This window comes from Bradyrhizobium sp. cf659 (assembly GCF_900113725.1).
Lineage (GTDB): Bacteria > Pseudomonadota > Alphaproteobacteria > Rhizobiales > Xanthobacteraceae > Bradyrhizobium.
This window is the reverse complement of sequence record NZ_FOQJ01000001.1, coordinates 953,946-1,404,026: the sequence shown is the minus strand read 5'-3', so window position 1 is coordinate 1,404,026 and position 450,081 is coordinate 953,946. Positions and strand designations below refer to the sequence as shown.

The 450,081-nt window shown below is 64.9% G+C and carries 435 protein-coding genes, 1 tRNA gene and 6 pseudogenes (1 of these 442 cut by a window edge); 260 read left to right on the top strand and 182 right to left on the bottom strand.

Annotated features, from left to right (window positions below; genetic code table 11):
- On the top strand, window positions 1-613 hold the 3' portion of the coding sequence (locus tag BM118_RS06950; protein WP_027544547.1) for a response regulator transcription factor. It extends 62 nt beyond the left edge of the window; 613 of the gene's 675 nt are visible here — the last part of the coding sequence; its start codon lies beyond the left edge, outside the window; the stop codon is at window positions 611-613.
- A gap of 1 nt (window position 614) precedes the next feature.
- Window positions 615-2,024, top strand: coding sequence for a sensor histidine kinase (locus BM118_RS06945; protein ID WP_092183411.1), 1,410 nt, complete (start codon window positions 615-617; stop codon window positions 2,022-2,024).
- Window positions 2,025-2,070: 46 nt separating this feature from the next.
- Here the strand turns inward: BM118_RS06945 and BM118_RS06940 are convergent, their stop codons facing one another.
- The 4 genes from BM118_RS06940 to BM118_RS06925 all read right to left on the bottom strand — a co-directional run bounded on the left by BM118_RS06940 (window position 2,071) and on the right by BM118_RS06925 (window position 6,828).
- A complete protein-coding gene (locus BM118_RS06940) occupies window positions 2,071-3,357 on the bottom strand; it encodes a M20/M25/M40 family metallo-hydrolase (RefSeq protein WP_092183409.1) in 1,287 nt (428 codons plus the stop codon).
- Window positions 3,358-3,479: 122 nt separating this feature from the next.
- Complete coding sequence (locus BM118_RS06935; protein ID WP_092183407.1) at window positions 3,480-5,081, bottom strand: TRAP transporter large permease; 1,602 nt, start codon at window positions 5,079-5,081, stop codon at window positions 3,480-3,482.
- Entirely contained in the window at window positions 5,078-5,617 is a 540-nt protein-coding gene (locus BM118_RS06930; RefSeq protein ID WP_011086532.1) for a TRAP transporter small permease subunit, read from the bottom strand. The genes BM118_RS06935 and BM118_RS06930 overlap by 4 nt, the downstream gene beginning before the upstream one ends.
- A 266-nt stretch (window positions 5,618-5,883) precedes the next feature.
- The gene (locus BM118_RS06925) at window positions 5,884-6,828 is read right to left on the bottom strand and encodes a LysR family transcriptional regulator (RefSeq protein WP_092183405.1); all 945 of its coding nucleotides are present in this window, start codon (window positions 6,826-6,828) and stop codon (window positions 5,884-5,886) included.
- Between the two features lie 108 nt (window positions 6,829-6,936).
- On the opposite strand from BM118_RS06925, the gene BM118_RS06920 reads away from it, so the two are divergent.
- Genes BM118_RS06920 through BM118_RS06910 form a run of 3 tightly spaced genes read left to right on the top strand, consistent with a single transcriptional unit; the run spans window position 6,937 to window position 10,751 of the window.
- On the top strand, window positions 6,937-7,809 hold the full coding sequence (locus BM118_RS06920; protein ID WP_092183403.1) for an NAD(P)-dependent oxidoreductase: 873 nt from the start codon (window positions 6,937-6,939) through the stop codon (window positions 7,807-7,809).
- An 8-nt stretch (window positions 7,810-7,817) separates the two neighbouring features.
- A complete protein-coding gene (locus BM118_RS06915; protein WP_092183402.1) occupies window positions 7,818-9,347 on the top strand; it encodes an aldehyde dehydrogenase family protein in 1,530 nt (509 codons plus the stop codon).
- Between the two features lie 42 nt (window positions 9,348-9,389).
- Window positions 9,390-10,751, top strand: a complete 1,362-nt coding sequence (locus tag BM118_RS06910; protein ID WP_092183400.1) for a DUF3100 domain-containing protein — start codon at window positions 9,390-9,392, stop codon at window positions 10,749-10,751.
- 5 nt (window positions 10,752-10,756) lie between these two features.
- Here BM118_RS06910 and moaA read toward each other — a convergent pair whose 3' ends face one another.
- The 3 genes from moaA to BM118_RS06895 form a co-directional block, all read right to left on the bottom strand.
- Window positions 10,757-11,791, bottom strand: coding sequence for a GTP 3',8-cyclase MoaA (gene moaA / locus BM118_RS06905; RefSeq protein ID WP_092183398.1), 1,035 nt, complete (start codon window positions 11,789-11,791; stop codon window positions 10,757-10,759).
- A gap of 108 nt (window positions 11,792-11,899) precedes the next feature.
- Window positions 11,900-12,385, bottom strand: a complete 486-nt coding sequence (locus BM118_RS06900) for a hypothetical protein (protein WP_092184324.1) — start codon at window positions 12,383-12,385, stop codon at window positions 11,900-11,902.
- Window positions 12,386-12,522: 137 nt separating this feature from the next.
- Window positions 12,523-13,215: an HAD family hydrolase gene (locus tag BM118_RS06895; RefSeq protein WP_092184322.1), complete on the bottom strand. Its 693-nt coding sequence runs from the start codon at window positions 13,213-13,215 to the stop codon at window positions 12,523-12,525.
- A 155-nt stretch (window positions 13,216-13,370) separates the two neighbouring features.
- Here BM118_RS06895 and rpiA point away from each other — a divergent pair, with 155 nt between their 5' ends.
- From rpiA to gor, 3 genes are read left to right on the top strand one after another with little or no spacing between them, the layout of a single operon-like run.
- Window positions 13,371-14,096 carry a ribose-5-phosphate isomerase RpiA gene (gene rpiA, locus BM118_RS06890; RefSeq protein WP_092184319.1) on the top strand — a complete coding sequence of 242 codons (726 nt, stop codon included), beginning with the start codon at window positions 13,371-13,373 and terminating at the stop codon, window positions 14,094-14,096.
- Window positions 14,097-14,098: 2 nt separating this feature from the next.
- A complete protein-coding gene (locus BM118_RS06885; protein WP_092183396.1) occupies window positions 14,099-14,617 on the top strand; it encodes a DUF2059 domain-containing protein in 519 nt (172 codons plus the stop codon).
- A gap of 33 nt (window positions 14,618-14,650) precedes the next feature.
- Window positions 14,651-16,039 carry a glutathione-disulfide reductase gene (gor, locus tag BM118_RS06880; RefSeq protein WP_092183394.1) on the top strand — a complete coding sequence of 463 codons (1,389 nt, stop codon included), beginning with the start codon at window positions 14,651-14,653 and terminating at the stop codon, window positions 16,037-16,039.
- A 209-nt stretch (window positions 16,040-16,248) separates the two neighbouring features.
- On the opposite strand, the gene BM118_RS06875 is transcribed toward gor, so the two are convergent.
- Window positions 16,249-17,388, bottom strand: a complete 1,140-nt coding sequence (locus BM118_RS06875; RefSeq protein ID WP_092183392.1) for a hypothetical protein — start codon at window positions 17,386-17,388, stop codon at window positions 16,249-16,251.
- 403 nt (window positions 17,389-17,791) lie between these two features.
- Here BM118_RS06875 and BM118_RS06870 point away from each other — a divergent pair, with 403 nt between their 5' ends.
- Complete coding sequence (locus BM118_RS06870) at window positions 17,792-17,995, top strand: hypothetical protein (RefSeq protein WP_092183390.1); 204 nt, start codon at window positions 17,792-17,794, stop codon at window positions 17,993-17,995.
- On the opposite strand, the gene BM118_RS06865 is transcribed toward BM118_RS06870, so the two are convergent.
- From BM118_RS06865 to pdxR (BM118_RS06845), 5 genes and pseudogenes are all read right to left on the bottom strand, one after another.
- Window positions 17,980-18,165: a hypothetical protein gene (locus BM118_RS06865; protein WP_092183388.1), complete on the bottom strand. Its 186-nt coding sequence runs from the start codon at window positions 18,163-18,165 to the stop codon at window positions 17,980-17,982. The two genes, BM118_RS06870 and BM118_RS06865, sit on opposite strands and share 16 nt — an antisense overlap.
- An 87-nt stretch (window positions 18,166-18,252) precedes the next feature.
- Window positions 18,253-19,482, bottom strand: coding sequence for a carboxylate-amine ligase (locus BM118_RS06860; protein ID WP_143099429.1), 1,230 nt, complete (start codon window positions 19,480-19,482; stop codon window positions 18,253-18,255).
- Between the two features lie 20 nt (window positions 19,483-19,502).
- Window positions 19,503-20,328, bottom strand: a pseudogene (locus BM118_RS06855) (class II glutamine amidotransferase).
- A 107-nt stretch (window positions 20,329-20,435) separates the two neighbouring features.
- Window positions 20,436-21,065, bottom strand: a complete 630-nt coding sequence (locus BM118_RS06850) for an FMN-binding negative transcriptional regulator (RefSeq protein WP_092183386.1) — start codon at window positions 21,063-21,065, stop codon at window positions 20,436-20,438.
- Between the two features lie 74 nt (window positions 21,066-21,139).
- Entirely contained in the window at window positions 21,140-22,606 is a 1,467-nt protein-coding gene (gene pdxR, locus BM118_RS06845) for a MocR-like pyridoxine biosynthesis transcription factor PdxR (protein WP_092183384.1), read from the bottom strand.
- A 139-nt stretch (window positions 22,607-22,745) separates the two neighbouring features.
- On the opposite strand from pdxR (BM118_RS06845), the gene BM118_RS06840 reads away from it, so the two are divergent.
- The 5 genes from BM118_RS06840 (at window position 22,746) to BM118_RS06820 (ending at window position 25,755) form a co-directional block, all read left to right on the top strand.
- Window positions 22,746-23,126, top strand: coding sequence for a nuclear transport factor 2 family protein (locus tag BM118_RS06840; RefSeq protein WP_092183382.1), 381 nt, complete (start codon window positions 22,746-22,748; stop codon window positions 23,124-23,126).
- Window positions 23,127-23,677: 551 nt separating this feature from the next.
- On the top strand, window positions 23,678-24,139 hold the full coding sequence (locus tag BM118_RS06835) for a tellurite resistance TerB family protein (protein ID WP_092183380.1): 462 nt from the start codon (window positions 23,678-23,680) through the stop codon (window positions 24,137-24,139).
- Between the two features lie 2 nt (window positions 24,140-24,141).
- The gene (locus BM118_RS06830) at window positions 24,142-24,504 is read left to right on the top strand and encodes a hypothetical protein (protein WP_177234066.1); all 363 of its coding nucleotides are present in this window, start codon (window positions 24,142-24,144) and stop codon (window positions 24,502-24,504) included.
- The gene (locus BM118_RS06825) at window positions 24,501-25,139 is read left to right on the top strand and encodes a TerC family protein (RefSeq protein WP_092183376.1); all 639 of its coding nucleotides are present in this window, start codon (window positions 24,501-24,503) and stop codon (window positions 25,137-25,139) included. The genes BM118_RS06830 and BM118_RS06825 overlap by 4 nt, the downstream gene beginning before the upstream one ends.
- Before the next feature lie 34 nt (window positions 25,140-25,173).
- The gene (locus BM118_RS06820; RefSeq protein ID WP_092183374.1) at window positions 25,174-25,755 is read left to right on the top strand and encodes a TIGR00645 family protein; all 582 of its coding nucleotides are present in this window, start codon (window positions 25,174-25,176) and stop codon (window positions 25,753-25,755) included.
- Between the two features lie 31 nt (window positions 25,756-25,786).
- Here BM118_RS06820 and BM118_RS06815 read toward each other — a convergent pair whose 3' ends face one another.
- Window positions 25,787-26,755, bottom strand: a complete 969-nt coding sequence (locus tag BM118_RS06815) for a helix-turn-helix domain-containing protein (RefSeq protein ID WP_177234065.1) — start codon at window positions 26,753-26,755, stop codon at window positions 25,787-25,789.
- 173 nt (window positions 26,756-26,928) lie between these two features.
- Complete coding sequence (locus tag BM118_RS06810) at window positions 26,929-27,867, bottom strand: LysR family transcriptional regulator (protein ID WP_092183372.1); 939 nt, start codon at window positions 27,865-27,867, stop codon at window positions 26,929-26,931.
- 162 nt (window positions 27,868-28,029) lie between these two features.
- On the opposite strand from BM118_RS06810, the gene BM118_RS06805 reads away from it, so the two are divergent.
- On the top strand, window positions 28,030-28,608 hold the full coding sequence (locus BM118_RS06805; protein ID WP_092183370.1) for a hypothetical protein: 579 nt from the start codon (window positions 28,030-28,032) through the stop codon (window positions 28,606-28,608).
- A 160-nt stretch (window positions 28,609-28,768) separates the two neighbouring features.
- The gene (locus tag BM118_RS06800; RefSeq protein ID WP_092183368.1) at window positions 28,769-29,146 is read left to right on the top strand and encodes a hypothetical protein; all 378 of its coding nucleotides are present in this window, start codon (window positions 28,769-28,771) and stop codon (window positions 29,144-29,146) included.
- A gap of 6 nt (window positions 29,147-29,152) precedes the next feature.
- On the opposite strand, the gene BM118_RS06795 is transcribed toward BM118_RS06800, so the two are convergent.
- Together BM118_RS06795 and BM118_RS06790 are read right to left on the bottom strand one after the other, a co-directional pair.
- Entirely contained in the window at window positions 29,153-29,527 is a 375-nt protein-coding gene (locus BM118_RS06795; protein WP_092184317.1) for a winged helix-turn-helix domain-containing protein, read from the bottom strand.
- A gap of 78 nt (window positions 29,528-29,605) precedes the next feature.
- Window positions 29,606-30,688, bottom strand: a complete 1,083-nt coding sequence (locus tag BM118_RS06790; RefSeq protein WP_092183366.1) for a substrate-binding domain-containing protein — start codon at window positions 30,686-30,688, stop codon at window positions 29,606-29,608.
- A 114-nt stretch (window positions 30,689-30,802) separates the two neighbouring features.
- On the opposite strand from BM118_RS06790, the gene BM118_RS06785 reads away from it, so the two are divergent.
- Window positions 30,803-32,287: an aldehyde dehydrogenase family protein gene (locus BM118_RS06785; RefSeq protein WP_177234142.1), complete on the top strand. Its 1,485-nt coding sequence runs from the start codon at window positions 30,803-30,805 to the stop codon at window positions 32,285-32,287.
- 187 nt (window positions 32,288-32,474) lie between these two features.
- The gene (locus BM118_RS06780) at window positions 32,475-32,738 is read left to right on the top strand and encodes a hypothetical protein (RefSeq protein WP_092184315.1); all 264 of its coding nucleotides are present in this window, start codon (window positions 32,475-32,477) and stop codon (window positions 32,736-32,738) included.
- 4 nt (window positions 32,739-32,742) lie between these two features.
- On the opposite strand, the gene BM118_RS06775 is transcribed toward BM118_RS06780, so the two are convergent.
- Window positions 32,743-33,639 (bottom strand): alpha/beta hydrolase family protein, encoded by an 897-nt coding sequence (locus BM118_RS06775; RefSeq protein ID WP_092183362.1) that lies wholly within the window; start codon window positions 33,637-33,639, stop codon window positions 32,743-32,745.
- A gap of 181 nt (window positions 33,640-33,820) precedes the next feature.
- Here BM118_RS06775 and BM118_RS06770 point away from each other — a divergent pair, with 181 nt between their 5' ends.
- From BM118_RS06770 to BM118_RS06760, 3 genes are all read left to right on the top strand, one after another.
- Window positions 33,821-35,209: a class II 3-deoxy-7-phosphoheptulonate synthase gene (locus BM118_RS06770; RefSeq protein WP_092183360.1), complete on the top strand. Its 1,389-nt coding sequence runs from the start codon at window positions 33,821-33,823 to the stop codon at window positions 35,207-35,209.
- Between the two features lie 4 nt (window positions 35,210-35,213).
- The gene (locus tag BM118_RS06765) at window positions 35,214-35,567 is read left to right on the top strand and encodes a diacylglycerol kinase (protein ID WP_092183358.1); all 354 of its coding nucleotides are present in this window, start codon (window positions 35,214-35,216) and stop codon (window positions 35,565-35,567) included.
- A gap of 105 nt (window positions 35,568-35,672) precedes the next feature.
- Window positions 35,673-37,430: an NAD+ synthase gene (locus BM118_RS06760; protein WP_092183356.1), complete on the top strand. Its 1,758-nt coding sequence runs from the start codon at window positions 35,673-35,675 to the stop codon at window positions 37,428-37,430.
- A gap of 24 nt (window positions 37,431-37,454) precedes the next feature.
- Here BM118_RS06760 and BM118_RS06755 read toward each other — a convergent pair whose 3' ends face one another.
- From BM118_RS06755 to BM118_RS06735, 5 genes are all read right to left on the bottom strand, one after another.
- Window positions 37,455-37,847 carry a cytochrome C oxidase subunit IV family protein gene (locus BM118_RS06755; RefSeq protein ID WP_177234064.1) on the bottom strand — a complete coding sequence of 131 codons (393 nt, stop codon included), beginning with the start codon at window positions 37,845-37,847 and terminating at the stop codon, window positions 37,455-37,457.
- 9 nt (window positions 37,848-37,856) lie between these two features.
- Window positions 37,857-38,579 (bottom strand): heme-copper oxidase subunit III family protein, encoded by a 723-nt coding sequence (locus tag BM118_RS06750; RefSeq protein ID WP_092183352.1) that lies wholly within the window; start codon window positions 38,577-38,579, stop codon window positions 37,857-37,859.
- A gap of 14 nt (window positions 38,580-38,593) precedes the next feature.
- The gene (locus BM118_RS06745) at window positions 38,594-39,298 is read right to left on the bottom strand and encodes a cytochrome c oxidase subunit 3 (RefSeq protein ID WP_092183350.1); all 705 of its coding nucleotides are present in this window, start codon (window positions 39,296-39,298) and stop codon (window positions 38,594-38,596) included.
- Window positions 39,295-41,073, bottom strand: a complete 1,779-nt coding sequence (locus BM118_RS06740) for a cbb3-type cytochrome c oxidase subunit I (RefSeq protein ID WP_092184312.1) — start codon at window positions 41,071-41,073, stop codon at window positions 39,295-39,297. Before BM118_RS06740 ends, BM118_RS06745 begins: the two co-directional genes overlap by 4 nt.
- Before the next feature lie 78 nt (window positions 41,074-41,151).
- Window positions 41,152-41,985, bottom strand: coding sequence for a cytochrome c oxidase subunit II (locus BM118_RS06735; RefSeq protein ID WP_092183348.1), 834 nt, complete (start codon window positions 41,983-41,985; stop codon window positions 41,152-41,154).
- 560 nt (window positions 41,986-42,545) lie between these two features.
- On the opposite strand from BM118_RS06735, the gene BM118_RS06725 reads away from it, so the two are divergent.
- On the top strand, window positions 42,546-43,454 hold the full coding sequence (locus tag BM118_RS06725; protein ID WP_177234141.1) for a DUF2189 domain-containing protein: 909 nt from the start codon (window positions 42,546-42,548) through the stop codon (window positions 43,452-43,454).
- A 53-nt stretch (window positions 43,455-43,507) separates the two neighbouring features.
- Here BM118_RS06725 and BM118_RS06720 read toward each other — a convergent pair whose 3' ends face one another.
- Entirely contained in the window at window positions 43,508-44,701 is a 1,194-nt protein-coding gene (locus BM118_RS06720; RefSeq protein WP_092183342.1) for a DUF2865 domain-containing protein, read from the bottom strand.
- A 130-nt stretch (window positions 44,702-44,831) separates the two neighbouring features.
- Complete coding sequence (locus BM118_RS06715; protein ID WP_092183340.1) at window positions 44,832-45,137, bottom strand: hypothetical protein; 306 nt, start codon at window positions 45,135-45,137, stop codon at window positions 44,832-44,834.
- 286 nt (window positions 45,138-45,423) lie between these two features.
- Here BM118_RS06715 and cysS point away from each other — a divergent pair, with 286 nt between their 5' ends.
- The 4 genes from cysS to BM118_RS06695 all read left to right on the top strand — a co-directional run bounded on the left by cysS (window position 45,424) and on the right by BM118_RS06695 (window position 49,523).
- The gene (gene cysS, locus BM118_RS06710) at window positions 45,424-46,806 is read left to right on the top strand and encodes a cysteine--tRNA ligase (protein WP_092183338.1); all 1,383 of its coding nucleotides are present in this window, start codon (window positions 45,424-45,426) and stop codon (window positions 46,804-46,806) included.
- Between the two features lie 115 nt (window positions 46,807-46,921).
- Window positions 46,922-47,413 carry a GNAT family N-acetyltransferase gene (locus BM118_RS06705; protein WP_177234063.1) on the top strand — a complete coding sequence of 164 codons (492 nt, stop codon included), beginning with the start codon at window positions 46,922-46,924 and terminating at the stop codon, window positions 47,411-47,413.
- Window positions 47,410-49,008, top strand: a complete 1,599-nt coding sequence (cimA, locus tag BM118_RS06700; RefSeq protein WP_092183333.1) for a citramalate synthase — start codon at window positions 47,410-47,412, stop codon at window positions 49,006-49,008. The genes BM118_RS06705 and cimA overlap by 4 nt, the downstream gene beginning before the upstream one ends.
- Window positions 49,009-49,145: 137 nt before the next feature.
- The gene (locus tag BM118_RS06695; protein ID WP_060911549.1) at window positions 49,146-49,523 is read left to right on the top strand and encodes a VOC family protein; all 378 of its coding nucleotides are present in this window, start codon (window positions 49,146-49,148) and stop codon (window positions 49,521-49,523) included.
- A 4-nt stretch (window positions 49,524-49,527) separates the two neighbouring features.
- On the opposite strand, the gene BM118_RS06690 is transcribed toward BM118_RS06695, so the two are convergent.
- The gene (locus tag BM118_RS06690) at window positions 49,528-50,133 is read right to left on the bottom strand and encodes an LOG family protein (protein WP_177234062.1); all 606 of its coding nucleotides are present in this window, start codon (window positions 50,131-50,133) and stop codon (window positions 49,528-49,530) included.
- 200 nt (window positions 50,134-50,333) lie between these two features.
- Between BM118_RS06690 and BM118_RS06685 the strand changes: the two genes are divergently transcribed.
- The 4 genes from BM118_RS06685 to BM118_RS06670 all read left to right on the top strand — a co-directional run bounded on the left by BM118_RS06685 (window position 50,334) and on the right by BM118_RS06670 (window position 54,981).
- The gene (locus BM118_RS06685) at window positions 50,334-52,289 is read left to right on the top strand and encodes an ABCB family ABC transporter ATP-binding protein/permease (RefSeq protein WP_092183329.1); all 1,956 of its coding nucleotides are present in this window, start codon (window positions 50,334-50,336) and stop codon (window positions 52,287-52,289) included.
- A 77-nt stretch (window positions 52,290-52,366) separates the two neighbouring features.
- Window positions 52,367-53,071 carry a phosphatidylserine decarboxylase gene (locus BM118_RS06680; RefSeq protein ID WP_283806357.1) on the top strand — a complete coding sequence of 235 codons (705 nt, stop codon included), beginning with the start codon at window positions 52,367-52,369 and terminating at the stop codon, window positions 53,069-53,071.
- Window positions 53,072-53,158: 87 nt separating this feature from the next.
- Window positions 53,159-54,040, top strand: coding sequence for a CDP-alcohol phosphatidyltransferase family protein (locus BM118_RS06675; protein ID WP_092183325.1), 882 nt, complete (start codon window positions 53,159-53,161; stop codon window positions 54,038-54,040).
- Window positions 54,041-54,261: 221 nt separating this feature from the next.
- A complete protein-coding gene (locus tag BM118_RS06670; protein ID WP_038966252.1) occupies window positions 54,262-54,981 on the top strand; it encodes an RraA family protein in 720 nt (239 codons plus the stop codon).
- A 17-nt stretch (window positions 54,982-54,998) separates the two neighbouring features.
- Here BM118_RS06670 and BM118_RS06665 read toward each other — a convergent pair whose 3' ends face one another.
- Window positions 54,999-55,292 (bottom strand): hypothetical protein, encoded by a 294-nt coding sequence (locus BM118_RS06665; protein ID WP_092183323.1) that lies wholly within the window; start codon window positions 55,290-55,292, stop codon window positions 54,999-55,001.
- A gap of 347 nt (window positions 55,293-55,639) precedes the next feature.
- Between BM118_RS06665 and BM118_RS06660 the strand changes: the two genes are divergently transcribed.
- From BM118_RS06660 to BM118_RS06630, 7 genes are all read left to right on the top strand, one after another.
- Window positions 55,640-56,413: a motility protein A gene (locus BM118_RS06660; protein WP_011086581.1), complete on the top strand. Its 774-nt coding sequence runs from the start codon at window positions 55,640-55,642 to the stop codon at window positions 56,411-56,413.
- A gap of 24 nt (window positions 56,414-56,437) precedes the next feature.
- On the top strand, window positions 56,438-57,268 hold the full coding sequence (locus BM118_RS06655; protein ID WP_092183321.1) for an OmpA/MotB family protein: 831 nt from the start codon (window positions 56,438-56,440) through the stop codon (window positions 57,266-57,268).
- Window positions 57,269-57,471: 203 nt separating this feature from the next.
- Window positions 57,472-59,370, top strand: coding sequence for a potassium transporter Kup (locus BM118_RS06650; protein ID WP_177234061.1), 1,899 nt, complete (start codon window positions 57,472-57,474; stop codon window positions 59,368-59,370).
- A gap of 140 nt (window positions 59,371-59,510) precedes the next feature.
- Window positions 59,511-61,442 (top strand): potassium transporter Kup, encoded by a 1,932-nt coding sequence (locus BM118_RS06645; RefSeq protein ID WP_092183317.1) that lies wholly within the window; start codon window positions 59,511-59,513, stop codon window positions 61,440-61,442.
- A gap of 344 nt (window positions 61,443-61,786) precedes the next feature.
- On the top strand, window positions 61,787-62,113 hold the full coding sequence (locus BM118_RS06640) for a rhodanese-like domain-containing protein (protein ID WP_015686918.1): 327 nt from the start codon (window positions 61,787-61,789) through the stop codon (window positions 62,111-62,113).
- Between the two features lie 7 nt (window positions 62,114-62,120).
- Entirely contained in the window at window positions 62,121-63,302 is a 1,182-nt protein-coding gene (locus BM118_RS06635) for an aminotransferase (RefSeq protein WP_092183315.1), read from the top strand.
- Window positions 63,303-63,308: 6 nt separating this feature from the next.
- Complete coding sequence (locus tag BM118_RS06630; protein WP_092183313.1) at window positions 63,309-64,433, top strand: polyamine ABC transporter substrate-binding protein; 1,125 nt, start codon at window positions 63,309-63,311, stop codon at window positions 64,431-64,433.
- 177 nt (window positions 64,434-64,610) lie between these two features.
- On the opposite strand, the gene BM118_RS06625 is transcribed toward BM118_RS06630, so the two are convergent.
- The 6 genes from BM118_RS06625 to BM118_RS06600 form a co-directional block, all read right to left on the bottom strand.
- Window positions 64,611-65,543, bottom strand: a complete 933-nt coding sequence (locus tag BM118_RS06625; protein ID WP_092183311.1) for a lipid A biosynthesis lauroyl acyltransferase — start codon at window positions 65,541-65,543, stop codon at window positions 64,611-64,613.
- 8 nt (window positions 65,544-65,551) lie between these two features.
- Window positions 65,552-66,829 (bottom strand): beta-ketoacyl-ACP synthase, encoded by a 1,278-nt coding sequence (locus tag BM118_RS06620; RefSeq protein ID WP_092183309.1) that lies wholly within the window; start codon window positions 66,827-66,829, stop codon window positions 65,552-65,554.
- A gap of 18 nt (window positions 66,830-66,847) precedes the next feature.
- Entirely contained in the window at window positions 66,848-68,053 is a 1,206-nt protein-coding gene (locus BM118_RS06615) for a beta-ketoacyl-ACP synthase (protein WP_092183307.1), read from the bottom strand.
- Complete coding sequence (locus tag BM118_RS06610) at window positions 68,050-68,520, bottom strand: 3-hydroxyacyl-ACP dehydratase FabZ family protein (protein WP_092183305.1); 471 nt, start codon at window positions 68,518-68,520, stop codon at window positions 68,050-68,052. Before BM118_RS06610 ends, BM118_RS06615 begins: the two co-directional genes overlap by 4 nt.
- A gap of 10 nt (window positions 68,521-68,530) precedes the next feature.
- Window positions 68,531-68,818, bottom strand: coding sequence for an acyl carrier protein (locus BM118_RS06605; protein WP_007592476.1), 288 nt, complete (start codon window positions 68,816-68,818; stop codon window positions 68,531-68,533).
- Window positions 68,819-69,050: 232 nt separating this feature from the next.
- On the bottom strand, window positions 69,051-69,392 hold the full coding sequence (locus tag BM118_RS06600; RefSeq protein ID WP_092183303.1) for a hypothetical protein: 342 nt from the start codon (window positions 69,390-69,392) through the stop codon (window positions 69,051-69,053).
- 327 nt (window positions 69,393-69,719) lie between these two features.
- Between BM118_RS06600 and BM118_RS06595 the strand changes: the two genes are divergently transcribed.
- Window positions 69,720-70,346 (top strand): ParB-like protein, encoded by a 627-nt coding sequence (locus BM118_RS06595; RefSeq protein ID WP_092183301.1) that lies wholly within the window; start codon window positions 69,720-69,722, stop codon window positions 70,344-70,346.
- A 15-nt stretch (window positions 70,347-70,361) separates the two neighbouring features.
- Here the strand turns inward: BM118_RS06595 and BM118_RS41245 are convergent, their stop codons facing one another.
- Window positions 70,362-70,517 (bottom strand): hypothetical protein, encoded by a 156-nt coding sequence (locus tag BM118_RS41245; protein ID WP_177234060.1) that lies wholly within the window; start codon window positions 70,515-70,517, stop codon window positions 70,362-70,364.
- A gap of 258 nt (window positions 70,518-70,775) precedes the next feature.
- Between BM118_RS41245 and BM118_RS41240 the strand changes: the two genes are divergently transcribed.
- Complete coding sequence (locus BM118_RS41240; RefSeq protein WP_177234059.1) at window positions 70,776-70,919, top strand: hypothetical protein; 144 nt, start codon at window positions 70,776-70,778, stop codon at window positions 70,917-70,919.
- Window positions 70,920-70,953: 34 nt separating this feature from the next.
- On the opposite strand, the gene BM118_RS06590 is transcribed toward BM118_RS41240, so the two are convergent.
- On the bottom strand, window positions 70,954-71,157 hold the full coding sequence (locus BM118_RS06590) for a hypothetical protein (protein WP_092183299.1): 204 nt from the start codon (window positions 71,155-71,157) through the stop codon (window positions 70,954-70,956).
- Here BM118_RS06590 and BM118_RS06585 point away from each other — a divergent pair.
- The 4 genes from BM118_RS06585 to BM118_RS06575 all read left to right on the top strand — a co-directional run bounded on the left by BM118_RS06585 (window position 71,118) and on the right by BM118_RS06575 (window position 75,160).
- Window positions 71,118-72,035, top strand: coding sequence for a Crp/Fnr family transcriptional regulator (locus tag BM118_RS06585; RefSeq protein ID WP_349527980.1), 918 nt, complete (start codon window positions 71,118-71,120; stop codon window positions 72,033-72,035). The two genes, BM118_RS06590 and BM118_RS06585, sit on opposite strands and share 40 nt — an antisense overlap.
- An 8-nt stretch (window positions 72,036-72,043) precedes the next feature.
- Window positions 72,044-72,316, top strand: coding sequence for a DUF6894 family protein (locus tag BM118_RS06580; protein ID WP_092183296.1), 273 nt, complete (start codon window positions 72,044-72,046; stop codon window positions 72,314-72,316).
- A gap of 127 nt (window positions 72,317-72,443) precedes the next feature.
- Window positions 72,444-72,611 carry a hypothetical protein gene (locus BM118_RS41235; RefSeq protein ID WP_177234058.1) on the top strand — a complete coding sequence of 56 codons (168 nt, stop codon included), beginning with the start codon at window positions 72,444-72,446 and terminating at the stop codon, window positions 72,609-72,611.
- Window positions 72,608-75,160 (top strand): HAD-IC family P-type ATPase, encoded by a 2,553-nt coding sequence (locus tag BM118_RS06575; protein WP_092183294.1) that lies wholly within the window; start codon window positions 72,608-72,610, stop codon window positions 75,158-75,160. Before BM118_RS41235 ends, BM118_RS06575 begins: the two co-directional genes overlap by 4 nt.
- Window positions 75,161-75,262: 102 nt before the next feature.
- Here the strand turns inward: BM118_RS06575 and BM118_RS06570 are convergent, their stop codons facing one another.
- The 3 genes from BM118_RS06570 to BM118_RS06560 form a co-directional block, all read right to left on the bottom strand.
- Window positions 75,263-76,192, bottom strand: coding sequence for a class II aldolase/adducin head domain-containing protein (locus tag BM118_RS06570; protein WP_092183292.1), 930 nt, complete (start codon window positions 76,190-76,192; stop codon window positions 75,263-75,265).
- A gap of 205 nt (window positions 76,193-76,397) precedes the next feature.
- Window positions 76,398-76,979 (bottom strand): peroxidase-related enzyme, encoded by a 582-nt coding sequence (locus BM118_RS06565; protein ID WP_092183290.1) that lies wholly within the window; start codon window positions 76,977-76,979, stop codon window positions 76,398-76,400.
- Window positions 76,980-77,287: 308 nt separating this feature from the next.
- Window positions 77,288-78,880 (bottom strand): ATP-binding protein, encoded by a 1,593-nt coding sequence (locus tag BM118_RS06560; RefSeq protein ID WP_244550067.1) that lies wholly within the window; start codon window positions 78,878-78,880, stop codon window positions 77,288-77,290.
- On the opposite strand from BM118_RS06560, the gene BM118_RS42175 reads away from it, so the two are divergent.
- A complete protein-coding gene (locus tag BM118_RS42175; RefSeq protein WP_244550066.1) occupies window positions 78,873-79,145 on the top strand; it encodes a hypothetical protein in 273 nt (90 codons plus the stop codon). The two genes, BM118_RS06560 and BM118_RS42175, sit on opposite strands and share 8 nt — an antisense overlap.
- Before the next feature lie 321 nt (window positions 79,146-79,466).
- Entirely contained in the window at window positions 79,467-80,435 is a 969-nt protein-coding gene (locus BM118_RS06555) for a catechol 2,3-dioxygenase (RefSeq protein ID WP_092184309.1), read from the top strand.
- A 1-nt stretch (window position 80,436) separates the two neighbouring features.
- On the opposite strand, the gene BM118_RS06550 is transcribed toward BM118_RS06555, so the two are convergent.
- Entirely contained in the window at window positions 80,437-83,961 is a 3,525-nt protein-coding gene (locus BM118_RS06550; RefSeq protein ID WP_092183286.1) for a molybdopterin cofactor-binding domain-containing protein, read from the bottom strand.
- Window positions 83,961-84,443 (bottom strand): (2Fe-2S)-binding protein, encoded by a 483-nt coding sequence (locus tag BM118_RS06545; RefSeq protein ID WP_092183284.1) that lies wholly within the window; start codon window positions 84,441-84,443, stop codon window positions 83,961-83,963. The genes BM118_RS06550 and BM118_RS06545 overlap by 1 nt, the downstream gene beginning before the upstream one ends.
- A gap of 252 nt (window positions 84,444-84,695) precedes the next feature.
- Here BM118_RS06545 and BM118_RS06540 point away from each other — a divergent pair, with 252 nt between their 5' ends.
- The 9 genes from BM118_RS06540 to BM118_RS06500 all read left to right on the top strand — a co-directional run bounded on the left by BM118_RS06540 (window position 84,696) and on the right by BM118_RS06500 (window position 93,425).
- Window positions 84,696-86,153 (top strand): hypothetical protein, encoded by a 1,458-nt coding sequence (locus tag BM118_RS06540; RefSeq protein ID WP_027543240.1) that lies wholly within the window; start codon window positions 84,696-84,698, stop codon window positions 86,151-86,153.
- Window positions 86,150-87,049: a UPF0280 family protein gene (locus BM118_RS06535; RefSeq protein ID WP_092183282.1), complete on the top strand. Its 900-nt coding sequence runs from the start codon at window positions 86,150-86,152 to the stop codon at window positions 87,047-87,049. The genes BM118_RS06540 and BM118_RS06535 overlap by 4 nt, the downstream gene beginning before the upstream one ends.
- A 27-nt stretch (window positions 87,050-87,076) precedes the next feature.
- A complete protein-coding gene (locus tag BM118_RS06530; RefSeq protein ID WP_092183280.1) occupies window positions 87,077-87,661 on the top strand; it encodes an amino acid synthesis family protein in 585 nt (194 codons plus the stop codon).
- 80 nt (window positions 87,662-87,741) lie between these two features.
- Window positions 87,742-88,944, top strand: a complete 1,203-nt coding sequence (locus tag BM118_RS06525) for an ABC transporter substrate-binding protein (RefSeq protein ID WP_092183278.1) — start codon at window positions 87,742-87,744, stop codon at window positions 88,942-88,944.
- Between the two features lie 200 nt (window positions 88,945-89,144).
- On the top strand, window positions 89,145-91,034 hold the full coding sequence (locus BM118_RS06520) for an ABC transporter permease (RefSeq protein WP_092183276.1): 1,890 nt from the start codon (window positions 89,145-89,147) through the stop codon (window positions 91,032-91,034).
- On the top strand, window positions 91,031-91,822 hold the full coding sequence (locus BM118_RS06515) for an ABC transporter ATP-binding protein (protein WP_092183274.1): 792 nt from the start codon (window positions 91,031-91,033) through the stop codon (window positions 91,820-91,822). The genes BM118_RS06520 and BM118_RS06515 overlap by 4 nt, the downstream gene beginning before the upstream one ends.
- Entirely contained in the window at window positions 91,819-92,523 is a 705-nt protein-coding gene (locus BM118_RS06510) for an ABC transporter ATP-binding protein (protein ID WP_011086609.1), read from the top strand. The genes BM118_RS06515 and BM118_RS06510 overlap by 4 nt, the downstream gene beginning before the upstream one ends.
- 13 nt (window positions 92,524-92,536) lie before the next feature.
- Window positions 92,537-92,992 (top strand): MarR family winged helix-turn-helix transcriptional regulator, encoded by a 456-nt coding sequence (locus tag BM118_RS06505; protein WP_092183272.1) that lies wholly within the window; start codon window positions 92,537-92,539, stop codon window positions 92,990-92,992.
- A 16-nt stretch (window positions 92,993-93,008) separates the two neighbouring features.
- Window positions 93,009-93,425: a hypothetical protein gene (locus BM118_RS06500; protein WP_244550065.1), complete on the top strand. Its 417-nt coding sequence runs from the start codon at window positions 93,009-93,011 to the stop codon at window positions 93,423-93,425.
- A gap of 176 nt (window positions 93,426-93,601) precedes the next feature.
- Here BM118_RS06500 and BM118_RS06495 read toward each other — a convergent pair whose 3' ends face one another.
- The gene (locus BM118_RS06495; RefSeq protein WP_027543230.1) at window positions 93,602-94,798 is read right to left on the bottom strand and encodes an amidohydrolase family protein; all 1,197 of its coding nucleotides are present in this window, start codon (window positions 94,796-94,798) and stop codon (window positions 93,602-93,604) included.
- 157 nt (window positions 94,799-94,955) lie between these two features.
- On the opposite strand from BM118_RS06495, the gene BM118_RS06490 reads away from it, so the two are divergent.
- The 4 genes from BM118_RS06490 (at window position 94,956) to BM118_RS06475 (ending at window position 97,854) form a co-directional block, all read left to right on the top strand.
- Entirely contained in the window at window positions 94,956-95,729 is a 774-nt protein-coding gene (locus tag BM118_RS06490) for a ferredoxin--NADP reductase (protein ID WP_092183269.1), read from the top strand.
- Window positions 95,730-95,835: 106 nt separating this feature from the next.
- On the top strand, window positions 95,836-96,162 hold the full coding sequence (locus BM118_RS06485; RefSeq protein ID WP_092183267.1) for a hypothetical protein: 327 nt from the start codon (window positions 95,836-95,838) through the stop codon (window positions 96,160-96,162).
- 89 nt (window positions 96,163-96,251) lie between these two features.
- Window positions 96,252-97,508, top strand: a complete 1,257-nt coding sequence (locus BM118_RS06480) for a cytochrome P450 family protein (protein WP_092183265.1) — start codon at window positions 96,252-96,254, stop codon at window positions 97,506-97,508.
- A 112-nt stretch (window positions 97,509-97,620) separates the two neighbouring features.
- On the top strand, window positions 97,621-97,854 hold the full coding sequence (locus BM118_RS06475; protein ID WP_177234057.1) for a hypothetical protein: 234 nt from the start codon (window positions 97,621-97,623) through the stop codon (window positions 97,852-97,854).
- Between the two features lie 22 nt (window positions 97,855-97,876).
- Here BM118_RS06475 and BM118_RS06470 read toward each other — a convergent pair whose 3' ends face one another.
- The 4 genes from BM118_RS06470 to BM118_RS06455 form a co-directional block, all read right to left on the bottom strand.
- Entirely contained in the window at window positions 97,877-99,124 is a 1,248-nt protein-coding gene (locus tag BM118_RS06470) for a DUF763 domain-containing protein (RefSeq protein ID WP_092183263.1), read from the bottom strand.
- Window positions 99,125-99,281: 157 nt separating this feature from the next.
- Window positions 99,282-100,208: a PepSY domain-containing protein gene (locus BM118_RS06465; RefSeq protein WP_092183261.1), complete on the bottom strand. Its 927-nt coding sequence runs from the start codon at window positions 100,206-100,208 to the stop codon at window positions 99,282-99,284.
- Window positions 100,209-100,389: 181 nt separating this feature from the next.
- Entirely contained in the window at window positions 100,390-101,193 is an 804-nt protein-coding gene (locus tag BM118_RS06460) for an ABC transporter substrate-binding protein (protein ID WP_177234056.1), read from the bottom strand.
- A gap of 14 nt (window positions 101,194-101,207) precedes the next feature.
- Window positions 101,208-102,185, bottom strand: coding sequence for a tripartite tricarboxylate transporter substrate binding protein (locus BM118_RS06455; protein WP_092183259.1), 978 nt, complete (start codon window positions 102,183-102,185; stop codon window positions 101,208-101,210).
- Between the two features lie 105 nt (window positions 102,186-102,290).
- On the opposite strand from BM118_RS06455, the gene BM118_RS06450 reads away from it, so the two are divergent.
- The 8 genes from BM118_RS06450 (at window position 102,291) to BM118_RS06415 (ending at window position 109,489) form a co-directional block, all read left to right on the top strand.
- Window positions 102,291-102,995, top strand: a complete 705-nt coding sequence (locus tag BM118_RS06450; protein WP_092183257.1) for a TetR/AcrR family transcriptional regulator — start codon at window positions 102,291-102,293, stop codon at window positions 102,993-102,995.
- A gap of 75 nt (window positions 102,996-103,070) precedes the next feature.
- Window positions 103,071-104,030, top strand: a complete 960-nt coding sequence (locus BM118_RS06445; protein ID WP_092183255.1) for an amidohydrolase family protein — start codon at window positions 103,071-103,073, stop codon at window positions 104,028-104,030.
- A complete protein-coding gene (locus tag BM118_RS06440) occupies window positions 104,030-104,914 on the top strand; it encodes an amidohydrolase family protein (RefSeq protein WP_092183253.1) in 885 nt (294 codons plus the stop codon). Before BM118_RS06445 ends, BM118_RS06440 begins: the two co-directional genes overlap by 1 nt.
- The gene (gene dctA, locus BM118_RS06435) at window positions 104,911-106,212 is read left to right on the top strand and encodes a C4-dicarboxylate transporter DctA (protein WP_092183252.1); all 1,302 of its coding nucleotides are present in this window, start codon (window positions 104,911-104,913) and stop codon (window positions 106,210-106,212) included. Before BM118_RS06440 ends, dctA begins: the two co-directional genes overlap by 4 nt.
- Window positions 106,213-106,278: 66 nt before the next feature.
- Window positions 106,279-106,992 carry a PIG-L deacetylase family protein gene (locus BM118_RS06430; protein WP_027517331.1) on the top strand — a complete coding sequence of 238 codons (714 nt, stop codon included), beginning with the start codon at window positions 106,279-106,281 and terminating at the stop codon, window positions 106,990-106,992.
- On the top strand, window positions 106,989-107,672 hold the full coding sequence (locus BM118_RS06425; protein WP_092183251.1) for a 4-carboxy-4-hydroxy-2-oxoadipate aldolase/oxaloacetate decarboxylase: 684 nt from the start codon (window positions 106,989-106,991) through the stop codon (window positions 107,670-107,672). Before BM118_RS06430 ends, BM118_RS06425 begins: the two co-directional genes overlap by 4 nt.
- Window positions 107,673-107,699: 27 nt before the next feature.
- On the top strand, window positions 107,700-108,569 hold the full coding sequence (locus BM118_RS06420; protein ID WP_092183250.1) for a substrate-binding domain-containing protein: 870 nt from the start codon (window positions 107,700-107,702) through the stop codon (window positions 108,567-108,569).
- Complete coding sequence (locus tag BM118_RS06415; RefSeq protein WP_177234139.1) at window positions 108,566-109,489, top strand: DUF1932 domain-containing protein; 924 nt, start codon at window positions 108,566-108,568, stop codon at window positions 109,487-109,489. Before BM118_RS06420 ends, BM118_RS06415 begins: the two co-directional genes overlap by 4 nt.
- A gap of 12 nt (window positions 109,490-109,501) precedes the next feature.
- On the opposite strand, the gene BM118_RS06410 is transcribed toward BM118_RS06415, so the two are convergent.
- The 3 genes from BM118_RS06410 to BM118_RS06400 form a co-directional block, all read right to left on the bottom strand.
- Window positions 109,502-109,813 (bottom strand): hypothetical protein, encoded by a 312-nt coding sequence (locus BM118_RS06410; protein ID WP_177234138.1) that lies wholly within the window; start codon window positions 109,811-109,813, stop codon window positions 109,502-109,504.
- 175 nt (window positions 109,814-109,988) lie between these two features.
- On the bottom strand, window positions 109,989-111,194 hold the full coding sequence (locus BM118_RS06405) for an amidohydrolase family protein (protein ID WP_092183245.1): 1,206 nt from the start codon (window positions 111,192-111,194) through the stop codon (window positions 109,989-109,991).
- A 79-nt stretch (window positions 111,195-111,273) separates the two neighbouring features.
- A complete protein-coding gene (locus BM118_RS06400) occupies window positions 111,274-112,515 on the bottom strand; it encodes an amidohydrolase family protein (protein ID WP_092183243.1) in 1,242 nt (413 codons plus the stop codon).
- Between the two features lie 162 nt (window positions 112,516-112,677).
- Here BM118_RS06400 and BM118_RS06395 point away from each other — a divergent pair, with 162 nt between their 5' ends.
- The gene (locus BM118_RS06395; protein WP_092183241.1) at window positions 112,678-113,094 is read left to right on the top strand and encodes a nuclear transport factor 2-like protein; all 417 of its coding nucleotides are present in this window, start codon (window positions 112,678-112,680) and stop codon (window positions 113,092-113,094) included.
- On the opposite strand, the gene BM118_RS06390 is transcribed toward BM118_RS06395, so the two are convergent.
- Window positions 113,091-113,849, bottom strand: a complete 759-nt coding sequence (locus BM118_RS06390; protein ID WP_092183238.1) for a GntR family transcriptional regulator — start codon at window positions 113,847-113,849, stop codon at window positions 113,091-113,093. The two genes, BM118_RS06395 and BM118_RS06390, sit on opposite strands and share 4 nt — an antisense overlap.
- Before the next feature lie 192 nt (window positions 113,850-114,041).
- On the opposite strand from BM118_RS06390, the gene BM118_RS06385 reads away from it, so the two are divergent.
- The 5 genes from BM118_RS06385 (at window position 114,042) to BM118_RS06365 (ending at window position 119,245) form a co-directional block, all read left to right on the top strand.
- On the top strand, window positions 114,042-114,881 hold the full coding sequence (locus BM118_RS06385) for an ABC transporter ATP-binding protein (protein WP_092183236.1): 840 nt from the start codon (window positions 114,042-114,044) through the stop codon (window positions 114,879-114,881).
- A gap of 11 nt (window positions 114,882-114,892) precedes the next feature.
- A complete protein-coding gene (locus BM118_RS06380; protein ID WP_092183234.1) occupies window positions 114,893-115,669 on the top strand; it encodes an ABC transporter permease in 777 nt (258 codons plus the stop codon).
- 40 nt (window positions 115,670-115,709) lie between these two features.
- Window positions 115,710-116,735 (top strand): ABC transporter substrate-binding protein, encoded by a 1,026-nt coding sequence (locus tag BM118_RS06375; protein WP_092184301.1) that lies wholly within the window; start codon window positions 115,710-115,712, stop codon window positions 116,733-116,735.
- A gap of 16 nt (window positions 116,736-116,751) precedes the next feature.
- A complete protein-coding gene (locus tag BM118_RS06370) occupies window positions 116,752-118,191 on the top strand; it encodes an amidohydrolase family protein (protein WP_092183232.1) in 1,440 nt (479 codons plus the stop codon).
- Window positions 118,192-118,336: 145 nt separating this feature from the next.
- Window positions 118,337-119,245: an amino acid ABC transporter substrate-binding protein gene (locus tag BM118_RS06365; RefSeq protein ID WP_092183230.1), complete on the top strand. Its 909-nt coding sequence runs from the start codon at window positions 118,337-118,339 to the stop codon at window positions 119,243-119,245.
- A 10-nt stretch (window positions 119,246-119,255) separates the two neighbouring features.
- On the opposite strand, the gene BM118_RS06360 is transcribed toward BM118_RS06365, so the two are convergent.
- Complete coding sequence (locus tag BM118_RS06360) at window positions 119,256-120,482, bottom strand: MFS transporter (protein ID WP_092183228.1); 1,227 nt, start codon at window positions 120,480-120,482, stop codon at window positions 119,256-119,258.
- A 92-nt stretch (window positions 120,483-120,574) separates the two neighbouring features.
- Here BM118_RS06360 and BM118_RS06355 point away from each other — a divergent pair, with 92 nt between their 5' ends.
- Genes BM118_RS06355 through BM118_RS06340 form a run of 4 tightly spaced genes read left to right on the top strand, consistent with a single transcriptional unit; the run spans window position 120,575 to window position 124,168 of the window.
- Window positions 120,575-121,048, top strand: coding sequence for a MarR family winged helix-turn-helix transcriptional regulator (locus BM118_RS06355; protein ID WP_177234055.1), 474 nt, complete (start codon window positions 120,575-120,577; stop codon window positions 121,046-121,048).
- Window positions 121,049-121,050: 2 nt separating this feature from the next.
- Window positions 121,051-123,102 carry an FUSC family protein gene (locus BM118_RS06350; RefSeq protein ID WP_092183224.1) on the top strand — a complete coding sequence of 684 codons (2,052 nt, stop codon included), beginning with the start codon at window positions 121,051-121,053 and terminating at the stop codon, window positions 123,100-123,102.
- Window positions 123,099-123,305, top strand: a complete 207-nt coding sequence (locus BM118_RS06345; protein WP_092183222.1) for a DUF1656 domain-containing protein — start codon at window positions 123,099-123,101, stop codon at window positions 123,303-123,305. The genes BM118_RS06350 and BM118_RS06345 overlap by 4 nt, the downstream gene beginning before the upstream one ends.
- Window positions 123,302-124,168 carry an efflux RND transporter periplasmic adaptor subunit gene (locus BM118_RS06340; RefSeq protein ID WP_092183220.1) on the top strand — a complete coding sequence of 289 codons (867 nt, stop codon included), beginning with the start codon at window positions 123,302-123,304 and terminating at the stop codon, window positions 124,166-124,168. Before BM118_RS06345 ends, BM118_RS06340 begins: the two co-directional genes overlap by 4 nt.
- A gap of 669 nt (window positions 124,169-124,837) precedes the next feature.
- Here BM118_RS06340 and BM118_RS06335 read toward each other — a convergent pair.
- Together BM118_RS06335 and BM118_RS06330 are read right to left on the bottom strand one after the other, a co-directional pair.
- Window positions 124,838-126,049 carry an acyl-CoA dehydrogenase family protein gene (locus tag BM118_RS06335; RefSeq protein ID WP_092183218.1) on the bottom strand — a complete coding sequence of 404 codons (1,212 nt, stop codon included), beginning with the start codon at window positions 126,047-126,049 and terminating at the stop codon, window positions 124,838-124,840.
- 55 nt (window positions 126,050-126,104) lie between these two features.
- On the bottom strand, window positions 126,105-127,730 hold the full coding sequence (locus BM118_RS06330) for a long-chain fatty acid--CoA ligase (protein ID WP_092184299.1): 1,626 nt from the start codon (window positions 127,728-127,730) through the stop codon (window positions 126,105-126,107).
- 175 nt (window positions 127,731-127,905) lie between these two features.
- On the opposite strand from BM118_RS06330, the gene BM118_RS06325 reads away from it, so the two are divergent.
- From BM118_RS06325 to BM118_RS06245, 17 genes are all read left to right on the top strand, one after another.
- The gene (locus tag BM118_RS06325) at window positions 127,906-129,753 is read left to right on the top strand and encodes a flavin-containing monooxygenase (RefSeq protein WP_092183216.1); all 1,848 of its coding nucleotides are present in this window, start codon (window positions 127,906-127,908) and stop codon (window positions 129,751-129,753) included.
- Between the two features lie 5 nt (window positions 129,754-129,758).
- On the top strand, window positions 129,759-130,562 hold the full coding sequence (locus BM118_RS06320; protein WP_092183214.1) for a shikimate dehydrogenase family protein: 804 nt from the start codon (window positions 129,759-129,761) through the stop codon (window positions 130,560-130,562).
- Between the two features lie 136 nt (window positions 130,563-130,698).
- Complete coding sequence (locus tag BM118_RS06315; RefSeq protein ID WP_027543199.1) at window positions 130,699-131,511, top strand: lytic murein transglycosylase; 813 nt, start codon at window positions 130,699-130,701, stop codon at window positions 131,509-131,511.
- 110 nt (window positions 131,512-131,621) lie between these two features.
- Window positions 131,622-131,843 carry a hypothetical protein gene (locus tag BM118_RS06310; RefSeq protein ID WP_027543198.1) on the top strand — a complete coding sequence of 74 codons (222 nt, stop codon included), beginning with the start codon at window positions 131,622-131,624 and terminating at the stop codon, window positions 131,841-131,843.
- A 12-nt stretch (window positions 131,844-131,855) separates the two neighbouring features.
- Window positions 131,856-132,278, top strand: a complete 423-nt coding sequence (locus BM118_RS06305) for a hypothetical protein (RefSeq protein WP_092183212.1) — start codon at window positions 131,856-131,858, stop codon at window positions 132,276-132,278.
- Between the two features lie 388 nt (window positions 132,279-132,666).
- Entirely contained in the window at window positions 132,667-133,113 is a 447-nt protein-coding gene (locus BM118_RS06300) for a MaoC family dehydratase (RefSeq protein ID WP_092183210.1), read from the top strand.
- A gap of 102 nt (window positions 133,114-133,215) precedes the next feature.
- Window positions 133,216-133,713 carry a hypothetical protein gene (locus BM118_RS06295; protein ID WP_092183208.1) on the top strand — a complete coding sequence of 166 codons (498 nt, stop codon included), beginning with the start codon at window positions 133,216-133,218 and terminating at the stop codon, window positions 133,711-133,713.
- A 296-nt stretch (window positions 133,714-134,009) separates the two neighbouring features.
- Window positions 134,010-135,167, top strand: a complete 1,158-nt coding sequence (locus tag BM118_RS06290; RefSeq protein ID WP_092183206.1) for a helix-turn-helix transcriptional regulator — start codon at window positions 134,010-134,012, stop codon at window positions 135,165-135,167.
- A gap of 229 nt (window positions 135,168-135,396) precedes the next feature.
- Entirely contained in the window at window positions 135,397-136,371 is a 975-nt protein-coding gene (locus tag BM118_RS06285; RefSeq protein WP_092183204.1) for a helix-turn-helix transcriptional regulator, read from the top strand.
- A gap of 78 nt (window positions 136,372-136,449) precedes the next feature.
- Window positions 136,450-136,965: a DUF3455 domain-containing protein gene (locus BM118_RS06280; RefSeq protein ID WP_244550064.1), complete on the top strand. Its 516-nt coding sequence runs from the start codon at window positions 136,450-136,452 to the stop codon at window positions 136,963-136,965.
- 45 nt (window positions 136,966-137,010) lie between these two features.
- Window positions 137,011-137,259 carry a DUF6894 family protein gene (locus BM118_RS06275; RefSeq protein ID WP_092183200.1) on the top strand — a complete coding sequence of 83 codons (249 nt, stop codon included), beginning with the start codon at window positions 137,011-137,013 and terminating at the stop codon, window positions 137,257-137,259.
- A gap of 95 nt (window positions 137,260-137,354) precedes the next feature.
- Window positions 137,355-140,084, top strand: coding sequence for an autotransporter family protein (locus tag BM118_RS06270; RefSeq protein WP_143099427.1), 2,730 nt, complete (start codon window positions 137,355-137,357; stop codon window positions 140,082-140,084).
- A 144-nt stretch (window positions 140,085-140,228) separates the two neighbouring features.
- On the top strand, window positions 140,229-141,347 hold the full coding sequence (locus tag BM118_RS06265) for a helix-turn-helix transcriptional regulator (protein WP_092183196.1): 1,119 nt from the start codon (window positions 140,229-140,231) through the stop codon (window positions 141,345-141,347).
- A gap of 110 nt (window positions 141,348-141,457) precedes the next feature.
- Window positions 141,458-142,576 carry a helix-turn-helix transcriptional regulator gene (locus tag BM118_RS06260; RefSeq protein ID WP_092183194.1) on the top strand — a complete coding sequence of 373 codons (1,119 nt, stop codon included), beginning with the start codon at window positions 141,458-141,460 and terminating at the stop codon, window positions 142,574-142,576.
- A 229-nt stretch (window positions 142,577-142,805) separates the two neighbouring features.
- A complete protein-coding gene (locus tag BM118_RS41230; protein WP_177234054.1) occupies window positions 142,806-143,063 on the top strand; it encodes a hypothetical protein in 258 nt (85 codons plus the stop codon).
- Window positions 143,002-143,235, top strand: a complete 234-nt coding sequence (locus BM118_RS06250; RefSeq protein WP_092183192.1) for a hypothetical protein — start codon at window positions 143,002-143,004, stop codon at window positions 143,233-143,235. The genes BM118_RS41230 and BM118_RS06250 overlap by 62 nt, the downstream gene beginning before the upstream one ends.
- Before the next feature lie 14 nt (window positions 143,236-143,249).
- Window positions 143,250-143,978 carry a sulfite exporter TauE/SafE family protein gene (locus tag BM118_RS06245; protein WP_092183190.1) on the top strand — a complete coding sequence of 243 codons (729 nt, stop codon included), beginning with the start codon at window positions 143,250-143,252 and terminating at the stop codon, window positions 143,976-143,978.
- On the opposite strand, the gene BM118_RS06240 is transcribed toward BM118_RS06245, so the two are convergent.
- Window positions 143,975-147,163 carry an efflux RND transporter permease subunit gene (locus tag BM118_RS06240; protein WP_092183188.1) on the bottom strand — a complete coding sequence of 1,063 codons (3,189 nt, stop codon included), beginning with the start codon at window positions 147,161-147,163 and terminating at the stop codon, window positions 143,975-143,977. The genes BM118_RS06245 and BM118_RS06240 overlap by 4 nt on opposite strands.
- Before the next feature lie 176 nt (window positions 147,164-147,339).
- A complete protein-coding gene (locus tag BM118_RS06235; protein ID WP_092183186.1) occupies window positions 147,340-148,584 on the bottom strand; it encodes an efflux RND transporter periplasmic adaptor subunit in 1,245 nt (414 codons plus the stop codon).
- Between the two features lie 200 nt (window positions 148,585-148,784).
- On the opposite strand from BM118_RS06235, the gene BM118_RS06230 reads away from it, so the two are divergent.
- A complete protein-coding gene (locus BM118_RS06230; RefSeq protein WP_092183184.1) occupies window positions 148,785-149,390 on the top strand; it encodes a TetR/AcrR family transcriptional regulator in 606 nt (201 codons plus the stop codon).
- Between the two features lies 1 nt (window position 149,391).
- Here the strand turns inward: BM118_RS06230 and BM118_RS06225 are convergent, their stop codons facing one another.
- Entirely contained in the window at window positions 149,392-151,206 is a 1,815-nt protein-coding gene (locus tag BM118_RS06225; protein ID WP_244550063.1) for an amidase, read from the bottom strand.
- Window positions 151,207-151,312: 106 nt separating this feature from the next.
- Between BM118_RS06225 and BM118_RS06220 the strand changes: the two genes are divergently transcribed.
- The 4 genes from BM118_RS06220 (at window position 151,313) to rnz (ending at window position 155,869) form a co-directional block, all read left to right on the top strand.
- The gene (locus BM118_RS06220) at window positions 151,313-152,485 is read left to right on the top strand and encodes a multidrug effflux MFS transporter (RefSeq protein WP_244550062.1); all 1,173 of its coding nucleotides are present in this window, start codon (window positions 151,313-151,315) and stop codon (window positions 152,483-152,485) included.
- A gap of 15 nt (window positions 152,486-152,500) precedes the next feature.
- On the top strand, window positions 152,501-153,898 hold the full coding sequence (gene guaD / locus BM118_RS06215; protein WP_092183180.1) for a guanine deaminase: 1,398 nt from the start codon (window positions 152,501-152,503) through the stop codon (window positions 153,896-153,898).
- A gap of 15 nt (window positions 153,899-153,913) precedes the next feature.
- On the top strand, window positions 153,914-154,897 hold the full coding sequence (locus tag BM118_RS06210) for an antibiotic biosynthesis monooxygenase (protein ID WP_092183178.1): 984 nt from the start codon (window positions 153,914-153,916) through the stop codon (window positions 154,895-154,897).
- Window positions 154,898-154,963: 66 nt separating this feature from the next.
- Window positions 154,964-155,869: a ribonuclease Z gene (gene rnz / locus BM118_RS06205; RefSeq protein WP_092183176.1), complete on the top strand. Its 906-nt coding sequence runs from the start codon at window positions 154,964-154,966 to the stop codon at window positions 155,867-155,869.
- Between the two features lie 9 nt (window positions 155,870-155,878).
- Here rnz and BM118_RS06200 read toward each other — a convergent pair whose 3' ends face one another.
- Window positions 155,879-156,748 carry an IclR family transcriptional regulator gene (locus tag BM118_RS06200; protein ID WP_092183174.1) on the bottom strand — a complete coding sequence of 290 codons (870 nt, stop codon included), beginning with the start codon at window positions 156,746-156,748 and terminating at the stop codon, window positions 155,879-155,881.
- A 123-nt stretch (window positions 156,749-156,871) separates the two neighbouring features.
- On the opposite strand from BM118_RS06200, the gene BM118_RS06195 reads away from it, so the two are divergent.
- From BM118_RS06195 to BM118_RS06170, 6 genes are read left to right on the top strand one after another with little or no spacing between them, the layout of a single operon-like run.
- Window positions 156,872-157,795, top strand: a complete 924-nt coding sequence (locus BM118_RS06195; RefSeq protein ID WP_177234053.1) for a dihydrodipicolinate synthase family protein — start codon at window positions 156,872-156,874, stop codon at window positions 157,793-157,795.
- A 27-nt stretch (window positions 157,796-157,822) separates the two neighbouring features.
- On the top strand, window positions 157,823-159,268 hold the full coding sequence (locus BM118_RS06190; RefSeq protein WP_092183170.1) for an FAD-binding oxidoreductase: 1,446 nt from the start codon (window positions 157,823-157,825) through the stop codon (window positions 159,266-159,268).
- Window positions 159,265-160,371 (top strand): four-carbon acid sugar kinase family protein, encoded by a 1,107-nt coding sequence (locus BM118_RS06185; RefSeq protein WP_092183168.1) that lies wholly within the window; start codon window positions 159,265-159,267, stop codon window positions 160,369-160,371. Before BM118_RS06190 ends, BM118_RS06185 begins: the two co-directional genes overlap by 4 nt.
- Window positions 160,368-161,405: a 4-hydroxythreonine-4-phosphate dehydrogenase PdxA gene (pdxA, locus tag BM118_RS06180; RefSeq protein ID WP_092183165.1), complete on the top strand. Its 1,038-nt coding sequence runs from the start codon at window positions 160,368-160,370 to the stop codon at window positions 161,403-161,405. Before BM118_RS06185 ends, pdxA (BM118_RS06180) begins: the two co-directional genes overlap by 4 nt.
- A 13-nt stretch (window positions 161,406-161,418) precedes the next feature.
- A complete protein-coding gene (locus BM118_RS06175) occupies window positions 161,419-162,549 on the top strand; it encodes an iron-containing alcohol dehydrogenase (RefSeq protein ID WP_244550061.1) in 1,131 nt (376 codons plus the stop codon).
- A 57-nt stretch (window positions 162,550-162,606) separates the two neighbouring features.
- Window positions 162,607-163,578: a Bug family tripartite tricarboxylate transporter substrate binding protein gene (locus tag BM118_RS06170; RefSeq protein ID WP_092183161.1), complete on the top strand. Its 972-nt coding sequence runs from the start codon at window positions 162,607-162,609 to the stop codon at window positions 163,576-163,578.
- A gap of 94 nt (window positions 163,579-163,672) precedes the next feature.
- Here BM118_RS06170 and BM118_RS06165 read toward each other — a convergent pair whose 3' ends face one another.
- From BM118_RS06165 to BM118_RS06155, 3 genes are read right to left on the bottom strand one after another with little or no spacing between them, the layout of a single operon-like run.
- Window positions 163,673-164,677 (bottom strand): G1 family glutamic endopeptidase, encoded by a 1,005-nt coding sequence (locus BM118_RS06165; RefSeq protein ID WP_092183159.1) that lies wholly within the window; start codon window positions 164,675-164,677, stop codon window positions 163,673-163,675.
- Window positions 164,664-165,635, bottom strand: coding sequence for a phosphatase PAP2 family protein (locus BM118_RS06160; protein ID WP_143099426.1), 972 nt, complete (start codon window positions 165,633-165,635; stop codon window positions 164,664-164,666). The genes BM118_RS06165 and BM118_RS06160 overlap by 14 nt, the downstream gene beginning before the upstream one ends.
- 35 nt (window positions 165,636-165,670) lie before the next feature.
- Entirely contained in the window at window positions 165,671-167,704 is a 2,034-nt protein-coding gene (locus BM118_RS06155; RefSeq protein WP_177234052.1) for a BTAD domain-containing putative transcriptional regulator, read from the bottom strand.
- A gap of 641 nt (window positions 167,705-168,345) precedes the next feature.
- Between BM118_RS06155 and BM118_RS06150 the strand changes: the two genes are divergently transcribed.
- The 6 genes from BM118_RS06150 to BM118_RS06125 all read left to right on the top strand — a co-directional run bounded on the left by BM118_RS06150 (window position 168,346) and on the right by BM118_RS06125 (window position 174,010).
- Complete coding sequence (locus BM118_RS06150; RefSeq protein ID WP_244550060.1) at window positions 168,346-168,684, top strand: hypothetical protein; 339 nt, start codon at window positions 168,346-168,348, stop codon at window positions 168,682-168,684.
- A gap of 419 nt (window positions 168,685-169,103) precedes the next feature.
- Window positions 169,104-171,191 carry a hypothetical protein gene (locus BM118_RS06145; protein WP_143099425.1) on the top strand — a complete coding sequence of 696 codons (2,088 nt, stop codon included), beginning with the start codon at window positions 169,104-169,106 and terminating at the stop codon, window positions 171,189-171,191.
- Window positions 171,188-171,883: a hypothetical protein gene (locus BM118_RS06140; RefSeq protein ID WP_092183150.1), complete on the top strand. Its 696-nt coding sequence runs from the start codon at window positions 171,188-171,190 to the stop codon at window positions 171,881-171,883. Before BM118_RS06145 ends, BM118_RS06140 begins: the two co-directional genes overlap by 4 nt.
- A gap of 170 nt (window positions 171,884-172,053) precedes the next feature.
- Window positions 172,054-172,127: transfer RNA gene (locus BM118_RS06135), tRNA-Gln, on the top strand.
- A 271-nt stretch (window positions 172,128-172,398) separates the two neighbouring features.
- Window positions 172,399-173,253, top strand: a complete 855-nt coding sequence (locus tag BM118_RS06130; protein ID WP_143099424.1) for a hypothetical protein — start codon at window positions 172,399-172,401, stop codon at window positions 173,251-173,253.
- Window positions 173,254-173,653: 400 nt separating this feature from the next.
- Window positions 173,654-174,010: a DUF1428 domain-containing protein gene (locus BM118_RS06125; RefSeq protein ID WP_177234051.1), complete on the top strand. Its 357-nt coding sequence runs from the start codon at window positions 173,654-173,656 to the stop codon at window positions 174,008-174,010.
- A gap of 245 nt (window positions 174,011-174,255) precedes the next feature.
- On the opposite strand, the gene BM118_RS06120 is transcribed toward BM118_RS06125, so the two are convergent.
- The 3 genes from BM118_RS06120 to BM118_RS06110 form a co-directional block, all read right to left on the bottom strand.
- A complete protein-coding gene (locus BM118_RS06120; RefSeq protein ID WP_177234050.1) occupies window positions 174,256-174,822 on the bottom strand; it encodes an invasion associated locus B family protein in 567 nt (188 codons plus the stop codon).
- Window positions 174,823-174,886: 64 nt separating this feature from the next.
- Window positions 174,887-178,033, bottom strand: a complete 3,147-nt coding sequence (locus BM118_RS06115; RefSeq protein WP_092183144.1) for a multidrug efflux RND transporter permease subunit — start codon at window positions 178,031-178,033, stop codon at window positions 174,887-174,889.
- On the bottom strand, window positions 178,030-179,202 hold the full coding sequence (locus tag BM118_RS06110; RefSeq protein WP_177234049.1) for an efflux RND transporter periplasmic adaptor subunit: 1,173 nt from the start codon (window positions 179,200-179,202) through the stop codon (window positions 178,030-178,032). The genes BM118_RS06115 and BM118_RS06110 overlap by 4 nt, the downstream gene beginning before the upstream one ends.
- Window positions 179,203-179,601: 399 nt before the next feature.
- Here BM118_RS06110 and BM118_RS06105 point away from each other — a divergent pair, with 399 nt between their 5' ends.
- The 6 genes from BM118_RS06105 (at window position 179,602) to BM118_RS06080 (ending at window position 185,458) form a co-directional block, all read left to right on the top strand.
- Entirely contained in the window at window positions 179,602-179,841 is a 240-nt protein-coding gene (locus BM118_RS06105) for a hypothetical protein (RefSeq protein WP_027571757.1), read from the top strand.
- A 229-nt stretch (window positions 179,842-180,070) separates the two neighbouring features.
- Complete coding sequence (locus BM118_RS06100) at window positions 180,071-182,476, top strand: TonB-dependent receptor (RefSeq protein WP_092183140.1); 2,406 nt, start codon at window positions 180,071-180,073, stop codon at window positions 182,474-182,476.
- A 2-nt stretch (window positions 182,477-182,478) separates the two neighbouring features.
- The gene (locus BM118_RS06095) at window positions 182,479-183,168 is read left to right on the top strand and encodes a Fe2+-dependent dioxygenase (protein WP_092183138.1); all 690 of its coding nucleotides are present in this window, start codon (window positions 182,479-182,481) and stop codon (window positions 183,166-183,168) included.
- Window positions 183,165-184,142: a tonB-system energizer ExbB gene (gene exbB / locus BM118_RS06090; RefSeq protein WP_092183136.1), complete on the top strand. Its 978-nt coding sequence runs from the start codon at window positions 183,165-183,167 to the stop codon at window positions 184,140-184,142. The genes BM118_RS06095 and exbB overlap by 4 nt, the downstream gene beginning before the upstream one ends.
- Before the next feature lie 3 nt (window positions 184,143-184,145).
- A complete protein-coding gene (exbD, locus tag BM118_RS06085; protein WP_092183134.1) occupies window positions 184,146-184,610 on the top strand; it encodes a TonB system transport protein ExbD in 465 nt (154 codons plus the stop codon).
- Between the two features lie 20 nt (window positions 184,611-184,630).
- Complete coding sequence (locus BM118_RS06080; protein WP_092183132.1) at window positions 184,631-185,458, top strand: TonB family protein; 828 nt, start codon at window positions 184,631-184,633, stop codon at window positions 185,456-185,458.
- On the opposite strand, the gene BM118_RS06075 is transcribed toward BM118_RS06080, so the two are convergent.
- From BM118_RS06075 to BM118_RS06045, 7 genes are all read right to left on the bottom strand, one after another.
- The gene (locus BM118_RS06075) at window positions 185,446-185,868 is read right to left on the bottom strand and encodes a hypothetical protein (RefSeq protein ID WP_092184291.1); all 423 of its coding nucleotides are present in this window, start codon (window positions 185,866-185,868) and stop codon (window positions 185,446-185,448) included. The two genes, BM118_RS06080 and BM118_RS06075, sit on opposite strands and share 13 nt — an antisense overlap.
- 63 nt (window positions 185,869-185,931) lie before the next feature.
- Entirely contained in the window at window positions 185,932-186,612 is a 681-nt protein-coding gene (locus BM118_RS06070; protein ID WP_092183130.1) for a site-2 protease family protein, read from the bottom strand.
- Between the two features lie 151 nt (window positions 186,613-186,763).
- Window positions 186,764-187,156 carry a GFA family protein gene (locus tag BM118_RS06065; RefSeq protein WP_092183128.1) on the bottom strand — a complete coding sequence of 131 codons (393 nt, stop codon included), beginning with the start codon at window positions 187,154-187,156 and terminating at the stop codon, window positions 186,764-186,766.
- Window positions 187,157-187,163: 7 nt separating this feature from the next.
- Complete coding sequence (locus BM118_RS06060; RefSeq protein ID WP_092183126.1) at window positions 187,164-187,910, bottom strand: SDR family NAD(P)-dependent oxidoreductase; 747 nt, start codon at window positions 187,908-187,910, stop codon at window positions 187,164-187,166.
- Between the two features lie 123 nt (window positions 187,911-188,033).
- Entirely contained in the window at window positions 188,034-188,765 is a 732-nt protein-coding gene (locus BM118_RS06055; protein WP_092183124.1) for an SDR family oxidoreductase, read from the bottom strand.
- Window positions 188,766-188,898: 133 nt separating this feature from the next.
- Complete coding sequence (locus tag BM118_RS06050) at window positions 188,899-190,728, bottom strand: IlvD/Edd family dehydratase (RefSeq protein WP_092183122.1); 1,830 nt, start codon at window positions 190,726-190,728, stop codon at window positions 188,899-188,901.
- 122 nt (window positions 190,729-190,850) lie between these two features.
- Entirely contained in the window at window positions 190,851-191,951 is a 1,101-nt protein-coding gene (locus BM118_RS06045) for an HTH-type transcriptional regulator GntR (protein ID WP_177234048.1), read from the bottom strand.
- Between the two features lie 200 nt (window positions 191,952-192,151).
- On the opposite strand from BM118_RS06045, the gene BM118_RS06040 reads away from it, so the two are divergent.
- The 12 genes from BM118_RS06040 to BM118_RS05985 all read left to right on the top strand — a co-directional run bounded on the left by BM118_RS06040 (window position 192,152) and on the right by BM118_RS05985 (window position 203,777).
- Window positions 192,152-193,219, top strand: coding sequence for an ABC transporter ATP-binding protein (locus tag BM118_RS06040; protein WP_092183118.1), 1,068 nt, complete (start codon window positions 192,152-192,154; stop codon window positions 193,217-193,219).
- A gap of 59 nt (window positions 193,220-193,278) precedes the next feature.
- Window positions 193,279-194,598 (top strand): ABC transporter substrate-binding protein, encoded by a 1,320-nt coding sequence (locus tag BM118_RS06035; RefSeq protein WP_092183116.1) that lies wholly within the window; start codon window positions 193,279-193,281, stop codon window positions 194,596-194,598.
- Window positions 194,599-194,662: 64 nt separating this feature from the next.
- A complete protein-coding gene (locus tag BM118_RS06030; protein ID WP_027543148.1) occupies window positions 194,663-195,613 on the top strand; it encodes a carbohydrate ABC transporter permease in 951 nt (316 codons plus the stop codon).
- Complete coding sequence (locus BM118_RS06025) at window positions 195,606-196,529, top strand: carbohydrate ABC transporter permease (RefSeq protein WP_092183114.1); 924 nt, start codon at window positions 195,606-195,608, stop codon at window positions 196,527-196,529. The genes BM118_RS06030 and BM118_RS06025 overlap by 8 nt, the downstream gene beginning before the upstream one ends.
- A gap of 64 nt (window positions 196,530-196,593) precedes the next feature.
- Window positions 196,594-197,580: a D-erythronate dehydrogenase gene (denD, locus tag BM118_RS06020; RefSeq protein WP_092183112.1), complete on the top strand. Its 987-nt coding sequence runs from the start codon at window positions 196,594-196,596 to the stop codon at window positions 197,578-197,580.
- A gap of 29 nt (window positions 197,581-197,609) precedes the next feature.
- The gene (locus BM118_RS06015; protein WP_177234136.1) at window positions 197,610-198,602 is read left to right on the top strand and encodes a sugar kinase; all 993 of its coding nucleotides are present in this window, start codon (window positions 197,610-197,612) and stop codon (window positions 198,600-198,602) included.
- A gap of 13 nt (window positions 198,603-198,615) precedes the next feature.
- The gene (eda, locus tag BM118_RS06010; RefSeq protein WP_177234047.1) at window positions 198,616-199,266 is read left to right on the top strand and encodes a bifunctional 4-hydroxy-2-oxoglutarate aldolase/2-dehydro-3-deoxy-phosphogluconate aldolase; all 651 of its coding nucleotides are present in this window, start codon (window positions 198,616-198,618) and stop codon (window positions 199,264-199,266) included.
- A 60-nt stretch (window positions 199,267-199,326) separates the two neighbouring features.
- Window positions 199,327-200,496, top strand: coding sequence for an acetyl-CoA acetyltransferase (locus tag BM118_RS06005; protein WP_092183106.1), 1,170 nt, complete (start codon window positions 199,327-199,329; stop codon window positions 200,494-200,496).
- Window positions 200,497-200,611: 115 nt separating this feature from the next.
- Complete coding sequence (locus BM118_RS06000) at window positions 200,612-200,818, top strand: hypothetical protein (protein WP_092183104.1); 207 nt, start codon at window positions 200,612-200,614, stop codon at window positions 200,816-200,818.
- 118 nt (window positions 200,819-200,936) lie between these two features.
- A complete protein-coding gene (locus tag BM118_RS05995; protein ID WP_092183102.1) occupies window positions 200,937-202,136 on the top strand; it encodes a CaiB/BaiF CoA transferase family protein in 1,200 nt (399 codons plus the stop codon).
- A gap of 148 nt (window positions 202,137-202,284) precedes the next feature.
- Entirely contained in the window at window positions 202,285-203,421 is a 1,137-nt protein-coding gene (locus BM118_RS05990; RefSeq protein WP_092183100.1) for a thiolase family protein, read from the top strand.
- A complete protein-coding gene (locus BM118_RS05985) occupies window positions 203,418-203,777 on the top strand; it encodes a Zn-ribbon domain-containing OB-fold protein (RefSeq protein WP_092183098.1) in 360 nt (119 codons plus the stop codon). Before BM118_RS05990 ends, BM118_RS05985 begins: the two co-directional genes overlap by 4 nt.
- Window positions 203,778-204,224: 447 nt before the next feature.
- Here the strand turns inward: BM118_RS05985 and BM118_RS05980 are convergent, their stop codons facing one another.
- The gene (locus BM118_RS05980; RefSeq protein ID WP_092183096.1) at window positions 204,225-204,983 is read right to left on the bottom strand and encodes a FadR/GntR family transcriptional regulator; all 759 of its coding nucleotides are present in this window, start codon (window positions 204,981-204,983) and stop codon (window positions 204,225-204,227) included.
- A 127-nt stretch (window positions 204,984-205,110) separates the two neighbouring features.
- Between BM118_RS05980 and BM118_RS05975 the strand changes: the two genes are divergently transcribed.
- The 5 genes from BM118_RS05975 (at window position 205,111) to BM118_RS05955 (ending at window position 211,321) form a co-directional block, all read left to right on the top strand.
- Window positions 205,111-206,502 (top strand): aspartate aminotransferase family protein, encoded by a 1,392-nt coding sequence (locus BM118_RS05975; protein ID WP_349527942.1) that lies wholly within the window; start codon window positions 205,111-205,113, stop codon window positions 206,500-206,502.
- Window positions 206,503-206,522: 20 nt separating this feature from the next.
- Entirely contained in the window at window positions 206,523-208,127 is a 1,605-nt protein-coding gene (locus BM118_RS05970; protein WP_092183092.1) for an ABC transporter substrate-binding protein, read from the top strand.
- Between the two features lie 13 nt (window positions 208,128-208,140).
- Window positions 208,141-210,372, top strand: coding sequence for a N,N-dimethylformamidase beta subunit family domain-containing protein (locus tag BM118_RS05965; RefSeq protein ID WP_092183090.1), 2,232 nt, complete (start codon window positions 208,141-208,143; stop codon window positions 210,370-210,372).
- A gap of 93 nt (window positions 210,373-210,465) precedes the next feature.
- Window positions 210,466-210,993 (top strand): carboxymuconolactone decarboxylase family protein, encoded by a 528-nt coding sequence (locus BM118_RS05960; protein ID WP_092183088.1) that lies wholly within the window; start codon window positions 210,466-210,468, stop codon window positions 210,991-210,993.
- 25 nt (window positions 210,994-211,018) lie between these two features.
- Entirely contained in the window at window positions 211,019-211,321 is a 303-nt protein-coding gene (locus BM118_RS05955) for a nucleoside triphosphate pyrophosphohydrolase family protein (RefSeq protein WP_167770661.1), read from the top strand.
- Window positions 211,322-211,336: 15 nt separating this feature from the next.
- On the opposite strand, the gene glsA is transcribed toward BM118_RS05955, so the two are convergent.
- From glsA to BM118_RS05935, 4 genes are all read right to left on the bottom strand, one after another.
- Entirely contained in the window at window positions 211,337-213,178 is a 1,842-nt protein-coding gene (gene glsA / locus BM118_RS05950) for a glutaminase A (RefSeq protein ID WP_092183084.1), read from the bottom strand.
- A gap of 20 nt (window positions 213,179-213,198) precedes the next feature.
- Window positions 213,199-215,271: a TRAP transporter permease gene (locus tag BM118_RS05945; RefSeq protein WP_177234046.1), complete on the bottom strand. Its 2,073-nt coding sequence runs from the start codon at window positions 215,269-215,271 to the stop codon at window positions 213,199-213,201.
- Window positions 215,272-215,307: 36 nt separating this feature from the next.
- Entirely contained in the window at window positions 215,308-216,474 is a 1,167-nt protein-coding gene (locus BM118_RS05940; RefSeq protein ID WP_092183080.1) for a TAXI family TRAP transporter solute-binding subunit, read from the bottom strand.
- A 344-nt stretch (window positions 216,475-216,818) separates the two neighbouring features.
- The gene (locus BM118_RS05935; RefSeq protein WP_092183078.1) at window positions 216,819-217,040 is read right to left on the bottom strand and encodes a biotin/lipoyl-containing protein; all 222 of its coding nucleotides are present in this window, start codon (window positions 217,038-217,040) and stop codon (window positions 216,819-216,821) included.
- Between the two features lie 94 nt (window positions 217,041-217,134).
- Here BM118_RS05935 and BM118_RS05930 point away from each other — a divergent pair, with 94 nt between their 5' ends.
- The 5 genes from BM118_RS05930 (at window position 217,135) to BM118_RS05910 (ending at window position 222,675) form a co-directional block, all read left to right on the top strand.
- Window positions 217,135-218,109, top strand: coding sequence for an IclR family transcriptional regulator (locus BM118_RS05930; RefSeq protein ID WP_177234045.1), 975 nt, complete (start codon window positions 217,135-217,137; stop codon window positions 218,107-218,109).
- The gene (locus BM118_RS05925; RefSeq protein ID WP_092183074.1) at window positions 218,039-219,598 is read left to right on the top strand and encodes an acyl-CoA carboxylase subunit beta; all 1,560 of its coding nucleotides are present in this window, start codon (window positions 218,039-218,041) and stop codon (window positions 219,596-219,598) included. The genes BM118_RS05930 and BM118_RS05925 overlap by 71 nt, the downstream gene beginning before the upstream one ends.
- 431 nt (window positions 219,599-220,029) lie before the next feature.
- The gene (locus BM118_RS05920) at window positions 220,030-221,439 is read left to right on the top strand and encodes a TadE/TadG family type IV pilus assembly protein (RefSeq protein ID WP_092184289.1); all 1,410 of its coding nucleotides are present in this window, start codon (window positions 220,030-220,032) and stop codon (window positions 221,437-221,439) included.
- Between the two features lie 9 nt (window positions 221,440-221,448).
- Window positions 221,449-222,006: a TadE/TadG family type IV pilus assembly protein gene (locus BM118_RS05915; RefSeq protein ID WP_092183072.1), complete on the top strand. Its 558-nt coding sequence runs from the start codon at window positions 221,449-221,451 to the stop codon at window positions 222,004-222,006.
- 3 nt (window positions 222,007-222,009) lie between these two features.
- Window positions 222,010-222,675, top strand: coding sequence for a TadE/TadG family type IV pilus assembly protein (locus BM118_RS05910; RefSeq protein ID WP_092183070.1), 666 nt, complete (start codon window positions 222,010-222,012; stop codon window positions 222,673-222,675).
- 104 nt (window positions 222,676-222,779) lie between these two features.
- On the opposite strand, the pseudogene BM118_RS05905 reads toward BM118_RS05910, so the two are convergent.
- Both BM118_RS05905 and BM118_RS05900 read right to left on the bottom strand, forming a co-directional pair.
- Window positions 222,780-222,938 (bottom strand): annotated as a pseudogene (locus BM118_RS05905) (transposase); the annotation flags it as partial.
- A gap of 13 nt (window positions 222,939-222,951) precedes the next feature.
- Complete coding sequence (locus tag BM118_RS05900) at window positions 222,952-223,593, bottom strand: glutathione S-transferase family protein (RefSeq protein ID WP_092183068.1); 642 nt, start codon at window positions 223,591-223,593, stop codon at window positions 222,952-222,954.
- A 364-nt stretch (window positions 223,594-223,957) separates the two neighbouring features.
- Here BM118_RS05900 and BM118_RS05895 point away from each other — a divergent pair, with 364 nt between their 5' ends.
- A complete protein-coding gene (locus tag BM118_RS05895) occupies window positions 223,958-224,503 on the top strand; it encodes a hypothetical protein (protein ID WP_177234044.1) in 546 nt (181 codons plus the stop codon).
- Window positions 224,504-224,620: 117 nt separating this feature from the next.
- Here BM118_RS05895 and BM118_RS05890 read toward each other — a convergent pair whose 3' ends face one another.
- On the bottom strand, window positions 224,621-225,697 hold the full coding sequence (locus BM118_RS05890; protein ID WP_092183066.1) for a hypothetical protein: 1,077 nt from the start codon (window positions 225,695-225,697) through the stop codon (window positions 224,621-224,623).
- Window positions 225,698-226,196: 499 nt separating this feature from the next.
- Window positions 226,197-227,372, bottom strand: coding sequence for a patatin-like phospholipase family protein (locus BM118_RS05885; RefSeq protein ID WP_092183064.1), 1,176 nt, complete (start codon window positions 227,370-227,372; stop codon window positions 226,197-226,199).
- A 226-nt stretch (window positions 227,373-227,598) separates the two neighbouring features.
- Here BM118_RS05885 and BM118_RS05880 point away from each other — a divergent pair, with 226 nt between their 5' ends.
- The 3 genes from BM118_RS05880 (at window position 227,599) to BM118_RS05870 (ending at window position 230,924) form a co-directional block, all read left to right on the top strand.
- Window positions 227,599-228,381 (top strand): acetoacetate decarboxylase, encoded by a 783-nt coding sequence (locus BM118_RS05880; RefSeq protein ID WP_092183062.1) that lies wholly within the window; start codon window positions 227,599-227,601, stop codon window positions 228,379-228,381.
- Window positions 228,382-228,493: 112 nt separating this feature from the next.
- Window positions 228,494-229,510 (top strand): transporter, encoded by a 1,017-nt coding sequence (locus BM118_RS05875; RefSeq protein ID WP_092183060.1) that lies wholly within the window; start codon window positions 228,494-228,496, stop codon window positions 229,508-229,510.
- Window positions 229,511-229,520: 10 nt separating this feature from the next.
- Window positions 229,521-230,924: a carbohydrate porin gene (locus BM118_RS05870; protein WP_092183058.1), complete on the top strand. Its 1,404-nt coding sequence runs from the start codon at window positions 229,521-229,523 to the stop codon at window positions 230,922-230,924.
- Between the two features lie 6 nt (window positions 230,925-230,930).
- Here the strand turns inward: BM118_RS05870 and BM118_RS05865 are convergent, their stop codons facing one another.
- From BM118_RS05865 to BM118_RS05850, 3 genes are all read right to left on the bottom strand, one after another.
- Window positions 230,931-232,226, bottom strand: coding sequence for an MFS transporter (locus tag BM118_RS05865; RefSeq protein WP_092183056.1), 1,296 nt, complete (start codon window positions 232,224-232,226; stop codon window positions 230,931-230,933).
- Between the two features lie 112 nt (window positions 232,227-232,338).
- Window positions 232,339-233,535, bottom strand: coding sequence for an acetyl-CoA C-acyltransferase (locus BM118_RS05860; protein ID WP_092183054.1), 1,197 nt, complete (start codon window positions 233,533-233,535; stop codon window positions 232,339-232,341).
- 266 nt (window positions 233,536-233,801) lie between these two features.
- Window positions 233,802-234,572: an enoyl-CoA hydratase gene (locus tag BM118_RS05850; protein WP_177234043.1), complete on the bottom strand. Its 771-nt coding sequence runs from the start codon at window positions 234,570-234,572 to the stop codon at window positions 233,802-233,804.
- A 154-nt stretch (window positions 234,573-234,726) separates the two neighbouring features.
- Between BM118_RS05850 and BM118_RS05845 the strand changes: the two genes are divergently transcribed.
- Together BM118_RS05845 and BM118_RS05840 are read left to right on the top strand one after the other, a co-directional pair.
- A complete protein-coding gene (locus BM118_RS05845; protein WP_177234042.1) occupies window positions 234,727-235,260 on the top strand; it encodes a PaaI family thioesterase in 534 nt (177 codons plus the stop codon).
- A 64-nt stretch (window positions 235,261-235,324) separates the two neighbouring features.
- On the top strand, window positions 235,325-235,945 hold the full coding sequence (locus BM118_RS05840; RefSeq protein ID WP_092183046.1) for a TetR/AcrR family transcriptional regulator: 621 nt from the start codon (window positions 235,325-235,327) through the stop codon (window positions 235,943-235,945).
- Window positions 235,946-236,080: 135 nt separating this feature from the next.
- On the opposite strand, the gene BM118_RS05835 is transcribed toward BM118_RS05840, so the two are convergent.
- Entirely contained in the window at window positions 236,081-236,989 is a 909-nt protein-coding gene (locus BM118_RS05835; protein ID WP_092183044.1) for a LysR family transcriptional regulator, read from the bottom strand.
- Between the two features lie 103 nt (window positions 236,990-237,092).
- On the opposite strand from BM118_RS05835, the gene BM118_RS05830 reads away from it, so the two are divergent.
- From BM118_RS05830 to BM118_RS05795, 8 genes and pseudogenes are all read left to right on the top strand, one after another.
- On the top strand, window positions 237,093-238,589 hold the full coding sequence (locus BM118_RS05830) for a CoA-acylating methylmalonate-semialdehyde dehydrogenase (protein ID WP_092183042.1): 1,497 nt from the start codon (window positions 237,093-237,095) through the stop codon (window positions 238,587-238,589).
- A gap of 22 nt (window positions 238,590-238,611) precedes the next feature.
- Window positions 238,612-239,757 carry an isobutyryl-CoA dehydrogenase gene (locus BM118_RS05825; RefSeq protein ID WP_092183041.1) on the top strand — a complete coding sequence of 382 codons (1,146 nt, stop codon included), beginning with the start codon at window positions 238,612-238,614 and terminating at the stop codon, window positions 239,755-239,757.
- On the top strand, window positions 239,754-240,821 hold the full coding sequence (locus BM118_RS05820) for an enoyl-CoA hydratase/isomerase family protein (protein WP_092183039.1): 1,068 nt from the start codon (window positions 239,754-239,756) through the stop codon (window positions 240,819-240,821). The genes BM118_RS05825 and BM118_RS05820 overlap by 4 nt, the downstream gene beginning before the upstream one ends.
- A 21-nt stretch (window positions 240,822-240,842) precedes the next feature.
- Window positions 240,843-241,739 (top strand): annotated as a pseudogene (gene mmsB, locus BM118_RS05815) (3-hydroxyisobutyrate dehydrogenase); the annotation flags it as partial.
- Window positions 241,740-241,871: 132 nt separating this feature from the next.
- Complete coding sequence (locus tag BM118_RS05810; protein ID WP_092183035.1) at window positions 241,872-243,590, top strand: AMP-binding protein; 1,719 nt, start codon at window positions 241,872-241,874, stop codon at window positions 243,588-243,590.
- Between the two features lie 130 nt (window positions 243,591-243,720).
- Window positions 243,721-244,200 (top strand): MaoC family dehydratase, encoded by a 480-nt coding sequence (locus BM118_RS05805; RefSeq protein WP_092183033.1) that lies wholly within the window; start codon window positions 243,721-243,723, stop codon window positions 244,198-244,200.
- A gap of 289 nt (window positions 244,201-244,489) precedes the next feature.
- Complete coding sequence (locus tag BM118_RS05800; RefSeq protein WP_092183031.1) at window positions 244,490-245,407, top strand: SDR family NAD(P)-dependent oxidoreductase; 918 nt, start codon at window positions 244,490-244,492, stop codon at window positions 245,405-245,407.
- Between the two features lie 153 nt (window positions 245,408-245,560).
- Window positions 245,561-246,793, top strand: a complete 1,233-nt coding sequence (locus tag BM118_RS05795) for a BaiN/RdsA family NAD(P)/FAD-dependent oxidoreductase (protein WP_092183029.1) — start codon at window positions 245,561-245,563, stop codon at window positions 246,791-246,793.
- A 93-nt stretch (window positions 246,794-246,886) separates the two neighbouring features.
- On the opposite strand, the gene BM118_RS05790 is transcribed toward BM118_RS05795, so the two are convergent.
- From BM118_RS05790 to BM118_RS05780, 3 genes are all read right to left on the bottom strand, one after another.
- Window positions 246,887-247,966 (bottom strand): D-TA family PLP-dependent enzyme, encoded by a 1,080-nt coding sequence (locus BM118_RS05790; protein ID WP_092183027.1) that lies wholly within the window; start codon window positions 247,964-247,966, stop codon window positions 246,887-246,889.
- A 64-nt stretch (window positions 247,967-248,030) separates the two neighbouring features.
- A complete protein-coding gene (locus tag BM118_RS05785) occupies window positions 248,031-249,842 on the bottom strand; it encodes an ABC-F family ATP-binding cassette domain-containing protein (protein WP_092183025.1) in 1,812 nt (603 codons plus the stop codon).
- Window positions 249,843-249,844: 2 nt separating this feature from the next.
- A complete protein-coding gene (locus BM118_RS05780; protein ID WP_092183023.1) occupies window positions 249,845-250,348 on the bottom strand; it encodes a YaiI/YqxD family protein in 504 nt (167 codons plus the stop codon).
- A gap of 105 nt (window positions 250,349-250,453) precedes the next feature.
- On the opposite strand from BM118_RS05780, the gene BM118_RS41225 reads away from it, so the two are divergent.
- A complete protein-coding gene (locus BM118_RS41225) occupies window positions 250,454-251,254 on the top strand; it encodes a hypothetical protein (protein ID WP_177234041.1) in 801 nt (266 codons plus the stop codon).
- A gap of 214 nt (window positions 251,255-251,468) precedes the next feature.
- Here BM118_RS41225 and BM118_RS05770 read toward each other — a convergent pair whose 3' ends face one another.
- Window positions 251,469-253,841, bottom strand: a complete 2,373-nt coding sequence (locus tag BM118_RS05770) for a xanthine dehydrogenase family protein molybdopterin-binding subunit (RefSeq protein ID WP_092184287.1) — start codon at window positions 253,839-253,841, stop codon at window positions 251,469-251,471.
- A 212-nt stretch (window positions 253,842-254,053) separates the two neighbouring features.
- Between BM118_RS05770 and BM118_RS05765 the strand changes: the two genes are divergently transcribed.
- On the top strand, window positions 254,054-255,127 hold the full coding sequence (locus BM118_RS05765) for a Ppx/GppA phosphatase family protein (RefSeq protein ID WP_092183021.1): 1,074 nt from the start codon (window positions 254,054-254,056) through the stop codon (window positions 255,125-255,127).
- A 1-nt stretch (window position 255,128) separates the two neighbouring features.
- Complete coding sequence (locus tag BM118_RS05760) at window positions 255,129-255,806, top strand: RlmE family RNA methyltransferase (protein ID WP_092183018.1); 678 nt, start codon at window positions 255,129-255,131, stop codon at window positions 255,804-255,806.
- Between the two features lie 161 nt (window positions 255,807-255,967).
- Here the strand turns inward: BM118_RS05760 and BM118_RS05755 are convergent, their stop codons facing one another.
- Window positions 255,968-257,458, bottom strand: coding sequence for an MDR family MFS transporter (locus BM118_RS05755; protein WP_092183016.1), 1,491 nt, complete (start codon window positions 257,456-257,458; stop codon window positions 255,968-255,970).
- 450 nt (window positions 257,459-257,908) lie between these two features.
- On the opposite strand from BM118_RS05755, the gene guaB reads away from it, so the two are divergent.
- The 3 genes from guaB to BM118_RS05740 all read left to right on the top strand — a co-directional run bounded on the left by guaB (window position 257,909) and on the right by BM118_RS05740 (window position 261,128).
- Window positions 257,909-259,402, top strand: a complete 1,494-nt coding sequence (guaB, locus tag BM118_RS05750; RefSeq protein WP_092183014.1) for an IMP dehydrogenase — start codon at window positions 257,909-257,911, stop codon at window positions 259,400-259,402.
- A gap of 239 nt (window positions 259,403-259,641) precedes the next feature.
- Window positions 259,642-260,664: an NADP-dependent oxidoreductase gene (locus BM118_RS05745; protein ID WP_177234040.1), complete on the top strand. Its 1,023-nt coding sequence runs from the start codon at window positions 259,642-259,644 to the stop codon at window positions 260,662-260,664.
- Window positions 260,665-260,819: 155 nt separating this feature from the next.
- The gene (locus BM118_RS05740) at window positions 260,820-261,128 is read left to right on the top strand and encodes a hypothetical protein (RefSeq protein ID WP_092183010.1); all 309 of its coding nucleotides are present in this window, start codon (window positions 260,820-260,822) and stop codon (window positions 261,126-261,128) included.
- Between the two features lie 10 nt (window positions 261,129-261,138).
- On the opposite strand, the gene BM118_RS05735 is transcribed toward BM118_RS05740, so the two are convergent.
- The 10 genes from BM118_RS05735 to BM118_RS41220 form a co-directional block, all read right to left on the bottom strand.
- The gene (locus tag BM118_RS05735) at window positions 261,139-262,203 is read right to left on the bottom strand and encodes a LacI family DNA-binding transcriptional regulator (protein WP_092183008.1); all 1,065 of its coding nucleotides are present in this window, start codon (window positions 262,201-262,203) and stop codon (window positions 261,139-261,141) included.
- Window positions 262,204-262,244: 41 nt separating this feature from the next.
- Window positions 262,245-263,273, bottom strand: coding sequence for a succinylglutamate desuccinylase/aspartoacylase family protein (locus BM118_RS05730; protein ID WP_092183006.1), 1,029 nt, complete (start codon window positions 263,271-263,273; stop codon window positions 262,245-262,247).
- Window positions 263,274-263,544: 271 nt separating this feature from the next.
- Entirely contained in the window at window positions 263,545-263,889 is a 345-nt protein-coding gene (locus BM118_RS05725; RefSeq protein ID WP_092183004.1) for a RidA family protein, read from the bottom strand.
- Between the two features lie 57 nt (window positions 263,890-263,946).
- The gene (locus tag BM118_RS05720) at window positions 263,947-264,744 is read right to left on the bottom strand and encodes a transporter substrate-binding domain-containing protein (RefSeq protein ID WP_092183002.1); all 798 of its coding nucleotides are present in this window, start codon (window positions 264,742-264,744) and stop codon (window positions 263,947-263,949) included.
- A gap of 31 nt (window positions 264,745-264,775) precedes the next feature.
- Window positions 264,776-265,504 (bottom strand): amino acid ABC transporter ATP-binding protein, encoded by a 729-nt coding sequence (locus BM118_RS05715; RefSeq protein ID WP_092183000.1) that lies wholly within the window; start codon window positions 265,502-265,504, stop codon window positions 264,776-264,778.
- Window positions 265,491-266,141 carry an amino acid ABC transporter permease gene (locus BM118_RS05710; protein ID WP_092182998.1) on the bottom strand — a complete coding sequence of 217 codons (651 nt, stop codon included), beginning with the start codon at window positions 266,139-266,141 and terminating at the stop codon, window positions 265,491-265,493. The genes BM118_RS05715 and BM118_RS05710 overlap by 14 nt, the downstream gene beginning before the upstream one ends.
- Before the next feature lie 10 nt (window positions 266,142-266,151).
- Window positions 266,152-266,811, bottom strand: a complete 660-nt coding sequence (locus tag BM118_RS05705) for an amino acid ABC transporter permease (protein ID WP_092182996.1) — start codon at window positions 266,809-266,811, stop codon at window positions 266,152-266,154.
- An 11-nt stretch (window positions 266,812-266,822) separates the two neighbouring features.
- Window positions 266,823-268,118, bottom strand: a complete 1,296-nt coding sequence (locus BM118_RS05700; protein ID WP_092182994.1) for an amino acid deaminase — start codon at window positions 268,116-268,118, stop codon at window positions 266,823-266,825.
- Between the two features lie 142 nt (window positions 268,119-268,260).
- Window positions 268,261-269,103, bottom strand: coding sequence for a metallophosphoesterase family protein (locus tag BM118_RS05695; protein WP_092184282.1), 843 nt, complete (start codon window positions 269,101-269,103; stop codon window positions 268,261-268,263).
- Window positions 269,104-269,173: 70 nt separating this feature from the next.
- Window positions 269,174-269,788: an acriflavin resistance protein gene (locus BM118_RS41220; RefSeq protein WP_177234039.1), complete on the bottom strand. Its 615-nt coding sequence runs from the start codon at window positions 269,786-269,788 to the stop codon at window positions 269,174-269,176.
- A gap of 156 nt (window positions 269,789-269,944) precedes the next feature.
- Between BM118_RS41220 and BM118_RS05685 the strand changes: the two genes are divergently transcribed.
- Window positions 269,945-270,367, top strand: a complete 423-nt coding sequence (locus tag BM118_RS05685) for an MAPEG family protein (protein WP_092184284.1) — start codon at window positions 269,945-269,947, stop codon at window positions 270,365-270,367.
- Between the two features lie 106 nt (window positions 270,368-270,473).
- The gene (locus BM118_RS05680; RefSeq protein ID WP_092182991.1) at window positions 270,474-271,775 is read left to right on the top strand and encodes an RsmB/NOP family class I SAM-dependent RNA methyltransferase; all 1,302 of its coding nucleotides are present in this window, start codon (window positions 270,474-270,476) and stop codon (window positions 271,773-271,775) included.
- A gap of 221 nt (window positions 271,776-271,996) precedes the next feature.
- Here the strand turns inward: BM118_RS05680 and BM118_RS05675 are convergent, their stop codons facing one another.
- The 3 genes from BM118_RS05675 to BM118_RS05665 form a co-directional block, all read right to left on the bottom strand.
- Window positions 271,997-272,206, bottom strand: a complete 210-nt coding sequence (locus BM118_RS05675; RefSeq protein WP_008141931.1) for a cold-shock protein — start codon at window positions 272,204-272,206, stop codon at window positions 271,997-271,999.
- Window positions 272,207-272,473: 267 nt separating this feature from the next.
- Window positions 272,474-272,806, bottom strand: a complete 333-nt coding sequence (locus BM118_RS05670; protein ID WP_092182989.1) for a DHCW motif cupin fold protein — start codon at window positions 272,804-272,806, stop codon at window positions 272,474-272,476.
- Between the two features lie 313 nt (window positions 272,807-273,119).
- Window positions 273,120-273,491: a nuclear transport factor 2 family protein gene (locus tag BM118_RS05665; RefSeq protein WP_092182987.1), complete on the bottom strand. Its 372-nt coding sequence runs from the start codon at window positions 273,489-273,491 to the stop codon at window positions 273,120-273,122.
- 150 nt (window positions 273,492-273,641) lie between these two features.
- On the opposite strand from BM118_RS05665, the gene guaA reads away from it, so the two are divergent.
- The 3 genes from guaA to BM118_RS05650 all read left to right on the top strand — a co-directional run bounded on the left by guaA (window position 273,642) and on the right by BM118_RS05650 (window position 278,820).
- Window positions 273,642-275,240: a glutamine-hydrolyzing GMP synthase gene (guaA, locus tag BM118_RS05660; RefSeq protein WP_177234038.1), complete on the top strand. Its 1,599-nt coding sequence runs from the start codon at window positions 273,642-273,644 to the stop codon at window positions 275,238-275,240.
- 87 nt (window positions 275,241-275,327) lie between these two features.
- Entirely contained in the window at window positions 275,328-276,395 is a 1,068-nt protein-coding gene (locus tag BM118_RS05655) for a PIN domain-containing protein (protein WP_092182983.1), read from the top strand.
- A 1-nt stretch (window position 276,396) separates the two neighbouring features.
- Window positions 276,397-278,820 (top strand): hypothetical protein, encoded by a 2,424-nt coding sequence (locus BM118_RS05650; protein ID WP_092182981.1) that lies wholly within the window; start codon window positions 276,397-276,399, stop codon window positions 278,818-278,820.
- Between the two features lie 474 nt (window positions 278,821-279,294).
- Here the strand turns inward: BM118_RS05650 and BM118_RS05640 are convergent, their stop codons facing one another.
- Window positions 279,295-280,065, bottom strand: coding sequence for an alpha/beta fold hydrolase (locus tag BM118_RS05640; RefSeq protein ID WP_092182977.1), 771 nt, complete (start codon window positions 280,063-280,065; stop codon window positions 279,295-279,297).
- Between the two features lie 213 nt (window positions 280,066-280,278).
- On the opposite strand from BM118_RS05640, the gene BM118_RS05635 reads away from it, so the two are divergent.
- The 3 genes from BM118_RS05635 (at window position 280,279) to BM118_RS05625 (ending at window position 284,284) form a co-directional block, all read left to right on the top strand.
- Window positions 280,279-281,241, top strand: a complete 963-nt coding sequence (locus BM118_RS05635; RefSeq protein WP_177234037.1) for an AraC family transcriptional regulator — start codon at window positions 280,279-280,281, stop codon at window positions 281,239-281,241.
- Between the two features lie 378 nt (window positions 281,242-281,619).
- Window positions 281,620-281,916, top strand: coding sequence for a hypothetical protein (locus BM118_RS05630; protein ID WP_092182973.1), 297 nt, complete (start codon window positions 281,620-281,622; stop codon window positions 281,914-281,916).
- A 103-nt stretch (window positions 281,917-282,019) separates the two neighbouring features.
- The gene (locus BM118_RS05625; protein ID WP_177234036.1) at window positions 282,020-284,284 is read left to right on the top strand and encodes a hypothetical protein; all 2,265 of its coding nucleotides are present in this window, start codon (window positions 282,020-282,022) and stop codon (window positions 284,282-284,284) included.
- Window positions 284,285-284,378: 94 nt separating this feature from the next.
- On the opposite strand, the gene BM118_RS05620 is transcribed toward BM118_RS05625, so the two are convergent.
- Window positions 284,379-285,770: an NAD-dependent succinate-semialdehyde dehydrogenase gene (locus tag BM118_RS05620; RefSeq protein WP_092182969.1), complete on the bottom strand. Its 1,392-nt coding sequence runs from the start codon at window positions 285,768-285,770 to the stop codon at window positions 284,379-284,381.
- Between the two features lie 304 nt (window positions 285,771-286,074).
- The gene (locus BM118_RS05615) at window positions 286,075-286,440 is read right to left on the bottom strand and encodes a bleomycin resistance protein (RefSeq protein WP_092182967.1); all 366 of its coding nucleotides are present in this window, start codon (window positions 286,438-286,440) and stop codon (window positions 286,075-286,077) included.
- 213 nt (window positions 286,441-286,653) lie between these two features.
- On the opposite strand from BM118_RS05615, the gene BM118_RS05610 reads away from it, so the two are divergent.
- Together BM118_RS05610 and BM118_RS05605 are read left to right on the top strand one after the other, a co-directional pair.
- Entirely contained in the window at window positions 286,654-287,913 is a 1,260-nt protein-coding gene (locus BM118_RS05610) for a serine hydrolase domain-containing protein (protein ID WP_092182965.1), read from the top strand.
- A 115-nt stretch (window positions 287,914-288,028) separates the two neighbouring features.
- Complete coding sequence (locus BM118_RS05605; protein WP_092182963.1) at window positions 288,029-288,853, top strand: AraC family transcriptional regulator; 825 nt, start codon at window positions 288,029-288,031, stop codon at window positions 288,851-288,853.
- Window positions 288,854-288,942: 89 nt separating this feature from the next.
- Here BM118_RS05605 and BM118_RS42645 read toward each other — a convergent pair whose 3' ends face one another.
- Both BM118_RS42645 and BM118_RS42165 read right to left on the bottom strand, forming a co-directional pair.
- Window positions 288,943-289,335: a DUF3551 domain-containing protein gene (locus BM118_RS42645; protein WP_092182961.1), complete on the bottom strand. Its 393-nt coding sequence runs from the start codon at window positions 289,333-289,335 to the stop codon at window positions 288,943-288,945.
- Between the two features lie 269 nt (window positions 289,336-289,604).
- Window positions 289,605-289,679: pseudogene (locus BM118_RS42165) on the bottom strand (peptide deformylase); the annotation flags it as partial.
- Between the two features lie 79 nt (window positions 289,680-289,758).
- Between BM118_RS42165 and BM118_RS05595 the strand changes: the two are divergent.
- Window positions 289,759-290,292 (top strand): methyltransferase family protein, encoded by a 534-nt coding sequence (locus BM118_RS05595; protein WP_177234035.1) that lies wholly within the window; start codon window positions 289,759-289,761, stop codon window positions 290,290-290,292.
- A gap of 47 nt (window positions 290,293-290,339) precedes the next feature.
- Here the strand turns inward: BM118_RS05595 and BM118_RS05590 are convergent, their stop codons facing one another.
- Window positions 290,340-290,837, bottom strand: coding sequence for a peptide deformylase (locus tag BM118_RS05590; protein ID WP_092182957.1), 498 nt, complete (start codon window positions 290,835-290,837; stop codon window positions 290,340-290,342).
- A 77-nt stretch (window positions 290,838-290,914) separates the two neighbouring features.
- On the opposite strand from BM118_RS05590, the gene BM118_RS05585 reads away from it, so the two are divergent.
- The 3 genes from BM118_RS05585 (at window position 290,915) to BM118_RS05575 (ending at window position 293,976) form a co-directional block, all read left to right on the top strand.
- A complete protein-coding gene (locus BM118_RS05585; protein WP_092182955.1) occupies window positions 290,915-291,499 on the top strand; it encodes a TetR/AcrR family transcriptional regulator in 585 nt (194 codons plus the stop codon).
- A 103-nt stretch (window positions 291,500-291,602) separates the two neighbouring features.
- A complete protein-coding gene (locus BM118_RS05580) occupies window positions 291,603-292,196 on the top strand; it encodes a hypothetical protein (RefSeq protein WP_092182953.1) in 594 nt (197 codons plus the stop codon).
- Between the two features lie 382 nt (window positions 292,197-292,578).
- Window positions 292,579-293,976 carry an amidase gene (locus tag BM118_RS05575; RefSeq protein ID WP_092182951.1) on the top strand — a complete coding sequence of 466 codons (1,398 nt, stop codon included), beginning with the start codon at window positions 292,579-292,581 and terminating at the stop codon, window positions 293,974-293,976.
- Between the two features lie 29 nt (window positions 293,977-294,005).
- On the opposite strand, the gene BM118_RS05570 is transcribed toward BM118_RS05575, so the two are convergent.
- Window positions 294,006-294,467: a cupin domain-containing protein gene (locus BM118_RS05570; protein ID WP_092182949.1), complete on the bottom strand. Its 462-nt coding sequence runs from the start codon at window positions 294,465-294,467 to the stop codon at window positions 294,006-294,008.
- A 184-nt stretch (window positions 294,468-294,651) separates the two neighbouring features.
- Between BM118_RS05570 and BM118_RS05565 the strand changes: the two genes are divergently transcribed.
- Window positions 294,652-295,872 (top strand): MFS transporter, encoded by a 1,221-nt coding sequence (locus BM118_RS05565; RefSeq protein WP_092182946.1) that lies wholly within the window; start codon window positions 294,652-294,654, stop codon window positions 295,870-295,872.
- Window positions 295,873-295,895: 23 nt separating this feature from the next.
- Here the strand turns inward: BM118_RS05565 and BM118_RS05560 are convergent.
- The 4 genes and pseudogenes from BM118_RS05560 to BM118_RS05545 form a co-directional block, all read right to left on the bottom strand.
- Window positions 295,896-296,211: pseudogene (locus BM118_RS05560) on the bottom strand (ester cyclase).
- A gap of 55 nt (window positions 296,212-296,266) precedes the next feature.
- Window positions 296,267-297,139, bottom strand: coding sequence for a bifunctional helix-turn-helix transcriptional regulator/GNAT family N-acetyltransferase (locus tag BM118_RS05555; protein ID WP_092182944.1), 873 nt, complete (start codon window positions 297,137-297,139; stop codon window positions 296,267-296,269).
- Window positions 297,140-297,192: 53 nt separating this feature from the next.
- A complete protein-coding gene (locus tag BM118_RS05550) occupies window positions 297,193-297,606 on the bottom strand; it encodes a cupin domain-containing protein (protein WP_092182942.1) in 414 nt (137 codons plus the stop codon).
- 80 nt (window positions 297,607-297,686) lie between these two features.
- Complete coding sequence (locus BM118_RS05545) at window positions 297,687-298,088, bottom strand: Ohr family peroxiredoxin (RefSeq protein WP_092182940.1); 402 nt, start codon at window positions 298,086-298,088, stop codon at window positions 297,687-297,689.
- A 143-nt stretch (window positions 298,089-298,231) separates the two neighbouring features.
- On the opposite strand from BM118_RS05545, the gene BM118_RS05540 reads away from it, so the two are divergent.
- Entirely contained in the window at window positions 298,232-298,699 is a 468-nt protein-coding gene (locus BM118_RS05540) for a MarR family winged helix-turn-helix transcriptional regulator (RefSeq protein WP_092182938.1), read from the top strand.
- Between the two features lie 24 nt (window positions 298,700-298,723).
- On the opposite strand, the gene BM118_RS05535 is transcribed toward BM118_RS05540, so the two are convergent.
- From BM118_RS05535 to BM118_RS05520, 4 genes are all read right to left on the bottom strand, one after another.
- A complete protein-coding gene (locus BM118_RS05535; protein WP_092182936.1) occupies window positions 298,724-299,077 on the bottom strand; it encodes an MmcQ/YjbR family DNA-binding protein in 354 nt (117 codons plus the stop codon).
- Window positions 299,078-299,140: 63 nt separating this feature from the next.
- Window positions 299,141-300,172 carry a threonine aldolase family protein gene (locus BM118_RS05530; protein WP_092182934.1) on the bottom strand — a complete coding sequence of 344 codons (1,032 nt, stop codon included), beginning with the start codon at window positions 300,170-300,172 and terminating at the stop codon, window positions 299,141-299,143.
- A complete protein-coding gene (locus BM118_RS05525; protein WP_092182932.1) occupies window positions 300,172-301,422 on the bottom strand; it encodes a dicarboxylate/amino acid:cation symporter in 1,251 nt (416 codons plus the stop codon). Before BM118_RS05525 ends, BM118_RS05530 begins: the two co-directional genes overlap by 1 nt.
- Window positions 301,419-302,102, bottom strand: a complete 684-nt coding sequence (locus BM118_RS05520; protein ID WP_244550059.1) for a GntR family transcriptional regulator — start codon at window positions 302,100-302,102, stop codon at window positions 301,419-301,421. Before BM118_RS05520 ends, BM118_RS05525 begins: the two co-directional genes overlap by 4 nt.
- 1,070 nt (window positions 302,103-303,172) lie before the next feature.
- Between BM118_RS05520 and BM118_RS05505 the strand changes: the two genes are divergently transcribed.
- The 10 genes from BM118_RS05505 to BM118_RS05465 all read left to right on the top strand — a co-directional run bounded on the left by BM118_RS05505 (window position 303,173) and on the right by BM118_RS05465 (window position 310,288).
- Complete coding sequence (locus BM118_RS05505) at window positions 303,173-304,837, top strand: acetolactate synthase large subunit (protein WP_092182928.1); 1,665 nt, start codon at window positions 303,173-303,175, stop codon at window positions 304,835-304,837.
- Between the two features lie 210 nt (window positions 304,838-305,047).
- A complete protein-coding gene (locus BM118_RS05500) occupies window positions 305,048-305,395 on the top strand; it encodes a Lin0512 family protein (protein ID WP_008134681.1) in 348 nt (115 codons plus the stop codon).
- 4 nt (window positions 305,396-305,399) lie between these two features.
- Window positions 305,400-306,092, top strand: coding sequence for a GNAT family N-acetyltransferase (locus tag BM118_RS05495; protein ID WP_177234034.1), 693 nt, complete (start codon window positions 305,400-305,402; stop codon window positions 306,090-306,092).
- Between the two features lie 74 nt (window positions 306,093-306,166).
- On the top strand, window positions 306,167-307,351 hold the full coding sequence (locus tag BM118_RS05490; RefSeq protein ID WP_092182924.1) for a serine hydrolase domain-containing protein: 1,185 nt from the start codon (window positions 306,167-306,169) through the stop codon (window positions 307,349-307,351).
- Between the two features lie 95 nt (window positions 307,352-307,446).
- A complete protein-coding gene (locus tag BM118_RS05485) occupies window positions 307,447-307,656 on the top strand; it encodes a YgaP family membrane protein (protein ID WP_038967554.1) in 210 nt (69 codons plus the stop codon).
- Window positions 307,653-308,174, top strand: coding sequence for an RNA polymerase sigma factor (locus tag BM118_RS05480; protein ID WP_092182921.1), 522 nt, complete (start codon window positions 307,653-307,655; stop codon window positions 308,172-308,174). The genes BM118_RS05485 and BM118_RS05480 overlap by 4 nt, the downstream gene beginning before the upstream one ends.
- Before the next feature lie 3 nt (window positions 308,175-308,177).
- Window positions 308,178-308,525 carry a carboxymuconolactone decarboxylase family protein gene (locus tag BM118_RS05475; RefSeq protein ID WP_092182919.1) on the top strand — a complete coding sequence of 116 codons (348 nt, stop codon included), beginning with the start codon at window positions 308,178-308,180 and terminating at the stop codon, window positions 308,523-308,525.
- 31 nt (window positions 308,526-308,556) lie between these two features.
- Window positions 308,557-309,222: a DUF429 domain-containing protein gene (locus tag BM118_RS05470; RefSeq protein WP_092184280.1), complete on the top strand. Its 666-nt coding sequence runs from the start codon at window positions 308,557-308,559 to the stop codon at window positions 309,220-309,222.
- A gap of 113 nt (window positions 309,223-309,335) precedes the next feature.
- Window positions 309,336-309,479 (top strand): hypothetical protein, encoded by a 144-nt coding sequence (locus BM118_RS41215; RefSeq protein ID WP_177234033.1) that lies wholly within the window; start codon window positions 309,336-309,338, stop codon window positions 309,477-309,479.
- Between the two features lie 104 nt (window positions 309,480-309,583).
- On the top strand, window positions 309,584-310,288 hold the full coding sequence (locus BM118_RS05465; protein ID WP_092182917.1) for a glutathione S-transferase family protein: 705 nt from the start codon (window positions 309,584-309,586) through the stop codon (window positions 310,286-310,288).
- Window positions 310,289-310,290: 2 nt separating this feature from the next.
- Here the strand turns inward: BM118_RS05465 and BM118_RS05460 are convergent, their stop codons facing one another.
- The 3 genes from BM118_RS05460 to BM118_RS05450 all read right to left on the bottom strand — a co-directional run bounded on the left by BM118_RS05460 (window position 310,291) and on the right by BM118_RS05450 (window position 312,287).
- Window positions 310,291-311,073 carry a sulfite exporter TauE/SafE family protein gene (locus BM118_RS05460; protein WP_092182915.1) on the bottom strand — a complete coding sequence of 261 codons (783 nt, stop codon included), beginning with the start codon at window positions 311,071-311,073 and terminating at the stop codon, window positions 310,291-310,293.
- 3 nt (window positions 311,074-311,076) lie between these two features.
- A complete protein-coding gene (locus BM118_RS05455) occupies window positions 311,077-311,709 on the bottom strand; it encodes a TetR/AcrR family transcriptional regulator (RefSeq protein WP_092182913.1) in 633 nt (210 codons plus the stop codon).
- Between the two features lie 206 nt (window positions 311,710-311,915).
- Entirely contained in the window at window positions 311,916-312,287 is a 372-nt protein-coding gene (locus BM118_RS05450; RefSeq protein ID WP_011086810.1) for a tRNA-binding protein, read from the bottom strand.
- Between the two features lie 107 nt (window positions 312,288-312,394).
- Between BM118_RS05450 and BM118_RS05445 the strand changes: the two genes are divergently transcribed.
- Window positions 312,395-312,748 (top strand): ArsC family reductase, encoded by a 354-nt coding sequence (locus BM118_RS05445; protein WP_092182911.1) that lies wholly within the window; start codon window positions 312,395-312,397, stop codon window positions 312,746-312,748.
- A gap of 24 nt (window positions 312,749-312,772) precedes the next feature.
- Here BM118_RS05445 and BM118_RS05440 read toward each other — a convergent pair whose 3' ends face one another.
- Entirely contained in the window at window positions 312,773-313,420 is a 648-nt protein-coding gene (locus BM118_RS05440) for a PAS domain-containing protein (RefSeq protein WP_092182909.1), read from the bottom strand.
- A 344-nt stretch (window positions 313,421-313,764) separates the two neighbouring features.
- Here BM118_RS05440 and BM118_RS05435 point away from each other — a divergent pair, with 344 nt between their 5' ends.
- The 7 genes from BM118_RS05435 to BM118_RS05405 all read left to right on the top strand — a co-directional run bounded on the left by BM118_RS05435 (window position 313,765) and on the right by BM118_RS05405 (window position 320,242).
- Window positions 313,765-314,520 carry an ABC transporter ATP-binding protein gene (locus BM118_RS05435; protein WP_092182907.1) on the top strand — a complete coding sequence of 252 codons (756 nt, stop codon included), beginning with the start codon at window positions 313,765-313,767 and terminating at the stop codon, window positions 314,518-314,520.
- Window positions 314,513-315,259 (top strand): ABC transporter ATP-binding protein, encoded by a 747-nt coding sequence (locus tag BM118_RS05430; protein ID WP_092182905.1) that lies wholly within the window; start codon window positions 314,513-314,515, stop codon window positions 315,257-315,259. The genes BM118_RS05435 and BM118_RS05430 overlap by 8 nt, the downstream gene beginning before the upstream one ends.
- 40 nt (window positions 315,260-315,299) lie before the next feature.
- The gene (locus BM118_RS05425) at window positions 315,300-316,517 is read left to right on the top strand and encodes an ABC transporter substrate-binding protein (RefSeq protein ID WP_092182903.1); all 1,218 of its coding nucleotides are present in this window, start codon (window positions 315,300-315,302) and stop codon (window positions 316,515-316,517) included.
- 67 nt (window positions 316,518-316,584) lie between these two features.
- Window positions 316,585-317,448, top strand: a complete 864-nt coding sequence (locus BM118_RS05420) for a branched-chain amino acid ABC transporter permease (RefSeq protein ID WP_092182901.1) — start codon at window positions 316,585-316,587, stop codon at window positions 317,446-317,448.
- A 1-nt stretch (window position 317,449) separates the two neighbouring features.
- A complete protein-coding gene (locus tag BM118_RS05415) occupies window positions 317,450-318,418 on the top strand; it encodes a branched-chain amino acid ABC transporter permease (protein WP_092182899.1) in 969 nt (322 codons plus the stop codon).
- Window positions 318,419-318,574: 156 nt separating this feature from the next.
- A complete protein-coding gene (locus BM118_RS05410; protein WP_011086818.1) occupies window positions 318,575-319,219 on the top strand; it encodes a DUF47 domain-containing protein in 645 nt (214 codons plus the stop codon).
- Window positions 319,220-319,234: 15 nt separating this feature from the next.
- Window positions 319,235-320,242: an inorganic phosphate transporter gene (locus BM118_RS05405; protein ID WP_092182897.1), complete on the top strand. Its 1,008-nt coding sequence runs from the start codon at window positions 319,235-319,237 to the stop codon at window positions 320,240-320,242.
- Here the strand turns inward: BM118_RS05405 and sugE are convergent.
- Window positions 320,235-320,549, bottom strand: coding sequence for a quaternary ammonium compound efflux SMR transporter SugE (sugE, locus tag BM118_RS05400; protein WP_092182895.1), 315 nt, complete (start codon window positions 320,547-320,549; stop codon window positions 320,235-320,237). The two genes, BM118_RS05405 and sugE, sit on opposite strands and share 8 nt — an antisense overlap.
- Before the next feature lie 157 nt (window positions 320,550-320,706).
- Between sugE and BM118_RS05395 the strand changes: the two genes are divergently transcribed.
- From BM118_RS05395 to BM118_RS05360, 8 genes and pseudogenes are all read left to right on the top strand, one after another.
- The gene (locus tag BM118_RS05395; protein ID WP_092182893.1) at window positions 320,707-322,326 is read left to right on the top strand and encodes a peptide chain release factor 3; all 1,620 of its coding nucleotides are present in this window, start codon (window positions 320,707-320,709) and stop codon (window positions 322,324-322,326) included.
- A 236-nt stretch (window positions 322,327-322,562) separates the two neighbouring features.
- A complete protein-coding gene (locus BM118_RS05390) occupies window positions 322,563-323,144 on the top strand; it encodes a hypothetical protein (RefSeq protein ID WP_092182891.1) in 582 nt (193 codons plus the stop codon).
- Window positions 323,145-323,213: 69 nt separating this feature from the next.
- Window positions 323,214-323,798, top strand: coding sequence for an NnrU family protein (locus BM118_RS05385; protein WP_092182888.1), 585 nt, complete (start codon window positions 323,214-323,216; stop codon window positions 323,796-323,798).
- Between the two features lie 73 nt (window positions 323,799-323,871).
- Complete coding sequence (locus BM118_RS05380) at window positions 323,872-325,464, top strand: class I adenylate-forming enzyme family protein (RefSeq protein WP_092182886.1); 1,593 nt, start codon at window positions 323,872-323,874, stop codon at window positions 325,462-325,464.
- Window positions 325,465-325,633: 169 nt separating this feature from the next.
- On the top strand, window positions 325,634-326,287 hold the full coding sequence (locus BM118_RS05375; RefSeq protein WP_092182884.1) for a tetratricopeptide repeat protein: 654 nt from the start codon (window positions 325,634-325,636) through the stop codon (window positions 326,285-326,287).
- 30 nt (window positions 326,288-326,317) lie between these two features.
- Window positions 326,318-326,869, top strand: a complete 552-nt coding sequence (locus BM118_RS05370) for a hypothetical protein (RefSeq protein ID WP_092182882.1) — start codon at window positions 326,318-326,320, stop codon at window positions 326,867-326,869.
- A gap of 149 nt (window positions 326,870-327,018) precedes the next feature.
- Window positions 327,019-328,401 carry a ribosome biogenesis GTPase Der gene (gene der / locus BM118_RS05365; protein ID WP_092182880.1) on the top strand — a complete coding sequence of 461 codons (1,383 nt, stop codon included), beginning with the start codon at window positions 327,019-327,021 and terminating at the stop codon, window positions 328,399-328,401.
- Window positions 328,398-329,652, top strand: a pseudogene (locus BM118_RS05360) (TCR/Tet family MFS transporter). Before der ends, BM118_RS05360 begins: the two are co-directional and overlap by 4 nt.
- Before the next feature lie 105 nt (window positions 329,653-329,757).
- Here the strand turns inward: BM118_RS05360 and BM118_RS05355 are convergent.
- The 6 genes from BM118_RS05355 to radA form a co-directional block, all read right to left on the bottom strand.
- A complete protein-coding gene (locus BM118_RS05355) occupies window positions 329,758-330,981 on the bottom strand; it encodes an ABC transporter substrate-binding protein (RefSeq protein ID WP_092182878.1) in 1,224 nt (407 codons plus the stop codon).
- A 168-nt stretch (window positions 330,982-331,149) separates the two neighbouring features.
- A complete protein-coding gene (locus BM118_RS05350; protein ID WP_092182876.1) occupies window positions 331,150-332,298 on the bottom strand; it encodes an NHL repeat-containing protein in 1,149 nt (382 codons plus the stop codon).
- A gap of 116 nt (window positions 332,299-332,414) precedes the next feature.
- Entirely contained in the window at window positions 332,415-333,155 is a 741-nt protein-coding gene (locus BM118_RS05345) for an SDR family NAD(P)-dependent oxidoreductase (protein WP_092182874.1), read from the bottom strand.
- A gap of 143 nt (window positions 333,156-333,298) precedes the next feature.
- Window positions 333,299-334,822 carry an amidophosphoribosyltransferase gene (gene purF, locus BM118_RS05340; protein WP_092182872.1) on the bottom strand — a complete coding sequence of 508 codons (1,524 nt, stop codon included), beginning with the start codon at window positions 334,820-334,822 and terminating at the stop codon, window positions 333,299-333,301.
- A 28-nt stretch (window positions 334,823-334,850) separates the two neighbouring features.
- The gene (locus tag BM118_RS05335) at window positions 334,851-335,480 is read right to left on the bottom strand and encodes a CvpA family protein (protein WP_074120893.1); all 630 of its coding nucleotides are present in this window, start codon (window positions 335,478-335,480) and stop codon (window positions 334,851-334,853) included.
- A 167-nt stretch (window positions 335,481-335,647) separates the two neighbouring features.
- Window positions 335,648-337,093: a DNA repair protein RadA gene (gene radA, locus BM118_RS05330; RefSeq protein ID WP_092182870.1), complete on the bottom strand. Its 1,446-nt coding sequence runs from the start codon at window positions 337,091-337,093 to the stop codon at window positions 335,648-335,650.
- A 204-nt stretch (window positions 337,094-337,297) separates the two neighbouring features.
- On the opposite strand from radA, the gene BM118_RS05325 reads away from it, so the two are divergent.
- Window positions 337,298-338,455: an ABC transporter substrate-binding protein gene (locus BM118_RS05325; protein WP_092182868.1), complete on the top strand. Its 1,158-nt coding sequence runs from the start codon at window positions 337,298-337,300 to the stop codon at window positions 338,453-338,455.
- Window positions 338,455-340,521: a putative bifunctional diguanylate cyclase/phosphodiesterase gene (locus tag BM118_RS05320; protein ID WP_092182866.1), complete on the top strand. Its 2,067-nt coding sequence runs from the start codon at window positions 338,455-338,457 to the stop codon at window positions 340,519-340,521. The genes BM118_RS05325 and BM118_RS05320 overlap by 1 nt, the downstream gene beginning before the upstream one ends.
- Before the next feature lie 10 nt (window positions 340,522-340,531).
- Here the strand turns inward: BM118_RS05320 and BM118_RS05315 are convergent, their stop codons facing one another.
- On the bottom strand, window positions 340,532-341,257 hold the full coding sequence (locus BM118_RS05315) for a sulfite exporter TauE/SafE family protein (protein WP_092182864.1): 726 nt from the start codon (window positions 341,255-341,257) through the stop codon (window positions 340,532-340,534).
- A 187-nt stretch (window positions 341,258-341,444) separates the two neighbouring features.
- Between BM118_RS05315 and BM118_RS05310 the strand changes: the two genes are divergently transcribed.
- The 3 genes from BM118_RS05310 (at window position 341,445) to BM118_RS05300 (ending at window position 343,108) form a co-directional block, all read left to right on the top strand.
- On the top strand, window positions 341,445-341,762 hold the full coding sequence (locus tag BM118_RS05310; protein ID WP_092182862.1) for a hypothetical protein: 318 nt from the start codon (window positions 341,445-341,447) through the stop codon (window positions 341,760-341,762).
- Between the two features lie 75 nt (window positions 341,763-341,837).
- Window positions 341,838-342,206 (top strand): GFA family protein, encoded by a 369-nt coding sequence (locus BM118_RS05305; protein WP_092182860.1) that lies wholly within the window; start codon window positions 341,838-341,840, stop codon window positions 342,204-342,206.
- Between the two features lie 83 nt (window positions 342,207-342,289).
- Entirely contained in the window at window positions 342,290-343,108 is an 819-nt protein-coding gene (locus BM118_RS05300; RefSeq protein ID WP_092182858.1) for an SGNH/GDSL hydrolase family protein, read from the top strand.
- A gap of 1 nt (window position 343,109) precedes the next feature.
- Here the strand turns inward: BM118_RS05300 and BM118_RS05295 are convergent, their stop codons facing one another.
- Window positions 343,110-343,880 (bottom strand): exodeoxyribonuclease III, encoded by a 771-nt coding sequence (locus BM118_RS05295; protein WP_092184278.1) that lies wholly within the window; start codon window positions 343,878-343,880, stop codon window positions 343,110-343,112.
- A gap of 40 nt (window positions 343,881-343,920) precedes the next feature.
- Here BM118_RS05295 and BM118_RS05290 point away from each other — a divergent pair, with 40 nt between their 5' ends.
- Window positions 343,921-344,139: a hypothetical protein gene (locus tag BM118_RS05290; RefSeq protein ID WP_025576279.1), complete on the top strand. Its 219-nt coding sequence runs from the start codon at window positions 343,921-343,923 to the stop codon at window positions 344,137-344,139.
- 42 nt (window positions 344,140-344,181) lie between these two features.
- Here BM118_RS05290 and alr read toward each other — a convergent pair whose 3' ends face one another.
- Window positions 344,182-345,441 (bottom strand): alanine racemase, encoded by a 1,260-nt coding sequence (gene alr / locus BM118_RS05285; RefSeq protein ID WP_441299746.1) that lies wholly within the window; start codon window positions 345,439-345,441, stop codon window positions 344,182-344,184.
- Window positions 345,442-345,505: 64 nt separating this feature from the next.
- The gene (locus BM118_RS05280; RefSeq protein ID WP_092182854.1) at window positions 345,506-347,017 is read right to left on the bottom strand and encodes a replicative DNA helicase; all 1,512 of its coding nucleotides are present in this window, start codon (window positions 347,015-347,017) and stop codon (window positions 345,506-345,508) included.
- 551 nt (window positions 347,018-347,568) lie between these two features.
- On the opposite strand from BM118_RS05280, the gene BM118_RS05275 reads away from it, so the two are divergent.
- A complete protein-coding gene (locus tag BM118_RS05275) occupies window positions 347,569-347,775 on the top strand; it encodes a transcriptional regulator (RefSeq protein WP_092182852.1) in 207 nt (68 codons plus the stop codon).
- Window positions 347,776-347,778: 3 nt separating this feature from the next.
- On the opposite strand, the gene BM118_RS05270 is transcribed toward BM118_RS05275, so the two are convergent.
- Entirely contained in the window at window positions 347,779-349,029 is a 1,251-nt protein-coding gene (locus BM118_RS05270; protein WP_177234031.1) for an SAM-dependent methyltransferase, read from the bottom strand.
- 263 nt (window positions 349,030-349,292) lie between these two features.
- On the opposite strand from BM118_RS05270, the gene BM118_RS05265 reads away from it, so the two are divergent.
- The 3 genes from BM118_RS05265 to BM118_RS05255 all read left to right on the top strand — a co-directional run bounded on the left by BM118_RS05265 (window position 349,293) and on the right by BM118_RS05255 (window position 351,471).
- Window positions 349,293-350,285, top strand: coding sequence for a hypothetical protein (locus BM118_RS05265; protein WP_177234030.1), 993 nt, complete (start codon window positions 349,293-349,295; stop codon window positions 350,283-350,285).
- Window positions 350,286-350,395: 110 nt separating this feature from the next.
- Window positions 350,396-350,992, top strand: a complete 597-nt coding sequence (locus BM118_RS05260; RefSeq protein WP_092182848.1) for a TetR/AcrR family transcriptional regulator — start codon at window positions 350,396-350,398, stop codon at window positions 350,990-350,992.
- A gap of 11 nt (window positions 350,993-351,003) precedes the next feature.
- On the top strand, window positions 351,004-351,471 hold the full coding sequence (locus BM118_RS05255) for a PaaI family thioesterase (RefSeq protein ID WP_011086851.1): 468 nt from the start codon (window positions 351,004-351,006) through the stop codon (window positions 351,469-351,471).
- Between the two features lie 115 nt (window positions 351,472-351,586).
- On the opposite strand, the gene rplI is transcribed toward BM118_RS05255, so the two are convergent.
- The 4 genes from rplI to rpsF all read right to left on the bottom strand — a co-directional run bounded on the left by rplI (window position 351,587) and on the right by rpsF (window position 354,099).
- On the bottom strand, window positions 351,587-352,192 hold the full coding sequence (gene rplI / locus BM118_RS05250; protein WP_092182846.1) for a 50S ribosomal protein L9: 606 nt from the start codon (window positions 352,190-352,192) through the stop codon (window positions 351,587-351,589).
- 50 nt (window positions 352,193-352,242) lie between these two features.
- On the bottom strand, window positions 352,243-353,220 hold the full coding sequence (locus BM118_RS05245; RefSeq protein ID WP_092182843.1) for a DUF2232 domain-containing protein: 978 nt from the start codon (window positions 353,218-353,220) through the stop codon (window positions 352,243-352,245).
- A 133-nt stretch (window positions 353,221-353,353) separates the two neighbouring features.
- On the bottom strand, window positions 353,354-353,593 hold the full coding sequence (rpsR, locus tag BM118_RS05240) for a 30S ribosomal protein S18 (protein WP_007592020.1): 240 nt from the start codon (window positions 353,591-353,593) through the stop codon (window positions 353,354-353,356).
- A 5-nt stretch (window positions 353,594-353,598) separates the two neighbouring features.
- Complete coding sequence (rpsF, locus tag BM118_RS05235) at window positions 353,599-354,099, bottom strand: 30S ribosomal protein S6 (RefSeq protein WP_027542989.1); 501 nt, start codon at window positions 354,097-354,099, stop codon at window positions 353,599-353,601.
- A 330-nt stretch (window positions 354,100-354,429) separates the two neighbouring features.
- Here rpsF and BM118_RS05230 point away from each other — a divergent pair, with 330 nt between their 5' ends.
- From BM118_RS05230 to gmk, 9 genes are all read left to right on the top strand, one after another.
- Window positions 354,430-355,137 (top strand): TetR/AcrR family transcriptional regulator C-terminal domain-containing protein, encoded by a 708-nt coding sequence (locus BM118_RS05230; RefSeq protein WP_092182841.1) that lies wholly within the window; start codon window positions 354,430-354,432, stop codon window positions 355,135-355,137.
- A gap of 3 nt (window positions 355,138-355,140) precedes the next feature.
- Complete coding sequence (locus tag BM118_RS05225) at window positions 355,141-356,166, top strand: fatty acid desaturase family protein (RefSeq protein ID WP_092182839.1); 1,026 nt, start codon at window positions 355,141-355,143, stop codon at window positions 356,164-356,166.
- 172 nt (window positions 356,167-356,338) lie between these two features.
- Window positions 356,339-357,298: an ACP S-malonyltransferase gene (gene fabD, locus BM118_RS05220; RefSeq protein ID WP_092184273.1), complete on the top strand. Its 960-nt coding sequence runs from the start codon at window positions 356,339-356,341 to the stop codon at window positions 357,296-357,298.
- Window positions 357,299-357,400: 102 nt separating this feature from the next.
- Complete coding sequence (gene fabG / locus BM118_RS05215; RefSeq protein WP_092182837.1) at window positions 357,401-358,138, top strand: 3-oxoacyl-[acyl-carrier-protein] reductase; 738 nt, start codon at window positions 357,401-357,403, stop codon at window positions 358,136-358,138.
- Window positions 358,139-358,449: 311 nt separating this feature from the next.
- Complete coding sequence (locus BM118_RS05210) at window positions 358,450-358,689, top strand: acyl carrier protein (protein WP_008130699.1); 240 nt, start codon at window positions 358,450-358,452, stop codon at window positions 358,687-358,689.
- 108 nt (window positions 358,690-358,797) lie between these two features.
- Entirely contained in the window at window positions 358,798-360,063 is a 1,266-nt protein-coding gene (gene fabF / locus BM118_RS05205; protein ID WP_092182835.1) for a beta-ketoacyl-ACP synthase II, read from the top strand.
- A gap of 125 nt (window positions 360,064-360,188) precedes the next feature.
- On the top strand, window positions 360,189-361,466 hold the full coding sequence (gene mltG / locus BM118_RS05200; protein ID WP_092182833.1) for an endolytic transglycosylase MltG: 1,278 nt from the start codon (window positions 360,189-360,191) through the stop codon (window positions 361,464-361,466).
- A gap of 116 nt (window positions 361,467-361,582) precedes the next feature.
- The gene (locus BM118_RS05195) at window positions 361,583-362,470 is read left to right on the top strand and encodes a YicC/YloC family endoribonuclease (protein ID WP_092182831.1); all 888 of its coding nucleotides are present in this window, start codon (window positions 361,583-361,585) and stop codon (window positions 362,468-362,470) included.
- A gap of 3 nt (window positions 362,471-362,473) precedes the next feature.
- Window positions 362,474-363,133 carry a guanylate kinase gene (gene gmk, locus BM118_RS05190; RefSeq protein WP_027542981.1) on the top strand — a complete coding sequence of 220 codons (660 nt, stop codon included), beginning with the start codon at window positions 362,474-362,476 and terminating at the stop codon, window positions 363,131-363,133.
- Here gmk and BM118_RS05185 read toward each other — a convergent pair.
- The 12 genes from BM118_RS05185 to lptF all read right to left on the bottom strand — a co-directional run bounded on the left by BM118_RS05185 (window position 363,066) and on the right by lptF (window position 375,334).
- Window positions 363,066-364,271 carry a hypothetical protein gene (locus BM118_RS05185; protein ID WP_092182829.1) on the bottom strand — a complete coding sequence of 402 codons (1,206 nt, stop codon included), beginning with the start codon at window positions 364,269-364,271 and terminating at the stop codon, window positions 363,066-363,068. The genes gmk and BM118_RS05185 overlap by 68 nt on opposite strands.
- A gap of 1,083 nt (window positions 364,272-365,354) precedes the next feature.
- Complete coding sequence (locus BM118_RS05170) at window positions 365,355-365,576, bottom strand: hypothetical protein (RefSeq protein ID WP_092182827.1); 222 nt, start codon at window positions 365,574-365,576, stop codon at window positions 365,355-365,357.
- A gap of 54 nt (window positions 365,577-365,630) precedes the next feature.
- Window positions 365,631-365,807, bottom strand: coding sequence for a hypothetical protein (locus BM118_RS41210; protein WP_177234029.1), 177 nt, complete (start codon window positions 365,805-365,807; stop codon window positions 365,631-365,633).
- A 41-nt stretch (window positions 365,808-365,848) separates the two neighbouring features.
- Complete coding sequence (locus tag BM118_RS41205) at window positions 365,849-366,040, bottom strand: hypothetical protein (protein ID WP_177234028.1); 192 nt, start codon at window positions 366,038-366,040, stop codon at window positions 365,849-365,851.
- A 208-nt stretch (window positions 366,041-366,248) separates the two neighbouring features.
- Window positions 366,249-366,479 (bottom strand): hypothetical protein, encoded by a 231-nt coding sequence (locus BM118_RS05160; protein WP_092182825.1) that lies wholly within the window; start codon window positions 366,477-366,479, stop codon window positions 366,249-366,251.
- A gap of 74 nt (window positions 366,480-366,553) precedes the next feature.
- Entirely contained in the window at window positions 366,554-367,612 is a 1,059-nt protein-coding gene (locus BM118_RS05155) for an alcohol dehydrogenase (protein WP_092182823.1), read from the bottom strand.
- A 98-nt stretch (window positions 367,613-367,710) separates the two neighbouring features.
- The gene (gene rsmA / locus BM118_RS05150) at window positions 367,711-368,565 is read right to left on the bottom strand and encodes a 16S rRNA (adenine(1518)-N(6)/adenine(1519)-N(6))-dimethyltransferase RsmA (RefSeq protein ID WP_092182821.1); all 855 of its coding nucleotides are present in this window, start codon (window positions 368,563-368,565) and stop codon (window positions 367,711-367,713) included.
- Window positions 368,565-369,590 carry a 4-hydroxythreonine-4-phosphate dehydrogenase PdxA gene (pdxA, locus tag BM118_RS05145; protein ID WP_092182819.1) on the bottom strand — a complete coding sequence of 342 codons (1,026 nt, stop codon included), beginning with the start codon at window positions 369,588-369,590 and terminating at the stop codon, window positions 368,565-368,567. The genes rsmA and pdxA (BM118_RS05145) overlap by 1 nt, the downstream gene beginning before the upstream one ends.
- A complete protein-coding gene (locus tag BM118_RS05140) occupies window positions 369,590-370,516 on the bottom strand; it encodes a SurA N-terminal domain-containing protein (RefSeq protein WP_177234027.1) in 927 nt (308 codons plus the stop codon). The genes pdxA (BM118_RS05145) and BM118_RS05140 overlap by 1 nt, the downstream gene beginning before the upstream one ends.
- 68 nt (window positions 370,517-370,584) lie before the next feature.
- Window positions 370,585-373,071: an LPS-assembly protein LptD gene (locus tag BM118_RS05135; RefSeq protein ID WP_177234026.1), complete on the bottom strand. Its 2,487-nt coding sequence runs from the start codon at window positions 373,069-373,071 to the stop codon at window positions 370,585-370,587.
- Window positions 373,071-374,168, bottom strand: coding sequence for an LPS export ABC transporter permease LptG (lptG, locus tag BM118_RS05130; RefSeq protein ID WP_092182813.1), 1,098 nt, complete (start codon window positions 374,166-374,168; stop codon window positions 373,071-373,073). Before lptG ends, BM118_RS05135 begins: the two co-directional genes overlap by 1 nt.
- Window positions 374,165-375,334, bottom strand: coding sequence for an LPS export ABC transporter permease LptF (lptF, locus tag BM118_RS05125; protein WP_092182811.1), 1,170 nt, complete (start codon window positions 375,332-375,334; stop codon window positions 374,165-374,167). The genes lptG and lptF overlap by 4 nt, the downstream gene beginning before the upstream one ends.
- 339 nt (window positions 375,335-375,673) lie before the next feature.
- Here lptF and BM118_RS05120 point away from each other — a divergent pair, with 339 nt between their 5' ends.
- The 3 genes from BM118_RS05120 (at window position 375,674) to BM118_RS05110 (ending at window position 378,274) form a co-directional block, all read left to right on the top strand.
- Entirely contained in the window at window positions 375,674-377,173 is a 1,500-nt protein-coding gene (locus tag BM118_RS05120) for a leucyl aminopeptidase (RefSeq protein ID WP_092182809.1), read from the top strand.
- Complete coding sequence (locus BM118_RS05115; RefSeq protein WP_092182807.1) at window positions 377,170-377,622, top strand: DNA polymerase III subunit chi; 453 nt, start codon at window positions 377,170-377,172, stop codon at window positions 377,620-377,622. Before BM118_RS05120 ends, BM118_RS05115 begins: the two co-directional genes overlap by 4 nt.
- Window positions 377,623-377,788: 166 nt before the next feature.
- On the top strand, window positions 377,789-378,274 hold the full coding sequence (locus tag BM118_RS05110) for a hypothetical protein (RefSeq protein WP_177234025.1): 486 nt from the start codon (window positions 377,789-377,791) through the stop codon (window positions 378,272-378,274).
- A 111-nt stretch (window positions 378,275-378,385) separates the two neighbouring features.
- Here the strand turns inward: BM118_RS05110 and BM118_RS05105 are convergent, their stop codons facing one another.
- Window positions 378,386-379,174 (bottom strand): class I SAM-dependent methyltransferase, encoded by a 789-nt coding sequence (locus BM118_RS05105; protein ID WP_092182803.1) that lies wholly within the window; start codon window positions 379,172-379,174, stop codon window positions 378,386-378,388.
- 321 nt (window positions 379,175-379,495) lie between these two features.
- Between BM118_RS05105 and BM118_RS05100 the strand changes: the two genes are divergently transcribed.
- From BM118_RS05100 to BM118_RS05085, 4 genes are all read left to right on the top strand, one after another.
- On the top strand, window positions 379,496-379,798 hold the full coding sequence (locus tag BM118_RS05100; RefSeq protein WP_092182801.1) for a DUF485 domain-containing protein: 303 nt from the start codon (window positions 379,496-379,498) through the stop codon (window positions 379,796-379,798).
- Entirely contained in the window at window positions 379,795-381,486 is a 1,692-nt protein-coding gene (locus BM118_RS05095) for a cation acetate symporter (RefSeq protein ID WP_092182799.1), read from the top strand. The genes BM118_RS05100 and BM118_RS05095 overlap by 4 nt, the downstream gene beginning before the upstream one ends.
- A 183-nt stretch (window positions 381,487-381,669) precedes the next feature.
- On the top strand, window positions 381,670-383,406 hold the full coding sequence (locus tag BM118_RS05090) for a putative nucleotidyltransferase substrate binding domain-containing protein (RefSeq protein ID WP_244550058.1): 1,737 nt from the start codon (window positions 381,670-381,672) through the stop codon (window positions 383,404-383,406).
- A 1-nt stretch (window position 383,407) separates the two neighbouring features.
- Entirely contained in the window at window positions 383,408-384,079 is a 672-nt protein-coding gene (locus BM118_RS05085) for a 3'-5' exonuclease (protein ID WP_092182797.1), read from the top strand.
- A 143-nt stretch (window positions 384,080-384,222) separates the two neighbouring features.
- On the opposite strand, the gene BM118_RS05080 is transcribed toward BM118_RS05085, so the two are convergent.
- From BM118_RS05080 to BM118_RS05070, 3 genes are all read right to left on the bottom strand, one after another.
- Window positions 384,223-386,085, bottom strand: a complete 1,863-nt coding sequence (locus BM118_RS05080) for an ABC-F family ATP-binding cassette domain-containing protein (RefSeq protein WP_092182795.1) — start codon at window positions 386,083-386,085, stop codon at window positions 384,223-384,225.
- Between the two features lie 75 nt (window positions 386,086-386,160).
- Window positions 386,161-386,340 (bottom strand): hypothetical protein, encoded by a 180-nt coding sequence (locus tag BM118_RS05075; RefSeq protein ID WP_092182793.1) that lies wholly within the window; start codon window positions 386,338-386,340, stop codon window positions 386,161-386,163.
- A gap of 212 nt (window positions 386,341-386,552) precedes the next feature.
- Complete coding sequence (locus BM118_RS05070) at window positions 386,553-386,807, bottom strand: sulfur globule protein precursor (RefSeq protein WP_092182791.1); 255 nt, start codon at window positions 386,805-386,807, stop codon at window positions 386,553-386,555.
- Window positions 386,808-387,116: 309 nt separating this feature from the next.
- Here BM118_RS05070 and ndk point away from each other — a divergent pair, with 309 nt between their 5' ends.
- A complete protein-coding gene (gene ndk, locus BM118_RS05065) occupies window positions 387,117-387,539 on the top strand; it encodes a nucleoside-diphosphate kinase (protein WP_011086893.1) in 423 nt (140 codons plus the stop codon).
- 44 nt (window positions 387,540-387,583) lie between these two features.
- Window positions 387,584-388,444, top strand: coding sequence for a TerC family protein (locus BM118_RS05060; RefSeq protein ID WP_092182789.1), 861 nt, complete (start codon window positions 387,584-387,586; stop codon window positions 388,442-388,444).
- Window positions 388,445-388,450: 6 nt separating this feature from the next.
- On the opposite strand, the gene BM118_RS05055 is transcribed toward BM118_RS05060, so the two are convergent.
- Genes BM118_RS05055 through BM118_RS05045 form a run of 3 tightly spaced genes read right to left on the bottom strand, consistent with a single transcriptional unit; the run spans window position 388,451 to window position 392,868 of the window.
- Window positions 388,451-388,762 carry a DUF3240 family protein gene (locus BM118_RS05055; protein ID WP_092182787.1) on the bottom strand — a complete coding sequence of 104 codons (312 nt, stop codon included), beginning with the start codon at window positions 388,760-388,762 and terminating at the stop codon, window positions 388,451-388,453.
- Window positions 388,759-391,833 (bottom strand): efflux RND transporter permease subunit, encoded by a 3,075-nt coding sequence (locus BM118_RS05050; protein ID WP_092182785.1) that lies wholly within the window; start codon window positions 391,831-391,833, stop codon window positions 388,759-388,761. The genes BM118_RS05055 and BM118_RS05050 overlap by 4 nt, the downstream gene beginning before the upstream one ends.
- The gene (locus tag BM118_RS05045) at window positions 391,834-392,868 is read right to left on the bottom strand and encodes an efflux RND transporter periplasmic adaptor subunit (RefSeq protein WP_244550109.1); all 1,035 of its coding nucleotides are present in this window, start codon (window positions 392,866-392,868) and stop codon (window positions 391,834-391,836) included.
- A 318-nt stretch (window positions 392,869-393,186) separates the two neighbouring features.
- Here BM118_RS05045 and BM118_RS41200 point away from each other — a divergent pair, with 318 nt between their 5' ends.
- Complete coding sequence (locus BM118_RS41200; RefSeq protein WP_177233890.1) at window positions 393,187-393,660, top strand: hypothetical protein; 474 nt, start codon at window positions 393,187-393,189, stop codon at window positions 393,658-393,660.
- Window positions 393,661-393,701: 41 nt separating this feature from the next.
- Here the strand turns inward: BM118_RS41200 and BM118_RS05040 are convergent, their stop codons facing one another.
- The gene (locus BM118_RS05040; protein ID WP_092182781.1) at window positions 393,702-394,265 is read right to left on the bottom strand and encodes a cytochrome b/b6 domain-containing protein; all 564 of its coding nucleotides are present in this window, start codon (window positions 394,263-394,265) and stop codon (window positions 393,702-393,704) included.
- A gap of 11 nt (window positions 394,266-394,276) precedes the next feature.
- Complete coding sequence (locus BM118_RS05035) at window positions 394,277-394,552, bottom strand: PepSY domain-containing protein (RefSeq protein ID WP_092182779.1); 276 nt, start codon at window positions 394,550-394,552, stop codon at window positions 394,277-394,279.
- A gap of 133 nt (window positions 394,553-394,685) precedes the next feature.
- On the opposite strand from BM118_RS05035, the gene BM118_RS05030 reads away from it, so the two are divergent.
- The 3 genes from BM118_RS05030 to BM118_RS05020 are packed head-to-tail and all read left to right on the top strand — an operon-like array spanning window position 394,686 to window position 397,053.
- Window positions 394,686-395,012: a PepSY domain-containing protein gene (locus BM118_RS05030; RefSeq protein WP_092182777.1), complete on the top strand. Its 327-nt coding sequence runs from the start codon at window positions 394,686-394,688 to the stop codon at window positions 395,010-395,012.
- Window positions 395,012-395,677, top strand: a complete 666-nt coding sequence (locus BM118_RS05025) for a response regulator transcription factor (protein ID WP_092182775.1) — start codon at window positions 395,012-395,014, stop codon at window positions 395,675-395,677. The genes BM118_RS05030 and BM118_RS05025 overlap by 1 nt, the downstream gene beginning before the upstream one ends.
- On the top strand, window positions 395,674-397,053 hold the full coding sequence (locus tag BM118_RS05020; RefSeq protein ID WP_092182773.1) for a sensor histidine kinase: 1,380 nt from the start codon (window positions 395,674-395,676) through the stop codon (window positions 397,051-397,053). The genes BM118_RS05025 and BM118_RS05020 overlap by 4 nt, the downstream gene beginning before the upstream one ends.
- A 38-nt stretch (window positions 397,054-397,091) precedes the next feature.
- Here BM118_RS05020 and ppx read toward each other — a convergent pair whose 3' ends face one another.
- The 4 genes from ppx to BM118_RS05000 all read right to left on the bottom strand — a co-directional run bounded on the left by ppx (window position 397,092) and on the right by BM118_RS05000 (window position 402,247).
- Window positions 397,092-398,594 carry an exopolyphosphatase gene (ppx, locus tag BM118_RS05015; RefSeq protein ID WP_092182771.1) on the bottom strand — a complete coding sequence of 501 codons (1,503 nt, stop codon included), beginning with the start codon at window positions 398,592-398,594 and terminating at the stop codon, window positions 397,092-397,094.
- Between the two features lie 12 nt (window positions 398,595-398,606).
- Window positions 398,607-400,796, bottom strand: a complete 2,190-nt coding sequence (locus BM118_RS05010) for an RNA degradosome polyphosphate kinase (protein WP_177234135.1) — start codon at window positions 400,794-400,796, stop codon at window positions 398,607-398,609.
- 139 nt (window positions 400,797-400,935) lie between these two features.
- A complete protein-coding gene (locus tag BM118_RS05005) occupies window positions 400,936-401,613 on the bottom strand; it encodes a P-loop NTPase family protein (RefSeq protein ID WP_092182769.1) in 678 nt (225 codons plus the stop codon).
- Window positions 401,614-401,704: 91 nt separating this feature from the next.
- A complete protein-coding gene (locus BM118_RS05000; RefSeq protein WP_027542953.1) occupies window positions 401,705-402,247 on the bottom strand; it encodes a CDP-alcohol phosphatidyltransferase family protein in 543 nt (180 codons plus the stop codon).
- Between the two features lie 155 nt (window positions 402,248-402,402).
- On the opposite strand from BM118_RS05000, the gene purM reads away from it, so the two are divergent.
- Window positions 402,403-403,476, top strand: coding sequence for a phosphoribosylformylglycinamidine cyclo-ligase (gene purM / locus BM118_RS04995; RefSeq protein ID WP_092182767.1), 1,074 nt, complete (start codon window positions 402,403-402,405; stop codon window positions 403,474-403,476).
- A complete protein-coding gene (purN, locus tag BM118_RS04990; protein ID WP_177234024.1) occupies window positions 403,476-404,129 on the top strand; it encodes a phosphoribosylglycinamide formyltransferase in 654 nt (217 codons plus the stop codon). Before purM ends, purN begins: the two co-directional genes overlap by 1 nt.
- An 86-nt stretch (window positions 404,130-404,215) precedes the next feature.
- Here the strand turns inward: purN and BM118_RS04985 are convergent, their stop codons facing one another.
- Window positions 404,216-404,422, bottom strand: coding sequence for a cold-shock protein (locus BM118_RS04985; RefSeq protein ID WP_008129967.1), 207 nt, complete (start codon window positions 404,420-404,422; stop codon window positions 404,216-404,218).
- A 379-nt stretch (window positions 404,423-404,801) separates the two neighbouring features.
- On the opposite strand from BM118_RS04985, the gene BM118_RS04975 reads away from it, so the two are divergent.
- Window positions 404,802-405,926 carry an autotransporter outer membrane beta-barrel domain-containing protein gene (locus BM118_RS04975; RefSeq protein ID WP_177234023.1) on the top strand — a complete coding sequence of 375 codons (1,125 nt, stop codon included), beginning with the start codon at window positions 404,802-404,804 and terminating at the stop codon, window positions 405,924-405,926.
- Window positions 405,927-405,935: 9 nt separating this feature from the next.
- Here the strand turns inward: BM118_RS04975 and BM118_RS04970 are convergent, their stop codons facing one another.
- Complete coding sequence (locus BM118_RS04970; RefSeq protein WP_092182761.1) at window positions 405,936-406,976, bottom strand: LysR family transcriptional regulator; 1,041 nt, start codon at window positions 406,974-406,976, stop codon at window positions 405,936-405,938.
- A gap of 74 nt (window positions 406,977-407,050) precedes the next feature.
- Between BM118_RS04970 and BM118_RS04965 the strand changes: the two genes are divergently transcribed.
- From BM118_RS04965 to BM118_RS04950, 5 genes are all read left to right on the top strand, one after another.
- On the top strand, window positions 407,051-407,662 hold the full coding sequence (locus tag BM118_RS04965; RefSeq protein ID WP_092182759.1) for a hypothetical protein: 612 nt from the start codon (window positions 407,051-407,053) through the stop codon (window positions 407,660-407,662).
- The gene (locus tag BM118_RS04960; RefSeq protein WP_092182757.1) at window positions 407,649-408,269 is read left to right on the top strand and encodes a GNAT family N-acetyltransferase; all 621 of its coding nucleotides are present in this window, start codon (window positions 407,649-407,651) and stop codon (window positions 408,267-408,269) included. Before BM118_RS04965 ends, BM118_RS04960 begins: the two co-directional genes overlap by 14 nt.
- Window positions 408,270-408,294: 25 nt before the next feature.
- Window positions 408,295-408,858 (top strand): isochorismatase family protein, encoded by a 564-nt coding sequence (locus BM118_RS04955; RefSeq protein ID WP_092182755.1) that lies wholly within the window; start codon window positions 408,295-408,297, stop codon window positions 408,856-408,858.
- 35 nt (window positions 408,859-408,893) lie between these two features.
- Entirely contained in the window at window positions 408,894-409,067 is a 174-nt protein-coding gene (locus BM118_RS41195) for a hypothetical protein (protein ID WP_177234022.1), read from the top strand.
- Window positions 409,068-409,210: 143 nt separating this feature from the next.
- Window positions 409,211-410,593, top strand: coding sequence for an aspartate aminotransferase family protein (locus tag BM118_RS04950; protein ID WP_092182753.1), 1,383 nt, complete (start codon window positions 409,211-409,213; stop codon window positions 410,591-410,593).
- 219 nt (window positions 410,594-410,812) lie between these two features.
- On the opposite strand, the gene rnd is transcribed toward BM118_RS04950, so the two are convergent.
- The 6 genes from rnd to BM118_RS04920 all read right to left on the bottom strand — a co-directional run bounded on the left by rnd (window position 410,813) and on the right by BM118_RS04920 (window position 418,312).
- Window positions 410,813-411,961: a ribonuclease D gene (gene rnd, locus BM118_RS04945; protein WP_092182751.1), complete on the bottom strand. Its 1,149-nt coding sequence runs from the start codon at window positions 411,959-411,961 to the stop codon at window positions 410,813-410,815.
- Window positions 411,962-412,372: 411 nt separating this feature from the next.
- Window positions 412,373-413,704 carry an ABC transporter substrate-binding protein gene (locus tag BM118_RS04940; protein WP_092182749.1) on the bottom strand — a complete coding sequence of 444 codons (1,332 nt, stop codon included), beginning with the start codon at window positions 413,702-413,704 and terminating at the stop codon, window positions 412,373-412,375.
- Between the two features lie 11 nt (window positions 413,705-413,715).
- The gene (locus BM118_RS04935) at window positions 413,716-414,585 is read right to left on the bottom strand and encodes a carbohydrate ABC transporter permease (RefSeq protein ID WP_092182747.1); all 870 of its coding nucleotides are present in this window, start codon (window positions 414,583-414,585) and stop codon (window positions 413,716-413,718) included.
- A complete protein-coding gene (locus BM118_RS04930) occupies window positions 414,582-415,532 on the bottom strand; it encodes a carbohydrate ABC transporter permease (protein ID WP_177234021.1) in 951 nt (316 codons plus the stop codon). The genes BM118_RS04935 and BM118_RS04930 overlap by 4 nt, the downstream gene beginning before the upstream one ends.
- 1 nt (window position 415,533) lies before the next feature.
- Complete coding sequence (locus BM118_RS04925) at window positions 415,534-416,385, bottom strand: phosphodiesterase (RefSeq protein WP_092182743.1); 852 nt, start codon at window positions 416,383-416,385, stop codon at window positions 415,534-415,536.
- 451 nt (window positions 416,386-416,836) lie between these two features.
- Window positions 416,837-418,312 (bottom strand): protein adenylyltransferase SelO, encoded by a 1,476-nt coding sequence (locus BM118_RS04920; RefSeq protein WP_092182741.1) that lies wholly within the window; start codon window positions 418,310-418,312, stop codon window positions 416,837-416,839.
- Window positions 418,313-418,509: 197 nt separating this feature from the next.
- Between BM118_RS04920 and aspS the strand changes: the two genes are divergently transcribed.
- Window positions 418,510-420,282, top strand: a complete 1,773-nt coding sequence (aspS, locus tag BM118_RS04915) for an aspartate--tRNA ligase (protein WP_092182739.1) — start codon at window positions 418,510-418,512, stop codon at window positions 420,280-420,282.
- Between the two features lie 236 nt (window positions 420,283-420,518).
- On the opposite strand, the gene BM118_RS04910 is transcribed toward aspS, so the two are convergent.
- Window positions 420,519-422,492 (bottom strand): hypothetical protein, encoded by a 1,974-nt coding sequence (locus BM118_RS04910; protein WP_177234020.1) that lies wholly within the window; start codon window positions 422,490-422,492, stop codon window positions 420,519-420,521.
- 246 nt (window positions 422,493-422,738) lie between these two features.
- Between BM118_RS04910 and BM118_RS04905 the strand changes: the two genes are divergently transcribed.
- The 3 genes from BM118_RS04905 to BM118_RS04895 all read left to right on the top strand — a co-directional run bounded on the left by BM118_RS04905 (window position 422,739) and on the right by BM118_RS04895 (window position 427,430).
- Window positions 422,739-425,048: an NADP-dependent malic enzyme gene (locus BM118_RS04905; RefSeq protein ID WP_092182735.1), complete on the top strand. Its 2,310-nt coding sequence runs from the start codon at window positions 422,739-422,741 to the stop codon at window positions 425,046-425,048.
- A 300-nt stretch (window positions 425,049-425,348) separates the two neighbouring features.
- Entirely contained in the window at window positions 425,349-425,801 is a 453-nt protein-coding gene (locus BM118_RS04900) for a DoxX family protein (RefSeq protein WP_092182733.1), read from the top strand.
- Between the two features lie 336 nt (window positions 425,802-426,137).
- Window positions 426,138-427,430: an outer membrane protein gene (locus tag BM118_RS04895; protein WP_244550056.1), complete on the top strand. Its 1,293-nt coding sequence runs from the start codon at window positions 426,138-426,140 to the stop codon at window positions 427,428-427,430.
- Window positions 427,431-427,496: 66 nt separating this feature from the next.
- On the opposite strand, the gene BM118_RS04890 is transcribed toward BM118_RS04895, so the two are convergent.
- The 4 genes from BM118_RS04890 to BM118_RS04875 all read right to left on the bottom strand — a co-directional run bounded on the left by BM118_RS04890 (window position 427,497) and on the right by BM118_RS04875 (window position 431,619).
- Window positions 427,497-428,048, bottom strand: coding sequence for a dihydrofolate reductase (locus BM118_RS04890; RefSeq protein WP_177234019.1), 552 nt, complete (start codon window positions 428,046-428,048; stop codon window positions 427,497-427,499).
- Window positions 428,049-428,055: 7 nt separating this feature from the next.
- On the bottom strand, window positions 428,056-429,075 hold the full coding sequence (locus tag BM118_RS04885; RefSeq protein ID WP_092184266.1) for a polysaccharide deacetylase family protein: 1,020 nt from the start codon (window positions 429,073-429,075) through the stop codon (window positions 428,056-428,058).
- Between the two features lie 163 nt (window positions 429,076-429,238).
- Window positions 429,239-429,808: a glutathione peroxidase gene (locus BM118_RS04880; RefSeq protein WP_092182729.1), complete on the bottom strand. Its 570-nt coding sequence runs from the start codon at window positions 429,806-429,808 to the stop codon at window positions 429,239-429,241.
- Between the two features lie 113 nt (window positions 429,809-429,921).
- The gene (locus tag BM118_RS04875; RefSeq protein WP_177234018.1) at window positions 429,922-431,619 is read right to left on the bottom strand and encodes a L,D-transpeptidase; all 1,698 of its coding nucleotides are present in this window, start codon (window positions 431,617-431,619) and stop codon (window positions 429,922-429,924) included.
- A 208-nt stretch (window positions 431,620-431,827) separates the two neighbouring features.
- Here BM118_RS04875 and BM118_RS04870 point away from each other — a divergent pair, with 208 nt between their 5' ends.
- The 4 genes from BM118_RS04870 to BM118_RS04860 all read left to right on the top strand — a co-directional run bounded on the left by BM118_RS04870 (window position 431,828) and on the right by BM118_RS04860 (window position 433,598).
- Complete coding sequence (locus BM118_RS04870; RefSeq protein WP_092182725.1) at window positions 431,828-432,376, top strand: CreA family protein; 549 nt, start codon at window positions 431,828-431,830, stop codon at window positions 432,374-432,376.
- A 405-nt stretch (window positions 432,377-432,781) separates the two neighbouring features.
- Entirely contained in the window at window positions 432,782-433,024 is a 243-nt protein-coding gene (locus BM118_RS39955) for a hypothetical protein (protein WP_143099421.1), read from the top strand.
- 11 nt (window positions 433,025-433,035) lie between these two features.
- On the top strand, window positions 433,036-433,200 hold the full coding sequence (locus BM118_RS41190; RefSeq protein WP_177234016.1) for a hypothetical protein: 165 nt from the start codon (window positions 433,036-433,038) through the stop codon (window positions 433,198-433,200).
- A 35-nt stretch (window positions 433,201-433,235) separates the two neighbouring features.
- Window positions 433,236-433,598: a hypothetical protein gene (locus tag BM118_RS04860; protein WP_092182721.1), complete on the top strand. Its 363-nt coding sequence runs from the start codon at window positions 433,236-433,238 to the stop codon at window positions 433,596-433,598.
- 12 nt (window positions 433,599-433,610) lie between these two features.
- Here the strand turns inward: BM118_RS04860 and BM118_RS04855 are convergent, their stop codons facing one another.
- Together BM118_RS04855 and pdxR (BM118_RS04850) are read right to left on the bottom strand one after the other, a co-directional pair.
- Window positions 433,611-433,856, bottom strand: coding sequence for a DUF6719 family protein (locus BM118_RS04855; protein ID WP_092182719.1), 246 nt, complete (start codon window positions 433,854-433,856; stop codon window positions 433,611-433,613).
- 67 nt (window positions 433,857-433,923) lie between these two features.
- Window positions 433,924-435,393: a MocR-like pyridoxine biosynthesis transcription factor PdxR gene (gene pdxR / locus BM118_RS04850; protein WP_092182717.1), complete on the bottom strand. Its 1,470-nt coding sequence runs from the start codon at window positions 435,391-435,393 to the stop codon at window positions 433,924-433,926.
- A gap of 74 nt (window positions 435,394-435,467) precedes the next feature.
- On the opposite strand from pdxR (BM118_RS04850), the gene BM118_RS04845 reads away from it, so the two are divergent.
- The 5 genes from BM118_RS04845 (at window position 435,468) to kynU (ending at window position 440,809) form a co-directional block, all read left to right on the top strand.
- Window positions 435,468-436,193 (top strand): pyridoxamine 5'-phosphate oxidase family protein, encoded by a 726-nt coding sequence (locus BM118_RS04845; RefSeq protein ID WP_092182715.1) that lies wholly within the window; start codon window positions 435,468-435,470, stop codon window positions 436,191-436,193.
- A gap of 53 nt (window positions 436,194-436,246) precedes the next feature.
- A complete protein-coding gene (locus BM118_RS04840; RefSeq protein ID WP_092182713.1) occupies window positions 436,247-437,524 on the top strand; it encodes an ArgE/DapE family deacylase in 1,278 nt (425 codons plus the stop codon).
- A gap of 384 nt (window positions 437,525-437,908) precedes the next feature.
- Entirely contained in the window at window positions 437,909-438,718 is an 810-nt protein-coding gene (locus tag BM118_RS04835; protein ID WP_092182711.1) for an alpha/beta hydrolase, read from the top strand.
- 34 nt (window positions 438,719-438,752) lie between these two features.
- On the top strand, window positions 438,753-439,592 hold the full coding sequence (kynA, locus tag BM118_RS04830; RefSeq protein WP_092182709.1) for a tryptophan 2,3-dioxygenase: 840 nt from the start codon (window positions 438,753-438,755) through the stop codon (window positions 439,590-439,592).
- A gap of 2 nt (window positions 439,593-439,594) precedes the next feature.
- On the top strand, window positions 439,595-440,809 hold the full coding sequence (kynU, locus tag BM118_RS04825; RefSeq protein WP_092182707.1) for a kynureninase: 1,215 nt from the start codon (window positions 439,595-439,597) through the stop codon (window positions 440,807-440,809).
- Window positions 440,810-440,933: 124 nt separating this feature from the next.
- On the opposite strand, the gene BM118_RS04815 is transcribed toward kynU, so the two are convergent.
- Window positions 440,934-441,722 (bottom strand): cobalamin-binding protein, encoded by a 789-nt coding sequence (locus BM118_RS04815; protein ID WP_092182703.1) that lies wholly within the window; start codon window positions 441,720-441,722, stop codon window positions 440,934-440,936.
- Between the two features lie 119 nt (window positions 441,723-441,841).
- Here BM118_RS04815 and BM118_RS04810 point away from each other — a divergent pair, with 119 nt between their 5' ends.
- Window positions 441,842-442,243, top strand: a complete 402-nt coding sequence (locus BM118_RS04810; protein WP_092182701.1) for a PaaI family thioesterase — start codon at window positions 441,842-441,844, stop codon at window positions 442,241-442,243.
- Window positions 442,244-442,393: 150 nt separating this feature from the next.
- Window positions 442,394-442,999 (top strand): GNAT family N-acetyltransferase, encoded by a 606-nt coding sequence (locus tag BM118_RS04805; protein ID WP_092182699.1) that lies wholly within the window; start codon window positions 442,394-442,396, stop codon window positions 442,997-442,999.
- A gap of 61 nt (window positions 443,000-443,060) precedes the next feature.
- On the opposite strand, the gene BM118_RS04800 is transcribed toward BM118_RS04805, so the two are convergent.
- Window positions 443,061-443,366 carry a hypothetical protein gene (locus BM118_RS04800; protein ID WP_092182697.1) on the bottom strand — a complete coding sequence of 102 codons (306 nt, stop codon included), beginning with the start codon at window positions 443,364-443,366 and terminating at the stop codon, window positions 443,061-443,063.
- Window positions 443,367-443,469: 103 nt separating this feature from the next.
- On the bottom strand, window positions 443,470-444,156 hold the full coding sequence (locus tag BM118_RS04795) for a DUF2161 domain-containing phosphodiesterase (protein ID WP_092182695.1): 687 nt from the start codon (window positions 444,154-444,156) through the stop codon (window positions 443,470-443,472).
- Between the two features lie 127 nt (window positions 444,157-444,283).
- Here BM118_RS04795 and BM118_RS04790 point away from each other — a divergent pair, with 127 nt between their 5' ends.
- Window positions 444,284-444,631, top strand: coding sequence for a GrlR family regulatory protein (locus BM118_RS04790; protein ID WP_092184264.1), 348 nt, complete (start codon window positions 444,284-444,286; stop codon window positions 444,629-444,631).
- Here BM118_RS04790 and BM118_RS04785 read toward each other — a convergent pair whose 3' ends face one another.
- Window positions 444,632-445,312, bottom strand: coding sequence for an SDR family oxidoreductase (locus BM118_RS04785; protein ID WP_092182693.1), 681 nt, complete (start codon window positions 445,310-445,312; stop codon window positions 444,632-444,634). It lies immediately after the preceding gene.
- A 118-nt stretch (window positions 445,313-445,430) separates the two neighbouring features.
- On the opposite strand from BM118_RS04785, the gene BM118_RS04780 reads away from it, so the two are divergent.
- Window positions 445,431-446,180: an SGNH/GDSL hydrolase family protein gene (locus BM118_RS04780; protein WP_092182691.1), complete on the top strand. Its 750-nt coding sequence runs from the start codon at window positions 445,431-445,433 to the stop codon at window positions 446,178-446,180.
- On the opposite strand, the gene BM118_RS04775 is transcribed toward BM118_RS04780, so the two are convergent.
- Window positions 446,181-446,924: a tyrosine-protein phosphatase gene (locus BM118_RS04775; RefSeq protein WP_092182689.1), complete on the bottom strand. Its 744-nt coding sequence runs from the start codon at window positions 446,922-446,924 to the stop codon at window positions 446,181-446,183. It lies immediately after the preceding gene.
- 48 nt (window positions 446,925-446,972) lie between these two features.
- Here BM118_RS04775 and BM118_RS04770 point away from each other — a divergent pair, with 48 nt between their 5' ends.
- Complete coding sequence (locus BM118_RS04770; protein ID WP_092182687.1) at window positions 446,973-447,281, top strand: MliC family protein; 309 nt, start codon at window positions 446,973-446,975, stop codon at window positions 447,279-447,281.
- Between the two features lie 114 nt (window positions 447,282-447,395).
- Here the strand turns inward: BM118_RS04770 and BM118_RS04765 are convergent, their stop codons facing one another.
- Window positions 447,396-447,599 (bottom strand): DUF2735 domain-containing protein, encoded by a 204-nt coding sequence (locus BM118_RS04765; protein ID WP_011086940.1) that lies wholly within the window; start codon window positions 447,597-447,599, stop codon window positions 447,396-447,398.
- On the bottom strand, window positions 447,577-447,864 hold the full coding sequence (locus tag BM118_RS04760; protein ID WP_177234015.1) for a hypothetical protein: 288 nt from the start codon (window positions 447,862-447,864) through the stop codon (window positions 447,577-447,579). Before BM118_RS04760 ends, BM118_RS04765 begins: the two co-directional genes overlap by 23 nt.
- A 274-nt stretch (window positions 447,865-448,138) precedes the next feature.
- On the opposite strand from BM118_RS04760, the gene BM118_RS04755 reads away from it, so the two are divergent.
- Both BM118_RS04755 and BM118_RS04750 read left to right on the top strand, forming a co-directional pair.
- The gene (locus tag BM118_RS04755) at window positions 448,139-449,173 is read left to right on the top strand and encodes a glutamine synthetase beta-grasp domain-containing protein (protein WP_025575433.1); all 1,035 of its coding nucleotides are present in this window, start codon (window positions 448,139-448,141) and stop codon (window positions 449,171-449,173) included.
- A 196-nt stretch (window positions 449,174-449,369) separates the two neighbouring features.
- Entirely contained in the window at window positions 449,370-450,071 is a 702-nt protein-coding gene (locus BM118_RS04750) for a GrlR family regulatory protein (protein ID WP_092182683.1), read from the top strand.
- The last annotated feature ends 10 nt before the right edge of the window (window positions 450,072-450,081 follow it).

Sequence of the window (450,081 nt, the reverse complement as noted above, 5' to 3'; positions counted from 1 at the left end):
GGCGGCCGGCTACGAGAGCGATATCGTGAGCAGCGCGGCCGAGGCGCGCGAGGCGGTCGGCAGCGTCAGCTATGCCGCGATGATCCTCGACCTCGGCCTTCCCGACGGCGACGGCCTGTCGGTGCTGCGCGAGCTGCGCCGGCAGATGGAGCCGCTGCCGGTCCTGGTTCTGACCGCGCGCGGCGGCTTGCAGGATCGCGTCAACGGCCTGCGCAGCGGCGCCGACGATTATCTCGCAAAGCCGTTCGCGATGGAGGAGCTGGTGGCGCGGCTGGAGGCGATCCTGCGGCGGCCGGGCCAGCTACTCGGCCGCTCGCTGCGTTTGGCCAACCTCGTCTACGACACCGAGAGCCGCCAGATCTTCATCGACGACCAGCCGCGGATCATCTCCGCGCGCGAGGCCTCGGTGCTCGAGATCCTGCTGCGCCGGCAGGGGCGGGTGGTGCCGAAGAAGAACGTCGAGGACCACATCTTCGGCCTCGAAGGCGAAGTCGCCTCCAACGCCGTCGAGGTCTACGTCTCGCGGCTGCGCAAGCAGCTCAGCGAACACGGCGCCAAGGTCGTGATCCACACCATCCGCGGCGTCGGCTATCTCATGGCCGAGGAGAAATAGCGTGTCCGCCGCCCGGTCATTCGCCAGGCCGACGTTCAAATCGCTGATCTCGCGCATCGTGTTCATGCACATCGTCGCGGTCGCGGTGGTCGCGATCTTCCTGCCGCTGGTGCTGTTCTGGCTGCTCAACTCCGAGGTCGACCAGCTCCATCGCGACGCCATGCGCGCCCAGGCCGAGGTGCTCGCCGAGCGCATCGTCCCGCAGGCGGACGGGACGCTGACGTTCAACCTGCCCGACAGTCTCAGGGGTCTCTATTCGGACGCGTATGGCCGTTACCAGTACGACATTCGCGACGAGGACGGCCGGCTGCTGTTTTCCTCGCACCGGCGCACCGGCACTGCTGCAGCGATGCCGCGGCTGTCCGAGACGATTTCCGGTGCCGGCGTCAGCCGCGTGATCGAAGGCCGGACGGTGCGTATCCAGGTCGCGGAGGATCTTTCGCATCGCGACGTCATCATCGACGACATCATCTCGAACTTCTTCCGGCGGGTCGGGTGGATCACCATCCCGATCCTGCTGATCCTGCTCGCCACCGACATCATCATCTTCCGCCGTGCGGTCGCGCCGCTGTGGAAGGCCTCGGAGGAGGCCAGCAATATCGGCCCGGCGCGCACCGACATCCGCCTGCCGACGGAGCAGATCCCGCGCGAGATCATGCCGCTCGTCACCGCCGTCAACCAGGCGCTCGATCGGCTCGAGGACGGCTTTCGCGTGCAGCGCCAGTTCACCGCGGATGCCGCGCATCAATTGCGCACGCCGCTGACGATCCTGCGCACGCGGATCGAGACGCTCGGCGACGGCACGGCAAGGCAGGCGCTGCATGCCGACATCGAAGGCATGAGCCGCATCGTCGCCCAGCTGCTGGAGATCGCCGAGCTCGACACGCTGGTGCTCGATCCCGGCGAGACCGCCGACCTGCGCGCCGTCTGCACCGAGGTGGTCGGCGCGATCGCGCCGTTCGCGCTCGCCCAGCACAAGGACATCGCACTCAAGGGCACCGATGCGCCGGTGCTGGTCCACGGCAATTCCGAGATGCTCCAGCGCGCGATCTTCAACCTCGCCGAAAACGCCATCAAGTTCACCGCAAAGGACACCTCGGTCGACGTCGAGGTCGGCGACGACGGTGCCGTGCGCGTGCGCGATTGCGGCCCCGGCATCGCGGACGCCGAGCGCGAGCTGATCTTCCAGCGTTTCTGGCGCGCCGACCGCCAGCGCAGCGATGGCGCCGGCCTTGGCCTGTCGATCGTGCGCGGCGTGGCGGACGATCATGCCGCGACGGTCGCGGTGGAGAATCTCCCCGGCGGCGGCGCGGAGTTCACGCTGCGGTTTCGGTTGGCGGGGGGAGCCGCCGGCCCCTCTCCCCTTGTGGGAGAGGGTGGCGTAGGCGGCCTTCGGCCGCCGTCCTCATAACGCCGATGCTTTGCATCGGCTATGGAAATAGCGGCCGAGGCGGCCGCTATTTCAGCTTGCCCGTGGACAGGTCCATGATCATGCGCGTGGCCAGATAAAGCCGCGGCACGATGCTGTTGATCTGCACATATTCGGCATCGTTGGAGTGCGCGCCGAAGCCCGACAGGCCCATGCCTTCCACCACGGCTCCGCTGGTCTTGAGCGCGGCAAACGCGGCGTCGGTGCCGCCGCCGGTCGCCTTCTCGTCGACCTTGAGGGACAGTCCGATCTCCCCATAGATCGTCTTGCCGTAGGCCGCGACGCGGCGCGAGGCGTCGTTGGCTTCCAACGGCGGACGACGCACCTCGAATTTCAGCTCGACCCTGGAGTCGGGCAGCAGGCGATTCTTGATCTTCTCCTGCAGCGCCTTCTGCAACTCGTCGAAATCGGCGACCTTGAGCGCACGCGCATCGGCCTGGGCCGTGGCGTCGGCCGGGATCACGTTGCGGTTGGTGCCGGCCTTGGAGACCGTCCAGTTCAGCTTCAGGCCCTGCTCGGGTTTGGACAGGTCCTTCATCTGCAGCACCTGGTGCGAGAGCTCGTACAGCGCGTTGACGCCGCCCTCGGGCCGCGCGCCCGCGTGCGAGGACTTGCCCTGCACCGTGAGATAGGCCGAGCCGATGCCGCTGGTGGCGAGGCGCAGCGTGCCGTCGGTGCCGCCGCCTTCGAACGAGAACACCACGTCCTGATCCGCGGCGAATTTGGTGATGGTGCTGCGCCAGCCGGGCGAGGAGATCTCCTCGTCCCCATTGGTGAGCACCGTGAGCGTGCCGTATTCCCTGAAGTTGAGTTTCTGGAGCATCGCCACGGTATGGAGAATGAGCGCGACACCCTGCTTGTCGTCGGCAATGCCGAGGCCGTAGGCCTTGTCACCGTCGACGCGGAACGGTTGGTCCTTCAGCATGCCCTTCAGGTACACCGTGTCCATGTGGGCGATCAGCATGATCTTCTTGCTGCCCGTGCCCTTGAACACGGCGTGCACGGCCGGGCCGATTGTCTCGGGTGTGTCGTCGAGGCGATGGATGTCGGTGGGGTGCAAAATCTCCACCGTGCCGCCGAGCTGCTTGAGCTGGCCGGCAACGCGCTCGGCGATCCGGTTCAGGCCGTCGATGTCCTTGCTGCCCGATTCGATGCCGACGAGATCGCGCAGTGTGTCGAGCAGCGGCTGCTGCTCCTTTTGCGCCAGCGCGTGGACGTCGGTCATCGGTTCCGCATGCGCAAACGTTGCGGCACATGCCAGCCACAGCGAGGCGATCAAGGGAGTGAGCGACGGAGCAGGGTACGATCGGAACATGCGCGGGCGGTCCTTCAGTTGGAGGATGGCCCGATATGCCCGTGTTTGCGGCGCGTGTCACGTGCGCGGACGCGCGCGTCATGAACCGCCGGGGCGGAACATGACGGCGATGGTTATGGCCGCTACTTCTGTGGCGGTCCGAGATCCAGCGGAGGCAGCTCGATCTGCGGCACCTCGATCTTGACCTTGTCGAGATCGACGTTGAGGGGCTTGTCGAGCAGGCCCGTCACAGTGACCGGGAAGATGATCACGAGCATCACCATGATCAGCTGGAGACCGATCCAGGGCATCGCGCCCCAGTAGATGTCGGAGCTCTTCACTTCCTTCGGCGCCACGCCGCGCAGGTAGAACAACGCAAAGCCGAAGGGCGGATGCAGGAACGAGGTCTGCATGTTCACGCAGAGCATCACGCCGAACCAGATCAGCGCCGCGTCCGGTCCCACCACGGGAGCGAGGATCTTCTGCGCGATCGGCGCGATCATCGGCAGGATGATGAAGGCGATCTCGAAGAAGTCGAGGAAGAAGGCCAGGAAGAAGATGAAGAGGTTGATGAAGATCAGGAAGCCCCAGACGCCGCCGGGCAGCGAGGTCAGGAGGTGCTCGAGCCAGACGCCGCCGGATACGCCGAGGAACACCACGGAGAAGCAGGTCGAGCCGATCAGGATGAAGGTGACCATGCAGGTGAGGCGCATGGTGGACTGGTAGCCCTGCGTGATCAGGTCGCGCAGGTCGGGGATGCGCGCGGCCCGGATGCAGATCCACGCCACCGCCAGATAGGTAAGGGCGAAGGCGAGCTTGAAGATCAAATTCTCGCTGTACAGCATCGCGATGATGGTGCCGATGCCGGCAGCGATCACACCGATGATCAAGATCCTGCGGTCGGTCGAGGTGAAGTCCTTGTGGTGGATCGCGGCGAGCACGATGGCGCCGACGGCACCCATCGCGCCGGCTTCGGTCGGCGTGGCAAGGCCCATCATCATGGTGCCCAGCACGACGAAGATCAGCACGGCCGAGGGAATGATGCCCATCAGGCACTTCTTCCACAGCGGCCAGCCGGTCAACGTGCGCGCTTCCTTCGGCACCGGCGGCACGTGGCCCGGCTTGATCAGGCCGAGGATGAAAGTGTAGCCGGCGAACAGCATGATCTGGAACACCGAGGGGCCCCAGGCGCCGAGATACATGTCGCCGACCGACTTGCCGAGCTGGTCGGCGAGCACGATCAGCACCAGCGAGGGCGGCACCAGCTGCGTGATCGTGCCGGAGGCAGCTAACACGCCGGTGATGTAGCGCATGTTGTAGCCGTAGCGGATCATCACCGGCATCGAGATCAGCGCCATGGCGATCACCTGCGCGGCCACCGTGCCGGTGATGGCGCCGAGGATGAAGCCGACGATGATGACGGAATAGCCGAGACCGCCGCGGATCGGGCCGAACAGCTGGCCCATCGAATCCAGCATGTCCTCAGCCAGCCCGCATCTCTCCAATATGGCGCCCATGAAGGTGAAGAACGGGATCGCGAGCAGGAGCTCGTTGGAGAGCACGCTGCCGAACACGCGGCCGGGAATCGCCTGGAGGAAGTTGAGATCGAAGAAGCCGAGATGGATGGCGAGGAAGCCGAAGGAAAGGCCGACGGCCGCCAGCGTGAAGGCGACGGGGAAGCCGATCAGCATCGCCAGAACCAGGCCGCCGAACATCATCGGCGGCATCATCTCCAGCGTAATCATTGGGTCGGCCTCTCGTACTTGGCGTCGATCGTCACATAGCCCTGGAGAGCCGCGATACGCTTGATGACTTCGGAAACACCCTGGAGCGCCAGCATCACGAAGCCGGCGGGGATCACGAACTTGATCGGCCAGCGGATCAGGCCGCCGGCATTGGCCGACGTCTCGCCGACGCTATAGGCCTGCATGAAGAACGGCCAGGACAGATAGGCGAGCAGGAGACAGGAGGGGATCAGGAAGAACAGCGTGCCGATCATGTCGAGCCAGAGCTGGCCGCGCTCGGACAAGGTCAGGTAGAAGATTTCGACCCGCACATGCTCGTTGCGCTTGAAGGTGTAGGCCGAGCCGAACATCACGAGGATGGCGAACATGTACCATTGCAGCTCCAGCCAGCCGTTCGACGAGTCGTTGAAGGCGTAGCGGATCATGGCGTTGGCCGCGCTGACCAGGCACGCCAGGAGCACGAGCAGGTTACAGACGTACCCAATCTTTTCGTTGAGGGCGTCGATGGCGTTGCTGAGCGCCAGCAATGGACGCATCTTACTTTCTCTCCGTCGCGGCCTAACACTTCACGGGAGGCTTCAGCACACATCGCTCGGCTCGCGTGCAAGATGCACACGACCGCACGGATTGTATTCCGGAGCGATTGCGGCGTCAGTCCTCCCCTCGTGCCTCGCCGTCTTGACCGCGACCGCCAACGGGCGGGCCGGCTTATGTTGCCGGGCAAGCAAAGGCGGTCGCACCAAATCAGTGGCTTCACGTGCCGTCAATCGGAAAATGGACAAATTGACGCGCCGTCAAAAGCTTAAGATCGCAAAAGCTTAGGTTCGCGGCGGCCGGCCTGGAAGGCCTTCATCCGACCGATCAAGAACCTCAGCAACTGGCTGGCCGCGTTTGGCAGTTCGCGGCCCAACCGGGTGATGATGTGGGCTTCTGCCGAGGCGAGCAGCACATTGTCGACGGGAATGGCGACCAGCGATCCGTCCTCCAGATCGGCCGCCACCGAGAAGGCCGGGAGCAAGGTCACACCAAGGTCGGAGCGGACGAAATGTCTCAAGATGCTGATCGAGGTCGTGGTCAGCTTCGGCGAGAGGCCGATCTTCTCGGCTGTTTCGGCCATCGTGAGCAACTGGCGCGTGCCGTAGCCCGAATGCATGACCCCGAGCGTGTGCCTGGCAATCTCGCGCAGCTTGACCGCGCGGCGGAGCGTCGCAAGCGGATGGTCGGGGCGCGCGATCAGGCAAATCGGCTGCCGGATGGCGGCGCAGGAGCGGATTCGCGGATCCTGGGGCGGATGATAGACGAGCCCGATGTGGCAGCGGTCATCGGCAATGGTGCGAATGACCTCGCTCGTGCCGGCAAGTTCCAGCGAAATGGTCAGCCGCGGATGCCGGCGCCAGAACTCGTCGAGTGCGCCGCCCATGAGATCGGCGACAAAGCCCTCGCCCAGCACGAGGTCGATGTGCCCGCGATGCAGTCCCTGGAGCTCCCGTAGCCTTGCCAGGGTGTCGTCCCGGTCCACGGCGTGGCGGCGATAGTGCTCGATCAGGAGCTCGCCGGCCTCGGTCGGCCGCACTCCGCGGCTGTGCCGGTCGAGCAGGGCGGCGTCGAGCTCCCGCTCCAGCAGGGCGATTTGGCGGCTCACCACGGAAGGGTTGACGCCGAGGGCATCGGCCGCGGCGCGGACGGCGCCGTAGCGCGCGGCCTCGAACAGGTAGCGGAGCCGGTTCTCGTCGATAGCATTGCTCATGCCCAAGTGTTGCTCATGAGGCAACATTAGGCAATCGCCCCGCTGATGCCCGGGCCCGGGTCGAATCCGTATGGTTTTCCCGGCGATATCAGCGCGAGGGACAGGGATATGGCGGTCGTCGGCGTCGTTGGGCTCGGGAATATGGGGCGCGGTATGGCGCTGTCGCTGATGCGGGTCGGGCATGAGGTGCTTGGAACCGATACGTCCGAAGCGGCTCGGAGCGCGCTTGCAGCAGCAGGCGTTGCGATTTTCGAGAGCGTCGGGCCGCTCTGCGCCCGCGCGGACCTGCTCGTCCTGTCACTGCCGACCGCCGAGATCGTCGAGGCCTGTGTGGCCGGCGCGGGCGGCATCATCGCCCATGCGAGGACGGGCCTGCGCGTGGTGGATACCTCGACGTCCCATCCCGAGACTACCCGCCGCCTTGCCGCGGCTCTCGCCACGCACGGCATGGCGATGATCGACGCGCCGGTCAGCGGCGGTCCGAAGGGCGCCATCACCGCCACCATGACCATGGTGATCGGCGGTGCGGACGCCGATGTGGCCGCGGTCGAGCCGATCCTTGCCGACATGAGCGCGAAGCGCGTCCATGTCGGATCGGTCGGAGCCGGACATGTCTGCAAGATCATCAACAACCTGCTGTGCGCAGCTCATCTGTTGACCGCCGCCGAAGCGATGCGCATCGCGCGCGAGGCCGAGGTCGATCCGGCCCGGCTGCTCGAAGGCCTCAATGCCGGCTCCGGCCGGTCCGGCGTCACGCAGGTCAATTTGCCGACCTGGGTGCTGAACGGCGCGTTCGATTCCGGCTTCACCATGAAGCTGATGCGCAAGGACGTGCGCCTGGCGAGCCAGCTCATCGGCGAACTCGCGCTCGACTTGCCGATCGCCGGCGAAGCCGCACGGATCTGGTCGGAAAGCGCCGCCGCGATCGGCGACGGCGAAGACTTCAACAGGATCGTCGAGACTCAGCTCGGCAAGATGTGAGTGGCACCATGACCTCCTTCATCGAAACGCGGCTGCGCGATGCGCTTGCGCCGTTCTGGCCTGATTGTGCGGCGATCGGTTCTCACGTGGCGGGCCGTATCGCTCTTGGAGCGGGCGAGCTCATCACGATCGATGATGCCGCGACCGGCACGCCGCTCTACGCCTATCGTGATGCCGGCGAGGCGGTCGTTGCCGAGGCGGCCGCGGCGGCCGTCGCGGCGCAAGCCGGCTGGTCTCGGCTCACCGGCGCGGCCCGCGGGCGCGTCATGCAGGCGATCGTGCGCGCCATTCAGGGCAGGGCGGAGGAACTGGCGCACCTGGAGTCGCTATCGGCGGGCAAGCCGATCCGCGACACGCGCGTCGAGGTCGCCAAGGTCGCCGAGATGTTCGAGTACTATGCCGGCTGGGCCGACAAATTCCATGGCGACGTGATCCCGGTGCCGTCGAGCCATCTCAACTACACGCGGCGCGAAGCCGTTGGCGTCGTGCTCCAGATCACGCCCTGGAACGCGCCGATCTTCACCTGCGGCTGGCAGGTCGCGCCCGCTATCGCCATGGGCAACGGCGTGCTGCTGAAACCGTCGGAGCTGACGCCGCTCACCTCCATGGCGGTCGCGCATCTCGCCGAGCAGGCCGGGTTGCCGGTTGGTCTCGTCAATGTGCTCGCAGGCTACGGCCATACGACGGGGCAGGCCGCGCTCGGCCAGCCGGCGGTGAAGAAAGTCGTGTTCGTGGGTTCAGTGCCGACGGGCCGACTGATCGCGGAAGCCGCGGCCAAGCGCCTGCTGCCCTGCGTGCTCGAGCTCGGTGGGAAGTCTGCGAACATCGTATTTGCCGACGCCGACCTCGCACGCGCGGCGATCGGCGCCCAAGCCGCGATTTTCGCCGGCGCCGGACAGAGCTGCGTCGCAGGCTCGCGGCTGCTGGTCGAGCGCTCCGTCTATGACCGCTTCGTCAGGATGGTCGCCGATGGCGCGGCGAAGCTGAAGGTCGGCGCGCCGGAGGCCGCGGACACCGAGGTTGGGCCGATCAACAACGCCCGGCAGTATGGTCGCGTGCTCACCATGGTGAAGCAGGGCCTTGCGGAAGGCGCAAAGCTTGCGACCGGCAGCGATGGCAGTATGGGGAAGGGCGGCTTCTTCGTCGCGCCGACCGTCCTGCGCGACGTCAGCAACAGCATGGCGGTGGCCCGCGACGAGATCTTCGGACCTGTCGTCGCCGCGATCCCGTTCGATTCCGAGGAGGATGCGATCGCGCTCGCCAACGACAGCGATTTCGGTCTCGCCGGCGCGGTCTGGACGCGCGACGTCGCGCGCGCACATCGGGTCGCCGCGCAAGTCAGGGCCGGGACGTTCTGGATCAATTCCTATAAGACGATCAACGTCGCCTCGCCCTTCGGCGGCTTCGGCATGAGCGGCTACGGCCGTTCGAGCGGAGTCGAGGCGCTCTTCGAATACACCCAGGTCAAGAGTATCTGGGTCGAGACCGCGGCCGATCCAGCCGTGGGCTTCGGCTATGCGCCGGGCGTACGGGAGTGACGCCTCAACAACTCTAATCTCATCGTGGAACGGGGGCTTCGCATGAGCAACGTCACATCCGCATCGCCAACGGGAATCGAGGTAGGTTGGGCGGGCCTGCCCAAGGTCTTCGCCGGCGTCGGCGTCACTGTTTTGCTCGCCGAATTGATCGGTGCGGTCACGGTCCCGCTCGGCGGGACCTACAAGGTCGTGCTGTTGCCCTTGCTCTGGGCGCTGCTGATCGGCGCTGCCTGGGGTCTTGCGAGTCCGCGTCTTCCAGCGGCGGTGCGTTTTGACGTGCGCGCTCAGTCTCTCGCGGCTGCCGCGCTCCAGCCGGCCTTGCTTCTGTTCGTCGCCAAGCTCGGACTGCTTGTCGGCGGCTCGCTGCCGAAAATCCTGACCGCCGGGTGGGCGCTGGTGTTCCAGGAGTTCGGGCATTTTTTCGGCACGATGGTGTTCGGCCTGCCGGTTGCCCTGCTGCTCGGCATCAAGCGGGAGGCGATCGGCGCGACCTTTTCGGTCGGACGCGAGCCGAGCCTCGCCATCATCGGCGAAAAGTACGGGATGAACAGTGCTGAGGGCCGCGGCGTCCTCGCCGAGTACATGACCGGCACGATCTTCGGCGCCGTCTTCATCGCAATCTTCGCAGGCCTCATCACCGGCCTCGGCATCTTCGATCCGCTCGCCCTCGCCATGGGCGCCGGTGTCGGCTCAGGCAGCCTGATGGCTGCCGCCTCCGGCGCGATCGCCGCTCAACAGACCGCTGATGTCGCCAAGGATATCGCGGCCTTCGCCGCGGCGAGCAATCTGATCACGACGACCATTGGCACCTATTTCACGCTGTTTCTGTCGCTGCCCTTCACGGTCTGGGCTTATGGCGTGCTCGAGCCGATCCTCGGTCGCGGCCGCGCAACGATTTCGGAGGAGCCGATGTCGCCAGCCGTCGCCGGCGCGGTGCTTGCGCATCAGCCGACGGCAGATGTCTCGGCGATCGAACGCCTGTCGATCTGGGTTGTGAGCGCGCTCATCGCCCTGATCGGCAATTACATCGCCTACAAGGCCGTGCCGGACGCTTCGGTTCTCGCCGGCGCTGCGATCATCGTCGCAGCCGTCATGATCGGTCATCTGGTCTACCGGCTCACGAAGGGCTGGGTGCCGGCCGTGGTCTGGGTGTCCCTCGTCGCGATGGCCTTGACCAACCCTGCCACGCCCTTTGCTGCCGACATCGCGGCCATGACCGGCAAGATCAACTTTCTCGCGCTCGCGACGCCGCTCCTGGCATTTGCCGGCCTGTCCATCGCCAAAGACATGCCGGCATTCCGATCGCTCGGCTGGCGGATCGTCGTCGTGTCGCTGATGGCCAATGCCGGTACGTTCCTGGGCGCGACGATCATCGCCCAGTTCTTCATGCACAAGCCGGTCTGATTGCCCTAGCCGCCAGTGACGCTCATGTGCCTGGAGACGCTGGGACGGTTGTGGCGGCGGTCGATGATGAAATCGTGGCCCTTGGGCTTCAGCCCGATGGCGCGGTCGATCGCATCCGCAAGCAGCATATCGTCGTCCGATGCACGCAGAGGTTTGCGCAGATCGGAGGCATCCTCGTGGCCGAGGCAGGTGTGCAGCGTGCCGGTGCAGGTGATGCGCACCCGGTTGCAGGATTCGCAGAAATTATGGGTCATCGGCGTGATGAAGCCGAGCTTGCCGCCGGTCTCGGCAATGCTGACATAGCGCGCCGGGCCGCCGGTGCTTTCGGCGAGGTCCGTCAGCGTGAATTGCTGGGAAAGGCGCGCGCGCACCAGCGACAGCGGCAGGTACTGGTCGATCCGTCCCGCGCCGATCTCGCCCATCGGCATGACCTCGATCAGCGTCAGGCCCATGTTCTTGCCGTGGGCCCAGCGCATCAGCTCGGGGAGCTCGTCCTCGTTGAGGTTCTTCAGCGCCACCGCGTTGATCTTCACGGCGAGCCCGGCGGCGCGCGCGGCCTCGATGCCTTCCAGCACCTTGTCGATCTCGCCCCAGCGGGTGATCTCGCGAAACTTCCTGGGATCGAGCGTGTCGAGCGAGACGTTGATGCGGCGGACGCCGCAATCGGCGAGCTCCCGGGCATACTTTGCCAGCTGCGTGCCGTTGGTGGTCAGCGTCAGCTCGTTCAGGGCGCCGCTCGACAGATGGCGCGACAGCGAGCGCACCAGCGTCATCACGTTGCGGCGGACCAGCGGCTCGCCGCCGGTGAGCCGCAGCTTCCTCACGCCCTTGGCGATGAAGGCCGAGCAGAGCCGGTCGAGCTCCTCCAGCGTCAACAGGTCCGCCTTGGGCAGGAACGTCATGTCCTCCGACATGCAGTAGAAGCAGCGCAGGTCGCAGCGGTCCGTGACCGAGACACGCAAATAGCTGATGGTCCGCCCGAACGGATCGGTCATGGCGCTCGACAGCGCTGCGCGGGGATTCGCGGAAGATCCGTTCATACCAAATGCCTTGTCACTGACGGCAACGGGCGCACCTTTGCTCAACGGCGCTCTGGAAGCAATCTAAGCATCGCGGTGCCCGAGGACAATTGGGGGCGATAACGGAGGTCAGCGCTTGCCCGCGTTCGGATCGGGGAAGGGCGAGTCTCCGGCGGCCGGTTCGGCTGCTGCGGGCGCGGCTGCGGCCGGTTTCGGCTTCTTCGGCCGGTGCGGTTTCCTCACCGGCTTGGGCGGGGTGGCCGGCTGGAGTTCTGCAAACACCGGATTCGGATCGGTGGCGACCGAGGCCGGCGTGGTGAGATCGCCGGGGTTCTTGATGATGTTCACCGGGATGCTCGCCGGCTGATACTTGGGCAGCGCAAAGGCGACCGTGAACGGGGCATCGGGGGCGGGAACCGAGACCGAGCAGGGGGTCTTGCAGCCCGGGCCGAGCGAGGTCTTGGCGTCAGCCCCCGGAGGGCTGGATTCGAGCTGGACCTGGACCGTCGGCGGCGCCGACTTGAACATGTCCCAGGACATCGAGGAGCAGCCACCAAGACTTGTTGCCCCCAGGAGACTCGCTCCCGCTAACGCAATCGCGCTGACACGACGCATGACCATCCACTTCTACTGCGACGAACCGCCACATACCCCGGTGTGACCTTAGGTGCGTCGTCCGGGGCAGGCAACCGGCGGGATACGCATAGTTAATAGTTGGTTAACGCGGGTACCTTCAGGATTGTTGTGAAATTTCAGTTGCTTGCCGAGGCTCGCGCCGTCATCAGGCTGTGGGCTGCGGCCGGCAGGTCGCGCATGTGATGGATCAGCCGGTCCGGCTTCAGCTCGGCGATCGGCACGTCCGTATAGCCGAAGCTGACCCCGATCACGGGCACCCCGGCGCGCCGGGCCACGCCGACATCGGTTCCGGCATCGCCGACCATGATGCTGGCTTTGACCTCACCGCCGGCGCGGGCCACCGTTTCCCGGAAAATGGCCGGATCGGGCTTCTGGACGCCAAAGGTGTCGGCGCCGCAGATCGCCGCGAAGCGGCGGCTGAGGTCGAGCTGGTCCAGCAGGCGCTTGGACAGCCATTCCAGCTTGTTGGTGCAGACGGCCAGGCGATGGCCCTGCGCCGCAAAATGGTCGAGCGCGGTCTCCAGCCCCTCGAAAGGCCGGGATTCGACCGCGATATGCTCGGCGTAATAGGCGATGAAATCCGCCGTCATCCGGTCCATGTCCGAAGGCGTCACGGTGCGGCCCTCGGCCTCCAGGCCCCGCTCGATCAGCTTGCGGGCGCCGGCGCCGATCATGTTGCGGGCCGACTGCATCGGCACGGGCGGCAGGCCTTCGCGGTCGAGCACGTAATTCAGCGCGGTGATCAGGTCGGGCGCCGTATCCACAAGCGTGCCGTCGAGATCGAAGACGATGGTGTGAGGGGAGGTCATGGTCCAAGCGCTATCGGTCCGGCCGTGCCGGCGCAAGGGGCGATGCCATAAGATCAGCTTATAGGCCTGTTCCCGCGCGGAAAACGAGGCTACATAGGCCGCCGCAAGCGGCCACGATCGGCGGCGCATTCGTGACTTCAAAGGCGGGCGCAAACGTGAACATGGACCAGTTGAAACGGCAGGCGGCGGCGCGCGCTCTGGAAGAGGTGCGGGACGGCATGCAGCTCGGGCTCGGCACCGGCTCGACCGCCAAGCATTTCGTCGAGCTGCTCGGCGAGCGCGTGGCGGCCGGACTCAAGGTGATCGGCGTGCCGACCTCCGAGGCGACGCGCCTCGATGCGGAGCGCTGCGGCGTGCCGCTGACCACGCTCGACGAGATCGACCATCTCGACATCACCATCGATGGTGCCGACGAGATCGATCCCGAGCTCAACCTGATCAAGGGCGGTGGCGGTGCGCTGCTGCGCGAGAAGATCGTGGCGGCCGCATCGGATCGCATGATCGTGATTGCCGACGACACCAAATGGGTGCCGACGCTCGGCCGCTTTCCGCTGCCGATCGAGGTCATCCCGTTCGGGCTCGGGGCGACGCGCCGGGCGATCGAAACGGCATTTGCCGGCTGCGGCGTTTCCGGGCAAATGGCGGTCCGCAAGGCCAAGGGCGGGGCGGAGGACGGCCACGTTTTCGTCACCGACGGCGGCCACTGGATCCTCGATGCCCAGCTCGGACGTATTGTCGATCCGGCCGGCCTCGCCAAGGCGTTGAGCGTGATCCCCGGCGTGGTCGAGCATGGGTTGTTCATCGGCTTGGCCAGCTCGGCCGTTCTGGCGGGCGGCGAGGGAATTCGCGTGATTGAACGGCGAAAGCCGAAAGGAGACTAGGAATGAAGAGCGTGTTGAAATTCTTGCCGGCCGCGACCCTCGCTGTGGGACTGGCCCTCTCGGCCGCCCCGGCCGCGGCACAGCAGGCAGCCGCGCCCAAGCCCTCGCCGGCGGCGATCGCGTCGGCCAAGGAAATCCTGAGCATGAAGAACGCCACCGCGATGTACGCGAACGCGGTGCCCGGCATGGTCGAGAAGGTCAAGGCGACGCTGATCGGACAGAACCTCAACTACCAGAAGGACCTCAACGAGCTGGCGCCGGTCGTGGCGCAGCAGCTGGCCGGCCGCGAGAAGGAGATCGGCGAAGGCATGGCGCAGGCCTATGCCGCCCAGTTCAACGAGCAGGAGCTCAAGGACCTCGTCACCTTCTACAAGTCGCCGCTGGGCAAGAAGCTGATCGAAGCCGAGCCGCGCGCCATCGACCAGAGCATGAGGGTCATGAATTCGTGGGCGCAGAGTTTCTCCGAAACCATTGCGAGCGCGTTTCGCGCCGAGATGAAGAAGCGCGGCAAGGAAATGTGACGAGGACGCGGGGCAAGAAGGTCGGAGTGGACAATGGCTGAATTCGACGTCGACCTCTTCGTCATCGGCGGCGGCTCGGGCGGCGTGCGTGCCGCCCGCATCGCGGCCGGCCACGGCGCCCGCGTCATGATCGCGGAAGAGTACCGCATGGGCGGCACCTGCGTGATCCGCGGCTGCGTGCCGAAGAAGCTGCTCGTGATCGGCTCGCATGTCCGTCACGAGATCGAGGACGCCGCCGGCTTCGGCTGGACCATCCAGTCCATGAGCTTCGACTGGGCGACGCTGATCGCCAACAAGGACAAGGAGATCGCCCGGCTGGAGGCGGCCTACACGACGAATGTCGAAAAGTCCGGCGCGCAGATCGTCAAGAGCCGTGCGGTGATCGAGGACGCCCACACCGTCCGCCTGCTCGAGAACGACAGGAAGGTCACGGCGAAGTACATTCTGATCGCCACCGGCGGCGCGCCCAACCACGGCGCCTCGATCCCCGGCATCGAGCACGTGATCTCCTCCAACGAGGCGTTTCACCTCAAGCAGCTGCCGAAGCGGATCGTGATCCAGGGCGGCGGCTATATCGCGCTGGAATTCGCCGGCATCTTTGCTGGCTACGGTTCCGACGTCACCGTGATCTATCGCGGCGACAACATCTTGCGCGGCTTCGACGAGGACGTCCGCGCCCATGTCCGCAGCGAGATGGAGAAGCAGGGCATCACCATTCTCACCGGCTGCACGGTGGCGAAGGTCGATCGCCATGGCGAGGAATTCACCACCCATCTGTCGAACGGCTCGAGCGTGGCTTCCGACCAGGTGATGTTCGCGATCGGACGCCATCCGGCCGTCGCCAATCTCGGCCTGGAGAAGGCCGGCGTCGCCATCAATCCGAAGAACGGCGGCATCGCGGTCGACCATTTCTCCAAGAGCTCGGTCGACAGCATCTATGCGATCGGCGACGTCACCCATCGCCACAATCTGACGCCGGTCGCGATCCGCGAGGGTCATGCGTTCGCCGACACCGTGTTCGGCAAGCGCGAGGTGAGGGTGGATCATTCCTATATCCCGACTGCGGTGTTCTCGCAGCCGGAGGTCGGCACCGTCGGTCTGACCGAGACCGAAGCGCGCGCGCAGTTCAGCCACGTCGACATCTACAAGACGACGTTCCGTCCCATCAAGGCGACGATGTCCGGCCGCGACACCCGCGTGCTGATGAAGCTCGTCGTCGACGGCTCATCCGACCGCGTGCTCGGCTGCCACATCGTCGGTGACGCCGCCGCCGAGATCACCCAGGCGGTCGCGATCGCGGTGAAGATGAAGGCGACCAAGGCCGATTTCGACGCGACCATCGCGCTGCATCCGACCGCGGCCGAAGAGCTCGTCACCATGCGCACCCCGACCGCGCGCCACGTGCGCCAGGCGGCGGAGTAGGGGCTGTCACTGATAGCTGGCGGCTGCCGGACGCGCTCGGCCTGCATGGTTCGAGACGCCCGCTTTGGCGGGCTCCTCACCATGAGGGTCTAAAATCTCGCCGCAAAACGACCTCATCCTGAGGGCCCGCCGCAGGCGGGCGTCTCGAAGGGATGGCCGCAAGCGAGATGCCCGCCACGTCTTTCCTTTACGCGATCGCGGAGCAGGCCTTACCCGTACAGATATCCGACCGGCTTGCCTTCGGTGCGCAGAGGACGAATGTCCTTGTGCGTGATGATCTGACCGGCGAGGCCGTCGATCTCGTCGCGCTGCGTCGGGGTCCAGCTGCGAAGGTCGTTCATGCCTTTGAGCAGGCCGAGCCGGAGGACCTGGGTGTTCTCGCCGACGCCGACGAGGCTGATCGAGCTCTTGCCGGCCGTCACCACGTCGCCGGCAGAGAGTTCAAACGTCTCGCCGCACTTGTTCTTGAATTCGGCCGTGCCGCGGATGACGCGATAGATCACGACCTCGCCCTTGGCAAAGGAGGTGCCGTCCACCGCCGCCGACGTGCTCTTCGGCAGCAGCGACTGACCGGGCGGGTCGGTTGCGATGATGTGGCCGGTGACGAGATGCCCGCTCGGAATCTCGATGCCGATATCGCGCACATGGACCGGCATGGCCGATTTGACCGAACCATCGGTGAGCGGCTTGAACAGCGCGTCCAGCGCCAGCGGGTCCTGAAGCCAGAAGCCTGCATCGGCGGGACGATCATGCAGAGGATGGCTCCAGGCCACACGTGGCGTCTCGGCTTCGTTGATCTGGCTCGGACCGACGATGGTCGGGTTCGGAAAGGTGGTCGGATCGGTGATGAAGGCTTCGAGGAATTTGCCCGAATAGCCCATCGAGATCGGATCGGGCACCACCGTCTGCGGCGTCTTCAAATTCTCTTCGGTCGACAGTCCCGACCAGGTGTAGAAGAGCTGGCGGTGCACGATCGCGCTTTGCAGCATCACCGCGCCCGGGCCGACATTGTAGAAGCGTCCGTCGTAATCGAAGGTGAACGCGCCCGAGGTGACCAGCACCAGCTGAAACCCGCCGGGCGGAAGATGAAGATGGAAATCGGTGGGGCCGGTGTCCGGCAGGTAGATTGGAAGATTGGTCGCGACTTCGTGCAGCAGGAAGGTTTCGTTGTTGGCGTGAAAGCCCTCGTTGGCGCGATTGTAGAGTGCTTGCGGCCGGTAGGTCGCCTCAAACTTCGCATTCTTGTCGCGATCGATCGCGACGAAGTCCTGATCGTTCAGGCGAAGGGGCGTGCCATTCGGATGGGTGAGGCCGGTGAATTTGAGATCGCCCGCAGCATGCACGTTCATGGCATTCTCCGATCTGATCCGTTCGTCCCGGCTCCCCTGGTGGCGAGGGCGGGGACTTGGGGCCTGATGCTGCTTTGCGAATTTTGGGCCAGTTCGGTTGCGGAGCAGCAGGTCGTCTCCGTGGCTCGGGATAGCGAGGCCGGGTAGCAGAAAATCCAGTGGTTCCGCCGAAGGTTAGACCGCAGGTTGCGCGGGACTGCCTGACCGTCCTGCCGAACCTCGCGGCCGCGCCAACGTGACGTAAACTGTCTAATTTGTCGGCAAGCCCTGACGGCTGCGTGCAGGGAATGGCTGTTCCCGAGGCGCGCCCGCGGAACGCATTCGGTTCGGCGGGATTAGGCGTCCTAGATTGCTTTTTGAACCGAGACAGTAGCTCTCGTCCGGCGCTAACCCGGGAGTTTCCATGCAAGACGGCTACACAAGGCCGCAGGAGGCCGCTCGCTACATTGTGGAGATCTGCACCGAGCTGCGCGAGATTGCGCATACGGCCGGACTTTCATTCCTGGCTCACCTGCTCAGCATGGTGATCCTGCAAGCCGGAAGGCATTGCAGCAGCGAGGGACAGGAATTCCGCAAGACGTCCGAAGCCGCTCATTCAAACGACTGAAGCGCGCTCCGCTCGGGCTTGCCGGAGGGGCTGTCCGCCCACTTCGCCATTTCCATCGTTCGCGCATCGACACCTTCGCACCAGAAGCAGCTTGATTGTGTGGCGCCCTTCTCGGACAGGATGGGCACCAGGCCGTGGCCGCAGCCGGCGCAACAGGTGATATCGGTCATGCGTTTCTCCAAGACTCTGTACAGGACTCCGTACAAGACACGGCAAATTCCGGAATGCCGTTATCGTTCCCAAGGCTTGCGCGGAGGCTATGTCGGTGCAGAAGCGGTGCGTCCGGCCGGAGCGCTCGTCCCTGATATCGTCGACGTAGCAATCCATTGTGACACGGCTGCGATGTCGTTGCCGCTTTCACGGTAGGCGCGAAGCTGGAATTCCGCCGAGCTGCCACGTTCCACGATGGTGCGGCAATGCTCGATCTCGGACGTGCAATTCAGTGCATCCGCGTCCTCGGCGATGCCGTCGATCAGGCGGGAAAGCAGCTCCGAGATGGTGACCGGCCCGTCCTTCGAGGCAAAGATACAATCGGTGCCGTAGCGCTGGGCGCGCCATTTGTTCTCGACCGCGATCGCGCGCTCGACGACCGTGACCTCTTTCGACAGATGGGGCCGCCGATACAGACGCCGCGTCAGGCAGCGATAGAGCGAGGCAATGGCAACGGCGTCGTCGACGAAGGTGCAGGTGTCGGGCGCGCGAAGCTCGAGGGTCGGATGCTTCATGGAAGGGCGCATCGCCCACCAGATGTGACTCTCGTCAGGGATCACGCCGGAGCGCTGCAATGCGCCGACATACTCGTCGTAATCGTGCCTGCTCTCGAACAGTTCGGGCAGGCCGGTGCGCGGCAGCTCGGAATAGGCCGCCAGGCGGTAGCCCTTCAGGCCCGTCTTGTGCGAGTTCCAGAACGGGGAGGACGCCGACAGCGCGATGAACAGCGGCAGATGCGGCAGCATCGCCCGCATCACCGCCATGCGCTTCTCGGGATCGGGCAGCTGGACGTGCACATGCATGCCGCACATCATGTTGCGGTAGCCGATGCTGCGCAGATCCTCGATCATCTCCTCGTAGCGCGGCTTCGGGCTCGGTTGTGACATGCGCCAGACGGCGGTCGGATGCGTGCCGCAGGCCATGATCACGAAGCCGTACTGGGCGGCAACGTTCGCGACTTCGCGGCGGAGAAAGCGAAGCTCTTCGCGCGCGTCGTTGACGTCGACGTGAACGTTGGTGGCGACCTCGAGCTGGGATTGCAGCATCTCCCGCATGGCCTGGCCGCCGGTCGACCAGTTCGCCGACTCGAACAGCTCGTTGGGAGTCTGGATCGCGACCTCCAGGCTGCGCCGATCGGCGAGGAAGTATTCCTCCTCGATGCCGAATGAATATTCCGCCGCCTTGCCGCGACCACCGGCGGAGCGAATGACGAGGTGCTGCTTGTCGTCGGAGGAATCGAGGCGCAGCAGTTTCAAAACGTCCGAAGCAAATGTCATCGTGCCACCCGGCGAAGGCATTATCTGCCGGAAATAATCCTCCTGACGGGGGCGGGTTCCGCGTCGGACCCGCTGGAAATTGCGAGGTTGAACGGAACTATTTTCGCGCTTTCGGACGCGCGCGCGATCAGGGCGTGATTCGGCGGCACCTCCGTCCAGTCCGATTCCTTGTCGAACGGCTCGGACACGACAATGACCTGGCCGCCGGCCTTGCGGAAATAGAGCGTGTTGGCGGCATCGTTGACCGCAACGCGAAACGCATAGAGATCCCTGCCGTTGGCGATCGCGCTGGTGAAGCGCAGCCGCTCGCGAAGCTGGCCTTCGTTAACGAGACCGACGAGATTGCAGCACGGCTTGTGTTGCTCGAAGCGGGTCGTTGTCGAGGCCGGCGCCCATGATGGCGAGGAACACGGCTTCCGAGTCGGTCGTCCCCAATCGCGACGGATAATAGGCATCCGGAATCAGCGCCTCGACCTTGCGCCGCAGCCGGCTCCAGCTGCCGACGAATCCGTTGTGCATGAACATCCAGTGGCCGCAGGCAAAGGGATGACAATTCTGCCGCGTCACCGCCGTGCCGGTGGCGGCGCGCACATGGGCAAAGAAGAGGTGCGAGCGCAGATGGCGGCACAGGTAGCGCAAGTTTTCATCGGACCAGGCAGGGCGCGTTTCACGGTAGAGGCCGGGCTCCGGATGCTCGCCATACCAGCCGAGCCCGAACCCGTCGCCATTCGAGCCCGCGGTGGACTGGAGCGAGCGGATGCTTTGCGCGATCAGCGAATGCTCGGGCTCGGTGACGTAAGGTTCGAACGAGGTGGTCTCGCCCCGGTATGCGATCCAGCGGCACATGAGGTTTCCTTGGGGCTTCCTGTCAGGCGGACGATGCGTGCTGAGATGCACCAACACACCTGACCGGACGATGGTTCCGGGCATGGATGCCAGGAACAGAAGCGCCCTCAGACCGGAAGCGGGACCAGGCGTGCGGCCTCGCGATCGTGCGGGCTCTCGCTTGCCGCGAGGCCTTGCGCGACGCCGACACGGTCGGCCTCGGGGCGGTTCTGGCTCATCTTGCGCTTGCCCTCGAACCGCGCGACGGGAATGCGCACACCTACGATTCCGCGCAGCTGCGCGGCGATGAAATCGGCGGGGGCGTCATCGACAGCCCACGGTTTTGCGCGCGAGCCTTCGTGCCTGTTGGTCAGCCGCGTCACCGCGTCGAGCAGCCGCTCCGGCTCCTGGAAAAACTCCACCGGGCCATAGGCATGCACGGCGACGTAGTTCCAGGTCGGCACGACCTTTCCGGTCTCCTGCTTGGTCGCGTACCAGGACGGGGTCACATAGGCGTCGGGACCGCCGAAGATCGCAAGCGCATCGCCGATCGGCGGCAGCTTCCATTGCGGGTTGGCCTTCGCCACATGCCCGTACAGCACGCCATGCTCACCTTCGCTCTCGTCGAGGAAGAGCGGCAGGGGCGTGGCGACCGGACCGCCGGCTGTGGCCGTCACCAGGCTGGCGAGGCGGGCGCCGCGGATGGTTGCCCGGATGCTCTCGATGTCGTCGTCCCTGAAGGCGGGGGGAATGTACATGGCGTGTCTCCGTATCTGGTGCGGAGATAATCCGAAGCTGGTCTACGCGAAACTGCCAGTTTTCGACGATTTCATCAGTCCAGTTCATCGACGGCCTGGGCCAGAAGCTTGCAGCCGCGCTCGATCTGCGCGATCTCCAGCGCCGAATAGCCCATGACGAGGCCGATCGCCTTTCGCGGCCGGCGAGGGGCAGCGAACAGCGCGGAGACGGGATAGACGCCGACGCCCTTGGCGCGGGCCGCCTCGATCAACGCATCCTCACGCGCCTGCGGCAGGCCATCGAACCACGCCACCACGTGCAGGCCCGCGGCCGTGCCCTCGATCCGGACGCGATCTCCGAACCGGCGCCGCAGCGCATTGAGCAGTGCCTGCTGGCGCTCGGCGTTGCGCCGGCGCACGCGCCTGACATGGCTGTCGTAAGCGCCGCTTTCGAGCATCGCGGCGAGGGCGTGCTGCTCGGCCAGTGACGTGTGCCGGTCCATGATCTGCTTGGCGGCGGCGAACAGCGATCGCAGCCCCGTGGGCACGACCAGATATCCGATCCGCAAGGTCGGGGAGAGCGTCTTCGACACGGTGCCGAGGTAAATCACGTTGTCGCTGCCCTCCAGCGCATGTAGCGGCGGGATCGGTCTGGTGTCGTAGCGGTATTCGCTGTCGTAATCGTCCTCGATCACGCAGGCGTCGGCTTTCCTGGCCCAGGCGAGCAGCTGATGCCGGCGTCCGATCGGCATGACGCCGCCGAGCGGATATTGATGCGATGGCGTTACATAGGCGAGACGGGCCTCGACGCCGTCGAGCCGTTCCGTCTGAAGGCCGTCGGCGTCGACCGGGATCGGTACCGCGACGGCGCCGGTTGCCGAGAATGCGTACCGGGCCATCAGATAGCCGGGATCCTCCATCACGAAGCGGTCGCCGGCGTCGAGCAGCAGGCGCGCGCAGATGTCGAGGCCCTGCTGCGAGCCGTTCGCGACGACGATCTGATCGACGTCGCAGCGGATAGTGCGCGATCGCCACAGATAGGCCTGAAGCGCCGTCCGCAGCCGCAGCGCGCCGCAGGGGTCGTCATAGGCAAGCCGGTCGGGCTTGCGCGCCATCGCAGCCGTCACGGCCTTCTTCCATGCCAGCACCGGGAAGTCCGACGGCGAGAGCTCGCCGTAGCGGAAGTTCGCTATGAGCCCGCGTGGCGGTTCGGTCCAGCGCGGCGGGTCCTGCCGCAGCCGCTCGCCGAATGCCGACAGCCGCACCTTGCGCGCCGACGACCGGGATGCCGCGCGCGTGCGTCCGCGCGCGACCACGGCGCGGGCGACGCGCGGTCGTGCGCCATGGCGTGTCTCGATGAAACCTTCGGCCGCGAGCTGCTCGTAGGCGATGGTGACGGTCGAGCGCGCCACGCCCAACTCGCCGGCAAGCGCGCGCGAGGACGGCAGCAGCCCGTCCGCTCCGTACACAAGCGACATGATCTGATCCCGCAGCGCTTCATAGATCTGGCGCGCGCCCATGCGGCGGGCACTACGGCCGGGATTTGTCTTCATCTGGATCATCCAGCCTTCTCAGGAATGAGCGATCTCTCGTAGCCGTGATCAGTACGCAGTGAGGGCAACGTTGTATATCTTCATTCCCCGGGCGCAGCGTTCAACTTGTCCTGCCGGATTGAAACGAGCGTGGGGATCGGAGACCGCAATGGACGATCAAGCCAAGCTGGGCGCGCTCCAGCGCCATTGGGACGCTTCGGATGCGAATGATTTCGAGGCCGAGCACGACATCTATCGCGAGGACGCCGTGCTCGACTATCCGCAGTCGGGCGAGCGCATCCATGGCCGCCGGAACATTCAGGAGAGCCGTTTCGCGCAGCCGAATAGCAAGCGCTTCACGGTCCGGCGGATCATCGGCGGCGGCGATCTCTGGGTGAGCGAGTTCGTGCTGACATATGACGGCGTGCCGTCCTACGTCGTGAGCATCATGCAATTCCGCGACGGACTGGTGGCGCATGAAACGCAATATTTCGGCGACCGGTTCGATCCGTCACCCTCGCGCGCGCATCTCGTGGAGCGGGTGGGGTAAAAGGTGCGTTCCGTCATTGCGAGCGCAGCGAAGCAATCCAGAGGCTTTCCGCGGAGGGATTCTGGATTGCTTCGCTGCGCTCGCAATGACGACGTTGATGTAGTTGCGTGCCCAAACAAAGCTCTCGTGTCCCGGACGCAGCGCAGCGCTCCTTCATCGGTGCGCTGCAGAGCCGGGGCCCACGCAGCGGCGAATTCGTGGCTTCCTGGGTCCCGCCTCTGCGCCGTAACGCTGAAGGCGTTGCAGCGCGTCCGGGACACGAGATATGCGGCAAAACTGCTTAACCAAATCCGCCAACATGGAACCGATGCGGCGGCTGGTCGCAGTCGCCTCGCCTTGATTCCGACAGGCCCATCTTTATCTCTGAGCAGAACAAGAATCCGGGCCCCTCTGGCGAGGCCGCCGACGAATGTCGGCCAACCTCGCGATGTCGGATGACCTGTCCCGCGCGAATGCGATGGATCGGCCGATCGTCGGGCCTTCTCTGTTCCCTCCGACCCAATCGTCCCCATCGCAGCTCCGCGGCCATTTCGCAACGTTGAGGAGCATCGATGTCTGACGCCAAATACTCCAACCCGATCGAACTCGAGATTGCCGAACCGTCCAGCCTCAATGAGCAGGCTGCGGCGGCGCTGATCATCGCCGGCGCGCTTGTCGCGGTGGCGGACCGGCGCGTCTCGCCGGTCGAGCGCGATGAGGTGATCCGCTTTATCAAGGATCGCGGATTGGCGCCGCATATCGGCGACGACCGATTGTTTGCGATGTTCGATGAGCTGGCGGAACGTTTGGAGGAGCCGGACTTTGCCAATGTCGTGATCGACACGCTGCGGCCGGTCTCGAACATGCCGCTCTCGTCCCATCTGATGGAGCTGTCGGAGCGCGTTGCGGCCGCGGACGAGGACGTGCATCCCCATGAGGTGCAGGCGATCAAGCTGCTGCGGCTGCTGACGCTGGTATTGCCGCGCGCCAAGCAGGTCGGACCGGGTGCGGCAGGCACCCTCCCAAAGGAGTGAGCATGAGCGCGGCATCGGACGAGCGTACGACCAGAACCGGGGGCGCCGCCGGCCAGTTGGCCGGCGGTGATCCGCGCCTCGACAAGCTCGTCCATCGCCTGCCGACTCGCATGGGCGACACCGTCACCTATCTGCTCAAGCCGTCCAGCCGCTGGGTGAGAATCCCCTCGGGCGCGCTGCTCGTCGTCGGCGGCGTGCTCTCCTTCCTGCCGGTGCTCGGCGTCTGGATGCTGCCGCTCGGCCTCGCGCTGCTTGCCGAGGACGTGCCGGCGCTGCGCTCCTCCCGGTCGAAGGTCTTCGACTGGATCGAGCGCCGCAAGCCGCACTGGCTCGAACCGTCCGCATCGAAAAATGATCAATCATGACTGAGTTCATCACCGCCGACGCGCTGAGCGCGCTGCTCCAGGTCGTTCTGATCGACCTCGTGCTCGCCGGCGACAACGCCGTCGTCATCGGCCTTGCCGCCGCCGGCCTGCCGGCCGGGCAGCGCCGGCGCGCCATCGTGGTCGGCATCGCCGCCGCCACGGCCTTGCGCATCGTCTTTGCCGGCATCGCGACCCAGCTCTTGCAGGTGATCGGCCTCCTGCTCGCCGGCGGCGTGCTGCTGCTCTGGGTGTGCTGGAAGATGTGGCGCGAATTGCGCGAGCAGGCCGCGCATCGCCGCGGGCTTGCGTTCAGCCATGGCGGCGGCGGAAGCGCGGCATCGGCGCCGCGAAAGACCTTCGGCCAGGCCGCCTTGCAGATCGTCGCCGCCGACGTCTCGATGTCGCTCGACAACGTGCTCGCGGTCGCGGGCGCGGCGCGCGAGCATCCCTACATCCTCGCCTTCGGCCTGCTGCTGTCGGTCGCGATGATGGGTGTCGCCGCCGATCTGCTCGGCCGCGTGCTCCAGAAGCAGCGCTGGATCGCCTATGTCGGCCTCGCCATCATCGTTTACGTCGCCTTCGAGATGATCTATCGCGGCTCGCTCGAGCTCGCGCCCGTCATCGCGAGTCTCTGAGGCGGCGTTTGCTGTCTGCAATCCGGAGTGATCAATGAGGTCTGAACCCAAAGCACCTTCGGCCGCGCCTTCGCCGCCGGAAATCGGCCCGTTCGCCCAGCTGATCTTTGGCTCACGCTGGCTGCAAGTGCCGCTCTATGTCGGCCTGATCGTCGCACAGGGCGTCTACGTGCTGCTGTTCCTCAAGGAGCTCTGGCACCTGGTCGCGCACTCCTTTGACGCCAGCGAGCAGCAGATCATGCTGGTCGTGCTCGGGCTGATCGACGTCGTCATGATCTCGAACCTGCTGGTGATGGTGATCGTCGGCGGCTACGAGACCTTCGTCTCCCGGCTGAACCTGAGCGGCCATCCCGACGAGCCGGAATGGCTCAGTCATGTCAACGCCAGCGTGCTCAAGATCAAGCTTGCGATGGCGATCATCGGCATCTCCTCGATCTCGCTGCTCCGGACCTTCATCGAGGCCGGAAATCTCGGCACCACGCGCAGCAACTTCACCGAGACCGGCGTGATGTGGCAGGTCTTGATCCACCTGACCTTCATCATCTCGGCGATCGGCATTGCCTGGGTCGATCGCCTCAGCGAGAGCGGCCACCGCAAGGTAGTGGCGCACGGCTGAACGCGGCGCAGCGGGTTTGACCGGAGCTGCCTCAGAGGTGCGGGCTCTCGTCCGCAAAATCACGGGCCTGCGCCAGCGTCCCGGATGGCATCTCGCCGAACGTCGTCTTGTAGAGCTTCGAGAATTCGCCCATGTGCCAGAAGCCGTTCGCGAGCGCCGCGGCCTTCACTGTCGTTCCGTTACCTGCGGTGATGAGCTGCACGCGGGTCGACCACAGCCGCTTCAGCCTGAGATAGTGATGCAGGCTGACGCCATGTACCGCCTGTGTCGCGCTCTGGAGCGTGCGGACAGAGACGCCGAGCGCATTTGCGAGGTCGCCGCTGTAGAGCGGGATGCCGCCGGACAGCGTGGCCGCCTCGTCAAGCCGTGCGACCAGCTTGCGATGCTTGTCGAACGATCCGCGCCTGAGGTCTTGCGCGTCGACGGGGGCAAGGGCGGCATCGAGGCCAGCGAGAAGCCTTTCCTGGATCGGCCGGTCGATGGCTTCGAATTGCCTGGGATCGTTGCAGCGCGAGGCCAGGCAGAACATGTCGAGAATGGCCGCGCGCACGCGCGCCATCGTGTCGGCGTCGAGACGCGTGAATTCGAGCCCGGTCTCGTAGTCCGCCCAGCCGCGATGGCGCATGTCGGAGTTGAAGCGCAGCATCAGATAGGTGTTGGGGTGATGCTCGACCGCCTCGGTGGCGACCTTGCCGCGCACGACACCGATCATCGAGTTGTCGATCTCGCGCCCGTTGGCCGTGGAATGACAGGCGAGCGGGATGACGAGGCCGACGCCGTGGTCGGTGCCGACATTGGCCTGGAGGCGCCGGGCGAAGGTCCGCTGGAGCACGAACAGACCATCCTGGAGCGGCAGGATGGCGCGGTGCAGCGAGAACTCGCGCGGCTCGAGCGGCGTGCTGACGCCGCCGCCCAGCACCTCGCTCGGTCGAAAGGACTCGAAATCGCTGTAGCGCTCGATGCTCAGGACTCGCGACGGCTTGAGCCAACGTACCGGCATCTCGGGATCCCAGTGACTTCAGGCGTTCGGCGTGTGCCGGCGCATCCTCGACCTCGCGGGCGCGACATCGGCCGGAAATGTTGCCGGAGCAACCTTGCTTCAGGCAAGTCCGCAAGACCACGGGGCGCGTGGTCGCATCCACGCTGCGCCGGCTTGGCGGCGGCGCCGCGATGTCACGACGTCTGCGGATAGGCCGCGTTCTCGCGCCGCTCGCGCTCGCCGAGCTCGCGCACCAACTCCTGGAGAAAGGACTCGGTGTAGGCGGGCAGGGTGCGCTCGGCGCGAACATAGATGCCGAGGTCGGACCAGACCGGGCTGCCGGCGTTGTCGAGCGGCAGGAAGACGAGCTGGCTATCGCGCGATAGCCGGCCGATGCCGAGCTGGGTCTGGAAGGCGACGCCGACGCCGCGTGCGGCGAGCTCGCGCATCAGGTCGATCGAATTGGCCTGGATCGCCGGCTCCGGCGTCTCGGAGAGCTGTGCGATCAGCGGCTGGAGCAGATGATAGATCGACAGCTCCGGCAGCGCATTGATGACGGGGAAGGCGAGGCATTGCTCCAGCGTCACCGTCTTGCGGCGCGCCAGCGGATGCTCGCGCGACACCACCGCGCCGAGACGAAACCGCTTCAGGGCGACCTGGCGCAGATCCGGCGGATGGCGGAGCGCCATGGCGATGCCGATGTCGGCCTCGCCGCGGCTCAGGGCCTCCAGCACGTCCGACGATCCCTTCACCTCGGCGGTGAAGCTGACGCGGCGGGCGCGGCTGCGATGCGAGGCGATCAGGTCCGGCAGCACCGATTCCGTCAGCGATTCGATGCAGGCGATGCTGACGGTGCCGCGCCAGGTGCCCGACAGGGACGCGACGTCCGAGCGGAAGCGGTCGAGGTCCTGGAGCACGTTCATGACATGCCGGGCCAGCATCTCGCCGACCGTCGTCAGCGTCAGCCCGCGCGCATTGCGCTCGAACAGGGGCGATCCAACCTCTTGCTCGAGCTTGAGAATCTGGCGGCTGACCGCCGAGGAGGCGACGTTCAGGACACGCGCCGCGGCCCGGATCGAGCCCGTGCGGCGGACGGCGTGGAAGTACTGGATGGCCGGTGAGTGAAATCGCATGGGTCCCCCGGCACGGACTATAGCCGTTGCCGAAACGGCATCAACATGTACGAAATTCTCTGCTTTTCGAGGGCGCTGGTCCCCCCTAGGTTCGCCGCCGGCTCGGCCAGGTCCCAATAAGGGCCGCCGGGCCTGCGCAACGACGCGCCAGGGGATTTCGGGGTGAACGAGAACATCGCTTGCGAACTGGAGCACGGGCCGGACACCCGTCTGGTCGATCGCCGCCGGGCGGCCGCCTATGTCGGCGTGACCGCCGGCCGTTTCGAGCAATTGGTGCGTGACAACGTCGTGCCGCCGCCGGTCATGGTGGACAACAAACGACGCTGGCCGATCGCATTGCTCGATGTCGCCAAGGACGCGGTGGTCAACAGCATGCCGTGCCTTCCTGAGGTCATGGCCGATGTCGCGACCGAGACGCGTCCCTGCGAGCGCGACCCGGCGCCGGCCTCGCACGAACTGCCCGACCAGGCGTGGTTCGAGCAGCGCGCGCGGTTCGTGCAGCGCGTCCGCCGCTCACTGCTTTCGGGCAACGAGATCCGTCTCTTGCGCGAGTTCAAGCTGCTCAAGCAGAACCAGATCAGCATGTTCGGCTATTACGGCAGTTTCGAAGCGCTGATGGTGCGCGGCTACATCGTCGAGATCGACCGCAAGCCGCCGTCGAGCCGTCCGCTGGTGACCTATCGCTTGACCGACCGCGGCGAGCAGGTGGTGTCGGCGCTCAAGGACGAGCCGTTGATCTGAGCGGCCGCGTCGCGCTGCCGGGACCGCGCCGACGTCCGAAGTCTATGCCGTTTGAAGCCCTTTGCGGCGGTTGGAGTTGTTCCAAAAGAAGCGGCTGGACCTGATCGCACATATCGCTATATTTTTTAGGATATAGCGGACTGCCGTTCCGGAGCCCTCGATGGAAATTAAAGTCAGATCGCTCACGACCTGCGAGGTGGCCGCCGACGGGGGCGCGATCTCGCTGGGTTTCGAGGACGCGGCCGGAAATCCAGCCACGGTCAACGTTTCGCTGAATCAGGCCGGAGCGTTGATCATGACCCTTCCGGGATTGCTGGAGGCAGCATTGAAGGCCCGCTACGGCGACCAGAGCCTGCGCTATGCCTATCCGCTGGCGTCCTGGGTGCTGGAACAATCGACCGACACGACCCAGCGCATCATCACGCTTCAGACCGAGGACGGCTTCAAGGTCCGTTTCTCGATCCCGAAGGCCGAGCAGAGCCTGCTCGGCGAAGCGCTGACGCAGCCCATGCCCGGCGTGGCGGTGCGGCCGAACTAGCCGCGCTCAGGACTTGCGGGATCGGCCGATATCGCTCTTGAGCGCCAACAGCTCCTTGTGCACAGCGCGTGCAGCGTCACGCTCGATCTTGCGGTAGCGAGCAACGAGCTTCGCGCCAAAAGGCGTCAGCATCGCGCCGCCGCCGTTCTTGCCGCCGGCCTGCGGCTCCACGGCGGCATGTCCGCAGATGCGGTTGATCTCGTCCACGAGATCCCAGGCGCGCTTGTACGACATGTCCATGGCGCGGCCGGCCGCCGAGATCGAGCCGTGCTCGCGGATCTGCTCCAATAGCTCGATCTTGCCGGGGCCGATCCGATCCTCGCCGTCGAGGTCGATGCGAAGGCTGAGCTGGGGAAGCGGTTTGGCGCTCGCGCGCGGCATGACGGGCATCTCTTGGACTTTGCTTGATAAGATTGCCACTCTTGCCTGCCGCGGACAAGGTGAGGGCGCCGTATCGCATCAGCGCACGGCGTGCATCTCCAGAAACGCCTTCACGCCGGTCACGGCGCCCGTTTCCGACGGCACGTAGCCGGGCAGGCTGGCGACAGCGGCACGAAAATCGGCGCTGCGCATGATGTCGAGGATGCGCTGCATCGGCTCGGTGTCGAGGAAAGCGCGCTTGCAGACGAAGAAATAATCCTCGGTCACGATGCGAATGAAATCGAGGCCGAAATGCCGGGCGGCCGCCTCGACGCCGAAGCTCGCATCCGCCATGCCGCTCGCGACATAGGCGGCGACCGCGGCGTGGGTGAACTCGATCTGCTGCGCGCCGTTGATGCGGCTTTCGTCGATGCGGTGTGCGGCCAGCAACTGGTCGAACAGCAGGCGCGTGCCGGAATCATGGTCGCGGTTGACGAAGCGGATTTTTGGCCTGGTCAGGTCCTCGATCGTTTCGATGCCAAGCGGATTGCCGCGCGCGACCATCAGCCCCATCTCGCGCGTGACGAAGCTGATGACGCGGTCCTCGCGCGGATCGAGCCATTCGCGCGCGGCCTTGATGCCTTGTGCCCGCAGCGCGCCGTGCGGCAGATGCAGGCCGGAGAGATCGCAGGCGCCCTGCGCCAGCGAGACCAGCGAATGCTGGTTGCTGACATAGCGCAGGTCGACGCCGATGCCGGGCTCGCGGTCGAGGAATTCGCGCAGCTTTGCCACCGCAAAGCCGTGGCTGGCGTGCACGCGGATCACCGATGGGCGTTGCTCGAGGAACGGCTTGATCTCGCTTGCGAGCTCTTGCGCGAGGTTTTCGAGCTGCGGTCCCAGCCGGGCCTGCATGCGTTCGCCCGCCCATACCAGCCGCTCACCGAATGGCGTGAGCCTGGAGCCCTTGCCGCGCTGGGTTTCGACCAGCGGCGTGCCGAAGAACTCCGACCATTGCTCGATCAGATTCCAGACGTGCCGGTAGGAGAGGTGCGCGTCGGCGGCCGCGCTCGTGATCTTCCCGGTCTTCCGGATTTCGTTGAGCACGCCGAGCATGACCACCGCCGTGCGCGGACTGCCCTCCTGGCGAAACCGCCAAACTGCCTCGATCTCGATCTGGAGCATGAAGCAACCTTATGAAGTTGAGTTCATATGATGGGTGGGCCATAGGCACACCATATCATATTTACTGCGGCAAATATCCTCCTAATCTGGCATACCAGAACGGGAGAAAATATGATGTCTGTTGCATATGACTTTGCACATTCGCCGGCGACTGAGTTCATGGCCCGGCCGCAGCATCTGCTCATCGATGGCCGCCGCGTCCCCGCAAGCTCCGGCCGCACCTTCAAATCGATCAATCCCGCGACCGGGCAGGTCATCGCCACCATCGCAGAAGGCGGCGAGGCCGATGTCGAGCATGCGGTGGCGGCGGCGCGCCGGGCGTTCGAAGGCCCGTGGCGCACGATGCGCGCCTCCGAGCGCGGCCAGATCCTGCTGCGCTGGGCCGATCTGCTCAAGGCAAACGCCGAAGAAATCATCGAGCTCGAGTCGATCGATGCCGGCAAGCCGATCTCCGCGACGCTGCGCCAGGACTTCCCGGCCGCCGTCGACACGCTGATCTACTACGCCGGGTGGGCCGACAAGATCAGCGGCGACGTCGTGCCCGTGCGTGACGATGCCCTGACCTACACCGTGCGCGAGCCGGTCGGCGTGGTCGCGGCCATCGTGCCGTGGAATTTCCCGCTGATGATTGGGATGTGGAAGCTGGCGCCGGCGCTGGCCTGTGGCTGCACGATCGTGATGAAGCCGGCCGAGCTGACCTCGCTGTCGGCGCTGCGCATCGCCGAGCTCGCGCTTCAGGCCGGCCTGCCGGCGGGCGTCTTCAACGTCGTCACGGGCCCCGGCCGCGTCGTCGGCGACGCACTGGTCAATCACCCTGACGTCGACAAGGTCACCTTCACCGGCTCGCCGGGCGTGGGTCGTGGAATCATGAAAGGCGCGGCCGGCAACTTCAAGCGCGTCTCGCTCGAGCTCGGCGGCAAATCGGCCAATGTCATCTTCGACGATGCCGATCTCGAGGCGGCCTCGAAAGCCGCGGCCTCCGGCATCTTCTTCAACGCCGGCCAGGTGTGCTCGGCCGGCTCCCGCGTGCTGGTGCAGGAGAGGGCCTATGACGAAGTCGTCGAGCGTCTTGCCGCACGCGCCAAGTCGCTGAAGATGGGCGATCCGCTCGATCGCAAGACCGCGCTCGGTCCTGTCATCTCCGAGAAGCAGATGAAGTCGATCCTCGACTATGTCGACATCGGCCGGCAGGAGGGGGCGAGCCTCGTCACCGGCGGGACGCGGGTCGGCGAGCGCGGCTACTTCATCAGCCCCGCGGTGTTCGCGAATGTCGAACACGAGATGCGGATCTCGCAGGAGGAAATCTTCGGCCCCGTCGTCAGCGTCATCAAGTTCAGGGATGAGGCCGATGCTTTGCGGATCGCCAACGGCACCGCCTACAGCCTCGCCGCCGGCGTCTGGAGCCGCGACATCGGCAAGCTCCAGCGTTTTGCCAAGCGGGCCCGCGCCGGCACGGTCTGGATGAATACTTATGGCTACACCGACGTGCGCCTGCCCTGGGGCGGCGAACGCGACTCCGGCCTCGGCCGCGAGCACGGCACCGCCGCGCTCGACAATTTCACCGAGCCGAAGGCGGTGTGGATGAACCTGGCCGTCTGATACCTCCCGAGCGGCCAAGCCTGGAGCCCGCCTGATCGTCCGGTCAGGCGGGCTCTCTTTTCGAGATCGATAAAATTGTCTGCATTCCGCTTATCGGCGGCAAACCCTGCGAACAAGAAGCACGGCGCCTTAAACCAGAGCTTTGGAACCGATGCGCATGCTGCCCGCAAAAGGGTGGGGCATCAGCATGTCTATTCTCAAGGAGATCGTCGCTGCGGTCGCGGGAGTCTACGCACTCCTGTTCGTCTGCGACGCATTGTTCGGGGTCGGCGAGGTGCGCTTCGACGACGCCTATTACCGCGCCAGCTTCTACGCGCCGCGGCCAAAGGAATTCCGCTTCGCCGGCGATACGCCGCCGGCAGTCCGCGTCAGCGATGCCTTCGCGCAGTTCGCGCCGGGCGAAGCCAAGCCGAACCGGCGCTACTCGTCGCTGACGACGATCATTCGCTAACGCCTCACTCGCCCTGGATCCATTCCGCCACGCCGCGCCACAACGTGTCGCGGTGCTCGGGGCGGAAGAAGCCGAAATGGCCGATCGCCTTGGCGCCGACGTCGGACGGCTTCACCGTCAGCACCTCCGGCTTGATCGCCGTGAACCCGCCGGCGAGCAGTTCGACCGCCGGGCGCGTCGCCCAGGGATCGTCGGAGAAGCACAGGGCGCGCAGCTCGCCCTTGAATTTGGCGAAGTTCTCCAGCGCGGGCAGTTTTGAATCGAAGAGATAGCGCGGGCTCGAGACCCAGTCGGCCCATTGCAGGAACACGCCCTTGGGCAAATCCTCGCCAATGCCGGCCCAGCCCGGGGCGTATCCGAGCGCGTGGGCGAGCGGCACGCCAATGAGGTTCATGAAGGCGAGGACGCGATATTTCTCCGGCGAGGTCATCAGCCGCCAGGTCGCCGCCTGCGAGGCGACGAACGCGGCGCGCGCGATGTCGCTGTTGTTCGCGATCAGCCCGAGCGCCTGGCCGCCGAAGGAGTGGCCGATATAGGCGAGCGGCAGGGTGTTGTAGCGCTCGCGCATCCAGCTCACCGCGGCGGTGACGTCGAGCGCGGCCCAGTCCGACATCGAGGCCTTGAAGCCGACCAGCGATTTCGGCTGGTTGTAGCCGACCATCGCCGGCAGCCGGGAGTCGCCGATGCCGCGATAGTCGTAGGTCAGCACCGCGCAGCCGCGATGGGCGAGATAGGAGGCAAAGCCGCGATAGATCTTTCGCGGGACAGCGGTGGCCGAGTTGATCAGGACGGCATTGCGCTTGGTGGCGCGCGGCAGGAACAGGGTGCCGGCCAGCGCATACCCGTCGGTCGCCGGGAAGCTGATCTCGTCGATGAAAACGTCGTCGCGCGCCGCGTCCATGGGCAGCCGGTGTCCTGCCAGTTTCCTTGCCGCTCCCAAGCAAATGCGAATTTGGCTTTCCCTGCAAGGGTTTGCAGTGCGAAATGGATTTACAACTGGCGGTCCTGTGCCAGCCTGTGTATAAGGCGGCCCTCGCAACCCACAGATCAGGTTGTGCTTTTTGCTTCACGGAGAGATTGCGATGTCCGAGCGGTGGACGCCCGAGTCCTGGCGCAGCAAGCCGGTGCTACAGGTGCCCGATTATCCCGACGCCAAGGCTTTGGCCGACGTCGAGGCGCAGCTTGCGACCTTTCCGCCGCTGGTGTTCGCGGGCGAGGCGCGCAACCTGAAGAAGGCCTTGGGGCGCGTTGCGGCGGGCGAAGCCTTCCTGCTCCAGGGCGGCGACTGCGCCGAGAGCTTTGCCGAGCACGGCGCCAACAACATCCGCGACTTCTTCCGCGTGCTGCTCCAGATGGCGGTGGTGCTGACCTATGCCGGCGCCGTGCCGGTGGTGAAGGTCGGCCGCATCGCGGGCCAGTTCGCCAAGCCGCGCTCCTCGCCGACCGAAAAGATCAACGGCGTCGAGCTGCCGAGCTATCGCGGCGACATCGTCAACGACATCGCCTTCACCAAGGAAGCGCGCGTGCCGGATCCGCAGCGCCAGCTGATGGCTTATCGCCAGTCGGCCGCGACGCTGAACCTGCTGCGCGCGTTTGCGACGGGCGGCTTTGCCAATCTCGGCAGCGTGCATCAATGGATGCTCGGCTTCCTCAAGGACTCGCCGCAGTCCCGCCGCTACAAGGAGCTGGCCGACCGCATCTCGGACGCGCTCAACTTCATGCGCGCCTGCGGCCTCGATCTCGAGAGCCATCCGGAGCTGCGCGCCACCGACTTCTACACCAGCCACGAAGCGCTGCTGCTCGGCTACGAGCAGGCCATGACCCGCGTCGATTCCACCACCGGGGACTGGTACGCGACATCAGGCCACATGATCTGGATCGGCGACCGCACCCGCCAGCTCGACCACGGCCATATCGAATATTTCCGCGGCATCAAGAACCCGATCGGGCTGAAGTGCGGCCCGTCGCTGAAGCCCGACGAATTGCTGAAGCTGATCGACGTGCTTAACCCCGACAACGAGCCCGGCCGGCTGACGCTGATCGGCCGCTTCGGCTCCGACAAGGTCGGCGAGCACCTGCCGAACATGATCCGCACCGTGAAGCGCGAGGGCAGGGTGGTGGTCTGGTCGTGCGATCCCATGCACGGCAACACCATCACCTCGACGTCGGGCTACAAGACGCGGCCGTTCGACCGCATCCTGTCCGAGGTGAAGTCGTTCTTCGCGATCCATGCCGCCGAAGGCACCCATGCCGGCGGCGTGCATCTGGAGATGACCGGCCAGGACGTCACCGAATGCCTCGGCGGCGCCCGCGCGATCACGGACGAGGATCTCAACGACCGCTATCACACGGTCTGCGATCCCCGCCTCAACGCCGAGCAATCCATCGACATGGCTTTCCTGGTCGCCGAGCTGCTCAAGCAGGAACGCGCCGGCAAAGTCAAGCCGATGCCGGTCGCCGCGGGGCTCTAAGACCTTGCTGCGGATCTGGAAGGCCACGATCAACTCCCGTAACGGTCTGGCCTTTGCACTTCGATCGGAGCAGGCAGTCCGCGAGGAGATCTTTGCGCTCCTGCTGTCGCTGCCGCTGGCCTGGTTCATCGGCGCGACCGCGATGCGCGCGGTCGAGCTGGTCTGTACTGTCGCGTTCGTGCTGGTGGTCGAGCTGCTCAACACCGCGGTGGAAAAGCTCGCCGACCGCCTGACGCTCGATCACGACAAGCAGATCGGGCAGGTCAAGGACATGGGCTCGGCGGCCGTCGGCGTCGCGCTGCTGATGGCCGGTGCGTTCTGGATCTTTGCCATCGTCGAGCGGTTGGGTTTCGTCTAAAGCGCTCATCGCGCTTCAGGTTGTCGTTTGAGCATGATCTTCTCGGAAAACCGCTCCACACTTTTCCGGATCATGCTCTAGCCATTGGATCGGACAGGGGCGGCCATGACCGTACGTCTCAACGCATTCGCGGTCACGCTGGCCCAGCTCAACCCGACCGTCGGCGACGTCGAGGGCAATGCCGCCAAGGCGCGGGCCGCGCGCGTGCGGGCAGCCGCCGATGGTGCCGATCTCGTGCTGTTTCCGGAATTGTTCATCGCAGGCTACCCGCCGGAAGACCTGGTGCAGAAGCCGGCCTTCCAGGCCGCCTGCCGGGCCGCGATCGAAAGCCTTGCGCGTGAGACCGCCGATGGCGGGCCGGCGATGCTTGTCGGCACGCCCTGGGTCGAGGACGGCAGGCTCTACAATGCCTGCGCGCTGCTCGAGGGCGGCTGCATCGCCGGCTTGCGCTTCAAGTGCAATCTGCCGAATTACGGCGTGTTCGACGAGAAGCGGCTGTTTGCGCGCGGGCCCGCCGCGGGGCCGATGACCGTGTGCGGCGTGCGCATCGGCGTGCCGATCTGCGAGGACATCTGGCTGGAGGAGTCCGAGGATTACGAGAACGTGGTCGAGACGCTGGCCGAGACCGGCGCCGAGATCATCCTGGTGCCGAACGGCTCGCCCTATGCCCGCGACAAGAACGACGTGCGCCTGTCGGTCGCGGTCGCGCGGGTGACCGAGAGCGGCCTGCCGCTGGTCTATCTCAACCAGGTCGGCGGCCAGGACGAGCTGGTGTTCGACGGCGCCTCGTTCGCGCTCAACGGCGATCTCTCGCTCGCGGCCCAATTGCCGGCGTTCGAGGAAAGCGTCACCACGTTGCGCTTCACTCGCAACGGCGACGATTGGCGCTGCGCCGGGCCGATCGCTGCGCAGACGGAAGGCGACCACGGCGACTACGCGGCCTGCGTGGTGGGCCTTCGCGACTACGTCGCCAAGAACGGCTTTCCCGGCGTGCTGCTCGGCATTTCCGGCGGCATCGATTCCGCGCTGTGTGCGGCGATCGCGGTCGACGCGCTCGGCGCCGACCAGGTGCATGGCGTGATGCTGCCCTATCGCTACACTGCGGCAAGCTCGATCGCGGACGCCGGCGAGCTCGCGGGCCATCTCGGCATCCGCTACGAGGTCCTGCCGATCGCGGAAGCCGTGACCGGCTTCGAGACCATTCTCTCAGGCATCTTCAAGAACCTGCCGCCAGATATCACCGAGGAAAACCTTCAGGCCCGTACCCGCGGCACGCTGCTGATGGCGATCTCCAACAAGACCGGTCTGATGGTGGTGACAACAGGCAACAAGTCGGAAATGTCGGTCGGCTACGCCACGCTCTATGGCGACATGAACGGCGGCTTCAACCCGATCAAGGACATCTACAAGACGCAGGTGTTCCGGTTGGCGGCGCTGCGCAACAGCTGGAAGCCTGAAGGCGCGCTCGGGCCCGCGGGTGAGGTCATTCCGCCTGATATTATCACGCGTCCGCCGACGGCGGAGCTGCGCGAGAACCAGACCGACCAGGATTCATTGCCGCCTTACGAGGTGCTCGATGCCATCCTCGAGCGCCTGGTCGAACGCGAGGAGCCGCTGGACCGGATCATCGCCGCCGGCTTCGACCGCGAGACGGTCACCCGCATCGACCATCTGCTCAACGTCGCCGAATACAAGCGCCGCCAGGCCGCACCCGGCGTGAAGGTGACGGCCAGGAATTTCGGCCGCGACCGCCGCTATCCCATCACCAACCGCTTTCGCGACAGGGGCGAGCCGCTGCCCGCCCCGGACGAGACGCTGGTCTCGCGCGGCAGCAAGGCGTCGATCGACGCGTTCGAAGGCTGAGCTCCAGCCTTGAGCGAGCGGGCCCTATGACGGGGTTGCGAAGAACAGCACCCGAAGCAAGTGCGTGTATTCGGATTCGAGCACCATGATCGACACAAATACCAATACCGCGATCGGCGGCAGCAGGATGGCATAGGCCAAGGCCAGTCGCTCCCAGGCCATGTGCATGAAGACGGCGACGATCAGGCCGGCCTTCAACACCATGAACAGCAGGATCAGCGACCACCTCAGATAGCCATGCAGGCCAAAGTAGTCGACGAGGTAGGAGCATGTGCTGAGGACGAACAACCAGCCCCAGACCACGAGGTAGAGCTTGATCGGGTGCTGTTGACCCTTGGTGTGAACGGCGCCTGTAACGACTGCGCCAGACGCAGGAGCGTGGAGCGTGCCTTCCATGTGTACCGTCGCGTTTGTCATGCGCCGACCTCACCAAAGGTAGAAGAATGCAAAGATGAACACCCACACGAGGTCGACGAAGTGCCAGTACAGCCCGGTGATCTCGACGATCTCGTAATAGCCCTTGCGGCTTGTGAAAAAGCCGCGTCTCTCGATATCGAAGTCTCCCCGCCAGACCTTTCGCGCGATCGCGATCAGGAAGATCACGCCGATCGTCACGTGGGTGCCGTGGAAACCCGTGATCATGAAAAAGCTTGAGCCAAACTGCGCCGCGCCCCATGGATTGCCCCAGGGTCGAACACCCTCCATGATCAACTTGGTCCATTCGAACGCCTGCATTCCGACGAATGTTGCGCCAAATGCCGCCGTGATCAGCATCAGGATTGCGGTTCTCACGCGATCCCTGCGGTAGCCGAAATTGACCGCCATCGCCATTGTTCCGCTGCTGCTGATCAGGACGAAGGTCATGATGGCGATCAGGATCAGGGGGATGTGTTTGCCCCCGATATTGAGGGCGAAGACTTCGCTGGGATTCGGCCACGGCACGGTCGTCGACATGCGCGCCGTCATGTAGGAGAGCAGGAAGCAACTGAAGATGAAGGTGTCGCTGAGGAGGAAGATCCACATCATGGCCTTGCCCCAGGACACGTTCTTGAAGGCGCGCTGATCGGATGCCCAGTCGGCGGCGATGCCACGCCAGCCTTCAAGCCGCGCAGTCGATTGGCCCGAATTTGTCAGCATGGTCTCAGCCATCTGGTCTCGCCTCCCTAGCTCAGCAATTGGCGGCAGATGTTGACGAAATCATCGGTCCAGCCCGTGAGAAGACCGAGCAGGACAAGCCAGACCAGCAGCAGGAAATGCCAGTAGATGGCGCACAGTTCCACGCTCAATCGCATCTCGGCGATCTCGGCGCCACGCCACATCTTGGCTGAGGTTCGGCCCAAGGCCACCAGACCGCCCGTCAGATGCAGCCCGTGCACCGCGGTCAACAGGTAGAAGAAGGAATTCGCCGGATTGGACGCCACGAAATATCCGGCGGCCCCGAGCCGCTGCCAGGCCAGCAGCTGTCCGGCGAGGAAGATCACGGCAGATGCTCCGCCAACGAGCAGACCGATCATGACGCTCTCGGTATCGTGTCGCCCGGCAGCCACGTACGACCATTGCAGCGCGACACTGCTCAGGACCAGGACGCCCGTGTTGACCCACAGCAGCCGCGGTACCGGCAGCGGCCGCCAGTCCACCACGCTCATGCGCATCGAATAGGCGCTGATGAACAGGACGAATAATGCGCTCGCGACGGCGAGAAACACGCCAAGTCCGACCTTCGCTGCCGGCCAGGTCATGCTATCGCCGCCGGGGAAGTCACCGACCGTGCCCTCCTCCAGCCAGGGCTTGGCCGTCAGCCGCTGCTGCGACAGCCACCATCCGGCGATCATCGCAAGCACAGCCAGGAACAGGATGATGGCGCTCACGAAGCAGCTCCCTGAACGAGCTGCGTCGCGCGTGGCGGCTGGTTCTGCGGGATGAAGTCCTCCGCGGCGCCAGGCACACTGTAGTCATAGGCCCAGCGGTACACGATCGGGAGCTCCTTGCCCCAGTTGCCGTGCCCTGGGGGCGTCTCCGGCGTCTGCCACTCCAGCGTCGTCGCCCGCCACGGATTGCCGCCCGAGGCCTCACCCTTGAACAGGCTCCAGACAAGATTGAACAGGAACACCATCTGGCTGAACCCGACGGTCAGGGCCACCACGGAGATGAAGGCGTTCAGTGAATGGGCCGAGGGCGGAATGAACGCCGCGTCGCCGAGTTCGAAATACCGGCGCGGAACCCCGAGCAGTCCAAGATAGTGCATGGGGAAGAAGATCAGGTAGGCGCCGAGGAAGGTGACCCAGAAGTGAAACTTGCCGAGGACGTCGTTCAGCATCCGTCCCGTGACCTTGGGGTACCAATGATAGATCGCGCCCAGCACGACCATGATCGGCGCCACGCCCATCACCATGTGGAAATGCGCGACCACGAACATGGTATCCGAGAGGGGCACGTCCACGACGACGTTGCCGAGGAAGAGGCCGGTGAGGCCGCCATTCACGAAGGTGATGATGAAGCCGAGGGCGAACAGCATCGGCACCCTGAGATGAATGTCGCCGCGCCACAGGGTCAGCACCCAGTTATAGACCTTGATCGCTGTGGGGATTGCAATGATGAGTGTCGTGGTGGCGAAGAAGTACCCGAATTGCGGGAACATGCCGCTCACATACATGTGGTGCGCCCATACGACGAAGCTGAGCGCACCAATCCCCACGATGGCCCAGACCATCATGCGGTAACCGAAGATGTTCTTGCGCGCATGCGTGCTGATCAGGTCGGAGACGATGCCGAAGGCGGGCAGGGCGACGATGTAGACCTCCGGGTGGCCGAAGAACCAGAACAGGTGCTGGAAGAGCAGCGGGCTGCCGCCGCCATATTTCGACAGCTGTCCCATCTCGACGAGGGAGGGCATGAAGAAGCTGGTTCCCAGCAGACGGTCGAGCAGCAGCATGACCGAGGCAACGAAGAGTGCAGGGAATGCCAGCAACGCCATGACGGTCGCCGTGAAAATGCCCCACACCGTCAGGGGCAGGCGCATCAACGTCATGCCGCGGGTGCGCGCCTGGAGCACCGTGACCACGTAGTTCAGCCCGCCCATGGTGAAGCCGATGATGAACAGGATCAGGGACGACATCATGAGAATGATGCCCCAATCCTGCCCGGGCGTTCCGGAGAGGATGGCTTGCGGCGGGTATAGCGTCCAGCCGGCGCCGGTGGGGCCGCCGGGCACGAAGAATGTCGAGGCCAGCACCAGGACTGCGAGCAGGTAGACCCAGTAGCTCAGCATGTTCACATAAGGGAAGACCATGTCCCGGGCGCCGACCATCAGCGGGATCAGGTAGTTGCCGAAGCCGCCCAGGAACAACGCGGTGAGCAGATAGATCACCATGATCATGCCGTGCATGGTGATGAACTGGAGGTACTGGTTGGCATCGATGAAAGAGAAGGTGCCGGGGAACCCCAGTTGCAGCCGCATCAGCCACGACAGCACCAGAGCCACCAGCCCGATGGCCGAGGCCGTCAGCGAATACTGAATGGCGATCACCTTGGCGTCCTGCGAGAAGACATACCGTGTCCACCAGCTCCTTGGATGATAGAGCTCGACCTCAGGTACTTCGGCAGGCGGGATGCCTGTGATCCCTTCATATGGAATATCGACCATAGAAACCTCCTCGGTCGTTTCCATCGGGGGCGAGGCGTTGGCCTCATGCACCCGATCCATCTTCGCGGCGGCAGCTTGCTACTTGCCACCGGATTGGTACGTCGCCTTCACGAGGGCCTTTGCCGGCGACAATTCGGCAAACGTCTTTTGTTGCTCCAGCCAAGCGTGATATTCACGCTCTTCGTCGATGATGACCTTGGCCCGCATCTGATAATGAGCAGCGCCACAAAGCTCCGCACATAGAACATCGAACGTTCCGGTTCGGATCGGCTTGATCCAGAAATAGGTGACCATGCCTGGGACCATGTCCATCTTGGCCCGGAATTCGGGCACGTAGAAATCGTGCAGGACATCAACCGAGCGGAGGAGAACCTTGACCGGCTTTCCCACTTGAAGGTGCAGGTCGCCGTTCTCGATCACGACGTCGTCCTGCGCGTGTGAGTCGTCGCGATTGAGCCCCATCGGATTGTCGGAAGCGATGTTGCGGACATCGGATGTGCCCAACTGCCCATCCTTGCCCGGAAGGCGGAAGCTCCATTGCCATTGCTGGCCCATGACCTCGAGCTCGGTGGCGTCCGCAGGCACCGTCACGAACTGATGCCAGACCACGAGGCCAGGCGCCAGCATGGCCGCGACGCCGACGCCGGTTCCGACGCTCAGCCACCATTCGAGCCTTTTGTTTTCCGGATTGTAGTCAGCCCGTCTTCCCTCTTTGTGGTGAAAGCGGAAGACGCAATAAGCCATGAAGGCGATGACCGCGACGAAAACAAAGCCCGTGATCCAGAACGTGATGTTGATGGTGTGGTCGATATAGACCCAGTTGGTGGCGATCGGCGTCCACCACCACGGGCTGTAGAGGTGAAAAAGCACCGAGCCGATCGCGACCAGAAGCAGTATCAATGCGACAGCCATCCTGATCCATCCTTGCCACCGAAGGCTGCGGATACGAATCCAGGGGCGGAGCTCGCGTCTGTCGCGATGGCTGACTTTTTCTAGGCTGGCATATGCTTCTATGCTGACATATGCGCCATCGCCGCGCCTCTTGCCTCGCCCCTTCAACCGGTCGCGATATCAAGAGAAAATTCGCGACCGCCGATCTCACCGGAGCTGGGGGCGTCTACGCTTCTAAAATGATCCCCCGCGAACCCGGCGTCAATAGCACGTCAACGCGCTTAGGTGGCGTGGGCGATCCATGTTGTCGTGCAGGCTGGCCATCGTCAGTCGCATTCTCGATGTGCATCGCACAAAATAGTGCGACGCATATTTCACCCAGCCGGGAGCGCTGGTCATTCCACATCGCGCGCGCTAAGATTGAGGTGCAGGTCGCGACGGGTTTCGTCCGGCTAAGCTCCTTCCTCGTTGAGCCTGGAACTGCCGTACTCGGCTCGATCGCGTCTCCCGCACATAAGGGCGGACACGCGTGGCCGGAAAGCGCGTGGTTCTCAGCCGCGACTTCAGAGGAGGGTGTGTCCATGGCCACTCTTTATTCCGACAAGATCGTAAAGCGCCACCTGTTCGGTGAGGCGGTCTCTTATCCCATTCGCAAGATCGGCTTGTCCGACTTGAGAGAGGTGCTGCGCCTGGGCTGGGAAGATTTCCAGGCGATGCCGAGTCACGCGATCGTCGTCTGTGTGATCTATCCTGTTCTCGGTCTCGTCCTGTTCAGGATGGTCCTCGGCTATTCGGTCCTGCCGCTGCTGTTTCCGCTGGCCGCCGGGTTTGCCTTGATCGGTCCCTTTGCCGCGATCGGCCTCTATGAACTCAGCCGTCGCCGTGAGCGCGGCGAGGAGGTCGATGCATGGGATGCGATCAAGGTGCTGCGCGCACCGTCCTTCGGCGCCATGCTCGAGCTCGGCGTGCTCCTGCTTGTCCTGTTCGGGGTCTGGATCGGCGTCGCGAACGCGATCTATGTCGCCATCTTCGGTCACGCGGCGGCTGCAACCATTCCCGACTTCGCAACCCGTGTGCTGACCACGCCGGAAGGATGGTCGCTCATCATCGTCGGTTGCGGTGTCGGCTTCCTGTTTGCGGTCGCGGCCCTATGCGTCAGCGTCGTATCGTTTCCGTTGATGCTCGATCGGCATGCGACGGCCATCGATGCGATCCGTACATCGCTGCAGGCGGTGGCCGCCAACCCGGTCGCGATGGCGGGGTGGGGGCTGATCGTCGCGGCGCTGCTCGTGATCGGCTCGCTGCCGTTCTTCGTCGGTCTCGCTGTCGTCCTCCCGGTGCTCGGTCATGCGACCTGGCACCTCTATCGGCGGGTGGTCGAGCCGAATCCGAATCCACCGGACGAGCCGTCGCCGCCCCCGAAGGGAAAGCGCTACGCAGCGGACTTTCCGGCCAATCTCTTCCCGTGGAGCCGCGAGGGAGAGCAGTAACAGTGAAACGGCTGTGCCCGGCGACCGCCTGCGCGAGGCACGACGGTTAGGGCCTACTTCTGCTGCTGCTGCGGCAGGAAGGTCGGGCCGACCGAGCGGATCGGCTTGTTCTCCGAACTCGTCGTCGGAGCCGTGCCGGTATCCGCCGGCGGTGTCGTGGCCGGCGCGGTGGCTGTCGTCGGCGCCTGAGGCGCACCCTTCTTGCCATTGGCGGCAGGCGTGCCCTTGTTGAGCCGCTGCTGCTGCATCTTCTTGGCGCTCTCCTCGGTGACGATGATGTCGCCTTGCTGCTCGGCCGCGGCCTTGTCGTCGGCCGACTTCAACGCGTCAGCCCAGGTCTGTCCCGCCGCCTTGCATGAGCAGGACGGGTTGAACTCGCTGCGGAATTTGAATGCGGTCGGCAGCGCCGTGTAGGGCTGGCCGCTGATGGAGACCGCGGAGTTCATGTCTTCGCCGGGATTGCGATGAGTATAGAGCACGGCTTCCGCGGCCGGGCACAGCGCCTTGCAGGTCTTCTCGTCGTCCGGGAAGCGCGCCGGCACGGTGGCAAACGAGACCGGGAAATAGGCGCCGTCGCAGGTGCGCACGCATACGGTGCGGTAGGTGCCGGATTGCGGGCCGAGATCGGAGGGCGGCACGGCTTGGGGATTGTTGGCGTTGTTGCCGCCGAACAGGTTGCTCAGGAAGTTGCCGCCGCCCTGCGACTGCACGGCGTTGGCATATTGCGGGCCGCAATTGTTCTGGGCGAGGGCCACCAGCACCGAGCGGCGCTGGCTGTCGCGCTCCGGGCTGAAGCCGCCGCCACCACGCAGGCGTTCGAGATTGCCGGTGATCTGGTCCAGATTGGCGCGCATCTGCTGGATCTGGGTGTTGTCCGGGCCGCACTGCGCCGACTGGCCGTTGAACAGCGAGAAGAAGCCGGAGGAATCGCAGCCCATGCGCTTGGCCTGCATGGTGACGCGGTCGAGCTCGGCCTGCTGCCTGGCCTGGGAATCCTGATAGCGGCGGATCTGGTCTTCGCGCGCGGGGTCACCGCCGCCGCCACGATCGAGCGCGGCGAGCTGGCCTTCCAATCGCACGCACATCGGATTGGGGCCGAGCCCGTTCTGGCCGGGCTGAGGCGGCGGTCCGGGCGGGCCGGCCTGCGCGAAGGCGCCGTTGGCAAGCATGACGGTGCTCAGGAGCACGGTGCAGGCAAGGATCGAGCGGGCACGGGAGAGAGTCAAAAATTCAGGCATATCCGCCATTCTAGCGAGGTCACGGCCCAATGTGACATGAGGGGCCGAAGCGCGCCCTCCCATAGCCGCTTCCTGCGGCATCGTCACGTCGTTTCAGGGGCCGAAGATTGGGCCTAAGGTCCGCCAGTTCCGAGCGAATTCAGCGCTGGCAGGTGATTGCGACATATTCGTCGCAATGGCCATGGGAGCAGTTTGCGCCGGTTTTGGGGACAGAGCCGGTAATTTCGTCGGGATCGACCCGGCGATAGGCCGAGGCCTGGGCAAAATCCCGTGACTGGCAATAGGTGCGCGCGACCTGCGCGCCGCACTTGTCACCCTTGGCCAGGCACTGGTCGATGCCGTAGCCGTCCGCCTGGTTGGCGATGATGAAGACGCGGGTCTCGGCGACTGCGCCGGACGCTGCGACGATGGAGGCACAGGAAATGAGCGCGAGTATGGATCGCATGAAAATACCGGGGCCGGGGGAACCGCCAGCATCTCGAATAAACTCAAAAGGTTAATGATGATGAACCATCATGGCGGGGCGGCCGTGCTTTGCGGAGATAGAACGGCATTTTCGCGGCTCTCTTGACGTGGGGCCGCCTCATAGCCCATATGTTCCCGCATGAACGGTCTCCTCGCCATTTGCACGATTTGCGAGATTACGAGCTAGCGATTCGCTGGCTGGAGCCGTCTTTTCTCAAAACCATTGAGAGCACTGGACGCCCGGCCAACAGCCGACGGGTATCCATATGGAATTGCGCCTCTACGATACGCTGACGAAGGAAAAGCGGCCGTTCGTGCCGCTCGATGCGAGCAACGTCCGCATGTATGTCTGCGGACCGACGGTCTATGACTTCGCCCATATCGGCAATGCCCGGCCGGTGATCGTGTTCGACGTGCTGTTTCGGCTGCTGCGCCATCTCTATGGCGAGGCGCACGTCAAATACGTCCGCAACATCACCGACGTCGACGACAAGATCAACGACCGCGCCGCGCGCGATTTTCCGGGCCTGCCGCTGAACGAGGCGATCCGCAAGGTCACCGAGCAGACGGGCAAGCAGTTTCACGCCGACGTCGATGCGCTCGGCGCGCTCAGGCCGAGTGTCGAGCCGCGCGCGACCGAGCATATCGGCGAGATGCGTGAGATCATCGAACGGCTCGTCGCCGGCGGCTTTGCCTATGTCGCCGAGGACCACGTGCTGTTCTCGCCGCAGGCGATGAACGCGGCCAATTCCACCCTGCCGCACTATGGCGCGCTGTCCAATCGTTCGCTGGACGAGATGATCGCGGGGGCACGCGTCGATGTCGCGCCCTACAAGCGGGACAACACCGACTTCGTGCTGTGGAAGCCGTCCAAGCCCGGCGAGCCGTCGTGGCCGTCGCCGGCCGGCATCGCTGCGCAGGGACGCCCAGGCTGGCACATCGAGTGCTCGGCGATGGCCTGGAAGCACCTCGGCGAGCACTTTGACATCCACGGTGGCGGCATCGATCTCGTGTTTCCGCATCACGAGAACGAGGTCGCCCAGACCTGCTGCGCCTTCCACCGGCCGCGCATGGCGAACTACTGGATGCACAACGGCTTCCTCCAGGTCGAAAGCGAGAAGATGTCGAAGAGCCTCGGCAACTTCATCACTATCCACGAGCTGCTGGCGGATTGGCCGGGCGAGGTGTTGCGCCTGAACATGCTGAAGACGCATTACCGTTCGCCGATCGACTGGACCATGAAATCGCTGGAGGAGAGCGCGAAGACGCTCGACGACTGGTATCGCGTCGCGGCCGACGTCGATCCCGGCCGGCCCGCCGCGTCCGTGGTCGAACCGCTGCTCGACGACCTCAACACCTCCCTGGCGATCGCGGCGCTGCATGGCCTGCGCAACAGCGACGTGAGCGCATTGGCGGGATCGCTGCGGCTGCTCGGCTTCCTCTCCGAAAGCGCCGCGCAGTGGGAAGATCGCAAGCAGCAGGCGAGCGGGGTCGATGCCGGGGAGGTCGAGCGCCTGATCTCGGAACGGACCGCAGCCCGTGGACGGAAAGACTTCAAAGAGTCCGACCGCATCCGCGATCAGCTCGCCGCGATGGGCGTTGCGATCAAGGACTCCAAGGAAGGGACGACCTGGGAGTTTTCGCGATGAAGCGGCCCGACACGCCTTTTCCGCGGCACTGGCTCTATTACATCGCGCTGAAGGTCCTGCTCCTCGCCGCCGCGGTGGCGCTGGCGCTCAAGCTCTATGGGATGTGGTGAAGACGATGGGACAGACTTTGCCAAAGCCGGGCTTGCGGCCCTTCCTGCCTGATGACGTGCCGGTGCTCGCCGCGATCTTCGCCGCGAGCATCGAGGAGCTGACCGGCGACGACTATAACGAGGCGCAGCAGCAGGCCTGGACGGAGGCTGCCGAAACCGAAGAGTTCGGCAAGCGGCTTGCCGCCGACCTGACGCTGATCGCGACGCTGGAGGGCTCGCCCGTGGGCTTCGCCTCGCTGCAAGGGGCCGACCATATCCGCATGCTCTATGTGCATCCGGCAGTCAGCGGGCAGGGCATCGCCACCATGCTGGTCGATGCGCTAGAGAAGCTTGCCGGCGGCCGCGGCGCGAAAAGCCTGTCGGTCGATGCCAGCGACACCGCGCAGGGCTTCTTCGCCAAGCGCGGCTATGTCGCCATGCAGCGCAACAGCATCACCGTCAACGACGAGTGGCTCGCCAACACCACCATGAAGAAGACGCTCGGAGCATCGCAATGAGCAAGGAGCGCCTCTATCTGTTCGACACCACGCTGCGCGACGGCGCGCAGACCAATGGCGTCGATTTCACGCTGACCGACAAGCAGATCATCGCGGCGATGCTGGACGAGCTCGGCATCGACTATGTCGAGGGTGGCTATCCCGGCGCCAATCCAACCGATACCGAGTTCTTCGGCAGCAAGCCGAAGTTCAATCACGCGCGGTTCACCGCCTTCGGCATGACGCGCCGGGCCGGGCGCTCGGTCTCCAACGATCCCGGCGTCGCCGGTCTGCTGGAAGCCAGGGCCGATGCGATCTGCTTCGTGGCAAAGTCCTCGGCCTATCAGGTGCGCGTCGCGCTGGAGACAACCAAGGAAGAAAACCTCGCTTCGATCCGCGACAGCGTCGCGGCGGCGAAGGCCGCCGGCCGCGAGGTGATGCTCGACTGCGAGCATTTCTTCGACGGCTACAAGGAGGACGCCAGCTTCGCGCTCGCCTGCGCGAAAGCCGCCTATGAGGCCGGCGCGCGCTGGGTGGTGCTGTGCGATACCAATGGAGGCACCATGCCGAACGAGATCGAGGCCATCGTCACCGAGGTGACCAAGCACATCCCCGGCGATCACGTCGGCATTCACGCCCATAACGACACCGAGCAGGCGGTGGCCAATTCGCTCGCCGCGGTGCGCGCCGGCGCGCGGCAGATCCAGGGCACGCTGAACGGCCTCGGCGAGCGCTGCGGCAACGCCAATCTCTGCTCGCTGATCCCGACGTTGAAACTGAAGAAGGAGTTTGCCGACGCCTTCGAGATCGGAGTCACGGCCGAGAAGCTGGCGACTCTCGTCAAGGTGTCGCGCACGCTTGACGATATGCTCAACCGCGTGCCGAACCGGCATGCGGCCTATGTCGGCGAGAGCGCCTTCGTCACCAAGACCGGCATTCACGCCTCCGCCGTGCTGAAGGATCCGCAGACCTACGAGCACGTCTTACCGGAACTGGTCGGCAATCACCGCAAGGTGCTGGTCTCGGACCAGGCCGGCCGCTCCAACGTCATCGCCGAGCTCGACCGCGCCGGCATCGCCTATGAAAAGAGCGATCCGAAGCTGACGCGTCTCGTCGAGGAGCTGAAGGAGCGCGAGGCGGCCGGCTACGCCTACGAATCCGCCAACGCCTCGTTCGATCTGCTGGCGCGCCGCACGCTCGGCAAGGTGCCGCAGTATTTCGAGGTCGAGCAGTTCGACGTCAATGTCGAGCAGCGCTACAACGCGCTCGGCGAGCGCGTCACGGTGGCGCTCGCGGTCGTCAAGGTCGACGTCGCCGGCGAGCATCTGATCTCGGCGGCCGAGGGCAACGGCCCCGTCAACGCACTCGACGTCGCCTTGCGAAAAGACCTCGGCAAGTACCAGAAATACATCGAGGGCCTGAAGCTGATCGACTACCGCGTGCGCATCCTCAATGGCGGCACCGGCGCGGTCACGCGCGTGCTGATCGAGAGCGAGGACGAGAACGGCGACAGCTGGACCACGGTCGGCGTGTCCCCGAACATCATCGACGCCTCGTTCCAGGCGCTGATGGATTCGGTGATCTACAAGCTCGTGAAATCGGGCGCGCCGGCGTAAGACCCGCTACGGCTGTCATACCCCGCGAAGGCGGGGTATCCAGTACGCCGCAGCTTCTCGGCAGTTCTCGGGCGTCTCGGAATACTGGATCGCCCGGTCAAGCCGGGCGATGACAGTTGGGGTGAGGAGGGCAGCACATGATCGACCACATCTCCGTCGGCGTCAGCGATCTCGATCGCTCCGCCACATTCTACGAGGCGACGCTCGCCGCCCTCGGCCTCACGCGTCTCGTCACGCGGCCGCGCACGGTCGGCTTCGGCAAGGCCTATCCTGAATTCTGGATCAATTTGCGCGAGGGCATGCCGCCCGTAGCCCCGGAGAGCGGCGTGCACATCTGCCTGCGGGCGAAGACGACGGCCGAGGTCGATGCGTTTCACGCCGCAGCGCTGTCCGCCGGCGGCGCATCCGACGGCGCGCCGGGCATCCGCCCGCACGATCGCGTGCGCTACTACGCGGCCTTCGTCGTCGATCCCGACGGCAACCGGATCGAGGCGGTGACGTTTCCTGCGGAGTAGGGCGTCAGAGCTTGCGCGCGACTTCCGGAGCGAGCTCTTTTTCCGCCTCGGCGAGCTTTGCCACGGCGGCCTTCAGCTTCGGCAGGATCTCCTCGACCCGATCGGCCTTGAGGATGTCGACCGAGAGGCCGGCACGGATGAACTCGGTCTGGCGCATGTGCGACAGCAGCGAGAACAGCGGCTCCCAGAAATTGTCGATATTGGCGAGCAGCACCGGCTTGGCGTGACGGCCGAGCTGCTTCCAGGTCAACTGCTCGACCAGCTCCTCCAGCGTGCCGACGCCGCCCGGCAGCGCCACGAAGGCGTCGGAGCGTTCGAACATCAGCCGCTTGCGCTCGTGCATGTCGGGGGTGACGATCATCTCCTGCACGCGCGTCAGCGCATTCTCGCGCATCCGCAGGAATTCGGGAATGATGCCGGTGACGGTGCCGCCGTTATCGAGGACTGAGGTTGCGACCGAGCCCATCAGGCCGAGCGAGCCGCCGCCATAGACCAAGCGAATGTTGTTCTCGGCGAGCGCCTTGCCGAACGCCTTGGCGCCTTCGGTGAAGCGGGGATTGGTTCCGGGGCCGGAGCCGCAATAGACACAGACGGTTTTGATCGTGCTCATTGGTGCCATGATGCATTGCAGCGAAGAGGCGTCAAGCCCAATCGGTGATTCGGACCTCCCGGAAATCTACCGGTAAATGGCGACAAACAATCAAAGATTCGCCATCTGGCGGGGTGCGCTCGCCCCCGGAAGCTTCTATATGACGAGCGAAAATCGTTAATCGCAGCGCGCCCGCATCCGGCGGGCTTTCAGGCTTCTTGATGGACCAACCTCATTCGCCGCCCGGCGCCGACGTGCCAGATCCCGCCGGCGGGCCGCTCGAGCGGGCCACCCTGATGGGCACGCTGGCGCATCTGTGGCCCTATATCTGGCCGGGCGACCGCTTCGACCTGAAGATGCGCGTGGTCTGGTCGATGGTGCTGCTGCTCGCCGCCAAGCTGATCACGCTGACGGTGCCGTTCAGCTTCAAATGGGCGACCGACGCGCTGACCGGCGCCAACACCGCGCCGGTGCTGCCCGACAATTGGCACCTCTGGGTGATCGCCTCGCCATTGCTGCTGACGGCCAGTTACGGCGCGACGCGCATCCTGATGGCGGTGCTGACGCAATGGCGCGACGGCCTCTTTGCGCGCGTCGCCATGCATGCGGTGCGCAAGCTCGCCACCATCACCTTCATTCACATGCACGAGCTGTCGCTGCGCTTCCACCTCGAGCGCAAGACCGGCGGCCTGACGCGCGTGCTCGAGCGCGGCCGCGAGGGCATCGAGGTCATCGTGCGCATGGTGATCCTCCAGCTGATCCCGACCATCGTCGAGGTTTCGCTGCTCCTGGCCGTGCTGCTCTGGCAGTTCGACTGGCGCTACGTGGTGGCGACGCTGATCACGGTCGCGGTCTACATGTACTACACCTACATCGCGACCGAGTGGCGGATCGGCATCCGCCGCAAGATGAACGATTCCGACACCGAGGCGAACACCAAGGCGATCGACTCGCTGCTCAACTACGAGACCGTGAAATATTTCGGCGCCGAGGCGCGCGAGGCGCAGCGCTACGACCGCTCGGTCGCGCGCTACGAGGAGTCGAGCGTCCAGGCCTATACGTCGCTCGCGGTGCTCAACACCGGCCAGGCCGTGATCTTCACGCTGGGGCTGACCGCGACCATGCTGATGTGCGCGATCGGCGTGCGCGACGGCACCAACACGGTCGGCGATTTCGTGCTGGTCAACGCCATGATGATCCAGCTCTACCAGCCCCTGAACTTCATGGGCATGGTCTATCGCGAGATCAAGCAGGCGATCATCGACATCGAGAAGATGTTTGGCGTGCTGGGACGCGAGGCCGAGATCAAGGACGCGCCCGATGCGCAGCCGCTGGTGGTCTCGGCCGGCAATCTGCGTTTCGAGGACGTGCGCTTCGCCTATGAGCCGGCGCGTCCGATCCTGAAGGGCATCAGCTTCGAGGTGCCGGCCGGCAAGACGGTCGCGATCGTCGGTCCGTCCGGCGCCGGCAAGTCGACTATCTCGCGGCTCCTGTTCCGCCTCTACGACATCTCCGGCGGCAGGATCCTGATCGACGGCCAGGATATCCGCGAGGTCACGCAGGCGAGCTTGCGCGCTTCCATCGGCATGGTGCCGCAGGACACCGTGCTGTTCAACGACACCATCCGCTACAACATCCGCTACGGCCGCTGGGACGCCAGCGACGCCGAGGTCGAGCAGGCGGCGCAGCTGGCGCAGATCGACAATTTCATCCGCATGGCGCCGAAGGGCTATGAGACCCAGGTCGGCGAGCGCGGCCTGAAACTGTCGGGCGGCGAGAAGCAGCGCGTCGCGATCGCGCGCACTGTCTTGAAGGCGCCGCCGATCCTGGTGCTGGACGAGGCGACCTCCGCGCTCGACACCCACACCGAGCACGAGATCCAGGGCGCGCTCGACCGCGTGGCGAAGAACCGCACCTCGCTGGTGATCGCGCACCGGCTCTCGACCATCGTCGGGGCCGACGAGATCATCGTGCTGGAGCAGGGCCGGATCGCCGAGCGTGGCACCCACGCAAAGCTGCTCGCGCAGGGCGGCCTCTATGCCAGCATGTGGAACAGGCAGCGCGAGGCGGAGGCCGCGCGCGAGAAGCTGGCCAAGATGGCCGATACCAGCGAGGCGCCCAACCGGGAGCCGCCGCCGGTCGAGGACGCCCTGACGACGCCTGCGGCTGCGGAGTGACCTTGTCTCCGGTCCCAACTCTGGCCTAAACAACTCCACCGCGCGGGACGACCTGCGCCATCAACCCTGAGCGGCAGATAGCGATGTCCATTCTCGATTCGATCCAGCGTCAGATCCCGCCGATCCACAAGGAGGGCTATCCCTTCATCGGCGGCTTTGCGGCGGCAAGCGTGATCCTGTTCTGGCTGTGGTCGCCGTTGGGGTGGATCGGCACCATCCTCACCGTGTGGTGCGCGCTGTTCTTCCGCGACCCCGTGCGGGTGACGCCGGTGCGCGAGGGGCTGGTGGTGTCGCCGGCCGACGGCCGCGTCTCGATGATCACCATGGCGCTGCCGCCGGCCGAGCTCGGGCTCGGCGACCGGCCGCTGCCGCGCATCTCGGTGTTCATGAGCGTGTTCAACTGCCACGTGAACCGCAGCCCGATCGCGGGCAGGGTGGACCGCATCGCCTACCGGCCCGGCCTCTTCATCAATGCCGAGCTCGACAAGGCGAGCGAGGACAACGAGCGCAACTCGCTGGTGATCACGACGCCCACGGCGCGCATCGGCGTGGTCCAGATCGCAGGCCTGATCGCCAAGCGCATCGTCTGCTTCGTCAGGGAGGGCCAGGCGATCGGCGCCGGCGAGCGGTTCGGCCTGATCCGCTTCGGCTCGCGCCTCGACGTCTATCTGCCTGTCGGCACCAAGGCGTTGGTGTCGGAAGGGCAGACCGCGATCGCCGGCGAGACGATTCTGGCCGATCTTGCCGGCGAGGACCCGAGCCGCGCCTACCGCGCCAATTAACCAATAAGTCGGTCCATGCGGGCCTTCCGCCGCAATGGCGGAGGGGGACGCGGCTTGCTATATCTCGCCTCAAGGTGAGGACGAGCCATGACGCCCTATGACTTCAAAGACCCCGATACGCGCCGCCGGCGGTTCCGCCCGATCCCGGTGCGGATGCTGGTGCCCAACGTCATCACGCTGCTGGCGATCTGCGCGGGCCTGACGTCGATCCGGCTGTCGATCGAGGGGCGGATGTCGCTCGCCGTCTACGCCATCGTATTCGCAGCCGCGCTGGACGGTATCGACGGCCGCATCGCGCGCATGATCAAGGGCCAGTCCAAGTTCGGGGCCGAGCTCGACAGCCTCGCCGACTTCGTCAATTTCGGCGTCGCGCCCGGACTGATGCTGTATTTCTGGCAGTTGCATGAGCTCGGCAATGCCGGCTGGATCGCCGCGATGGTGTTCGCGATCTCCGGCGGCCTGCGTCTTGCGCGCTTCAACGCCACCATGGACGATCCGAATAAGCCGGCCTTCGCCGCCAATTTCTTCACCGGCGTGCCGGCGCCCGCCGGCGCGATCACGGTTCTGCTGCCGATCTATGTGGCGTTCCTCGATCTCGGCCGCGCGCCCGCGGCGGTAACGGCGGCCTACACGCTCCTGATCGCCTTCCTGATGGTGTCGCGCCTGCCGGTGTTCTCCGGCAAGACCAAGCGCATGCGCGTGCCGCCGGAACTGGTGCTGCCGGCCTTCGTCGCGGTGATCGTCTTCATTGCTATCCTGATCGCCTATCCCTGGCACGTGCTGTCGATCGGCACGGTGCTGTATCTGCTCTGCCTGCCGCTGGGTTACAAATCCTATCGCGACCAGGCGCGCGCGATGGAAGCGACCGCACCGTCGGGAGGCGAGATCTCCTCGCCGCCTTCGGCGCCGACGCTGGCGAACCTGTCCGAGCCGCCGCACGACGACGACCGGCCCGGACGGCTGCACTAAAGCGCGATGAGATTTGGCTGAAACCTCATCGCGCTTTAGGTCGTTGTTTGAGCATGATCTTTTCGGAAAACCGCTGCGCACTTTTCCGGATCATGCACTGAGCGTTTTTCGCGGATATCTGCCATGAAGGCGCGCTGAGTTGGGTTGAGGCCCGATCTCGGCTATATCGCCCTGTGCCGGCGGCATCGCGTCAATCAGCCGCCAATCTGGGAGAGAACGCCGTGACTGATACCGCGACCGGGCCGCTGCCCGCTTCCGTCCTTGAAGCGCTGGGCCGCTATGACACGCCGACGATCTGCAATGCCATGGAGATCGTGGCGCCCGAGCGGCGGCTGATCGGCTACACCACCAAGCAACTGGTCTGTCCGTTCCCCGACCTGCCGCCGATCGTCGGTTATGCCCGCACGGTTGCGATCCGCTCGGTGCTGAAATCCTCGCTGCCTGCCGAAGAGCAGTCGAAGCGCCGCATCGAATATTACGAATATGTCGGCACCGGGCACGGGCCGCGCATCTCGGTGATCCAGGACATCGACGGTCCCGACGTCGGCTACGGCGCGTTCTGGGGCGAGGTGCAGAGCAACGTGCACAAGGCGCTCGGCTGCCTCGGCGTCATCACCGACGGATCGATCCGCGACATCCCGCAATGGGCCCCTGGCTTCCAGGCGCTGGCCGGCTCGATCGGCCCGTCGCATGCCTGGGTGCATGCCGAGAGCTTCGGCGGCGAAGTGCGCGTCGCCGGCATGACCGTGAAGTCCGATGATCTCATCCATGCCGATCAGCACGGCGCCATCGTGATCCCGCTCGACGTCGCCGCAAAGCTGCCGGAAGCCGCCGAGCTCTGCGGCCGCCGCGAGACCCCGATCCTGGAGATCGCCCGCAGCCCCGACTTCTCGCTGGAGAAGCTGAAGGCCGCGCTGAAGCGCTCGGCGGAGATTCACTGACGGGCTGACCAAACGACCTACGGCCGCGATGCCGGCCGTGGGTCGCCCTGTTCCATCAGGAACAGGGCAGCCTGATCCGGCTCGCCGAACATTGCGGCGGCACATCCGATCAGGGTGAAGCCGCCGGCAAGATCCCATAGCGTGATGCCTTCGGCATGGCCGGGGACGTGAAGCAGGCGTGCTGCGATCACGGCAAAGACGGCCTCGGCGAAGAGCACGATGCTGAACGCGGGCAGGGCGAGCTCCGGTTCGAACAGGTGGAGCACCAGTACCGCGGGAAGCGCGGTCAGAAGACCGAATAGCGTCACCATTGCGATGGCTCCCGCCATGAGCTTGCCGCCCCGCTTCAGAATATCAGCTGATCTATCGCCCCGGATGTGGCGCAGGGCCGCAGCCGAACGCCTCGCACGGTGAAGACGCGCTCAGCCTCGAGCTGGCGGGCCTGTCGCCCGGATGCGAGCCGTCATGGTTAGCGAAGTGTTGAGATTCCTGTCGGCGGCCGGCAAGTCCGGCGCGCGCGGCGCGCCTGCACCACGCTGTCCCGACTTAACCTTTACGCGGCTTTAAGGGCGGCGCTCTAGGGTTTCCGATGCGGTTCGGGGTTGGGCCGCGCCAGCGGCCAGGACGGCCGTTGTTGCGTACGCGTTTGGAGTATCCCATGGATATCATGACGGGCGTTGGGCTCACGGCGGGCATCATCGTCATCGCGGCGATGATCTTCATGGGCGGCGACCTCCACATGTTCATCTCCGAACATGCGATGATCATCATCTTCGGCGGCTCGATTTCCGCCACCATGATCCGCTTTCCGCTCAGCGCGCTCCTGCACGGCCTTCCGCTCGGCGCCAAGTTCGCCTTCACCATGAGCCGGCTGTCGGCGCACGACCTCGTCGACGAGCTCGCCCGCATCGCCGAGATCGCCCGCAAGCAGGGCCCGGTGGGTCTCGAAAAGGTCGAGACCGACGAGCCCTTCCTCGCCAAGGGCATCCGCTATGTCGCCGACGGTTACGACCTCGACTTCATCCGCGACAATCTCGAGCGCGACCGCGACAACTTCCTGATGCACCTCGACGAGGGCAGCAAGATCTATCGCGCCATCGGCGACTGCGCCCCGGCCTTCGGCATGATCGGCACCCTGATCGGCATGGTGCAGATGTTCGCGAACATGACCGACCCTTCCAAGCTCGGCCCGTTCATGGCGACCGCGCTGCTCGCAACGCTCTACGGCGCGCTCGTCGCGAACCTGTTCTGTCTGCCGATCGCGGACAAGCTGCACGGCAAGCTGCTGGATGAAGAGACCAACCGCACCCTGATCATCGACGGCATCCTGATGATCCGTGACTCCAAGAGCCCGACGCTGGTGCGCGAAATGCTGCTGGCCTATCTGCCGGAGAAGCACCGCCACGCCGAAGGCGAGCCGGTGCCGGCGTAACGCCGCCCGCCGGGACAGACAGACATGGCCAAGAAGAAGCGCGGCGATGCTCACGGGGGCGGTCACGGCTGGTTCGTGACCTTCGCCGATTTGATGGGCCTGATGATGAGCTTCTTCGTGATGCTCGTCGCATTCTCGACGCAGGACGCCAACAAGCTGAAGATCGTCGCCGGCTCGATGCGCGACGCCTTCGGCGTGCAGAGCGAGGCGCGCTACGCCGGCATCGTCGAGTCCGACGGCCTGCCGACGCGCCCGCGGCTGAAGAACGTCGACCATATCCAGCCCGAGGATGCCTCCAACACGCCGACCCCGGACCAGGAGGATCGCGACCGCACGTCGGGGGCGAAGATCAAGGTCGACCGCAATTTCGCGCTCGCCGCGGCCTCGCTGCGGCAGGCCTTGCAGGACATGCCGGAACTGACCGAGATGTCCAAGCACATCATGTTCGAGGAGACCAAGCAGGGTCTCAATCTCGAAATCGTCGACCAGGACGGCCGCTCGATGTTCGCCGACGGCTCCAAGGTGCCCTATGACCGCACCCGCCGCCTGGTCGAGAAGCTGGCGATTCCGCTCAAGGCCACGCCGCTCCGCGTTTCCATCGCCGGCCACACCGCGGCCGGCTTCGTTCCGTCCCGCAGCGACTACGGTGCCTTCGATCTGTCGGCCGACCGCGCCAATGCCGTGCGGCAGATCCTCGAGCGCGAGGGCCTGCCGGCCTCGCACATCTTCGCCGTCTCCGGCAAGGCGGACACCCAGCCGCTGTTTCCGGACGATCCTTCGCTTGCCGCCAACCGGCGCGTGACCATCACCCTGATGCGCGAAGACCCGCCGCTGCCGCCGAATTTGAAGCCGTAGGGCGTGATCCGGACCAAAGGGCCGCGCTGGCGCACTTGCGCTACCATCTTACCTGAGGCATGTCGTCGCGCTGGCGACGAGCGTGGCCGCGCCGTCACAGCATTCGGCTCCGCGCCTGCTAAGGTGGGGTGCCGATTGACAGGCGCGCCGGAAGCGTCAAAAGGCGCCGGATCAAATTCAGGGACGAAGCGTTTTCCATCTTCATGACGGCGAGCATCACACAGGCCGAGACCCAGGAAGGGCCGGTCACCTCAGGCTTTTGGGCGCTTACGCTCGGGAGCATCGGTGTCGTTTTCGGCGACATCGGCACCTCGCCGCTCTACGCATTCCACGAGGCGGTGCGGGGCGCGGCCCATGGTGAGCCGGTCACGCGGGTCATGGTGCTCGGCGTACTCTCGCTGATCCTGTGGGCGCTGCTGATCGTCGTCACCGCTAAATACGTCCTGCTGCTCTTGCGCGCGGACAACAACGGGGAGGGCGGCACGCTCTCGCTGATGGCGCTCGGCCAGCGTGCACTCGGGCGGCGAAGCTGGTTCCTGCTCGCGCTTGGCGTGGTCGGCGCCTCCATGTTCATTGGCGATTCCATGATCACGCCGGCGATCTCGGTGTTGTCGGCGGTCGAGGGTCTCAAGCTCGTGACCCCAGCGTTCGAGCACTATGTCGTGCCGCTCACCGTCCTCATCCTGGTGCTGCTGTTCGCGGTCCAGAGCAAGGGGACGGCGCTTGTGGCCTCGGCCTTCGGGCCGGTGATGGTGGTCTGGTTCACGTGTATTGCGGTGATGGGCGCCGTCCACATCGCCGACGATCCGTCGGTGCTGGCCGCGATCAATCCCTATTACGCGCTACAGTTCCTGCTGTCGCACGGCACGATTGGCCTCGTGACACTGGGCGCGGTGTTCCTGGCGGTGACCGGCGGAGAGGCGCTCTATGCCGATCTCGGCCATTTCGGCCGCAAGCCGATCCAGGCGGCCTGGATGTTCTTCGTGCTGCCCTCGCTACTGATCAACTATTTCGGGCAGGGCGCGCTGGTGCTGTCCGATCCGAGCGCGATCGAGCATTCCTTCTACCGCATGGTGCCCGAGCATCTGGTGCTGCCGCTGGTCGGGCTTGCGACCGCGGCGACCGTGATCGCGAGCCAGGCGGTGATCACCGGCGCCTATTCGCTGGTCTATCAGGCCGTGCAGCTCGGCCTGCTGCCGCGCTTCGAGGTGCGCTATACCTCCGAAACCCATGCCGGTCAGATCTATCTGCCGCGCGTCAATCGGCTGCTGCTGATCGGCGTGATGCTGCTGGTGCTGTTGTTCCACACCCCCAGCAATCTTGCTTCGGCCTACGGCATCGCGGTTTCCACCACCATGGTCGCCGACGGCATCATGGGCTTCGTGGTGATCTGGAAATTGTGGAACTGGCGCGCGGCGACCGCTGCGGCGGTGATCGTGCCCTTCGTCGTCGTGGACATGAGCTTCTTCAGCGCCAATCTGCTCAAGCTGCTCGAAGGCGCCTGGGTGCCGCTGCTGTTCGGCGCGGCCATGGCAGGGACGATCTGGACCTGGCGCAAGGGGACCGGCATTCTGCTCCAGAAGACCCGCCGGATCGAAGTGCCGCTGGACGATCTGATCCGGAGCCTCGAGAAGCGGCCGCCGCACATCGCCAAGGGCACTGCGGTGTTCCTGACCAGCGATCCTTCCTTCGTGCCGACCGCGCTGCTGCACAACCTCAAGCACAACAAGGTGCTGCACGAGCACAACGTGGTCCTGACCATCGAGACCGCGCATACGCCGCGGGTCGATCTGTCCGAACGCTTCCGCATGGAGAAGATCAGCGACAAGTTCTCCAAGGTCCGCCTGCGCTTCGGCTTCATGGAACAGCCGAACGTGCCCAAGGCGCTCGCGATCGCGCGCAAGCAGGGCTGGCAGTTCGACATCATGTCGACGTCGTTCTTCGTGTCGCGAAGGTCGCTGAAGGCCTCGGCGCAGTCGGGCATGCCGCTCTGGCAGGACCATCTCTTCATCGCGCTCAGCCGGTCCGCCAACGACGCCACCGACTATTTCCAGATTCCGACCGGAAGGGTGGTTGAAGTTGGCACGCAGGTCATTATTTGAACGCGGTTGGCGGACCTATGCAATATATGCATGGCGTGGGCCCAAAATCGGGCTAGGCTATGCCGGCAGCGCAGGACTATAAGCCCGCGCTCTTCCGCCGTTGTGCAGTGAAGCATTTTTAGAGGCCACTGGGCTCTCCCATGACAAGCGACGTAGCAGTTCCCGCCCCGGAAACGGCGGCGGCCAATGGCCATGGCGAGGCCCACACCACAGCCGGTTTCGGCGCGCTGACGCTCGGCAGCATCGGCGTGGTCTATGGCGACATCGGCACCAGCCCGCTCTACGCGTTCCGTGAGGCGGTGACGGCGGCCTCCTCGGGCACCGACGGGCTCGCCACGCCGGCGGCCGTGCTCGGCGTGCTCTCCCTGATCCTGTGGGCGCTCATCGTCGTGGTGACGCTCAAATACGTCGTGATCCTGCTCCGCGCCGACAACAACGGCGAGGGCGGCACGCTCGCGCTGATGGCGCTGGCCCAGCGCGCGGTCGGCACCCGCGGGGCGACCATCGTCCTGCTCGGCATCATCTCCGGCGCCCTGTTCTACGGCGACGCCGTCATCACCCCCGCGCTTTCGGTGCTGTCGGCGCTCGAAGGCATGAAGGACGTCACGCTGCGGTTCGAGCCCTACATCGTGCCGCTGACCGTGGTGATCCTGGTCTGCCTGTTCGCCGTGCAGTCGCGCGGCACCGCCCGCGTCGCCGCCTTTTTCGGCCCGATCATGTGCGTCTGGTTCGCGGTTATTGCGGTGGCGGCGATCCATCCGATCATCCAGCAGCCGCAGGTGCTGTTCGCGCTGAATCCGCTCTACGCCGTGTCCTTCATGCTCCACCACGGCATCATCGGCTTCGTGACGCTGGGCGCGGTGTTCCTGGCAGTCACGGGTGCGGAGGCGCTCTATGCCGACCTCGGCCATTTCGGCAAGCGGCCGATCCAGACCGCCTGGTTGTTCATCGTGCTGCCGTCGTTGGCGCTGAACTATCTGGGGCAGGGCGCGCTCGTCCTCGGCGATCCCGGGGCGATCGAGAGCCCGTTCTTCCAGTTGTTTCCGCAAGGCTGGATCCGCGGCGCCATGGTCGTGCTCGCCACCGCCGCCACCGTCATCGCCAGCCAGGCCGTCATCACCGGCGCCTATTCGCTGACGCGCCAGGCGATCCAGCTCGGGCTGCTGCCGCGCTTTGAAATTCGCCATACGTCTGAAGCCCATTCCGGCCAGATCTTCATCCCGCGCATCAACCAGCTCTTGCTGGTCGCGGTGGTGCTCCTGGTGCTGCTGTTCCGCTCCTCCAGCGCGCTGGCGTCCGCCTACGGCATCTCTGTCACCGGAACCATGGTGGTCACGGCGATGATGGGCTTTGTCGTGATCTGGAAGGTCTGGCGGTGGTCGCCGCTCGCGGCGGCCGCGCTGATCGCGCCCTTCCTGTTCCTCGACCTGACCTTCCTGGCCGCCAACCTGCTCAAGGTGTTCGAGGGCGGCTGGGTGCCGCTCGCGCTCGGCGCGCTCATGATCATCTTGATGTACACGTGGCGGCGCGGCAGCCGGCTGCTGTTCGAGAAGTCGCGCAAGCTCGAGTTCCCGCTCGCCGATCTCGTGGCAATGCTGGAGAAGCGGCCGCCGCAGCGGGTGCCCGGAACCGCCGTGTTCCTGACCTCGGACCCGCTCAGCGCCCCGACCGCGCTGATGCATAGTCTGAAACACTACAAAGTGCTGCACGAGAAGAACGTCATTCTCACCATCGAGACCGCGCAGACCCCGCGGATCGATCCGGCCGAGCGCGTCAGGCTGGAGCAGATCAGTCCGACCTTCTCCAAGGTGACGCTGAAGTTCGGCTTCATGGAATCGCCCAACGTGCCGAAGGCGCTGGCGATCGCCCGCAAGCTCGGTTGGCAGTTCGACATCATGTCGACCTCGTTCTTCCTGTCGCGCAGGGCGCTCAAGCCTGCCGCCCATTCCGGCATGCCGCGCTGGCAGGACCGGCTGTTCATCTCGCTCAGCCGCTCCGCCAACGACGCCACCGACTATTTCCAGATCCCTAGCGGCCGCGTGGTCGAGGTCGGAACGCAGGTGACGATCTAACGTCCGAGCTGGCGCACGTCCGTCTCCACCGCTGTCATCGCCCGCCTTGTGCGCACTTGCGCACTGGGGCGGGCGATCCAGTATTCCAGAGACGGCGAGGGAATACGGCGAGGCTGCGGCGTACTGGATTCCCCGCCTTCGCGGGGAATGACACCGAGCTAGCGGTGAGAGGTGAAGCGGGAGTTTCAGACATTCTGAACGCCGGACTTCAAGTCGCTGCGATTTAGCTTTAACTTGCGCCGCGCGGCCCAAGCCTTTGTCGCGCTTGATTTTCGCTGGCCGAGAGGCGAGGTTGCGCCCCGTCGGGATCACCCCGGCCTGAGGCTCGGACGTTGGAGGATGAAGTGGCAAACCAGGTGCAGGATCTGACCCCGGACGAGGTCTCCAAGGGTGTCGCGGAGGGCCGCTATCTCCTCGTCGACGTTCGCGAGCCGAACGAGGTCGAGGCCGAGGCCTATCCTTACGGCGTCGTGGTGCCGCTCTCGACCTTCGATCCCAAGGCGATCCCCGATCCCGCCGGCAAGGAGGTCGTGTTCGCCTGCCGCTCGGGCAAGCGCTCGGTGACGGCCTCGCTCGCGGCGCAGGCGGCGGGCCTGCCTTACGACAAGCATCTGGCCGGCGGCATGCTCGGCTGGAAGGCGGCGGGTCTTCCCAGCAAGGTCGGTGGCTGACCGCGCGATGACGACCAAGAGCTCGTCCCTGAACAAGGTCTTCGCCGACCTTCCCGTCACCATCTTCGAGGCGATGTCGCAGGCCGCCCGCGACAACGCCGCCATCAATCTCGGCCAGGGGTTCCCCGACGATCCAGGCCCGGAGGACATCCGCCGCGCCGCGGCCGACGCCTCGCTGAACGGCTACAACCAGTACCCGTCGATGATGGGCCTGCCGGAGCTGCGCCAGGCGATCGCGACCCATTACGGCCACTGGCACGGCCTCAAGCTCGATCCGATGAGCGAGGTGATGGTCACCTCCGGCGGCACCGAGGCGCTGACCTCGGCCATCCTCGCGGTGGTCCAGCCCGGCGACGAGGTGGTCTGCTTCCAGCCGGTGTATGATTCCTACCTGCCGATCATCCGCCAGGCCGGCGGCATTCCGCGGCTCGTGCGGCTCGAGCCGCCGCATTGGCGATTGAACGAGGACATGCTGAAAAGCGTCTTCAATTCAAAGTCCAAGGCGGTGCTCTTCAACAACCCCTTAAATCCCTCCGCAGTGGTCTATCCGCGCGAGGACCTCGAGCTGCTGGCGCGCTACTGCCAGGAGTTCGACGTCATCGCGATCTGCGACGAGGTCTGGGAGCACGTCACCTTCGACGAGCACAAGCACATCCCGCTGATCACCATCCCCGGCATGCGCGATCGCACCATCAAGGTCGGCTCGGCCGGCAAGATCTTCTCGCTGACCGGCTGGAAGATCGGCTTCGTCTGTGCCGCGCCGCCGCTGCTGCGGGTGGCGGCCAAGGTGCACCAGTTCCTGACCTTCACCACCGCGCCGAACCTGCAAGCGGCCGTCGCCTACGGCCTCGGCAAGTCCGACGACTACTTCCTGTCGATGCGCAAGGACCTGACCCGGAGCAGGGATCGCCTGACCAGGGGACTGGAGAGCCTCGGCTTCCCCGTGCTGAAGTCGCAAGGAACCTACTTCCTCACCGTCGACCTGTCGCCACTCGGACTCAACGAGAGCGACACCGAGTTCTGCTGGCGGATCGTTAGGGATTACAAGGTCGCGGCGATCCCGGTCTCGGCGTTCTACGAGCAGGATCCGGTGACCTCGGTGGTGCGCTTCTGCTTTGCCAAGAAGGACCAGACGCTGGACACCGCGCTGGAGCGGCTGTCGGACGCGGTGCGCGGACGCAAGAGGTAGACCTAGATGACGAACGTCAGCCGCTCGGGACTTGGCTTTGGTCTCGCGATCGCCGCAGCGCTGACGTTCCTCTCGCAAGGGGCGGGCGCCGAGGAGCGCGTCGTCAACTTCTACAACTGGTCGAACTACATGGCGCCGGACGTCCTTGAGGCCTTCACCAAGGAGACCGGCATCAAGGTGGTCTACGACACCTTCGACGCCAACGAGACGCTGGAGACGCGCCTGATGGCCGGCAAGTCCGGCTATGACGTGGTGGTGCCCACGGCCTATTTCCTGCAGCGCCAGATCAAGGCGAACATCTTCCAGAAGCTCGACAAGTCGAAGCTGCCGAACCTTAGCCATGCCTGGCCCGTGGTGACGCAACGTCTCGGCATCTACGATCCCGGCAACGTCTATGCCGCCAACTACATGTGGGGCACGACGGGCATCGGCTACAACGTCGCCAAGGTGAAGCAGATCCTCGGCGCCGACGCCAAGATCGACAGCTGGGACATCGTCTTCAAGCCGGAGAACCTTGCCAAGTTCAGAGATTGCGGCGTGCACATGCTCGACTCCGCCGACGACATCTTTCCGGCGGCGCTGAACTATCTCGGCCTCGATCCGAACTCGACCAAGCAGGCCGACCTCGAGAAGGCCGCTGACGTGGTCGCAAAAGTCCGCCCGTCCGTGCGCAAGTTTCACTCCTCCGAATACCTCAGCGCGCTCGCGACCGGCGAGATCTGCTTCGTGGTCGGCTGGTCCGGCGACATCATGCAGGCCCGCGCCCGCGCGGCGGAAGCCAAGAAAGACAATAGCAGCGGCATCGAGATCGGCTACACGATCCCGAAGGAGGGCGCGCAGATGTTCTTCGACAATCTCGCGATCCCCGCGGACGCGAAGAATGTCAAAGAGGCCTACGAGCTGATCAACTATCTCTATCGTCCGGATGTCGCCGCCAAGAACTCGGACTTCCTGTCCTACGCCAACGGCAACCTCGCCAGCCAGAAGCTGGTCGACCCGAAGATTCTGAGCGACAAGAACATCTATCCTGATGAGGCGACGCTCGCAAAACTGTTCGTCATCACGGCGCGTGAGCCGACCACCCAGCGCATCATCAATAGGCTCTGGACGAAGGTGAAGACGGGGCGGTAGACGGGCTGAGACGGAGCAGACGCTCCTCTTGCTCGGTCGTCATGCCCGGGATTGTCCCGGGCATCCACGTCTTTCCTGCCGCGTGGTGATGCGTGGATGGCCGGGACGTAGGCGAGCGGAAGCGACGCCGTCCTTCGGACGGGCTATGCCCGGCCATGACGGAGAGAGTTCTGTCCGCTACCGCCACCGCCGGTGCAGCCAAAGCCACTGCTCGGGATGCTCGCGCACCCAGCCTTCCACCACGTTGGTGATCGCCTGGGTCGTGCCCTGGATGTCGATCTTGCCGTCGGCATCGCGCACCGGCTGGACCTCCTCCGTCAGCTCCGCGGCGAAGCGGCCGCCGGGCTTGCGGATGATGCGGACGCCGTGGATCGGGCATTCGACCTGGCGCAAGAGGCGCGCCAGCATCGGGTTGGCGCGGGTCTTGCGGCCGAAGAAGGTGACCTCGACGCCGCCGGTCAGGTATTGGTCGACCAGCATGGCGACGTGCTTGCCGTCCTTGAGCGCCTGCGCGAGCCGCAGCGGCGCATCGCGGCCCGCCGGGATCAGCGTGCCCATGTTGACCTGACGCATCTCCTGGATGATGCGGTCGGCGGAGGCGATGTTCGGTCGGCGATAGAGGATCGCGGCGTCCAGCCCATGCGCGACGGCGGCGAGCGCCGGCAATTCCCAGTTGGCCAGATGGGCGGCGAAGATCAGCGCCGGCTTGCCGTCGTCGCGGATGTCGTCGAACCGTTCGATGCTGCTTTCGGGCAGTTCGATCCGGCTGCTCTCGGGATGGGCGCGGTCGTAGTCCCAGACATGGTCCATATGGGCGAATTCGGCGCCGACGCGCCCGAGATTGTCCCACACCCCCATCAGGATGTTTTCGATCTCCTCGGGCGACTTCTCGGGAAACGCTGCGGTGAGGTTGGCGCGGCCGATGCGGTGCTCGCGCAGGCGCGGGCCGATCAGCTTCGTCACGCGCGCGAAGAAATCCGAGGTCTTGACCGGATCGAAATAGCGCGTGGTGCGCAGCATGCCGACCGTGGCGGCGCCGATCAGCCCGCCGCCGATCGATTTGGCAGCCTCCCGCGCGCGGGCCTTGATGCTCGCAGGAAGCAGCGCCATGCGTCCGGTCAGGCCGGTTCGCGGGTCAGGATCAGCGAGGCGTTCTGGCCGCCGAAGCCGAACGAGTTCGACATCACCGCAGTGACGCGGGCGTCGCGCGCCTTGTTGCCGACGACGTCGAACAGGATCGTGGGATCCGGGGTCTCGTAGTTGATCGTCGGCGGGATGCGCTGATGCTCGAGGGTGAGCAGCGAGAAGATCGCTTCCACGGCGCCGGCGGCCGAGATGGTGTGGCCGACCATCGACTTGTTGGAGGTGACCGGGATCTTCGAGACGAGCTCGCCGAACACGGCCGATGTCGTATTGAACTCCATCTTGTCGTTCTCGGGCGTCGCGGTGCCGTGCGCGTTGATGTGGTCGATCTGGCCCGGCTCCATGCCGGCGTCAGCCAGCGTCTTGTTCATGCAGCCGATGATCGGCTTGCCGTCGGGCGAGGAACGGGTGCGATGGAATGAATCGGTGAGCTCGCCGCAGCCGGCGATCACGCCGAGGATCTTTGCACCGCGCGCAGTCGCCGCTTCATAGCTTTCCAGCACCAGCGCGCCGGCGCCTTCGGCCATGACGAAGCCGTCGCGGTTCTTGGAGAAGGGGCGGGAAGCCGCCTGCGGCGGATCGTTCTGGGTCGACAGCGCCGAGAGCAGCGAGAAGCGCACCAGCGCTTCCGGGTTCACCGTACCGTCGGTTGCGACGCACAGCGCGGCATCGGTCTCGCCGCGGCGGATCGCCTCGACGCCGAGCTGGATCGAGGTCGCGCCCGAGGCGCAGGCCGTCGACAGCGAGATCGGCGAGCCCTTGGTGCCGAAAGTCTCGGCGAGATACGCGGCGACCGAGCCGAACATGAAGCGGTGATGATAGGCGCTGTACTTGCCGCCGCCGGAGATGCGCAGCAGATCGTCATAGGTGAAATCGGGCCTGCCGACGGCGCGGCCAAGCTCGCGGCGCTGCGGCCATTCGACCTCGACCGGCGCGACCGCAAGGAAGAGGGGACCCGGGAAATCGGCCCTGGCACCGATGCCGGCCTGCTCGAGCGCTTCCTGCGTCACCAGTTCGGCCATCCGCTCCGACAGGCCGGTGGAGGAGAACGGATCGACGCTGACGAAATCGACCGTGCCGGCCATCGTCGTCTTCAGGCCGTCGACCGGAAAGCGCGTGATGGTGCGGATGCCGGATTCGCCGGCGACGAGCTTCGCCCAATTGTCCGCCTTGCCGGCGCCGAGCGAGGTCATGATGCCCATGCCGGTGACGACGACGACGGGACGCCCGAATTTGTCGCGTGGTGCAGTCATGTCGATCCCCCGCTGGAGCTAGCTCACGGCCTCGACCAGCGCCATGCCTTCGCCGCGCCAGTGTCCAGCCCCCACCACGACAATCTGGGTGGGCGTCCCCTGCATTTCAATCTCGGTCCCCGTGGAATCGTTCGGCGGGAACAGCGCGCCGCGCGAGATCGACAGCGCGGCAAGCGCGATTCCGAGCGGGAATTGCGTCTCCATGGTGTGGCCGAACATCGTACCGGTCGAGCGCACCGGGAAGTCGGCGTGGCCCTTCAGGAAGCCGCGCTCCTCGGATGTCGCGGGCTCTGCGCCGGTCGCGCCCGTGATGATCGCGCCCTTGCCATCGCGCTTCGGCAGCTTGGCCCAAAGCTTCTCCAGCGTCGCAGCCATGTCGCCGGGCTGCTTGCGCCGGGCGAGATCGGCCACCACGCTCGACAGTTTTGCGAACGGCTTGGCGCCGCGGGCTTCTGCGTGCGCGCGCGACTCCAGCACCAGGAAGGCACCGGCCGAGCCGAGCGCGAAGCCGGCGTGGTCCTTGCGCGCCCAGACGGGCGCGAATTTGTCCTTCAGGTTGAAGTCGCCGAATTCGTAGAGGACCATGAGGTCCTTGCGCTCGCCATTGTGCGAGCCGCCGACGAGGGCAATGTCGCTCTCGCCCGAGGCGATTCGCGCAAGCGCGATGCGGGCGGCATCGGCGCCGGCAACCTCTTCGCCCATGAAGGTGCGCGAGGTGCCGCCAAGCCCATGCACGATGGCGATGTTGCCGGCGAGGAGATTGGAGAGCTGGGCCAGAAACAGCGTCGGCCTGAGATCGCTCATCAGGCGCTCGTTGAGGAAGCCCGGCGCGTTCGCCCCCTTGGCTTCGGCCGTGAGCACGCCGGTGTCGACGTTGAGATCGCGCTCGCCGCCGCCGGCGGCCACGACCATGTCGATCTTCGACAGGATGTCCTTGTTGCCCTTGATCCCCGCGGAGTCGAGCGCGAGGCCCGCGGCATAGGTGCCGATGCGCTGCCAGGCTTCCATCTGGCGCTGGTCACCCTTCTTCGGGATCTGGCTGTCGAAGGTAACAGGCATCAGGGGATGCACGATGTAGGGCGCAAAGCCCTTCTCGTCGACATTGATGCGCTTCTCCTGGAGCGCGGCCCAGTTGGCGTCCAGGCCTTCGCCGAGCGAGGTGGCAAGGCCAATGCCGGTGATCCAGACTTCCGTCTGGCCGGGCTTCGAAGCGGTGTTGGTCATGGCGATACGGCCTGTTGCGGAAAGCCGACGCGCTCGGCGACTTTCGCCATGTATCCGCGCATGTCCGCATTGGGGAAGGGGATCAGTGTAAAGGTGAGCGCCGAATTCGCGCGCAGCTTGCCGCCGACCTTGATCTTGGCTTCGGTCATGGCGTAGCCCGAGCCCTCGTAGGAGAGGCTCGCCTCGATGCTCATGAGATCGCCGGGGAATACCGAGCCGCGCATCTTGGCCTCCTTGACGGCGGCCAGGATCGGCATGCGCTCGAACTTGAACACGCCGAGCTGAAGCCAGCCGGAGGCCTGCGCCATCGATTCGATCAGGAGCACGCCGGGCATCAAGGGATAGCCCGGGAAGTGTCCCTCGAAGATGGTGCTCTCCTTCGGGACCTGGGCCTCGACGACGATCGTCTTCTCGTCGACCTTGAGGTCGACGATGCGATCGATCATGTGGAAATATTCGAGTTGCATGGCCGCCCGATTAGGCGCTCGCGCCCTTGGCTGCAACCAGCTCGTCGATGCGCGCGCACAGGTTCTTCAGCACGAAATATTGTTCGGTGGTCGCTTTGCCGTCGTTGACCTCCTGGGTCCACTTTTCCAGCGGCAGCTTGATGCCGAACTGCTTGTCGATCGCAAAGGCGATATCGAGGAAATCGAGGCTGTCGATGCCGAGGTCATCGATGGCGTGGCTATCCGGCGTGATCGTGTCGCGCGGGATGTCGCAGGTTTCAGCGATGATCGTAGCGACCTGATCGAATGTGGAGGACATCACTAAGCCTTTGATATATTGCGGATATTTGTCAGATGTTCCAGAGTGGCATGGTGGGTGGGCATCGCGCCTCTGATGACGCCCTCAACCCCCCTCTGGCCGGGTCGAGAGCCCGTATATCGGAGCGCCGCCCTGAGTTCAATGGAGCCGGACAGGCCAAGGCGACAGCAAGGGACGGAGCTGGGGATGCCTGCCGGAGCGCTTTCCGCCGGGGGATCGGCGGCGGGCTTGCCTAGATGAGCGGCGTCGTGATCTTGGCGCAGTCGCGGCGGCCCATCAGCACGCAATCCTGGGTCCGGCGCAGGTCGGCGATGCTCACGGCGAGCCAGATCCCGATCGCGGTCAGCGCGATGGTGAAGGCAAGCGCGGCGATGTTGGCGAGCATGCGGTGGCGGAAATCGTCCGGCTCGGCGCGGGGCTGCTCGTAGCGCGACAGGTCGAGCCGCTCGGGCGCGCCGCGCAGCGGCTGCACGGTGCCGTTGCCCCGATGGACCGTCGGGGAGGGTGAGGTGCGCGGCCTGAACTGGAGCACCCGGTGCTCCTCATCAGAGCTTATGGGCCGCTGGGATTTCATGGGGCGAGGATCACTCCGAAGCAGCGATTTTTGATAGCACAGGTGGTGAACGCGTTGCAGAAAATCTTCTCAACGCGTACGTGCATTGCGCTTTTGCACGACCCTTCGTGAGGGCCCGCGACAGATCGCGAAAGCGGCCGTCATGCCGGCGTCAGGATGCGGGGGTGCGTTGCAGCACCAGCCATGGCGCCTGCCGCGCCCGGTCCGGCGAACATCGGCTTGTGATCTCCCTGTCCGGGCCGGACGCATTTTGTCGCCGCAGGGCCCATGGCATAATCCGTGGGAACCTGGACGACCGGTTGCAACAATGTGAGAGGCCCTTCGACCATGACCACGAACGCGCGCGAGCCGAGAGTGCATCCGGTGCCGATCCTGTCGCTTCGGCCGACGCAGATGACGGTCGGCATGCGCGAGGTCAAGGAGAAGCGCCAGCGCTGGCGGGAGCACGGCAGCAAGAAGCAGGCCGATCTGCTCGGCAAGCACATGATCCCCGTCGTGTACGGGCCGAACGAGCGTTACTACGTGATCGACCATCATCATCTCGGCCGCGCATTGCACGACGAGGGTGTCAAGGAGGTGCTGGTGACCGTCGTCGGCGACCTCAGGATGGTCGAGCGCGAGGCCTTCTGGGGCGTGATGGACAACAAGCGCTGGGTCTACCCTTACGATTCCAAGGGGGAGAGGCGGCCGTTCCGGGACCTGCCGAAATCGGTTGCCGATCTCAAGGACGATCCCTTCCGCAGCCTTGCCGGCGAGCTCCGGCGCTTGGGGGGATTTGCCAAGGATACCACGCCGTTCTCCGAATTCCTGTGGGCGGACTTTCTGCGCCGAAAACTGTCGCGCAAGGCGGTGGATGCCAATTTCGACAAGGCGCTCGAGAAGGCCATGTCCGCGGCCAAGAGCAAGGATGCGATCTATCTGCCCGGCTGGTGCGGGCCGGCGTCGGACGATTAGGCGCGGGCGCTCACATCAATCGCGCTGGAAGATCTTGGCGCCGGGGTAGACACGCCGGGCGTACGTGACGACCAGCGCGCGGTCCTGGGTGTCCAGGAAGGGCGTTCGGATCTGACACGATCCGACGATGAGGTGCCACAGACCATTGAGCTTCCGGATGACGACGTTCATTTGAGTGTTCCTCGAAGACACTGCATTCCAGCGCAGTCTTGCGATTCACGATCACGACCGCAGGCGTAAAATTCCCAACGCCGCTCCCGTTCCGCTGCAAGACACTACGACCATCATTAGTTGGTTACGGCACGCGGCCCTATAAGCCGGATCTCATCACAGCTGCTTGAGCGAAACCAATTTCCGCGCCCATGAAACCATCCTGAAACAGAGCCGGCCCATCTCTTGGAGGTAGTCGAGCTCACACAGGAGGCCGAAATGCGCCGTCTGGTTTTCATAATTGCCTTGCTCGCGGTTGCCTCAGCAGGCATCTCGGCATCGTTCGCCGCAGTTCATCACGCCAAGACGTTGACATTTTCCGACCGCTTTGCCCCGGCGCTCGAGTTGATGGCGAAGCGCTAGCGGCGTAGCGCGTCGCAGCCGCGGGCAGTGCGTATCATTTCGAGGCTTGCGGACCGGGCGAGGACAGCAGGCGCTCCATCTCTGCGGCCGCCTCGCCGTCGCGCGCCTTCTGCAACAGCGTGTGGCGCTCGGCGCCGGCCGGGAGTTTTCTGGCGGCGGCGCGAGCCTCTCGCGTGAACTTGTCCAGGCGCTCCTGGAGTGACAGAGCCGGTCGCGTACGGTTGCGTTTCTTGGTCATGGTTTGGCCTCTCCGACGCGGAGCCAACCATGCGGACGCGAGCGGCGTCCTTAACTTTTGTTGGAACGGCGGCGCGGATCGCGGGTTTCATTCCGGCGGCGCCCAGCGCGCCATGGTTGCAATTCATGCAAACGGAGCGACTTCGCGTGTCCAGCGATACGATCCGTGCTGCGCTTGTCAGGCGTTTGCGCGTCTCTTCCGGCCTCTCGGAGGAGGATGTCAGGGAAATCGAAGCGCTTCCGATCGCGGTGAGACAGTATCCGGCGGAAACGCCCGTGGTGAGAGATGGCGAGCGGGCCACCGAATGCTGCCTGATTGTCGAGGGCTTTTGTGCGCGCTCCAAGACGATCGCGAGCGGCAAGCGACAGATCCTCTCCCTGCACATTCCCGGCGAGATCCCGGACCTGATGAGCCTGTTCCTGCACGTGATGGACCATGAGCTCTCGACGCTGACGCCGTGCACGCTGGGCTTCATCAGCCACGATACGCTGCGAAGATTGCACCAACGCAGGCCGGTCGTCGCCGAGATGTTTTGGCGGGACACGCTGATCGACGCCGCGATGTTTCGCGAATGGATCGTCAATGTCGGCCAGCGTCCGGCGCCTGCGCGCCTCGCCCATGTCATGATCGAGCTGCGCGAGCGCCTCAGGGTCATCGGTCGCGCGGACGACAACAATTTCGAGATGCCGCTGACCCAGGAGCAGATCGGCGAAGCCCTGGGGATCACGGCGGTCCACGCCAACCGGGTGATCAAGCAGTTGCGCCAGGATGGCATCGTCGAATTTCAGCGCGGCCGCGTCACCGTACTCGACGAGGCTCGATTTTGGGAACTCGCGGATTTCGACGGTCGTTATCTCCACCAGTCGCCGACGCTTTGAGCCGCCCGATGCCGCGATTCCATTTCGACATCCACGAGAACGGCCGTCTCATTCTGGATGAGAACGCGCAGGAGCACTTGAACGGGAGCGACGCGCGCAAGGAGGCGGTGCTGACCGGCGCCTCCATCGCCCGCGACGTCTTCGTCTCGGGCAGCGCGCGGCGCGTCGTCGTCGACGTCCGCGAGGAGGGGGCGCCGTTCCTGAAAGTGTCGATTACGCTGGATGTCGAGGAAGCCTGGGCGGCGGACCGGGTCGAACGTGCGGCCCAACGGCGCAGGTAAATTTGACGTATCGCAAATCGACGTCGGTGCCGGCCGCTAAGGTCTGCCGGCATGACAGCCGAACCAGCATTGCGCTCCCGCGTCGCCAGGTGGGCTCCGGATCATGCCGACCTGGAGAGACACGACGATGAGCCTGATCCTTCGCATTCTTTTTGTCATCGCCGGAGCCGTCACGGCGCTGTTCGTTGCGCGTGATGCGCTGAACTTCACGATCATCCAGACCTTCGTCGCCATACTGCTCGTGACGGCCGTCCTGCTCGCCGGAAGTCTCTGGAGCCTGCGGCGGAAGACGTGAGCGGCAGGGAAGCCGCGAGACCGGCCGGACTGAGCGAGGCCGAGGCCCGGGCGCGGCTGGAAGAAGACGGCGCCAACGAGTTGCCTCGGCCCGAACGACGCAGTCCCCTGCGCATCGTCATGGAAGTGCTGCGCGAGCCGATGCTCGTGCTGCTGCTCTGTGGTGGGCTGGTCTACCTCGTGCTCGGCGATCTCAGGGAAGCGCTGATCCTCCTGGTCTTCGGTGCGATGTCGATCGTGATCACCGTGGTGCAGGAGACCCGGACCGAGCGCGTGCTGGAAGCCTTGCGCGACCTGAGCAGCCCGCGCGCGCTGGTGGTGCGGGACGGTGCGCGTCGGCGCATCCCGGGCCGCGAGGTCGTGCGCGGCGATCTTCTCGTTCTTGGCGAAGGCGACCGGATTCCGGCCGACGCCGCGCTGGTGGACGCGCGCGATCTGCAACTCGACGAGTCGCTGCTGACCGGCGAGTCGGTGCCCGTCCGCAAGCGGGTTGTCGACAAGGCCGCGTCAGCCGATCACCGGCCGGGCGGCGAGGATCAGCCCTTCGTGTATTCCGGTTCTCTCGTCGTGCGCGGCGAGGGGCTGGCGCTGGTGGAGGCCACCGGCCCGCGCAGCGAGATCGGGAAGATCGGGCTGTCGCTGCGTGGCTTGCAGGCCGAGCCGCCCCGGCTTCAGCAACAGACCGCAAGGCTGGTACGGCTCTGCTTCCTCGGCGGCGCCGTGGTCAGCCTGGCGGCCATCGTGCTCTACGGAGTCTTGCGTGGGGATTGGCTGCAAGCGCTGCTTGCGGGCATCGCCATCGGCATGGCGATGCTGCCGGAAGAATTCGGCGTCGTGCTCACCGTCTTCATGGCGATGGGAGCCTGGCGGATTTCACAAGCCCGCGTCCTGACGCGGCGAGCAGCGGCCATCGAGGTCCTCGGTTCTGCGACCGTCCTGTGCACCGACAAGACCGGGACATTGACGCAGAACCAGATGTCCGTCGCCGAGCTGCGGCTGCTCGACGGCGCACGCATGCGTCCGGAGACGGCCGGGCGGGATGATGCGAGGCCTGAATTTGTCGAGCTGGCGCGTTGCGGCGCCCTGGCGAGCTCCCCGGAGCCGTTCGACCCGATGGAGAAGGCGCTGCATCTGTTCGCGCATGCCGCCCTGCGGGGAGGCGATGCGCCGGATGTCGAGCGGACGCTGGTGCGTACCTACGGTCTGCGCCCCGAACTACTGGCCATGACGCAGGTCTGGCGCACAGCAGGCCGGGCGGACCTCCTCGCATGTGCCAAGGGCGCGCCCGAGGCGATTGCGCGCCTGTGCAGGATGAACGCTGCCGATCAAGAATCGGTGCGCGATGCCGCCAGCGCGATGGCGAAGGACGGGCTTCGCGTGCTGGGGATGGCCGTTGCCGTCTGCGATGACGCATCACTCCCGCCGTCCCAGGAGGATTTCGCGTTTCGATTTGTCGGCCTGGTCGGGCTTGCCGATCCGCTGCGGCCCCATGTCCCGGAGGCGGTTGGCGAATGCCGCGCGGCGGGGATCCGCGTCGTCATGATCACGGGCGATTATCCGGCAACAGCCGTTGCCATCGCGAGCCAGGCCGGGCTCGATGTTCGTGACGTCATGACCGGCGATCAGGTCAGGCTGGCGGACGATTCGGAACTCGCGGACCGCGTCGGGCATGTGAACGTGTTCGCCCGGGTTTTGCCGGAACAGAAGCTGCGCATCGTCCAGGCGATGAAGCTCAACGGCGAGATCGTGGCGATGACCGGCGACGGCGTCAACGACGCGCCCTCGCTCAAGGCCGCCCACATCGGCATCGCGATGGGAGGGCGCGGGACCGACGTCGCGCGAGAGGCGTCGGGGATCGTCCTGCTCGATGATGATTTCGGTTCGATCGTTTCGGCCATTCGTCTGGGCCGCCGCATCTACGACAATCTGCGCAAGGCGATGGCCTTCATCTTCGCCGTTCATGTCCCGATCGCCGGACTTGCGCTGTTGCCTCTGGTCTTCGGGTTGCCGCTGATCTTCAGTCCGGTGCACATCGCGTTTCTGGAACTGATCATCGACCCCGTATGCGCGCTGGTGTTCGAGGCCGAGCGGGGCGAGCGCGATGCGATGACGCGTCCGCCGCGACGGCCTGATTCCGAGCTGTTTTCATGGGCGCTGGTTGGCTGGAGCGTGCTTCAGGGCGCCCTCGCATTTGCCCTGACCGCCATCATCTTCGTCGGCGCGCTTCGCTCCGGTCTCGTCGCCGACGAGGCGAGGACGCTCGCCTTCGTGACGCTCGTCGTCTGCATCGTCGCTCTGGTCCTGGTCAACCGGTCCTTCAGCGCGTCGTTCGCGTCCGCATTCTTCCGTCCAAATTCTGCATTGATCTGGATCTTCGCAGGCGTCGCTCTCGTTCTCGCCACCGCGCTGCTCTGGCCGCCGGCCTCCAGCCTGTTCCGCTTTGGTCCGCTGCATGCGGACGATTTGATGATCACGCTCGGCGCGGGGCTGCTGGTGCTGACGGTGCTCGAATTGCTGAAACCGATTTGGGCGCGGCGGCTTCGGTTCTAGCAACGACCGCTCAGGTCTTCCGATGCATCTCCGACCCGCGCGGCTCCGTCTTCCCTTCAACGCAGCGGGCCAAGGGCGGCGCGGATAGATTGGACGTCTGCTTCAGCCAGCCGCGTCGCGGTCGATCTTCCGTAATCGCACGAAGGCGGCCCAGGCCCGCGGATACTCCTTGTCCGTGGGATCGATCGTCAGCAGCGCGCGGCATGCCTCCTTGATCTCTTCCGGCGAAGGACGCCTCGTCGGCCCCTCGGATGATTTCGACTGCTCCCAGCGAACCTCGATATCTTTCGCAAGAGCCAGGGCCTCAGCGGTCGTCCGCTTCTGCGTTGATTTCGCGAGGGAATGGCCCGAGGGGAACGTCGGCCATGCGGCCGGCGGCTGGTCGACACGCCACGTGAGTTCATCCTTTGTAGCCTCCACGCGCGAACCTGGATGCTGCTCTGCTGGCGTCCAGCCTGGCCCGGTTGAACCTGACGAGACTGCGGATCTCGGCGCGACTGCCAAACCTGGCGCGTGTGCTGCCGTCTGTCCGGCCAGCTGGCCAAGCTGCTGTTCCATTGTCCCGCCGCTGGACTTGGGGATGACCTTTTCGACGGTCTTGATCATCGACAGGGCGCCGGGCGATATCAGCGTCCTCTGGTCGGCAATCTTGTCGTCGGCCTCGATTGGGCAGGGTTTGTATGTCGAGCGCTGCGACGTGATCCGACCGTCGTCGTCGATACGGGCATAATCGATCGCGACGGTGTAAACGAAGGCGGTCTCAACATACTGCCTCTCCTTGTCCATCGCCTTCACGGAGCCGCATACGTATCTTGCGTTGTCCGCGTCGACCGTTCGCAAGCCGCTAAAATGAGCTGAATTCGGCTCGATGAGGACGCGTGCGACAGCGGCTCGCGCCATGCCGTGCTCCGATTGAAGCATGCTCCATATTTCGCCGGCGTTGATGGCGTCGGGCTGATAGTTCCATACGTATCCAGCGGCGAAGAACGTTGCGCCGATGCAAGCCGCGACGGCGAATGCTCGCACGTTCATAAGACGGACCCCCTAAGCAGGCACGACTCATCCGCGTCTCCGTTGACGGAAACTGCGCGAGTTGTGTCGAGATGTTTCTGCTAGTTGAGGGTGAGTGTCTTAACAAAACGTGTCTGATTGTGAAAACGTTCTGGTTCCCGTCAAACGGGAACCCGCATGTTGCGTTTGCTGGTGAGGCGTCGCGTCCGCGACACGGAGCGGTCGGTCACTTCTTCGGCAGCCGGCCCATCAAGTAGAACTCGTCGTTCGGCCGCATGCCGGTGAAGTTCGCCAGCCGGTTCGACAGCGCGAAGAAGGCCGAGATCGCGGCGATGTCCCAGATGTCGTCGTCGCTGAAGCCGTGCGGCGCGAGCGCGGCGAAATCCTCCTCCGAGATCCGCTGCGCGTCGGCCGAGACCTTCATCGCGAAATCGAGCATCGCCTTCTGCCGCGGCGTGATGTCGGCCTTGCGATAGTTCACCGCGACCTGGTCGGCAATCAGCGGGTTCTTGGCGCGGATGCGCAGGATCGCGCCATGCGCGATCACGCAATACTGGCACTGGTTGGCCGCCGAGGTCGCCACCACGATCATCTCGCGTTCGGCCTTGGTGAGGCCGCCGTCCTTCTCCATCAGCGCGTCGTGATAGGCGAAGAACGCGCGGAACTCGTCGGGCCGGTAGGCCAGCGTGAGGAAGACGTTCGGCACGAAGCCGCTTTTTTCCTGGACGGTGAGGAGGCGCGTGCGGATGTCGTCAGGCAGCGTGTCGAGGGCGGGAGCGGGGAAGCGTTGCGCGGCTGTTCTTGTCATGAGCATGGTTCCGGCTTGGGCCGGCAACCATAGTCGATGCGGGCGCGGGGCTCAACGTATCACGATTTCCGCGGGCGCTCGCCACACGCCACTGTCATCGCCCGCCTTGTGCGCTCTTGCGCACTGGGGCGGGCGATCCAGTATTCCAGGGGCCGCAGTGATTGAATCGAGAAGCCGCGGCGTACTGGATGCCCCGCCTGCCGCCTACGCTAAAGCTTCGGCGCCCCTCGACCTCAACCCCGGCGAAGCCTTGGCGTAGCCGGGTCGCGGGGCATGACAGCGGAATGTGTGGAAGCGGCGTCCGCCCCTTACCGCAGCGGCTTCTTGAGCAGCGAGAAGCGGTCCGGGTCCAGCCCCATCGAGGGCTGCAGCATCGGGGCTTCGAGGCTGGACATCGTCTTCGCCGGCGGGGCCGAGAACACCGGGTCGTTCGGCGTGTCGCGCTGCGAGGTGGCGCCGCGCCAGCGTTCGAGCACGGCGCTGACGAAATGCATGTCGTGACCGGAGGTGACCGACGGCACGCTGCTGATGGTGGCTTCGCCGCGCGGCAATTGGTGCGGCGGCACCTCCTTGAAGCGCAGGCGCGTCGGCAGTGCGACGCCTTCGCCGAAGGCCAGCACTTCGCGGGTGCCGAGCGAGGGCACGAAGGACAAGAGGTTCGCTGCGGCATCCGACACCGCAGCGCGCAGCAGCGCCTGGTCGCGTTCGTTGGCAAGACGCATCGTGAACAGCGTGTTGCACTGGGAGATGATGGTGGCGTCGAGCTCGGCCGGGCGTTGGGTGATCAGCCCCAGATAGACGCCGTATTTGCGGCCTTCCTTGGCGATGCGCGACACCGCCTTGCGGGTCGGCCCGAAGCCGATGTTGCGATCGGCGGAGGCATAGCGATGCGCTTCCTCGCAGACGAACAGCATCGGCGAGACGCCGTCGCTCCACAGGCCGAAGTCGAAGGCCATGCGGCACAGCACGGAGACGACGGAATCGATGACTTCGGCCGGGAAGCCGGCGAGCTGCATCACCGTCATCGGCTTGCCGTTGGCGGGCAGGCGGAACAGATGGCTGATCACCTCGGCCATGGTGTCGCCGCCGACATTGGCGTTGTCGAACATGAAGGCATAGCGCGGGTCGTTGCGGACCGCCTCGATGCGCGAGATCAGCTTGTGATAGATGATGCGCGAGGAGCGGTTTTCCAGCTTGCCCATGCGCTCGTCGATCAGCGACATCAGATCGACCAGCCGATACGGCACCGGCGTATCGACGGTGAAGCCGATCTGCTTGGGATCGATGCGCTTGAGGCCGAGGCGATCGGCGTTCTGGTATTGCGTGTAGATGCCCTTGGCGATCGGGATCACCTCGGCAAGGACGTCGAGCTCTTCGGGCACGCCGGCGCGGCCGCCGAACAGCACGTCGACGATTTCCTCGAAATTGAACAGCCAGAACGGCAGCTTCAGGTTCCGCGGGTTGAGCACCAGCGCGCGGTCGCCGAAGCAGCGGCCGTATTCGTTGTGCACGTCGAGCAGGAAGATGCGCAGGTTCGGCCGTGCCTTCAGGATCTCGTTGAGCAGCAGCGACACGCCGGTCGACTTGCCGACGCCGGTCGATCCCAGCACGGCGAAATGCTTCGACAGCATTTCCTCGATATCGACATAGGCGACGACCGAGCGGTCCTGCTGGAGAAAGCCGACATTGATCTGGTCCGACCCGGTCGGCGCGTAGATCGTGCGCAGCTCCTGGCTGGTGATCAGGTCGACCGAATCTCCGATGGTCGGATAGTTGGTGACGCCGCGCTGGAATTTGGCCTTGTCGGCGGCGTTGAGGATCTCGCCGAGCAGGTCGACCGAGGCGATGGCGATGTAATTGTCGGCGCTCGACAGATTTTCGCAGGAGACCTCGGTGATCATCGCGACGATGACCGAGCTGGCGCAGCGAATGCTGACGAACCGGCCGACGGTCGCCCGAACTTCCGAGATCGGCATCTGGCTTGCCGCCAGAAGCCCGACCCGGGCCAGCGATCCGCGTACCGAAATCACGCGTCCAAAGGATGTCACGATGAATGAACCTAGCAAGAGCGAGGGGTTTGCACCGGACTATGCACAGCCGCGGCTGCACAAACGGTTAAACGGCAGCCGCGGCCGCTTCGTTAAATCCGCGACAATTCCACTGTGAGGATTGTCCCCAGTGCATACGTATCGGCAGAAACGTCGGGAAAAAGCTGCATTTCTGGGCCTGCGGGCTCCAAATCGAATTAAGGAAGATTTTACCATTCGGGCAGTCCGCCCGCCGTTCGGGGATCGTTCTCCTCACGCACGGGGCGCCATTCGGTCCGGGATGCAAGGGTTGATTTGTTGACGGGACCTAATCATTTGTACATTAGTACAAATGAACCCGCGGCCTCAGCGCCGCCCCGGGCGCATGAGCCAATTGCGGCCCTGCGCCCGAATGCGCGATCCGGTTCCTGCGGATCGCAGTCACGCCGTGGAGGAAAGCATGCAGCCCGAACCGATCCTCGATCTCGCCCATCTCGGCCACATGGAGCTGCTGACGCCCAAGCCCGACGAGAGCCTGAAGTTCTTCGTCGACGTGATGGGCATGACGGTCAGCGGCCGTAAGGGCGAGTCGGTCTATTTGCGCGGCTGGGACGATTACGAGCGCTATTCGCTCAAGCTGACGGCGTCGAAGACCTCAGGCATGGAGCACATGGCGCTGCGCGCGCGCAGCCAGCAGGCGCTGGAGCGCCGCGTCGCCGCGCTCAAAGGCTCCGGCTTCGACATCGGCTGGATCGACGGCGACATGGGGCAGGGGCCGACCTTCCGCTGCCACGACCCTGATGGCCACATCGTCGAGCTCTATTACGAGAGCGAATGGTATCAGGCGCCGCCGGAGCTGAAGCCCGCGCTCAAGAACCAGGCGCAGCGCTTTCCCGCCCGCGGCGTCAATGTCCGCCGCCTCGATCACCTCAACTGCCTCGCCGTCGACATCAAGGCCAACCGCGAGTTCTTCGAGAACTATCTCGGCTGCCGGCTCACCGAGCAGATCGTGCTCAACGACGGCCGGGAAGCGGCGATGTGGCTGACGATGTCGAACAAGAGCTACGACTTCGCCTATTCGCTCGACCATTCCGGCGTGCCCGGCCGCTTCCACCACGTCACCTACGCGCTCGACAGCCGCGAGGAGATCCTGCGCGCCGCCGACATCTTCCTGGAGAACGGCATCCACATCGAGACCGGTCCGCACAAGCACGCGATCCAGCAGACCTTCTTCCTCTATGTCTACGAGCCCGGCGGCAACCGCGTCGAGGTTGCCAATGCCGGCGCGCGCCTCATCCTTGCACCGGACTGGAAGCCGATCGTGTGGACGGAAGAGGAGCGCAAGAAAGGGCAGGCGTGGGGCCTGAAGACGATCGAGTCCTTCCACACTCACGGCACGCCACCGGTGGAGGCCAAGAAGCACGCTTGATCTAATGCGTGGGCGATCGCACGCGTGCGATCGTTTCGCGCACGCCCGTCCAGGCCGGCTTGTCGGGTGCGAATTGCTTGCGCAGGAACGTAACGAGCTCCTCGACCTGCGCGTCGCTCATGCTGTTCCTGAACGCGGGCATGTAGCCGAGATCGCTCGATGCGGGCTCGGTGATGCCGTGCAGGATCACCTGCACGAGATTGTCCGATGTCGCGCTGTGCAAATTGCTGTTGAGCGCGAGCGAGGGCCGGCTGCCGAACAGCGGCAGGCCGCCGATCTCGTGGCAGACGGCGCAGGCGCCCTGATAGAGCCGCGCGCCGGTTGAGGCGGCGGTGGTGACTTGCGTTGCGCTCTCGAGCCTGGCGGCAAGCGCATCCGGCGTCTCTGTGGCAGCGTCGTTGAACGAGTTGAGATAGACGGCCATCGCGCGAATGTCCTGGTCGGGCAGGGCCGTGAGATCCCTGACAACGGGCGCCATCGGGCCCGCGGCGACGCCGTGATAGCGCGAATGGCCGGTGCGCAAGTAGGCGTAGAGCTCGTCCTCGCTCCAGGGGATCGGTGCATGCGACAGCGACGTCAGCGGCGGCGCCTCCCAGCCTTCGGCAAAGCCGCCGGCGAGATAGGCCCCGCGCTGCTCGGCGCCGAGCGCGTTGCGCGGCGAATGGCAGGCGCTGCAATGGCCGAGACTCTCGACCAGATAGGCGCCGCGATTCCACTGCTCGGATTGGGCGGGATCGGGCTTGAACTCCTTCGCCTGATGAAACAGCGCATTCCATCCCGCGAGCAGCGGGCGAATGTTGAACGGGAAGGACAGCGTGTTCGCGGGCGCCGTCGCGCGCACCGCGGGCTGTGCCATCAGATAGGCGTAGAGCGCCTGGAGGTCGGCCTCGCTGGTCTTCGAAAAATGCGTGTAGGGGAAAGCAGGATAGAGCTGCCGCCCGTCGCGGTGCAGTCCGTCGCGCATCGCGCGTTCGAAGGCGGGATAGGACCAGGCGCCGATGCCGGTCTCGACGTCGGGCGTGATGTTGGTCGCGTAGATCGTGCCGAACGGCGTCTGAAGCGCGCGGCCGCCGGCGTTGAGCGCACCGCCGATGGTGGTGTGGCACTCCGCGCAATTGCCGAGCGCGGCAAGCTGCTGGCCGCGGGCGATGGTTGCCGCGGAATAGACCGATGCATCGGGCCGCGCGATCGGCGCGATGGCGCGCCCGGGCAAGAGGGCGGCGCCAACGCCGATCGCGGCGGTGCAGACGGCGGCAATGGTCGCGAAGACGCCGGCGCGCCTGGCGAATGGATTCTCCCAGATGCGGGATGGTTTTGGCGCGGCGGGCGCGGGCAGAGCTTGCGGCACGGGCGATGTTTCACCGTGCAATCCCTTCAGAATGCGCTCGGGCGTGAACGGTGGCTCGCGGAAGCGCACGCCGGTGGCATCGAAGATCGCATTGGCGATCGCCGCCGCGCTCGGCACCGAGGCGGATTCGCCGACGCCGAGCGGCGGCTGGTCCGGCCGCGGCAACATCAAGACGTCGATCTTGGGCACGTCGGGGAAGGGGATGATCGGATAGGCGCCCCATTCGCGCGCCGCCACCGCGCCGCGCTCGAACGAGACCTCCTCCATCAGCGCGCGGCTGGTGGACTGGATGACGTTGCCGTGGATCTGGTGGCGCACGCCGTCCGGATTGATCATCAGGCCGGAGTCCTGTCCCGCGACGACGCGCGTCACGCTGACGTCGCCGGTCGTCTTGTTCACGGCGACGTCGGCGACCCAGGCCGACCACGCCGCGCCATAGCCGGGGAACTTGCTGTGGACATAGAGCGCATAGGCAAAGCCGCGCCCGTGCACGACCTCGCCGTCTTTCTCTTCGCGGACCGGTCGCGGCGCCCAGCCCGCGCGCTCGGCGACCGCATTGACGAGATCGACGGCGCGCTGGTCTTTCAGATAGCGCAGCCGGTACTCGATCGGGTCGACGCCGGCTTCCGTTGCAGCCTCGTCGATGTAGGATTCATGTGCAAACGTGTTCGGCAGCGCCGAGACGCCGCGAAGCCAGGACGCGCGCACGATCGGTGCCATGTCATGGGCGACGACGCGCATGTGGTCGTAGTCGTAAGGCGGGATCGCGGTGCGATCGCCCATCTGGAGCACGGCCGGATCGGGCGACACGCGACCCGTCAACAGCAGCGCCAGCGTCGGCGCGGCGTTCGAGGGATAGCGCGTGGCGAGGTCGTAAGCCGCGACGCTGCCGTCTGCGTTGAGGCCGCCATTGACGTCGATGAGCTGCGCGGTGCCCTTGGGCTCCCAGGCGTGCTCCTGCTCGCGCGTCAGCTGCACGCGCACGGGACGGCCGACCGCGCGCGACAGCAGCAGTGCATCCGCGCTGACGTCGTCGGCGCAGTTTCGGCCGTAGCAGCCGGCGGCCTCCAGCCGGATGACTTCGATCTCGCTCTCGGGACGCTCGATCAGCAGCGCCAGATCGTCGCGCAGCAGATGCGGATTCTGCGTGCCCGACCAGACGCGGATGTTGCCGTTCTGGTAGTCGGCGACGGCGCAGGACGGGCCGAGCGACGCATGCATCTGGTAGGGCCACACATAGGTGCGCTGCATCGGCGTGGCGGCGCCTGCTATCGCCGCATTGACGTCGCCCTTGTCGATCAACGTCCGCGGTGTCGACGGATTGGCGCGCAGCGCGGTCTCGACATCGGCGAGATCGGTGAGATCCGGCGTCGGCTTCCAGCCCACCTTGAGCTGCTCCGCGGCGCGAATCGCATTCTCCTCGCGCTCGGCGACTACACCGACGAAATCGCCGATGCGCACGACGGCTATGATGCCGGGAACGTCGCGCACCGAGGATTCATCGACCGCGATCAGGCTGGTGCCGACGAACGGCCCGGCATCGACGCCGGCATAGGGGGGACGCACCACGCGGCCGTGCAGCATGCCGGGCAGGCGGATGTCGTGCACGAAGGTCAATTCGCCCGTGGCCTTCGCCGGCAGATCGACCCGCGGCATCGACTGGCCGACGATGGCGTATTCGCCGACAGGTTTGACGGCGACGTCGTCGCCAAGCTCGAGCCGGATCGTCTCGCCGCCGATCAGCTCGCCATAGCTGACGCTGCGGTTGTCGTGCCCGCGCACGAGCCCGTCTTCGATTTTGAGATCGGCCGCCGGCAACTCCAGCTGCTCGGCCGCGCGCGCGATCAGGAAGTGGCGCGCCTGCGCTGCGGCCTTGCGCAGAGGGACGGCGGTGATCTGGATGGTTTCACTGGCGATCGTGGCGCCCTGGTTTGGCACCACGGCGGTATCGCCAAGCACCACGACGACGCGCGCAAAGGACACGTCGAGCTCCTCGGCGACGATCTGGCCGAGTGCAGTGCGGATGCCGGTGCCGAGATCGACATGGCCATTATAGGCGGTGACCGAGCCGTCCGCGGTGATACGGACGAAAGTCTCGGATGTGCATTCGTCCACCGTGCGGACGACGACGAGCGAGCCCGATTGCCGCTCAGCTCCGTTCGAGGCAGGGGAGGCCATCAGTCGGCGGCCTCAGTGAGTTGGCCCGATGCGCGCATCACGGCGCGCAGGATTTCGACATGCGTGCCGCAGCGGCAGAGATTGTAGCGCAGCGCCGCCAGCGCTTCCTGCTCGGTCGGCCGCGGGTTGATGGCGAGCAGCGCCTTGGTGGTCATGATCATGCCGTTGAGGCAGTAGCCGCATTGCGCGGCCTGCTCGTCGATGAAGGCTTGTTGCACCGGATCAGGCTTGTCGCTTGTGCCGAGCCCTTCGAGCGTCACGATGTCGCGTCCCGCGCAGCCGCCGATCGGGATGACACAAGAGCGCGCGGCGGCGCCGTCGATCAGGACAGTACAGGTGCCGCATTCGCCGAGGCCGCAGCCATATTTCGGACCGTTGAGCGCGAGGTCGTTGCGCAGCACATAGAGCAACGGCGTCTGGCGCTCCGCAGTGATCTCGTGGATCCTGCCGTTCACGGTGAGGCGGATCGGTGTCTGCGTCATCCCTGTTCCCAAGCCCCGCGACGATCGGGTCGCAAAAATTGTACGTTGCGACGATACCGTTTGTACACAAACGTGCAAGCGGCCATGCCGCAGTGCAGCGCGACTGCCCGCTTTGTGGACAAAGGCGGCAGGCAAATGAGGTTTTATTCGGCAGGCGCATCTTTTCGCGGGCGCCGCCGCTTGACAGCTATCGGGACCGCGCGCAACATCGTTCGTATACGAATGATAACCGCAGTGTCCGCTGGCTTGCACATGGTGACTGAAACGACGAGCGCCGCCACCGACAAGATCCGCTGCGATGCCTGTCCGGTGATGTGCTACATCAAGCCGGGCGCGGCGGGCGCCTGCGACCGCTACGCCAATCACGACGGCAAGCTCGTTCGCGTCGATCCGCATGTGATCCTGGAGCGTACCGTCTCGCATGGCGGCAAGCTCGTGCCGTTCAGCCGCACGGAAGACTGGGACGGCAAGATCGTCCACGAACCCTCGACCTTCGTCACCGCGATCGGTGCGGGCACGACCTATCCCGACTACAAGCCGGCGCCGTTCATCGTCTCTGCGGAAGTCGACGGCGTCGACATGGTGACCGTCGTCACCGAGGGCATCTTCTCCTATTGCGGCATCAAGGTGAAGATCGACACCGACCGCTATCTCGGCCCGGAGACCGCGACCGTCCGCGCCCAGGGCGAGGCGGTCGGCCACGTCACGACAAGCGAATACGGCTCGCAGATGCTGTCGCTCGGCGGCGTGCATCATCTCACCGGCGGCTCCAAGAAGGAGGGGCGCGTCACCTGCGACACGCTGATGGACCTCGCCAATTGCAAGGCGGTCGAGCTCACCATCGACGGCGGCGCCACGGTGGTGGTGCAGGCCGGCCAGCCGCCGATCGTCAACGGCGTGAAGGAAGAGCGCATGCGCGTCGGCTGCGGCTCGGCGACGATCGGCATGTTCGCCAAGCAATGGCACGGCAAGGTCGACGAGGTCGTCGTCGTCGACGATCACATCACCGGCGTGCTCTCGGAGCACCAGGCCGGAAAACTGCTCGACATCGCCGACACCGGCATCAAGATGAAGGGGCGGCGCTCAACGCCCGGCCGCTATTTCCAGGTCGCCGATCCCGGCACGGGGTGGGGCGGCACCAACATTTCCGATCCGCTCGCGATTCTCGGACCGTTCGATGCCAAGGAGGCCAAGCCTGGCCTCTCCATGCTGATGGTCTCCACGACCGGTGAACACTCCTCCTATTACGTGCTCGATGAGGCCCTGAAGCCGGTCGAGACCGAGATGCCTGATGATTTGAAGTTCTCGGTCGAGCGCATCCAGGAGAATTGCGAGCCGGCGCTGTGCACCGTGCTGTTCATGGCCGGTGCCGGCGGTTCGCTGCGCGCGGGCGTCACCGACAATCCAGTGCGGCTGACGCGCTCGGTGAAGGACGCGCTGACACGCGTCACCAGCGGTGGTGCGCCTGTGTATGTCTGGCCCGGCGGCGGCATCACCTACATGGTCGACGTGACGCAGATGCCTTCAGGCGCGTTCGGCTACGTGCCGACGCCCGCGCTGGTCGCGCCGATCGAGTTCACGATGAAGCTGTCCGACTATGCCGCACTCGGCGGGCACATGGATTATGTGAAGCCGCTCTCCGAGGTGCAGGGCGGCGACGATGTCCGGCAGTTGCCCTGGCAGAACCCGATTCCGGGGCCCCGGGCATGACTCGGCTCCCGCAAATCGCATGGCTGTCTGATGGTCGGCGGCTGCATTTGCAGGATGGTCCGATTGATCTGATCGTCGAGGCGAGGGGGGACGCGAGCCAGGTGCGCGCGGCCTATGACGCCGCGGCGCGCCGTTTCACCGGGCTGCTCGATGAGCTCTGCGTGGAGCTGACGGAGTTGCGCAAGGCAGCGGAACCCGGAATGTGTCCACTGAAGGGCGTCGTTGCCCGCCGCATGTATGCCGCCGTTGCGCCCTATGCCCCCGATTGCTTCATCACGCCGATGGCCGCGGTGGCCGGCAGCGTGGCCGAGGAGATTCTGGGCGCAATGCTGGACGCGGCATCGCTCGACCAGGCCTATGTCAATAACGGCGGCGACATCGCGCTGCATCTTGCGCGAGGCGAGCATTTTTCGGTCGGGCTGATGGACCGGCCCGGTCGCGATGGCGTGATGCGGAGGATGAAGGTCGATGCTGATGATCCCGTGCGGGGGATCGCGACCAGCGGGCGCCACGGCCGCAGCTTTTCGTTCGGCATTGCCGACGCCGTGACGGTGCTGGCGGCAACGGCCTCGCACGCCGATGCGGCGGCCACGATCATCGCCAACGCCGTCGATCTGCCCGGGCATCCCGCCATCGTCCGGCAGCCCGCGAACGAGCTTCAGCCCGACAGCGATCTCGGCGCGCGCCTCGTCACCCGCGGCGTCAGTGAATTGTCGCCGACCGAGATTGCGGCCGCGCTGGAATCTGGCGCGGAATGTGCACGGCATTTGTTCGATCGCGGATTGATCGAGGGTGCCGTGTTGCAGCTCAGTGGTGATATGCTTGTCGTTGGACCGAAAGATATTGAACGGCAACGATCGCGCCCGCCCGTGCTGGAGAACGCGGTTCATGCCTGAACAGGGGCGAGCCCAAGGGAAACAATCATGAGCGCGATCATCCGCAAGATCGTCACCGTCGTCGAAGAGACGCAAATGGAGATGGGCCGCCAGGTCTCGCCGCCGACCCGGCGCGCCGCGGCCATTGCCGTCATCGAAAATCCCTTCGCCGGAAAATATGTCGAGGATCTCTCGCCGCTGATCGCGATCGGCGAGGAGCTCGGCGAGCTCCTGTCGAAGCGCGCGGTTGCGGCACTCGGGATCGACGGGGCGAAGGTGCAGAGCTACGGCAAGGCGGCGGCCGTCGGTGAGAACGGCGAGCTGGAACATGCGGCGGCAATCCTTCATCCGAAGATGGGCGCGCCGGTGCGCAAGGTGCTGAGCAAGGGCGCAGCGCTGATCCCGTCGTCGAAGAAGCGCAGCGGCCCCGGCACGACGCTCGATATTCCCCTGGGGCACAAGGATGCAGCCTTCGTGCGCAGCCATTTCGACGGCATGGAAGTGCAGATCAACGACGCGCCGCGCGCCAACGAGATCATGGTCGCGGTCGCCGTCACCGACAGCGGTCGTCCGCTGCCGCGCGTGGGCGGGCTGACGGTCGCGGAAATCAAGGGCGAGGACGGTCTGAGATAGGGCTTGAACCGGGGAGGCGGGCACAGCTTCTCCGATAACATCACGCTGAAGACGTAGAGAGTTCAAAACTGGAGGTTGGGATGCGAGCAAGAAACATTTTCGTCGGCGCGGCCTTCGCGCTTCTGGCGGGCGGCATGGCCCATTCGGCCATGGCACAGGACATCAAGATCGGCGAGATCAACAGCTACTCGCTGCTGCCGGCCTTCACCGAGCCCTATCGCAAGGGCTGGCAGCTCGCGGTCGAAGAGATCAACGCGGCCGGCGGCATCAACGGCAAGAAGCTCGTCGTCGTCTCCAAGGACGACGGCGGCAAGCCGGCGGACGCGCAGACCGCGGCCAATGAGCTGGTGTCGAGCGAGGGCGTCGCGATGCTGACGGGGACGTTCCTGTCGAACATCGGCCTTGCGGTCAGCGACTTCGCCAACCAGAAGAAGGTGTTCTTCCTCGCGGCCGAGCCGCTGACGGACGCGGTGACCTGGTCGAAGGGCAACAAGTACACCTTCCGCCTGCGGCCTTCGAACTACATGCAGGCCGCGATGCTGGTGGAGGCAGCCAGCAAGCTGCCGGCCAAGCGCTGGGCGACGATCGCGCCGAACTATGAGTACGGTCAGTCGGCAGTTGCCGTGTTCAAGAAGCTGATGTCGGAAAAGCGCCCCGACATCCAGTGGGTGGACGAGCAGTGGCCGCCGCAGGGCAAGATCGACGCGGGCCCGGTGGTGCAGGCGGTTGCCGCGGCGAATCCCGAGGCGATCCTCAACGTCACCTTCGGCGCCGATCTCGTGAAGCTCGTGCGCGAAGGCAACACCCGCGGCCTGTTCAAGGGGCGCGAGGTCGTGTCCTTCCTGACCGGCGAGCCCGAATATCTCGATCCGCTCAAGGACGAGACGCCCGAGGGCTGGATCGTCACCGGCTATCCCTGGTACTCGATCAAGACGCCCGAGCATGATGCGTTCCTGAAGGCCTATCAGGCCAAGTACAACGACTATCCGCGTCTCGGCTCGATCGTCGGCTACCAGACGATCAAGTCGGCGGCCGCGATCCTGGCGAAGGCCGGCTCGACCGACCCGGAGAAGCTGATTGCCGCGGCGGAGGGGCTCTCCATGCCGTCGCCGTTCGGCGAGATCACCTTCCGCAAGATCGACCATCAGTCGACGCTCGGCGCTTACGTCGGCAAGACCGCGCTGAAGGACGGCAAGGGCGTGATGGTGGACTCGTCTTACAAGAAGGGCGCGGACTATCTGCCCAGCGATGCCGAAGTCGAGAAGCTGCGGCCGAAGGATTGATCTCCTTCTTCTCCCTCGCCCCGCTTGCGGGGAGAGGGTCGGGGTGAGGGGGAGCCTCCGCGAGGGAGGTAACAGACGACTCGCGGAGACTCCCCCTCACCCGAATTGCTCCGCAATTCGACCTCTCCCCGCAAGCGGGGAGAGGTGAACCAAGACCCAGCGTGCCGTGCCAGGCATGCAACACCCAACCCGGACCGCCGATGGCCTTTTATGTCGTACAGTTTCTGACCGGACTCGCCAGCGCAGCGTCGCTGTTCCTGGTGGCCTCGGGCCTGTCGATCATCTTTGGCGTGACGCGGATCGTGAATTTCGCGCATGGCGCCTTCTACATGATCGGCGCCTACATCGCCTTCACGCTCACCGAGCGGCTTTCGGGCGCATTCGGCTTCTGGGGCAGTATTGTCGCGGCCGCGCTGGCCGTGGCGCTGATCGGCGTCATCGTCGAGATGGTGCTGCTCCGCCGCATCTATCATGCGCCCGAACTGTTCCAGTTGCTCGCGACCTTCGGCCTGACCTTGATGGTCGAGGACCTCGTCGTGCTGATCTGGGGGCCCGACGATCTCGTCGGCCGCCGCGCGCCGGGCTTCAAGGGCGCGATCGATTTCTTCGGCCAGAACATCCCGAGCTATGACCTGTTCCTGATCGTGCTCGGCCCGGTCGTGCTCGGCATTCTCTGGCTGCTGTTCCAGCGCACGCGCTGGGGCGTGCTGGTGCGCGCGGCAACGCAGGACCGCGACATGGTCGCGGCCCTCGGCGTCAATCAGAAATGGTTGTTCACGTCAGTGTTCGCGGTCGGCGTCTTCCTCGCAGCGCTCGGCGGCGCGCTCCAGATCCCGCGCGATGCCGTGCATCACGCGATGGATTTGCGCATCATCGTCGAGGTCTTCGTCGTGGTGGTGATCGGCGGTCTCGGCAGTATCGTCGGCGCCTTCGTCGCGGCGGTGCTGGTCTCCGAGCTCAACGCCTTCGGCATCCTGATTTTCCCGAAGATTTCCATCATCCTGGTGTTCCTGGTGATGGCGGTGGTGCTGATCGTTCGCCCCTGGGGACTGTTCGGCAAGCCCGAGGCGGCCGCGCGCAGGACGCCGGGTCTCACCGTCAACCCGTGGCGCCCGCTGACGTCGAACGAGCGGCTGGCTGCGCTGGCGGTGCTCGTCATTGCCGCAACGCTGCCGCTGTTCGCCGGCAACTACGCGCTGACCGTCGGCTCGGAGATCGCGATCTTCGTGATCTTCGCGGTCAGCCTGCATTTCCTGATGTCGGTCGGCGGGCTCGCATCCTTCGGCCACGCCGCCTATTTCGGCCTCGGCGCCTACGGCGTCGCCTTCCTCGCCAAGATGGCCGGACTGCCGATGATCGTCTGCCTGTTGCTGGGGCCGCTGCTCGGCTGCATGGGCGCCGCCGTGTTCGGCTTCTTCGCCGTGCAACTCTCCGGCGTCTATTTCGCGATGCTGACGCTCGCCTTCGCCCAGATCGTCTGGTCGATCGCGTTCCAGTGGGTGAGCGTAACCGGCGGCGACAACGGCATTCTGGGCGTATGGCCGGAAAAATGGGCGGCGAGCCCGTCGCATTTCTATTGGCTGGCGCTCGGCGTCGCGGCGCTCGTCACGATCGCGCTGCGGGCCATGGTGTTCTCGCCGTTCGGCTATGCGCTCCGCGCCACGCGCGACTCGCTCCTGCGCAGCGAAGCGATCGGCATCAACGCCAAGCGCATCCAGTGGACGGCCTTCGTGATCGCGGGCACGACCGCCGGCATCGGCGGCGCGCTGTTCGCCTATCTCAAGGGCAGCGTCTTCCCGGACAATCTCGGCATCTCGCTCTCGGTCGACGCGCTGGTCATGGTGCTGCTCGGCGGCGTCGAGACGGTGTCGGGCGCGGTGATCGGTGCCATCGTCTACAAGGCCCTCAACATCTGGCTGGTCAGCCAGACCGATCTGTCGAAGCTCGTGCTCGGCGGCTTCATCGTGCTGATCGTCGTCGTCTTCCCCAAGGGCATCGTCGGCATGCTGGAGATGCTGGCGCAACGCCGCAGGAAGACATCGCCGCCGGGATCTCCCCTGCTTGCCAAGCCGATCGAGTCCGCCGAATGAGCGTCGCACCCCCACTTCTCGCGGTCGAAGGCCTGACGAAATCCTATGGCGGCATCCATGCCGTGCGCGGCGTCTCGTTCTCGCTGCGTGCCGGCGAAATCCTGGCGCTGATCGGCCCGAACGGCGCCGGCAAGAGCACCTGCTTCGACATGCTCAACGGCCAGAACAAACCGGATTCCGGCCAGGTCCGCCTGCTTGGCGAAGAGACCACCGGCAAGAAGCCGCGCGAGATCTGGCGGCTCGGGGTGGGGCGTACCTTCCAGATCACCGCGACGTTCGCGACCATGACGGTGCGCGAGAACGTGCAGGTCGCGCTGATCTCGCACGGGAAGCAGCTGTTCAACCTCTGGGGCTCGGCGCCGAAGTTCGATCGCGGCGAAGCCGGCCGCTTGCTCGAGCTCGTCGGCATGGGCGGCTATGCGGATCGGCCCTGCGGCGAGCTCGCCTATGGCGACCTCAAGCGGCTCGAGCTTGCGGTCGCGCTCGCCAACGAGCCGAAACTCCTGCTGATGGATGAGCCGACCGCCGGCATGGCGCCGCGCGAGCGCGTCGATCTGATGCGGCTGACCGCGCAGATCGCGCGGGAAAAATCGATCGGCGTGCTCTTCACCGAGCACGACATGGACGTGGTGTTCGAGCATGCCGACCGCATCATCGTGCTCAACCGCGGTACGCTGATCGCCGAGGGCTCGCCGGCCGAGGTGCGTGGCAACCCGCAGGTGCAGGCGGTCTATCTCGGCGAGGGTCTCGTCTACGATGCCCGCCACCGCGAGGGAGCCTCGACATGAAGCTCACGGTGCAGGACCTCAACAGCCATTACGGCCCGGCGCATATCCTGTTCGACATCGGCTTCGAGGTCGGCGAGGGCGAGGTGGTGGCGCTGCTGGGCCGCAACGGCGCCGGCAAGTCGACGACGTTCCGCTCGATCGTCGGCCTCGTGGCGCAGCGCTCGGGTCGCATCATGTTCGAGGGCAAGGACGTATCGGTGCGGCCGACGCACGAGATCGTGCGCGAGGGGCTCGGCTATGTGCCGGAGGAGCGGCGAATCTTCACCGATCTGACGGTGGAGGAGAATCTCGAAGTCGGCCGGCAGCCGAAGCGTCCGAACGCGCCATACTGGACGCGCGACAAGTTGTTCACGCTGTTTCCAAACCTCGGCGAGATGAAGAACCGCCCGGGCGGCCGCATGAGCGGCGGCGAGCAGCAGATGCTCACCATCGCGCGCACGCTGATGGGTAATCCGTCGCTGGTGCTGCTCGACGAGCCCTCGGAAGGCCTGTCGCCGAAGATCGTGGAGCAGATGGTCGATGCCATCCTGACCATGAAGAAGGAGGGCGTCAGCATTGTCGTCTCCGAGCAGAATCTGCATTTCGCGCGGTTGATCTCTGATCGCGCCTACATCATCGAGCGCGGCCGTATCTGCTTCGGCGGCACCATGGCCGAGCTCGACGCGCGTCCGGACATCCGCGACGCGCATCTGTCGTTGTGAGGGGCGGGAGCGGATGGCGAGAAGCGTTGCGGCGAAGAAGAGCGTCAAACCGGCAAAACCGCCTTATGTGCTCGACGAGCAGGTCGGCTTCATCCTGCGCCAGGTCTGGCAGCGCCACAGCTCGATCTTCTCCCGCGACATCGGCACCAATCTGACGCCGACGCAATGGGCGGCGCTGTCAAAGCTCGCCGAGACCGGACCGTGCTCGCAGAACCAGCTCGGCCGGCTGACGGCCATGGATGTCGCGACCATCAAGGGCGTAATCGACCGCCTGACGGCGCGCGGCCTGACCGAGACCAGCCAGGATCCCGAGGACGGACGGCGCCTGCTCGTGAGCCTGACGCGCGCCGGTCAGCAGCTTGCCGAAAAACTGGCGCCGAACGCGCTCGCCATCACCCGCGAGACGCTCGCGCCGCTCGACGCCAAGGAGCGCGAGACGCTGATGGCGCTGTTGAACAAGTTGCGGTGAGCGGTGACTAACTTCGATGAAGGCTCCATCGAGGTTTCCCGGCATGAGGGTGGCGCATTGCGTCGCGGTGGTTTTGAGTGTTGGCGCGGCGCTGGCGAGCGAGTGTGCTCCCGCCTGGGCGGCGCAAGCCTATGAAGGCTTCTGGGCGTCGACCAAAATGGATTGCCGCAATGACGACAGCCCCAACCGCATGAGCATCGAGGGCGGTAACCGCCTCTATTGGTATGAGACGCGATGCCGCGCCAGTGCGATCACCGCTGACGGGAAGCTCGGCTGGAAGATGCGGCTCGCCTGCGAAGGCGAGGGAGACAAGTTTCGCTCCAATCCGCGGATTTCAGTCGCGGCGGACGGCCGCCTGGTGATCGAGAACGGCCCGGTCGGGCAGGCCAGGCGGCAATTCTACGTGCGTTGTGAGCTTCCAAGGCGACGCTGATGAAGGCCGCTCTCTCACCGTCACCCTGAGGTGCTCGTCCTGCGGCTTGCCGCAGGGCGCGCCGCGAAGGGCGACGGCCGGCTGCATCTCGGCCGTTCATCCTTCGAGGCTCGCACACGGCGCTATCGCGCCGCGTGCTCGCAGCTCGGGATGACGGGTCTGGCCTTCGTCCAATCCTACTTCGCCACGACTTCCGGCACCTTGCCCGCCGGCGGGGTGTTGCGGCTGCGCTGGGTGCGGACGATGCCGTCGATGATGGTCATGCCGATGCCGGGGAGGTCGCCGAGCTGGACGCTCTCCAGGATGTTCTTGCCCGGCGAGTGCTGCGCCTTGTCCATGATGACGAAATCCGCAGCGCGGCCGACCTCGATCAGGCCGCAATCGAGCTGCCGCATCCGCGCCGTGTTGCCGGTGGCAAGGCAGAACGCGATCTCGGCAGGCAGCTCACCGATCGAGGACAGCATCGAGACCATGCGCAAGATGCCGAGCGGCTGCACGCCGGAGCCGGCCGGCCCGTCGGTGCCCAGGATGACGCGGTGCAGGTCGCCCATTTCGCGCGCGATGCGCAACGTGTAGAGCGCCGAGCGCTCATTGCCGTTATGAACGATCTCGAGCCCGCGCTTGCAGCCCTCGCAGATGCAGCGGATCTGGTCGTCGGGAAGGGCGGTGTGGCCGCCATTGATGTGGCCGACCACGTCGGTGTCGGCCTCCAGCACCACATCCTTGTCGATCAGGCCGGAGCCGGGGATCGAGGGGCCACCGGTGTGGATCGTGCTCTGGATGCCGTATTTGCGCGCCCAGCCGACCATTTTTCGCGCCGTCGGCCCGTCCTTGACGCCACCGAGGCCGACTTCGCCGAGCAGCTTGACGCCGGCAGCGGCCAATTCCTTGAAGTCTTCTTCGACCATCTCGCATTCGATGACCGGCGCGCCGGCATGAACCTTCACGCCACCCGGACGCAACGTCCAGAACGCGCGCTGGGCGAAGATCGCCATCGCCTTCAGCCCCACCACGTCGCGGGGGCGGCCGGGCATGTGCACTTCGCCTGCCGAGATCATGGTGGTGATGCCGCCATGGAGGGAGCTGTCGATCCAGTTGATCTGGTTCTGGCGCGGCGTCCAGTCGCCGGCGACGGGGTGGACATGGCTGTCGATCAGGCCGGGGGTCACCGTGGTGCCGTTGGCATCGACGATGGTGGTCGCGCCTTCCGTGTCGAGATCCTTGTAGCGGCCGATCGCAGTGATCCTGCCGTTCTCGGCGACGATGGTGTCGCCATCCAGGATCGGCTTTTCCAGCGCGCCCGACAGGATCAGGCCGATATTGCGGATCACGAGCTTCGAGGGTCCGGTGGCCTGGGGTGCGTCATGCGCCATGGAAGGGGGTCCTTGTCCTTAACTGCAACGCTGTCGATCTTGGGCAGCCTTGACCACGGGATCAAGCCGGATTATTCATTAGTACACGAATGATCGTGTACAAACGACGCATAGCTGACCGCCTCGGAACCGCAACGTAGCGACACGGAAGGGTGAGATGAGCAATTTCAACCAGGAAAGCGTTTTGAGCGTCCACCATTGGACCGAGACGCTGTTCTCCTTCAAGACCACCCGCAGCCCGACCTTCCGCTTCCGCAACGGTGAATTCACCATGATCGGGCTCAAGGTCGGCGAGAAGCCGCTGCTGCGGGCCTACAGCGTCGCCAGCGCCAATTACGAGGACACGCTGGAGTTCTTCTCGATCAAGGTGCCGGACGGCCCGCTGACCTCGCGGCTCCAGCACCTGAAGGAAGGCGACGAGATCATCGTCAGCCGCAAGGCCACCGGCACCCTGGTGATCGACAACCTGGAAGAGGGCCGCAACCTCTACCTGATCGGCACCGGCACGGGCCTCGCTCCGTTCCTGAGCGTGATCAAGGACCCTGAAACCTACGAGCGCTTCGAGAAGGTGGTGCTGCTGCACGGCTGCCGCCACGTCAAGGAACTCGCCTATGGCGAGATGATCACCGAGCATCTGCCGCAGGATGAGTTGCTCGGCGACTACATCCAGAGCCAGCTCATCTACTACCCGACGGTGACCCGCGATCCCTTCCGCAACCGCGGCCGCATCACCGACCTCATCACCTCGGGCAAGCTGTTCAGCGATATCGGCTTGCCGGCGCTGGAAGCGGCCCACGACCGCGTCATGATCTGCGGCAGCCCGGCGCTGGTCGCGGACACCCGCACGCTCCTGGGCGAGCGCGGCTTCATCGAGGGCAATCACGGCGAGCCGGCCCAGTTCGTGGTCGAAAAGGCCTTCGCCGAGCGCTAAGTTCGGAATTCTTGCGCAAGAAGACCGCATTTTCGCCCTCGCATGGGCGTTGCGGCGCCGATTCGGCGCACGATACACTGTGGGTGCGAATCAGCGGAGTTCCCACATGGTTGCGGACAGCGACAGCAACATCGCCTGGCACCGGGTCCAGTTGAAGAAGAATCGCGCCGAGTTGAAGGCGCTCGAGACGGCGCGCTTCACGATGGGCGAGATCGCTTCGTCGAAGCGGAACGGCCAGACCCAGAAGGCGATCGGGGAACTCAAGCGCAAGATCACGCAGTCGGAACGCGCCATCGCCGACCACGACAAGCGCACGCGCCGTCCGCTCACCACCGACCTGCAAAGCCTCAGCAGCGGCAGCTGGAGCCATTGGGACGCCTATACCAACCAGCAGCAGCGCAAGACCGGCCAGCGCTCGCCGGGCGGCGGGTAGGCTCTCTTCCGCTCGCGCCGGTTCCGGCCTTGCGCATCGGCTCGCGCGTACCATCTGGTTGAGGCGCCACCAACCACTCCGGTGATCCCATGGCACCGCGCCTCGATTTCACCAGCGAGGCCTTCTTCCGCGATCCGCCCACGGCGATTGCCGCGTTGCGCGCGTCCGGCCCCGTGGTTGCGACCCGATTTCCCCTCGTCGGCGATGTCTGGATCACCACGACTCATGATGCCACGGCAGAGGTGCTGAAGGACGGCACCACCTTCACACTGCGCAAGGAGGATGGCGACGTCGCCGGTCTGCGCTGGTGGATGCCGAGATATGTCAGGGCCATCGCCAACAACATGCTGACGATGGACGAGCCGGATCACACGAGGCTGCGCAGTATCGTGGACGAGGCATTCCGCCGCCGCGCGATCGTCGCGATGGAGCCGCGCATTCGCGCCATCGCCGACGGTCTGGCGGACGACCTGTTTGCCGATGGCAGCCCCGCCGACCTCGTCCAGCAGTACGCCCGCATCCTGCCGGTGTCGGTGATCTGCGAGTTGCTGGGCCTGCCTGCGGCCGATCGCCCGAGATTCATCGCCTGGGCCAACAAGATGTCGTCGCTGACGAATGTCGTCAGCTTCTTCCGCCTGCTGTTCGCGTTCCGCAAGATGCGCGCCTATCTCGCACAGCAGTTGCAGATCGCGCGCGTGCAGGGCGGCGAGGGCCTGATCGCCGAGCTGGTCCAGGTCGAGCGCGAGGGCGGCCAGATCACGCCGGACGAAATGGTCTCGATGGTGTTCCTGCTGCTCGCGGCGGGATCGGAAACGACCACGCATCTGATCAGCGGTTCGGTCTACGAGCTGCTCAGGAATCCGGGCCTGCGCGACTGGCTGGAGGAGGACTGGAGCCGCATCTCGCTCGCCGTCGAGGAATTCTTGCGCTTCGTCTCGCCGGTGCAGTTTTCCAAGCCGCGCTATTTGCGGCGGGATGTCGAGCTTGCCGGCGTGCGGCTGAAGAAGGGCGACCGTGTCATGGTCATGCTTGCCGCCGCCAACATGGACCCGGCCGTGCACGACCGCCCTGAGCGGCTCGACCTCACGCGCAAGCCGAACCGCCACATGTCATTCGGAACGGGAATTCATTTCTGTCTCGGCCACCAGCTCGCGCGGATCGAGGCGACTTGCGCATTGCAGGCGCTGCTTGCGCGATGGCCGAAACTCGAGCTCGCCGTCGACCCCGCGCAAATCCACTGGCGCAAGCGTCCGGGTATGCGTGCGATCGCGAGATTGCCTGTCGTTGCCGGCGGGAACCGCCGGCCGAGCCGTGGTGCCGCCGCCGAGCCGTTGCTGGCGGATTGACATCGCGCACGCCGTGCCGGGAACAATGGCGCGGATCATCTTGCGTGACGTGCGAAACAATCTCCATCGCGCAGGCGTTGCCCCAATGCACGCAGCGGCAAGGGAGCAGCCCATGCCCAACGGCGGCAAGACGCATATCGGATCAGCCGCGCATGGCAAGGGCGCGGGGACTGGCGCACTCACGGACATCGCAAAGGACAAGGTCGGCGATAACATGATCCTGTCGAACCGTGACAAGGCGCGACATTCCGACATTCGCGGCATGGACGGAAAGTTCATCCAGACCGAGCAGTATCAGGATCATTCGGCCAACCGGCTGCTCGACGACGAGGAGGCTGAAGGCTAGGCGACAGCCCTGAGCGACAGCTTCAGGAGCCGGCCGACTTCTTCGAAGCGACGAGATCGCGCTCCCAGCCGAACACGGAGCGGCCGTCGAGATCGGGAGAGGCCGCACGCTCGCCGGCGATGTAAGCCTCGACGGACGGTCCACGCGCGGTCCGCTCCAGCCGCCGCGCCTGGTCGTCGAGCCGCCTAAGCGCCTGCATCTCTTCTTCGCGCCCAAGTTTTGCGTTCTGGATCGCGCCCTTCAGCACGCGGATGGTCTCGTCGTAGACCTTGATCGGGACGGGGTAGGGGTGCCGGTCCTTGCCGCCGTGAGCGAGCGAGAAGCGCGCGGGATCGTTGAAGCGATAGGGTGCGCCGTGCACGACCTCGGCCACCATCGCCAGCGAACGCACCGTGCGGGCGCCGACGCCCGGCGTCAGCAACAGCTCCGGGAAGTCGACCGGGCCACGCTCGGCTGCCGCAGCCAGCGTGCCGTGCAGACGCCGCGCGAACACGTCCTTGGGCCTGACATCGTGATGCGCAGGCATGATCAGGTGCGGCAGCATCGCCTGCGCGGGCGTGGTCCCGGTGAGCCGTTCGAATTCGGCGACGATGCGATCGGGGCCGAGATCGCCGAGGAGTTCGAGCTGCGCGCTGCGCGAGATATCGGCGCGATGGTCGGTGAGATTGACGATCTCGCCTTGCTGCGGCCCGTCGATCGCACTATGCGGCGCGTCGACGAAACTCTTCAGTGCCTCGGAATGCCAGTGATAGCGGCGGGCCTGCCGCTTGTCGCCGTTCATGCCCTGCTGCACCACCGTCCACTTGCCGTCGGCCGTGACGAAGAAGCCGTGGAGATAGAGGTCGAAGCCGTCCTGCACGGCCGCGCTGTCGACCTTGGCCACCAGCCGACTGGCGCGGGTGAGCTTCACGCCGTCGAAGCCGACGCGCTCGCCGAGCTGCATCAGCTCGTCCGGCGTCTTGCGCGAATGCTGGCCGCGGCCGCCGCAGACATAGATCCCGAGCTCGTCCTGGAGCGGGCCGAGCCCGCGCTTCAGCGCGCCGATCACGGAGGTGGTGATCCCCGAGGAGTGCCAGTCCATCCCCATCACGGCACCGAACGACTGGAACCAGAACGGATGCGACAGCCGCTGGAGAAACGCATCGCGGCCGTAATGATGCACGATCGCCTGCGTGACGATCGCACCAAGCGACGCCATGCGGCTCGCAAGCCACGGCGGAACCCGTCCGGTGTGGAGAGGAAGATCGGCGCTGCCGGTACGTCTGGTCATGTGTGCGGCAGACTAGCGCGATCCGGCGAGCGTTGCACGGGGGGAATGCTGCATTGTGCTGCGCGACGAGGGAAACGTCGGTGACCATCCCTCTCCACGGGATGCGGGAAGCTCAACCGGGCCGGCACGCGCAGTTGAATGCGTATGCTTTCTCCGATCAGGCGGCCTTGGCAACGGTTGCGCCAAGTTGCTTGTTCGATCGTGATCGCGGCTTGCGCAGCTTCCGCCGCGCCCAGATCAGCAGGCCGGTCGAGAGCAGCGTGAGCAGTGCGATCGACGTCACGACGTTGAGCGGCGAAGCGATCAGGGCCGACCAGTTTCCCTCATGGATCAGGCGCGGCCAGTTGCGCGGCAGCGCTGTGACGCCGGATGAATTGACGGCGTAGGCGCGCAGCTCCCCGTCCTCATAGATCCGCGCCATCATGCGACCGCCGCGCGCGCCGATCGAGACCACATGCGACAGCTCGCGCGAGGCTGCGACCATACGGACAGCATCGGGCAGGGCGAGAGGGCCGCCACCGCCGGCTGGAGCGGCGCCGCTCTGGAAGGTCAGGCCGAACGCCATGCACAGGCCGGTCAGCGGGCTCAGAAGGATCAGCGGCAACGCAAACCATGCGGTGCCCTTGTGCCATCCGGACAGCGTGTTGCGCAGGCGCGGCAGTCCCGTGAGGATACCGAGCACCATCAGGGACACCATGGCGATGGTCGAGCTTGTCACCAGCCACGCCTGGCCGAGCAATCGCTCATGCGTGACACGGGCCCACAGGAAGAGATCGGGGAGGCTGGAGCCCGCGGCGGCGGCGGGCTCGCCTGTTGCGAGGTCTATCGCCGGGGCGCCGGCGCCTTGCAGCGTCATGCGCTGGCTGGCGGCATTGATCGAGAGCCCGCGCGCCTTGCCATCCGGATCATACCGTTTCACCAGTTCGACGATGCGCCCAGAGTCGATCGCCGGACCACTGATGCCACTGACTTGCACCAGCGGCTCAAAGGACAGGATCAGTCCGGTGGCGATGATCGCGAGCAGGGGCAGCGCGAAGACCAGCGTGATCCAGCGATGCGGTGTCAACAATAAGGGTTTGCTCATTCTCGGTCTCCGGCGATCTCGCGCTTTCGTCGCCCAGCGCAGCCCCGAAGACAAATGACGCTTTGTCCATGTTGCTGCGTTGATTTGCAGCAAACAGAGTTAGCGATGTTGGCGAATGCCAATCGTTCGCACCTGTGCGCAGATCGTCTGGCGGTCCGCGAAGCAGGTGGCGAATTGAGGCCTACTCGCGCCTCGCCTTGGTCGCGCCGCGCAAGCCGGCCTGCTGCTGGATCGTATCCAGCGCGCCGGACGACTGCTCTTCCGCGACGAAGCGGTTGAGCAGGGGCAGCGCGTCCTCGCGTCCCTTGGGAATCGCGATGGCCATGTGCTCCAGGCCCCAATTGCCGTCGAGGATGTGCGCGCCCGGCATCTGGTCGGACATCTCGAACAGCGTCGGCTTGTTGGTGGCGTAAAGGTCGATCTCGCCGCGGTCGAACATGCCGATGGCGATCTTGACGCTTTCGGCGGGAACGATAGTCGCGTTCTTGAATTTCGCCGGCAGCGTTCGCTCCGAGGTCGAGCCCTTGGTGACGCCGATCTTCACGCCTGGCTTGTCGATGTCCTCGACCTTGCCGATCGGCGAATTCGCCGGGACGAGATAGCCGAGCTCGATCGCCAGCACGGGCTGGCTGAAGCTGACCTCGCTGGCGCGGGCCGGCGTGGCGTTGGTCACGGTGAAGTCGACCTGCCCGTCGTGGATCGCGGTGACGATGTCGGCAACGCGTTGAAACCTGACATAGTCGACGCCGACGCCGAGCCGCTTCGCCAGTTCGCCGCCGAGATCGTAGGCGAGGCCGTGCGGCTTGCCGGCCGCATCTGTGACCATCGAGGTCGGGCTGCCCGCATAGATGCCCACGCGCAAGGTGCCGCCCGGCGCCAGGAGCTTTGCTTCGCCATCGGCCTTCGCGAACGAGCCGGAGAGGCCGACAGTGGCAAACGCGAGCAGGGCGGCGAGCGCAAGGTGCCTCCAGCAAGAGATCCTCATGAGATGATCCCGCCTTACTGCGCGCGGATGTTGGCGGCTTTCAGCACCGGCTCCCATTTGGTCGCTTCGGCGTGCATGTAGGCGTCGAAATCCTTGGCGGAGGAGCCGACCGGAGCTGCGCCGATCTTGCCGAGCGTCGACAGCACGCTGGGGTCTTGCAGCGCGGCCTTGAGGTCGGTCTCGAGCTTGGACACGATCTCCGGCGGCATTTTTGCCGGGCCCAGCACGCCCCACCAGACCGAAACATCGTAGCCGGGCACGCCGGCCTCGGCGATGGTCGGAACATCCGGCAGCGCCTTGGAGCGTTCGGCCGAAGTCACCGCGAGCGCGCGCACCGGGCCGCCTTCGAGCTGGCCGATGGCTTCCGCAAGCGGGTTGATGCTGAGCGGGATCTCGCCGGCGATGACAGCGGTCAGCGCCGGCGCGCCGCCCTTGTAGGGGATCGCGACGATCTTGGTGCCGGACATGTGTTTGAGCAGCTCGCCGGCGAGATGTGCGGACGTACCGTTGCCCGACATGCCGTAGGAGAGCTTGTCCGGCTCCTTCTTTGCTGCGGCCAGGAGATCGCCGAGCGTCTTGTAGGGGCTGTCCTTCGCTACCACGATTGCGAGCGGCGAGGAGGCGACTTCGGTGATCGCGGTGAAATCCTTGAACGTGTCATAGGGCACGTTCGGATAGATGAACTGGTTGAGCGGATGGCCGCTCGCGACCAGGATCAGCGTGTAGCCGTCCGGTGCAGCTTGCGTCAGCGCCTGCGAGGCAACGATGCCGCCGGCGCCGGGACGATTATCGATCACCGGCTGCTGACCCCAGGTTTTCGCCAGCGCCTGGCCGAGCGTGCGCGCGAGCACGTCGACCGCGCCGCCGGCCGCATAGGGCACCAGGATGTGGACCGGCTTGCTCGGATAATTCTCAGCCTGCGCGGCGTTCGCCGCCAGTAGCAAGCCTGCACCGACCACGAGCCGACCGATTGTTGTGTTCAAACCCAGCATTTCCCAGCACTCCATTCGCGTCCCTGCGGCGGTCTTCCGACCCCGGGACGTCTCGCATCGTTTTTGTTGACGAGACCTGATCTTTTGTACGATAGTACAAATCACATGGTACGCAAGCCCACCAGCAAGGAAACGGCCCGAAAGCCGAACATGCGCGAGGCGATCCTCGCCGCGGCCGAGGAGCTGTTCGCCACCAACGGCTTCAATGCCGTGTCGGTGCGCGATATCGCCCAGGCCGCCGGGGCCAATCCCGGCAGCGTGACCTATCATTTCAAGACCAAGGACGGCCTGCTGCTGGAGATCTACCGGCGCCATTGCGGGCCGATGAACCTGCGCCGTTCCGAGCTGCTCGCCGCCGCCAGGCGCGTGCGCGATCTCCAGGACCGGCTGGAGGCGATCGTGCGGGCCTATGTGGTGCCGGCCTTCACCTCCGGCAGCGATCTCGCCGGCGGCGGGGCGCGCTTCACGCGGCTGCGCGCCGTGATGTCGGCGGAAGGCAACGAGGTCGCACGAAAGATCATCGCGCAGACCTTCGACGACACCAGCCACGCCTTCATCGACGCGGTCCACGACAGTCTGCCGCACATTCCGCGCACCGACATCGTCTGGCGCAGTCACTTCCTGCTCGGTGCACTCTATTATTCGCTGGTGACGCCGGATCGCGTCTCGCGCCTGTCGCGCGGCGAGGCCGACGGCAGCGATGCCGCCAGCGCCATCGAGCAGCTGGTGCAAGCCACCGTCGCCGCTTTCCAGGCACCGCCGCTCGACCAGCCGGCGCGCCGGCGGGCTGTTGCGAGCAACAAGACTTGAAAGAAACTGCCCGGGTGGAGACGCGGTTTCGCGTTTCCGCTCGCAAGCGGACCATGTGACAGGGTGCTTTAGGAAATGAACAGGCGGGAGTGCTTGCATCTCTTGACCGGACTGGCCGGTGCCGCGCTCGCGAGCGAAGCACGCGCGCAGGGTGCCGAACCCAAGGCGATCCCCACGATCACGCCGCCGGATCCAAATCCGAAGGTGCCGTCTTTCAAACTGCCGCCGAAATCCTGCGACACCCACACCCATATTTTTGGCCCCGCGTCCCGTTATCCCTTCGCCGAGAAGCGTCCCTACAACACGGCCGATGCGCCGCTGGAGACCTTCCGCAGCGTGCATGAGAAGATCGGCGTCGAGCGCTGCGTGATCGTCAATGCCACCGTGCACGGCACCGACAATCGCGTCGTCACCGACGCCATCGCCCAGAGCGAGGGTGCCTACAAGGGCATCGCCAACGTCAATGACGAGATGAGCGAGAAGGAGCTTGCGGCGCTCGACAAGGGCGGCATCTGCGGCTGCCGCTTCGCCTTTCTCAAGCGCCTTGGCGGCGTCGGCGATATGACAAAATTCCAGCGCATCGTGCACCGCGTCGCCGAGCTCTCCTGGCATATCGACGTCTATTTCGAGCCTGGTACGATCGCCGAATTCGCGCCCATCCTCACCGCGCTGCCGACGCCCTATGTGATCGATCACATGGGCACGGTGCAGGCCGGGAAGGGGCTCGACGATCCCGGCTTCACCGCGCTGCTCGACCTTCAGAAGAAGGACGAGAAGTGCTGGGTCAAGATCACGGGTCTCGAGCGCGCGTCCGGGGCCGGCAAGCCGTTCCATGACGCCGTGCCGTTCGCGAAGGCGCTGATCGACAATGCGCCCGATCGCGTCATCTGGGGCACCGACTGGCCGCATCCCAATGTCAAGATCATGCCGAATGACGGTGATCTTGTCGACCTGATCCCCCTCTACGCGCCCGACGCAAAGGACCAGCACCGGCTGCTGGTCGACAATCCGGCACGCCTGTTCAAGTTCACCTGATGACGATGATGTACACGCCGACCATTCCGCCGCCCGATCCGAACACGCGCACGCCGAAGTTCAAGCTGCCGAAACTGTCGTGCGACGCGCATTGCCACATCTTCGGGCCCGGCGCGAAATACCCGTATGCGCCGGATCGCTCCTACACCCCGCCGGATGCGCCGCTGGAGGATTTCCGTGCGCTGCACGCCAGGCTCGGGGTGGAGCGCGCCGTCATCGTCAATGCCAGCGTCCATGGCACCGACAACACTGTCGCGCTCGATGCCATCGCGCAGAGCAATGGCGCCTACCGTGCGGTCGCCAATATCGACGGCACCATCACCGAACGCGGGCTCCGCGCGCTGCATGAGGGCGGCTTCCGCGGCTGCCGTTTCAATTTCGTCCGCCATCTCGGCGGCGTTCCCGACAAGCGCGTGTTCGACCGCATCATCGCGATGGTCGCGCCGCTCGGCTGGCACATCGACCTGCATTTCGATGCGATCGACCTGCCTGAATATGCCGACATGCTGACAAGGCTGCCGTTGAGCTACACCATCGACCACATGGGGCGGGTGAAGGCGTCCGACGGGCTCGACCAGCTTCCGTTCAAGATCTTGATCGAACTGATGCAGCGCGACGAGAAATGCTGGGTCAAGATCTGCGGCTCCGAGCGTGTGTCCTCGGCCGGGCCGCCCTTCACCGACGCCGTGCCGTTTGCCCGAAAGATCGTCGAGACCGCGGTCGACCGCGTCATCTGGGGCACGGACTGGCCGCATCCCAACGTCAAGGTGATGCCGAATGACGGCGACCTCGTCGACCTGATCCCGCTGTTTGCGCCGGAGCCGGAGTTCCAGCAGAAGATCCTCGTCGACAACCCCGCGCGCCTGTTCGAGTTCGACCAATGACGGCGCTGGCGATCGACAAGCCGCGCAGCCGCGCCTGGTGGAAGGAGCTCTGGATCCAGGTGCTCATCGCCATGGCGGCGGGCATCGCGCTTGGGATCGCCAGTCCCGAGGCGGGCGCCAAGATGCAGCCGCTTGGGGATGCCTTCATCAAGGCGATCCGGATGCTGATCGCGCCGATCATCTTCTGTACCGTCGTGCACGGCATCGCCCATATGGCGGACATGGCGCGTGTCGGGCGTGTCGCGGTGAAGGCGATCGTCTATTTCGAGATCATGACCACGATCGCCCTGATCATCGGTCTCATTGCGGTGAATTTGCTCAAGCCCGGCGTCGGCATGAACATCGATCCCGCCAGCATCAATGCCAGCGCGATCGAGCCCTACGTCAAGCAGACCGGCGCGATCGGATTCGTGCCGTTCCTGATGAACATCGTGCCGGCCACTTTCGTCGGCGCGTTTGCCGAGGGCAACATCCTCCAGGTGCTGTTCATCTCGGTGCTGTGTGGCTTCGCACTGGTGCAGCTCGGCGAGCGCGCCGCGCCGCTGGTGCATCTGATCGACATCGCCGCCAAGATGGTGTTCGCCGTCGTCGGCTTCGTGATGTGGGCGGCGCCGATCGGGGCGTTCGGCGCCATTGCCTTCACGGTCGGCAAGTTCGGCGTCGGCTCGCTGGCCTCGCTCGGCAAGCTGCTGGGCGGCTTCTATCTGACCTGCGTGATCTTCATCATCGTGGCGCTCGGTCCGGTGGCGCGGCTCTGCGGCTTCTCGCTCGTCAAGCTGATCCGCTACATCTGGGAAGAACTGCTGATCTGCATCGCCACGACCTCGTCCGAGACGGTGCTGCCGCGGATGCTGACCAAGCTGGAGAAGGCAGGCTGCGAGAAGAGCGTGGTCGGCCTGGTGATCCCGACCGGCTATTCCTTCAATCTCGACGGCACTTGCCTTTACCTCGCCGCGGCCTCGGTGTTCCTGGCGCAGGCGACCAACACGCCGTTCGGGCTCGCCGAGCAGATCGAGCTGCTCCTGATCCTGCTCGTGACCTCCAAGGGCGCGGCGGGGATCGCCGGTGCCGCCTTCGTCGTGCTGGCGGCGACGCTGTCGGCGACCGGCACCATTCCGGTGACGAGCGTCGCGCTGGTGCTCGGCATCCACCGCCTGATGTCGCAGGGGCTGACGCCGACCAATCTGATCGGGAACGCGGTTGCGACCATCGCGATTGCCAAATGGGAAGGCGCGCTCGACGGCGAGCGCTTGCGGCGCGTGCTCGACGGCGAGGAGCCCGAGGCCATTACGGCCTGATGAATTGGCTGCCTGCATGAGGCGGGCGGCCTATGATGCTTACGAACGAAAGAGGGGAGTTTGTCCATGAAAACAGGTCTCGTGATCACGGCCCATCCGGGCGATTTCGTCTGGCGCGCCGGCGGCGCCATCGCGCTGCATGCGAAGAAGGGCTATCGCATGAAGATCGTCTGCATGTCCTTCGGCGAACGCGGCGAGAGCCAGTTCGCCTGGAAGGAGAAGGGCGCGACGCTGGAATCGGTCAAGGCCGGCCGCAAGGACGAGGCGGAGCGGGCGGCCAAGCTGCTCGGCGCCGAGATCGAGTTCTTCGATTGTGGCGACTATCCGCTGAAGCTCACCGAGGCGCATTTCGACCGCATGGTCGACATCTATCGCGAACTCAATCCGAGCTTCGTGCTGACGCATGCGCTGGAAGACCCCTATAATTTCGACCATCCGAACGCGGCGCATTTCGCGCAGGAGACCCGCGTGGTCGCGCAGGCGATGGGCCACAAACCCGGCGCTCAGTACAAGTACTCGGCGCCGCCGGTGTTCCTGTTCGAGCCGCACCAGCCGGAGCAGTGCAATTACAAGCCCGACCTGCTCCTCAAGATCGACGAGGTCTGGAAGGAGAAGTACGAGGCGTTCCAGATCCTCGCCGCACAGAAGCATCTCTGGGGCTATTACGAGCGCGTCGCGCTCAACCGCGGCATCCAGGGCAGCCGCAACACCGGCGTGCCCATGACCTATGGCGAGGCCTATCAGCGTCTGTTTCCGACGGTTGCGGAGGAATTGGCATGAAGCCGGTCGTCGTTCGCAACATTGAGCGAGCCGATCCCGCCGGAATGGCGGAGTACGGCGTCTCGACCGTGCACGAGGCCTACGGCCGCATCGGCCTGATGAAGCCGTATTTGCGGCCGGTCTGGCCGGGTGCGGCGATTGCCGGCCCCGCCGTCACCGTGCTGGCGCAGCCCGGCGACAACTGGATGATCCATGTCGCGGTCGAGCAGTGCAGGAAAGGCGACATTCTCGTCGTCGGCTGCACCACCGACAATACCGACGGCATGTTCGGCGAGCTGCTCGCCACCTCGCTCCAGGCGCGCGGCGTGCAGGGCCTGATCATCGATGCCGGCTGCCGCGACGTCAGAGCGCTGCACGAGATGAAGTTTCCGGTGTGGTCGCGCGCGGTCTCGGCCAAGGGCACGGTCAAGGCCACGCTCGGCTCGGTCAACGTCCCCGTGGTCTGCGCCGGCGTCAACGTCGATCCCGGCGACGTCATCGTCGCCGATGACGACGGCGTCGTGGTGGTGCCGAAGCGATATGCTGGCGAAGTCGCCGAGAAGGCGAAGAAGCGCAACGCGGATGAAGGCGGCAAGCGCAAGCGGCTGGCCTCTGGCGAGCTCGGCCTCGACATGTACAGCATGCGCGAAGCGCTGGCGAAAGCCGGGCTCGTCTATGTCGATAATCCCGAGGACGTCTGAGCGGGATAACAGAAGCGGAGCGGGCGGATGGATCGTCTCAAGCTGAAGGCCGTGCTCGGCAGTCATCCTCATGTCCAGGCGGTGAAGAGCGGCGAGCTCCGTTCCGACCGCTTCGATCTCGACTTCATCGCGTACACGCCGACCAACACCGCGTTCAAGCCGATGGTGCGCGAGCAGGCCTTCGACGTCTGCGAGATGGCGATCGTCACCTATCTGATAGCGAAGGCCCACGGCAAGCCGCTGGTGCTGCTGCCGGCGACCATGCTCGGCCGCTTCCAGCATTCCTACGCGCTCTATAATCCGGAACGGGGAACGCTTGGGCCTGGCGATCTCGAAGGCAAGCGCGTCGGCATCCGCTCCTTCACGACGACGACGGGAGCCTGGATCAGGGGAATTCTCGCCAACGACTACGGCGTCAATCTCGACAGCATCCGCTGGGTGACGTTCGAAGATCCGCATGTCGCCGAATATGTCGACACCACCGAGCGCGCGCCGAAGGACAAGAAGATATTGCAGATGCTGCTCGACGGCGAACTGGATGCCGTCCTCGGTGAGACCTCTGATAATCCCAGGCTCAAGCCGCTGTTCCCTGATCCCGCGGCGGAAGCCGCCGCATGGTACGCCCGGCGCGGTGTCGTGCCGGTCAATCACCTCGTGGTCGTGACCGAGACGCTCGCGAAGTCGCGCCCCGACGTGGTCGTTGGCATTTATGATCTGCTCAAGCGAAACAAGGAGCAGATGGGGCCAGCGGCGACGCCTGACCTCATCCCGTTCGGGATCGAAGCCAACCGAAAACCGTTGGAGCTGATCGTCGACTACGCATTCCAGCAGGCGTTGATCCCGCGCCGCTATGCGGTCGAGGAGCTCTTCGACGAGACGACACGAGGATTGAACTGATGTCAGATCCGAGACGATGGCAGGTCGGGCTGGTCGGCTACGGCGAGGTCGGCCGGATCCTGGCCGAGGATTTGCGCCAGCAGGACATCAAGGTTGCCGCCTACGACATCAAGCTCGGTGGCGAGCAGGATGCTGCGCTGAAGGAGCATGCAGCGAAATTCGGCGTTGGCCTTGCGGCTTCTCACGCCGAGCTGACCGCGAAATCCGACTTCATCATCTCTGCGGTCACGGCGAGCCAGGCCGTTCCGGTCGCAAAAGCCTGCGCCGCCGCGATCAATCAGGGCACCTGGTTCCTCGATTTCAATTCGGCGTCTCCCGGCGCCAAGCAGCGTGCTGCCGCGCTGATCGACGGCGCTGCGGGGCGCTATGTCGAGGGGGCCGTGATGACCTCGGTGCCGCCGTATCGCATCAAGGTGCCGCTGCTGCTCGGCGGGGCCGGCGCGAAGGAGCTGGAGCCGCTTCTGAACGCGATCGGTTTTGCTGCGAAGGTTGCGAGCGACAAGCTCGGCGTGTCCTCCGCGGTGAAGATGTGCCGCAGCATCATGATCAAGGGCCTCGAGGCCATGGTCATCGAGAGTTTCACCACCGCGCGCGCCTATGGCGTGGAGGATGCCGTGCTGGCCTCGCTTGCGGAAACCTTTCCGGCGATCAATTGGGAGAAGCAGGGTGCCTATTTCTTCCAGCGCGTGATCGAGCACGGCCGCCGCCGTGCGGAGGAGGTGCGCGAGGTCGCCGAGACGGTCCGCGAGGCGGGGCTGACGCCGTGGTCGGCGCAGGGCACGGCCGAACGGCAGGCCTGGGTCGCTGATCTCGCCGATGAGGGGTTGTTCGGCATCAGGGGCACCGGGGAGTTTGCCCGCAGCGCCGACTGGCGCGTCGAGGCCGACCGGATCCTGGCGAAGATCAATCGCGCGAAATAGGGCGATGCCGGCTCAGGAACTTGCCGCGCGACAGCTCGTGAGCTCGTCGCGGGCGCGTTCGATCAACGCCATCAGATTTTCGGCCTTGCGGACCAGCCGGTCGCTCGCGGCTTCAGTCCGGAATTCTGCGCGGATCGCCCGAATGCACTTGTCGGCGGTGTCGAGCGCCATGAGCGCACGTGTCAGGTCATCCTGAGTCTGGACATCAGCGAGATCGAGGTCCGACAGGACGTGCCCGATGCCGTCGAGCCGCTCCACCGCGATCTCGCTGGGCGTTCTTGCTCGAATGGAATGATTGTCGATGCTGCTGAATGCGCTGAACATGTCCATGCTTCCCCGTCGAATGCAGACTTCAGTGCAGGCCCTACTATGGCCGGCACCGCGGGACTTGCAATGCGCGCACCTATCGGGAATCGGAGAGAATCTACTATCCGGGATTCTACCGTATTCGGAATTTTGGAAAGCGTGGCGGTAAAATCGAACGGATAGCGGCTGGTCGTCAGCCGGATTTCCCCACAAGCCTACCGTTCGCGGCGACGAGCCTGCCGTCCTTGTAGACGGAGCGCCCTTGCGGCACCGCGACGACGGCCTCGGGAACATGTTCCGCGTTCAGCGTCACGAAATCGGCCTTCGCCCCGACCCGCAGGCCGTAGCCTTCGAGCCGGAGCGCCTTTGCGCCCGACGCGGTGACGACGTCGAATGCGGCACCCAGTTCCGCGTCGATGTTGAAGCCGGAGCGATAGCCGAGCGTCGTTGCACGGCGCAGCATGTCGCCGTCGCCATAGGGCCACCAGGAATCGCGGATGTTGTCGTTGCCGCTGAAGACAGTCACGCCGGCGTTGCGCAAGGCGAGGATCGGCGGAAACGGCCGCGCGCCCGGCGCGTTGGTCATGATCGCGACGCCGGAGCGGGCGAGAATGTCGGCGATCTTCGTGAGGTAATCCGCCGGGATGTCGCCGAGCCCGTAAGCGTGGCTAACTGCGACGCGCCCCTCCATGCCGAGTGCGCGCGTGCGCGCCGCGATCTGCTCGATCTCGAACGCGCCCAATGTGCCCATGTCGTGCAGATGGATGTCGACATCGACGCCGTGCTTGTTGGCGACGCCGAACACGACGTCGAGATGCCTTTCGACGTCGCGATCGAAGCTCGCGGGATCGAGCCCGCCGACGAGGTCGGCGCCAAGGCGGATGGCCTCGTCGAGCAGTTGCGGCGTGCCCGGGCTCGACAGGATGCCGCTCTGGGGAAAGGCGACGAGCTGGATGTCGATCAGGCCCTTGTACTCCTCGCGCACGCGCAGGATCGTCTCGAGCGATTTCAGGCCGACCGAGCCGTCCACCATGACATGGCTGCGCATCTGCGTCGTGCCGTGGGCGATACAGAGGTCGAGCTGGTTGCGCGCCCGCACGTCCATCGGCGCGGCATCGGCCATGTTCTGCGCCTGGAAGGCTACGCGTTCATGCACGTTGAAACCGTCGGTGCATGGCTTGTGCGGACGCCAGGCGTCGCCATAGAAACTGGTGTCGAGATGGATGTGACCCTCGACAAAGCCGGGAACGACGAGGGCACCTTTGAGATCGATCGTCTCGGCACCGGCGGGTGGCTGGTCAACGGTCGTGATCGCCGCGATGCGGCCATCCTTGACAGCGATGTGATGTCGGGCGCCGCCGTCGAAGCGTGCGTTGAGGAAGAGTGTGTCGAAGGCCATCCGGTTCCTCCGTTGGACGATTTGCGGAGTGTTGCGCGGGCCGCGGGTCGGGCGCAAGGCGCGGGAAGGCGAGAGCTGCTCAGCGTCCGGGGCTGAACAGAGTGGGCCGCTGCCGCTCAAAAGTTTGCCGGCCGGCCTTGAAGCCCATCATGACATCGGGCAGCTCGGCGATCGCGAAGCGGCTGTCCTGCGTGTCGAGCACGATGAGATCGGCGGGATTACCGACTTTGATGCCGTAATCGCCGAGGTTCATCAGCCGTGCCGGCAGTTCGGTCACGAGATCGAGGCAAGTGTCGAAGTCGCCGACCGAGGCGTGGGCGACGTTGGCGTAGAAATTCGCCATCCGCAGCAGCGAGGCATCGCCGAACGGCGTAAAGGGATTGAGCACGTTGTTGGTCGCGACCGAGCACAATACGCCGTCGCCGGCGAGCTTGTGCGCGAGCGTCAGTCCGCGCGGCGCGTTGTGGGTGGCCTCGCGCCCCATCAGATAGAGATCGGTTGCGGGCAGCACGGTGACGGCAACGCCGGCTTTCGCCAATTGCGCGGTCGCAGCCTTCAGCCGCTCCGGCGGCAGTGCCGAGAGCTTCGTGGCATGGCCGATCGCGACGCGCCCCTGATAGTTGCGCCGCTCGGTCTGCCGGCAGACCTCGTCGAGGTGCCACCAGGATGGGTCGAGGTCGAAGTCGAGATGGAGATCGACGTCGACGTCGAATTCCTGCGCGAGATCGAAGATCCGCTCGAGATGGGCGTTCGGATCGGTGTCCATATAGGGACAGCCGCCGATGGCCTCGCCACCGTCGCGCAGCGCATGGACCAGCAGTTCCTCAGTTCCGGGATCGTTGGTCAGGCCCTCCTGCGGGAAGACACAGAGTTCGAGGTCGATCGCCCAGGCGTAGTCGCGCTTGAGCGACTTGATCGCCTCGAAGCTGCGCAAGCCGATACGCGGATCGATCTCGACATGGGTACGCATGCGCGTCGTGCCGTGCACGATTGCCCGCTCCAGCACGCGAGCGCCGCGGGCGTAGACGTCCTCGACGGTAAAATCCTTCTTCATCCCGGCGACGGCGCGGATGGCTTCCGAGACGCTGCCATGATTGTGCCCGCAGCGGCCCAGCAGGCAGGCCTTGTCGAGATGGATGTGGGTGTCGACGAAGCCGGGCAGGGCGAGGTGCCCACCGAGGTCGACCTCGACGGCCTCGCAGGCAAGCCTGGGCTCGATCGCGGCGATGCGGCCGCCCTTCACGCCGATATCGACGGGTGCGGCGGATGATCGCAACAGCGCGTTGCGGAAGATCAGGTCGAAGGCGGTGTGGATGGTCATGGCATCGGATTCGGGTGTGTTAGCCTAGCGGAAGCTGCGGGAGCGGGCAGCTCCAGATTGTGTGCAGTTCCGCCGTCGAATTGTCCAAAAAATATGCATGCAGTTTGAGGCATGAATTGTAGTATGCCGGCACGCCCGGAGAACCCGCCAAGAGAACCTAGCATGTCCACCCCCGCAAAAGCCGAACGCCCGATGACCGACGCCGAGATCGTGGAGGCGTATCTCACGGCCTCGATGATACCCGATCCCGACGCCGCTGCGGCCTACATGAAGCCGGGCACGGTGATCACCTTCACAGGCGGACGCGAGTTCGACCATCCGCGCGGGCCGACCGGCTTCAACGCAAAACGCTATCGCTGGGTCAAGAAGAAGATGGACCGGTTCGACGTCTGCCCCGGCGCGGACGAGACCGTCGTCTACAGCGTCGGCACGCTCTATGGCGAGTGGAAGGACGGCACGCCGTTCGAGGGCAATCGCTACATCGATCGTTTCGTCGTGAGGGGCGGACAGATCGTGAAGATGGACGTCTGGAACGACAGTGCCGAGCGCATTCTGGTTCAGCGCGGTATCGAGGCTTAACCTCTTCGGGCGACCTTCGGTAGCTTGACGACGCGATTGCTCGTCACCTCGTCGGCATAAGGCGCGAGAATATCGAGGAGATCGCGGCCGCGCTGCGGGGCAGGGGCAACCAGCGCGCGAGTGGCCACGGAATCGAGGTGATGGTGCATCAATTCCATCACCTTGGTCGCGTCGCCCTTGGCGAGCGCGGCAATGATGGCGCGGTGCTCGTTGATGGCGCATTCGGTCGAATGCGGGCGGCTGTAGAGCGACAGCGTCAGGCAGCAGCGATAGGCGACCTCGCTGACATAGCGCACCAGGATCGGGCTGTTGGTCATGTGCGCGAGCAGGATGTGGAATTCGGTGGCGAGCCGGATCGACACCGCATCCGTGCCGCCGCGCGCGCGGTCCTCGGCGTCGACATGGGCGTTCAGTTCGGCGATCTGGCTCTTGCTCAGCTTGCCCGCGAGCTGACGGACCACGAGCCGTTCGAGCTCGATGCGGATGTCAAAGGCATCGCGCGCCTCCTGCCAGCTCGGCGTCGCCACCACCGCGATCCGGTTGCGGCGGAGCTCGACCAGGCCTTCGGCGGCGAGTTGCCCCAGCGCGTGGCGGGCAATGGTGCGGCTGACGCCGAAACGCTCGCCGAGCGCATCCTCCGGCAGCTTGGCGCCGGGCTCCAGCGCCTGCTCGATGATCGCGCGCCGGAGCGCGCGGCAGATCACGCTGACCTTGTCCGACGATTCTGAAGTCTCGCTGCTTGCGCGCGCCGCCATCGGCGAATCCTTGGAGTGGGATCGTCATCCCTCCTTTAGCACAGGGCGCCGACAATCCAGCGCTCCAATTGCATGCAGTTTGGGGCTCGAGCTGCCCAAATCGAAGCCGGCCATCCGGCCCGGCATTTCGCCAGCCCGTTGATTTCAGAGGGGTCGGCCGCTGGCATTCAGCTTGCATGCACTTTTCCCGTGATGCGCATGCAACTCAATGATCAGTTTGACGGCCAGCCCGTCGCCGCGACCGCCATCGAGCTCTCGGACGCCTCCGTGACGTTCGGGCGCGGCGATCGCGCCGTGCCGGCCCTGTCGAAGACGACGCTCAGGATTGCCGACGGCGAGTTTGTCGCACTGGTCGGCCCGTCCGGATGCGGCAAATCGACCATCTTACGTCTCGTCAGCGGGCTGGTGCAGCCGACCAGCGGCGTCGTCATCGTCGGCGGCCGCGAGGTGGCGGCGCGCGCGATGCGGGTGGGCATGGCGTTCCAGAACCCGACCATGCTGCCGTGGATGACGATCGAGCGGAACATCATGCTGCCGCTGAAGATCGTCGAGCCGTTCCGCTCGAACTTCCGCAGGCTGCGCAAGACCGAATTCCGCGACAGGGCCAATGCATTGCTGGAGCAGGTGGGGCTCAGGGGATTTGGCAGCCGCTATCCCTGGCAGCTCTCCGGCGGCATGCTTCAGCGCGCCAATCTCTGCCGCGCGCTGATCCACGAGCCGCGCATGCTGCTGCTCGATGAGCCCTTCGGCGCGCTCGACCAGTTCACCCGCGAGGAACTGTGGGCGATCCTCCAGAACCTCTGGATGACGCATAAGCCGACCGTGCTGCTGGTGACGCATGACCTGCGCGAGGCTGGCTTCCTCGCCAGCCGCATCTGCGTGATGAGCGCGCGCCCTGGCCGCATCCTCGACGACAGCCGCGTCGAATTCGCGCGGCCGCGCACCGTTGCCATGACCTTCGAGCCAGATTTCGTCGCGCTGAACCAGAAGCTGCGCGCCTTCATCGAGGATGCGCGCAGCGCGACCCAATAGGGGACAGGCTGATGTTCGGGATCGATATTAGGCAGAAGGCGTGGTCGGCGGGGCTGATCGTGCTGTTCTTCGTCGCCTGGGAGCTGTTCTGTCTGATGACGGGCATGTCGGATTTGGTGCTGCCGCGGCCGTCGCAGGTGTTCGTGACCTTGTTCCAGCGCTTTCCGGTGCTGTGGCCGCATATCGTGCAGACGCTTGCGACGACGATGTTCGGCTTCGTGCTCGGTGTTGCGCTCGGCGTCGCCCTTGGCGCGATCATCGGCGTCTCGAAGACGGCTTATGACACCTGCTATCCCCTGCTGATCGGCTTCTCCTCCATCCCCAAGGTCGCGGTGGTGCCGATCTTCGTGCTGTGGTTCGGCTCGGGCACCGTGCCGGCGGTGTTGACTGCGCTGTCGATCTGTTTCTTCCCGATCGTGGTCAACATCGCCACCGGTCTTGCGACAACCGAGCCCGAACTCGAGGACGTGCTGAAGGCGCTCGGCGCCAGCAAGTTCGACATCCTCTGGAACGTCGGTCTGCCCCGGACCATGCCGTTCTTCTTTGCGTCCCTGAAGGTCGCGGTCTCCTACGCCTTCGTCGGCGCGGTGCTGTCGGAAACCGTCGCCTCCAATCGCGGCATCGGCAACGTCATGATGACCGCGTCCTCGAATTTCAACGTGCCGCTGGTGTTCGCCGGGCTGTTCGTGCTCGCCGGGCTCGGCGTCGCGCTCTACGTCGTGTTCTCGCTGATCGAAGGGCAGGTCACTGGCTGGGCCACGCGCAAGAACGACGTGATCGCCACCTGATTTTTCAAACCGTCACGCAATGAAGCTTGAGGAGGTCTCGATGTTGAGAAAAGTAACTGCCGCGCTGCTGGGATTGGCCCTGTCCACGAGCGCCGCGATGGCTGAAGACACCACGATCAAGTTCACGCTGGGCTGGAAGACGCAAGGCAGCGACGCCGCGTTCTTCTACGCCAAGGACAACGGCTTCTTCAAAGAGGAAGGCCTCAACGTCGTGATCGACCAGGGCGAGGGCTCCGGTGCCACCGTCACGCGCGTCATGTCCGGTGCCTATGATGCCGGCTTCGGCGATGTCAACGCGATCATCCAGAACGCCTCGACCAAGCCGCAGGACGCGCCCGTCATGGTCTACATGATGTGGAACCAGCCGCCTTTCGCGATCGTCGCCAAGAAGACCAGCGGCATCAACACCATCAAGGATTTCGAAGGCCATACGCTCGGCGGCGCGCAGGGCACGCCGACAACGCGCCTGCTGCCGGTGTTCACGCGCAAGAACGGGCTCGATGGCGAGAAGATCAAGATCTCCAACATGGCGCCGAACCTCCAGGAGCCGATGCTGATCAAGGGCGATATCGACGCCGCGCTCGTCTTCAACATCACCAGCTACTTCAACCTCGTGCTCAACCGCCAGGACCCGGACAAGGACTTCAAGTGGTTCTCGTTCGGTGAATACGGCCTCGATCTCTATTCCAACGGCGTGATGGTCTCGAAGAAGCTGGTCGCCACAAACCCGAAGGCGGTTGCCGGCCTCGTTCGCGCCATCAACAAGGGCGCGATCGCGGTGGCCAAGGACCAGAACGCCGGCATGAAGGCCGCGCTGAACTACGACAATCTGATCGACGCCGCCGTCGAGAAGCGCCGGCTGCAATATTCCTTCGAGAAGCTGATCGTCTCGCCGGAGATGAAGGAGATCGGCATCGGCGACATCAAGGACGACCGCATGACGCGGGCCATCGGCATCGTGGTCGAGGGCTACCAGCTCGCCCGCGCACCGACGCCGGCGGAAGTTTTCTCGCGCGAATTCCTGCCGCCGCGCGCGGAGCGGGAGCTGGTGTATACTGCCAACTAGATTTGGAGAGACGGTCATGGCCACGGAGATATCGGCAACCAGCCTGTTCCGTGGCCCTGATCGCGGGATTAGCGATAATGTCGTGCTGCGGCACGACGGCGGTGTCATCACCAACATCTCGGAAGAAGCGGGGCCCGCCAGCGAACCTCGCTCCTTCGTCATTCCAGCCTTCGTCAACGCCCACGATCATGCCCGCGCCACCGCCTCGTCCTTCGGCGCGGTCGGCATGCCCCTGGAAAGCTGGATCCTGCGGACCGCGCTGGGCACGCCCGTCGATCCCTATCTGACCGCGGCGTCCGCACTGGCCAGGTCGGCCAAGGCCGGCTGCGCGGCGATGATGGTGCATTACACCCGCCCGAGCGGGACGATGCCTTTGCTCGATGAAGCCAAGGCCATTGCCAAGGCTGCATCCGACGTCGGCATCCGCATCGCTTTTGCGATGGCCGTGCGCGACCAGAATGCGATCGTTTATGGCGATGCTGAACCGGTGCTTTCCGGCCTTTCGCGCGACGACCGCAACACCATCGAGGAGCTGTTCGTCCGCGCGCCGATGTCGCCGAAGGCCTATATCGAGCTGACCGATGCCATTGCCGCCGCCATCGCCGGCCCGATGGTCGATGTGCAGCTCGGGCCTGCCGGCGTGCAATGGTGCTCGAAGCCGCTGCTGGAGGCGGTGGCCGAGAATTCGGCGCTGACCGGCCGCCGCATTCACATGCATCTGCTGGAGACCGTGTACCAGCGTGCCTGGGCCGACCAGAACTTTCCGGACATGGTGCGGTGGCTTCGCGACATCGGCTTCCTCTCGGAGCGGCTGACGCTGGCGCACTGCATCCATACCCGTCCCGATGAGCTGGAGATGATCGCGGCCTCCGGCGCGGGCATCGTCACCAATTTTAGCTCGAACATGCATCTGCGCTCGGGGCTCGCCCCGATCGCCGCCGCGCACGCATGCGGCTGCGCCATCGCGGTCGGCGTCGACGGGCTGGCGCTCGACGAGGACGACGACATCCTGCGCGAGATGCGGCTGGTGCAGATGGCTCACGGCGGCCTCGGCTTCAAGGCGACATGGACGCCGGCCGAGATGTTCGTGCTCACCATCCGCAACGGGCGCCGCGCGACCGGCGCGCCGGGAAGCGGCGAGCTCGTTGCGGGCAACCCCGCCGACTATGTCGTGATCGATCTCGACCGGCTCGATCGCGACCGGATCATGCCCGTCGATCCCATGGCGCTACTGTTCGCGCGCGGCAACGCGTCCCTGGTGAAGGAGGTCGTCGTTGCCGGCAAGACGATCGTCAGGGACGGGGTCTGTGCCGGTGTTGATCTGCCGGCCATCGAGCAGGAGTTGCGGGCGATGTACCGCGCCAATGTTGGCAAGCTCACCGGCTTCCAGCGGACCTGGCAGCCCCTGTCGGAGCGGCTGGGCGGCTGGTTCGAACAGCAGCTGACCTGTCAGTAGCGCGCTGGAGGTCCTTCGGCCCGGTTGTATATAAAAGCGCGATAGCTGGTAGAAGCTGCCTCGTCTGGCGGCTGACGGATGTCTGGGCTATTAGCTCGGCGATAGCGTCTCGACACGAGTCGATGACCCCTTTTAGGAGCCCCCGATGCGTCTTCCCACCGTTCTCCTGGCCGTCACATGTCTTGCGGGCGCAGCTTCAGCCGAAGACCTGACGGGCACGCTCCAGAAGGTCAAGGAGACCAAGAAGATCACGCTCGGCTATCAGGAGGCCTCGGTCCCGTTCAGCTATCTGGACGGAAACCAGAAGCCGGTCGGCTTTGCCATGGACATCTGCCTCAAGATCGTCGACGCCGTGAAGAAGCAGCTCGGCATGCCCGACATCGCCGTCGACACTCTCGCGGTGACGTCGTCGAACCCCATCCCGCTGATGGTCAACGGCACGCTCGACCTGCATTGCTCGGCGACCACCAACAATGCCGACCGCCAGAAGCAGGTCGCCTTCACCAATACACACTTCCTCAGCGCGACGCGGTTTGCCGCCAAGAAGGCCGCAAAGATCAACACCATCGACGATCTCAAGGGCAAGGCGGTCACGGCGGTGGCGGGGTCGGTCAACCTGACCCAGCTCGCCAAGGTCAACACCGAACGCAACCTCGGCATCAATGTGATGCCGGCCAAGGACCAGGCGGAGGCCTTCCTGCTGCTGGAGACAGATCGCGCCCAGGCCTACGCGCTCGATGACGTCCAGCTCGCGGTCGCGATCGCGCGATCCAAGGAGCCGGCGCTGTTCATGATCTCCGAAGAAACGTTCTCGAAGCCGGAGCCCTACGGGATCATGCTGCGGCGGGAGGACGCGCCGTTCAAGGCACTCGCCGATCGCGCCACGGCGGAGCTCTATGCGAGCCCGGAGATCGAGGTCCTCTACAAGAGGTGGCTGGAATCGCCGACGCCGCCGAACGGCCTCAACTACAACGTCCCGATGTCGGCGGCCCTGCGCAACGCCTTCAAGAAGCCGAGCTCGAGCTTCGATCCTAATGTCTACGTGGTGAACTGAGGCGAGGGCGCTACCGCGTCCGCGGCGTATCCAGCAACTGGCCCGCCAGGAACGCGCCGATCGCTGCGATTGCCGCCAGGGCGAGCGCCCAGGTCGCGAACAGCCGATGACCGATCAGCGCGCCGCTCAGAAGCGGGGCGCTGATATTTGCGCCCGACATCAGGGACTGATTGAGGCCCATGATCATGCCCTGGCGGTTGATCGCGGTCGAGCGCGACAGCTCCGCGGTCAGCGTACTGCGGGCGAACATGGTGCCGACGATGATCAGCGTCAGGTCAATCGCGAGCAGGCTGATGGCGTTGCCGGCCGCCAGGCCAGCGAAGCCGAGACCCATGCAGGCGAACGCTGCCATCACGATGGCGCGGTCGGAGGCGATCAGGTTCGCGTGCGTGATGAGTAGCCCCTGGACCACCATGTTGATGAAGCCGGCATAGGCGAACATCCAGCCGAGCTCGCGCGCGCCGAAGGCATGTCCGTCCCAGGAAAACCGCGCCGACAGGAACAGGCCGATCTGCGACAGGAACATCGAGTTGACGAAGAAGAACACGATGAGGAGGCCGAGCAACCGCCAGGCGTAGCGCATGCCGATGAGGCTGTGGACGATAGCGGGTTCGGGCACGCGATGCTGATAAAGCGGCTCGGAGGCCGGATGATCCCGCGGGAGCAGGGCGATGGTCGCGACAATGCTGATCAGCGAGAGCGCCGCCGCGGCCCAGACCGGGGCGGTCTGGCCGTAGTGCACGAGGAAGCTCGATAGCGCCGGGCCGAGCAGGAGCCCGGTCCCGATCGCGCCGCTGGTCATGCCAAGCGCCTGCTTGCGGGTTGTCGGCGGGCTGTGCTCGGCGGCATAGGCGTGAGCGACCGAGATGTTACCTGATGTCAGGCCGTCGATGATGCGCGCCACGAACACCAGTGTCAGATTGCCCGCCAATGCGAGCAGCACAAATCCGATGAACGTCCCGATCTGGCTGACCAGCAGGACCCTTCTGCGACCATAGCGGTCCGAGAGCATGCCGACCACGGGGCCGGCAATGAGCTGGCAGACGGCATAGACCGAGATCAGCGCGCCGAGCAGGAAGGGCGTGGCGCCGAGCCGCTGCGAGTAGAACGGTAGCAGCGGCAGGATGATTCCCATGCCCGTGGCGTCCACGGCTACGACGACGAAGGTCGGGACGAGCGTCAGCGCGCTCCCGCCCGCTATCGCCTCCCTTGCCCCAGTCGTGGAACCCGCTCCCATCCTGCGTTGTCCTGGTTCGCATTTGCGTGATCGATCGCACTACGCCGGATTATATAGTTGTAGCCTAATAGTTAGTGTCCTATCTAATTTGCATGGCTCCCTCGCAGGCACATATCCATTCCGAATTCGGTCGAGTCATCGCGCGTCTCGCTCGCATGTGGCGCCGCGAGTCGGATCAAGCGCTGTCCGATCACGGCCTGTCCTATGCGACTGCGATTCCGCTTTTGCTGCTGTCGCGCCAGGGCGAGAATGTCCGTCAGGGCGTGCTCGCCGACGAGCTTGGCGTCGAGGGGCCGTCGCTGGTCCGGCTGATCGACCTGCTTCAGGCCGAAGGCCTCGTGGAGCGCCGCGAGGATCCGACCGACCGGCGTGCCAAAACGCTACATCTGACGAAGGCGGGCGAGGCCAAGGTCGAGGAGACCAACCGGGTGCTGCGGCGGGTGCGGGCAAGCCTGCTGAAGGATATCGGCGCGGATGAACTTGCGATAACCTTCGAGACGCTCCAGCGCATAGAGCAGCGGGCCAGTCGCCTGCATGAAGCCAAGACGTTTCCCGAGGCGAAATAGTCATGCGCGCAGATGAGCCGTTCCTGGTCCGCCATGCGGACCTCGTTTTCGCTTTGAAGACGTTCGCTGCGTCAATGCTGGCGCTCGTCATCGCACTCGCAATGGACCTGCCGCGGCCCTATTGGGCGATGGCAACCGTCTACATCACCTCGCAGCCGTTGGCGGGCGCGACCAGCTCGAAGGCGTTCTTCCGCGTGATGGGCACGCTGGTCGGCGCGACCATGACGGTGGTGCTGGTGCCGAACCTGATCGATGCGCCGGAACTGCTCTGCCTCGCCATCGCGCTCTGGGTCGGGCTCTGCCTCTATCTCTCGCTGCTCGACGGCACGCCGCGCAGCTACGTCTTCATGCTGGCCGGATACACGGTCGCGCTGATCGGATTTCCCTCGGTGTCCGAGCCCGGCGCCATCTTCGACACCGCGGTTGCGCGGGTAGAGGAAATCTCGCTCGGTATCATCTGCGCCAGCCTGGTCTCGACCATCGTGTTTCCCCGCAGCGTCGCACCGGCCGTGGCCCACCGCGTCGACAACTGGCTGTCGGATGCGCGCCGCCTCAGCGAGGTGGTGCTGCTGCGGGAGGGCTCAAGCGAAACCCGTCGCGACAAGCGCCTGAAGCTTGCGACCGACATTGTCGAGATCGACACGATGTCCACCCATCTTGCCTATGACCGGCTAACCGACCGCAATGCCGTGACCGGCCTCAGTGAAATCCGGCTGCGCATGCTGACACTGCTGCCGGTGATCGCCTCGCTCGAGGATCGGCTGGCCGCGCTGGGCGAGGACGTCTTGCGGCGGCAACCCGAGCTGAAGCGGCTCCTGGAGGACCTGGCGCAATGGATCGCGCGCGATGTCAGCGCGCGACAGCCGGCCGAGCGGATCCGGGCCGCGATCTCGGAGCAGCAGGCGGTGCTCGACGGCGGCGCCGACTGGGAGCGGATCATCATCACCAGTCTGTTGTCGCGGCTGCGCGAGCTGGTCGATCTCTCGCGCGATTGCCGTGCGCTGACCGAGGCGATTGCCGAGAGCCGCAACGTTTCAACCATCGACCTGGCCTTTCATTCCGAGGCCGGTGCCGCGCCCGTGCGTCACCGCGACCGCGGCCTTGCATTGTGGTCGGCGGCCGGCGCGGCCGTGGCCATCCTGATCTGCTGCGCGTTCTGGATCGGGACCGGCTGGCCGGACGGCGCGTCGGCACCGATGATGGCGGCCGTCGCCTGTTCATTCTTTGCCGCGCAAGACGAGCCCGCGCGCTTCATTCGCAGCTTCGGCCTGTGGTCGCTGGTCGCCATCGTCGTCGTCGCGGTCTATCTGTTCGCGCTGGTGCCGGCGATCTCGCATCTCGAGGTCCTGATCGTCGCGCTGGCGCCGACCTTCCTGCTCTATGGCTTCCTGATCGGCAGGCCGGCGACGGCGGGCACCGGGATGGCGCTCGCGGCCAACACTGCAACCTTGCTGGCGATCCAGTCGACCTACAGCGCGGACTTTGCGTCCTATGCCAATTCCGCCGTCGCCTTCTTCGTCGGCGTGCTCATTGCCGAGATCGTGACGCGGATCGCACGCGGGGTGGGGGCGGAGTGGGTCGCCAATCGCCTGGTACTGTCGGGCTGGAAGACGCTCGCGGTCGCCGCCGAACGGCGCGGCAAGCGCGATCGCGCCGAGTTCGCGGGCCTCATGCTGCATCGGCTCGGGCTTCTGGTGCAGCGCATCGCTTATCTCTCGGAGAGCGATCGCCGCGACACCGACAGCCTCGCCCAGCTTCGGATCGGGATCAACATCATTGACCTGCGCCGCGCCCGCTATGGGCTTGCGGCATCCACCATTGCCGTCATCGACGACATGCTCGATCGGCTCGCCGTTGCCTGCCGCGGCTACGCGGGCGACGGAATGCCGGCCGAGCTGCTGACGAGCGTCGACCGGGCGTTGGCCCAGGCGGTGAAAGATCCCAATGACAGCGCGCGCGAAGACGCCCTGATAGGTCTCGTCGGTATCAGGCGTGGCTTGTTTCCGGACGCGCCGGCTTACCGGCCGCGCGCGGGTGAGAGTGTTGCGGCATGAGATATGTGATCGACATCTACGGCGTGCTCGTGCCGTCGCTGCTCCTGTGGGTCATTGTCGCTTACGTCCTCAGCGCGATTCTGCGCCGGCTCATGCAGCGCTTCGACATCTACCGGCTGGTCTGGCATCGCGCGCTGTTCGATTTTTCGATCTTCGTCTGCCTTCTCGGCGGCGTCGTCTATCTCTCGGAGTATCTTTCATGAAGGGGAATTTCGCCTGGCTCGCTCGCCTCGCAGTGACGGTCATCGCCGTCCTCGCCGCGCTCGCCGTCGGCCGCGAGCTTTGGGCCTACTACATGGAGCAGCCCTGGACCCGCGACGGCCGCGTCCGCGCCGACGTGGTCCAGGTCGCGCCTGATGTCTCCGGCTTCGTCACCGAGGTGCTGGTCAAGGACAACCAGAAAGTCCGCCTTGGCGACGTGCTGTTCCGGATCGATCGCGAACGCTTTGCGCTGGCGCTGCGCCAGGCCGATGCGTCGGTGGCCGGTCATCAGGCAACGCTCGATCAGGCCAATGCCGATTTGAAGCGCTACAGCGCGTTGACGACCGATGCGGTGTCGCAGCAGAAGCAGGAGCAGGTGCTGGCCACCCAGCTTCAGGCCAAGGCGGCCTTCGATCAAGCCGTCGCCGACCGTGCCGTCGCCCAGCTCAACCTCGACCGCAGCGAGGTCCGTGCCTCCGTGAACGGCGTGATCACCAACATGGACCTGCGCCCCGGCGCCTACGTCACGGCCGGGAAGGGCGTGATGGCGCTGGTCGACACCGACACGCTGCATGTGGAAGGCTATTTCGAGGAGACCAAACTCGCGCGCATCCGCGTCGGCGACAAGGTGCGGGTCCGCCTGATGGGCGAGACGGCCACGCTGTCAGGCCACGTGGAGAGCATCGCCGCCGGTATCGAGGACCGGGACCGCGCCGACGGCGCCAACCTGCTCGCCAACGTCAACCCGACCTTCAGCTGGGTGCGCCTGGCCCAGCGAGTGCCGGTGCGCATCGCGCTGGATCCTGTTCCCGACGCGATGTCGCTGGTTGCGGGACGCTCGGCGACGGTGGAGGTATTGGACTAACGCGAGCGCAGATGGAGTCGCGTTTGGGTTGGGGAAAAACCGGCAACGAGCGTTTCAATGCCAAATGGCGAAGCTCATCCTGCCTCGCGTGTTGAGTCGGGGGAGTTGCATTGGGCGTTTGGTTCTTAGTCCTCGCGGCATGCGTGGTTGGCGCGTTGCTCCTTTTGGCGTTCTGCCGATAGGACCGACAGCGGATGCACTTGTTGCTGCGAAGCATCAGCGAGCCGCTGAATAGCGGTTCCAGTCGGATGGTTTTTGACTGTGCAAGGATGACCGCGTTCACTCCCGGCGTTGGAGGCGGACGTGAGTTGGTTGCTTGTGTTTCTCATCGCCGCGAGCGCGATGGTGTTGATCGCTCATGCGATTGACGCGATGCGTTCCTGATACTCTTTGAGACTTGGTTTCGTCGGTAGTCAAGTAAGCCACGAGAATGTTCCGAGGCCGGCGAGTGTCAATTTGAGGAACTTGGCCGTGTAAGCCGAGGTTGTCACAGCAGGAGGAATACGATCATGCTTATGTTTTACCTGCCGATCATAATCTTCAACGCGATGCTCGAAGCAGCTACGAAGCAGAAGGATGTGCCGGTATCCATCGATGAGCCGCCAAGCTTCGATTAGACTCCGATTCCAATGCGTTGGCTTCGATGCTTACTGACGGGCCAACGCCTCCTCAGGCATTCGAATACTTCCTCAACTCCAACCGTGCGATCTGATTTCTGTGGACCTCGTCCGGGCCGTCGGCGAGACGCAGCAGACGCGCGGTGGCATAGGCCTGCGTCAGGCCGAAATCGTTCGAGGTGCCGCCGCCGCCGTGGGCCTGGATCGCCCAGTCGATGATCTGGCAGGCCATGTTGGGTACGGCGACCTTGATCATCGCGATCTCGCTCTTGGCGACCTTGTTGCCGACCGTGTCCATGGCGTAGGCGGCGTTCAGCGTCAGCAGCCTTGCCTGTTCGATCATGATGCGGGCTTCCGCGATGCGCTCCTGCGTCACCGTCTGCTCGGAGACCGGCTTGCCGAAGGCGACGCGGCTGCGGACGCGGCGGCACATCTTTTCCAGCGTGCGTTCGGACAGGCCGATCAGGCGCATGCAGTGATGGATGCGGCCGGGGCCGAGGCGACCCTGCGCGATCTCGAAGCCGCGGCCTTCGCCGAGCAGCATGTTCTCTTTGGGGACGCGGACATTGGTGAAGACGACCTCGGAGGCGCGGTCGGGCACGCCGTAGAAGCCGAACACGGGGAGGGGACGCTTCACCTCGATGCCGGCCGTATCCATCGGCACCAGGATCATGGATTGCTGCTTGTGGCGGTCCGGATTGTCGGGGTCGGTCTTGCCCATGAAGATGCAGATCTTGCAGCGCGGATCGGTCGCGTTGGTGGTGTACCATTTGCGCCCGTTGATGACGTAATGGTCGCCGTCGCGTACGATCGAGCTCTCGATGTTGGTCGCATCGGACGAGGCGACCGCAGGCTCGGTCATGGCGAAGCAGGAGCGGATTTCACCCGCGAGCAGCGGCTTCAGCCAGCGCTCCTTGTCCTCTTTCGTGCCGTAGCGCTCCATCACCTCCATGTTGCCGGTGTCCGGCGCCGAGCAGTTGAACACTTCGGGCGCAAGATGCGAGCGGCCCATCACTTCGCAGAGCGGGGCATATTCGAGATTGGTGAGGCCCGCGCCGTGACTGGACTGCGGCAGGAACAGGTTCCAGAGGCCTTCCGCGCGTGCGAGCGGCTTCAATTCTTCGACGACGGGATAGACCTTCCAGGGCCCGAGCTCTTCGGCCTCGCGATAGAACCGCTCTTCATTGGGATAGATGTGGCGGTCCATGAAACTTTCGAGCTTGCGCTTGAGCTCGACGACTTTGGGCGACATCGGGTACAGCATCTTTCGTCTCCTTGATCGACGGACGGCGCGGACGCCAGCGTGATCGCGTGCCGCCTCAAGCGACGCGGTAGTCCCTGAACTTCTCGCGCAACGCGGATTTGAGCACCTTTCCGGTGCCGGTCATCGGGAATTCGTCCAGGAACTCGACGGCGTCAGGCATCCACCAGTTGGCGATCTTCGGGCGCATGTGGTCGAGCAGGGTCTTGCCGTCGACGGTCGCGCCCTTCTTGCGAACCACGAGGAGCAGGGGACGCTCCTGCCACTTCTCATGCGCAATCGCGACCACGGCAGCCTGCAGCACGTCGGGATGAGACAAGGCGACGTCCTCGAGCTGGATCGAGGAGATCCACTCGCCGCCGGACTTGATCACGTCCTTGGAGCGGTCGGTGAGCGTGACGTGGCCCTGCGGGTCGATCACGGCCATGTCGCCGGTGATCAGCCAGCCGTCGCGGTCGAGGCCTTCGTCGAGCTTCATATAGCCCGAGGCGACCCAGGGACCACGCGCGCGCAGATGACCGACGGTCTTGCCATCACGCGGCAGCTCGTTGCCGCCTTCGTCGACGATGCGCAAGGTGGTACCGAAACAGGCGCGGCCCGAGACCTGGCGCCGATCGAATTTCTCCTTGTCGCCGAGGTGCTCGGAGCCCGGCCGCAAGCCGGGCATCGAGCAGCCGAGGGCCTCGGTCATGCCCCAGGCCTGGATGTAGTCGATGTTGTACGCGCGCTTCAGCTTCTCGACCATGGCGCGCGGCGGGGCCGAGCCTGACGACAGCGTTGCACGCAACGTGGAGAATTTGTTGCCGGTGCGGCCCAGCCAGTCGAGCAGGATCAGCCAGAAGCTCGGCACCCCCGCCGACAGCGTCACCTTCTCGCCTTCGAGCAACTCATACAGCTTGTCGGGCTCATAGTTGCGGCCGGGCAGCACCAGCTTCGAACCGGTATAGGGCGCGGTGAACGGCATGTTCCAGCCATTGCCGTGGAACAGCGGCGCCATCGGCATCATCACCTCGCGCACCCCTTCGACGTGTCCTGGGAGGAAGTCGAAATTGCAGCAGGTCATGGTCTGCAGGATCGCGGCGCGGTGCGAATAGATCACGCCCTTGGGATTTCCCGTCGTCCCCGAGGTGTAGCAGATGGTAGAGGCGGATCTTTCGTCGAATTCCGGCCAGGTGAAACCGGCGTCGTTCTCTCGTGCCAGAAGCTCCTCGTAGCAATGGACGTTCGCAAGCTTCGTCTCCGGCATCCGCTCGCGCGAGGACATCACGACGTAAGCCTCGATCGTCTTCAATTGCGGCGCGATCGCCTCGACGATCGGCAGAGTGGCGCGGTCGATGAACAGCAAGCGATCTTCGGCGTGGTTGATGATGTAGACGAGCTGCTCGGGAAATAGCCGCGGATTGACGGTGTGCAGCACATAGCCCATGCCCGGCGCGGCGTAGAACATCTCGAAATGGCGGTGGGTATTCCAGGCCAGCGTGCCGACACGGTCGCCGGGAGTCATGCCGAGACGCTTCAAGGCCAGCGCCATGCGCTTGATGCGCGGATGAGCATCCGCATAGGTGTAGCGATGGATGTCGCCCTCGATCTCGCGCGCGACGATTTCCGCCTCACCATGATAATCGGCGGCGTACTGGATCAGGCCGCTGATCAGCAGCGGCATGTCCATCATCAATCCCTGCATCATTTCCTCCGGATGGCCATGTCGTTGCATGGCGTGCTCGTGATTGCATGCGAGGTTACCGGAACGTCACGCGCCGTTCACGCAAAAAACGGCGGACGCGATTGCATGCGTCACTTTTTCAGGGCTAACGTGAGGTGAGCTGCCGGCGAAGCAGCGTCTGCCGTGGAGGAAATGGATGTCAGCGGAAAGACACAAGACCGGCGCAGCCGGCACACCTACGATCGATGTTTCCGCACTCCGCGCGCGCTATCGCGACGAGCGCGATCGCCGTCTGCGCGCCGAGGGCAAGGCGCAATATGTCGAGGTATCGGGCGATTTCGGCCGCTATCTCGATGATCCCTGGGCCGATCCGGGATATGCGCGCGAGGCTGTCAGCGAAGAGACCGAAGCGCTCATCGTCGGCGGCGGCTTTGGCGGCCTTCTCTGCGGCGCGCGCCTGCGCGAAGCCGGCATCGTGGATTTTCGCATCGTGGAAAAGGCCGCCGACTTCGGCGGCACCTGGTACTGGAATCGCTACCCCGGCGCGGCCTGCGATACCGAGAGCTACATCTATCTGCCGCTGCTCGAGGAGACCGGCTACATGCCGGTGCGCAAATATGCGCGGGCGCCGGAGATCTACGAACACTCCCGCCGTATCGGCCGTCACTTCGGTCTCTACGAGCGCGCGCTGTTTCAGACCGTCATCTCGCGGATGGAATGGCAGGAGCAGGAGGCGCGCTGGCTGGTCGAGACCGATCGCGGCGATCGCATCCGCGCGCGCTTCGTCATTCTGGCCGGTGGCCCGCTGAGCCGGCCGAAGCTGCCGGGCATTCCCGGCATCGAAAGTTTTGCCGGACACAGCTTTCACACCAGCCGCTGGGACTACGCCTACACCGGCGGTACGGCTGAAGGTGGTCTGGCCGGCCTTGCCGACAAGCGCGTCGGCATCATCGGCACCGGCGCCACCGCCGTGCAATGCGTGCCGCATCTCGGCCGCTCGGCGAAGGATCTCTATGTCTTCCAGCGCACACCGTCGGCGATCGGCGTGCGCGACGACCGGCCGACGGATCAGAGCTGGTCGCAGAGCCTCAAGCCCGGCTGGCAACGCCAGCGCATGGACAATTTCACGGCCGTGATCTCGGGCGAGCCGTTCGAGCAGGATCTGGTCCAGGACGGCTGGACCGGCCTGCTCGGCGAGATCCTGCTGGCGCCGCGCCGCCAGCCGCAGCCGGTGACCTCGCTGGAGGAGGCGCTGAAGGTCATCGAGCAGGCGGACTACCGCAAGATGGAGGAGATCCGCGCGCGCGTCGATGCCGTGGTGAAGGACGAGGCGGCCGCGGCAGCGCTCAAACCCTGGTACAAAGCGTTCTGCAAGCGGCCATGCTTCCACGACGAATATCTCGACACGTTCAATCGCCCCAACGTGCATCTCGTCGACACCAAAGGGCAGGGCGTCGAGCGCATCACGGAGAATGCCGTGATCGTCGATGGCAAGTCCTATGAGCTCGATTGCCTGATCTATGCCAGCGGCTTCGAGGTCGGGACCGATTATGCCCGCCGCATGGGTTTCGAGGTCTATGGCCGCGACGGCATGAGCCTGTCCGAGCGCTGGCGCGACGGCGTCAAGACGATGCACGGCTTCTATAGCCGCGGCTTCCCGAACTGCTTCCTGATCGTCACGGTGCAGGCCGGCCAGAGCGCCAACTTCCCGCACATCATCGACGAGCAGTCGCAGCACATCGCCTATGTCATCGATCAGGCGCGCAAGCGCGGCGCCAGAACGCTGGAGCCGACGCTCGCTGCCGAGAGCGCCTGGGTCGACGAGGTCGTCAAGGCCGCGCTCGGCCGCCAGACCTATCTCGCCGAATGCACGCCCGGCTACTACAACAATGAAGGCGTGTTCGACCCGATTGCGGCAAGAAACAGCCAGTACTGGCGCGGGCCGGTGGCGTTCCTGCGGCTGCTCGACAAATGGCGCAAGGAGGGCAGCCTGGATGGATTGGAGCTGACCTACGGCACGGCCGCGGCGGCGGGCGCGGTTTGAGCGGCATGATCCCGGCACCAACGGGCGCCACGCGGCTCCACCTCATCGTCGGCGACCCCATCGCGCAGGTGCGCTCGCCCGCGGGCGTGTCAGCCGCCTTCGCCGCACGGGGACACGACGGCATTCTCGTGCCCGTTCAGGTCGACCCGGGGGATTTGCCCGACTTCCTCTCGGTGGCAACGCGGCTGAAAAACCTCGACGGCATCGTCGTGACCATCCCGCACAAATTTGCCTGCTACCAGGCCTGCACGAGCGCGACCGATCGGGCTCACTTCCTGCGCACCGTGAACCTGATGCGCCGGCGCGCCGACGGCTCATGGCATGGCGATATGGTGGACGGAATCGGCTTCGTCGGCGCGGCGCGGGCAAAGGGGATCGATCCCGGCGGCATGCGGGCCCTTCTGGTCGGCGCCGGCGGCGCCGGATCGGCCATCGCGCTCGCGCTGGTCGAGGCTGGTGTGAGCGAGCTCGCCATTCACGACAGCATGGCCGGGCGACGCGACGAGCTGATCGATCGGCTCAATGGGCTCGGCAAGACACCCGTGCGGGTCGGCACCATCGACCCTGCCGGCTTCGACTTCGTCGCCAATGCGACGCCCGCCGGGATGAAGGACGGCGACCCGCTGCCGGTCGACGTCGCGCGCCTTGCGCCGTCCGCCTATTGCGGCTGCGTCATCACCAGGCCCGAAGTCTCCCCCTTCATCGCCGCCGCCCGCAAGATCGGCTGTGTCACGGGGACCGGTACGGAGATGTACCAGCAGCACCAGAGCATCATGGTGGATTTCCTGCTCGGAGCCGACGGCGCGTGACTTGCGGGCGTCGAGACTTGCCGGTGTCAAGAGCTTTGCTTGGATCGATTGTACCTGTCGGGGCTTGAGCGATCGCAACCGACGTAGGATCATGCGCTTGCGCGAGCCGGTCGCGCTCTGAGGAGAGGAACGAGCAATGATCAAGGGCAGGACGGTCGCGACGGCGGTGATCGGCGCGGCCGCGCTGCTTCTCTCTCTGCCCGTGGCCGAGGCGGCGCAATGCGGCAGCACGCCGGCTGGGTTCGAAGGCTGGAAGCGCGAGTTCAGCGCGGAGGCGCAGGGCAAGGGCATCGGCCAGACCGCGATCTCCGCCCTGATGCAGACGAACTACGCCAGCGCGACTATCGCGGCCGACCGCGGCCAGCGCAGCTTCTCGCTCTCGCTCGATCAGTTCCTCGCCAAGCGCGGTGCCACCACCATCGTCGCCAAGGGGCGGCAGCTCAAGCAGTCGCAGGCGGCCTTGTTCGCCTCGATCCAGCAGCGCTATGGCGTCCCGCCCGGGCCGCTGATCGCGATCTGGGGCATGGAGACTGGCTTCGGCAGCCAGCGCGGCAACCAGAACATGCTGTCGTCAATCGCAACCCTTGCCTATGACTGCCGCCGCCCTGAGTTCTTCACCGACCAGCTCTATGCGGCGCTGAAGCTGATCGACCGCGGCACCCTGTCGGGAGCGACCCGCGGCTCCATGCATGGCGAGGTCGGCCAGACCCAGTTCATGCCCAAGAACATCCTGGCCTATGGCACCGGCAATCTCGAGGTTGCCGCCAATGCGTTGAACTCGACCGCGAATTTCCTCAAGGCCCATGGCTGGCGTGCGGGAGCCGGTTACCAGCCGGGTGAGCCGAATTTCGCCGCGATCGAGGCCTGGAATGCGGCCGGCGTCTATCAGAAGGCAATCGCGCTGATGGGACGGCAGATCGACGAAGGGGGGACGGCCGCCTCGCGCTGACCAGCTCAGCAAGGCGTGATGCGCCCGCGTGAGAAAGTTGTTGCTATCAGGAACCGACGGCATGAGGTTTGCTTTGATCAGATTCAGGGCTGGGCATGAGGAGACTCAACATGGCAACCCAGATCGTGATGGACCAGACTGGCGACACACGTCACGAGTTTGATCCCGACAATGCCGAAGCGCTGGCGCGGGCCGAACAGCGCTTTCGGGAGCTGACCGGAGCCGGCTTTACCGCCGCCTTCCGAACCGGGCCCGGCGAAGTGACTCGTATCAAGTCGTTCGACCCGACCGCGCAGGAAACGCTGTTCTATCCCCGCCTGGTCGGCGGTTGATCTGAGCTGCTCATGTTCGCGGCACTCAGGTTCCGCGCGCCGGCGCGTGCGCGCTTGCATGCGCTGCGCGAACTCTACCGTCGCTTCTTCGGCGAGAATACGCCGGATGCGCGCGGCCGCCGGCTTCTGGCCGAGTGGCTGTCGCCGGCGCAGCGCGCCCAGTTCGAGCAGTACCGGTATTTCGACGTGATCGGCTGCGATACCGGCAAGAGGTATCGCATCCACTACGGCACGGCCGCCAACGTCCACGAAATCGACGATGCCGGTTTGGCAATGATGGGGTGGTGCTTCGTCCCGTCAGGCTTCCTGGTGCCCGGCGACGTGATGCTCGCGCAGAAGATTGCGCTCGAGACGGACGAAAAGTCCGCGTTGGCGCTCGCCAACAGGTTTCCGCCGGCAACGCATTCGGAGCATTTTTACCGGCGTCCGTTCTAACGCCACGAGCGCAGGGCGCTCAGGAATGCGTGGTGCGATAGGCATCCAGCGCATGCGCCGCAAAGACGCCGATGCTGCAAAGAGCGAGGATGGCGGAGATCAGCTCGATCATAGCTCATCCTCCCTCAGCGGCTGGGCGACGAGACTTTGGCAGCAGGAATAGTCCAGGATCAGATTGAGAAGGAATTGCATGGTCGCCGTCCCTGTATGATTTTGACAACTAGATAACCGGCCATCTGTTTCAGGCGTGTTTCGTCGCACCGGGAAAGGGGTTTCATGGGGAACCCCGGGCTGGTTTGTGCGCCGCGGACCCGCTACATCGCGCTTTTAGCTCAATTTGTTTTGGCCGCGCTTCTTCGCGGGCGGTCTGGAATGGCGAGGCAAAATCATGGCGCAGGTCGAGTGGTTCGACGATCTCAGCATCGGAATGCGGTTCAAATCCCCCGAAGTTCAGGTCACCGAGGCCGACATCAAGCGCTTCGCGGCCGAGTTCGATCCGCAGCCGATGCACCTCGATCACGAAGCCGCCAAGGGGACCCTGTTCAACGGGCTCGCCGCGTCGGGATGGCACACCGCCGCGATTGCCATGAACCTTGCGATCCAGACCCGCCCTTTCGGCCCGCATCCGCTGATCGGCGCAGGCGTCGACGGGCTGCGCTGGACCATTCCGGTGCGGCCCAATGACCGCCTGCATCTGGTCGGCGAGGTCATGAGCCTGACGCCGTCGAAGTCGAAGCCGCAGGGTATTGCGCTGGTGAAATGGACGATGTTCAACCAGAACGGCGAGGAGGTTTACACCTTCACCCCGATCGCGATCGTGCCGCGGCGGGGGTAGGATAGAAGCCGCCTGCCACTGGCCTTGCCCGCGGCCTGAAGCCCTTGCGGGCCGCCGGCAGAGGTGGTCATCTCGGCTCCGGGGAATACGCCGGAGGCTGACATGAGACGATTCCTTCTCGTCGCCGGAATGCTCGCAGGCGCCTGGAGCGCCGGGCCCGCGCTGGCGCAACAATCCAAGGTCGGCGACTGGACCATCGAGAAGCGTACGCAGGATACGCATTGCAATGCGAGCCGCGGCTACAAGGACAAGGAGGACGAGAACCGCGACTACGTCATCGTCATCACCTATTCCGAGAAGGCCATCGTGATCGTGATGATCTACGACGGCTGGGAGTGGGACAAGGTCGGCGAGATCCTCCGGGCCGACGTCGCCACCGATGACGCCGACATCATGAAGAAGGCGAAGTGGGAGGTGATGGACAAGACCACGGTGCGCGGCATCTTCGAATTCGACCAGTCGATCATGGATCGCCTCTCGAAGGCCAAGCGCCTCACGCTCGATTTCGAGGACGATGACGACGACAGCATCGAGATGCAGGTCCCGCGCGCCGGCGAGGCGCTCGCCGCACTGAAATTCTGCGAGGAGAACCGGAAGTAAGCCGCGGAAGCCGGTCCGCAAGGCGGTCAGGCGGCAGCAGCCGATCGTCACGAGCGGGCCCGTGACTCATCGCACACTGTCCGACCGCTGTTCGCATTAATCCTAGTCTTTGGCGAAAACGTCCAAGCCGCATCCTGCGGTTGACGTTACGCAAGGACGATGTTCGATATTCCAGCATTGCGCTGTCGCATTTTTTTCCCGTCCAAGGCGGCGATCGGCCGGCCTGCCTCCTTCAGTTCCCGACGCGCTCGCCCCCATCGCCACCGGGGTAACACGCAGATCCCGTCGTCCATCCGATGACGATCCTCCAGGCAAACCGGTTCTCGTCGCTCGTCGGCGAGATCTACGATGCAGCGGCCAATCCCGCGCTGCGTAGCGCCGCATTGGAGCAGGTCTCGAATTTCGTCGGCGGATGTGCCGCCACCATCCTGTCCAGGGATACAGCCGGGCTTTCAATCGAGATCCACGAGCATTTTGGCACGGATATCCGGTTCCGCCAGCTTTATCGCGACAGATATGTAGAACTTGATCCATTGCTCGATCGCCATCTCGATCTCGCCGCGGGCCAGACGGTCGGCGTGACCGACATCATGCCCCATTCCGACTTCGTGGCGACCAGTTTCTACCGAGAGTGGGTGGAGCCGCAGGGAGCGATAGATCTCGCGACCGCCATGCTCGAGAGATCGGATGCGCGCACCACGATCCTGCAGGTGTTGCGTCATCGGTCCCGCGGGATCGTCGACGATGCGATGCGTGAGCGTATGCACCTGCTCGCGCCTCACATCCAGCGGTCGCGAGTCATGGGTCGCCAGATCAGGGCGCGCTCGCATACCGTGGACGATCTTGCCGATGTCCTGGACGGACTGAGCACGGCGATTTGCCTGCTCGACGCGGAGGGGAGAGTCGTCCATGCCAACGCGGCGTGCCGTCAGCTCTTCGCCGACGCCAATCTCCTCGCCATGGTCGGCGACAGAATCGTCGCCCGAAACACCCAGGTCGACAAAATATTCCGCGGCCTGTTCGAAATTTCCGCGGATGCAGAAATTCATTCAACCAGTCGCCGTCAGATCGAGCTCGTGACATCGTCCGACGGAGATCATTATCTGCTCCACGCCTTTTCGCTGAGGCGGGAACGCCATCTGCCGCGTGATGTCGCTGCCAGCGTGCTGTTCGTTCAAAGGGCTACGATGGTGTCTTCGCTCGTGCCCGATGCGATCGCGGCGGCGTTCAGGCTGACGCCGTCCGAATTGCGCGTGCTGATGGCGATCGTCGAGATCGGCGGGGTTCCCGACATTGCGGCCAAGCTCGGTATTGCCGAGACGACGGTGAAGACGCATCTCGGCCGGCTGTTCGAAAAGACCGGCGCCGGCAGGCAGGCCGACCTCGTCAAGATCGCCGCCGGATTTGCCGTTCCGTTTGCTCAGCGAACGGGCGGCGTCGACGACGCCGTGTGATCCAATTCACATCGCGAAGCGCGCGAACGCGCAATCTCAATCCATTGTGATGAGCAAGGTGCGCGAGTCCTCCGAACGTATGACGCGTGTCATTTGATACTTTCGTATATGGCGTCACTTGAAATGAGGAGGGCAGCGTGCGCCACGGAACAATGCGCGCCGGCACCGAGCGCGGGTGCGGGAGACAACAGCGCGTGGCCGAGCCTGCTCGTTGGTTGGAGAGATTGCAGTGAGCGGCAAGGATGAATTTTCCATTTTCAATGTTTCAACGGACCACATTCCCGAAGACGAGCGCGTGCCGCTCCTGCGCGAATTCTACTGTCGCGGCGTGCTGAAGGCGGAGGTCGAGGCAAGGGAAGGAAAGCCGGCCGCGGCGAGCTTCACGTCCCACGTCTTGCCGGAAGCCCAGTTGCTGATCGGGGGACTGTGCGGGGCGCGGGTCATTCGCACGAAGCAGCTGGTTGCAGATGGCGACGACAGTCTCGCCCTGATCGTGAACAGGTCCGGCGTTCTCGGCATATCCGAGCGCGGACACGATTTGAGGCTTCAGGCAGGAGAGGCGGTCCTGACCAGCGCGGAGGACGTCACGACCTTCGAGCGGCTCTCGCTGGGAAGTGGCTTCTCGCTGCGCGTGCCGAGACGCGTGCTGGCCCCGATGATCGTGGATGTCGACGATGCGGTGATGCGCGTCTTCCCGGAGCGCACCACCGGGCTTCGGCTGCTCGTCGACTACGCGATGGCGCTGTTGCACGAAAAGGCGTTGGCGGTACCGGCGATGCGGCAGCTCGGCGTCGCGCATCTGCATGATCTCCTGGCGCTCGTTCTCGGTGCCACCGATCACGCCCGGGAATCGACCGGACGGCGCGGTATCAAGGCGGCGCGACTCCAGAAGGCGAAATTCCTCATCGTCAACAATTGCTGGCAGCAGGATATTTCGGTGGCAACGGTGGCGCATGAGCTCGGCGTGACCCCGCGCTATCTCCAGCGATTGTTCGAGGCCGACGGCAAGACCTTTTCGTCCTTCCTGACCGAGCAACGCCTCAAGCGTGCCCATCGCATGCTGCGCGAGCCGGATTTCGCGGAGCGGCCGGTGAGTTCGATCGCCTACGACGTCGGCTTCGGCGATCTCTCCTATTTCAACCGTTGCTTCCGTCGGGCCTATGGCGCGACGCCAAGCAACGTCAGGAGCGGCGAGGCGCTGTAACGGGCCCCAACTGAATTTCAGCCAACTGCCATTTCAAGGAGGCAAAAGGGATTTGACATGATCCTTGATCGAAAAGTCATGACCATGAGAAGTGCGCTGCACCGCAGTCTCGTTCTCGCAAGCGTGCTGCACGGATCGTCCGCGCTGGCGGGAATGCCCGACGAGATTCCCGGCGCCACGCTCCACGCCGAGGGCGCGCAGATCTACGAGTGCCAGCTCGACGCCGCGAACCGGCTCGTCTGGCAGGCGCGCGAGCCCGCCGCCACGCTCATGGACGGCGACAATTCGGTGGGGCACCACTACGCCGCCCTGCATTGGGAAGCGGTCGACACGCGCACGCTGGTGTGGGAGCACAAGGACGGCAGCTCGGTCAAAGCCGGGTTCGTGGCGCGCGCCGCGGGCCGCACGGAGGACGATCTTCCCTGGCTGAAGTTCCGTGCCGTCACCCAGACCGGCAATGGCCTGCTCTACGGCGTGACCCACGTCCAGCGCATCAACACGCAAGGTGGCGTCGTGAGAGGGCCCTGCACCCAGGCGGGCACCTATCGCAGCGTGCCGTATTCGGCCGACTACGTGTTCTGGCGCGCGGAGTAGACCATGACACAGTGTTGCGTGTGGCAACGGCGGCCGGAGTGTTGAATGCACCGTTTCTTCTTTGACCTCCTGGTGGGCAATATCGTGAAGATCGACCCGGGCGGCATGGTGTTCGAACATGCCAAGGCGACGATCGTGGTGGCCGACGAGATGGCGCGGCACCTCTTCGTCTGGCGCGACGACCTTCGCGATTGCGACGCCTGGATCCGCGTCAGGGACAATAGGGGGCGCGAGATCTATCGCGCCGCGGTCTGGGCCGAGAGCGCGGAGAGGGCGGGCTGGGATCAGGTGTAGTGCGTTTACGCAGTGTCGCAACTCTGCATCAGTGCTCCACGAAACGGTGCGGTTCGTTCTGAGCCGAAACTCGGTCGCTGCCGTCCAAGTCGGTCGTGACGATCCTTTCTACCTTGGCGTTCCGCGAATCCAATTCGCGTGAGCCAGCCTCCTCCGATCGGAGGAGGCTGGCGACAACGTGCCTGACGCCGGTGGGGCGAGACGGCGGCGACCGAGGAACTAAAATGAATGTGAAGACTCTGAGCGGTATTGCACGATGGCGTCTGGCGCGGCGGTCGACGCGCCTTTTGGTGCCGGCCGTGCTTTCTATGCCGTTGTTCATGGCCGAGCGGGCCGTCGCCGCTTGCACGCCGGTGGCGCCTGTCAGCAACGCGACGATTGTCTGTTCGGGCGACGTCGACACGCAGCAGGGCGGCCGTACCGGCTATGGTACGTTTGATGACGACAACAATACTTACAAGATCGAGGCTGGCGCCAACGTTCACGGTTTTTCGTTTGGCATCAAGAGCCGCGACGGCGGCGTGTTCATCAATGCCGGCACGATCGAGGGAGCTACTTCGGCCGGGATCGCGTCGGGGAGCGATGTGACCGTCTCCAATCTTGCCGGTGCCACGATCGTGGGTTTCCACGGCATCACGGGGAGCTCCGGGATCATCGACAATGCCGGCACGATCAAGAGTGAGGCCGGCGGACGCGGGAGCGGGATCGAGGTCAGGAACGTCACCGTGACCAATTCCGGTACGATCTCCGGCGTCGGGCCCGATACCGTCGGGATCAATGGCGACACGGTGAACCTGACCTCGAACAGCGGAACGATCTCGGGAGATGCGAGCGGCATCACCGGCGGTATCCTCAACATCACCAACAATGGTTCCGGTGTCATCTCGCAGATCGCGGCAAGCGGAGGTGCCATCCAGGCCTCCGGTCTGGCGACAGTGGCAAACGCAGGCAACATCGCCGGTCACGCGTTTGGCGTGTTCGCCAACACGTCTGCCAACGTCGACAATGCGGGCACCATGACCGCAGATGGCAGCAATGGCGACGCCATCGTCGCGAATACCGGAGATGCAACCGTCCGCAACAGCGGCACGATCACCGCGACCGAGTTTGGCATCCACGCAAACAAGACGGCAAACGTGATCAACAGCGGCGCCATCTCGGGCGGATCGGTCGCGATCTTTGCTGAGACGGTGAACGTGACGAATACGGGACAGATCTCGGCGAATGGTTTCGGCTTGAGCGGTATCAGGATCAATCTCGATAATGCCGGAACTCTCACGGGAGGCGACCGTGGCATCAACGCGATCTTTGGCAACGTCAACAATTCGGGCACCATTACCGGGAGGGAGACAGCCGTCAACGCCAACGTGGCCAACGTAACCAACACCGGCCTGCTTCAGGCCTCGACCACGAACGGCATCGGAATCCTGACGACCCAGGCCAACGTCAACAATTCCGGCACCATCCTCGCCAGGATCGGCATCTCTTCGAGCGACGGATCGAATATCACGAATTCCGGCACGATCACCGGCACCAGCGGCACGGCGATCCAGCTCTCCAGCAAGGCCGATACGCTGACGCTGCTGCCAGGCTCGAAGATCAACGGCGTCGTCGATTTCGGCTTCGGGGCCGACGTCGTCAACGTCAACCTCGCGCCGAGCAGCAGGGTGTCGTCGTTGACGACGATCAGTCTGCCGACCTTCAGAAATTTCGAGGGCACCATCAATACAATCACGTCGGGAGGCGCCTTCAACGGTCCTTCGGTCGCCGCCGGCACGACTCTCGCGACGCTCGATCCGACCGCGCTTGCGCAGACCGACCGCACGCTGATGGATTTTACCAGCGGCGTCTCCTCGCTGGTGCAGGGGCGCCTGAACGGTGGCACTGGCACGGCCGGCAGCAACATGATGGCGATGGCTTACGCACCCGAGACCGCGCAGGCCGGCCCCTTCGCCAAGGCACCACGCAGCCTATGGACCGATCCGGCGCCGATCACGATCTGGGCCAACTCCTTTGGCGGCCAGCGCATCCAGGACGAGACGGCCTCGACGTTGCGCGCGACCTCGACAGCCTGGGGCGGCGCGATCGGCATCGACCGCAAGGTACAGCCGAACTGGCTGGTCGGTGCCTTCCTCGGCGGCGGGCAGGGCGGCCTCTCGGTCGCTCTCAACTCGCAGTCGGTCGATACCAACTACGTGTTTGCGGGCGCCTACAGCCGGTTCGAATGGGCCGCGCAGTTCTTCGACTTCACGATCCAGGGCGGCAATACCGACAACAGATCGCGCCGGCTGGTGTCGAACAACGCCGCGGTCGGCGGCATGGAGACGGCGACGGCCAACTACAGCGGCTGGTATGTCAGCCCCGAGGTCGCCTACGGCACCAAGCTCGAGGTCGGCAACGGCCATGTGCTGACGCCGACGGCGCGCCTACGCTACGTCGCTGGCCGGTTCGACGGCTATAGCGAGACCGGCTCGGCGCAGGGGCTGTCAGTCGGTGGCCGCACGCTGCAGGACTTTGAGGAGCGGGGCGAGGTCGATCTGTCCCGGATCACGAGCCTCGCCGGCGGTGAGCTCAAGGCCAACATCCACGGCGGCGTCATCGCGCTCCAGCGTGTGGGCGACACCACCATCAACACCGTGCTGCTCGGACAGAACCTGTCGTTTGTCACGCCGGGCAGCCGCAGCACCGTCGGTGCTGTCGCCGGCATCGGTTTCGATTACCGCACGACGAAGAACGTGTCCGTGTTCGGCGCGGTCGAGGGCATGATGATGTCCGACCAGAGCCGCACCGGCACGGCGAAGGGCGGCGTTCGTGTCGCGTTCTGAGCCGGCATTAGCCCCGGCGGCTTGAACGCGACGCCCGCCGGCCGGGCTCCATCCGCCCGGCCGGCGCGTCCTCCGATCGGAGGATGCCGCGTGTCGTGGTTGTGCTACGCTTGGTGATATTGCTCACTCAGGCCATTTAAAGCGATGCACGGACCTCGAAAGCTGCCCGACCTGGTCGAGTCCATCTACGACGCCGGGCTTGATCCCTCGTTGTGGAACGACGTCGTCACCGGCATCCGCGATTTCGTCGGCGGTCAGGCCTGCGGGCTGTTCTCCAAGGATTCCATCAGCAAATTCGGCGTCACGCATTACTATTGTGGGGCGGACCCGCATTACATCCAGCTCTATTCCGAGACCCACTCGAAGTTCGATCCGCTGACGGTGCTGCCGCCGCACGGCCGGATTGTCAGCATTCCGGACCTCGTCGATTTCGATGAGTATCGCCGCGGGCGCTTCCATCAGGAATGGATGCGGCCACAGGGGTGCAGCGATGCGGCCAACGTCGTGCTCGACACGTCGAATGCGAGCTGCCCGGTGATGATGACGGTGTTGTCGGGCCGGCGCATGGTCGATCCCGCGATGAAGCACCGTCTCTCGTTCATCGTCCCGCACGCCAGCCGCGCGCTCCTGATCAATCGCGCCATCGATTCGAAGCTGACCCTGGCGACGGCGCTGGCCGATGTCCTGGACAATCTGGCGTCCGGCATCTTCCTGCTCGATGCCAGTTGCCGGGTGGTGCATGCCAATTCCGCCGGCCACGCCTTGCTCGCGGCCGACGACGTCGTCCGGTCCGTTGCCGGGCGGCTCGTAACCAGCAGCAATGAAGCCAATCAGAGGCTGCGCGACGCATTTGCAACCGGCGGCGGAGTTGCCCTGCACGCCGCAAGTGCGCGTGCGATTCCGTTGCTTTCGCCCCACGGCGAGCGCTACGTCGCGCACATTCTGCCGCTGTCGTCCGTGCTGCGCAATGGCAGCGAACGCGTCGGCGATGCCGTCGGCGCGCTGCTGCTGCGCGCGGTGTCGCTGCAGGGAAAGTCCTATGGCGACTTGATCGCGCGGACCTTCGATCTGACGCCGGCCGAACTCCGTGTGTTCCTGTCGATCGTCGAGGTCGGCGGCGTGCCGGAGACGGCGGCAGCGCTGGGGATCGCGGAAACAACCGCGAAGACACATCTGCACCGCGTCTTCGCCAAGACGGGCGTGTCCCGGCAAGCCGACCTCGTCAAGCTCGCGGCGGGATTCGCCAATCCGCTCGTCAATTGATCAGCAAATCACGGCCGGAGTTGAACCTTTTGCTTCCGTGAAAGACACACAGAGGCCGCCGGGCACGAAGAACATTTCGCAGTCTCCATGCTTGACCACTGGCTCTTCCGATGCCCAGACCTCCAAAACATTGCGAGTTGATCGAGAGCATCTATGACGCCGGTCTCCACCCTGAGTTGTGGAGTGAGGTGATCGTCAAAGTTAATGCGTTCATCGGCAGCCGGGCCTGCGGCCTGATCTCGAAGGATCCCGTCAGCAAATCCGGCGCGACGCATTTTTATTGCGGGGTCGATCCGCACTACATCCAGCTCTATGCCGAGACCTACGCGCAGTATGATCCGCTCGCCAGGCTTCCCCGTTATGGCGAGGTACGCAACATCCCGGATCTCGTGGACTTCGAGGAATACCGCCGCGGCCGCTTCTATCAGGAATGGCTGCGGCCACAGGGCTGTGCCGACGTCGCGAACGTGGTGCTGGAGCAGTCGCAGTCGCCGTGTCCAATGCTGCTGACCGTGATCCCGGGCAGGGACATGCTCGATGCGGAGAAGCGGGCACGCATGCAGTCCCTCGTCGCACACACCAGCCGGGCGCTGCTGATCAACAAGGCGATCGAGCGAAAGCAGCAGCGGGCCATCGCGCTCGCCGATGTCGTGGACCGGCTCAGTGCCGGCGTCATCCTGCTCGATGCCACCTGCAACATCGTCCACAGCAATCCTGCCGCGGAGGCGCTTCTGGCCGAGGCCGACGTCCTGCGGTCGGTCTCGGGCCGGCTCGTGGCGCGATCCCCCGAGGCCAATCTGGCCCTGCGCGACATCTTCCGCGACTCAGGCGAGGTTGCCGTAGCTGCGGCGGCCGGTCGAAAAATCTCGCTGATATCCCATGGCGGTTCCTACTATATCGCGAATGTCATCGCGCTGCCGTCGCTGCTGCGCGATGGAGCGACGGAGCGCACGTCGGCCGTCGGGGCCTTGTTCGTCTGGAGAGCGGAGCTCGACAGCCGCTCATGCGCCGGCCTCATCGACCGTACGTTCGACCTCACTCCTGCGGAGCTGAGGGTGCTGCAGTCGATCGTCGAGGTCGGCGGCGTGCCGGAGACGGCGATCGCGCTCGGTATCGCGGAGACGACGGTGAAGACGCATCTGCACCGCGTCTTCGCCAAGACCGGCGTTTCGCGCCAGGCGGATCTCGTCAAGCTCGCGGCGGGATTTTCCAATCCGCTCGTGCACTGACGCGCATTCGAGGCGCGGGACGAGTCGCTACAGGCGGCAATAGGTTCAAACAGAGACCTCATTAGAAAGTTATCGCGGGTCATTCGATCGAATGACGCGGTTTGCCGCGATCCCTTCTAGGAGATGTCACACGACCTCTTGTTCGACGCGTTCGTATTTTGTGAAGCAACTCACAGCAAGCGGAAGTGAATCCAGTCAATCTCTGGTGGAAGGTCGAGAGGGGATTGTCATGCGAACGACGTCACCGGTTCTGGCTCGCAGATTCCGCGACATCGTCGCGCGCGTAGGCGCGGCGTTCCGTGAGCAGCGCACTATCGACGCGCAGCGCGCGTTGCAGCGCTATCGCCATCTGCTGGCGCAGCCGCGCGACACATCGCTTTTGAATGAAATCATTCCGGTCAGCAACGAAGAGGATATTTCAGGAAATGCCCACCGATCTGATGCGTGCGAGCGCGCGGCCGGCCACCCCACATTCGAACGTGCGTAACGTCAACATCGTCGCGATCGCCGTGACCGCGGCGCTCGTCACGCTCCAACTGGTCGGCCTCGCGATGCTGGAACGTTCTCACGCGCGCGCGATGGATGTGTCGTTTCCACGCGAACCGCAGGTTTGCTCCGAGAATGTCGACGCTGCCGCCTCGCAAATCCCCTACGATTGACCGGAGGACGGTCCGTGCCCGATGTCACGACTCTGATCCTGCTCAGCGTTGCCGTATTCGCCGGCGCCTTCGTTTCGGGGCTCTCGGGATTCGCATTTTCGGCCGTAGCGGGCGCCATTCTGCTCCGGGTGTTTCAGCCGCTGGAGGCGGTGCCGCTGATGATGGCGTGCAGCATCGGCGTGCAGGCGACCAACCTGTGGGCGCTTCGGCGCAGCATCCGCTGGGAGGGCAGTCTGCTGCTGATCGTCGGCGGATTGATCGGCGTTCCCATCGCGGTGTCGCTGTTGCAGTCCACCGATACGCATCTGCTCAGGCGGGGCTTCGGCATCATCGTCGCGCTCTATGCCGCCTACATGCTGCTGCGGCCGACGCTGGTGACAGCCGGCGAGGCCGTCGGCCGGCACTGGGTGGCGCTGATCGGGTTCGGGGGAGGGCTGGTCGGCGGCCTGACCGCCATGCCCGGTGCGATCCCGACGATCTGGTGCGACATGCGCGGCATGCCCAAGAGCGAGCAGCGGGGCCTGGTGCAGCCGTTCATCGCCGCGATGCAGCTCTTTGCCATCGCGCTACTGGTCGGACATCAGGACCTGTCGTCAAAGGTCTTCGTCGACCTCGCGGTCAGCCTGCCGGCGCTGTTCGCCGGTTCCGCGCTCGGCGTGATCGCCTTTCACCGCGTCAACGAGACGGTCTTTCGCAAGACCGTGCTCGTTCTGCTGCTGATATCGGGGATTTCCCTGATCTAGCGCGTGAGCCCCTGGACCGGCGCCGCGCTGGTGTCGCTGCCGTGATGCGTCAGCGGCTTCATGCCGGTGACGGTCCGGAGCAACACGTAGAACACCGGCGTCAGGAACAGGCCGAACACGGTGACGCCGATCATGCCGGAGAACACGGCAACGCCCATGGCGCGCCGCATCTCGGAGCCTGCGCCGGTCGAGAGTACCAGCGGCAAGACGCCCATGATGAACGCCATCGACGTCATCAGGATCGGACGTAGCCGCAGCCGGCTCGCCTCGATCGCGGCCCGGATCGGCGTACGCCCGGCGAATTCGAGCTCGCGCGCGAATTCGACGATCAGGATCGCGTTCTTGGCCGAGAGTCCGACCAGAACGATGAGTCCGATCTGGGTGAAGACGTTGTTGTCGCCCTTCGAGATCCAGACCCCGAACATCGCCGCCAGCAGACCCATCGGCACGATCATGATGATCGAGAGCGGCAGGGTCAGGCTCTCGTAGAGCGCGGCCAGTACCAGGAATACCAGCAGGATCGCCAGCGGGAACACCCAGAGTCCGGAATTGCCGGCGATGAACTCCTGATAGGTCAGGTCGGTCCATTCGAAGGCAAAGCCTGGCGGTAGCGTCTCCGCCGCGATCCGCGTCGCTGCCTCCTGCGCCTGGCCGGAGGAGAAGCCGGGCGCGGCCGCCGCGTTGATGTCGGACGACAGGAAGCCGTTATAGCGGATCGCGCGCTCCGGACCCGCGCTCTGGCGGATCTTGAGCAGCGCCGACAACGGCACCATGTCGCCCGAGGACGAACGCACCTTCAGCTGCCGGATGTCGTCGGCGCGGGCACGGAACGGCGCATCGGCCTGGACGTAGACGGAGTAGGTGCGGCCAAACTTGTTGAAGTCGTTGACGTAGTAGGAGCCGAGGTAAATCTGGAGCGTGTTGAACACCTCCGTCACGGGCACGCCGAGCTGAAGCGCCTTGGTGCGGTCGATGTCGGCGAAGAGCTGGGGTACGTTGACCTGGAAGCTCGAGAATACGCCGGCGATCTCCGGCGCCTTCTGCATCGCCGCCATGAACGCTTTCGTCGCCTCGTTCAGTGCCTCGTAGCCGAGACCGGCGCGGTCCTCGATCTGGAGCTTGAAGCCGCCGATGGTGCCGAGACCGTTGACCGGCGGCGGCGGGAACATGGCGATGAAGGCTTCCTGGATGCCGGCGTATTTCTTGTTGAGATCGGCCGCGATGGCATTGCCGCTCAGGGCCGGACCCTTGCGCTCGTCGAACGGCTTCAGCGTCGAGAACACGATGCCGGCATTGGAGGAGTTGGTAAAGCCGGAGATCGACAGGCCCGGGAAGGCGACCGAACTCTCGACACCGGGCTGGGTCAGCGCGACGTCGCTCATCTTGCGGATCACCTCTTCGGTGCGGTCGAGCGTTGCACCGTCAGGCAGCCGCGAGAAGCCGACGAGATATTGCTTGTCCTGACCGGGGACGAAGCCGCTCGGCACCTGCTGGAACAGGAGGGCGGTGAGGCCGACCAGCACCACGTAAAGGCCCATCACCGCAGCCTTGCCGGAGATCACCTTGGTGACGGTGCCGCTGTAATTCTCAGACGAACGCGTGAAGGCGCGGTTGAAGCCACGGAAGAACCAGCCAAGGCTCTTTTCCATGATGATCGTCAGCCGATCCTTCGGCTCGTTGTGGCCCTTGAGCAGCAGCGCCGACAACGCCGGCGACAAGGTCAGCGAGTTGACGGCGGAGATCACGGTCGAGATCGCGATCGTCAGCGCGAACTGCTTGTAGAACTGCCCGGTGAGGCCCGAGATGAAGGCGAGCGGCACGAACACCGCGATCAGCACCATCGCGATCGCGATGATCGGACCCGAAACCTCGCGCATCGCCTGATAGGTGGCATCGCGCGGCGACAGCCCGGCCTCGATGTTGCGCTCGACGTTCTCGACCACGACGATGGCGTCGTCGACGACGATGCCGATCGCGAGCACCAGGCCGAACAGGCTGAGCGCGTTGATGGAGAAGCCGAACATGTGCATCACGGCAAAGGTGCCGACGATCGACACGGGCACCGCGAGCAGCGGGATGATCGAGGCCCGCCAGGTCTGGAGGAACAGGATCACGACCAGCACCACCAGCGCGATCGCCTCCAGCAGCGTGTGGATCACCGCCTCGATCGAGGAGCGCACGAACTGGGTGGGGTCGTAGACGATCTGGTAGGACACGCCCTCCGGCATGTTCTTCTTGATCTCGGCCATGGTGGCGCGGACGTGGTCGGAAATCTGGAGCGCATTGGAGCCCGGCGCCTGGAAGATCGGGATCGCCACCGCCTGCTTGTTGTCGAGCAGCGAGCGCAGTCCGTATTCGGACGCGCCGAGCTCGATGCGCGCGACGTCGCGCAAGCGCACCACTTCGCCGCGGGCGCCGGTCTTGACGACGATGTCGCCGAACTGCTCCTCGTTCGCGAGCCGCCCTTCCGCGTTGACGGAGAGCTGGAGGTCGATGCCCTTCACGTTCGGGGAGGAGCCGACCACGCCGGCGGCGGCTTCGACGTTCTGCGCCTGGATGGATTTGACGATATCGCTCGCGGTCAGCCCGTGTTCCGCCGCCTTCTGCGGGTCGACCCAGACCCGCATCGAATAGTCGCCGGCGCCATAGAGCTGGACGTCACCGACGCCGTCGATCCGCGCCAGCCGGTCCTTGACGTTGAGCACCGCGTAGTTGCGCAAATACGTCATGTCGTAGCGGCCGTTGGGCGACAGGAGATGCACGACCATGGTGAGGTCGGGCGACGACTTCTTGGTGATGATGCCGAGCTGGCGCACCACGGCCGGCAGGCGCGGCTCGGCCTGCTGCACCCGGTTCTGCACCAGCTGCGTCGCCTTGTCGGGGTCGGTGCCGAGGCGGAACGTCACCGTCAGCGTCATGGCGCCATCGGTGGTGGCCTGGCTCGACATGTACAGCATGCCCTCGACGCCGTTGATCTGTTCCTCGATCGGGGTCGCCACCGTCTCCGCGATCACCTTGGGATTGGCACCGGGATAGGTCGCGCGCACGAGGACGGAGGGCGGCACCACGTCCGGGTATTCCGAGATCGGCATCGCGAACAGCGAGATCAGGCCGGCAAGGAAGATCAGGACCGACAGCACGCCGGCAAAAATCGGACGATCGATGAAGAACTTTGAGAGATTCATGGCTTTGCCCCTGGGCAATATCCTGCGGTTCTCCGACAACTCCGTCGTCGTTCCGGGGCGCGGGCGAAGCCCGCGAACCCGGAGTGAGATGGTCGGAGTTTCGTAGTCTCGAGAGTCTCAGGTGCGCAATTGCGCACCGTAGTTCGCGACTTCGTCGCGCCCCGGAATGACGTGACTTAGCGTTGCACCACGTCCTGGTTGCTGTGGTTGGAAGCCTGCTGCGGCCCGCGCACACCCATCGCCGCCACCTCGGTCTTGAGGAGGGCGCCGGGCCGCACGCGCTGGAGGCCGTTGACGACAATGCGATCGCCGGGCTTCAGGCCCGCGGTGACGATGCGCAAGCCGTCGACTGCGCCGCCGAGCGTGATCGGCCGGTAGACCGCGCGGCTGTCGTCACCGACCGCCATCACGAACTTCTTGTCCTGGTCGGTGCCGATCGCGCGCTCGTCGATCATCACCAGCGTCTGCTGCTTCGGCTGGCCCATGCGCACGCGGGCGAACTGGCCGGGGATCAGGCGCCCGTCCGCGTTCTGGAACACCGCGCGGACGCGGATGGTGCCGCTCTGGCCGTTGACCTGGTTGTCGATGAGCTGGATATGGCCTTTCGCCGAAAGGCCGCCGGAGGTCGCCATCTCCACCGGGATCTGGTCGAGATTGCCGCGCTTGCCGGAAGCATCCGCGATCGAGTTCAGCGCGTGCAGCACGACCTCTTCATCCGCATCGAACGAGGCGTAGATCGGATTGACGGAAACGAGCGAGGTCAGCACCTGGGAGGCGGTGCCGGCGGCGACGAGATTACCGACGGTGACCTCGATCTTGCCGACGCGGCCGTCCACGGGCGCGCGCACCTCGGTGTAATCGAGATTGAGCCTTGCGGTCTGGAGCGTTGCTTCAGCCGCCTTGACGTTGGCGATGGCCTCGCGATTGGCATTGTCGCGCTGGTCGTAGTCGCGCCGCGTGACGACGGCATTGCCGACGAGCTGTGCACCGCGCTCGAGCTCGCTCTGGGTGAACACCACGCGCGCCTTCGCCGCCTCGAGCTGGGCGTTGGCCTTGTCGACCTCGGCCGCGTAGGGTGCAGGATCAATCTTGAACAAGACGTCGCCGGCTTTCACCAGCGCGCCTTCGGTGAAATTGGTCGATAGGATCGCACCGGCGACGCGCGGGCGAAGCTCGACGCGCTGGATGGCTTCGAGCCGGCCGGAGAAATCGTCCCACAGCACGGTCTGCCGCGGCTCGATCATCGCGACCGTGACGGAAACAGCTTGCTCGGCCGCGGCCGCCGTTGCGGTCGCTTGCGCTGCGCGAAAGTAATGGCCGGTCGCGATCGAACCAGCCACGGCGAGGGCACCCACGATGGCGACACCGCCGAGAAGGCGGCGGATACGGCCAGGGCGAGAAGTATTTTGGGAGGGGGGCATTTGCGCGCTCCAGATATGTAGTGTTCACTACAGATGTGGAGCTGGATACCGCAGCGCAAGATACATATGTACCGTTCACTAAGAAAATTGTAGCCGCTTACCGCAAGAATTGGAAGGCGGAAGAGAAAATAAAGCGAGAACAAATAGATAGGATCATGCGTTAAGCTGAGAGATGACGCCGAATCCGAGGAGACAGAGAGATGGGCATGGGACGCCCCCGCGAGTTCGACGCCGATGTGGCGTTGGATCAGGCGATGGAAGTGTTTTGGCGCCATGGCTATGAGGGCGCCACGATCGCCCAGCTCACCGAGGCGATGGGCATCAACCCACCGAGCCTTTATGCCTGTTTCGGCAACAAGGAAGGCCTGCTGAAGGCCGCGCTCGACCGCTACACCAAATTGCGCGGCGTCTGGATGGACGAGGTGGTTGCCGCACCGACCGCTCGCGAGGTTGCCGAGCGCATGCTGATGGGCATCGCCGAAAAGCAGACCGATCCCGCCAATCCGCCCGGATGCCTGCTCGTGCAAGGCGGCATCGCCTGCGGCAGCGGCTCCGAGAACGTCCCCTTCGAACTCGCCGCCCGCCGCGCCCAGAACGAAGACCAGCTCCGCGACCGCTTCATCCGCGCCAAGGCGGAGGGCGATCTCAAGCCGACCTCGGATCCCGCGGCGCTGGCGCGCTATGTGTCGGCGGTGTCAGTGGGCATGGGCGTGATGGCGTCTTCGGGCGCGGACCGCGAAGCGCTGCGGCAGGTGGCGAGCGTGGCCGTGCAGGCGGTCGAGGCGCAGTCGGCCGAGAGAACCTGATTCATTTCACGGATTTCGTTGCAGAGAGCGACGGCGGTGGCACAAACCCACCGAACTCGCGCTCGATCAGCCCGGCCAGCGCAATCGTCGTGCGGTCCTCGAGATAGGGCCCGATGATCTGGACGCCGATCGGCAGGCCGGAAGGCGTGCGCTCGATCGGAACGGCGGTCGCAGGCAGTCCGCAGGTCGACGCGGGGTCCGCCCAGATGAAGCACGCATCGGAGTAGTTGAAGAGCTTGCCGTCGATGTCGAGTTGCCGTGCGTCGAACGGCTCGGACTGGTCATGCGGAAAGGCCGGCACGGCGGCGGCCGGGTAGATCACCGCGTCGACGTCGCGGAAGAGCTGCTGCCACTTCTGTCGCAGCTGCAGGCGTGCCGCGTCGGTCGCCAGCCAATCGCGATGGATCATGCCCCAGCCGCGTGCGCGCTCGGCCTGCAGGCTGCAGTCGTCGGGCGCGAGTGCCGCGGCAACTCCTTGCGCCTCTGCGAGGGCGGCCTGGGTCAGGCGCGGGCTTCGCGCGGCGTTCAACAGCTTCATGTAGAGCCGCGCGGATTCGGCGAGATCGGGCAGCGCCGCGCTCGAGCGCGCGACCTGCGCGCCCGAACGCGCGAGCCGTTCCGCCAGCCGTCCGATCGCGGAGCGCACAGCGTCACCCGTCGGCATCAACGGATGCGTCTCGATCACGAGGATCCTGAAAGTCCTGAGCTGGTCATGTCGCGGCGCCGGCAGTGCCAGGCGATAGCCGATCCCGTCGTGCGTCTCGTCTGGGCCGGCAATCACATCGAGCGCCAGGGCGAGATCCGATGCCGTGCGTGCCATCGGTCCGACGACCGCCAGATCGCCCTGGCCGGGAACGGGCGGCGCCGGCGGCAGACTGTATCCGCGCAGCGGGACCAGCCCGAGGCTCGGCTTGTGTCCGAACACACCGCAGAAATGCGAAGGGACCCGGATCGATCCGCCGATATCCGAGCCGATCGAGAGCGGACCGAAGCCCGCGGCCAGCGCCGCGCCCGATCCGCCGGAGGAGCCGCCGGGTGATCGGCCGAGATCCCACGGGTTGTTCGTCGTCCCGTGGATGTCGTTGTAGCTCTGGAAATCCCGCAGCCCGATCGGGATATTGGTCTTGCCGATGATGATGGCGCCCGCCGCCTTCAACCGCGACACGACGAGGGCATCCTCCTCCGGCTGGAAATCCCTGAAATGCGGAAAGCCCCATGTCGTCGGCAGGCCGGCGACGTTGAACGGTTCTTTGAGGGTCACGGGGATGCCGAGCAATGGCCGTCGCTCGCCGCGGCCAAGCGCGGCGTCGGCAGCGCGCGCGGCGTCTCTTGCGCGATCGAAATCGCGAACGATGACGGCATTGATCCGCCCGTCCAGCGCCTCGATGCGCGCGATCGTATGTTCGAGCAGTTCCGACGCAGACACCTTGCGTGCGTGGAGGGCACCCAGAAGTGCGCTGATTGAGCCGTAATCCAAGTCAGGTTCCAAGTCAGCGGGAACAGCACCGTCCGAAAACAGCGATGCCTTCCGAACGGTTAATGGCGTCGGCTCGACGACGAGTTCACAAGCGGCGATCGTGCAATCCTGCGCCTGTCTTGCCCGACGTGTCAAACGTCCGCGCCGGCATGGCTCGCGCCGCGCGGAGCGAAATTCTTCAATGATTTTTACTGTGCATGGGGTTGTTTTCGCGTTTTTGTCCAAGAGTTCCGACCGAGACAGAGCAACAGCCGTCAGAGTCCGTATTGAACCGGAACTCCTAAGAATTTTTACACACAGTTCTGGCACGCTCCGCGCGTCAATATCCGCAACCTGCATCGTTGCATCTCATTGCGCGCACGAAAAGATAGGACCCGCGGGCATCGAGGGGGCGTTACCCATGACTGCACTTGCTTCTGACGCCGGTCGCGCGAGGAGTGGGATCGTGCCGATCCTGTTGTGCGTCGTGCCGTTCAGCCAGATTCCACTCGATGCCTACACGCCCGGCCTGCCGCAGATGGTGGTGGATCTTTCCGCCGATCCGGCGTCGATGCAGAACACCGTCACCGCCTACATGCTCGGCATGAGCCTCGCACTTGTGCCGGTCGGCATCGCCTCCGATACGCTGGGTCGCCGCAACGTTTTGCTCGCAGGGCTATCGGTGCTCATCGCGATGAGCATCGCCTGTGCGCTCGCCACCAGCGCCTCGCTGCTGCTCGCGCTGCGCTTCCTGCAAGGCGTCGGCGGCTGCACCTGCCTCGTCGTCGCCTACGCGGTCGCGGCCGATTGCTTTCGCGGCCGCGAGCTCACCGCAATCTCCGGCCTGCTCGGCGCGGCCTGGGGGCTCGCGCCGGTGCTGGCGCCGGCGGCCGGCGGCTTCATCGTCGAGCTGACGTCGTGGCGCGGGGTGTTCGTCATCATTGCCATTGCCGTGGCGATCGTCGCCGCGATCGTCGTGCTGCTGCTGCCCGAAACCCTGCCGGCGGATCGCCGCGCGCCGTTCGATCCGCGCAGGACTGCCGGCATCCTCCGCGAGGCGCTCGTCCGTCCGGGCTTCCTGGCCTTCGTGCTGGTCTTTGCCGCCGCCGCCAGCGCGCAACTGGCATTCGGCGTCGTCGCGCCGTTCTTCTACCAGACCGGCCTCGGCTATTCGGCGGCCATCTACGGCCTCGTCGCGCTCGGCCTTGGCGGCGTCAATCTTGCCGGCGAACTCGGCTGCGCGCATTTCGCGCGCGTCATGCCGGCGCGCATGCTGGGCTTCGGCGCCTTCGCGCTGTTTCTTGCAGGCTCCGCGGTCCTGACCGCGACCGGCATGACCCTTGGTCTCGATTTTGCGTCGATCACGATCGGCGGCGCGCTGGTGCTCGGCGGCTGCGGCGTGTTGTGCCCGATGATGTACGGCATGGCGCTCGGCCTGTTCGAGCGCGACCACGGCCTGATCGGCGGCCTCATCAGCGCGCTCTGCTATCTCGCGGTGAGCGGCGCCATGGCGATCGCGGCGGTGCTGCCCGAAGCAACGCAGGCGCCGATCGGCTGGCTTTATCTCGGCCTCTGCATTGTTGCGGGCACGCTGCTCGCGATCTCGCTGCCCGCGGCGCGCCACGCCACACAGACTTAAGGAAGGAACCAGTTCATGACCACCGTCGGTATTCGCGGCACGTTCTTCGACTTCGTCGACGATCCCTGGAAGCACATCGGCAACGAGCAGGCCGCCGCGCGCTTTCATCAGGACGGCCTCATGGTCGTCACGGACGGCGTCATCAAGGCGTTCGGTCCCTACGAGAAGATTGCTGCCGCACATCCCGGGATCCAGATTACCCACATCAAGGACCGCGTCATCGTCCCCGGCTTCATCGACGGCCACATCCATCTGCCGCAGACCCGCGTGCTCGGTGCCTATGGCGAGCAGCTGCTGCCGTGGCTGCAGAAGTCGATCTATCCCGAGGAGATCAAGTACAAGGATCGTAACTACGCGCGCGAAGGCGTGAAGCGTTTTCTCGATGCACTGCTCGCCGCCGGCACCACCACCTGCCAGGCCTTCACCAGCTCCTCTCCGGTCTCGACCGAAGAGCTGTTCGAGGAGGCAAGCAGGCGCAACATGCGCGTGATCGCGGGCCTCACCGGGATCGACCGCAACGCGCCGGCCGAATTCATCGACACGCCCGAGAACTTCTATCGCGACAGCAAGCGGCTGATCGCGCAGTATCACAACAAGGGCCGTAACCTCTACGCCATCACGCCGCGCTTCGCCTTCGGCGCCTCGCCGGAGCTGCTCAAGGCGTGTCAGCGCCTCAAGCACGAGCATCCGGACTGCTGGGTCAATACCCACATCTCCGAGAACCCGGCCGAGTGCAGCGGCGTGCTGGTCGAGCATCCGGACTGCCAGGACTATCTCGGCGTCTACGAGAAGTTCGATCTGGTCGGTCCGAAATTCTCCGGCGGCCACGGCGTCTATCTCTCGAACAACGAATTCCGCCGCATGTCCAAGAAGGGCGCGGCGGTGGTGTTCTGCCCGTGCTCGAACCTGTTCCTCGGCAGCGGCCTGTTCCGTCTCGGCCGCGCCACCGATCCGGAGCACCGCGTGAAGATGTCGTTCGGCACCGACGTCGGCGGCGGCAACCGCTTCTCGATGATCTCCGTGCTCGACGACGCCTACAAGGTCGGCATGTGCAACAACACGCTGCTCGACGGCAGCATCGATCCGGCGCGCAAGGACCTCGCGGAAGCCGAGCGCAACAAGCTCTCGCCCTATCGTGGCTTCTGGTCGGTCACGCTCGGCGGCGCCGAAGGCCTCTACATCGACGACAAGCTCGGCAATTTCGAGCCCGGCAAGGAAGCCGATTTCGTCGCGCTCGATCCGAACGGCGGGCAAGCCGCGCAACCCTGGCACCAGTCGCTGATCGCCGACGGCGCCGGCCCGCGCACCGTCGACGAGGCCGCGAGCATGCTGTTCGCCGTCATGATGGTCGGCGACGATCGCTGCGTCGACGAGACCTGGGTGATGGGCAAGCGTCTCTACAAGAAGAGCTGAAGCGGATAGCCGCCGATGAGCGCATCTCCTGATACGGCCGGCCAGCCGGTCGCCCTCGTCATCCAGCGCCGCATCGCCGACGACGGCTTTGCCGCGTTCGCGCGGTGGAACGGCGAGGTCGGCGAGGTGCTCAAGGCGTGGCCGGGCTTTCTCGGCCAGGAGGTGGTGCCGCCGCAACCGCCGGCGCATGTGGACTGGGTGACGATCCTGCGCTTCGCCAGCCCGGCCGCGGCGCGCGCCTGGCTTCAGAGCGAGGTGCGGGCGAAGCTGATCGGACAGGTGCAGCGTTTCTTCGTCGGTTCGGAAGACGTCCATATCCTGCCTGATACCGGCGTTGAGCGCGACAGCGCGGTCTCGGCCGTCATCTCCTTCAAGGTGCCTGACGAGCTCGAGGACACATTCCTCAAATGGCAGCAGCGCATCCAGGCCGCGGAGGCCGAGTTCAAGGGCTTTCTGCGCCACAAGATCGAGCGGCCGATTCCGGGCCTGCGCGACGAATGGATCATCATCCTGTCGTTCGACAGCGATGCCAACCTCAATGCGTGGCTCGACTCGCCCTTGCGGCAGACACTGCTCAAGGAGGGGGCGCGCTTCAACACCGGCATGAGCGTGAAGCGGGCGAGCTATGGCTTCAATTTCTGGTTCCCGGCCGGCAAGACGCCGGCTCCGGAGCAAGGTCCGGGACTAATCTGGAAGAGCAACCTGATCGTCCTGCTGGTGCTCTATCCGGTGGTCTATCTTTGGGGCTATTTCATCAGCCGGCCGCTGATCGACAGCCACGGCGTGCCGGTCTGGCTGTCGCTCTTCGTCGGCAATCTCGTGAGCACCCAGCTGCTCGGCTGGTGGCTGGTGCCGGCCGCCTTTAGGGCGTTGGACTGGTGGGTCACGCCGAAGGCGGCGCTCGGTCGCCAGATCGCGGGATACGCACTGCTTGCCGCGCTCTACGCTGCGTCGATGGGCCTGTACGCGCTGCTGCTCGCATGGCATTGGGGACGGTGAGACCGTCCACGTGCGGGCCGTTGAGGTGCTGTCGGGAAGAGCGGCGGTCTCTGGACACTGACGAGCATGTTCGCCCTGACATTTCTCGGGACCTCGGCCAGCGTTCCTTCCGCGGAACGCAACCATCCCGCCCTCCTGGTGGAGGCGGCGGGCAAGCGCATCCTGATTGATTGCGGCGAGGGCACGCAGCGCCAGCTGCTGCGCAGTGGCGCCGGCTTCCGGCGGCTCGATCGCATCCTGCTGACGCACGCTCATCTCGATCACGTGCTCGGCATCCCCGGTCTCTTCTCGACGCTGGGCTTGCGGCAGAACTCCGACGTGATGACCATTCACGGCGGCCCAGATACGCTCGACATCGTCATCCGGATGCTGGCGGGCCGGTGGGGCGCGGGCAGGGCGCCGATCCCCGTGGAGTTCGCAGCCCTGACCGAAGGCAAGTTCATCGATGCCGGCGACTTCACCATCGACTGCTTTCCGGTCCGCCACCGCGACACCGACAGCTTTGGCTTCATATTCCAGAGCCCCGCGCGCCGCCACCTTCTGTCCGATCGCCTCGTGTCGCTCGGTGTTCCCGACGGTCCCTTGCGCGGCGAGTTGGCTCAAGGACGGCCGGTCGTGATCGAAGGTGGCCGGACCATTGATCCGGAGGATGTCCTGGGGCCGCCGAGCGGCGGCCGGAAGCTCGTTGTCATCGGCGACACCGAGACCACCGAGGGGCTGTCGCAATACGTCACTGACGCCGACATGCTGGTGATCGAGGCGACGTTCGTCGATCGCGACGCGCCGACCGCGCGGGACTACGGCCACCTCACCGCGGCAGAAGCGGCCACCTTTGCGGCCGCGAACAATGTCGGGCAGCTCGTGCTGACCCACATGTCGGGACGCTACGAGGACGAGGAGATCCTGGCCGAGGCGGCAAGGATCTTCCCGAACAGCCGGATCGCCGCCGACTTCGATCACATCGTCATCTAGTCGCAGCCCTCAGCCCGACAATCCCGACTTGATCGCGATGTCCTGCACCTGGCGCGTCACCTGCATCAGCCGTGGCAACGCCTGATCGCGAAAGGCCGGCATGTCCATGCGCATCGCGTCGATGGTGACGCTCAATCCCCCGATCACAACACCCTGGGCGTCGAAGATCGGCGTCGCCAGCGTACGCAAGCCATAGGCGTTCTCGCCGTCGGAGACGGCATGGCCTTTCTTCTTGACCAGATCGAGCCGGGCGAGCAGGGCATCGAGATCGGTCAGCGTTCGCTCCGACAGCTTGACGCGAGGGCGCGCCTCCAGTCGCTCGATCTGCTCGTCCCGCGTGAGATGCGCCAGCATGACATGGCCGAGCGCGGCGCTGTAGGCGGGAATGCGCGAACCCGGCCGCCGATCCATCTTGTGGCGGTCGAGGCCGGCGCCGACGCGCGCGAGATAGATCACGTCGCCGCCGTCGAGAATGCCGAGCGAGGCCGCATCGCCCACCTCAGGCACGAGGTCGCGCAGCAGCGGCTCGACGATGGCTCGCAGCGATCCGTGCGACAGCACGGTGTAGCCGAGGTCGAGACAGGCGAGCCCGAGGCGGAACCGGCGGCTCTGCGGAACCGGCTGGAGATAGCCGAGCTCGATCAGGGTCTGGATCAGCCGGAACGCGGTCCCGCGATCGAGATCGGCGCGTGCGGCAACTTCACTCAGGGTGAGCTCGAAGGCCTCGCTGGTGAAACTCCTGAGCACCGCGAACGCCTTGCCGACGGAAGCGACGTAATTCTTTGGATTGTTCTTCGGACCGTTCTTGGGATCTTTCTTGGGATTTTGCGGCGCCGTTTCCGTTTTCCGCTTTGCGGCCTTCTTTTCGGCCTTGGCCATGCTTGAATGCCCTGCCATGACAGCCGTCGCCCTTGACGCGGCGGCAGCCTGATCCTACCAACATGTCAGATCATAACAAATGTTCGCATTCCGAACAACATCGATTTGACGATCGGAGGAAGTTTGTCGACATCATCGCTGCACCCTCATGGCGTGTTCTCCGCCGCGCTGACGCCGCTCGACGCCGAGCTCGCCCCCGATCATGCGCGCTTCGTCGCGCATTGCCGCTATCTCCTGGATGAAGGCTGCGACGGCATCGCGCTGCTGGGCACCACGGGCGAGGCGAACTCTTTCTCCGCCGCCGAGCGCACCGCGCTGCTCGAAGCCGTGGTGGCCGCCGGCATCGCGCCGCAGCGGCTTCTTCCCGGCACCGGCGTTGCCGCGCTCACCGAGACCATCGCGCTGACGCGCCACGCGCTCTCGGTCGGCGTCGACACCGTCGTCATGCTGCCGCCGTTCTACTATAAGGGCGTCAGCGACGACGGCATCTTCGCCTCCTATAGCGAAGTCGTGCAGCGCATCGGCGATGCCAGGCTCAAGGTCGTGCTCTATCACATCCCGCAGATGTCGGCGCAGCCGATCTCGCATGCTCTGATCGAGCGGCTGCGTACGGCTTATCCAGCCACCTTCACCGGCATCAAGGATTCCTCCGGCGACTTTGCCAACATGACCGCAATGGTCGAGCGCTTCCCCGGCTTTTCGGTCCTGGTCGGGGCCGATCCGTTGCTCCTGCCGTTGCTGCGCAAGGGCGGCGCGGGCTGCATCACTGCCACCTCCAATCTCGTCGCGCGCGATCTTGCTTATGTCTACAAGCACTTTCGCGACAGCGACGACGATGCGGCGCTCAAGGCGACGCAGGCGCGCATCGTGAAGGCGCGCGAGCTGGTCTCGCGGTTCCCGCAGATGGCATCGCTGAAGGCGCTGGTGGCCGAGCGCACCGGTCACTCCGGATGGCAGCGGCTGCGGCCGCCGCTGGAATCGCTGCCCCCGGCTCAAGTGAAAGACCTGCTCGCGGATGCTGCTGCATTCGCTGCCGCCACCGTCTAGACTTGGCGCGGGCGACGAGGCGATCCGATGTCCGATTCTTTCCAGGATGCGTTGGCCGGGCTCGCTGATATCGTCGGCGACAAGCACGTCATCGCGTCCGGGCCCGACCAGGAGCCCTATGTGGTGGACTGGCGCGGGCGCTATCACGGCCGCGCCGTCGCGGTGGTAAAGCCCGGCTCGACCGCCGAGGTCGCCTCCGTCGTCAAACTCTGTGCGGCGAGGGGGCTCGCCATCGTGCCGCAGGGCGGCAACACCGGCATGTGCGGCGCGGCGACGCCGGACGATCGCGCGAGCAATGTCGTGATCCGGCTCGATCGCATGCGGGCGGTACGCGACGTCAGTCCGCTCGCCAACACGATTACCGTAGAGGCCGGCTGCATCCTCGCCGAGGTGCAGGCTGCGGCGCAGGACGTCGATCGCTATTTTCCCTTGAGCCTCGGTGCTGAGGGCTCCTGCCAGATCGGCGGCAACATCTCGACCAATGCCGGCGGCACTGCCGTGCTGCGCTACGGGCCGACGCGCGATCTCGTGCTCGGCCTGGAGGTCGTGCTGCCCGACGGGCGCGTCCTCGACGGACTGCGCGCGCTGCGCAAGGACAACACGGGTTACGCGCTCAAGCAGCTCTTCATCGGCGCCGAAGGAACGCTCGGCATCGTCACCGCGGCGGTGCTGAAACTGTTCGCGCCGCCGCGCAGCTCGGCTTTGGCGTTATTGAAGTTGCAGGGTGTGGAGCAGGCGCTCGAGATCATGCAGCGCCTGCGCGGTGCTGTCGGCGACCGGCTCGGCAGTCTCGAGATCATGTCGCGGTCGCAGATCGAGGCGATCGCGACGACCGTGCCGCATGTCACGATCCCCTTCGAGCTGACGACGCCGTGGTATCTGATCGTCGAGCTGACCGACACGCTCGCGGGCGTGGACCTGAACGAACCGCTGGCCGCGGTGCTTGCAGAGGCGATGGAAGCGGGGCTTACCGAGGACGCCGTACTGGCCTCCAGCTTGGCGCAGGCGAAGGCGATCTGGGCGGTCCGGCACAGCGTCTCCGAAGGCAACAAGCGCAGCGGTTACGTGGTGTCGCATGACAGCGTCGTGCCGCTGGAGCGCCAGGCGGCCTTCGTCAACAATGTCGAGGCCCGGATCAAGGCCGCCGTGCCGCATGCGAATGTGGTCATGCACGGCCATATCGGCGACGGCAACATCCATGTCGTGGCCTTGATCGATCGCGTGCATTGCCAGGTCCCGGACGCGACGGCCAAGCTGGTGGCCGAGATCAACGAGATCGTCGACGACGAGACCGCCGCGCAAGGCGGGGCCATCAGCGCCGAGCACGGCATCGGGATCACCAATCGCGGCCGGCTCGCCCGCGTCGCCGATCCCCTCGACATCGAGCTGATGCGCGGCATCAAGCAATTGCTCGATCCGAATGGCCTGATGAATCCGGGCAAGATTTTTGCCGTGGGAGGCGTGCGGCGATGACGAGCGTCTGCCTGCTTGCCGACGACCTCACCGGTGCGCTCGACACCGCGGCGGAGTTCGTCGGCCTGTGCGGACCGTTCGACGTCACCTGGCCGGAAGCGCCCGCGGCGCAAGGCTCCCGGAGCCTTGCGATCGACAGCGGCACGCGGGAGCGCTCCAGGGCCGAGAGCGTCGAGATCGTCGGGCGGCTGGCGCCGCAGCTCCGCGGGGCGACGATCGGCTACAAGAAGGTCGATAGCCTCCTGCGTGGGGCGTGGGCGGCAGAGCTCGGCGCCTGCCTGCGCAGCGGCCATTGGGCATCTTGCGTGGTCGCGCCCGCCTTCGACTATCAGGGGCGTCGTACCGTCGCTGGCCAGCAATTCGCGCGCACGGTGCAGGGCGAGTGGCATCGCGTCGGCGACAATCTGCTCGCCCAATTGCAGCTTGAGGGCATCGAGGCGCGGCAGGGGCAGGCTGATACGCTGGCGCAGGCCGGCGTTCAGGTCTTCGATGCCGAGAGCGACATCGATCTCGATCGTGTCGTGGAGATGGGACGGCGCATGCCGGGTCCGGTGCTGTGGTGCGGAAGCGGCGGATTGGCCGGGGCGCTCGCCCGGAGCCACCGTGCCGATGCGCCGAGCCAGTTGAAGCTGCCGGTGCTGGGGCTGTTCGGCTCCGACCAGCCCGCCACGGCGTCGCAGCTGGCCGCATGCGGCGAGGCGACCATCGCGCTTGCGGAAGGTGAGGGCGCGGCGCGTGTCCAGCGCAAGCTCGCCGGTGACGAAATCGCATTGGTCAAATTCTCTCTCGCCGAAGGCCTGACGCGCGCCGAGGCGGCGCGGCGGATCGCGCGCGAAATGACAGCGCTGATCGCGGCGCTCGAACAGCCCGGCACATTGATCGTTGCCGGCGGCGAAACCCTGAAGGCCGCATGCGTTGCACTTGGCGCGCATGCGCTCCAGGTAACAGGGCGTATCGTTCCGGGGTTGCCGCGCTCGATCCTGCAGGGCGGCCGCTGGGCCGGCGTTGACGTCGTCTCGAAGTCCGGCGCCTTTGGTCCCAGCGAGCTGTGGCGCGACCTGCTCCGGGACAATCATTTGCTCAGAATGGAGAGTCCGACATGACCTCTCGTCATCTTGCCATCACCATGGGCGATCCGGCCGGGATCGGGCCGGAGATCATCGTCAAGGCCTGTATCGGGCTGAAGGACCGGATCGCGACGGGCGATCTGCGCCTGCTGGTCATCGGCAGCGGCGCGGCGCTGGACGGCGCGAAGGCCGCGCTCGGCACCGACATTGCGATCCCGCTTGTGTCGGCCGACGATCGCGAATGGCCCAACCTCTGCTACCTGCAAGCCGACGCCGAGGGCGATCCGATCAAGCCCGGCGTGCTCAGCGCCGATGGCGGCCGCTTCGCCTACAAGGCGATCGAGCAGGGCGTGCGTCTGACGCAGGCGGGCCGCACCGCGGCCATCGTCACGGCACCGCTCAACAAGGAAGCGCTCAACAAGGCCGGCTATCATTTCCCCGGCCACACCGAGATGCTCGCCCATCTGACCGGCGTGCGCGGCTCGGTGATGCTGCTTGCCCACGGCAACATGCGCGTCAGCCATGTCTCCACCCATGTCGCGCTGGAAGACGTGCCGAAGCGTCTGACGCCGGAGCGGTTGCGTTTGGTGATCGACCTCACCAACGATGCGCTGCGCCGGCTCGGCATTGCCAAACCGAAGATCGCGGTCGCCGCGCTCAACCCGCATGCCGGCGAGGGCGGCCTGTTCGGCCGGCAGGATATCGACGTGTCGGCGCCGACGATCGCCAAAGCGGTTGCCGACGGCCTCGACGTCGTCGGCCCCGTGCCGGGAGACACCATCTTCGTCAAGCTGCGCGCCGGCCAGTTCGATGCGGCGGTCGCGATGTATCACGATCAGGGGCACATTCCCGTCAAGCTGCTCGGCTTCCAGGTCGATCCCGCGACCGGCCGCTGGCAGGAGCTCTCCGGCGTCAACATCACGCTGGGCCTGCCGATCATCCGCACCTCCGTCGATCATGGCACCGCCTTCGACATCGCCGGCAAGGGCATTGCCAACGAGCACAGCCTGATCGAGGCCATCGACTATGCCGAACGGCTGGCCGCTGGCGCCTCCGCATCCAAATCATGAGATCGACCGCACGATGACCAACGCTTTCACACCGATCGAAATCCTTCGTCCCACTATTCTGGAGTTCGGCAACGGCACGATCACGGCTGCGGCGCGCTTTGCCGAGCGGATCGGCGCCAAGCGGCCGCTGGTGATTTCCGATCCGTTCAATGCGCGCCGCATCGACATGCTGGCGCTGCCGGGTGCGGTGAAGGTGTTCGGCGAGGTCAAGCCCGAGCCGGACCTGCCCAATCTCGAGAAGGCCGTGGCGTTGGCGCGCGAGGCCAAGCCCGATCTCGTCGTCGGCTTCGGTGGCGGGAGCGCGATGGATCTCGCCAAGCTGGTTGCGGTGCTCTGCACGAGCGACGTGGCCTTTGCCGACATCGTCGGGCCAGAGAAGGTGGCCGGCCGCAGCGTGGCGCTGATGCAGATCCCGACCACGTCGGGCACCGGCAGCGAGGCCGGCACCCGTGCGCTCGTCACCGATCCCGTCAGCCAGAACAAGCAGGCAGTGCAGAGCCGCTTCATGCTCGCCGACATCGCCATCGTCGATCCGGACCTGACGATGACCGTGCCGAAGGAGGTCACTGCGGCCACCGGCGTCGATGCGCTCGCGCATTGCGTCGAGGCTTATACCAGCCGCAAGGCGCATCCGACGATCGACCTCTATGCGCTCGAGGGTGCGCGGCTGGTCGGGCGCTATCTCAAGCGCGCGGTGGCCGACGGCGGCGACCGCGAGGCGCGCGCCGGCCTTGCCCTGGCTTCGCTCTATGGCGGCTATTGCCTTGGGCCGGTGAACACCACCGCCGGTCATGCGGTGGCCTATCCGCTTGGCACGCGCCATCATATCGCGCACGGGCTCGCCTGCGCGGTGATCTTCCCGCACACGCTGGCCTTCAACATGCCGGCGGTCGAGGCGAAGACGGTCGCGGTGCTCCGGGCGCTTGGACTGCCGGAGCAGGGCGATGCGAAACGCGCGTTCGACGCAACTTATGAGTTCTGCAAGAATCTCGGTATCGAGATGCGGCTGTCCGCGCTCGGCGTGCCCAGGAATGATCTCGGCGTGATGGCCGACGAGGCGCACGCCATTCGCCGCCTGCTCGACAACAACCCGCGCGATCTCGGCCGGGATGCGATCCTGAACATGTACGAGGTCGCGTTCTAGCCAGTTCCGCCGCGCGCGGCAGCCAATCAACAACACAGTAAAACAGAGGAAACTTCGATGAGATCGATGTGGCTTGTTCTTGCCTCGGTGATGCTGCTGGCGACGTCGCCGGCGAAGGCGCAGGACGGCTATCCGTCCAAGCAGGTGACGGTGATCGTTCCCTTCGCCGCCGGCGGCACCGCTGACATTTTTGCACGCATGGTCTCCAACCATTTGCAGGTCAAGCTCGGCAAGCCCTTCGTGGTCGAGAATGTCGGCGGCGCCGGCTCGATCCTCGGCGTGACGCGGCTGGCGAAATCGGCGCCTGACGGCATCACGCTCGGCCTTGCCAGCACGTCGGCGCTCGCCATCAACCCCTCGCTCTATGGGCCGAAGCTCAGCTACCAGCCGGACAAGGATCTGGTGCCGGTCGCCCAGATCAGCGTCGTGCCCAACGTTCTCGTCGTGAACCCCAACAAGATCAAGGCGCGCACCGTGCCGGAGCTGATCGCCTATCTGAAGGCGAATCCGGACAAGATCTCGTTCGGCTCGGCCGGCGTCGGCACCTCGCAGCATCTCGCCGGCGAGCTGTTTCAGCAGATGACCGGCACCAAGATGGTGCACGTGCCTTACAAGGGGTCGAGCCAGATGCTGACGGATCTGCTCAGCGGCCAGATCGACCTCGCCTTCGACAACGTGCCGCTGCTGCTGCCGCAGGTGAAGACCGGCCAGCTCGCGATGCTTGCGACCGCAACGCCCAAGCGTGCCGCGTTCGATCCGGAAGTCCCGGCCGTCGCCGAATTCCTGCCCGGCTTCGAGGCGGTCGCCTGGCACGGTTTCTTCGTCCCTGCGGGCACGCCGAAGCCGATCGTCGAAAAACTCTCCGCCGAGATCCGCGCCTTCATGCAGCAGCCGGAGACGGTGCAGAAGATGGCCGAGCTCGGTGCGGCCGCCGTGGCGGTGGATTCGGAGCCATTCAGGGCCTACATCGCCTCCGAGACCGAGCGCTGGAAGAAGGTGATCGAGGCCGCGAACATCAAGCTGGAGTAGGGGCGTGGTGTTGCTGGTCTTTTGACACCCGCGATGGGCCGGATCACGACTTGGCCGCTTCGGCGCGATCCGGCCTGAGACGCGCTACATTCGCTCATGTCATGGGGTCCTGGAAAGTGCATGTGACGCCGATCGGGCCGTCTGGAGTCTCCTGCCGCAGCTCCGGGCGTGACACTATGACGGTACGCTCGGGATTGGCGAAAGTCTCCCGCATCTCGATCATGAGCGCGTTGTCTTCGAGCGTCATCATACGGCCTGATCCGATCGCTCCATCCGCAGCCCGGGCCACGCAGTACCTGAAATTGACGGGATCATAGTCCGGAAGCGGGAACAGATCGCGGCTGTCCGGATCTGTCGGCCGCTCCATCACCCATTCCACGGATGATCCGAGCGGTTCGATCTCGCCAGGCGGCGGTGGAGCGAGAAACGAACGGAACTCGCCGGTGCTCTGGTTCTTGATGAAATACAGAATGTCTCCGCTGACCTGAACTGCGAGACCGGCGAGTATTCTATCGCCCGTCTCGATCGAGAGGTTGTCGATCAACGTGATCGCTTGTGGCTTCGGGGGCGCCGGTGACTTCGTGGTCGCTTCAACCGACGACGTGTTGTGCCACCAATCCCACCACGCAAAGTGCTTGGGTTCGCGATTGGGCCAGTGGCCGGTGCCGATCTGAGGTAGGGAAATATTCGGTAGTGCGCCGTTGCGGCCGTCGAGACCCACCCACAACAACGATTTTGGATCGTCGGCGTGCGTGTCCAAGGCCGACGCGGATGGCCGACGCACGTCCGGCACGTTCCATCCGGCTGCCGCGAAGACGATCTGCTGAGGCCAGGGTGTGGAAATGAGCGCGCCCGACCAATTCAGCATCGATTGAAGCGCGCCTCCGGCCGACGGCGGATCGATGTCGGCGAAGGTCGGCTGCTTCGCCGTAAAAGGTGACGAAACGAGCTCTGTCCAGAATTCGAACAGTTCCGGCTCGGTGACGGCATCCGGCTTTTGCGGAATGCCGTAGCGATCGAGCGTGGCGGGCGACGCCTCGAGCAGATCGAGGTCCGCAGGTACGACTTCGTACAGGCCGCAGCGATCATTCTCCAGCATCTTTCCCTCCTGCGGAGATGCCGGTGCCTTTTCCTTCGAAGACGCCGGTGTCCTTCCACTCGGCCTTGGCGTTGTCGACGAGCGTCGTAAACTTCGGCAGGTATGTCCTGTCCAGGAGAATCTTGTCGGTGATTGCTGCTGCGAGTTTCACTCCCGCCCTTGTATCGGATGGATAGTGAAGGCCGGCGATTTCACGGTTCCGCGAGATCCTGTCGGCAAGGGCGCCAAGCGTCTTTCCGATCGTTGTTCGACCCGCGACGCCCGGGGCGGGAGCGGCAATACCGAGCGTTTGCGGCATGACCTCGGTAAGCAGCGCCGCGAAGACATGGGATTGAGTGGCGTGACCGCTCGGGAAGGACGCATGTCCGCCGTGCTGGATCGGAGACATGAATCCGGGGACCACCTGCGTCGGGCGGGGGCGATTGAAATGCGCCTTGTAGTGCATCGAAATCAGCGCCGTCAGCGCGTCAGCGACGATCAGCATGCGCGACGTCGCCGGGTGTGTCGTCGCCGTCGCGGACACGAGATGCAGGAATTTGCTGATGAACTCGTCAGCCTCGGTTACGATTTCGTCAATGGCGGTCGCCCGTTCATTGACTGCCATGTTTCTCAATATGCTGATGTCGTCCTCGAGGTCCGCGTCCCATGGGGTTGGACCCTTGCCGAGCAGGGAAAATCCACCGAGCCTTTTGAGCCAATCCGCCTGACTGGCAAGATCCGACATCACGACCCATGCGTACCACCGGGTCGACCAGAGCCTCATGCCAAAGCCGGTGGCATCGAACCTGGCGCCCTTGATGTCGCGTTCGCTTACGAGCGGGCGATCGACGCGGTCGGCGAACATGGCGCCGCCCGATCCACCGGCGCCGCCGTATCCTCCATACCCGCCATACCCCCCGTATCCGCCATACCCTCCGTAGCCGCCATAACCGCCATACCCTCCGTATCCGCCCGCCATATGTGCCTCCTCTGTTAAGACCTATTGGTGTTGCCTTAGGTGTCTCCGTGCCGAAGCATCGACGCCAGGTGTGAGAGCGCTGCTTCGATGCGCGCCAGGGGCGGCTTCGGCCAAGGCGACGTCGCGACCCACGTCAGGTCGAGCTCACCGGCGGTCACGAGTGGCCGCGCAAAATTCTGCGCATCGTCAAGGCGCCCGCTCTCGACCAGTGCCGCGACGAGAACGCGCAGGTTCACCTGATTGTTGGGGAGGAGTGTTGCGACCCGCGTCGCATGCTCGATGGCTGCGTTAAGGTCGCCCATGGCAAAGTGCGCCTGGGCGGAGATCATCTCCGCAAACCACGCGTGCCGATCTCGCGGCGACAGGCGCAGATTGATGGCCGCATCGAAGAGTGCGTCCTGGTAGTTTTCGCAGCGAACATGCACGGCAGCACGGTATGCGAATGCGAGCGCCAGGTTCGGCGTGAGCTCGATCGAACGGTCAAGCTGCTTGAGCGCGCCGACGTGATCATGCTTGCACTGGGACAGCGTGTAGCCGCCGACGGCATTGGCGAGCGGATCGGCCGAGTTGCGCTCCAGCGCTCGTTCGGCAAGCGCCCGCGCGGTGTCGCGCTCGTTCAGTGCATTCGCGGACCATCCGCGCGCCACGCGTTGCATGTGCCAGATCGCGCTGTACGACAGGGGCGGGGCCCAATCCGGGCTGAGAACATGTGCCCGTTCGAAATTGGTTCGCGCCGTCACGAACGTCGTGTAGTCCGGGCTGAACATCTGATCGTAGCCGACCAGGGCCAGCTGATAGGCGTCGAGATCGTCAGGCCTCTTTTGCATTGCGCGATGAAGCTCCCGATCACGGACTTGCGGTGCGAGCGAGCGGATCACCTCGACGGCGATGCGATCCTGCAGGTCGAAGACGTCGGCTGCGGTTCCGCTGAGACGGTCGACGCGAACCACTTCGACGGTCTCGGCGGCAACGAGTTCGGTGGATATCCGGATCTGGTCGCCGGCGCGCTGAATGCTTCCATGAAGCAGATATTGCGCATTGAGGTCGCGGCCGATTGCGCGCAGGTCCGGTGTCTGCGACATCGGGATCATCGTCGAGCCGCGGGAGATGACGAACAGCTCCTTCAGGCTCGACAGGGCCTGGACGACGCTGTCGACGATGCCGATCGTGAATTGAGGCTCGAGAGACGGTGTCAGTGCGCGAAAGGGGAGAACGGCGACCGACGGTCGGCTGACGGCGAGCCCGGCCAGACCGACCGCGGGCGCCGCTACGGAGGACGGAGCCGGCCTTACGACGATCTCGGGCTGCTGCTGCCGCAGGCCGGAAATCAAGTCCTGTGTGAGCTTGTGCGGCTCGATGTCGTAGGTGTCTTCGAGCTGGCGCCAGAGCCGCGCGTAGATCGCGAGCGCGGCGCCGATACTTCCAGTCGCGAGGTGGCTCTTGATAAGAACGCGAACGGCGCGCTCGTTCTCGGAATCCAATCGGCAGATCGCCTTTGCTGCGGCCTCCGCGGTGGCCGTGACGACCGTGTCGGCCTCGTCAGGCAGCAGCCGCGTCAATGCGTCGATCAGCCGTTCGTGAATCAGCGGTCGCGTCTCCGCAAGCCATTCCGAAAATGCGGGATCGACGCCTTCCAGGTCGTCGAGGATATCGTCGGTCAGGCGTTCGCGCGCGAGCAGGAGCGGATGGACAATGCCGCGCTCGGCATCCGAGATGATATCCATCACGTCACACGCCACGTGTTCGATATCGAGCGCCACGTGCATCTGGTCTGCATGGAAATGCGTCCAGCCGAGCGTCTTCAGCTCGCGCTGGATCTGACTCAGCGATTGACGCAGCGAACCCTTTGCGAGGGGGTCTTCCTTCTCGCTCCAGAGCAACCCGACCAGTTTGGTCCTGGGTAACTGGCGTGCCGAGGAGAGCATCATGTAGCCGAGAAGCGCTTGCGCCTTTCGGCCGAGCCCGACCTCTTTTCCGTCCACGGATGCTGAAAATGCTCCGATGATCTTCAGTGTCAGGCGACGGGTCTCGCCCTCGCCAACCACCTTATCGCCGTCGACTCCCGACATCTCGTCCCATCCCCCGTCGACGTCGTCGACGACAGTGCACGAAGGCAGGTCCCGGGAGGCTAGACTTGGCGGAGTACAGACGATCGGTTCGCGCGGTCCGCGAAGCCAATAATAGGTGAGCTCAGGAATGCAGCCCGCCGGATCTGATATAATTGATGAATGGTACATCTTGGGTTGTCAGATGGTCAAGGGTTGCTGAGCGATCGAAATGCGACCTACGGGCGGAATGAAGCGGCGCCTCACTTCGAGCCGATGGGCGTGAAACGATCGTGAATGTGAGATTCCGTCGCCTGCGCCGGCTATGCGCGCCGGTCAGGAACGGGTACGCCGACGTGTATCGATCGCCGAACTCGCCGTTTCCGCGGCTGGATGCCCGCGCGCTCGACGGCGGTCCTCGGACCGACGGGTCCAAATGGATCGGGTTATTGGGGGAGGGCCGGGAGAGGTCCCTGCGACCGGCACCGGCGCTGTCTGTATCGGGGTATGCCGACACTGCGCAGTAATCAGGCAAGCACGGGCCTGGTCGGCCGCGTTTTGAGCGCGGCATCCCATTTCACGGGCCATTCACGATCCGCTTCGCATCGTCGGTCTACGCTTCGTCCACTGCCGGAAGATCGCAGAACTTGGCAAGGGAGGGATGTATGATGACTGTCCTGCTAAGACACACCTTCAAGGCCTGGATTGACCGCGCGCCGGGTGCGCCGCCCAAGCTGATCATGATCGGTGACGTGCGGGTGCCGGGCAATGGCTGGCAGGCCCGGCTGACCAAGCGCTCGCCGCAGGGCATCAACCCGAAGATCCTGATCCTCGACGTGAAAGCGCAGGAGCCGGGCGATGAAGCGCCGGACGAGATCACCACGATCCCGCTCCGCTACGAGGAGAGCCCGCCGCAGGACGAATACGGCCAGGTGATGATCGCGAACGGCAAGGGTGAGATCGTCGTCCGCATCGGCGGCCTTGAGCAGGTGGGCCGCAGCTGAGGCTTCCGGACAGGGCGTGAGCGCGGCACGCTCCTGGTGCTCCGGCGAGCCGTCGACATGGCCGCCCCCGGAGCGGCAAACGCTTCGATCGTTGATCATGCCGGTCGATCGCATCAGCGAGTCTGACATGTCGCCATTCAAGCTGTCGAGATGGGCAATTGCCGGCGAACGCGATGCCGACATCGCGAGCCTCGAACCGCGCTGTGCTTGAAGCATCGTTGATGGCGGGGATGAAGCGTTGACGGTCGATTCACGCTCGGCTCACCGCGCGAGGTCAGCATCGATGTGAAGGCTCGTGCTCCAATACCCGGTGATTGCTGACGTGCCGAGTTGACCGTCGCCGCGGCCCGAGCGGCGGTTGAACGATGGCTTCGCTACGGCGAGCCGGACAAGCGTGGCCTGAAACAGGAGTACGCGCCATGATGCTCGATAGCGCTGGAAAATGGATGATCGCGTTCGCCTTCGGCGCCGTCATGGTCGGGATGTATTCGTGGTCTCGGTTCGACGAACCGAGTTGCGACAGCCAGTCCGAGTACTTCTCCCGCTACAAGCCCCGGTTCTCCACCTCCTACGGCCGGTATGCCCGCGCCAAGTGGGCCTATGTCGGTGCGATGATCGTCATGTACATGGCTTTTTCGCTCGTGCCGGAGCTCTTCAACAAGGTTGCCAACATCGGTGCGGGTGGCGATCTGTCAAAGACGATCGACGGGCTGCCGCTGGCGGTTGCCCTGGCGCTGGTCACGCTTCAGAACGTGCCGGGCCTCAAGGAGCTGGAGAGGCGAATTCGCGGCTTCCTGCATTCTGTCGCGCGCATCCCCGATTGCGTCCGTCGAACCGTTGCGCAAATGCGCAGTTCGCAGTTCACTTTCGAGCCAGGCGTTTATCAGTGCCAGACCAAAAAGCTCGTGGGGCAGCCCGGCGCGGGGAACGCGCTGACCGGCGACCTCAACAAGCTGAGGGAAGACGACGAGATTCTCCACATTTGGTACTGCGTCGGAGGCGTGCTCGCCGCTCTGTCGGAACGAAGGCGGGACGGCGTCGGGATCGATCCGATCTTCTTTGCTTACTACAGGGATGAGCTCGACAGCATCGCTGCAAAGCATATCGCGCTCGTCGAGCTCGTGCGCGAGCACGTCGGCGAGTGCCTGAAAGGCAACAGCCCCACCGACCCCGGAACGCTCAGCGAAGTTCGCGATCTCCGCGACCGGCTGTACACGTTCGTCGCGTGCGGCGTTCATTCCACCGTCAAGAACGAGGCTGACAGCCTGGATGTCGTGACGAAGCTAGGTTTCTCCTTCTCTGAGGAGTCTCGCAAGGGGGCGAAGAGCGTCGTCGGCCCACTTGCCGGCCTGTCGTTCATCTCGGTTGCGATGTTGTCGATCTTGACCGGCTATTCAGCCCAGGCATTCAGCGAGCTCGTCGAGCACAAGGTCGACCGCGCCTGGCTCGAAGGACTTCGTATCCCGACGGGCACTCTTGGGCTTTATGCATGGACGTGGCTGGCGGCATTGTTCTATTTCATGGCGATTTTTGGTGCGCTGGCGGTTCGTAATGCGAGAATTACGCGACGCGAATGGTTCGATCTCAATGATCTGAACCGTGAAAGACCTTTGCTTCGCTATGTCACGCCGATCATGGTGGGGACCATTCTCGGCAGTTTCACGATGTCGATCATCGCGGTCATAACCGCCAAGCCTGGCACGGCGGGAGAAGAGATCGTTGGATCGCTTCCGTGGTTTCCGCTCGCAACGGTCATGGCCGCCATCGTCATCGTGCTGAGCGACGGGCGGCTTACCGAAGACGGATTTTGGCGCAGCACGGCGGTCCGAGCCGTGCTGGGTGCGCTGATCATGACCTTGATCGGCTTTCTGACCAGCCGGTTGAGTATCCCCTTGAGGCTGGCCGCGTTTGCGCAAGACAAGAAAATGGATCTCACCGACGACGTGTATTGGACCGGTATCTACACGAGCGCTTTCATCGCAGCCCAGATCGGTTTGCTGGCGTTTGTCCTGTGTGTCATCGCCCAGGTCGCGGAGCGCTATATCACGCGCGGTCGGCTGCCTGCCGCTGCAGGAAAGCTTGTCGAGCTGATCACGCGGCAAGGTCGTCCTGAGTTCTCCATCGTCCTGGATGAGGGCGGCGAGGCGTCCCTGTTTGCCGCCAACAGGGCGGAGCAGAATATGACGGCCGCGGGTTGCCGGGGCCGATGGCAACTCTTTCCTGAAGGCATGGCCGTGAGATGGAGCGCGAGCTCCGGGGAATGTTATTGCAAGGTCGGAGAGTTCGGCCTGATCCGCCGGTGCGGTGACGCCGTCATCTACGAAGGCTATCTCGGCCAGTTCTTTGCCAAGAAGAAGCCGGTCTTCGACGCCCGGGTCGATGAGCGCAGCAATGACAATCGCGTGCCTTCGAAGCGGCGGCGCGAGGGACGGGCCCCCGCAGGCGTGCAGCCGGGCCTGAAGACTGCCGTCGCCGTGGGATCTGCAGCCGAGGAGATACGGACATGACTCTGCAAGGTCGATATTTCGTGCCGGTTTGTCTCTATCCCCACACCAAATATCGCACAGAGGCCGGCGTGACGGCACTCTTTGCGAAATACATCGCGCCGTCTCGCGAGTACCTGATCATCGTCGCCGACCGGCTCCTGGTGCTCGATCGCCTGATCACGGGGCGCTACTTCACCGTCAATTCGGCGATCAGCAAGGCGAGAAGGGAGGCCGAGCAGGTCTCCAGCCTCATCGAGCGGATTGCCCGCAAGGTCGGCGCCGGCGCGAGTGGTCGCGTTGCTTATTGGGACGAAGTCGGGGAGGCGGCCGAATTCGGCGAATTCGCAGCGCAGCTGCGGCAAGCGGTGTCGGCAGACGCGTTTCTTGCCCGGGCCATCGAGGAGTTCATCGATCGTCGGGTCAAGCGGTTTGGCGCGGGCAGCGAACCCGACCGGGAGCGCGAGCACGAGCGGGATTATCTCCTGTCGGAAGTCTGCATGAGTGTCTACTGCACGGAGGTGCTGGGGTTCTGCAACGAGGTGTGGGAGCGTCCGCCGGCGCCGGAAATTCCCGACCCGCTGAAACTGCTCTACGCGCACCGCCCCGAGCTGGTCACCCGGGTTACCGGCAGGCCGGTCGTTCGCAAGCTTCATTTCCTGTATCCGGAAGCCGATCGGTCCGCCGATCAGATCGACAACGCGGCCCCGGCGTAGAGCCAGGCCGATCCCTTTGACGCGTCAACAGCCCCGTGCACCGCCGCGCTTGCCAGCCCGGAGCCGAGCGGGTAGAACGCTGCCACGCCTGAGCCGTGATTTGCGCCAAACGCGCTTCCGGCCGCAGTCGGACAAGTCATCAAGTCATTGAATTTGTTCGACTATTCCGTTGGGGAATGGTGTAACGGTAGCACAACAGACTCTGACTCTGTTTGTCTTGGTTCGAATCCAGGTTCCCCAGCCACGCATTAAATGTCTAAAATTGTTGGGTTAATTACATTCGCGGTCGATCGATTCCGAGCGGTCATGTGTTGCGCCTGTCGCGCCAAAATCATGTACGAAGTCAAAGATTCAAGTCCACTCGTGGCGGCTCGGCGCGACACGTGGCGCGACACGATTACATGTGTGGATAAGCGGCACAGATACACGCTGTGCGAGCGCTCGTTGAGGCAATCTTCTGACCAATTGATTCGCGGACGCCAGCTGGCTCACCTGGGCCAGGGTGAGGTCACTGCATGTCCAACACCAAACCGCTCGGCCAACGATTCTCCCACGTGTATTTGCGCCGAGACGACCTTCTGCAAGACAGTCAACGCGCGCGTAAACGGATAGCCACATTCCTGGCGTCCCATCATAAGGACTGCGAGGGGGGCGGTTCGTTTCTCGTTTCCGAACTGGGTATCGACGTGACCTACGGGTATAGCAGCGTCGACTGGTCAACGACTCTTGCAAATTACGGAACGTCGGATTTCCTAGATGCGATTACGTTGATCTGCCGGTTTTTGACGGCTAAGCGCAGAGGGCCGATGTACCATGCAACGTTGAATGAAGCCTTTTTGCAAACATGCCGTCGCGTATTCCAAGAAGAATCTCTGTCTTACGCGATCGATGACGCTGCGGGTGTGCACTTCAAAGTCGATGTCGAGTTCGCAGCCAACACCACTGCTGCTATAGCTGCGCTCGGAGCACCTCGGTACGCAAACGCGCGCGCCGAATTTGAGAAGGGTATGGCAGCTCTTTCCAAGGCGAACCCAGATGGAAAAGAAGGCATCAGAGGCGTGTTCGGCGCTGCCGAGTGCATTTACAAACTGATGTTCCCCAAGGCTGCAAGACTCACAGCCGCCGACGCCTCGAAGAGTCTGCAAACGTCTGCACAATCGCTCTATGCATCCGATCCTGTTGCTCAGAGAGCAGCGAGCAAAATGGTCAATTCATTTGCTGACTGGGTAGATGCTTGCCACAACTATCGTCATGAACAGGGCGTCGAGGAACCGTCTCAGCCGCCTCTGGATCTTGCAATCGAAATAATTAGCGCCGGATCCGGTTTCGTGCGCTGGCTCGTCACAATAGACAAGCATATGAACTCCTAAATCCGCAGCCCCTCTTGGAATACCCGCGGTCCCGACGTAGCCCACCAGATGCCGTAGCTCACGGCCAACACGATGTCGCCGTGCTTCCCCGCGCGAGCAGACCACGTGTTGGCGCCCGACGCGGTGACGTACCGCTGAAAGTCGTTCGCTCAATTTGGACCTGGAAATCGCGCAGGCGGCAGCGGTGGTTGGTTCACCCCTGAACCACGCGAATCCATTGCGTTAAGCTCCCGCGGGCGCTCTTCCCATTGATTGATCTGCTCAGGGGCCGCTCCATTTGCGGAGCCCGGCTCGCCGCGCCGACGCTCGCGACGGTTTGCCTCATCTGAAAGCGCATCTGCGGGGTCGGATCGCCGCACGCTCCATCGTCCTTGGGGCACACAACCCAAGGAGATCCGTGATGCCCTATGTCGATGGTTTCGTGCTGGCCGTGCCGAAGGACAAGATCGAGGCCTACAAGGCGCTGGCGAAAATGGCCTGCGCGGTCTGGATGGAGCACGGCGCGCTCGATTATGTCGAATGCATCGGCGACGACGTTCCCTATGGCGAGCTGACATCGTTTCCGCGCGCGGTGATGGCGAAGGAGGATGAGCTCGTCGTGTTCTCCTGGATCGTCTATCGGGATCGGGAGACGCGCGACGCCGTCAACAAGAAGGTGATGGCGGACCCTCGGCTGAAATTGGACGGCATGCCGTTCGACGGCAAGCGCATGATCTATGGCGGCTTCACAACGCTGCTGAGGGCGAGCGATGTCTGATTGAGCCGGGCAGAGCAGAGCGAGGGATACCCGTCGCCCGCATGAGCGAAGCGCCATCCGGGAATGCTGCTGCCGCGATCCCGGGTATCGCTTCGCTCACCCGGGCTTGCGCTGAACCACGCCAGATAGAACGCCGCTTGCGCCCGGCCTCATCGCTGCTCGGCGCGACGCCGCTCCATGATACGTCGCGCCTGGATCATGCCGTCGGCAACGTGCAGATGGCGCGGCAGTAACGAAGAAGCCCGTTACTTGATCTTGTCGTAGGCGGCCGCGAAATCGCCCAGCGGCATCGGGATCGCGATCGTCTCCTTGGCCATGTTCTGGAAGGAGACCTTCAACTGCTTGCCCGACCGCAAGGCCGCAAGCAGGTCCGCTGCGATCGGCGTCGAGGCGTAGCAGCCGCGGTTCTCGCAGGTCTGGATCTGGAGGTCGACGGTCTTGCCCTCGTCGACCTGGAGCTTGGCGCCGATCGGAAGGTTGAGGCCCAGCGGCAATTGCAGCAGCGCCACCGGCGTGCGGGTGTCGGGCGCGATGCGGATGTTGATCAGGACGATGGTCTGGCCGGTCTTGGTCAGCACCGCGTTCTGCTCCATCGCGCATTCGAGCGGCGCATCGCGGCTGACGCTGGTGCAGCGCACGACCCAGCCGGCCTGCTGCGCGCCGTCGGCCTGTGGCTGCGTCGGCGCGGGCGAGGGCTGTGCCGCCGGGGCAGCGGGAGCAGCGTTCTTCTTGGCGCTCTGCTGGGCATACGCGGCACCGGTCGACAACAGGAGAGCGGCAGCGAGGGCGACAAGTCTGGATTGCATGGGCATGGCAAGACTGCGTTGGCGTGAACCGGAAGCCTCGCTGTAGCGTCGCGAGAGCCGCGGCGCAAGCTTACTCGGCGGCTTGCTTGACGGTGCCGTGCGCGGGCGTCTCGTGGCCTTCGCCGTCATCCGAACGGCCCCAGCCCGAGAACCAGTTGTTGAGCTCGTCGAGATAGAGATAGACCACCGGGGTGGTGAACAGCGTCAGCGCCTGGCTGACGATCAGCCCGCCGACCATGGCGTAGCCGAGCGGCTGGCGAATCTCGGCGCCGGTGCCGTGGCCGAGCATCAGCGGCACGCCGCCGAGCAGCGCCGCCATCGTCGTCATCATGATCGGGCGGAAGCGCAGCAATGCGGCCTGGCGGATCGATTCCGCCGGTGTCTTGTGCTCGTCGCGCTCGGCGGCGATGGCGAAGTCGACCATCATGATGCCGTTCTTCTTCACGATGCCGATCAGGAGAATGATTCCGATCAATGCAATGAGGCTGAAGTCGAAGCCGGACGCCATCAGGATCAGGAGCGCCCCGACGCCGGCCGAGGGCAGGGTCGACAGGATCGTGATCGGATGGATGTAGCTCTCGTAGAGGATGCCGAGGATCAGATAGACCACGACGAGGGCGGCGAGGATCAGCAGCGGCACGGTGCCGAGCGACTGCTGGAACGCCTGCGCGGTGCCCTGGAAGCTCGAATTCAGCGTCGGTGGCGCGCCGAGATCGGCCATCGCCTTTTGCACGGCCTCGGTGGCCTGGCCGAGTGCGACGCCCTGGGCGAGGTTGAAGCTGATCGTGATCGCCGGGAACTGGCCCTGGTGGCTGATCGAGAGCGGACGGACCGGATCGGTGGTCCAGGTCGCGAAGGTCGACAGCGGCACCTGGTCGCCCGTGAGCGGCGATTTCAGATAGAGCTTGTTCAGGCTGTCGAGATCGCCCTGCATCTCCGGCAGGATCTCGAGGATCACCTTGTAGGTGTTGAGCTGGGTGAAATACTGCGTGACCTGTCGCTGTCCGAAGGCGTCATACAGCGTGTCGTCGATCAGCTGTGGCTGGATGCCGTAGCGCGAGGCGGTGTCGCGGTTGATCTTGAGCTGAACCGTGGTGCCCTGCGTCTGCTGGTCGGTCGCGACGTCGCGCAGCTCCGGCAGCGTCTGCATCTTGGCGAGGATCTTCGGCGCCCAGTCGTTGAGCTCGGCAAGATCGGCGTCCTGCAGGGTGAACTCGAACTGCGTGCGCGTCGGCCGGCCGCCGAGCCGGACGTCCTGGGCCGCCTGCATGTAGAGGCGGGCGCCGGACACCTTCTCCAGCTTGGGACGCAGCCGCGCGATGATCTGCTGCGCGGAGGCCTCGCGCTCGTTGCGCGGCTTCAGCGTGATGAACAGGTTGCCGTTGTTGCCGGCGCGGCCGCTGCCGCCGATGTTCATCGCGATCGTGGCGACGTCGGGATCCTCCATCACGATCTTGCCGAGCTCGACCTGGCGGCGCTGCATCTCCTTGAACGAGATGTCCTGGGACGCTTCCGAGGTCGCCGTAATCAGGCCGACGTCCTGTTGCGGGAAGAAGCCCTTCGGGATCAGGACGAACAGGTAGATCGACAGGCCAAGCGTGGCGAAGAAGATCGTGAGCGTGGTGCGGCGCCAGGCCAGGGCATGATCGAGGATGTATTCGTAGCCCCGCAGCATCCCGTCAAAGGCGCGCTCGCTCCACTGGTAGAACTTGCCGTGGGTCACCTCGCCATGGGCGCGCAGGAAGCGCGAGGCCATCATCGGCGTCAGCGTCAGCGACACGAACATCGAGACGAAGATGGTCATCGCCAGCACGACGGCGAATTCGCGGAACAGGCGCCCGATGATGCCGCCCATCAGCAGCAGCGGGATCAGCACGGCGACCAGCGAGATGCTGATCGAGACGATGGTGAAGCCGATTTCCTTGGAGCCCTTGAAGGCGGCCGCCATCGGCGATTCGCCTTCCTCGATGTAGCGGGTGATGTTCTCCAGCATCACGATGGCGTCGTCGACGACGAATCCGACCGCGATCGTGAGTGCCATCAGCGACAGATTGTCGAGCGAATAGCCGACGACCCACATCAGGGCGCACGCGCCCAGCAGCGCCAGCGGAACCGTGATGGTGGGAATGACGGTCGCCCAGAAGCTGCGCAGGAAGATGAATATGACCATGACCACGAGGGCGATGGTCAGCAGCAGTGTGAACTGGACGTCCTCGACTGCGGCGCGGATGGTCGTGGTGCGGTCGCTGATGAGCTCGATCTTGATCGCGGGCGGGATCGCCGCCACGAGGCGAGGCAAGGTCGCCTTGATCCGGTCCACGGTCTCGATGACGTTGGCGCCTGGCTGCTTGAAGATCACCAGGAACACGCCGCGCTTGCCGTTGGCCCAGGCTGCCTGCTTGGCATCTTCAGCGCCGCTGACCGCCTGGCCGATGTCGCGGATCCGCAACGGACCGCCGTTGCGATAGGCGATGATGACGTCGTTCCAGTCCTTGGACTGGGTCAGCTGGTCGTTGGCGTAGATCGTGTAGGCGCGCTTGTCGCCGTCGATGTTGCCCTTGGGGCTGTCGACCGTGGTGATCGCGATCTGGCTGCGCACGTCCTCCATCGACAGGCCCTTGGCGACGAGTTTCGCGGGGTCGATCTGAATGCGGATGGACGGCTTCTGCTGGCCGCCGATGAACACCTGCGCGACGCCGGAGAGCTGGCTGATCTGCTGGGCGAGCTGGGCGTCGACGGCGTCGCTGACGCTGGTCAGGGGCAGCGTGTCCGATGTTGCGGACAGCAGCAGGATCGGCGCATCGGCCGGGTTGACCTTGCGATAGGTCGGCGGCGAGGGCAGGTTCTTCGGCAGTTGGCCACTGGCGGCGTTGATGGCGCCCTGCACGTCATTGGCCGCGCCGTCGATATTGCGGTTGAGGTCGAACTGGATGGTGATCGACGCGGTGCCCAGATAGCTCGTCGAGGTCATCTGGGCGATGCCGGGGATCTGGGCGAACTGGCGTTCCAGCGGCTGGGCCACCGACGAGGCCATGGTCTCGGGGCTGCCGCCCGGCAGGTTGGCGGTGATCTGGATGGTCGGGAAGTCGACCTGCGGCAGCGGCGCGACCGGGAGCAGGGGATAGGCGACGAGACCGACAAAGAGGATGCCGGCCATCAGCAGCGAGGTGCCGATGGGATAACGGATGAAGGGTGCCGAAATCCCGCCTTCGGTCATTCCTGTCGTACCTTGTTCTGAGCCGGGTCCGAACTCGCCACCGCCGTCGAGACGAGGCTTCCGGGCTGCACCTTGAATTGACCGCCGGTGATCACCTGCTGCCCGGGCGTGAGGCCTTCGTCGACGACCGAACGTCCGTCGATCGCGTAGCTGACCTTGATCTTGTGCACTTCGGCCTTGTTGTCCTGATTGACGGTATAGGCGTAGAGACCGTTGGTCGAATGCTGAACCGCGTCATCCGGAACCACGGTCGCATTCTTCAGCGTCCGCACCAGAAGCCGCGTCGAGACCGACTGTCCCGGCCACAGCGTGTGGTCCTTGTTGTCGAACACCGCCTTGAGCCGGATAGTCCCGCTGGTCGTGTCGACCTGGTTGTTGATGACGGCGAGCTTGCCCTCGGCCAGCGTCTTCTTGCCGTCGGTGGTGAACGCGATCACCCTGAGTGCCCCGGCCTTCTGGCCCTCGCTGATATAGGCGAGCTGGTCTTCCGGCGCCGTGAAGATCACGGAGATCGGCTCCACCTGCGAGATCGTGACGATGCCGGTCTGCGTCGAGGCATTGACGATGTTGCCGACGTCGACCTGGCGCAGGCCGGCGACGCCGGTGATCGGCGCCTTGATCTGGGTGTAGTCGAGCTGGGTCTGCGCATTGGAGATCGCGGCGTCGTCGGCGGCGATCTGGGCGGTGAGCTGGGCGACGGTGGAGCGCTGGGTGTCGACCCGCTGCACGGTGGCGAATTCACCGAGCTTCATGGCGCGCTGGAGCTCGAGATTGGCGTTCGCCAGATTCGCCTCGTCCTGCGCCTTCTTGGCCTTGGCCTGGTCGAGCGCGGCTTGATAGGGGCGGGGATCGATCGAGACCAGCAGCTCGCCCTCTTTGGCGATCTGGCCTTCGGTGAAGGCGATCTTGTCGATCTGGCCGTCAACCCGGGGCCGGACCTGGACGGTGTTGAAACCCTGAACCGTGCCGAGACCGGTCAGGTAGACCGGGAAGTCGACCTTCTGGACCGGCGCAACGCTCACGGGAACGGCGGGCGCGCGGGGCGGACCTTTTTGTGCCGTCTGGGTTTTTCCGGGATCCGACGAGCCGAATTTCTGCCAACCATAGTAACCCGCGGAGGCCACGGCCGCGATGATCAGAATCCACAGGATCGGCCGTGTTTTTTTCATATCGGCTCGTGTCGGCTCTTGTGCCCTCAGCTACGAATTATGGGGCAATCATTGGGTTCCAAGGCGTTTGTATAATACACGCCAAGTTCCAGTGTAAACAGCACTATCGGTTGAGAATCCTAAACAATTGGAAAGCTTTGCACCAATTAGGCAACCCTCTGGCGCGTCGGTGTGCAGTGCTGCATTTTCCCGGCGAGAGCGATCAGCGTGCAAAAAAGAGGCAATGCTCGCAGCCGGTGTGGGCGGGCGCGGCGAGTTGGGTGCAAGGCTGGCGCAGAGTCCGGCCGGGAGCGGCGGGACGTGCGCTTTCCGAGAACGGTTCTAAATCGCGCGGACGGCGTTTCGGTTGTCAGGAAAATCAGCATCGTTCATATCGGCCCGCCACAACGGGAGCGCAGGATGGACGAATTGAACGGCAAGCTGATCGCGTGTCAGATTCTGATCACGGGATTGATCGCCCGCGTCGCCAACGAGCAACGCGATCCCTTGCGCTTCCTCACCGACTTCCGCGACGAGATCAAGGCAGTGGTCAATGGCGTCAATATCGCCGGCATGGACAGCACCGATCGCGTGCGCGCCGTCGCGCAGAAGACTGTCGACGAATTGTTCTCGCTGATGAAGCCGCCGAGCAGTGATTGACGCTGCGAGCGCGATCGCTGATTTCGCGGCTTTTTTCGCGCTCGTTTTAGAACGACTCCAATCTCTCTTTAGAACCGTTTGAAACTGTAGATTAGAATCGTTTTGATCTGGACTTATTCAAGGGTTCTCGCGGCTGGCCCGCATTGACCCACTATTTTGCCGCCGATACCAACAGCCTAATCGCTCATCGAAGTGAATGAGCGGACATGAAGATGGGGCGTGTTGTATAATGGGGCAGGTGGTCGCACCGAAGTCGTTGCGTTCGGTCGCAGCATTCGATCTGGCGGAAGAGAAGTCCGCGGGCATTTCCGGCAAGAAGGTCTCGGCAGTCGCGAGCTTGATCGCGGTGGCGTCGGTGTCGAGCGGCGCAGAGGCGCAGCAGTCGAACCTGCCGCCGGTGACGGTCGATGCTCCGGTCCAGCGTCCGCGCCCGACGGCCTCGAAGCCCACGCCGGATCAGGTCCGCGCGCGTAACGCGCTTCGCCGCGCTGCGCAGCGGCAGCAGGCTGCCCAGCAGGCCGCTCCCACGGCACCGGCCGGCGAAGTGGACCGGAATCCCTATTCCGATCCTGCCGCGCCGTACAAGGTCGACCACGTCCAGGCCTCGGGCAAGTTTCCCGAGCCGATGTTGAACACGCCGAAGACCATCACGGTGCTCAGCAAGGAGGTGCTCGAGGACAAGAACGCCACCACGCTGAAGGAGATCGGGCGCTCCACCGCCGGCGTGACGCTGGGATCCGGCGAGGGCGGCAATGCGTTCGGCGACCGCTTCTTCATCCGCGGCTTCGACGCGCGCAACGACGTCTTCATCGACGGCATCCGCGATCCCGCGGTCTCCATCCGCGAGAACTTCTTCACCGAGCAGATCGAGATCCTGCGCGGTCCGGCGTCCTCCTATGCCGGCCGCGGCACTGCCGGCGGCGCCATCAACATCGTCACCAAGCAGGCGGGCGACGTCAATTTCAAGCGGATGGATACCGAGTTCGGCACCGACAGGACCAAACGCGTTACGCTCGACGTCAACCAGGTCGTCGATCCCACGTTCTCGGTGCGCACGGGCGGCCTGTTCCAGGACGCCAATGTCGCGGGCCGCGACTATGTGACCGACAATCGCTGGGGTACCTTCATCTCGACCAAGTACACCCCGACCAACGACATCAAGATCACCACGAACTACGTCCACACCGACCTCAGCGGCTATCCTGATTTCGGCGTGCCTTATTACAAGCAGGGCAACGTGCCGGTGACGTCGGCCGGCATTCCGCGCGGAAACTGGTACGGCTTCCTAAACCGCGACTTCCAGACCGCGCGGCAGGATTTCGGCACCGGCACGATCGAATACAAGGTCAACGAGGCCATCACGCTGACCAGCAAGGTGCGCGGCGAGCACTCGCTGCTGAACTATATCGGCACGCTGCCGCAGAACCCGAATACGACCAACGCCAATCCGCTGCTCTGGACGACGACGGCGAGCGCACAGAGCCGCTATCAGAACGTGGACGTGTGGGCCAACCAAAACGAGGCCACGTTCAAGCTCGACACCGGCGGGGTCAAGCACACCGCGGTGTTCGGTGTCGAATATTCGAACGAGAACATCTCGATCGACCGCTACGCCGGCCTCGCGTCGGAACTCGCCGGCAGCCCCTTCACCAGCAATGGTGCCGTGACGGGGGTCAATCTCTACTCCCCGCAATACACCAACATTCCCTTCGGCATTCCGGGGCTCACCGGAAATCCGACGCGCTACGGCGTCAACATCAGCAGCGTGTATGTCATGGACACCGCGAACTGGCAGGACACCGTCATCGTCAATGGCGGCGTGCGCTACGATGGCTACAGCCAGAGCTCGTCCACGAACTCGGCCTACATCAAGCAGAACAACGATCTCGTCAATTACAACGTCGGCCTGGTCTACAAGCCGATGTCGATCGGCAGCGTCTATGCGGCCTACGCGACCTCGGCCAATCCGTTCGGATCGGAGCTCGATGCGACCGGCACCGATTACGGCGGCATTCCGGCAAACACGACTATTCTGCTCGGGCCCGAGCGCAACAAGGCGGCCGAGATCGGCACCAAGTGGGAGCTGGCGGATCGTCACCTGCTGGTCAGCGCAGCGCTGTTCCAGACCACCAAGGACAATGCGCGCGAGAACAACGCCGCGGGCCGGCTCACCTCGAACGCGGCCTACCGCATCCAGGGCATCGACATCGAGGCCGAGGGCAAGATCACCGACCGCTGGAGCATCTTTGGCGGCATCGTGCTGATGCAGTCGAAGGTGACGCAGAGCAACATCGCCTCCAACATCGGCCTGCAGCTTGCCAACGTCGCCCATCAGTCGTTCAGCATGCTGACCAAGTACAAGTTCGACGGCGGCTGGGAGCTCGGCGGCCAGGCGGTGTACCGCTCCAAGGTCTACGGCGGCACGTTCGCGGCCAATACCGGCAACGAGCTGCCGAGCTATTGGCGCTTCGATGCGTTCGTCGAGAAGAAGGTCGACCAGAACTGGACCATGAAGTTCTACGCCCAGAACCTCACCAACAAGCTCTACTACGACACGCTCTATCGCAGCGCCGTGCCGTTCGTTGCGGTCGCACCGGGCCGGGCGTTCTATCTCGTGACAACGGCGAAGTTCTGATCATGTTGACGTGCCTGCCTGGCGTTCTCAGCAAGGATGATGTGGCGGATTTCCGCCACATCATGGACGCCAGCCAATGGGAGGACGGCCGCTCCACCGCGGGCGCGCAGTCGGCCATGGTCAAGCGCAACGAGCAGTTGCCGCCGGACGGCGAGGTCGCGCGCAAGCTCGGCAACCGCATCATCTCGGCGCTGACGTCGAGCCCGCGCTTCATCGCGGCGGCGATCCCGCTTCAGATCTTCCCGCCGCTGTTCAACCGCTATGCGGCGAGCAGCGGCCACCATTTCGGCCTGCACGTCGACAATGCGATCCGCGGCGACCGTCTGACCGGCCTTCGCATCCGCACAGACCTGTCGGTCACGCTGTTCCTCGCCGAGCCCGAGGAGTATGACGGTGGCGAACTTGTGATCGAGGACACCTACGGCTCGCACGAAGTCAAGTTGCCAGCCGGCGACTGCGTGCTCTATCCCTCGACCAGCCTGCATCTCGTGACGCCGGTGACCCGGGGAACGCGGGTTGCGTCTTTCTTCTGGCTTCAGAGCATGATACGGGACGATCAAGCCCGGAGCATGATCTTTGACCTCGACACCGCGATACAGGCGCTGGTGGAACGGCTCGGGCGTGACGATCCCGAAACGGTCAAATTGACGGGTATCTATCACAACCTCATTCGCTACTGGGCCGAAGTATGAAGATCATGTCCTTCCAAGCAAGCCTTGCCGCAGCTTTGATGCTGGCGGCCGCCTGGCTCGCATCCCCTGTTTCCGCCCAGACACAAACCCCGCCTGCGGCCCCGTCACCATCTCTGGCCCGGCCGGCTCCGGTCAGCCCGGCCCCCGCGGCACCATCGACAACCGCGCCTGCCGCCCCGGCGCCTGCGGCCTCGACGGCGGCCGCTCCCGCGGCGCCGACGGCGTCCCCCGCGGCCACCGCTCCGACTGCGAAGCCCGATACGGCGTCCGCTGCCGCGCCGGCCATGAAGGAATTGTCGCCCTGGGTGATGTTCATGTCGGCGGACGTCATCGTGAAGGCGGTGATGATCGGGCTCGCCTTCGCATCGATCGTGACCTGGACCGTGCTCATCGCCAAGTCGATCGAGCTGTCGGTCGCGTCCGGCAGGCTTCGTTCGGCGCTGAGGAAGATCTCGGAGGCACGGTCGCTCGCCGAAGCGCAGATAGCGCTCGGCACCAAGGAGGGCATCCTGCCGTCCTTCCTGGCGGCAGCGCTGCGCGAGGCGCGGATGTCGGCCGGCCTGTCCAGCGATGCCGGCATCAAGGAGCGCGCAGCCTCGAGCTTTTCCGAGATCGTGCGCGCGGAGGCGCGGCGCATCCGCATCGGCATGGGCGTGCTCGCGACCATCGGCTCCACGTCGCCCTTCGTCGGCCTGTTCGGCACGGTCTGGGGCATCATGAACAGCTTCATCGGCATCTCGAAGTCGCAGACCACGAACCTCGCCGTGGTCGCGCCCGGCATCGCCGAGGCGCTGCTCGCCACCGCGATCGGCCTCGTCGCCGCCATTCCCGCGGTCATCATCTACAATCACTTCTCGCGCATGACGAAGAGCTATCTCGAACTCGTCAGCCGTGCCTCGGGCGCGGCGGGGCGGCTGCTCTCGCGCGATCTCGATCGCAGCCACGGCAGCCTGCATTCACGCGCGGCGGAGTGAACCATGGCTGTTTCGCTCGCAGACAACGATGACGACGACGACTTCTCGGAAACGCATGACATCAACGTCACGCCGTTCATCGACGTCATCCTGGTGCTGCTGATCATCTTCATGGTCGCAGCTCCGCTCTCGACGGTCGATCTGCCGATCGATTTGCCGACGTCGAGCTCGACGCCGCAGAAGAAGCCGGACAAGCCGACCTATCTCAGCATCAAGCGCGATCTGGGGCTTGCCATCGGCGAGGATTCCGTCCACCGGGCCGATTTGATTGCGACCCTCGACGGCATGCCCGACATGAGCAAGGACAAGTACGTCTTCCTGCGTGCCGATCGCTCCGTGCCCTATGGCGAGTTGATGGGCGTCATGGAGCTGCTGCGCTCCGGCGGTTACACGCGGGTGAAACTGGTTACGCTTGAGGGGCCTCCCATGGCGGCGGGAGCACCTGCGGCGGGCGCTGCACAGCCTTAGAGGTTGGCCAAGGAACTGCTATGTCTGACGTCGAACTCGAACCCAGACCAGCCAGAAGGCTTTGGATTTTGGCGGCGGTCGCGGCGCTCGCGCTCCATTTGGGCGGGGCCGCGCTCGCGCTCGCAAACTTGCGGGCGGACGATGGCGACGAGGGATTGGGCGCTGCGGGGGCCGAGTTCGCGGTCGAGATGACTTCGCCGCCGGTTCAGGAGTCCGACAGGGCGCCAGGGCCTACGGACTCCGAGGAGCAGGAAGAGCGCCCGGCGCTGCCCGAGCAAAAGGCCGAGCTGAAGGAGACGGAGCTTCCCCAGGATCGGCCGCAACAGGCCGAGGATCCCGATCGCCTCGTCAGCGAAAACAAGGCGAAGAAGGAGCAGGACGACGATCCGAAGGTGGCCGCCGTTGAAACGCCGGCCATGGAGGCATCGCAGAAGTCGATTGCGATGGACCGGCAAACCTTTGAAGACGCCACGCGCGAGGCCGAGAAGGCCATGGCGCCGGTTCTCGGCATCGGCAAGGACCTCCTGAAGCTGACGGCCGATTGGAACCGCAAGATCAGCGCGCACCTTGCGGCGCACAAGGTCAATCCGGAGGGCAAGGAGCCCAGCAACCAGGTTGCAAAGGTGAGTTTCGCGCTCAATCGACGAGGAAACGTGGTTTCGGTCGACGTCGTGGAGTCGTCCGGAGATGCGGCTTACGATGCCGCTGCGATCTCCATGGTCCACAAATCCGATCCATTCCCGGTACCGCCTACCGAGCTGATCGAGGATCGATTCGAACGCACCGTCGAGATCAAGTTCAAGCCGCCGGAAGAGAAGAAAAAGAAGAAGACGGCTCAGCGCCAGTAGAGCCGGATACCGACATAGACGACCACCAGGCAGGCGAAGATCAGCGCCACCGGAAGGGGCCGTTTCTGGGTTCCACCGAATGTCGCCGCCCCGAAGGCGGCAGCCTTCTTCGGCTTCGGGGCCGGGCGGCGGAAAGCGGTAACATTGTCCGCCGCCGGCTCTGCCGGGCGGGGGCGGACGTCGGGCGGGGCTCCCGCGCCCCCCATCTCGGCATAGTAGGCCCTGTAGATCGCGCCGATGGTGGCCTCTGTGGCCTCGCCCTCGCTCATCTGCGCCAGCAGGTTCTTGTAGCTCGCGAGGAACTCCTGGGCTTCCGGAGGCAGCGCTGATGAGCCGTTGAGCTTGGCCATCATCTTCCAGGTGGCAAAATCGGCGCGGGCTCGGGTGTCGGCGCGTCGCGCGATCAGCATATCGGCAGCTTTGACCAAGTCGGCCTCTGGCCCTTCGGCTTGTGTTCGGGTGTCGCTGTTCAACTACGCGTTGCCGGTCAGGAAGAGAACAGCCTGAATCACATAACCGGTCAACGTTCGCAGTATTGCTGAAATAACATCAAGATTTAGACCGAACTGCGAGCCCGCAAGCGGCAGCAGGATCAACAGGCCGATCAGGATCAGCATACCGAACGGCTCGAGCCGGGCCAGCGGCAGGGCGAGCGGCCGCGGCAGCAGCCCGACCGCGACCCGTCCGCCGTCGAGCGGCGGGATCGGCATCATGTTGAACACCGCCAAAACCGCGTTGATGAGGATCGCGTTCTTGAGGTTGTCGACGATCCAGTGCGCCGAACTGGCGGGGACCCAGGGCAGGGCGTGGACGGCGAGGGCCGCGGCGAGCGCCAGCAGGATGTTGGTGGCGGGCCCGGCAAGGGCCACCCAGACCATGTCGAGCCTGGGGTTGTTGAGGTTGCGAAAATTCACCGGCACCGGCTTGGCATAGCCGAACAGGAACGGCGAATGCGCAAACAGCAGCATGGCCGGCAGGATCAGGGTACCGAAGGGGTCGATGTGGCGGATCGGGTTGAAGCTGACGCGGCCGAGCTGCCAGGCCGTGTTGTCGCCAAGCCGATGCGCGACGAAGGCGTGCGCGGCCTCGTGGAAGGTGATGGCGAGCACGAGCGGCAACACCCACACCGACAGGTCATAGAAAGAAATGTTCACGGCTCGTCCGTCCCGGTTGTGCCTGCGGCCTTGCAGCCGTCCGGCCAAACCGGCGGTACAGCGACGCTTCCCCTGAACATAGGGTGGCCGATTCTGAAATGCCACGCTGCGAATGACCGGCGAGGCCCGCAGCCGCCGCGCCGGCACAAATTCAGGTCGGGATCGTCCCCTGATATTGCACCAGACCGTCATCGAGCTTCACCCAGGCGAGCTTCTCGCTTACCCAGATGTGCTCGGTCGGCGTGAAGGCGTTGCGGTCGTCGAAGGTGGCGAGTGCTACACCGGCCAGCGTGCCGTTGCGCCGCCAGGCGAACAGCCGCGTGCCGCAGCGCTTGCAGAACACGCGGTCGATGTTTTCGGACGACGCATAGCGCTCGGTCTCGCCCTCGACGGTCAGCGCGCGCTGGTCGAACTGCGCGCGAGCAAAATAGGGCGAGCCCATCGCCTTCTGGCACAAGCGGCAATGGCAGATGCGGACGTTGAGCGGCTCGCCCTCCGCCTTGAACCGCACCGCGCCGCACAGGCATCCACCTTCCCGGATCATGACTGCCTCAATAGGTTGCCCGGCCGCCGGAGATATCGAACACGGCGCCGGTCGAGAACGCGCAGTCCTCGGATGCGAGCCAGCTCACCATCGCGGCAAGCTCTTCCACCAGCACGAAGCGACCCTTCGGGATTTTCGACAGCATGAAGTCGATATGCTGCTGCGTCATCTGGTCGAAGATCGCGGTCTTCGCGGCCGCCGGCGTCACCGCATTGACGAGGATGTCATGCGCAGCGAGCTCCTTGCCGAGCGATTTCGTCAGCGCGATCAGGCCGGCCTTGGACGCCGAATAGTGCGAGGCGTTGGGATTGCCTTCCTTGCCGGCGATGGAGGCAATGTTCACGATGCGCCCATATTTTTGCTTGAGCATCGCGGGCACGATCGCCTTGCAGCAGATGAAGGGGCCGTCGAGGTTGATGCGCAGCACCTTGCGCCATTCCTCGAGGTCGGTCTCCCACACCGGCTTGTTGACGCCGGCGATGCCGGCATTGTTGACCAGGATGTCGATCTTGCCGAAGGCGGCCAGCGTCGCATCGCGCGCCTGCTCGACACCCGCGGTGTCGGCGACGTCGACCTTGAAGACCTTGGTCTCGCCACCGATCTCCTTGGCCGTCTTCTCGGCCAGTGTGGCGTCGAAATCCCAGATCGCGACCTTGGCGCCGGAGGCGGCGAAGCGCTGAACGATGGCACGGCCAAAGCCCTGCGCGCCGCCGGTGACGACGGCGATGCGGCCGTTGAGATCGATCTTGTTCATCGACAAATCCCTCTATCTATCCCTCATGGTGAGGAGCGCGCACTTGGCGCGCGTCTCGAACCATGAAGCCCGTGGCCCATCCCTCGAGACGGCGCTGTCGCGCCTCCTCGGGATGAGGAGTGATCAGAGCATGTAGCCGCCGTCGACGACGAGGTCGACGCCGGTGGTGAACGCGCTCTCGTCGCTGCCGAGATAGACCGCCATGGACGCGATTTCGTCGGCGGTGCCGAGCCGGCCCATCTTCTGGCGCGAGATGAACATTTCCTTGCCCTGCGGCCCTTGTGCGGCGGCGCGGTCGAGCATCGAGGGCGTCTCGACGGTACCGGGGCAGATGCTGTTGCAGCGGATGCCCTTGGTGATGAAGTCGAGCGCCACCGCGCGCGTCAGCAGCGATACCGCGGCCTTCGATGAGCTGTAGACATAGCGGTTGGCGGGCGGCCGCAGCGCGGCGCAGGACGAGATGTTGACGATGCTGCCGCCACCGCCCGCGAGCATGTCCGGCAGGAAGGCCCTGATGGTCCGGTGCATCGACTTGACGTTGAGGTCGAACGAGAAATCAAAATCCTCTTCCGAACATTCCAGGATGGTGCCGTGGTGCACGAAGCCCGCCGCATTGAGCAGGATGTCGATCTTGCCGACGCGCTTGGCAAAGGCATTGACGTCGGCGGTATTGCGGACGTCGAGCTTGGCGGTTTCGGCGATGCCTTCCTTGCTCAAGCCCGCGATGCCGGCCTCGTTGATGTCGGTGGCGATGACGGTTGCGCCTTCACGCGCGAATGCGATGGCACATGCGCGCCCGATGCCTGCTGCCGCAGCCGTGATGACGGCGCGCTTTCCCTTGAGGCGGTCTGCCATTTTCTTGTTCTCCTCGGCTTGAAATGTCTATCGAGTCGTCATTGCGAGGAGCGCTTGCGACGAAGCAATCCAGGCTGTCTCCGCGGAGATATCTCTGGATTGCTTCGCTTCGCTCGCAATGACGATGTGGTTGTCAGTGATTGTCCCGCGCCACGCCAAACGCGCCGGCGACGTTCTGGTAGCGCGTGGCGAGCTCCATGCAGGCGCCGGTCGACTGCTGACCGACGGTGTTGCGGTAGATCTCCTGCCACGGCGTCTGGTTCGGCGGATGCTTGAAGCCGCCATTGGCCTTGAGCTCGGCGTGGCGCTTCTTCAGCTCATCGTCCGAGATCAGGATGTTGGCGCTGCCCTTGTTAAGGTCGATGCGGACCTTGTCGCCGGTCTTGAGGATCGCGAGGCCGCCATTGGCCGCGGCTTCGGGCGAGGCGTTGAGGATCGAGGGCGAGCCCGAGGTGCCCGACTGGCGGCCGTCGCCGATGCAGGGCAGGGAGTGGATGCCGCGTTTGATCAGGGCCGCCGGCGGCTGCATGTTCACGACCTCGGCGCCGCCGGGATAGCCGATCGGCCCGGTGCCGCGGATGAACAGCACGCAGCGTTCGTCGATGTCGAGCGAGGCATCGTCGATCCGCGCGTGATAATCCTCCGGCCCCTCGAACACGATGGCGCGGCCTTCGAAGGCGTTGAGGTCCTTGGGGTTGCTGAGATAGCGGTCGCGGAATTCCTTGGAGATCACGCTGGTCTTCATGATCGCGGAATCGAACAGATTGCCCTTCAGCACCAGGAAGCCGGCGTCCTTCACCAGCGGCTTGTCGTAGGCCCAGATCACGTCGTTGTCGGGGACCGGCGCGTTCTTGCAGTTCTCGCCGATGCCGCGGCCGTTGACGGTGACGGCGTCCTCATGGATGCGCTTGTGCTTCATCAATTCGCGCACCACGGCCGGCACGCCGCCGGCGCGGTGGAATTCCTCGCCGAGATAGAAGCCGGCCGGCTGCATGTTGACCAGCAGCGGCACGTCGTGGCCGACCTTCTGCCAGTCGTCGATCGAGAGCTCGACGCCGATGTGGCGGGCGAGCGCGTTGATGTGGATCGGCGCGTTGGTCGAGCCGCCGATCGCCGAATTGATCACGATGCAGTTCTCGAACGCCTTGCGGGTCAGGATGTCCGAAGGCTTGAGGTCCTCCCAGACCATCTCGACGATGCGTTTTCCGGTCTCGTAGGAGATCTGGCCGCGCTCGCGATAGGGGGCGGGGATCGCCGCACACCCCGGCAGCGAGAAGCCGAGCGCTTCGGCAAGGCCGTTCATGGTCGAGGCGGTGCCCATGGTGTTGCAATGGCCAACCGAGGGCGCCGAGGACGCCACGATCTCCATGAATTCTTCATAGTCGATCTCGCCGGCGGCGAGCCGCTCGCGCGACTTCCAGACGATGGTGCCGGAGCCGGTGCGCTCGCCGGCATGCCAGCCGTTCAGCATCGGCCCGCCCGACAGCACGATCGCGGGCAGGTTCACGGTCGCCGCCGCCATCATGCAGGCCGGCGTGGTCTTGTCGCAGCCGGTGGTCAGCACCACGCCGTCGAGCGGATAGCCATAGAGGATTTCGACGAGGCCGAGATAGGCAAGGTTACGGTCGAGCGCGGCGGTCGGGCGCTTGCCGGTCTCCTGGATCGGATGGGTCGGGAATTCCATCGCAATGCCGCCGGCCTCGCGGATGCCTTCGCGGACGCGGTGGGCGAGCTCGATATGGTGGCGGTTGCAGGGGGAGAGGTCGTTGCCGGTCTGGGCGATGCCGATGATCGGCTTGCCGGACTGCAGCTCGGCGCGGGTGAGGCCGTAGTTCAAATAGCGCTCCATATAGAGCGCAGTCATGCCCGGATTGTGCGGGTTGTTGAACCATTCCTGCGAGCGAAGGTGGCGGCGGGCGCCGTTACCGGCGGGCGCCTGCCCATTGGTTGGTTTTTTTGTCATTGGGTTCTCCTGCAATGCAAACGCACTGGCGTCGGTCTTGGGGTGTCGGCTTGTGCGATGCCCAGCGGCGCGAGCGATGATCTGCCTTCCCGCTGGCGGGGCGTTTCCTCACAAATCCGATACTAGTCATGGCTACTTGGTAACGCTACCATTTTGTTCGCCGTGCCCGCACCCGATGCGGCCGGCCTGCTGTCCGAACGCCGCGCCGACGAGCTCTGCCGCTCGATGACCTTGAAGCCGAGATCGAGCACCGGCTGCTCCGGGCGCCGTCCGTCGATCGCCTCGATCAGCATGGTGGCGGCCGTCTTGCCCATCTCGTAGCGGTTGGTGCGCACGCTGGTGAGGGTGGGGACGGCGGAGGCCATGAATTCGAGGTCGTTGAAGCCGACGATGGCGACCTGCTCGGGGACGCCGATGTCGCGGCGCCGGCATTCGAACAGCACGCCGAGCGCGAGGTCGTCGTTGGCGCAGAACACAGCATCGAGGTCGGGCTCGCGTGCCAGGAGGTCGGTGAACAGGGCGCCGCCGAGCGTCACGGACGTCGGCGTGGCGGTCGTGACGACGAGGCGTTGCTCGAACAGGGAGGCGTCCTTCATGGCCGAGACATAGCCGTCCAGCCGCCGCTGCACCCGCGGGTCCATGCGCGCGCCGACGAATCCGATCTTGTGGTGACCTTGCGCGAACAGGTGGGCAATCGCCGCGCGCGCTGCCTCATAGTGGGAAAAGCCGATCATCATGTCGACCGGATTGGGTCCGATCTCCATGATCTGCACGATCGGGCAGTCGGCCGCCTCCAGCATCGCGTGCGATTCCGCGGTCTGGTCGATGCCGGTGACGATCAGCCCGGCCGGCTTCTGCGCAAGGAAAAGGCGCAGCAGCTTCTCCTCCTGGAGGATGCTGTAGCGGGTGTTGGACAGCTGGATCGAGTAACGGCTGCCTTCGGAGGCGTCATAGATGCCGCGCAGCACGTCGGAAAACACGTTGTTGGTCAGTGACGGAATCAAGACGCCGATCACCTCGGTGCGTTGCGAGGCGAGCGCGCGTGCCGCCAGGTTCGGCACGTAGCCGAGCTCCTTGGCCGCGCTCTCGACCCGCGTCCGCTTGGCGACCGAGAGCGCCTCGGGATTACGGAAGAAGCGGGACGCCGTGATCGGGCTGACGCCGGCAAGCTCGGCGACTTCCGCCAGCCGGATTTTGCCTGACTTGGTGCGTTTTCGACCCATTGCTGCTCTTAACACAGTCATTGTCGCAAACAAAGGAACGTTGACAGCGCTACCAGCAACGACTAACCAAAGACAAATTGCCAAAACCGCACAAACTGCCGACAATGTCGCCTGTTAAGACCGGGCTTCGTTCGGCGAAGTTCAGAAAAAACAAGACGGTCGCGGCGCGAGGCGCCGTGGACTTTCGAGGAGGGAGCTAGATGTCGTCTGTGCAAATCCGCGACGTGCGGAAATCGTTCGGCAATTTTGAAGTCCTGCACGGCGTCTCGATTCCGATCGAGGACGGCCAGTTCGTGGTCCTGGTTGGTCCCTCCGGCTGCGGCAAGTCGACGCTCCTGCGCATGCTCGCAGGCCTCGAGAACATCACCTCCGGCACGATCTCGATCGGCGACCGCGTCGTCAACAATGTCCAGCCCAAGGAGCGGGACATTGCGATGGTGTTCCAGAACTACGCGCTCTATCCGCATATGACCGTCGGCGAGAACATGGGCTTCTCGCTGAAGCTGCGGAACGCGAGCTCCGACGAGATCAACAAGCGCGTCAAGCGCGCCGCCGAGATCCTCGCGCTGTCGCCGCTGCTCGAGCGCTATCCGCGCCAGCTCTCCGGCGGTCAGCGCCAGCGCGTCGCCATGGGCCGCGCCATCGTGCGCGATCCGCAGGTCTTCCTGTTCGACGAGCCCTTGTCGAACCTCGACGCCAAGCTGCGCGTCGCCATGCGCACCGAGATCAAGGAGCTGCACCAGCGGCTCAAGACCACGACCGTCTACGTGACCCACGACCAGATCGAGGCCATGACCATGGCCGACAAGATCGTCGTCATGCATGACGGCATCGTCGAGCAGATGGGCACGCCGCTCGAGCTCTACGACAAGCCCGAAAACCAGTTCGTCGCCGGCTTCATCGGCTCGCCGGCCATGAACTTCCTGAAGGGGCATGTGCGCGTCAACGGCGCTGCGACCTTCGAAGGGCCGAACGGCGTCAAGCTGCCGCTCAGGAACGCGCCGGCGGGGTCCGACGGCCGTCCCGTGGTCTTTGGTGTCCGGCCCGAGCATTTCACCATCGCCGACGACGGCGCTGAGGCCGAGATCGTCGTGGTCGAGCCGACCGGCTCGGAAACCCAAGTCTTCGCCAAGCTCGGCGGCGAGCAGGTCGTCGCCGTCTTCCGCGAGCGTCACCAGTTCAACCCGGGCGACAAGGTCCGGCTGAGGCCCGATCCGTCGGTGGTTCACCTGTTCGACGAGGCGACGGGGAAACGGCTCAATGCGTAATGCGAGCTGAATAAAGCAGACTGCAAAAGACTACAAAAAAGCATCACAGGGAGGACGACATGCAAGACTTCACCCGTCGGGCACTGCTTCAAGGCGGAACGGCGCTGGCTGCCACCGGCGCACTGACCGGGCCGGCACTGTTCGACTTCGCAAGGGCTTGGGCGGCGGACGCGCCGTGGAAAGCCGAGCCGGGCGCCAAGCTGACGGTGATGCGCTGGAAGCGTTTCGTGCCGCAGGAAGACGAAGCATTCAACACCATGGTCGCGGCGTTCAAGACTGCGACCGGCACCGAGATGAACGTGTTCAGCGAGTCCTTCGAGGACGTGCAGCCGAAGGCATCGGTTGCCGCCAACACCGGCTCGGGTCTCGATCTGGCCTGGGGCCTGCACACGCTGCCGCAGCTGTTCCCCACCAAGGTCCTCAAGATGAACGACGTCGCCGATTATCTCGGCAAGAAGTACGGCGGATGGACCGATGCGGCAGCCAAGACCTGCAAGCTCGGTGACGACTGGTTGGGAATCCCGGTTGCGACCAACGGCGGCTACATGACGTACCGCAAGTCGGCGACGGACAAGGCGGGCTTCAAGGAATTCCCGAAGGACTTCCCCGGCTTCCTCGAGATGTGCAAGGCGCTGAAGGCAAACAACACGCCGGCCGGCTTTGCCCTCGGCCATGCCAGCGGCGACGGCAACTCATGGCTGCACTGGGTCCTCTGGGGCCACGGCGCCTACACGGTCGACCAGAGCGACAAGGTCATCATCAATTCGCCGGAGACGGCGAAGGCGCTGGAGTATTGCAAGGCGCTTTACGAGACCTTCATCCCGGGCACGCCGTCGTGGAACGATTCCTCCAACAACAAGGCGTACCTGGCTGGCGAGCTCTATTGTACGGCCAACGGCATCTCGATCTACGTGGGGGCCAAGACCGATCCGACCAAGAAGGAGCTGACTGAGGACACCTATCACGCCCTGTGGCCGGTGGGTCCGATCGGCAAGCCGACCGAATTGCAGCTTGCGCTGCCCATCCTCGCGTTCAACTTCACCAAATATCCGAACGCAGCGAAGGCCTTCATCGCCTTCATGCTGGAGAAGGAGAACTACGAGAAGTGGTTGAGCGGTGCGCAAGGCTATCTGACGCAGACCTTGAACGCCTATGAAACGGCGCCGGTCTGGACTGCGGATCCCAAGAACGCCGTGTTTGCGCAGGCGTCCAAGCGCACGTTGCCGGCCTCGGGCATCGGCACCGTGGGCGAGAAGGCGGCAACCGCAATCGCCGACTTCATCGTCGTCGACATGTTCGCCAATTATTGCACCGGCACCAAGGACGTGAAGGGCTCAATGGCGGAAGCCGAGCGTCAGTTGAAGCGCATCTATCGTTAGCCGTCGCGGAGTGGGTGGTCTCGCCGGCCACCCACTCATCAACACTCCGATCAGGGATCCGAGCATGGCCGATATCGCAGTTGCTCCCCGCGCCAAGCCGCAGATTCAAGGCGCCTGGGACCAGCTCAAACACAACCGCAACTGGCTCGGCTTCTGGTTCATGGTGCCGGCCATGGCGTTCCTGATCTTCTTCCTGGCCTATCCGCTCGGGCTCGGTATCTGGCTGTCCTTCACCGATACCCGCATCGGCCGCGTCGGGCACTTCATCGGCACCGAGAACTACGAATGGCTCTGGGACGATTCCATCTTCTGGCTGTCGGTGTTCAACACGCTGCTCTACACCTTCGTCGCCAGCGCCGTTAAATTCGCGGTCGGGCTCTATCTCGCGCTGCTCCTGAACGAACACATGCCGTTCAAGGCGCTGCTGCGCGCAGCCGTACTGATCCCCTTCATCGTGCCCACGGTGCTCTCCGCGCTGGCGTTCTGGTGGATATTCGACTCTCAGTTTTCCATCATCTCATGGTCGTTGCGGCATCTCGGGTTGATCAGCCAGAACATCAATTTCCTCGGGGATACCACCTGGGCGAGGATCTGCGTTATCTTCGCCAATATCTGGCGCGGAGTGCCGTTCGTGGCGATCACGCTGCTCGCCGGCCTGCAGACGGTATCGCCCTCGCTCTATGAAGCCGCGACTCTGGACGGCGCCACGCGCTGGCAGAATTTCCGCTTCATTACCTATCCGCTGCTGACGCCGATCATTGCAGTGGTGATGACTTTCTCGGTGCTGTTCACCTTCACCGACTTCCAGCTGATCTGGGCGATGACGCGCGGCGGCCCGGTCAATGCGACCCACCTGATGGCGACGCTGTCCTATCAGCGCGCGATCATCGCGGGACAGCTCGGCGAGGGCGCCGCGATCTCGAGCGCCATGATTCCGTTCCTGCTCGCCGCGATCATGGTCTCCTGGTTCGGCCTGCAGCGTCGCAAGTGGCAACAGGGAGAAAGCAATGACTGATCTTCCTGCCTCGAAAGTCGATCTCAAGTCCGTGCTATCGGCGCCGACGCGCGCCGATCACAGCGAGGGCATGAGCTATCTCCAGTCCGTGCCGCGACGCATGGTGACGCTCTATCTGCCGCTCGCGATCATCGTCGTGGTCCTGCTGTTCCCGTTCTACTGGATGGCGCTGACCTCGGTGAAGCCGGACGAGCAGCTGCTCGATCTCGACAGGTTCAATCCGTTCTGGACCTGGAATCCGACCTTCAAGCACTTCTACAAGCTGTTGTTCGAGAGCTACTATCCGTATTGGCTCTGGAACACGATGTACGTGGCGATCTGCGCCACGGTGCTCTCGATCATCGCATCGGTGTTTGCGGCCTACGCCATCGTGCGGTTGCGTTACAAGGGCGCGAATCTCGTCGGGGGCCTGATCTTCCTTGCCTATCTCGTGCCGCCTTCGATCCTGTTCATTCCGCTCGCCACCGTCGTCTATCAGTACGGCCTTTTCGACTCGCCGCTGGCGCTGATCTTGACCTATCCGACGATCCTGATCCCGTTCTCGACCTGGCTGTTGATGGGCTATTTCAAGACCATCCCCTTCGAGCTCGAGGAATGCGCGCTGATCGACGGAGCGAGCCGCTGGCAGATCCTGATCAAGATCGTCGTGCCGCTCGCAATCCCCGGCCTGATCTCGGCCTTCATCTTCTGCTTTACCCTGTGCTGGAACGAGTTCATCTACGCGCTGACCTTCCTCCAGTCGACCAGCAACAAGACGGTGCCGGTCGCGATCGTCAACGAGTTCGTGGATGGTGACATCTACCGCTGGGGTTCGCTGATGGCGGGGGCGCTGGCAGGCTCGCTGCCGCTCGTCATCCTTTACGCCTTCTTCGTGGAGCATTATGTGTCGGCGATGACCGGCGCCGTGAAGGAATGATCGCGGGGCTTGCCGAGGGCGCGCCAGGAGCGGCGCGTTCCGGCCAATAAGAAGGAGTAGGCTCTTGCACATTCTGGTTCTGGGCGCCGCCGGCATGGTCGGCCGCAAATTCTGTGAACGGCTGTTGCGCGACGGCCGGCTCGGCAAGAGCGAGATCACCAAGCTGACCATGCACGACGTGGTCGAGCCCAAGAAGCCGGAGAAGGCCGGTTTTCCGGTCGAGACGGTGTCGGGCGATTTCGCCGTGCCGGGCGCGGCCGAAAAGCTGATCGCCGGACGCCCGGACGCGATCTTCCATCTCGCCGCGATCGTCTCGGGCGAGGCCGAACTCGATTTCGACAAGGGCTACCGCATCAATCTCGACGGCACGCGAATGCTGCTCGACGCCATCCGGCTCGTCGGCGGCGGCTACAAGCCGCGCGTGGTGTTCACGTCCTCGATCGCGGTGTTCGGTGCCCCGTTCCCGGACGCCATCGGCGACGAGTTCTTCCACACCCCGCTGCTCAGCTACGGCACCCAGAAGGCGATCGGCGAGCTGCTGCTGGCCGACTATTCCCGCCGCGGCTTCCTCGACGGCATCGGCATCCGCCTGCCGACCATCTGCATCCGGCCCGGTCTGCCCAACAAGGCGGCATCGGGCTTCTTCTCCAACATCCTGCGTGAGCCGCTGGCCGGCAAGGAAGCGGTCCTGCCGGTGTCCGAGGACGTCCGCCACTGGCACGCCACGCCGCGTTCGGCCGTCGGCTTCCTGCTGCATGCCGGCACCATGGACCTCGCCACCGTCGGCCCGCGCCGTAACCTGACCATGCCCGGCCTGTCGGCAACCGTCGGCGAGCAGATTGCCGCCTTGAAGCGCGTTGCCGGCGAAAAGGTCGCCGCCCGCATCAAGCGGGAGCCCGATCCCTTCATCGTCGGCATCGTCGGCGGCTGGCCGCGCAACTTCAACGCAAAGCGGTCGCTCGAGCTCGGCTTCACCACCGCCGAGAGGAGTTTCGACGATATCATCCGCATTCACATCGAAGACGAGCTCGGCGGCAATTTCGTCGCCTGACGCAATCGATGAACAGCGTGGATCTGGTGATGGCGAGCGTTGCTTGCATCGGCGAATGCATGGTCGAGCTCCGGCAGGCCCAGGGAGGACACTCCGCGGGACAATCTGCCGCACAGTCCGCCGGGCAGGGCGGCGGTCTCTACTCGCGCGGCTTCGGCGGTGACACCCTCAACACCGCGGTCTATCTGGCGCGGCTCGAGGTCAAGGTCGATTACCTCACCGCGCTCGGCGACGATGCCTTGAGCGATGAGATGATCGCGGCCTGGACCGCGGAGGGCGTCGGCACGAGGCGCGTCGTGCGGTTGCCGGGCAAGCTGCCCGGCCTCTACATGATCCAGACCGACGCGAAGGGCGAGCGCCAGTTCTTCCACTGGCGCGACAGTGCGGCCGCGCGCCAGCTGATGAGCCTGCCGGAGACGGACGAGCTGCTCAACTCGCTGATGAGCTACGACATCGTCTATCTCTCCGCGATCACGCTCTCGATCTACGACGCCCCCGGCCGCGAGCGCCTGTTCGCGGCGATCAAGCGCGCCCGCCTGCTCGGCACCCGCTTCGTGTTCGACACCAATTTTCGCGCACGGGGGTGGCCCGATCGCGATGTCGCCCGCGAGGCCTTTGCCGCGGCGTTTGCGACCGCCGACATCGTGCTGACCTCGACCGAGGATCTCCTCGCGCTCTATCCCGGCGAGAGCCACGACCAGCTGATGGCGCGCATTGCTTCCCCCGAGCTGGTGTTCCGGCTTGCCGAGCCCGTCAGCCTGCTGCGCTTTCCCGGCGGGACCAGCGAGGTCCGTGCCGAACCAATGACCAAGCCCGTCGTTGACACCACGGCCGCCGGCGACAGCTTTGCCGCGGCCTATATCGCTGCCCGGCTCGCCGGTTCCGAGCCGGTCGAGGCGGCCCAGGCCGGCCATCGCCTCGCCAGCCTCGTGATCTGCTATCCCGGCGCCATCATTCCGGGCTATGCCATGCCGCCGAAGAAGCGGCACCGGCCGGCGACCACGCGTCAGGCGACCAAGTGAAACGAAAGCCAAGATGACCACGACTGCCCAACAGAACCACCTCGTCGCACTGTTCAAGGCCGCGACCGTCATTCCCGTCCTCACCATCGAGCGTATCCAGGATGCCGTGCCGTTGGCGCAAGCGCTGGTCGCCGGCGGCATCCGCACTTTGGAGGTGACCCTGCGCACCTCCGTTGCGATCGAAGCAGCGAGGGCGATCATGGCCGAGGTGCCCGAGGCGGTCGTCGGCATCGGCACGATTCTCAATCCGGCGGACTTCACCCGTGTCGAGAAGCTCGGCGTCGCGTTCGGCATCAGCCCGGGCCTGACCCCCGATCTCCTCAAGGCGGCGGCCCATAGCTCCTTGCCGTTTGCGCCGGGCATTGCCACGGCGTCCGAACTGATGTTGGCGCTGTCCTACGGCCTCGACGTCGCAAAATTCTTCCCGGCCGAGCAGGCCGGCGGCATCAAGGGCCTGCGCGCGCTTGGCGGGCCGTTCCCGGGCGTACGGTTCTGCCCGACCGGCGGGGTCGGCGAGGCCAATGCCGCGACCTGGCTGGCCGAGCCAAATGTGGTGGCGGTCGGCGGCTCCTGGCTGTGCCCGACGGCGGAGATCAGGGCGGAGAACTGGGCCGGCATAACTGCCATCTGCCAGCGTACCCTCAAGGCCCTGAAAGGCGCGTGAAGTCTTGCCTTCCCTGGGCTAAGACTTAGCTCAGGGAAGAGATTCCAGGGAGAAAAGACCATGACCGCCAGCATCGTCGGATGGGCGCATACGCCGTTCGGCAAGTTCGACACCGAAACCGTGGAAAGCCTCGTGGTGCGGGTTGCCAACGAGGCGCTGGCGGACGCTGGCATTTCGGCCGGCGATGTCGACGAGATCGTGCTGGGCCATTTCAACGCCGGCTTCTCGCCGCAGGACTTTACCGCCTCGCTGGTCCTCCAGGCCGACCCGAAGCTGCGTTTCAAGCCGGCCACCCGCGTCGAGAACGCCTGTGCCACGGGCTCTGCCGCCGTGCACCAGGGCCTGCGCGCGATTGCCGCAGGCGCCGCCAAAATCGTGCTGGTTGTCGGCGTCGAGCAGATGACGCGGACGCCGGGGCCTGAGATCGGCAAGAACCTGCTCAAGGCGTCCTATCTGCCGGAGGACGGCGACACGGTCGGCGGCTTCGCCGGCGTATTCGGCAAGATCGCCAGCTCCTACTTCCAGAAATACGGCGACCAGTCCGATGCGCTGGCGCTGATCGCGGCCAAGAACCACAAGAACGGCGTCGCCAATCCCTTCGCCCAGATGCGCAAGGATTTTGGCTTCGAGTTCTGCCGCGCCGAGAGCGAGAAGAACCCTTACGTCGCCGGCCCCCTGAAGCGCACCGACTGCTCGCTGGTCTCCGACGGCGCCGCGGCGCTGGTGCTGGCCGATGCCGAGACCGCCAAGACCATGAGCAAGTCGATCGGCTTCCGCGCCACCGCGCACGCCCAGGACTTCCTGCCGATGTCCAAGCGCGACATCCTCCAGTTCGAGGGCTGCACGGTCGCCTGGCAGCGGGCGCTGGAGCAGGCGGGCGTCGCGCTCACCGATCTCTCCTTCGTCGAGACCCATGACTGCTTCACCGTCGCCGAGCTGATCGAATACGAAGCGATGGGCTTGACGCCGAAGGGGCAGGGTGCCCGCGCCATCAAGGAGGGCTGGACGCTCAAGGACGGCAAGCTGCCGGTCAATCCGTCCGGCGGGTTGAAGGCCAAGGGCCATCCGATCGGCGCCACCGGCGTCTCCATGCATGTGATGACCGCGATGCAGCTCGCAGGGCAAGCGCCCGAGGGCATGCAGCTCAAAAATGCAAAACTCGGCGGCATCTTCAACATGGGCGGCGCCGCGGTCGCCAACTACGTCTCCGTGCTGGAGCCGCTGAAGTAAGGCTGTAAGGTGGGCAAAGGCGCGATGCGCCGTGCCCACCTTCTTTCTTGCGCTAGATCATGGTGGGCTGGTCTGGTCTCCTTAAAGCTCTTGATTGATTTGCAGGGAATATATCATGAGCAATGCTTACGAAGACTCGCTGTCGATGGACGCACTCAACGATCGCATCGCGATCCTCGAGGACAATATCAGGCAGCTCATCGAGCAGGCCGCAGCCGCTTCCGGCGAGCAGAACGAGTCGCGCATCGCGGACCGGATCAGCCAGCAGAACGAAGAGCTCGACCGGCTCCTGAAGATCCGCGAATCCCGCGAGAAGAAATAGCGGCCGCGCCACCACGCATGCAGCCATACGCCGGCCGCCCTTGCGCGCTCGGCGTCACTGCCGTTAGCTGGACCGAAATTGCGGGCTGAGCCGATCCCGCGCAATCGGGAGCGAACGAATGGGGCCGCTGAAGGGCATCAAGGTCGTCGATATGACCACCGTGCTGATGGGGCCCTACGCGACCCAGATGCTCGGCGACTACGGTGCCGACGTGATCAAGGTGGAGTCGCTGGACGGCGACGTCACCCGCCTGATCGGCCCGATGCGCCACGCCGGCATGGGCCCGGTGTTTCTCAACACCAACCGCAGCAAGCGTTCGATCTGCCTCGATCTGAAGAAGGCTTCGGGGCGCGATGCCGTGCTGCGGCTGCTGAGGGATGCCGACGTTCTCGTCTACAACGTCCGCCCGCAGGCGATGGCGCGGCTTCAGCTCGGCTATGACGTCGTCTCCGCGATCAATCCGCGCCTCGTCTATGCCGGTGTGTTCGGCTTCGGCCAGAACGGGCCTTATGCCGCCAAACCCGCTTATGACGATCTGATCCAGGGCGCCACCGCGCTCCCCGCCTTGATGGCGCAGACCGGTGACGGCGTGCCGCGCTATGTGCCGAACGCGCTGGTCGACCGTATCGTCGGCCTCACCGCCGTCGGCGCGATCTGCGCCAGCCTCGTGCACCGCGACCGCACCGGGCGCGGCCAGCGCGTCGACATCCCGATGTTCGAGACCATGGCCGGATTCGTCATGGGCGACCACATGGGCGGGCTCACCTACGAGCCGCCGCTCGACAAGGGCGGCTATGCCCGCCACCTTTCGCGCGACCGCAGGCCCTACAAGACCTCGGACGGCTATCTCAGCGTCATCGTCTACAACGACAAGCAGTGGGAAAACTTCTTCAAGGCCACGGGCCGCGACGATCTGCGCGCCGACCCCAAATTCGCGACCTTCGCCGGCCGCGCCGGCAATATCGACGTCGTCTATGCCGAGCTCGCCCGCATCTTCGAGACGCGCACGACGGCCGAATGGATCGACCTGCTGACCAGGGCCGACGTGCCGGTCATGCCGATGCACGACCTCGCGTCGATGCTGCACGACGAGCATCTGGAGGCGACCAATTTCTTCCCGGTCGTGAACCATCCGACCGAAGGTCCGATCCGCAGCATGAAGGTGACGGCGAGCTGGTCGGAGACCGAGGCCGAGCCTATCAGGCTTGCGCCGCGTCTCAACGAGCACGGCGCGGAGATACTGAGGGAGATCGGCTATTCCGCGGACGAGGTCGCCGCCATGGTCCGTGACGGCGTGACGCGTTCGCCGCCGGAGTAGGGGAGGAAGCGATGGCGCAAACCCTCTCGTCCGTCATTCCGGGGCGCGACGAAGTCGCGAGCCCGGAATCCATAACCACCATCGGGAGTATGGATTCCGGGCTCGCGCCTAAAGAAGGCGCGCCCCGGAATGACGAGGAGGAGAGAGCATGAGCTTCATCACCGGCGTCGGCCTCACGCCTTTCGGCAAGCACGAAGGCTCATCCTCGCTCGACCTGATGAGCAGGGCCGCGCAAGCCGCGCTGGACGATGCCGGGCTCAAGCGCTCGGACATCGACGGCATCCTTTGCGGCTACTCCACCGTGTCGCCGCACATCATGCTGGCGACCGTCTTCGCCGAGCATTTCGGCATCCGCCCGAGCTACGCCCATGCCGTGCAGGTCGGCGGCGCCACGGGGTTGGCGATGACGATGCTTGCCCATCACCTCGTCGAAGCAGGCGTCGCACGCAACGTGCTCGTCGTCGCCGGCGAGAACCGCCTCACCGGACAGAGTCGCGATGCCTCGATCCAGGCGCTGGCGCAGGTCGGCCATCCCGATTACGAGGTGCCGCTGGGCCCGACCATTCCCGCCTATTACGGCCTCGTTGCCAACAGGTACATGCACGAACATGGCGTGACCGAAGAGGACCTTGCCGAATTCGCGGTGCTGATGCGCGCCCACGCCTGCACCCACCCTGGCGCGCAATTCCGCGATCCCATCACGGTTGCCGACGTCATGGCCTCTAAGCCGGTCGCGAGGCCGTTGAAACTGCTCGATTGCTGCCCGGTGTCGGACGGCGGCGCGGCCTTCGTCATCAGCCGCGAGCGGACGGGCGAGGCCGGTGTGCGCATCCGCGGCTGCGCCCAGGCCCACACCCATCAGCATGTCACGGCCGCGCCCGACTTGAGCGAGCTCGGCGCCGAGATCTCGATCGCGCGCGCCAGGGAGGCCACCGGCCTTGCGATCTCCGACGTGCGCTATGCCGCGATCTACGACAGTTTTACCATCACCCTCGCGATGCTGCTGGAAGACCTCGGCCTCGCCCGCCGCGGCGAGGCGGCTGGGCGCGTGCGCGCCGGCCATTTTGGCCGCGACGGGGCGATGCCGCTCAACACCCATGGCGGTCTGCTCAGCTACGGCCATTGCGGCGTCGGCGGTGCGATGGCGCATCTGGTCGAGGCGCATTTGCAGATGACGGAGCGGGCGGCGAATCGCCAGGTGCGCGATGCCTCGATCGCGCTCTTGCACGGCGACGGCGGCGTGCTGTCGTCCCATGTCAGCATGTTCCTGGAGCGGGTGCGATGAGTGAGCGAATCGCCGACTGGACCAAGGGCGAAGAGGCCATCACCTACCAGACCTGCACGTCATGCGGTCATGTGCAGTATTTCCATCGCGCCTTCTGCGCGGCCTGCGGTGCGTCCGGCCCGTCCGAGCAGCGCGCCAGCGGCAAGGGCAGGGTCTACGCGACCTCGCTGGTCTGCCGCGCCGCGACGCCCGAGACGCGCGCGCACGTGCCCTACAACATCCTGCTGGTCGATTGTGCCGAGGGTTTTCGCATGATGGCCCATGGCGAGAACGACCTCGCCATCGGCGACGAGGTCGATGCGAGCTTCAAGCCGTTCGCCGGAAAGCTCGTGCCGTTCTTCACCCGGAGCAAATAGCTGGATTTCGTCATTCGGGGGCGGTCCGAAAGACCGAGCCTGGAACGGGTATTCTGGGCCTGGCCTGTGCGAGGGCCACCCCGGAACGACGAAAACTCTTACAACTCTTACTAGCGCCCGTAGAACAAGATGCTGGCGATGACGAGCATCGCCGTCACCGCCAGCATATGCGCGAGCGCTCCCGAGGCCGCCCCCTTGGTGGCTTCCTTCATGCCTTTTCTCCCTAGACTTGGGCGTGACTCATCGTTGCGCGGCTAGCGCACCCGACGGCCAATTGTTTTTACTCGGAACACCCCTTGCGAGTATCCGCCGCGATTTGTCCCCACGCGGCGAATATCGACTGTGCCAAGGTCGATCAGCAATGCGGCGGCATTTTGACTCGAAAATGTTGCTCTTGCGGTCGCGCAGCACAGGGTTTGCGGAAACTTTACTCAATCGCGAAAAGTTTCACCGGGCCTTCTTGGGAGAATTCGCGGGAGATTTGGTCGTGGCCATCGATCTGGCATTCGAAGACTCCATCAGCGCATCCCTGATGTTGTTGAGGTGACGCGTCATGGCGAGGCTCGCCTTGCGCGGGTTCCTCGCTTGAACGGCTTCGAAGATGGCCTCGTGATCCCTGCGCCACATGGGGCGGTAATCCTCCATGCGCATATGGTTGTGAATCTCCTGCCAGATGCCGGACTCGGTTTGCGCGCGCCACAAGGAGTCGCTGATCGACACCAGCGCACCGTTCCCCGTCGCTTCGGCCAGCACCATGTGGAAGCGGTGGTCCGACGTGTCCGCCTCGCGTTCCTGCGCATGTTCCCAGCGCATCATGGCGAGCGCTTCGGCGAGCTGCGCGAAGGTGGCTTCGGTGCCGCGCTGCGCCGCGATCGCCGCGATCTGCGGCTCGATGAGCTGGCGCGCTTCCAGATTCTCGAACGGCCCGAAACCTTCGAGCACATGCACGTCAGGCGCTTCCTGACGACTGATCACATAGACGCCGCTGTTGCTGCGCACCTTCAGCATGCCGGCCATCGCCAGCGACAGGATGGCCTCGCGCACCGTCGGCCGCGACACGCCAAAGGTCTTCGCGAGATCGCGTTCCGCCGGCAGGCGCTGGCCGATCCGGTAACTCGCCTGGATCATCGCAGCAATGCGCCGGGCGACGATCTCGAAGCTGCGTTCAGGCTTGGACGGGGGATCGTGCAACATCTTCGTGCTCATCAGCTCTTTATTTGAGTTTGACAAGCTGCCGCACGAAAGCCAAGCTGGTCAGACCAATTTGGACTGACCAGTTTCGCGCGACCGGGGTTGGGAATGCTTCGTCGGTGGGACGATGGAGGCTGCGCGCGTGCTCGACAGCAAGCCCAATTCAGCCGAGGCGCGCGACATTGCGTTCCATCTGCACTCGCAGACCAACCCACAGCGTCACGCAGAAATCGGACCGCTGATCATGGCACGCGGCGAGGGCGTCCATGTCTATGACGCGAGCGGCAAGCGTTATCTGGAAGCGATGGCCGGGCTCTGGTGCACCTCGCTCGGCTTTTCCGAGAAGCGCCTCAAGGCCGCAGCGGCGGCGGCCTACGACAAGTTCGGCTTCTATCACAGCTTCAATCACAAGACGCCTGATAACACGATCGACCTCGCCGAGAAGCTGGTCGAAATCTCGCCGATCCCGGATGCGCAGGCCTATTTCGCCACCTCCGGCTCGGAAGCCACCGAGACAATGGCGAAGCTTGCCTGGGTGTATCACGCGGTTCATGGCAAGCCCGGGAAGCGCAAGATCATCGCCCGCGACCGCGGTTTTCACGGCTCGACGATCGTTGCGGCCTCGATGTGCGGCCTGCCGCGCATGCACCGTGAATTCGGCCTCCCTCTCGACGGTTTCCTGCACACGCATTGCCCGGATGCTTATCGCGGCACCAGGCCGGGCGAGAGCGAGGCGGCGTTCGTCGATCGCCTCGCCGCCGATCTCGAAGCGCTGATCATGGCCGAGGGACCTGATACGATCGCCGCCTTCATCGCCGAGCCGATCAACGCCGGCGGCGGCATCGTCGTGCCGCCGAAGGGCTATTTCGCCGAGATCGAGGCGGTGCTGCGCCGTCACGACATCCTGGTGCTTGGCGACGAGGTGGTCTGCGGTTTCGGCCGCACCGGCAACTGGTTCGGCTGCGAGACGGTCGGCATGAAGCCGGACATGGTGGCGCTCGCCAAGGGCATCACCTCGTCCTACTTCCCGATGTCAGCCGTGTTGCTGGGACGTCCGATCCGGGATGCGCTCAGCGAGATGAACAAGGGCGGCGAGCTGTTCGGCCACGGTTTCACCAATTCCGGGCACCCGGTCGGCGCGGCCATCGCGCTCGAGACATTGAAGATCTATCACGAGATGGATGTGGTCCCGCATGTCCGCCGCATGGGCGGCCGGCTCCGCGCCGGGCTGGAGCAGATCGCGCGGGATTCGCGCATCGTCGGCCAGGTGCGGGGCGAGGGATTGATGATCGGGGTCGAGCTCGTCGCCGACCCCGCGACGCGGCAGGCCTTCGACCCCGCGCTCAAGGTCGGCGCGATGTTCGACGCCCTCGCGATCGAGAATGGCCTGATCATCCGCGCGATGGGCGACACGATCGGGTTCTGTCCGCCGCTGATCATCGACGAAGCCGGGGTTGACGAGGCGCTCGACCTTTTCGGGCGGACCTTGTTCAGCGCCGAAGCGAAGCTTGCCGAGAAACGTCCATCTGCGTAACCCGTTGAGGAGACCATAGCATGCGCCGTCGAGACCTGCTCCGATCCACCCTGGGCGCCGGTCTCGGCGTCGCCTTGGGCTCGACTTTGCCGATGCCGCGGCTGGCCCGCGCGCAAGCCTCGCGCGTGCTGCGCTTCGTGCCGCAGGCCGATGCCGCAATTCTCGATCCGATGATCACCACCGGACTGGTCAACCGGAACCACGGCTTCCTGATCTGGGACACCCTCTACGGCGTCGATGAAAAATTCGAGGTTCAGCCGCAGATGGTCGCCGGCCATACCGTCGAGAACGACGGCAAGCTCTGGACGATGACGTTACGGGATGGCTTGAAATTCCATGACGGTGAGCCCGTGCGCGGACGCGACGTGGTGGCGAGCCTGAAACGATGGGCCTCGCGCGATGCTTTCGGCAATTCACTCTTCAATCTGGTCGACGAAGTCTCGGCGCCTGATGACAAGACCGTGCGATGGCGTCTCAAGTCGCCGTTTCCGCTGCTGCCGTTAGCGCTCGGCAAAGTGGGCGCCATCGTCGCCTTCATCATGCCGGAACGTCTTGCGCAGACGGACAGCGTCACGCCGGTCAAGGAGCTGATCGGCTCGGGTCCGTTCAAGTTCCAGGCCGATCAGCACGTGCCCGGCGCGCGTCTGGTCTACACGCGTTTCGACGGCTATGTGCCGCGCCCCGAGGGGACGCCGAGCCTGCTCGCCGGTCCGAAGATCGCGCATTTCGACCGGGTCGAGTGGCAGGTCATCCCGGACCCCGCGACGGCGGCGGCCGCACTTCAGCAGGGCGAGATCGACTGGTGGGATCAGCCCATCGTCGACTTGTTGCCGAAGCTGAAGGGCAACAAGGCGCTGAATGTCGAGCTGCTCGACCCGATCGGCAATGTCGGCGTGCTGCGTTTCAACCACACGCAGCCGCCCTTCGACAACCCGGCCATCCGCCGCGCGGTGCTCTCCGCCATCAGCCAGAAGGAATTCATGTCCGCGGTCGCGGGTGAGGACACCAGTCTCTGGCGGGACAAAATCGGCTTCTTCGCGCCCGGTGGCAACATGGCGAACGATGTCGGCATGGAAGCGCTGACCGGCCCCCGGGATATCGCCGACGCGGCCAAGGCGATCAAGGACGCCGGCTACAAGGGTGAGAAAGTGCTGCTGATGGCGCCGGGCGATTTCCCTGTCATCGGGCAGATGAGCGAAGTCGCGGCCGATCTGTTCCGCAAGCTCGGTTTCAATCTCGACTACGCGGCGATGGACTGGGGCTCGATGCTGCGGCGCATGGGCAACCGCGAGACGCCGGACAAGGGCGGATACAGCGCCTTCTGCACCTATTCCGCGGGTGTCACGCAGCTGAATCCTTCGGCGCATAACTTCATCCGCGGCAGCGGTGACAAGGCGACGTTCGGCTGGGCGAAGAGCGAGAAGCTGGAACAGCTGCGGGATGCCTGGTTCGCCGCTCCTGATGCCGCCGCGCAGGCCAGGATTGGCGTCGAGATGCAGAAGCAGTGCTTTATCGATGTTCCCTACGTTCCGCTTGGTGTCTTCTATCAGCCGACCGCTTACAAGAAGAGCCTGACGGGCATGCTCAAGGGCCTGCCGTTGTTCTGGAACGTGCGCGGCGCCTGAAGAAGGATTTTCGATGCTTCCGATCACCGGCTATGCGGACCGCTGGAGCGTGCGCCCCGGCGACGACATCAACTTCATGATCGCGGTCAAGGGCGGCGGCCGCTATTCGGCGCGCATCGCCCGCGTCATCTGTGGTGACCCGAACCCGAAGGGGCCCGGTTATCGCGAGATTGCGGTCAAGTGGGACCTCGAAGGCCAGCACGATGGGATCGAGCAGACCATCGCAAAGGGCTCATGGGTCGATGTATCGGCACTGGCGCTGCCGGCAGGTCCGATCGCCTTTGCCGCGACCGTCTGGCCGACCTTGCTCGCCGCGGGCAAGCGGGCCGTGCTGAACTGGGCGGGCGCCGGCGGCTCGCTGACGCTCGGCGTCGGCGAAAGCGGCGCTTTCGCCCGGCTTGTCACCGGGCAGGACACCGTCGAGGTCGAGACCGGCATCGCGCTTACCGAGCGGGCGTGGCACGACATCGCCTGCCTGTTCGACCCGGTGACCGGATCGCTGGCGATCGCACAGGCCCCCCGCAAGATCAGGCTCGACCGCGACGAGCGCACGACGAAAATGCTGAGCGCGCCAAAGGCTGCGCTCGCCGGCATGGGGGCCGTCGCGATTGCGGCAGAGCGCGCGGGGCAGGGCGTGGTCCACCATTTCAACGGCAAGATCGAACGGCCGCGCATCGCCGATGGCGGTGCCGGCCTTGACGGCGTCATCGCCGCGCAGGGCTCCGGCGCGGCGGCCCCGGCCATCGCCGAATGGGATTTTTCCATCGGCATTCCGACCGACACGGCGACCGATATCGGTCCTTCCAAGGCGCACGGCGTTTGCATCAATCTGCCGACGCGCGCGATGGCGGGATCGCGCTGGACAGGCGGCGTGACGCACCGCTGGACGGAAGAGCCGAAGCTCTGGGGCGCGATCCATTTCCACGACGACGATATCGGTGATTCCGGCTGGCAGCCGTCGCTGACCTTCACCGTGCCGGAAGACTGGAAGAGCGGCGTCTATGCGCTGCACCTGGAAAAGGATGGCGCGCGCGACAACATCGTCTTCTATGTCCGCGCCAGGATACCGGGATCGCAGGCCAAGGTGGCCTTCCTCGCCCCGACCTTCAGTTACACGGTCTATAGCCAGTATCAGAAGAAGGGCAGGCAGGCCCTGATCACGGAGCGGTCGCTGGCCTGGGGCGCGCTGGCGCAGGCGCCGGACGGCCATCCCGAATACGGCGTCTCGCCCTACAACTTCCATTCGGACGGCAGCGGCGTGGTGATGTCGACCATGCGCCGGCCGCTGATCGACAAGCGCGTGAACCAGATCCATCTGGTCGATCCCAGCGACTACGGTTCCGGCCTGTACTGGATCTCCGCCGACAGCGCCATCACCGATCTTCTGACCCGCAAGGGCATCGATTTCGAAGTCATCACCGATCACGACGTCCATGCCGAAGGCGTCGGCCTGCTGTCGCAATACAGCGTCGTGCTCACCGGCCAGCATCCGGAATACCACACGCACGAGACGCTCGATGCGCTCGGCGCCTATCTCGGCAATGGCGGCCGCTTCATGTATCTCGGCGGCAACGGCTTTTACTGGAAGGTGGTGCCGCACGCGACGGGCACCTGGGCATTCGAGTTGCGACGCGCCGAGGGCGGCATCCGTCTCTGGGAAACGCTTCCCGGCGAGAGCTATCATGCTTTCGACGGGTCCTATGGCGGCCTCTGGCGACGGCTCGGCCGCCCGCCGCAGGCGCTGGTCGGTGTCGGCTTCAGTACGCAAGGGGAGTACATGGGTTTCCCCTACACCTTCCTCGACGGCATTCTCGATCCCCGCGTCGCATTCATGCGCGAGGGTATCGAGGATCTGGCAAGGCCCGGCGCCAAGCTGGGCGAGCGCGGCTTCATGGGCGGCGGCGCCGCAGGCCACGAGCTCGACCGCGCCGACACGCGCCTCGGCACGCCGCATCATGCGATCATCATCGGCCGGGCCGTGCTTACCGATCCGACCTATCAGCCGGTCAACGAGGAGCGCTACGACCATACCTGGCCGGCGTCGCGCGAGGAGATCATCCGTTCCGACCTGACCTTCTTCGAGACGCCGAATGGCGGCGCGGTGTTTTCCGTCGGCTCGATGAATTTCATCGGTGCGTTGCCGGTTGACGGCTACAACAACGTGGCGGCCCTGTTGGTGACCAATATCGTCCGCCGCTTCGCTGATTCCACCCCGTTCCAGGCGCCGAAAGCTTCGACTGCGTAGCAATGACGCGATGATGTTGCGCTTGCGTCAGCGCAAGATTAGTCTTGGGAACTCCTGAAAAAACGACAACAATACCAAGACCCAAGGTGACTGATGGCCCGCATCAACTACAGCGACCCGTCCAAGGCGTCCGACCGCACCCGCGAAATCCTCGACAAGAACCGCCACGCCAACATCTTCCGGATGATGTCGCATTCGCCGAGCTATTTTGAGCAGTATTGCCGCCTCGGCGGCGCCATCCGCCACAAGGGCGAGCTCGATCCGGTCGTGCGCGAGCTCGCGATCACCCGCACGGGCATCTTGTGCGAGGCGCCCTATGAGATCGTTGCCCACAAGCGCATCGGCAAGAATGTCGGTGTCACCGACGAGCAGAACGAAGCGCTGGAGAATTGGCAGGCGGCAAACTGCTTCAATGAGGTGCAACGCGCCGCGCTCGCCTTCACCGACGAGATCGTGAAATTGAACAAGCCGACGGACGCGACCTTCAAGGCGATCGCATCGAAGCTGACGCCGGCCGCGCTGGTCGAGCTCCAGCTTTCGGTCGGCTTCTACATCATGACGTCGAAATTCCTGGAGACGTTTGAGATCGATCTTCAGCCGGTCACGGAAGTGGTGGGCTGATCCAAAACCGCGGCGAGGGATGCCGATGACGATCGATGAATATGCGGCGTGGGCCGCAAGCGTTGCGAAAGTCGACGAGCATCCGTCGAACGAGCGGCTGTCCTATCTCGGGCTCGGCCTCGCCGGTGAATCGGGCGAGGTCGCCGATCACATCAAGAAGCTGCTGCGCGATGACTGGCTCGATCAGGCGGGCCTCGTCGATGAGCTTGGCGACGTCATCTATTACTGGGCCTGCCTGTGCGCGGCGACCGGCCAGAAGCCGTCCGAACTGCTGAAAGCAAGCGCGGCCAAGATCAATCGGCGACTGAGCGAGGCGGCGAGCCGCTAAGCCGTATCGGCGGAGTCACGTCGACGTCAGGATGTCCACCTTGGCATTGGCGACGATCAGGCGGTCGGCGAGCAGCTGCGCCAGGTTGCGCATGATGCGCTCGGAGGCCCGCGGGTGCTGCTCGCGGAAGCGCTCGAAATCCTTCAGTGGGGCTTCGAAGGCCGTCGCCGCCATGTCCGCGAACACGTCGGCGGAACGGGTGTGCTCCAGCAGTGCCATCTCGCCGAACGCCATGCCGGCGGTCAGCGTCGCCAGCCGCACGCCGTCGGGCAGCGTGACATGCACCGCGCCGCTGCGCAGGAAGAACAGGGCATCCGCCGGGTCGCCGGTGGTGAGGATCTTTGCGCCGGACTGATAGGTCCTGATGGTGCAGATGGCGCCGAGCTCCGCCAGCTCGTCGGCGCGGAGTCCTTCCAGAAGCGGCTGCTCGGCAAGCTCGGTGATCTCGTGAAAGTCGATCGAACCGCCATAGCGGTAGACGATCTGGTCTTCCGCCCATTCGATCGCGGTGTCGAGCAGGTAGAAGTCGCGAACGTTCTTCAGCTCCGCGGTCCATTCCCGCAGGCTGTTCCACTCCTTCGAGGCACGCCTGACGCCAGATAGCACCACCGTGACGTTCAGCGCGGCGAGCTCCTCGAAAGCCTCGGCCACGAGCCGCGCGCCGGCGCGCGTGGTGGAGGTGACGCGGTGGAGGTCGAAGATCACGAATTGCGGCCGTGGCCGCCCCGCGAGCCGCCGCGACACGTAGTCGACCGCCGACAGCGACAGCGTGCCGACCAGCTCGATGATCCGCACCTCCTGCTCATGCGCCGCCAGAATCTCGCGCTCCTGCGCACGGCGGACGCGGCGGGACGGGCTCTTGCCGATGTCGTAGTCGGCGATGACGGCGTTGCGCGCGTCGTCGCTGCGGTTGAGCATGTGCAGGTCGTAATGCGAGGACAGCGCCTCGCAGACCTTGATGCCGCGCACGCTGTTGCCGTGCTTGTCGAGCTTCGGCGAATAGCTGCCGAGCCCGAGACGGGCGGGGAGGGCCGCCAGAATGCCGCCGCCGACGCCGCTCTTGGCGGGGATGCCGATGCGGTAGATCCATTCGCCGGCATAGTCGTACATGCCCGAGGACGTCATCACCGACAGCGTGCGCGAGATCGCGTAAGCGCTCATCACCTGCTCGCCGGTGACCGGATTGATGCCGCGATTGGCGAGCGTTGCCGCCATCACCGCGATGTCGCGCGCCGTGACCAGCACCGCGCATTGCCGGAAATAGACGTCCAGCACGGCGGCGACGTTGTCCGAGATCACCGCATTGGTCTTCAGGAGATAGCCGATGGCGCGGTTGCGGTCGCCGGTCTGGCTTTCGGAGGTGTAGACGGCGTCGTCCACGGCAAGATCACGTCCCGCAAAGCGGCTGAGCGCAAGGCGGATCTGCTCGAAGGCCTCCGCGCCCTTGCTGTCGTAGATCAGTCCGGTGCAGGCGATCGCGCCGGCATTGACCATCGGGTTGAACGGGTGATTGTCGGAGTTGAGCCGGATCGAGTTGAAGGGATCGCCCGACGGCTCGACGCCGATCGCGCTCTCGACACGGCCGGCGCCCAGAAGATCCAGCGCCAGCGCGAACACGAACGGCTTCGACATCGACTGGATGGTGAAGGGCACCCGGCTGTCGCCGACCTCATAGACATGGCCGTCGAGCGTGGCGAGGCTGATGCCAAAATAGGCAGGGTCGGCCTTGCTCAGCTCGGGAATGTAGTCGGCCACGGCGCCGGCCGTTTCGGCAGAGAATTCGTTGAGGCAGGTGTCGAGAAACCGCAGCAAGGGCGGCTTCGAGCGGGTCCAGGCGGAGGCGGGCGGCGGTGTCATCGCCTCCTTGTGCAACGCAATCAGGGCACGCGCAACCCGTCCGGCATCGGCCCCTGCCGTCGGATCAACAGAAGCGCGATCAAGATCGTCGGCGCGAGGATCGCAAGGCCCAGCATGGTGACCTGCATCTGCGACAGCGGCATGATCCCGCCGCCGGGAGTCGCTACCACGAAGCCGCCGATCACCAGCAGCACGCGGACCGGCCATTCCAGCGCGCCGGCGCCGCGGAGGTCGCCGACGAAGGGCTGGTAGCCCTGGATGCCGCCGCAGATGAACAGCGTGCCGAACCCGGCCAGCGCCATCAGGCCGAGACCGGCGAGATAGGGGCTCGGCCCTTGCAGCACCAGCGCCGGATTGAGCACGAAGAAGAACGGGATGAAGTAGATGATGCTGCCGACCCACATCGATTCCCAGCCCGTCTTCATCGCCGGCGAGCCGGCGATGCCCGCGGCGGCGAAGGAGGCGATCGCAACCGGCGGCGTGATCGACGACAGCATGCCCCAGTAGAAGATGAACATGTGCACGGCCATCCTGTTGAGCCCGAGCTTCTCCAGCGCGGGCGCGACCAGGATGGCGAGGAAGATGTAGCAGGCCGTCGTCGTCAGCCCGAGGCCGAGAATGAGGCTGGTGAGAGCGCACATGCCGAGCAGCAGGAAGGGATTGTCGCCGGCAATATGCAGGAGGTCGTTGGCGAGGCTCGACACCACGCCGGTCATCGAGAATGCGCCGATCAGCAGGCCACAGCCGGCGAGGATGCCGACCAGCTCGACGAAGGTGCGTCCGTTGACCTCCAGGAATTTGCCGATCGTGCCGAGCGTCCAGCGCGTGTCCTTGGAGAACAGCTGGTTGAGCACGAGCAGCAGCGCGGTGGCATAGAACGGCGCGTGGCTCTCGCGCTTGAAGTAGAGCAGCATCACGATTAGGAGCGCGATGACGAAGACGTAGTACCAGCCGTCCTTGATCGTATCCATGATCCGCGGCAGCTCGGCGCGCGGAATGCCCTTCAGCCCGTGGCGCGCGGCGTAGGCGTCGACCTGCATGAACAGGCCGACATAATAGAGCGCGGCCGGAATGATCGCGGCGATCGCGACGTCGGCGTAGCTGACATTGAGGAACTGCGCGATCACGAAGGCGGTCGCGCCCATCACCGGCGGGGCCAGCACCGCGCCCGTGGAGGCGCAGGCCTCGATCGCGCCGGCATAGGAGGCGCGAAAGCCGCTCTTCTTCATGACAGGGATGGTCATGGTGCCGGCGGTGAGCACGTTGGAGATGATCGACCCCGACATCATGCCGAGCAGGCCGCTGGCAAAGATGCAGACCTTCGCCGCGCCGCCGCGGAACGTGCCGCACAGCGCGAAGGCAAGGTTGATGAAGAACTTTCCGGCCCCCGTCATCATCAGCGCGGTGCCGAATACGAGAAAGCCGATCACGGTGTCGGCGAAGGCCTGGATGGGAATGCCGAGCAGGCTCTCGCCCGACAGCACGTGATAGGCGGTGGCCTGCTCCAGCGTCGATTGCGTGCCGCGGAACGGACCTAACCAGCCGGCTTCGGCGAACAACGGATAGACGGTGAAGGGAAACACGCTCAAGAGCAGGCTCCAGCCGCCGGTGCGGCGCAGCGCCTCCATCAGCATCACCCACATCACGAGGCCTGCGGCGATTACGGTGTTCGGCGCGCCGCCGAATTCCCACCCGGCCTCCGCCACCTTGCGCACGTTCGACATCAAGAGCAGCGCCGCCGCGAAGGTCACGACGAAGAAGACGAGGTCGTACCAGGGAATGCGGTCGAGCGGCGCGCGCTCGGTCCCCGGGAAGATCAGGAAGGTGAAGGGCAGCATCAAGGCGATCAGGAGATAGAAATACTCCGTGTTGAGCTGGGTGTAGCCGATGAAGAATCGCAGCGAGAATTGCTGGTTGATGCAGAGCAGGATGGTCGCCGCGGTCGCGACCACCAGCGTCCAGCGCCAGGCGCCGTGAAGCGTGCGGACGCGCGTCACCTCCGCTTCCTGCATGTTGGTGGCGGCGCCGTGAGGATCGTCGAACACGACCCGCTTGGCCTCGTCCTCGAGACCGGTGGAGACTGAAGCAGACATGATCGACCCCGTGCGCGGGCTATGAACCGCTGTAGACTAGTCCTCGAACCCGTTCGTCATGTCGGCCTTCGCAAGCGCCGCCGCGCGGGCCTTCATCCAGCCGTCGAGGAATGCCTTGTCGTCGGCAGGCGGATTGGACTTGCCGTACTCCGTCCACGCTGCGCCAAGCACCTCCTGGCGCTTGATCAGCTTGTTGTTGTGCGCGTCCTGCGCGTCGTTCCATTGCCCGGCTTCCTTCAGCGCCTTCACCGCGCCGGGATGCAGCGGCACCACCCAGTTCTTGGTCTGCCGGTCGGCGGCAAGGCCGCCCGCGCCGGGCGCGGAGTCCTTGTAGGCGTCGTAGTTCACGATCATCGCCTTGGTGATGGCGTAGACCTGGTCGGCCGGTTGCGAGGCGTAGGTCACGAAGATCGGGTAGGGGTAGTTGCCGAGCTCGACCGGCTTGTCCGGCGAGATGCCGGCGCCGCAGGTCGCAAGTTGCGGGAAGAAGAACGAGCCGACCTTCTGCATCCGCGCCCAGCCTTCCTTGTCCTTGGCCGGCAGCGGCGGCCAGATCAGGCCGCGCGGCGAAGTTTCGGCCTCCTTGGCGGGGCCGGTGATGGTGGTGCCGAAGGCGGCGTCGGTGTCGTTGTTGATCAGGCCCTTCCACATCGCGCCGTAGCTGGCGAACTCGACCACCTTGACGTCCTTCTGCGTCAGCCCGGCGAAGGCGAGCACCGCGAGCGAGTTCTGGTTCAGCGCCGGCGAGCCCACCACGAATCCGACGCGCTTGCCTTTCAGGTCTTTCAGATCTTTCACTCCGGTGTCGGCGGCGACGCCAAGCGAACCGCAATTGCAATCGACGCTCGAGAGCAGGATCTGGAGCGGCTGCGGGCCCCATTCCTTCGAGCCGAACTCGAACACGCCTTCCTGCGCGAAATAGGTGCCCGATCCCATCGCCGCGGACACGGCACGCTTGGCGCGCAACGGCGCAAGCCGCGCGACGTCGTTGCCTGCGGGGAGCACGCGCACGTCGGTGCCGTATTTGTCCTTCATCATCTTGCCGACGCCGACAGCGATGTTGAAGCCGGCGGTGCCGGTGTCATAGGCGGTAAACGTCAAGGTCGCCGGCAGCTTGATGTCTTCGGCGAACGAATAGCGTGTAGACGCAAAAGAAATGCCCGCAACCAAGGCAGGCGCGAGCACGAGCAGCCCACGAAGCATGATTCCCTCCAATGATCATCGCGTTTGCCGCGAAGATTTTCTTTCTTTGTTTGAAACAGATTTTGCTTGAATCGGATCATGTCATCGGTGTCAGGCGATGGCAACGCTGTACCGTGAATGCGCGATCTCGCTTCCACTGGCGAACGCGATGCCTCCCAATCGTCATGGCCGGGCGTGTCCCGGCCATCCACGTTCTTTTCACGCTGAAACAAGCACGTGGATGCCCGGAACACGCCCGGGCATGACGAGCTTGTGGAGCGACTGATCGCATAAGGAGCACTTGATCCGCGTTGCGAGGCGCCCTCTGACACATTGTCGCGGCTGCGAGCGCACCGCATCCGCGCTCAACTCGCGACGATCGCGATCGCCTGTCCCTCGGCGACGATGTTGTCGAGCTTCACCAGAAGCGATGTGATCGTGCCGCTCGCGGGCGAAGGCACGGGGATCTCCATCTTCATCGCCTCGACCACCACAACGTCGTCGCCATCCGCGACGGTTCCTCCAACTTGCACGGGAGTTGCGCAGACGCGACCCGCGACTTCAGTGACGATCTTAATTTCTGGCATGCCATCGCCTTTTTGTTGTGGTCGCAAAATGCCTGAGGTAGTTTCTTCTGCAAGCGGAATTTAATTCCGCATAGCGGAACAACTGGTAGGGATCATGGGACGACGTTCGGAGCGGTTGAGTAGGCAAGGTGCGCTCGCTGGCGAAGCCGGTGAGGGTGATGTCATCCAGGTGGTGTCGCGCGCGTTCGACGTGTTGCGATGCTTCGAGGGCCACGAGGCCCGGCTCGGCAATCTCGAGATTTCAAATCGCTGCGGCCTGCCGCGCTCGACCGTGTCGCGGCTCACGCACACGCTGACGCGCATGGGCCAGCTCGTCTATCTGCCGCGCGATCAGAAATATCGCATCGGTCCGAGCGCGGTGGCGATGAGCGCCTCGATGATGAAGGGCGCGCAGCTGCGCAGCATGATCCGCCAGCGGCTCCAGGAAGTCGCCGAGCAACTGCCGGGTACGGTCGGCTTCGTCGTCCCCGATCGCTTCCATCTCGTCTATCTCCAGTTCGCGCGCTCGGCGACCGCGCTCGGCCTGCATGAAGGCACCGGCAGCCGCATCTCGATGGCCTCGACCGCGGCAGGCGCGGCCTACACCGCGGCATTGGCGCCTGAGGTCGGCGATGCCTTCATTGCGGACATGGAGCGCGAAGCTCCCGAGGCGGCCAAGATCCTGAAGCCCCGCATCGAAGCCAACCGTCAGTCGCTGCGCGAGCGCGGCTATGTCGTGGCCTGCGGCCTATGGAGCCCGCACATCAATGGTCTCGCGGTGCCGATCTGGTCGCCGCAGTACCAGACCTTCGTCGTCATCACGATCGGCCTTCTGTCCGCGATGTATGACGAGCAGCGGCTGCATGCAGAAGTCGCGCCGCTGATGCTCGCGCTCGGCCGCTCGCTCGGCAGCCTGATCGAGGGCGCAGAAGGCGATGTCTTCAACAACCGCATCCCGCGTAAACCGGTCGCAATGGCCGTGCACAACAATAACAAGCCGATCAATTCGGAGGGAGTGAATGAACTGGAAGCCGGAACTCGACGAGCTCGCCCGGCGCGAAGCCTTCGCGCGGGAGATGGGCGGCGTTGACAAGGTCAAGCGACAGCATGACCAGGGCCGGCTGACTGTTCGGGAGCGCATCGACAAGCTGATCGACAAAGGCAGCTTTCACGAGATCGGTGCCGTCTCCGGCATCGGTGAGTACGATTCCAGCGGCGAGCTGCAGAAATTGACGCCGGCGAACTGCGTGTTCGGCCGCGCGCGCGTCGACGGCCGCACCGTGGTCGTGGTCGGCGACGATTTCACCGTGCGCGGCGGCTCGGCGGATGCGTCGATCTCGGCCAAGCCCTTGATGGCGGAGGAGATGGCGCACGACTTCCGTCTGCCCATCGTCCGCATCGTCGAAGGCTCCGGCGGCGGCGGCTCGGTCAAGACCATCGAGACCAAGGGCGCGGCGAACCTGCCCGGCGGCATCGGCGGCACGCGCTGGTATCGCTTCACGACGGAAAACCTGTCGCGCGTACCCGTGGTCGCGCTCGGCCTCGGCTCGGTTGCGGGCCTTGGCGCCGCGCGCCTTGCCGCCAGCCACTATTCCATCATGACCCGGAAGTCCGCGATGTTCGTCGCGGGGCCGCCGGTGGTGAAGGCGCTGGGGCAGGACCTCTCGAAGGAGGAGCTCGGCGGCGCCGACATCCAGACCCGCGCCGGCGCGGTCGATCATGCCGTCGACACCGAGGAAGAGGCTTTCGCCTGCGCGCGGCGTTTCCTGTCCTATCTGCCGTCGTCGGTCTACGAACTGCCGCCGACCTTGCCCTGCACCGACAATCCCGAGCGCACCGAGGAAGCGCTGATGAACGCGGTGCCGCGCAACCGCAAGCAGGTCTACAAGATGCGGCCGATCATCGAGCAGGTCGTCGACAAGGGCTCGTTCTTCGAGGTCGCCGCCAATTTCGGCAAGCCGATCATCGTTGGCCTCGCCCGGCTCGAGGGCAGGGCGGTGATGCTGCTGGCGAGCGACAGTTTTCACTATGGCGGCTCCTGGACGGCGGATGCGTGTCAGAAGGTGGTGCGCTGGGTCGATTTCGCGGAAACCTTCCATCTGCCCATCGTCTATCTCATGGACTGCCCCGGCTTCATGATCGGCCTCGATGCCGAGAAGGCGGCGACCATCCGCCACGGCGTCCGCGTCATGGCCGCGGTCAACCAGACCACCGTGCCCTGGTGCACGGTGATCCTGCGCAACGCCTTCGGCGTCGCTGGCGTGGTGCATCAGCCGGCCGACCGCTTCTCGATCCGCTACGCCTGGCCGTCGGCCTATTGGGGCTCGCTGCCGCTCGAAGGCGGCATCGAAGCCGCCTACCGCGCCGACATCGATGCGGCCGAGGACAAGGCGGCCAAGCTGAAGGAGATCGAGGAACGGCTGAACAAGCTGCGCTCGCCGTTCCGCTCGGCCGAGAAGTTCTGGGTCGAGGAGATCATCGATCCGCGCAGGACAAGGTCCTTGCTCTGCGAGTTCGCGCGGCTGGCCGAGCCGCTCCGCAAGGCCGGACCTCCCGGAAACATGACGATCAGGCCGTAACGGCGACCGTCATTGCGAACCTACGGGTCGGCGCGGGGCGCGGCCCGACGACGGGCTCCGCGAGGCTGCCCAGAATCCGCGGACGGTCCGGACAAGATCCGGGCCCCCGGCGCGAGCGTTTGCGCGCCACGCCCGTCCGGGACGGGGCTCCGCGAAGGTTCGGGGTTACTGGTTCGCCCCGAATTCGTGACCCGACCGGGCTCATCCTCGATGATCTCGTTTAAGCGGTGTTAATGATGCTTTCTCAATATGACACATCTCATTGGTGCGGTCCCTGTTTATAGGGTTCCCGTAAGCGTTGATTAAGATGGCTGTCGCCATATTTCGCCCGTGACGATCGGGTGGCCGGCGGCAAGGTCCTGCCTATCTCCTCCCGTCACTGGTGTTTTGGAAAATTTCTTCGCCGCAACGACGGCAACCAGGGTGAAGGCATGCTCGGCCGCGTAGTGTTTCGTTTCGCGAGAGACCGGAAGGCCAACGTCGCCATCATCTTCGCGCTCACGATGATTCCCATCATCTTTCTGCTGGGCATGGCGCTCGACTATACGCTGGCCCTGCGCAAGCGGGAGCAATTGAACGCTGCTGCCGACGCGGCCGCGATCGCGGCCGTGAGGCCGGCGATGCTGACGCAGAACGACGCCAGCGTCGTCCAGGCCACCGCCGCAGCCGTCTTCGCAGCGAAGGCCAATCTTCCCGGACTGTCGACGACCCCGACACCGACGGTCACTGTCGTCGATTCCGGCCTCGCGCGAACCATCACGGTTGCCTACACCGCGCAGTCCATCAACAATTTCCCCGGCGTTCTCGGCAAGACGACCTGGCAGGTCAGCGGTTCCGCGACGGCGAAGGCGTCGAGCGCACCCAACATGAATTTCTATCTGCTGATGGACGACTCTCCGTCCATGGGGATCGGCGCGACCACGACCGACATCAGCAATCTCATCAAGTACACCGCCCCCACGTACCAGTCGGCAGGGGGCTCGCAGAACTGCGGCTTCGCCTGTCATGAAACCAATATCGCTCACGACGGCGGGACCAAGGATAACCTCGCGATCGCGCGACAAAGAAATATCACCTTGCGGATCGATCTCGTGACGAGTGCCGTCAACCAGTTGCTGAATAGCTGGTCGAACTGCCCGCAGTCGGGCGTTTCGGGCGGCGTCATGCAGTGCATGTCGGCGTTGAACAACACCACCTACAAAGCGGCGCTCTATACGTTCGATTTGGGTTTGAACGCACTGGCCACGCTGACTACCCCGACCAGCGCCGGAACCCAGGTTTCCAACATCGCGCTGATGCCGGTCGCCTACCAGAACTGCGTCGTTGTGACGACCAACTGTAAGACCGACAATGGCACAGATATCGCCGGCGCGCTTAAAAGCCTCAACGACATCATGCCCACTCCCGGGCTTGGCAGCAACGTGTCGGGAGATACGCCACAGGAGGTGATCTTCCTTGTTAGCGACGGCGTCGAGGACAAGATCGTCTCGGGCGCTTCGACTTGCCCCAACGCGAGCCTCGCCTCCAACAATCGATGCCAGCAGCCGCTCGACACGACGATCTGCGCGACCATCAAGAACCGGGGCATTAAGATCGCTGTCCTCTATACGGAATACTTGCAACTTAAGACCCCCAATATCCCGGTCACGAACAGCTGGTACATGAGCTGGGTGGACCCGTACAACGAGCCGACTTCCTTGACCGGCACCATCGCACAAAACCTGCAATCATGCGCCTCGCCTGGCTTCTATGCCTCCGTTCAAACCGGTGGCGACATTTCTACAGCGCTGACGAACCTCTTCATCAAGGTTGCGTCAAGCACCGCAAGCCTCGTGCAGTAGAGAAGCGCCATGACTGGTCCACAGGCGACAACGAGAAGGAGGCGCGGCGGTCGCTGCGCAGCTTTCGCCCGGGACAGCAGGGGCGCCACGGCCGTCGAATTCGCGCTCGTCGCTGCGCCGTTCCTCGCCCTCATCATCGCGCTCATTCAGACGTTCCTCGTTTTCTTTGCCCAGCAATTGCTCGAATCCGTCGTGCGCCAATCGGCGCGCCTCGTCATGACGGGACAGGTTCAGTCCGCGCAGATGACGCAGGCCGTATTCAAGCAGAAGGTCTGCGACCAGGTCGTGATCCTGTTCACCTGCAGCGGCCTGATGGTCGACATGCAGGTGGCGACGTCCTGGTCGGCCGCCAATACGGGCATTCCGACCTTGACCTTCGACGGCACGGGAGCGGTCACGAACACCTGGCAGTACGATCCCGGCAATTCCGGCGACATCGTCGTTCTCCGGGTGATGTACCAATGGCCGGTGTTCCTCGGGCCGCTCGGTTTCAATCTCTCGAATCTTTCCAACGGCAACCGGTTGATCATGTCGTCCGCCGCGTTCCAGAACGAGCCAGGGAGCTGACTGATGATCGCCGTCTTGTCGTCTCGCGCACGGCACCTGCGAACCGACGTTCGCGGCGTTGCAGCGACGGAGTTCGCCATCGTCGCCCCGTTCATGCTTCTGCTCTATATCGGCGGCGTCGAGCTGGGAAACGGGCTCGCCATGAACGTCAAGGTCAGCGCGACCGCGCACAGTGTCGCCGACATGGTTTCGCAGAACACGCAGGTGAGCGCGGCCCGCATGCAAGCAATTCTTGGCGCCGCGACGGCAATCATGGCGCCTTATGCCGTCAAGAACGGCAGCACCTCCCTGATGACGATCACGGTCTCTGGAGTCTCGACCGACAGCAACGGCAATGCGACGGTGCAATGGAGCACGTCGACGAACTCGTCGGGGGCGAGAACCGTGGGTCAGCAGATGACCTTGTCCCAGTTCACCGCCACCAATCCGAACAATCCAAACAACGCCAACATCTCACTCGTCCTGAGCGAGGTGTCCTATGACTACACACCCAACCTCGGCTATACGATCGCCGGCACCGTCAAGCTGACCGACAGCTATTACCTGTTCCCGCGCTGCTCGACGAACAGCCCGGCCAACTCGAGCTTTCCATATTACGACGTGAAGTATTCCTCGACGATGACGACGACGTGCACATGCGTTCAGCATCTGCAGCAGAAGACCTGCTAGCTGAGCAAGGCGGCGGCGGTTGACCGGGATGCAGGCGGGCAATGACGGCGTGATGCGGCTGCCCGACGCGTCAAACGCCCGATAGGCGCACGTGGTATCTGGCGCGAGGACCGAGACATTGATCTCTCGGGCAGATCGCGCCACGGCGCACCCGAGCGCAACACCCAGACGATGCCATTCAGCACCTGTCGGTCATCGCCACGCGGCACGCCTCTCGGCTCATTGGGCGGAAGTGGCTCGATCACGCGCCACTCGAAGTGGATTCGCGACTTGGCTCTACAACGTCGGTGATCTCTCCGACCAAGCTTTGGTGGCTTGGCAAATTTCCATCGCTCGGGCGTAGGCGGGGCGTGTGGTCGTGCGGGCGAGATAGGCACGCTCGACTGAACCCGGCGTATAATTGCTGGTTCGCAGACCAAGCAGGAGAGCGTAGCTCACTGAAATGTCAGCAGCAGTGAACTGGTCTCCGGCGAGAAATGGACGATTTGCGAGACGCTGGATGACCAATCCCAGCCGGCTATGAAAGGTCTCTAGTGCCCAGTTCGTGACCCGGGCGTTTCGCTCTGCTTCGGGCGCGAGTGCGCGACCGACGAAGACGGCGTTCATTGGTCCAGCGAGCCCAGCCTCTCCCAAACGGAGGAATTGCAGATAGGCGCCGAAAGCCGGATCATCCGGGGCGACGGCGAGCGGGCTCGGACCGTGGCGGGCAAGCAGGTATTCGAGGATCGCGATCGATTCGACCATGATCATCTCGCCGTCCTGTAGCGCCGGGATAAAGCCGGCGGGGTTGATCGCAAGAAAATCGGGATCATTCTCGACAGCGAGCAGATCGACCGGGCGCAGGCGATAAGCCACTCCCAATTCCTCGAGCAGCCAAACGACACGGAACCCACGACCTTCGCCATAGACAGTGAGCATAGTTGAGCGTCCTTACGCTGGCTTTAGTGCCTAAATTCGCGGGAGCGAAATTCCCACTCTGACACGATATGTACAAGGCTCGTCGAATACTCCTGCGCAACGCCTTCGGCGTCGCCGGCGGTCGCGACCTTCCGCTTCCGGCGCAACGCGAAGCCGGTTGCATGTCGCAAGCGCTGGAGGTGTCAAAGGCGGACGTTCGTACTCTGCGAGTTAATCATTCCGGTCGCAACGTGTGGCTTATTGGGGATTGAAGAGAGCGGCTCGCAAATGCAGCCATTTTCGGCCGTTCTTTAGGCCCATTTCAGCCAAACTGTTATCAGTTGCTCATCTTCCGGGGCAGGACCCTTCAACTCGGAGTCCTGCAATGTTCAAGCCAGTTCTTTTTGCGTGTTTCTTTGTTGCCGTCAGCTCTATTGCTTCGGAAGCACGACCCTACCGCATTGATCACGCGCCCGAATGCAATGTCATCATGCCTTGCGACTTCTCGCATTCGCAAACGCGCCGCGAGCGCGTTTCCAGGTCCTCATCACAGGCGCCCAATTCAAGACAGCTCACAATGGCCGTCGCTGGCAACGCCGTTGCGGCGGTGAATGTCTCCGGCGATCGGGTCGTCGGCGGTCGACCGGTCGGTTGCCCTTCGTCCTTCTGCGGTTGCGGCGCGGCCCTGCGCGTGTTTGGTCGTATGATGCCGGAATTGAATCTTGCGGCCAACTGGCTGCGTTTTCCGCGGACATCGCCAGCGCCGGGAATGGTGGCGGCACGACGCGGCCACGTGTTCGTCCTGGAGCAGCACCTCGGGGGAGACATCTGGATGGCGTATGACGCCAACTCGGGCGGACACGCAACAAGAATGCACGCGCGTTCCTTGCGGGGCTATACGGTCGTCAACCCGCGCGGCACGACGAGTTGAGGGAAACGCCGACATCAATCTCGATATGTGACTGAAGCAGGAACGAGACCTCGGCGGGCTGCCAGACCATTGGCGGCTCGCCTTCGCCCACCCCAACCGTTGACAAAGACAGGCTTATCAGACGTACAGAACTTTGTTCAGTCGCTCGAGCTGAGTATTGAATTTGCTTGGGAAGTAGACCTCGTCGCTTGTGACGAAATCGCACATTTCTGCAAGGGCCGTGGTCCAGGCAAGGGCCCGGCCATGATTGGACTGTGCAAATGCGACCGGGTCCATCGCCGCCCGATCTGGCGTCCGCCTGTTGACTATCTGATCGTACTTTTCCCATTCGATGGCGTTGATGGCGCCACGACCGGCTAGCACACTGGTGGTGCCACCGCCCATGAGCTTGGCCATCGTTTGTTGCATCTCGTGCATCGCTGCGGCGGCAACGTTGAGCTCGGTGCCTGCCATGATAACGAGCTTCATCGACTCGCAAGCGAGACCGGCCCACATCGCGCGCCACGCCTGGAGATCGGCGACGGCTGCGGCAATACGAGCCGTTCCGCCATATTGTTGGATTTTTCTTTCAGCGAGCTTCTGGTCTATCAAGCCGCGCGCGATGTCGGCGGCCACGCCTATCCTGTCCGTGAACTCCACATGTGCCGCGACGATCTCGACCTTTCTGCCTTCCAGCCGCTTGAACTCTTTCGCAACGGCCGTCGAGGTTGCGGCGGATACCGCTCGCCGATAGGCGTCGACGGTGGATCTGCTGTTGTGGGCTGCGTTGAGTGCGTCAGCCAGAGCGTCGAGCATGACCTTGTGGTAGGCATAGTAGGGATGCGTCGTCAGCGAGGCGCCGAGCCATTTCTTGGCGAGGTCCATGGAGATCTTGATGCCGAGCTTAAGAAGCGCGCCGTCTCGCTTCGTCTCGTCAACTGCATCCTCTACTCTGCGGACGTACTCGTAGTACTTCTTGGCTTTGTCCGCCTTGGCGAGAACTTTCGACAGAGTGCCGGGTTTCACCGGGCTCTCGTTATACTCGTGCAAGAGCGCTTGCGCCCTGGCGAGCGGCCCAGAGGCCGGGCTTCGCCGATATTTGTCGTAAGTCTTCAGTCCCTCGGACGCGAAGGTCCAGAAGCTAGCGGTGGTATCGAGGGATTTCTCTATCTTCTTATAGAAGCGTTCATCTTCGACACTAGCTCTAACCGCCATCTCTATCTCTCCTCGCAATCGAGACCAGGCGAAATCGTCTCGTCACTCGCTGTTGGTGAGGCGGAACCTGTCGCTGCTAAATTCATGGCCGCTCAGTGGTGACTCATTATCAAAGTCACGATCCGACGCCGTCATCCGATTGAAGGATATCGGCGCTGACATCTTCATGCACGTCGGGCGGTCGAGGAGGGAGAGACGCCGACCTCGGCAGAAGAGTTCGTGTCAGCTACGAAGGCAAGCCGCGACACGTCCGTTCGCGTCGCAATGTGGTGCAGCCGAGTTGACTCTCGTGCAGGGGATTGCGTGGTCAGCCGATACCCTGCGAAGCATCCTTCATTGAGCATCGTACGGTTGCGGCAGGATGGCGTGATGCCGCTGTTTTGCCCAACGTGCCAAATGGTCTTGCAGATGCAGGAGGCATCTGCCGCCGGCCATCGGCTACATTGCATGGGGTTGTTTTCGAGTTTTTCGCGGAAGGCTTGCCGCGAGCGTCGCCGCGCTACGCGCTCTCCGTCTCCCGATGCACGTCGTGCACCACCAGCCCCATGCCTTGCTCGGGCATCTTGATCCAGTCGCGCCGCTTCAGCGTGCGCTTGGTGTCCTCAAAGCCGCTGGCCCAGTGCTCGCGCATCGAGGTGCCCGAGAATTCGTGGTCCTTGGCGTCGCCCTCATAAGCCTTCTGCTGGTAGATCAAGTGCAGGATCGCGATCTCGGGCATATGGCAGAGGCTGGCCTTGAGATTGCGCTCCTCGTCGGAGAGTTGCTCCTCCGGCAGCTTCGCCAGGGCCTTGTAGAGCACGACCTTGAGATTGTGCGTGCGGCGATAGACGTCGGTGTTGTGGCGTGTGCGCGAGGAATACATGATGTCCTTGTGGCGGGCCATCACGTCCTGGATCGAGCGCGGCAGCACGCCGCGAGCGCTGAACAGGTCGACCTGGAACACCAGCGAATTGAGCGCGTCCTCCTGGTCGAGCAGATGCTGGAGCGGGGTGTTGGAGACGATGCCGCCGTCCCAGAAATGATCGGTGCCGATCCGCACCATCGGCAACGCCGGGGGCAGGGCGCCGGAGGCCATGATGTGCTCCGGCCCGATCTCGTCATGGGCGTTGTCGAAATAGATGAAGTTGCCGGAGAGCACGTTCACCGCGCCGACCGCGAAGCGGACCTTCTTCTCGTTGATGAGATCGAAGTCGACGAGCTCGCGCAGGCTCTCGCGCAGCGGTGTCGTGTCGTAATAGCTCGTCGCGGTTCTGGCGCCGACCGGGCTGAACCAGGGATTGACCTGGTGCGGGCTGAAGAAGCCGGGCTGGCCCATGGCTGACGTCATCCACGCGCTGGTGAGGTTGCGCCACTGGCGGAAGACGTCGCCATCCGGCGTGTAGTGCCAGACCTTGCGGTTGGTGATGCGCTCCCAGAAGACTTGCAGCGCATCTAACCGTTTCTCCGGCCTGTTGCCGGCGATGATGGCGGAGTTGATCGCGCCGATCGAAACGCCGCAGACCCAGTCAGGTTCGATGCCGGCCTCGTGCAGCGCCTGATAGACGCCGGCCTGGTAGGCGCCGAGCGCGCCGCCGCCTTGCAGCACCAGCGCGACGCGGTCGCAGCGCTCGGGACGCCAGCCCCGCGCGGGAGGCTGATGGGTCTGATAAGTCGGTTGCGACGTGCGGGCGTCCATGGCGATGCCTCCTGCCTTCACCGAACGATTGCGTCCCGCGGTGACGGCGTGATGACAGGGTCGGTGCCCGATGCATCATCTGCATGCAGGTCAATCGCAACGGGAATGGCACGTGGGTCGCGCGCCTGACGGAAATCCTTCACATCGCAGTCAATGACGGCCGCTAGCAATTTGCATCGCCGCCCGACGCTGCCGGGCAGGCATCACAGACATGAGGAGACCAGCGATGCGCAGGGAAGATGTGCTGAGACTTCCGTCCATGCCGGCCGCGGGACCGAGCTATCCGGCCGGTCCCTATCGCTTCGTCAACCGCGAATTCCTCGTCATCACCTACGAGACCGATCCGGACCTGATCCGCGCCGGCCTGCCCGAGCCGCTGGAGCCGATCGACCAGCCGATCGTGCATTACGAATGGATCAGGATGCCGGACTCCTCCGGCTTCGGCAGTTACACCGAGTCCGGGCTCGTCATCCCTGCGCGCCTGCATGGCGAGGAGGTCAACTTCGTCTCGCAGATGTATCTCGACGACGATCCGCCGATCGCCGCGGGCCGCGAGATCTGGGGCTTTCCCAAGAAATACGCCCATCCCAAGCTCGAGATCGTCAAGGACACGCTGACGGGCACGCTGGAATATGCCGGCCAGCTCGTCGCCATGGGCACGATGGGCTACAAGCACGAGAGCATGGCCGGCAACGGCGATCTCACCCGCGCGACGCTGTCGAAGACGCAGGTGAATCTGAAGATGATCCCGGGCGTCGACGGCCGTCTCGACGTCTGCCAGCTCGTCGCGATCAACCTCACCGATATCGTGCCGAAGGGCTCCTGGATGGGGCCCGGACGTCTTCACCTTGTGCCGCACGTCAATGCGCCGGTTGCCGATTTCCCGGTTCGCCGCGTCGTCGGCGCGCATCACTACATCGCCGATCTGACGCTGCCGTTCGGCCGCGTCGTGCACGACTACATCAGGGAAGCCGAGGCGGCGGCCGCGACGGGGCTGGCCGCGGAGTAGGGCGGCGCCATCATCATACTGTAACAAAGGCGTAATTGAGTACCCGCGAGGTCCGGAAGATGCCGTCAGCCATCTTCCGGAGACGGGGCATGTGTTGACGGTTGGGGCGACCATGGCTGAGCCGGCAAAGCTTGTCAGCGCGATATCGGGGGCTGAGCCTGCCATTCCGGGCCTCGTCTGGGCGTTCCGACTGCACAGCGACGGCAGCGCCGAGGCGCTGCCGATCGACCGGCCGATCGAGTTCAGCCATGACGGCCGGCTCTGGCTGCATTTCAACCTGACCGACGCGCGGGCGCGGCCGTGGATTGCGGCCTCACAGCTGCCGCCGCTTGCGCGCGAACTGCTGCTGTCGAACGACACGTTCCAGCAGCTCCATGTCATCGACCACTGCGTCTACGGCGTGTTCTCCGACCTCGTGCGCGACATCGACAGTCCCACGGAAGAGACCGCGTTCCTGCGCTTCGCCATGACCGAGCACCTGCTGGTCAGTGGCCGCCATCAGGCGCTGTGCTCGGCGGATGCGACGCGCCGGGTGCTCGAAGGCGGCTACCGCGTCGACAACGTCGCCCATCTCCTGGAAAAGATCGTCGACGAGGTCGCCGACACGCTGGACAGGATGGCCGACAAGCTCGGGCAGGAGATCGACGGCATCGAGGAACGCATCCTCGCCGACGAGGCGAGGCCGGAGATGCGCCGCACCCTCGGCCGGCTGCGCCGGACCTGCGTCAGGCTGCATCGTCAGCTCACCGGCCTGCGCGTGCTGTTTCACCGGCTCGACCAGAAGAACACCGATCACCTGTCGCCGGCCTTGCGGATCCACGCCGGCAAGCTGGCGCAGCGGCTCGATGGCCTCGATCACGACATCGTCGAGCTGCGCGAGCGCAGCCGCCTGCTCGAGGAGGAGCTGCGCTTCAAGAACGAGGAGGAGAGCAACCGCCACCTCCACACGCTCTCCATCGTGACCTCGCTGCTGCTGCCGCCGACGCTGATCACCGGCATCTTCGGCATGAACACCAAGGGCCTGCCGCTGACTGACGTCGAGAGTGGATTTCTCTGGGCGGCGGTGCTGATGGCCTCGTCGGTCGGTGCCTCCTATTTGTTCATGCGGCGCACGGGCATTTTCAAGTAGCGCACCAGCCGTGAACGGCACTGCCGACAGATCTCCGCTGCGAAGCGTGGCTGCAATTGCGCTGGCATGCACCTTGGCCAGCACGAGCGCGCGCGCCGGCGCCAAGGACGAAAGCGCGGCCGAGTGGCTGGCGCCAAAATGGTTCAACGAATGGCATGACGGGCTCGCCAACAAGGGCCTGAATTTCGGCGCCACCTATATCGCCGACAATATTGGCAATGTGTCCGGCGGCGTTGCGCGCGGCGCCATCCATTTCGGTCGCCTCGATCTCTCGGTCGATGCCGATCTCGACAAGCTCGTCGGTTGGACCGGCGGCCGGTTCTATGCCAACGCCTTCGTGATCTACGGCCGCGGGCTCTCGCGCAACTACGTGCAAAACCTCGCCACCATCAGCGAGATCGAGGCGCTGCCGGACCAGCGGCTCTACAACGCCTATTTCGAGCAAAGCTTCTTTGGCGACAGGCTGAACATCAGGGCCGGCCAGCAGGCCGCGGATGTCGAGTTCTTCGACAGCCAGACCGACGACCTCTTCATCAACGGCACCTTCGGCTGGCCCGCCATCAAGGCGAGCAACCTCCCGGCCGGCGGCCCGGCACCGCCGATCGCGGTGCCCGGCATTCGCGTCAAGGCCGCGCTGTCGGACCAGATCACCGCCTATGGCGCGGTGTTCAACGGCGATCCGTCCGGGCCGGGCGATGCCGATCCGCAGCTGCGCGACCATCACGGCCTCGCATTCCGCGTCAACGATCCGCCCTGGGTGATCGGGCAGGTCCGCTTCAACTACGACATCGATATCGGCGGCCGTCCGCTCGCCGGCAATTTCACGCCGGGCGCCTGGAAGCATTATGGCTCGTTCGACAGCCAGCGTTTTACCGCGGAGGGCCTGTCGATCGCCGATCCCTCTGGAAGCGGCGTTCCGGCCAAGCTTCGCGGCAACTACGGCATCTTCGCCGTGATCGAGCAGGTGCTCTACCGCCCGCCGGAGGTGAAGGACAACAGCACGTCTGCGTCCATCCCCGGCATCACCGCCTTCGGCCGCATCGCCTACGGCCCGCCGGACCGCAATCTGATCGATCTCTATGTCGACGGCGGCATCGGCTTCGTCGGATTTGTCCCAAGCCGTCCGCTCGATCGCTTCGGCGTCGCGATGGCCTATATGCGGATCTCGAACACCGCCCGCAATCTCGATCTCGACACGCAGGCCTTCACCGGCGTGCAGAGCCCGGTGCGCAGCAACGAGACCCTGATCGAGATGATCTATGAGGCGCATGTCAAGCCGGGCTGGCTGGTGGCGCCGTATTTCCAGTATGTGTTCCGCCCCTCGGGCGGCATCCCGAACCCGAACGATCCGAGCGGCGTTTCGCGGATCGGTGACGCCGCAGTCTTCGGCGTCACCACCACGATCCGGTACTAGGGTGGCTTACGCCATCGCGGCCTGCGTCTTCGGCTTCGGCTGCCGCGACAGGGCCAGCACGATCAGCGAGGCGAACACGCAGAGCGCGCCGGCGATGAAGAAGGCGGGCAGGTAGCTCTGGAGCAGCGTTCGCGACAGGCCCGCACCAAAGGCGGCCGTGCCGGCGCCGAGCTGGTGCCCGGCGAAGATCCAGCCGAACACCAGGTTGGCGCGCTCGGGGCCGAACTTCTGCGCGGTGAGGCGCACGGTCGGCGGCACCGTGGCGATCCAGTCGAGGCCGTAGAACATCGCGAAGATCGACAGGCCATAGAACGAGAAATCACTGAAGGGGAGGAAGATCAACGAGAGCCCGCGCAGGCCGTAGTACCAGAACAGGAGCCAGCGATTGTCGTAACGGTCCGACAGCCAGCCCGAGAAAATCGTGCCGAAGAAGTCGAAAATGCCCATCGCAGCCAGCAGGCTCGCGGCCTGGACCTGCGGGATGCCGAAATCGAGGCACATCGGGATCAGGTGGACCTGGACGAGACCGTTGGTCGAGGCGCCGCAGACGAAGAAGGTCGCAAACAGGATCCAGAACGCACTCGATTTCGAGGCGTCGCGCAGCGTGCCGAGCGCCACCGCGGTGATCGAGCCGTGGTTGACGGGCGGGGCGGGCACGGGCTCGGTGCCTTCGTCGCCGAACGGGCGCAGGCCGAGGTCGCTCGGACGGTCACGCATTGCGAGCAGGACTGCGAGTGCGGAAACGCCGAGCATGATGCAGACGAAGCCGAGCGCCAGCCGCCAGCCGAAGCGTTCGGTGAGGCTTGCGAGCAGCGGCAGGAACACGAGCTGACCGGTGGCGACGCTCGCGGTCATGATGCCGATGACGAGGCCGCGTCGCGCCGCGAACCAGCGCGTGGCGATGGTCGCCCCCAGCACCAGCGCGGTCATGCCGGTGCCGATGCCGATCACGACGCCCCACAGGGCTATCAGCTGCCAGACCTCGGTCATGCCGAGCGATGCGACCAGCGCCGAGACGACGATCAGCTGTGCGGTCAGCGTGACGTTGCGCAGGCCGTAGCGGTTGAGCAGGGCGGCGGCGAACGGCGCCATCAGCCCGAACAGGATGAAGCGGATCGACAGCGCGGACGAGATCTCCGCCGTGCTCCAGCCGAACTCCTTTTGCAGGGGAACGATGAACACGCCGGGCGCACCGACCGTGCCGGCGCTGATCAGCGCGGCCAGGAAGGTCACGCCGACCATCACCCAGCCGTAGTGGATATTGCGGCGGCTGAGTGTTGCCGCGAGCCAGTTCGAGATCATTGGGCCTCAATCAGGGTTGGCGGTCCCGCGCGGGACCCGTGTCATCGTTGCAATCTGGCACATTTGCCGGAAGTCTCAAATGTCAGACTTCCCTCAATTTCGGACATTGCCGCTAGTGCGTCAGCCGCTCCACCGCGATGGCCGTGGCTTCGCCGCCGCCGATGCAGAGCGCGGCAACGCCGCGCTTGAGGTTCTGCGCCTCGAGCGCATGCAGCAGCGTCACGATCAGCCGCGCGCCGGTGGCGCCGATCGGATGGCCGAGCGCGCAGGCGCCGCCATTGATGTTCAGCTTGTCGCGGGGAATGCCGAGATCGCGCTGCGCCGCCATCGCCACCACGGCAAAGGCCTCGTTGATCTCGAACAGATCGACGTCACCGGCGGTCCAGCCGACCTTGTCGAGCAGCTTGCGGATCGCCGGGATCGGCGCGGTGGTGAACCATTGCGGCTCCTGGCTGTGGGTGGCGTGGCCCTTGATCACGGCAAGCGCCGGAAGGCCGTTGCGATCGGCCAGCGACCGCTTGGTCAGCACCAGCGCGGCGGCGCCGTCGGCATTGGCGGAGGAGGCGGCCGGCGTGATCGTGCCATTGGCGCGGAATGCCGGCTTTAGGCCTGGGATCTTTGCGGGATCGACTTTCAGCGGATGCTCGTCGTTGGCGATGACGCGCGGGCCGGCCTTCTCGGTCAGCGTGATCGGCGCGATCTCGGCCTTGAACGCACCGCCCTCGACCGCCTTGCGGGCGCGGCTCAGCGTCTCCATCGCATAGGCGTCCTGGTCCTTGCGGGTGAACTGATAGGCCTCCGCGGTGGCCTCGCCGAAATCACCCATCGAGCGGCCGGTCTCGTAGGCGTCCTCAAGGCCGTCCATCATCATGTGGTCGATGATGCGGTCGTGGCCGGCGCGATAGCCGCCGCGTGCCTTGGCGAGGAGATACGGCGCATTGCTCATGCTCTCCATGCCGCAGGAGACGACGATCTCGGCCGAGCCGGCGCGGATGATGTCGTGCGCCAGCATGGTCGCCTTCATGCCGGAGCCGCAGACCTTGTTGACCGTGGTGGCGCCGGTCGCGTCAGGCAGGCCGGCGGCGCGCGCCGCCTGGCGCGCCGGTGCCTGGCCTTGTCCCGCCGGCAGCACGCAGCCCATGAAGACCTCGTCGACCTTCTCGGGCGCGAGGTTTGCGCGCTCCAGCGCCGCGCCGATCACATGCGATCCGAGCTTATGCGCGGCCAGCGGCGACAATTCGCCCATGAAGCGGCCGAGCGGGGTGCGGGCGGCGGAGACGATGACGACGGGATCGGCGGCTTCGGCCATGACGGGACTCCCTAGCGATGACGGCTGAGTAAGATTATAGTCATCATATGATGCGGCGCAAAAAATGCAACGGCGCGGGGCATGAGAAATTGTCGTGGTTCGGATGAGATTTGGTCGTTCGATCGGAGGAGGTTGCCCCACAACTCGCTGTCATCGCCCGCGCAGGCGGGCGATCCAGTACGCCGAGGCCGTTGTGATTGAACCGATGGCTCGCGGCGTACTGGATGCCCCGCCTTCGCGGGGCATGACATCGTTGTTGGAGGGACCTACCGCTTCCGATCCACGAACGCCTGCATCAGGCGCGTCGGCTCGTCGGTCAGGAACGACTCGCCGAACACCTTCACGCTCAGATTCACCGACTCCGTCAGCGGCAGTTCCTCCCATTGCCGCAGCAGCGCCTTCTGCGACCGCAACGCCTCGGGGCCGCATTCGAGCAGCGCCTGCACCGTGTGCTCGACGGCTGCATCCAACCCGCCCTCGGGTGCGACCTTGTCGACCAGGCCCCAGGCCAGCGCCGTCGGCGCGTCGATGTTCTCAGCCGTCATCACCAGCCAGCGCGCGCGGGCCCAGCCGATCAGGCGCGGCAACAGTGCGGCATGGATCACCGAGGGGATGCCGACGCGCACCTCCGGCATGCCGAAATGCGCATCATGGGCGGCGATGCGGAAGTCGCACGCGGCGGCCACTTCGAGCCCGCCGCCGAGGCACCAGCCGGGCATGCGCGCGATCACGGGGGCGGGGAACTGGCGCACGGCCTCGCAGAGATCGCGCAGGCGGCTGATGAAGGCCTCGGCGGACGTCTGGTCGAGCCTGGCCATCTCCTTGATGTCGGCGCCGCCGATCATGCTCTTCTCGCTCTGGCCGCGCAGCACCACGACGCGGATGCTGCGATCGGTGGCGAGCCGTTGCAGGCCTTCGCGCACTGCGTCGGTCACGGGCGAGCCCAAGATATTCAGCGGGCCGGCGTTGCAGATCGCGACATGGACGACGCCGCGCGCATCGCGCGTCACGCCGCAGTGGTTGTTGAGCATTTCCATCGTGGCATCTCGACGTTTGTTGGACGTGCGCGGGCGCACCGGTCGGGGTCACTTCCGGGCCGAAACGCGCTGCTTGTCAAGCGGGCCGGGGAGACGGAGTTGCCAGGGCGAAGTTCGTGGCATAGTATGATGTATGTCATACAAAAAGGCCGCCATGTCCTGTAACGATCAACTCGACCTGTTTTCGCCCGCGCAGCGGCGCGAGCGTGTGGTGGACTGGCAGGTTCCTGCGCCGGTTGCGAAAGTGGCGATGGGCCTGTCGGGCATGGACGCCATGCTGGGCATTCGCGACGGCCGCTTGCCGCCGCCACCCTTCGCCAAGCTGATCGGCTTCACCATGGCGGTGGTCGAGCCGGGCCGGATCGTGATGGAATTGGAGCCGCGCGAGGATCTCGAAAATACCATCGGCCTCCTGCATGGCGCGACGGCCGCGGCGCTGATCGACACCGCCATGGGATGCGCCATCTCCACCCGGCTGGAGCCCGGGCAGTCGTCCGTGACCCTCGATCTGAAAATGACGTTCCTGCGCCCGCTGTCGGTCCGGTCCGGGCTGATCTCGGCCGAAGGCAAGATCATCAAGCTGGGACGGCAGACCAGTTACACCGAGGGTTTCGTCCGCGACGGCAAGGGCGCGCTCGCGGTCCATGCAACTGCAACCTTTTCCATGATCGGTAATATCTTAACGTGAATTAATCCACCGTCTGGTCCATTTCTGTGTTATGAGATGATCTCCGACATTCAATGAGACTCGCATGCGCTATTCCCGGGAACACAAGCAGGAAACCCACGACCGCATCGTGAAGAAGGCCTCCGTGCGGCTGCGCGAAAAGGGTGCGCACGGCATCGGTGTCGCCGACCTCATGAAGGAGGCGGGCCTGACCCATGGCGGCTTCTACGCGCATTTCGATTCCCGCGAGGCGCTGGTGATCGAGGCCTTTGGCTACGCCATGGACCGCTCGATGGAACACTGGCGCAAGATCAGTGGCGAGGTCTCGCCGGAGAAGCGGCTGGCGCTGATCGCCGAGGCCTATCTCTCCGCGCTGCATCGCGACAATCCCGGCCATGGCTGCTCGATTCCCGCGTTGGGCGCAGAGATCGCCCGCGAGAGCCCGAAGACGCGAAAAGCCTTCGCCGGCAAGCTCGACGAGATGATCGAGATGATGACCGACTACATCCCGAACCTGCCGCGCAAGGCCGCGCGCAAGCAGGCGATCGCGACGCTGGCGACGATGGCCGGCACCATGCTGCTGGCGCGCATCGCCGGCTCCAGCGAGCTGTCGGACGAGGTGCTGAAGGCGGGCAGGGACAGCGCTCTGGATGGCGCGAAGCGTGAGCCGAAGGTGACGGCGGCGAAGAAGGCGAAGCAGAATTAGGCCGAGATGCCGTAGGGTGGGTTAGCCTTGCGGCTGCGCGAAGCGCAGTCGCTGGGCGTAACCCACCGCTTCTGTCTCTGCGGAAATCAAAGTGGTGGGTTACGCTTCGCTAACCCACCCTACGAAGCCCTTGCTCTACCGCCCCGAAAACAACGCCCGGTCGCGGTCCACGATCTCGCCGATGTAATCGGCCACGGCCCTGATCCGGGCGAGATCCTTGCTGTCGGCGTGCATCAGCATCCAGAACGTCCGCGTGATCGAGATCTCCTCCGGCAGCACCGCGACAAGCTGCGGATACTCGCTCGCCATGAAATGCGGCAGCACCGCGATGCCGAAGCCCGAGAGGGTGGCGTTGAGCTGTGCGATCAGATTGGCGCTGCGGAAGCGGGCGGAAATCCGCGGCGACACTTGGGGCAGATAATCGAGTTCCGGCGTGAACAGGAGCTCCTCGATGTAGCCGACAAAGCGGTGCTGCGGCAGCACCTCGCGCGAGACGATTGCCGGGAAGCGGTCGAGATAGGCGGGCGCGGCGTAGAGCCCGAGGCGGTAGTCGAGCAGCTTGCGGCCGACGATGCGGCCTTCCTTCGGCATGGTCAGGCTGATGGCGATGTCGGCCTCGCGCTTGGAGAGGCTGAACAGCCGCGCCGTAGCCACAAGTTGCAGGTCGAGATCGGGATACCGGTCCGCGAAGGGCGCCAGCCGCGGCGCCAGGAAGGCGGTGCCGAAGCCATCAGGCGCACCGATCCGCACCGTTCCGGTCAGCCGCGCCACGGAGCCGCCGACCTGCTCCTGGTTGGCGACGATGGTCGATTCCATCGCTTCGGCGCTGTCGGCGACGCGCTGGCCGGCCTCGGTCAGGAGATAGCCGGTCTTGCGCCGGTCAAACAGCTTTGCCGAGAGGTGCTTTTCCAGCCGGTCGACGCGGCGGATCACCGTGGCATGGTCGACGCCGAGCTGTTTTGCCGCAGCCGAAACCGAGCCGCCCCGCACGATGGCCAGCACGAAGCGAAAGTCGTCCCAGTCGATGCTACCTTGATCCAGCATTTTCGCACATCTATGGTGCAATATATCAGACTTGAATCCTATAAAATGCAGGTCGATAGGATTTGTCAAAGCGATCAGGCTCGACTTCCAAGGAGATTATTCCATGCGTTCAATCGGACATTTCATCGGTGGCAAGGAGGTCAAGGGTACCTCGGGCCGCACCGCCGACGTCTTCGAGCCGATGACCGGTGACGTCCAGGCCAAGGTGGCGCTGGCCTCCAAGGCCGAGGTCCGCGCTGCCGTGGAGAACGCCCGCGCCGCGCAGCCGGAATGGGCCGCGACCAATCCGCAGCGCCGCGCCCGCGTCATGATGAAATTCGTCGAGCTGGTGCAGCGCGACTACGACAAGCTCGCCGAGCTGCTGGCGCGTGAGCACGGCAAGACGGTTCCCGACGCCAAGGGCGACATCCAGCGCGGCCTCGAGGTCGCGGAATTCGCCTGTGGCATTCCGCACCTGATGAAGGGCGAGTACACCGAGGGCGCCGGCCCCGGCATCGACATCTATTCGATGCGTCAGGCGCTCGGCGTCGTCGCCGGCATCACGCCGTTCAATTTCCCGGCGATGATTCCGATGTGGAAGTTCGCGCCCGCGATCGCCTGCGGCAATGCCTTCATCCTCAAGCCGTCGGAGCGCGATCCCGGCGTGCCGATGCTGCTTGCCGAACTGATGATGGAGGCGGGCCTGCCGGCCGGCATCCTCAACGTCGTCAACGGCGACAAGGAGGCGGTCGACGCCATCCTCGACGATTCCGACATCAAGGCCATCGGCTTCGTCGGCTCCACGCCGATCGCGCAATACATCTACGAGCGCGCCGCCCAGACCGGCAAGCGCTGCCAGTGCTTCGGCGGCGCCAAGAACCACGCCATCATCATGCCCGACGCCGACATGGACCAGGCGGTCGATGCGCTGATCGGCGCCGGTTACGGATCGGCCGGAGAGCGCTGCATGGCCGTGTCGGTCGCGGTGCCCGTCGGCAAGTCCACCGCCGACCGCCTGATGGACAAGCTGATCCCGCGCGTCGAGTCCCTGAAGATCGGCACCTCGATCGATCCGTCGGCCGATTACGGCCCGCTGGTGACGCGCGAAGCCGTCGAGAAGGTCAAGGGCTACATCGACATCGGCATCAAGGAAGGCGCAACGCTCGCCGTCGACGGCCGCGGCTTCAAGATGCAGGGCTACGAGAAGGGGTTCTATCTCGGCGGTTCGCTGTTCGACAACGTCACCAAGGACATGCGGATCTACAAGGAAGAGATCTTCGGCCCCGTGCTCTCGGTCGTGCGCGCGCACGACTACAAGGAAGCGCTGGCGCTGCCGTCGGATCATGACTACGGCAACGGCGTTGCGATCTTCACCCGCGACGGCGACGCTGCGCGCGACTTCGCGGCCAAGGTCAATGTCGGCATGGTCGGCATCAACGTGCCGATCCCGGTGCCGATCGCCTATTACACCTTCGGTGGCTGGAAGAAGTCGGGCTTCGGCGACCTCAACCAGCACGGTCCGGATTCGGTCCGCTTCTACACCAAGACCAAGACGGTGACCTCGCGCTGGCCGTCCGGCGTCAAGGAAGGCGCGGAGTTCTCGATCCCGCTGATGAAGTGATCCTCTCGAGAGCGAGGCACCCATGCAGTTCGCTCTGAACGAGGATCAGATCGCGGTTCGCGACATGGCGTTGGCGTTTGCGGCGGAAAAGATCGCGCCGCACGCGCTGCGCTGGGACGAGGAGAAGCATTTCCCCGTCGACGTGATGCGCGAGGCGGCGACGCTCGGCATGGGCGGCATCTATATCCGCGAGGATGTCGGCGGTTCCGCCATGACCAGGTTCGACGCGGCGCTGATTTTCGAGGCGCTGGCGACGGGCTGCCCGACGACGTCGGCCTTCATCTCCATCCACAACATGGCGTCCTGGATGATCGATGCCTACGGCAGCGACACCCAGCGCCACAAATGGCTGCCGAAGCTCTGCACCATGGAGCTGATCGCCAGCTATTGCCTGACCGAGCCGGGCGCCGGCTCCGATGCCGCGGCGTTACGCACCCGTGCCGTGCGCGATGGCGATCATTACGTCCTCAATGGCCAGAAGCAGTTCATCTCGGGTGCCGGTGGCACCGACCTTTTGGTCGCGATGGTCAGGACCGGCGGTGACGGCCCCGGCGGCATCTCGACCCTCGTCATCGACGGCAACACACCGGGCGTGTCGTTCGGCGCCAACGAGCGCAAGATGGGCTGGAACGCGCAGCCGACCCGTGCAGTCATGTTCGAGAACGCCCGCGTGCCGGTCGCCAACCGGTTGAGCGAGGAGGGCGTCGGCTTCAAGATCGCGATGGCCGGCCTCGATGGCGGCCGTCTCAACATCACGGCCTGCTCGCTCGGCGGCGCGCAGACCGCGCTCGACAAGGCGCGCGCCTACATGAAGGAGCGCAAGGCGTTTGGAAAGCGCCTCGACGAATTCCAGGCGCTGCAATTCCGCCTTGCCGACATGGCGATCGAGCTCGAGGCCGCGCGCACCTTCCTGTGGCGTGCCGCAGCGGCGCTCGACCGCAAGGATCCTGACGCCACCATGCTGTGTGCGATGGCCAAGCGCTTCGGCACCGATGTCGGTTTCGAGGTCGCCAACCAGGCGCTCCAGCTTCACGGCGGCTACGGCTATCTCAGCGAATACGGCATCGAGAAGATCGTGCGCGATCTGCGCGTGCACCAGATCCTCGAAGGCACCAATGAAATCATGCGGCTCATCGTGGCGCGCAAACTGATCGAGGGCGCGCGATGACAGCAGTGGAAGAGGGCGATCTGGTCGCGCGCGTCGAGGGTGCGGCCGGCGTGATCAGGCTTAACCGTCCCAAGGCCATCAACGCCGTCACCCTGGAGATGTTTCGCGACATCGAGACCGCGCTCGACCGCTTCGAGGCCGATCCGGCCGTCGCCGTGATCCTGCTGGAGGGCGCCGGCGAGCGCGGCCTCTGTGCCGGCGGCGACATCCGTGCGCTCTGGGAAAGCTCGAAGGTCCATGGCGATCTCGGCAAGATCCTGTGGCGCGAGGAATACATCCTCAACGCCCGGATCAAGAAATTTCCAAAGCCCTATGTTGCCTTCATGGACGGTATCGTGATGGGCGGCGGCGTCGGGCTCTCCGCGCATGCGAGTCATCGCGTCGTCACTGACCGTACCAAACTCGCAATGCCCGAGGTCGGGCTTGGTTTCTTCCCCGATGTCGGCGGCACTTATTTGTTGTCGCGCTCGCCGGGCGAGATCGGTACCTATTTCGGCCTGACTGGCCAGACCATGAACGGGCCGGACGCGATCCACGCCAAGTTCGCCGATTGGGTGGTGCCGGCGGTGAAACTCCCGCAGCTGCGCGAGGCCCTGACGAAGCTGCGCTCCGGTGCGACCGCGGCCGAAGTCGGCAAGCTCATCAACGGCTTTGCGACCGGCGAGACCGCAGGACCTGTGGCGGCGAAGGAGCCGATGATCGATGCGCTGTTCGGTTTCGATCGCATGGAGGACATCGTCGCCGCCCTCAAGCGTGACGGTTCCGAATTCGCTCTGGCCACGCTGAAGACGCTCGGCGAGAAATCGCCGCGCGGCATGGTGGTGACGCTGAAGCTGTTGCGGCTGGCACGCGCCGCGTCGAACCTGGAAGAATGTCTGGTGCGCGAATACCGCGCCGCGCTGGAAGTGTTCCGCAGCGATGATTTCCGCGAGGGCGTGCGCGCCGCCGTGATCGACAAGGACCGCAATCCCACCTGGTCGCCGCCGCGGATCGAGGACGTGACGCCGCAGATGCTTGCGCCGTATCTCGCCGAGATTGGCGCCGACGAATTGAAGTTCAACTAATCAACGAAACGTTCAGCGGAGGAAACGAAGATGGCCACGATCGCATTTATCGGTCTCGGCAACATGGGCGGCCCGATGGCCGCCAATCTGGTTAAGGCCGGCCACAAGGTCGTCGCGTTCGACCTCGTCGAGGCCTCGCGCGCGCAAGCCAAGTCCGATGGCGCAAGCATTGCCGACAGCGCAGCGGGTGCGGTGAAGGGCGCCGATGTCGTCGTCACCATGCTTCCGGCCGGCAAGCACGTGCTCGGTGTCTGGACCGAGGTCGTCCCCGTCATGACCAAGGGCGCGCTGATCATCGACAGCTCCACCATCGACGTCGAGAGCGCGCGGCAGGCCCACGCGCTGGCCGCCAAGAACGGCGTGCTGTCGGTGGACGCGCCGGTCTCCGGCGGGACCGGAGGCGCCAAGGGCGCGACGCTCACCTTCATGTGTGGCGGCGACGACAAGGCGTTTGCGGCGGCAAAGCCCGTGCTGGAAAACATGGGCAAGAAGATCGTGCATTGCGGCGGCGCCGGCGCCGGCCAGGCGGCCAAGATCTGCAACAACATGATCCTCGGCATTTCCATGATCGCAGTGAGCGAGGCCTTTGCGTTGGCTGAGAAGCTCGGGCTCTCGCATCAGGCGCTGTTCGACGTTGCCTCGACCTCGTCGGGCCAGTGCTGGTCGCTCACGACCTATTGTCCGGTTCCCGGCCCGGTGCCGACCTCGCCGGCGAACAACGACTACAAGCCGGGCTTCGCCTCGGCGCTGATGGTGAAGGACCTGACCCTGGCGCAGGACGCGGCCAAGGCCGCGGGCGCGGCCACGCCGCTCGGCCAGCATGCACAGGAGATCTATCAGGCCTTCGACAAGGCGGGCCAGGGCGGGGTGGATTTTTCCGGAATTATCAAGCACGTTCGCAGCCTCGCTGGAAAATAGCGAGGCTTTGCCCGTAGCCCGGATGGAGCGAAGCGAAATCCGGGTCAACTCCTTCCAATTGCGTAGCCGGCCCCGGATTGCGCTTCGCTCCATCCGGGCTACGCTCGAAGGTCAATTTGACGGGCTCGGACCATGACGACATTTCAGGAAGCGCGCGCGTTCCTTCTGCAACACCGCACGGATTACGAGACAGCGCTCAGAGGCTTCCGCTGGCCCGATCCGGCTCCCTTCAACTGGGCGCTCGACTGGTTCGACGCCGAACTGGCGACCAAGGCGGAGAGCAAGGATCAGCCCGCGCTCTGGATCGTCGATGCCGCACAGGACCGGCAGACGAAATTGTCCTTTGCGGCACTGTCGCGCCGTTCCAACCAGGTCGCCAACTTCCTCCGCGCGCAGGGCTTGAGGCGCGGCGACCATCTCCTGCTGCTGCTCGGCAATGTGGTCCCGCTGTGGGAGACCATGCTGGCTGCGATGAAGCTCGGCGTCGTCGTCATCCCCGCCACCACGCTGCTCACCGCCGACGAGCTGCGCGACCGGCTCGATCGCGGCAAGGCGAGGGCGGTGGTCGCCGCGCAGGATCAGGTCGCGAAGTTCGCGAGCCTTGGCGCCGAGAATGTCGTGCACATCGTGGTCGGTGATGCCTCTGATGGCTGGCTCGCCTTTGACGAGGCGAGGAAAGCTCCGGAGAGTTTTGCGCCCGACGGCCCCACCAACGCCGACGACCCGATGCTGCTCTATTTCACCTCGGGCACGACGGCAAAACCGAAGCTGGTGCTGCATAGCCAGCGCAGCTATCCCGTCGGCCATCTCTCCACCATGTACTGGATCGGGCTGAAGCCCGGCGACGTCCATCTCAACATCTCCTCGCCCGGCTGGGCCAAGCACGCCTGGAGCTGCTTCTTCGCGCCGTGGAATGCGGGGGCCACCGTGTTCGTGGTCAACCAGCCGCGTTTCGATGCGAAGGCGCTGCTTGCCACCATCGGCCGCTGCAGCGTCACCACGCTGTGCGCGCCGCCGACGGTGTGGCGGCTGTTCATCCAGGAGAACCTTGCCTCGTTCAAGGTCGCGTTGCGCGAGGTCTGCGGTGCCGGCGAGCCGCTCAATCCTGAGGTGATCGATCAGGTGCAGGTGGCCTGGGGCCTTACCATCCGCGACGGCTACGGCCAGACCGAGACCACGGCGCTGGCGGGCAACTCGCCGGGGCAAAAGATCAAGGTCGGCTCGATGGGCCGCCCGCTGCCGGGCTATCGCGTGCAGGTCAGCGATGCCGACGGCAACCCGGCGAAGGAGGGCGAGGTGACGCTGGTGCTCGGGGCGAGCCGTCCCGCCGGCTTGATGCAGGGCTATCAGGGCGACGACGGCAAGCTCGCGGGCGCCGAAGGCACGCTCTATCGCAGCGGCGACGTCGTGTTCGAAGATGAAGACGGCTATCTCACCTTCGTCGGCCGCTCCGACGACGTGTTCAAGTCCTCCGATTACCGCATCAGTCCGTTCGAGCTGGAAAGCGTGTTGCTCGAGCACGAGCTCGTCGCCGAGGCCGCCGTGGTGCCGAGCCCGGACCCGATCCGGCTGGCGATTCCCAAGGCCTTCGTGCTGCTGACGTCGGGTGCGGAGCGAACGCCTGAGACGGCGCTTTCGATCTTCAAGCACCTGCACACGCGCCTGGCGCCGTTCAAGCGCATCCGCCGCCTCGAAATCGTCACGGAGCTGCCGAAGACGATCTCTGGCAAAATCCGCCGCGTGCAGCTACGACGGCTGGAACGCGACGACGACCGCAACGATCCCCTGCGCGGCCGGGAATTCCGGGAAGAGGATTTTCCGGAGTTGCCGAAAGCCAGGGGTGAAAGTTAAGTGAGATCTCGTCATTCCGGGGCGCGCGAAGCGCGAGCCCGGAATCCATTTCGCAACACGCTCTGCGGCGCGATGGATTCCGGGCTCGATGCTCCGCATCGCCCCGGAATGACGACACCAGGAGCTATCAATGAACGAAGTCTGGAAGAAGCCGCCGATTTCCCTGGAGGCCTATCAGGCCATGGTCGGCAAGGAGATCGGCGTGTCGTCATGGCACCTGATCGACCAGCCCCGCATCGACACCTATGCCGACGTGATCGAGGACCACCAGTTCATCCACGTCGACCCTGAACGGGCGAAGAAGGAAACCGCGTTCGGCACTACCATCGCGCACGGCTTTCTGACGATGTCGCTGCTGTCGATCATGTCTTATGAAGTCATGCCTGTCATCGCCGGCACCACGATGGGCGTCAATTACGGCTTCGACAAGCTGCGCTTCATCTCGCCGGTGCGCTCGGGAAAGCGCGTCCGCGGCCGGTTCGTGCTGGCGGAAGCCAGGCTGCGCAAGCCGAACGAATTGCAGTCCCGCACCAATGTCACGGTGGAGATCGAGGGCGAGGACAAGCCCGCGCTGGTCGCCGACTGGCTCGGCCTGATCTATTTCGCCTGATACCACGCGTCGTTGCCGGGCTTGACCCGGCAACCCATCGCTGCTCAAAAGCTGTCCAAATCTCGCGCGGAGCGCTCTTACCCTCTCCCCCTGTGGGAGAGGGTGGCTTCGCGGAACGCGAAGCCGGGTGAGGGGTGTCTCTCCGCGGACTCGCTTGTCGAGACAACCCCTCATCCGGCGCCGTAGCCGACGCTACGCGTCGGCGTCCACACTTAGGTACGGCGGCCGTAGGCCGCCTACGCCACCTTCTCCCACAAGGGAAGGGAAGAAAGCACAGGGAAACGCACTCATGGCAATCAGGTTTGACGGACGCGTCGCCATCGTCACCGGCGCGGGCAATGGCCTCGGACGGGCGCATGCGCTGGGGCTGGCCAGCCGCGGCGCGAAGGTCGTGGTCAACGATTTCGGCGGCGCGCGCGACGGCACCGGCGGCTCGCTGTCGCCGGCGGAAGCCGTGGTCGAGGAGATCCGCAAAGCAGGTGGCACCGCGATGGCCGACGGCGCCGACGTCTCGAACTTCGAGCAGGTCACCGCGATGGTCGAGCGCGCCACCAGGGAGTGGGGCAGCGTCGACCTCTTGTGCGCCAATGCCGGCATTCTGCGCGACAAGTCGTTCGGCAAGATGGAGGCCGCCGATTTCCAGAAGGTGCTCGACGTGCATCTCGTCGGCACCTTCTATTGCTGCAAGGCGGCCTGGGCCGGCATGCGCGACCGCAACTACGGCCGCATCGTGCTGACCACCTCGTCCTCCGGCCTCTACGGCAATTTCGGCCAGGCCAATTACGGCGCGGCCAAGTCCGGCATGGTCGGCCTGATGAACGTGCTGGCCGAGGAAGGCCGCAAGACCAACATCCGCGTCAACATCATCTCGCCGACCGCGGCGACCCGCATGACCGAAGAGCTGCTGCCGCCGCAGGCGCTGCAACTGATGAAGCCGAACGCGATCACGCCCGCCGTAGAATACATGCTGAGCGAGGATGCGCCGACCCGCACCATCATGGGCGCCGGCGCCGGCTCTTTCGCGGTGATCAAGATTGTCGAGAGCGAAGGCATCAACCTGCCGGAGTCCGAATGGACGCCGGACGCGGTCGCCGCGCATTTCGCCGAGATCAGCGACATGTCGAAGGCGAAGGCGCTGACGGGAGCGTTCGAGCAGACGCAGAAGTATGTGGCGCAGGCCGCGGCGCGCGCGGGGATCAAGCTCTAGCCGCGCCGTCATTCCGGGGCGTCGCAAAGCGACGAACCCGGAATCCATCGTGCTACAGAATCCGCCGCCCAATGGATTCCGGGTTCGCGCCGAAGCGGGCGCGCCCCGGAATGACGCTGTTTTCGGCGCGAGAATCTGGCCTAAACTCCCGCCATGACACCACCCGAATCCCACGTCACCATCATCGGCGCAGGTCCCGCCGGGCTGATGGTGGCCGAGGTGCTGGCGCAGGGTGGGGCGCGCGTCACCGTTTACGACGCGATGCCGTCCGCCGGCCGCAAATTCCTGATGGCGGGCCGGGGCGGGCTCAATCTCACCCACAGCGAGCCGCTGCCGCAGTTCATGCCGCGCTATCGCGAGGCGGCGCCGAAGCTGCAAGCGGCGATCGAAGCCTTCTCACCCGACGCGCTACGGGCCTGGAGCGGGGCACTGGGTGAGCCGACCTTTGTCGGCAGCAGTGGCCGCGTGTTTCCAAAGGCGTTCAAGGCCTCGCCCTTGCTGCGCGCCTGGCTGCGGCGGCTCGACGCCGCCGGCGTCCGTTTTGCTTTTCGCCATCGCTGGATCGGCTGGGATGGGGAAGGGCGGTTGCTGTTTCAAACACCGAGCGGCACCTCCGCCGTTGCAGCCGACGCCACGGTGCTCGCGCTTGGCGGCGCAAGCTGGCCGCGGCTCGGGTCGGACGGCCGCTGGGCCGACATCCTCGCGGCAAAAGGCATCGCCATCTCGAGGCTGCGGCCGGCCAATTCCGGCTTCACGGTCGCCTGGTCCGAATTATTCCGCGACCGTTTCGAGGGACAGCCGCTCAAGGGTGTCGCCCTGACGATCGGTGCACATACGGTGCGCGGCGAAGCGATGATCACCCGCGGTGGCATCGAAGGCGGCGCGATCTATGCGCTGTCGGCGGAGCTGCGCGAGGCGGTGCTGGGTCTCGGACAGGCGACGCTCACGATCGCACTGCGACCCGACCTCGCCGCTGCCGCGCTGACCACGCGGCTATCAGGCACGCGCGGCAAGCAATCGCTCGCGAATTTCCTGCGCAAGGCAGCGCAGCTGTCGCCGGTCGGCATCGGCCTGATGCAGGAGGCGGCGATCGTATCCGGCCGGCCGCTGGCATCGTTCTCGCCGGCCGATCTGGCGCACCTGATCAACGCCATTCCGGTTCGGCTCACCGGCGTTGCCCCGATCGATCGCGCAATCTCGACCGCAGGCGGAATAAGCTTCGACGGGCTCGACGAGCATTTCATGCTGCGCAAGCTGCCCGGCGTGTTCGCCGCCGGTGAGATGCTGGACTGGGAGGCGCCGACCGGGGGCTATCTGTTGCAGGCGTCGTTTGCGACCGGTGCGGCCGCGGGCAGGGGCGTCTTGGAGTGGCTCAAGCGTTCCTAGAACGCCGTCGCCCTTCGAGGGCCGCTGAAGAAGCGGCCACCTTAGGGTGACGGCTCAGAGAAAGCGTCGTCGCGACGGCGCTCCGCCGCGCCGCTACCGCAGCTTCCCACGCGCCGCCACCGGCAGTGTGCCGATGATCTCCTCGCCACGGACCATCAGCACCTCGTCCATCATGTTGACGACGACGCAAACATGATTGGGCACGATGCGCACGACATCGCCGACATTCGGCCGCGTGTTGCTGCGGGAGAGATCGAGGAAGCCGTGCTCCTCGGCGAAGCGCGCGATCTTGGCTTCGGGGTGCTCCAGGATCAGGCCGTGGCCGTCGAGCCCGCCGGTGTCCGTGGTCAGCGTCTTGGAGCCGGCATCGAGAATGCCGCGCTCGGGTGCGGCGCGGCTCACCACGGTTGAATAGATGTGCAGCGCGCAGTCGTCCCACGTCGCGGAGCCGGCCGCGACCTGCATGCGGTCGTTGTAGATGTAAGTGCCGAAGCGATGCTCGGTGCCGCCCTTGAGCTTGCCGAGATTGACGAGGTTCGGCGTGCCGCCGGTCGAGACGATCTTTGCATCCAGCCCGTGCGCACGCACGCCGGCCAGCGCCTCGTCGTAGAATTTTTGCGCGTCTGCCCAGCCGGTCTCGGTCGGATAGAGCATGAAGCCGGCGAATTCGAGCCCTTTGGACCCGGCGATCTCGCGCGCCAGCGCAATCGCCTCCGCCGGTGTCTCGACGCCCGCGCGCTTGCGGCCCGTATCGCATTCGACCACCACCGAGAGCGGACGGCCCGAGGCTGCGGCGGCCTTGGGCAGACCTGCGACGACCGTCGAATTGTCCGCGGCCACCGTCATGTTTGCCTTGGCCTGGAGCGCGCCGAGCCGCGCCATCTTCTCTTCGCCGAGCAGATTGTAGCTGATCAGGATGTCGTCGATGCCGGCATTGGCCATGATCTCGGCCTCGCCGAGCTTCTGGCAGGTGATGCCCTTTGCGCCGGCCGCCACCTGCATCTTCGCAATGGTCGGGTTCTTGTGCGTCTTGATGTGGGGACGATTGGCGACGCCGGCATCGTCACAGGCCTTCTGGATCCGCGCGATGTTGCGCTCGACCTTGTCCATGTCGATGACGGCGCAGGGCGTGCCGTATTCGCGGGCGATCTTGGCGGCGAGAGTCGTTGTCATGGCAGTCCCCTAGTTGGCGCGTAGTCTGATCGCAAAACCGGTGCCCACTTTTGCGGAATACGCGCTAAGCCTGTTCAATTTCTTCGCGAAGCATTTCGAGTTCGAGCCAGCGCTCTTCGGCGGCGGACAATTCGTCATGCGCCTTGGCGATGGCGGCGGAGGTGTCGTCGAATTTCTTGCGATCCTTGGCGTAGAGGTTGGGATCGTCGAGCACGCGTTGCAGCTTGGCGATATCGGCCTGCAGCGCTTCCATCTTTTTCGGCAGTGTTTCCAGCGCGTGCTTCTCGTTGAAGCTCAGCCGCCGCTTCGGCGCGGATGCGGGAGCCGCTTGCCGCTCCTCTTTCTTCTCCGCAGCAGGCTGCGCCTTCGCCGTTTCGCGCTTGAGGTCGGCGCCACGTTGCACCAGCATATCGCTGTAGCCGCCGGCATATTCGATCCATCTGCCGTTGCCCTCGGGCGCGATCACGGAGGTGACGACGCGGTCGAGGAAGTCGCGGTCGTGGCTGATCAGGATCACCGTGCCCTCGTAGTCGCCGAGCATGTCTTCGAGGACGTCGAGCGTATCCAGGTCGAGATCGTTGGTCGGCTCGTCCAGCACCAGCAGGTTCGAGGGCTTGGCCAGTGCGCGCGCCAGCATCAGCCGGCCGCGCTCGCCGCCCGAGAGCACTTCCAGTGGCGTGCCGCGCTGCTCCTGCGCGAACAGAAAGTCCTTCATGTAGCCGACGACATGCTTCGGCTTGCCGCCGACCATGATCTGGTCGCCACGGCCGCCGGTCAGCGCCTCCGCCAGCGTCGCTTTGGGATCGAGGCTTTCACGGTGCTGGTCGAGCGTCGCCATCTCCAGATTGGCTCCGAGCCGCACGGTGCCGGAGTCGGGTTGCATGCCGCCGGTGAGCAAATTGACCAGCGTGGTCTTGCCGGCGCCGTTCGGGCCGATGATGCCGAGCCGGTCGCCGCGCTGGATGCGGGTGGAGAAATTATCGACGATCTTGCGCTCGCCATAGGCCATGGTGATGCCCTTGGCTTCGATCACCAGCTTGCCGGACTGCTCAGCCTCGGCGGCCGCGAGATTGGCGCTGCCGACGGTGCCGCGATAGTTGCGGCGCTGGTCGCGCAGCGAGTGCAGATTGGCAAGCCGCTTGACGTTGCGCTTGCGTCGGCCGGACACGCCGTAGCGCAGCCAGTGCTCCTCGTCGACGATCTTGCGGTCGAGCTTGTGCTGGTCGCGCTCTTCCTCGGCGAGCACCTCGTCGCGCCAGGTTTCGAACGAGGCGAAGCCTCGGTCGATCTGCTTAATGCGGCCGCGATCGAGCCAGGCGGTCGAGCGCGAGAGATTGGTGAGGAAGCGGCGGTCGTGGCTGATCAGCACCAGCGCGCTGCGGCGGCTGTCGAGCTCCTGTTCCAGCCATTCGATGGTGGAGAGATCGAGATGGTTGGTCGGCTCGTCCAGCAGCAGGATGTCGGGCGAGGGCGCAAGCACACAGGCGAGCGCCGCGCGGCGCGCTTCGCCGCCGGAGAGGTTTTGCGGGTTCTCGTCGCCGGTCAGGCCGAGCTGCTCCAGCAGATAGCGCGCCTGATGCTGGTCGTCGCCGGGCGCGAGCCCCGCCTCGACATAGGCGAGCGTGGTCTTGTGGTCGCCGAAATCAGGCTCCTGCGGCAGATAGCGGATCGTGGCGCCGGGCTGCACGAAGCGCGTGCCGCCGTCGGGCTCGACCAGCCCGGCCGCGATCTTGAGAAGCGTTGATTTGCCCGAGCCGTTGCGGCCGATCAGGCAGACCCGCTCGCCAGTCGCAACGTTGAGCTCGACGCCGTTCAATAGCGGCGTGCCGCCAAACGTCAGCTTGATGTCCTTGAGTTGGATCAGCGGCGGCGCCATCGTCAGCCCTGACTTGAATTCTGGCTCGTTGCGGCCGCATCAGCGCGGCGGCGCTGGATCCGGCGCAGCGTCTGGTCGAGCGCCGAGAGGAACGTCGACCGGTCGCGCGGCGCGAACGATCGCGGGCCGCCGGTGACTTCGCCGGCCGAGCGCAGATCCGTCATGAGGTTGCGCACCGCCAGCGTCATCCCGATCGATTCCTCGGTGAACGGCTTGCCGTTCGGCGCGATCACGTCGGCGCCCGCTTTCACGCAGCGGCTGGCCAGCGGAATGTCGGAGGTGACGATGACATCGCCCGGGCGGGCGCGCTCGGCGATCCAGTCGTCGGCGGCATCCATGCCGGCACCCGCCGCGATGCGCTCGATCAGCGGATCCTGCGGCACGCGAATGAAATTGCCGGCCACCACGCTCACGGGCACGCCGTGCCGGAGCGCGACGCGGTAGATCTCGTCCTTCACCGGACAGGCGTCGGCGTCGACATAGATGCGGGTGGGCGTGTCAGTCATTGGCGGGGTGGTACCCCATTCGGGCCGCAAAGGCGAGGGGATTGACCGGTGTTCCCTTGGGCCTACGATCAGCCCGAAACAGCAAGAATTTTGGGAAGGCCAGCTATGCCGAACCGGCTCGAAACCTACCGCGTCGAGGCCTACAACACCGCCAAACAATCCGAAAACAAGATGCATGACGACAGGGTGGCGCGCCGCTTCGGCTTTTCCGGCGGGCTGGTGCCTGGTGTCGACGTCTTCGCCTACATGATGCACGTGCCGGTGGCGTACTGGGGCCGCGATTTCCTGTCACGCGGACTGGTGGAGGCCCGCTTCATCAAGCCGGTCTATGACGGCGAGACGGCCGATGTCGATGCGACCGAGCACAATGGCCTGCTCACGATCGAGGTGTTCAGCCGCACCGAGCTCTGCGCCACCGGGACGGCCTCGCTGCCGGCGGCCGCGCCGGCGGTGGCTTTGAACGACTATCTCGCGGTCCCCGCGGTCGCCGAGCGAAAGCCGGTCAGCCCCGCGACGTTCGAGACCGGCAAATGGCTTGGCACAGAGCCGCGCCGATGGATCGGGCAGGCCGCCGCGGACTATCTCGCCGAGATCAGGGAAACCGATCCGGTCTTCGCGCGCGAGGGGCTCGGCCATCCCGGCCTGATCCAGCGCGTGATGAACCGCGTGCTCGTCGACAACACCATTTTGGGCCCGTGGATCCACGTCGGCAGCCGCATGCAGCTGCTGTCGCCCGCGCGCACCGGCGACGAGATCGTTGCGCGGGCCAAGGTGACCGCGAACTACGAGAAGAAAGGCCACCGCTTCGTCGAGCTCGACGCGCTGGTCGTCGCCAATGGCAAGACACCGCTGGCGCATTGTCAGCACACGGCGATCTACCAGCCGCGCGAGCAGGCGGCGGCGTAGGGAAGGGGCACTGCGCGTCCTAACATTTGGTGTCATGCCCCGCGAAGGCGGGGCATCCAGTACGCCGCGGCTTCTCGATTCAATCAGGTCTGTTACGGAGTACTGGATCGCCCGCCTTCGCGGGCGATGACAGTGATGGTTGTAGAGGCAGCGTCCGATCCTCGGCGTGGTTGGCCGGGTCAAGCCCGGCCATGACGATGGAGAGAGCGCAGTCTTACGCCGCCTTGCCCTTCGCGTCCTGGATCGCCCGCCACACGCGCTCCGGCGTCAGCGGCATGTCGATGTGCTTGATGCCGTGGTCGGAGAGCGCGTCGAGCACGGCGTTCACCACGGTCGACAGGCTGCCGGCGCAGCCGGCTTCGCCGCAACCCTTGCTGCCGAGCGGATTGGTCGTGGCCGGCACCGGGTGGTCGCCGACCGTCATGTTCGGCACGTCCTCGGCGCGCGGCAGCGCGTAGTCCATCAGCGAGCCCGTGATCGGCTGACCGCTCTCGTCGTAGCGGACGTGCTCCATCAGCGCCTGTCCAATGCCCTGGACGACGCCGCCATGAAGCTGGCCTGCGACCAGCAGCGGGTTGATCACCGTGCCGAAATCGTTGACCGCGCTGTAGCGCACGATCTGCACCACGCCGGTGTCAGGGTCGATCTCGACCTCGGCGACGTGGCAGCCGTTCGGGAAGGCAGAGGGCACCGGCTCGCTGGTGTGGTCGACGTCGAGCGAGTCAGGCACGCCCTCCGGCACCTTGCCGTCGTGCAGGCGCTTGGCCAGCTCCATGATGTCGATGCTGCGGTCGGTGCCGGCGATGGTGAAGCTGCCGCCTTCGAACTCGATGTCGGCTTCGGAGGCCTCCAGCATGTGTGCGGCGGCGCGCTTGCCCTTTTCGATCACGAGCTTGGAGGCCTCGACGATCGCCATGCCGCTCGCCGTGATCGAGCGCGATCCGCCGGTGCCGTTGCCGGTGTGAACGATGTCGCTGTCGCCCTGCACCAGCTTGACGTTCTCGAAGGGGACGCCGAGCTGGGCGCACAGCACCTGTGCGAACGGGGTGGCATGGCCCTGACCGTAATCGAGCGTGCCGGTGATGAGCTGCACGCTGCCGTCAGGATCGAACACGATCTTGCCGAGCTCGGGGCTCGGCGGCGCGGTGACCTCGAGGTAGGAGCCGACGGCGATGCCGCGCAGCTTGCCGGCCTTCTTGCTGTCCTTCTTGCGCTTGGCGAAATTCTCGTGATCGGAGATTTCGAGCGCCTTGTTGAAGACGGCCTGGAAGTCGCCGCTGTCGTAGGTGACTCCGGAGGAGGCCGGGAACGGCATCTGGTTCGGCTTGATGAAGTTGCGCTTGCGCAGGGTCAGCCGGTTGATGCCCATCTCGTCGGCGGCGCGGTCGATCAGCCGCTCCATGTAGTAGTTCGCCTCGGGCCGGCCGGCGCCGCGATAGGCGCCCATCAGCGTGGTGTTGGTCAGCACCGTCTTGATGTCGATGCCCATCAGCGGCGTGCGGTAGACGCTGGAAAAGTTCTTGCCGGTATTGAGCGAGAGCGGGCCCGGCGCAACGCCGGTGATGTAGGCGCCGAGATTGCCGTAACCGGAGAGCTTGGCCGCGAGGAAATGCCCCTCGGCGTCGAGCGCGAGCTCGGCATGAATCTTCTGCGCACGGCCGTGGCTGTCGGAGAGGAAGCTGGTCGAACGCTCGTCCAGCCACTTCACCGGCCGTTCCAGCGCCTTGGCCGCGTACAGGATGCACATGTATTCGGGATAGTTGATGTTCTTCATTCCGAAGGAGCCGCCGACATTGGCGGTGAGAATGCGTACCTTCTCGTTCGGCACCTTCAGGTTCTTGGCGAGATTGGCGCGGTTGCCGGCGACACCCTGCGTCGGAACCTGGAGCGTGTAGCGCTCGGCCTTCTTGTCGTAGGAGGCAAGGCCGACGCGCGGCTCCATCGAGACCACGGCGACGCGGGTGTTCTCGATGTCGATCCTGGTGACGTGGGCGGCGCTGGCAAAGGCCGCGTTCACCTTCTCCATGTCGCCATAATGGTAGTCGAGCGCGACGTTGTTCGGGATGTGGTCGTAGAGCTGCGGCGCGCCGGGCTGCGCGGCCTCCTCCGGGTCCGTCACCGCCGGCAGCGGCTCGATGTCGAGCTCGACCGCCTCGGCCGCATCGCGCGCCTGGGCCAGCGTCTCCGCCACGACGAAAGCGACGGGATCGCCGACGAAGCGGACCTTGTCGGTCGCCAGCGGCTGGCGGTTGGTCTGGAGCAGGGGCGAGCCGTCACGGCTCTTCAGCGGCAGGCCGCAGGTGAAGGGGCCGTAGCCGGCCGCATCGAGATCCTTGCCGGTCCAGACCCCCAGCACGCCCGGCATCGCCTTGGCGGCATCAAGGCCGATGCCGCGGATGTTTCCATGGGCATGGGTCGAGCGGACCACCACGGCATAGGCCTGGCCGGGCAGGTTGAAATCGTCGGTGTAGCGGCCCTTGCCGCGCACCAGGGTGTCGTCCTCCTTGCGGCGGACGGGCTGCCCGACGCCATATTTTTGCAGTGCAATAGCGTTTTCGAGCGTGGACGATTTGGTGTGTTCTTGCATGGATTTGACCTGAAAAGCCGGCAATTGCGCGTTTTGGGGGACGCCTGGGGGACCGGACCCCTCAAAAATAGCCCACGGTCCCGTTCACGACAACGCACGAATGGGCATGGTCCCATGTGATGCGTTGTTGCGCAGGCCTGCCGCGCTGCTAATGTTTCAGGCGAAAAAGCAATTCCAGCTCGGCCCCAGCGGGCCGCGGAAAGACAATTTGTATGAATGACCACACGCGGCTCCGTGACGGCCATGGGCCGCACGGTGAGCTCGAGGGGTCGATGGCGGCGGTGGCATTGGCCACTGAGCCGGCCGTCGCCGCGCAAGCGCCGGGAACCGGGGTCTACGCGGCGCTGGACCTCGGAACCAACAATTGCCGGCTCCTGATCGCCTGTCCTACCAGCGATGGCTTTCGCGTGGTCGATTCCTTCTCCCGGATCATCCGGCTCGGCGAGGGGGTCTCGGCGACGGGGTCCATCAGCGAGGCCGCGATCGAGCGCGCCATCGCGGCGCTCAGCATCTGCCGCGACAAGATCAACTTGCGGAAAGCGCGGCGGCTGCGGCTGATCGCGACCGAGGCCTGCCGCGCGGCCTCGAACGCGGAGGGCTTTCGCAGCCGCGTCGCGGCCGAGACCGGCATCGAGCTCGAGGTGATCGATCGCGAGACCGAGGCTTCGCTCGCCGTGCTCGGCTGCTCGCCGCTGGTCGATCCCAGGGGCAGGGGCGCGATCCTGTTCGACATCGGCGGCGGCTCGACCGAGCTGGTGCGGATCGAGCGCGATCCCACAAATCCAGAGCCGCGCATAAAAGCCTGGATGTCGATCCCGTTCGGCGTGGTCACGCTCGCCGAGCAGTTCGGCGGCCGCGACGTGACGCCGGAGATCTACGCCGCGATGGAGCAGGAGGTGGCGAACCACGTCGCGCCGTTCGCGGAACAGAACGGCGGCGATCTCACTGAGATGCACCTGCTCGGTACCTCGGGCACCGTGACGACGCTCGCCGGCATCCATCTCAATCTCGCGCGCTACGACCGCCGCCGCATCGACAGCATCTGGATGAACGATTCCGACATCACCGCGACCATCAACAAGCTGCTCGGCATGAGCTACGAGGAGCGCGCGAACAACAGCTGCATCAGCGTCGAGCGCGCCGATCTCGTGCTTGCGGGCTGCGCCATCCTCGATGCGATCCGCCGCGCCTTTCCGCTGCCGCGCCTGCGCGTCGCCGACCGGGGCCTGCGCGAAGGCATGCTGGTCGAGATGATGCGCGAGGACGGCGCGCTCAGGAGCTGGTGAGATGGCCAAGGACACCACCGGCCGCTTGCACGTCCAGGTCAAGACCGGCGGCAAGCGCAAATTGTCATCGAAGCTGTGGCTGGAGCGGCAGCTCAACGATCCCTATGTGGCGAAAGCCAAGGCTGCGGGCTATCGCTCGCGCGCCGCATTCAAGCTGCTCGAGATCGACGACAAGTTTCGGCTGCTGAAGCACGGCATGGCCGTGGTCGATCTCGGCGCGGCGCCGGGCGGCTGGAGCCAGATCGCGGCCAAGCGCGTCGGCTCGGTGGACGGCAAGGGCAAGGTCGTTGCGATCGACCTGCTGGAGATGCCCGAGATTGCCGGCGTCGAGTTCGCGCAGCTCGATTTCATGGACAACGACGCGCCGGCAAAGCTCACCGCGATGCTGGGGGGCGGCGCGGATGTTGTGATGTCCGACATGGCCGCCAACACCACCGGTCACCGCAAGACCGACCAGCTCCGCATCGTCGGCCTGATCGAGACCGCCGCGGCGTTTGCCTGCGACGTGCTCAAGCCTGGCGGGACCTTCCTGGCGAAAACGTTCCAGAGCGGCGCCGACGCCGAGCTGCTTGCCCAGCTCAAGCGCGATTTCGCCACGGTGCGCCACGTCAAGCCCGCGGCCAGCCGGCAGGATTCCTCCGAGCGCTACGTGCTGGCGACCGGGTTTCGCGGCGGGTAACAAGACCTCCGCCGTCGTCCCGGCGAAGGCCGGGACCCATATCCACCAAATTGCATTTGGCGAAGATTGCCAATTGCCGTCTCGCACCAAACGAGCGTCTCGGCGTATGGGTCCCGGCCTACGCCGGGACGACACTGAATGTGTCGAGCCCGCTCGCGAAATTACCCCAGCCGCTGGTCGCGCACGTCCTGCGTATCTTCTGTCGCCGCCTTGACGGCCGCCTTCTCCGCGCCCTTGCCGGCTCCCTTGCGGCTCGCGATCTCAGTCGCCTTGCGGCCTGAGATCTCGTGGCCGGCATCAGTGGGCATCTGCCAGAAGAACCAGCTCGAGGCCGCCGAGGTCAGCGCGACGACGACGAAGGCGGGCGCGAACACGGTGGCGTCGAGCTCGCTGACATGGCGCAGCCACATCGTCGTCTCCACCGAAGCTGCGCCGACGGCGACGCCCGCCGAGACCGCGAGCTGCTGGTTGACGCTGACGAGCGTGGTGGCGCGGCTCATCTGCGCGGTCTCCACCTCGGCATAGGCCACCGTGTTGATCGCGGTGAACTCCAGCGAGCGGAAGAAGCCGCCGACCACCAGGATCACCATGATGATCAGCAGCGGCGTCGTCACCGTGAACAGCGCGCAGACGCCGAGGAAGAACGCGCTGACGATCGCGTTCACCGTCATCAGATTGCGGAAGCCGAAGGTGCGGATGATCCGCGCCGCCAGCGTCTTCATGCCCATGGCGCCGAGCGAGGAGGCAAACGTGACGAGGCCCGAATGGAACGGCGTCAGTCCGAAGCCGATCTGCATCAGGAGCGGCAGCAGGAACGGCAGTGCACCGATGCCGAGCCGGAACAGGAAGCCGCCGAAGACGGCCGCGCGCAGCGTCGGCAGGGTCAGCAGCGAGAAGTCCAGCACCGGCGATCCCGTCCGCCGGGCGTGGAGCACATACAGCGTCATCGAGATCGATCCGCCGACGACCAGGGCGGCGACCGTGCTCCATGGCAGCAAATTGAGGCCGGCCACCGACAGGCCGAAGGCGATGCCGGCAAGCCCGAGCCCGGCGAGCACCATGCCGTAGAGATCGAACGGCTCGCGTTCCTCGCTCTTGATGGGATCGATGAAGCGCAAGGCCATGAAGATGCCGAGCAGCCCGATCGGAATATTGATCAGGAAGATCCAGTGCCATGACGCGTAGGTGGTGATGAAGCCGCCGAGCGGCGGCCCGATCACGGGACCTATGAGGGCAGGGACCGTCACCCAGGCCATCGCATTGACCAGCGCGCTCTTGTCGACCGAGCGCAGCAGCACGAGGCGCCCGACCGGCGTCATCATTGCCCCGCCCATGCCCTGGAGGATGCGGGCGAACACGAAGTCGGTGACCGAGGTCGAGAGCGCGCAGCCAACCGAGCCGACCATGAACACGCCGACGGCAATCGCGAACACCATGCGCGCGCCGAACCGGTCGGCGGTCCAGCCGCTCGCCGGGATGAACACCGCGAGCGACAGCAGGTAGGACGTAATGGCGAGCTTCAGCGTCAGCGGGCTGGTGCCGATGTCGGCCGCGATCGCCGGCAGCGAGGTGGCGATCACCGTCGAGTCCATGTTCTCCATGAAGAGAGCGGTGGCCACGATCAGCGGAATGACGCGTTGCTTGTCGACCATGACGGATCGGTAATGAAAATCGGAAGGAAGGGTGGAGTTGCGGCTTAACACCGCCGCCGGGCCGCGACCATTGCGGATCGACGCATAGCACCTAAATCCCCGGTAATAGCGGTGTGCCCCTCTCTCGTCGTTCCGGGGCGCGCCACTTGGCGCGAGCCCGGAATCCATCGGGCCCCAGAGACTGCTGCGGGATGGATTCCGGGCTCGCGACGTCGTCGCGCCCCGGAATGACGAGGAGGCCGCCCCCCGGCTATCCACGCTGAATTTACCCAAAAAGCCTGTGCATGGCTGGCCGGCGGTTCGATTTGCTTTGATTCGTCACGCGGCCGTGCTATCGACCCGCGTCAACCCCACCGATGGGCTCCGATTCTCCGGCGATGCCGCAAGGTACGCCGAGGGCGGCGCTCATCCATAGCTATTTGCGGCAGGGCCGCAGGAAGGAGTTGGCAGATGGCCACGGTGCAAGTTCAAGGCATCCGCGAAGCCCTTACGTTCGACGACGTGCTGTTGAAGCCAGGCCTCTCGGACGTCATGCCTGGCGAGGTCGACATTCGCTCCCGCGTCACCCGCGCCATCCCGCTCAACATCCCGATCATGGCCTCCGCCATGGACACCGTCACCGAGGCCCGCATGGCGATCGCCATGGCGCAGGCCGGCGGCCTCGGCGTCATCCATCGCAATTTCGATCCCGAAGGGCAGGCCGCCCAGGTCCGTCAGGTCAAGCGCTACGAGTCGGGCATGGTGGTGAACCCGCTCACCATCAGCCCCGAGGCCACGCTCGACGATGCGCTCAAGCTCATGAGCGATCACGGCATCTCCGGCATTCCCGTCGTCACCGGCGCAGGCAAGTCCACGCCGGGCAAGCTGGTCGGCATCCTCACCAACCGCGACGTGCGGTTCGCCACCGACCGCCGGCAAAAAGTCTCCGAGCTGATGACGCATGAAGGTCTCGTCACCGTGCGCGAGAACGTCAGCCAGGACGAGGCGCGGCGGATGCTGCACCAGCATCGCATCGAGAAATTGCTCGTCGTCGACGAGCAATATCGCTGCGTCGGCCTCGTCACCGTGAAGGACATGGAAAAGGCGGTCGCCCATCCGCTCGCCTGCAAGGACGCGCAGGGCCGCCTTCGCGTCGCCGCCGCCACCACCGTCGGCGACACCGGCTTCGAGCGCACCGAGCGGCTGATCGATGCCGGCGTTGACCTCGTTGTCGTCGACACCGCGCACGGCCATTCGCGCCACGTGCTGCACGCGGTGAACCGCATCAAGCGTCTCTCCAACTCGGTGCAGGTCGTCGCCGGCAACGTCGCGACCTCCGAAGGCGCGCAGGCGCTGATCGATGCGGGCGCGGACTGCATCAAGGTCGGCATCGGCCCGGGCTCGATCTGCACCACCCGCATCGTCGCCGGCGTCGGCGTTCCCCAGCTCACCGCGATCATGGATGCGGTCGAGGCCGCGAAGAAGTCGGACATCCCCGTCATCGCCGACGGCGGCATCAAGTTCTCCGGCGATCTTGCCAAGGCGCTCGCCGCCGGCGCCGACATCGCGATGGTCGGCTCGCTGCTCGCGGGTACCGACGAGACGCCCGGCGAAGTCTTCCTGTGGCAGGGCCGTTCCTACAAGGCCTATCGCGGCATGGGGTCGGTCGGCGCGATGGCGCGGGGATCTGCCGATCGCTACTTCCAGCAGGACATCAAGGACACGCTCAAGCTCGTGCCGGAAGGCATCGAGGGCCAGGTGCCCTACAAGGGCCCGGTCGGCAACGTCATGCATCAGCTCGCCGGGGGCTTGCGCGCCGCGATGGGCTATGTCGGCGCAAAGGACATGAAGGAGCTGCACCAGAAGGCGCAGTTCGTCCGCATCACCGGCGCGGGCCTGCGCGAAAGCCACGTCCACGACGTCACCATCACGCGCGAGGCGCCGAACTATCCGGGCGGGGGTTAGACGCTTCGGCTGCGCGTTGGTTTCGGTGCGCTCGCCTCAATGACGGTGTCATGCCCCGCGTAGGCGGGGCATCCAGTACGCCGCTGCTTCTCGGTTCAATCACAGCCGCCTCGGAGTACTGGATCGCCCGCCCCAGTGCGCAAGTGCGCACAAGGCGGGCGATGACAGGGCGTATTGGGTTTGCGTCATTCCCACGCACCTCCTAAATGACTGCAACAAGCAATCAGGAGGAAGCCACCATGTCCCAAGCCAAGCGCATCGTTCTCGCCGCGCGTCCCGTCGGCGAACCCAAGCCGTCTGATTTCCGCATCGAGGAATTCGCGATCCCGACGCCCGGCGCGGGCGAAGTCCTGCTGCGCACGATCTGGCTGTCGCTCGATCCCTATATGCGCGGGCGCATGAGCGAGGGGCCGTCCTACGCCGCGCCGGTGCCGATCGGCGGCGTGATGGAGGGCGAGGCGGTCAGCGAGGTCGCGGCGTCCAACAATCCTGATTTCGCGGTAGGCGACATCGTGCGCATCCGCTCGGGCTGGCAGACGCATGCGATCTCCAGCGGCAAGGGCCTGATCAAGGTCGATCCCAAGCTCGGCCCGATCTCGACCTCGATCGGCGTGCTCGGCATGCCCGGCATGACCGCCTATACGGGCCTGCTCGACATCGGCAAGCCGCAGGAAGGCGAGACCGTCGTCGTCGCCGGTGCCTCCGGCGCGGTCGGCTCGGCCGTCGGCCAGATCGCCAAGATCAAGGGCGCGCGCGCTGTCGGCATCGCCGGAGGCAAGGACAAGTGCGACTACGTGGTGAAGGAGCTCGGCTTTGACGAATGTCTCGATCATCGCGAAACCGATTTTCCGGCCAAGCTGAAGTTCGCCTGCCCGAAGGGCATCGACGTCTATTTCGAGAATGTCGGCGGCGCCGTGTTCGAAGCGGTCTTCCCGCTGCTCAATCCGTTCGCGCGCGTGCCGGTCTGCGGCCTGATCGCGCACTATAACGACACCGAGGCCAAGCCGCCGAAATGGGCCGCCAGCATGATGCGCGCGACCCTGACCAAGCGGCTGACCTTCCGCGGCTTCATCGTCTCCGACTTCGCCGCGCGCCATGGCGACTTCCTGCGCGACATGTCCGGCTGGGTCCGCGACGGCAAGATGAAATACAAGGAGTTCGTCACCGAGGGCCTGGAGAGCGCCCCCGGCGCCTTCATGGGGCTCCTGAAGGGGGCCAATTTCGGCAAGCAGCTGGTGCGGGTGGGGCCAGATAAGGCCTAGTTGCAAGGCCTGGTTGCACCGCCCTCCAGGCGGCGGATGGTTAACAAAGAGTCACCAAACGGCCACACCTGCCGGCAAAAGCCGCAGGTGTGACCGCCGGTTCATTGACCGGCGAGCGAAGGCATTGAATCATCGCGCATATTTTGGGTGTTGCGATGTTAGAGATCAGTGTTTTCTGCGTAATCCTTCTCGCCGCCGGCTATTGGACGACGATGTTCGTCATGGGCCGCCGCGACGACGTCATCCATGGCAAGTTCGTTCACGCCGAGGAGGTGGGCGATGTCACCCGGCCCGCGATGCCGGCACCGCCACCATTCCCGAAGCGTCCGCTCAAGGCTGCGCAGCCCGCCGGTGTTCAGTCCGTCAAGGTCCAGCCCGGGATGGCCGAGGCGAAGCCGGTGAACAGCGCGGCGCTGGAATCCTTGCTGGCTGCGATCCAGCAGGACCTCAAGAGCGTGGCGTAAGCCGCAATCCTCAAACGCTGCCGCGCTCGACCAGGAACAGCTCGACGGCGAGCCGCTGTTCGGCAAGCTGCGTGCCGGACAGGCGCGCCAGCAGCAGTTCGGCCGCGATACGCCCCACGGCCGCCGCATCGAACGAGATGGTGGTGAGGCCGGGCGTGATCTGATCGGCGACGTCGTTGTCGCCGAAGCCGAGCACGGCGAGATCGCGCGGCACCGACAGGCCGCGGGCGCGTGCCTCGATCAGCGCGCCGGTTGCGAGCAGATCGTTGGCGCAGAACACGGCATCGACGCGGCCGCCGCGGTCGAGCAGGGTGGTGAAGGCGGCGCGGCCGTCGACGAGGCCCGTAATCTCACCGACCCCGATCTCGTGGACGATCTCGAGGCCGAGCTGTGCGGCCGCCGCGCGAAAGCCGTCGCGGCGCAGCGCGCCACGGCCGCTGCTGCGGCCGATGAAGGCGACGCGGCGATGTCCGGCCGCGGCCAGCCTGCGCGCCGCCATCGCACCGGCATCCGCGTTGGGCAGGCCGACCAGCATGTCGATGGGATCGCGCGGAAACGCCCAGGTCTCGATCACGGGAATGCCGAGCTCCAGGAGCGCTGTGCGATTCTCCTCGAGCTCGATCACGCCGGTGAACATCACCGCGGCGGGGCGGAGGCCGCGCAGCGACTGGATCATCGCGACCTCCTTGGCATAGGAGTAGGAGGTCTGGCCGACCAGCACCTCGAAGCCTTCCGGCTCCAGCGTCGCGGCGAAGCTGCGCACGGCGAGCCCGAACTGCTGGCTGAGGATGTTGGAGACGAAGGCCACGACCACGTTCGAGCGGCCCGAGCGCAACGCGCGCGCATGCGGGTTGGAGGCGTATCCGGTCGCCTCGATCACTTCGAGGATGCGCTCGCGGGTCTCGCGGTTGACCTTCTGGGGATGGCGCAGCACCCGCGACACCGTGATCGGCGCCACGCCCGCGCGCTCCGCCACCTCCGCGATGCGCGGCGGCCGTCCGGTCGCACTGGCGCGGCCGGGCGGCGCCGGAATGCGCACCACGTCGTCATAGCCTGGCTTTGCCGGATCGGTCATCGAATCCCGAGGGTAATCGAAGTCGGCATTGTCTCCAAAGCTCAGCGCGCCGGCATCTCGTCGCGCGACAGCGCGCGGCCGACCTGGACAAGGCAGTCGCCGCTCTGGCTGTCGGTGTGCAGGCGTTGCGAGATCACGATGCCGTCGGCGGGGAAGCGCAGCACCTCCTCCGGCAGCTCCGGCCGCTCGAAATCATGATACCAGCCGGCGACGTCGCCGGCCGCAACGCGCGCGCCGACCATGACCGCGGGCTCGAACCAGCCGCGCCGCGTCGCGAACACTGCCTGCGCATGGCTTTGCAGCGCCAGCAGCTCGGTGGCCCGCTCGACCGGCGCGTGCGGCCCCAGCACCGGGGCCTGGACGATGCCGAGCGCGAGCAGCAGCCGGTCGACCGCGCGCGCGGTGAGCGCCATCGTCTGCGGCGTGACGGTGCCGCCGCCGCCGAACTCCCCTGACAGCCCGACAGCACCGGCGCGTGCGGCCGCCGCCATCGAGGTCGGCGCGGTGGCGCCGTTCTCGGCGACGAAGGCGAAGGGCATTCCCAACCCTTCCATCAGGCGCAGAGCCTGGCCGAACATCTCGGGCGGCCCTTGCCGCTCGATCAGCGCGCAAGGCACATGCGCCATCGACGTGCCGCCGGAGTGGATGTCGAAGACGATGTCATGGCGCGGAAACAGCTCGTGCTCGAGGAAGTGCGCGAGGCGGAAGGTCGGCGTGCCCGCGGCATCACCCGGGAAGGCGCGGTTGAGATTGCCCTCGTCGAGCGGCGAGCGGCGGCGCGCCGCCATCACGGCGGGAAGATTGGCGAAGGGCAGGATGGTGATCTCGCCCTTGATGGCGTTTGCATCGAGCCGGCGATAGAGCCGCGTCAGCGTGATCTCGCCCTCATATTCGTCGCCGTGATTGCCGGCCATCAAGAGGAGTTTCGGCCCGGTGCCGTTCTTGATCCGGAAGATCGGGATCTTGAGCTGGAAGTAGGGCGATCGATCGATCGAGAAGGGAATGCCGAGATGGCCGGACCATTTCTGGTCCGTCTCGAAATCGATCTCGTGGAAAAGTCCGGTATGCATGGCTTGCCTCGGGGCCGCGTCGTCGCCGACGCCGGCCGAAAATTAAAGGAAGGGCGGCGCTTCGCGGTTCACCTCTCCCCAGCGGGGAGAGGTCGGATTGCGCCTGGCGATGCGAAGCATCGTCCAGTGCAATCCGGGTGAGGGGCTGCGGCACTCAATGAGACTGTAACCCCTCACCCGGATCGCATCTTCGATGCGCTCCGACCTCTCCCTACGGGAGAGGTGACTCGAGTCCTGGACGCGCATCGATTCAACCAAGACGGATCTCGCTCTAGAGCAAGGCGACCGCGGTCATCTCGACGCGCAGGTCGGGATCGGCGAGACGGGCTTCGACGCAGGCGCGCGCCGGCGGATTGGCCGGATCAATCCAGGAATCATAGACCGAGTTCATGGTGTCGAAGTCGGTGATATGCGGCAGGAAGACGTTGACCGCGATCAGCTTGGAGCGGTCGGAGCCGGCCTCCTTGAGCAGCGCGTCGATCTTGGCGAGCACCTGCTGGGTCTGCGACACGATGCCGGCCTTGCGGTCGTCCGCGACCTGGCCGGCGATGTGCACCATGCCGCCGGCGGCGACGGCCTGGCTCATGCGCGAGCCGACGACGTAACGTTTGATCATGTTGGATTCTCCTCGTGAAGGTTAAGGCTCCCGCGACGGGCGCGGGAGCATGTCGGCTCACAGCGTCGGCAGCGACTGCTCTTCCTTGAACCATTTCAGCTGCAACGCGCCGAGCTTGCCGTTGAGCTTGTTGGTGAAGATGTCGGTGTTGATCCAGTTGAGCAGGTTCTGCTCGCCCTGGCGTACGCCGACATGAGCCGGCGACTGGCGGATCAGGAATTTCAGCTCGACCTCCTTGGTCGGGTTCTGGTCCTGCACCTTCAGCGCGATGGCGCTGTTCTCGGCGAAGGAGTCGGCCTGGCCCGCGAGATAGGCGGCGATCGCGGCCGGCGTGTCCTCGAAGCGCACCAGCTTCACCTTGGGCGCGTTGTCGGTGAGCCAGACGTCGAGCGTCGTGCCCTTGGCGACCGCAACGCTGCGGCCCTCGAGATTGTCGGGCTTCTTGCCGGTGGCGGCGGGCAGCGACTTGGCGCCGTAGACGCCGAGATTCACCACGGCATAGGGCTGCGAGAACATCACCTGCTGGGCGCGCTCGGGCGTGGCGCCGAGGCCCGCGATCAGCATGTCGATCTTGTCCGACAGCAGGCTCGGGATGCGCGCTGCGCCCGTCACCGGCACGAGCTCGAGCTTCACGCCCATGTCGGCGGCGATCAGGCGGGCGAGATCGGCGTCGAGACCCGCGATCTCGCCCTTGTCGTCCTTGAAGCCCCAGGGCGCGGCGTCGGTCAGGATGCCGACGCGCAGCTTGCCGGAGCCGAGCACGTCCTGGAGCTTGTCGGCGTGCGCGAGGTCGGGGGCGGCGAGCACGGCGAGGGCGGTCGCTGCGATCGCAAAGAGGGATTTCAGTTGTCTCATGACTCTCTCCTGGTGGCGGGTGGCTGGGTGATCATTTCACTGAGGCGATGAAGCTGGCGAGCTCGGGGGTTTCAGGATTGGCGAACAGCTTTGCAGGCGGGCCCTGTTCCCAGACGCGGCCCTGGTGCATGAAGACGATGCGGTTGGCGATGTTGCGGGCAAAGCCCATCTCGTGCGTGACCAGGATCATGGTCATGCCCTGCTTCGCCATCGCCTCCATCACCTTCAAAACTTCCCCGACGAGTTCGGGGTCGAGCGCGGAGGTCACTTCGTCGAACAGCATGAGGTGAGGCGCCATCGCGAGGCAGCGCGCGATCGCAACGCGCTGCTGCTGACCACCGGAAAGCTGCTCGGGCCAGGCGTCGATCTTGTCGGCGAGGCCGACGCGGGTGAGGACGTCCTGGGCCAGCGTCCGTGCGCGGGCCTTGTCGATGCGGCCGGTAAGGAGCGGGGCGAGCGTGATGTTGCGCTCGACCTTCAGGTGCGGAAACAGGTTGAAGGCCTGGAACACGATGCCGACGCGCTGACGGAATTTCTTCAGGTCGGGCATCCTGGCGTGAACCTGCTGCCCCTCGACCCGGATCTCGCCGGAATCGACGCTCTCCAGCGCATTGATGCAGCGGAGCAGCGTCGACTTGCCGGAGCCCGAGCGGCCGATGATCGTGACGATCTCGCCTTCCTCGACGTCGAGCGAGACGCCCTTGAGCACCTCGACCTTGCCGAATGTCTTGTGCACGTCGCGGATTTCAACGAGAGCCATCGAGGCGGGCCTCCAAGGAGCGGGACCAGAGCGTGAGCGGCAGGCACAGCGCGAAATAGATCGCGGCGACGAGCGCGTAGGTGAGCAGCGGCTGGAACGTCGCTGCGCTCACCACTTGGCCGGCGCGGGCCAGCTCGACGAAGCCGAGGATCGAGGCGAGCGAGGTGCCCTTGATGAGCTGCACCAGGAAGCCGACGGTCGGCGGCAGCGACAGCCGCAGCGCCTGCGGCGCGATGATGTGGCGGAATTGCTGCCAGGCGGAGAGACCGAGGCAGGCGCCGGCCTCCCATTGCGCCTGCTTCACCGCTTCCAGCCCGCCGCGCCAGATCTCGCCGAGGAAGGCGGCGGTGTAGAGCGTGTAGGCGACGGTCACGGCAACGAGCGCCGGCACCTGGATTCCCAAGAACACCGGCATGCCGAAATAGAAGAAGAACAACAGTCCGAGCAGCGGCACGCTCTGGATCACCTGGATGCACGCCGCCATCGTCCAGCGCAGCCCGGCGAAGCGGCTGATGCGGCCCATGGCGAGCCCGAGCGCCAGCGGCGCGCCGAAGGCGAGCGCGAGCACGACGAGTGCGACGGTCCAGCGCAGCGCCGCGAACAGCGAGACGAAATCGATGAGGGAGAAGGATCGCATCGCTGTCCCCTCAGCGCCGTCGCGGCCAGCGGAAGGCCGCCAGACCGATGATGGCGAACAGCGCCTTGAACGACATCGCCATCGCGAAATAGACCACGCAGATCACCGCATAGACCTCGAAGCTGCGATAGGTGCGGCTCTCGATGAAACCCGCGACGTGGAAGAGCTCATCGGCGGCGACCTGCGAGGCGAGCGAGGTGCCGAGCAGCAAAAGGACGAACTGGCTGGTCACGGCCGGATAGGCGTTGCGCAGCGCCGGCGGCAGCAGGATGTGACGGAACACCGGCCAGCCGGACAGCCCGAGGCACTGGCCGGCCTCGATCTGGTTCTTCGGCACGGAGTCGAGACCGGCGCGGATGATCTCGACCGAATAGGCGCCGAAATACAGCGACAGCGCGACGGCGGCGGCCTCGAAGGCCGGCAGCTTCAGGCCGAAGGTCGGCAGCACGAAGAAGACGATGAAGATCTGGATCAGCGACGGCGTGTTGCGGAACAGCTCGATGTAACCGCGCACCAGCCAGCGCAGCGGCGTGATGCGGCCGTTCAGCGCGACCGCGCCGGCAACGCCGATCAGGAGCCCGGCCAGCGCCGCGATCACCGTCAGCTCGAGCGTGACGATGGCCCCGTCGATGAGCTGGTTCTGGTAGCGCCAGAGCGGCAGGAAGTTCATCGCCTGCGCTCTCAGCCGAACTGGGTGGGGAGGGCGCGCGTGACCACACCATCGGCGTCGAGCCCGAGGATCACGCGCCAGCGGTCGAGGCAGGTGCAGGGATGCGAGATGCCGAAGGCGATGACGTCGCCGACGGCAAGCGCGCTGTCGGGAGCAACGGACAGGAACGCGTGCTGGTCGTTGAGGCGCGTTACCGCCAGCGCAGCGGCGAGCCCCGGCTGCTCGATGCCGTCGCGGAACACGCGCAACGGAACGGGCAGTCCCTGATCGAAGGAGGCGTCGCGCATGCCGAAGCCGGCGATCGCGAGCCCGGCTTCGGGGCGCGACAAAACTTCAGCCCAAAGTGTCAGCGCGGGGCGAAAGCCTTCCACGGCGGAGTGGCGCGTGCCGTCGATGCGGAGACCGCCGCGCCGGTCCACTTCCGCGAAGGCGAGGGCGTAGATGCCGTGATCGGCAAAGAACAGCGCGCCCGAGCGCAGGATCACGCCGGCGTTGCCGTCGGCCTGCGCGCTAGGTGCAAGCGCGCGCGCGACGATGTCGAAATAGGCCGAGCCGCCGGCACTCATGATCAGCGGCCGCTGCGGGGCAGCGCCGCGCACCAGCGCAAACGTCTCGATGGTGCGCTCCATCAGCACAGCGATTGCGCGCATCGTCTCGTCGGCATCGGGCGTTGCGGCGGCGCCCTCGTAGGTCGCAACGCCGCCGAGCACGAGCCGGTCGGCGGCGAGCACGGCTGCGATCGTCGCCTCGATCGCGGCGCGATCGCGTGCGCCGGCGCGGCCTGCGCCGAGCTCGATCAGCACGGACAATTCGCGGCGTCCCGCGATCCGCGCGGCCTCGGCGAGGGCAGCGACAGCGGCGGGCGAATCCGCGAAGGCGTGAAATTCGACGTCGGGATAGGCGCCGAGCAGCGCGCCGAGCCGCCGGCCGGCCGCGAGCCCACCGATCTCGTTGGCCAGCAGCAGGCGCCGCTCGCCGCTCGCGAGCAGCACCGCAGCCTGCTGGATGTTGGCGACCGTGGTGCCCCAGGCGCCGGCTGCGCGCAGCGAGCGGGCGAGCTCCGGCGACATCGGGGTCTTGGCGTGGGGCGCGACGCTGACGCCGGCACTCGCGCACCATTTGAGGAAGAGGTCGCGGTTGGCCGCGAAGGCGGCCTCGTCGAGGGTGAGGGCGGGCAGGGCAAGATCGCCGCGCGAAGGTGACCAGCGCTGGCTGCCGACGTCCTCGGCGGCCAGGCCATCGACCAGGGGAATGCCCCGGGTAGTCGTCGAAAGGCGTTGGCCATCCCACCGGGACAAGAACTGCATCGTCGCTCCCTCGGCGGCCCTCGACCGCTGGAATGAACGATATGTCCGAATGACAACGTTGTCATTAGTCAAAATTGGCCAATATGGGGACAAGTTCGAGGCAATGAGGTATTTAGATAGGGATTTGTGCTCGCGAATTGAGCTAGTGCTCGCCGCCCATCTGGAGGAGGACTTCCTCGATATCGATGTCGAGCTGGCCTGCCGCCCTGAGGTGGCGGACCTCGAGACTGTCGCCCTGGAAGCGGTACTCGACGAGGCCGGTCTCCTTGATCGCGATCCGGTCCTGACGTGAATCGTTGATCTTGAAGCCGACCGACGGCGCCCAGACGTGGCGTGTATGACCGAACGTGAAGTCGCGGCGCTGGTGCACGTGGCCGCTGGCGATCAGGCGCAGATCGACGCGCGCAAACATCTCGATCAGCCGCGCCCGCGCCGGCTGTGGCACGTAGCGGATCGCGGTCTCCGGCGTCTCCGGATCGTCGGGCAGGTTGAGGAACACCGGCTTGTGCAGGAACAGCGCGACCAGCCTGCCGTTCACGCGCGCGATCTCCCGGGTGAGCCAGTCGAACTGCTCGGCCTCGAACGCGAGGCCCGAATTCATCACCAGTGAGTTGAGGCCGATGAAGCACCACCCCGCGGCCTCGAACGACCAATGGTCGTCGCCGATGATGTCGCGAAATTGCCGGCGGTGCGTTTCGCTGACCGGCGGCTTCGGCGCCGGCCCGATCGCGGTCGGATTGTCGCCGATGTCGTGATTGCCGGGCAGGTAGCGGCAGGTCACGGGCAGGGCGTCGTGGAGGCCTTTGGCGAATACGACATCATCGCGGCTGGTCGGCCCGTCGAACGAGACGTCGCCGGTGTTGACGACGAGATCGGGCCTGTCAGCGTCGATGTGCTCGCAGACGCGGTGGAAGTTGGCGACTAGGCCGGGAAAGCGCCGGCCGAGATGGGTGTCGGAAATCTGCGTCAGGCGAAATTCGGACATGCGATGATCGTAACCGCATTCGCACGTTGGAACGATGACGGCGCGCGCGTGCATCGCCATGAAACAAAGTTTAAAGCACGCGGTAGCGGATCGTGTAGGCGTCCTGCGGTGCGACGCTGCCCGCCAGCGGCGAGGCGATGCGGTCGGCGAGATGCCAGGGGCCGAACTGCTCGGAGCGATGCGGCTCGGCCGGAAGGCGGAGGCGGAATTCGAACGTGCCCTTGCCGGGCAGGCTCACGACCAGCACGCGGTCGGCGGTGCGGTGGTTGAGCGCCACCGCGCCGCGCAGCAGCGCGCGGCCGTCGGTGAGGTCGCGCACGCCGTCGACCAGCGCCAGCGTCTGGTTGCGGTCGGTATGCAGCTCGATCTGGGTGTCGGTTACAGCCGTCAGCGTCTCTCTGGGCATGCGGATCTCGAACTCGACCGCGGGCTTGGACGGGTTGAGGCCGAGATAGGCGAGCGCAGCGTGGCGCATGTCGTAGGCGGCAAAGCCGAACAGGACGATGGCGGCGAGCGTGGCGAGGCCATGCCTGACGACGTCGCGCCAGGTCCGGTAGCTCATGCGGAAATACACCGTCATCGCCAGCGCAACCGCGAGCGCCATCGCGATACCCGCCAGCGCCGACATCAGGATGCCGAGCCGGTCATCAGCGGATTCGGTCAAAAGGCTGGACAGGGTGTTCATGGCGCTCGCTCGCCTTGGGCCCGAACGGGCCGAAATCGCTTTAACAATCGCTGGTTGGTCGCAAGAGCGGGAACGCCGGTTCAACTCGCTGATTGTCAGCGCCAGAAGTCGCGGCTAATGACGGTCCGCGGCGTTCCGCCTTACGGGAAAGTTCCGATGTCTGCCCAAATGGTCCTGCTGCCTGTCTTCGTGCAGGTCGGTCTCACCTTCGCGCTCCTGATCGGCATGGCGCTGGCGCGCCGCCGCTCGCTGGTCTCGGGCGAGACCAAGATCCGCGACATTGCGCTGGGCGAGCCGAACTGGGCCAAGAGCGTCACGCAAATCGCCAATTGCTACCGCAACCAGTTCGAGCTGCCGGTGCTGTTCTACGCCCTGATCGCGCTGGCGCTCCCCTTGCGCCATGCCGATCTCTTCATCGTGCTGATGTCCTGGGTGTTCGTGGTAATGCGCTTTGCCCATGCCGGCGTGTTCGTCTCCTCGAACGATCTCGGCCGCCGCTCCACGATCTGGCTCGCCGGCGTGCTGGTGCTGCTCGCGATGTGGATCTACTTCGCGCTGAGAATGCTGTTGCTGATCTAGGCGCGCGCATGATCCGGACCCGGAGGGCCGCGTGAGCGCAAAGTGGATACCGGTTTTCCGACAAGATCATGCGCAAAAACAAGAATCCTGACCTGAAAGATTTGAAATGACTCCCGCTGCCCGGCTGTCCGCAGCCATCGAACTGATCGACACCATCGAGAAGGACCGCGTGCCCGCGGCCAAGGCGCTGAAGGAGTGGGGCACCGCGCACCGCTTCGCCGGCTCCGGTGACCGCGCCGCGATTGCCGGCCTCGTCTGGGACGTGCTGCGCCGCTACGCCTCGAGCGCCTTCCTGATGGACGCCGACACCGCGCGGGCGCGGCTGATCGGCATGCTCCGCCTCGAGCGCAACATGGATGTGGCCACCATGGGCGCCTTGTTCGACGGCAGCCGGTTTGCGCCGGCGCCGCTGACGGAGGCCGAGCAGGCCGCGCTCGCCTCGCGCTCCCTCGAGGACGCACCGGCTGCGATTGCCGGCGACTACCCCGAATGGCTCGATCCGCATCTTGCAAAAGTGTTCGGCGAGGACCGCGCCGCGGAAGCGGCCGCGATGGCGAGCCGGGCGCCGCTGGACCTGCGCGTCAACACGCTAAAATCCAACCGCGACAAGGTGCTGCGGGCGCTTGCTCATCTTCATGCGAAACCGACGCCCTGGTCCGCAACGGGCCTCCGCATCGAGCTTTCCGCCGATGCGCGCAACCCCGGCATCCAGGCCGAGGAGGATTTCATCAAGGGCGCCGTTGAAGTGCAGGATGAGGGATCGCAGCTTGCAGCCCAATTGACCGCGGCAAAACCCGGCGAGCAGGTGATCGATCTCTGCGCCGGCGCCGGCGGCAAGACGCTGGCGCTCGCAGCCATGATGCAGGGCAAGGGCCGGCTGATCGCGACCGACCGCGACAAGCGGCAGCTTGCGCCCATTCACGAACGCCTGTCGCGCGCCGGCGTCCACAATGCCGATGTCCGCACGCCCAAGGGCGAGGCGGATCCGCTGGCCGACATCAGTGCCACGGCCGACCTCGTCGTGATCGACGCCCCCTGCACGGGAACCGGCACCTGGCGCCGCAACCCCGACGCCAAATGGCGGATGCGGCCGGGCGCGCTGGAGATCCGCCTGCGCGACCAGGCCGAGGTGCTGGAGCGCGCCGTACCGCTGGTTAAGGCCGGCGGCCGCATCGCCTACATCACCTGCTCGGTGCTGGCGGAAGAGAACGGCGAGCAGGTGAGGGCGTTCATCGGCCGTCATCCGGAGTTTGCGGTGGTGCCGCCGGAGCAGACCGCGAGCGTGCTCTGGGACAAGGCGGAGGCCTTCGCGGAAGCAGCCCAGCAATCGCCCGAGGGCTGGCTGATGACGCCGCGCCGGACGGGGACGGACGGCTTCTTCGTCTCGGTGCTGAAGAAGGGCGGTTGATCAGCCGCCGCCGTCGTCATTCCGGGGCGCCCATTGGGCGAGCCCGGAATCCATCGCGCGGCGTTCTCTGCGGTTCCATGGATTCCGGGCTCTCGCTTCGCGAGCCCCGGAATGACCAAGGGCAAAACAAAAAGCCCCGCAGACCGAATCCCGGTCGCGGGGCTTTCTAATTCTAGCGTTCTGCCGGTACGTCCGCGGTCAGAAGCGCTGGTGCGCGGGCGTTAGCCGACGCGGAGATTGTCAGCCGACGACTTGCCGCTGCGACGGTCGGCGACGATGTCGAACGAGACCTTCTGACCCTCGTTGAGGGAGGAGAGGCCAGCGCGCTCGACGGCGCTGATGTGCACGAACACGTCCTTCTGGCCGTCGTCCGGCTGGATGAAACCATAACCCTTTTGGGTGTTGAACCACTTCACGGTGCCCATAGCCATGGGAATTTCCTTTAGTTAGTTAGAGAGGATACGCACGCGGACCGGAACGCAGCGTTGCGCCCATAGCCCTGATGAGTCGATGTTTTGGAGAAATCATCTGAAGCGTGCGCGCCTGTCTTAGACGAGGCGAAGCGGCCCAGTCGTTCGGCCAAGTATCGATGATCACAATATAGCGAGAATTTTGGGCCACTTCAAGGCACCACCCGCCACCCGGTACCTCGTCCGGATTTTCTATTTTGCGGTGCAAATTAACCGCTGCGGCGCATCTCAATCGACGATAAACAGCGTCGCCCCGGTGGCCGTCGAGGACCGGTGCGCGGCGTCGCCGAAGTCGGAAACCTGGTAGCTCATCCCCGCCGTGAGCTTGAACTTGCGGCCGTCGCGCAGCTCCGAATCGAGCTCGCCCTTGACCACGAAGATGACGTGGCCGCGGTCGCACCAATGGTCGGCGAGATAGCCCGGCGAATACTCGACCATCCGCACCCTGAGATCGCCGATGTTGAGCGTGCGCCACAGCGCCTGGCCGGTCTCCCCGGCATGCGTGGTCGGCTCGACCTTGCTCCAGTCGGTGACGGTGAAGGGGGAGGTGGGGAGTTTCATTGGGGGATCCTGTCTCAGAGCCGGCAATGCCGGTGTTAGCGCAGGCCGTTGCCGCAGTCTCCGTCATTGCGAGCGCAGCGAAGCAATCCAGAAATGCATCCGCGGAGGCCGTCTGGATTGCTTCGCTGCGCTCGCAACGACGAGCTTGGGGCACGCTCGCGCCTCACTCTAGGTGCCATCGCCCGCGAAGGCGGGCGATCCAGTATTCCAGAGGCCGCGCCGTGATACGGAGAAGCCGCGGCGTACTGGATTCCCCGCCTTCGCGGGGAATGACAGCGGTGGGTGGGGCGGCACCGTTCAATACGGCGGGACGTCACCCCACCAGATGGTTCGCCGACCCCTGCACGATCAGCCCCGCATCATTCACCCGCAGATACTCGCAGATCTTCTTCCCCCGTTCGTTCGCGTAGAACACCACCACGCTGTCCGGGCTCACGAACACGTCGATCAGCGAGAAATGCAGCTCCGGCACCAGCCCGAGCGCCTTGCCCCAATAGGCCCGCAGCGCGTCCTTGCCGCGCAACGTTCCGCTGGCGTCGAACCCCAGTGCGGGGATGCGGTCCGAGGTCATCACGGCCGCCTCGTCATAGAGCGTGAGCACGCGCTCGAGATCGCGCCTATTCCAGGCCTCGACCCAGGCGCGGCCGAGCGCGGCAAGCTGTGATGGCTGATGATGCTGTGGCATGGCGTTCTCCCTGATCGGCCCCTGGTTGAGGAGTGAGGCAAATTAGGTCAATAATACTTACCTATATCCGTTTGTCCATGCCCAAAGAAGAATGTGGGCGCGCAAACCTGCGCGGTTGCGGGTCGTCGCGCCGTCGCGTATCTGCTTGCCATGACAGCAGCACAGCACGACCGCTCCGCGTCGACGCCCTCCGTGGCCTCGGCGCATGACAAGATTCTCATCGTCGACTTCGGCAGCCAGGTGACGCAGCTCATTGCGCGCCGCGTGCGCGAGGACGGCGTCTATTGCGAGATCGTCCCGTTCAACAAGGCCGAACAGGCTTTTCTGGAGATGAAGCCGAAGGCGGTGATCCTCTCCGGCGGGCCTGAATCGGTGCACGAGGCCGGCTCGCCTCGCGCCCCGCAAGCGATCTTCGATTCCGGCGTTCCCGTGATGGGCATCTGCTACGGCCAGATGACCATGGCGGCGCAGCTCGGCGGTGAGGTCGAGGGCGGCCATCACCGCGAATTCGGCCGCGCCGACGTCGAGGTGAAGGCGCAGAGCAAGCTGTTCGAGGACGTCTGGTCATCAGGCGGCAAGAACCAGGTCTGGATGAGCCACGGCGACCGCATCACCAAGATGCCGCCGGGCTTCTCGGTGGCTGGCACCTCGCCGAATGCGCCCTTCGCGATCATCCAGGACGAGAAGCGCAAATACTACGGCCTGATGTTCCACCCCGAAGTGGTGCACACGCCCGACGGCGCCAAGCTGATCCGCAACTTCGTGCGCAAGATCGCCGGCCTCACCGGCGACTGGACCATGCGCGCCTTCCGCGAGGAGGAGATCGCCAAGATCCGCGCCCAGGTCGGCAAGGGCAAGGTGATCTGCGGCCTCTCCGGCGGCGTCGATTCGGCCGTGGCCGCCGTGCTGATCCACGAAGCCATCGGCGACCAGCTCACCTGTGTCTTCGTCGATCACGGCCTGCTGCGCCTCGACGAAGCCAAGACCGTGGTCGACCTGTTCCGCCACCACTACAACATCCCGCTCGTGCACGTGGATGCGTCGAAGCAATTCCTCGGCGAGCTCGAAGGCGTCACCGATCCCGAAACCAAGCGCAAGACCATCGGCCGCCTCTTCATCGAGGTGTTCGAGGCTGAGGCGAAGAAGATCGGCGGCGCCGATTTCCTCGCGCAAGGCACGCTCTACCCCGACGTGATCGAGAGCGTCTCCTTCACCGGCGGCCCCTCGGTGACGATCAAGTCGCACCACAATGTCGGCGGTCTGCCCGAGCGCATGAACATGAAGCTCGTCGAGCCCCTGCGCGAGTTGTTCAAGGACGAGGTGCGCAAGCTCGGCCGTGAGCTTGGCCTGCCCGAAATCTTCGTCGGCCGCCACCCGTTCCCGGGCCCGGGCCTCGCCATCCGCTGCCCCGGCGACATCACCAGGGACAAGCTCGACATCCTGCGCAAGGCCGACGCCGTCTACATCGACCAGATCCGCAAGCACGGCCTCTACGACGACATCTGGCAGGCCTTCGCGGTGCTGCTCCCCGTCAAGACCGTCGGCGTCATGGGCGACGGCCGCACCTATGACTTCGTGGTCGGCCTGCGCGCCGTCACCTCCACCGACGGCATGACCGCGGACTTCTACCAGTTCGACATGAAGTTCCTGGGCGAGACCGCCACGCGCATCATCAACGAGGTGAAGGGCGTGAACCGGGTGGTGTACGACGTGACCAGCAAGCCGCCGGGGACGATTGAGTGGGAGTAGGGAGCGAGAGATGACCTATTGCCCGCCTTCCGGGAAGCTTGCCACCTTCTCCGAAGTAGCTTGCGGGTCGCGCAGTGAAATTGCTGCATGATTGTGGTCTGTGACACAAACGTTTTCGTCCGCGAAACGCACCTGCTGCGCAAGAAGGGAGGTCCGCAGCTCATCAAGTTGCTACATGCAACTAAGGGAAAGTTATTTGTCCCGGGCGCCTTGAAAACCGAATACGTCGAGCAAACGCGGATTGCTGCGGGCGAGGAGCGCAGCAAAGCGAGCGCCGCAATCGGGAATTTCCGGACGCTGGTAGGTAGTGCCGATGGCTATCCCCTTTTGGGCGACGACGCCGTTGACCAACGCACACTTCAACGGCTGCTTGCGCTTGAGACGTTGGTGCTTTCCTCGCCAATGACCAACGATGTACTAGTGGCAGCGGGAGAACGCTCGCTGCAGAAGAAGCGCCCCACGTCCAAATCGGATCACGGATACAAAGACTGCCTGATTTGGGAAAGCGTGCTGAGATTGCCAGCGGGGTCAAGGGTATACTTGATTTCCCGCGATGGCCGGGCGTTCTTCGATGGTGATCAGCTTGCGCAAGAGCTCGTCGACGAGGCTAGTGCTCGTGGACTTACCATTTCAGGTTACAAGGAGCTCAATCAGGCGCTGCAAGAGATGCAGGCTGACACGCCGGCATTGGACCTAGCGGCCGTAGAGGCAATTGAGCTTGTCGAAGGCGGCGTCGAGTCCGACTTGACGGGCGAAACGTCCCTCTCAATGTCTGCGGCCGCCTCTGTTTCTGGATTGACGCCTTTGCCGATGTCCCAGGAAGCCACCGAGCCTCTGACTGGAGGTGTAGAGCGGGCGCATCAAGAGCTGTCTACCCTACTCGCCTCTGCGCAGAAGGAGTTTGAGGGGCTGGACGAGAAGATTCTTGGTTACATTGCGTATCTCGGTACTCCAACAAAAACGGAGCTGTTCAACCTCTTGTCTCAATCGAGCGTGCCCATTGAGGTCGCGAGAAATGTGGCTGAGCGGCTGGCGATCGCGGGAATCATTCGCGACACCGGAAATCACTATTTGCCCAGTGATGTGAGTGCTGCTGACCTTGCAGCTGAAACGGTAGAAACTGAAATAATCAAACTGCTCAAGGAGGCGCCGTAGCATGATTAGCCACGAAACGCGTCTCAAAGCTCTAGCTCGCCTAGCTAGATCACAAACGGAAGGAGCGAAGTTAACCCTTCGGGAAGAGGTAGCTCAAGCCTCGAAAATACTAATCTCGGAGCGCAACTACGGGCCGCTGAGGTCATCGCTTGATGTGCTAGAGGCAATTGGCCATCGGCTTAGTGCTGAGACCGTCGATGTCTTGGGTACATTTGTGCGTACGGTTGAGCATCGAGATTTGCAGTATCCCGCTGAAGAGCTGGCGGTGTTTGGATCTGGGATTTCCAAATATCAAAACAGCCAAACTCTAGTTGTAAGGGCAATAGAGGTCCTCATAACGCTCCGGTATTTGGAGACGCGCTCCGTTCTTCAAATCTTTCTGGGACTTACAAGGCATGCGTCGGAACAAGTCCAACGCAAGGCTCTTGAAGCGCTTAGCGCCTTGGCGGACTACAACATTGAGGTCTTTTATGGTCGTCAAGGTGTTCGCGGAATCGGCGCAAGGCCCCAGCAGGTAGTTATTGATGAGCTTGCGCAGCTAAGCGATGTTGAGCTGGCGTCCTTTTCGATGGCTGCGTTGGCTCTTTCACGAAGCTTGCTCTCGCCGACAATGGAGGCCAACTCTTGGTCCTTCGAAACCGTCACGCTCTCACGTGGTGCTACGCCTGCTGTGAGCGAGGTGCCGGAGATTCGGCGAAGGGCCATACAATTGCTGGAGCGGCTGTATGGATTAGTGGACTCGATCTCGGAAAGGCTGGCTGTCATTGATGCTCTGCATGATGCAACTAGAAGGCACGACACAGATAGTTTGGACAGCGACGCCAGTAAAATGATTGTGCGGGATACCTCCGAGGTGCTTACCTTCTACGAGCGGCTGATTGGGGGCGCGGACTTGCAAATTGTTCAGCGAATTGAATCGCATAGCTACTGGACCTATTTCCACGCGGGCGATGAAAAGATTAGAGAGAAGGCACTCTGCGTAGAGAGAGAAATTGCGCAGAATCACGAATACCAAATTTATCGGGTGCTTATTGGATTCGAAGGGGTGTTCGGCGACTGGTCCGAGTTGGTAAAATCGGAAAGGGACTTCAGTGCCATAGAACAAATGCGCAAGCAGGCGGCATCGCAATACGCTGCTACAATTACTTCGGCTAACTATGACGATTGGCGAAGTCGTATTATTGCTTTCGCTAAGACCGAATCGAATGATCTCGCAACGTTTCCAATCTTCTACCATTTCTTGGAAGAGTTTGCGAAGCAGGAGCCGGAGCTAGCGCTAAGGCTTGTACAAGAAGATTTGGATGCAGTTGAGCGGTTTCTTATTCCACTCCTGCGTGGGCTGTGGGTGGGGCCAAGGCACGACGCGACGCGAGATATGATCGAGATGTGGATTGATCGCGCAGCGGAAACTGGCGGTCGGCACCTCTTTGTCTCAACAAAGCTGTTTCTTTCAAACGAGGAGTTCGATCTCGACCTTTTGAAACGTCTTCTCGGTGCGGCCGAGCGAACGAAGGAGGTTGCTGTCGTTCGTCAGGTGGTCTCTGTCGCGATTACCAATTTCCGCGAGGGTGGAATGGGTATCGTTGACCAATTGTTCTTGCCCGCGATCGCTGTTCTCACGCGCGAGGATGATGCCGGTTGGATTTTCGACGCGTGGTTTAGACGCGAGCTGAGAGACCTCCTCGCTGCTCTCGACGAACGAAGTGCGGATGCGGTCTTGAGAAATCTCCTAAGTCTACCACGAGTAGACTACCATGCCGAAGAGGTGCTTTGCGCTATCGCTCGAGTTCATCCAACTCAGGTGATCTCGTATTTTGGCGACCGCATCGATATTTCGCTGGAAAGGAGGAGTGAATCTCGCAGGGAGTTCGAGGCTGTTCCATTCGACTTTCATAAGCTGCAGGAGCCGCTTTCGACTATCCCGCGTGAAGCAATTCGGCTGATGCGCGAAAGCTTCGAGAAGGATAGGGCGCTCTTTCAGTTCCTGGGCGGGCGTCTACTGAAGAACATCTTTCCTAAGTTTTCTTCGGAATTTGAGGCTGGTTTGCTCGAATTGGTGAGCGATGGCGGTGATGACAATTATTCATTCGTTCTCGGCGTTCTTAGAAATTACGAGGGGCAGCCAATTATCCATCGCATCTGCCGGGAGATCGTGCGCGAGATTTCGGTTGAAAGCCCTTTGAGATCTGAGGTGGTGGTCGTGCTGGAGGCGACTGGGGTCGTCTCTGGTAGGTTTGGCTTTGCAGATTCCTACGAGCGCAAGCGGGTGGAGATGCTGGAATGGCTTTCCGACCCCGATGATCGAGTGCGAGACTTTGCGGAGGGTTACATCTCTCGACTGGAGCGTATGCGTGACTCGGAGAAAGAGCGAGCAGAAGAAGAAATTGCCTTGGACAAGTTTCGCTACGGTGAGCCGCCCACTTAGGTGTTCGAACCCTGTAATGAACGATTGCGTGTAGGAGGCCGTGCATCACGCGATCTCATAGTTTGTCACCGCATCGCCCTCCGGAGCCTGTGTTAATGTCCGCCGCCACTCCCCCCAACCAACATCTGCATCGACGACCGAAACCGACCCCGAGACCCTCGGCTGGATGCGCGGCTTCCCACCGTCCCCCGACCGCACCATCACCTTCCAAAACGGCTCCTTCCGCAGCTTCCCCGAGCTGCGCTGGGCCTGGAGCAATATCCGGATTACGGTGACAGTGCACTCAATGTGGGGGATATTCGCTTTCTGCGAATAGCACGTGGGTCGGTGGGGCGCGAGCCATAGAGAGGCACGCAATGCCAGCGCCGATACCGGTGCAGGCGGGACCTTCAGGATGATCTCGGAAGCGACCTTCCAATCGTCCTCTGAGCAACGTCGGTTGCTCCCGACGCCAAGGCGCCGGGAGCAGGTTCCTCACTTCGCGAGCGCTGCCTTCTCGATCACCTCAGCGACTTGCTTCGCATGGACCACGAGCGAGGCATGGCTGCCGGCGACTTCCGTCGTCTGGGCCTTGATCCTGGCCGCGAACGATTTCTGGGCCTCGGGCGCGATGACTTTGTCCTTCGTGCTGATGACGTAGAACGTCGGCTTGTCGTACCAGGCCGCAATGTCGACCGGGGCCTCGAACGCAACGTGGTTCAACGGAAGCTGCGAGTTGGCGAGGTGCTCGGCGATCTCCGGAGGAAGGTCGGCCGCGACGGCCGACGGAAACACCTTGGGGTCGATGTACAGATTGCCCTTCGCGTCCGGATGGATCGCATTGCCCCCTTCGGTCGGCGGGCCGGCTTTGGCGAGCGACGCCAGGGATTCACCGATGTCGGGCGCGAAGGCGGAGACATAGACCAGCGCCGAGACCTTGGGATCGTTGCCGGCTTGCGTGATCACCACGCCGCCCCATGAATGGCCGACGAGAACGGTCTTGCCGTCCTGCTTCGCGAGCGCCTGCTTGGTGGCATCGACGTCGGCGGCGAGCGAGGTGAGCGGATTTTCCACGAGCGTGACGCGGTAGCCTTTCTTCGTGAGAATATCGGCAACGGGCTGCCAGCTCGTCTGGTCCACGAACGCGCCGTGCACGAGCACGATGTTGTGGGCTGCGCCCTTGGGCAGTTCGGCGGAATAAGCGGAGCCGACCAATGTCGTTCCGGCCAGGAGCACGGTGGCGGCTGAGAGGAGGATATTTCGCATTGAATGTTCCTGTTGGAATGTCGGACGAAATGAGGTCCGGGGGGAATGGACAGGCGTTTCCAGGTCGCGGTTCTTCCATCCGCCGTTGGCGAAATGGCTGCCGCACGTGATGTCGGCCCGCTGCGGGATGACCTAGTCCGTGGATTTTTCGGACGATAGGGATCAATCGTCCGGATGTTGTGTCCGATCGTCCATCGGATTAGCTTGGGCGGCATGGATATCCTCGCCCAAGTGCTCGATCGCGTTCGTCTCGGTGGGACGTTGCTCTTCCACTTCGAGCTCGGCCACCCCTGGAATCTGGAGCTGCCGGCGCGCCCCTACGCGCTGTTTCACTACCTCAGCCGGGGCTCGGCGACCCTTGCGCTCGAACAGGGACAGGAAATCCAGATGACCGAGGGCGATTTCGTCGTCATCACACGCGGCGAGCCCCATGTGTTTTATTCGGATCGCCGGGCCAAGCCTTTGCAGATTGTGGACCTCGATCGATCGTCGGCACGTCTTGGCGTCGTTCGTCACGGCGGCCGTGCAAAGCCGCTCTCGACCATGATCTGCGGCAATTTCACCGTGTCGCGGCCCTCGTTCGGCAGCGTGCTCGAGCTACTTCCGCCCGTGCTCCTGCTGAAGCCGACGGCGGACGGTGGCTGGCTCGAAGCCATCTTGCGCCGCATGGTCAGCGAGTCCGCGCTCGAGCGTCCCGGGCAACGCGTCGCGCTTTCACGGCTGACGGAAGTGCTCTTTGTCGAGGCGCTCCGAAGCTGGATCGCGTCTCTCAGTCCCGGACAAGGTGGCTGGCTCGGGGCCATATCGGACCCGCATATCGGACCGGCGCTCAAGCTGATCCACGAAAACCCGGAGCGGCCCTGGACCCTGAGCGACCTCGGTCAGTGCGTGGGGCTCGGCCGCTCGGTATTTTCGGCGCGCTTCACCAGGCTCGTCGGTCAGTCCATGCATCGTTACGTGATCGAACGCCGGATGGCGGAAGCGGCGTTCCTGCTTGAAACCAGCGACGAGCCCATCGCACGGATTGCGAGCCGGGTCGGTTACGAGACAGCGGCGGCGTTTTCAAAACTGTTCCACCGACATCATGGCCTGTCGCCCGGCCGCTACCGGACCGCTCAACGCCTTGATGGAAGCCAAGGTCAACCGCACGGTTCGGAAGTGAAAGTCTCCGGTTGAACGTGCGTCAGTTGGTGCCCACCGTGAATGTCAGGCGTGCTGCCAACCTGCAACGCGACCACGCCTCTGCGAACCGCGCCATCCAAAGTCCGGTTCACTATCGCCCACTCTCGCAAGAAGTGGACTGAGCTGCTTCTCCGCCGCGCTTTCATCTCGCTCTCATCGCCCGTGCTCAATCGTCGCACCTTCATGTGAAGCATCTCACACGCACGCTTGCGTCAATGCTGCGATAAAGTACCTGCTGTGATTGTACGTGGTGAATTGGGTTTATTGCGAGGCCCGCCACCACATCGGCTTGAAATGAGCTGCACACGCCAGAACGACATGTTGAAATAGTCTTCAATCGGCCGCTCGGCCGAGGAGAGCTATGGAGACACTATGGCTGACAAACACGAACAGAGCATGGTTGGTACGTGGACCAAAACCACGGCGGCTGCGTGTGCGGACAAGTATCCCGCCACCCTCACATTCTCGACCGGTACCTACCGCGGCATGCGCGGTGAAGGGCAGGGCATGGTGTGGTGGGATGCGGGAATCTACCGTCTCGAGGATCCCAACACACTCGTCGTCGGGACGGCGAACGATGAACTTGTGACCTATCGCATTTCACTCGAGGCCGACCGGTTTGAGTTTACGGATTCCGAGGGCTGTGTCGTGACCTATCGGCGCGCGTAGGATTTTCGCACGCCACAGCTGACTAGAGATAACGCGGGTGTACCCGCGAACGAGCCCGATGCTCACGTCGATCACCTCGCCATTTCAACGAGGAGAATACGACATGTGCAATTGCTCAGAGCATGAGTCCAGTGGCAGCCTTGCGAAGATGACCGGGGCATCGGTCGAGCCGGCGATGAAGCCGCAGGTACCCCTGTCGCACCAGATCAGCTTCAGCGATGACGATTCCGGCGACCAGCCGGCCTCGACCGATCTGCAGCCCTTTCCGCCCTTCAAACTGTGCCGGCTCGACTTTCGCGAAGGCTGCTACCAGATCAACTTCAAGCCGACGGCCGGATTCGTGTCCTTCGAAGGCACGCTGCGCGTCGATCGCTCGGCGCCCGACGGCGGTGCGGACCATCTGATCGTCAGCGGCGATCTCTATTCGCGCCGGCCGGTGATCGGACCGATCCCGCCGCTGCCCCCTGTGGGTCACAAGGACGGAGATGAAGCCGCGGCGGACTCGGGACTGACGAGCGTGGCAGGTTCGCTCAGCGCGGTCGATGAGCCGGTCATTCCGCGTCCGTTTCTCAGGCCGAGGATCCCCATCTTCTCCCGCGCGCGCTATCATTCCTATCTCAGGGTGACCAGTGTGTCCGCGCCGGCCGTGGTCCCGATCCCCAGGAAATGCGAGCTCACGATCGTCGCCGAGCAGTTCAATTACACGCGGCCGCCAGTCGGCCAGTTCAAGGGCACGTTCCCGGCGACGCCGTCGCGCACCGTGACGCTGAAGCTTGCGAAAGTGCCGGCGCCGTTCCCGTTCTCCCTGACAGGCGGGCCGTTCTACGAGGGCCGGCTGTTCGAGGGCGGCGTGGACAAGGGCAGCGTCACGCTCGCCTGGGTGTCGAAGTTCTTCCGCCGCGCGACCCTGGAAATCGATACGCTGGTCGGAGCCGTGCGGCCCGCGCCGGTGCCCGACGGCTCGGGCGGCACGGAGTTCTTCGACACGATCTTCGCCAGGACCGGCTGGCAGTTGACGGTCGTGCAGGACCAGCTCAACGTCCCGGTGCCGTCAGGCGTGGTGGCGACCAATTGCTGGAGCTCCGCGGATCTGCACGCGCTGATGACCAATGTGCGGAATCCGGCGACGAATCTCGACACCGAATGGCGCGTGCACATGATCGTCGTGCCCGCGAAGCTCGGGTGCTCGCGCGGCATCATGTACGACCAGATCGGCGTTCCCCGCGAAGGCTGCGCCAGTTTCTCCGATGACGGCTATCCCACCTCGGACTCGTCGAACTTCGGTCTGGCCGCGAACAGGAAGCAGCGCGACGTGCCGCGTGCGTTCCTGCGCAGCGCGACCCACGAGCTGACGCACACCCTGAACCAGATCCATCAGGAGCAGGAAACCGCGGCCGACAACTCGATCATGACCACGACACCGAGCGTGGCGGACGTGCTCGGCGGTCCCGCGACCGGCGAGCCCGGCGTGTTCCCGGATCAGATCAGGCTCGCGCACAACACCAACGTCCGTCATCACCTGAACCACATGCCGGATCCGGTCATTCGTCCGGGCGGATGGCCGTTCGCAAGCTGGTTCCCGACCGGCGCGCCGCAGGCCGCCGACCGGCACGACTTCGAACCTTCCGAGCTGGCGCTGACGGTGACGGCCACAACCGACCGCGTGGCGCTCGGCCAGCCGCTGGATCTGTCGTGGACGATGACGAATACGAGCGGCGTGTCGCTGCGCGCGCCGAACGACGTCGGCATCGAGGCCTTGTTCGCATCGATCACCGTCACCGATGCCGAGGGGCGCGAGCGTCCGGTCAGGCCCTTCGTCATCCTGTGCGAGCACGCGAAATTGAGCGAGCTCGAACCCGGCAAGAGCGTCACGGCCTCGGCGAAGGTGTTCTGGAGCACGGCGGGCTTCGCCTTCGAGCGGCCGGGCCGCTACCGCGTCGACGTCGCCGTGTCGTGGTCGGCGCAGGGCGTGATGGTGGGCGTGCAGTCGGGGATCGACGTGTTCGTCGACTATCCGTCCAGCGCCACCGACAACCATTCGGCCAATCTCGTGCTGCATCCCGAGGTCGGCAAATGGGTGGCGCTCGGCGGCGATGCCTATCACCTCGGTGAGGCGTGCCGGCGATTGCAGGCTCTCACTCAGACCGCGGCGCCGGCAGGCGAGCAGGCCATTGCCGGCGACGGTGCGGCCGCGCCGCGCGTGCTCGACGGCTTCGCGGACCTGCTGCCGGACCGCGCCAAGCTCGCCAGATTGCGTCCCGAATTGACCGCCGACACAAGCGGCCGCGCGGGACGTGGACCGACGCGAGCAGCCCCAGGCCGCAAACGCGCGGCGAAGGCGAAGAAGCGCACCGGGCGAAAGGGGTAAGTCAAAGCCGGATCGATGGGTATCGTTCGCGCGACCCATCTCATCTTACGCGAGTCACCCGCGCCACGCCGGCGCGGGTGACTCACAATGCCGTTCAGAACCGGGCGTCGATATCGACAACGTCGATCAGCTTGTGATTGACGAATTCCTTGAGGCCAAGTCCCAACAGTTCGCGCCCGTAGCCGGAGCGGCGGATGCCGCCGAACGGCAGGTCCGCCTCGACCTTGGTCGGATGGTTGACGAACACCATGCCGGTCGAGATCTTCCTGGCGACCTCCGCGCCATGCTTGGTGTCGGAGGTGAACACCGAGCCGCCGAGGCCGAACGGGGAATCGTTGGCGATGCGCACGGCATCGTTCTCGTCCTTTGCGCGAAACAGCATCGAGACGGGGCCGAAGAATTCCCAGTAGCGCGCCGGATTGTCGTCGCCGACCTCGGTCAGGATCGTCGGCTGAACGAAGGCGCCCTGGTTGGGAACGGGCGGGCCGACCTGCTCGGCCTTGGCGCCATGGGCGACGGCCTGGCGGATCTTCTCCTTGATCTCATCGGCCGCCGCCTGCGAGGAGAGCGGGGCGAGCGTCGTTTCGGGGGCGAAGGGGTCGCCCGCCCTGAGGCCGGCCACGCCCTCGCGGTAGCGCGCGAGGAACTCGTCATAGACCGCGTCGACGATGATCATGCGCTTGGACGAGACGCAGACCTGACCGCCGTTCCAGTGACGGCCGAACACCGCCCATTTGATCGTCTTGGCCATGTCGGCGTCGGCCAGCACGATGAACGCATCGGCGCCGCCGAGCTCCATGGTCGACTTCTTCAGCGCCTTGCCCGCCTGTGCGGCGACGACAGCGCCGGCATCTTCCGAGCCCGTCAGCGCCACGCCATGGACGCGCGGATCGTTGATGATCGTCTCGACCTGCGAGCGTGTCGCGTAGAGATTGATGAAGGCGCCTTCGGGCAGTCCCGCGTCACGCATCAGCCGTTCGAACGCCGCCGCGCTCTGCGGCACGTTGGAGGCGTGCTTCAGCAGCATGGTGTTGCCGGCCGAAAGCTGCGGGGCGATGATGCGGGCGATCTGGTAGTAGGGGAAGTTCCAGGGTTCGATGGCGAGCAGCACGCCGAGCGGCTCGCAGACGATGACGGCTTCGCCCTCGGCGGGATCGGCGACAGGCAGCTTTTCCGGACGGAGCAGGCGCTCGGCATTTTCGACGTAATATTCGAAGATCTTCGCCGACAGCTCGACCTCGGCCTTCGCTTCGGCGAACAGCTTGCCCATTTCGAGCGTCAGGAGCCTGGCATAGGCGTCGGCGTCCTTGCGCAGCAGATCGGCTGCCTTTTGCAGGATCGCGCCGCGCGCCGCGTAGGACGTCTCGCGCCAGGCCAGGAAGGCCGCATGCGCTGCGTCGATCGCGCGGGCGACCTCGGCATCGCTTGCGGCGGGGAATGTCTTCAGGACTTCGCCCGTATAGGGATAGGTGGTTGCGTAGGCCATGCTTCTTCGTTCCTTCTTCGCATGGGCAGGAGAACAGGTCGTCGCTCTCGGCCGCCACTGCTGATGAAAGGATGGATCACAACCGGATGCGTCACGTTGAGGCAGGTCAAGCGCCGGCACGCCGACGGCGCGGGGACGTGGACCGGCGCGAGCAGCCCCGGGCCGCAAACGCGCGGCGAAGGCAAAGCGCCGGACAGGGCGGAAGGGGTAGGCCGTTTCGCCGGCCCCGATAGGGACAGCCCGTGTCATGGGTGACGGCTGCACTTGCGGCACCATCGTCGCGGCGCGCCGTCACCTGCCTTGCTCAATTCCCGTTCTGAATGATCCTGACGAGCGTTCCGTCGGGATCGATGACGGCACCCACGATTCCTCCCCACGCCTCTCGCTTCGGCCGGTGGGCGCGCGGCCAGCCGGTCGTCATCTCGGGCACACCGGCGGCGAGAGCGGCCGCGAAGAACGCGTTGACGTCATCCAACCGGAGGCAGCAGCTGAACCAGCTCGTCGCAGGGTCGAGATCGGCGTGCGGAAAGAACTCCAGCGTCAAATCGCCTCGCTTCAGGATCATCCACTCCTTGTCGCGCCAGATCAGTTCGAAGCCCAGCGCTGCGTAAAACCTCGCCGTTGCCGCGAAGTCTCGCGAAGGAAGGTTCGGGGTCGCGCTGTCGGTCATCGGGGTGCTCCGCGCGGTCTTATTGCCAGTCGCCTCATCAGCCCGCAAGAGAGCGGCAGGGCCCAGTTTGACGCAGATGGCGGGGAGACGAGCGAAGTTGTCCCGCTCATTGCCAAGCGCACGGCGACGGTCACCTCGGCACAAATGCTGGATGTTGACCACGTGCCGCCATGATACGAGCGAGCTCTTCATCCGCTTCCGGAGCCTGCTTGCATGTCCGTCGCCACCGCCGCCAATCAACAACCCGCATCCGCCACCGAAACCGACCCGGAATCCCTCGGCTGGATGAAGGGATTCCCGCCGGCGCCGGACCGCACCATCACCTTCCAGAACGGCTCGTTCCGCAGCTTCCCCGAGCTGCGTTGGGCCTGGAGCAATGTGCGCCAGCTGGTGCCGACCGTGAACGTCTGGCGTGGGGCAGGGCCCGCATCCGTGCTTCCGCGGGCGGATCACGACATCGGCGCCGTCGCTTCGACCACCATGGACGGCCGGCCCATGACCTTCGCAAAAATGCTGGAGGAGACCTATGCCGACGGCATTGCGGTGCTGCACCGGGGCAAGCTGATCTACGAGCGCTACTTCGGCGCCTTGAAGCCGCACAAGCCGCATATCGGGATGTCGGTGACGAAATCCTTCACCGGCGTGCTCGCGGGCATTCTGGTCAGCGAGGGCGGGATCGATCCGCAGGCGCCCGTCACGGACTACGTGCCGGAGCTGAAGGCGAGCGCGTTCGGCGATGCGCGCGTGCACGAGGTCATGGATATGACCACGGGGCTCGAATACACCGAAGTCTACACCGACAAGAACTCGCATGTGTGGGGCCTGCGGCGCGCCAACGGCATGGCGCCGATTCCGCCTGACTATGACGGCCCGACCAATATTTTCGATTTCCTCATCGCGCAGAAGAAGCAGGGCGAGCACGGCCGGGCCTTTGCCTACAAGACCGTCAACACCGACGTGCTCGCCTGGATCTGCCGGCGCGCCAGCGGCATGACGCTGTCCGATCTTTTGTCCGAGCGCATCTGGCAGCCTATGGGCGCGGAGGAGGACGCGCATTATCACGTCGACCGCATCGGCACCGAGAGCGGCGGCGGCGGCCTGTCGACGACGTTGCGCGATCTTGCCCGTTTCGGCGAGACCATGCGCAATCACGGCCGCTTCAACGGCCACCAGATCGTGCCGTCGTCGGTGGTCGAGGACATTTCGCGGGGCGGTGATCCCGAAAAGTTCAAGCCGGCCGGCTACACCACGTTGCCGGGCACGTCCTACCGCAATCAATGGTGGGTCACCCACAATGCCCACGGCGCCACCATGGCACGCGGCGTGTACGGCCAGGGCATCTACATCGATCCCAAGGCCGAGATGGTGATCGCGCGCTACGCATCGCACCCCGTCGCGGGCAACGCCGCCAACGATCCGGTGACGCTGCCGGCCTACATGGCGCTGGCGAAGGAGCTGATGGCGGGCGGGTAGGGTGTCACCTCTCCCCGCTGGGGAGAGGTGAAGCCGGCACCTCGCCAAACCGCAAGATCGGTCGAGCAAATCATGGCCGTCAGCGGCTAACTGGAGCCGCCACGGAGGAGGGACGATGAAGGCGGCGCTGCAAAACTATCATGACCGGATGCGGCGGGTGCTGGAGCATATCGACCGGCATCTCGACAGTGATCTGGACCTGGAAAGCTTAAGCGCTGTTGCGGCCTTCTCGAAGTTTCATTTCCACCGGCAGTTCACGGCGACCTTCGGGTTGTCAGTGCATCGCTATGTCCAGTTGGCCCGTATGAAGCGCGCTTCCTACCGGCTGGCCTACGCGGACGCCCAAAGCGTCACCGACATCGCGATGGACGCCGGTTACGATGCCCCGGATGCTTTCGCCCGCGCCTTTCGGCAACGGTTCGGGCAGTCGCCGTCGTCGTTCCGCAACTCTCCCGACTGGGAGCCGTGGCTTGTGGCCTTCGGGCCTCTCGACAACGCGAGGAGCAAGCTCATGAAGACTTTTACCCCTGACGACGTGACGATACGCGATGTGCCCCCGACGCGGGTGGCGATCATGGAGCATCGGGGCGACCCGGCAACGCTCGGCGACACCATCCGGCGGTTCATCGCGTGGCGCAAGGCTGCGGGCCTGCACCCCAGGACAAGTCCGACCTTCAATGTCTGGCGGTCCGAACGGCGTCCTGACTCGCCGGCCGCTTACAGCACGGATCTTTGTGTCGGGACCGACCAGCCGATCGAGGCGAATGGCGAAGAGATCAAAGCCGGCGAGATCCCCGGCGGGCGCTGCGCGGTGCTGCGGGTCGTCGGCTACACCGACAATCTGGAGCCCGCCGCGCTCTACCTCTATCGCGACTGGCTTCCGGCGAGCGCATTGGAGGAGATCACAAGAGCTGTGGGGCGGATGAGCCGCAAGGCGTAATCCGCCGTTCTCTCTTCGTCGCGCGCTCAACACGGCGGATTACGCCGCCAGGCGGCAGACGTGCGCGAACTCGGTCGGCCCGGCATCCGTCACATGTATCGTCTCACGCTGTCGAGAAATCGTTGCTTTTCGCCCGGCGCATAGCCTTGGGAGGCTCCATAATATGGTTCATTGAATTGATCGTACGGTGCGGCCCGGTAGCGGATTGGCGGCTTGGGCGGCGTGTACGTTTGGCGATAGTTGCGCCGATTGTTCCCTCTGGCCGTCGCACCGGCGTAATACGGATTGAGGACGCACATCTGACCGTTGGCTGACGCCCTGCACTGGTCCATCGTCGTGAAGCTGCATCTGTAATATGGGGTGACTCCGCGAGAGACGACGTTCAAGCAAACGGGGAAAGCCGGATCATATCTTTGAGCCCGGGCGTGCCCTGCTGTTAAGGCCAGACTCACTGTCAAAATCGTCAAAGCCCATTTGCGCATTGGAACCTCCTCCAAGTCCGCACGACACGGGGTGCACCCAGGCCGCAGTCAGTGTTGATCTAAGTCAATACTCACGGAATTGGTTCACCCACGCGCAGGAGAGGCCGCGAGAGTTCTGCACGACCTCCGCCATCACCGCGTCTCAATCCACCCTGCGTCGCGTTTGGTTTTGCGAGGAGGGCTTATGACCCAGCATAATCCATTGTATCCGCGCGGAAAAGAAGCGGTGGGTTACGCCGACCGGACTGCGGTTGCTCAGCTAACCCACCCTACAAGCCCCGCGACATCTTCTCGAACTTCTTGATCAGCCGCTCCCGCTTCAGCCTCGACAGCCGCTGGATCCAGCAGGCAGGATGGGGGGAGCGACTTGTCCGCCGTAGCTCAACCCGGATGACGACGGGAAACCATGAAGGGGAGGTTGGAATGAGCTCGCAGCGAGTGTCGGGAACCGCCGTGCAACGAACCATTGCCGTCCTGGGCTCGGCGGTTTTCTTCGTGGTCGCCCCATGTACGCTGGCGGGGCTCGTTCCATGGTCGATCACGGGTTGGCAACTCCGGCCGCCGTTCCTTGGTCTGGAGCTGACGCGCGGCATCGGCGCGATAATGATTCTCGCAGGCGTGCCTGGGCTCGTCGACGCATTTGCGCGTTTCGCGCTGCAGGGTCTCGGCACCCCTGCGCCCATCGCGCCGACCCGGAATCTCGTGGTGACCGGTCTCTACCGTTATGTGCGTAATCCAATATACGTCGCGGTCGTTGCCATCATCCTGGGTCAAGCGGTGCTGATGGGCGATTGGCGCCTCATCGTCTACGGCGCGCTGCTCTGGCTCTTCTTCCACGTCTTCGTCGTGGCGTACGAAGAACCCACGCTCGAGCGGACGTTTGGGAGTGAGTACGAGGCGTTCCGCGCCGCCGTCCCGCGCTGGATACCGCGGATGACCCCATGGCGGTCGAAATGATCGGCATTGTTCTATCGCCGTGTCTAAGGGCATGGGCGCCGTCTCATTCACCCCCGCGACATCTTCTCGAACTTCTTCACCAGCCGCTCCCGCTTCAGCCGCGACAGCCGCTGGATCCAGAACATGCCGTCGAGCTGGTCGATCTCGTGCTGGTGACACACGGCGCGCAAGGCTTCCGACTCTTCGGTCTGCGTGGTGCCGTCGATATCCCAGTAGCTGATCCGCACGCGGGCATGGCGCTGGACGTCGTCGTTGACGCCGGGCATCGAGACGCTGCCTTCGCGGTGCATGATCATCTCCGGCGAAGCCCATGTGATCTCCGGATTGACATAGGTCCGCGGACCGTCTTTGGCGTCGAGCTCGAGCACCACGACGCGCAAGGGCACGCCGATATGCGGCGCCGTGATGCCGATGCCGGGCGCTGCGCGCATCGTGTCGAGCAGGTCCGCGGCAAGCTCGCGGAGCTGGTCGTCGAATGCGGTGACGGGGCGGGCAGGCATCGCGAGCCGGCGGTCGGGGTAGCGGACGAGGGGGCGGATGGTCATGCACGCTCCTACCACTCACGGATGGTTGAAGCACCCGGTTCTTGACGACCTACCAACTGGAAGGTAGCTAGCTGGTCATGACCAACGTTTCCTCGACCGCCGACGACATTCTGGCCTGCGCACGCACGCTGATCATTGCCGGCGGCTATAACGGCTTCAGTTACGCCGACATCGCCGATGTCGTCGGAATTCGCAAGCCGAGCATCCACCACCATTTCGCCAGCAAGGTCGATCTGGTCCGCACCCTCGTATCGCGCTATCGCGAGGAGGCCGCGGCGGGACTCTCCGCAATCGAGCGCAATATCCCGGACCCGAGCGGACAGCTCAAAAACTATCTCGCCTATTGGGAGGCGTGCATCAAGGACGCGACGGCTCCCTTCTGCGTCTGTGCGCTTCTCGCCAGCGAGCTTCCGATCCTGCCGGAGGAGGTGGCGCTCGAGGTCCGCGCGCACTTCCGCGCCCTGGCGTCCTGGCTGACCTCGGTGATGGAGCGCGGCAAGCGGCAGGGCCGGCTCCAGCTCGCCGGCACAGCCCGGGTCGAGGCGGAAGGATTCATGGCGGCCGTTCATGGCGCGATGCTGTCGGCGCGCGCCTATGGCGATCCCAAGATGTTCGGTGTCATCACCCGGCCGCTGCTGGAGCGGCTGTCCGCCACGCGCTGAGATTCATCCGAAGAGCCCGACAATCACACAAGCTGCGAGCCATCTGCGTCGCGGCGGCTTCGCTTCGTTCGAAAACTACCAACTAGTAGGTAAGGAGACGATCATGAAAGACCATCATCAGCTGGATTCGGCGCTGGCCGGTCAGGAGCAATGGCTCAAGCTCTACTATTTCACGCGCGCAGCGTTCTCCGTCGCCTGGGTCGCCGCTGCGTTTGCCGTCGGCCAGTCGTCCGCGCCGATCGCCGCCGTTTTGCTCATCGCCTATCCGGCGTGGGACGCCGCGGCCAATTGGCTCGACGCGCTGCGCAGCGGTGGGCTCAGCCAGAACCGCACGCAGGCTCTGAACGTCCTGGTCAGTCTGGCGACCACGGTCGCGGTCATCCTTGCCTTGCAGGTCAGCATGAACTGGGTGCTCGGCGTGTTCGGTGCATGGGCGATCCTGTCCGGATTGCTCCAGCTGGGGACGGCGATCCGGCGCTGGAGGCGTTTTGGCGCGCAGTGGGCCATGGCGCTCAGCGGTGGCCAATCGGCGCTGGCAGGCGGCTTCTTCATCGCTCAGGCCGCGATGCCCGCGGCTCCGTCGATCACGAATGTCGCCGGCTATGCCGCGGTCGGCGCGCTTTACTTCCTGGTCTCGGCGATCTGGCTCACCGTCAGCGCGTGGCGGCGTGGCGCCAGGCGGGCGCAGCTGGGGTGACGCGATGGCGTTGGCGGGATCATGACAAGATGCCGGTGTTTTGCCCGACGAGTCAAATCGCGGCTTGGCATCGCAAGTGGCCGGCCTCGCAAGCGACCGGCCTCGTAAGTCATTGATCCCGCTGGGGCCGTCTACTGTGCATGGGGTTGTTTTCGCGATTCTTGTTGGCAGGTCGCAAAATCCTCGAGCGGGCGGGCACGCTCATGCGCAGCCCGGGCGCGCGTGTCGCAGGAACTCGAAGGCGCAAGTGCGCTCCTTGGAATGCGCTCTCCTTGAAAATTGCATGGTCGGTTGATCGATAGTTGGTTTATGACCGACAGGCGATGATCCAAAACGCGCGAAAGCTTCTCCTCGCGCCAGAACATGCGCCGAAGCATGCCTCATGTCTGATGATCTGAACTGGCTTTCCGCGCGTGAGTTGACCCGACGCTTCGCCAAGGGCGAGCTGTCGCCGGTCGATGTGCTGGACGCGACCCTGGCGCGGCTGGATACGGTCGATCCCATCCTGAACGCGGTGTGCCTGCTGGACGAGCCGCAGGGGCGGCGTCTGGCGGCGGAGTCCGCGGATCGCTGGCGTCGCGGAACGCCGCTCGGGCCGCTCGACGGCGTGCCCGTCGCGATCAAGGATACCGCGCAGGTCACGGGCTGGCCGATGCGCATCGGCTCCCACGCCACTGCGGCCGCGCCCAGCACGCAGGATACGCCCGGTGTGGCCCGGCTGCGCGAGGCAGGGGCCGTGTTCTTCTGCAAGACGACGACCCCCGAATTTGGCTGGAAGGGCATCACCCATGGCCCGTTGACCGGCATCACCCGCAATCCCTGGGATATCTCCCGCACGCCCGGCGGCTCCAGCGGCGGCTCGGCCGCATTGGTGGCGGCCGGAGTGGTCCCGCTCGCCACCGGAGGCGATGGCGGCGGCTCCATCCGCATCCCGGCGGCGTTCAGCGGCGTGTTCGGATTGAAGCCGAGCTATGGCGTGGTGCCGAATTTACCCGGCGTCATGGGAACGCTTGCGGTCTATGGCGGCCTGTCGCGCGATGTCGCCGACAGCGCGCTGTTGTTGAACGTGCTCACGCGCCCGGACCCGCGTGATTCCTTTGCCATTCCCGATCGCGGCATCGATTATCTCGATGGCCTTGACCGCGGCGTTGCGGGCCTGCGGATCGCATGGTCGCCCGATCTTGGCTTTCCGGTTGCCGACCCTGCCGTGGTGGCCGGCATGCAGCCGGCGATCGACGCGCTGGTTGTGGCAGGCGCCGACGTGCAGAATGTTGCTCTCGATCTGTCCGGCGCGCAGCATGCGCTGGAAGTGATCTGGGGGGCGTCGCATGCCGCGCTGGTGCGTGATTTCACCGGCGCGCAATTGGCGGCGCTCGATCCGGGCCTGCTGCGATTGATCATCGCGGCCCAGGATCTGTCCGCGCGCGAATTGCAAGCCGCCCATGTCGAGATGCGCGCGCTGAGCCAGCAGATGCAGGCGTTTCATCAGGACTACGACCTGCTGCTGACGCCGACGGTTCCCATCACCGCTTTCGCGGTCGGCATTGATACGCCCGACGCCGCGCGCTTCCCGCAATGGTTCGACTGGACGCCGCTGACATGGCCGTTCAACCTGACGCGCCAGCCCGCCGCCTCGGTGCCGTGCGGATTTGTCGAGGGACTGCCGATCGGCTTGCAGATCGTGGGGCCGATGTTCGCCGAGCAGAATATCCTGCGCGCGAGCCGGTGCGTCGAGCAGGCCTGCGCCACCGCTGCGCGACCGTCCCTTCGAGGACGATGATCTCCTATCGAGAGACAGGGATTGGCGAACTAGCCGTCCGGATAGGGCGTGCCATCCTTGTGCAGGAACCGTCCGTCGGAAGCCGGGCTCATCATGTCGATGTCGGAGCAGGTGATGAGGTCGTCGGGCGAGCGCGAGCCGACCTCGAGGTAGAAGGCCATCGCATCCGACCGGTTGATCATGTGATGGCCGTTACCGCTGCCTTTCGGAAAGGCGGCGCAATCGCCCGCGCGCAGCACGGTTTCACCGTCGTCCTCGATCAGTGTCAGTTCGCCTGCGAGCACGTAGACGAACTCGTCCTCATGCGAATGCCAGTGCCGCTGGCTCGACCAGCTGCCCGGCGGCAATCTCATGAGGTTGATGCCGAAATCCGACAGCCCGCCGGCATTGACGAGCCGCAGCCGGATGCGCTCAGCGCAAGGAAGGCTGAAGGGCGAGGGATAGCCGGAGCCTCTGCGCTCCGGCACCGCGGCGATGTCGATCTTGGGCATGCGGGTGCTTTCCTGAAATCTTTGGAGTTATAAGGCGCGAGCAGGCCGCACCGGAGCCGGCGCTTGCGGAACCGCGCGCCGGCGGCGCGGTCGCGATCGTCGGAAAATTAAAGTACCGTCGCCTGTCGGCCCGCGCCAACCCCATTCGTCTTTCACTCGGACAGACTGACGGGAGACAAGGAAAATGAACTCGTCCCACTATCGCTGGGTGATCGTCGCCGCGGGCGGCCTGCTTGGCTGCGTCGCGATCGGCGGCATGTTTTCGCTGCCGGTGTTCCTGCAGCCGATCGCCAAGGACACCGGCTGGTCGGTGACCGGCATCTCCAGCGCGATGACGATCGGCTTTCTGGCGATGGCCTTCACCAGCATGGCCTGGGGCACGGCGACGGACAGGTTCGGGCCGCGGCCGGTGGTGCTGACGGGATCGACGGTGCTGGCGGCGAGCCTGTTCGCCGCGAGCCATGCGACCTCGCTCATTGCGTTCCAGTTCGTGTTCGGCCTGCTGGTCGGCGCCTCCTGCGCGGCGATCTTCGCGCCGATGATGGCGACCGTCACCGGCTGGTTCGACACCCATCGCAGCCTCGCGGTCTCGCTGGTGTCGGCCGGTATGGGCATGGCGCCGATGACGATGTCGCCGCTCGCGGCCTGGCTCGTCTCCAGCCATGACTGGCGCACCTCGATGCAGGTCGTGGCGCTGGTGGTCGGCGCCATCATGATCCCGGTGTCGCTGCTGGTGCGCCGTCCGCCCGCGCTCGCGCAGGCGATGCCCGTGCCGTCGGGCGAGGACGCTGCGCAGGCGGAGATGTCGCTGGGCGAGGCGCTGCGCTCGCCGCAATTCCTCATCCTGCTCGCGACCAATTTCTTCTGCTGCGCCACCCATTCCGGCCCGATCATCCACACCGTCAGCTATGCCGTGAGCTGCGGCATCCCGCTGATCGCGGCGGTGACGATCTACAGCATCGAGGGTTTTGCCGGCATGGGCGGCCGCATTGTCTTCGGGCTGCTCGGCGATCGCTTCGGTGCCAAGCGCGTGCTGGTCACGGGGCTCCTGTTGCAGGCGTTCGGCGCGCTCGCCTACGTCTTCGCGCATCAGCTTGCGACCTTCTACGCGGTCGGGGCCATCTTCGGCTTCATCTATGCCGGCACCATGCCGCTCTACGCGGTGCTGGTGCGGGAAAACTTTCCGCTGCGCATGATGGGCACGGTGATCGGCGGCACCGCGATGGCCGGCAGCCTCGGCATGGCGACGGGCCCGCTCGCCGGCGGCCTGATCTACGACGCGTTCTCGAGCTACGCCTGGCTCTACATCGCCTCCTGGGCGATGGGTCTCGGCGCCTTCCTGATGGCGATGAATTTCCGCCCGTTCACCAAGCCGCAAGGGGAGGCCGCGACCGCTGCGGCATGAACCGGGGTCGCCGGGGCGCAACGTCAGAGCTGCGCCTCGATCGCGGTCTTGTCGATCACCGACCACACCTGCCGGATTTTTCCGTCGGCGAATTCGTAGAACACGTTCTCGCAGAAGGAGACCCGCTTGCCGTTCACATCCAGCCCCAGGAAGTTCCCAACCGGCGCGCAGTCGAATGTCAGCCGGCAGGCGATGCGGGGCGCGGTAGCCGTGAAGGCCGAGAGGGCGTGCGTTGTGGGAAACCTCGTCATCCACGAATTGACCGAGCATCGGCCAATCCTGCCGATTCAGGCAGGCGATATAGTCGCGGTAGATATTGACGAGGTCGGCCCGTGTCATGGCGAAACTCCTGGCTCCGACCATAACGCGCTGGGATGGGGAATCGACGCTCAGCTCACAGCCGCTTTTCGAAGAACAGGTCCGGATAGGGATCATCGTTGAAACGCGGAATCTCGCGCCAGCCCGTGCTGCGGTAGAGCTGGCCGGCCTCGGGGAGGGCGCTGTTGGTGTCGAGCCGCAGCAGCGCGATGCCGAGCCCGCGCGCCGCATCCTCGGCCGCGTCCATCAGCCGCCGGCCGAGCCGCAATCCGCGCGCGGCGGGGGCGACCCACAGACGCTTGATCTCGGCATAGCCGTGATCGGTTCCCTTCAGCCCGACACAGCCGATCGGCAGCGTATCCGACATCGCGACGATGAACGCGCCGCGCGGGCGGCGCATGTCCTTGGCATCGGGGTCGCGCGACAGCGAAACGTCGAAGCCCTGTTTGAAGCGGCGGCCGAGCTCCGCGTAATATTCGCCGAGGCAATAGCGCGCCTCTTCGCTTCGTGGATCCATCTCCTCCAGCGCGATGCGCTCGCGCGTCAGCGCGGAGGCGATCATGTCCATCGCCGCCAGCAGCGCCTCGCGCTGCGAATGCTGCGCAAGGAAGCTCTCGGCCTGCGTATTCGACAGCGCCTCGTAGGCTGCGAACTCGCGCCGGCCCGTGCGCGTGAGTTTTGCCACGCGGCGGCGGGCATCATCCTCGTGCGCCGTGGTCTCGACCAGCCCTTCGTCCTCGAGGCTGCGGAGCAGACGGCTCATCAGCCCGGAATCGAGCCCGAGATAGTCGCGGATCTCGGCCACGTCCGAACGTTCGTGCCCGATCGCGTTGAGCACGCGCGCCGCGCCGAGCGGCCGGCCGCGCCCCAGGAACGAGGTATCGAGCGCGCCCACGGCAGAGGTGACGGCACGGTTGAAGCGGCGAACGCGGGAGACGGGATCGAGCATAATATCTGACTTTAGTCAGATATATCGATTTGGTCAATCGAAGATGGCCGGTCTCACTTCGCCAGCGTCAGCAGCGGCTTGTCCTTCGCGACGATGTAGGTCGCAAGCTCGCTCGCGGTCTCGTTGCCCACGTTCTTGGCCGCATGCACCGTGCCGGCCGGGATGAACAGCACGTCGCCGGCCTTCAGCGTCACCGGCGGCTTGCCGTCGACGGCGTATTCGATGGCGCCCGCCAGCACGTAGATGATCTCTTCGCCGGGATGGGTGTGCCGGCCGAACGCAACACCGGGGGCGAGGTCGACGCGCACCTGCACGGCTTCGCGGCCGGGCGCGCTGAGATCGTGGCGCTGGAGGTCGGTGCGTGTGACACCGGCAGGCTGCGCCGCTGCCGGCAGGGTGAACAGGTTTGCGGCGAGCAGGGCGGCGCTCGACAGCACGCGCAGGGTTCGCAAATGACGATGGCTCATGGTCGGCTCCGTGTGGTCGCTGGATTGATCGCACCGCGCGGGCCCGGCCGACGTTCGGCCGGTGCCCGCGTCGTGGCGCTTCAGACGAGGGTTGTGGTCACCTCGATGTTGCCGTGCACCGCCTTGGAGTAGGGGCAGATGCCGTGCGCGGCTTCGATCAGCTCCTGTGCAACCGCGCGGTCGACGCCGGGGACGCTGACGTCGAGACGGGCGCGCAGGAAGAAGGCGCCACCGGCGTTGTTCAGGTCGATCACGGTGTCGACCGACGGCTCGCTCGGCAGCTTGACCTTGCGCTGGGCGGCGGCGAGCCCGAGCGCGCCGAGGTAGCAGGCCGACCAGGCGGCCGCGAACAGGTTTTCGGCGGCCGGATGCGGCTGCGCCAACTTGATGTCGAGGAAGCCGTCGCTGGAGCGCGCGGCACCGTCGGAGCCTGAGGTGACGTGGGTCTTGCCGGTAAAGAGAAGCTTGGCAGCGGATGACATGGCAGGGTCCTCTTGATGTATATCGTATCCGATCTAATCGGATGCGTGATGAAATAAACCCGCCGCACCCGGCGGTCAAGCTCTTCCGATTTAATCGGATGCGATTTATATCGGTTGGCAGATCACGAATTGCGGAGGTTCCCGTGGCCCGTTCCCCCAAAGCCGTCGGCAAAGGCCGGAAACTGTCGAATTTCCTGTGCTTTGCGATCTATTCGGCCAATCTCGCCTTCGGCCGCGCCTACAAGCCGCTGCTGGACAAGGTCGGCCTGACCTACACCCAGTACATCGCGATGGTGGCGCTGTTGGACGAGGACGAGCAGACCGTCAGCGCGCTCGGCGAGAAGCTGTTCCTGGAATCCAACACGCTGACGCCGATCCTGAAGAAGCTCGAGCAGACGGGCTACATCAAGCGCCACCGCGATCCCGCCGACGAGCGGCAGGTGCGGGTGAGCCTGACGGCGGCCGGCCGCAAGTTGATCGAGCAGGACCTCAGCGGGTCCCTGATCGAGGCGACCGGCCTCGGCGACGAGTTTCCGGTGGTGCAGAAGACGGTGAGCCGCCTGCGCGACAATCTGCTACGCCACACCGGATCCGAGCAGGAGCGGTCCTGACGTGCGACGCGCCGGCGCTGGCGCTCAGTCGAGCCCCAGCATCTTGCGCGATTTGCGCGTCAGCTTTGCGACGATCAGCGCATGGGCCTGCGCCAGATAGGCGGTGAGCTCGGCATCCGGCAGGGCGTTGTTGCTGACGAGCTGCACCCATTTGGCGCGCGCCAGATACGGCGCCGGTCGTGCCACGCCGTGCTCGATCAGCATCGCATAGGCCATGTCCGAGACCTTGAACATGTAGCCGCCGGAGCTTGCGGCAAAGCCGCCGCCGAGCGCGAACATCTTGCCGCCGACCTTGAACACGGAGGTGCCCTCCCACTGCACCACCTTGGTGGCGGCGGGCAGGCGCAAGCAGCGCGCTTCGAAGCTTTTCGGAGTCATGAGGCGAGCGATAGCACGCTGCGCGCGGCTTGCAATGCGCGCTTGCTGCTTGCAATGCGCGCGCTAGCGGCCGATCGCCGCGAAGGCGGCAATGGTGCGGTCCACCGCCGCTTCGTCGATGTGGCGATGGGTGACGAGCCGGAGCTGCGAGGGGCCGCTGGCCTGCACCAGGATGCCGTGCCGCTTCACGCCCTCGGCCCATGCGGCGGCCTCGCGCCCGCTTGCGGAGACGTCGACGCGCAGGATGTTGGTCTGCACCTGGTCGCGATCGGCGAGCGCCGGATCGAGCCACGTCAACGCGGTGGCAAGCCGCCTGGCCGCTGTGTGATCCTCCGAGAGGCGATCGATCATCGTCTCCAGCGCGACGAGGCCGGCGGCCGCGACGATGCCGGACTGGCGCATGGTGCCGCCGACGAGCTTTCGCAAGGCCCGCGCCCGCGCGACGAACGCCGCGCTGCCGCACAGCAAGCTGCCAACCGGCGCGCTCAGTCCCTTGGACAGGCAGATCATCACGCTGTCGGCATGCTCGGCGATCTGTGCCGCCGGCACGCCGAGCGCGACCGAGGCATTGAAGAGGCGGGCGCCGTCGAGATGCACGGGAATCCCGTTGCTTTGTCCGAGCGCGTGAATTCGCATCATGTGCGGCAGGGGCAGCACGGCACCGCCGGCGCCGTTATGCGACGTCTCCATCGCGATCAGGCCGCGACGTTCCGAGCCGCGGATCGCGTCCGCAAGTGCCGCTTCGTCCATTGCGCCGCGACGGCCCGGCATCGGCTTGGGCACCAACCCCGCGATCGTCACGACGCTGCCGAGCTCCGAGTTGAGCAGATGCGCGCCGCGATCGGCGAAGACATCCGCGCCGCGTTCGGCATGAGCGAGCATCGCCAGGAGATTGCCCATCGTGCCGCTTGGCACGAACAGGGCGGCTTCCTTGCCGATCAAGGCAGCGCCGCGTTCTTCGAGCGCGCGGACGGTCGGATCGCCCTCGCGGCCGTCGTCGCCGAGCGGGGCGCGCTGCATGCGCCCCAGCATCGCCGCCGTCGGCAGCGTGACGGTGTCGCTGCGCAGATCGACATAAGACTGTTCCGTGGCCATCACGCGTCCTGCGTTTGCAGGTTGGCCGCAACCGGCTGCACCTCGTCGGCGGCCATGTCGCCGGCAAACTTCTCGACCAGCTTCACCGCGACCGTGTTGCCGAACACGTTGATTGCGGTGCGGCCCATGTCGAGGAAGGCGTCGACGCCGGCGATGACCGCGAGCGCCTCGATCGGCAGCCCGATCGCCGACAGCACCATGGCGATGGCGACGAGCCCGCCGGAGGGGACGTTGGCGCTGCCCTTGCTCGCGATGGTCGTGACCATGACGATGGTGAACAGCGTCGACCAGGTCAGCGTCACGCCATAGGCCTCGGCGAGGAAAGTGACGGCGAGGGCGAAATACATGATGGCGCCGTCGCGGTTGAAGGCGTAGCCGAGCGGCAGCACCACCGAGACGATGCGTTCGGAGGCGCCCATCGCCCGCAGCTTCTCCATGTGCAGCGGCAGGGTCACTTCCGAGGAGCGGGTGGAGAAGGCCAGGATCATCGGCTCCATCACCGCCCCGGTGACGGCGAGCGGCTTCTCGCCGATCGCAAGCAGCATCAGCCAGAAGATCGCGACCATGATCGCAAGGCCCAGATACATCACGCCGACGAGCTTGGCGAGCGCGAGCACGGTGGCGAGGCCTTGGGTCGCGAACAGCCACGCCATCACGGCGAAGATGGCGATCGGGGCGAGCGAGGTGATCCATTTGGTGATCTTGAACATCGCCGCCATCACCGCCTCGAGCACGGCGACCATGGGCTCGCCGACCTTGCCGACCGAGGCGAGGGCCAGGCCGAACAGGATGGCGAAGACGAGCGTCGGCAGGATTTTCTGCTCGGCCATCGCCGCGACGATGTTGGAGGGGATCATGTCCATGAAGAACTTGATCCAGTCGACCGACACCGCGAGGTTCTGTGGCACCTTGCCGGTCGCGGCCAGCGGCGCGCCGGCGCCGGGATGAAAGGCGGCGTTGAGCAGCAGGCCGATCAGGATCGAGACCACGGTCGCGAGGTAGAAATAGCCGAGGCTGATCGCGGCGACGCGCCCCAAGACCTTCAGCTCGCTCCCCATGCGATAGAGGCCGAGCGTGACGGCTGCGAACACCACGGGAATGACGATCATCTTCACCGCCTCGACGAAGGCGGTGCCGATCGGGCGCAGGCCCGCGCCGAAATCCGGCCAGAGCAGGCCGACGCCGAGCCCCAGCACCAATCCGAGCAGCATCTGGAACACGAGCGGCAATCTGAACAGCGGCCGGATCATGCGTGGTGGTCTCCTTGTCCCGGATATTGCGTGCGGATCGCGCCCAGCGCGGTGAGGCGCGCCTCGAACGCGGACGACAGATGTCGCCACATGCGCTGCTGCGCGGTGTCAGGGTCGTGCGCCTCGATGGCCGCGTAGATATCGAGATGCTCGCCGACGGCCTGGCGCGTGCGCTCGACGCTGTATTGCCGCATCTTCTGGAGGGCGAGGCCGCTCTGCGCGCGCAGATTGTCGTAGGATTGCGCCAGCCGGCCATTGCCGGTCGCGCGAAACAGTTCGTCGTGGAAGGCCCAGCCGACCTGCTGCGCCTCCTCGACATCGAGGTTTTCGCGCGACTGGATGCTGCGCAGCTCCTCTGCGCATTGGCGCAGGGGCTCCGTCGGCCCGCGCGTCGCGGCGAGATAGGCGGCCATGCCTTCGAGCGCGAGCCGCAATTCATGAATCTCGCGCAGGTCGTCAAAGGACATCTGACGCAGGAAGGTGCCGCGCATCGGATGGATGGTGAGCAGGCCGTCCTTGGCGAGCGCCTTCAGCGCCTCGCGGATCGGGGTGCGGCCGAGCGCCAGCCGGCTCGACAGGCTGCGTTCGGAGAGGGGTTCGTCAGGCGCAAACTCGCCGGAGATGACGAGATCGCGGAGCAGCGAATAGGCGCGGTCGCGGTCGAGGGAAGCGGCGGGCATAACTGACATACCAGCGGCATGGCAGAGAAATGTCAAGCTCGCCTGCTGATTTTGCTGGTGGCGAAGCTGTGAGGGAGGCCGCAGAGTCGTAGCCCGGGTGAGCGAAGCGATACCCGGGACCGCCGCTCGCACGAATCCCGGATATCGCTTCGCTCATCCGGGCTACAAGACCTTGCGTTGCCTGACGGGCAAAACACGCCACGGCTCGGTCAATCGCAACAGGCGAAAAGATTCGTATTTACAGAATTTCTGTTTTATCGCATTGTCTCGCCACCTCATCCCGGTCAGAGGGGCGTATCGCGATCGTCACGACATGCGGGGTGAGCTGCGGTGGACGCTAGTCACATCGGCGCGAAGAGCTTCGCAGGGCGGGCAACCGTGAGCGAAGGCCTTCGCGCACACGACCGGTGCGATCTGCGTACGGCAAAACCGTGTCGTCCTGGCGCCCGGGGTCTGTGCGCCAAGTCTTGCGGTGATGTGGCGGCCCAACCGGGCACGCGCATCAGCGATCCGCAAGGCGACGGGGGCAATAGTGCATCGCTCCCCGGGGAGAGCTCGGCATAAGCCGTCAAACCACTGCGCAGGGAAGGCCGTGTGTTGGGCTTCACCTGTATGCCGCTGTGCAGATTTTCGTTGCCACCTTTCGCACAGTGGACCTCGGGTGCCAGCCGGCACCCGGCCTTCCCTGCGCCCTCTGACATCGGAGGGTGTCGCGATGAAGCAAAGCTCGGGCGAGATGAGCCGCGAGGATGCGGATCTGTGTCTGCGAGCTGAGATGCGTGTTGAGCAAGCGCGGTGCTGGCCCCGTGCTCCGTCATTGCGAGCGCAGCGAAGCAATCCAGAATCCCTCCATGGAGAGACTCTGGATTGCTTCGTCGCAAGAGCTCCTCGCAATGACGGTGTGGAGGGAACGTGCGCTCGAACTTCGGTCTTGTGCCCCGGACGCGGCGCTGCGCTCGCAATGGCGACGTTGAAGCCGCCGCACGCCGCATTGTGAGTTGTGCCCGCGCCGCAGACCGCTACCATGCGCGCGCCCGGAACACGGGACCAGAACAGCGAGCGGAGGCGACATGAGCGGGCAGGAGCGCAAGGTGAAGGGATCGGACTTGTTTGTCGCGGCGCTGGAGAACGAGGGCGTCGACCGCATTTTCGGCGTGCCCGGCGAAGAAAATCTCGATCTCGTGGAATCGCTCCGCACCTCCAAAATCGAGCTGATCCTGACCCGCCACGAGCAGGCGGCCGCCTTCATGGCCGCCACCCATGGCCGGCTCACCGGCAAGCCCGGTGTCTGTCTCTCGACGCTCGGCCCCGGGGCGCTCAATCTGTCCACCGGAGCGGCCTATGCGCATCTTGGCGCGATGCCGATGATCCTGATCACCGGCCAGAAGCCGATCATGAGCAGCCGGCAGGCGCGTTTCCAGATCGTGGACGTGGTCGCGACCATGAAGCCGCTGACGAAGCTGTCGCGGCAGATCATCAGCGCCTCCAGCATCCCGACCGTGGTGCGCGATGCCTTTCGCGTGGCGATGGAGGAGCGGCCCGGGCCGGTGCATCTCGAACTGCCCGAGGACATCGCGGGCGACGAATTACCGGCCGTTCCCGTGATCCCGGTCCATCCGATCGAAATTCCGGTCGCCCATCGCGCCGCGCTCGATCGTGCGGCCGAGATGATTCTCGCGGCAACGCATCCGCTGGTGATGATGGGCGCTGCGACCAGCCGGCCACGATCGACCCACGGCATTGCGAGCTTCGTGCGGCGAACCGGCATTCCCTTTTTCACCACGCAGATGGGGAAGGGCACCGTGCCCGGCGGCACCAATCTCTATATGGGCACCGCGGCGCTGTCCGAGCGCGACTATGTCCATGACGCGATCGACGCCGCCGATCTGATCGTGGCAATCGGTCACGACCCGATCGAGAAGCCGCCCTTCATCATGGGGCCGTCGGGCCCGAAGGTGATTCACGTCAGCTACACGTCCGCCAGCGTCGAGCAGGTCTATTTCCCGGACGCCGAGGTCGTCGGCGATGTCGGCCCGAGCCTGGAGCTGCTGGCGGACCGCCTCGAAGGCAGGCTGCCGCAGGCGGCGGCGCTCCTGCCATTGCGCGAACAAATCCTGAGCCATATCGCCGACCGCGCCACCGAGGCGCGCTGGCCGCCGACGCCGCAGCGGATCGTGCACGACATCCGCCAGGTGATCCCGGAGAACGGCATCGTCGCGCTCGACAACGGCATGTACAAGATCTGGTTCGCGCGCAACTACCGCACCCGCGTCGCCAACACGCTGCTGCTGGACAACGCGCTGGCGACGATGGGCGCCGGCCTGCCGTCGGCGATGATGGCCGCGATGCTCTATCCCGACCGCCGCGTGCTCGCGGTCGCCGGCGACGGCGGTTTCATGATGAACAGCCAGGAGATGGAGACCGCCGTCCGTCTCAAGCTCAACCTGGTCGTGCTGGTGCTGGAGGACAACGCCTACGGCATGATCCGCTGGAAGCAGGCCGTCGATCATTTCGCCGATTTCGGCATGACCTTTGGCAATCCCGATTTCGTTCTCTACGCGAAGGCTTATGGGGCCAAGGGGCATCGTATCGAGACGATCGACAGCTTTGGCCCGACGCTCGATGCCGCGTTTAGGGAAGGCGGCGTGCACCTGGTCGTGGTCCCGATCGACTATTCGGAGAACGTGCGGGTGCTCGTGGATGAGCTGCGGGCGCACGAGAAGGCGAAGGCGTGATTTGATGGAGAAAAGCTATCTCCACATCGTCATTGCGAGCGCAGCGAAGCAATCCAGAGTCGTCCCGCGGCGGCAGTCCTGGATTGCTTCGCTGCGCTCGCAATGACGGAGTCTGCAGCGAGGACTTCGCCCGAATAGGTCTACCGTACTTGTGTCGCGATCACTGATCCCCCACACTCTTGATTACCCAACCAACCACAGGAATATGAAATGACTCGCGTTCGCTGTATCACCGAGATGGGCATGGGCGTCGACGTTCACGGCAGGGACGCCACCAAGGCGGCGAAGCGTGCGGTGTCGGATGCGATCAGGCATTCGAGCCTCGGTTTCTTCCGGATGATCGGCAAGACCGCGAACGACATGTTCGTCGATGTCACGATCGGAGTGCCCAACCCTGAGGCGGTGGACAAGGAAGCCGTAGCGAAGGAGCTGCCCTACGGCACCGTGACCGTGACTGCGGTCAAGGGCGGGCTGGAGATTCCCTCGGCTACGGAAGTGGCCAACGACCCCATCCTCATCGCCAATGCGGCTGTCATCGTCAGCTTCGACAAGGACTAGGCCGGTGTCCGACAGCGATGAGGCGCTGCTGGATCACCCGATCTGGAGCGCGCTGACAACGAGCCAGAAGCATCTGGCGGAGGGTGGTCCGCGAGCGCTGCGTTATCCCGTGGACATGACGCCGTTTGCCGACATGGTCGACATGTCGCCGGCAAGTTTTGCTGCGCTCCATGACCTCCTGTCGGGCTCGCAGGTTGCCGCGCTGTTCACGCCGGAGCCGGTCGAAATGCCCGCCGGTTTCAAGGTCGTGCTCGCCGAGACCGGCGAGCAGATGATCGGCTCGCCGGCCGACAGTCCGCTCCGCGATGCCGAGATCGTCACATTGGGCGCGGGCGACGTTCCCGCCATGATGGCGCTGACGGAGCTGACCAAGCCGGGGCCATTCGCGCTGCGCACCCACGAGCTCGGCACGTTCCTCGGCATCCGCGACGGCGGCGAATTGGTCGCGATGACGGGCGAGCGAATGAAGCCGGGAAAGTTCGTCGAGATGACGGCCGTCTGCGTGCATCCGGAATACCGTGGGCGTGGCTACGCGCAGGCGCTGCTCGCGGCGGTCGCGCGCCGGATCGAGGCGCGCGGCGAAATTCCGTTCCTGCACGTGTTCTCGAACAATACATCCGCGATCGCGCTGTACCAGCGACAGGGCATGCGGATTCGGCGGCGCCTGTACGTCACTGCGTTCATGAAGGAGGGATAGACTCCCTCAGGGACCGCCCTTCATTTCGTTCGAATTCACGCTATATCCGTCCGAACCACAATTGGGGGAAACACATGGACGCCAGGACAACCGATTTTTCCGCCGTACGGACGGCGATGCAGCGCTACGTCGATCAGGAGATCATTCCCGGCGTGTCCTGGGCGGTGCTGCGCGGCCGGGAGGTCGTTGACCAGCAATGCGTCGGCTTCGCTGATCGCGAGTCCAACACCGCGCTGCAGCCCAACCATATCTTCCGCGCGTTTTCGAATACCAAGATCTTCATCACGTGCGCGATCATGCTGCTGATGGAAGAGGGCCGCATCGGGCTTGACGACGTTGTCGAAAAATTCCTGCCGCAGCTCGGCAATCGCAAGGTGCTGAAGCAGGGCGCGTCGAGTCTCGCCGATGTCGAGCCGGCGAACGGGTCGATCACGATCCGCCAGCTCCTGACCCACACCTCCGGCCTCAGCTACGGCATCTTCGATCCCGGCACGGTGCTGTTCAGGGGTTACAACGAGGCGCGCGTGCTCAATCCGCTGACGCCGCTGACCGACATGATCGACAAGCTCGCCGATCTGCCGCTGTCCTATCATCCCGGCAACGGCTGGGAATATTCAGTGGCGACCGACGTGCTCGGCCGCGTCGTCGAGGTCGTCTCCGGAACATCCCTCGATGCCTTCCTCAAGGCGCGCATTTTCGATCCGCTCGGCATGACCGACACCGGATTTTACGTGCCCGAAGCGCAGCAGGGCAGGCTGGTCGCGCTCTACACCGGCGCTGACGTGCTCGATCCGATGAAGCCCGGCCTGGCGCGGGCCGACAATCTGCCTTATCCGCAGGCCTATCGCCGTCCGCTCCCGCGGCTCTCGGGCGGCGGCGGCCTGGTCTCGACCCTGCCCGACATGCTCGCGCTGGTGCGCGCATTGGTGCCCGGGTCGGACACGCTGCTGAAGCCGGAGACGCTGCGGCAGATGATGACGAACCAGCTGCCCGCAGGGCAGACCATCCGTTTCGCCAATCTCGGGCCGATACCCGGCAAGGGGTTTGGCCTCGGCGGCGCGGTCACCTTCGCGCCGACGCCGTTCGATCCCCCGAATTCCACCGGCGAGTTCCAGTGGGGTGGCCTTGCCGGCACGCATTGGTGGATCTGCCCGCAGGCCAATACCGCGGGCGTCCTGATGGCCCAGCGCCACATGGGCTTCTGGAATCCGTTCTTCTTCGAGTTCAAGCGCCTGGCCTACCAGGCGGTCGGAGGCTGACCGCAAAAAAATTGCAGGCCTCCGCGAATCCTTTTCGTCCGTCGCATCCTCCTTGTCGTCGAGGCATTCCGCCTCGGCTCGTATCGGAGGATGTGATGGGATTTTACAGGAAAAACATCGGTGGCCTGCATCAGGCGGTGCGGGTGGCCCTCGGAATTGCGGTTGCCATTGCGGCGTTCGCGTATCTGTCCGGGCTTGCAGCATGGCTGGTCGCGCTCGGCGGCGCAGGCTTCGCGCTGACCGGCCTCGTCGGCTACTGCCCGATGTGCGCGATGGCCGGGATCGGACGAGGAGGCGTGTCGTGAGTGCGGCTGCGATCTCGCCCAACCTGTTCGAGGCTGCGCGCCTCGGCGATCCCGACGCGATCGCGTCGCTGCTCGCGACGGCGCAGCCGGATATCCGCCGCTACGCGCGCGCGACCTGCCGCAGCTCGGCGGATGCCGAGGATGCGGCGCAGGAGGCGCTGTGGATTCTGTTCCGCCATGTCGGCACCATCCGATCGCTGCTGGCGTTTTCCGCCTGGCTGTTCAGCGTGGTCCGCCGCGAATGTCTGCGGCTCGCGCGCAAGGCCGCCCTCATGCCGGCCATCGATGCCGGTGAAGCGGAGGCCGCACTGCTGTCGCGACCCGAGGCGGATCTGCGGCTCGACGTGGCCGCGGCTTTCGAAGCGCTGCCGCCGCACTACCGCGACGTCGCGCTGATGCGCGACGTCAAGGAAATGACCATCGACGAAATCGCCGTCGCACTCGGCGCGTCCAGGCAGACCGTCAAGGCGCGCCTGCATCGCGCCCGCGCCTTGATGCGCGAATATCTGACGAGATGAGACATGACCGATTATCAGAATCCCGCTGACCTGAAATCCGTCCCGGCCTTCGTCGCGCTCGCACCGGTCGAGGCCAACGCGTTCCTCGCCTTCAATCATGCCGTCGAGCGCAAGGACGGCTTGATCCCGCTGAAATATCGCGAGCTGATCTCGCTCGCGGTCGCGCTCACCACGCAATGCGCCTATTGCCTCGACGTGCATACGGCACAGGCGGCGAAGGCCGGCGCAACGCGCGAGGAGGTCGCGGAAGCCGCGTTGATCGCGGCAGCCGTGCGCGCCGGCGGCACGCTCGGCCATGCGCTGTTGGCGCAGCGCCTGTTTGAGCGACATCGAGGCGAGGGGGCGGGATGAGCGAGCATCGGTCGGTGACTGGATCGTGCGCGTGAACAACTACCTCGGCCTCGACGGATTTCGCTACGGCTGGGTCGCAGCCTGGATCGACGGGCGCGGCGATCACGGCTTCGACTATTCGCCGGGGCTGACGCGCTTGCTCGCGATGCCGCACGCGCGCGCGATGATCGACATGCCGATCGGATTGAATCCGAGCGGTTATCGAACGTGCGACTTGCGCGCTCGCGAACTGGTTGGCCCCGCCGTGTTTCTCGGCGCGCGCCGGGACCTCTGGACATTTCCCGACATGGCGACAGCCAATCGTCACTACTGGAAGCACGAGGGCAAGGGCAGGGGCGTGTCGGCGCAGCTCTGGAACATCAGGGACAAGATCAGGGAGGTCGACGAGATCATGACGCCCGCGCGGCAAGTGGTGATTGGCGAGGCGCATCCGGAGTTGATCTTCTGGAATCTCGCCGGCCGCCTGCGGCTCGACAGCAAGACGTCAGCGCAAGGCCGCGAACAACGCATCGCGCTGCTTGAGCAACGCGGCTTCACACGCTTGCGGAAATGGCTGACGCAGCGCCACGGCACCGGCATCGGACGCGACGATCTCATCGACGCGTGCGCCTGCGCGATCGCGGCGCGCGACAGCACGCAGTCGGTCGGCGACGACGAGACCGATCCGCACGGATTGCGGATGGAGATCAACTATTGAGACGACCGCCAAGGCGCGCTCGGGATAAAGCGGCAATTTATTTGACAGGTATAGGAACTGTCGATGGTCGGCCCGCGTTCCCCGTGCAAAGAGATTACAGAGATGCTCGTGCGATGAATGATACCAGTCAATTCGCGACCGCGCTGCTCGCGCTCGTTTTCATCGGAGCCCTGCTCGTCACCGGGCAGCTCTTCATCAAGCAACGTGCGCAGCGCGACATCGCGTATGTGACAAGTCACTTGCTGCCGCCGCTGTGATCCAGCTTCGGTGCGAAAAGATCGTGTGTTCTCTGCATCGGCCTTGTGCCGTTGGTCCGCTTGCCTAAATTAGGCGGATTCTCACGAACGATGCCGGGGTCCCGATGTCCGATCTCTCCACCTTTCCCATCACCAAGCGCTGGCCGGCCAAGCATCCGGAGCCGCTTCAGCTCTATTCGCTGCCGACGCCGAACGGCGTCAAGGTTTCGATCATGCTGGAGGAGATCGGGCTGCCCTACGAAGTCCATCTCGTCGACTTCGGCAAGGACGACCAGAAGACGCCCGAGTTTCTGTCGCTCAATCCGAACGGCAAGATTCCGGCGATCCTCGATCCCAACGGTCCCGGCGGCAGGCCGCTGCCGCTGTTCGAGTCCGGGGCGATCCTGCAATATCTCGCGGAGAAGACCGGCAAGCTGTTGCCGGAGGACGCGGCGCGCCGCTACCAAGCCATCCAGTGGGTGCATTTCCAGATGGGCGGCATCGGGCCGATGTTCGGCCAGGTCGGTTTCTTCCACAAATTCGCCGGCAAGGATTTCGAGGACAAGCGGCCGCTCGAACGATACGTGGGCGAGTCCAAGCGTCTGCTCAGCGTGATGGAGACGCATCTGGCCGGCCGGCAATGGTTCATGGATGACGACTACACCATCGCCGACATCTCCATGCTCGGCTGGGTGCGCAACCTCAACGGTTTCTACGGCGCCGGTGACCTCGTCGAATTCACCCGGTTCAAATCGGTTGCCGCGTGGCTCGAACGGGGACTTGCACGTCCGGCGGTGCAACGTGGGCTCAACATTCCGAAGCGGCCGTGAAACTAGCTGAGTGCCTTGTAGGTCATGTAGAGCGCCATCAGCGAGACGAGGGCGATCATGACCCGGCGCAGCACCGATTTGCTGATACCATTGGCCATGCGTGCGCCGAGATCGGTGCCGACCCAGAGGCCGATAACAATGCCTGTTATCGCCGGCCACCCGACCATGAGCCCCTTGCTCCAGTAGATCCACGCCGCTGGAATGTTGGTCGGGATCACCGAGAAGACGAGGCTGACGAGTTGCGCCTGATGTTGCGGCACACGCAGGCCCGCGGCGAGGCCGACAGTGATCGCGAGCCCGCCGCCGATGCCCATGAAGCCGGAGGAAAAGCCGGCCAGCGTGCCGATGAGGAACAGCGGAAGCCATGGCAATTCGGCGGGATCGCCGGCCGCGCCAGCGCCGTCCTTGCGGTCACGGCGCAGCAGCAGTGCCGCGATCAAGAGAGCGAGGTAGACGACGTAGGTCCATTGCAGGACTGCATCGGATACGGCGGCCGCGGCATAGCCGCCGCCCGCGCCACCGACGAGAAATCCGATGCCGATCCAGACGATCCATTGCAGCGGACTGCGATTGCCGCCCTGCCAGTAGCGGCGGACACCGGCGAGGCCGGTTGGCGGGACCTGCGTGATCAGCGACGTGCCCTGGGCGACATGTTGCTCGGCCCCGAGCAGCAGAACGGAAAAGATCACGAGACCGCCGCCCGGGCTCGTGCCCATGAAGCCCGATGTCACGCCGCCGACGAGGCCGACGCCGATGCCTGCAAGCAGTTCGAGAATCCAGGACATCGCTCAAGCCCGGGTTCGTCGCTTGACGTCCGGCTTCGTCGTGCGGAAGCCGTCGATCACGGCATCGACTGTCGCCATGCAGGCATCGAGGTCAAAGTCCTCGCCCCAGCATTTTTGCAGCACAAAGCCCTGGAAGATCGCGATCAACACGCGCGCGATGGCGTCGGCGCCGAGGTCGCGCTTGACGAGGCCGTCGTGCTGGGCGCGCTCGACCAGCGCCACGATCAGGGCACGCGGCATCTCGATACCCTCGACGACGCTGGTGCGGACGCGGCGGTTGCGCAGCGCTTCGGCCCAGCCATGGATGCCGACGCGCCGCCGCGCTTCGCCGGCGGGATCGGTGAGCCATTGCGCGTAGACGCGGACCAGGGCGTGAAGTCCTTCGATCGGATCGCCCGATCCCTGCGCGACCGAGTTGAGCACGGCTTCACGGCGATGCCGGTCGTCAGCGAGCGCCTCGATCAGGTCGTCCTTGCTCTGGAAGTAGAGATAGACCGCGCCATGGCTCAGCCCCGACCGCTTCACGATGTCGGCCATGCCGGTCTGGTGAAAACCGTTGTCGGCGAAGCAGGCGAGGGCGGCCTCGAGGATCTGCTGCCGCCGGCCTTCACGCTGCTTGTCGCTGATCTTGGGCATCAGGGGCGTCCATAAATAACTGACTGATCGATCGTTTTTGTGATTCGCCGGGAACGGCGTGAATGTCGGCTGTCCAAATAAAAAACGATCGATCAGTCATTTTTAAATGAGCAACGGGTTTTAGTCAAGTCCGGATGGCCCCGGACCGAGGAACAGGAGGAGTCAACGGCTGGCGAGCTGACGGCTCGGCTCGCGATGATGTGCCGCTAGAACAGCCGTCCGCCGTTCGGCACGGGCTTGCCCGGCTGCACCAGCACGACCTTGCCGTCGGCATCGGGGAAACCGAGCGTCAGCACTTCCGATACGACCGGCCCGATCTGGCGCGGGGGAAAATTGACGACGGCCGCGACCTGTTGTCCCACCAGCGTCTCCAGCGGATGGTTCTCGGTGATCTGCGCCGAGCTCTTGCGCACGCCGATCGCCGGGCCGAAGTCGATCCACAGCCGCCAGGCCGGCTTGCGCGCCTCCGGAAACGGTTTGGCATCGACGATGGTGCCGACGCGGATATCGACCGCGAGGAAGCTGTTGAAGTCGATGGTCGGCGACGGGGCCGCGGCGGGATCGTGAGTGACGTGCATGATGTGTCCGTTGACAGAGTTCGAAAGCATCGCTCGCAATATTGTCGCGCGAACCGGAGTTTCGTACAACGCCGCAGCCGAAGCATCACGCATGCGCGAGGAACGTCTTGCCCAACATCATCTACGGCATCAAGAACTGCGACACCATGAAGAAGGCGCGCGCCTGGCTCGACAGCCATGGCATTGCCTATGAGTTTCACGACTACAAGGCGGCCGGCGTCGAGAAGGACAAGCTCAAGCAGTGGAGCGACAAGCTCGGCTGGGAGACGCTGCTCAATCGCGCCGGCACGACCTTCAAGAAGCTGCCCGACGCCGACAAGGAGGGCCTCACCGAGAAGAAGGCGCTGGCATTGATGCTAGCGCAACCATCGATGATCAAGCGTCCGGTGCTGGAAGTCGGCGGCAAGCTGCTGGTCGGCTTCAAGCCGGACATCTATGCCAAGGAAGTCAGGACGAAGTAGGCCGGCGCCAAATCCCGCTGAAGGCTAGTTCAGCTCGATGATCTCGGTGGCGTCGGCGGGGCCGGACTGGTCCGCGAACTCGACGACGTCGGCGGCCGCGATACGGCCGGGGGCGCGATGAAAGAGATCGCGATCGATCACGGCGCGCAATTTCTGGCGCGGCAGCGCGTCATTTCCGCGCATCAGATTCTTGATCTCGAAGCCGCCGTCCTCGCAGAAGGTCTTGAGCGAGGCGATGATGTGACAGACCTTGCCGTCGGTCAGGAACGGCAGCAGCAGTCGCTCGTAGGCGACGATGCGCCCGTAGATGTCGTCGACGTCGGCAACGCTGTAGACCGGAAGCCCGCGCGCGACGCATTCGTAGTAGATCGGCATCACGGAGGGCACGAGCTGCGGCCCGATATATTCATCCAGCGGCACGCCCTTGCCGGTATGTCCATAGGCGCGCGAGATCCGCGTGCCTTCGCTCTGGATGACGAGGCGCGGCGCCGGAGTTGAGGTGTCCACCGTGTAATAGATGAGATCGGACAGCTCTTCCTCGAGCCGCGCAGGCTGGTACTCCCAGATCGCCGGCGCGATCTGCTGGCGCGCATAGAGGCGCAGCCACGTGTTCAGGAGATCACGCTGCCTGATCGACTTGACGACGGAGGGAGCGGCGCTTGCGAAATCCAAAACAATATTCCCGGCAGATCAAAACCCGCGCATCATCCATTGCTGCGGGAAAATTTTCTATGAAGGCTGGCGCGCGGGACGAAAGACCGTTAACGACGGCTTGACGACCGGTGCTTTCGCGAACCGGAAGGCCGGGCAGGCGTGACATCAAAACATCTCCGACTAAGGGAGCATTTGTATCCCAGCCGGAGACCTGATCTGCTCAGCTTTCCGCCTTGCCTAACCCCCGTCACCTCCGGCATATTCCGCGCCCGGAGGCGGCGTTCCGGGAAGGCTTCAAGGCCTCCTGAAAGCCGAAGCAACAAGGACAGCCACGCGGGTCGCGCGGGCAGGGGGAAATCTGTTTGGCCGATGAGTTCATTCTCGAAACGGAAGGCTTGACCAAGGAGTTCGCGGGCTTCTTTGCTGTCCGCGACGTTGCGCTCAAGGTCCGCCGTGGGAGCATTCACGCGTTGATCGGCCCGAACGGCGCCGGCAAGACGACGTGCTTCAATCTTCTGACCAAGTTCCTCAAGCCGTCCGCCGGGAAGATCCTGTACAACGGCCAGGACATCACCGCGATGGCGCCGGCCGACGTGGCCCGCATGGGACTGGTGCGATCGTTCCAGATCTCGGCGGTGTTTCCGCACATGACCGCATTGGAAAACGTTCGCGTCGCGCTCCAGCGCCAGCACGGCAGTTCCTTCGATTTCTGGCGCTCCAAGTCGGTGCTCAACCGCTTCAACGATCGCGCACGTGATCTGCTGAACGATGTCGGCCTCAGCGAGTTTGCCAATACGCCTGCGGTCGAGATGCCCTACGGGCGCAAGCGCGCACTCGAGATTGCAACCACGCTCGCACTCGACCCCGAGATGATGCTGCTGGACGAGCCGATGGCCGGCATGGGCCACGAGGACATCGACAAGATCGCGGCGCTGATCAAGCGCATCTCCGCGAAATACACCATCCTGATGGTCGAGCATAATTTGAGCGTCGTGGCCAATCTCTCCGACATCATCACCGTGCTGACGCGCGGGCAGGTGCTCGCGCAGGGCCATTACAGCGAGCTCACCAAGGACGAGCGCGTCAAGGAAGCCTATCTGGGAGCCGGTCATGCCTGACACTGCGATCGCCGAGGCTCCGGCAAAGGCTGCGAGCGGCGGAAACATCCTCCAGGTCCGCAACCTCGAGTCCTGGTACGGCGAGTCCCACATCCTGCATGGGATCAATTTCGACGTGAACGCGGGCGAGGTCGTCACCCTGCTCGGGCGCAACGGCGCCGGCAAGACGACTACGCTGAAGTCGGTCATGGGCATCATCGGCAAGCGTACCGGCTCGGTGAAATTCAACAACCAGGAGATCATTCGCGCGACCTCCGACAAGATCGCGCGCATGGGCATCGCGTTCTGCCCGGAAGAGCGAGGGATATTCGCCAGCCTCGACGTGCGGGAGAACTTGTTGTTGCCGCCGGTCGTCCGCGAAGGCGGACTGCCGCTCGAGCAGATCTTCGACCTGTTTCCGAACCTGAAGGAGCGGCTCAACAGCCAGGGCACCAAGCTGTCCGGCGGCGAGCAGCAGATGCTGGCGATCGCGCGCATCCTTCGCACCGGCGCGAGCTTCCTGATGCTGGACGAGCCGACCGAGGGCCTTGCGCCCGTCATCATCCAGCAGATCGGCCACACCATTGCGCGGCTCAAGAAGGAGGGCTTCACGATTCTCCTCGTCGAGCAGAACTTTCGCTTCGCATCGACCGTGGCCGACCGCTATTACATCGTCGAGCACGGCAAGGTGATCGACGGTTTTGCGAACTCGGAACTGTCTGCGAACATGGACAAGCTGCATACCTATCTCGGCGTCTGACGCCCCGAGGCATTCAATAGAGGATTTCCCGGAGGAAATTATGAAACAGCATTTTTGTGCGCTTCTTCTCGGCATGGCGTTGGGATTCGTCGCAAGCGGCGCGTCGGCACAGGACAAGACCGTCAAGATCGGCGTGCTGACCGATAATTCCGGTCTCTATTCCGACCTCGGTGGCGCGGGCTCCACGCTGGCAGCCCAGATGGCGATCGAGGATTCCGGGCTTGCCGCCAAGGGCTGGAAGATCGACTTGATCTCCGCCGATCATCAGAACAAGCCCGATATCGGCACCACCATCGCGCGCCAATGGATCGACGTCGAGAAGGTCGACATCTTCATGGACGTGCTGAACTCTGGTGTCGCACTCGCGGTCAACAACGTCGTCAAGGAGAAGAATTCGATCCTGATCGACACGGGTGCGGCGACGTCGGATCTGACGAACGCCCAATGTTCGCCGAACACCATCCACTGGGTCTATGACACCTACATGCTGGCCAACAGCACCGGTCAGGCGCTGGTGAAGGCTGGCGGCGATTCCTGGTTCTTCCTGACGGCCGACTATGCGTTCGGCGCGGCGCTGGAGCGCGACACGGCGGCGGTGGTGCAAAAGGCGGGCGGCAAGGTGCTCGGCAGCGTCAAGCATCCACTCAATTCCTCAGACTTCTCCTCGTTCCTTTTGCAGGCACAGGCATCGAAGGCGAAGATCGTCGGACTTGCGAATGCCGGCGGCGATACCACCAATTCGATCAAGCAGGCCGCCGAGTTCGGCATCGTTGCCGGTGGGCAGAAGCTTGCCGGGCTGCTGCTGTTCATCACCGACGTTCACTCGCTCGGCCTGAACGTGGCGCAAGGGCTCAATTTCACCGAAACCTTCTATTGGGATCTCAACGACGGAACGCGGGCCTTCTCCAAGCGCTTTTCGGAGCGCATGAAGAACAAGGCGATGCCTTCGATGGTGCAGGCCGGTGTCTATTCGGGACTGATCCATTACTTCAAGGCTCTGGAGGCGACGGGCGGCAATCCGCATGACGGCGCCAAAATGGTCGAGAAGATGAAGTCGATGCAGACCGACGATCCGCTGTTCGGTCAGGGCAGTATCCGGGTCGATGGCCGCAAGATTCACCCGGCCTACCTGTTCGAGGTCAAGAAGCCTTCGGAATCGAAGGGGCCGTGGGACTACTACAAGCTGGTGGGCACCGTTCCCGCGGACCAGGCGTTCCGGCCGCTCTCCGAGAGCGCCTGTCCGCTGGTGAAGAAGTAACTCTCGTGGCCCGCCGGGCGGTCGTGCCGCCGGCGGGCTTTCATTTTGGTGGCGGAAGCTAATCCTGATGCAGGCTCTCTACGCACAGCTACTGGTGGGACTGATCAACGGCTCGTTCTACGCGCTGCTCAGTCTCGGGCTTGCCGTGATCTTCGGCATGCTCAACATCATCAATTTCGCCCATGGCGCGCTCTACATGATGGGCGCTTTCGTCGCCTATTTCCTGCTGAACCTCGGCGGCATCAACTACTGGTGGGCGTTGCTGCTGGCGCCTATCATCGTCGGCATCTTCGGCATGATCCTGGAGCGGACCATGCTGCAATGGCTGACCGGGCTCGACCATCTCTACGGCCTGCTGCTGACCTTCGGCATCGCGCTGATCGTGCAGGGCGTGTTCCAGAACTATTTCGGCTCCTCCGGCCTGCCTTACGCCATTCCGGACCAGCTCAGGGGCGGCATGAATCTCGGCTTCATGTTCCTGCCGATCTATCGCGGCTGGGTCGTCGTCTTCTCGCTGGTCGTGTGTCTGGCGACCTGGTTCCTGATCGAGAAGACGCGGCTCGGCGCCTATCTGCGCGCCGCCACCGAAAATCCGACGCTGGTCCGCGCCTTCGGCATCAACGTGCCGCGCATGATCACGCTGACCTACGGTCTCGGCGTTGGCCTCGCCGCACTCGCCGGCGTGCTCTCGGCGCCGATCAACCAGGTCCGGCCGCTGATGGGCGCCGACCTCATCATCGTCGTGTTCGCCGTGGTGGTGATCGGTGGCATGGGATCGATCATGGGCTCGATCATCACCGGTTTCGCGCTCGGCGTGATCGAGGGCCTGACCAAGTATTTCTACCCCGAGGCCTCCAACACCGTCGTGTTCGTGCTGATGGTGCTGGTGCTCCTGGTGAAGCCAACGGGATTGACGGGAAGGGCGGCCTGATATGACAGCCTTGACGGACGATACGCTGCCGACGACCCCGCGGGCGATGCGTGACGAGATGATCGTGTTTGTGGTGATGGCGCTGCTGCTGGCGTCGGTGCCGTTCACGGGGGTCTATCCGTTCTTCGTGATGCAGGCGCTGTGCTTCGCGTTGCTCGCCTGCGCCTTCAATCTTCTGATCGGCTATGGCGGCCTGTTGTCGTTCGGCCACGCGATGTTCCTGGGGACGGCCGGCTATTGCAGCGCGCATGCGCTGAAGGTGTGGGCGTTGCCGCCGGAGCTCGGCATCCTCGTCGGTATCGCCGCGGCTTTCGTGCTCTCGATCGTCACCGGCTACATCTCGATCCGCCGCCAGGGCATCTATTTCTCGATGATCACGCTGGCGCTGTCGCAGCTGCTGTACTTCATCTACCTCCAGGCGCCGTTCACCCATGGTGAGGACGGCATCCAGGGCATTCCGCAGGGACGCATGTTCGGCGTCCTCGATCTCACCAAGCCGACGGTCCTGTACTATGTCGTGCTGGTCGGCTTCCTCGCCGGCTTCCTGTTGATCTTCCGCATCATCAACTCGCCGTTCGGCGAGGTGCTGAAGTCGATCCGCGAGAACGAGCAGCGCGCGATCTCGCTCGGCTACCGGACCGACCAGTACAAGTTCCTGGCCTTCGTCCTGTCGGGCACGCTGGCCGGCTTCGCCGGATCGCTGAAGGTGTTCGTGGCGCAGAATGCCTCGCTCACCGACGTACACTGGTCGATGTCGGGCGAAGTCGTGCTGATGACGCTGGTCGGGGGGCTCGGCACCATCTTCGGACCGGTGGTCGGCGCCTTCGTGATCATCGCCATGCAGCAATATCTGGCGAGCTTCGGCCAGTGGGTGACGGTGATCCAGGGCTCGATCTTCGTGATCTGCGTGCTCACCTTCCGCCGCGGCGTCATCGGTGAAATCGCGCATTACTTCCGGCGTTCGCTCTAAGTAATTGATTTAAGGTCAATTTACCCCTTGGGTGAAAGCGGTGGATGATCCGGCTCCGCGGGCGTGAGGTAGTGCGCGCGCGGATCGAAAATGGTCTATGACAGTTTCGTGACGGCCCTCCCGGGCCGGGCCACTTCCAACCGGTAGTCTATCCCCATGATGCGATGGTTTCGCGCTTTCCTGCCCAAGGAAGAACGGTTCTTCGACCTGTTCGACCGCCATGCCCAGACCGTGATCCAGGGCTCGATCGCGCTCCAGGGCATGCTCAACGGGGGCGAGGAGACGCCGGTCTATTGCCAGCGCGTCAACCAGTTCGAGAACGATGCCGACAACATCACCCGTGAGGTGCTGACGGCGGTGCGCCGCACCTTCATCACGCCGTTCGACCGCGGCGACATCAAGAACCTCATCACCTCGATGGACGACGCCATCGACCAGATGCAGCAGACCGCCAAGGCCGTGATGCTGTTCGAGGTCCGCGCCTTCGAGCCGCCGATGCGCGAGATCGGCGGGCTTTTGATCGAATGCGCCAATCTGGTCGGCCGTGCGCTGCCCCTGATGCAGCAGATCGGCAAGAACGTCGCCATGCTGACCGCGATCACGGAAGAGCTGACCAAGCTGGAGGGCCGGGTCGACGATCTCCACGACATCGGGATGAAGGAGCTGTTCCTCAAGCATCGCGACGGCAACGCGATGGATTTCATCGTCGGCGTCGAGATCTACGACCATCTCGAAAAGGTGGCCGATCGCTTCGACGACGTCGCGAACGAGATCAACAGCATCGTCATCGAACAAGTTTAGGGCAGGGGCCTCGCCGTGGATGCTGCGTTGGGTCTTCCCGTCCTGGTCGGACTGATCGCCGTCGCGCTGCTGTTCGACTTCCTGAACGGCCTGCACGACGCTGCCAATTCGATCGCGACCATCGTCTCGACCCGCGTGTTGCGGCCGCAATTCGCGGTGTTGTGGGCCGCTTTCTTCAATTTCGTCGCCTTCATGGTGTTCGGGCTGCACGTCGCCCAGACCATCGGCACCGGCATCATCGATCCCTCGATCGTCGATGCCCAGGTGATCTTCGCGGCTCTCGTCGGCGCCATCGTCTGGAATCTCGTGACCTGGGCGCTCGGCATTCCGTCCTCGTCGTCCCACGCGCTCATCGGCGGCCTCATCGGCGGCGGCATGGCCAAAGCGGGGATTTCGGCGGCGGTCTGGAGCGGATTGACCAAGACCGTGCTCGCCATCGTGCTGTCGCCGCTGGTCGGCTTCCTGCTGGCGATGATGCTGGTTGCGGTCGTGTCCTGGGCCTCGGTGCGCTCGACGCCGTTCGCGGTCGACCGCGCCTTCCGCATCCTGCAATTCGCCTCCGCCTCGCTCTATTCGCTCGGCCATGGCGGCAATGACGCGCAGAAGACCATGGGGATCATCGCCGTGCTGCTCTATTCGCAGGGCCATCTCGGCAGCGAATTCTCGGTGCCGTTCTGGGTGGTGCTGTCCTGCCAGGCGGCGATGGCGCTGGGCACGCTGATGGGTGGCTGGCGCATCGTCCGCACCATGGGCCTGCGCATCACCAAGCTGACCCCGATGCAGGGCTTTTGTGCCGAAACCGGCGGCGCCGCGACCCTGTTCATGGCGACCTTCCTCGGGGTTCCCGTCTCGACCACCCACACCATCACCGGCGCGATCGTGGGCGTTGGCGCGGCCCGCCGGGTCTCCGCGGTGCGCTGGAACGTCGCCAGCTCAATCGTCTATGCCTGGGTGATCACGATCCCGGCCTCGGCGATCGTGGCGGCGCTGACCTGGTGGGCGGTCAGGATTTTCGTCAAGTGACGAGCTTCAGCCCGACAATCCCGGCGACGATCAGCCCGATGCTGGCGAGGCGAAACGCGGTCGCCGGCTCGCCGAACAGGATGATCCCGAGCGTCGCTGTGCCGACCGCGCCGATGCCGGTCCACACCGCATAGGCGGTTCCAATCGGCAGCGATTTGAGGGCCAGCCCGAGCAGGAGGATGCTCCCGGCCATCGCGGCGAGCGTCAGGACCGACGGGACGAGCCTGGTAAAACCCTCGGTATATTTGAGGCCGATCGCCCAGCTGACCTCCAGCAGACCGGCGACGAACAGGATGCTCCAGGCCATGCGACCCTCCATGCAAGGCAGGGTCGTCCCCGCGGCTGATAATGCTGATGAAAAGGAAGGCCGTCCCTCCCGCGGCCGATATGGGGCTGGCCGAAGGGCTCCGCAATCACCAAATGAGGCTTGATCAGGCCCATTTTCCCTGCCAAACGCTCCCGCCATGTCCGACATCGCCATTCCAGCCGAATCGCCGGCCCGTTCCCCGCTTGCCGCTGAAGTGGCGCGGCGCCGGACCTTTGCGATCATCTCCCATCCCGACGCCGGCAAGACCACGCTGACCGAAAAGCTGCTGCTGTTCGGCGGCGCCATCAACCTCGCCGGTCAGGTCAAGGCCAAGGGCGAGCGGCGCAACACGCGCTCGGACTGGATGAAGATCGAGCGCGAGCGCGGCATCTCGGTCGTGACCTCGGTGATGACCTTTGAGTTCGAGGGCCTTGTGTTCAACCTGCTGGACACGCCGGGCCACGAGGATTTTTCGGAAGACACCTATCGCACGCTCACGGCCGTCGACTCCGCCGTCATGGTGATCGACGCCGCCAAGGGCATCGAGGCGCGCACCCGAAAATTGTTCGAGGTCTGCCGCCTGCGCGACATTCCGATCATCACCTTCATCAACAAGATGGACCGCGAGAGCCGCGACGTCTTCGAGCTGCTGGACGAGATCGAGAAGACGCTGGCGCTCGACACCACGCCGATGACCTGGCCGGTCGGCCGTGGCCGCGACTTCCTCGGTACCTATGACGTCGTCAATGGCGGCGTGCGCCTGCTCGAAGGCGGCGGCGCCAAGACCGGCGCGGCGCAGCAGATCGAGATCGAGGAGCTCGCCAAGCTCAACGCCAATCTCGACGTCTCCGCGGTGAAGGACGAGCTCGAGCTCGTCACCGAGGCCTCAAAACCGTTCGAGCTGGAGGCGTTTCGCGAGGGCCATCTGACGCCGGTCTATTTCGGTAGCGCGCTGCGCAATTTCGGCGTCGGCGATCTCCTCGAGGGCCTCGGCAAGTTCGCGCCCGAGCCGCGTGCGCAGGAGAGCGACCAGCGCAAGGTCGAGGCGACCGATCCGCGCATGAGCGCCTTCGTGTTCAAGATCCAGGCGAACATGGACCCGAACCACCGCGACCGTATCGCCTTCGCGCGCCTGTGCTCGGGCAAGCTCAGCCGCGGCATGAAGGCAAAGCTCGTGCGCACCGGCAAGAGCATGCCGCTGTCGAGCCCGCAATTCTTCTTCGCGCAGGACCGCTCGGTGGCGGACGAAGCCTTTGCCGGCGATGTCGTCGGCATTCCCAATCACGGCACGCTGCGCATCGGCGATACGCTGACCGAGGGCGAGGATTTCAACTTCGTCGGCGTGCCGAGCTTTGCGCCGGAAATCGTCCGCCGCGTGCGTCTCACCGACGCGATGAAGGCGAAGAAGCTCAAGGAAGCGCTCCAGCAGATGTCGGAAGAGGGCGTCGTGCAGGTGTTTCGCCCGCGCGACGGCGCGCCGGCGCTGGTCGGCGTGGTCGGTGCGCTCCAGCTCGACGTGCTGAAGGCACGGCTGGAGGCGGAATATTCCCTTCCGGTCGAGTTCGAGGTCAGCGAGTTCCAGCTTGCGCGATGGGTCTCGTCGGACGATCGCAAGAAGCTCGACACCTTCATCGCCGCCAACACCTCGAGCATCGCCGACGACGTCGATGGTGATCCCGTATATCTGGCGAGGAACGAGTTCTATCTCGGCTACACCAGGGAACGCGCCGAGGGCATCGCGTTCACAAACGTCAAGGACGTCAAGAAGAAGGGGTGAGGGCGCTCGTTTCGCCTGCTCTGTAGCCGTTCCCTCCGCTGTCATGCCCCGCGAAAGCGGGGCATCCAGTACGCTGCAGCCTCTCGGCTCAATCACAAACGCCTCGGAGTACTGGGTCGCCCGGTCAGGCCGGGCGACGATAGTGTGCCCTGAACGCGAGCATGTGAACGTCGGCAGGGTTGACGCTATCGGGAGCAATGCCACGTTCCCGGTATGTGACATCGCGAGCTCGCATCATGTGGCGCGGCATCCTTGTTTTCCTGCTTCTGGCGATCTCGACGGTCGCCGCCGCCGACGCGCGGCCCCGGCAGATCAATCCGATCCCGTTCTCGCACGAGCCGTGCAGCGTGCTCGACGGCAGGCCTTGCACGCCGTCTTATTGCAGCCCGCTTGAGCCCGGGCCGTGCATCCCCGAGATCGACTATCCCTATGGCGAAAATCTCCAGCTCACGATCGAGAGCATGCCGTCCGAGACCGACCGCGCCAAATACCAGAAGCCGGATCACGATCTCGACACGATCGGCGACCTTTTCGCGGCATTGCGCACCTGCTGGTCGCCGCCATCGGACTATGCGCGGGAGGGCATGCAGATGTCGGTGCGCTTCAGCTTCAACAAGGCGGGCGGCCTGATCGGCCCGCCACGCCTCACATACGCCACCGCGGGCGTTCCGGCGGACACACGCACGACCTATCTGAACGCCATCAATGCATCGCTGAAGGCCTGCCTGCCGCTGAAATTCACCAGCGGTCTCGGCGATGCCCTGGCGGGGCGGCCGATCGCGATCCGCTATGTCGATAATCGCGGGTTGGGCAAGTAGCGCATCGGTTGCGACCGACCGCCAATCGATGGTACGCCAGAGGCGGGCGCTGGTTGAGGGGAGGACGTCGTGGGTCTGCTGATCATGATCCTGGGGCTGGTGCTGTTTTTCGCGGCCCATGTTTTCACGACGAAACGCGAGACGCGCGCGCAGGCGATCGCAAGGCTGGGCGAGGGGACCTACAAGATCCTCTATTCGTTCGTCTCGCTCGCGGGGCTTGCGCTGATCATCTGGGGCTTTGCCCATTACCGAGCGGCCGGCTGGATCGACGTCTGGTATCCGCCGAAGGCGATGAAGCACATCACGCTCGCGCTGATGCTGCCCGCGGTCATCCTGGTGGTCGCCTCTTATCTGCGCGGCCGCATCTATGCGACGCTGAAACATCCGATGCTGGCCGGCATCAAGCTGTGGGCGGCCGCGCATCTCCTCGCCAATGGCGATCTCGGCTCCATCATCCTGTTCGGCTCGTTCCTGGGCTGGGCGGTGTATGACCGCATTTCGCTGAAGCATCGCACCGACAGTGGCGGCCCGCCGATTCCGGTGGGCGGCGCCACCAACGACCTGATCGCGGTTGCCGTCGGCGTGGTTGCGTATCTGGCGCTGGCGTTTGCGTTCCATCCTGTCGTGATCGGAGTTCCCGTCGTGGGCGTCTAGCCGATCGGCACAAGACAGGACCCGCATGTCCGTGCGCGGAAGGTAACAAGAGCAACAAGCTTAGGGCATTCCGATGGACTGGTCGCAATCTCAGATCCCGCCGATGCGGTTCGAGGCGCGCTTTGGCGATCGGGTTGTGCCGGCGTTCTGCGACCGGCCGGCCAGTCTCTGGGCGATGATCGCAGAGGCCCGCGCACGCAACGGCGACGGTGAAGCGCTGATCTTAGGCCATGTCCGGCTGAGTTGGCGGCAGGCGGTGGAGCAGGCTGCGCGGATCGCGGCGGGCTTTCGCAAGCTCGGCTTGCAGCGTGGCGATCGTGTCGCGATCCTGCTCGGTAACCGCATCGAGTTTCCGCTGCTGCTGTTTGCCGCCGCGCATGAGGGCCTCGTCACGGTGCTGCTCAGCACGCGCCAGCAGAAGCCGGAGATCGCCTATGTGCTCACCGATTGCGGCGCCAAGATCCTGATCCACGAGGCCGGGCTCGCCGGGCGGCTGCCGGAAGCGCGGGATGTGCCCGATGTGATCCACCGCGTTGCCGTCGACGACGACCCGGATGTGTCGCGCTTCGCGGTGCTCGCAGACAACGCCGCGGCCGCCGCGCCGGTCGACGTGAACGAAGAGGACACCGCGATGATCCTCTACACGTCGGGTACGACAGGCAAGCCGAAGGGCGCGATGCTGGCCCATTGCAACATCGTCCATTCCTCGATGGTGTTCGCGTCCTGCCTGCAATTGACGGAAGCGGACCGTTCGATCGCGGCCGTGCCGCTCGGTCACGTCACCGGTGTCGTCGCCAACATCACGACCATGATCCGCTGCGGCGGCGCGCTGATCATCATGCCGGAATTCAAGGCCGTCGATTATCTCAAGCTCGCCGCGCGCGAGCGCGTCACCTACACCGTGATGGTGCCGGCGATGTACAATCTCTGCCTGCTCCAGCCCGATTTCGACAGCTATGATCTGTCGAGCTGGCGCATCGGCGGTTTCGGCGGCGCGCCGATGCCGGTCGCGACCATCGAGAAGCTCAAGGCGACGATTCCCGGCCTGAAGCTGATGAACTGCTACGGGTCGACCGAGACGACATCGCCCTCGACGATCATGCCTGGCGAGCTGACGGCAAGCCATATCGACAGCGTCGGCCTGCCGTGTCCCGGTGCGCGCATCGTCGCGATGGGATCGGATGGGCGCGCGCTGCCCCACGGCGAGATCGGCGAGCTCTGGATCCAGAGCGCATCCGTCATCAAGGGCTACTGGAACAACCCGAATGCCACGGCTGAAAGCTTCACCGGTGGATTCTGGCACTCGGGCGATCTGGGGTCAGTGGATGCGAACGGTTTCGTCCGCGTGTTCGACCGGCAGAAGGACATGATCAATCGCGGCGGCCTGAAGATCTATTCCGCGGAGGTCGAATCCGTGCTGGCGGGCCACCCCGCGGTGATCGAGAGCGCGATCATCGCCAGGGCGTGCCCGGTGCTGGGCGAGCGCGTCCATGCCGTGGTAGTGACCCGCACCCCGGTCGCCGGCGACGCCCTGCGGGCCTGGTGCGCGGAGCGGCTGTCCGACTACAAGGTCCCCGAAACCATGGCGATCACCACCGAGCCGCTGCCGCGCAATGCCAATGGCAAGGTGCTGAAGCGGCAATTGCGGGAGCACTTGGGAACCTGAGCTAGGCAAGCGCTTCTGCCGGGCTCTTCCGGGTGGTTAACGCCTTGATCGGGCTCACTTTGCCTTGCCACCGCCATATCGTTAGGCTACCTCGCCGCCACGCGGGGGACGGGATTCCTGACGCGAACGCTGTGGCGCGCGCACCCGGACGGGCATGGGATTAGCATAAGTGTCTGAATTATTTGACGAAGTCGACGAGGAAGTACGTCGCGAACAGCTCAAGAAGCTGTGGGATAAATATTCGATCTACTTCATCGCCCTGATGGTGCTGATCGTGGCCGCCGTCGGCGGCTGGCGCGGCTACCAATATCTGGAGGCCAAGAAGGCCGCCGAGGCCGGCGCCGCCTTCGAGAAGGCCGTCGAGCTGTCCGAGCAGAACAAGCATGCGGAGGCCGAGACGGCCTTCACTGAGCTCGCCGCCAAGGCTCCCTCGGGCTATCGCACCCTGGCGCGGCTGCGTGCTGCGGCCGAGGCTGCTGGCCGCGATCCCAAGGCGGCCGCCAAGATGTACGACGACATTGCCGCCGACCGCAGCGTCGGTGGCGAGTGGCAGGATCTGGCGAGGATGCGCGCCGCCGGCCTGCTGATCGACAGCGCCAGCTATGCCGACATCCAGCAGCGGCTGGAGGCTTCCGCCGCGCCCAAATCGACCTTCCGCCACAGCGCCCGTGAGATGCTGGCGCTGTCGGCCTGGCGCAACAACGACACGACCGCGGCCCGCAAATGGCTCGACGCGATCGCCGAGGACGGCGAAACGCCGCCGAGCCTGCGCTCGCGCGCCGAGGCGCTCCAGGCCCTGCTGCCGCCCGTCGCCAAGAGCTGACGGTCCCGAGAGCTGAGACGAGACACCGATATGCGCCGCACGCCACGCTTGATCGCAGCCGCCGTCCTGATCGCCTTCACGGGCGTCCTGGGCGGCTGCTCCAGCTTCGATCCGAGCGACCTGCTCGATTTCCTCGACACCAAGAAGAAGCTGCCGGGTGATCGCAAGCCGGTCTTCCCGGAGGGCGTGCCGGGCCTCGAGCAGGGTGTGCCGAAGGAGTTGTACAAGGGCGCGCAGCAGCAGCCCGATCCGAATGCGCCTGCCGTTGCGGCTTTGCCCGCGGAGCCGCCGCCTGAAGCGGCCAAGCCGGCGAAGGGTGCCAAGGCGAAGAAGACCAGACAGCCGGCTGCCAACGCGGCCGCGCCCGCCGATGCGCCTGCCGGCGAAGTCGATGGCGAGGCCCAGCCGGAGGCCGCGCCGCCCACCGCCGCTCCGCCGCCCAAGCAGAAGATCGTGCGCAAGCGCACCACCGCGCCGCCGCCCGATCAGCCCGTCCAGCAGGCCCAACCGACCCAGACCACGCAGCAGCAATCGCAGGGCGGCTTCCCGGCGCCGCTGCCGAGCGGCAGCTTCTCGCGCTAGAGCATGATCCGGAAAAGTGCGAAGCGGTTTTCCGAAGAGATCATGCTTAAACAACAACCTGAAGCGCGATGGGATTCATTCCGGCCTCATCGCGCTTTAATAATTTCATTGCATTGACAGGCGCGGCTTTCGCAGCGCACGAATGACCGATGTCCTTCACGATCGCCATTATCGGCCGGCCCAATGTCGGCAAATCGACGCTGTTCAACCGCCTGGTTGGGCAAAAGCTCGCGCTCGTCGATGACATGCCGGGCGTCACCCGCGACCGTCGCGAGGGTGAGGCCAGGCTCGGCGACCTCGAATTCACCATCATCGACACCGCCGGCCTCGACGAGGGCGCCAAGGGCTCGCTGACCGCGCGGATGCAGGAGCAGACCGAGACCGCGATCGCGCAGGCCGACGCGCTGTTCTTCGTCGTCGATGCCCGCATCGGCCTCACGCCGACCGACCGCGCCTTCGCCGATTTCGCCCGCAAGGCCAACAAGCCGGTGCTGCTGGTCGCCAACAAGAGCGAAGGCAAGCATGGCGACGCTGGCGCGATGGAAGCCTTCGCGCTTGGCCTCGGCGATCCCATCCAGATCTCGGCCGAGCACGGCGAGGGCATGGGCGAGCTTTATGACGCCCTCGCCAAGCTGATGCCGGAGCCCGTCGAGGAGGATGAGGACGAGGACGACGCGCCGCTCTCCGAGGAGGAGGCCGCGACGCGCCCGATCCGGGTCGCCATCGTCGGCCGGCCAAATGCCGGCAAGTCGACACTGATCAACCATTTGCTCGGCGAGGAGCGCCTGCTGACGAGCCCGGAGGCCGGCACCACGCGCGATTCCATCGCGGTCGAGATCAACTGGAAGGGCCGCGATTTTCGCGTGTTCGACACCGCCGGCCTGCGGCGTCGCTCGCGCATCGAGGAGAAGCTGGAAAAGCTCTCGGTCGCGGATGCGCTGCGCGCGGTGCGCTTCGCCGAAGTCGTCGTGCTGATGATGGATACGCAGAATCGCTTCGAGGAGCAGGATCTGCGCATTGCCGATCTGGTCGAGCGCGAGGGCCGGGCGCTCGTGCTCGCCGCCAACAAATGGGACCTGATGGAAACCAAGGGCGGCGGTGCGATCTCGGGTCTGCGCCGCGACGCCGACCACTTGCTGCCGCAGGTCAAGGGCGTGCCGATCGTCGCGGTATCGGGCCTGATGGGCGAGGGCATCGATCGCCTGATGCAGGCGATCCAGGACGCCTACGCAGTCTGGAACAGACGCGTGTCGACGTCCGCGCTCAATCGCTGGTTCGAGCAGGCGGTCCAGGCCAATCCGCCGCCCGCCGTGTCCGGCCGCAGGCTGAAGCTGAACTACATCACGCAGACCAAGGCGCGGCCGCCGAGCTTCGTGCTGTTCTGCTCGCGTGCCGACGCGGTGCCGCAGTCGTACTTGCGCTACCTGACCAATTCCATGCGCGAGACTTTCGATCTGCCGGGCACGCCCGTGCGCATCACCTTGCGCGAGAAGGCCAACCCCTTCGCCCACAAGCGCAAGCGGCCGTCGTGAGCAACGATGCCGGCGAGGCGATGGCGCAGGGCGCCGCGCCGGTCCGGCGCGGCGCGGTCGCCTTCATCTTCGTCACCATCCTGCTCGACATGCTCGCACTCGGCGTGATCATGCCGATCCTGCCAAAGCTCATCGAGAGCTTCGTCGACAACGACACTGCGCACGCGGCCCGCATCTTCGGCCTGTTCGGCACCGCCTGGGCGCTGATGCAGTTCGTGTTCTCGCCGGTGCTGGGCGCGCTGTCGGATCGTTTCGGACGGCGCCCGGTGGTGCTGCTGTCGAATTTCGGGCTCGCCGCCGACTACGTGCTGATGGCGCTCGCGCCGTCGCTGACGTGGCTGTTCATTGGGCGCGTGATCTCCGGCATCACCTCGGCCAGCATCTCGACGGCGTTTGCCTATATCGCCGACATCACGCCGCCGGAGCGGCGCGCGGCGATCTTCGGCAGGATTGGTGCGGCCTTCGGCGCCGGCTTCATCCTGGGCCCGGCGCTCGGCGGCCTGCTCGGCGACATCGATCCGCGCCTGCCGTTCTGGGCGTCGGCGGCTCTAAGCTTTGCCAATGCGCTCTACGGGCTCCTGGTCCTGCCGGAATCGCTGGCGCCCGACAAGCGCGCGCCGTTCCGCTGGACCCGCGCCAATCCGGTCGGGGCGCTGCATCTGCTGCGTTCCAACGCGATGCTGGCCGCGCTGTCGATCGTCAATTTCATCGCGCAGGTCGCGCATGTCGTGCTGCCGTCGACCTTCGTGCTCTATGCGACCTATCGCTACGGGTGGGATTCCAAGACGGTCGGACTGACGCTCGCGATGGTCGGCGTCTGCGCCATGGTGGTGCAGGGGCTCGCCATCGGCCCGATCGTGCGCGCGCTCGGCGAGCGGTACACACTGTTGCTGGGCCTGTGCTGTGGTGCGATCGGCTTCGTGATCTTCGGCGCTGCGCCGACCGGACCGCTGTTCTGGATCGGCATTCCCGTGATGTCGCTGTGGGGCATCTCGGGCGCCGCGATGCAATCGCTGATGACGCGGCTGGTCGCGCCCGATCAGCAGGGCCAGTTGCAGGGCGCAACCGCGAGCGTGCAGAGCGTGTCGCAGCTCGTCGGCCCGTTCCTGTTCACGCTGACATTTTCCTATTTCATCGGCGCCAGCGCGCCGCTGCATGCCCGGCGCGCCGTTCCTGCTCGCGGCGGTGCTGATGGTGGTATGCGTGGCGATCGCGATGCGGACGTTGGCGACTACAAAGACGGTCTCGTAGGGTGGGCAGAGCGAAGCGTGCCCACTGCCGCTTCGTCAGCCCGCGGAGAGATGGTGGGCACGGCGCTTACGCGCCTTTGCCCACCCTACAGCAGCGCTGGCTGGCTTACTTCTTCACCAGCGGACACTCGCTGTCCTTGAGCGGCTTGGCCGCATCTTCCGGCGCGATGGTGGCCACCAGCTTGTAGTAATCCCACGGCCCCTTCGACTCTTCCGGCTTCTTCACCTCGAACAGATAGGCCGGGATCAGGCGGCGGCCATCGGCGCGCAGCGGGCCCTTGCCGAACAGCGGATCGTCGGTCGGAAGCTCCTTCATCTTGGCGACGACCTTGGCGCCATCATGCGGATTGCTGCCGAGCGCATCCATCGCCTTCAGGTAATGCAGGATTTCCGCATAGAGGCCTGCCACCGTCATCGAGGGCATCGCGCCCTTGGGCGAGACCTTCTGGAAGCGCTTCGACCATTCGCGGGTTTGGTCGTTGAGATCCCAGTAGAAAGATTCGGTGAAGGTCAGGCCCTGCGCGGTCTTCAGGCCGAGCGAGTGCACGTCGTTGATGAACAGCAGCAGCGCGGCGAGCTTCTGACCGCCGGCGACGATACCGAACTCGGCGGCCTGCTTGATCGCGTTGGTGGTGTCGCCGCCCGCATTGGCGAGGCCGATGACCTTGGCCTTGGACGACTGCGCCTGAAGCAGGAATGACGAGAAGTCCGACGTGTTGAGCGGATGCTTGACGCCGCCGAGCACCTTGCCGCCGGTGGCCGTGACGACGGAGCTGGTGTCGCGCTCGAGCGCATGGCCGAAGGCGTAGTCCGCGGTCAGGAAGAACCAGCTATCGCCGCCGGCTTTCGTCAGTGCCTTGCCGGTGCCGTTGGCGAGCATGTAGGTGTCGTAGGTGAAGGAGATGGTGTTGGGCGTGCAGGCTTTGCCCGTCAGGTCGGCGGTGGCCGCGCCCGAATTGAGCAGCACCGAGTTCTTATCCTTGACGAGGTTGCTCACCGCAAGTGCAACGCCGGAGCTCGGCGTGTCCGCGATGGCATCGACCTTGTCGGCATCGATCCACTGCCGGGCGATGTTGACGCCAACGTCAGGCTTGTTCTGGTGATCACCCGAGAGAACCTCGATCGTCCAGCCCTTGGCCTTCAGGCCGGAATCCTCGACCGCCATCTTCACCGCGGCGACCGAGTTCGGGCCGCCGATGTCGGCATAGAGGCTCGACATGTCGTTGAGCACGCCGATCTTGACGGTCTTGTCCTGGGCGTAGGCGGATGTTGCAAAACCGAAGGCGGCACAGGCCAGAAGGGCCGCGGAGCGGCGCGCGAACGTCGTCATGAAAAGTCTCCTCCATTGTCAAATATGCGGACGGCTCTCTTGCGGAGTCTTGTTTCCGGCTGATGGCTCTAGCCTGTCCCACGGCTGGCGGCAATGCGCCTAAAGCCGGATGACGCTGCGTCGTAGCGTCATCCGTCGGTTAACTTTTGGGCAAGATGCGTCAGGACGCTATTTGAGCGCGTCCGACGTCAGCCTGAATTTCTGGATGCGCTTTCCGGTGTCGACCTCGGCGGTATAGACGTTACCCTTGGCATCGATCGCCATGGCATGCACCCAATGGAATTGACCGGCATTGCGGCCGTTGTGGCCGAAGCTGCCGACCACGCTGCCGTCCTCGCGCTTGATGACCCTGATCTCGTTGTTCTCGCCGTCGGCGCTCAGCAGGTAAGTCTGCTTCGGATCGGGCCAGATCGCGATGTCCCACACCGCGCCGTTGCCGAGCGTGTTCTTCTCGAAGAAGAACTCCTTCACGAAGGTGCCGTCCTTCCGAAACACCTGGATACGGTTGTTGATGCGGTCGCAGACATAGACCAATCCGTCAGTGGCGAGCTTCACGCAATGGACGGGATTGCCGAATTGCTGGGCAACCGGCGCCTTGGGATCGTAGGGCGCCTGCTTGCTGTCATCAGGCTTGTTGCCATAGGCGCCCCAGTGCCGCTTGTAGGCCAGCGTGCTTGCGTCGAACACGATGACGCGACGGTTGCCATAGCCGTCGGCGACGTAGATTTCGTTCGCGTCCTTGTCGATCGCGGTCTCGGCGGGCTTGCCGAGCTGCGTCGTGTCGTTGCTGCCGAGGCTCGGCGCGATCTTGCCGATCTGGGCGACGAACTTGCCGTCGAGCGTGAACTTCAAAATGGCGTTGTCATTGTCGGCGTTGCCGCCGACCCAGACGAAGCCGCGCTCGTCGACCTCGATGCCGTGCTCGCGGCCGACCCATTCGTAGCCGTCGCCCGGACCGCCCCATGAGCGCAGCAGATTGCCGTCGGCGTCGAATTCGAGCACGGGCGGTGCCGAGACGCAGCATTTCGAACGTGGCGGGTTGAGGCTCGCGCCTTTCTCGTCGTCGGTGAGCGAGCGTGGGCGGTGGATCACCCAGATGTGGCCCTGCCCGTCGACGGTGATGCCGCCGACCTGGCCGAGGATCCAGTTGTTCGGCAGCTGCTTAGGCCAGGAGGGATCGACGGCGAAGGTCGGCACATCGCCGGCGGTCGCAACGCCCGGAAGCGCGAATGCGAGTGCCGCGATCAGGATGGAGAAGGCGTGAGAGACGCGGGCGAGCGCACGGCCAACGCCTGCGCGATCATGCCATGGTGCCATGGCAACCTCCCTTTTTTGGCTTGCGGCTTGCTGCCGCTTGAGCGCGGGCAGTCAATCGCGGGGAGGGGCCCAAGTCAATTAGCCAAGTCAATCGGCCAACCAATTGGTCAAGTCGATCAGGCCGGCGAGCGGAAGCTCATCAGGCTGCGCGTCTTGTAGTCGTAGAACTTGCCGGTCTCGGTCCAGTCCGGCGCACACATCGGCACGATGAATTCGGCGACCTGCTCGGGCGTGTCGAGTGTCGCAGGATCCTCGCCCGGCATCAGCGTGGCGCGCATGCGGGTGCGGACCGGGCCGGGGTTGAACAGGTTGATGCGAAGAGGTGTGTTCGCGGTCTCCTGCGCCCAGGCGCGCGCCAGCGTTTCCAGCGCGGCCTTGGAGGCGGCGTAGGGGCTGACATAGGCGGTCGCCTTGTTGGCGGCGCCCGAGGTGATGAACACGGCGCGGCCGGCGTCGGACTGCTTCAGCAGCGGCTCCATGCAGCGAATGAGCTGGAAGTTCGCGGAGACGTTGACGGCCATGACGTCGTTGAAGGTCTTCAGCTCGATATGGCCGACCGGCGAGGAGGGCCCGAGCACGCCGGCATTGCCGACGAGGATGTCGAGCTTGCCGTAGCGTTCATGCAGGCCGGCTCCGAGCCGCGCGATGCCGTCGGAATCGGTGAGGTTGAGCGGCACCAGCGTGGCGCTGCCGCCCTCTTTCCGGATCTCGTCGTCGAGCTCTTCCAGACCGCCCTGCGTGCGCGCCACCGCGACGATGTGCGCGCCGGCCTTCGCCAGCGCTTTTGCCGTGGCGAAGCCGATGCCGCGCGAGGCGCCGGTGACGAGAGCGATGCGGTCGGCGAGGGGTTTTGTCATCGGAAGGTTCTATCCAGCGTCGTCCTGGCGAAAGCCATGACCCATACGCCGTGACGTGTATGGCTTAGGGAGGTGGTTGTCGCACCTTTTTCGAACCACGGAGGCCTGTGGTAATGGGTCCTGGCTTTCGCCAGGACGACAGCCTAGCTCGCCTCCGCCAGCAGCGACAGCTGCCGGGGCTGCTGCTCGGTCTGGGTCTGGTCGGTGAGGTGGGTCGGATACGCCCCGGTGAAGCAGTGATCCGAGAATTTCGGATTGGCCGGGTCGCGGCCGGGCTCGCCCATGGCGCGGTACATGCCGTCGATCGACAGGAAGGCGAGCGAGTCGGCGCCGATGATCTCGCGCATCTCCTCCAGCGAATGCGTCGCGGCCAAGAGGCCGCCGCGGTCCGGCAGGTCGATGCCGTAATAATCAGGGTAGAGGATCGGCGGCGAGGCGAGGCGGAAATGCACTTCCTTCGCGCCCGCATCGCGCATCATGCGCACGATCTTCTTCGAGGTGGTGCCGCGCACCAGCGAGTCGTCGATCAGGATGATGCGCTTGCCTTCGATCGCGGCGCGGTTGGCCGAATGCTTCATGCGCACGCCGGATTCGCGGATCGCCTGCGTCGGCTGGATGAAGGTGCGGCCGACATAGTGGTTGCGGATGATGCCGAGCTCGAACGGCACACCGGAATGCTGGCTGTAGCCGACCGCGGCGGGCACGCCGGAATCCGGCACCGGCACGACGACGTCGATCGGCACGTGGCTCTCGCGTGCGAGCTGCGCACCGAAGGCTTTGCGCACCTCATAGACCGAGCGGCCGTGGACGATGGAATCCGGACGGGAGAAATAGATGTATTCGAAGATGCAGGGACGCGGCGCAATCGGCGGGAACGGCTTGTGGATGTCCTGGCCGTTCTCGTCGAACACGATGACTTCGCCGGGCTCGATGTCGCGGATGAAGCGGGCGCCGATGATGTCGAGTGCGCAGGTCTCGGAGGTCAGGATCGGGCAGCCATCGAGCTCACCGAGCACCAGGGGGCGGATGCCGCGCGGGTCGCGCGCGCCGACCAGCTTCTTGTTGGTGAGCGAGACCAGCGCATAGGCGCCCTCGATCTCGCGCAGCGCGTCGATGTAGCGCTCGATGAAGCGGGTGCGCCGGGAGCGCGCGACCAGGTGCAGGATCACCTCGGTGTCGGTGGTCGACTGCATCATCGCGCCGTTCCTCACGAGCTCGCGGCGCAGCGTCAGGCCGTTGGTGAGGTTGCCGTTATGGGCGACCGCAAGGCCGCCGGCATTGAGCTCGGCGAACAGCGGCTGCACGTTGCGCAGGATGGTGGCGCCGGTGGTGGAATAGCGGACATGGCCGACCGCGACAGTGCCGGGCAGGCGGTCGATCACCTCGCGGCGGGAGAAGGTGTCGCCGACGAGGCCGAGGCGGCGTTCGCTGTGAAAGCGGCTGCCGTCATAGGAGACGATGCCGGCGGCTTCCTGGCCGCGGTGCTGAAGGGCGTGGAGACCGAGGGCCGTGATGGCGGCCGCGTCCGGGTGGCCGTAGATGCCGAAGACGCCGCATTCCTCGCGGAGCGTATCCCCTTCCAGATCGTCCTGAAGCTCCAGCGCGGCCGGGCTCAAACCGGCTTTGGGATCGAGATCAAGTTGGGCGTCCTGGTCAGGGTGTCGCATCTCGTCCGCGCCTCTCTTTAGGGCCTAATCAACGCGCCGCAGGTTTCTCGATCAGCTTTTTCAGGCTGTCACGAGCAGGTTTACTGTATCCGTCGCCACTGCCCGAAGGCTGCTGCTCGGAATCAGCTTGATCATCATCTGGTTTGTTTTTCTTGAATCTCTTCAAGATGGTGTTCTCGGGGTCATCCGGCAAGAGCGACATCAGCCAATCCCCGGTTCCCTGGAGCACCACGCGGGATTTCGCCCCCGTCACCCAGTCCGGGCGTTGCTTGTCCGGCACCAGCCAGGTGAAGAACAGGAAGGCGACCACGACGATCAAAAGCCCGCGAGCGAGGCCAAACAGGAAGCCGAGGGTACGGTCGAGCGCGCCGATTCGCGAATCCAGGATCATGTCGGAGATCCGGACGGTGATCACGGAGACCACGACCAGGGTACCGACGAACACGCCGGCGACCACGACCACGCTCGCGACCGTGTCGTTGTTGAAATAGGTCTTTGCGGTCGGCAGCAGCTTGGAGAAGGAGTACAGCGTCACGATCGCGGCCGCGCCCCAGGCCGCGATCGACAGGATTTCGCGCATGAAGCCGCGGACCATGGCGAGCAGGCCCGAGATCAGCATCACACCGAGCAGGATCAGGTCGAGGAGTGTTACTGGCATCGGCTGGTCTGGTCCGCTCGTACTCTCAAAGGTGCTCAGCGAATCGGTGTTTGGCCGCCGCCCTAAAAGAGGGGCAGACGGCGTTCCCGGCAAGGCCGCAACCACGCAATCCCATGCTGCTTTTGTGACGGCTGTATAGCGGCGGGGGCCGGGGACGTCACCTCCGGCTACCCCTCTCCACGGCGGAATCTTGCCGGTGTGGCATTTTTCTCTGCCGATCCGCCGGATTCGCCCCGACGAGAGCCGCGGGCGGCGATCTCGGCCACCAAAGTCGTCAGGCTGTTCACCGCGTTGAGCGACAGTCCGGCGTCGCCGCCGGCTTCGCCCCGGGCCGATTCGGGCAGCACGGCGCGCTGGAAGCCGAGTTTGGCAGCTTCCTTCAGCCGGGCCTGGGTCTGCGCCACCGGCCGCACCACGCCCGAGAGCGAAATCTCGCCGAAATAGACTGCGTCCGTGGGTAACTGCGCATTAACCAGCGAGGACACCAGCGCCGCCGCCGCGGCCAGGTCGGCCGCCGGCTCGTTGATGCGCAAGCCGCCTGCGACGTTCAGATAGACGTCGTGGCCGGACAGCTTGACCCCGCAATGGGCCTCCAGCACCGCCAGCACCATCGAGAGCCGGCTCGGGTCCCAGCCGACCACGGCCCGGCGCGGGGTGCCGAGCGAGGTCGGAGCGACCAGTGCCTGCAATTCGACCAGGACCGGCCTTGTGCCCTCGATGCCCGCAAACACCGCGGTGCCCGGCGTGCCGAGATCGCGCTCCGACAGGAACAGCTCGGAAGGGTTGGTGACCTCGCGCAGACCAAGGCCGGTCATCTCGAACACGCCGATCTCGTCGGTCGGGCCGAAGCGGTTCTTGACGGCGCGCAGGATGCGGAATTGTTGCGAGCCTTCGCCCTCGAACGACAGCACCGCGTCGACCATGTGCTCGACCACGCGGGGGCCGGCGATCTGGCCGTCCTTGGTGACGTGGCCGACCAGGATGATGGCGGCGCCGGTCTTCTTGGCGAAGCGGATCAGCGCCTGCGCCGAGGCGCGCACCTGGGTCACCGTGCCGGGCGCGGATTCCACGGTGTCGGTCCACATGGTCTGGATCGAGTCGATCACGATCAGGCGGGGAACCGCGCCCTCCGACAGCGTGGAGACGATGTCCTCGACCGAGGTCTCGGCCGCAAGCTGCACCGGGGCGTCCGACAGGCCGAGCCGCTCGGCGCGCAGGCGCACCTGGGCCACCGCCTCTTCACCGGAGATGTAGACGATGCGGTGGCCGGCGCGCGCCAGCATGCTGGTTGCCTGCGTCAGCAGCGTCGACTTGCCGATGCCTGGATCGCCGCCGACCAGCAGCACCGAGCCGCGGACGAATCCGCCGCCGGTGACGCGGTCGAGCTCGGTCATCCCTGAGGACAGGCGCGGCGCGTCCGGGCTCTTTCCGGCGAGGCTCTCCAGCGCGAATGTCCGGCCCTTGCGCTTGGAGCGGATCGAGACCGGCACGCTGCCGCTCGTGTCCTCCTCGGCGAGCGTATTCCACTCGCCGCAGGACTCGCATTTGCCCTGCCAGCGGTTATAGGCCGCGCCGCAGTTCTGGCAGACGAAGGAAAGCGTGTTCTTGGCCATGGGGACAGTTGAGTCGGAGGTCTTGATGTCAGCTGATAGCACGGAATGGCGGGCCGTGAGGCCGGTCACCCGCGCGCCCAATATCGCAATTCAGCGCAACCGGTACACCCTTTGTTAGCTTTGGGCCGCAGCGCCGCACCGGACTTTGCCAAATGTTAGCGGACGCGGGTCCAGTCTCGGAACCAATACGGGGCGGCGAAGAGAATGACGATCATTTTGCGGATATTGCTCGCTGTGGGCATCGCCTGCGGCGTCCTGGCGCCTGCCGGCCGTGTCGTCGCGGCTGACGCCAAATCCCTCGACATCGTCTTCGTGAACCCCGGCAAGACCGGCGAGGTCTATTGGGACATGGTCGCGCAGACCATGCAGGCCGCGGGCCGCAAGCTCGATGCGCATGTCGAGGTCCTGACCAGCGAGCGCAATTACCGCACCATGCAGGAGCTCGGGCTCGGCGTCGTGGCACGTCGCGACAAGCCCGACTTCCTCATTCTCTCGAACGAGGAATCCGCCGCCGTTCCGATCCTGGAGGCGGCCGAGGCTGCGGGCGTCAAGACGCTGCTGCTCTCGAACACGCTGATCGGCGAAGATGCGAGCCGGCTTGGACCGCCGCGCCGGACGCTCAAGACCTGGCTCGGCGACATCACGACCGATCTTCAGACCGCGGGGGCGCGGATGGCGAATGCGCTGATCAGCGCCGCGCGTGCCGAGAAATGGGAGAGCCCGGATGGCAAGATCCACATTCTCGGCATCGGTGGCGACGAGATCACGCCCGCCTCGATCGCCCGCAATGCCGGGCTCCAGCTTGCGGTGGCGGCCGCGCCCGACGTGGTGGTGGACCGGATGCTGTTCGCCAACTGGACGCAGTCGGAGGCCGAGCAGGTCACTGCGAATTATCTGAGCTGGGCCTCGCGCAAGGAGATCCGGCCTGCCGGCATATGGGCCGGAAACGATCCGATGGCGCTCGGCGCGCTACGCGCGGCGACCGCTGCCGGCCTCATGCCCGGCCGGAATATCCAGGTGGCCGGGCTCAACTGGTCAGAGGACGCGCTACGCGAGATCAAGGCCGGTCGTCTGCTCCTGACCGACGGCGGGCACTTCCTGCTCGGCGGCTGGTCGATCGTCCTGCTCCGCGACTACGCCGATGGCTGCGATTTCGCCGCCGTCTCACCCCGCGTCGAGGTCAAGACATCCGCGATCACGCGCGACAATCTCGCTTCGGTCGGGGACCTCATCAGGACGCGCGCTTTCGACCGGATTGATTTCGCGCGGTTCCGGGCGAAGGCGGGACGCTGCGGCCAATATGATTTCTCCGTCGATGCGCTCATCTCATCCCTGGCGCCGCTCGAAGGTGCTGCCGATTGATGCGAGACGCTGACGACATGACCGGTCCGGATCGCAACGCGCAGGCAGCGCCAGCGCGCCTGCGCTCGGTCGTCCGCGCGATGATCTGGGCCACCGTACCCGTTCTGCTGCTGGTGCAATTGCTGGCTTCCGCCGGCGTCGAGGCCTCGAGCTTCTGGTCGCAGATCAGGCAGCTCGACGCCCACATTGCCCGCGTCGCCGAGAGCCGCGCCGAGCTGATCGCCGAGCCGCTCTGGAAGATGCGTTACGACCAGGTCACGAACGTGCTCAACGAGATCATGCACGACGAGACCATCGCGGCGGCGGCCGTCTATGACGACACCGGCGTTGCGATCGCCCGCGTGGTGGCGCGCCCCTCCGGGCAGGCGGTCGCGGAGGTGTCGCGTCCGATCAACTACAGCAACGGCAACATGGCCGTGCAGGCCGGCCGTATCGCGATCGCCTATTCCTACGCAACAGTGTACGCCGACACCGGCAGCCGCCTGATGCGGCTGCTGATCGTCGGCCTGCTCGCAACGCTTGCGACCGTGGTCGCAATGCGGATTTCGGCGAACATCTTCATCGGCAAGCCGCTTGCCGCGATCATGTCGGCGATCCAGCGCAGCAAGCGGGATGGTCGCGCCTATCCGGCGGACATCAGATCGTCGAACGAATTCGGCCAGCTCGCGCACGCCTTCAACGCGATGCAGCACACGACGACAGGTGCGCTCGATCGGCTCGGGCACATGGCTTCGCACGACCCGCTCACGGGCCTGCCCAATCGGCGCTCGCTGTCCGAGCGCCTTGTGACCCTGAGCAGCGATGCAGGTTCGCCGGATTCCCTGATCGCCTTCTGCTTCATCGATCTGGACGACTTCAAGGGCATCAACGACACCTTCGGTCATGATGCCGGCGACAAGTTCCTGGTCCACATTTCCGGGCGTCTGCGCGAGGCGGTCGAGCCGCAGGATTGGGTGGCGCGGCTCGGCGGCGACGAATTCGTCGTGATCCGCCCCGAAGTCGGCAACGAAGCGACCGCGCAAGCCTTCGCGCGCCAGCTGCTGGACGCGATTTCCGAGCCGATCCGGCTGCACGACAAGCAGGTCGTGCCGCGGGCCAGCATCGGTCTTGCCGTGCGCCGCGCCGGCGATTCCGAGCTATCGTACCTGCCGGCGCTCGCCGACATCGCGCTCTACCATGCCAAGACCAAGGCGCCCGGCACCGTCGCGGTGCTGAACGAGGCGCTCCAGCGCGACTACCGCCGGCGCAGGGAGCTCGAGCTTGCCATTCCCGCAGGCTTCGCCGAGGGCCAGTTCGAGGTCTGGTATCAAAGCCAGGTCGACCTCGAGAGCCAGGGCGTCGTCGGCCTGGAGGCGCTCATTCGTTGGCGCCACCCTGAATATGGCGTGATCGGTCCCGGCGAATTCCTGTCGCTGATCGAGCGCAGCGGCAACAATGCACGGCTGACGCGCTATGTGCTGACCGATGCCTGCCGCGCGCTGCAACATTTGGCTGCCGCCGGCAGGCCGGATATCCGGATCGCGATCAACCTGCCGCCGTCCGAGCTCGCCGACCATTCGCTTGCCGCCGAGCTGCGCGAGACCTGCCTGCGCTTCGGCGTCGCGGCCTCGTCGCTCGAGCTCGAGATCACCGAGGGCTCGCTGATCAACAACATCGCCAGCGCGTCCGAGACGTTGCATCGCCTGCGGCGCCTCGGCGCCACCATCGCGCTCGACGATTTCGGCACGGGCTACAGCTCGCTCGCCCATCTCAGGCGTTTCCCGCTGGACAAGGTCAAGATCGACAAGGCCTTCATCAGCGAGATTCCGGACAGCGCGGAAGACAAGGCGATCGTCGGCGTCATTGCATCGCTTGCCGGCACGCTGGGGCTGACCCTGGTCGCCGAAGGCATCGAGCGGGCCGAGCAGGCCCAGGCCATGCGCGAGATGGGCGTGAGGTTCGGGCAGGGCTTTCTCTATCAGAGGCCGCAGCCGCTCGCGGCCGTGCTGCACTGGCTCGAGGGACAGGCGGGCGAGGGCCGCATCCGCGTCGACAGCCTGTCGCTCGCGCCCGAATTCGCCGCCTGAGCGCGGGTCATCACGGCTGGGTCGCGTTCCAGAGCATGGAGAGGCCGGCTGCGATCATGATCGCGTCCATCATCATGCGGAACATCTCCGGCTTCAAATGCAGCACGAAGCGCTTTGCGATGAAGGCACCTGACATCAGCGAGCAACCTGCGATCAGGCCCTTGATGAAGACATCGCCGGTCAGCGCACCGAAGCGTTCGAAGGTCACGGATTTGGCGAAGTAGAGGCCGAGCGAGGCGGCGGCCTCCGTCGCCAGGAACGCGCCCTTGCTCAAGCCGTAGAACAGGAACAGCGGCACGCTGAGCGGGCCGGTCGAGACCACGATGCCGGTGAGATAGCCGATGACGGCCCCGCCGATTGCGAGGTGCCAGAGATTGGCCTTGAGGTCGTGCCGCACCAGCCAGTGCCGGACCGGCACCATCGCGATCAGGAAGATGCCGATGGCGAGATCGACGGTGTGGGAGGGCAGCGCCAGCAGCGTGCGCGCGCCAAGCGCTGCGGCCGGAATGCCCGTCACCGAATAGGCCGCGCAGGCCCGCCAGTCGACCTCGCGCCACCAGGCCAGAATCCGCGAGAAATTCGCCATCACGGAGGCCACCGCCATGATCGGCACAGCTTCCTTCGGCCCGTACGCATAGACCAGCACCGGCATCAGCATGATCGACGAGCCGGTGCCGACGATGCCTGAGATGGTGCCGGCGATGAGGCCGACGGTGAGGACGAAGAGGAAGGCCAAGGGCGGGGCTCCGGGAATCGGCGCAGTGTAGCTGGAGGAGGCGTGCAGGGCGAACGGTCGGGGCGCTTGTCTCGTAGTTAATTGGCGGTGTTGCGGGAACCGCCAATCCGATCTGCTCGGCGGCCTGATCCTTAGAATTTGAAGCGTATTGATCGGAGCATTCGCTCAAAGAATTTGAGGTCCCGCGATGCCTGATCACCATTCCTTCTCCGCGCTCGACCGCCATGCGGTGCTCGGCGGATCTGACAACGGTTTTCCCTGGTACGCCGGCGCGATGCTCGCGGTCGAAGCGAGTGAAGTGGTGCGGCTGCGCTGCGAGAAGCTCAGCCATGGCGATGAGGCCGCCGGGCAGGAAGCCGCGCTGATGGTAAGCGAAAAGATTGCTGCAGCCTTCGAGGCCGCCGCGAGCCTGCTCGCGGGCGCAACGCCAGCGGCCATCGTCCAGCGCTATCGCGAGCATGTGGCCGCGAATGCCAGGCGGCTGTCCGCCAACGAGACTCCATGACGAATTCTGCTGCTGACAGCATGTTGGCAGCAGGGACCAGCTACGACCCTTTCCTGACAAAACGGAGAGCGGGTCATGCCGATCGAGGCAAGCTGTCATTGCGGTGAGACGGTGTTCGAGGTGATGGAGGCGCCCTCGGGCGTGACGCACTGCACCTGCTCGCTCTGCGCCAAGCGCGGCGCGCTGTGGGCCTATTACAAGCCGGCGCAGTTTCGTCTGCTGTCGCCGCCGGAAAGCGTCGCGACCTATCTCTGGGGCAGCCGCACCGTCAAACACCATTTCTGCGCAAACTGCGGCTGCGGCACCTATTCGGAGTCGCCGGACTGGTCGACCGGCAAGCCCGACTTCGACAATCCCAGGGTCGGCGTCAACGCGCGCCTGTTCGATGATTTCGATCTGGACGCAGTGCCGGTCAACGTGATCGACGGCAAGAATTTGTGGTGAGGATGCTGCCTCCCGTCCTCTTGAGACTGCCGGAGAAAGCTGATCTGTTTCCGGCCTCAGTGAGAAGAAAGGGGAGGAAACCCATGATGCGTCTTTTGACGCGAGCGATGCTCGCAATGTGTCTGGGCGTTGTAGCCAGCCTCAACGCGGCGCAGGCGCAGACCAGGCCGAAGGTCACGACGCTCGGACCTGACTTTCCCAAGGCGGCGTTGTTCGTCGGCAACAGCTTCTTCTACTACAACAACGGCATGCCCGGGCATCTCACCTTCATGGAGCGGGCCGCGGATGCGGCCAACAAGGCGGCCTATCGCAACACCATGGCCACGATCGGCGGCTCCGGCCTCGACTGGCACGACATGGACAATCTGCTGCGGCCGGGCGGCATCGGCACCTACTCCTTCGACGAGCAGAACGTCGTGATCTTCAACAAGCCCGGCAAGCAGTTCGATGCGGTCGTGATGATGGATTGCAGCCAGTGCCCGATCCATCCGCAATTGAAGGACGCCTTCGCCGCCTTCGCCAAGAAGGACAGCGAGATCGTCCGCGCCCACGACATGCGGCCCGTGCTGTTCATGTCCTGGGCCTATGCGGACAAGCCGGAGACGACGGAAGGACTGGCCGAGGCCTACACGGTCGCCGGCAATGCCAATGATGCGCTCGTCATTCCCGCGGGCCTTGCCTTCGCGCGCGTTCGCAAGCTTCAGCCGGAGCTCAATCTCTATGCGCCGGACAAGCGGCATCCGAGTCCGGCCGGCACGTATCTGGCGGCCTGCACGACGTTCGCCGCACTGACAGGTCGCTCGCCGGTCGGCAATGCCTACATCATGGGGCTCGATCCCGAGATGGCGCAGCTGCTGCAAAAGACGGCGTGGGACACTGTGCAGGAGTACTACGGCCGCTGATCTAGCGCAGGACGATCCAGGCCGGCGCGTGATCGCTCGCGCCGTCCTCGCCGCGAACCTTCTTGTCGACGCCGGCCTTGGCCAGGCGTGAAACGAGGGCAGGGCTGACCAGCAGATGATCGAGCCGCAGGCCGGCATCGCGCGGCCAGCGGTTCCGCTTGTAGTCCCAGAATGTGTAGATGCGCTTGTCCGGATGAAGCTCGCGGATCGCGTCGCACCAGCCCTGCGCGACCAGCGAGGCAAAGGCCGCGCGGCTCTTCGGCTGGATCAGCGCGTCCTTGTCCCAGGATCTCGTCGGATAAATGTCGATCGCCGTCGGCGCCACGTTGTAGTCGCCGGCGAGCACCACGGGCAGGTCCTGCTTGATGAAGGTCTTGGCGTGGCGCTTCAGGCGCGCGAACCAGTCGAGCTTGTAGTCGAATTTCGGCCCCGGCTGGGGATTGCCGTTGGGCAGGTAGATGCTGGTGACGATGATGCCGCGCACGGCGGCCTCGATGTAGCGCGCCTCGTGATCGTCGCGGTCGCCGGGCAGGCGGTCGCGGGTGAGAACGGGCTCGGCATTGCGGGCGAGGATGGCAACGCCGTTCCAGGTTTTTTGTCCACGCCATACTGCGCCATAGCCGGCCTTTTCGATGGCACTCGCCGGAAATTCGCCATCACTTGCCTTCAATTCCTGGAGCGCGACGACATCAGGCTTCGCTGCGCGCATCCATGCCAGCAGATTGGGCAGGCGGCGGTTGATGTTGTTGATGTTGAACGTCGCGATCTTCATGTAGAGCTGCTGGCTCCTGCCTTCCGACACCGGAGATACAATGTCCAAGTTGAGCTTTGCTGCTATCGTCGTCGTTGCCGCGTTCTCCGGAGCGGCTTCGGCACAATCGGCCGATCCGCGCGGCGCGTGCAAGGCGGATTACGACAAATTCTGCGCCGGCCTCGCGCCGGGCGGCGGCATCGTCGCCTGCCTCAACGGCAAGCGTGACCAGCTCAGCGCGACCTGCAAGGCGGCGCTCGACAGCAGGAAGAAGAAGTAAGCGGCTGACAGCTCAGCTCAGCTCAGCTCAGCTCAGCTCAGCTCAGCTCGGCAGCGGCGGCGGGCTCGCCGGCTGCTCGACCGGCGGCGGTGAGGGCGGTTGCTCGGCCGCCTGTGCGGAGGACGGCTGTGCCAGCGGCTCCACCACGTTGCCGCCCTTGTAGACGCGGGCATAGCGGTGGCCGAGGCTGGTCAGCACCTCATAGCCGATCGTGCCGAAATGATGCGCGAGCTCGTCGACGGTGATGCCTTCGCCGATCAGCGTCACCATGTGGCCGCGCCGTGCCGCGTTCGGCGGCAGATCGGTGATGTCGATCGCGATCAGGTCCATGGAGACGCGGCCTGCGACCGGACAGCGCTTGCCGGCAACGATCACCTCTGCGCCGCGCGTGCCGTCGTTTGAACTGGCGGCGCGGAAATAGCCGTCGGCATAGCCGACCGCGATGATCGCAAGCTTGGTCGGCCGGCGCGCGGTCCAGGTGCCGCCATAGCCGACGCTCTCGCCGCGCTCGATATTGCGGATCTGCACGATGCGCGCCTTGAGATCGACCACTGGCTGCATCGGATTGTCGGCCTCCGGCGTCGGGTTGACGCCGTAGAGTGCGGCGCCCGGCCGCACCAGGTCGAACTGGAAGGGGGCGCCGAGGAAGATTCCGGACGAATTGGCGAGCGCCGCCGGCACGCCGGAGAATTCGCTGGCGATGCCGCGGAAGGAGGCGAGCTGTTTTGCATTGACCGGGCTGTTGAGCTGCTCGGCCGAGACCAGATGGCTCATCACCAGCGTGATGCCGTGGTCGCCGGCGTTGATGCGGGGAATGATGGCCTGCGCTTCCGAAAGCGTCAGCCCCAGCCGGTTCATGCCGGTGTCGATGTGAACAGCGGCGCCTCCGTTCCAGCCGGTGCGGCGGCAGAACACGTCCCATTCGGCGAGCTCGTTGAGATCGCCGATCACCGGACGGCAATTGATCTGGGCGTAGTGCTCGCCGGTGTTCTGGAAATAGCCGCCGAGCACGTAGATGGTCGGCTCCGGTACGGCGGCGCGTACCTTGCGCGCCTCCTCGATGGTGGCGACGAAGAAGGTCTTGCAGCCGGCCTTGCTGAGGGCACGCGCGACCTGCTGGGCGCCGCAGCCATAGGCATCGGCCTTGATCACCGCCGAGCATTCGGCCGGCACCGCCGTCTTCTCGAGCTTGCGCCAGTTGGCGATGATCGCGTCGAGATCGACGGTGAGCACGCCGCCGAAGGCAGAGAGCGCGGCAGCCTGATTGGCCTCCGCGGAGAGGAGGCCGGATTGCGGGGTCATTTTCGTGTCGGACGCCATTGTCATGGCGCCGTTTTACGCAAGAGGCAGGTCTGGTTCAAGGAACTCAGTAGTCGTTGCTGCTGCGAGCCGGCATCTGGCTGTCGGGCGCGAGATCGCCGAACCGCGTGACGGAGGCTTCGAACGCCAGATCGACGGTGCCTGTCGGGCCGTGGCGCTGCTTGCCGATGATGACTTCGGCCTTGCCATGCGCAAGACTCATGTCAAGCTGCCACTTCTCGTGTTCAGGCGTACCCGGGCGCGGCTCCTTCATCGCGAGGTAATATTCCTCGCGGTACACGAACAGCACGACGTCGGCGTCCTGCTCGATCGATCCGGATTCACGCAAGTCGGAGAGCTGCGGCCGCTTGTCGTCGCGGGATTCGACCTGACGCGAGAGCTGCGACAGCGCGATCACGGGAACGTTGAGTTCCTTCGCCAGCGCCTTGAGGCTGGTCGTGATCTCCGTGATTTCCTGCACGCGACTGTCGCTGGCGCGCTTGCCCGAGCCCGACAGCAGCTGGATGTAGTCGATCACGAGCAGGTCGAGGCCCTTCTGTCGCTTCAGCCGGCGCGCGCGCGCCATCAGCTGGGCGATCGACAGGCCGCCGGTCGCGTCGACATAGAAAGGCAGCGATTGCAGCTCGATCGAGACCTCCCGGATTTTTTCGAAGTCGGCTTCCGAGATGCCGCCGCGGCGGATTTGGGAGGAGGGAACGCCGGTGCGCTCGGCCACGATACGCGTGGCGAGCTGGTCGGCCGACATTTCGCAGGAGAAGAAGCCGATCACGCCGCCATTGGCGGCCTTCGTTGTGCCATCCGCCTGGACCTCAGGAACATAGGCCTTGGCCACGTTGTAGGCGATGTTGGTCGCCAGCGACGTCTTGCCCATGCCGGGACGTCCCGCGACGATGATGAGATCGGAGTGCTGCAGGCCACCCATCTTGGTGTCGAGGTCGCGCATGCCCGTCGAGATACCCGACAGCTTTCCGTCGCGCTGGAACGCCTTTGCCGCAAGATCTACCGCGACCGCCAACGCCTGCGAGAATTTCTGGAAGCCACCGTCATAGCGACCGGACTCCGCAAGCTCGTAGAGCTTTCGCTCGGCGTCCTCGATCTGCGCGCGCGGCTGGAAATCGACCGGAGCGTCATAGGCGACATTGACCATGTCCTCGCCGATGCCGATCAGGTCACGCCGCAATGACAGGTCGTAGACGGTACGGCCGTAATCCTGGGCGTTGATGATGGTGGTCGCTTCGGCCGCGAGGCGCGCCAGATATTGTCCGATGGTCATGCCGCCGACATCGGTATCGGCGGGCAGGAACGTCTTCAGCGTGACGGGCGTGGCGATCTTGCCCATCCGGATCAGGCTGCCGGCGGTGTCGAAGATGGTCTGGTGCAGCGGCTCGAAGAAATGCTTCGCCTCCAGGAAGTCGGAGACGCGGTAGAAGGCATCGTTGTTGACCAGGATTGCGCCCAAAAGGCTCTGTTCCGCTTCGATATTATGCGGCGCGCTCCGATAGGTCGGAGTTCCTGCGTCAGGCGCGAGTTTGAGAACGTTCGAATCAGTCAGGGCCATGGTCGGACGTGCTTAGCAATTTTCTTGGGCGGATGCGGGGCCGGGATAAAGCGCCGCCCGCGCCCAAAGCGGAAGCAAAAGCTGACCGCTATCAACCGCTCAGTTAAAATGGTGGATGATTAGCAGCCGCAGCATGCACCGCGCTTGACGGATTTTGCGGAACTCGCCCCGGCCCGGAAGCGGCCGCGACCGTGCCATGGAAATATCCTGAAACCGTGAACCTATTGGATTGGCGTGCAGACGTATCAAGAGCGCGCGAAATGACGCACGCTGGCCGCTTTCGGCTCGGGCTCAGACCAGCAGGAGGTAGACCAGCGCAACCAGGGCCGCCCCGACGCCGGTAACGATCAGGGCGTAATCGGTACGGAGGTCGTCCTGCACGTCGAATGAGGTTTGGGTCTCTTTGCTCATGGCGACGGTCTAGGCCAGGCCCGACCAGACTTATGTGAAGCAGATCACATCTCTCCGGATTCTTTCGGGGTAGCGCCGGAACGGACGGGCAGACAGGGGATTGTCCCCGGTAACCCGCCATCAGGGAGACGAGGCAAGCGATGCGGCCAGAACGGCAGCACCAGATCTGGCGAAGCGAGGCAGGCAGCCGGCTTTGGCTGTCCGGGCTGATCGCGGCCATGCAGCACGCCGAGCGCCCCGAAGTGCGTTGCCAGCCGGTCGCGCCCGAGATCCTCGTGGAACTGCGGGCGCAGCTGGCGTTAACGGCCTCTTTACGCTCGTCCCCGATTTCGACCCTGCGTCACTAGGCTCTATTCACCAGCCAGCTTCAGCCTTGGCTTGGCGCCGCGTTCGATGGCCCGCAGGCGGGCCTCTTCGTGGGCGATGTAGTCACGGGTCGTCGGCACCACACCCTGACGCTTGGTGAGCTGGATCTGGAAGTTCATCATGTGCTGCTTGCGGAACGTCATCTCGCTGGCCGCCAGATAAAACTCCCACATCAGGGCGAAGCGCTCATCGTAAAGCTGCACGGCCTCCTCGCGCCGCGCCATGAAGCGCTCCCGCCAGGCCTTCAGCGTGTCGGCGTAATGCAGCCGGAGGATCTCGATGTCGCAGACCAGCAGGCCCGCACGCTCGATCGCCGGCAGCACCTCGGACAGAGCGGGGATGTAACCGCCCGGGAAGATGTATTTGGCGATCCAGGGATTGGTGGAATCCGGGCCCTGCGAACGGCCGATCGAATGCAGCATCATGACACCGTCCTCGCTCAAGAGTTCGGCGCAGCGCTGGAAGTAAGCGTCGTAGAACCTGACCCCGACATGCTCCAGCATGCCGACTGAGACGATGCGGTCGAACGGCCCGTCAATGTCGCGATAGTCCTGGAGCAGGAATTTGGCCGATCCGGTCAGGCCCTTTTCGGCCGCGCGCGTATTGGCGATCTGCAACTGCTCTGTCGACAGCGTGATGCCGGTGACGTCAGCGTCAGCGATCTCGGCGAGATAGAGCCCGAGCCCGCCCCAGCCCGAGCCGATGTCGAGCACGCGCTGGCCAGCCGTGACGCGAAGCTTCGCGGCGATGTGCCGCTTCTTGGCGAGCTGCGCATCGTCGAGCGTGCTCTCCGGCGTCTCGAAATAGGCGCAGCTATACTGCTTGTCGGCGTCGAGGAAGAGCGAATAGAGCCGGGCGTCGAGATCGTAGTGATGCGCGACATTGCGACGCGAGCGCGAGCGCGGATTGAACTGCTTCAGGTGCCGCGTCAGATAGCGCAGGTGCCACCAGGGCTTTGCCCACTGCGGCAATAGGTCGGGTTGATCGAGCAGGATCGCGAGGGCATCAGCTATGGTGCCGCGCTCGACGACGAACTCGCCGTCCATATAGGCCTCGCCAAGCCCGAGCTCGGGATTGATGAGGATCTTTCGTTCTGCGTCCGCAGTGACGAAACGGACTGCGATCGGCTCGCCCGAGCCGTTGCCGACAGTGAACTTCGCCCCGTTCGCCGTGGTCACCGTCATCGACCCGCGGCGAATGAATTGAGACAGGAATTGACGCAACAAACGGTCCATCGACACCTTCCTCTCGAGCGAACCCGAAGAGATGCGACTAACCCGGCTTTCACATCAGACGCTCAGGTCCCGCTCTGGTTCCTATGCGTTTGCATCTAAATCTAGGGAGGGTCGTCCGCTCCCGCTATTGCGCTGTATTCAAAGCCGATATTCCAAAAGCGCTTAACCACATCCTTGCGCGCGGAGCCTGCTTCCATTCGCGGCTCAATCCGCTAAAAGGTGACCCGCCGCCGCGCCGCGGAAATTCAATGGAGATGATGGGAATGTCGAGCCGAGCGCTCAGCCTCGCGACGGTAGTGCTTCTGATCGGCTTCGGCGCGGCCGATGCCGTTCTTGCGCAGGCAACGAACCTCGAGGCCGGCAAGGCCCCATCCCAGCTCTTCGCGCAGACCTGCAATGCCTGCCACAAGAGCCCGAGGGGGCTGCTGAAGACTGTCGCGCCGGGTTCGCTGCCGGGTTTCCTGCGTCAGCACTACACCACCAGCTCCGACATGGCCGGCGTGCTGGCTTCCTACCTTGTTTCGAACGGCGCCACCGACACCCGCTACCAGGCCAAGGATGGTGGCAAGGACGGCAAGGACAAGAAGGACGGCGCCAAGGACAAGGAAGCGAGCACCAATCCTGCGCAGTCGCCTGAGCATCAGGGCCGTCGCCAGCGCTCCCAGGAGGCCAAGCCGGAAGGTGAGGCTGCAGCTCCCGCGACCGAGGGCGCGCGTCAGAAGCGCGCCGCGCGGCCTGCCGAGGAGGGCGCCAGGGAAGGTCTAAAGCCCGAGGGCCAGGCAGCGCCTGAGGGGCGCAAAGCCAAGCGTCGCGGCAAGCCCGGGACCGAGGAAGCGCCGAAGGTCGACGCCGCCGCGCCGGCCACTGAAGAGAAGAAGAGCGAGCCGAAGGCCGAGTCCAAGCCCGAGAGCGCCAAGGTCGAACCCGGTCGTGACGAGTCCAAGCCAGAGAAGGCGACCGAGAAACCCGCCGAGCCGAAGCCGGAGAGCGCCAAGGTCGAGCCGCGCAGCAGCGACGCTCCGGCGCTGCGGCCCGACCTGGTGCCGCAGGTGACGCCGGCCCCGCCGGAGGCCGCCGCGAAGCCCGCCGAGCCGGCCGCGCCCAAGGCGGCGGAAGAGGCGGCTCCCAAGCCCGCCGCGCCTGCCGCAAGCTCCGAACCGGCGGCCAAGCCGCAGGAGCCGGCGCCGCCCGCGACCGCTGCGGCCCCGCCGCCGGCGGAGTCGTCAGGACCGCCGGCGCCGCCGATTTCGCGCTAAGCCAACCAGCATTTTCAGATCGCGTTGCGAGGGCCGCGTTCATCGCGGCCTTCGCATCGCCTTGACCGCGGTTAGAGCAGTACTCTAGAGTAGTGCTCTAGGAGACGCTGATGTCGGCAAGCATGCGTGACGACCTGTTGGCGGCGGGGCTGTTCGTGTTCGACCGCGTCGGCTTCGAGGCTGCGACGGTGGCTGCGATCCGCGCCAGAGCGCGCGCCTCGAACGGCAGCTTCTTTCACGTCTTCGGATCGAAGAAGGAGCTGGCCGGCGCGTTGTTTCTGGAGGTGCTGCGGCATTATCACGCCGCAGTGCTGGCCGCGCTCGATCCCGCGCCTGACGCCGAGCAGGGCATCGATCGCCTGATCCGGGCGCATCTCGACTGGGTCGTCTCGAGCCGGCGCGAGGCCCGCTATCTCTTCGAGATCTCGCGCAGCGAATGGGGCGAGGATGTCCGCGACGCCCAGCGCGCACAGAATGCGCGCCTTGCCGAAGGCATCGAACGCTGGCGCGCGCCGCTGGTTGCCGGCGGCGAGCTTCTGCCGATGACACCGGTGACGTTCATCAGCCAGCTCATCGGCCCGGCGCAAATCTTCTGCCGCGCGTTCCTGTCGGGTCGCGATCGTGCCGATCCGCGGAGCGAGGCCGACACGCTGGTCGCTTGCGCCATCCGCGCGCTGCGGCCGCCCGATCGCATCAACAAACAATAAGGAGAGGTGTCATGCGAGCCGAAGCAGATCCGGAATTTGCGGCCGTGGCCGAGCGCATCCACGCCAATGTCGGCCGCCAGGGCTTCATGAACCTGGTTGGCGCGGAGCTCTCGGAATTGTCGCGCGGCACCTGCACGATCGCGGTGGAGCGCCGGCCGGAACTGCTTCAGCAGCACGGCTTTTTCCACGGCGGCGTCACCGCCTTTCTGGTCGACAACGCCACGACGATCGCGGCCGCCACCTCGCGCGGCCAGCCGGCGCTGACGGCGGAGTACAAGCTCAATTTGTTGTCGCCTGCTGTCGGCGAGAAGCTGATCTGCCGGGCAAGGGTGATCAAGCCGGGGCGCCAGGTCTCGGTGGTCGCGGCCGACGTGTTCTGTGTCAGCGACGGTGTCGAGAAGCATACGGCAACCGCGCTCGCCTCGATCGCGATGCTGAGCGAGGACGTCGCCGCCAAAACGAAAAGCCCGGCCGCTTGAAGCGGCCGGGCTGATTCCCATGGTCGTCATCCGGGACAGCGCGCCAGCGCTGAACCCGGAATCTCGAGATTCCGGGTCTGGTCCTTCGGACCATCCCGGAATGACAACGTTGGAGTTACTTCTCGGTCTCTTCCGCAGCCGGGGCCGGCTCGACGTCGTCGGGCTGGGCTTCCGGATCGAAGAACTCGCCGGCGGCGGCGATCGCCTCGGCGGCCGCATCGCGGTCCTCGTTGCGGGTCGAGATGTCCTCGCCGCGGTTGATGCGCTCGGCTTCGTCCTGGCTGCGCGCGACCGTGACGGTGATCTCGACCTCGACCTCGGGGTGCACGGCGACGGTGATGGTGTGCTTGCCGATGGTCTTGATCGGTGCGTCGAGCTGGATCTGCGGGCGAGCGAGCGAGATGCCGTCGGCTTCGAACGCGACGACGATGTCACGCACGTTGACCGAGCCGAACAGCTGGCCGGCTTCCGAGGCCTGGCGGATCACGATGATGTTCTTGCCCTGGATCTTCTCGGCGACCTTGGACGCCTCGGCCTTGGACGCGAGGTTGCGGGCCTCGAGGTCGGCCTTCATGCCGTCGTACTTGGCGCGGTTGTCGGCGGTGGCGCGCAATGCCTTGCCGCGCTTGAGCAGGAAATTGCGGGCGTAGCCGTCGCGAACCTTCACGACTTCGCCCATCTGGCCGAGCTTGTTGACGCGTTCCAGCAAAATGACTTCCATATTCGTTCTCCTTTGAAGTGCTCTGTGAGTTCGGGGTTTCAGGGTTGGACTTAAGGGGTCGGCAGCGGCGGCGGCTGGCGGCTGCGCAGGAAGCGCTCGCGGAAGCCGAACACGGCGTCCGCAAGGCCCAGGATCACCATCGCGATGACAGGCCATCCGAACACGACGACGACGGCGTAGGTCGAGCCGAGCCAGAAGGTGCGGCTCTTCAGCGCCAGCGTCAGCGTATGCAGCACGGCAAAGCCGGTGAGCGCGTAACTCATCATCAGCGCCGCCGTTGTGATCTGCGCGACGATCGCCAGCAGCCCGCCGGTGAAGCAGAAGGCGAGCGCGATGCAGAGCGCCACGAGCGTCATCGGCGGCAGCGCGGCCGTCATCAGATCCGGCCAGGGGCGGCGCAGCCGGCCCGACGTCGCCGTCACCTTGGCACTGAGCCAGAGGTTGAGGGTCAGCGTCATCATTGCGACGATGGTGGCGGCGGCCGGCGCGATGCGCACCAGCGCGTCGACGAACTGGTCGGCTTCACCGGAGGCTTGCGGATCGGTGGCGCGGAGGATGCGCATCAGGCCGCGCCGCAGCGTGCCCATGATGGTGTCGGCGTCGGTGCCGAGCGTGAGCAGGGCGGCGATCGTGGTCAGTGTGGCGAAGCCCGCGATCCACAGCAGGATGCGGCCGACCGGATACCACTCGAGCTCAGGCGCGGCCGGCGGCTCGGTGGCGGCGTCCGGCGTGACTTGTCCCACCTGCCGGCTGAGCAGGACGAGATGGCCGAGCCACCAGGCCGGCAGCGCGACGGTGACCGCGAACGCGATGCAGTAGGGCAGGCCGAACAGGGCGCCGAGGCCGATCGCGGCGGCGATGCCGCCAAGGCTCGCGCAGAGCGGTCCCCAGCCGATCGCGGCGACCATCAGCGGCAGCGGTGCGAGATAGAACAGGACGAGCGAGATCAGCGCGCCCGACACGATCGAGGCGAACATCAGGGCCGACGCAGCGCCGGCGATCAGGGCTATCAGTCCAAAGGCCATCATCAGCTGTCCCGCTCCCTTCGAGCGGTTAGAGGCGTCTTGCCCCAACCATCGGCGACCGGACGACCCGGAAGCCTTATGAAACTTAACTTAGAGAGTGCGGCCGGCGGCGATGTCGTCGCCGGCCGAATTCGTCTTAGCGAATGACGTAGGGCAGCAGGCCCAGGAAGCGCGCGCGCTTGATGGCGCGGGCGAGCTCACGCTGCTTCTTCGCGGACACCGCGGTGATGCGGCTCGGCACGATCTTGCCGCGCTCGGAGACGTAACGCATCAGCAGCTTGGAGTCCTTGTAGTCGATCTTCGGAGCATTGGCGCCCGTGAACGGGCAGCTCTTGCGACGACGGAAAAACGGACGGCGTGCACCAGCTTCAGCCATTGATCTTACTCCCCATCCGTCGTGGTTTCAGCTTCTTCGCGCGGACGGCGCGGACCGCGGTCACCGCGGAAGCCACCACCGTCGCGATCGCCGCCACGGAAACCACCCTCGCGGTCGCCACGGAAGCCGCCTTCGCGCTCGCCGCGGAAGCCGCCGCCACGGTCGTCACGCTCGCGGTCGCGGTCGGCCTTGCGCATCATCGCGGACGGGCCTTCCTCGAGCTCCTCGACGCGGACGCTGAGATAGCGGATCACGTCTTCGCTGATGCGCTCCTGGCGCTCGATCTCGGCGATCGCCGCGGACGGCGCGTCGATGTTGAGCAGCACGAAGTGCGCCTTGCGGTTCTTGTTCATGCGGTAGGTGAGGGAGCGAACGCCCCAGTTCTCGGTCTTGGTGATCTTGCCGCCGAGACCCTCGACAATGCCGGTCATCTGCGCAGTCAGCTCTTCGACCTGCTGCGGGCTCGCGTCTTGGCGCGCGAGAAAAACATGCTCGTAAAGAGGCATGGAAGTCCTTTCCTCATGTTGGCGCATCGCCCGGCGTCAAGCCCTTAAGAGACCTTCGGAAAGGACTCTGGGATTAAGCTCAGAAGGCGGAAACACGGGACGACGGGCCGACTGGCCCTGCCACACCAAAATCACGAATGATTTGTTGAGACCGTCCGTTCAGCTCCCGGCCGGGGTCTGCGGATGCGCGCCTTATACGGATTTTGGCCGGCTTTGCAAGGTTGGAGGGCCAGGTTTCGGCCCTTGGCGCCCGCGTGGGGGGACGGGGCGGGCCCCTCAGCTTGATTTATTTGTTTGTATAGCATACAAATAAATCAACGGGAGGATCCAATGGCAGACAAATCTGCCCACGCCCCATCCGAGTCGGCCGCCGGCGACCCCAGGCATGCGGCGCGCGCCACACGCTCGGCCGGCCGCAAAATGCGCTCGCTGCTGCTGGATGCGGCAAGCCCGCTGTTCCGGGAGCGGGGACTGTCGGGCGCCTCGATCACCGACATTGCCGCCGCCGCGGACGCATTCCCGAGCCAGATCACCTATTATTTCCGCACCAAGGAGGCGCTGTTCGTCGAATGCGCCTGCCGCGAGCTCCTGTATCTGGCCCGCGCGACCGAGCAGGCTGCGCTGAAGGCGCGCACGCCCCGGGACTACACCCACGCGCTGGCCGAGACGGTGACGGCGAGCGATTCGGTCGCCTTCTTCGCCGAAGCGTTGACGCTGACGCGGCGTCGCCAGGATCTCGCGCCGCTGGTCGAGCGCACCATCGAGCGTCTGCACGCCGAGGGCGCGCGGGCCTATGCGAGCCAGGTCGCGCGCCATGGCTGGCGTTCCCTGCGCGCGCCCGACGAGAGCTCGCGGCGGTTCTGGGCCGTCGCCATCGGCGTCATCCTCGAAGGCTACGCCATGGGCCGCTCGCCGGATGAACTCTGCGGCGAGATGCTGCGCGTGCTTGGCGAGCAGGCGAAATCCGCCGGCGACGCCGCGCGCCTGCGCCTCGTCGACGACCGCGGCGCATCGATCACTTCGGATGAGGAGAGCTAGGCCATGACCGCGCTTCGCATGCGTGCCCGCGATTTCCTGACCGAGGACCAGCTCGTCGACGTGCGCCGGCGCGTCACCTGGAAGGGTGTCGCACTGATCGCGCATGCCTGGGCGCTGATCATCGGCGCGATCGCGCTGGTCGCGTGGTGGCCCAATCCGCTGACTTATATCTTCGCCGTCGCCATTATCGGCTCGCGCCAACTGGGCCTGTCGATCCTCATGCACGACGGCGCGCATGGTTGTCTCTCCGCCGACGAGGGTACCAATCTGGCGCTGAGCCAGTGGTTCTGCGCCTATCCCGTTTTTGCGGAGACGCGCGCCTATCGCCGCTATCACTTGCAGCACCACGCGCGGACCCAGCAGGAGGACGATCCCGATCTCGTGCTGTCGGCGCCATTTCCGATCACGCAGCTGAGCTATCGCCGCAAGTTCATTCGCGACATCACCGGGCAGACCGGCTACCAGCAGCGCAAGGCGCAACTGCTCAACGCCCTCGGTCCGCAGGACTTGCCGTGGCGGCAGCGCGTGGCGCATTTCTGGGAGAATCTCGGCCCGCAATGCCTCGTCAATGCCGCGATGTTCGCAGCGCTTGCGGCGGCCGGCCTGTGGTGGGCCTATCCGCTGCTATGGCTGGTGCCGCTGCTGACCTGGATGATGGTCATCACCCGCATCCGCAACATCGCCGAGCATGCCGTCGTCCCCGACAGCAGCGATCCCCTGCGCAACACCCGCACCACGCATGCCAATTTTCTCGAGCGCCTGTTCGTCGCGCCGTATTACGTGAACTATCACCTTGAGCATCATCTCCTGTTCTACGTGCCCTGCTACAATCTGCCGAAGGTCCATCGCCTGCTCAGCGCGAGCCGGCATGCCGGCCGCATGGAAGTGCAGCCGAACTACGCCGCCGTGCTGCGGCTCGCCACCGCCAGGCCGAACCGTGACGACCGGCCGGGGCAATTGGTCAGCAGCGCGCGCCGTGCACGGGCTGGCGCCGAAGTCGGCGCAGATCAGAAGGCGGGTGGGTTTTAAGGGGGGCATCCCCAGTTGGATGCCGGTCAAGGTTCCCATCCTGGCTTGACATTGCAGGCCCGGACGGTGTCTACGGCCCCCTTTGACGCACGATCCGGAACCATGGCCCAAGGCCGCGCGTAATCGGCTGCCGGTTCTCGCAGGGATCGTGCTCGACAAGCAGGGAGCGCCGATGACGGCAGCATTCACATTTCCGGGGCAGGGGTCCCAGGCGGTTGGCATGGGCAAGGCTCTGGCCGACGCCTTCCCGGTGGCGCGCGCCGTATTCGACGAGGTCGATGCAGCGCTTGGGGAGAAGTTGACGGCCACCATCTGGGATGGCCCGGCCGAAACCCTCCAGCTCACCGAAAACGCCCAGCCGGCGCTTATGGCGGTTTCCGTTGCGACCCTGCGCGTGCTCGAGGCTGAAGCCGGTTTTTCCGTAGGGCGGGACGCGGCCTTTGTCGCCGGCCACTCGCTCGGTGAATATTCGGCGCTGGCCGCGGCCGGCAGCCTGACGGTTTCCGACACCGCGCGGCTGCTTCGCACCCGCGGTCTCGCAATGCAAAAAGCTGTGCCGGTCGGCGCCGGCGCGATGGCCGCGCTGCTTGGTCTCGATTACGAGGCCGCCATGGAGGTCGCCAACGAGGCGGCGCAGGGGCAGGTCTGCCAGGCCGCCAACGACAATGGCGGCGGGCAGGTGGTCGTCTCCGGCGACAAGGCGGCGGTCGATCGCGCCGTCGAGATCGCCAAGACCAAGGGGGCCAAGCGCGCGATGCTGCTGCCCGTGTCCGCACCCTTCCATTGCAAGCTGATGCAGCCGGCTGCCGACGCCATGGCGGAGGCGCTGGCCAAGGTCACGATCAAGGCCCCGGCAGCCCCGCTGGTATCGAACGTGCTGGCGAGCGCCATCACCGATCCCGACGAGATCCGCCGCCGCCTGGTCGAACAGGTCACGGGAACGGTGCGCTGGCGCGAGTCGGTTGCCTATATGGCAGGGCAGGGCGTTACCCGTTTCCTCGAGATCGGCGCGGGCAAGGTGCTGACGGGTCTCGTCAAGCGTATCGCCGACGGCGCCGTCGGTGTCGCGGTAAGCGGGCCGAACGACATTGCGGCCGCCAAGGATGCACTGGCCGCTGCGAAGCAGGCCTGAAGCGCGATGATTCGTCATCGCGTTCTGGTTCTTTAGTTTGCGCACGATCTTTCCGGAAAACCGCTGCGCACTTTTCCGGATCGTGCTTTGAAGGAGTTATCGATGTTCGATCTGACTGGCAAAAAGGCGCTCGTCACCGGCGCGACCGGCGGCATCGGCGGCGCAATCGCGCAGGCGCTGCACGCGCAGGGCGCCACGGTCGCGATATCAGGGACGCGGAAGGAAGTGCTGGATGAGCTTGCCGGCAGGCTCGGCGAGCGCACCTTCGTGCTGCCGTGCAATCTGTCCAAGGCCGACGAGGTCGAGGCGCTGGTGCCCGCCGCGGAAGCCGCGATGGGCCAGGTCGACATCCTCGTCGCCAATGCCGGCATCACCCGCGACAATCTCTTCGTGCAGCTTCGCGACGAGGATTGGGACGAGGTCATCAACGTCAATCTGACCGCGACCTTCCGCCTGGCGCGCGCCGCCACCAAATTGATGATGCGCAAGCGCTTCGGCCGCATCATCGCCATCACCTCGGTGGTCGGCGTCACCGGTAATCCCGGGCAGGGCAACTACACCGCGTCGAAGGCAGGCTTGATCGGCATGATCAAGACGCTGGGTGCCGAATACGCCAAGCGCGGCGTCACCGCCAACTGCATCGCGCCCGGCTTCATCAAGACGCCGATGACGGACGCGCTCAATGACAAGCAGCGCGAGACGATTCTGACCAAGGTTCCGGCAGCCCGGCTGGGGACGCCCGAGGACATCGCGGCCGCGGCCGTCTACCTGAGCTCAAACGAAGCGGCCTACGTCACCGGGCAAACCATCCATGTCAACGGCGGCATGGCCATGATCTAAAGCCCTCGTTCCGTGCCGCCCACATGGCGGTGCGGGATGCGGCAAACGGCCGTTTCCGGTGCGAAATGAGGCTTGTAGTCAAGGCAATTGAAGTATGGTAACCGGACCTTCAACGGATGGGCAAAGAACGCCATTGCAGGTTTTTGAAACCCTGTATATTGGCGATGCGGAGCCTTGGCCGTCGTTCGCCGGGCCCTGCATCGGTTAGGATGGGGCCAAATCAAAGTTCGTAAGCGAAGGCAGTCAACGACCACGACGGCTCGTATCGTCCCGGGGGGTCGGGTCTACAGGGAACAACACGAGGTTATGCAATGAGTGACATTGGCGAGCGGGTTAAGAAGATCGTGGTCGAACACCTTGGTGTTGAACCCGAGAAGGTTGTCGACGCCGCGAGCTTCATCGACGACCTCGGCGCCGACAGTCTGGACACCGTCGAGCTGGTGATGGCGTTCGAAGAAGAATTCGGTTGCGAGATTCCGGACGACGCCGCGGAAACGATTCTTACCGTCGGCGACGCCACGAAGTTTCTCGAGAAGAACGCGAAGAGCTAAGGCTCTTCATTTTCGCGGGGACAACATTGAAACCGGACGGGCCGCTTCGCAGCGGTCAGCCGGTTTCTTGTTATTGGCCGTGAATCTTTCGATGCGGAGTTTTCGGATATGAGGCGGGTTGTCGTCACGGGTCTCGGCATGGTCTCGCCACTCGGCTGTGGCGTCGAGCCGACCTGGAAACGCATCCTCAACGGCGAAAGCGGTGCGCGCAGGATCGAGAGCTTCGATGTCTCCGATCTTCAGACCAAGATCGCCTGCACGGTGGTGCGCGGCGACGGGTCGAACGACACCTTCAATCCCGACAAGTGGATGGAGCCGAAGGACCAGCGCAAGGTCGACGACTTCATCATCTTCGGCATGGCCGCGGCCGGCCAGGCGCTCGACGATGCCAACTGGCATCCCGAAACCGAAGAGGACAAGTGCGCGACCGGCACCATGATCGGTTCCGGCATCGGCGGCCTCAACGGCATTGCCGAGACCGCGATCCTGCTGAAGGAGCGCGGCCCGCGCCGGGTGTCGCCCTTCTTCATTCCGGGCCGCCTGATCAATCTCGCTTCGGGCTATGTCTCGATCGCGCACGGGCTGAAGGGGCCGAACCATTCGGTGGTCACGGCCTGCTCGACCGGGGCACATGCGGTCGGCGATGCCGCCCGCCTGATCGCGCTGGGCGATGCCGACGTCATGGTCGCCGGTGGCGCCGAGTCGCCGATCAGCCGTATCGGCATTGCCGGCTTCAACGCCGCGCGCGCGCTCTCGACCGGTTTCAACGAGACGCCCGAGAAGGCCTCGCGTCCCTACGACAAGGATCGCGACGGCTTCGTGATGGGCGAGGGCGCCGGCGTCCTCGTCCTGGAAGAGCTCGAGCACGCCAGGCGCCGCGGCGCCAGGATCTATGCCGAAGTGATCGGTTATGGTCTGTCGGGCGATGCCTATCACATCACCTCGCCGTCGCCCGACGGCGATGGCGGCTTCCGCAGCATGGCGGCAGCGCTGAAGCGCGCCGGCCTCACGGCGTCCGATCTCGACTACATCAACGCGCACGGCACCTCGACGCCGCTCGGTGACGAGATCGAGCTCGGTGCGGTCGAGCGTCTGCTCGGCAATGCCGCCTCCAAGGTCGCGATGTCCTCGACCAAATCGTCGACCGGCCATCTGCTCGGCGCGGCCGGTGCGATCGAGGCGATCTTCGCCATTCTCGCGATTCGCGATAATGTCGTGCCGCCGACCATCAACCTCGACAATCCGTCGGTCGAAACTGCGATCGATCTCGTGCCGCACGCGGCGAAGAAGCGAGAGGTCAACGTCGCGTTGTCGAATTCTTTCGGTTTTGGCGGTACCAACGCGTCGGTGATCGTCCGCCGTTTGGTCAATTAGTTTGCGTTTGAAACGAATCCACCGTTTTGCCGTATTCGGCGATAGTCATGGTAGTGGGCGCGTGCATTTGGCAGGGCAAACGATTGTCAGGCCGCGATTGAACCGGCAGGATTCAGGTTGCTTCGATGAGTGAAAGGCCGCCCATTTCGCCCCGGAGTCCGCGGGCAGCGCTCGAGCCCGAGCAGGTCCCGCCGCCGCCGAAGCGATCGGACCGCGCGCGCAATCCCTTTGTGATCGTCGGCAACGCCATCATCACGCTCCTCCTGATCTCCATGATCGGTGCGGGCGCCGCCTATTACTACGGCCGGCAGGTGCTCGAAACGCCGGGCCCGCTCAAGGAAGACAAGATCGTCAATATCCCGCAGCGCGCCGGCAAGCGCGACATCGCCGAGACGCTGAACCGGGAAGGCGTGACCGACGTCAATCCCTGGGTGTTCATTGCAAGCGTGGCCGCGCTGAAGGCGAGTTCGGACCTCAAGCCCGGTGAGTATTCGTTCCAGAAGAACGCGTCCTTGCGCGACGTCATCGCCACCATCGTCGAGGGCAAGGTGGTGCAGCATGCGGTCACGATTCCCGAAGGCCTGACCTCCGAGCAGATCGTGGCACGGCTCTCCGACAACGATATCTTCACCGGCAGCGTGCGCGAGCTGCCGCGCGAGGGCACGCTCTTGCCCGAGACCTACAAGTTCCCGCGCGGCACCACGCGCGAGCAGGTGGTCCAGCGCATGCAGCAGGCGCACAAGCGCGTGCTGGCCGAGATCTGGGAGCGTCGCAGCCAGGACATTCCGGTCAAGACTCCGGAGCAACTGGTGACGCTGGCCTCGATCGTCGAGAAGGAGACCGGCAAGCCGGACGAGCGCAGCCGCGTCGCCGCGGTGTTCGTCAATCGCCTGAAGCAGAAGATCAAGCTCCAGTCCGATCCGACCATCATCTATGGCCTTGTCGGCGGCAAGGGCACGCTGGGCCGCCCGATCAAGCGCAGCGAGATCACGCAGCCCTCGCCCTACAATACCTATGTGATCGAGGGCCTGCCGCCGGGCCCGATCTCCAATCCCGGCCGCGCCTCGCTCGAGGCCGCCGCCAACCCGGCCCGCACCCGCGACCTCTATTTCGTCGCCGATGGCACCGGCGGGCATGCCTTCACCGAGACCTACGACGCGCACCAGAAGAACGTCGCCAAGCTGCGCGCGATGGAGAAGCAGATCCAGAACGACACGGTCGAGCCGGCCGAGGATGCGCAGCCGCCGGCCGCCGCGGCGCCCGGCGCTGCCGACACGCCGACCGCGACCACGCCGGCACGGCCGAACCAGCAGAAGAAGCCTCCGGCTGCTCCTCGCCCCGCTGGTCCCGCTCCTGCCCGGCAGGGCGCGGTGCAGCCCTCGCCGCCGGTGGTCCAGCGCTAGGCCGCGCGCAGACCTGCCTACCGGACTTTGCGGATTCCACTTTCCGGCAAAATAGTCTTAAGATTCGCGTGCCTTGATGGCCTCGCGAATCCTGTGTTTCTGGAGAATTTGACCTGATGGCGCTGTCGTCCATGACCGGCTTTGCCCGAAGCCACGGCGCTAGCGGGCCGTACACGTTCGAATGGGAATTGAAGTCGGTCAACGCCAAGGGCTTTGACCTCAGGGTGCGGCTGCCGCAGGGGTTTGACGAGCTCGAGGCGCATGCCAAGAAGCGCGCGGGCGAGCTTTTGTCGCGCGGCACCGTCTACGCCAATCTCACCGTCAAGCGCACCAATGCCGCGGCCACGGTCCGCGTCAACGAGGACGTGCTCAACGCCGTCCTGAAGGCCGCCGCCGTGATCGCCGGCAAGGTCGATGCGGTGGCGCCGAGCGTCGACGGCCTCCTTGCCATCAAGGGCGTCGTCGAGGTCGCCGAGCCCGAGGGCGACGAGGAGGAGGACAAGGCGGCGCGCACGGCTGTGGCCGAAGCCTTCGACAAGGCGCTCGCCGATCTCGTCGAGATGCGCAAGCGCGAGGGGACCTCGCTCGGCCAGATCCTGACCCAGCGGGTGGACGAGGTCGAGCAACTGGCGAAGAAGGCCGAGGCCGCACCGGGCCGCAAGCCCGAGGCGATCAAGGCCAGGCTCGCCGAGCAGATCGCTGCGCTGCTGGACACTTCCGACCGTTTCGACTCCGACCGCCTGATGCAGGAGGCGATCCTGATCGCGACCAGGGCCGACATCCGCGAGGAGCTCGACCGCATCGCCTCGCATATCGCGCAGGCGCGCGAGCTGATCGGCAAGGGCGGCCCGATCGGGCGCAAGCTCGACTTCCTGGCGCAGGAGTTTCACCGCGAGGTCAACACCTGCTGCTCGAAGTCGAACGACATCGAGCTCACCAATACGGGGCTCGCCATGAAGAACGTGGTCGAGCAATTTCGCGAGCAGGTCCAGAATCTGGAGTGATCGATGACGACGGACGGTCACGGAACTGACGGTGTCGAGCGGCGCGGATTGATGTTCGTGCTGTCCTCGCCGTCGGGCGCAGGCAAGACGACGCTGTCGCGTTTGTTGATCGAGCGCATGCCGGGCCTGCGCATGTCGGTCTCGGCGACCACGCGGCCGATGCGGCCCGGCGAGGTCGACGGCCGCGACTATCTGTTCGTCGACAAGCCCCGCTTCGAGGCGATGGTGAAGGACGACGAGCTGCTGGAATGGGCGACCGTGTTCGACAACCGCTACGGCACGCCGCGCGCGCCGGTCGAGGCGGCGCTATCGGCCGGGCAGGACGTGCTGTTCGACATCGACTGGCAGGGCACGCAGCAGCTGCGCGAGAAGGCGCGTGCCGACGTCGTCAGCGTGTTCATCCTGCCGCCGTCGGCCGGCGATCTCGAGAAGCGGCTGCATTCGCGCGCGCAGGATTCCGACGAGGTGATCCGCAAGCGCATGAGCCGCGCCAGCCACGAGATGAGCCACTGGGCCGAGTACGACTACATCGTCATCAACCACGACGTCGACGAGGCCTTCGCCGAGGTGCAATCGATCCTGAAGGCCGAGCGCCTCAAGCGCGAGCGGCGGATTGGCCTCGTTGGTTTCGTGCGAGGTTTGCAAGGCCAGCTCCAAGGTTAGAGCCAAGTTTGGAGCTAATGCCAGGCTGCTTCAGCCGCGGCCCTTCCTGCGCCAGCCGTTCCAGCATCGCGGTGATGATGTCGATGTCGACCGCATCCTCATCGCGACCAGCCGGCTCTTCATCGCTGTCGGCCTGGTCCGCTGCGAGCCGGGGTGCACGGGCCTCGATCTCGAATTCCCTGTCGAATACCGCGATCTCGGGCTCGTCGGATTCTGCGACGCCAGCCGGCTCGTGCGCTTCGATCGTATCGATCTTGCGGTCGATCGCGGCGAGCTGTGTCGCCTGGGGCCGTGCGGCATCGAAGTCGATCGGGCGCGGCGGCTGCGCGCGCGGCGTGACGGCCGGCTTCGCTTTCAGCCAGGGCGCGCGGCCCTCGTCCTGGCTCTGCGGCTCCCAATCGTCCCAATTCACGCGGCGGTGGTCGTTCGCCTGGACGCGGACGCGCGCGCGCGCGCCGGCGAAGCGGTAGATGACGCTGGCGAGGATGCCGGCGATCGCCAAGGCGCCGCCGATCACGAGCAGGAGCATCTGCACCGAGCCGGTTGGCTTGTCGGCGGGAAATTCGGCCGCGGCGAGCACCACCGGGGCGCCGGCCTTTGCCGGCTTCGCGCTCGGCTGGGTCGCGGGTGCCGGCTGCGGCGCGGGCGCAGCGGATGTCGTGGAGGCATCGGGCCAGCGCGCGGCGACGGCGGGCTGTTGCGCGTTGTTGTCGGCGATGGCGCCCGGCGGCTGTTGCATGACCGGCGGTGCACTTGTTGCGGCCGGCGCAGGCGCAATCATGTTCGGCGAGCCCGGTGCGGCACCGATCTGCGGTGCAATGTATTCCGCGCGGGCGTTTTGCACCGATGGCGTTGCGGCTGAATCTGCGCTTGGTGTGTCAGCCGTCGCCTGCGCGCTCTGCGCCGCCTTGCCGCCTTCGGCACGCAGGTACCAGCACTGCCGCTTGGTCGCGCGATCGAGGCGATAGTGCCAGTGCTGTCCCTGCGGCGCGGTGCTCTTCGGCGAGGCGAGGCAGTCGGCGGCCGCATTGGCCGTGCTCGATGCGCTCGGCGCGTTCTGCGACACCGCAGCCAGTGGCGCGCCGGCAATGATGCTGCCGACAAGCGCGGATATGAACTTTGCGGTGCGGTTGCCCATCCTGGTCTCCCGATTACGCGACGCAACTCTTAACCATTCCTTTCTCTTCAAAGAGTTGGGTGGCAATGAGCCGCAAATCCGGAGAGGATGAGGCTTAAATCGGGCCTGCGCGGCGGTCGTTCCGCCGCGAAATCAGGCATTTTGCCGGCGCTATGGCCTTGTCGAGTTCCAGGTTCCCGAGCAGCGGTCGGAGCAGCGGAGGGTCTTGGAACCGCCGCACGCGGCGAGGGGGGGCGTCTGGAACGGGCAGCGACCCATGGCTCCACAGTCTCGCGACAGGTTCTGCCCGAGCCTTGCTTCAACGCATCGCCCTTCTTGGCCAAAGGGCGCAGGGAAGGCCGGGCGCCGGCGGCACCCGAGATCCGTGCGCTACAAGGAATGCACACGGTTTGGACCACAGGTGATGCCGGTCGCCCGGCCTTCCCTGCGCGGATGGTCTTAACGGTGTCCTTCGTGCTCTCCCCGGGGAGCGATGCACTATTGCCCCCGTCGTCTCGCGGATCGCTGATGCGCGCGCCCGGTCGGGCCGCCACATCACCGCGAGCCTTGACGCACAGACCCCGGGCGTCAGGACCACACGACTTCTCCGTCCGCGGACGGCCCCGCCCGATCATCAGGGGCTTGCGTGTGCTCACCCAAGACGACCGACGGGCCCGCTGTACCAGCGCCGTGTCGTACCGCGTCGCGTGGATGCCTCACGGTTGCCCGCCCTGTCATCACGCTGACCGCGCCGACGCTGCCGCGTCCACCGCCACCCGGCCCGCATGTCGTGACGGTCGCGAACGGCCCCTTTGGCAGGGCCGGGATGAGGCGTGTATGCCATAAATCCGAAATTCGGAAAAGTGAAATATTTTTTGCGGGAAGGTATTGACTGGGGTGTCTTGCCCGACGGGTCGCGGGACACTGCTTCGACCTTCGTCCGTCATTCCGGGGCGCGCCGAAGCGCGAGCCCGGAATCCATCGCGCGGCAGAACATGCGGCCCGATGGATTCCGGGGCTGCGCGCTTGCGCACGCATCCCGGAATGACGGAGCGGGAGATGGCTTCCTGGCGGGAGCCAAGCGAAGGAGCGAAACTGCGAAGCCTATTTCCACACGCGCGCCAGCGTCAGCGCCAGCAGCCCCAGCGCGGCGCTGATGAGGCCTACCATTACGTAGGATTGCGCGAACACGCCGTCCTGAATGAAGACCTGCGCCGCGATGGCGAAGCAGACGGCCGCGAGCAGCAGGCAGGCGCAACCGACGATGATCGAGAGGTAGCGTATCGCGGCCGCGACTGGCCTTGCGGGTGATGCAGGATCGGTCATGCTGGTACCACCGGTGCGATCGACGGCAGGTTCCTCCGCTGCTGCGTGCGAGCATCAGTCGCGTGCACAGCAATCGACGAGCGCGCGCCAGATGCGCTGGATTTCAACCGTCCTCTGAAGCTCCAGGACGTGGTTCTCGCTCGTTGGGGAGGATGTGGCCTCGGGGCGGGGCTCGCGCGGCACGATCCAGCGTTCGGATATGGGATCGTACCACTTGCCGAGACTGATCACGTTCGTCTCTCCTCGTTTCAGTCCCCCCGTAGTCTGATCGCTTATCCCATGCGCCTGTTGCTTGTGTTCTGGGTGAGATTGCCGTGCGCCGCCTGCTCGCGAATATTCTGCTTCTCGTCGTCGCGGTGGCCCTTGGTGGTGTCGACCGGGACCGACGGCGCGCTGCCGGCGCCCTTGTGGCTCTGGTTTTCTTCAGGAACGGGTTGCACTGTCCTTGCCAGCGGCTTTGTCATTAGCTCTGACTCCGTCGTTGCCTTCACGAGAGACAAACGCGCCCGAGGCGCGCGACGTTCCAATGTCAGGCCGAAGTGATCGGCTGGCGATCGGGATGATGGTGGGGCGAAGCGAAAGCTTCCTGTCTTCATCGAAGGGACAGGCATTGAGCTCGATAGGGGTGGCGCATTTGCCGGAACGGGGGTCGACGGTATCGCCTGCCGCCCATTACCCGAAGCGGGCTTCCTGCGACGGCCGGCTCTTCGCCGCATGGGCGCGGAAGGCGTCGATCGCCCTGTTCGCGAGCATCAACTGCCGGCGTTCGCCGGTCTTGAGCTGGGCTTCGATGGCGTCGAGAAGGACGTTCGCTGTCTCGTCCGGAGGGCCGAGCTCACCGCTCTGCTCCAGGAAGCTCCAGGCGATGAAGAATGCGCTCTCGACGGTGCAGCGAATGGACATACTCTGTCAACGCGGCGCGGCTGCAGCCGTTCCGCGCGGCGGGCGAAACTTGCGTCCGGCCGCCGCGGGCGGTGTCAGTTCTTCAGCACGATGCGGCCGACGACCTTGCCGGCGCGCAATTCGTCGATCCATTTCTGGACGTCGCCCATCGGCTCCTCGCGCATCGGCGTCGGCTTGATCTTGCCGGCGCGGGCGAGCGCCATCAGCTCCTGGGCCTCCGCAAGCGTGCCGACCATGAAGCCTTCGATGGTCATGCGCTTGTAGACCCACTGCACCATCGGCAGCGTGAACTGGCCGCCCATCAGGCCGGAGACCACGATCTTGCCGCCGCGCGCGGCGACCGCGACCGCAAACGCCATCGACTTCTCGTTGCCGGCGAAATCGACGATCTCGTCAAAACCGCCGTCGGTCTCCTTGAGGATGCGCTTGATCACGTCGGGCTCGGCCGGATCGTAGGCGACGGCGGCGCCGTTGTTCAGTGCGGTGTCGCGCGCGGCCGGCGAGAGATCGGCGACCGTGATCGGCTGCTTGAACATCGCCTGCGCGAACGACAGGCCCATCATGCCGACGCCGCCGAGACCGATCAGCAGCAGGTTGCGCTGGCGCGGACGGTCGACCAGACGCTTGAGCGCGCCGTAGGCGGTGACGCCGGAGCACATCAGGGTCGCGGCCTGGTTGACGGGCAGGGGATCGTAGTCGAGCAGATATTTCGCGTCGGGTACCAGCACGTGGGTGGCGAAACCGCCGTCGATGGAGACGCCGAGGAAGCGCTGCTTGACGCAGAGGTTCTCGTCGCCGTTCTTGCAGTCGCGGCACTGGCCGCAGCCGATCCACGGAAACACCGCCTTCTTGCTGCCGACGAGGCCGGCCGGAACGTCGGGGCCGACTTCATCGACGACGCCGGCGATCTCGTGGCCGAGCGTGAAGGGCAGCGTCATGCCGCGCGTGGTGTCGAGCTTCTTGCCGCCGCCGAGATCGGCATAGCCGTCCTGGATGTGCAGGTCGGAATGGCAGAGGCCGCAGCGCTCGATGCGCACGAGGACTTCGCGGCCTTGCGGCTTGGGCGTGTCGACGATGGTCTCGCACAGCGGCGCATCGAACTTGATCAGGGACTGCCGACGCATCAACGCCATTTTCTTTCCTCCGGAATTTCCGCCGAAGCGTGCGCTTCGGCTCGTTATTTGAGCATGATCTGGTCGGAAAACCGCTTCACACTTTTCCGGATCATGCGTCAGGTTTCGGCTCGTATATCCGCCAATTCACGCGCCATGGCAACAAAGCCCGATATCGGAACGGTCTCGGCGCGCCGCGTCGCATCGACGCCGGCGGCCTGCGCAAGCCGTGCCGGATCGACGCCCAGCGATTTCAGGCTCTGCCGCAGCATCTTGCGGCGCTGGCCGAAGGCGGCGGCTGCGACCTGTTCGAGCAGCTTGCGATCGCAAGCGAGAGGCTCGGTGCGCGGCACCAGGCGCACGACGGAGGAGGTCACCTTCGGCGGCGGCACGAAGGCGGACGGCGCAATGTCGAACAGGATCTTGGTCTCGCAGCGCCAGTTGGCGAGCACGCCGAGGCGGCCATAGGCCTCCTCGTCCTCGCGCGCCACGATGCGCTCGCCGACCTCGCGCTGGAACATCAGGACCATCATGTCGTACCAGGGCGGCCATGGTTCGGTGGTGAGCCAGCCGATCAGAAGCTGGGTCGCGATGTTGTAGGGAAGATTGGCGACGATCTTTGCGCTTTCGCCATTGAGCAGCGGGCGCGGGTCGAAGGTCATGGCATCGCCGTGGACGATCTCGAGCCGGCCGGGATAGCGTGCGGAAATATCCTGCAAGGCGGGGATCGCGCGCTCGTCGTGCTCGATGGCGATGACGCGCCTGGCGCCGAGCGCAAGCAGCGCACGCGTCAGCCCGCCCGGGCCCGGGCCGATCTCGACGATGGTGGAGTCATCCAGCGGCGCCGCCGCGCGCGCGATGCGCGCGGTGAGGTTGAGATCGAGCAGGAAATTCTGGCCGAGCGATTTGCGGGCCGACAGCGCGTGCCGGCGAATGACCTCGCGCAGCGGCGGGAGGTCGTCGATCGCGCTCATCAGGTTTTGGCAGCCGCCATGCGGCTGGCGAGCTGAAGAGCCGCGATCAGGCTCGCCGGATTGGCTTTGCCGGTGCCGGCGATGTCGAAGGCGGTGCCGTGATCGGGCGAGGTGCGGATGAAGGGCAGGCCGAGCGTGACGTTGACGGCGTCGTCGAAGGCGACCGTCTTGATCGGGATCAGCGCCTGGTCGTGATACATGCAGACCGCGCAGTCATAGCTGTTGCGCGCAGCCTCGTGGAACATGGTGTCGGCGGGCAGCGGGCCTCTAGCGTCGATGCCGTCATTGCGCAGCGCCTTGAGCGCCGGCGCAATCACCGTCTGCTCCTCGTGGCCGAGCGAGCCGTCCTCGCCGGCGTGCGGGTTGAGGCCGGAGATCGCGATGCGCGGCCTCGTGATGCCGAAGCGGGATTTCAGTTCGGTCGCGACGATGCGCACGGTCGACACGATCAACTCGCTCGTCAGCTGGGACAGCGCGTCGCGCAAGGAGACGTGGATGGTCACGGGCACCACGGCGAGCCGTGGCGACCACAGCATCATCACCGGCTGCGGCACGCGGCCGTTCTCTGCGGCGAGCTCGGCGAGGAATTCGGTGTGGCCGGGATGGCGGAAGCCCGCGCGGTAGAGCACGCTCTTGGCGATCGGATTGGTGACGACGGCGCCGGCGCGGCCGGCGCGGACATCGGCCACCGCCTGGCGGATCGAGGCGAGCGCCGCCGGCGCGCTCGAGGCGTCGGGCTGGCCGGGTTCGGCCGTTGCGCGCTCGCCGGTCGCAACCACGGGCAGGGCCTCGGTGAAGGCGGCCGCGGCCTCGCGCGCGCTCACGGAGGCGATCCGGACCTCGTCGCCGAGCGCCTTACCCAGTGTCTTGGCGCGCCGCGCGATCAGCGCCTCGTCGCCGAGCAGATAGAAGGCGGGCAGATTCAGCTCGCGGCGCCGGAGCCAGGCCGCAATCGTGATGTCGGGGCCGATGCCGGCAGGCTCTCCCAGCGTCAGGGCGAGGGGCTTTGCTGCGTGGTTGGCCATCAGCGGTTGCGATATTCGATCATCGCCGCCTTGCGGAGTTCGTCGAGATAGGCCTTCTGGGTCTTCTCGTACTTCTCGGTGTACATCTTCTCGCGGATCTCGCGCTTCTTCGGCGTGTCGATCATGGTCGGCTTGCGCGAGCACAGCACGACCATCTCGATGCCGGCCCTGGTCACCTCGGGCGCGGTAAGATGGCCGATCGGCGTGTCGTCGAGCACCTTGCGCAGTGCCTCGGGCAGTTCTGCGGTTGTCTTGGTGACGCTGTCGCGGATGGTGGCGTTCGGCGTCGAGCGGAACAGCGAATTGGCCTCCTCGCAGCTCGCAACGCGCGAGCGGTAGGTCTCGGCCTCCTTCTTCCGCGTCTCCAGGAAGGTCGGGGAGGAGCCGCGCGGCACGATCAGCACGATCGGCTGCATCTTGTATTCGGTGCCCTCGATCTGGAGCTTGTCGCCGGTCTGGGCCTGCACCGCCTGCGCGACGTCGCGCTCGCCGACCAGCAGCTTCTCCTTGAAGCGGCCGCGCACGAGGCTGGTCCAGACCATCTCGGACTTCATCCGGGCCTTCAGCGTTTCGGGGCGGACGCCTTTGACCTCGAGCGACTTGGTCAGCTGATCCGTCGAGATGCGCATGCGCTGCGCCATGCCCTCGAAGGACTGGTTGACGTCGGAGACGCCGGGATCGACGCCGTACTTCTTGCCTTCCTTCAGCTTCACCCTGTCGTCGATCAGCTCGTTGATGACCTCCTGCCGGCTCGGGGTCTTCTGCGTCGTCAGCTGGTCGAGCTTGGAGCGCTGGTCGATGTCGAAATCGGTGATCGGATCGCCGTTGACCATGACGACGATGTTCTGCGCGCGCGACGGTGCGGCGGCCAGAAACAAGGCGGCGAGGACCAGGAGGAGGCGGAACAAAGGCAAAGCAGTCGTCATTTTTATCGCTCGCATGTCAGCCGCGGTGAACCTGCGATTGGGAAAACGCGACCGGCACTTCAAACCGTTTACTGGAGGACGCCGGAACTGCTGCTCGTCGACGAGGTCGCCAGCGTACGCAGGCCAATCTGGAACATGAACGCGTGGCTCAGGACGGGCGGCGTCGAGCCCGCGGAGTAGCTATACGAAGTTACATAGTTCGCCGCCAGCACGAAGCAATCGTCGACATAGCCGGCGCCGAGCACATATTGGTTGATCTTGTTGGCCTCGAGGTCCCAGCGTGCCGAGCCCGACACCACCCAGTTGGTCGCGACCTTGAGCGAGCCCGTGGTCAGGATGCCCTCGCGGCGCGTCAGATAGCCGAGTTCCGGCTGCGGCGCGTAATTGCCGTACATCATGCTGATCGACCAGCGATCGAAGTTGGCGCGGCCTTCGGCCTCGAAGCGCTGGACGTTCCAGGTCTGCTCGTCCATGCGGGAGCGGACGCTGAACGTGTAGGTGCGGTTGGGCGAGTAGGCGAGGCTCGCCACGTAGTCCGAGCGGGGCTTGTCGAGGCCGGAATCCAGGCCCGTGTTGATGGAGTCCTGGACCGCGTAGGAGTTCATGCCGAACAGCTGGTAGGACTGGCCGAACAGCGCCTTGACGGCGCCGCCCTTGTCGAACTGGGTGGTGGCCTGCACGCCGATATTGGCGCGGCCGCCGCCCTCGACGCGGTCGTAACCCGAGAACTTGTCGACGCTGAACAGGTTCGAGGTGTCGAACACCATGCTCTGCGCGTCCTCGTTCGGCAGCTTGCCGGCATAGGTCTCGTTCGGGCGGATGATGATCTGCGCGATCGGCTCGACGGTGGTGGAGCCCCAGGGCTGAACGTTGATGAAGGGATAGCGGTATTCGAGGCCGACGGTCGGCATCAGGCGGAAGGCCTGAGTGTCGCCGACCGGCAGGTAGTTCGACACGCCCGGCTGGTTCGAGACCGAGGAGTTGATCGCATCGGCGCGGAGGCTGGCGAACGGCGTCCAGATCTGGCCGAGCGGGTCGGTGAAGGATTTGCGCCACTGCGCTTCCGCCGTCAGGCGGGTGTAGGTGCCGGGGAAGCCGCGCAGCAGGCACTGCGACGGCGTGCGCGCGAGCGGATCGGCCGACGCCGTCGTGCACAGGCTGTTGGTGTTGGCGAGCGTCGTGATCGGGTCGAACACGGCGGTATCACGCGACAGGTTCACGAAATTGGTCTTGTAGCTGAACTCGCCGCCGAAGACCGGATAGTTGAGCACGTTCGAGTAGTCGATCACGGGGTAGACGATCGGCACCTGGCTCTGGTTGCCCGAGTAGCTCAGCCAGTACATCGTGCGCGCGTCGAAGAAGCTGCGATTGCCGACGCCGGTCAGGTAGAGCTGCGACATCGCGTCGGTCGGCAGGATCAGGAACGATCCGAGCGGGTCACGGTACTGCGACAGGCGGTAGTCCGAGAAGAAGTAGTAGTCGGACATGACTACGCCTTCCCAGCCCCAGACCCATTTGTCGTTCAGCGCGAACTGCCCCTTGGTGTCGATCGCGCCGCGGAAATCGCGGTCGCCGGGCTGACCGGAAAGCGCGCCCGGGTCGAGCTGGTTGATGCCATAGGCGCGGATCTGGTAGGCGCCGTCCAGCAGGCGCTGGCGGAATTCAGCCTGGAACAACACGCCCTGCCGGGACGTGATGCGCGGGTTGAGGGTCATGTCCATGTCGGGCGCGATCGCCCAGTAGAACGGGACTTCGACGCCGTAGCCGAACGGCGTATTCGACGTGTAGGACGGCATCAGGAAGCCGGTCTTGCGCTTCACGGTCGGGTCGGGCGTCGAGAAATAGGGCATGTAGGCGAGCGGCACGCCGAAGAATTCGAGCTGCGCCGTCTCGAAATACAGCATCTTCTCCTGCTGGTCGTGGATGATGCGCGCACCCTTGACCTGCCACAGCGGCGGCTTCTTCGGATCGTCCTTGCACGGCGCGCAGGCCGTGTAGACGCCGTTCTCGAACACCGTGTAGTTGCCGCTGGAGCGGTCGGCGCGGCTCGCGGCCATGCGGGTCTGGTCGGCGGTGTCCACGCGCAGCGAATCGACGAAACCGTCGCGGTAGTCGTCCGAGAGATCCATGATCTCGGCATAGGTGATCTTGCCGTCGGCATCCGTCATGCGGATGTTGCCTTCGGCATGGAGCCGCTTGGTCTTCTGGTCGTAGATGACCTTGTCGGCCTCGACGCTGGTGCCGTTGTAGAACAGCTGGACGTTACCGACCGCGGAGACGCGCGAATTGTTGTAGTCGTAGTCGACCTCGGTCGCCTGAACCAGCATCTGGTTGTCGTTGGCGACCTTCGGCGGCTTCGGACGCGGCGGCAGCGGATTGTAGGTGAAACTCTGGGCGGAGGCCGGCGCCACGGCGGCAAGGTCGATCAGCGCGCCGAGCGAGGCCGCAGCGACGACCGCGAGCAGCAGCCTGCGAACGGACAAGCCGCACCCGTTCGCGCGCACCACTGTGCGGCGCGTCAGACGAGACGCGGGCCCTCGACGGACGGCAGTCACTAACCGTCCTCCTGATACAACAAGGCCAAAAAGCCGGTGAGGCCGCCCACCACCACGGGCAACCACGCCGCAGCGATCGGATGCATCAACTCAGCCTTGCTCAAGTCTTCAGTCACTTTCGACAGAACGTAGAGCAGAAAGCCTGCGCCCACGCCACTCAAAACCATCTTCTGCACGCCGCCCATCCGGAAGAAACGCAACGACACCGAGGCCGCGAGCATCACCATGGCGGCGAGCAAAAACGGCTGCGCCAACAGCTTGTGATACTGGAGTCGATAGCCGGCTGTCGCGAAGCCTGAGCTTTCGGAGGAGCGGATGTAGCTCGGTAGTTGCCAAAAGGACACAGTCTCGGGTGTGGAAAAGCTGTTGCGGACCTGGGCCTCGGTCAGCGTCGTCGGAATCGCCAGGACGGCCTGCTCGATCGGCGGCCCGTCGAGCGAGAAGCGACGGACGTTCCTGAATATCCATTGTCCGCCTTCGAGCTCCGCCTCGCGCGCCTCGACGCGCTCCTTGAAGTGCTGCTCTGTGTCAAACCGGAACAACGTGAGCCCCGTGAGCCGGACACCCTGCTGCTCGCTGCGTGCCGCATTGATGATCGTCTGGCCGTCGTTGGTCACCTGGTTGAGCCAGAAGCCGGAGGCGTCCTGGATGCCGCCGCCGGGCGCCGAGCCGAACAGCTCGGCCTCCATGCGCTTGGAGAGCTCGCGCAGATTGGCCGACATCGGATTGTAGGCGACGGTGGCGATCACCCCGATCAGGAGCGCGCTGCCGAGCGCCGGCGAGATGAACTGCCAGGCCGAGATGCCGGCGGCGCGCGCGACCACGAGCTCCAGCCGGCGGGAGAGGGCGAGATAGCAGGTCATGGCGCCGATCAGCATGCAGAACGGCGTCAGCTTCTCCAGCAGCTGCGGCACCCGGAACAGCGAGGTCTCGGCCACCATGATCGCCGAGGCGGATGCAAGGCCCGACGTCTTGCGCACCATCTCGATGTAGTCGACCAGCACCAGGAGCAGGAAAATGCTCGCGAACACGCCAAGAGCCGCGACCACGAAGCGGCCGGCGAAATAGCGCCCGAGTGTATTGGTGAGCATGCTCATGCGGTGGCCGGGCGCCTGAACAGCCGTGCGATGCGCGCGTTCGACCTGTTGATGGCCTCCATGAGGCGGGGCGGCGGCTCCACCACGATGCCGCCGATGATCAGCCACAGCCCGACGCCGATGGCGCCCATGACCATCGCGTATTGGACCAGCACCGCGGCCGGCGACTTCACCGCCATCACCGAGCAGGCGAAGCCGGCCATGCGCAGGCCGAACACCGCGACGATTGACGAGCCGATCGAGAAATTGCGGCTCTGCCGGGTGGTGCGCGGCGCACCGAGGAAGGCGAAGGTCAGCACGGCAAAGGCGAACGGATAGATCGGCGCCAACAGGCTGTCATGCAAGGCCGAGCGGAACTGACCGGGAATCTGCTTGTAGACGGGATCGTCCTCGGACGGCGAGAACAGCTCCCAGAGATAGCGCTCGCGGATGCCGAGAGTGACGTCGCGGCCCTGGCCAGAGAATTTCGACATGTCGAAGCCGTAACGGCCGAACGCCACCAGCGCGGGATCGCGTTTGCCGGCCTCGAAGCGCTGGAGATTGCCCGTCTCCAACACCAGGAACGAGCCGTTGTCGTTCTTCACGACCTCGCCGTGTTCGGCGACGATCGAGACGCGCTCGTTGGGATCGCGGCGGTCGTCGATGAAGATGCCGGCGAGAATGCCGCCGGGCTGGCGTTCGCGAATCCGGATCGTCAGGTTCTTGTCGAGCTGGGCGAAGCGGCCGGGCTGGAGGATGTTGGTGAGCACGTCGGCGGTGATCTCGGCGTCCCACTGCTTGATCCGCCGCATGCCGTCGGGTGCGAGATAGGCCGCGATGAAGGCGACCAGCAGCGCCACCACGCAGGTGGCGTAGAAGAACGGATAGAACAGCCGGAACGGCGAGAAGCCGGCGGCATTCATCACGATGATCTCGGAATCGGTCGCGAGCTTGTTGAGCGTGTGCGAGATCGCGATCATCAGCGCGATCGGCGAGATGATCAGGACCAGCGCGGGCACGACGAGGCTGGTGATGCCGAGGAAGGTGAGGATGGTCTGACCCTGGCTCGTCATCAGGTCGATGCCGCGCAACGCCTGCGTAATCCAGATCACGCCGGTGAGGCTGACCAGGACCAGCGCAAACGACGCCAGCGTCGTGCGGAAGATATACCTATCGATTGACCCCATGCGCTACCGCACGAATCCCACCAAGTCCCCAATGCCGGCCGGAGTTCTGCCGTCCAACCAATCCCCGAAAGGGGATCCCCAAGGTCGGACAAACAGCTCTTACGCCAGCTTACTCTCTCACTACCATCCCTTTGATCCGTCAACAAAATGGCTGGCCCATGGCGCCCTCAATATATGGTTAATATTTCGCTCGTTGTGGCCTGACGGCCACGGGCGGTGCTTGGCATCTGCCCCGCCGGTGGCCCATAGTGGCGAAAGTCCAGTGAATCGCCGTTCAGCGCCGGCCCGTGGCCGGAACCGCCGAGCGGCAAAAAGCCCCATGTTTTGGAGGAGTTACCCATGTCCGATGCCATCAAGGTCGGCTTCGTCCCGTTGTCTGCCGCCGCCCGTGGCATCCTGGTCGTGTTCTGCGACGACGGTTTGAAGCTGGGCCCTGCGACCGCCAAAGCCCTGGGCGGCGCTACCGAACTCGTGAAGCGGGCGGCCTCGGCCGCCGCTTTCAAAGGCAAAAGCGGCGCCGCGCTGGACATCCTGGCGCCGGAGGGGATGAAGGCCACCCGCCTGATCGTGATCGGGGCCGGCAAGGCGACGGGGCTGAAGGCGAACGACTTCCTCAAATTCGGCGGCGTGGCGGCGGGCAAGCTCTCCGCCGGTGCCGCCGCCATGACCATCATGGCGGAACTGCCGGACGGCGCCATGACGAGCGAGCAGGCGGTTGCGATCGCCGCTGGGCTCCGGCTGCGCGCCTACAAGTTCGACCGCTACAAGACCAAGAAGAAGGACGGCGAGGAGGGCGGCTCACGCGCCGACATCTCGCTTGCGGTGGGCGATGTCGCCGCCGCCAGGAAGGCGCTTGCCTCGGCCGGCCACGTCGTCGACGGCGTGATCATCGCGCGCGACCTCGTCAACGAGCCGCCGAACGTGCTTTTCCCCGAGGAATTCGCGCGCCGCGCGAGCCTGCTCCGCAAGCTCGGCGTCAAGGTCGAGGTGCTCGACGTCAAGGCGATGGACAAGCTCGGCATGGGTGCGCTGCTTGGCGTCGGCCAGGGCTCGACGCGGCCGAGCCGCACCGTGATCATGCGCTGGGACGGCGGCAAGAAGGGCGAGGCCCCGGTCGCCTTCGTCGGCAAGGGCGTCTGCTTCGACACCGGCGGCATCTCGATCAAGCCGGCCGGCAGCATGGAGGACATGAAGGGTGACATGGGCGGGGCTGCCTGCGTCGTCGGCCTGATGCACGCGCTTGCGGCGCGCAAGGCCAAGGCCAACGTGGTCGGGGCCATCGGCCTCGTCGAGAACATGCCCGACGGCAATGCGCAGCGGCCGGGCGATATCGTCACCTCGATGTCGGGCCAGACCATCGAGATCATCAACACCGACGCCGAAGGCCGCCTCGTGCTGGCCGACGTGCTCTGGTACGTGGCCAAGAAGACGAAGCCGAAATTCATGGTGGACCTCGCGACGCTCACCGGCGCGATCGTGGTCGCGCTCGGCACCGAGCATGCCGGCATGTTCTCCAACAATGACGAACTCGCCGACCGGCTGCTGACGGCCGGCGTCGAGAGCGGCGAGAAGGTCTGGCGCCTGCCGCTCGGTCCCGAATACGACAAGCTGATCGATTCCCAGTTCGCCGACATGAAGAACACCGGCGGCCGCCATGGCGGCTCGATCACCGCGGCGCAGTTCCTCCAGCGCTTCGTCGACGGCACGCCCTGGGCGCATCTCGACATCGCCGGCACCGCCATGGGCGCGCCGAAGACCGACATCAACCAGAGCTGGGGAAGCGGCTACGGCGTCCGCCTTCTGGATCGTCTGGTGGCAGATCATTACGAGCGCAAATGACGGAAGTGCTGTTCTACCATCTGCAAAACATCACGGTGGAGAACGTGTTGCCGCCGCTTCTCGAAAAATCGCTCGAGCGCGGCTGGCGCGTCGTGGTGCAGTCGACCTCGGAGGAACGCGCCGATGCGCTGGATGCGCATCTGTGGACCTATCGCGACGATTCCTTCCTGCCGCACGCGACATGGCGCGTGAACGATGCCGCCGACCAGCCGATCGTGCTGGCGATCGAGGAGGGCAATCCCAACGGCGCCCATGTCCGCTTCCTGATCGACAACGCCGCGCTGCCCCAGGACACCCAGGGCTATGAACGCATGGTGCTGCTGTTCAACGGCGACGATCCGGACGCGCTGGCGCTCGCCCGCAGCGCCTGGACGGATTGCAAGGCGCGGGGATTTGATGTCACCTATTGGCAGGCCGACGAACGGGGCCGATGGCAGCGGCGAAATTAGCGGTCGTCCGCAATTAATGATAATTTGTACTTTTGGGGTAACGTTGGTCTTGGCCACCTTCGTGCCGCAAAGTGATGTTGGGACAATCGTTTAGGGCTGGTCCTTCACGCGGGGAATTTAGTTTATCGTGCGACATCAAAAGCTTCCCGGCTCGCTCATAGTTGCGTTGGCTGCCGTAGCACCGCTGGTGGCGGGCTGCTCTGGCGCGAGCGATCTGCTGTCCAAGGATGCCCAGTGGTTCAACACGCCCAGCCGCCTGTTCATCAAGAGCATCTCGATTGAATCGCCGCCGCTGACCCCCGACAAGCCCGTGACGGCGGAAGATCTGGTTAGCGCCGACGGCGCCTGTCCCGGCATGGCGCCGCCTCCCGGACCGGCTGATGCCAATGCGTCGACGACGGCGCCCACGGGCGGCACGGTTGCGCTCGGCCACACCGAATGCGACGTGGTGCGCGGCATCGGCGCGCCCTCGAACGTCAACCTCTCCAATGATGCCATCGGCCGGCGCGTCGCCGTGGTGACCTGGACCACCGGTCCGCGCGCGGGCATCTACACGTTCACGTCCGGCCGCCTGTCCTCGATCGAGGGTACGCCGGAGGCGCCGGTCATGCCGAAGGCGGCCAAGCCCAAGGCGAAGAAGAAGTCGGCGTAAGGCCAGCGCGCGGGGCGGCTATGGCCGTCCTTTCATTGCATCTTCGAACGACAGGATCTGACCGCTCGGTCCCCGGATTGCGGTGATCGCCGTTCGCGACCGTCCGGATCATCAAGCGGCTTTGCGTCCCTTGATCGCGGTGGCCGAGGCATGAACCGTGATCTCTCCGCTCGCGCTCGCCGGCAGTCTTGCCCGCAGCCGGCGCACGAGCTCCGCGCTCTCCGTCTCCGACAGCCTCGCCAATACGCCGGCCGGGCTGCTGACGACCATCGACAGCCAGTAGTCATCGAAATTCGCAAACGTTCGCTCGACAACCAGTTCGCGGGTTTCGACCTCGCGGAGGCCGAGCTCCGCCCAAAGCGGCTTCAGCGCCTCGAACCGCGATACATCTGTACTTGGCGGACGCTGTGCAGGCTTGCCGAGAGCGTCCATCTCCTCCCACAGCGGCTGCGTGGGCGAGCCGCCCCGGACGATGTCCCAGGTGTAGGACGCGACCATGCCGCCGGGCCTGGTGACGCGGACCATCTCCGCGGCGCCCTTGTGCGCGTCGGGGACGAAGAACAGCGCCAGCGCCATCACCGCAACGTCAAAGCGGTTGGCGTCGTAGGGAAGGGCCATGGCATCGCCGATCGAAAGCTCGACCTGTTTGGCCGATAGTTTCGCGCGCGCCGTCGCGATCTGCGCGTCGGAGGGATCGATCGCGCAAACGGATGACGGGGCGGACGCCGCAAGGATGAGCTCGGTAAACGCGCCATTGCCGCATCCGACGTCGACCCAGGCCAATCCGGAGCCTGGCGCCAGCCAGTCCAGGAAGAGTGCGCCGGCCGATCGGCTCCAGGGGGCCATGAAGCGCTCGTAAGCCACGCCGTCGGTGAACTTGATCGGTTCGGGTGCAGACATTCGAGTTATCCCTTCATCATACCTTTGTTTGCATATCGCCTGGGTTGGAAATCGCTTGGGCCGAAAATGCCGAAGTGCGCTGACGCAAATTGCGTCCAACGTAATCCCAAATGTGCGCAAGCGACACGGACCATTTCGTCGGCAGGCGCGGATATTTCCGATTGACGCGCCGCCTGCAGACACATTCGCGCGGGATCGACCGCGCTTGATCTGGATCATGGAGCCCGGCCGGCCGTCAGGGCAGGCTAGGACAGCTCCCCGAGAGAAGGGGGCGGCCGTCATGGCAAGAAATTTCAGAGGATCATTCCAGGGACCATCGATGTGAGCAACCTCGCCAAGATTGAACGCGATCCGAACTACCAGGAGCTCGTGCGCCGACGTTCGTCGCTGGGCTGGATGCTGTCGGGTGTTATGCTCGTCATCTACTTCGGCTTCATCCTGCTCGTCGCCTACGCTCCCAAGTTCCTCGGGATACCGCTGGGCAGCGGCGTGACGACGATCGGCATTCCAATCGGATTGTCCGTCATCGTGCTCGCCTTCGTGCTGACGGGCATCTACGTGCGTCGGGCGAATTCCAGTTACGACGTACTTATCCGCAAAATTGTCGAGGAGAATCGCTCGTGAAGAAATTCGCCTGGCTATCGGTGATTCTGCTCGCAAGCTTGCCCACTATCGCGCTCGCCGCCGGTGCCGTCGAAGGCGGCTCCAAGCAGGCGACCAACTGGTCGGCGATCGGCATGTTCATCGGGTTCGTTGGCCTGACGCTCGTCATCACCTATTGGGCCGCCAAGAGGACCGCATCGGCCGCGGATTTCTACTCGGCCGGTGGCGGAATTACAGGCTTCCAGAACGGACTTGCGATCGCAGGCGACTACATGTCGGCGGCGTCCTTCCTCGGCATATCGGGCCTCGTCTATACTTCGGGCTACGACGGCTTGATCTATTCCGTCGGCTGGCTGGTGGGATGGCCGATCGTCACCTTTCTGATCGCCGAACAATTGCGCAACCTCGGAAAGTTCACCTTTGCCGACGTGACGTCGTTTCGGCTCGGGCAGACCGAGATCCGCATCCTGGCGGCGTGCGGCTCGCTGGTGACGGTTGCGTTCTATCTCATCGCGCAGATGGTCGGTGCCGGTAAGCTGATCCAGCTGTTGTTCGGTCTCGACTACTGGATCGCGGTCGTCCTGGTTGGCGGCCTGATGATGATCTACGTGACGTTCGGCGGGATGAAGGCGACGACCTGGGTGCAGATCATCAAGGCGGTGCTGTTGCTCTCAGGCGCAACGTTCATGGCCGGCGCGGTCCTCTACAAGTTCGGGTTCAGCCCGGAAGCGCTGTTCACCAAGGCAACCGAGGTGCATCCCAAGAAACTCGCGATCATGGAGCCCGGCAGCCTGATTTCCAATCCGCTCTCCGCCATCTCGCTCGGTCTGGCGCTGATGTTCGGAACGGCGGGCCTGCCGCACATCCTGATGCGCTTCTTCACCGTGAAGGACGCTCAGGCTGCCCGCAAGTCCGTGTTCTACGCCACGGGTTTCATCGGCTATTTCTATATCCTGACCTTCATCATAGGCTTTGGCGCGATCACGCTGGTTTCGACCGACGCGATGTTTCTGGACGGGAGCATTCTCGAGAAGACCAAGAGCGGAATCGCCGCGATCAAGGGCGGCTCCAACATGGCGGCGATCCATCTCGCGAACGCCGTCGGGGGCAATCTGTTCCTTGGCTTCATTTCGGCCGTTGCCTTTGCCACGATCCTGGCCGTCGTGTCAGGCTTGGCGCTGGCCGGGGCATCATCCATCAGCCACGATCTCTACGGCATGGTGATCAAGGGCGGGAACGCAAACGAGCAGGACGAGATCCGGGTCTCGAAGATTGCGACACTGGTGCTCGGCGTGCTTGCGATCTTCCTGGGCATCGTGTTCGAGAACCAGAACGTCGCCTTCATGGTGGGCCTTGCTTTCGCGATCGCGGCGTCCTGCAATTTCCCCGTGCTGGTGATGTCGATCTTCTGGAGAGGCCTGACGACGCGGGGAGCCGTGTTCGGCGGCTTCCTTGGGCTGTTCAGCGCGGTTGTGGGCGTGGTCCTCTCGCCGGCAGTCTGGGAGGCGACGCTTGGCTTCGCCAAGGGGTCGGCTCCCATCAAGTTGGACAATCCGGCGCTGTTCTCGATGGCGCTCGCCTTTGCGGGGATCTGGCTGGTCTCGATCCTGGACCGCAGCAGGCGCGCCGCGGCCGATCGCGATGGCTTTGACGCGCAATATGTCCGATCTCAGACCGGTATCGGTGCTGCTTCGGCCACGGCTCACTAAGCCAGGATCCGCGGGACGTCGCTTCGGTACCGGCCGGTTCACATGGACCGGCCGGTGCTGCGCTTTCGATGGTCAATCGTCGGATCCTCGGATGGTCCGCAGCTTCGAAAGGCCGAAATGCCCAAGGCGTTCGATATCACCAATCCGCCATTCGATCGTCTGACGCCGAGCGAGGCCGAGACGTTGCGGGCCGCGCTGGACATCGGGTACTTCAGTCCGGGCGAAGCGATCATCAGGCGGGACGCCCCGGCGGAGGCGCTCTATGTCGTGATCAAGGGCATCGTCGAGGAGCGGAATGAGGCCGACCTGCTGGCGTTGCTGGGTCCCAAGGACACGTTCGACAGCCGTGCGCTCGTTCACGACCATAGCGGGCACCAGTTTCTCGCGCGCGACGAGACGCTTTGCTACGTGATCCCCAGGAGGGTCGCGCTCGATCTGATCAAGGCGAACCCGCGCTTTGCGGCTTTTTTCTACCGAGAGATATCCCAGAAGCTGGACGAACTCGCCAACGACGAGGAGACGGGACGCTACGGCTCGTTGATGCACGCCAAGGTCGGCGAATTGTTCCTGCATCCGCCGGTGTTTCTGGCTGCCAGCGATACGATCGAGGCCGCCGGGCATCTGATGCGCGAGATCAACAGCAATGCGCTGTTTGTCCGGGACGGCGAGCGGATCGGCATCGTGACCGGCATGAACCTGTCCAAGGCGGTGGTGCTGCGGCGCCAGTCCATCCAGACGCCGGTCGGCGAGCTCGCGAATTTCGACATCGTGTCGCTGCGCCGTGATGATTTCGTCTCCTCGGCTCTCCTGCTCATGACCAAGCACAACAAGCGGCGGCTTGCCGTGCGCGACGGCGAAGAGCTCATCGGAATTCTAGAGGAGATCGATCTGCTGGGGTTCCTGGCGGGAAGTGCTCAAGTCACCGCCGGCCGCATCGATCGAGCCTCGAGTCAGCAGGACCTTGCCACCGCGGCGCGGGAGATCGAGACGCAAACGCGCGTGCTGCGACGGCAAGGGGTCAAGGTGGAGGTCATTGCGGAGATCGTCTCCGACCTCAACCGACGCCTGCTGTCGCGATTGTTCGAAATGGTCGCGCCGGCCGAGCTGCGCACCAGCAGCTGCTTGATCGTGATGGGAAGCGAAGGGCGGGGCGAGCAGACCATCCGTACCGACCAGGACAACGGCCTTATCCTCGCAGGTCCGATGCAGGGCGAAATCCTGGAGGCGTTCCGTCAGGAATTCTTCGTCGGTCTACAGAGCTTCGGCTTTCCGCCGTGTCCGGGCGATATCATGGTGCGCAATCCGCTGTGGTCCCGGCCGCTTTCGGACTATCTCGCAGATTTGCGCCGCTGGATCGTGCTTCCCGATCAAGCCGGGCACATGAACGTGGCCATCGTCTACGATGCGCGGGCGATCGCGGGCAATGAGCAGCTCCTGAACGACGCCAAGACGGCGCTGATCGACATGACCCGGGGCGAGCAGGCATTCATGGCCCACTTCGCGCGCGCCGTTGACGCGTTTGAAACGCCGATCGGCCTCTTCAACAACCTGATCACGTCCGAGGGCACCGGCGATGCGCTGGATCTCAAGAAGGGCGGCATCTTTCCCATCGTGCACGGCGTTCGCAGTCTGGCGCTCGAACAGGGCCTGCGCGAGACCTCCACTGACAAGCGGATTTCTCGGCTCTGTGATCTCGGTGTGCTGCAACTGGACTTTGGACGCGATCTGAAACAAGCCTTCCGATTCCTGCTGATGCTTCGGCTCGACGGGCAGCTGGCCGCATCCGCGGGCGCATCGGGTACCCTGGTGAGACCGTCGCACTTGTCCAGCATGGAACGGCATCTATTGCGTGACGCGCTCCAGGTGGTGAAGAAGTTCCGGGAAATTGTCGGTCATCATTTCAAGCTCGGCATGTTCTAGAATGCTGCCCCGTGCGATCAAGCGACTGTTGCACCAGGCGACCCTGAGCGATCAATCGTATCGCTTCATGTTCGATCGCGCTCCGGACGACGAGTTTGTCGTCATCGATTGCGAGACCACTGGTCTGAATGTGCGAACGGACGACGTTGTCGCCATTGCCGCAATCAAGATCCGCGGCAACCGGATTTTGACCAGCGCGCGTTTCGAAGCCATCGTCCATCCCGATAGCGAACTGGAGGCGGAGGCGATCAAGATTCACCGCTTGCGCCGGTCCGACGTCGAAGCCTCGCCGATCGTCTGGAAGGTGCTGCCAGGCTTTCTGCATTTCATCGGGCCGCGCCCGCTGATCGGCTATTATGTCGATTTCGACATCGCCATGCTGGACAAGTACATCCTGCCGCTGGTGGGAATCGAACTGCCCAACGAACGCATCGAAGTGTCGCGGCTTTACTACGAACGCAAATACGGCAACGCGCCTCCAAATACCCCGGTCGATCTGTCGTTCGCCGCGATCCTCCACGATCTCTGCATTCCGTCTCTTGGGCAGCACGATGCTTTCAACGACGCATTGATGACTGCGATGATGTTCCTGCAGTTGCGCGACCTGACCAGGCGCGGCGTGCGCATCGCGCGCCAGCGTGCCAGCCCCGTTTTCAATCAGTTCGGGGGATAACCGGACGCAGCGCGGCGGAGCAGATTCCCCCAATGGCCTCAGATGGAATGATGCAGGTATTTTAATACCTGTACTGTGCATGGGGTTGTTTCTTCGGATTTCGATGGGGCCTCAGCCGGTCCCCGCCAGCCCAGCCTGCCAGACTAGCCCGCCGCCTCGTCAAACTGCGTGCTGGCCTCGAGCCATTGCTCTTCCGCGCGCGCCAGCGCGTCCGCGGCATTCGCGCGCGCTTTCGACAGCTGCGCGGCCTGCTTGGGGTCGCGGGTGAAGATGTCGGGGAGCGACAGCGCGGTATCGATCTTGGCGATGATGTCGCTGACGCGGGCGATCTCGGCTTCCGCTTCCGCAACGCGCTTCTTCAGTGAGCCGCGATTGTCGGACTTCGGGCGCGGCGGCTTCTCGCTTGCGGCACTGCGCTCGCGCGGGGCGGGTTCGCTGTTGCGCGCCGACAGCACCAGGCGGCGGTATTCGTCGAGGTCGCCGTCGTAATTGGTGACGGTGCGGTCGGCGACGATCCAGAGCCGGTCGGCGCAGGCCTCGATCAGATAGCGATCGTGCGAGACCATGATCACCGCGCCGGGGAATTCGTTGATGGCTTCGGCGAGCGCAGCACGGCTGTCGATGTCGAGATGGTTGGTCGGCTCGTCCAGGATGATCATGTTGGGGCCGAAGAAGGTCGCAAGTCCCAAGAGCAGCCGCGCCTTCTCGCCGCCCGACAGCTTTGCCACCTTGGTGTCGGCCGCCTTGCCGGAAAAGCCGATCGCACCGGCGCGGGCGCGCACTTTCGCCTCCGGCGCGTCGCCCATCAGCTTGCGGACGTGGTCGTAGGCGGAGGCGTCCTCGTTCAATTCGTCGAGCTGATGCTGCGCGAAATAGGCGATCGACAGCTTGTCGGCGCGCGTGACCTTGCCCGAGAACGGCGCGAGGCGGCCGGCGAGCAGCTTCACCAGCGTCGACTTGCCGTTGCCGTTGGCGCCGAGAAGCGCGATGCGGTCGTCATTGTCGATGCGCAAGGTGACGCGGCCGAGCACCGGTGTCGCCGGATCGTAGCCGACCGAGGCGTTGTCGACGGCGATGATCGGCGGCGACAGGATTTTTTCCGGCGCGGGGAAGCTGATCTCGCGCACGTCCTCGGTGACCAGCGCGGTGATCGGCTTCAGCCGCTCCAGCATCTTCACGCGTGACTGCGCCTGGCGGGCCTTGGAGGCCTTGGCCTTGAAGCGGTCGACGAAGGCTTGCAGGCGGGCGCGTTCGGCCTCCTGGCGCTTGACCGCCTTCGCATCGAGCAGCTCGCGCGCGGCGCGCTGCTCCTCGAAGGAGGAGTAGGTGCCCTTGTAGAGCGTGAGCTTGCCGCGCTCCAGATGCAGGATCTGGTCGACCGAGCTTTCCAGGAGGTCGCGGTCGTGGCTGATCACGATCACCGTGCGCGGATAATGCGCGAGGTGATCTTCCAGCCACAGCGTGCCTTCGAGATCGAGATAATTGGTGGGCTCGTCGAGCAGCAACAGGTCGGGGGCCGCGAACAGCGTCGCGGCGAGCGCGACGCGCATGCGCCAGCCGCCGGAGAATTCGGCGCAGGGCCGGAGCTGATCGGCGGCGGAAAAGCCGAGGCCGGAAAGGATCGCGGCGGCACGGCTCGGCGCCGAATGCGCGTCGATGTCGACCAGCCGGGTCTGGATCTCGGCGATCCGGTGCGGATCGGTGGCGCTCTCGGCTTCGTGAAGCAGCGCGTCGCGTTCCAGATCGGCCTTGAGCACGACCGAGATCAGGCTCTCGGGGCCGTTCGGCGCCTCCTGCGCGAGGCTGCCCACGCGCCAGCGCGGGGGCAGGGTCACCGCGCCGTGCTCGGCCGCGAGCTCGCCGCGGATTACCTTGAACAGCGTCGACTTGCCGGTGCCGTTGCGCCCGACCATGCCGACGCGCGATCCGGGCGTGATCTGCACGGAACTCTGGTCAATCAGAAGGCGTCCGGCGAGGCGGATGGAGAGGTCGGTGATGGACAGCATGCGGCCTTGTCACCGCAGCCGGGATCAAACGCAACCCGTTTTTGCGCAGCCCGTCCTATGTCTACGCCCCGCCTGTCAGTGCGCGCCACCATCGCGGTCGCGCTTCTTCAGCTCGTCGAGGAGCTGTTCGAGATGCGTCGGCAGCCGGGGGTCGGGGCGGAGGCTCTGCTGAAGCCGTTCGCCCACGGCATCGCAAATCGAGCGGCTGGTACGCCGGTCGATCTGTTCGCTGTCATTGGCGAAAAGGCCCGTCATGACAAGGTTCCATGTTGCAGAGTAACGACACGGTACCAAGTCGTTGGCCGCCAAATGGTTTCGCCGGTCGTGGGGAATGCCGGACATTCCAGTGAAAATTGTATGAATCTGTCGTCCCTGCTCAAAGGCAAGGCCCCGGCGGGGGGATCGCCGGGGCCTCTCTTGGAAGGTGCCGTGGGGGGCGCGGCACCCGACTTAAGGTGCTGTCGGGCTCAGTAGCAGCGGTTGATCAGCCGCCAGCGGGGTCCCCAGGGGGTCGGGACCAGCCGGCGCACATAGCAGCCGCCATAACCGTAGGAGGGGCCGCCGACATAGAAGCGCGGCCCACCCCAGCCGTGGTGCCAGCCACCTCCGCCGCCGTGCCAGCCCCAGCCGCCGCCATGCCAGTGAGCAGAGGCCGAGGTCGGTGCCAGCGCGGCACCCAGCGCGACCGCGGCGACAGCGGCAAGCGAAAGTTTCCTCAACATGGTGATCTCCTCAAAACTGCCGGCGCGAGGTATCGCGTCGATGGAAAGGCCGCCGAAACGGTCTGCCTGACGATCAGGCTTTGGTTTCGATAGGCCCGACCTTACGCCGGCGAGCTGGACCAAAGCCTGAATGGGGGCTTCAGATTGGGTTCATCTGGATGAAATCTCGGTAATCCATGCCTGGATCCGCCGGGGCTGCCTGCGGCGAAGCGCCCGGGTGGCGGTTTTGGCGGTCGCTTGCCGTCTGGCAAAGGCGCCGATATAAGCCCCGCAACTCCGAACCACTGCTTTCTTCTCAAGGACAAGATCATGGCCATCGAACGCACTTTCTCGATCATCAAGCCCGACGCGACCGCGCGTAACCTGACCGGTGCGGTTAACGCCGTGATCGAAAAGGCGGGCCTGCGCATCGTCGCGCAGAAGCGCATCCGCATGACCAAGGAACAGGCCGAGACCTTCTATGCCGTTCACAAGGCCCGCCCGTTCTTCGGCGAGCTCGTCGAGTTCATGACCTCGGGCCCGGTGGTCGTCCAGGTGCTCGAAGGCGAGAACGCCGTCGCCAAGTACCGCGACGCGATGGGCGCGACCGATCCGTCCAAGGCGGCCGAAGGCACCATCCGCAAGCTCTACGCAAAGTCGATCGGCGAGAACTCCGCACACGGTTCGGATGCGCCGGAGACCGCCGCGATCGAGATCGCGCAGTTCTTCTCGGGCAACGAGATCGTCGGCTGAACCTTCAGCCGACGCGTTAAAGCGACGGGGCGAAAGGACTTATTGTGAACTGGCTCTGGCAAATCTTCGATCCCGCTACGATCGGGGCATTCTTCACCCAGTTCCGAAACGAGATGGCTGAACCGACCTTCTGGATCGCGGTCGGCAAGATCATCTGGATCAACATCCTGCTCTCCGGCGACAACGCGCTGGTGATCGCGCTCGCCTGCCGCGGCCTGAAGCCGCGGCACCGGCTGTGGGGCATGATTCTGGGCGCCGGCGCCGCGGTGCTGCTGCGGATCATCTTCACCGGCATCGTCGCGAGCCTGATGGAGCTGCCGTATCTCAAGCTCGTCGGCGGTCTCGCGCTGATCGTGATCGCAGCCAAGCTCCTGGTGCCGGAGAACGAGGACGAGGACGGCGTCGAGTCCGCCTCGCATCTGTGGCAGGCGGTGCAGATCGTCGTCGTCGCCGACATCGTCATGAGCCTGGACAACGTGATTGCGGTCGCCGCCGCTGCCAATGGCAGCGTGCCCTTGCTGGTGCTGGGTCTTGCCATCAGCGTGCCGCTGATCGTCGCCGGTGCCGCGCTGATCATGGCGCTGCTGGCAAAGCTGCCGGTCCTGGTCTGGGCTGGCGCCGCGCTGCTCGGCTGGATCGCGGGCGAGGTGATCGCGACCGATCCCGGTGTCGCACCGAAGCTTCACTCGCTGTTCGACGGCCCGTTCGGGGCGTCGCTGGATTCGATGCTCGCCGCGTTGCGCATCCCGCCGCAATTCACCCATGGCGGCGGAGGCGGCGAATATTTCTGTGCGCTTCTGGGTGTCCTCGTGGTGCTGGTCGTCGGCTATATCTGGCGCCGGCGCAGCCTGAGCCAAGCCGCGCTCGAGGCCTCCGAGCGCCACGCCGGGGCGTCGGCCGAGTAGGTTGGTTCAATCGATCGCGCCGAATTCCGTCACGGGCATCGTCCAATAGACGAGCTTGGTTCTGGCAAACGAAACCCGCAGACGGTCGAGCAGGGCGCTGGCATCTCTCTGCCCGAGGATCATCTGCACGGCGGTCTGATCGGCGTGGCCCTTCACGCGTTCGGCGGCCGTATGCAATCGAACTTCGGCGCCGTGGCCGGCTCCTTGCGATGCCGTGAATCCCGAAAGAAGGTCGCTCTGTTCGGTGAGATAGTCGAACACCTCGTCGCGGAGCTGATGCGGCACAATTAGCGTCAGACAGACCGGCTGATCGGTCATTTGGCCACCTTCGACGTTCCGCCATAGCGGCGATACAGGATCGGCAGGAGAATCAGGGTGAGCAAGGTGGAGGACAAGAGCCCTCCGATCACGACGACGGCGAGCGGTCGCTGTACTTCGGAACCCGGCCCGGAGGCGAACAGCAGCGGGATCAAGCCAAGCGCCGTGATGCTTGCGGTCATCAGCACTGGCCGAAGCCTGCGCATGGCGCCATCGACGACAATACGATCCTCGCTCAGGCCGTGGGCGCGGAGTTGATTGAAATAGGACACCAGGACGACGCCATTGAGGACGGCGATGCCGAGCAGCGCGATGAATCCGACCGAGGCCGGCACCGACAGATACTCAGCCGTCACGACCAGTGCGAAGACGCCCCCGATCAGCGCAAAGGGAATGTTGACGAGCACCAGCAAGGCCTGCCGGATGGAGCCGAATGTGGTGAAAAGCAGCACGAAGATCAGACCGATCGCGACCGGCACCACGATCGACAGGCGCGCGGCGGCGCGTTGCTGGTTCTCGAACTGCCCGCCCCACGTCAGCCGGTAGCCGTTCGGGAGCGGGAGTTCGTTCGTCACCTTCTGGCGGGCCGCCTCGACGAAGCCGACCATGTCGCGCCCCCGGATGTTGGCGCGAACCACGCTCATTCGAGCGCCGTCTTCGCGGTCGATCTTCACCGGCCCGTCGATGCGCTGGATTCGGGCGACCTGCGATAGCGCGACGTGCTGTCCGGACGCGAGCGTCAGCGGCAGGCTCGCGAGCAGCGTCGGCGCCTCCCTGGTCGTCGTGCCGCCCCGGACGAGAATCGGTGTGCGGCGTCCCTCCTCGAGCGCGGTCCCGATCATTCGCCCCTCGATTTGGGTACGGAGCGAGTTTGCGATCGAATCCACCGTCAGGCCGAGGCGGCCGGCCTCCATGCGATTGACGGCAACGGTGTAATATTGAGCGCCTTCGTTCAGCGTGGTGTAGACGTCCTCGGCACCGTCGATGCTGGACAGGATGGCCGACAGCTTTGCCGCGGTTTCGTTCAGCCTGGCGATGTCGGGGCCGAAGATCTTGACGGCGACGTCACCGCGCACGCCGCTGATCATCTCCTGCACGCGCATGTCGATTGGCTGGGTGAAGCTGAGCGAGATACCGGGAAAGCCGACGAGAATCTCGCGAAGCTTCTGCAGCAGGGCCTCGCGATTATCGGTCTGTCTCTCGGCAGCCGGCTTGAGCACGAGGAACGTGTCGGTCTGGTTGGGGCCCATGGGATCAAGGCCAAGCTCGTCCGACCCGGTCCGGGCGACGATGCCGGCAATGTCCGGTACGGCCAGAAGTGCTTTCTGGAGCCTTGCATTGATGGCAAGCGACTCGTCGAGGTTGACGGAAGGAAGCGTCTCCACGCTGACGATGACGTCGCCTTCGTCCATCGTCGGCATGAAGGTCTTGCCGAGCTTCGTATAGGCGAAACCCGCGGCGACCAGGCCGATCAGCGCCGCAGCCATCACCTTGCGCTCATTCCTCAGGGCCCAGTCCAATGCAGGCGCGTAGACCCGTTGCGCCGCACGAATCAGCAAGGGATCGCGATGCGACGCAGACTTGAGCACGTAGGAGGTCGTGACCGGGATCACGGTGAGCGCCAGCAGCAGTGAACCGGCGAGCGCGAAAATGATTGCCAGCGCGACGGGGATGAAGAGCTTCCCCTCCAATCCCTGCAGCGTGAGCAGGGGAACGAACACGATGATGATAATGAGGACGCCCGAGGCGACCGGCTCGAGGACTTCGCAAACCGAACGGTACACCAGGTGGATCAGCGGAACAGCCTTGTTCGGATCGTGCTTGCTGAGGTTGCCGACGATGTTCTCGACCACGACGACCAGCGCGTCGATCAGCATGCCGATTGCGATCGCAAGTCCGCCGAGGCTCATCAGGTTGGCCGACATTCCCACCACGCGCATGACGATCAATGCGATGACGATGGCCAGCGGCAGGCTGAGAGCGATCACCAGCGAGGCTCGCCAGTTGCCGAGGAAGAGCAGCAGAAGGACGATGACGAGGGCGGTGGCCTCGCCAAGTGCTCGCACCACGGTGCCGACGGCGCGGTTGACCAGGCGGCTGCGGTCATAAAACACGTTGATCGAAACGCTTTTCGGCAGCGAGGGTTGCAGCTCGGCAAGCCGGGCACGCACGTCGCGGACGAGCTGTCCCGCGTTGGCGCCGCGCAAGCCGAGGACGAGTCCCTCGACGGTTTCGCCGCGGCCGTCCGACGTGACTGCGCCATAGCGCGTCAGCGTCCCGACTTTGACGCTCGCGACGTCGTTGACCAGGATCGGCACGCCCTCGCGGGTGTCAACGACGATGGCCTTGATGTCTTCGATGGATCGTATGCTGCCTTCGATCCGAACCAAGGCGCTGTCCTCGCCTTGGTTCACCCGTCCGGCGCCATCGTTGCGGCTGTTGGCTTCGATGGCCCGGCGAAACAGGTCGTAGGAAATGCCGCGGGCGGCAAGCGCATCGTTACGCGGCACGATCTCGAAGGCGCGGACATAACCGCCGAGCGCATTGACGTCCGCAACGCCGGAGACTGTCCGCAGGGCGGGACGGATCACCCAATCGAGCAGGGTCCGACGCTCGGCAAGCGAGAGCTCGGGACTGTCGATCGTGAACATGAACATCTCCCCGAGGGGACTTGTGATCGGGGCAAGACCTCCGCTGACCCCGTCGGGGAAATCGCGCGAGATGTTCGATAGTCGTTCCGATACCTGGTTGCGCGCCCAGTAGATATCAGTGCCGTCTTCGAAATCGACGGTGATGTCGGCCAGTGCATATTTCGTGGTCGAACGGAGGACTTTCTTGTTCGGCAATCCAAGCAGTTCGAGCTCGACGGGGACGGTGATGCGCTGCTCGACCTCTTCGGGGGTCAGGCCCGGCGCTTTCATGATGATCTTCACCTGAACCGGCGAGACGTCGGGAAACGCGTCGATCGGCAGGCCGGGCAGCAGGATGGCTCCGGCGCCGACCAGCAGCAACACACTCAGCATGACGAACAATCGCTGCGAAAGCGCGAAGGCAACCAGGCGGCGGAGCATCTATTGCCCCAGTCCCGAGAGAATGCCGCGAAGCGCCGAGATGCCGCCGATCGCGATCTCGTCCAGGTCCGTGACGGCGCCCGCCACCACGACATGGTCCTGATCCTCCGCAAGCAGCTTGACCGGGATCAGACGGAAGCCGCCGTCGAAGGCGACGAAGACCGACGTTTGCTCGCCCCGCCGGACCAGCCCGCTGTAAGGGATCTCCCAGGCGCTTTCGCCGGCAGAGAGAAAGCCGATGCGGGCAACGGTCGTCTGGCCGGGATGCAGCTCTCCGTCGTTGGGTACCTCCGCGCGAACCAGAATGGTCTGGGTGGCAGGGTCGATGGTCTCGGAGACCAGCACGACCTTGCCCGGAGTGGAATAACCCTCGAGCTCGACTTTCGCGCCGGTGCGGATCGCCCGAATATTGGCGGCAGGAACCGCAATTTCCGCCCATAGCGGTGAGAGCCGCGCCAGCTTGACGAGCGGGGCGGATTGTTCGAGCCGCTGCCCTGGCGATACCGCGACCTCGACCGCGGATGCGGCTTGCGGCGCATTGACCGTGAGCGTCCCGCTGATTGCCGCTTGCTGCGCCAGCCGGGAGATTGCATCGTCGGACATTCCGCTCAGATGCAGCATCTGGCGCCGTTCGGCGACGACGAGAGCGGCCTGGCGCGCTTCGGCCTGGCTGGCCTCCAGCACGCGTTGCGGCACGGCCTTGCCCTCGAACAGATCCGCGTTCCGATTGAGCTGCTGGTTGGCGAGATGCTCCTGTGCGATCGCGTGCAGATAGTCGCGTTGCTGGGAGACGAAGCTCGGACTCTCCAGCGTGACCAACGGCTGGCCGGCCGTGACGCGGTCACCACGCCCGACCAGGAGATTGGCGACCATGCCGGCCACCGGCGCGCTGACGACCCACAATTGCTGCGTGGGGATCATGATCTGGACGGGATAGGGCAGCGTCAGGTCGGTCCGGCTCGCGACTGGATGGGTCACGCGCACCCCGAGATTGCGCGCCTGCGCATCGCTGAGCTTCACCTCGTCCTGTGCCATCGACACGGAAGGTAACAAGCTCAATGCAACGGCGATGAGCGTACGAGCGAGCGCGCCGCCAGAGAAGGTGAGAAGGAGAGGTCCGTGGCGGACTCGCATGAGGAATGTCCCGCATTCGCCGGCGAGCGAAGCGCTGTTCGATCGCAGGTTTCGCTTAACCCACCAGCGCGTTGGGGCGTTGATCTGTCTCAAGCGGCTCAAGCGGGCCCGCCACTTTGGAAGGCTGCTCGCCGTCCGGGGAGGGCTTCGGTTGATCTTGCTCAATTCCGTCCCAGCCCGGGAAGCTAGGCTGGCTTTGCATCCTTGGGAGAGGCGGCCGTGAGACCAACAACATTCGCGTCGATCCTGGCAACCGGCTTCGTCGCGCTGGTTGGGTTCTTGCAGCCGGCACTCTCCCATAGCGGAACGGCGCAAGACCCCTGGAGTTCTGCGCACATCGAAATGCTGCCGCCTGAAATCCGAGCGGACGTGCGGAAATGGGATGCCGCGTGCGGCGCTCCAATCGCCGCTGCCCAACGCTTTGCTCTCTATCTGACCGTGCCGGGCGCTCAATTCCTGGCTCTCCATTTTGACGATTTTCGTTGCCGCAACAGGGCAGTTTATTGCGGGTCCGCAGGATGCCTGCACGAGGTGTATGTCTCGAAAAGCGGACGTTACAGACGTGTGCTTTCCGTGCGCGCTTATGACGTTCGGCTGTCTTCGTCCCACGATCAGGCCGTCGTTGAAGTTGTGGATGGGAGGGGCACGGGCCGCACGCTGTGGTGGAACGGAAGCCGATTTGTCGGCAGATGAGCGTTTGAGAGCCTTTCGTGCCGGGACATCCCGTGGCTCGCTCACGATGGACGCTTCCTCCCCGTGATCATCGCCTTCACCAGGCTCTCGCGGTGCTCGAAGCTCGCCACGAGGACGCCAAGCACATGGACGACGACGAGGCCGATCGTGAGGTTGGCGAACGCCTCATGGACCTCTTCCACCCATTTTGCTCCCCAGAAGCTGCCGGTCGTCATCATGTAACCGGTGGTACAGGTGCCGATCAGCATGACGATCAGCGCCACGACCATCGCGCCGCCGGCAGGATTGTGGCCGAGATAGCGTGGCGCCCTCAGCAGCGCCACGTCGCGCATGTAGGCGAGCACCGCGCGCGGCGAGCGCACGAAGTCGCTGAAGCGCGCATGGCGCGACCCCACGAAGCCCCACACGATCCGTAGCGCGAGCAACCCCGCAATCGTGTAGCCGGCGGCGATATGGACATTCTCGATCTCGTCACCGGTCGCGTAAGCGAGCAGAAACAGCCCGGCCAGCGACCAATGGAACACGCGCACAAAGGGGTCCCAGACCTTGACGGTGGCCGGCGGCTTCTCGCCGCCGGCCACGATCGCGTCGTGAATGGCGCTCATGGTGCGGCCTCTTACAGCTGACCGACGATCTGGCCGCTGGTCGGATCGACGAACAATTCGACCCGGCCGCCGGACTTGTCGATGGTGTAGAGTTCGCCACAGGCATTCTTGAGCTTGGCTTTCTGAACTTTGTAGCCTTGGGCTTCGACCTTGGCCTGCAGTTGTTCGAGCGGCAGCCAGCTTGTCTGCGGCGCTGCAGTGCAGGGACGCCCGAGGCTGCCGGCATGAGCGGTCGCGGCAGTTGCGAGCAAAGCGGCGGTAGCGGTGAAGATGGTGATCTTGCGCATGGTTCTCTCCGGCTTGTGGCGCCAGGCCGCGTCATGCGGCGAGGCGATGTACGGACACTGGCAGAAGGGCCCTAACGGCCACCTGTTGATCCACGTCAGCGTTCTGTCAGGTCGATTAGGGCATTCTTTGTGAATGCAACCCGCCAGCTTCTTGGGATTCCTCGCGGTGCCATTGCTGGCAGGCGTCCTGCTCGCGCCGGTGCCTGCCGCAGCTGGCGGCCACGATAAAGGCGCGCCCGACGCGGTTCGCCGCGCAGTCGAGGCGGGCGAGATCAAGCCACTCGCCGACATTCTCGCATCTATTCGTGGCAAGCTGCCGGGTGAGGTTGCCGGCGTGGAGATAGAGCGCGAGCGTGGCCGCTGGATCTACGAGTTTCGCGTCGTCGACGACAAGGGCCGCCTCTACGAGGTGTACGTCGATGCGCGCAGCGGCGAGATCGAACGCATCAAGGAGAAGTGATGCGCCTGCTGCTCGTGGAGGACGACCGACGGATCGCGGCCGATGTGGAGAGGGCGTTACAAGCGGCCGGCTATGTGGTCGAGACCGTCCGCAACGGCGAGGAAGCCTGGTTCCGCGGTGATACCGAGGGCTACGGTGCCGTCATCCTCGATCTCGGCTTGCCCGACATGGACGGCCTGGCGGTGCTCAAGCGCTGGCGCGCGAACGGACGGTCCATGCCGGTGCTGATCCTGACGGCGCGCGGCAGCTGGGCCGAGCGCGTCGATGGTATCGACGCGGGCGCCGACGATTACCTGCCCAAGCCGTTCCGCATGGAGGAGCTGCTGGCGCGGTTGCGCTCGATCGTGCGCCGCTCGGCGGGCCATGCCTCCTCACGGATCGTCGCTGGCGACGTCGAACTCGACGAGCGTCAGATGAAGGTGACGCTGCGCGGCGCACCCGTCGCGTTGTCGCCGTTGGAATATCGCCTGATCGCCTTTCTCTTGCACCACCGCGGCCGTGTGGTGTCGCAGCACGAGCTCGACGAAAACGTCTATGGCCACGGCGAGGACCACGAGTCGAACGCGCTCGAGGTGCTGGTCGGCCGGGTGCGCAAGAAGCTCGGCGCGGATCTGATCGAGACCAGGCGCGGCTTCGGCTATCTGATATCGGAGACGACGCCGTGAGCTGGGGCTCGTTGCGGCTGCGACTGGTGGCCGGCGGAGTGGTGGCAATCCTGGTTGCGCTGACCATATCCGGCGCCGGGCTGACGCTGCTGTTCGAGCGCCACGTCACGCGCACAATCGGCAACGACCTCGACATCTATTTGAAGCAACTCGTCGCGGGTATCGACGTCGATGCCCAGGGCAAGTTGGTGGTGGGCCGACCGCCGGCGGATCCGCGTTTTGCCGATCCCCTTTCGGGCTTGTACTGGCAGGTATCGGACGACGGCGGTCAGGTGCTGCGTTCGCGTTCGCTGTGGGACACGGCGTTGGACCTGCCGCAGGATGAGCCGTCGCCTCGCGAATTGCACCGTCACGTCATCCCTGGGCCGGCGAACGCGCGGCTCCTGGCCAGTGAACGCCGCGTGCTGCTCACCGTGGGCGACCGCCGCGTTCCGGTGCACGTCGCGGTGGCGGCCGATCTTGCCCGCGTGTCGGTCGCCGCCTCGCAATTCGCCAGGGATCTGGCGCTGGCGCTCGGCCTGCTTGGCCTGGTGCTGGCGGCGGCCACCTCGGTCCAGGTCGGAATGGGCCTACGTCCGCTCGATGCACTTCGCCGCGGCGTCGCCGACGTCCGCTCAGGCCAACGCAAGCATCTCCCCGTCGACGTCCCTGCCGAGGTGAAGCCGCTGGTGGAAGAGGTGAACAATCTGATCGACGCCCAGGAAGGCGAGATCGAGCGTTCGCGCAGCCGCGCCGCTGACTTGGCCCATGGGCTGAAGACGCCGCTCGCCGCGCTCGCGGCCGACGTCGCGCTTTTGCGTCAACGAGGTGAGCAGGACGTTGCCAAGGCCATCGAAGCTGTCGCCGATGCGATGAGCCGTCATGTCGACCGCGAGCTGGCGCGCGCCCGGGCGCGGGGCACGGCACGACAGCGCGGCGGTATCTCCACGCCCCTCAGACCGCTTGTCGAGTCCCTGATACTGACGCTCGCGCGCACGCCCACTGCGCAGCGGCTTGAATTCAAGGCCTGCATAACGGGCGAACCGAGCGTGCCGCTCGATCGCACGGATCTGGCCGAAGTGCTGGGCAATCTCCTGGAAAATGCCGCCCGTCACGCCAAGAGCCAGGTGCGCATTGGCGCGAATGCCATTGCGGACCCGGCGATCACGGTCGAGGACGACGGTCCGGGCATCGCGGCCGCCGAGCGCGCACGCGTGCTCAAACGCGGTGCGAGGCTGGATGAGCGCGGCGAAGGTGCCGGCCTCGGCCTCGCGATCGTTCAGGACGTGCTCAGTGCCTATGGATGGCAGCTTGTCCTCACCGATTCCGAACTCGGCGGACTGAAAGCCGTCATCGCGCCAGAGGGCAGCCGCGATCGAACGGCTGCTGCTGGTTGAAGACCCCGGCCGCTCGCTCGACGCACTGTCCTTGTTTGTCAGCGCCGCACGATCGAGCCGGCCCGGTTGACCAGGCGGGCGAGCTGGCGGAAGCGGCTGCCGACGCGGTCGGCGACGATGTCGCCGAGACGGTGCTCGAACACCAGCATCAATTTGCGGCCCTGGCTGCGGAAATGGGTGGCGGGCAGCACGCCTGGCCGTGCCGCCGAGATCAGATGCGCAACGCGGAATGCCGCGCCGAGCAGGCGGGCGCGGTCGAGCTGGGCCGGCGTCAGCAACTCCTGCATGGTGGCCGGCGGCTGGTTTTCCTCACTGAGGCCCGCATAGCGATAGAACACGGACAGGCCGACGAAGGCGCGCTCGGTGTGGGTGATCGCGCCGAAATTGCCGTTGACGACGAGGCTCAGCGTTTGCTCGCCGCGGTGATCGGGATGCACGCGCCAGCCGATGTCGGAGAGCAGGCAGGCGGTGTGGCGCAAGCGGCGGTCTTCTTCCGTCTCGCGCAGCTTCACCACGCGCGCCAGGCGATCGGTCCAGGCGATCAGCTCGCGGGCGTGCTTGGCCGAGCGCGACAGCAGCTGGTTGAGCTCTTCGGCTGCGCAGATCAGCCCGTCCTTGTTGCGCTCGGTCTCCGGCAGCTTCTCGTGCAGCAGGCCCTCCCGCACGCCGAAGGTCGAGAACACGATGGTCTTGGGCTTCGCCACGCGGATGATGTGCTCGAGCACCAGCGCCGCATAGGTGAGGAGCGGGCGCCGCGCATCGGCGACGATCTCGATGTCGGCGAGCATGTCGGCGGCCGCGAGACGGCGGAGGCGACGCGAAAAGTCGAGCGCCTCGGCCGCGGAGATGGAATAGCCGTGCATCACCTGGAGCGGATAGCCGCTCTGGATGATGTGGATGCGCGCGAGCGCGCGCCAGGTGCCGCCGACGGCGTAGAATGTGCGGCCGCTACCCGCCTTGAGCTGCGGCACCTCGTCGAGCTCCTCGCGCACGATACGGTCGGCGCGCTTGAGCGATTTGTGCGCGAGGTCCTGAAGCGCGAGCCCGCCGAGCGGCAGGGTCACGCCGCTGCGCACGCTGTTCCTGCGCACGTCGATCAACTCGAGCGAGCCGCCGCCGAGGTCGCCGACGATGCCGTCGGGGTGGTGGATGCCGGAGATCACGCCGAGCGCCGACAGCCGCGCTTCGCGCGGGCCCGACAGGATCTCGATCTTGACGGCGCAGATGCGCTCGGCCTTGGCGATGAAGTCGGGGCCGTTGGAGGCGTCGCGGCAGGCGGCGGTCGCGATCGCGAACACGCGTCCGACCTGCATTACGCGGCACAGCGCGCGGAACCGCTTCAGCGAGGTCAGCGCCTTGTCGACGGCGTCGGGCGCTAGCAGGCCCGTGCTCTGCACCTCGCGCCCGAGGCCGCACAGCGTCTTCTCGTTGAAGATCGGAATGAGGCTCCGCGTCAGTCCCTCGTAGACGACGAGACGGACCGAGTTGGAACCGATGTCGATGACCGCGACGCTCGAGCCGCGCTTGCGCGGCCGGGTCACGTCGTCGCCCGATCAGGATTGATGGCGTTCGTTCCGGCGCGTGAGACGGCGCGGCGAGGATTCCTTGAGCGACTTTCCACGGCCAGACAGACTCGGATTTGTCATGAAGTAGTTGTGGACGTTGAAAGGCTCCTCGCCCTTCGCGGCCTTCATACGCGTTGAGGACCCATCCGGCAACAATTGCCAGCTTTGCTCATTGTCCTTGAGATTCGCGACCATGATCTGTTCGAGAACCTGCTGATGCACCGTGGGATTTTGCAGCGGACACAGCACCTCGACGCGGCGATCGAGGTTGCGCGGCATCATGTCGGCCGAGGAGATATACACAGCCGCTTTCGCGCTCGGCAGCCCCTGGCCCATGCCGAAGCAGTAGATTCGGCCGTGTTCCAGGAAGCGCCCGATGATCGACTTGACGCGGATGTTCTCCGACAGGCCGGGAATGCCGGGCCTGAGGCAACAGATGCCGCGCACCACGAGCTCGACCTGGACGCCGGCCTGCGAGGCCTCGTAGAGCGCGTCGATGATGTCGGGGTCGACCAGCGCGTTCATCTTCATCCAGACCGCGCCGGGGCGGCCATGCCGCGCATGCGCGGTCTCGCCCTGGATGTGCTCGATGATGCGCTTGCGCAAGGTCAGCGGCGACACCGCCATCTTTTCCAGGTCGCTCGGCGCGGCATAGCCGGTGATGAAGTTGAAGACGCGCGCGGCGTCGCGGCCGATGGTCGGCTCCGAGGTGAAGTAGGAGAGGTCGGTGTAGATGCGCGCGGTCACCGGGTGATAATTGCCGGTGCCGGTGTGGACGTAGGTCGTGAGGCTGCCGCCCTCGCGGCGCACCACCATCGAGAGTTTTGCGTGCGTCTTCAGTTCGAGGAAGCCGTAGACGACCTGCACGCCGGCGCGTTCGAGGTCACGCGCCCAGCGGATGTTGGCCTCCTCGTCGAAGCGCGCCTTCAGCTCGATCAGCGCGGTGACGGACTTGCCGGCCTCGGCGGCTTCGGCGAGCGCGCGTACGATCGGCGAGTTGTTGGAGGTGCGGTAGAGCGTCTGCTTGATCGCGACCACATCCGGGTCGCGCGTCGCCTGCTGGAGGAACTGCACCACCACGTCGAAGGATTCGTAGGGGTGATGGACGACGAGGTCCTTCTGCCGGATCGCGGCAAAGATGTCGCCGCCATGCTCGCGCACGCGCTCGGGATGGCGTGGCACGTAGGGGGTGAATTCGAGGTCGGGCCGGTCGAGGCGGGTGAGCTGCGAGAGCTCGTTCATCGCCAGCACGCCGTCGACCAGGAATACTTCGTCATCGGCGGCGGAGAGGGCATGTTGCACGAAGCTGCGCAGCTGCTCCGGCATCTTGGCGTCGATCTCGAGCCGGATCACCGATCCGCGGCGGCGGCGCTTCAGCGCGGTCTCGAACAGGCGAACGAGGTCCTCGGCCTCTTCCTCGATTTCGAGCTCGGAGTCGCGGATGATGCGGAAGGCGCCCTGGCCGTGCAGATTGTAGCCGGGGAACAGGCGGTTGATGAACAGGGCGGTCGCCTGTTCCAGCGAGATCAGCCGCACCGTGCCCTCCGCCGGCAGGCGAATGAAGCGGTCGATCTTGCCGGGCATGCGGATCAGCGCGTTCATCTGCTTGCCGTCGGCGGCGCGCGTGAGCTGGAGCGCGATGGTGAAGCCGAGGCTCGGGATGAACGGGAAGGGGTGGGCCGGGTCGATCGCGAGCGGCGTCAGCAGCGGGAACACGTTGTTGAGAAAGTAGTCCTCGATCCAGGTCCGCTCCGCCTTGGTGACCTCCTTGCCGTCCACCAGCACGATGCCGACATCGGCCAGCGCGGCGCGCAGGTCGCGCCAGATCGCCTGCTGGTCCGAGGCAAGAGGGGAGACGGTGCGGTTGATTAGCGCGAGCTGCTCGGACGGCGTCAGGCCGTCGGGGCTGCGCTCGGCAATGCCCTCGCGCACCTGGGCCTTGATGCCGGCGACGCGGACCATGAAGAATTCGTCGAGGTTATTGGCGGAAATCGACAGGAATCGCACCCGCTCCAGCACGGGATGGCTGGGATTGACCGATTCCTCCAGGACGCGGCGGTTGAAATGCAGCCAGGAGAGCTCGCGGTTGATGAATCGCTCGGGGCTTGAGGCGATCGCCGGCAGGCTTTCGGCTTCCGCGTCTTTTTCTTTTATTTCAATAGCTTGAGCGGAGTCCATGAGAAGTCGGTCCATCCAGTTTGCCCCAATTTGCGACTTACGCGCAAAACCGGCGGGAGCATGTGTTAGGGCGATGACGTTTCGATGACATTGATGTTCCGCCGTTCCGCGCCGTCAAGCGGCGTTGGGAGGGGTGGGGTCAAGCGTCCCGGAGCAGCTCGGCGGCCAGCGCCCGGGTCACGGGGCGGCCGAGCCGCAGGGCCTCGCTGTCGAGCAGTCCTACGGCCTGCCGGGCGGCGGCCGAGGATCGCTCCAGGCGCGTGGCGAGGTAGCTCACCACGCTCTCGTCCACGGTGAGCTGGCGGTCGGCGCAGAATTTGACGATCAGGCCACGGAAGAGCTGGTCGTCGGGGGGCAGCAGCGTGACCACCGGTACGGCGCGCAGCCGCGAGCGCAGGTCGCGGAGCTCGATGTCCAGCGAAGCCGGCACCTCGCGCCCGGTGAACAGAACATAGGCGCCGTCCTCACGGGCGAGGTTCATCAGGTGGAAGAGGGCGCGCTCGTCAAAGTCCTTGGCCTTGAGATCCTCGACCACCAGCGCGCCGGTGGCGAGCGCACCGGGAACGCCTGCGGCGGTCAACGCATTGGCCGTGGTCGAGCGGGCGCCGGCCTCCTCGGCCCAGATCGCGGCGAGATGGCTCTTGCCGCTGCCTTCGGGGCCGGCCAGCCACATGATCCGGTTCGGCCATTCCGGCCAGCCGTCGATCAAGGCAAGGCCAGCGGCGTTGGCCGGGCCTTCGAGGAAATTGTCCCGGCTGAGGCTCTCCGCGTGCGGAAGCGAGAACGCCAATTGTCGGGGGTGAACGCGGCCTGCCACGCTTGCTTTGCTCCATGCCGGACGGGCCGGCCTCGGTTGAAAGATTCGACCTATCGGGCGTGAGTTGGCCCTTTGCGGGGCCGGTTCGCGCTCATTTGGCCTCGATCGTGCTCATGTGCCGCACCCACTCGACGAGATAGAGCGACACGGAGGAGAGCGTGAAGATCGTGACGAGACCCATCAGGATAATATCATAGGGCGCCGGCTTGAAACCGAAGGCAAGCGCGGCCAGCACCAGCGCTGCGAATGCCACCTGGGCGACCGTGTTGAGCTTCGACACTTTCGACGGCTTCATCTCGACGGGCCGGTCGAACAGCCAGGACACGATCACGGCGGCGACGATCATGATGTCGCGGGATACCACCAGGATCACGATCCAGCGCGGAATCGCGCCCCAGATGCCGAGCGACATATAGATCGAGACCAGCAGCGCCTTGTCCGCGAGCGGATCGAGCAAGGCGCCGAGCTCGCTTGTCATGTTGAAGCGCTTGGCGAGGAAGCCGTCCACGGCATCGCTGATCCCGGCAATCAGGAAGACGGCGAACGCCACCTCCATTTGGCTCGACACGATGGCCCAGACGATGATCGGGACCAGCATGATGCGGCCCAGGGTAATGATGTTCGGAATACTCACGCGGCGCTTCCCGGCACCCGGCCTGACCTCGAATCCCGGCCTCTTTGAAGCCTGAACCCGTTGATATCTACATAGTATGGCGCCGAGCGCCATGCGAGCCATTGCGCGTCCCCGGAATTCGACGTAACCAGCCGCAAACCCACTGGAAATCGGGCATGACCGACCGCAAAAACGGCCTCACTTACGCCGATTCAGGCGTCGATATCGACGCGGGCAACCGCCTGGTCGATCTGATCAAGCCGATGGTGCGCGCCACCGCGCGGCCCGGCGCCGACGCCGAGATCGGCGGCTTTGGCGGCCTGTTCGACCTCAAGGCGGCCGGTTTCCGGGATCCCGTCCTGGTCGCCGCCACCGACGGCGTCGGAACCAAGGTCAAGATCGCGATCGAGACCGGCCTGCATGGCGGGATCGGCATCGACCTCGTCGCCATGAGCGTCAACGACCTCGTGGTGCAGGGCGCCGAGCCGTTGTTCTTTCTCGACTATTTCGCCTGCGGCAAGCTCGACCCCGAGGCCACGGCTGCGATCGTCGCGGGTGTCGCCGAAGGCTGCCGGGAATCCGGCTGCGCCCTGATCGGCGGCGAAACCGCCGAGATGCCCGGCCTCTACAAGGACGGCGACTATGACCTTGGCGGCTTTGCCGTCGGCGCCGCCGAGCGCGGTACGCTGTTGCCGCGCAAGGACATCGCCGCCGGCGACGCCGTGATCGGTCTCGCCTCGTCGGGCGTGCACTCCAACGGCTTCTCGCTGGTGCGCAAGATCGTCGAGCAGTCCGGCCTCGGCTTCGAGGCGCCGGCGCCGTTCGCGCCCGTCATGACGCTCGGCGGCGCGTTGCTGACGCCGACGCGGCTCTACGTCAAATCCTGCCTGCGCGCGATCCGCGAGACCGGCGCGGTGAAGGGGCTCGCCCACATCACCGGCGGCGGCTTCACCGACAACATTCCCCGCGTGCTGCCGAAGACTCTTGGCGTCGGCATCGATCTGGCGCGCCTGCCGGTGCTGCCGGTGTTCAAATGGCTGGCCGCGCAGGCCGGCATCGCCGAGCTCGAAATGCTGCGCACCTTCAACTGCGGCATCGGCATGATCGCCATCGTCGAGCCGGACAAGGTCGACAAGGTGATCGAGGTCTTCACCGACGCGGGCGAGACCGTGGCGCAGCTCGGCACCGTGATCCCGGCCGAGGGCGAGCACCGCGTGGTCTATAACGGCCACCTCGACCTGGCGCTGTGATGAAGCGTCGCGTCGCCATTCTGATCTCCGGCCGCGGCTCCAACATGTCGGCCCTGATCAGGGCTGCCGCCGCGCCGGATTTTCCGGCGGAGATTTCGCTCGTGATCTCGAACAAGGCCGACGCGCTCGGGCTCGAACGGGCCAGGGCGGGCGGCGTAAAGACCCTGGTGATCGAGAGCAAGCCGTTCGGCAAGGACCGCGCCGGCTTCGAGGCGGTGCTGCAGGCCGCGCTCGATCAGCACGGCATCGAGCTGATCTGCCTCGGCGGCTTCATGCGCCTGTTTACGGCCGAATTCACCAAGTCCTGGTACGGGCGGATGCTCAACATCCATCCCTCGCTGCTGCCGTCGTTTCCCGGCCTCGACCCGCACGGCCAAGCCCTGCGCGCCGGCGTGAAACTGTCTGGCGCGACGGTGCACTTTGTCATCCCCGAGACCGATGCCGGCCCGATCGTGATGCAGGGCGCAGTTCCGGTCAGCGACCACGACACGGCGGGCACGCTGTCGGAGCGCATCCTCGAGGTCGAGCACCGCATCTATCCGGAAGCGCTGCGGCTGCTGGCGACCGGCAAGGTCCAGATCGAGGGCGATGTCTGCAAGACGGCCGGCAGCGGGCCGTCGGAGAATTTCCTCATTGCACCAGTGGTGAGCTGAGGCGCCGTCGCGTCTCGTCGTCACAAGCAAAATCCCCCGGCAGAGCCGGGGGCAACGTCGTGATGTCTCGCGTCTGAGACGAGAGATCAGGAGACCTTGAGGTTCTCCGCGGATGACTTTCCGCGGTTCTCCACGAGGTCGTATTCAACCACCTGGTTCTCGTTGAGGGTGGAGAGTCCCGCACGCTCGACGGCGGAGATGTGGACGAACACGTCCTTGTCGCTGCCGTTCGGCTTGATGAACCCATAGCCCTTGGTCGGGTTGAACCATTTGACGGTGCCCTTTTGCGGCATCGCTAGTCTCCTCCGCTAGATAAAAAAAAGACGCGGCCGCTTTTCGCGTGCCACGCCACAAACGGGCTTCCGGAAGTCTGTTCGAGTCTTGAATCTCAATGTCGCGAAACGCACAGTCGAGCGGCCAATTCCGATTGTGTCCGATATTGCAACACGAAAATCGCGCGTTAGCAAGCCGCGCGCAAATTTCAAGATCCAACCGGAAGTGCCCGCCTGCAATTTCCGACCTGTGGCCGCGGAACCACAATCGGGAGCAATCACCCTTGTCTGGAGGCCCGAGCCGGTTGACCCTCTGTAACAGTTCGGCGCAAATCGTGGCATACGTGCGCCGCTCGTGTTGCATTTTTGCGCGCCGCCATTTGCTTTGGGATTTGTCGTCATGTGCTGCCCATCGCAGCCCTCAGGGACACGGCAGACGACCGGGGTGGACCGCGTCCGCCGGGCAGCGATTGCGATGGCTGTTGCGTTGGTCGCGATGATGTCGGCGGCCACGCCAGGCTTTGCACAGAGCCCGACGCCCACGCCGACACCCACGCCAATACCATCACCGACTCCCATTCCGGTGCCGAGTGCGACCACGCTCGATCTCGGATCGAACTTCCTGGAACGGCTCGGCAACCGGGCCTCGGGCGGCATCGACCGATCGCTGCGTACGAATCCCGGCGGTGGCGGCGCGTCCGAGAGCACGGAGGATCCGCGCTACCGCACCTGGTTCGAGGGTTATGGCATCTCGGTCCGCACCGATGCGCAGGGCGATTTCGTCGGCGACAAGCGCAAGACCGTTGGCGGCGTCGCCGGTTTCGGTGCGCGGCTTGCGCCGGGCGTCAACATCGGCTTCTCCGTCGACCAGAGCCACACCGATATCGACGTGCCGCTCGCGCTCCAGTCGGCAACGCTCGACCTGACCCAGCTCGGCTTCAACGGCTCCATCGACAAGGGCCCGTGGACCTGGGCGTTCGCGGTGGTGCACGGTTTCGGCAAGGTCCGTTCCAGCAGGGATACCGGCTTTGGCCTTGCCACCGCCGGCTATCGTGCCGCGGTCGACGGCGCGCTGACGGAGATCAGCTACTACTGGACCAAGGATCAGATGCGCGTCGTGCCCAAGGGCGCGCTCGAATATGTCCGCGCCACCAGTGCGGCATTCCAGGAGGCCGGCGGCCTCGATCCGCTCAACGTCGGCTCGACGGCGCTCTCGCGCGCGCGTGTCATGATCGGGGCCGAGGTCGGGCGCTACTTCATCTTCGGCCAGAAGATTCTGGATCTCTCGGCCTACGGCAAGTTCGTCGACAATTTTTATCAGAACCTCGGCTCGGTCCAGGTCAGCCTGGGGACCCAGAGCATCGTCGTGCCCGGCATCGGCGAGAGCCGCTACGGCATGGATGCCGGCGCCTCCGCCTCGCTCAGCCTGACCAACACCGCGCGGCTCTACATCAATTACGACGGCAAGTTCCGCAACGAGCTCACCTCGCACCAGGGCACGGTCGGCTTCGAATATCGGTGGTGAGCGACGCGCTCACGTCGGCGTCGCTGCGATGTAACCGGCGAGCCCAAAGCCTTCGCGCGCGGCCGTCATCATCGGCACCAGTGCGTTCGGATGGATGAACTCGTCGCGGAAGCAGGGATAAGTCCTGGGATCGAAGATCTTCTTCAACCAGTCGATCACGATCTTGTGGCGCTCGGAGTCGCGAAACTCCTTGTGATAGGTGAGCCACAGGTCGGCGTGGTGGCTCACGCCGAGATCGACGGCAATGAACGGTGCGCCGAGCGCGATCGACACCGTCGGCAGGAAGCCGATGCCGGCGCCGCGCTCAACCGCGTAGAGTACGCCGACCGAGGAGTTGGTCTTGATTCCGACGATGCCCTCGAGCGATTTGAGCCCGAGCACGCGGGCGTAGGCCCCGTCGTCGACCTGCGGAGCACTCTGCTTGATGATGCGGTGGTTCTTCAATTCGGCGAGCGTCGTCGGCAGGCCGTAGAGGCTTTCGTACTCCTTGGAGACGAAGGGGTAGATGTGGAGACGGCCGAGCTTTGCGACGATCAGATCGGGGTTGGTCGGCGGCTCGAGCTGGATCGCGATATCGGACTCGAGCCGCGCGACGTCGGCCTGCTCCATCGCGCAGCGCAGATCGACGGTGATCTTGCGATAGGTTTTCTGGAAATCGATCAGCCGCGGCAGGATCCAGAAATTGCCGGGGCCTTCCGTCACTGCGACACGCACGGTGCCCGACGTATCGTTCGACGAGCGCGATGCGCGCCGGAAGACGTTGAAGGCGTGACGCTCCATATGCGCGACGTCGGCAATCATCGCGGTGCCTTCGTCGCTGAGCGTGAGCCCGCTCTGGTCGCGCAGGAACAGCTTGCAGCCGATGCTCTCTTCGAGCCGGTCGATCCGGCGCATCAGCGTCGTTGAGGTGAGGCCGAGTTCTTCGGCGGCGTTGCGAAAACTTTTATATTTTGCGCACGCTAGAAATAGTTTCAAATCGTCCCAGGACGCGTCCAGGGCTTCTTCACGGTGCTGCATCATCGCAGCACCCCGGTGCAATAACTGCTGCATACTCCTGATCCCCAGCCGCTAAGCTCGACATAGCGGGGCACGAAAGCCGCAAACGATAGAGGGGCGATCTGGCTATGGAAAGGGGCTCGTTTGCCGCAAGGCATGATTTCGACGCGCTGCCGCTCAGTCCGGACGTCGATGTCCGTTGCGCGCAATTTTCCGAAATTGCGACACTTTCCGAGATGGCGCGCCGGCTGGTGCCCGGCGTGCAGATCGGGACGGCGGAACTGGCGAAATATTTCACTTTCGATCCTCAGAGCATCCTGACCTTCAGCCGGAACGGCAAGCTGCTCGGTGGCATGGCCTTTTTGTTTCTGAGCGACCGCGGACACGATGCGTTGTTGCTCGACGAGATCTGCCTCACCGCGCCGGAGACGCACTATCTTGCCTCCGCGAAGGAGGAGGTTGCTGCCATCTACATCTGGGCCATTGCGGCGACGGGCCGCGGCATCGCTGGTCTCGGCAAGGCCGCGGCCCACCTGCGACAGCTAAGATTTCGCGACGCGGATTGCTATGCGCAGCCGTCAACCGTGGCCGGACGCGACATCATGAGGGCGACCGGCTTCGAGCCGGTCCCGAGCTTCCAACCCGACCTGTGGTGCTACGAGCGCCCATGGCACCGGCGGCCGATGCGCATGCCGGGCGCGATCATCCAAGCAAGGAGTTTTGCAGATGCACGGTACTAGGATTCCCCTCGCGAAGCCCGACTCCCGCGCCGTCACCATCCGCCTTGCGCGCGATCCCAACGATCTCATGCTTGTCACCGCGATCCGCTCGGCGGTCTATCTCGCCGAGCAGGATTGTCCGTTCGAAGAGGAGTTCGACGGCAACGACATGGTGGCCGCGCATTTCATCGGCTATGTCGGCAACGAGCCTGCGGGCTGTTTGCGGGTGCGCTTCTTCGGCGATTTCGCCAAGGTGGAGCGGCTCGCGGTGCGACACCAATATCGGCGCTCGCGCGTCTCGTTCAAGCTGGTGCAGGCGAGCGTCGACTACGTGAAGCGCAAGGGGTTTCGCAAGATCTACGGCCAGGCGCAGGACCGGCTGGTCGATTTCTGGGCCCATTTCGGCGCCAAGCCGCTCGGCCACAATCGCAAGATCACCTTCTCGGATTTTTCCTACACGGAAATGCTGCTGGAGATCGAGCCGGGGCCGGACGCCATCACGCTGGACAGCGACCCTTACGTGATCATCCGTCCCGAAGGCGATTGGGACCGGCCGGGCGTGCTCGACGCCTCCGCCGGGCGGGCGGTGACCTCGCCGCTGCGGGACCTCGCGCTCGCCGATCGCTGAAACTGGTGCAGCTCTGCGCAAGATTATGCTGGCTTCCATCACCGATGATCCGCCCATCCTGGTCTGCGCGGATCTCCAGATCGAATATCTGACCCCGGGGCGTCGCCACGTCATCCTCGACGGCGAGGCCGCCACCGCGCGCTGCCTGGAACTCCTGGCGCTGTGGCGCGACAATCTCTGGCCGGTGATGCATCTGAAGCGCATCGCCCAGGCGGCCTGGTTCAATCCGGCATCCAGGCTGACGGACTGGATCGCGGAGACCAAGCCGCGGCCCGGCGAGATGACGTTCGAGCACCCGCTGCCCTCGGCCTACAGCTCGGCGCGGTTTGTGGACTACATGTCCAATATCCGCAATGTGCGCTGTGTACTGATCGGCTTCTCCCTGGACGAGACCATCCTCGCCACTGCGATCGACGGGTTTCACCGCAGCCATCGCTATCAGGTGGTGGCCGACGCCGTGGCCTGCCGCCAGCCGGGCGCGGGCGATGCTGCCGCCTACAAGCATGCGGTAGTGAATGTCGTCAGTAACTTTGCTACAATCCAACCCAGCGCCGAACTGATCAGAACCAGCGGCGCCGTCGCGGTGTAGTTGGGCCGCGATCGGCGGATAGATGGGGTGGGACATTGTCACGGGGAGACGAGCTCAAGGAGCTGGCAAGCGACCTGTCGCGGGCCGTCGAGACGGCGCGCCGCGTCGGCTTGCCCACGACGGTCTATCTGCTGTCGATGGCGCTGGTGGAGGTGCGGGAAGCCGCTGCTGCTGCCGCCGACGATGGCGATGACGACAGCGCGGCCTGAGAGCTGTTCCGTCTGCGGCTTTGTGCAACGCTGCTGAGCGTTTGCTGCCGACGAATTGGCGTTGCAAGTTCTGCGTTGTCGCAATAGCCAAGTGATGACGCTGGCCGTGCCGGCGATGTGGCGACCTTGAGGATCTTTCGCAAATGTCCATGCTGCCGAATTCGCAAGAGGCCCGGGATGTGGCCTACCAGCTCCATCCCTACACCAACGCGCGCACCCATCAGCAGGCCGGTCCCCTGGTGATCGAGCGCGGCGAGGGCCCTTACGTCTTTGACGCATCGGGCAAACGCTATTTCGAGGCGATGGCGGGCCTGTGGAGCGTCGGGCTCGGCTTCAACGAGAAGCGCCTGGTCGAGGCGGCGCACAAGCAGATGCAGGCGCTGCCGTTCTACCACACGTTCTCCGCCAAATCGCACGGGCCCTCGATCGACCTCGCCGAGAAGCTGGTGGCGCTCGCGCCGGTGCCGATGAGCAAGGTGTTCTTCACCAATTCCGGCTCTGAGGCGAACGACACCGTCCTGAAGCTGATCGCCTATCGCTCCAATGCGCTCGGTCAGCCGCAGCGCAAGAAGGTGATCAGCCGCCTGCGCGCCTATCACGGCGTCACCATCGCGTCGGCCAGCCTCACGGGCCTGCCGAACAATCACCGCTCGTTCGACCTGCCGCTGCCGAACATCCTGCACACGGGCTCGCCGCACTTCTACAAGGACGGCGCGCCCGGCGAGAGCGAGGAGGCGTTCGCCACGCGCCGGGCCGAGGAGCTCGACGCGCTGATCCAGAAGGAGGGGCCGGATACGATCGCAGCCTTCTTCGGCGAGCCGGTGATGGGGGCGGGCGGCGTCATCGTGCCGCCGGCGACCTATTGGGACAAGATCCAGGCGGTCTTGAAGAAGTACGACATCCTGCTGGTCGCCGACGAGGTGATCTGCGGCTTCGGCCGCACCGGCAAGATGTTCGGCTGCGAGACCTATGGCATCAAGCCGGACGCGATCGTTGTCTCCAAGCAGATCACGTCGAGCTATTTCCCGCTGTCGGCGATCATCCTGAACGATCGCATGTTCGAGCCGATCGCGGACGAGAGCAACAAGATCGGCGTGCTCGGCCACGGTTTCACCGCGGGCGGTCATCCCGTCGGCTCGGCCATTGCGCTGGAAAACCTCAAGATCATCGAGGAGCGCGGCCTGGTTGCGCATGCCGCCGAACTCGGCGCCTACATGCAGGGCAAGCTGCGTGAGCTTGCCAGCCATCCGCTGGTCGGCGAGGTCCGCGGCGTCGGCATGATCGCCGCGCTCGAGCTCGTGCTCGACAAGCAGCGCAAGACGGCCGCGGCGACACCCGGCGCCGTCGGCGGCATTGCCAGCCGCATGCTCCAGGAGCGCGGTGTGATCTCCCGCAACATGCTCGATGCCATCGCCATCTGCCCGCCGCTGATCGTCACGAAGACCCAGATCGACGAGCTGGTGGCGGCGATATCGGGCGTGCTGAACGACATGAAGGCGGAAGTGGCGAAGCTGACGCCGGCGTAGGATCGAGCGTGTCGGTGTGGCCGGAGGAGCAGACCACATCCACCGGTGTCGTCCTGGCGAAAGCCAGGACCCATACCGCGTGATTCATCGATGGGGTTGGTATGGGTACCGGGCGGCGAGTCTTCGCCAAACGCCTCCCTGGGGTATCGCGACGAGCGCTAGGCGCTCGCGCGGGGGTCCTGGCTTTCGCCAGGACGACCGCGGGGAGGGACCACGCGCCTAAGCCCGCTGGACCCCGATCACGCGGCCCTTCTCGATCGCGAGCGCCAGCTCGCCGCGCTTGAGCTTCAGTGCGGCATCGCCGAACAGCTCGCGGCGCCAGCCGCGTAGCGCCGGCACGTCGGCCTCGTCACTGGCTGCGATCTCCTCGAGATCGTCGACGGTCGCGATCACCTTGCTTGCGACCGCATGGCGCTCCGCGGTCATCCGCAGCAGGACCTTCAAGAGCTCGACGATGGCTGCGCCGTTGGAATTGTTGCGGGGCTTCTCCAGCTTCGGCAGCGTGGCGTGATCCCGTGCCAAGCCGCGCTCAACCGCGGCGACGATGTCCGCACCCCATTTGGACTTCTCAAAGCCCTTCGGCACCGAGCGCAGATGGGCGAGCTTCTCCAGCGTGTTCGGCGCATGCGTTGCGATATCGCTGATGGCCTCATCGCGCAGCACGCGGCCGCGCGGCACGTCGCGGCTCTGCGCCTCCTGCTCGCGCCAGGCCGCGACCTCCATCAGCACCGCGAGATCCTTCGGCTTGCGCACCCGCGTCTTCAGCCGCTCCCAGGCACGCTCGGGGTGGAAGTCGTAGGTCTTGGGCGAGGTCAGGACCTCCATCTCGATCGAGACCCATTCGCTGCGGCGTCGCTTCTTGAGGTCGGCGTCGAGTGCCGCGAAGACGTCGCGCAGATGGGTGACGTCGGACACCGCGTAATGCATCTGCTCCTTGGTCAACGGGCGGCGCGACCAGTCGGTGAAGCGGTGGGTCTTGTCCGGGCGGTGGCCAGTGACCTTCTCGACCAGCTGGTCGTAGGCGATGCTGTCGCCATAACCGAGCACCATGGCCGCCACCTGGGTATCGAACACCGGGTGCGGGATGATGTTGGCCTGGTGCCAGATGATCTCGATGTCCTGGCGGGCGGCGTGGAACACCTTCAGCACGCCCTCGTTGCCCATCAGCTCGAAGAACGGCTTGAGGTCGATGCCCACGGCGAGGGCGTCAATGACCACGGCTTCCTCGGCGCTGGCCATCTGCACCACGCACAGCAGCGGGTAGTAGGTGGTTTCGCGCAGGAACTCGGTATCGACAGTAATGACGGGGTGCTTGGCCAGCCGGCTGCAGGCAGCCGCGAGGTCAGCGGTGGTGGTAATCAAATCCATGAGCGGCCCATGACACTTGATATCAGCCGTTCTGCCGAAAGCGCTGTGATGTCAAGGGGCTCTAAGCGAATTCGACCCTTGCATTTGGGCCGGAATCGCTCTTTTCCGGCGAAATCCTATTCGTAACGGACCCGCTGCGAGGATTTCCGGGCGCATGGCAGCGCCACCACCAGCACGCACATGGCGACCAAGGCCAGTCCCAGGAACTCGAAAACCAACAGATCCACGGCAAAATCCCCCCCAAGGACCGTTAGACTTGTCGGGAGTGCGTTGAGGGTCTGTTAATTGTCGTGGTTACCGGCGGCGGGCCGGGCCGGATGGTGGACGGGGGGTTAATGCCGGACCGCCCGAAACGATTTCGGCGCCCCGCATGACGGAGCGCCGAAGCTTGTTTGCGAGTGCGACCGCGCCTCAGGGCAGCTTCAGTGAGGTCTCGGCGTTGTACGGCTTGAGCGTCTCGTCGGCGGCCTTCTGGGCGGCGATGAGGGCCTCCTTCGGCTGCTTCTTGCCGTTCAGCACCAGCATCACCTCGTCCTCGAGCGTCTTGCGCACCGGCACGGTCTTGTAGGTCGCAAACCAGGGTTTGGCGACGTCGAGCTGCTCGACGGCGGTCTTGGCGTCCGGGTTCTTGCTCAGGAACTCGACCATGTCAGGCGTTTTGTAGGCGGCCATGTTGGGCGCGAAATAGCCGGTGGCGCGGCTCCACCAGGCGCTCTTCTCGGGCGAGGTCATCCACTTGATCAGCGTCCAGGCGGCCTTCTGCTTGTCGGCCTCGAGCCCTGCCGGAACGATCAGCGAGGCGCCGCCGATCGGCACGGCGTTGCGGACGTTGCGCGGGATGAAGGCGACCTTGTAGGCGAACTTGGCGTTGTCGCGAACATAGGTCAGCGAGCCCGTGGACAGCATGATCATCGCGGCGTTGCCGGATATGAAGGAGGTGCTGACGGCCGGACCGGGCGTCGCGCCGGGCGGATGCACCTTGTGCTTGCTGACGAGGTCGTTCCACCAGGTCAGCGCGCCGAGCATCGAGGGCGTGTCGTAATAGACCTCGCCGCCGAACTCCTCGTTGTAGTAGCGCCCGCCATTGCTCATGGTGAGCGTTTCCATCATCCAGCCGCAATAGTCGTAGGCGCAGGGGATCGCGATGCCCCAACGGGTCACCTTGTCGCCCTCGCGCTTGGTGAGCTTCTTGGCCCAGTCGGTCAGCTCCGCCCAGGTCTGCGGCGGCTTGTTGGGATCGAGGCCCGCTTCCTTGGCCTGGTCGGCGTTGATGTAGAGCAGCGGCGTCGAGTTGTGGAAGGGCACGCCATAGACCGAGCGGTTGATCACCGCGTTGCCCTGGAGCGCCGGGAAGAACTGGCCCAGAAATTGTTCCTTGGTGGTGCCGTCGGCGGCAATCAGGGAATCCAGATTGGTGAGCTCGTTCTCGATCTGCATGTCCAGGAGGAAGTTCGCCGACATGATCACGGCGGAGGGCGGCTTGCCCGCCTTGATCGCGGCGCGCGTCTTGATCAGCGTGTCGTCATAGGAGCCGGTGTAGACCGCAGTCGCCTTGATGGCGGGATGGGTCTCGTTGAACTCCTTGATCAGGGTGCTCATGTCGCGGGCGAGCTTGCCGTCGACGGGGACGGGGAAGAACAGGTCGATCTCGGTCGGACCTTCGGCCAGCGCCGGGAAGGCGAGCGCACCTGCCATAGTGCCTGCCATGGCGAGGCCGAGCATGAGCCTGCGGGAAAACAGCATCGGAAAATCTCCTATTTGATGCCTGAGGTGACGAAAGAGCTGATGAAGCGCCTCTGGAAGATCAGGAAGGTGACGAGCAGCGGCGCGATCACCATCAGCGTGCCGGCGGCGATGGTGCCCCAGGCCTGGGTGCCTTCCGCCGTTGCAGTGAAGACGGAGAGACCGACCGTGAGCGGCCGCTTGTCCGGCGAGTTGATCACCATCAGTGGCCACAGGAAGTCGTTCCAATGGCTGGTGACCGAGATGATGGCGAAGGCGGAAAAGCTCGGCATCGACAGCGGCACGTAGATGTGGCGGATGCGCTGGAACAGGCTGGCGCCGTCGATCAGGGCGGCGTCTTCGAGCTCGGTCGGAATCGCCTCGAACGCCTGGCGCATCAGGAAGGTGCCGAAGGCGGAGGCGAAGAACGGCATCATCACGCCGGTGAGCGTGTCGTAGAGACCGAGCTGCGCCACGAGGCTCAAATTCGGCACGATCAGCAGCACCGGCACCAGCATCAGCTGCATCAGGAACAGGTAGAAGATCAGCGTCTTGCCGGCGAATTTGAGCCGCGCAAAGGCAAAGCCGGCGAGCGTGATCGTCACGAACTGGACCAGCAGGATGCCGGTGCAGATGATGGTGGTGTTGAGGGCGTAGCGCGGAAAATCGCCGATCTCCCAGGCATCCCTGATGTTGTCGAGCGTCGGCTTCAGGCTCGGCATCAGCTCGGCCATGGCGTTGATCCCGTCCGAGGCAGGGCGCAGCGTCGCAACGCACATCCAGAGGAAGGGGATGAGCCAGATGATCGCGAGCAGCACGGTCAGTGCGAAGCCGAGCTTCGGCGTGATCTCGCCACGGGTGGCGAGCGGGGCGTCCTTGAACAGCCGGTCGATCAGTTTCATGGCCCGCCCTCCCGGTTCGCCATCGTCCGGAACGAGAGCGCGGTGAGGCCCATCAGCGCGGCGAGCGTCAGCAACGTGGCGGCCGATGCCTTGCCGATGTCGTAGTGCTCGACGGCCTGCTGGTAGATGTAGAACAGCACGAGATTGGTCGCGTTGGACGGCCCGCCCTTGGTCATGACGAAGACATGGTCGACCTGCGTGACCGCGTTGAGGGTCGCGATGACGGTGACGAACAGGAAGGTGGGCTTAAGCTCCGGCAGGATGATGTGGCGCAGCCGCTGCCATGGTCCCGCGCCGTCGAGATGCGCCGCCTCCATCACGTCCTCGGGCACGGCCTGGAGGCCGGCCAGGAAGAACAGCATGTAATAGCCGGCGTTCTTCCAGATGGTGATGACCATGATCGCGTAGAGCGCGATGTCGGAATCGCCGAGCCAGTTCGGCAGCACCGGCAGCAGGCGGCCGATGTAATAGTCGAGCAGGCCGACATTCGGCAGGAAGATGAACAGGAACAGCGCGGATGCTGCGACCATCGGGATCAGCACCGGCAGGAACAGCGCGGCGCGCAGCACGCTGTTCACGGCGTTGGTGCGCGACAGCGCCAGCGCAAACAAGAGCGCCAGGCCGATGCTGGGGATCGCGGTGCCGACGGCGTAGATGAGATTGTTGACGACCGCGCCGGTGAAGGCGGGGTCGGCGAGCACCGCGTTGATGTTCTCAAAGCCGACGAAGCGGACCGGCGCCTTGGGCGTCGCGCGCTGATACAGCGCGTCGATGATGACGCGCCCCATCGCGCCGTAGGTGAACAGCGCGAGGAAGATCAGCGAGGGCAGCAGCAGGAGATAGGCCGGTAGCGAGGCTTTGAAGCGGGCGGAGAACCGCTTCAGGAGAAGCAGACGCGGCGGCGCAGTTGCCGCGACCGGGAGAGCCGCGGGTTCAGCGAGGCTCATTTCACCGCGCCGGGAAGTTGAGCGCATAGTCGCGGTCGTCCATCCCCGCCGGTGCGGCGAAGGGGAAGCGCAGATTTTCATCGAGGAAGTCGTGGCTGTGCACGACCAGGTTCTCCTCGTCGATCAGCACCACGCCATAGGCCGGCGGCTCGTGGCTGGCGAGATGGTCGGTCGCGGCACCGTCGAGCTCGAACCAGACCTGGTGGTTGGTACCGCGGAGCGTCGAGAACGGGATCTTGCCGTAGCTGCCGAAGATCGGCCGGTGCACATGGCCGAAGAAGAGGTGGCGGATGCGCGAACGATAGGGCGCGATCACCTCGGCGAATTCCGCGCTCTGCGCCAGCGAGATCTCGTCCATCGCGTGGACGCCGACCGGGAAGGGCGGATGATGCATGAAGACGACGAAAGGCATATCGGCCGGCGCTGCGGCCAGCGTGCTCGCGAGCCAGCCGAGGCGCTTGGCGCACATCTCGCCGGCATGGCTGGTCTCGTCCAGCGTGTCCAGGAACACGAACAGGCCGTGCTCGGTGGTGCGTGTACCCTGCACGAAGCCATTGGGATCGCGCGGCGCGGCCTTCAGGCCGTCGAGGCAGGCCACGCGCTTGTCGTGGTTACCGACCATGGCAATGTAAGGCATCTTCAGCGCGGCCATGGCGTTTGCGAAATTGGCGTAGGACTCAGGCTCGCCCCAATGGGTGAGGTCGCCAGTCACCACCGCGAAGGCAGCGTCGGACTGGTGCCTGTTGATGTCGGCAATCGCAGCGTCCAGTCGGGCGCGCGGGTCGAGCCCATAGAGCTGCTGGCCCGGGCCCGCAAGATGCGTGTCGGTGAGGTGGATGAATTTGAATGGCATGCGCGCGTGTCACGTCTCTGGGAGGACGGTCGCCTCCGGCAAGACGGCCCGCCAGCCGGTTAGAGTGAGAGTGTTTCAGTTTGATGACAGTGGTTGCCGACGCGACAAATTGTCGGTCGAAAAGGCGGACGGGGTCAACCGGTCTGTCTCGCGGTGCGGTAGCGAGCTTGCCGATCCCGCGAAAGATCGAAATGGTTGAAGTGATCACGCTACGATCCCGTCGACCCGCAGAAATTCGACGCGGCATCGTTCGGTGGGATGAGGAAGGCGACGAAAGCCGTCTAACATTCCGAGCCCGTCGTCTTCCCACGGGATCACCGCAAAGCCGAAGCGTTCGGCAAGGTCCGCGACCCGAACCGTCAGGTGCAGAGGTCCATCGCAGGGCCCGAGAACCGAAAGTCGTCTGCGAGTTGCGTGATCACGTCGGCCCCTGTGAAGTCGGCAGCCTTCGCTACGTCCCGCAGAATGTCTGCAACACGCGCTGATCCGGCAGCGGGGGATCGGCGTAGGCCGCGTAGTCCGGCTGGTCCTCGAACGGCTTCGCCAGTACCTTCACCAATTCCTCGAACGGCGCGTAGTTGTCATCGTTGACGGCGGCCTGGATCACGGCCTCGACGCGATGGTTGCGCGGGATGAAGATCGGGTTGACGGCGTTCATGGCGGTCTGCCGCTCGGCGGTGGATTGCGGCTCGGCCGCGAGGCGCTCCCGCCAGCGCCGGGCCCACTCATCGAAGGCTGCGGGGTCCATGAACTCTGCGCGCGCGTCGTCCGCGGCCGGATCGCCGGCGGCGTCACCCAGCCTGCGGAAGGTCAGGGTGAAGTCGGCCTGGTTCTTCGCCATGGCATCGAGCAGGTCCTGGATCAGGGCCTCGTCGCCGTCGCGCTCGGTGAACAGGCCGACCTTCTTGCGCAGGCCCGCCTGATAGGCCTTGCTGAATGTCTCGGGGAACGCGCCGAGAATCTCCTGCGCCTGCTCGACCGCCTTGTCCTGCTCTTCGCCGAACAGCGGCAGCAGGCACTCGGCGAGCCGGGTCAGATTCCACAGCGCGATGCGCGGCTGGTTGGCATAGGCGTAGCGGCCCATCTCGTCGATCGAGGAAAACACCTGCGCGGGGTTGTAGGAATCCATGAAGGCGCAGGGGCCGTAGTCGATGGTCTCGCCCGAGATCGAAGAATTGTCGGTGTTCATCACGCCATGGATGAAGCCGACCAGCAGCCAGCGCGCGACGAGTTCGGCCTGGCGCGCGACGACGCCGGCAAGCAGCGCGTGATACGGCCGCTCGGTGCCGAGCAGCTCCGGGTAGTGGCGGGCGATGACGTGGTCGGCGAGCCGGCGGATCGCGTCGGTATCGCGGCGGACGGCAAAGAACTGGAAGGTGCCGACGCGGATATGGCTCGAGGCGACGCGGGTCAGCACGGCGCCGGGCAGCGCGGTCTCGCGGATGACGTGCTCGCCGGTGACGACGGCGGCAAGCGAGCGCGTGGTCGGAATGCCCAGCGCGTGCATCGCTTCGCTGACGATGTATTCGCGTAAGACGGGCCCGAGCGCAGCGCGGCCGTCGCCGCGGCGCGAGAACGGGGTGGGGCCCGAGCCCTTGAGCTGGATGTCGCGGCGGACGCCGTCCCGGTCGATGACCTCGCCGAGCAGGATCGCTCGTCCGTCGCCGAGCTGGGGCACGAATTGCCCGAACTGGTGGCCGGCATAGGCCATGGCGATAGGGTCGGCTCCATCAGGAACCGTCTTCCCGGCCAGGATCTCGGCGCCCTCAGGGGTGTCCAGGATATCAGGGTCGAGCCCGAGCTGGACCGCCAGCGGCCGGTTCAGCTTGATCAGCCGGGGGGCTGCAACCGGGGTCGGCGCGACCCGGGCAAAGAAGCTGTCCGGCAGTGCCGAGTAGGAGTTCTGGAAGGGGAAATGAACGGTCATGGAGGTAAAGATAGGCGGGGAACGCCTGATGGCAAAGGCTTGAGGCCGGATCGGCCAAAAATGGGCCTTCCGGGCCCAAAACAGGCCGTTCCCTTGGTTGCCGCCTTGGGTCTCGTCGGGTAAACCCTGCCGCAACTTTCGGACCGGCCACCTCAGCCGTTCGATTCGCTTCCTCCGACACTGATTTTGGGACGACCATGCATCGCTACCGGTCACATACATGCGGCGCGCTCCGCGAGAGCAACATTGGCGAGACGATCCGCCTCTCGGGCTGGGTCCATCGCGTTCGCGACCATGGCGGCGTCCTGTTCATCGACCTGCGCGACCATTACGGCCTGACCCAGTGCGTGGTCGACCCGGATTCGCCGGCGTTCTCGCTCGCCGAGAAGCTGCGCTCGGAATTCGTGGTCAAGATGGACGGCAAGGTCCGCCGCCGCCCTGAAGGCACCGACAATGACGATCTGCCGACCGGAAAGGTCGAGATCTATGTCAGCGAGATCGAGGTGCTGGGGCCGGCCGGCGACCTGCCGCTGCCGGTGTTCGGCGACCAGGAATACCCTGAAGACATCCGCCTGAAGTACCGCTTCCTCGACCTGCGCCGCGAGAAGCTGCACCAGAACATCATGACGCGTGTCGAAATCATCAAGTCGATGCGCAGGCGCATGGAGGGGCAGGGCTTCTTCGAGTTCAACACCCCGATCCTGACCGCGTCCTCGCCGGAAGGCGCGCGCGACTTCCTGGTGCCCTCGCGCATCCATCCGGGAAAATTCTACGCGCTGCCGCAGGCGCCGCAGCAGTACAAGCAGCTGCTGATGATGAGCGGCTTCGACCGCTATTTCCAGATCGCGCCGTGCTTCCGCGACGAGGACCCGCGCGCCGACCGCCTGCCGGGCGAGTTCTATCAGCTCGACGTCGAGATGAGCTTTGTCACGCAAGAGGACGTCTTCGCGGCGATGGAGCCTGTGATCACCGGCGTGTTCGAGGAGTTCGCCAAGGGCAAGCCGGTGAGCAAGAACTGGCGCCGGATTCCGTTCGCCGAAGCGCTGCGCAAATACGGCAGCGACAAGCCGGACCTGCGCAATCCCATTGAGATGCAGGACGTCTCCGAGCATTTCCGCGGCTCGGGCTTCAAGGTGTTCGCGCGCATGCTCGAAGACCCCAAGAACCAGGTCTGGGCGATCCCGGCACCGGGCGGCGGCAGCCGCGCGTTCTGCGACCGCATGAATTCGTGGGCGCAGGGCGAGGGCCAGCCGGGCCTCGGCTACATCATGTGGCGTGAGGGCGGCGAGGGCGCCGGTCCGCTTGCGAACAATATCGGGCCTGAGCGCACCGCTGCGATCCGCGCGCAGATCGGCGTCAAGGAAGGCGATGCCGCCTTCTTCGTCGCCGGCGATCCCGACAAGTTCTGGAAGTTCTCGGGCCTTGCCCGCAACAAGGTCGGCGAGGAATTGAACCTCACCGACAAGGAGCGGTTCGAGCTCGCCTGGATCGTCGACTTTCCGATGTACGAGTACAACGAGGACGACAAGAAGGTCGACTTCTCGCACAACCCGTTCTCGATGCCGCAGGGCGGCCTCGAGGCGCTGAAGGGCCAGGATCCGCTGACCATCAAGGCGTTCCAGTACGACATCACCTGCAACGGCTACGAGATCGCCTCCGGCGGCATCCGCAACCACGTGCCGGAAGCGATGGTGAAGGCGTTCGAGATCGCCGGCTATGGCGAGCAGGAAGTGGTCGAGCGCTTCGGCGGCATGTACCGCGCCTTCCAGTACGGCGCGCCGCCGCATGGCGGCATGGCTGCGGGCGTCGACCGCATCGTGATGCTGCTGTGTGGCACCACGAATTTGCGCGAGATCTCGCTGTTCCCGATGAACCAGCAGGCCATGGACCTCTTGATGGGCGCGCCGTCGGAAGCCACGACCAAGCAGCTCCGCGAGCTGCATGTGCGGGTGAACCTGCCGCAGAAGTGATCTCTTCGCTCTCCCGCTCGCGGGGAGTGGCCGCCTCGCATCGAAGATGCGAGGCGGGTGAGGGGGAGTTACCGCGAGTCGATCTGATTGATATAGCGTCAGGTGTCTCCACGTCGTCATTGCGAGCGCAGCGAAGCAATCCAGAATCTTTCCGCGGAGGGACTCTGGATTGCTTCGCTTCGCTCGCAATGACGGGGAGGGATTTTCGCTATTCCAACTGCCATTCTCCGCGCGGCCTACAGCCCCGTCGACGCCTCGATCCGGAATTGCGCGAGCGCGACGATCGGCTCGCTGTTCAGAGCATCCATGAGCTGAAGCACCGGCACCTTGCCGAGCGGCGTCAGCTTGATGGTGAGCGTTTGCCCTGACGTCTCGACGAAGCCGGCGAGGGCGTCGACCGCCGCCTTGGCATCGAGATTGGAGGCTGCGATCTTCTCGCCCTGCGCCCGGATCATCTCGACGATGGCGCTGCGAGCGGCGTCGCGGCTGACGCTCTGCATCCGTGCGAACTGCGCCACGACGAGATCGACGACGCCGCTGTCGCGCAGGGAGAGCTCGACCGCGCCGGTCTCGATCTGCGCCATCTCACTCATGGCCTCCATCGGGTCGGTCGTGGTGAACAGGCCGCGCGGCACATTGGCGAGCGCTAAGCGGGCCTGCGCCTTGGCGAGGTTGCCGAGCTCGATCGTCGCCGGCGTAAGCGCGAAGGCACCGGACGACTCGGTCCAGGCCGCGCCGAGATTGAGATCGATCGCGAGCTTGTCGATGCCGGCCATGATCAACGGACGCTGCGCCGGATTGGCCGGATCGGTGGGGGCGACCATCTTCACGACCAGATTGGCCTTGCTCGGGATCGATCCGACCAGCTGGCCCCAGTTCAGGCTGATCGTATCGATGGTGACGAGCTGCCGCGTGCTCTTGTAGGGCGAGACCACGCCCTTGATCTCGGCGCCTTCGAGCACCCGGAACAGGCCCAGCATCTGATCGGGCGAGGGCGCCTGCCCGGGATTGCTGAGGCTCGCGGCCCAACGCATCAGGTTCGCGAGGCTGAGCGATTTGAGCGCGAAGCGCTCCATCTTCACTTGCCCTTGCGGCGTCGGCGCATCGAGGCCTTCGAGCGCGAACTCGCCCTCCTGGTACCTGATCGCCCTGAGCCGGGGCGTCCCTTGCGGAGTCGTCATCGACATGGTGCCGATATCGATCTTGCCGACGCGAAGGCCGTCATAGAGGCCGGCGAGCTTCTCCATCATCTCGCGCGATTGCGCCGGGGTCAGCTGACCGTAGCGGTCCGTCGGCAGCAGTGCGAGAATCTCGGCCGGCCGGAATTTCGACGGCCGGACCGCGATATCGGCGATCGCGATGCCATCGACCTGCATCCGTATGCCCTGCGTCGACGTCGCCACATAAGTGCCGCTCGACATTTGTCCGTAAACGCGATGGTAGCTGTCGTCGTTGGCTTTCTGCGGATCGAGGGCGGCGGCGATAGCGGTCGAGTCGAATTCATTGATGATGATGTCGGACATCTCACCGGTCAGCTTGTCCGCCTTGCCGGCCTGCTCCACGTTGATCGTGAAGGTGGCGCGGTCGGCCTTCATCGCGTCGACCTTGCCCTTGCCGAGCTTCTGGATCGCCAGACCCGAATAGACGACCTCGCCGCTGCCGGCGGCGCCTTTGCCGGCATCGAAGGCGACGGTGAGGGTCGGGGCCGCGATTGAAGATGCGGTCACGCTCGCATACTGATCGAGCACAAATCGGTACAAGTCGATCAGGGAGCCTGACGCCGGCGCATTCTGGGCGTGAACTGGGCCCGCGTAATCCCGCACGATCATCTGCGGGACATTGTAGGAGGTCTTCAGCTTCCCGGGGCCGACCTCGTCCAGCGCGACCTCGAAACCGGAGATCTCGATGCTGTCGGCTGCAAAGCGGGTCTCATCGGCCTGGCGGACGCCCACACCCTTGATGCCGGCGATCTTGACATGCGCCTGTGGCTGCCCGGCGGGATCGACCGCAATGTCCTCGATCGTCAGCGTCCGGCTTGTCAGGTCGAACGCCACCTTGCCGTGGCTTGCCTTGCCGCCCTGGCTGCGGATCCGGTCGAAGACGGCCTCGATCTCCGCGGTGGCGCGATGCCTGGCATAGAGGTCGAAGCCGAACCATCCGCCCGCGGCGAGCACGGCGAGAGCAATCAGGCCGATCAGGATCCGCTTCATTCTCAGCTCCAGTTGCTCGTTTTGCACTGCGCAACCTGCCATATTCGCAAAGCGCAGGGCGGTCCAGGGAAAGCTATGGTTTTCAAATATTTGACCGCGCGGCCTGTTGATGGGAGCGTAATCGGATGTTGCCACCGGGGCGCCGGCCGTGCTTCATCCCGTTTCCATGACCCGGAATACCGCAACCCGCGACAGACCGGTCAGGACAACGTAGTTTGAGGCCGGTAACGCGAGGCAAGAGACCGCATGTCGTCCTATTCTGATGACCTCCACCAGGCGGCGCTCGCCTATCATCGTCTGCCGCGCCCCGGCAAACTCGAGATCCAGGCGACCAAGCCGCTTGCCAACCAGCGCGACCTCGCGCTTGCCTATTCTCCGGGCGTTGCGGCTGCCTGCACCGAGATCGCCAAGAACCCGGCCGAGGCCGCGACGCTGACCACCCGCGCCAATCTGGTCGCTGTGGTCTCGAACGGCACCGCGGTGCTCGGCCTCGGCAATATCGGCCCGCTGGCCTCCAAGCCCGTGATGGAGGGCAAGGCGGTCCTGTTCAAGAAGTTTGCCGGCATCGACGTGTTCGACATCGAGATCGCCGCCGACACCATCGACCGGGTGGTCGAGACCGTGGCGGCGCTCGAGCCGACTTTCGGTGGCATCAATCTGGAGGACATCCGCGGGCCGGAGTGCTTCGAGATCGAGGCGCGGCTGAAGGAGCGCATGAAGATCCCGGTCTTCCATGACGACCAGCACGGCACCGCCATCATCGTCGCCGCCGCCATTACCAACGGCCTCAGGCTGAACGGCAAGAAGCTCTCGGACGTCAAGATCGTGGCCTCGGGGGCAGGGGCCGCGGCCATCGCGACGCTCAATCTTCTGGTGTCGATGGGCGCGCAGCGCAAGAACATCTGGGTATGCGACATCGACGGCCTCGTGCATGAGGGCCGCAACACCTCGATGGACCGCTGGAAGGCGGTCTATGCGCAGAAGACCGACAAGCGCACGCTCGCCGACGTCATCGGCGACGCGGACATCTTCATCGGGCTGTCGGCACCGGGCGTGCTCAAGCCCGAGATGGCCAAGGCGATGGGCGACAAGCCCCTCATCATGGCGCTCGCCAATCCGACGCCCGAAATCATGCCGGAGGAAGCGCGGAAGGTGCGCCCCGACGCCATGATCTGCACCGGCCGCTCGGACTATCCGAACCAGGTCAACAACGTCCTGTGCTTTCCCTTCATCTTCCGCGGCGCGCTCGACGTCGGCGCCAGCGCCATCAACGAGGAGATGAAGCACGCCGCCGTCGAGGCCATCGCGCAGCTTGCCCGCGAGGCGCCGTCGGATGCGGTGGCGCAAGGGGTCGACACCGGCGAGATGGGCGGCTTCGGTCCGGGCTCGCTTATTCCGAGCCCGTTCGATCCACGGCTGATCCTGCGCGTGGCGCCGGCGGTTGCGAAGGCCGCGATGGAGTCGGGCGTCGCGACGCGTCCCATCACCAATTTCGACGAATATGCCGCGCAGCTCATGCGCTTCGCCTTCCGCTCCGGCCTCGTCATGAAGCCGATGTTCGCCAAGGCCAAGACCCAGCCGGTGCGCGTGATCTATGCCGAGGGCGAGGACGAGCGCGTGCTGCGCGCCACGCAGGTGGTGCTGGAGGAGAAGCTGGCGACGCCGATCCTGGTCGGTCGTCCGTCCGTGGTGGAGGCACGCATCAAGCGCTTCGGCCTGTCGATCAAGGCCGGCAAGGATTTCGACCTCGTCAATCCCGAGGACGATCCGCGCTACCGATCCTACGTGCAGTCCTATGTCGAGGTCGCCGGCCGCCGCGGCGTGACGCCGGATGCGGCGCGCACGGTGGTGCGCACCAACAATACCGTCATCGCCGCGCTCGCGGTGACGCGCGGGGAGGCGGATGCGATGCTCTGCGGCGTCGAGGGCCGCTACATGAGCCATCTGCGTCATGTCCGCGAGATCGTTGGCTTTTCGCCGGGCATCAGCGACTATGCGGCGCTGGCGCTGCTGATCACCAGCAAGGGCGCCTTCTTCATCGCCGACACGCAGGTTCGCCCCAATCCGAGCGCGGAAGAACTCGCCGAGATCGCCTCGCTCGCGGCGGTCCACGTCCAGCGCTTCAACATCAAGCCGAAGATCGCCTTCGTCTCGCATTCCGATTTCGGCAGCTACGACACCGAATCCTCGCGCAAGATGCGGCGGGCGACCCAGCTCCTGAGGGAGAAGCATCCGGAGATCGAGGCCGACGGCGAGATGCAGGGCGATACCGCGCTCTCGGCCGCTGCGCGCAAGATGGTGCTGCCGCACTCCAAGCTCGAGGGCGAGGCCAACATCATGATCATGCCGACCCTCGACACCGCCAACGTCGCCTATCAGATGATCAAGTCGCTCGCGGACGCGCTGCCCGTCGGTCCGATCCTGATCGGCCCGGCGCGGCCGGCGCACATCCTCACCCCCTCGGTGACCGCGCGCGGCATCCTCAACATGACCGCGGTCGCCGTCGTCGAAGCGCAGGAGCGCGCGGCGCGGCAGCAGCCGACATTGTTTACGTAAGATCGACGTTCCGCGAACTCGTCATGCCCGGGCTTGTCCCGGGCATCCACGTTCTTTGTACGGCGAGCTAAGTCGTGGATGGCCGGGTCAAGCCCGGCCATGACGTCGAGATCGTTGTGGCCAATCGCGCCGCCCTCGGTTGGCTTCCGCTAGGGAGCGCCAACGAATGGCGCGCGGCCAGCTTTGAATTACTCGCAGTTCTCCATTTCCCCGTTTGTAAACCGGCGAACGACTCTTCATAATCGCTCGGGACTTTCGTCCAGGTTCCGATTTTAGAAAGCCTGAGCCAAGAGGCCGATCATGCCAGCGTTCGTGACTTTCGGGCGAATTCTGTTCGCCGTGCTGTTCATCTACACGGGCGCAACAAAGCTGTTCGCCATCCAGGCGACCGCCGATTTCATTGCCACCAAGGTCGTGGTGCCTGAAATCGTCGCGCCTTACGCCAAGCAGATCGAGACGGCGACGGCCATGACGACGCCGCAGCTGCTGGCGATCGCGGTCGGCACGCTCGAGATCGTCGCCGGCTTGATGATCGCGCTGAATTTCGGCGTGCGGTTCTTTGCGATGCTGCTGATCATCTACGTCGCGGTCGCGACCGTGCTGTTCTACGATTTCTGGAATCTGGCGCCGCCCGACAACGCCAAGATGCTGGTCGACGCGCTGAAGAATCTCTCGATCATCGGGGCGCTCTGCATGATCATCGGCTACGGTCGCACCACGCGACCGGCCGAAGCGGCGTACGGGGACGTGTAGCTGCCGGGCTTCCAGAGCGGCTTCGCGTGCCGCTCGCGTGAACCCTCGTTCACACATCATGGCTTTGAGATCACAGCGCTTCCACAAAATCGTGGCCGCGATGGAGTGCGCGCATGTCCCGACTTGCCGGACTGTGTTTGAGCCGAATACTACCGGTCGTCCGGTTGAATAGGCCGGCGCGGTTCGGGGCGATTGGGGGCGGACTTGGTTCATTCGAGGCGACGGGTGGCTGCGCGTGCGGCTGCGGCTCTGTGTGTAACGTTGGTTCCGACGTTTGCCGTTGTGCAATCTTCCGCGGCCGATCTTCCCGTAAAGGCGCGGCCGCTAGCTGCGCCCGTGGCGAACTGGACCCAATTCTACATCGGCGCTGGACTCGGCTTCGACTTCGCGACCGGCCGGTCAAACCTGACACCGGTTGGCGGCGGCCCGGACTTGTTCAATCTCGACGGCTTGCAGGGCGCCGATCTCGGGCTGTCTGCTTTCGCCGGGTTTGACGTCCAGGTTGCGCCGCGATTCGTGGTCGGCGGCTTCGTCGATTACGACTGGTCGCGTCAGAGAACGACGGCCAGTGCGACGAGCACTTTTTTTGGCCAGAGCCTGAGCGCTGCGCTGCCGTCGTTGGACCAGGGCTGGACGATCGGCGGCCGTGCGGGATTTCTGGTGACGCCCGATATCCTGCTCTATGGCCTCGCCGGCTATAGCGAGATGCGGATCAACAACTGGAACCTCAACTACGTGATCCTCGGCGGAGGCCCCTCGTTCACGGTGCAGGAATCGGCGCTGACGTCGCACGGTTACACGGTCGGCGCCGGCGCGGAATATCGCCTCGCCAACAACGTCTCGCTGCGCGGCGAATACCGCTACGTCGCGCTTGGCCGTAATACGACTGTCGATCCACTCGGCGCGGTCTGGACCACTGACCTCTCCGAGCATGTGGTCAGGATCGGCGCGGCCTATCGCTTCGGCCAGTTCGGCGGACCAGTGACTGCATCGCCGACGCCGGCGCTGACTCCCACATGGACGGGCGTCTACGTCGGTGCGGGCATCGGCGGTGATGTCATCACGCCCCATGTTGCGGGCTCGTTCGCCGGCGTGCTGGATTTCAACGCGTCCGGTCTCGGCGGCGCCGATGTCGGCGGCACCTTCACGATCGGCTACGATCGCCAGATCGCGCCGAGATGGGTTGTCGGCGCATTCGGGCTGATCGATGCCGGGACGAACGGCGGTGCCAAGGTGACTGCATCGGCCGGAGGAGCTGGTGTCGCGATCTCGTCGGATCTCGCTGCGGTGAAGTGGGGTTGGACCGTCGGCGGACGCGTCGGCTATCTCGTGGCGCCGGAGACGCTCGTCTATCTGCTCGGCGGCTACAGCGGAACGACCGCGCAGTCGATTTCGTACAATTTCCTCGGATTTCCCGGCACCGCACCGACGCGGGAATATCACGGCGCGACGTTCGGCGGCGGCTTCGAGCGCTTCTTCAGCGACACGATCTCGGCTCGGGCCGAATATCGCGTCACGCATCTCGGCGCGCGGGACGATCTGGCGTCTGATTTCATGACCAGCCTGAGCGCAGGCGGCACAGTGCACACGTTGCGCGGTGTGCTGGCCTATCACTTGCCGACCCCGTAGGTCCCGCACGCTGGGTTAGCGTCAGCGCCCACCACTCCTACCGACAGCGGCGCGAGAAGAGGTGGATTACACCCTGCGCCACGGCGTGACGGTGACGTCATGCGCGGCGTCGAGCAGATACGGCGTGCCCGGCTTCATCCCGTGTGACGCCAGCACCTCGTGCGGCGTCCGCTCGGGCACGCCGACAAAACATCCTTCGCCGCCGGGCAGCCGCACATGCGGGGCCTCCGACAGCCAGAACGTGTCGTAACGGTCCATGAACATGTCGAACACGACGGGGCCGCCGATGATCGCAACGGTGCCGGAAGCCACGTCGGCGAAGGCGCAGGCCTCTTCGAAACTCGCGTGATCCGGATTCCATAGCGTCGCGTTCGGCATCTCGGGATCGACGGTGAGCGCCTTGATCTTGCGGGTCAGGATCAGCCGCCTGCGCTTTGGCGAATTCGGCTGCAGCTCGTGCGAGCGGCGGCCATGCACGATCAGCGCGGCGCGATCGAGCGCCTGCTCGAAGAACAGCTTGTCGCCCTCGAATTTCAACGTCTCAGGCATGATGTGCGACGGATCGGCGAGCATGCCGTCCGCGGAGACGATGACGTAGCCTTCGATACGAAAGGTCAATTGCCGGCTATTCGGAAACGGTCGTCACCACGGAATTGACCGGGCGCTGGCTCACCGTCGGCAGCTTGACGTCCTTGAGCAGCTCCTGGTCGTATTCGGGCAGCGTCGAGGCCGGGAACTTGGCGCGCATCGCCACCACCTTATAGCCGCCGGCCTTCAGGCGCTTGAGCAGCTCGGGCAGGGCTTCCGCGGTGTGCTTTTGGAAGTCGTGCATCAGGACGATGCCCTTGCCCTTGCCGTCGAGCTTCTTCATCACGGTCTCGACCACCTTCTCGGGCTTGGAGGCCTTGAAGTCGAACGAGTCGATGTCGCAGGAGAAGATCGCCGTGTTGCGATTGCCGAGATAGGTGACCATCTCCGGCGGATGCTGGAGCGCCGGGAAGCGGAAGAACGGCGAGGGCGAGATGCCGCCGAGCGCCCACTTCGCCGCGGAAAGGCCCTTCTCGATCTCTTCCTTGCGCTGTGCTTCCGTGAGCTTCTTGTTGTTGAGATTGGCATGCGACCAGGTGTGGGTGCCCACGGTGTGGCCGGCCGCGTAGACCTGCTTGAGGATCTCCGGCTCGTAGGTGGCGTGCTTGCCGATCGAGAAGAAGATGCCGGTGGTGCATTCATCGGCGAGCGCCTTCAGCACCGCGGGCGTGTTCTTCGGCCAGGGGCCGTCGTCGAAGGTCAACACCACCTCTTTGTCGCGCAGGAAGTCGAGCTCCTTGAAGTGCTCGAAGCCGAAGCCTGGACCGCCTGTCGTGTCGATCTCGACGGTGCGGGCGACCCCGAGCGCGCCCGGCGTGTTGCAGGCCGCGCGCGCGGGCTGCGGCGCCTGTTTGGGAGGCGGCGGATTGACGAAGCCCGCCGGCGCCGCAGCCGCTGCGGGAGCCGGTGCTGCGGCGGGCGCTGCAGCGGCCGGCGTCGCCGCTGGTGCGGCACCCGTTGCGGCTGCGGGCTTCGCGGCCGGGGTCTGCGACCATGCCGCGCCGGTCATTGCCAAAGACATCGCGCTCGCTAAAATCAGTCCTGCCGCCACACGCATGGTGTTGTCCTCGAGATTGATCCCGTTGTTCCGCCGTAGCTTTTCGCCTCCGGCAAAACCATCCTGCCCCAAACGATCCTAGCCTAGATGGTGGGCCCTCGCCATTGCAACGGCTGTTTGGTATCCCGCCACAATTGTGCCCAACCGGATGGAGCGCGTTGCGTCAACTGTTGGCCAGCGTCTTGGCAACCGCTGTCTTGACCCGCGTATCGGTCGGCTCAACGGCGGAGGCAAACACCTCGGCGATATAGCCGTCACGCCCGATCAGGTATTTGTGGAAGTTCCAGCGGGGAACATCCTTCGGCCTCGCTTCGGCCGCCCATTTGTAGAACGGATGCGCCTTGGCGCCGACCACCACGGCCTTGGCCGTGATCGGGAAGGTAACGCCGTATTGGTGGTGCGCGGTTTCCGTGATCTCGCTCGTTCCGCCCGGCTCCTGGCCGCCGAAATCGTTGGAGGGCACGCCGATCACGGTGAGTCCGCGCTCGCGAAACTCGGTCCAGAGCTCTTGCAGGCCTGCATATTGCGGAGTGTAGCCGCAGAGCGAGGCCGTGTTGACCACCAGCAGAGGCTTGCCGGTGAACGCGGCGAGGCGGATGTCGTCGCCGGACAATGCCGGGAAGGAGAAGGCGTAGGCCGAGATCCGGCTCATGCCGCCATCGGCGAACGCGCGCGTCACCGGCGCGACGGCGCCTGCAAGCGCGGCGATGAGCATGGTCCTGCGGTTCATCATGACGGCATCCCCCCGAAATGATCCGGGGCGCATGTTACTCCGCCGCTGCGATCGGCCTCGTCAACACCGCGTTATCTTGACGCGAACCGGCAGCCACTTCGCTCGAAAGCGCCCTAGTAAAGGCGGACGATGAAATCGGTGCCTTCGCCGGTCTCGCCCTGGTTGATGCCCTGGTCGGAGACGATGATCGAGCCGCCAGAGGTCAGCATCTCGTTGATCTTCGCGATGGTGTCGGCGGGGATCGCGATGCGGTCGAGTGCCTCGGCCGGGCTGTCCGGCGTAATCACCGGCTTTGCGGCGACGGGAATCACGGCGGCGCCACGCTGGCGGCGCGTCACGCGGCTGTCATCGTCGCGCGCGGCGGAGCGAGCAGAGACGGGCAGCGACACCACCGACCAATGCAATGCATTGGCGTCGGTCTTGTCCACTTCGGCGGTGAAGACATGCGTGCCGAGCGGCCGGTCGCTGGCGGCGATCGTGACCGGCACCTCGAACAGCGGCGCGAAATTCTGCCGCACGTAGAGCTTGGAATCCTTGCGGCTGATGAAGACCGCGATCTGGCCGGCCCGCTTGGGCGCCTCCGGCTTCGCAGCGGGCGCGGGATCGGCAGCGCGGCTCTCGTCCTTCTTGGCGTCCGGCGCGGGCGCCGTAGCCGTCACGGCTGCGTCAGGCTTCTTGGCGGTGTCGGCCGCTTCAGTCTTGGCGGGCGTCTTTGCGGGCTCGGACTTCGGCGAATCTGCCGGTTCGGTCTTGGCGGCCCCGACTTTGGCGGCGGGCTTGTCGTCGGTGGCCGTGGTCGCCGTGGTTGCCTTGGGCGCTTCCGCGGAATCGGTCGGCTTCGCATCAGCGTTCGCCGGCCTGGCGGCTTCTCCCGATTGCAGCCTGGCCGCGTCAGACGCTTCGGCGGTCTTCGTCTCGGGCAGGGCTGGCGCTTCAACCTTGTCGGCCGGTGCGGCCGCTTCCTCACGGGCCGGCGCATTGCCCGTCGTCATGTCCGACATCACGGTGTGGCCGACCGACGAGCGCAGCTCGAGCACGCTGTCGGCGCTGGCGGTCCTGGTCTCGAGCGGTTTGGCTTCAGTGGTCTTGGCTTGTGCCGCGCCCTTGTCGGCCTTGTCGCCGGTGTTGGTCTGAGGCTCGACGCTGGCCGCAGGCTGCGGCGGCACGCGCAGCGAGGCGAGCAGAGGATGCGAGAAGTTTTGCGGTGACATCTGGCCGGGCGTGACGATCACGCGCGCGCCCATCTTGGTCCAATTCCACATCTTCACCGCGAACGCCATCGGCATGCGGATGCAGCCATGCGAGGCGGGATAACCCGGCAGCACGCCGGCATGCATGGCGACACCGGACCAGGTGATCCGCTGCATGTACGGCATCGGCGCGCCGCTATAGATGTTGGAGTGGTGGAATTTGTGCTTCTGGATGACGCTGAACACACCCATCGGCGTCGAGTGGCCCTTCATGCCTGTCGACACCGGGGATTCCGCGAACATACCGTTGGTGTCGTAGACCGTCACCTTCTGCCGGTCGATCGAGACGACGATGACGAGCGGCCCTTGCGGCTTGGCGCCGACCTCCTTCTCGGCAACCACGTTCTTGCCGGCCGCACCGCGCTTCTGCGGCTTCTGGCGTGCGACTTCGGGATGCCGATCCTGCCGGGAGACGTAGGACCCGTCGGAATAATCCGTCCAGTAGTAAAATGCTGCTTCCGCCTGGCTTGCCGTACCGATTGCACCCGCCGCCGCCACAATGGCGACCTGCCACAGCCGCACCGGCTTTGCAGCAGAACCGGACCCGTTCACGCTATTCATCCTCGAATCCATAATCCAAATCAGACATTAGTCTCGCAGAGGGGATACGCGTTCACCACCAAGGCGGTTCTGCCATCAGCTACATTTGTCCAAGACGTAGCAAAAAAGCCTCACGGAGCGGTAAACGGCGGCCGCGGCGGCTTGTCCGTCGCCTTCCTGTCCGGCCGTCGCGTCCCTACATTGCGGGCACTCGTTACCGGAGAACTTCATGTCATCTCGTTTCCCCGGTCTTTCCGGCATCCGCTTGAAAGGCCTTGCTTTATTCCTCCTGGCTCTGGTCGTGCCGGTGGCTTCCGCCCTGGCTGCCGACGAGCCGGATCTGATCTTCCGCCGCTCGACCGTCTTCAAATGGGTCAGCCCTAACGACAAGCTCGCGACCTACGGTCTCGACGATCCCGAGGTGGAGGGCGTCGCCTGTCATTTCACCGTGCCGGAGAAGGGTGGTTTCAAGGGCTGGCTCGGCCTTGCCGAGGAGGTCTCGGACATCTCGCTCGCCTGCCGCCAGGTCGGTCCGATCAAGTTCAAGAACAAGATGGAGCAGGGCGACGACATGTTCCGCCAGCGCCGCTCGCTGTTCTTCAAGAAGATGCAGATCGTGCGCGGCTGTGACGCCAAGCGCAACGTCCTGGTCTACATGGTCTATTCGGACAAGCTGATCGAGGGTTCGCCGAAGAACTCGACCTCGACCGTGCCGATCATGCCGTGGGGACCGGCGGACGCCAACGTCCAGAAGTGCGGCGAGTTCTTCACTCAGTGACGCCGCTGCGTTCACTCAGTGACGCGTTTGCGTTCACTCGGTGACGGCAGCGCGGCTGACGCGCGGTTTTGCGAGATGCGAGCCGGTCAGCCGCACGAACATCTGCGGCGCGGCTTCAAAGCCGCGGCTCGATTGCAGCACCATTTCGCCTGGCGAAGTGGCAGGGCTGCGAACAGGTCGTTGATCTTCGCGGTCCGTCCGCTGGTCCGCTTCGCGCCTCGTAGCGCGATCTTGCGCCATCATGATGGCCATCCCTCACGTGATCGCGCCCGGTGATCCGGGCGTCTCGGTTTCGATGGCTTGGGTCGCGGCCGAAGCGCCCCCGGTTCGACAGGGCCCAACCTTCGTTTGGCTTCTCTTCAGCAGAAAAACGTAAAACGCGTGTGAAGCGCGCAAGGCGTGCGCATGACGGCGGCCGTGCCCGGCGCATGTCCACGCTGGAACAAGGACTTGCCAGGCTACTTTGAGCTGCAGTGCAACCTGACTGAAATGATTGGCATTTTCCGAGAATTGTTTCGTCGCATCGGACCGGACGAAACAATTCTCACGGAGATGAAACCATTTTCAGCCTTTGGCGCATCACGCGCGAAACCACCCATGGTTATCAGCTTCACAACGACGACGGCGCACGGCCGGCGACGGAATTGAGGGACAAGACCATGCGCACACTCAGCTTTATCCTTGCTTTCGGTTTCGTCCTCGCCGGTTCCTCGTTCGCGGGCGCGCCCGACGGCAATCTGCCCGGTATCGGCACGTTCCAGTACAGCGGCTCGCCGGTCATCACCCCGGCACCGCAGCCGATCGTGGTCGCCGCGCGCTTCTGATCGCCAACAAGAAAAATCAGCCGGCAAAGGCCATCATGTTCCTTCGTTTTTGCGCCGCAGCGCTCGTCTCCCTTGTGACCATCACGTCCGTGCAGGCGCAGGTGCGCGCGCCCTCCAGGATCCCTGACCCTCGCAGCGAATTCGTACGTCAGTGCGCGCCGCGCATGCTCGGGCGCTGGGAGCATCCGGAGGAAGTTTGCGGTTGTCTGCATGACCATGCCGCCGCCGTCGTCGAGGACCGCGATCTGCGCGAGGCGCTGCTGCGAGGCATCACCGAAACCGGCGTGCCGACGATCGAGACCGATTGGGTGCCGACGTCCAAGCAGAGCGAGATCGGCCCGACCTTCACCAAGATCGCCAAGCCCACCTTGCAGTGCATGTTCGATCCGGCGAAGTAGCCTCTCAGATCATCATTTCGATTTTGGACCGTGCCGCGGCACGCAGGAACTCGTGCGCGCGATCCCCTTGTCGGTCATCTTCGCGCCGCGCACTTCCTTCACCTGTCCGGCCGGGCAGGTTCCGTCATCCACCAGCACACGCTGGCCAAGTTTGAGATCCACGATGTCCTGCTCGCGCCCGACGGTGCCTGCGCGTGCCGTCGAGACGAGCGCGATGGCGATCAGGAGCGAGAGGCAGGCTGCGCGGCGGAGTGACATGATGAGGGCTCCCGGAATCGATGCCGCAATGTAGGGATCGGTCGGCGATTCTGATAGCGAAGCTTCGTCACGCTCGCCGGGCCGATCTGCCGTTCACGCGCAACGCCGCACGTGATTCCCGCGCGAGCCGTTCCGCGGACGCCACGAGCTTCGGAACTGCATACCCCGAAAATCCGAGCACGAAGCCGGGCAGGGGGCGTGTGCGCGAATAGGTGTCGGCCAACAGCCAGCCTTCCGCGCCGGCAGCCTGCTTCGCCTCTGCCGCGACTGACAGATCGACCGACGGATCGAACCTTGCAACAAGATGCAGGCCCTGCGACGGCACCGGCACGGACAGCACACCGTCGGATCTGGCCTCCAGCGTCCCGGCCAGCGTGTCGCGTGCCTCGCGATAGAGCTTTCGCACCCGCTTCAGGTTTGCGGCAAAAGCGCCGGAGTTGAGCATGTCGGCCACCGCGCCTTCCATCAGAGTGCCGGGAAAGCGGTCGAGCGCGGCGCGCGCGGCCGTCACGTCGGCGATTAGGCGCTCGGGCAGCGCGCAATAACCGATGCGCAGGCCCGGAAACAGCGTCTTGGCGAACGTGCCCATGTAGATCACGCGCTGGAGATGATCGATGCCGGCCAGCGACATCAGCGGCGCGCCGTCGTAGCGGAACTCGCTGTCGTAATCGTCCTCCAGCACGAAGGCGCCGGCCTGCCTGGCCCAGTCGAGCAGCTCGAGCCGACGCGGCATCGACATCTGCACGCCCAGTGGAAACTGGTGCGACGGCGTCACATAGGCCGCGCGCGCGGACGGCGCCGCCATGCGGCCCCTGGCGATACGCATCCCGTGCTCGTCGACGGGGACGGCCACGGCGCGATAGCCGCAATGCGCGATGGTCTTGCGTGCGGCGGGGTAACCTGGGTCCTCGCACCAGACCTGGTCGCCCGGCTTCAGGATCGCACTCAGCACGATGCGCAACGCGTGCAGCGTGCCTGACGTCAGCATGATCTGGTCGGGGTCGCAGCGCAGGCCGCGCGCCGACAACAGATGATCGGCGATCGCTGCACGCAGCTCGCGGCTGCCGCGCGGATCTCCATAATGCAGATGCTCGGCCCCGAACGCGCGCATGCGCCGGCCGACAAAGGCGCGGAAGCGCTGCACGGCGCGCTCGTCGATATGGGTGCAGCCGAGCGCGAACGCGCCTTGCCGCGGCGCTTCGACAGTCACCTTCGGCTTCTTCGGCTCGGCCGCGCGTGATGGGATGCGTGCGGCGACGAAAGTGCCGGAGCCGACGGTGGCGTCCGCAAAGCCGTCGGCGATCAGGCGTTCATAGGCGGTGACGACGGCGTTGCGGCGGAAGCCTGTTTGCCGCGCCAGCGTCCGCGAGGGCGGCAGCGGCTCGCCGGGCTTGACGAGGCCTGAGACGATCATCTCGCACAGTGCCTGATACAGCCGGTGCGCCGCGGACGCGCCGGCCGTGATGTGCGCCCCCGTGAGGTCGAGCGGCAGTTCGGTCTTGGCGGGCGAGGGGGAATTGGTCGGAATTTTTTGCATGGAATTGGCACTATCGCAGACCAAATCGGCCGCTACAACTGCTCTGGAATTGTTCCAATCCGACAGGAGCGGCCGTGAGCCAGACCGAGACTTCAAATTCCTATCCGACGTCCGCGCGCAACCAGGTGAAGCGCCGTCACGACCGCGGCTTCTACGATCACGACACGGTTCATCGCATCCTGGATTCCTCGATGCTCTGCCACGTCTCCTACGTGATCGACGGGCAGCCCTATTGCACGCCGACCTTCTTCTGGCGCGAGGGGACGAAGCTCTACTGGCACGGCTCGAGCGCCAGCCGCATGCTGCGCAACCAGACCAGGGGCGAGCGCGTCTGCCTCACGGTCGCCCATCTCGACAGCCTCGTTCTGGCGCGCTGCGGCTTCAACCACTCCGCCGACTATCGCGCGGTGATGGCGTTCGGTACGGCCTATCTCGTCACCGACCCCGAGGAGAAGGAGCGGGCGGTGATCGCCATGGTCGACCGCTTTTTCCCGGACCGCACCGCGAGCCTGCGGGCGAGCAGCACGCAGGAGATCAAGGCGACCTCCTTCATTGCCATGGAGATCGAGGAGGCCTCGGCCAAGATCCGCGCCAAGGGCGTCGCCGATGACGACGAGGACTATGCGTTGCCGATCTACGCCGAGCGCATTCCCGTGCGCACCGTGCTCGGCGCGCCGGAGCCGTGCCCGCGCCTGCTCGACGGCGTGACGCGCCCTGCCACGCTCAATGGCTATTCGGAAGGCCGACTGCTCGAAGATGCATTGCGGGATGCATATTTTGTGGAGTACCCGAACGGCTGAAATCGGCTAGCTTGCGCGCTCCTTGGGACCATTCGAATGCCTGGAGTTGCCTGATGAATGCCGAAACGCAGCAGAGGATTCTTGACGCCGTCGATGCCGGCTTCGAAGCCCAGCTTGCGACCACCCGCGATTTCGTTGCGATCCCCTCGACCCGCGGGGCCGAGGGGCCGTGCCAGGACATGATCGGCGACCTCCTGCGCGCGCGCGGCTACGAGGTCGACGATTGGCACATCAATGTCGACGATTTGAAGGATCTGCGCGGCTTCGGTCCGATCGAGCATGATTTCTCCAGGGCGCGCTCTGTGGTGGGCACCTACCGTCCGCAAACCAATGGCGGCAAATCGCTGATCCTCCAGGGCCACTGCGACGTGGTCCCGGCGGGCCCGCTGGAATTGTGGGACACGCCGCCATTCTCGCCCGTCATCAAGGACGGCAAGATGTTCGGCCGCGGCGCCTGCGACATGAAGTCGGGCACGATCGGCGCGCTCTATGCGCTGGATGCGATCAAGGCCGCGGGTCTCAAGCCGACGGGGCGCATTCACTTCCAGTCCGTCATCGAGGAGGAGAGCACCGGCGTCGGCGCGCTCTCGACGCTCCAGCGCGGCTACCGCGCGGACGCCTGCTTCATCCCGGAGCCGACCGGCGGCAAGATGGTGCGCTCGCAGGTCGGCGTGATCTGGTTTCGTTTGCGCGTGAAGGGCCATCCGACCCATGTCGCGTTCGCCGGCTCCGGCTCCAATGCGATCATGGCGGCCTATCATCTCGTCCAGGCCCTGCAAAAGCTCGAGATCGAATGGAACGAGCGGGCGAAGGCCGATCGCCATTTCAAGGCGCTCAACCATCCCATCAACTTCAACCCCGGCATCATCAAGGGCGGCGATTGGGCCTCCAGCGTGCCGGCCTGGTGCGACGTCGACTGCCGCATCGCGATCCTTCCGGGCTGGTCGGTGGCCGATCACCAGAAGGAGATCCTGGCCTGCGTCGCTGCCGCCTCGCGCAATCACCGCTTCCTGGCCAACAACCCGCCGGAGGTCGAATGGTCCGGCTTCCTGTCGGAGGGCTATGAGCTGACCGACGCGGCAGCGCCCGAGGCCGCATTCGGCAAGGCCTTCAACAAGGTCTATGGCGGCACCGTCGAGGACCTCGTCTTCACCGCGCTCACCGACACCCGCTTCTACGGCCTCAACCACGGTATCCCGAGCCTCTGCTTCGGCGCCAGCGGCGGCGAGATGCACGGCTTCAACGAATACGTCGATCTGGACTCGCTGAAGAAGACGACCAAGGCGATGGCTCTGTTCGTCGCGGAGTGGTGCGGGGTGGAGAAGGCGTAGGTCTCTCGACCGTCATTGCGAGGAGCTCTTGCGACGAAGCAATCCAGACTGCCCCGGCGGAAAGATTCTGGATTGCTTCGCTGCGCTCGCAATGACGGAGTGTGTTGCCAGCCCCTCGTCCCGAGGAGCGCGGAACGCGCGCCTCGAAGGATGAAGGTCCCGCCGGTGGCCTCGCCCTTCGAGACGCCGTTGCGCGGCTCCTCAGGGTGAGGGGAAATATCGTGCCGGCCCGCTGCCCAATCCACCGGCTCTCCCGAATACTTTAAGCTTAAAATAAAGACTAGGACGCGGCCGTTCCCGGTGGCAGACTGGCGCCTGATTTGTCCGCCGCACCCGAAGGGCGAAGGCGGATCGCAAGGCCTTGAGTCCGCCGAGGGAATAACGATGCGCGATTGGGATGACGCTTACGCCAATTCGGCCCATATCCCGGGCTCGGACAAGATGCCGGCGCAGTGGGCGGAGCGGGCGGCGGCCTACCGCGCCGGACTGAAGGATTTTCGCGCCGACATCGCCTATGGCACCGGTGAACGCCAGCGCTTCGACCTGGTCCTGCCCGACGGCGACAGCAAGGGCCTCGTCGTCTTCGTCCATGGCGGCTACTGGATGCGCTTCGACAAGTCGACCTGGACCGATCTTGCCGAAGGCGCGCGGCACCATGGCTGGACCGTGGCGCTGCCGAGCTATACGTTGACGCCGGCTGCGCGCATATCCGACATCACCGCTGAGATCACCGCCGCGCTCGCGAAAGCGGCCTCGCTTGTCGCAGGTCCGATTCACCTCGCCGGGCATTCGGCCGGCGGTCATCTCGTCACGCGCATGCTGTGCGATGACAGCCGGCTGGAGCCCGCCGTCTACAGCCGCATTGCCGGCACGCTCTCGATCAGCGGCCTGCACGACCTGCGGCCGCTGCTCAAGACGAAGATGAACGAGACGCTACGCATGACCATGGAGGAGGCGACGCTCGAAAGCGCGGCGCTGCATCTGCCGCGTGGGCATTCGCCCGTGACCGCCTGGGTCGGCGGCGGCGAGCGGCCCGAATTCATCCGCCAGTCCGACCTGATGGCCAATGTCTGGACCGGCTTCGACGTGCCGACGCGCCTCGTCGTCGAGCCGGCGCTGAACCATTTCACCGTGATCGACGGGCTCAAGGATCCGTCGTCGCAGATCACCGCGCGCCTGATCGGCCTCGACTGAGCAGGCCGGGTATGATCGATCGAGAGGGCCAGCCATGACGTCCAGCGATTACGATCCTGCAAACGAAGGCGCCGAGACCGACTTCGCCCGGCGCATGTCCTATGGCGATTATCTGGCGCTGGACGCGATCCTCGGCGCGCAGCATCCGCTGTCGGAGGCGCACGACGAGATGCTGTTCATCATCCAGCATCAGACCACCGAGCTGTGGATGCGGCTCGCCATCCACGAGCTCAGCGCCGCGCGCCGTGCCATCGCCCGGGACGAGGTGCAGCCCGCGATGAAGATGCTGGCGCGGATGTCGCGCATCTTCGAGCAGCTCAACGGCGCCTGGGACGTGCTGCGCACGATGACGCCGAGCGAATATACTCGCTTCCGCTCGCAGCTCGGCCAGTCCTCGGGCTTCCAGTCACGCCAGTACCGGCTGATCGAGTATCTGCTCGGCAACCGCAACCACGCCATGCTGAAGCCGCACGCGCACGATGTCGAGACGACGAAGCTGCTCGAAGCCGAGCTCGCGACGCCGAGCCTCTATGACGAGGTGCTGCGGCTCGCCGACCGCAACGGGCTCAAGATGCCGGCCGCGGTGCTATCGCGCGATGTCCGCGAGACCCACAGCTTCAACGAGGGCGTACTACAGGCCTGGCGTGTCGTCTATGAGGCGCCGGAGACGCACTGGATGCTGTACGAGCTCGCCGAGAAGCTGGTCGATTTCGAGGATTATTTCCGGCGCTGGCGCTTCAACCATGTGACGACGGTCGAGCGGGTCATCGGCTTCAAGCGCGGCACCGGCGGCACCGGCGGCGTCAGCTATCTCAAGCGCATGCTGGAGATCGAGCTGTTCCCCGAGCTCTGGCGCGTCCGCACCATTCTCTAGAGATGTCCATGACCAAGTCGAAGCTTCGCGTCTATGACGACACCAAGGCGCTGTTCCATCTGCCTGACGGCGTGATCTATCTCGACGGCAATTCACTCGGCGCGCTGCCGCTGGGCGTTGCCGAGCGCGTCAACCGCGTCATCACCACCGAGTGGGGCAACGAGCTGATCCGGGCCTGGAACAGCGCGGGCTGGTATGCCCAGCCGCGCCATGTCGGCGACCGCATCGCCCGGCTGGTCGGCGCGGAAGCCGGCTCGGTGATGGTCGGAGACACTCTGTCGCTCAAGGTCTACCAGGCGCTCGCTGCTGCGCTCGACATGAACGCATCGCGCAAGATCGTCCTGTCGGACACCGGCAATTTCCCGACCGACCTCTACATGGCCGAAGGCCTGATCGCGACGCTCGGGCGCGGGCATCAATTGCGTCTGGTCGCACCGGAGGAGATCGAGGCTGCGTTGTCGGAGGAGATTGCGGTCCTCTACATCACCGAGGTCGATTACCGCACCGGCCGCCGCCACGACATGGCGAAGCTGACGGCGAAAGCCCATGCGCTCGGCATCGTCACCGTCTGGGATCTCGCGCATTCGGCCGGCGCGCTGCCGGTCGATCTCGCCGGCTCAGGTGCCGATTTCGCCGCCGGATGCACCTACAAGTACATCAACGCCGGTCCCGGCGCGCCGGCCTTCCTCTACGTTGCGCCGCGCCACGCCGACAGCGCGCGCGCCGCGCTGTCGGGCTGGATGGGCCACGCAAAGCCGTTTGCGTTTGAACTCGCCTATGTCGCGGCCGGCGGCATCGAGCGCATGCGTGTCGGCACCCCGCCGGTGCTGGCGATGGCGGCGCTGGAGGCTTCGCTCGACATCTGGGACCGCGTCGATATCGCCGAGGTCCGCGCGCGCTCGCTGGCGCTCGGCGACCTCCTGATCGCCGAGGTCGAGCGCCGCTGCCCGTCCTTGAAGCTGGTGACCCCGCGTGCGCATGAGCGCCGCGGCTCGCAAGTTTCCTTCGCCTTCGATGGCGGCTACGCCGCCATGCAGGCCCTGATCGCCCGCGGCGTCATCGGCGATTTCCGTGCACCCGACATCATGCGGTTCGGCCTCACGCCGTTGTATATCGGCGAGAGCGAAGTGATGAGGGCGGCGGAGATCATCGAGGAGGTGATCGCAGGCGAGGTGTGGCGGCGGCCGGAATATCAGGTCGTGAATGCGGTGACGTGAGAAAGGGCGCCTGGCTCGACGTCATTGCGAGGAGCCCTTGGCGAGGAGCCCTTGCGACGAAGCAATCCAGAGTCCCTCCGCGGAGACGCTCTGGATTGCTTCGCTCGCAATGACGGAGGAAAGATCAGGAGCGTTCTCCCCACAGCGCCTGCACGATCGCATCCAGCCCATCCGTCAGCGCGGCCGGTCCCGGCTGTAGGATGATCGGCGACTTGATCTCGACGATGCGGTTGTCGCGCACGGCCGGAATCTCGCTCCAGCCGTCGCGCGCGCGGATGCGGGCAGGCACGACTTTCTTGCCGCACCATGATGCGAGGATCACGTCGGGGGCTGCCTTACACACGTCGTCCGCCGACACGATACGATCCTTCGCCGCCTGCCGATGCCGCAGCTCCGGAAAGACATCCTCGGCCCCGGCGATCTCGATCAGCTCGGACACCCAGCCGATGCCGGAGATCAACGGATCGTCCCACTCCTCGAAATAAACCTTTGGCCGCGGCGAGGAGCGGGGCGTTGCGGCGATCGCGGCGAGACGCTGTTCGAACCCTTGGGCGAGTTCCTCGGCGCGCTTGGCGGCGCCGACCAGCGCGCCCAGCGTCCGGATCATCGCCAGGATTCCCGCAACGTCGCGCTGATTGAAGACGTGGACATCGACGCCGGCACGCACGAGATCGGCGACGATACCGGCCTGGAGATCGGAGAAGGCGAGCGCCAGGTCCGGTTCCAGCGCCAGGATCTTTGGAATGTCGGCCGAGACGAAGGCCGACACCCGTGGCTTCTCGCGCCGCACCTGGGGCGGGCGCACGGCGTAGCCGGAGACGCCGACGATGCGGTCCTGCTCGCCGAGCAGATAGAGCGTTTCGACCGTCTCTTCGGTCAGGCAGACGATGCGGCGGGGAGGGAAGTGACGCATGGGAGCAGCATATGCACAAATGCGGGCGTCGATGTCAGCATGGCCATGACCTCGGACGTCATTGCTTTGCCGCGCGAAGCAATTCACGCTGAGACAACAACAAATTGGGAGGATATCCGATGACGCCGCTCGAGAAACTTAAAGCGATGAAGATGCCGTTCGCCGAGCTCAAGGGCGTCGAATTCGTCGAGGCCGAGAAGGACCGCGTGGTGGCACGGATGACCGTCAGGCCAGATCTCTGCACCCTCCACAACACCATCCACGGCGGCGCTGTGATGGCGCTGGCCGATTCCGTCGGCGCGGCGGCGACCGTGATCAACCTGCCCGAGGATGCCAAGGGCACGACGACGCTCGAGAGCAAGACCAATTTCATCGGCGGCGCCAAGGAGGGAACCACGGTCATCGCCACCGCCACCCCGGTTCACCGGGGCCGACGCACCCAGGTCTGGACCACCCGGCTCGAAACCGAGGACGGCAAGCTGGTGGCCGTGGTGACGCAGACGCAGCTGGTCCTCGTATGATTACGGGGCCTTGATTTTGTTAACGAAATAGTCGTTCCCGATGCCCGAAACTTGGGCAGGTTCCCGTCTTGAAAATTATGGTGCGATGCACAACATAGGGGTCCTAGGGATTCGAACGCCTCCTCGAGGGACACCAAGAGGAGTTTTGACGTGGTACTTGAAGAGACCGTCCGCACCGCCTCGGGCTATGTGCGGACCCTGATCCAGCAGGAAGAATTGCCGCTCCTGCGCGATCACCTGCTGAGGCTCGATGCCGAAAGCCGGCATGATCGTTTCAACGGTTTTCTCGACGACAGCTTCATCGAGCGTTACGCCGCCCGCTGTGCCGAGGACGGCACCGTGATCGTCGCCTATATCGTCGACGGCGTGGTCCGCGGTGCGGCCGAGCTGCATCCGCCGGAGCACGATTCGCTGCCTGAAGTCGCCTTCAGCGTGGAGGCCTCTGCGCGCCGCAAGGGCGTCGGCAGCGTGCTGTTCCGCCGCCTGATCGCGGAAGCGCGCTGGAAGGGCTACAAGCATCTGCGCATCACCACCGGCGCCGAGAATCACGCGATGCGGGCGCTTGCCCGGAAGTTCGGCGCGCATCTCGCCTTCCGCCACGGCGAATCGACCGGCACGATCGATCTGGCCAAGACGCCGGAAGCCGAGCTGGCCGATCTCGCCGCCGCGCCGTTCACGGCCGGGCGCGCGCTGCTCAGCTTCAACTCGACCTGTTGGAAGATCATCTCCAGCATGTACGGCAATCGCGCCGCCTGAATCAAAAAGCGGACCGGCAAAACCGGTCCGCTTTTGTATTGGGGGGGCGTGGATGAGGCGTTCAGGTGCCGGTGCGCGTGCCGGTGCCGAACCGGCGGACGACGCGGCGTTCGACCACGACGGAGCGCTGTGCGCCCTGTTCGCCGGCGATCACGCGCGTGGCGGTGACGCGGCTGTTGGTGCGGGCCAGCTTCTTCACCTCGGCCTGCACGACATCGAGCGGCATCCCCATCAGAGCTGCGGCGATCTCGGCCTGCTGCTCCTGGTCGTCGGTGATGCCGACGGCGGCGAAGATCGCCTCGTCCAGGGTGGGCGGATCGTGACGCACGCGCCGCGTGCCGTACTTGGTATTCCAGTCTGCGCTCATGTGGGCCTCGTTTCGATCCGGGATACCTAGTGCCGCCTATGTTGCATTGCAATATGAATTTGGTGTGGCATCTCAGCTATTCACGGCTTGCATCGATCCTGTGTCAGGCCGGTGACAGAGCACCTGCGCCCACCTCGATCCGTTGCTGCGGCCAGCGCTTCAGCGCGGCGTGTCCAGCCTCGGTGAGCCCGTAGATTCCCCGGTCCGCGCGCTCAAACCAGCCATACACATTGTTAAGCAAGATCTTGCCGGCATCGGGACACCGCTCGCGCAGCTCGCGCACGCGGCGTGGGCCGTCGGCGAGCGCCGAGGCGCAGGCCAGCGCCTGCTGCCGATAGGCGGTCATGATCGGCGCGCGGGTGCTGCCGCCCAGCACCGGATCGCCCTGGCGGCGCTGATGCTCGGCAACGAGGCGCGAGCGCTTCTTCGGCTCGCGTCGCGGCGCCGCGGTCGGCGGCTTCACCAGCACCTCGACCTGGCCGCGGTCGGTGACCCCCAGCATACCGAAGCCGAGGCGGCGACAGAGATTGCGATAGCGCGCATCGCTCTCGCGCCCCTTGCCGCGGATCGACATCTTGGCGGCAATCCAGACCTCGTCGCCGGCCGGCGCGCGGTCGACCGCCTGGAGGATCAGCTCGAGATTGAAGGCGAGCTTGAGCTCGCCGATCACCACCACCGGCGGGTCGCCGGCGCTGAGGCCCACGAGATCGCAGCCGCCAATCTCGCCCTTGACCGTGAAGCCGAGCTCTTCGAGGAAGCGTTTGACGGGCAGGTAGAGCGCGGTTTCCACAGGTGTTCCGATCGGAGAATCAATTCCGGGCAGTTTAGCCCGGATCGGACTCGGGGCTCTCTGCCATTTGATCGGGAACAGATGGTCCGGCTATCCTGCGGGCGGGACAGTCGGGCGCTTGACGCAGATGACAATCAGGAACGGGCTCTATCACATCCGCATCCAGATGCTGGATGGTGTCCAGGGCGGCGACCAGGGCGTCATGGTGCTGCGCGACGGCACCATGCGGGGCGGCGATTCATTCTTCTTCGCCTATGGCAGCTACACCTCCGCCGACGGCAAGTGGAAGGGCGAGCTGACCAACGAGGAGCACTCGCCCTCGTTCGACGAGCGCCCGGTGTGGGGCCGCAAGGTCGTGACCATCGGATTCAGCGGCACCTATACCGACGAGACCGCCTATGGCGAGGGCATCGCGCTCGCCGGCAAGCAGAGCATCCGCTTCAAGGGCGATCTGCGGCTCTTGGTGCCGGATTGATCACACCCGCCCGCTGACCGGGATCAGCGCGCCGGTGACGCCGCTCGCCGCGTCGCTGGCGAGGAACAGGATGACTTCAGCAAGCTCCTGCGGCGTCACCCATTTGGCGAAGTCCGCCTTCGGCATGTCGGCGCGGTTGGCCCTGGTGTCGATGATCGACGGCAGCACCGCGTTCACCGTCACCTTGCCCTTCCACTCGCTCGCCAGCGCCTCGGTGAGGCGATGCACGCCGGCCTTCGACGCCGCATAGGGGCCCATGCCATTGCCGGCCTGGAGCGCGCCCATGGCGCCGATGTTGACGATGCGGCCGGCGCTGGACGCGGCGAGATGCGGCAGCGCCGCGCGCGAGGCGTTGAGCGCGGTCAGCACGTTGAGTGCGTACATGCGCTGCCACGTCGTGATGTCGCCGTCGCCGACGGTCTCGAATGCAAAGCCGCCGGCGATGTTGATCAGCGCGTCGAGCCGGCCGAAGTGCTTCGCCGCCGCATCAACCGCCGTCTTCGCCTGCGCCGCGTCGGACAGATCGACGCCGCCGATCTCGATGCGCCCGGGCGTTGCTGACAGTTGCGAGGGCGCGTAATCGATGCCGGCGATCCGTGCGCCGCGAGACTGCGCGACCTCCGCAACCACTTTGCCGAGAGCGCCGAGCGCGCCGGTGACGACAATGACTTTTCCCTGCACGATGCTCTCCGTCGGTTGAACCTGCCCCGACTATTGCGCGGGCCGAATTGGACTTGCAATGGCGGCGGCTTCAAGGCTGAATGAGTGCTGCAACTTTGGATAGCAGGAGGGTGTCGGTATGTCCGAAAGTCCGCCGGCAGTGGACATGCCCCAAGACATCATCAAGCTCGAACATCCGCTGCGAAACTTCTTCGACGCGCTGCGTGGACAGGAGCCGGTTCGTATCGTGGCGATGGGGTCGTCCTCCACGGCTGGGCGGGCGGACGTCGTGCCTTACCCTTATCGTCTCGAGATGTATCTAAGGCAGCATTACGCCGAACCATTACCGAACGTGCGGATCGACGTATTAAACCGCGGCAAGGGTGGGCAGGAGGCGCCGGAAGAACTAAAGCGCTTCAAGTCCGACATCTTTCCCGACGGCCCCTCGCTGGTGCTTTGGCAGATCGGAACCAACGCGGTTTTTCACAAGGATCAGTACAAGTTCGAGGATGTCGTCGACGCGATCACCGAAGGGGTGCACCAATTGCTTCAGTCGCGTGAGCGTCCGATGGACATCGTGTTGGTCGATCCGCAATACGTGACTGCCATGCTCCGCGACGACAAGGCGGAGCTCTCGGAAAAGATAGTGTTGGCAATCCGCGCGATCGCAGAAGCTGCGAAGGTGAACCTGTTTCAGCGCTGGGCGCTGATGCGGCATTGGCATGTGCAGAACGGCGTGTCATTCGACCAACTGCTCGATCCCACGGATCGTCCCGACATGCTTCATCAGAGCGACTGGAGCACGCTCCAGGTTTCCAAGGCCCTGTGCCAGGCGATCACCGACGCTGTTCCGCCGGGGAGATGGTTGCTCGATAAAGCAACGTCCTGATCACGCTTGCAGATAGCGCGCCTTCAGTGCGGTCCGCTCTGCTGTGCCGAGCTTGAGCCCGTCGCGCAAATAGGTTTCGAGATCGCCATAGTCGCGGCCGACGGCTTCAAAAGCCGCCGCAAGATACGAGGCCTCGACGGAGCCGATCGCGTCGAGCACGTCGGCGGGAAGATCGGAAGCGTTTGACGCGTCGCGCCTGTAGTGCCGGTTGGTCAGGAGGTAGTCCTCGGCAATAATGTCATCGGCAACGCCGAGCGCATGCAGGATCAGCGCGCTGGCAAAGCCGGTGCGGTCCTTGCCGGCGGTGCAGTGGATCACGAGCGGGGCGCGGTCTTCCAGCAGATGGCCGAACAGCGCACGAAAGCTGTGCGTGTTGTGGCGGACATAGTTGCGGTAGGACTCGCGCATGAGCTCGAGCGCGACCGGCGCGGTCAACGTGCCCCGGGCGAGTTCGGCGCGCAGCGCGGCAACGACGGTCGGCTCGATCGGCAGCGAGTGCACGGTAATCTCGTTCACGACGCAGACGCCGGCCGCGCGCTCCTCCAGCCCGCGAAAATCGAACGCGCTTCTGACGCCGAGCGCGCGGACGATTTCGATGTCATCAGCGGTGAGCTGACCGAGATGGTTGGAGCGGAAGATGTGCCGCCAGCGCGTGGTGCGGCCGTGGGTGGTCGGATAGCCGCCGAGATCGCGGAAATTGCTGGCGCCTTGCAAGGCGAGGTGGCGGGCAGGGGAGTCTGACATCGGATATGCTTTTGTTATGTTGCCGGCGGATCATTACAGGGGGCGATCATGAACCGGCACAAGGCCATTGTTTTGGCGATCACCATGCTGGCGGGCGGAATCTTCGGCATGCGGCAGGCCGGTGCGCAGACGTTCCAGACCTACCGCTGCGCCGATGGTACGCAGTTCATCGTCGGGTTTTATGACGAGGACAAGCGCGCCTTCCTCCAGATCGCCGGCGAACCCGTCACGCTCGCCAGGCGGCTGGCGGTCTCTGGCGCGCGCTATTCGGGGGCGGGGATCACGCTGACGGTCGGCAAGACCGGAACGACGATCAAGCATCTGAAGCGGCCGGCGACGGCCTGCGCGGTGATCTGAACGGCGCCTGTCCCGCTGGAATCAAAAAGGGCCGAAACACCGTTGTTTCGACCCTTTTTCAAACTGCCGCCGGGCGCTTGCGAGGGCGCGGCGGTGTCAAACCAACCACAGGCATCAGCGATCCCATTTCGGCTTGGCCTCGTCGACGGCCTCCTGATGGTACCAGCTTCCGCTGCAGATGGTCTCGTTCACGGGAAGCGAGAGACGGTCGGCAGGAAGGCGGGCCTCACCATAGCGGCGACCTCCGAGAGCCGCGCGGCCCCCGGCGGGGAATTGGTAGATCTTTGCAGATCCCTCACTCAGACCATTGTTCATCATTGCGGTATCTCCTCGGGTCGAAGCGCTTGGCCTCCATGGTGCGCCCGACTCGTTCGATTGTGGTTACTGGAATCCCCATATCGGCCGCGCGCCCCGAAATGCAAAGTGCTGAAAAGGAAATCAGTTTCAGCCCATTTTCTAGGCAGCGTGCTTTCTGCATCCTCCAAGGCACCAGCTCGGTGACTAACGCTTGGGCCATTGCGAAGGTTGCTGGCGACGGGGCGAAGACTTTGCGAATATTGCCGGACGTTGATGCGCGTTTCATCGGCAACCTCCGGCACAGGCCGGGCTGCTCCAGAATCAGGCGTTTTCCGCGGGATTTTTGCGGTGCAGCTTCACGCAAAGGTGCGCCGCTATGACGCACGCCGCGGTGGACCGCCAGCCGGCGGCGGGGAGAGGCCGGCGGCAGGGGAAAACCTTCCGTAGTGCGGCCTTTTGGCACGTTAAATGCTTGTAAATGGTCGGCCGATGGTGGCCGGGTACAAACGTGCGGGGGCCCCAGGGCCCCCAACCTTTCGCATCATCTACAGAGAGGCTCAATGACCAAGTACAAGCTCGAGTACATCTGGCTCGACGGATATACGCCGACTCCGAACTTGCGCGGCAAAACTCAGATCAAGGAATTCGCGTCGTTCCCGACGCTCGAGCAGCTTCCGCTCTGGGGCTTCGATGGCTCCTCCACCCAGCAGGCCGAGGGCCACAGCTCCGATTGCGTGCTGAAGCCGGTCGCCGTCTTCCCGGACGCCGCGCGCACCAACGGCGTGCTCGTGATGTGCGAAGTCATGATGCCCGATGGCAAGACCCCGCACGCCTCCAACAAGCGCGCCACCATCCTCGACGATGCCGGCGCCTGGTTCGGCTTCGAGCAGGAATACTTCTTCTACAAGGACGGCCGTCCGCTCGGCTTCCCGGCTTCGGGTTATCCGGCGCCGCAGGGTCCGTACTACACCGGCGTCGGCTTCTCGAACGTCGGCGACGTCGCCCGCAAGATCGTCGAAGAGCATCTCGACCTCTGCCTCGCGGCCGGCATCAACCATGAAGGCATCAACGCGGAAGTCGCGAAGGGCCAGTGGGAATTCCAGATCTTCGGCAAGGGCTCCAAGAAGGCCGCTGACGAAATGTGGATGGCCCGCTACCTGATGCTGCGCCTGACCGAGAAGTACGGCATCGACATCGAGTTCCACTGCAAGCCGCTCGGCGACACCGACTGGAACGGCTCCGGCATGCACGCCAACTTCTCGACCGAGTACATGCGCACGGTCGGCGGCAAGGAGTACTTCGAGGCCCTGATGGCCGCCTTCGACAAGAACCTGATGGACCACATCGCCGTCTACGGCCCGGACAACGACAAGCGTCTGACCGGCAAGCACGAGACCGCGCCGTGGAACAAGTTCAGCTACGGCGTTGCCGACCGCGGCGCTTCGATCCGCGTGCCGCACTCCTTCGTCAACAACGGCTACAAGGGCTATCTGGAAGACCGTCGTCCGAACTCGCAGGGCGACCCATACCAGATCGCTTCGCAGATCCTGAAGACGATCGCGTCCGTGCCGGCCGAGAAGAAGGCGGTGGCCTAAGATCCTCCCGGCCCGGGCTGGGGGGCTGGCCCGGGTTGGCTTTCAATCCGCCGGAGCTGAAAGGCTCCGGCGGATTTTTTGCATTTTGATGACGGGCGTTCCTGTGGCCTGTCGACCCCGGCGGCGTGAAACTTGTCCATCGCCGTCGAAAGCGGGATAGAGTGTCACTGGATGCGCGCAGGGCCGGGGACGGCTGGTGTTTGAGGGTTTCTACAAGGTGCGGTTTCAGCTCGGCGACGCCGTTGGCCGGAGCGTGATGCATGCCGGCAATGGCAAGATGCTCGGCGGCAATTCGGCCTTCGCCCATATCGGCACCTACGAGAAGACCGACGACGGCGTCGACATCGTCATCAAGACGGTCCGCCACAACCCCGATCCGAACTACCGCGCCATGGCCGGCACCGATGATGCAACCTTGCTGGCGAAAGGCTGGGCCGACGGCGATCTCTATCGTTTCAAGGGCGAGCTGAAGGAGCTGCCGGGCGTTCCCTTTCAGTCGGTGATGACGCCGATCACGGAGGACGAGGTGCCGATCGCCGGCGGCGTCGGCGAGGGCGGCATCGCCGACGGCCTCTATTCCATCCACCTGCGCATGCTCGATGGCGTCGATGGCGGTCTCACCGGCGTGATGCTGCTCAACCAGGGCCGCATTCTCGGCGGCGATGCCTCGTTCTACTATCTCGGCAGCTACACCGCCGCGAACGGCCGCTGGAAGGGCCAGATCCTCAATCAGGAGCACACGCCGGCCAAGGACGATCCGATCTTCGGCGGCCATGAGGTTGGCATCGGCTTCTCCGGCAGTTACGACGCGGAGCAGGCGGTGCTGGAGGCAACGGCGCTCGCCGGCAAGCGCAGCCTGCGCCTGACCGCCGCGCTCAAGCTGATGCACCGCGCCTGATCTCATCCGG

Coding starts and splice junctions, on each gene's coding strand:
- purF (WP_092182872.1), bottom strand. CDS start 334,822: ATGCGACACCCTGACCAGGACGCCCAACTTGATCTCGATCCCAAAGCC.
- BM118_RS04755 (WP_025575433.1), top strand. CDS start 448,139: ATGACCAAGTACAAGCTCGAGTACATCTGGCTCGACGGATATACGCCG.
- cimA (WP_092183333.1), top strand. CDS start 47,410: ATGAGCAAGGAGCGCCTCTATCTGTTCGACACCACGCTGCGCGACGGC.
- BM118_RS06155 (WP_177234052.1), bottom strand. CDS start 167,704: ATGTCGGGAGTCGACGGCGATAAGGTGGTTGGCGAGGGCGAGACCCGT.
- BM118_RS06590 (WP_092183299.1), bottom strand. CDS start 71,157: ATGACCAAGAAACGCAACCGTACGCGACCGGCTCTGTCACTCCAGGAG.
- BM118_RS06715 (WP_092183340.1), bottom strand. CDS start 45,137: ATGCGATCCATACTCGCGCTCATTTCCTGTGCCTCCATCGTCGCAGCG.
- BM118_RS05830 (WP_092183042.1), top strand. CDS start 237,093: ATGCGTTCAATCGGACATTTCATCGGTGGCAAGGAGGTCAAGGGTACC.
- BM118_RS06190 (WP_092183170.1), top strand. CDS start 157,823: ATGTCCGATTCTTTCCAGGATGCGTTGGCCGGGCTCGCTGATATCGTC.
- BM118_RS04860 (WP_092182721.1), top strand. CDS start 433,236: ATGTTCCTTCGTTTTTGCGCCGCAGCGCTCGTCTCCCTTGTGACCATC.
- BM118_RS06600 (WP_092183303.1), bottom strand. CDS start 69,392: ATGAAATCCCAGCGGCCCATAAGCTCTGATGAGGAGCACCGGGTGCTC.
- BM118_RS05850 (WP_177234043.1), bottom strand. CDS start 234,572: ATGGAAATGCTCAACAACCACTGCGGCGTGACGCGCGATGCGCGCGGC.
- BM118_RS05945 (WP_177234046.1), bottom strand. CDS start 215,271: ATGTCTGCTTCAGTCTCCACCGGTCTCGAGGACGAGGCCAAGCGGGTC.
- BM118_RS06725 (WP_177234141.1), top strand. CDS start 42,546: ATGGCCACTCTTTATTCCGACAAGATCGTAAAGCGCCACCTGTTCGGT.
- BM118_RS06265 (WP_092183196.1), top strand. CDS start 140,229: ATGCACGGACCTCGAAAGCTGCCCGACCTGGTCGAGTCCATCTACGAC.
- BM118_RS06770 (WP_092183360.1), top strand. CDS start 33,821: ATGTCCGAGCGGTGGACGCCCGAGTCCTGGCGCAGCAAGCCGGTGCTA.
- BM118_RS05985 (WP_092183098.1), top strand. CDS start 203,418: ATGAGTGAGCGAATCGCCGACTGGACCAAGGGCGAAGAGGCCATCACC.
- BM118_RS06175 (WP_244550061.1), top strand. CDS start 161,419: ATGACCAACGCTTTCACACCGATCGAAATCCTTCGTCCCACTATTCTG.
- BM118_RS41220 (WP_177234039.1), bottom strand. CDS start 269,788: ATGAACACCCTGTCCAGCCTTTTGACCGAATCCGCTGATGACCGGCTC.
- BM118_RS41205 (WP_177234028.1), bottom strand. CDS start 366,040: ATGACAAAGCCGCTGGCAAGGACAGTGCAACCCGTTCCTGAAGAAAAC.
- BM118_RS04790 (WP_092184264.1), top strand. CDS start 444,284: ATGACAATCAGGAACGGGCTCTATCACATCCGCATCCAGATGCTGGAT.
- BM118_RS06735 (WP_092183348.1), bottom strand. CDS start 41,985: ATGGCTGTCGCATTGATACTGCTTCTGGTCGCGATCGGCTCGGTGCTT.
- BM118_RS05935 (WP_092183078.1), bottom strand. CDS start 217,040: ATGCCAGAAATTAAGATCGTCACTGAAGTCGCGGGTCGCGTCTGCGCA.
- BM118_RS04925 (WP_092182743.1), bottom strand. CDS start 416,385: ATGCCATTCAAATTCATCCACCTCACCGACACGCATCTTGCGGGCCCG.
- BM118_RS06685 (WP_092183329.1), top strand. CDS start 50,334: ATGGACCAACCTCATTCGCCGCCCGGCGCCGACGTGCCAGATCCCGCC.
- BM118_RS06860 (WP_143099429.1), bottom strand. CDS start 19,482: ATGACATTTGCTTCGGACGTTTTGAAACTGCTGCGCCTCGATTCCTCC.
- BM118_RS05460 (WP_092182915.1), bottom strand. CDS start 311,073: ATGTCCTGGATTCTCGAACTGCTTGCAGGCATCGGCGTCGGCCTCGTC.
- BM118_RS05620 (WP_092182969.1), bottom strand. CDS start 285,770: ATGGCCTACGCAACCACCTATCCCTATACGGGCGAAGTCCTGAAGACA.
- BM118_RS06125 (WP_177234051.1), top strand. CDS start 173,654: ATGCCCTATGTCGATGGTTTCGTGCTGGCCGTGCCGAAGGACAAGATC.
- BM118_RS05890 (WP_092183066.1), bottom strand. CDS start 225,697: ATGGCGGTTAGAGCTAGTGTCGAAGATGAACGCTTCTATAAGAAGATA.
- BM118_RS04885 (WP_092184266.1), bottom strand. CDS start 429,075: ATGCGTGTGGCGGCAGGACTGATTTTAGCGAGCGCGATGTCTTTGGCA.
- BM118_RS05465 (WP_092182917.1), top strand. CDS start 309,584: ATGTCCGATCTCTCCACCTTTCCCATCACCAAGCGCTGGCCGGCCAAG.
- BM118_RS06305 (WP_092183212.1), top strand. CDS start 131,856: ATGTTCGCGGCACTCAGGTTCCGCGCGCCGGCGCGTGCGCGCTTGCAT.
- BM118_RS04910 (WP_177234020.1), bottom strand. CDS start 422,492: ATGAAGCGGATCCTGATCGGCCTGATTGCTCTCGCCGTGCTCGCCGCG.
- BM118_RS05305 (WP_092182860.1), top strand. CDS start 341,838: ATGCCGATCGAGGCAAGCTGTCATTGCGGTGAGACGGTGTTCGAGGTG.
- BM118_RS06595 (WP_092183301.1), top strand. CDS start 69,720: ATGACCACGAACGCGCGCGAGCCGAGAGTGCATCCGGTGCCGATCCTG.
- BM118_RS05455 (WP_092182913.1), bottom strand. CDS start 311,709: ATGCCCAAGATCAGCGACAAGCAGCGTGAAGGCCGGCGGCAGCAGATC.
- lptG (WP_092182813.1), bottom strand. CDS start 374,168: ATGAGCATGCTCACCAATACACTCGGGCGCTATTTCGCCGGCCGCTTC.
- BM118_RS05325 (WP_092182868.1), top strand. CDS start 337,298: ATGACGATCATTTTGCGGATATTGCTCGCTGTGGGCATCGCCTGCGGC.
- BM118_RS06145 (WP_143099425.1), top strand. CDS start 169,104: ATGATGCTCGATAGCGCTGGAAAATGGATGATCGCGTTCGCCTTCGGC.
- BM118_RS05765 (WP_092183021.1), top strand. CDS start 254,054: ATGAATGACCACACGCGGCTCCGTGACGGCCATGGGCCGCACGGTGAG.
- exbB (WP_092183136.1), top strand. CDS start 183,165: ATGAAGATCATGTCCTTCCAAGCAAGCCTTGCCGCAGCTTTGATGCTG.
- BM118_RS05295 (WP_092184278.1), bottom strand. CDS start 343,880: ATGAAGATCGCGACGTTCAACATCAACAACATCAACCGCCGCCTGCCC.
- BM118_RS05605 (WP_092182963.1), top strand. CDS start 288,029: ATGAAGGCGGCGCTGCAAAACTATCATGACCGGATGCGGCGGGTGCTG.
- BM118_RS06930 (WP_011086532.1), bottom strand. CDS start 5,617: ATGCGTCCATTGCTGGCGCTCAGCAACGCCATCGACGCCCTCAACGAA.
- BM118_RS05920 (WP_092184289.1), top strand. CDS start 220,030: ATGCTCGGCCGCGTAGTGTTTCGTTTCGCGAGAGACCGGAAGGCCAAC.
- BM118_RS05300 (WP_092182858.1), top strand. CDS start 342,290: ATGATGCGTCTTTTGACGCGAGCGATGCTCGCAATGTGTCTGGGCGTT.
- der (WP_092182880.1), top strand. CDS start 327,019: ATGTCCTTCACGATCGCCATTATCGGCCGGCCCAATGTCGGCAAATCG.
- BM118_RS06210 (WP_092183178.1), top strand. CDS start 153,914: ATGAGCGCATCTCCTGATACGGCCGGCCAGCCGGTCGCCCTCGTCATC.
- BM118_RS06395 (WP_092183241.1), top strand. CDS start 112,678: ATGTCCACCCCCGCAAAAGCCGAACGCCCGATGACCGACGCCGAGATC.
- BM118_RS05255 (WP_011086851.1), top strand. CDS start 351,004: ATGCGAGCCGAAGCAGATCCGGAATTTGCGGCCGTGGCCGAGCGCATC.
- BM118_RS05260 (WP_092182848.1), top strand. CDS start 350,396: ATGTCGGCAAGCATGCGTGACGACCTGTTGGCGGCGGGGCTGTTCGTG.
- BM118_RS05520 (WP_244550059.1), bottom strand. CDS start 302,102: ATGCCCGCCGCTTCCCTCGACCGCGACCGCGCCTATTCGCTGCTCCGC.
- BM118_RS05350 (WP_092182876.1), bottom strand. CDS start 332,298: ATGGCACCATGGCATGATCGCGCAGGCGTTGGCCGTGCGCTCGCCCGC.
- BM118_RS06695 (WP_060911549.1), top strand. CDS start 49,146: ATGATCGACCACATCTCCGTCGGCGTCAGCGATCTCGATCGCTCCGCC.
- BM118_RS06900 (WP_092184324.1), bottom strand. CDS start 12,385: ATGCGTCGTGTCAGCGCGATTGCGTTAGCGGGAGCGAGTCTCCTGGGG.
- kynA (WP_092182709.1), top strand. CDS start 438,753: ATGACGTCCAGCGATTACGATCCTGCAAACGAAGGCGCCGAGACCGAC.
- BM118_RS05960 (WP_092183088.1), top strand. CDS start 210,466: ATGGCCCGCATCAACTACAGCGACCCGTCCAAGGCGTCCGACCGCACC.
- alr (WP_441299746.1), bottom strand. CDS start 345,441: ATGACCCCGCAATCCGGCCTCCTCTCCGCGGAGGCCAATCAGGCTGCC.
- BM118_RS06580 (WP_092183296.1), top strand. CDS start 72,044: ATGCCGCGATTCCATTTCGACATCCACGAGAACGGCCGTCTCATTCTG.
- BM118_RS05085 (WP_092182797.1), top strand. CDS start 383,408: ATGCTGCCCCGTGCGATCAAGCGACTGTTGCACCAGGCGACCCTGAGC.
- BM118_RS04840 (WP_092182713.1), top strand. CDS start 436,247: ATGAATGCCGAAACGCAGCAGAGGATTCTTGACGCCGTCGATGCCGGC.
- BM118_RS05610 (WP_092182965.1), top strand. CDS start 286,654: ATGTCCGTCGCCACCGCCGCCAATCAACAACCCGCATCCGCCACCGAA.
- BM118_RS05155 (WP_092182823.1), bottom strand. CDS start 367,612: ATGGCGTTGATGCGTCGGCAGTCCCTGATCAAGTTCGATGCGCCGCTG.
- BM118_RS05115 (WP_092182807.1), top strand. CDS start 377,170: ATGACGGAAGTGCTGTTCTACCATCTGCAAAACATCACGGTGGAGAAC.
- BM118_RS06015 (WP_177234136.1), top strand. CDS start 197,610: ATGGCGAGCGTTGCTTGCATCGGCGAATGCATGGTCGAGCTCCGGCAG.
- BM118_RS06405 (WP_092183245.1), bottom strand. CDS start 111,194: ATGGCCTTCGACACACTCTTCCTCAACGCACGCTTCGACGGCGGCGCC.
- BM118_RS06475 (WP_177234057.1), top strand. CDS start 97,621: ATGCCCAACGGCGGCAAGACGCATATCGGATCAGCCGCGCATGGCAAG.
- BM118_RS04950 (WP_092182753.1), top strand. CDS start 409,211: ATGTCCATGCTGCCGAATTCGCAAGAGGCCCGGGATGTGGCCTACCAG.
- BM118_RS05580 (WP_092182953.1), top strand. CDS start 291,603: ATGAAAGACCATCATCAGCTGGATTCGGCGCTGGCCGGTCAGGAGCAA.
- BM118_RS06935 (WP_092183407.1), bottom strand. CDS start 5,081: ATGATTACGCTGGAGATGATGCCGCCGATGATGTTCGGCGGCCTGGTT.
- BM118_RS06440 (WP_092183253.1), top strand. CDS start 104,030: ATGACGATGATGTACACGCCGACCATTCCGCCGCCCGATCCGAACACG.
- BM118_RS06315 (WP_027543199.1), top strand. CDS start 130,699: ATGATCAAGGGCAGGACGGTCGCGACGGCGGTGATCGGCGCGGCCGCG.
- BM118_RS05825 (WP_092183041.1), top strand. CDS start 238,612: ATGCAGTTCGCTCTGAACGAGGATCAGATCGCGGTTCGCGACATGGCG.
- BM118_RS06550 (WP_092183286.1), bottom strand. CDS start 83,961: ATGGCCTCCCCTGCCTCGAACGGAGCTGAGCGGCAATCGGGCTCGCTC.
- BM118_RS04940 (WP_092182749.1), bottom strand. CDS start 413,704: ATGCTGTTTTCCCGCAGGCTCATGCTCGGCCTCGCCATGGCAGGCACT.
- BM118_RS04900 (WP_092182733.1), top strand. CDS start 425,349: ATGCCAGCGTTCGTGACTTTCGGGCGAATTCTGTTCGCCGTGCTGTTC.
- glsA (WP_092183084.1), bottom strand. CDS start 213,178: ATGACACCGCCGCCCGCCTCCGCCTGGACCCGCTCGAAGCCGCCCTTG.
- guaD (WP_092183180.1), top strand. CDS start 152,501: ATGACCACCGTCGGTATTCGCGGCACGTTCTTCGACTTCGTCGACGAT.
- BM118_RS06510 (WP_011086609.1), top strand. CDS start 91,819: ATGAAGCTCACGGTGCAGGACCTCAACAGCCATTACGGCCCGGCGCAT.
- BM118_RS41190 (WP_177234016.1), top strand. CDS start 433,036: ATGCGCACACTCAGCTTTATCCTTGCTTTCGGTTTCGTCCTCGCCGGT.
- BM118_RS06790 (WP_092183366.1), bottom strand. CDS start 30,688: ATGCTCCAGATCGAGATCGAGGCAGTTTGGCGGTTTCGCCAGGAGGGC.
- BM118_RS05170 (WP_092182827.1), bottom strand. CDS start 365,576: ATGACCGATCCTGCATCACCCGCAAGGCCAGTCGCGGCCGCGATACGC.
- BM118_RS05630 (WP_092182973.1), top strand. CDS start 281,620: ATGGCTGACAAACACGAACAGAGCATGGTTGGTACGTGGACCAAAACC.
- BM118_RS05685 (WP_092184284.1), top strand. CDS start 269,945: ATGTCTGCCCAAATGGTCCTGCTGCCTGTCTTCGTGCAGGTCGGTCTC.
- BM118_RS06075 (WP_092184291.1), bottom strand. CDS start 185,868: ATGCTGATCGCGCGACGCGCCGACACCCGAGCCCGCGCCGATTTTGCC.
- BM118_RS05230 (WP_092182841.1), top strand. CDS start 354,430: ATGGCAGACAAATCTGCCCACGCCCCATCCGAGTCGGCCGCCGGCGAC.
- BM118_RS06500 (WP_244550065.1), top strand. CDS start 93,009: ATGAAGGCTCCATCGAGGTTTCCCGGCATGAGGGTGGCGCATTGCGTC.
- rsmA (WP_092182821.1), bottom strand. CDS start 368,565: ATGAGCGCGATCGACGACCTCCCGCCGCTGCGCGAGGTCATTCGCCGG.
- BM118_RS06225 (WP_244550063.1), bottom strand. CDS start 151,206: ATGCAGGTTGCGGATATTGACGCGCGGAGCGTGCCAGAACTGTGTGTA.
- BM118_RS06815 (WP_177234065.1), bottom strand. CDS start 26,755: ATGCCGGTACGTTGGCTCAAGCCGTCGCGAGTCCTGAGCATCGAGCGC.
- BM118_RS06840 (WP_092183382.1), top strand. CDS start 22,746: ATGGACGATCAAGCCAAGCTGGGCGCGCTCCAGCGCCATTGGGACGCT.
- BM118_RS06785 (WP_177234142.1), top strand. CDS start 30,803: ATGTCTGTTGCATATGACTTTGCACATTCGCCGGCGACTGAGTTCATG.
- BM118_RS06520 (WP_092183276.1), top strand. CDS start 89,145: ATGGCCTTTTATGTCGTACAGTTTCTGACCGGACTCGCCAGCGCAGCG.
- BM118_RS05865 (WP_092183056.1), bottom strand. CDS start 232,226: ATGATCTCGAACTGGCTCGCGGCAACACTCAGCCGCCGCAATATCCAC.
- BM118_RS05280 (WP_092182854.1), bottom strand. CDS start 347,017: ATGGCCCTGACTGATTCGAACGTTCTCAAACTCGCGCCTGACGCAGGA.
- BM118_RS06120 (WP_177234050.1), bottom strand. CDS start 174,822: ATGCCCATGCAATCCAGACTTGTCGCCCTCGCTGCCGCTCTCCTGTTG.
- BM118_RS06095 (WP_092183138.1), top strand. CDS start 182,479: ATGTTGACGTGCCTGCCTGGCGTTCTCAGCAAGGATGATGTGGCGGAT.
- BM118_RS06355 (WP_177234055.1), top strand. CDS start 120,575: ATGGCTCCCTCGCAGGCACATATCCATTCCGAATTCGGTCGAGTCATC.
- BM118_RS06465 (WP_092183261.1), bottom strand. CDS start 100,208: ATGAGCAAACCCTTATTGTTGACACCGCATCGCTGGATCACGCTGGTC.
- BM118_RS05450 (WP_011086810.1), bottom strand. CDS start 312,287: ATGCACGTCACTCACGATCCCGCCGCGGCCCCGTCGCCGACCATCGAC.
- BM118_RS05410 (WP_011086818.1), top strand. CDS start 318,575: ATGATGCGATGGTTTCGCGCTTTCCTGCCCAAGGAAGAACGGTTCTTC.
- BM118_RS06005 (WP_092183106.1), top strand. CDS start 199,327: ATGACCGCCAGCATCGTCGGATGGGCGCATACGCCGTTCGGCAAGTTC.
- BM118_RS41240 (WP_177234059.1), top strand. CDS start 70,776: ATGCGCCGTCTGGTTTTCATAATTGCCTTGCTCGCGGTTGCCTCAGCA.
- BM118_RS05345 (WP_092182874.1), bottom strand. CDS start 333,155: ATGACAAAACCCCTCGCCGACCGCATCGCTCTCGTCACCGGCGCCTCG.
- BM118_RS06000 (WP_092183104.1), top strand. CDS start 200,612: ATGAGCAATGCTTACGAAGACTCGCTGTCGATGGACGCACTCAACGAT.
- BM118_RS05640 (WP_092182977.1), bottom strand. CDS start 280,065: ATGCGAAATATCCTCCTCTCAGCCGCCACCGTGCTCCTGGCCGGAACG.
- BM118_RS06750 (WP_092183352.1), bottom strand. CDS start 38,579: ATGGCTGAGACCATGCTGACAAATTCGGGCCAATCGACTGCGCGGCTT.
- BM118_RS06235 (WP_092183186.1), bottom strand. CDS start 148,584: ATGCCCCCCTCCCAAAATACTTCTCGCCCTGGCCGTATCCGCCGCCTT.
- BM118_RS05925 (WP_092183074.1), top strand. CDS start 218,039: ATGAACTGGAAGCCGGAACTCGACGAGCTCGCCCGGCGCGAAGCCTTC.
- BM118_RS05755 (WP_092183016.1), bottom strand. CDS start 257,458: ATGGTCGACAAGCAACGCGTCATTCCGCTGATCGTGGCCACCGCTCTC.
- BM118_RS06760 (WP_092183356.1), top strand. CDS start 35,673: ATGACCGTACGTCTCAACGCATTCGCGGTCACGCTGGCCCAGCTCAAC.
- BM118_RS05395 (WP_092182893.1), top strand. CDS start 320,707: ATGTCCGACATCGCCATTCCAGCCGAATCGCCGGCCCGTTCCCCGCTT.
- BM118_RS06615 (WP_092183307.1), bottom strand. CDS start 68,053: ATGACCAACACCGCTTCGAAGCCCGGCCAGACGGAAGTCTGGATCACC.
- BM118_RS05820 (WP_092183039.1), top strand. CDS start 239,754: ATGACAGCAGTGGAAGAGGGCGATCTGGTCGCGCGCGTCGAGGGTGCG.
- BM118_RS05335 (WP_074120893.1), bottom strand. CDS start 335,480: ATGCCAGTAACACTCCTCGACCTGATCCTGCTCGGTGTGATGCTGATC.
- rnz (WP_092183176.1), top strand. CDS start 154,964: ATGTTCGCCCTGACATTTCTCGGGACCTCGGCCAGCGTTCCTTCCGCG.
- BM118_RS06380 (WP_092183234.1), top strand. CDS start 114,893: ATGTTCGGGATCGATATTAGGCAGAAGGCGTGGTCGGCGGGGCTGATC.
- BM118_RS05265 (WP_177234030.1), top strand. CDS start 349,293: ATGTCGAGCCGAGCGCTCAGCCTCGCGACGGTAGTGCTTCTGATCGGC.
- kynU (WP_092182707.1), top strand. CDS start 439,595: ATGTCCATGACCAAGTCGAAGCTTCGCGTCTATGACGACACCAAGGCG.
- BM118_RS04855 (WP_092182719.1), bottom strand. CDS start 433,856: ATGTCACTCCGCCGCGCAGCCTGCCTCTCGCTCCTGATCGCCATCGCG.
- BM118_RS05380 (WP_092182886.1), top strand. CDS start 323,872: ATGGACTGGTCGCAATCTCAGATCCCGCCGATGCGGTTCGAGGCGCGC.
- BM118_RS05650 (WP_092182981.1), top strand. CDS start 276,397: ATGATTAGCCACGAAACGCGTCTCAAAGCTCTAGCTCGCCTAGCTAGA.
- BM118_RS06165 (WP_092183159.1), bottom strand. CDS start 164,677: ATGCTGGAGAATGATCGCTGCGGCCTGTACGAAGTCGTACCTGCGGAC.
- BM118_RS06455 (WP_092183259.1), bottom strand. CDS start 102,185: ATGCTGGGTTTGAACACAACAATCGGTCGGCTCGTGGTCGGTGCAGGC.
- BM118_RS05680 (WP_092182991.1), top strand. CDS start 270,474: ATGACTCCCGCTGCCCGGCTGTCCGCAGCCATCGAACTGATCGACACC.
- BM118_RS05415 (WP_092182899.1), top strand. CDS start 317,450: ATGACAGCCTTGACGGACGATACGCTGCCGACGACCCCGCGGGCGATG.
- BM118_RS05725 (WP_092183004.1), bottom strand. CDS start 263,889: ATGATCAAACGTTACGTCGTCGGCTCGCGCATGAGCCAGGCCGTCGCC.
- BM118_RS05120 (WP_092182809.1), top strand. CDS start 375,674: ATGTCCGATGCCATCAAGGTCGGCTTCGTCCCGTTGTCTGCCGCCGCC.
- BM118_RS06470 (WP_092183263.1), bottom strand. CDS start 99,124: ATGACCAGACGTACCGGCAGCGCCGATCTTCCTCTCCACACCGGACGG.
- BM118_RS06110 (WP_177234049.1), bottom strand. CDS start 179,202: ATGAAAAAAACACGGCCGATCCTGTGGATTCTGATCATCGCGGCCGTG.
- BM118_RS06795 (WP_092184317.1), bottom strand. CDS start 29,527: ATGCCGCGCGCGAGCGCCAAACCGCTTCCCCAGCTCAGCCTTCGCATC.
- BM118_RS06655 (WP_092183321.1), top strand. CDS start 56,438: ATGGCCAAGAAGAAGCGCGGCGATGCTCACGGGGGCGGTCACGGCTGG.
- BM118_RS05275 (WP_092182852.1), top strand. CDS start 347,569: ATGCGGCCAGAACGGCAGCACCAGATCTGGCGAAGCGAGGCAGGCAGC.
- BM118_RS05740 (WP_092183010.1), top strand. CDS start 260,820: ATGTTAGAGATCAGTGTTTTCTGCGTAATCCTTCTCGCCGCCGGCTAT.
- BM118_RS06335 (WP_092183218.1), bottom strand. CDS start 126,049: ATGCTGTACCCGATGTCGCCCAAAGTCGTCGAGCTCAAGCGCAAGCTC.
- BM118_RS06080 (WP_092183132.1), top strand. CDS start 184,631: ATGTCTGACGTCGAACTCGAACCCAGACCAGCCAGAAGGCTTTGGATT.
- BM118_RS05715 (WP_092183000.1), bottom strand. CDS start 265,504: ATGGCTCTCGTTGAAATCCGCGACGTGCACAAGACATTCGGCAAGGTC.
- BM118_RS04930 (WP_177234021.1), bottom strand. CDS start 415,532: ATGAGCCTCGCTGAACCCGCGGCTCTCCCGGTCGCGGCAACTGCGCCG.
- BM118_RS06430 (WP_027517331.1), top strand. CDS start 106,279: ATGAAAACAGGTCTCGTGATCACGGCCCATCCGGGCGATTTCGTCTGG.
- BM118_RS06160 (WP_143099426.1), bottom strand. CDS start 165,635: ATGGCGGGCGGATACGGAGGGTATGGCGGTTATGGCGGCTACGGAGGG.
- BM118_RS06340 (WP_092183220.1), top strand. CDS start 123,302: ATGAAGGGGAATTTCGCCTGGCTCGCTCGCCTCGCAGTGACGGTCATC.
- BM118_RS05735 (WP_092183008.1), bottom strand. CDS start 262,203: ATGACCGATCCGGCAAAGCCAGGCTATGACGACGTGGTGCGCATTCCG.
- BM118_RS42645 (WP_092182961.1), bottom strand. CDS start 289,335: ATGCGCAAATGGGCTTTGACGATTTTGACAGTGAGTCTGGCCTTAACA.
- BM118_RS05430 (WP_092182905.1), top strand. CDS start 314,513: ATGCCTGACACTGCGATCGCCGAGGCTCCGGCAAAGGCTGCGAGCGGC.
- BM118_RS05270 (WP_177234031.1), bottom strand. CDS start 349,029: ATGGACCGTTTGTTGCGTCAATTCCTGTCTCAATTCATTCGCCGCGGG.
- BM118_RS05225 (WP_092182839.1), top strand. CDS start 355,141: ATGACCGCGCTTCGCATGCGTGCCCGCGATTTCCTGACCGAGGACCAG.
- BM118_RS05810 (WP_092183035.1), top strand. CDS start 241,872: ATGACGACATTTCAGGAAGCGCGCGCGTTCCTTCTGCAACACCGCACG.
- BM118_RS05390 (WP_092182891.1), top strand. CDS start 322,563: ATGTGGCGCGGCATCCTTGTTTTCCTGCTTCTGGCGATCTCGACGGTC.
- BM118_RS05910 (WP_092183070.1), top strand. CDS start 222,010: ATGATCGCCGTCTTGTCGTCTCGCGCACGGCACCTGCGAACCGACGTT.
- BM118_RS05845 (WP_177234042.1), top strand. CDS start 234,727: ATGTCCTGTAACGATCAACTCGACCTGTTTTCGCCCGCGCAGCGGCGC.
- BM118_RS05900 (WP_092183068.1), bottom strand. CDS start 223,593: ATGCTCACTGTCTATGGCGAAGGTCGTGGGTTCCGTGTCGTTTGGCTG.
- BM118_RS06605 (WP_007592476.1), bottom strand. CDS start 68,818: ATGTCCTCCACATTCGATCAGGTCGCTACGATCATCGCTGAAACCTGC.
- rpsR (WP_007592020.1), bottom strand. CDS start 353,593: ATGGCTGAAGCTGGTGCACGCCGTCCGTTTTTCCGTCGTCGCAAGAGC.
- BM118_RS05880 (WP_092183062.1), top strand. CDS start 227,599: ATGCGCAGGGAAGATGTGCTGAGACTTCCGTCCATGCCGGCCGCGGGA.
- BM118_RS06910 (WP_092183400.1), top strand. CDS start 9,390: ATGAGCAACGTCACATCCGCATCGCCAACGGGAATCGAGGTAGGTTGG.
- BM118_RS41225 (WP_177234041.1), top strand. CDS start 250,454: ATGCCGAACCGGCTCGAAACCTACCGCGTCGAGGCCTACAACACCGCC.
- BM118_RS06665 (WP_092183323.1), bottom strand. CDS start 55,292: ATGGTGACGCTATTCGGTCTTCTGACCGCGCTTCCCGCGGTACTGGTG.
- BM118_RS06065 (WP_092183128.1), bottom strand. CDS start 187,156: ATGATCCGGGAAGGTGGATGCCTGTGCGGCGCGGTGCGGTTCAAGGCG.
- BM118_RS06870 (WP_092183390.1), top strand. CDS start 17,792: ATGCAAGACGGCTACACAAGGCCGCAGGAGGCCGCTCGCTACATTGTG.
- BM118_RS06515 (WP_092183274.1), top strand. CDS start 91,031: ATGAGCGTCGCACCCCCACTTCTCGCGGTCGAAGGCCTGACGAAATCC.
- pdxR (WP_092182717.1), bottom strand. CDS start 435,393: ATGCAAAAAATTCCGACCAATTCCCCCTCGCCCGCCAAGACCGAACTG.
- BM118_RS06055 (WP_092183124.1), bottom strand. CDS start 188,765: ATGGCAGACCGCCTCAAGGGAAAGCGCGCCGTCATCACGGCTGCGGCA.
- BM118_RS06490 (WP_092183269.1), top strand. CDS start 94,956: ATGAGCAATTTCAACCAGGAAAGCGTTTTGAGCGTCCACCATTGGACC.
- BM118_RS05185 (WP_092182829.1), bottom strand. CDS start 364,271: ATGGGCAACCGCACCGCAAAGTTCATATCCGCGCTTGTCGGCAGCATC.
- BM118_RS05590 (WP_092182957.1), bottom strand. CDS start 290,837: ATGACCATCCGCCCCCTCGTCCGCTACCCCGACCGCCGGCTCGCGATG.
- BM118_RS04985 (WP_008129967.1), bottom strand. CDS start 404,422: ATGCCGCAAAAGGGCACCGTCAAATGGTTCAACCCGACCAAGGGCTAT.
- BM118_RS06350 (WP_092183224.1), top strand. CDS start 121,051: ATGCGCGCAGATGAGCCGTTCCTGGTCCGCCATGCGGACCTCGTTTTC.
- BM118_RS05695 (WP_092184282.1), bottom strand. CDS start 269,103: ATGTCCGAATTTCGCCTGACGCAGATTTCCGACACCCATCTCGGCCGG.
- BM118_RS05940 (WP_092183080.1), bottom strand. CDS start 216,474: ATGCTTCGTGGGCTGCTCGTGCTCGCGCCTGCCTTGGTTGCGGGCATT.
- BM118_RS05805 (WP_092183033.1), top strand. CDS start 243,721: ATGAACGAAGTCTGGAAGAAGCCGCCGATTTCCCTGGAGGCCTATCAG.
- BM118_RS04815 (WP_092182703.1), bottom strand. CDS start 441,722: ATGCGTCACTTCCCTCCCCGCCGCATCGTCTGCCTGACCGAAGAGACG.
- BM118_RS05525 (WP_092182932.1), bottom strand. CDS start 301,422: ATGATCCGGCCGCTGTTCAGATTGCCGCTCGTGTTCCAGATGCTGCTC.
- BM118_RS06555 (WP_092184309.1), top strand. CDS start 79,467: ATGCAGCCCGAACCGATCCTCGATCTCGCCCATCTCGGCCACATGGAG.
- BM118_RS05760 (WP_092183018.1), top strand. CDS start 255,129: ATGGCCAAGGACACCACCGGCCGCTTGCACGTCCAGGTCAAGACCGGC.
- BM118_RS06780 (WP_092184315.1), top strand. CDS start 32,475: ATGTCTATTCTCAAGGAGATCGTCGCTGCGGTCGCGGGAGTCTACGCA.
- BM118_RS06325 (WP_092183216.1), top strand. CDS start 127,906: ATGTCAGCGGAAAGACACAAGACCGGCGCAGCCGGCACACCTACGATC.
- BM118_RS04960 (WP_092182757.1), top strand. CDS start 407,649: ATGCACGGTACTAGGATTCCCCTCGCGAAGCCCGACTCCCGCGCCGTC.
- BM118_RS06370 (WP_092183232.1), top strand. CDS start 116,752: ATGGCCACGGAGATATCGGCAACCAGCCTGTTCCGTGGCCCTGATCGC.
- BM118_RS06755 (WP_177234064.1), bottom strand. CDS start 37,847: ATGACAAACGCGACGGTACACATGGAAGGCACGCTCCACGCTCCTGCG.
- BM118_RS05040 (WP_092182781.1), bottom strand. CDS start 394,265: ATGAGCGCCATTCACGACGCGATCGTGGCCGGCGGCGAGAAGCCGCCG.
- BM118_RS05425 (WP_092182903.1), top strand. CDS start 315,300: ATGAAACAGCATTTTTGTGCGCTTCTTCTCGGCATGGCGTTGGGATTC.
- BM118_RS06495 (WP_027543230.1), bottom strand. CDS start 94,798: ATGGCGCATGACGCACCCCAGGCCACCGGACCCTCGAAGCTCGTGATC.
- BM118_RS06150 (WP_244550060.1), top strand. CDS start 168,346: ATGATGACTGTCCTGCTAAGACACACCTTCAAGGCCTGGATTGACCGC.
- BM118_RS06045 (WP_177234048.1), bottom strand. CDS start 191,951: ATGGGTCGAAAACGCACCAAGTCAGGCAAAATCCGGCTGGCGGAAGTC.
- BM118_RS06230 (WP_092183184.1), top strand. CDS start 148,785: ATGGGCATGGGACGCCCCCGCGAGTTCGACGCCGATGTGGCGTTGGAT.
- BM118_RS06885 (WP_092183396.1), top strand. CDS start 14,099: ATGAAGAGCGTGTTGAAATTCTTGCCGGCCGCGACCCTCGCTGTGGGA.
- BM118_RS06025 (WP_092183114.1), top strand. CDS start 195,606: ATGACTGATCTTCCTGCCTCGAAAGTCGATCTCAAGTCCGTGCTATCG.
- rplI (WP_092182846.1), bottom strand. CDS start 352,192: ATGGAAGTCATTTTGCTGGAACGCGTCAACAAGCTCGGCCAGATGGGC.
- BM118_RS06720 (WP_092183342.1), bottom strand. CDS start 44,701: ATGGCGGATATGCCTGAATTTTTGACTCTCTCCCGTGCCCGCTCGATC.
- BM118_RS05835 (WP_092183044.1), bottom strand. CDS start 236,989: ATGCTGGATCAAGGTAGCATCGACTGGGACGACTTTCGCTTCGTGCTG.
- BM118_RS06320 (WP_092183214.1), top strand. CDS start 129,759: ATGATCCCGGCACCAACGGGCGCCACGCGGCTCCACCTCATCGTCGGC.
- BM118_RS06105 (WP_027571757.1), top strand. CDS start 179,602: ATGGACGAATTGAACGGCAAGCTGATCGCGTGTCAGATTCTGATCACG.
- BM118_RS06705 (WP_177234063.1), top strand. CDS start 46,922: ATGGGACAGACTTTGCCAAAGCCGGGCTTGCGGCCCTTCCTGCCTGAT.
- BM118_RS04770 (WP_092182687.1), top strand. CDS start 446,973: ATGAACCGGCACAAGGCCATTGTTTTGGCGATCACCATGCTGGCGGGC.
- BM118_RS06835 (WP_092183380.1), top strand. CDS start 23,678: ATGTCTGACGCCAAATACTCCAACCCGATCGAACTCGAGATTGCCGAA.
- BM118_RS04935 (WP_092182747.1), bottom strand. CDS start 414,585: ATGAAACTGATCGACCGGCTGTTCAAGGACGCCCCGCTCGCCACCCGT.
- BM118_RS06115 (WP_092183144.1), bottom strand. CDS start 178,033: ATGACCGAAGGCGGGATTTCGGCACCCTTCATCCGTTATCCCATCGGC.
- BM118_RS06040 (WP_092183118.1), top strand. CDS start 192,152: ATGTCGTCTGTGCAAATCCGCGACGTGCGGAAATCGTTCGGCAATTTT.
- BM118_RS05875 (WP_092183060.1), top strand. CDS start 228,494: ATGGCTGAGCCGGCAAAGCTTGTCAGCGCGATATCGGGGGCTGAGCCT.
- BM118_RS06310 (WP_027543198.1), top strand. CDS start 131,622: ATGGCAACCCAGATCGTGATGGACCAGACTGGCGACACACGTCACGAG.
- BM118_RS05655 (WP_092182983.1), top strand. CDS start 275,328: ATGATTGTGGTCTGTGACACAAACGTTTTCGTCCGCGAAACGCACCTG.
- BM118_RS05045 (WP_244550109.1), bottom strand. CDS start 392,868: ATGGCACAGGACGAGGTGAAGCTCAGCGATGCGCAGGCGCGCAATCTC.
- BM118_RS05625 (WP_177234036.1), top strand. CDS start 282,020: ATGTGCAATTGCTCAGAGCATGAGTCCAGTGGCAGCCTTGCGAAGATG.
- BM118_RS05930 (WP_177234045.1), top strand. CDS start 217,135: ATGGGACGACGTTCGGAGCGGTTGAGTAGGCAAGGTGCGCTCGCTGGC.
- BM118_RS06690 (WP_177234062.1), bottom strand. CDS start 50,133: ATGAGCACGATCAAAACCGTCTGTGTCTATTGCGGCTCCGGCCCCGGA.
- pdxR (WP_092183384.1), bottom strand. CDS start 22,606: ATGATCCAGATGAAGACAAATCCCGGCCGTAGTGCCCGCCGCATGGGC.
- BM118_RS06200 (WP_092183174.1), bottom strand. CDS start 156,748: ATGGCCAAGGCCGAAAAGAAGGCCGCAAAGCGGAAAACGGAAACGGCG.
- BM118_RS06390 (WP_092183238.1), bottom strand. CDS start 113,849: ATGGCGGCGCGCGCAAGCAGCGAGACTTCAGAATCGTCGGACAAGGTC.
- BM118_RS06865 (WP_092183388.1), bottom strand. CDS start 18,165: ATGACCGATATCACCTGTTGCGCCGGCTGCGGCCACGGCCTGGTGCCC.
- BM118_RS06830 (WP_177234066.1), top strand. CDS start 24,142: ATGAGCGCGGCATCGGACGAGCGTACGACCAGAACCGGGGGCGCCGCC.
- BM118_RS05485 (WP_038967554.1), top strand. CDS start 307,447: ATGGGATTTTACAGGAAAAACATCGGTGGCCTGCATCAGGCGGTGCGG.
- BM118_RS41230 (WP_177234054.1), top strand. CDS start 142,806: ATGCGAACGACGTCACCGGTTCTGGCTCGCAGATTCCGCGACATCGTC.
- BM118_RS05030 (WP_092182777.1), top strand. CDS start 394,686: ATGCAACCCGCCAGCTTCTTGGGATTCCTCGCGGTGCCATTGCTGGCA.
- BM118_RS06060 (WP_092183126.1), bottom strand. CDS start 187,910: ATGAACAAGATCGATCTCAACGGCCGCATCGCCGTCGTCACCGGCGGC.
- BM118_RS06610 (WP_092183305.1), bottom strand. CDS start 68,520: ATGCAACTCGAATATTTCCACATGATCGATCGCATCGTCGACCTCAAG.
- BM118_RS04955 (WP_092182755.1), top strand. CDS start 408,295: ATGCTGGCTTCCATCACCGATGATCCGCCCATCCTGGTCTGCGCGGAT.
- guaA (WP_177234038.1), top strand. CDS start 273,642: ATGACAGCAGCACAGCACGACCGCTCCGCGTCGACGCCCTCCGTGGCC.
- BM118_RS05730 (WP_092183006.1), bottom strand. CDS start 263,273: ATGCATACCGGACTTTTCCACGAGATCGATTTCGAGACGGACCAGAAA.
- BM118_RS05860 (WP_092183054.1), bottom strand. CDS start 233,535: ATGGCCGAAGCCGCCGATCCCGTCGTCATCGTCTCCGCCGCCCGCACC.
- BM118_RS04775 (WP_092182689.1), bottom strand. CDS start 446,924: ATGTCAGACTCCCCTGCCCGCCACCTCGCCTTGCAAGGCGCCAGCAAT.
- BM118_RS05700 (WP_092182994.1), bottom strand. CDS start 268,118: ATGCAGTTCTTGTCCCGGTGGGATGGCCAACGCCTTTCGACGACTACC.
- eda (WP_177234047.1), top strand. CDS start 198,616: ATGACCACGACTGCCCAACAGAACCACCTCGTCGCACTGTTCAAGGCC.
- BM118_RS06480 (WP_092183265.1), top strand. CDS start 96,252: ATGGCACCGCGCCTCGATTTCACCAGCGAGGCCTTCTTCCGCGATCCG.
- BM118_RS06300 (WP_092183210.1), top strand. CDS start 132,667: ATGGCGCAGGTCGAGTGGTTCGACGATCTCAGCATCGGAATGCGGTTC.
- BM118_RS05500 (WP_008134681.1), top strand. CDS start 305,048: ATGACTCGCGTTCGCTGTATCACCGAGATGGGCATGGGCGTCGACGTT.
- BM118_RS06565 (WP_092183290.1), bottom strand. CDS start 76,979: ATGACAAGAACAGCCGCGCAACGCTTCCCCGCTCCCGCCCTCGACACG.
- BM118_RS05665 (WP_092182987.1), bottom strand. CDS start 273,491: ATGCCACAGCATCATCAGCCATCACAGCTTGCCGCGCTCGGCCGCGCC.
- BM118_RS06420 (WP_092183250.1), top strand. CDS start 107,700: ATGGATCGTCTCAAGCTGAAGGCCGTGCTCGGCAGTCATCCTCATGTC.
- BM118_RS06130 (WP_143099424.1), top strand. CDS start 172,399: ATGTCCAACACCAAACCGCTCGGCCAACGATTCTCCCACGTGTATTTG.
- BM118_RS06170 (WP_092183161.1), top strand. CDS start 162,607: ATGAGATCGATGTGGCTTGTTCTTGCCTCGGTGATGCTGCTGGCGACG.
- BM118_RS06330 (WP_092184299.1), bottom strand. CDS start 127,730: ATGCAGGGATTGATGATGGACATGCCGCTGCTGATCAGCGGCCTGATC.
- rnd (WP_092182751.1), bottom strand. CDS start 411,961: ATGGATTTGATTACCACCACCGCTGACCTCGCGGCTGCCTGCAGCCGG.
- BM118_RS05710 (WP_092182998.1), bottom strand. CDS start 266,141: ATGCGATCCTTCTCCCTCATCGATTTCGTCTCGCTGTTCGCGGCGCTG.
- BM118_RS06410 (WP_177234138.1), bottom strand. CDS start 109,813: ATGTTCAGCGCATTCAGCAGCATCGACAATCATTCCATTCGAGCAAGA.
- BM118_RS05980 (WP_092183096.1), bottom strand. CDS start 204,983: ATGAGCACGAAGATGTTGCACGATCCCCCGTCCAAGCCTGAACGCAGC.
- BM118_RS06250 (WP_092183192.1), top strand. CDS start 143,002: ATGCCCACCGATCTGATGCGTGCGAGCGCGCGGCCGGCCACCCCACAT.
- fabF (WP_092182835.1), top strand. CDS start 358,798: ATGAGGCGGGTTGTCGTCACGGGTCTCGGCATGGTCTCGCCACTCGGC.
- BM118_RS06675 (WP_092183325.1), top strand. CDS start 53,159: ATGACGCCCTATGACTTCAAAGACCCCGATACGCGCCGCCGGCGGTTC.
- BM118_RS06345 (WP_092183222.1), top strand. CDS start 123,099: ATGAGATATGTGATCGACATCTACGGCGTGCTCGTGCCGTCGCTGCTC.
- BM118_RS05070 (WP_092182791.1), bottom strand. CDS start 386,807: ATGTTGAGGAAACTTTCGCTTGCCGCTGTCGCCGCGGTCGCGCTGGGT.
- BM118_RS05995 (WP_092183102.1), top strand. CDS start 200,937: ATGGGGCCGCTGAAGGGCATCAAGGTCGTCGATATGACCACCGTGCTG.
- ndk (WP_011086893.1), top strand. CDS start 387,117: ATGGCCATCGAACGCACTTTCTCGATCATCAAGCCCGACGCGACCGCG.
- fabG (WP_092182837.1), top strand. CDS start 357,401: ATGTTCGATCTGACTGGCAAAAAGGCGCTCGTCACCGGCGCGACCGGC.
- BM118_RS05635 (WP_177234037.1), top strand. CDS start 280,279: ATGGATATCCTCGCCCAAGTGCTCGATCGCGTTCGTCTCGGTGGGACG.
- BM118_RS04765 (WP_011086940.1), bottom strand. CDS start 447,599: ATGATGAACAATGGTCTGAGTGAGGGATCTGCAAAGATCTACCAATTC.
- BM118_RS06635 (WP_092183315.1), top strand. CDS start 62,121: ATGACGACCAAGAGCTCGTCCCTGAACAAGGTCTTCGCCGACCTTCCC.
- BM118_RS05595 (WP_177234035.1), top strand. CDS start 289,759: ATGAGCTCGCAGCGAGTGTCGGGAACCGCCGTGCAACGAACCATTGCC.
- BM118_RS05795 (WP_092183029.1), top strand. CDS start 245,561: ATGACACCACCCGAATCCCACGTCACCATCATCGGCGCAGGTCCCGCC.
- BM118_RS05535 (WP_092182936.1), bottom strand. CDS start 299,077: ATGACTCCGAAAAGCTTCGAAGCGCGCTGCTTGCGCCTGCCCGCCGCC.
- BM118_RS05790 (WP_092183027.1), bottom strand. CDS start 247,966: ATGACAACGACTCTCGCCGCCAAGATCGCCCGCGAATACGGCACGCCC.
- BM118_RS04835 (WP_092182711.1), top strand. CDS start 437,909: ATGCGCGATTGGGATGACGCTTACGCCAATTCGGCCCATATCCCGGGC.
- radA (WP_092182870.1), bottom strand. CDS start 337,093: ATGGCCAAGAACACGCTTTCCTTCGTCTGCCAGAACTGCGGCGCGGCC.
- BM118_RS06660 (WP_011086581.1), top strand. CDS start 55,640: ATGGATATCATGACGGGCGTTGGGCTCACGGCGGGCATCATCGTCATC.
- exbD (WP_092183134.1), top strand. CDS start 184,146: ATGGCTGTTTCGCTCGCAGACAACGATGACGACGACGACTTCTCGGAA.
- BM118_RS06570 (WP_092183292.1), bottom strand. CDS start 76,192: ATGAACGTGCGAGCATTCGCCGTCGCGGCTTGCATCGGCGCAACGTTC.
- BM118_RS06185 (WP_092183168.1), top strand. CDS start 159,265: ATGACGAGCGTCTGCCTGCTTGCCGACGACCTCACCGGTGCGCTCGAC.
- BM118_RS05720 (WP_092183002.1), bottom strand. CDS start 264,744: ATGAGACAACTGAAATCCCTCTTTGCGATCGCAGCGACCGCCCTCGCC.
- BM118_RS06775 (WP_092183362.1), bottom strand. CDS start 33,639: ATGGACGCGGCGCGCGACGACGTTTTCATCGACGAGATCAGCTTCCCG.
- BM118_RS06630 (WP_092183313.1), top strand. CDS start 63,309: ATGACGAACGTCAGCCGCTCGGGACTTGGCTTTGGTCTCGCGATCGCC.
- purN (WP_177234024.1), top strand. CDS start 403,476: ATGAAGCGTCGCGTCGCCATTCTGATCTCCGGCCGCGGCTCCAACATG.
- BM118_RS04975 (WP_177234023.1), top strand. CDS start 404,802: ATGTGCTGCCCATCGCAGCCCTCAGGGACACGGCAGACGACCGGGGTG.
- BM118_RS06140 (WP_092183150.1), top strand. CDS start 171,188: ATGACTCTGCAAGGTCGATATTTCGTGCCGGTTTGTCTCTATCCCCAC.
- dctA (WP_092183252.1), top strand. CDS start 104,911: ATGACGGCGCTGGCGATCGACAAGCCGCGCAGCCGCGCCTGGTGGAAG.
- BM118_RS05970 (WP_092183092.1), top strand. CDS start 206,523: ATGCGCCGTCGAGACCTGCTCCGATCCACCCTGGGCGCCGGTCTCGGC.
- BM118_RS05530 (WP_092182934.1), bottom strand. CDS start 300,172: ATGGCCACGGAACAGTCTTATGTCGATCTGCGCAGCGACACCGTCACG.
- BM118_RS04965 (WP_092182759.1), top strand. CDS start 407,051: ATGGAAAGGGGCTCGTTTGCCGCAAGGCATGATTTCGACGCGCTGCCG.
- BM118_RS05550 (WP_092182942.1), bottom strand. CDS start 297,606: ATGAGCCATCGTCATTTGCGAACCCTGCGCGTGCTGTCGAGCGCCGCC.
- BM118_RS05420 (WP_092182901.1), top strand. CDS start 316,585: ATGCAGGCTCTCTACGCACAGCTACTGGTGGGACTGATCAACGGCTCG.
- BM118_RS06525 (WP_092183278.1), top strand. CDS start 87,742: ATGCGAGCAAGAAACATTTTCGTCGGCGCGGCCTTCGCGCTTCTGGCG.
- BM118_RS06895 (WP_092184322.1), bottom strand. CDS start 13,215: ATGACCTCCCCTCACACCATCGTCTTCGATCTCGACGGCACGCTTGTG.
- fabD (WP_092184273.1), top strand. CDS start 356,339: ATGACGGCAGCATTCACATTTCCGGGGCAGGGGTCCCAGGCGGTTGGC.
- BM118_RS06645 (WP_092183317.1), top strand. CDS start 59,511: ATGACAAGCGACGTAGCAGTTCCCGCCCCGGAAACGGCGGCGGCCAAT.
- BM118_RS06100 (WP_092183140.1), top strand. CDS start 180,071: ATGGGGCAGGTGGTCGCACCGAAGTCGTTGCGTTCGGTCGCAGCATTC.
- BM118_RS06365 (WP_092183230.1), top strand. CDS start 118,337: ATGCGTCTTCCCACCGTTCTCCTGGCCGTCACATGTCTTGCGGGCGCA.
- pdxA (WP_092183165.1), top strand. CDS start 160,368: ATGACCTCTCGTCATCTTGCCATCACCATGGGCGATCCGGCCGGGATC.
- BM118_RS06625 (WP_092183311.1), bottom strand. CDS start 65,543: ATGGCGCTGCTTCCTGCGAGCATCAAGGCCCGCGCGCGGGAGGCTGCC.
- BM118_RS05780 (WP_092183023.1), bottom strand. CDS start 250,348: ATGACTGACACGCCCACCCGCATCTATGTCGACGCCGACGCCTGTCCG.
- BM118_RS06290 (WP_092183206.1), top strand. CDS start 134,010: ATGACGATCCTCCAGGCAAACCGGTTCTCGTCGCTCGTCGGCGAGATC.
- BM118_RS05895 (WP_177234044.1), top strand. CDS start 223,958: ATGTTCAAGCCAGTTCTTTTTGCGTGTTTCTTTGTTGCCGTCAGCTCT.
- BM118_RS06740 (WP_092184312.1), bottom strand. CDS start 41,073: ATGGTCGATATTCCATATGAAGGGATCACAGGCATCCCGCCTGCCGAA.
- aspS (WP_092182739.1), top strand. CDS start 418,510: ATGCATCGCTACCGGTCACATACATGCGGCGCGCTCCGCGAGAGCAAC.
- BM118_RS06425 (WP_092183251.1), top strand. CDS start 106,989: ATGAAGCCGGTCGTCGTTCGCAACATTGAGCGAGCCGATCCCGCCGGA.
- BM118_RS05210 (WP_008130699.1), top strand. CDS start 358,450: ATGAGTGACATTGGCGAGCGGGTTAAGAAGATCGTGGTCGAACACCTT.
- BM118_RS05245 (WP_092182843.1), bottom strand. CDS start 353,220: ATGATGGCCTTTGGACTGATAGCCCTGATCGCCGGCGCTGCGTCGGCC.
- guaB (WP_092183014.1), top strand. CDS start 257,909: ATGGCCACGGTGCAAGTTCAAGGCATCCGCGAAGCCCTTACGTTCGAC.
- BM118_RS05570 (WP_092182949.1), bottom strand. CDS start 294,467: ATGCCCAAGATCGACATCGCCGCGGTGCCGGAGCGCAGAGGCTCCGGC.
- BM118_RS05965 (WP_092183090.1), top strand. CDS start 208,141: ATGCTTCCGATCACCGGCTATGCGGACCGCTGGAGCGTGCGCCCCGGC.
- BM118_RS05140 (WP_177234027.1), bottom strand. CDS start 370,516: ATGACGACTGCTTTGCCTTTGTTCCGCCTCCTCCTGGTCCTCGCCGCC.
- BM118_RS05955 (WP_167770661.1), top strand. CDS start 211,019: ATGACGATCGATGAATATGCGGCGTGGGCCGCAAGCGTTGCGAAAGTC.
- BM118_RS05615 (WP_092182967.1), bottom strand. CDS start 286,440: ATGACCGACAGCGCGACCCCGAACCTTCCTTCGCGAGACTTCGCGGCA.
- BM118_RS05675 (WP_008141931.1), bottom strand. CDS start 272,206: ATGGCTATGGGCACCGTGAAGTGGTTCAACACCCAAAAGGGTTATGGT.
- BM118_RS04905 (WP_092182735.1), top strand. CDS start 422,739: ATGTCGTCCTATTCTGATGACCTCCACCAGGCGGCGCTCGCCTATCAT.
- BM118_RS04870 (WP_092182725.1), top strand. CDS start 431,828: ATGTCATCTCGTTTCCCCGGTCTTTCCGGCATCCGCTTGAAAGGCCTT.
- BM118_RS06460 (WP_177234056.1), bottom strand. CDS start 101,193: ATGAGGATCTCTTGCTGGAGGCACCTTGCGCTCGCCGCCCTGCTCGCG.
- BM118_RS06375 (WP_092184301.1), top strand. CDS start 115,710: ATGTTGAGAAAAGTAACTGCCGCGCTGCTGGGATTGGCCCTGTCCACG.
- BM118_RS05885 (WP_092183064.1), bottom strand. CDS start 227,372: ATGGACGCCCGCACGTCGCAACCGACTTATCAGACCCATCAGCCTCCC.
- BM118_RS05290 (WP_025576279.1), top strand. CDS start 343,921: ATGTCCAAGTTGAGCTTTGCTGCTATCGTCGTCGTTGCCGCGTTCTCC.
- BM118_RS05195 (WP_092182831.1), top strand. CDS start 361,583: ATGGCGCTGTCGTCCATGACCGGCTTTGCCCGAAGCCACGGCGCTAGC.
- BM118_RS05035 (WP_092182779.1), bottom strand. CDS start 394,552: ATGCGCAAGATCACCATCTTCACCGCTACCGCCGCTTTGCTCGCAACT.
- BM118_RS06560 (WP_244550067.1), bottom strand. CDS start 78,880: ATGATCACCGAGGTCTCCTGCGAAAATCTGTCGAGCGCCGACAATTAC.
- BM118_RS05585 (WP_092182955.1), top strand. CDS start 290,915: ATGACCAACGTTTCCTCGACCGCCGACGACATTCTGGCCTGCGCACGC.
- BM118_RS06485 (WP_092183267.1), top strand. CDS start 95,836: ATGGTTGCGGACAGCGACAGCAACATCGCCTGGCACCGGGTCCAGTTG.
- BM118_RS04875 (WP_177234018.1), bottom strand. CDS start 431,619: ATGAATAGCGTGAACGGGTCCGGTTCTGCTGCAAAGCCGGTGCGGCTG.
- BM118_RS06280 (WP_244550064.1), top strand. CDS start 136,450: ATGACCATGAGAAGTGCGCTGCACCGCAGTCTCGTTCTCGCAAGCGTG.
- lptF (WP_092182811.1), bottom strand. CDS start 375,334: ATGGGGTCAATCGATAGGTATATCTTCCGCACGACGCTGGCGTCGTTT.
- BM118_RS06800 (WP_092183368.1), top strand. CDS start 28,769: ATGGAAATTAAAGTCAGATCGCTCACGACCTGCGAGGTGGCCGCCGAC.
- BM118_RS05050 (WP_092182785.1), bottom strand. CDS start 391,833: ATGCTCCGCCGCCTGGTTGCCTTCGCGCTTTCGCAGCGATTGTTCGTC.
- BM118_RS41235 (WP_177234058.1), top strand. CDS start 72,444: ATGAGCCTGATCCTTCGCATTCTTTTTGTCATCGCCGGAGCCGTCACG.
- BM118_RS05105 (WP_092182803.1), bottom strand. CDS start 379,174: ATGTCTGCACCCGAACCGATCAAGTTCACCGACGGCGTGGCTTACGAG.
- BM118_RS04970 (WP_092182761.1), bottom strand. CDS start 406,976: ATGCAGCAGTTATTGCACCGGGGTGCTGCGATGATGCAGCACCGTGAA.
- BM118_RS05670 (WP_092182989.1), bottom strand. CDS start 272,806: ATGAAACTCCCCACCTCCCCCTTCACCGTCACCGACTGGAGCAAGGTC.
- mltG (WP_092182833.1), top strand. CDS start 360,189: ATGAGTGAAAGGCCGCCCATTTCGCCCCGGAGTCCGCGGGCAGCGCTC.
- BM118_RS05915 (WP_092183072.1), top strand. CDS start 221,449: ATGACTGGTCCACAGGCGACAACGAGAAGGAGGCGCGGCGGTCGCTGC.
- BM118_RS06650 (WP_177234061.1), top strand. CDS start 57,472: ATGACGGCGAGCATCACACAGGCCGAGACCCAGGAAGGGCCGGTCACC.
- purM (WP_092182767.1), top strand. CDS start 402,403: ATGACCGACCGCAAAAACGGCCTCACTTACGCCGATTCAGGCGTCGAT.
- BM118_RS05370 (WP_092182882.1), top strand. CDS start 326,318: ATGCGCCGCACGCCACGCTTGATCGCAGCCGCCGTCCTGATCGCCTTC.
- BM118_RS05055 (WP_092182787.1), bottom strand. CDS start 388,762: ATGACCGATCAGCCGGTCTGTCTGACGCTAATTGTGCCGCATCAGCTC.
- BM118_RS06260 (WP_092183194.1), top strand. CDS start 141,458: ATGCCCAGACCTCCAAAACATTGCGAGTTGATCGAGAGCATCTATGAC.
- BM118_RS39955 (WP_143099421.1), top strand. CDS start 432,782: ATGACGGCGGCCGTGCCCGGCGCATGTCCACGCTGGAACAAGGACTTG.
- BM118_RS04880 (WP_092182729.1), bottom strand. CDS start 429,808: ATGATGAACCGCAGGACCATGCTCATCGCCGCGCTTGCAGGCGCCGTC.
- gmk (WP_027542981.1), top strand. CDS start 362,474: ATGACGACGGACGGTCACGGAACTGACGGTGTCGAGCGGCGCGGATTG.
- BM118_RS06545 (WP_092183284.1), bottom strand. CDS start 84,443: ATGACGCAGACACCGATCCGCCTCACCGTGAACGGCAGGATCCACGAG.
- BM118_RS06540 (WP_027543240.1), top strand. CDS start 84,696: ATGGTGACTGAAACGACGAGCGCCGCCACCGACAAGATCCGCTGCGAT.
- BM118_RS06850 (WP_092183386.1), bottom strand. CDS start 21,065: ATGTACATTCCCCCCGCCTTCAGGGACGACGACATCGAGAGCATCCGG.
- BM118_RS06920 (WP_092183403.1), top strand. CDS start 6,937: ATGGCGGTCGTCGGCGTCGTTGGGCTCGGGAATATGGGGCGCGGTATG.
- BM118_RS06295 (WP_092183208.1), top strand. CDS start 133,216: ATGAGACGATTCCTTCTCGTCGCCGGAATGCTCGCAGGCGCCTGGAGC.
- BM118_RS05785 (WP_092183025.1), bottom strand. CDS start 249,842: ATGGCGCCGCCGCTGATCCAACTCAAGGACATCAAGCTGACGTTTGGC.
- moaA (WP_092183398.1), bottom strand. CDS start 11,791: ATGAACGGATCTTCCGCGAATCCCCGCGCAGCGCTGTCGAGCGCCATG.
- BM118_RS06505 (WP_092183272.1), top strand. CDS start 92,537: ATGGCGAGAAGCGTTGCGGCGAAGAAGAGCGTCAAACCGGCAAAACCG.
- BM118_RS06810 (WP_092183372.1), bottom strand. CDS start 27,867: ATGCGATTTCACTCACCGGCCATCCAGTACTTCCACGCCGTCCGCCGC.
- BM118_RS06530 (WP_092183280.1), top strand. CDS start 87,077: ATGAGCGCGATCATCCGCAAGATCGTCACCGTCGTCGAAGAGACGCAA.
- cysS (WP_092183338.1), top strand. CDS start 45,424: ATGGAATTGCGCCTCTACGATACGCTGACGAAGGAAAAGCGGCCGTTC.
- BM118_RS41245 (WP_177234060.1), bottom strand. CDS start 70,517: ATGAACGTCGTCATCCGGAAGCTCAATGGTCTGTGGCACCTCATCGTC.
- BM118_RS06915 (WP_092183402.1), top strand. CDS start 7,818: ATGACCTCCTTCATCGAAACGCGGCTGCGCGATGCGCTTGCGCCGTTC.
- BM118_RS05010 (WP_177234135.1), bottom strand. CDS start 400,796: ATGGACTCCGCTCAAGCTATTGAAATAAAAGAAAAAGACGCGGAAGCC.
- BM118_RS05770 (WP_092184287.1), bottom strand. CDS start 253,841: ATGCAAGAACACACCAAATCGTCCACGCTCGAAAACGCTATTGCACTG.
- BM118_RS05555 (WP_092182944.1), bottom strand. CDS start 297,139: ATGCTCGATCCCGTCTCCCGCGTTCGCCGCTTCAACCGTGCCGTCACC.
- BM118_RS06620 (WP_092183309.1), bottom strand. CDS start 66,829: ATGACTGCACCACGCGACAAATTCGGGCGTCCCGTCGTCGTCGTCACC.
- BM118_RS05475 (WP_092182919.1), top strand. CDS start 308,178: ATGACCGATTATCAGAATCCCGCTGACCTGAAATCCGTCCCGGCCTTC.
- BM118_RS06535 (WP_092183282.1), top strand. CDS start 86,150: ATGACTCGGCTCCCGCAAATCGCATGGCTGTCTGATGGTCGGCGGCTG.
- BM118_RS05990 (WP_092183100.1), top strand. CDS start 202,285: ATGAGCTTCATCACCGGCGTCGGCCTCACGCCTTTCGGCAAGCACGAA.
- BM118_RS04800 (WP_092182697.1), bottom strand. CDS start 443,366: ATGAGCGCAGACTGGAATACCAAGTACGGCACGCGGCGCGTGCGTCAC.
- BM118_RS06385 (WP_092183236.1), top strand. CDS start 114,042: ATGCGCATGCAACTCAATGATCAGTTTGACGGCCAGCCCGTCGCCGCG.
- BM118_RS05160 (WP_092182825.1), bottom strand. CDS start 366,479: ATGTCCATTCGCTGCACCGTCGAGAGCGCATTCTTCATCGCCTGGAGC.
- BM118_RS06820 (WP_092183374.1), top strand. CDS start 25,174: ATGAGGTCTGAACCCAAAGCACCTTCGGCCGCGCCTTCGCCGCCGGAA.
- BM118_RS06035 (WP_092183116.1), top strand. CDS start 193,279: ATGCAAGACTTCACCCGTCGGGCACTGCTTCAAGGCGGAACGGCGCTG.
- BM118_RS05355 (WP_092182878.1), bottom strand. CDS start 330,981: ATGACGACGTTCGCGCGCCGCTCCGCGGCCCTTCTGGCCTGTGCCGCC.
- sugE (WP_092182895.1), bottom strand. CDS start 320,549: ATGGCCTGGAGCATCCTGTTCGTCGCCGGTCTGCTGGAGGTCAGCTGG.
- BM118_RS05080 (WP_092182795.1), bottom strand. CDS start 386,085: ATGCTGTCCATCACCGACCTCTCCATCCGCCTCGCCGGACGCCTTCTG.
- BM118_RS05565 (WP_092182946.1), top strand. CDS start 294,652: ATGAACTCGTCCCACTATCGCTGGGTGATCGTCGCCGCGGGCGGCCTG.
- BM118_RS06940 (WP_092183409.1), bottom strand. CDS start 3,357: ATGTTCCGATCGTACCCTGCTCCGTCGCTCACTCCCTTGATCGCCTCG.
- BM118_RS06030 (WP_027543148.1), top strand. CDS start 194,663: ATGGCCGATATCGCAGTTGCTCCCCGCGCCAAGCCGCAGATTCAAGGC.
- BM118_RS06400 (WP_092183243.1), bottom strand. CDS start 112,515: ATGACCATCCACACCGCCTTCGACCTGATCTTCCGCAACGCGCTGTTG.
- BM118_RS04810 (WP_092182701.1), top strand. CDS start 441,842: ATGACGCCGCTCGAGAAACTTAAAGCGATGAAGATGCCGTTCGCCGAG.
- BM118_RS06875 (WP_092183392.1), bottom strand. CDS start 17,388: ATGAACGTGCATGCTGCGGGCGATCTCAAATTCACCGGCCTCACCCAT.
- BM118_RS05025 (WP_092182775.1), top strand. CDS start 395,012: ATGCGCCTGCTGCTCGTGGAGGACGACCGACGGATCGCGGCCGATGTG.
- BM118_RS05320 (WP_092182866.1), top strand. CDS start 338,455: ATGCGAGACGCTGACGACATGACCGGTCCGGATCGCAACGCGCAGGCA.
- BM118_RS04920 (WP_092182741.1), bottom strand. CDS start 418,312: ATGACCGTTCATTTCCCCTTCCAGAACTCCTACTCGGCACTGCCGGAC.
- BM118_RS06825 (WP_092183376.1), top strand. CDS start 24,501: ATGACTGAGTTCATCACCGCCGACGCGCTGAGCGCGCTGCTCCAGGTC.
- pdxA (WP_092182819.1), bottom strand. CDS start 369,590: ATGGCCAACCACGCAGCAAAGCCCCTCGCCCTGACGCTGGGAGAGCCT.
- rpsF (WP_027542989.1), bottom strand. CDS start 354,099: ATGCCTCTTTACGAGCATGTTTTTCTCGCGCGCCAAGACGCGAGCCCG.
- BM118_RS05840 (WP_092183046.1), top strand. CDS start 235,325: ATGCGCTATTCCCGGGAACACAAGCAGGAAACCCACGACCGCATCGTG.
- BM118_RS04760 (WP_177234015.1), bottom strand. CDS start 447,864: ATGAAACGCGCATCAACGTCCGGCAATATTCGCAAAGTCTTCGCCCCG.
- BM118_RS06360 (WP_092183228.1), bottom strand. CDS start 120,482: ATGGGAGCGGGTTCCACGACTGGGGCAAGGGAGGCGATAGCGGGCGGG.
- BM118_RS06445 (WP_092183255.1), top strand. CDS start 103,071: ATGAACAGGCGGGAGTGCTTGCATCTCTTGACCGGACTGGCCGGTGCC.
- BM118_RS05075 (WP_092182793.1), bottom strand. CDS start 386,340: ATGACGGGCCTTTTCGCCAATGACAGCGAACAGATCGACCGGCGTACC.
- BM118_RS06450 (WP_092183257.1), top strand. CDS start 102,291: ATGGTACGCAAGCCCACCAGCAAGGAAACGGCCCGAAAGCCGAACATG.
- BM118_RS41215 (WP_177234033.1), top strand. CDS start 309,336: ATGAATGATACCAGTCAATTCGCGACCGCGCTGCTCGCGCTCGTTTTC.
- BM118_RS05490 (WP_092182924.1), top strand. CDS start 306,167: ATGGACGCCAGGACAACCGATTTTTCCGCCGTACGGACGGCGATGCAG.
- BM118_RS06925 (WP_092183405.1), bottom strand. CDS start 6,828: ATGAGCAATGCTATCGACGAGAACCGGCTCCGCTACCTGTTCGAGGCC.
- BM118_RS06275 (WP_092183200.1), top strand. CDS start 137,011: ATGCACCGTTTCTTCTTTGACCTCCTGGTGGGCAATATCGTGAAGATC.
- BM118_RS05745 (WP_177234040.1), top strand. CDS start 259,642: ATGTCCCAAGCCAAGCGCATCGTTCTCGCCGCGCGTCCCGTCGGCGAA.
- BM118_RS05800 (WP_092183031.1), top strand. CDS start 244,490: ATGGCAATCAGGTTTGACGGACGCGTCGCCATCGTCACCGGCGCGGGC.
- BM118_RS05575 (WP_092182951.1), top strand. CDS start 292,579: ATGTCTGATGATCTGAACTGGCTTTCCGCGCGTGAGTTGACCCGACGC.
- BM118_RS05505 (WP_092182928.1), top strand. CDS start 303,173: ATGAGCGGGCAGGAGCGCAAGGTGAAGGGATCGGACTTGTTTGTCGCG.
- gor (WP_092183394.1), top strand. CDS start 14,651: ATGGCTGAATTCGACGTCGACCTCTTCGTCATCGGCGGCGGCTCGGGC.
- BM118_RS05310 (WP_092182862.1), top strand. CDS start 341,445: ATGCCTGATCACCATTCCTTCTCCGCGCTCGACCGCCATGCGGTGCTC.
- BM118_RS05545 (WP_092182940.1), bottom strand. CDS start 298,088: ATGTCATCCGCTGCCAAGCTTCTCTTTACCGGCAAGACCCACGTCACC.
- BM118_RS05705 (WP_092182996.1), bottom strand. CDS start 266,811: ATGAACTTCCTGCCGCTCTGGCGCTACCAGAACCAGCTCATCGACGGG.
- BM118_RS06050 (WP_092183122.1), bottom strand. CDS start 190,728: ATGACAAAAAAACCAACCAATGGGCAGGCGCCCGCCGGTAACGGCGCC.
- BM118_RS04780 (WP_092182691.1), top strand. CDS start 445,431: ATGTCCGAAAGTCCGCCGGCAGTGGACATGCCCCAAGACATCATCAAG.
- BM118_RS06240 (WP_092183188.1), bottom strand. CDS start 147,163: ATGAATCTCTCAAAGTTCTTCATCGATCGTCCGATTTTTGCCGGCGTG.